A 461373-nucleotide genomic window follows, 5' to 3' on the forward strand; every position below is an offset into this window, starting at 1 on the left:
TCGGCTCGACACTGACGCCCCGTCGCGGGGAGCGCATCCCGCCCGGAGCCGTCCGCCTGACGGATTCACCTGCCTGCCGCAGGCCGCCCGTTCGGCCGGGCAGAGGGGTTCCGCGCGGCCTCGGCGGAGCCCCCAAGGGCGCGGAGGTAGCCTGAACGGCAGTCGGCCGCAGGGCCGCCGGGAGCCGGAGAAGGACGTCATGGGGAGTGAGCCGACGAGGCCGTCCGCCGTCACCAGCGCGGACGTGGCCCGGCTGGCCGGGGTGTCCCGGGCCACCGTCTCCTTCGTCCTGAACGACACCCAGCGCAGCCGGGTCAGCGCGGCGACACGGGCCCGGGTCCGGGAGGCGGCCGAGCAGCTGGGGTACGTGCCGCACGCGGCGGCCCGTTCACTGCGGGCGGGACGCAGCAACCTGGTGCTGATCCCGGCCTCGGTCTCCGCGCTCGGCAGCCTGCTCAGCTTCTGGGTGGACGACCTGCACAGCGAGCTGGAGCGGCACGGCTACACCAGCGTGCTGCACGCCGGCCGCTATCCGGACCCGGTGACGGCCGCGCGGGCGTGGGCCGAGCTGCGGCCGGTGGCGGTGCTCGCCCTCGGCGGGGACGGTGTCGGCCCCCGGGCCGCCGACGTGCTGCGCCGTGCCGGGGTGCGCGGCATCCTGTCCTTCGCCGCCCGGCCCTCGGACGGCGTGCACACCCTCGTGTTCGACCACGCGCACATCGGTGCGCTCGCCGTGGGGCATCTCGTCTCGCGCGGGCGGCACCGCATCGGCGTCGTCATGCCGCGCGAGCGCGGGCTGGCGACCTTCGCCCGGCCGCGGCTCGACGGGGCCCGCAGCGCGGTGGCGGGCGGTGCGGCGTCCGTGACCCCGCTGGAGATGGCGTACACCGGCGCCTCCGCCGCCGAACTGGCCCGGCACCTCCGGACGGCCGGTCTGGACGCCGTCTTCGCCTACAACGACGAGTACGCGACGCTGCTGATGCACGCCCTGCGGAACGAAGGCGTCGACGTCCCGGGGGCGGTGGCCGTCGTGGGGTGCGACGACCTCGTGCCGTCGGCACTGCAACAGCCCCCGCTCACCACCGTCCGCCTGGACGGGCCGACGCCCGGTCAGGTCGTCGAGGTCCTCTCCGCGCTGGTCGACGGCTCCGACGTGCCCGACGTGGGCGGCGTGCGGCCGGTGCTGGTGCCGCGCGGGTCCTCCTGAGGCTTCCGGGGCTCGTCCGAGCCGTCCCGATCCCGCCCCGAGCCGTCCCGATCCCGCCCCGAGCCATTCCAGGTCTTGTCCCGGAGCCGGGGGCACGCGACACTTGGTTACACGTGTAACTCGACAGGGATGAGCCCCCATGAAGCTGAACGTCCACGAACGCGGCACCGGCGACCGGACCGCCCTCCTCATCCACGGCGGCATGGCGGACCACCGCACCTGGCACGCGGTGGAGGACCACCTCGTCGGCCTGGGCTACCGGGTGATCGCCCCCGACCTGCGCGGCCACGGGCGCAGCCCACGCGGCGAGTACCGCCCGGACGCGCTCGCCGACGACCTGGTCGAGAACCTGCCGGCCGGCGCCGACCTGGCCGTCGGCCACTCCCTGGGCGGCCTGGCCCTCTCCCTCGCGGCGTCCCGGCTGCGCCCGGCCCGTGCGGTCTACTCCGACCCGGGGTTCCTGCTGGGCAACGTCCCCGCCGGGGCGCACGAGGCCATGCGCCGGATGGTCGCCACGGCGACCGCGGAGTCGGTGCGCGAGATGAACCCGCGCTGGTCCGACGCCGATGTGGCCGCGGAGCTGGCCGGGTTCGCGCTGTTCGACCCCGAGTTCTTCACCGGACTGGCGGGATTCGAGCCGGACTACCTGCCGGCGTCCCCCGTCGTGCCCTCGCTCGTACAGCTCGCCGACCCCAGCCTGTGCCTCACGGCGGACGACGCCGCCCGGCTGAAGGAGTACGGCTTCGAGGTCAGGACCGTGCCGGGGGCCGGGCACTGCATCCACCGGGACGACCTCCCGGGCTTCCTCGCCTCACTGGACGGCTGGATCTGACCCTGACTCGGCCCGCATGCGCGAGGCCCCGGCGCTCGGAGGGGAGCGCCGGGGCCCTGCTCGTCGGCCGGCCGCCGTCAGCGGGCGCCGCGGACGAACCGGGCGAGCCGCACCGCCTCCCGTCCGGTGTACGTCCGGTCCGGGCCCACGGGGGTCACCGTCACGTAGCCCCGTTGCAGCAGCGCGAAATCGGCGTTGCGCTTGGTCTCGGGACGGCAGCCGTCCACGCCGGGCTCGCACAGCGCGCCCCCGATCGCGAAGGTGTCGCCCCGGCCCGTGTACTGGGGCCGCAGGAGCTTCTGCGTCCCGACGGCCGTCCACGCGATGCCGCGCGGGTGGTGCCCCGGCTCGACGTGCGGGTGGTTCACGTTCACCACGAACTCGGTACCCAGCAGGTCGCGTCGGCGCAGGTCGCCGATGAACCGGGCGCCGAATTCGGCGGTCCGGCGGTAGGTGCGGTCGCTGACCGAGAAGGTCTGTGCGCCCGGATCGTACGAGCTGTTCAACGCGACCGCGGGCACGCCCTCGCCGATCGCCGCGAGGGCGGCCCCGACCGTGCCGGACTCGTTGACCACGGAGGCGGCGTTGGGGCCGTAGTTGCTGCCCGAGACCACCAGGTCGGGGCCGTCCCGCCAGCCCGCCTTCGCGGCCAGCGCCCCGCCGATGCCCAGGCGCACGGTGTCGGCGGGGGTGGCGCTCGGCGTGTCCGGACCGCACGGCCCGGTGCCCTTGCACACGCCGTAGACCGCGCCGCGAGCGGGGGCTCCGGCGCAGTCGCGGGCGTACGCGCCGGGCAGGGCGGTCCGCTCGGCCAGCGTGAGATGCCCGCCGCCGGTGGCACTGGTGCCGGCCCCGCTCTGGTTGCTCCAGGGCGCCATGACGACGACGTCCGCGCCGGCCGCGCACAGCGCCCGCCGCGCCTCGTACAGGCCCTTGCCGTCGGAGGCGTCGGGGCGGGACATCCGCATGGAGTCGTCGTTGGTGAGCAGGATCCGCAGGCCCGCGAGCGGGGCCGGGCCGGCGGTCGGCGAATCGGCGGGCCGGGCGTGAGCGGCGGTCACGGCCGTGGTGGCGGTCGCCGTCGTGGCGAGGAGCAGTGCGGTCGCGGCGGCGAGGACCATGGCGGGTCTGCGCCTGACGAGCTGCTGCACGGGAGTCTCCGTCCTGGGTGAGGGGCGAAAGGGGGGTGGGTCGGTACCGGAAGGGGCCGGGGGGACGGCGGCGGGAGTTCAGCGGACGCCGCGCACCCGCAGCACGCCGAACGCGCCCACCAGGGAGACCGCGGCGGCCACGGGGAAGAGCGCCTCGTACCCGCCGGCCGCGACGATCCAGCCGGCGAGGGTGGGGGCGAGGATCTGCGGCCCGGCGTTGGCGATGTTGATGACGCCCATGTCCTTGCCGGCGTCGGCCACGCGCGGCAGCACCTTGGTGATCAGGGCCATGTCGACGGCCATGTACACCCCGAAGGCCAGGCCGCCGACGACGTTGTACGCCAGCATGCCGCCCTCGGTGGGTGAGACGACCGGGATCGTCAGGGCCAGCGCCGCGACCACACCGGACGTCAGCACGAAGGGCTTCACCCTGCCGACCCGGTCGACCAGCGGCCCGACGAGGACGGAGGCGGCGACGGTGCACACCGCGTTGACGATCATCAGGAAGCCGACGGTGGGCAGCAGGTCCCGCGGCGGAATCCTGATGTGGTCGGCCAGCAGGAACATGTTGTAGGTCAGGACGATGAAGTAGCCGAGCAGTACACCGAGCCGCGAGACGAACGCCCAGGCGAAGTCCGGGTGCTGACGGAAGCTCACCCGGAAGTTGGCGAGGAACGCCCGGAATGCGAAGCCTTCCCGCGGCAGTGCGCGGGCGTCCCGGTCGGGGGTCACGAGGGTGAAGACCAGGGCCGCGACCAGGACGACGGCCGCGATCAGGTAGTAGCCGTGCTCGCCGGCGAACCGGCCGCCGAAGCCGCCGATCACCCCCTCGACACCGAACTTCTCACCGGGGACGCCGCCGATGACCAGGGCCGCGACGATCGTGCCGAGCGGCACGCCGAGACCGACGAGGGCGGAGAAGGTGCCGTACTTGGCGGGCGGTACCCGGTCGGGCATCGCGGCCGTGAGCGCCGCCTGGTAGCCGTTCATGATGAACTGCACGACGCCCCAGCTCAGTCCGAGTGTCGCGATGGTCGCGGCGTGCGCCTGCGCGACCAGGGCGAGCCCTCCGAGCGCCGCGCAGAGGAGTATCCACGGCGCCCGGCGCCCGAACCGGGAGCGGGTCCGGTCCGACAACTGGCCGAAGACCGGGTTGCCGACGGTGGCCAGCACGGCGCCGGTGGTACTGGCGGCGGACAGGGCCGTCGTGTCGTTGCTGCCGGTGATCTGCGCGACCTGGATCGGCAGCAGGAAGCCGCCGACTCCGAGCCACAGCAGGTACAGCGCGACGTTGGCCAGCGGAAGCGTGACGACGAGCCGGCCGAGGCCACGCCCCTCGACGGGACCGGGCGCCGCGGCGGCGGGCGGCGGAGCGGCGGTCACGGGAACTCTCGCGCCGTCTTCGGAAAGTGAATGACTCATGGTGGGCCCCCTCGCGGAGCGGTGCCGGTGGGTGAGCTGAAGAAAGCCAAGAAGGGGTGCGCTCGTCGGCCGCCCGTGGGACGCGGCTCCGGCGCTGACGTTCACGGGGAGCGTAGGTTACACGTGTCAGCACCGATAGAGACCGGACAGCCCGTGATGAATTCGTGATGTGAACACAGAGGGGCCACCATCAAGCCGGCTGCGCCACGAAGACGGCACCTTGAGGCGGGCATAGCCTGAAGAGGTCGGGACGCTCGACGTCGCTGGGAGATGAGCGTCATGTCATTCGTGCAAGTGATCGACTGCAGGACGAACAAGCTCGACGAGCTGAACAGGCTGATGGACTCCTGGGCGGAGGCCACCAAGGGCAAGCGGACGGCCACCCACGCCATCATGGGCACGGACCGCTCCGACCCCTCACACGTCGTGGAGATCGTGGAGTTCCCCTCCTACGAGGAGGCGATGAAGAACTCGGAACTGCCGGAGACGGAGCGGATCTTCCGGGAAATGGTGGCGCTGTGCGAGGCGGAGCCGTCGTTCACCGACCTGGACGTGATCCGCGACGAACTGCTCAACAAGCAGGTGGCCCGCCGCTACTTCGAGGTTCTCGTCAACGGCGGCGACGTGGACGTCATGGACGACATGTGCACGTCCGACTACCGGGAGCACGACCCGGCGCTGTCGTCGTACGACCTCGGCGTGGCGGAGGCCAAGCGCGAGAACGAAGAGATCATCACGGCGTTTCAGCCGCGCGTGGTCATCGAGAGCATGATCGCCGAGGGCGACACGGTAGCGGCCCGTTTCAGCTTCACCGGCCGGCACGTGAGCGAGTTCCAGGGCATCGAAGCCACCGGTAAGGAGGTCGCGGGCACGGGTCACGCGACGTTCCGCTGCAAGGGCGGCAGGATCGCGGAGAGCTGGTGGAACACCGACGACCTGGGGCTGATGCAGCAACTGGGCGTCGTGGAGGCCTAGCGGAGGCCGGACGAGGAACGGCCGCGACCGCCCCGTGGCGGTCGCGGCCGTCGGTCGGCGGGACGGGTCAGCGAGCCGTCTGTTCGTGGACGTACTGCACGAGGCGGGTCAGCGCGTCCGGGTCGGTGGTGGGCAGGACGCCGTGGCCGAGGTTGAAGACGTGGCCCTCCAGGTCCGCCGCCGCGTCCAGGACTTCCCGGGCCTTGGCCTGGACCGCCTCGGGGGTGGAGAACAGGACCGCGGGGTCCAGGTTGCCCTGGAGCGCCCTGCCCGGTCCGACCCGGCGGGCGGCCTCGTCCAGCGGGACCCGCCAGTCGACGCCCACGACGTCCGCGCCGGCCTCGCCCAGCAGGCCGAGCAGCTCACCGGTGCCGACGCCGAAGTGGATGCGGGGCACGCCGTACTCCGCGACCGTCCGGAAGACCTTCGCCGAGGCGGGCAGCACCGAGCGGCGGTAGTCGGCCGGGGAGAGGGCGCCGACCCAGGAGTCGAAGAGCTGGACGGCGCTCGCGCCCGCCTCGATCTGCACCTTCAGGAACGCGCTCGTGATGTCGGCGAGCCGGTCGAGCAGGTCGGCCCACAGCTGCGGGTCGCCATACATGAGCGCCTTGGTGTGCTCGTGGTTGCGGGACGGACCGCCCTCCACGAGGTAGCTCGCGAGGGTGAACGGCGCGCCCGCGAAGCCGATGAGCGGGGTGCCGCCGAGCTCGCGGGTCAGCAGGCCGATCGCCTCGGTGACGTACGAGACGTCCTCGGGAGTCAGGTCGCGCAGCTGCGCCAGGTCCGCGCGGGTGCGGATGGGGCGCTCGACGACCGGGCCGACGCCGGGCTTGATGTCGAGGTCGACCCCGATGGCCTTGAGCGGGACGACGATGTCGCTGAAGTAGATCGCCGCGTCCACGCCGTGCCGGCGCACGGGCTGGAGGGTGATCTCGGTGACCAGGTCCGGCCGCATGCAGGACTCGAGCATCGGGATGCCTTCGCGCACCTTGCGGTACTCCGGCAGCGAGCGCCCGGCCTGCCGCATGAACCACACGGGCGTGTGCGGCACCGGCTCACGCCGGCACGCCTTCAGGAAGGCGGAGTCGTACGTGGCGGTCGGCTGCTTGCCCGCGGGGCTCTGGTTGGCACTCACGACGGCAAGTCTCGCATGTCCGGCCGACCATCCCGGACCGCGGGTCGACGGCCGCCGGTGGGGGTGCGCGGGTGGCCGACCGGGGCGGTGCCGCCGGGGTCGGCGGGTGCCGGGGGCGGTCGGCGGGGGCGCCCGGGGGCGACCGGTGGGGGGCGCCGAGGCGTGGCGGCGGGAGCGGTGGGACGCGGCACGGCGAGGGGATGCGGCACAGCGCGAGGACGCGGCACAGCACGGGGACGCGGCACAGCACGGGGACGCGGCACAGCACGGGGACGCGGCGCGGCGAATACGACGGAGCGGGCGGAGCTGGGCGGAGACAGCCGGAGACAGGCCGGGTGGCAACGGTCGGAGCCAGGCCGGAAAACGACGGCCGGAGTCAGGCCCGCGCCGGCCCGGGCCAGGCGCGGCGGAAAGCAGTTCCGGCGGCGTCCGGGGACCACCCCGCGCGGCCGGAGGCAGCCTCTGCGGCAAGGGAGACGGCCCCGCGGCGGGCGGAGACGGGCCCGCGGCGGGCGATGGGCCTCCCGCGCCTCGGCACGCCACCGCGCCCCGGGTGTGCGCCGCCCTCTCGGGCCGCGCGCCGCGTGATCCGGACATCGTGCGCGCACGCGGGTGTCTCTCCCTGCACCGACGCCCCGTTCCCCTTAACCTTCCCCGCATGGCTGCGGCTCAGGGACGACTGTCGGACGGCGCTGGCGGAATGGACGAGGCGAAGGACACGGAGGAGGACGTCCGGCATGCGGGAAGCACGGCTCCACGGCCCTTCCGAGCGGCTGTCGAGGCGCTGAGAACCACGCGGCTGCGGCCGCAGATCGAGGTGGCCGCGACACGCGCGCCGCAGCGGCTGGCGCCCCACGCGTACGCGCTGGAGGCCACGGTCGTCGACGGCGACCAGGATCTGGCCGACGGGCGCCTGGTGCTGCTGCACGACCCAGCGGGGCACGACGCCTGGCAGGGCACGTTCCGGCTGGTGACGCTGGTGCGGGCGGAGCTGGAGCCGGAGATGGCCGCGGACCCCCTGCTACCCGACGTCTGCTGGACCTGGCTGACCGGCGCCCTGCAGGCGCGCGGCCTGACCTACGGCGAACCCAGCGGCACGGTCACGCGCGCGAGCTCCCACTACTTCGGTGGCCTCGCGGAGCGCCCCGCCGCCTCCCAGATCGAGATCCGCGCCTCCTGGACGCCTCGCGAGGGCCTCGGCGGCGTACCGGACACCGCCGCCCACCTGGCCGCGTGGTGCGATCTGCTGGCCCAGGTCGCCGGACTGCCGCCGGCCGGTCCGGGCGACGCCTCGGTGGTGACGCTGCCGCAGCGACGGGGGCCGCAGGCGCCGTAGCCCCCGTCATCGGCCTCCCACCACGCTCTCGCCTCCCCTTCCCTCCCCCCTCTCTTTCGTTCCCTCCCCCTTTCCTTCCTTTCTCTCCCCTCCCCACCGCCCCTCCCTCCAGCGGTTCGGCGGTGATCTCCGCGCCGCCCCATGCCCGAGACAGGTTCCGTCACTTTGTCGATACGGCCACTTTCAGACGGATATCGACAATGCAACGACGTGGAGTGAAACCGTTCGGTCTTCGAATGATCGATCGCGTGTCCGAATTGCTCGGATTGTTACTCACCAGATCGTGATCATTCTCTAAAGGCGGGCCCGTTCGGTGCCGAAGACGACTGTGACCTTGAAAGCACGGTTCGTCCCGGCTTCTTCCCCACAAGCCGGCCCCGTCCCCCCACCCCAGGAGGCCTGGTGTCCGTTCTCCTCGAGCAGCCCGCAAGCCTGGTCGCCTACCGCCCGAACAAGCCGACCGCCATGGTGGTCGTGGCCGATCCGCGCGTCCGCTCCACCGTCACCCGGCACCTCTGGGCGCTCGGCGTGCGCGACGTCATCGAAGCCTCGTCCATCGCGGAGGCTCGTCCCCGCATCGGCAACCCCCGCGACATCTGTGTCGCCGACGTCCACCTGCCCGACGGCTCCGGGCTCACGCTCCTGTCCGAGACCCGCGCCGCGGGCTGGCCCAACGGGCTCGCCCTGTCCGCCGCCGACGACATCGGCGCCGTGCGCAACGCCCTCGCGGGCGGCGTCAAGGGCTACGTCGTCACCGGCACCCGCACCAACCTCGGCCTCCCCACCCGGCCGGGGGCCGCGCCCATCGGCGCCGCCGCGTCCCGGCTGCACCGCCGTCCCCCGGGCGCCCCGAGCCACCCGGGCGGCTACCGCGAGCTGTCCGGCCGCGAGGTCGAGGTGCTGAGACTGGTCGCGGAGGGCCAGTCGAACAAGGCGATCGGCGTCTCGATGGGCCTGTCCGCCCTCACCGTCAAGAGCCACCTGGCCCGCATCGCCCGCAAGCTCGGCACCGGGGACCGCGCCGGGATGGTGGCGGTGGCGCTGCGGACCGGGATCATTCACTGATCCATCCCTGATCCACCGCTGATCCACCATCGGGTCCATCCCCTACCCCGTCCACCGCGCCCCGTCCGCCCACTCCTCCCTCCCCTTGCCCGCTCCCACCGTTCACCCGCGTGAACGGTACGGCCGCTGGTCCCGGGTGCCCGCCGGTCAGCCGCACCAGAGGCCGTGATCCACCGACCTGACTGGTTCACGACCCCGCAGCGCCCGTCGACGGAACGTTCCGTCGACGGGCGCTGTCCACACACAGATACTCTTGACAGGTGACCGACGCCCACGAAACCGCAGCAGACCGTTCACTGCGAACCACCGGAGGCGCCCCTCCGGACGAGGCCGGATCTTCTGCTACAGAGGCGCCGATCCCCTTGCTGGAGCCCCGCGAGGGCGTCCCCCCGGTGATCGCGGACGCCACCGCCCTGGCCGAGGTGACCGCCGCCTTCGCCGCCGGTTCCGGCCCCGTCGCCGTCGACGCCGAGCGTGCCTCCGGCTACCGCTACGGCCAGCGCGCGTACCTGGTGCAACTGCGCCGCGAAGGTGCCGGGACCGCGCTGATCGACCCCGTGGCCTGTCCCGACCTGTCCGCGCTGGGCGAGGCACTCTCCGGCACGGAGTGGGTGCTGCACGCGGCCACCCAGGACCTGCCCTGCCTGCGCGAGATAGGGATGGTGCCCAGCCGGCTGTTCGACACGGAGCTGGCCGGCCGGCTCGCCGGGTTCCCGCGGGTCGGCCTCGGCGCGATGGTCGAGGGCGTCCTCGGCTATGTCCTGGAGAAGGGGCACTCCGCCGTCGACTGGTCCACCCGCCCGCTGCCCGAACCGTGGCTGCGCTACGCCGCCCTGGACGTCGAGCTTCTCGTCGACCTGCGCGACGCGCTGGAGAAGGAACTGGAGCGGCAGGGCAAGCTGGAGTGGGCCCGGCAGGAGTTCGACGCCATCGCCTCGGCCCCGCCGCCGGAGCCGCGCAAGGATCCGTGGCGGCGTACGTCCGGGATGCACAAGGTGCGCCGGCGGCGGCAGCTCGCCGTCGTGCGCGAGCTGTGGCAGACCCGGGACCGCATCGCCCGGCGCCGGGACGTCTCGCCGGGCAAGGTGCTGCCGGACGCGGCGATCGTCGAGGCCGCGCTGTCGTTGCCGGCCAATGTGCACGCGCTGGCCGCGCTGAACGGGTTCGGGCGGGTCAACCGCCGTCAGCTGGAGCAGTGGCAGGCGTCGGTGGACCGGGCGAAGGCGCTGTCGGAGTCGCAGCTGCCGCAGCCCGGGCAGCCGGTGACCGGGCCGCCGCCGCCGCGGGCCTGGGCCGACAAGGACCCGGCCGCCGCGGCCCGGCTGAGCGCGGCCCGGGCAGCGGTGTCGGCGCTGGCCGAGGAGCTGACCATGCCGCAGGAGAACCTGATCACGCCGGACACGGTGCGGCGGGTGTGCTGGGAGCCGCCGGCGGTGGTGACCGACGAGTCCGTGGCGGCAGCCCTCGCCGGGTACGGGGCCCGGCCGTGGCAGGTGGAGCAGGTGACGCCGGTACTGGTCGCTGCGCTGGCTTCGGCGGGGGATGCGGAGTAGCTCCCGCCGGGCTGGTGTCGGGGGCTGCCGGGTTCGTGTTGTGGGTGACTGCGGGTTCGTCGTGGTCGGGCGCGCAGTTCCCCGCGCCCCTTGCGGGACGGCTGTGCGGGCGCCTGTTCCCCGGTTGGGCGCGCAGTCCCGCGCGCTCCTGGCGGGGCGGGCGCGGGTACGCCGGGAGTGTGACCTTCGCCGCTCCAGTGGTGGGGACTGGGCAGCTACGTTACCCACAAGTAGCATGGGGCTGAGCGCGCGCTCAGTACATGCGTGCCGCAGCAGTGCCACCCCGCACCCTGGAGGAGAGCCATCGTGCCTCGTACCGTCAGGGACGTCGTCTTCGTCGACGGCGTCCGCACCCCGTTCGGCAAGGCGGGCCCGAAGGGCATCTACCACGAGACCCGCGCCGACGACCTGGTCGTGAAGGCGATCCGGGAGCTGCTGCGCCGCAACCCCGGTCTCGACCCGAAGAAGATCGACGAGGTCGCCGTCGCCGCGACCACCCAGATCGGCGACCAGGGCCTGACCATCGGCCGTACCGCCGGCATCCTCGCGGGCCTGCCCACCTCGGTCCCGGGGTACTCGATCGACCGCATGTGCGCCGGTGCCATGACCGCCGTCACCTCGGTGGCCGGCTCCGTCGCCTTCGGCGCGTACGACATCGCCGTCGCCGGCGGTGTCGAGCACATGGGCCGTCACCCGATGGGCGAGGGCGTGGACCCGAACCCGCGGTTCGTCAGCGAGAAGCTGGTCGACGAGTCCGCCCTGTTCATGGGCATGACCGCGGAGAACCTGCACGACCGGTACCCGCAGATCACCAAGCTGCGCGCCGACGAGTACGCGGTCCGCTCGCAGGAGAAGGCCGCCAAGGCGTACGCCAACGGCAAGATCCAGGCCGACCTGGTGCCCATCTCGGTGCGCCGCACCGACCCGGAGGGCGGCGAGACCGGCTGGGGCCTGGTCACCGCCGACGAGCCGATGCGTCCGGGTACCACCCTGGAGAACCTGTCCGGGCTGAAGACGCCGTTCCGTGTGCACGGCCGGGTCACCGCGGGCAACGCGGCCGGTCTGAACGACGGCGCCACCGCCTCCCTGATCGCGAGCGAGGACTTCGCCCGCGAGCACGACCTGCCGGTCAAGATGCGCCTGGTCTCCTACGCCTTCGCGGGCGTCGAGCCCGAGGTCATGGGCTACGGCCCGATCCCGGCGACGGAGAAGGCGCTGGCCCAGGCCGGCCTGTCGATCTCCGACATCGGCCTGTTCGAGGTCAACGAGGCCTTCGCCGTCCAGGTCCTGGCCTTCCTGGACCACTACGGCATCGCCGACGACGACGAGCGCGTCAACCAGTACGGCGGCGCCATCGCCTTCGGCCACCCGCTGGCCTCCTCCGGCGTCCGGCTGATGACGCAGCTGGCCCGCCAGTTCGAGGAGCAGCCGCAGGTCCGCTACGGCCTCACCACCATGTGCGTCGGCTTCGGCATGGGCGCGACGGTCATCTGGGAGAACCCGCACTTCGAGGGGGACAAGTGAGCACCACCGCTGAGCTTTTGAAGGGTGCGGCCGAGCTGTTCCCGGACGAGGTCGTCACCACGGCCCACGTACGCCACTTCGGCCTGCCCCAGGGTGCCGGGCGCTTCGCGCTCATCACCCTGGACAACGGGCACGACCACACCAAGCCGACCACCTTCGGCCCCCAGTCGCTGGCGAACCTCAACACCGCCGTCGACCAGGTGGAGAAGGAGGCCGCGGACGGCGAGATCGTCGGCGTCGGCATCACCGGCAAGCCGTTCATCTTCGCGGTCGGCGCCGACCTCAAGGGCGTCGAGCTGCTGAAGGAGCACAAGGACGCGCTCGCCATCGGCAAGGGCGGCCACGACGTCTTCAAGCGGCTCGCGGGGCTCGCGGTGCCGACGTTCGCGTACTACAACGGCGCGGCCATGGGCGGCGGCGTCGAGGTCGGTCTGCACTGCACCTACCGCACGGTGTCCGCGGCCCTCCCGGCGTTCTCGCTGCCCGAGGTCTTCCTCGGCCTGGTCCCCGGCTGGGGCGGCTGCACGCTGCTGCCGAACCTGATCGGCGCCGACAAGGCCGTGACGGTGATCATCGAAAACAGCCTGAACCAGAACAAGCAGCTCAAGGGCAAGCAGGTCTACGAGCTCGGGATCGCCGACGCGATCTTCGAGGGCGCGGACTTCCTGGAGCAGTCGCTGCTCTGGACCGCCTCCGTCCTCAAGGGCGAGATCCAGGTCGAGCGCCCCGTGATCGACCGCGGCGAGGCCTGGGACCAGGCGGTCGCCAAGGGCCGCTTCATCGCCGACTCCAAGGTGCACGGCGCCGCCCCGGCCGCCTACCGCGCCCTGGACATCATCGCCGCCGCCAAGAACGGCGACCTCCAGCAGGGTTACGACGCCGAGGACAAGGCCCTCGCCGACCTGATCATGGGTGGCGAGCTGCGCTCCGGCATCTACGCCTTCAACCTGGTGCAGAAGCGCGGCAAGCGCCCGGCGGGCGCCCCGGACAAGAACCTGGCGCGTCCGGTCACCAAGGTGGGCGTCGTCGGCGCCGGCCTGATGGCCTCCCAGCTCGCGCTGCTCTTCCTGCGCCGCCTGGAGGTCCCGGTCGTCCTCACGGACATCGACCAGGAGCGCATCGACAAGGGCGTCGGCTACGTCCGCGCCGAGATCGACAAGCTGCTCGGCAAGGGCCGGATCAACCAGGACAAGGCCAACCGCCTCAAGGCGCTGGTCTCCGGTGTGCTGGACAAGGCCGAGGGCTTCGCGGACGCGGACTTCGTCATCGAGGCCGTGTTCGAGGAGATGGGCGTCAAGCAGCAGGTGTTCGCGGAGGTCGAGGCCGTCGCCCCGGCGCACGCGATCCTGGCGACGAACACCTCGTCCCTGTCCGTGTCGGAGATGGCGTCGAAGCTGAAGCACCCCGAGCGGGTCGTCGGCTTCCACTTCTTCAACCCGGTCGCGGTGCTGCCGCTGCTGGAGATCGTCCGCGGCGAGCAGACCGACGACGCCTCGCTCGCGACCGCGTTCGCGGTGGCCAAGAAGCTGAAGAAGACCGCGGTGCTGGTCAAGGACGCCCCGGCGTTCGTGGTGAACCGCATCCTGACCCGCTTCATGGGCGAGATCCAGAACGTCATCGACGAGGGCACGCCGGTGGCCGTGGCGGAGAAGGCGGTCGAGCCGCTGGGCCTGCCGATGTCGCCGCTGGTGCTGCTGGAGCTGGTCGGTCCGGCGATCGGCCTGCACGTCTCGGAGACGCTCAACAAGGCGTTCCCGGACCGCTTCACGGTCTCCCCGAACCTCAAGGCGGTCGTCGAGGCGGGCAAGCGCGGCTTCTACGTCTACGACAGCGGCAGGCCCGAGCTGGACCCGGAGGTCGCCGCGCTGCTCAAGCAGGGCGACACCGTCCTCACCGAGGAGCAGGTCCGCGCCCGTGTCCTGGACGCGGTGGCGCAGGAGATCGGCCTCATGCTCGACGAGGGCGTCGTCGCCGAGGCCCAGGACATCGACCTGTGCCTGATCACCGGCGCCGGCTGGCCCTTCCACCTGGGCGGCATCACGCCGTACCTGGACCGTGAGGGCGTGTCCGAGCGGGTGAACGGCGGGAAGTTCCTGGCTCCGGGCGTGGCGAGCGTCCCGGCGTAGTACCGGCAGGACATCGGCGAGGAGGGCCCCGCGTGCGGGGCCCTCCTCGGCGTTCTGGCCGTGCGGTCCATGCGGTCCGTGCAGTCGGTGCGGTCCGTCAGTAGCCGAACGGCTGTGCCCCGGCGGGCGCGTTCAGCACGGCGAAGGGGACCAGGGCCGCCGGGGACTCGGCGCCGGTGGTGTCCACCGCGAACACCTCCACCGTGTGCATGCCCTCCTGCCACGGCCACCCGGAGTCCCAGGACCACCGCCCGTCGGCCGCGACCGAGCAGCTCCCGAGCAGCGTCCCGCCCGCCCGGAAGCCCACCTGCGCGGCGCCACCCGCCAGGCCCGTGAACCGTACGACCGATCCCACGACCTGCTCGTAGGACTCGGGGGTCCGCACCTGCGGCGCCTGCGGCGGCCCGCCCGGCACGTGCTGGACCGGGTCGGCCCGGAGCCCGGGATGCACCGGCGCCGCGGACGCCGTACCCGCGGGGGCGCCGTCCTCCGTCACGAACCGCACCTCGGTCCCCCGGCTGTGTTCTCCGGCCTCGTTCCAGGCCACGGCCTTCACCGTGTGCCGGCCCTTGCTCCAGGGCTTGCTGAGCCGCCAGGACCAGGTGCCGTCCGGGGCCACGGAGGGCGAACCGAGGAACTTGCCGTGCTCCCACAGACTCACCCGCACGGCGCCCCGGGCGGTGCCCTCGAAGCGGACGCCGTCCCTGGGCAGCCGGGCGTCGGCGGCCGGCACGGTGACGACCGGCGAGGCGACCTGGCCGCTCGGCCTGCGGGAGTTGGCGGACAGGTAGGCGTCGATGGCCGCGGTGTCGCGGTCCGGCTGCTCGAAGCCGTTGCGCACGAACCCCAGCCGCGGGGCCAGCCCGTCGGCGAGGCAGTTCAGGATGCCCATCAGCATGGGCACGTTGCGCCGGGTCACCTGCGTGTGGTCGGTGATGTACGGCGACTCGCTGAAGACGAAGTTGAAGTTGTCGTACCCCTGGAAGAGCCCCAGGAACGGCTCGATCTGCTCCGGGTACTGCTCGTCCTGGGGTGAGGAGAGCAGGTAGATGTTGGCGCCGCGGTGGACGCCGGAGCGCACCAGATCGGGCAGGACCGCGTCGACCGCCCGTACGTTCTGCTCCGGCACCCCCTCGCCGAGCATGAACCGGGCGACCTTCGGGTGCTTGTTCCGGACGTAGGTGCCGATCAGGAACTGGGGCACGAGGGAGACGATGTTGCGGAAGCCGTACCGCAGGCCGAAGTAGAGCGCCGCGCTGCCGCCCTTGGAGCCGCCCCACACCGTGACGTCGTCCGGGGTCAGGTCCAGGGCCCGCATCACGTTCCCGATGACCCCGGCCACCGACTGCTCCAGGGAGAAGTCCATGTCCCGGCACAGGTAGTAGCTGTTCATGCCGTGGAACCGGTCGCGGATCCAGAGGACGTTGGCCCGCACCGGGTCGAAGACGCCGTTGGACCAGCCGTAGTCGTCGGTGACCCCGAAGTTCGCGAACACGACGACGAGGTGCCGGTTGCCGCCCTTGGCGTGGGCGAAGCGGTACTCGACCGGATGGGCCCCCGACGTGTCGATCCCGTGGATCAGTCGGCGTCCTTTCGACGGTGCTGTGGGCATGTGCGGCTTCCAGTCTCGAGAGGGTGAGCAGGGCGGGGTGGGGGCTCAGTGGCGGGGCGCGAAGTGGCCGGCCGGGGCGGGGGCGTCGACGACGGAGAACGGCACCGGGACCGGGCGGTGCTCCAGGCCGCCTGCGTCCACGGCGACGACCTCGACCAGGTGCGTCCCCTCCGGCCAGGTTCCCCCCGCGTCCCAGCCCCAGCTGCCGTCGGGCGCGACCGCGACCGCGCCCAGGAACACCCCGTTGTGCCGGAATCCGACCTGTGCCGCACCGGCCGCGACGCCCCGGAAGGCGACGGCCGTGCTCATCACCTGCTGGTGGCCCTCGGGCTCGAAGACGGTGACGGAGGCGGCGGGCGCGGCGACGGGCCCGGGGGCGGCGACGGTCTCGGCCGCCGTGAACGGCACCTCCCTGGTCCTGGAGTGGAAACCGGAGGGGCTCACCGCGAAGACCTTGACCCGGTGGTCCCCGGGCGCCCACGGCTTGTCCGGGGACCAGCCCCAGGAGCCGTCGGGCGCCACCTTGGGCGAGGCGAGGAACTTGCCGTTCTCCCACATGCTCACGCGCACCGCGCCCGGTGCCGAGCCGGTGAACCGGGAGCCCGTGCACGACACCGCCCCGCCCGCGGCCGGCTCGACGACCACGGGCGGCGGGAACGCCTCCGCCTGCTGCACCTTGGCCGTGGCGGAGAGGAAGGCGTCGAGGGCCGAGGTGTCCCGGTCGGGCTCCTCGTAGCCGTTGCGCACCGTGCCGATGCGCGGCGCGATGCCGTCGGCCAGCAGGTAGGCGATCCCCAGCAAGGGCGGCACGTTCCGTACGGTCACCTTGTTGTGCTCCGTGATGAACGGGGACTCGCTGAAGATGAAGTTGAAGTTCGGGTAGCGCTGGAGCATCCCCACGAAGGGCTCGACCTGGGTGGTGTACTGCTCGTCCTGCGGAGAGGACACCAGGTAGATGTTGGCCTCCGGGTTCGCCCCCGCCCGGAGCAGCTCGGGCAGGATCGCGTCGAGGACCCGCACGTTCTCCTCCGCGAGGCCCTCGCCCAGCAGGCTCCGGCCGACCTTGGGGTAGACGTCCCGCACGAAGGTACCGATGAGGAACTGCGGAACACAGGCCACGATGTTGCGGAAGCCGTAGCGCAGGCCGAAGTGGAGGGCCGCGCTGCCGCCCTTGGAACTGCCCCAGAGCGTGACGTCGTTCGGGGTCAGGTCCAGGGACCGCATCACCCTGGTGATCAGCTCGATCACGGACCGCTCGACGGCGAAGTCCATCTCCCGGCACAGGTAGTAGCTGACTCCGCCCCGGAAGCGGTCGCGGATCCACAGGATGTTCGACCGCAGGTCGTCCAGGACGCCGGTGGACCAGCCGTAGTCGTCCGGGGCGGCCAGGTTGGCGAAGACCACCGTCAGGTGGCGGTTGCCCTTCCTCGCCCGGGCGAAGCGGTACTCGACGGGATACGCACCGGACGTGTCGATCCCGGTGACGATGTCGCGCCCCTTCGACGCTGCTTTGGGCATGTGCGGCTTCCAGTCGTGAGTAGGTCGGCGGTGGGCGCCGTCGGCGGTCAGTACTGCGGCGTGAAGTAGCCGGTCGGCGCGGCGGCGCCCAGGACGGTGAAGGCGGCCGGGGCGGGCGGGGACTCCAGGCCGCTCGCGTCCACCGCGGCGACCTCCACCAGGTGCGGGCCCTCCGGCCACGGCCAGCCCGGGTCCCAGCCCCAGCTCCCGTCCGGTGCGACCGCCACCGCGCCGAGCAGCACGCCGTTCTCCCGGAACCGGACCTGCGCGGCCCCCATGGCGGTCCCCTGGAACCCGAACGCGGCGGGCACCTGCTGCTGCGGGCCCGGCACCATGACGAGCGGCGGCCGCAGCGCGGGGCCCGGCGCGGGCCCGGCACCGGCGGCCGGCCCGGCCGGGTCGCCGGGGGCGGCCTCCACCACCGTGAAGGGCACCTCGACGCGGTCGGAGTGGAAGCCGGCCGGGTCCACCGCGAAGATCTTGACCACGTGCTTGCCCCGGGCCCACGGCCCGTCCGGGGCCCAGCCCCAGGTGCCGTCGGGCGCCACCTGCGGCGACGCCACGAACTTGCCGTTCCGCCACATGCTCACCCGCACCGCTCCCGGGGCCCGGCCGGTGAACCGCAGGCCGTCGGCGGCGACGTCGGTGCCGGAGCGCGGGGCCGTCACCACCGGAGGCGGGAACGCCTGGGCGCCCTGGACCTTGGACGTCGCGGCGAGATAGGCGTCGACGGCCGACCGGTCGCGGTCGAACTCCTCCGGGGCGTGCCGTACGAAGCCCAGCCGCGGGGCGTAGCCGTCGGCCAGCAGGTTCAGCAGCCCGATGAGCGCCGGCACGTTCCGTCTCGTCACCGTCGCGTGACCGGTGATGGTCGGGGACTCGCTGTGCAGGTAGTTGAAGTTCTCGTATCCCTGGAACATGCCGAGGAACGGTTCGACCTGCACGGCGTAGTGCTCGTCCTGCGGGGAGGAGAGCAGGTAGATGTTGGCGCTGCGGTTCATCCCCGCCCGCACCAGGTCGGGCAGGAGCGCGTCCAGGATCCGGGCGTGGTGCGGCGGCGCCCCCTCGCCGAGCATGTACGCGGCGACCTTCGGGTGCCGCTTCTCCAGGGCGTCGCCGACGAGGAACTGTGGGACGATCGCCACGATGTTCCGGTAGCCGTGGTTCAGCCCGAAGTACAGGGCCGCGCTGCCTCCCTTGGAGCCGCCCCACAGGGTGACCTGGTCCGGCGTCAGCCCCAGCGCGTGCACGAACCTCGATATGAGCAGCTGCACCGAGTCCGCCAGGCCGAAGTCCATGTTGCGGCACAGGTAGTAGGCGTTCATCCCGTCGAATCGGTCGCGGATCCACAGGATGTTGGCGCGCACGTTGTCGAAGACGCCGTTGCACCAGCCGTAGTCCTCCGGTGCCGAGAAGTTGGCGAACACCACGACGAGGTGGCGGTTGCCGTTCTTGGCGTGGGAGAAGCGGTACTCGACCGGAAACGTCCCCGACGCCTCGATCCCGTTGAAGAGCTTCCGCCCGTTCGACGGTGTGGTGGACATGTACGGAACTCCAGTCTCAAGACGGTTGGCCGGAGCCGGCCGGGCGGGCGCATTGGCGCGAGATCAGCTGATCGGACATGATGTCGTGATGTTTCCGGCTTCTTGGCTGCCGGCGGGCCGCGGCCGACGCCGCGTCCTGCTCACCGCGGTCTCGGCCGTCGCCCTGTCGGCCCTCCTGGTCTCCCTGCCCCCGGTGCGGCACGCCCAGGGGACGGCACGGTCCTTCGCCGAGGCCCCCGCCCTGACGGTGGCGACCTGGAACATGTGCGGTGTGGAACGGTGGGGTTGCGCGGGCACCGGCGGTGAGGCGGCCAAGGGCCGGGCGGTGCGGCGGCTCGCCGGCGCGGGCGCCCATGTCCTGCTCCTTCAGGAGGCGTGCGCCGACTCGGTGGAGTCGGCGCGCAAGGCCCTCGGCAGTTCCTGGAGGCTGTCCTTCCGGCCCTACGCCTGGCGCGACGCGGACGGACGCTCCCGCACGGTGCGGTGCGACGGCCCCGGCCGGGGCGCGGCGGGCCTGGCGATCCTGTCGTCCCATCCGCTGTCCGCGGTGCGCGTGGTGCCCTCGCCCCAGCCCGTGGAGGGGCTGCGCCGGGGCATCCTGTGCGCGACGGTCGCGGCGCACGGCGTCCGGGTCTGCAACGCCCACCTCAGCATGCCGGACAGCGACCGGGCACGGCCCGGCCGGGAGTACCGCGACGACCAGCTCAGTGCCCTGCTGGCGGCGGTGCCGGAGCGGCGCACCGTGTTCGGCGGGGACTTCAACCTGCGGCCGCCCACGGCGGGCGGTACCGGCGGCCGGTTGTGGCCGGCTGCCCCTTACCGCATCCACCGGGAGTGCGACCAGGCGTCGCGCACCGACCGTTCGGGACGCCCCACGCACGAGTCCGGTCACAAGCTCGACTACCTGTTCACCGGGCTGCGCACGACGGACTGCGCGGTGCACGACACCGGCGTCTCGGACCACCGGGCCCTGCTGATCAGGGTGGACACCCGCACGGGCGCCGGCACCGGCTGAGGCCACGCCGGCGCAGCGCCCGGCCCTGCCACCGGCGGCAGGGAGACCGAACGCCCCGGGCGCGGCGGGCGGCGTCGTCATGGGGTGCCGGAACCGTCCGGCACGGCCGGGGGCCCCGGCGTCACACGATCACACCCTCGTACGTGCGCTGCTCGCTCGCCGGCGCCCCGGCCGGCCGCGACGACTGCGCGGGCACCGCGCCGGTGAGCGGGGCGAGCTGGCGCTGCGGGTCGAACCACGGGCTGGCGACCGGGATCGGGGTCATGGGCCGGCCCGTGTGCCGGGTGTCGACGGTGCCGACGGCCGGGGCCTGCGCCTGCCCGGGGGCGAGGTCGCCGCCCGCGACCAGCATCCGGTCGGCGAGGCGCGCGGCGGCGTAGCCGTCGTCCAGGTCGCAGAACTCGCGCTGGAACCAGCGGTACCGCTCGGCGTAGAGGTGCTGGATCCGGTCGATGTCGCGGATCGCCGACACCAGTTCCTCGGAGGTGGCGAGCAGGGGGCCGGGGGCGCTGCTCTGGAAGTCGAAGTAGAAGCCGCGGAGCGTGTCGCGGTAGTGGTCCAGGTCGTAGGTGAAGAAGAGGATGGGCCGCCCGGTGTTGACGTAGTCGAACATCAGGGAGGAGTAGTCCGTGATCATCACGTCGGTGATGAGCGAGAGGTCGGCCATGTCCGGGTAGTCGGAGACGTCGAAGACGAAGCCGTCGCCGGCGCCCGGCACCGGGTCCACCACGTTGGGGTGGCGGCGCACCATGAGCACGTGGTCGTGGCCCAGGCGGGCCCGGGCGTCCGCCAGGTCGACGCGGAAGTCGAGCTTGTACTTGCCCGGCGCGTAGAACTGGTCGTCGCGCCAGGTCGGGGCGTACAGGACGACCCGCTTGCCGTCCGGCAGGCCGATGCGCCGGCGGATCTCCTGCTCGCGGGGGCCGGTGCCGGTGTGGCGCAGGATGTCGTTGCGGGGGTAGCCGCTCTCCACCATCTCGCCGGGGTAGCCGAAGGCGCGCTTGAGGATCGGGGTGGAGAAGCTGTTGGGCGAGACCAGCATGTCCCAGTTCTGCACCTCCTTCTCGACGCGCTCCAGGTAGCGCTGGTCGGCGAAGTGGATGGCCTCGATGTCGTGGCCGATCTTCTTCAGCGGGGTGCCGTGCCAGGTCTGCACCACGACCTGGCCGTCCCGCTTCTGGAACCAGTCGGGAAGGTGGTTGTTGGCGACGACGTACCGGCTGGTGGCGAGGGCCTCGTACCACTCGGGGGACCACATGCGCACCGGTGTCGCGGTGGGGGGCACCTGGACCTGGTCGTCGCGCACCACCCACAGGTGCTCCAGGTCGGTGCGGCGCCGCACGAGCTCCTCGTGCAGGGCGCGGGGGCTGTCGGAGTACTGGGTGCCCTTGAAGGCGTCGAAGAGGACGGCGTCGCGCACGGGTCTGCGGCGGGCCGCGGGGTAGTCCTTGGTGCGCAGCAGCTTCTGCCGGTAGGGGCCGCGGGCGTGGTCGGGCATCGCCGAGTGGACGAGGAGGGACAGCCGGTCGTAGGCCTCGGCCTGGAGGTCGTAGCGGCGCTCGTTCTCCTCGTACTCCTGCGGGAACGCCTCGACGAGGTCCTGCTCGATCTTGAGCATCAGGTCCTCGAGACGGTCCTCGCGGGCCACCGCGGAGTGGTCCTGGCGGCGCAGGAAGAAGTCCCACCGGCCGGCGGCGAGCGGGATGTCCCCGGCCAGGGTGTGCATGGCGGCGGGGGTCAGGACGCAGCGGAACGCGTCGCCGTGCCAGGCCAGCGGGACGGTGCGCTCGGCTCCGTGCGCCCGTGAGCGCACCACCAGGTGGGCCTCGCGGTACTCCTGGTCGGAGAGCCGGTCGGCGGCCAGGTAGCGGCCCTGGATCTCCAGCGAGCCGTCCTCGTGCCAGGCGAAGCGGGTGGTGGTGGGCAGGGTGGCCCGTTCGAAGAGCACCAGGTAGCCGGAGCCGTTGCGGTGGACGACGACCTCCCGGTCGCCCTCCCGGGTCTGGAGGGAGCCGGGCATGCGGTAGTGCCCGTCCGGGGCCTCCTCGGCCATGACGGGGTAGATGGGCGCCTTGCGGCCCTCGACGTGGAAGGTGGTCTTCCAGCCGTTGCTGCCCATGCTCCAGGACTGCGGGATCTCGGCGTCCGCGGCGGCGTCGGCCCGGAACTTGGGGACGAGGGTGCGCAGCGGCAGCTTGGTGGAGAAGGTGCACCAGCCGTCCCCGCCGGGGGTGAAGTGGACCCAGGCGTCGTGCCGCCCGGCTCCGCTCATGCTGGTGACGCGGAACTTGCCCCATTCCGGGACCTTGGGGCCGAGGTGGACGCCGCGCAGCTCCAGCTGGTCGCCCACGACACGGTGCCCGGTGATCCGGCAGCGCACGACCTCCACCCGCAGCTTCAGCTTGCCCTGGAGGAAGACCGGCAGGACGCGGGTGTTCTTGTCGACGTACTTGTAGGGCGGGTTGGCGGCGCTGCCGGCGCCGCCCCGGTCGATGCCCCGGTAGCGGAACAGGCCGCGGCTGAGCACGCCGGCGGCGACGTCCCAGGTGCCCTCGACCCACTTGCCCTTGCGCTTGAGGCGGGTGGTGTCGATGCGGGCCTCGAAGCCGGCCCAGTCGTAACAGTAGCGATTCTGTTGGGAGTTCTCGGTGGCCTGCGGCGCGTAGACGGTCTTCGCGGTGGTGACCACCATGCGCCCCTGCTTCTTGTTCCGCAGGGCGATCGCCTTGACCGACATGTGCTTCTTGTGCACGTTGATGTAGCGGACGTAGGCGGTTCCGGTGAGCGTGAGCAGGTCGCCGTTGGTGCTCCAGCGCGCGCCGGACAGCGAACCGTGCAGGGAGAACTCCTTGTCGAGCCGGTACGCCTTCTTGTCCAGGCCCACTCCCCGGTCGCCCAGGTAGGGGTACTTCAGGTAGCGGTGGAACCGTCGCTGGACGGGCATCGGGCCGCCCCGGCGCTCGAACTCGATGACGTCGAGAAGCTCGGGCAGCCGGCCCTCGCGGACCAGCAGCCACTTGACGCGGGCGTCGGCGGGCAGTTCGTCGATGATGGTGAGGTCGGTCTCGTCGAGGAACTCGTTGGCCCACTGCATGAAGGCCTGGCGGTACTCCTCGTCGGCGTCCGGCAGCACCTTCAGGTGCAGCATGAGGTCGGACTTCAGGCAGGCGAGGTCGTACTTGCGCTTGCTCTCCTCGTACTGCCGGGAGCGCCGGTCGGCGAGGAAGCGGCTGACCGACTGCACGGCGGCCACCCGGTCGCGCAGGTTGGACAGCTCGCTGTGGCGCTGGGTGATGGAGGGGGCCGCCCCGCCCTCCCGGCGGCGCCAGTAGTAGACGACGTCCGTGATGACGTCGACCTTGGCGGCGCGGAAGTGGGCGTACATGTTGACCCACGAGTCCTCGTACATCACGCCTTCGGGGAAGCGGATGTGGTGGTGGTCCCAGAAGGAGCGCCGGAAGAGCTTGTTCCAGACCGTGCGGTCGTAGATCAGCCCTTCGAACTTGGTGATGTGGGTGCCGCGGCGGCTTTTCTGCATCGGGCCCCGGTGCAGCGGTGACTGCCACTTCTTGGTGGAGTTCATCATCTGCACATTGCCCGAGACGAAGTCCGCGTCGGACTCTTCGAGGGTGCGCACCAGCAGCTCGTACGCGTACTCGGGAAGGACGTCGTCGCCGTCGGCGAAGGCGAGGAACTCCGCGGCGGGGTGGGTGTTGCGCAGTCCGGCGTTGCGTGCGTGCCCGGGCCCGTGCGCCTGCTGGCGGACGAGGCGGAAGCGGGGATCGGCCGCGCAGAAGTCGGCCGCGATGCGGGTGGAGCCGTCGGTGGAACCGTCGTCGACGAGGACGACCTCGAAGTCACGGAACGACTGGCGCGCGATCGACTCCAGGCATTCGGCGAGATAGGTCTCGACATCCTGGAAGGGCACGACGACACTCAGGCGCGGATGAACCACCAATTCGTACTCCTACCAAGACATTTCGCCCGCCGGGACACCAAACTTCGCCCTGGGGCGCCCCTCCCCTTACTGGTGCACCGACGGCCCCCTTGCCGCCTTGGCCTCACCCGAACCCGTGACCCGCGGAAAGCCCCCCTTCGCACCAGTCACAGACCCGGCATATCTTATGTCACTCTTACGAATGGTCAAGGAACGTTGATGTGGCGTTCATCGCTGTAACGCGCTACCGTTGCCCGCCCATATTTCGGCGTCGGTCATTGCCTATAGTTCTCCCACTGACGTGATCGCATCAGTGGACCGGTCTCCCCCACCCGGGCCATTCCACTCCGCCGCGGCGGAGCCCGTGAGGAGAGGACCGAACACCCATGACGCACAGCGCCACCACGGAACCCCGGCGTGCCCGCCGGACCGAGTCCGGCGGACGCCGGCGGGCGCCGCGCGGCCGCCGGCGCTGGGGACGCATCCTGCTGCTGAGCTTCCTGGTCCTGCTGCTCGCGGCGGGCGGCACCGTCTACTGGCTCTACCGGGGCCTCGACGGCAACATCGACGGCGTGGACCTGAACGAGGCCCTCGGCGACGACCGTCCGCAGAAGCTGCCGACGTCGGGTCAGAACCTGCTGGTGCTGGGCTCCGACTCGCGCGCCGGCGCGAACGCCTCGCTGGGCACCGGCAAGGTGGCGGGCGCCCGGTCGGACACCGCGCTGGTGGTGCACATCCCCGAGGGCCGCGAGAAGGCCGTCGCCGTCAGCGTCCCGCGCGACACCCTCGTCTCCCGCCCGGAGTGCACCGCGGCGGACGGCAGGAACCACCCGGCGGCCGACCGCGTCATGTTCAACTCCGTCTACTCGCTGGCCGGCCCCGCCTGTGTGGTCAAGACCGTGGAGAAGATGTCCGGGGTCCGCATGGACCACTACGTGGAGATCGACTTCGCCGGGTTCAAGGGACTGGTCGACGCCATAGGCGGTGTGACCGTCACCGTCGACGAGCCCATCAAGGACAGCGACAGCGGTCTGGACCTGAGCGCCGGCACCCACAGGCTGAACGGCACCGAGTCCCTGGCGTTCGTCCGGACCCGGCACGGGGTGGGCGACGGCAGCGACCTGGGGCGCATCGGGCTCCAGCAGCAGTTCCTGATCGCCCTGCTGAGCGAGATCAAGCGGCAGGACCTGCTCGGCAGCCCCACCAAGACCTACAAGATCGCCGACACCCTGACCTCGGCGCTCACCACCGACTCCGAGCTGGCCTCGCTGACCAGCCTCGCGGACTTCGCGCGCAGCATGAACGGCGTCGACCCGGCGAGCATGGAGACCATCATGCTGCCGGTGGCGTACGACAAGACCGACCCGAACCGGGTGGTGCCGGCCGAACCGCAGGCGGCGCAGCTGTGGGAGGCGATCCGCTCGGACAGCGAGATCCCCGAGTCCGCGAAGAAGTCGCCCGCGACGGGCGGCTGACCCTCCGGGCCCTCCTGCGGCCGCCCCGCTGCGAGGTCCGGTGGACCGGGCGGCTCCGGTCCGCGGGCACCGACGGCGCCCGGCGTCAGTGCCCGAGCCGCTGCCAGCGGGTCAGCGCGAGCCCGGCCCCGTCCTCCTGGCGGGCGACCTTCGGCACGCCGTCGGTGCCGACCAGCGCCATCACCACCCGGCCGCGGCCGTCCCGGGCCAGCGCGGGAGCGCCCTGGCAGGACTCGGCGAGCGCGTACCACCAGAAGCCGGCGGCCTCGTTCTCGGTGCCGCACATGCCGAGCACGGCCGCGCCGTCCTGGTCGCGGTAGGCGAGGACGACGCAGTCGAAGCCGTCCACCGGAGCGCGCAGGGACGCGTACGGCCGCCCGGCCGGCGAGCCGCCCAGCGCTGCGGGCCAGGCGCCCGCCCGCCATGCCGCGCCGCCACCGCTGTCGGCGTCGGTCCAGAAGAACGTGGCACGCTCCGGTCCGGTCTCCAGCGCGGCCACCGTGCCCGGTGCCGGGCGCAGCGCGAAGCCGCGCGGGCCGGTGAAGTCGCCGCCCGGCGCCGTCTGGCGCCAGACGAGCACACCGGTCTCGGCCGCCGCGCAGACCTCCAGCCGGCCGCCGGCCAGGGCGATCGGCGCGGGCAGCGCGTCGATGCCGCCGCCGCCCAGCTCCTCCCAGGCCCGCCAGGCGCCGTTCGGGGCCTCACGGCGCAGCGCCAGGCCGCGGTGCGCGTTGCGCGCGAAGACGTGCACGGTGCCGTCCGGCGCCACCGCCCCGACCGGCGGGCCCACCTCCCGCCCCTGCTCCCGGTCCCGGTGCGGGTTGCCGAGGGAACGCCAGTCGGTGAAGGCCAGACCCGTCTGGTACTGGATGGCGTGCACGATGTCCACGGCGCGGCTGCCGTCGGCGCGCGTGCGTTCCCTGCGGCCGAGGAAGTGGACGTAGGTGTCGGCGCCCTGCGTCACCGTCAGATGGGTCAGTCCCGCCACGGCCACGAAGTGCGGTCCGCTCCACTCGGGGCCGCCGACGGTGGTCTCCGTCCAGCGCAGCAGGCCGCCCTCGGCGGGTACGTAGAGGCTGAGCCTGCCGTCCCTGCCCGCCGTGAGCCAGTCGCCGTGGGCCGACCCGGACGCGACCGGGGCGCGCGCCGCGGCGTCGGCATCGGCCGATCCGACGGCAGCGCGGACGGGGTCCGCCGACCTTCTCCGCATGGCCTGGTGCACCTTCCCTGAAGCCCGCCGTGCCACGGACAGGCGACCCTCGAACGCGGAACATCATATGCTTTTCGTTCACCCGTTCCCCGTGGCCGCGTCACCCGGCCGTCGGCCGTCACACGGCCTGCCACGCAGCCAGCGCCAGCCCCGGCTCCTCCTTGCGCCGGGTCAGCAGCAGTCGCCCGGTCGACGGGGACAGGCTCGCCGCGACCACCCGGCCGTCCTCGTCCAGGGTCAGGGACACCTCGGCGTCCGCCGGCAGCTCCGGACCGGATTCGGCCCACCAGGCGCCGGCCGACTCCTGTTCCGTCGGGTACGCGGCCAGGGCGACCCGGCCGCCGGCCGTGCGCTGGGCGAGCAGCGTGCAGTCGTGGCCGTCGATCTCGCAGCGGAGCACGGCGAGGGGACCGGGGCCGGCCGCGGCGAGCAGCGGCACGGGCTCGCCGCCGGGGCGCCAGGCGCACAGGTCGCCCGACGCGTCGTCGGTGAAGAACAGCGTGACACGCTCCGCGGAAGTGGCCAGGGCGCGCAGGCTCCCCGGGCGGACCCGCGCGCCGACGCCCTCCTGGAGGTGCGGCCGTGTGCCCTCCTTCTCCATCCGCCAGTGCAGGATCCCGTCGGGCCCCGTCGCGAACGCCTCGACCGCGCCCGACTCCCGCACCGCCGCCACCGGCTCCTCCCCCACCCCCTCGCCGCCGAGGTCGCGCCAGGGGCCCCAGCCGCCCTTCTGCTTCTGGGCCCGCATGCTCATCCCGCCGCCGGCGTTGCGGACGAAGACGTGGGCACGCCCGAGCGTGTCGACCGCCACGGCGGGCGCCCCGGTGCGGTCGCCCTGCTGGTCGGGGTGACCGATCGGCTGCCAGTCCAGGGGCGCGAGCCGCGGCCGGAAGTGGGTGGTGTGCACAAGGCCGGACTCGCCGGGGACGGTGTGCCGCCAGGCGGCCAGATGGGCGTAGCCGTCGCTGCCCCGGCCGACTGCGAGGCCGGGGCGCAGCTTCTGGTCGCCGCCGATCCTGCGCGGCGGCTCCCAGGGCCCGCCGGGCCCCAGCTCGGCACGGCACAGGGCGGCCTCGCCCGACGGCAGATAGACACAGAGGCGGCCGTCGCGGCCGCGAAGGAGCCAGTCGCCGTTCACCGGTTCACTCTATGCGGGACGGTCACCGCGCCGTCGGGCGGGTGCGGGTGGGCCGGGGCGGCCGTGGCACCCTGGCGGCATGGATGACAGCGCCCCCCTCCTCGTGGTCGTCGACGCCGCGAACGTCGTCGGATCGGTGCCCGACGGGTGGTGGCGGGACCGGCGGGGAGCGGCGGAGCGGCTGCGGGACCGGCTGGCCGCGGACGGGGTGCCGGGGCGTTCCGGTGCCGTGGAGATCGTGCTCGTGGTGGAGGGCGCGGCCCGCGGGGTCGAGTCCGTGCCAGGGGTCCGCGTGGAGTCCGCGCCGGGCAGCGGCGACGACCACATGGTCGATCTGGTCGCCCGGGCCGGCGACCGCGCCGTCCTGGTGGTGACGGCCGACCGCGAGCTGCGCCACCGGGTGACGGAGCTGGGGGCGGAGGTGGCGGGGCCCCGCACGGTGCGGCCGTAGACCGCGAGGTGCCGCTGCGGGGGGGGCCTCTATGTCTTTCGTCAAGCGAGCCGTGGGGTTCTCGGTTCGTAGAAGGTTCCGTCGCGGAGCATGGCGAAGAGGATGCTGATGCGGTGGCGGGCGAGGCGGAGGAGGGCCTGGGTGTGGGTTTTGCCGCGGGCTCGGCAGCGGTCGTAGTAGGTCCGGGAGGCGGGGTCGTGCAGGGCTGCGAACGCGGAGAGGAACATCGCCCGTTTCAGCTGCCGGTTCCCGCCCCTTGGGGCGTGTTCGCCGTGGATCGAGGTTCCCGACTGCCGGGTCGCCGGAGCGAGGCCCGCGTAGGAGGCCAGGTGGCCGGCGCTCGGGAACGAACTGCCGTCGCCGACGGTGGTCAGGAGGACTGCGCAGGTCCTGACGCCGATGCCGGGCATCGAGGTCAGGACCTGGGAAAGAGGGTGGGCCTCCAGCAGGGCCTCGATCCGCGCCTCCACCGCCCGGCGTTGTTCGTGGACGGCGGCCAGCGACTTGGCCAGCGACGGGACGATGACGTCGAGAGTCCCGGTGCCCGGGACGACGACGGTCTGCTCGTCGAGCGCGGTGAAGATGTCGTCGACCAGCCGCTCGGCCATGCGCGGTGCCCTGGGGCGGACGATCTCGACGAGCCTGCGGCGGCCTGCCTTGCGCAGGGCCTGCGGGGATCCGTATCGCTCGAGGAGCCAGGTGACGGCCTGGTGGTCCAGACGCGGGCCGAGGACGCGTTCGAGGCTGGGGTGGAACTGGGTGAGCAGGCCGCGGATGCGGTTGCTGGTGCGGTTGGCCTCGCCGGCGAGGTCCTGGTCGAAGCCGACCAGCATGGTCAGTTCCGCGGCGGTTTCGTCGGCGAGGTCGAGGGTGCGCAGGGTGTGGGGCATGGTGCGGGCGGCGTCCGCGATCACGGCCGCGTCCTTCGCGTCGGTCTTGGCCTCGCCGGGGTAGAGGTCGGCGATCCTGCGCATGGCGAGGCCGGGCAGGTAGGCGACCTGACAGCCGGCGTCCCGGGCGACGGTCAGGGGCAGGGCGCCGATGGAGGCGGGCTGGTCCACGACCACCAGGACGGTGCCGAACTTGGTCTTGAGCTTGTGAAAGACCGCCCGCAGTTTCGGTTCGGTGTTCGGCAGCGGCTTGTCGAACACCGTCTTCCCGGCCGGGGTCAGACCGTGTCCGTGATGCGTCTGCTTGCCGACGTCCAGGCCCAGGAAGACGCCCACCCCGTCGATGCTGATCACCGTTCCCCCCACCTGTGTTGATGCGTGCCAGCCCTGAGGTCGGGAGCCGTTCTCGCGCATCCACGTTATGCAGACCTGCCGCCCGCGAGCGGCCGGGCATTGCGCCCGGCCGGACGGTGGTCGGACCTCTGATCAGCGTCTCCGACGGCACCCCTCGGACCCGGTGACACCACCCCCCAGGTCATCCGTTCGACAGGGGGCAAAAGTCATGCCGGGCCCGGAGGCCAGCGGCCCTCTTGCAGGACCGCAAAGAAGATAACGGGGTGGGCGCGGGTCGAGGAACCCCGCCGGGATCGAGGAACCCGGCCGGGATCGAGGAATCCCGTACGTCCGTCATCACATCGACCTACTGCAGACATAGCCGAGGCAACGCACTGAGCCCGTCGAGGTCCACCGTCGCGTCCAGCTCGGCGGCGGGGCCGACGGCGGATACGGCGCCGGTGCTCTCGTCGACGAGCACGGCGCCGTCGGCGGTCACCCGGTCCGCGGGGCCTGCGATGACACGGTCGGTGGTGATCAGTAACGTGTTCACGGGGGTGGGGGCCTCCTCTCGTGCCTGCTGCTTCCCGGCGAAGCGTTCCGCGAGCCCTCCTACGGGAACTGCTTCTCCTCGCGGCCGATGTCGTCGATCGGGCCGAGGATCGTCCAGCCGGGCCCGAGGAGGCGGGTGGAGCGGAAGCCGTGGGCGTCCGCGTACTCCTCGGCCTCCTCCGCGGTGTCTTCGGGGGCGTGCATGATCGTGTAGCGCGGGGGGTCCTCGTGGTAGAAGCGGTAGAACGTGCGGCCCTCGTCCTTGCGCTGGTAGAGGATCACGCTGACGCCCCAGAGGGCGTCGTACACCTTCTGGTCGCGCGGGGGCGTCGTCGTGCACGTGTCGGAGGGGCGGCCGGGCTCGCGGACGCAGGTCCGGTACCGGCTCCAGTCGATGCGTTCGGCGCGGGGGTGTTCCGCGATCAGCTTCCGCATCCGGGCGTCGGCCCGGGCGAAGGTGTCCTCGCGGCGGTCGTACTCCTGCTGCAGCCGGTTGAAGCGCTGCTCGTCGAGGCCGCTGCCGAAGTGGGCGTCCAGGCCCGCGAGGACGGCGGCCCGCCAGGCCAGGTACCCGGCCGTCACGACGAGCAGCGTGATGACCAGGACCCGGCCCGGCGAGCGCCTGTGGGGCATCAGGTCGGCGAGGTCAGAACGTGCCGCTGACGGGGATCTCGATGTCCGCGTGCGCGATCGGCGGGGGGTACTTCCCGTCGAACCGGTCATAGTGCTGGAGCGTAAACCAGTCGATGAAGCCGTACTCCTTGATTTCGTCGTCCGGGTCGAGACCAAAGTGGTCGTAGGAGTGGAAGACGAGCTTGCCGGAGAAGGAGTTGCCCTCGACCTCCTCGTCGCGCTCGACGGCCCGCCGGGCCGGGATCTGGCAGGAGAAGCCGTGCCGGATGAGCAGTTTGCGCACCCCCGGCGGGGTGTAGCTCTTGTGGAAGCGCCGCCCGATCAGTGTCTTTGTCCGGGCCAGGGTCCAGCGCTGGCCCGGCCGGCCGTACGCCACCGGGCCCTTGGCCGACTCCCGCTCCGACACGGCGAACGGCTCCTCGCTCAGCCGCGGCGGCGACGGGCTGCCGGCCGAGCGCAGCGCCCGCGGCCCTCCCGCCTGCCAGGCCCGCCGCCAGCGCTGCACCGAGCGCACGCTCACCCGCAAATCCTTCGCGATCACCGAGCTCGGCTCACCCAGGGCGAACCGCTCGGCCGCCGGCATCCGGATGCCCTCACGAAACGCCTGCCGCTCCGCGGTCAGGCCCCGCCCTGCGCGTACCTCATGCCAACCGCATACCGCGAGAGTCAAGCTCTGTCAGCACCTACGACGTCACGAGTTCAGACTCAGTAACCGGCGGCCGCCGCCGCGTCGGCCACTCCGGGGGCGGCCGGCTTCGCGGCGGCGGGCGGCGTGCGGTAGGCGCGCAGAGGGCCGTTGGTCGCGGCCACGGCGGCGATCGTCAGGACGGCGGACAGTCCCCCGAAGACCAGGGAGAAGGAGGCGGAGGTGGCCGACGCCAGCAGGCCGCCGCGGAAGTTGCCGAGTTCGGGGCCCGCGACACCGATGACGTGTTCCACCGAGGACACCCGCCCCCGGTACGCGTCCGGGGTCTCCCATTGAACCAGGGCACTGCGGGTGACGACGGACACGGTGTCGGCGGCGCCCGCCACGGCCAGGCAGCCGAGCGCCAGCCACAAGGACCCCGCCAGACCGAAGCAGGCCAGCGCCAGGCCCCAGACACCGGCCGCGGACAGCTGCACCAGGCCGCCACGGCGCAGGCGCGTCACCGTGCCGGAGAGCAGACCGGCCGTGATCCCCCCGACCGCGACGGCCGAGAGGAACAGGCCGAGGGTCTGCGGGTCTCCCCCGAAGCGGATCTCGTTGACCAGCGGGAAGAGCGCGACGGGCATCGCGAGCAGCGTTGCGGACAGGTCGGTGGCCATCGAGCCCCACAGCGTCGGGCGGCGCACGACGATCCGCCAGCCGCCACGCTCCGGCCGGCGCCTGCCGCCTGCCGCGCCCGCGCCTTCGGGCCGCATGGCGGGCAGGCGGATCACCGCGAGCATCGAGACTGCCATGGCCACGGCCTGGGTGGCGTATGCGGCGGAGAAGTCCCAGCGGGCGATGATCAGCCCGGCCATCGCGGGCCCGGCCAGCATCGCCGCCTGGAAGGAGACGTTGGTCAGCGCGAGACCGGCCGCGACCTGGTCGCCCGGCAGCAGCCGGACCGGGAAGGTGCGCCGGGCCGGAGCGCCGAGAGCGCTGCAGCTCGTCCCCGTGGCGACCAGGGCGAACAGCAGCAGCACGTTTCGGTTGTCCGCCAGGGCCTGGGCGCACAGCCCCGCGGCGGCCAGCAGCTGGCCCGCGGTGGTGGCCCGCACCACCGCACGGCGGTCGACGGTGTCCGCCAGCGTGCCGCCGAGCAGCCCGAACAGCACCATCGGCAGGCCGGTGGCGAGCCCGATGGCGCCGGTGCCCACCGGGCTGCCGGTCAGGTCCCAGACCTGGGCCAGCACCGCCACGTTGGCTATCTGTCCGCCCAGTTGCGAGACCGAGGCGCCGATCCACAGGTCGCGGAACGACCGGCTGCCGCGCAGCGGGCGGGTGTCGAGGAACCGGACACGGACACGCCCCCTCATCGCGGCGGCTCGGCAAGGTGGTGGAGGATCCGCTGCCGCATCGACCGGCGTTCCAGCGCCCGCCGGACCTCCTCGACAACGGTGGTCATCGCGTACGGGATCTCGCTGTCCAGCTCGGCGACCGTCGCGTGAGTGGCGCGCCACTCCGCCTCCAGGAACGGCACCAGCGACCGGCCGCGCTCGGTGAGGTCGATCCGCCGGGTGCGGGCGTCGGGCCCCGGCTCGGAGGTGACCAGGCCCTCCTTGCGCATGGCGGCGACGGTCTGGCTGATCGCGGAGTGGGAGCGGTCCAGGGACTTGGCGAGCTCGCGGATGGTCAGCGGTCCGGTGTGGGAGAGCCGAATCAGCGGATAGGCGAACCGAGGCCGCACCCCCTCGATGCCTCGCTCGACGTAGACCTGCTCGATCTCGGCGTCCATGGCCGCCAGAAGCTCGTGCAGGGAGTGCCAGGGATCGGGCAGCGCCGTGGGGTCCGAAGATGACACAGCGCTAATATAACAGCACTGTCATAATCGCCGGCTGTCATGGGGCGCCGGCTCGTACGTACAGCACCGCCCCGTCCACCGTCCCCGCCGCCACGTATCCCCGCGCCAGCAGCCGGCGCAGGGTCGGCAGGCGGTCCGGGGCGTACGGCCTGCCGCCGGAGTCGTCGATGACGACGGCCGGCGGGTGGGCGGTCAGCTCCGCCCGGAAGACGGGCCACGCGCCGTCGACGCCGTACTCCTCGCCGACCCGGGCCCCGGCGCGGCCGCCGCTGTAGTTGGTCAGCAGGCCCGCGGTGAGGTAGCGGCTGGCGGGGGTGCGGTCGGCGAACCAGTACGTCTCCGGATGCATGCCCCAGATCAGGACGCGGTCGCCGGGCCCGGTGCGGCGCGCGGCGGCGTCCGCGAGCCGCCGGGCGTGGTCGAGGTCGGCGCGGGGCGCGAGCAGACCCCAGGTCACGAAGAGGGCGCAGCAGCAGGCGGAGACCAGCACCGCCTGCCTCCGCCCCGCCCGGGGCAGCTCCCGCAGCGCGGCCGTCGCCAGCAGGGCCAGCGGCGGCAGGAGCTGGAGGTAGTAGTGGCCGAAGAAGTGCAGGCCGACCGTGACCGCCCCGGCCGACGCCGCGAGCCACAGCCACAGGTCGGCGGTGCCGGCCGGGCCGCGGCGGGGACGCGGCGTCCGAAGCAGCGGCAGCAGCAGCCCCGCGCAGGCGACGGCGAGGATCGCGGTGTTGGCCAGGGCCCGGCCGAGTACGTGCGGGGCGGATCCGGAGAAGGAGGCGTACGTGCCGGAGCCCGTGACCGTCCAGAAGAGGAAGCCCGCCGGGTCGGTCAGCAGGGCCGCGCCCAGGACCGGGACGGCGGCGCCCGCCCCCAGCCGGAACAGGCCGTCCCGCCGGGCGCCGGACAGCCACAGCCACAGCACCGGGAGCAGGACCGCACCGCCGGTCTGCTTGGCCAGGAAGGCACCGCCGACGGCGAGGCCCGCCGCGCCCCAGCGGCGGCGGTCGGCACACCACATCGCGGCCGCCGTGCACGGCAGTATGAACACCTCGAAGGTGGCGGCCTGGGCGTCCTCGGGGTTGAGGCCGACCGAGACCAGCAGGTACAACACCCCGGCCGTGCGGCCGGCGGCGTCGCCCCAGCGGCGCCGGGCGAGGGAGGCGAGCGCCGCGGCGGTGGCGGCCTGGGCGAGGACCGCCAGCAGGCGCACCCACAGCAGCGACTCGGACCCGGTCAGCGCGAACGCGGCCTGGTACAGCCACGGCACCAGCGGCGGCTTGCGGTCGACGACCGTCTCGTACAGTTCCCCGCCGGCCGCCAGCATGCGGGCCTGTACGGCGAGGAAGCCCTCGTCGGGGTTCCACACCGGGCGGGTGAACGACGGCACCCGGGTGAGCAGGGCGAGCCCCGCCAGCAGGGGCAGCAGGCGCGCCCAGTACCCCGGACGGCCGTCCTCCCGCCCCTCGGGCACGGAACGTGACGACGGGAGGGGCGGGCCGTGCATGCGCAGCACGCTATCCGGCCCCGCACTCCGGACTCAGCAGGACATACGGGGCCGGATCGATCGGCGACCGCGGTGTCCGCGGCCACGACGGCTACGGAGTGTCTCCGCCGGAGCCCTCGGTGCCTCCGGACGGCCTGAACACCTCCCCCGCGCCGGTCTCCTCGTCCCGGCCCAGCCGGCTGTGACCGCGGCTGTAGACGAAGTAGACGACGAAGCCGAGGGCCATCCAGACGGCGAACCGGACCCAGGTCTCGGCGGGCAGGTTGAGCATCAGCCACAGCGAGGCGCCCACCGACACCACCGGCAGGACCGGCACCCACGGGGTGCGGAAGGCGCGGTGCAGGTCCGGGCGGGTCCTGCGCAGGATGATCACGCTGATCGCGACGACCACGAAGGCGAACAGGGTGCCGATGTTCACCAGCTCGGCGAGTTCGGTCAGGCTGGTGAAACCGGCCAGGACCGCGATGACCACCCCGAGCAGGATGGTCGGCCGGTGCGGGGTGCGGAAGCGCGGGTGGACACGGGAGAAGAAGCGCGGCAGCAGCCCGTCGCGGCTCATCGCGAAGAACACCCGGGTCTGGCCCAGCAGCAGGATCATGCAGACCGTGGTCAGGCCGACGGCGGCGCCGAAGCTGATGAACCCGGCGAACCAGGGGTGCCCGGTGGCCTTGAACGCGTCGGCGAGCGGGGCGTCCACCGACAGCTCGCTGTAGTGCTGCATGCCGGTGACGACGATCGACACCGCGACGTACAGGACGGTGCAGATGAACAGGGAGCCGAGGATGCCGCGGGGCATGTCCCGCTGCGGGTTCCTGGTCTCCTCGGCGGCCGTGGCGACGATGTCGAAGCCGATGAAGGCGAAGAAGACGACGGACGCGGCGGTGAAGATGCCCATCACGCCGAAGTTGGACGGCGCCCACCCGAAGATGAGCTGGATCAGCGGGGAGTGCAGGCCCCCGCCGGCCTCGACGGGCTGCGCGTCGGGCACGAAAGGCTCGTAGTTGGAGCCGGTGACGAAGAAGGCGCCGGCGATGATCACGACCAGGACGACCGTCACCTTGATGGCGACGACCAGCGAGGTGACCCGCGCCGACAGCTTCATGCCGAGGACGAGGACGCCGGTGAGGACGAGCACCAGCGCGGTGGCGAGGATGTCGAAGCTGAAGCCGTCGGCGGCGGTCGGCCCGGCGAGCCCCTCGGGCATGTGCCACCCGGCGTTCTCCATGAGCGAGCGGATGTAGCCGGACCAGCCGACGGCCACCACCGCCGTGCCCAGCGCGAACTCCAGGACCAGGTCCCAGCCGATGATCCAGGCCGGCAGCTCGCCGAGCGAGGCGTACGAGAAGGTGTAGGCGGAGCCGACCACCGGGACGGTGGAGGCGAACTCCGCGTAGCACAGCGCGGCGAGCGCGCAGACGACGCCGGCCGCGACGAAGGAGAGGGCGACGGCGGGGCCGGCGTTGTTCCTGGCGACGGTGCCGGTCAGGACGAAGATGCCGGTGCCGATGATGACACCGACCCCGAAGACGGTCAGGTCCAGCGCCGACAAGGACTTCTTGAGCGCGTGCTCGGGCTCCTCGGTGTCGAGGATGGACTGCTCGACCTTCTTCGTCCTGAAGAGGCTGCTGCTCACGGGTACCTCCCACGCTGTCGTCCTCGACATGGTCGAGAGGGGGCGTACGAGGTGATGCCCCGGCGTGGCCCACGTCACACGAACGGACCGGTCCCGCCACCGCAACGAGTGGCGGGACCGGTCCGTCGGCGGTACCTCAGTCGCGGGCGGCCTCCACCGGGTCCGCTTCCGCGCCCGTGCGCTCGAACCGTCCGTCGAGCTTGGCGACCAGGCCGGTGACCTGCCGGGCGATGTCGGGCGCGGTGAGCCCGATCTCGGCCAGGACCTCGGCGCGGGAGGCGTGGTCGAGGAAGCGCGGCGGGATGCCGAAGTCGCGCAGCGGGACGTCCACGCCCGCGTCCCGCAGGGCCTGGGCGATGGCGGAGCCGACGCCGCCGACGCGGGAGTTGTCCTCGACGGTGACGACGACGCGGTGCCGCTCGGCGAGCGGGGCCATGGCCTCGTCCACGGGCTTGACCCAGCGCGGGTCGACGACGGTGGTGGAGATGCCCTGCTTGTTCAGCAGGCCGGCGACCTCCAGGCACATCGGAGCCAGCGCGCCGACCGAGACCAGCAGCACGTCGGGGGTGTCGGTGCCCGGCTCGCGCAGTACGTCCATGCCGCCGACGCGGCCGACGGACGGGACCGCGGGGCCGACGGCGCCCTTGGAGAAGCGGACCACGGTGGGGGCGTCGTCGACGGCGACGGCCTCGCGGAGCTGGGCGCGGACCTGGTCGGCGTCACGCGGGGCGGCGAGCCGCAGGCCGGGGACGACCTGGAGGATCGACATGTCCCACATGCCGTTGTGCGAGGCGCCGTCGGTGCCGGTGACCCCGGCCCGGTCCAGGACGAAGGTCACCCCGCACTTGTGCAGGGCGACGTCCATCAGCACCTGGTCGAACGCCCGGTTGAGGAACGTGGCGTACACGGCGAAGACCGGGTGCAGTCCGCCGTGGGCGAGGCCGGCCGCGGAGACGGCGCCGTGCTGCTCGGCGATGCCGACGTCGTACACCCGCTCGGGGAAGCGCTTGGCGAACCGGTCCAGGCCGACCGGCTGGAGCATGGCGGCGGTGATGGCGACGATGTCCTCGCGCTCCTCGCCGAGCTTGACCATCTCCTCGCCGAAGACGCTCGTCCAGTCGGCCCCGGAGGAGGCGATGGGCAGGCCGGTGTCGGGGTGGATCTTGCCGACGGCGTGGAAGCGGTCGGCCTCGTCCGCCAGCGCGGGCTGGTAGCCGCGGCCCTTCTCGGTGAGGCAGTGCACGATGACCGGGCCGCCGAAGCGCTTGGCGCGGGTCAGGGCGGACTCCAGGGCCTCGATGTCGTGTCCGTCGATGGGGCCGACGTACTTCAGGCCGAGGTCCTCGAACATGCCCTGCGGGGCGATGAAGTCCTTCAGGCCCTTCTTGGCGCCGTGCAGGGTGTCGTACAGCGGCCGCCCGACGACCGGGGTGCGTTCCAGGACCTCCTTGGTGCGGGCCAGGAAGCGCTCGTAGCCGTCGGTGGTGCGCAGGGTGGCGAGGTGGTTGGCGAGGCCGCCGATGGTGGGCGCGTAGGAGCGCTCGTTGTCGTTGACGACGATGACCAGGGGGCGGTCCTTGGCGTCGGCGATGTTGTTCAGCGCCTCCCAGGCCATGCCGCCGGTCAGCGCGCCGTCGCCGATGACCGCGACGACGTGGTCGTCGCGGTCGAGCACCTGGTTGGCCTTGGCGATGCCGTCGGCCCAGCCGAGGACGGTGGAGGCGTGGCTGTTCTCGATGACGTCGTGCTCGGACTCGGCCTGCGACGGGTAGCCGGACAGGCCGCCCTTCATCTTCAGCCGGGAGAAGTCCTGGCGGCCGGTGAGCAGCTTGTGCACGTAGGACTGGTGACCGGTGTCCCAGAGCACCTTGTCCTTCGGCGAGTCGAAGACGCGGTGCAGGGCGAGGGTGAGCTCCACCACTCCGAGGTTGGGGCCGAGGTGGCCGCCGGTCTTGGAGACGGCGTCGACGAGGAAGGTCCGGATCTCCTGGGCCAGCTGCTCGAGCTCCTCCAGGCTGAGCCGGTCCAGATCGCGCGGTCCCCTGATGCGGGTCAGCAGCGGCACCCGTGCCTCCTTGCAGTAGAGCTGTTCGAGCTGTTGCCGGGCTTGAGCGAGTCTAATGTTCCGCCGCGGCCGAACGTGCCCGGGCGGTGCGTCGTACGTCACCCGATCTGCCGTACCCAACTACGGCCCGTTCTACGACACGGCTGTGCCCGGCACCGCCGTTGGTGCCGGGCACAGGTTTCCGGGGACGCTCGGCGCGCTAGGCGCGGCCGGCGGTCCGCTGGGTCTTGCGGGTGACCGAGTCGATGACGACGGTCGCCAGCAGGACGCCACCGGTGATCATGTACTGGACCGGCGCGCCGGTGCCCTGGAGGGCCAGGCCGTACTGGATCGAGGTGATCACCATGACACCGAGCAGGGCGTTCCAGATCCGGCCGCGGCCGCCGAAGAGGCTGGTGCCGCCGATGACGGCCGCCGCGATGACGTTCATCAGCAGGTCGCCGGCGCCGGCGCTCTGGTTGGCGGCCGCGATCTTGGAGGCCCAGAACAGGCCGCCGACCGCGGCGAACAGGCCCGCGAGGGCGAACACCGAGACCCGGACCGCGACCACGTTGATGCCCGCGCGGCGGGACGCCTCGACGCTGCCGCCGAGGGCGAACACCTTCCGGCCGTACGGGGTGCGGCGCACCAGGAAGTCCATGCCGACCAGGACGACGAGGAACAGCAGCAGGGCCAAGGGCAGGCCCTTGTACTGGTTGAACATCACGGCGGCGGCGTAGGCGACGACGGCCAGCAGCCCGGTCCGCAGGAGGATGTCGCTGAGCGGGCGGGACGGCACACCGGCGGCCTCGCGGCGACGGCTGTCGAGGAAGGCCGAGGCGAAGTATCCCGCGACGGCGATCGTGGCCAGGCCGTAGGCGGCGGCGACGTCGGTGAAGTAGTACGTGGTCAGCTTGCCGACCACGCCGTCGCTGTCGATGTTGATGGTGCCGTTCTGGCCCAGCATCTGGAGCATGAAGCCGTTCCAGAACAGCAGGCCGGCCAGGGTCACCGCGAAGGCCGGTGCCCCGATCCTCGCGAAGAAGAAGCCGTGGACGGCGCCCATCGCCGCACCGCCGACGATGGCGATCACCAGGGCGAGCCATTCGTTGACACCGTGGGTGACGGAGAGAACCGCGAACACGGCGCCGGAGACACCGCTGACCGAGCCGACCGACAGGTCGATCTCGCCGAGCAGCAGCACGAAGATGATGCCGACGGACATCATGCCGGTCGCGACCATGGCGACCGCGATGTTGTTGAGGTTCTCCGCCGACAGGAACGCCGAGTTCAGGCTCTGGAAGATCACGCAGATCACGAGCAGGCCGACGACGACCGGGAGCGAACCCAGGTCGCCGCCGCGGACCTTGCGCTTGAACTCGCTGATGTAGCCGGCGAAGCCCTGCTCCCGGACCAGCAGCCGCGGGTCCACGGCGGTGTCGGAACCGGCGGCGGCCTCGGGGTTCTCCACGACGTGCTCGTCGGCCGGGGCGGAGGTCTTGTCGATGCTCACTTCTGAGCCTCCCCGTTGGTGCGCGCCGCACGGCGGGTCACGGCGTTGTCCGTGGCACCGGTGATGGCGGAGATGATCTCTTCCTGGGAGGTCGACTTGACCTCGAAGACCCCGTTGTTGCGCCCCAGGCGCAGCACGGCGACCTTGTCCGCGACCGCCTTCACATCGGCCATGTTGTGGCTGATGAGCACCACGGCGTGGCCGCGCTCGCGCAGCCGCTCGACCAGGTCGAGGACCTGCGCCGTCTGCTCCACGCCGAGGGCCGCGGTCGGCTCGTCGAGGATGACCAGCTTCGGCTCGCCGAGCATGGAACGGGCGATGGCCACGGTCTGGCGCTGACCGCCGGAGAGCGAGGCGATCGGGATGCGGACGCTGGGAATGCGGATCGACAGCGTGTCGAGCAGCTCGCGCGAACGGCGCTCCATCTCGACCTCGTCGAGGACGCCGCGGCGGCGCAGTTCCCGGCCCAGGAACAGATTGCCGACGACGTCGATGTTGTCGCACAGCGCGAGGTCCTGGTAGACGGTCGCGATGCCCAGTTCCTGGGCGTCGTGCGGCTTGTTGATCGATACGGACCTGCCCTCCCATTCGATGACGCCCTCATCGATGGGGTGCACGCCGGCGATCGTCTTGACCAGCGTGGACTTTCCGGCGCCGTTGTCGCCCACCAGGGCGACCACTTCACCGGCGTGGACCTCAAGCTCTACGTCGGTGAGCGCCTGGACGGCACCGAATCGCTTGGAGACCCCGCGCAACGCCAGCACGGGCGTAGCGGACACGTGAACCATCTCCTTCGCCGCCTGACCCGGCGGAAGGTAGTGCAGAAGAGTTGGGGGGTGTTCCGTCCGGCGCCCCGCCTAGCTTGCGGGGCTGGTGTGCGCGGGGACGCCGGAGGAGCTGTGTGCGGTCGTTCCGCGGGCGCCGAGGCCTACGGAACAGCTTGGACCGCTTACTTGAGGCCGAGCTTGTCGCAGGCCGCCTTGTACTTGGCGGTGCAGATCTCCTGGACGGTGTAGACGCCGTCCTTGATGACGGTGTCCTTGATGTTGTCCTGGGTCAGCGAGACGACCGGGACGAGGACGGACGGGACGCCCTTGGTGGTGGGGCTGTCGACCTTGTCCTTGGCGACGGAGTCGAGCGACTCGCCGTGGGCCAGGGCGACGGCCATCTCCGCGGCGGCCTCGGCCTCGGGGGCGTACGGCTTGTAGACGCTCATGTACTGCTCACCCGCGACGATGCGCTGCACGCCGGCGAGTTCGGCGTCCTGGCCGGTGACGGGCGGCAGCTTGTCGAAGCCGCCGGCCTTGAGGGCGGTGATGATGCCGCCGGCCATGCCGTCATTGGCGGAGTAGACGCCGATGATCTTGTCCTTGCCGAGGGCGGAGATGGCGCCCTCCATGTTCTTGTTGGCGTTCTCCGGCTTCCACTCCTTGGTGTCGTACTCCTTGCCGATCTTCACCTTGCCGTCGAGGACGGAGTGGGCGCCCTTCTTGAACAGGGCGGCGTTCGGGTCGGTGATCGACCCGTTCATCATGACGATCTGCCCGTCCTTGGCCTTGTCGCCCAGGGCCTCGAGCAGCGCCTCGCCCTGGACCTTGCCCACCTGCTCGTTGTCGAACGAGGTGTAGGCGTCGATCGGGCCCTCGGCCAGCCGGTCGTAGGCGACCACCGGGATGCCGGCGTCCTTGGCCTTCTTCACCGAGTTGGCGATCGCCTTGGAGTCCACCGCGTCCACGATCAGCACGTCCACCTTGTTGCTGATCATGGTCTCGACCTGCTGGTTCTGGACGGTGGCGTCCTGCTTGGCGTTGGCGTAGACCACCTCGCCCTTGTTGTTCGTCAGCTCCTTGATCTTCTTCTCGATCAGCGGCCGGTCGAACTTCTCGTAGCGAGCGGTCTGGTTCTCCGGAAGCAGGAGACCGACCTTGATGTCGTCGCCCTTCTTGGCGGCGGCGTCGGAGGACGAGTCGCTGCCGCCGTCGGCCTCCTTGGCACTGCCACAGGCGGCGAGCGAGACGGCCATCGTGGTGGCGGCAAAGGCAACGGCGGCACGACGCATACGCGTGTTCACTTCTACAAACCTCCCTGACGAGGCCGCGTCGTTGCGGCCGAGGTGGCTGGAAGTCAACTCGGCCACACGTGCGACGTCAAGAAGTAAATCCTTAACGAGATGGCAACGGTGCCATCCGTTCTCTAAGTGAAGGCGGGGGCGGCGGCTGGCAGCGCCCCGGTCGCACTTCCGTCGAGCAGGGTCGAATCGCCCATCTCGCTCAGCGCCAGGGCGAGCGCTCCGAGCACCTCCGCACGGCCCCCAAGTGCACCGGGAAGTACGGAGAGTTGGCGTGCCGCGCTGGGGATCGCATAGCGGCCGACGGACTCCCGGATGGGCCCGAGGACCAGCTCTCCGGCCTCGGCGAGATCACCGCCGAGGACGACGCGGCTGGGGTTGAGGAGGTTGCAGAGATTGGCGACTCCACTGCCGATGTGACGGCCGACGTCGGCGATCACCCGACGGCAGCCCGGGTCGCCGTCCCGCGCCAGCCGTACGACGCCCTCCATGGTCAGGTCGCTGCCGTGACCGGGCTGGAGCAGCGGGAGGACATAGCGCGCCGCGGCGAAGGTCTCCAGGCAGCCGCGATTGCCGCAGCGGCAGACGGGACCGGCTTCATCCAGAGTGATATGTCCGATTTCGCCTGCGGTGCCGCCCGGCCCCCGGTAGATCCGGCCGTTGATCACCAGTCCGGCGCCCACACCACTGGCGACCTTGATGTACGCCAGGTCGCGCACCCCCCGGCCGCTGCCCCAGACCAGCTCGCCGAGGGCGCCGAGGTTGGCGTCGTTGTCCACGTGCACCGGCACGCCGAGCCGCTCCCGCAGCTCCTCGGCGGGCCTGGTGCCGCCCCAGCCGGGCAGGATGGCCGTCGAGCCCAGCGTCCCGGACTCCACGTCGATCGGGCCGGGCACGCCGAGCCCCACCCCGGCGACCTTGGAGCGGTCCACGCCGGTCGCCTCGATCAGCCGGTTGACCAGCTGCTCCGCCCGGTCGAAGCCCTGCGTGGAGGACGCGTCCACATCCAGCGGCTCGGACTCCTCGGCGAGCACCTGGTGGGCGAGGTTGCCGACCGCGACCCGCAGGTGGGTGTGTCCGAAGTCGACACCGATCACGATCCCGGCGTCGCCGCTCAGCGAGACGCTGCGGGCCCGCCGGCCGCCCGCCGAGGTGGGCGTGACCTCGACGGTTCCGCTTTCCTTCAGCTCCCGGACGATGTTGGAGACCGTCGCCGCGGACAATCCCGTGGTCCTCGCGATCTCCGCCTGCGTGAGGGACCCGGCCAGCCGTACCGCCCGTACGACCCGCTCAAGGTTGGCTCGGTGCAGCGACGACTGCGACCCCGGAGTCTCCACGACGACCTCCTGCGTACGGGGCCGCTTCGATGAGACCCCGCCTATGTCCAACTAGTGAACTCTAAGCTGAGCCGTTCGGGTCGCCTCCCGTCAAGAGGTTGAACCGCATCCGGGTGCCCGGCACACGCATGCGTATGCCGCCCCCGGCGGACCGGGAGCGGCATACGGGAAGCGCGGGACAGACCGTGGGAGCGCTACTTCAGGGCGCCCGCCGTGAGCCCGCCGACCACCTGCCGCTGGAAGACGATGTACGCCCCCAGCACCGGCAGCATGGCCATCACCAGCCCGGCGAAGAGCCCCGACCAGTCGCCCTTGTACCCCTGGCTGACCGCCAGCTGCACCAGGCCCTGGGTGAGGACGCGCTTGTCCGGGTCGGTGTTCAGCACCGTCGGCAGCATGTACTGGTTCCACTGCCCCAGGAAGTTGAAGATCCCGACGCTGATCAGGCCCGGCTTGGCCATCGGCAGCATGATCTGGAAGAAGGTCCGGGTGTGCGAGGCCCCGTCGACGAAGGCCGCCTCCGCCACCGACGAGGGCAGCGTCCGGAAGAACGCGGTGAGGAAGAACACCGTGAAGGGCAGCGAGTAGGCGATGTAGACCAGGATCAGCCCGGGGATGGTGTTCAGCAGCCCCATGTTGTTCACCACGTAGAACAGCGGGACCAGGGCGAGCATGATCGGGAAGCTCATGCCGCCGACGAACAGGTAGTAGATGAACCGGTTGCCCGGGAAGTCGAACCGGGCCAGCACATAGGCGGCCATGGAGCCCAGCACCAGGGTGCCGACGAGGGAGCCGCCCACCACCAGGACGGTGTTGAGGAAGTAGTCGCTCATGTGGGCCTGGGTCCAGGCCCGCGACCAGTTGTCGAAGTGCAGCTCGTCCGGCAGCGACCAGGGTGAGCGGAAGATCGAGGCGTCGTCCTTGAACGACGTCATCACCGCCCACACCAGCGGCATGGCGACCAGGAACGCCCAGATGACCAGGATCCCGTGCGAGAAGACGTTGAGGACGGTGCCTTCCTTCTTCGTCTTCGGGGACCCGCCGGCCGGGGCGTCGGTCTTGGTGACGGCGGCACCGGACGGGGCCGGCACGTCAGCGGAGGTCTCGGTCGTCTTCATCGGATCAGTACTCCAGCCGCTCGCGCCGGCCCAGCCGCATCACGACGGCCGCGAAGGCCAGCGTGACCACGAGCAGGGCGACGCCGATCGTGGTGGCGTAGGCGGCCTGACCGTCACGGAACGCCTTCTGGTACACGTACAGGACCATGACGGTGGTCGAGTAGTCGGGTCCGCCGGGCCCGGTCGTCATGATCTGCACGACCGCGAACGACTCCGCGCCGAGTGCGAGGATGCCCATGTAGACCCAGCCGGACTGCACGGTGTCCCACAGCAGCGGCAGGGTGACCCGGAAGAAGGTGGTGAAGCGGCTCGCCCCGTCCAGCAGGGCGGCCTCGTACAGCTCCGCCGGGATGGAGGCCATGCCGGCGGAGAAGAGGACCACGAAGAAACCGACCGTGGACCACACCAGCACCGCCATCACGCACCACAGCGCCAGATCCGGGTCGCCGAGCCACAGCGGCTGGAGGCCGTCGAGCCCGATCCCGCGGAGCAGGGAGTTGATCGCGCCGCTGTCCGGGTTGTACGCGAACTGGAACAGCAGGGCGACGATCGCGATGGAGAGCACCTGCGGGAAGAAGTACACGATCTTGTAGAAGCCGGAGCCGCGGACCCCGGAGATCACCGGTCCGCCCCGGCGGTGCCGGCCGCCCACGTTGATCATGAAGGCCAGGAACAGTGCCAGGCCGAGCGTGACGAAGGGCACCAGCAGCGCGAACAGCACGCTGTGCTGCAAGGACTTCCAGAAGATGTCGTCCTCGAGCATCCGCTCGTAGTTGTCGAAGCCGACCATCGAGAACTCGGGACTCAGACCGGTCCAGTCGGTGAACGAGTAGTAGATCGACTGGAGGAACGGCCAGATCACGAAGAGCGCGTACAGCCCCAGGGGAACGGCCAGGAACCCCACGATGAACCGGTACTTGCCGTGCTGCATTGCCTACGACCCCGATCTGTGCGCGGGTGGCGCCGCCAGGGCCCGCCCGGCGCGGCGGCGCCGGGCAGGCCCTGGGGGACGCGTCCTCACTGGTGCTTGTAGTGCTTGATCGACGAGTCCTTGGCCGTCTCGTCGGCGAAGCCCTGGATCTTCTTGATGGCCTCCGCCGGGGTGAGCCGCCCGGCCATCATCTCGCCGAGGCCGCCCACGCCGATCTTCTCCTTCTGGAGCTGCACGTACCAGTCCTGGATCCGCGGGTTCACCACGTTGTCGCCGGCCAGTTCCAGCGCCGCCACACCGGCCTTCAGGCCCGGGGTCAGCTCGATGCCGTCGGTGCCGCCGTCGTAGGCGGTCAGCGACTTCACCTTGCTGGTGAAGTTCTTCGAGGAGGCCTCGCTGAGCATGATGCGCAGCTGCTCCATGCCGCCCAGACCGTTCTGCGCCTTGGCCGGGACGATGAACGGCTCGCCGCCGGAGGCCCAGATGGCGCCGAACGGCAGCTTGTCGGAGTCGTCCAGGCCGGAGGGCGCGGAGACGGTCAGCTCGAAGTCGGCGGGGATGACCTTGGCCGACTCGTTCTCCACCCAGGAGCCGTTGGGGATGAACAGGGCGTCGCCCTTGGCCCAGGCGGTCTGCGACTGGATATGGTCCAGACCCGGGGTGCCCTTGAGGATGTAGCCCTTGCGGTACAGCTCGTAGTAGGCCTCGAAGCAGGCCTTGACCGCCGGGTGCTTCCAGGCGTTCGGCTCCAGGTTGTCGATGGCGTCCAGCACCTCCACGCCGCCGACCTTGCCGATCATCGGGTAGAGCGAGAAGGGGAGGTAGTACGGGTACTTGCCGGGGTAGGTCCAGCCGGCCATGCCCTTCTTCCTGGCCTTCTCGCAGACCGCGAGCATCTCGTCCCAGGTCTTGGGGTATTCGGCGTCGAGCGCGTCGAGGGCCTTCTGCGAGTACCAGACGCCGTACACCGTGTAGGCGTAGTACAGGATCCAGACCTTCTCGCCGTCGAACTGACCCATCTCCACGATGCCGGGGCGCAGCGTGTCGCGGACCTTCTTGTCCGGATCGTCGTAGGACGGGGCGTCCAGCAGCGGGGTGAGGTCGGTGAGCTGCTTCTTTCCGACGAGGACGCCCATGTCCATCTGCTCGGCGCCGGAGTTGTCGATGAGGTCCGGTGGGTTGCCCCCGTTGAAGCGCGGCTGGAGCGTCGACTGGATCTTCTGGGTGGCGGAGAACTTCACCGTCGCCTTGGGAAAGCTCTTCTCGTAGACCTTGACGGCGTCCTCGCCGTACTCCTTGCCGAAACCGCCGTCGAAGAGGACGAATTCCATCGTGGCGCTCTCGTTGACGCCGAGCGGGTTCTTGGCGGTCTTCTCGCCCGCCTTGGCCTTTTCGGTGTCGCCGCCTCCGCCGCTGGCGCAGGCGGACAGGAAGCTCATGGTGGGGACGGAGATCAGGCCAAGGGCCACGGACCTCTTGATCAGGCTGCGGCGGCCGACGCCCGCGGTGCCGTCGTGCTCGATGTTCTCGGCGGTCGCGGCGTTCTCGGCGGAAGTGGATCCCATGCTCAAGTCCTCGCCTTCTCCAGGACTCAGGCGGTGAACCGGATCCTCCCGGCACCGCGATCGGGTCAAGCTGCGTCGTGCAGGAAGTGCGGGTGGTGCTGTTCGGGTGCTTTGGCGGTTCCCCTTCGCGGTTCCCCCCGGTTCCCCCGGTGGCCGACAGGTATAGTCCACTTCCCGCCAGCGGAGCAAGATCGAATGCAAGGTTGGCCGTACGTCTTTTCCGAGTTGAGACCTGGCGGAAATATGCGTGGCCTGCGTGCCGCTTGCCGGAAAAATCCTTGACAAGGGCCCCGAATGCCACAGCCAACACCCTTGACACTGCTGGCCACTTGGCCCACTACTGGACCTTGCGCACAGGAGTTGACAACGTTGTCCAGCGCGGTCCCGCGCGCAGGGAGGGTCCTGGCAGATGCAGCGCAGAACTCGGCACAGATGGGGTCCGGCGGTCGTGGTGACGACCGCTTTCGCCTTGGCGGCGGCCTCGCAGGGCGCGGTGGTCGCCCTGCCGCAGGCTCCGGCCGCCCCCGACCGGGAGTTCGCGTCCTCGTTCGAGACGGACGATCCGGCCCCGGACTGGCTCAACACCGTCGACACCGGCCCGGACGGCCGGAAACGGGCCTCGGGCGTCGACGGCGGGTACACCACGGGCATCCCCGGCAATGTCACCGACCATGTCACCGACGTCCGGGCGAGCGGCGAGAACACCGGCGCCGGGGAGGTGAAGGAGAACCTCGTCGACGGCGAGCCGGGTACCAAGTGGCTGACCTTCGAGGCCACCGGCTGGGTCGAGTTCGGCCTGGACGAGCCGGTCCGGATCGCGAAGTACGCGCTCACCTCCGCGAACGACCACGACGAGCGCGACCCGGCGGACTGGACGCTGCAGGGATCGGCCGACGGCGAGGAGTGGACGGACCTCGACAGCCGGTCCGGCCAGTCCTTCACCGAGCGTTTCCAGACGAAGACGTACGACCTGGCCGAGCCCGCCGAGTACCGGTATTTCCGGCTGGAGATCACCAAGAACCGCGGCGGGGAGATCCTTCAGCTCGCCGACGTGCAGCTGTCCACCGGCGACAGCGGCGGGCCGGTCCCGCAGGACATGCTCTCCCTCGTCGACAGCGGCCCCAGCGGCTCGCCGACCGCCAAGGCCCGGGCGGGCTTCACCGGCAAGCGGGCGCTGCGCTACGCCGGCCGGCACACGGCCGACGGGCGGGCCTGGTCGTACAACAAGGTCTTCGACGTCGACGTGAAGGTCGACCGGCACACCGAGCTGTCGTACCGCGTCTTCCCGTCGATGGCCGACGGCGACCTCGACTACGACGCCACGAACGTCTCCGTCGACCTCGCCTTCACCGACGGCACCTACCTCAGCGACCTGGGCGCGAAGGACAGCCACGGGTTCGCGCTGACGCCCCGCGGGCAGGGCGCGGCCAAGGTGCTGTACGTCAACCAGTGGAACGACGTGAAGTCCCGGATCGGGTCGGTGGCGGCCGGCAGGACCGTCGACCGGATCCTGGTGGCGTACGACTCCCCCAAGGGCCCGGCGAAGTTCCGCGGCTGGCTGGACGACGTGGCACTGAAGACAGTCCGCCCTAAGCGGCCGAAGGCGCACGTCTCCGACTACGCGCTGACCACCCGCGGCACCAACTCCAGCGGCAGCTTCTCGCGCGGCAACAACTTCCCCGCGACGGCCGTGCCGCACGGCTTCAACTTCTGGACGCCGGTGACCAACGCGGGCTCGCTGAGCTGGCTGTACGAGTACGCGCGCGGCAACAACGCGGACAACCTGCCCACCATCCAGGCCTTCAGCGCCAGCCATGAGCCCAGTCCGTGGATGGGCGACCGGCAGACCTTCCAGGTGATGCCGTCGGCCGCGTCCGGCACCCCGGACACCGGCCGGGAGGCGCGGGAGCTGGCGTTCCGGCACGAGAACGAGACCGCGCGGCCGTACTACTACGGGGTGCGGTTCGAGAACGGCCTGAAGGCCGAGATGGCGCCGACCGACCACGCCGCCATGTTCCGCTTCACCTATCCCGGCGACGACGCGAGCGTGCTGTTCGACAACGTCACCGGCCAGGCGGGCCTGACCCTGGACGAGGAGAGCGGGACCTTCACCGGCTACTCGGACGTGAAGTCCGGCCTGTCGACGGGCGCGACCCGGCTCTTCGTCCACGGCGAGTTCGACGGCGCGAAGGTGACCGGCGGCTCCGCCGAGGGCGTCAAGGGCCATCTGCGCTTCGACGCGGGCCGGGACCGCACGGTCACGCTGCGGCTGGCGACCTCGCTGATCAGCGTCGACCAGGCGAAGGACAACCTGCGCCAGGAGATCCCGAAGCGCACCTCGTTCGACAAGGTCGAGCGGGACGCCCAGCGGCAGTGGGACCGCGTCCTCGGCAAGGTCGAGGTGGAGGGCGCGACCCCGGACCAGCTGACCACGCTGTACTCCAGCCTCTACCGGCTGTACCTGTACCCGAACTCGGGTTACGAGAAGGTCGACGGGACGTTCAAGTACGCCTCCCCGTTCTCGCGGATGGAGAAGCAGGACACCCCGACGCACACCGGCGCGAAGGTCGTCGACGGCAAGGTGTACGTCAACAACGGCTTCTGGGACACCTACCGGACGACCTGGCCCGCGTACTCGTTCCTCACCCCGTCCAAGGCCGGTGAGCTGGTCGACGGCTTCGTGCAGCACTACAAGGACGGCGGCTGGACCTCGCGCTGGTCCTCCCCCGGCTACGCGGACCTGATGACCGGCACCTCCTCGGACGTGGCGTTCGCGGACGCGTACGTCAAGGGCGTCGACTTCGACGCGGAGGCGGCGTACGAGGCGGCCCTGAAGAACGCCACCGTCGTGCCCCCCTCCTCGGGCGTGGGGCGCAAGGGCATGGCGACCTCGCCGTTCCTCGGCTACACCGGCACGGAGACGCACGAGGGCCTGTCGTGGGCGCTGGAGGGCTTCCTCAACGACTACGGCATCGCGAAGATGGGCGAGGCGCTGTACGAGAAGACCGGCGAGAAGCGCTACCGGGAGGAGTCGGCGTACTTCCTCGACCGCGCCCGGGACTACGTCAACCTCTTCGACCCGAAGGCCGGCTTCTTCCAGGGCAAGGACGCGGCCGGCAAGTGGCGCGTGGAGTCGGAGAAGTACGACCCGCGGGTGTGGGGCCACGACTACACCGAGACCAACGGCTGGGGCTACGCCTTCACCGCCCCGCAGGACAGCCGGGGCCTGGCCAACCTCTACGGCGGCCGGGGCGGCCTCGCGGACAAGCTCGACGAGTACCTGGCCACGCCCGAGACCGCCTCGCCCGAGTTCGTCGGCTCCTACGGCGGTGTCATCCACGAGATGACCGAGGCGCGGGACGTGCGGATGGGCATGTACGGGCACTCCAACCAGGTCGCCCACCACGCGCTGTACATGTACGACGCGGCGGGGCAGCCGTGGAAGACCCAGAAGAACGTCCGCGAGGTGCTCTCCCGCCTCTACGTGGGCAGTGACATCGGCCAGGGCTACCACGGGGACGAGGACAACGGCGAGCAGTCGGCCTGGTTCCTGTTCTCCGCGCTCGGCTTCTACCCGCTGGTGATGGGCAGCGGCGAGTACGCCATCGGCTCCCCGCTGTTCACCAAGGCGACCGTCCACCTGGAGAACGGGCGCAAGCTGGTGGTGAAGGCGCCGGAGAACAGCGCGGAGAACGTGTACGTGCAGGGACTGAAGGTCAACGGCAAGCGCTGGAACTCCACGGCGCTGCCCCACTCCCTGATCGCGCGCGGCGGCGTCCTGGAGTTCGCCATGGGCCCGCGGCCGTCCTCGTGGGGCACCGGCGAGAACGCCCAGCCCGTGTCCATCACACAGGACGACGAGGTGCCGACGCCGCGCGAGGACGCCGTCGAGGGGGACGGCGCCCTGTTCGACGACACGTCGGCGACGGACGCGGCGGTGACCTCCGTCGGCCTTCCGGTCGCGAGGGGTGTGAAGGCGGTCCAGTACACGCTGACGTCCTCGGCGGACCGGGCGAAGGCCCCGACGGGCTGGAAGCTCCAGGGCTCGGCGGACGGCGGCACATGGCGGACGCTGGACGAACGCTCCGGCGAGTCCTTCGCCTGGGACCGGCAGACCCGGGCGTTCTCGGTGAAGTCGCCGGGGACGTACGAGCGGTACCGCCTGGTCCTGGACGGCGAGCACACCCTGGCGGAGGTGGAGCTGCTGGCGTGAGGCGCTGAGCGCGACGGCGGGTCCGGGCCTGGCCTGAACCCGCCGTCGCCGTGTGGTGCCCCGTTTCCCGCGCATGCCGTGCGCCGCACAATGAGCGGACGCCCGGTGCGCACCGGGCAGCGGCACAGGAGGGGGAACACGTGCGGACCATCACCGGCAGAGGGCTGACGGGCGCGCTCACGGGGGCGCTGCTGACGGCGGGCGCGCTCTTCGCGACGGCCGCCCCGGCCCAGGCCTACGACCCGGACCCGAGCGTGGCCACGTACTACCGCGACACCGACACCTGCCCGTGCAGCGGCGGGAGCCTCACCGACCCGTTCGACGGCACCTACTTCGCCCATGACGCGGGCGGCACCGCCGTCAAGATGGAGCTGACCCACGGGGGCTGGTTCGTCGGCAAGGTGGAGTTCCACCCGTACGACGAGAAGCTCTGGGTGTACGACACCCGCAACGACGGCGACACGGTCTACGTGGCCGTCGGCTACTCCTCGGGCGGCTCCTACCACGACCTCGGCACCTTCTCCGCGCCGGGCACTTCGGAGACGGTGGACCTCACGGTCAGGGACTTCGACATCCCCGAGGGGGCGTACGTCGACATCACGGTGTACGACGGGGCCGGCCGGTCCGACTACATCGCCGGGGCCCGGGGGACGGGGGCGGCGGTCGCCTGACGGACGGACGTGCAGCGCGGAGGGCCGCGCCCCCGGTGGCACCGGGAGCGCGGCCCTCCTGCCTCGGTCCGCCGGGTGTTACTTGCGGATCAGGCTGCGCAGCACGTACTGCATGATGCCGCCGTTGCGGTAGTAGTCCGCCTCGCCGGGGGTGTCGATGCGGACGACCGCGTCGAACTCGACGCCGGTGTCGGTGGTGACCTTCACCGTGCGCGGGGTGGTGCCGTTGTTCAGCTCGGTGACGCCGGAGATGGAGAAGGTCTCCTCACCGGTCAGACCGAGGGACTCGGCGGTGGCGCCCTCCGGGAACTGCAGCGGCAGCACGCCCATGCCGATCAGGTTGGAGCGGTGGATGCGCTCGTAGGACTCGGCGATGACGGCCTTGACGCCGAGCAGCGCGGTGCCCTTGGCCGCCCAGTCGCGGGACGAGCCGGAACCGTACTCCTTGCCGGCCAGGACGACCAGCGGGACGCCGGCGGCCTGGTAGTTCTGCGAGGCGTCGTAGATGAAGGAGACCGGCCCGCCGTCCTGCGTGAAGTCACGCGTGTAGCCGCCCTCGGTGCCCGGCGCGATCTGGTTGCGCAGGCGGATGTTGGCGAACGTACCGCGGATCATGACCTCGTGGTTGCCGCGGCGGGAGCCGTAGCTGTTGAAGTCGCGGCGCTCGACGCCGTGCTCCGTGAGGTACTTGCCGGCCGGGGTGTCGGCCTTGATGGCGCCGGCCGGGGAGATGTGGTCGGTGGTGACCGAGTCTCCCAGCTTGGCCAGCACACGGGCGCCGGTGATGTCCTCCACCGGGGACGGCTCCGGCCGCATGCCCTCGAAGTACGGGGGCTTGCGGACGTAGGTGGACTCGGCGTCCCACTCGAAGGTGTCGCCGGTCGGGATGGGCAGCGCCTGCCACTGGGCGTCGCCGGCGAAGACGTCGCTGTAGGACTTGGCGAACATGTCCTCGCCGATGGCGCTGGCGACGACCTCGTTGACCTCGGCCTCGGTCGGCCAGATGTCCTTCAGGTAGACCGGGTTGCCGTCCTGGTCGGTGCCGAGGGCCTCCTTGGTGATGTCCACCTTCATGGAGCCGGCGAGGGCGTAGGCGACGACCAGTGGCGGGGACGCCAGGTAGTTCATCTTGACGTCGGGGTTGATCCGGCCCTCGAAGTTCCGGTTGCCGGACAGGACCGAGGTGACGGCGAGGTCGTGGTCGTTGACGGCCTTGGAGACCTCCTCCGGCAGCGGGCCGGAGTTGCCGATGCAGGTGGTGCAGCCGTAGCCGACGAGGTTGAAGCCGACCTTGTCGAGGTAGGGGGTCAGGCCCGCCTTCTCGAAGTAGTCGGTGACGACCTTGGAGCCCGGGGCGAGGGTGGTCTTGACCCACGGCTTGCGGGTCAGGCCCTTCTCGACCGCCTTCTTGGCCACCAGGGCGGCGGCGACCATGACGTACGGGTTGGAGGTGTTGGTGCAGGAGGTGATGGCCGCGACCGTCACCGCACCGTGGTCGATCTCGTAGGTGGTGCCGTCGGGGGCGGTGACCGGGACCGGGTTGCTCGGGGCGCCGTTGGGGGCGACGGCCGGGGCGTCGGAGGCCGGGAAGGACTCCTGGCCCGCCTCGTCCACGGAGTCCACGTAGTTGCGGACGTCCTGCTTGAACTGCTCGGCGGCGTTCGCCAGGACGATGCGGTCCTGCGGGCGCTTCGGGCCGGCGATGGACGGCACGACGGTGGAGAGGTCCAGCTCCAGCTTCTCGGAGAAGTCCGGCTCGGCGGCCGGGTCCAGCCAGAGGCCCTGCTCCTTGGCGTAGGTCTCGACCAGCTTGACCTGCTGCTCGGAGCGGCCGGTGAGGCGCATGTAGTTCAGCGTCTCGTCGTCGATCGGGAAGATCGCGGCGGTGGAGCCGAACTCCGGCGACATGTTGCCGATGGTGGCGCGGTTGGCCAGGGAGGTGGCGGCCACGCCCTCGCCGTAGAACTCGACGAACTTGCCGACGACGCCGTGCTTGCGCAGCATCTCGGTGATGGTGAGCACCAGGTCGGTGGCGGTCGTGCCCGGCTGCAGCTCGCCGGTGAGCTTGAAGCCGACGACGCGCGGGATCAGCATGGAGACCGGCTGGCCGAGCATCGCGGCCTCGGCCTCGATGCCGCCGACGCCCCAGCCGAGGACGCCGAGGCCGTTGACCATGGTGGTGTGCGAGTCGGTGCCGACGAGGGTGTCCGGGTAGGCCTTGCCGTCGCGGACCATCACGACGCGGGCCAGGTGCTCGATGTTCACCTGGTGGACGATGCCGGTGCCGGGCGGGACGACCTTGAACTCGTCGAAGGCGGTCTGGCCCCAGCGCAGGAACTGGTAGCGCTCCTTGTTGCGGCCGTACTCCAGGTCGACGTTCTGCTTGAAGGCGTCGTTGGTGCCGAACTTGTCGGCGATGACGGAGTGGTCGATGACCAGCTCGGCCGGGGCCAGCGGGTTGATCTTCGCCGGGTCGCCGCCCAGCTCCTTGACGGCCTCGCGCATGGTGGCGAGGTCCACGACACAGGGCACGCCGGTGAAGTCCTGCATGATCACGCGGGCCGGCGTGAACTGGATCTCCTGCGACGGCTGGGCCTGCGAGTCCCAGGTGCCGAGGGCACGGATGTGGTCGGCGGTGATGTTCGCGCCGTCCTCGGTGCGGAGCAGGTTCTCCAGCAGCACCTTCAGGCTGTAGGGAAGGCGCGCGCTGCCCTCGACCTTGTCCAGCCGGAAGATCTCGTACGACTCGTCGCCCACCTGCAACGTGCTGCGGGCGTCGAAGCTGTTCGCCGACACGACAGTCTCCTTCATTTATGTGCGCGTACCACCGCATCCTGCCGCCACGCCACCCCGGCCGATCCGCTGAGGTAAGGCTAAGTTAGGCTGCCCTTACCAGGGTGGCGACTGCGGTACGCCCCGGCAGATATCTCGATGTCGAGATAACTCTAGTACATGGGGGCCGGATGGTCATGCCCGGCCCCGGTGTGGCGTGCGCCCCACCGCATGACCGTCATGCCCATGGCTCCTCCCCCTCGGGGTATCCGGATTACGCCGGGCGCACCCGGCGAACCGAAGGGAGGCACGATGCCGCTCACGTTCCGCAAGAGCTTCCGGATCCTTCCCGGAGTACGGCTGAACATCAACAAACGTTCGTGGTCCATCACGACCGGCGGCAGGAACGGGCCGCGCCACACCCGGAGCAGCACTGGACGTCGTACGACATCGATGGATTTGCCCGGACCTTTCGGCTGGCGCCGCACTCGTTCGGCCAGGCGCCATTGACGACCCGTCACCCGAACAGACCCCCCGAAAGGCGCCATCTCATATCTGAGATAGCCTCAACCTCATGGCAGACGACTACCTCGTACGCATCGGCAAGCTCATCCGTGACGCCCGGCAGCACCGCGGCTGGACGCAGTCGCAGCTCGCGGAGGCGCTCGGCACCAGCCAGAGCGCCGTCAACCGCATCGAGCGCGGCAACCAGAACATCAGCCTTGAGATGATCGCCCGGATCGGTGAGGCGCTGGACAGCGAAATCGTCTCCCTGGGCTACGCGGGTCCGATGCACCTGCGAGTGGTCGGCGGCCGCCGGCTGTCCGGCGCCATCGACGTCAAGACGAGCAAGAACGCCTGCGTGGCCCTGCTGTGCGCCTCGCTGCTCAACAAGGGCCGCACGGTGCTGCGCCGGGTGGCGCGCATCGAGGAGGTCTACCGCCTCCTGGAGGTGCTCAACTCCATCGGCGTGCGCACCCGCTGGATCAACGACGGCGTGGACCTGGAGATCGTGCCGCCGGCCGAGTTCGACATGGCGGCCATCGACGCGGAGGCGGCGGTGCGCACCCGCTCGATCATCATGTTCCTCGGCCCGCTGCTGCACCACATGGAGCGCTTCAAGCTGCCGTACGCCGGCGGCTGCGACCTCGGCACCCGGACCATCGAGCCGCACATGATCGCGCTGCGCCGGTTCGGCCTGGACGTGGCCGCGACGGAGGGCCAGTACCACGCGGTGGTCGACCGCGCGGTCCGCCCCGACCGCCCGATCGTGCTGACCGAGCGGGGCGACACGGTCACCGAGAACGCGCTGCTGGCCGCCGCCCGGCACGACGGCGTCACGGTCATCCGCAACGCCTCCTCCAACTACATGGTCCAGGACCTGTGCTTCTTCCTGGAGGCGCTCGGCGTCCGGGTGGAGGGCATCGGCACCACGACCCTCACCGTGCACGGCGTCCCGGTCATCGACGCCGACGTGGACTACTCCCCCTCCGAGGACCCGGTCGAGGCGATGAGCCTGCTGGCCGCCGCCGTGGTGACGGAGTCGGAGCTGACGGTGCGCCGGGTGCCCATCGAGTTCCTGGAGATCGAGCTGGCGGTCCTGGAGGAGATGGGCCTGGACCACGACCGCTCACCCGAGTACCACGCCGACAACGGCCGCACCCGGCTGGTGGACCTCACCGTCCGGCCCTCCAAGCTGGAGGCGCCGATCGACAAGATCCACCCGATGCCGTTCCCGGGCCTGAACATCGACAACGTGCCGTTCTTCGCGGCCATCGCGGCGGTGGCGCAGGGCCAGACCCTGATCCACGACTGGGTCTACGACAACCGCGCGATCTACCTCACGGACCTGAACCGCCTCGGCGGCCGCCTCCAGCTCCTGGACCCCCACCGGGTCCTGGTCGAGGGCCCGACCCGCTGGCGCGCCGCCGAGATGATGTGCCCGCCGGCCCTGCGCCCCGCGGTCGTCGTCCTGCTGGCGATGATGGCGGCGGAGGGCACGTCGGTGCTGCGCAACGTGTACGTCATCAACCGCGGTTACGAGGACCTGGCGGAACGGCTGAACTCGATCGGGGCGCAGATCGAGATCTTCCGGGACATCTGAGCGCCGGCTGGCTTCCGGTTTCCCTCACCAGGTACGAGCCCGTCGGCCACGACCATGGCCTTCGTTCACCCGCACGGGTCGCACCGGTTCCGCCAGCGCCCAGCCTCGTTGGACCCGATGACACGAACCGGTATCGAGGTCTTGGTGAGGTACTTGAAGAGTTCTGCCTGTGTGCTGTCGCTCTTGGAATCCTGGGAGGGAGACGATTCCCTGGCTCATCGGTACGCGGTCGACGATGGTTTCGCCGAGTTGTCGCGCGCCGACCTGCTGACCGTCGTACGCGATCACGCCGAAGGCCTGGTGCGCCGCGGCGTACGGCCGGGGGACAGAGTGGCCGTCGTGGCGGCGCGGCCACAGCCGTTCATCGCGGCGTTCCTGGGGGCGATGTGGGCGGGTGCCGTGCCGGTTCCGATGGCGCCGCCCGCGTGGGGCGGCGATCCGGCGTGGTCGCAGACGGCGACGGCACTGCTGAGCGCAGTGGGCGCCCGGGCCGTCGTCGGACCGGAGGACACGCTGCCGGCCGGGGCACGCGTGACCCGGCTCGCCCACGAGGAGTTGCCGGTCCCGGCCACGGGGTCGGTGACCAGGGCTGAACTGAATGCGCAGCGTGCGGCGTACTTGCAGTCCAGCAGCGGCAGTACGGGAAAGCCCCGGGTGGTGGCGGCGACCTGGGGCGCCGTGACGGCGAACAGCGTGGGCATCATGCGGGACGCGCTCGCGGCGCGGGCCGGCCGGGACCACGGGGTGACCTGGTTGCCGCTGCACCACGACATGGGGCTGGTGGGGTTCGTCCTGGCGCCGATGGTGGCCGGAGTCTCCGTGACGTTCATGACGCCGACCTCGTTCTTGCGTGACCCGCAGTCGTGGATGCGCGTCATGGCGCAGGTGGGCGGCACCATCACCGCGGCTCCGAACTTCGCGTACGCCCTGGCGGCCCGGCGTTCCGACCCGGAGGAGGTGGCCCGGCTCGACCTGTCGCGGGCACGGGTCCTGTTGTGCGGCGGGGAACCGATCAACCGCGGTGTGCTGGAGTCCTTCGCCCGGCTGCACGCGGTCGCCGGGCTGGCCACGGCAGCGGTGCGCCCCTGTTACGGGCTGGCGGAGAACACCCTCGCCCTGACCGTGGCGCCCGGCGGTCCGCGCAGCGACACCGTGGACGCCGCCGATCTGCACGCGCGGCAACACGCCCGTCCCGCGGCACCGGACCGGGAGGCGGTGGAAGTCGTCTCCTGCGGGCCACCGCTGCCTGGTCATGAGATCCGTATCGTGGACGAAGCGGGAAGGGCGTGCGCCGAACGCACGGTGGGCGAGATCTGGGCGCGTGGACCGTCCGTGGCCGACGGCTATGTCGGGGACGACGGAGCCACCCGTGAGGCCTTCCGTCCCGACGGCTGGCTGCGCACCGGGGACCGCGGCTACCTGTCCGGCGGCCAGTTGTACGTCGTCGGGCGGTGCAAGGACGTGCTGGTCGTCAACGGCCGCAACATCGACCCCCAGCGGGTGGAGTGGCTGGCGGAGACGGTGGAGGGAGTGCGGCCGAACGGAGCGGTGGCCTTCACCCGCCCCGGCACGGACAGCGAGGAGATCGTCGTGGTGGTGGAGTACCTGCCCCGATGCGGTCCCGGCGTGGCCGACGCGGTGCGACAGGTGGTGGCCCGACGACTGTCCGTACAGGTCGCGGACGTGGTCCTGGAACGCCCGGGATTCGTGCTGAGGACCACCTCCGGCAAGCCGCGCCGCCAGGCGATGCGCACCAACTACCTCGCGCACCGCACCGCCACACCGACCGGTTGACAGGGAGGAACCGTCATGCCTTCCCGCCACTCACTGCTGCGGGTGCTGCACCGGGCCTGCCAGGCAGCGACCCGGCACCCCGTCCCCGTGCTGGAGGAGGACACCGAGCTGCGCCTCCTGGGACTCGGCTCGCTGCAGGCGATGGAAATGCTCGTCGTCATCGAACAGGAGCTGGGCGTCCGGCTGGACGACACGGCCGTGTACGGCGCCCGCACGGCGGGCGACCTGTGCGACGCCGTCGCCCGGGCGCTCGACGCCGTGCAGCCTCCCACCACGCACCCCCGCCCCGCCCCGGAGGCGGGCTCGGCCGTGCCCCGGCCGACGCCACCGGCGGCCGGACCCCGGCCGGACAACGACGTCCCGGTGCCCCGTCCCGACACCGGGACGCTGTCGGCCGGTACCGGCGGGGAGCCTGATGCCTTTGCCGCGCCGCACACGCGTGGACTGCACGCCATCGTCGAACTGGTGTCCCAGTCACCGCATCCGGTCCCCTACTTCGCCGTGCACGACGGCAGGCCGGGCGCGACCACCGTGGTCGACGGGGAGACAAGGACGCTGTTCTCCTCCTACGACTACCTGGGCCTGGGCGGCGATCCCCACGTGATGCGGGCGGCGAAGGAGGCCATCGACCGCTTCGGCACCACGGTGGCGGCCAGCCGTGCCGCGTCCGGTGAACGTCCGGTCCACCGTGAACTCGAAGCCTCGCTGGCCGGCTTCCTGCGTGCGGAGGCGGCCCTGGCCTTCGTCTCCGGACATGCCACGAACGTCTCGGTGCTGGGCCACTTGGCCGGGCCCGGCGATCTGGTCGTGTACGACAAGCTGGCCCACAACAGCCTGGTGCAGGGAGCCGAGTTGTCCGGGGCCCGGCGCCGCGTCTTTCCCCACAACGACATGGCGTTCCTGGACCGTCTTCTGACGGCGGAGCGGCATCACCACAGGCGGACGGTGGTCGTCGTGGAGGGCGTGTACAGCATGGACGGCGACCTGGCCGACCTGCCCGCGCTGGTCGAGCTGCGGGACCGGCATCGGGTGACGCTGTACGTGGACGAGGCCCACAGCATCGGCGTCCTCGGTCCGTCGGGAGCCGGTGTGGTCGACCACTGGCAGGTGCCACCGGAGGCCATCGACGTGCGCATGGGCACCTTGTCCAAGGCGCTGGCCAGCACCGGCGGTTTCGTCGCCGGCGCCGACTCCCTGATCACGCACCTGAAGCAGACGACACCGGGGTTCGTGTACAGCGTCGGCCTCGCGCCGAGCGTCGCCGCGGCCGCCCATGCCGCGCTCGCCCAGTTGCGCGCCCGTCCTCACCTGGCCGCCGCCGCTCGACGCCAGGCGGACCTCTTCCGGGACCTCGCCGGCAAGGCGGGGCTGGACACCGGCGGGAGCAGCACCGGGTCCTGCGTGGTACCGGTGATCGTCGGTGCGGACCGGACCGCTCTGGATCTCGCTGCCCGTCTGGCGGCGCGCCGCGTCAGCGTGTGCCCGTTCGTCTCTCCCGCGGTGGAGCAGGGGCAGGCGAGGCTGCGCTTCTTCGTCACCGCCCGGCACACCGACGCCCAGATCGAGGAAGCGGTGACCGCGACCGCCGAGCTGCTGGCCGACCTGACCTCGGTGCCGGCCTCCGGAGGCTGAGGTCAACGGCCTGCCCGGTGCCCCGGGGCGGAAGCTCCCGGGACACCGGGCAGGCCGCGGAGATCGTGCGCGCCGCACAGCGCGCCGAGGCCCTCCCGCAGCCCTGTCGCCGCGTGGAAACCCCAGTCGCGGCGCGCCTTCTCGTCGCTGCACGTCCACCACGGGTGCGTCAGCTCGCGTACCTTGTCCCTGGTCAGGGCGGGCGCGGCGCCGCCCGTGAACCGAGCTGCCAGTTCACCGGCTCTCGCCACCGCCGCAGCCACGGCCGCCGGGGCGCTCACCCGGTGAGGGGCTTTGCGCCCGATCGCCGAGGCAAGGACCACCGCGAAGCTCTCCCAGGTGTGCACGACGCCGTCCGAGACGAAGTAGACGCCGTCGTTCCCCGCGGGACGTGCACGGGGCGCACGGGCGGCCGCACTCAGCAGGGCGGTGCACAGGTCGTCGACATGGATGAGGCTGAAGCGGCGTTCACCACGCCCGCAGGACACCAGCAGCCGAGCGCGGATCATGGGCAGCACGGACGGCACCAGCATGGCGTCCCCCGGGCCGTAGACGGCGGGCGGGCGGATGACCGTGACCGGCATCCGGTCCGAGAACTCCCGTACCGCCCGCTCCCCGGCCAGCTTGCTGCGCCCGTACGCCGAGACCGGCGTGGGTGCGTCCTCCTCGGTGCGGGGACGGTCGACGGCAGGGGCGGGGCCGGCGGCGGCCAGCGAGGAGCAGTACACGAAAACGGGGGGTACGGGCAGGGCCGCTGCCGACCGGGCGAGGTGGCCGCTGCCGACGGCGTTGCCTGCCCAGTACGCCTGCTCGCGCAGGGCCGACGTGACGCCGCCCAGATGCAGGACGACGTCGGCGCCGCTCACCAGCTCCGGCAGGCCCTCGCCACTCGTCAGGTCGCCCACCACCCGGCGCAGGTTGCGCGTCGGCAGGTGGTGCACGGGGGAGTTCGGCCGGACCAACGCGGTGACGAGGCCGCCTTCCGCGGTGATGCGGTGGCACAGGCGCCTGCCGATGAAGCCGGTGGCTCCCACGACAGCGATCCGCCTGCCTTCCCACGATCGGCTGCCGGGGGCGGCCGAGGGCGGCACCGCCCGGCAGGTGCAGGTGCTCTCCCGCCCGGTCACCGGCCCACCGCCTGCCGGGCCGGGAGGGCCACCGCGCGGGATGCCACACGGGTACGCCGGTGGAAGGTCCAGAGACTGAACGCGGCAGCGGCCGCGAACCACACCAACGGCAGGAGCAGCCAGTGCAGCAGCACGGTGTCGGAGAAGCCGGCCGCCACCGCCGCCTGCATGGCACCGTAGGACGGCAGGAACTGGACGATTCCGGTCTCGGCTGACGCACTCTGCACCGGGTTCTGCAGCACGATGTCGGTGACGGACACCATCACGATGACGAACATGCCCTCCACCTCCTTGCGCAGCAGGGCACCCAGCGCCACGCCGATCGCGCCGTAGGTCAGCGCGGTACTGAACAGTGCGGCGGCCAGCAGCACGGGCTGGCGCGGTGACCAGTACAGGCACAGCACCGCGGTGGCGTAGACGACCAGGACGGCTGCCGCCAGCGCCAGGCAGATCACTTTGGCCGACAGCAGGTGGACGCGGGAAAATCCGGCCATCGCCAGGCGCTGGTCGAAGGAGCCGCTGCTGAAGGTGGCGGCGAACATCATGAACCCGAGGATTCCGGTGATCGCGTTCATGGCACCCGTGACCTGTGTCAGCTGGCTGCCGTCCGCGAGCAGCACCTCACCGGTGGCGCGCAACCGGAATCGGACCGGGTCGGTTCCCACCGTCAGGCGGGCCAGCGTCACCCACAGGGGGACGAAGACCAGCATCAGGGCGACAGCCAGCCGGTTGCGCGCGTGCTCGATCATCGCGAACCAGGTCGCACATCCCAGCAGCCGTACGTTCTTCACCGCTTGCCCCATCTCTCCCTCACCACCCCCCTCCGCTCTCTTCTCGGCAGTCGGCTGCCGGGCATCGGCCGTGCCCCCTCGCTGGCCAACGAGGGGGCGCGGCCGATGGACACGCGCAGGGCGGCATACGCGTGCTCACGGCCGCCGTCGCTCGTTGGACAGCACTGCCCCGTCCTCCGTGTCCCCTCTCCGCCCGGGACACCGCAGAGCCAGGAGAAGACGCCTGTGTCCGTGACGCCTTCCACGATCACTCACGTCGAGATCACCCCCGTACGCACCTCGTCGGACCGCGCGGCGTTCGTGGAACTCCCCTACCGGTTGCACCGGGACCTGCCGCTGTGGGTCCCGCCCCTGCGCAGTGAGCAGCACGCCCTGCTGGACGAGGGCGCCAATCCGTTCTTCGCCCGCGCCGAAGCCCAGTTGTTCCTCGCCCGCAGCCGGGGCTCGGTCGTCGGCAGGATCGCGGCCCATGTCGACCCGCGCTTCGAGGAACACCACGGATGTTCCGAGGGGTTCTTCGGCTTCTTCGACACCGTCGACGACGTGGCGGTCGCCCGGGCCCTCGTGGACGCGGCGGCCGGCTGGGTGGCCCGGCAGGGGCGGCCCACGATGATCGGACCGGTCTCGTTCACCACCAATGACGAGTGCGGGGTGCTGGTCGAGGGCTTCGACCGGCGGCCGGCGGTGATGATGCCCTATCACCCCGCGTACTACGCGCAGCTCTTGGAGCGGACCGGGTTCGCCAAGGCGATGGACCTGCTCGCCTGGGAGTTCGAGACAACCCTCCACGAGGATCCCCGTCTGGTCCGGGCCGCCGACCGCCTCGCCCGCGGTCGCTCGCTCAGCGTCCGGCCGGTCGACCTGCGCCGCTTCGCCGAGGAGACCGAACTGATCCGCACCCTCTACAACGCGGCTCTGGGCGGCAACTGGGGGTTCTGCCCCTTCGAGCGACGTGACTTCGACGTCCTGGCACGCCGGTTGAAGCCCTTCCTCAGGCCCGGTCTGGTCCTCATCGGCGAGGTCGACGGCCGACCCGCCGGGTTCGCCGTGGCCCTGCCCGACCTCGCCCCCGCCCTGGCCGCGGCCCGGGGCCGCCTGTTCACCTACGGCCTGCCCGTGGGCCTCGCACGCTTCCTGCTCGCCGGGCGGCGTCTGGACCGGGCCCGGCTGATCGCCCTGGGAGTCAGCGGGGAGCACCGCGGTCGCGGCCTGGAACTGCTGCTGTACCTCGCCCTGTCCCGGGCCGCCCGTGACCAGCGGCTGACGACGGCGGAGGCCTCCTGGGTGCTGGAGGACAACCACCAGGTCAACGCGGCCACCGCCCGTGTCGGCGGACGCGTCGTCAAACGCTACCGGCTCTACCGGCGGTCCTCGACGACTCACTGATCCCCGGCCGGCGTGGTGCCCTTCCGTCCGCCCTCAACCCAGGCTGTGAGAGATCCGGTCGTCGGTGACCAGACGGCCCGCCTCCATACGCCACAGGCGGTCGAACCGGTCCATGTCGTGTGCGATGTGGGAGACGACCAGCAAGGAGCAGCCCGCTGTGCGGAGTCGTCCGGCCAGGTCCCAGAAGCGAAGGTAGGTCTCCCAGTCGAACCCCTGGTACGGCTCGTCGAGCAACAGCACCGGAGGCTGGTGCATCAGCGCCAGGACCAGGTTGAGCTTCTGCCGTGTTCCGCCGCTGAGCCTGTCGATCCGAGCCGCCCGGTACTCGGAGAACCCCAGGACGTCCACCAGCTCGTAGGCCTTCGTGAGGTCCGCCAGGCCGTAGGCGGCGCGGAAGAACGCCAGGTGCTGGTCGACCGTGAAGGACGGGTTCACCACCGGTTCCTGCGGGCAGTACCCTACGCGTCCCGCGCAGTACACCTCGCCCCGGTCAGGCGTCATGAGCCCCGCGAGGATCCTCAGCAGCGTCGACTTGCCCGACCCGTTCTCACCCACGACGCCGGCCAGACAGCCGGCCGGCAGTTCGAGGTCGACGCCTCGCAGGACGTTTCGCCGTCCGAAGGACTTGTCCACGCCGCACACCCGCAGCGCGGGTGGCGCGTGGCCGGGTTCCGAGCCGCCCGCATCGCCGCGCTCTCCTCCCTGACCCTTCCCGCCTCCGCTCATGACTGCCGCGTTGTGAATCTTCATGCCCTCACAACGAAGCACACGGCTCGGCGCAACGTGTCATCCGCGGCGACTCCGCCGTGCCCGGACCCGGTTGACCGTGCCAAGGGGGTGGGTTTTCATGAGCGCCATGTCTGGTGGATCACGGGAAGCGACGGATCCGGTGCTCTCCTTCGCCACGCAGGAGGCGTGGGAGAAGTGGCTGGAGGACAACCACGCCCAGGTCCCGGGAGTCTGGCTGAAGATCCCGAAGAAAGACTCCGGACCGGACGGCGTCGACTACGCGCAGGCGCTGGAGTCGGCGCTCTGCCACGGCTGGATCGACGGACAGAAGAAGAAGCTGGACGACCGTCACTGGCTCCAGCGCTTCACCCCGCGGCGGCCGGGCAGCAGGTGGTCGAAGGTGAACCGGCAGAAGGCCACGGAGCTGATCGAGCAGGGCCGGATGCGGCCGGCCGGACTGCGGGAGGTGGAGAAGGCCAAGGCGGACGGCCGCTGGGAGGCGGCGTACTCCAGTCAGAGCAAGGCGACCGTGCCCGACGACCTCCAGGCGGCCCTGGACGCCCTCCCCGAGGCGCGTGACTTCTTCTCCACGCTCGACAGCCGCAACCGCTACGCGATCCTCTACCGGGTACAGGACGCCAAGAAGCCCGAGACCCGAGCGGCCCGCATCGAGAAGTACGTCGCCATGCTCGCCGGGAAGAAGAAGATCTACCCCTGACCGCCACCGCGGCAGCGCGCTCTCACCCGCGCACGTCGAAGCCGCCCCGGCCGTCGAACCGGACCTCTCGGACCGCGTCGAAACCGTCCGCACGCGACGGCTTGCGCAGCCGCTTCAGGGTGGCCAGGACGCCGGCGTCCGGAACGCGCTCACGCCCCTGACGGGCGGCGTTGCGGCGCAGCGAGCCGGTCACGTCCGGCGGGAACCAGTAGGCCGTCGCCGTCGCCCCGTGGACATGGGCCAGCTCCACCAGCGGGCCCCACTCCTCGGGCGACGGGTTGGTGTTGTCCACCGCCACCGGCCGCCCGGCCGCCAGGTGCTCCGCCACCAGCCGCATCTGCCGCCGCTGCTTGTTCTTGGCGCCCCGCGGAAACCGGTCCTTGCTGACCAGCGCGTAGCGGCCGGCCAGGCACCGCTCGTAGAAGGTGGACTTCCCGGCGGCCTGCAGCCCGACCAGCACGGCGACATCTGCTTCGACCGCCATGACCGCCACGATGCCACAGGGCGCCGCCGCCCGCGGTGACCGAGCGGTGCAGGTGGCCGTCGCCGCCGTCGGCCGGCGCCCGCCGGACGGCGGGTGCCGGCCGCGTGCCGGGTCCGTCAGGCCTGTACCAGCGTCACGTCCTGCCCCTGCTTCGCGTGGAAGCTCGGCAGCGGCAGGCCGCCGAACGGACGGAGTTCCATCAGGGTGGCCTCCACGTGCGCCGGGCCGGGCCGCAGTCCGGCGTTCGTGGAGGGCCGGCCGGTGTTGGCCCAGCGGTGCTCCAGGCCGTCGCAGACGGCGCGCGTGCCGCCGATGCCGTGGCGGACGGAGCCGGAGTCCTGGCTGACGGAGGAGCTGACGAAGACCGGGCCGGTGCCGGGCGCGCAGCGGTAGCTGCCGGAGAGGGTGACGGTGCCGTCGGCGGCGATGCGACCCGTCGGGTCGACCATCACCGTGCCGGTGTCGTACTGGGCCGCGGGTGCGGCGTGGGCGGCGGGCGCGGCGGGCAGGAGCACGGCCGCGGCGGCGGCGAGGGCGGGGCGCAGGGGCAGTCGCCAGGGCATGGGAAACCTCCTGATGGTGGGGTTTCCACTGGTACCCGGCGGACGGGCCGGCGGACGTCATCGTCACCCCTTCGGTGGCGAGTCCGCGTCGGCGGCCCCGTGGTCCTGCTACGGCAGTACGGCGACCCCGTCGAGTTCCACCAGCGCCCGCTCGTCCCACAGGCGTACGACCTCCACGACCGCCATCGCCGGGTAGTCGCGCCCCGCGCACTCGCGCCAGACGCGGCCCAGTTCGGCGGCATGGGTGCGGTACGCGGCGACGTCCGTGGCGTAGACGGTGACCCGGGCGAGGTCGGCGGGGGTGCCGCCGGCGGCGCGCAGGGCGGTCAGCAGGTTGGCGAGGGCCCGCGCGAACTGCTCGGGGAGGGTGTCGCCGGTGACCTTGCCGTCGGCGTCCAGCGCGGTCTGGCCGGCCAGGAAGACGACGCGGGTGCCGGTGGCGACGACGGCGTGGGAGAAGCCGGTGGGCGGGGACAGGTCGGGCGGGTTGATGCGCTCTGCGGTCACGCGGCGTCCTCCGGGTGCTCCGAAACGTCCAGTGCTGCGTACAACTCCTTGGCGATGATGCCGCGCTGGACCTCGCTGGCGCCCTCGTAGACGCGGGGGGCGCGCACCTCGCGGTAGAGGTGTTCCAGCAGGTGGCCCCGGCGCAGCGCCCGCGCGCCGTGCAGCTGGACGGCCGCGTCGACGACGTACTGGGCGGTCTCGGTGGCCAGCAGCTTCGCCATCGCGGCGCGCCGGGGGACGTCCGCGGCCCCCGTGTCGTACGCCGTGGCCGCCGCGTAGACCATCAGGCGGGCCGCCTCGGTGCGCAGGGCCATCTCGGCGACCTGGTGGGACACGGTCTGGAGGTCCCTGAGCCGGCCGCCGAACGCCTCCCGGGCGGAGGTGTGCGCGAGGGTCGCCTCCAGGGCGGCCTGCGCCATGCCGACGGCGAAGGCGCCGACGCTGGGGCGGAACAGGTTGAGGGTGCCCATGGCGACCCGGAAGCCCCGGTCCACCTCGCCGAGCACGTCGTCGGCGGTGACCGGTACGGCGTCGAAGGCGAGGGCGCCGATGGGGTGCGGGGAGAGCATCTCCAGGGCGGTGCCGGTGAGGCCGGGGCGGTCGGCGGGCACGAGGAACGCGGTGACGCCGCGGGCACCGGCGCCGGGTGTGGTGCGGGCGAACACGGTGTAGAAGTCGGCCTCGGGGGCGTTGGAGATCCAGCACTTCTCGCCGGTGAGCCGCCAGCCTGCGCGGCCGTCGGGGTGCGCGGTCAGCGGCGACCGGGAGGCGTCCGGCCGGGGAGCGTCCGACCGGGCGGTCATCGCGTCCGGCGAGGCGGTCTCCGTCGCGTCCGGCGAGGCGGTCGTCGTCGCGTCCGGCACGCCCGGCACCTCCGGCCGGGCACCCGGCGAGCCGGCGGGCGCCCCGGCCGGCTCCGCCCGCAGCGCCAGCGCCGCCGCGTCCGAACCCGCCGCCGGCTCGCTGAGCGCGAAGGCCGCGATCGCCGTGCCGTCGCCCACCCGCGGCAGCCAGCGGGCGCGCTGGGCCTCGGTGCCGTGCGCGTGGACCGGATGGGCACCCAGGCCCTGGAGGGCGAGGGCGGTCTCCGCCTCCGTGCAGGAGTGGGCCAGGGACTCGCGCATGAGGCACAGGTCGAGGGCGCCCGAGGCGAACAGGCGGCGCAGCAGACCGAGCGCACCGAGTTCGGCGACGAGAGGGCGGTTGACGCGGCCGGGTTCACCCTTCTCGGCGAGCGGGCGCAGCCGCCGCGCCGCCAGGGTGCGCAGCTCGGCACACCAGGCGGCCTGTGCCGGTTCGAGCGAGAATGCCGTCATCGCCGGACCTCTCTCCCCGCGGCCGTCCCCGGCCGCCGTCCCGAGCCTGCGCGGCCGTCCCCGGCCGCTCGTGCGACGCTCCGCGGCCGTTCCCCGGCCGCTCACCCGACCGTATCGCGTCCCATTGACTGCCGTCACCAAGACGATACGCTCCTTGTGCGAGCCCACCAGAGCCCACCACCGCAGGCAAGGGGGCGAACCGCCATGACCGGCCCGACCCGCTCCGCCCATGTCGACACGTTCGCGCGCGACCACCTCCCGCCGCCCGGACAGTGGCCCGAACTGATCTTCGACCTGCCGGAGCTGCAGTACCCCGAACGGCTGAACTGCGCCGCCGAACTCCTCGGCCACACCGCCGCCGACCGCCCGGTCTTCCGCACCCCCGACGGCGAGACGTGGACCTACGGCGAGCTGCGCGCCCGCGTGGACCGGCTCGCGCACCTCCTGGCCACCGATCTCGGCGTGGTCCCCGGCAACCGGGTGCTGCTGCGCGGTCCCACCACCCCATGGCTGGCCGCCTGCTGGCTGGCGGTGCTGAAGGCGGGCGCCGTCGCGGTCACCGTGCTGGCCCAGCAGCGCCCGGCCGAGCTGCGGGCGGTGTGCGACATCGCGCGCGTCGGGCACGCCCTGTGCGACATCCGGTCCGTCGACGACCTCGCCAAGGCGGACGTGCCGGGGCTGCGGATCGCCACCTACGGCGGTGACGCGCCCGACGACCTGCTCCGCCGCCCGGCGTCCGAGGCGCCGTACCCGGCAGTGGACACCGCCGCCGACGACGTGGCGCTGATCGCCTTCACCTCGGGGACCACCGGCCGGCCGAAAGGGTGCGTGCACTTCCACCGGGACGTGCTGGCGATCGCCGACACCTTCTCGGCGCGCGTGCTCCGGCCGCGCGCCGACGACGTGTTCACGGGCAGCCCCCCGCTCGGCTTCACCTTCGGCCTCGGCGGGCTGGTGATCTTCCCGATGCGGGCCGGGGCGAGCGCCCTGCTGCTCGAACAGGCCGGTCCGAAGCAATTGCTGCCCGCGATCGCCGAGCACCGGGTGTCGGTGCTGTTCACCGCGCCGACGGCGTACCGCGCGATGCTCGACGACCTGGACGGGCACGACATGACGTCCCTGCGGCGCTGCGTCTCGGCCGGCGAGAACCTGCCCGCGGCCACCTGGCGGCGCTGGCACGAGCGCACGGGGCTGCGGATCATCAACGGCATCGGCGCCACCGAGCTGCTGCACATCTTCATCTCCGCCGCCGACGAGCACATCCGGCCGGGGACGACCGGCGTCCCGGTGCCGGGGTGGCACGCGCGCGTGCAGGACGCCGACGGCGAGCCGGTGCCCGACGGGGAGCCCGGGCTGCTGGCGGTGCGCGGGCCGGTCGGCTGCCGCTACCTCGCCGATCCGCGGCAGCGGGATTACGTGCGGGGTGGCTGGAACATCACCGGGGACACCTATGTCCGCGACGGCGACGGGTACTTCCGGTACGTCGCCCGCGCCGACGACATGATCATCTCGGCCGGGTACAACGTCGCCGGCCCGGAGGTGGAGGACGCGCTGCTGCACCATCCCGACGTGGTGGAGGCGGCGGTGGTCGGGCAACCCGACGAGACGCGCGGTCAGGTGGTGGTCGCGTACGTGGTGGTGAAGGAGGGGGCCGGGCGGGACGCCGCGGCGCTGCGCTCGTTCGTCAAGTGCGAGCTGGCGCCCTACAAGTGCCCGCGGCGGGTCGTCTTCCTGGACGCGCTGCCGCGCACGGCGACCGGCAAGCTCCAGCGGTTCCGGCTGCGCACCGACGGCACCGGGGGCGTCCGGCAGTGACGCCGACCTCCTAAGATGATCAACGTGTCCGATCAGCACGCACAGCACGCCCCCAGGTCCCTGATCGTCACGCTCTACGGCGCGTACGGCCGCTTCACGCCGGGCCCGGTGCCCGTCGCCGAGCTGATCCGGCTGCTGGCCGCGGTCGGCGTGGACGCGCCGTCCGTGCGCTCGTCGGTGTCCCGCCTGAAACGGCGCGGCCTGCTGCTGCCGGCCCGCACCGCGCAGGGCGCGGCAGGCTACGAACTCTCCCCGGAGGCACGGCAGTTGCTCGACGACGGCGACCGGCGCATCTACGCGAGCGCCCCGCCGGAGGACGAGGGCTGGGTGCTCGCGGTGTTCTCCGTGCCGGAGTCGGAGCGGCAGCAGCGGCACGTGCTGCGCTCCCGGCTCGCCGGGCTCGGCTTCGGCACGGCCGCGCCGGGGGTGTGGATCGCGCCGGCCCGCCTGTACGAGGAGACCAGGCACACCCTGCGGCGGCTGCGGCTGGAGGGGTACGTGGACCTCTTCCGCGGTGACCACCTGGGCTTCACGCCGACCGCCGAGGCGGTGGCCCGCTGGTGGGACCTGGGCGCGATCGCCAAGGAGCACGAGAGGTTCCTGGACCGGCACGCGCGCGTGCTGCACGACTGGGAGCGCCGGGCGGACACTCCCGAGGAGGACGCCTACCGCGACTACCTGCTCGCGCTCGACTCCTGGCGCCACCTGCCGTACACCGACCCCGGACTGCCCGCGCGGCTGCTGCCCGAGGACTGGCCGGGCGCCCGCTCGGCGGCCGTGTTCCGGGCGTTGCACCAGCGGCTGCGCAACGCGGGGGCGCGCTACGCGGGCGCACCCGAACAGCACCCCCACCCGTGATGTGAGCCACAGTCTTTCCCGGAGGAACAACCTCCACCCTTCTCCCATCCTCTTCTCAGAAATTTCCCCTAGGGTCCGGACGCATGACTCTCATGCGTAGCTTGAACCGGGCGCTGACCGCCACCACCGGGCTTCAGGTACGGAGGGCCGGCAAGCCTGCGCCGCCGAGACCCGCGGCGCCCGCCGAGCCGGAGACGGCGAGGTACCGCCGTCCGTCGGCCGAGGACCTGCCGACCGACCGTCTGCTGCGGCAACCGGTCTTCATCATCTCCTCGGTGCGCTCCGGCTCCACCCTGCTGCGCATGATGCTGGGCGCCCACTCCCGGCTGCACGCGCTGCACGAGCTGCACCTCGGCAAGATCGGGGTGGACTGCGGCCCGTGGGTCTCGCGGCGGGCCATGAGCGCCCTCGGGCTGCACCGCGGCGACCTGGAGCATCTGCTGTGGGACCGGGTCATGCACCGGGAACTGGTGAGGTCCGGCAAGGACTTCATCGTCGAGAAGACCCCCGGCAACGCCTTCATGTTCCAGCGGGTGCGGGACTGCTGGCCCGACGCGCGGTTCGTCTTCCTGCTGCGCCACCCCGAGTCGATAGCGCGGTCGTGGCATGAGAGCGACCCGGTCAAGCGGCCGTACGACAAGGCCGTCGCCGAGGTGCTGGGCTACGTGGAGGCCGTCGAGGAGGCCCGCGGAAGCGACGCCGAGGGCTGCACCGTGCGCTACGAGGACATCACCGGCGACCCCGGGCGGGAGATGCGCCGGGTGTGCGCGTTCCTCGGCCTCGACTACGAGCCGGCCATGCTCGACTACGGCGAGAAGAAGAGCGGCGAACTCATCAGGGGCCTCGGCGACTGGCGGGAGAACATTCGCACCGGCACCGTGCAGCCGGGGCGGGAGCTGCCGGCGGACGACGAGATCGCCGAAGCGCTCCGCCCGATGTGCGAGGCCTGGGGCTACACCTCCTGAGCGCGCCCGTCACCGTCCCAGGGTGAGCCGCGGCCGGGGCGCGTCCGTGCGTCCGGTGCGCGGCGGCCGGCTGCCCGCCCGGTACGGCGCCGGCCAGACGGCGCCCGGACCGGCGTAGCCCTGCTCGGCCGCCGCGTGCAGCGTCCAGTGCGGGTCGTAGAGGTGGGGCCGGGCCAGGGCGCACAGGTCGGTGCGCCCGGCCAGGATCAGGGAGTTGACGTCGTCCCAGGAGGAGATCGCGCCGACCGCGATCACCGGGACGCCGGCCTCGTGGCGGATACGGTCGGCGTACGGCGTCTGGTACGACCGCCCGAACTCCGGTCGTTCGTCGGCGACGACCTGCCCGGTGGACACGTCGATCGCGTCGGCGCCGTGCGCGGCGAAGGCGCGGGCGATCTCCACGGCGTCCTCGGCGCTGGTGCCGCCCTCCGCCCAGTCGGTGGCGGAGATCCGGACGGTCATGGGCCGTTCCTCCGGCCACACGGCCCGTACGGCGTCGAAGACCTCCAGCGGGAAGCGGAGCCGCTTCTCCAGGGTGCCGCCGTAGGCGTCGGTGCGGTGGTTGGTGAGCGGGGAGAGGAAGCCGGAGAGCAGATAGCCGTGGGCGCAGTGCAGTTCGAGCAGGTCGAAGCCGGCCCGGGCGGCATTCCGGGCGGCGGCCGTGAACTGCTCCCTCAGGTCGGTCAGCTGGGCCCGGCCCAGCTCTCGCGGGACCTGGCTGTCCGGCCGGTACGGCAACGGCGAGGCGGCCACCAGCGGCCAGTTGCCGTCGGGCAGCGGTTCGTCGATGCCCTCCCACATCAGCCTGGTCGAGCCCTTGCGTCCGCTGTGGCCGAGCTGCACGCCGATCGCGGTGCCCGGCGCCCGGTCGTGGACGAAGTCGGTGATGCGCCGCCAGGCCTCGGTCTGGCGGCCGGTGTAGAGGCCGGCGCAGCCCGGGGTGATGCGGCCCTCGGGGCTGACGCACACCATCTCGGTCATCACCAGTCCGGCGCCGCCCAGGGCCCGGGCGCCCAGGTGGACCAGGTGGAAGTCGCCGGGGACGCCGTCGACGGCCGAGTACATGTCCATGGGCGAGACCACGACCCGGTTGCGCAGGGTCAGGCCGCGCAGCCGGAACGGGGTGAACATCGGGGGCGTGCCGGGCGGGCAGCCGAACTCCCGTTCCACGGCCTCGGTGAAGCGGGCGTCGCGCAGCCGCAGGTTGTCGTGGGTGACGCGGCGGCTGCGGGTGAGCAGGTTGAACGCGAACCGGCGGGGCGGCTGGCCGAGGTAGCGGGCCAGGTCCTCGAACCACTCCAGGCTGGCGCGGGCGGCGCGCTGGGTGGAGGCGACGACGGGGCGCCGCTCCTCCTCGTACGCGGCCAGCGCCTCCGGCAGGGAGGGCCGCTCCGCCAGGCAGGCGGCCAGGGCGAGGGCGTCCTCGACGGCGAGCTTGGTGCCGGAGCCGATGGAGAAGTGGGCGGTGTGCGCGGCGTCGCCGAGCAGGACGAGGTTGTCGTGGGACCAGCGCTCGGTGACGAGCGTGCGGAAGGTGGTCCAGGCCGAGTTGTTGGAGCGCAGCGGACGGCCGCCCAGGGCGTCCGCGAAGATCTTGGCGCACCGCTCGATCGACTCGTGCCTATCGAGTTCGTCGAAGCCCGCCGCGCGCCAGACCTCCTCGCGCATCTCGATGATCACCGTGGAGGCGTCGGGGGCGAAGGGGTAGCCGTGCAGCTGCATCACGCCGTGTTCGGTCTCGGCGATCTCGAAGCGGAACGCGTCGAAGGCGAGGTCGGCGGCCAGCCAGATGTAGCGGCAGCGGTGGGTGGTGAGGTGCGGGCGGAAGGCGTCGGCGTAGGTGTCGCGGGTGGTGCTGTGGACGCCGTCGGCGGCGACGACGAGGTCGTGCGTCCGGGCGAGGCGGTCGGGGTGCGGGGCCGCGGTGCGGAAGCGGAGGTCGACGCCGAGGGAGCGGCAGCGGTCGTGCAGGATCTCCAGCAGGCGCTTCCTGCCCAGGGCGGCGAATCCGTGGCCGCCCGAGGTGTGCCGCGTGCCGCGGTGCACGATGTGGATGTCGTCCCAGCGGACGAATTCCTTCTGGAGGGCCGCGTAGACCACCGGGTCGGCGTGTTCGATGCCGCCCAGGGTCTCGTCGGAGAGGACCACGCCGAAGCCGAAGGTGTCGTCCGGGGCGTTGCGTTCCCAGACGGTGACCTGCCGGCCGGGGTCCAGGCGCTTGAGCAGGGCGGCGGTGTAGAGGCCTCCGGGGCCGCCGCCGATGACCGCGATGCGCGCCCCGCCGGCCGGCGCGGTCACCGTCCCCTCCACTTCGGGGGGCGCCTGTCGGTGAACGCCGCGTGGAACTCGGCGTAGTCCTGGCCGTTCATCAGGAGGGCCTGGGTGGCGGCGTCCAGCTCGACCGAGGCCGCGAGTGGCATGTCCAGTTCGGCGGTCAGCAGGGCCTTGGTCTGGGCGTACGCCAGGGCCGGGCCGTCGGCCAGGCGGCGGGCCAGGGCCCGGGCGGCCTCGTCGGCGTCGCCGTCCTCGGTCAGTTCGCTGATCAGACCGATGCGTTCGGCCTCCGGTGCCCGGACCGGTTCGCCGAGCATCAGCAGACGGGTGGCGTGGCCGAGGCCGACCACCCGGGGCAGCAGGTACGCGGCGCCCATGTCGCCGCCGGACAGGCCGACGCGGGTGAACAGGAAGGCGAAGCGGGCGGTGGGGTCGGCGACGCGGAAGTCGGCGGCCAGGGCGAGGACCGCCCCGGCGCCCGCGGCGACACCGTGGACCGCGGCGATCACCGGGAAGGGGCACTCCCGGATCGCCCGCACGACCTGGCCGGTCATCCGGTTGAAGTCCAGCAGCCGGGCGGTGTCCATCGACAGGGTGGCGCCGATGATCTCGTCCACGTCCCCGCCGGAGCAGAAGCCGCGCCCCTCGCCGGCCAGCACCAGGGCGCGCACGGATCGCTCCCTCGACAGTTCGGCGAGCAGGTCGCGCAGGTCGGCGTAGGCGCCGAAGGTGAGCGCGTTGAGCTTCTCGGGGCGGGCGAGGGTGACGGTGGCGACGCCGTCGGCCAGGTCGAGGCGCAGATGCTCCCAGTCGGGAGTGCGGGCGGCGGAGCCGGTGAAGGGACTCATGACGGGCGGCCTCCTCGGGCGGGCACGGCCTCACTGAGCACTGCACCTCGAAGCTATCACCCATCCGTGACCGTCGTCACGAGGGCGCGATAGGAGTCGCCGGGTACGGTGCCGAAGGTCCCGGGCACTCCCCGTCGAAGGTCTCTGCCGGGCGGCCCCGTACCCTTCCTAGGGTTGACAGCAGGACAGGGACCGCCTGCTCCACGAACGGAACCGCCGTGCACGATCGCTTTCCAGCCCATCCGTCACCCGGCCACCTCCCCTGGGGGCACCTCGCGCCGCCCGGGCCGGCCTCCTGGCGCATCGCGCTGCCGCACAGCGTCGCGGCCGTGCCGGTGGCCCGTGCGCTGGTGCGGACCGCGCTGGCCGAGCTGGAGCACGGCGCCGACCGGGACACCGCCGAGCTGCTCACGGCGGAGCTGGTCGCCAACGCCGTGGAGCACACCTCCGGCGGGGCCCCGATCGAGCTGGTGGTGGAGCTGCTGCCGAGCGGCTGCCAGGTCGAGGTGCACGATCCGGACCCGGCGCCGCCCGGTGACCTCACCCGCCCGGCCGTCACCGCCGTGGACCCGTGGCAGGAGCACGGGCGCGGCCTGCTGCTGATCCGCGCCCTCAGCTCGTCCTGCGGGCACCGCCCCACCGCTTCCGGCAAGGCGGTGTGGTTCAGACTGCCTGCGCTTCCCGCTCAGCGGCGTCCGGCGTGACCTCGGCCGGGCGGCCGAGCCGGGAGTTGCGGCGCCCGTAGAGGGCGTAGACCAGCAGGCCCGCTCCCAGGAAGACGGCGAACTGCAGCCAGGTCGAGGCGCCCGTCTCGTAGATCAGGTACAGGCAGAAACCGACGCCGAGCAGCGGCGTCACCGGGTACAGCGGCACCCGGAAGGTGCGCGCGAGGCCGGGCTCGCGGCGGCGCAGCGCGATCACCGCGATGTTGACGGCGGCCATGACGGCCAGGGTGCCGATGGTGCACAGGTTGACCACCGCGTCCAGCGGGGCGAAGGCCGCCGGGATCGCGAAGACCACGCCGACGATCAGCGTGCCGGCCACCGGCGTGGCGGTACGCGGCGAGACCTTTTCGAAGACCCGTGGGATGAGTCCGTCGCGGGACATGGACATCAGGATGCGGGTCTGGCCGTACATGACGGCGAGCACCACCGAGGCGATGGCGACGACCGCGCCGAAGGCGACGATCCCGCCGCCGATCGTGGAGCCGGTGACCTCGTTGACGACGTGCGAGAGCGCGGCGGGCGTGCCGCCGACCGCGTCACCGCCGATGGCGCCGATCGCGGCGAGCGCGACCGCGCAGTACAGCAGGGTGACCAGGCCGATGCAGACCAGGATGGCGATGGGGATGTCCCGGCGCGGGTTCTTGGCCTCCTCGCCGGCCGTGGTGATCGCGTCGAAGCCGATGTACGAGAAGAAGGCGGCCGTGGTGCCGGCGCCGATGCCGGCCAGGCCGGTCGGGGAGAACGGGCTGAGGTTGCCGTCCTGGAAGGCGGTGAAGCCGATCGCGATGAAGGCGAGGAGCACGGCGAGCTTGAGGACGGCCATGGCGGCGGTGGCCCGGGCGCTCTCCCGCACGCCGCGCACCAGCAGGACGGCGGCCATGGCGATGACGATGACGGCGGGCAGGTTGACCGCTCCCCCGTCGGCGGGGCCGGCGGAGAGCGCCTGCGGGAGCTGGAGCCCGAGGACGCTGTCGAGCAGCTCGTTGACGTACTGGCTCCAGCCGACGGCGACCGCGGAGACGGACACGCCGTACTCCAGGAGCAGGCACCAGCCGACCAGGAAGGCGGTGGTCTCGCCGAGTCCGGCGTAGGCGAAGGAGTACGAGGAGCCGGAGACCGGGATCGCGCCGCCCAGCTCGGCGAAGGCGAACGCGGTGAAGATGCAGGTGATCGCGGCCAGCACGAAGGAGACGACGACGGCCGGGCCCGCCTCGGCGACCGAGTCGGACAGGCCGACGAAGATGCCGGTGCCGACGACGGCTCCGATGCCGAAGCAGACGAGATGGAACAGGCCCATCGTGCGCTTCAGACCGTGGCCTGCGCGGTCGGCGCCGGATTCGGCCACCAGCAGATGGGGCGACTTGATGCGGGGCATACGGGTGGTGCTCGTTTCTGGTGGTGCGGGGCACGACGGTGGTCGCGCTCGGCGGCGCCGGAAGGGGTGGCTCCGGGCCGCCGGTCAGCATAGGCGCTGTCCGCTCAGGCGAGTGTGGCCACCATCACGGCCTTGATGGTGTGCAGCCGGTTCTCCGCCTCGTCGAAGACCACCGAGTGCGCGGACTCGAAGACCTCGTCGGTGACTTCCAGGGAGTCCAGGCCGTGGGCCTCGAAGATCTCCCGGCCGACCTCGGTTCCGAGGTCGTGGAAGGCGGGCAGGCAGTGCAGGAACTTCACGTCCGGGTTGCCGGTGGCGCGCAGCACGTCCATGGTCACGGCGTACGGGGCGAGGGCGGCGATCCGGTCGGCCCAGACCTCCTTGGGCTCGCCCATGGAGACCCAGACGTCGGTGGCGACGAAGTCGGCGCCGCGGACGCCGTCGGCCACCGTCTCGGTGAGCGTGACCCGCGCACCGCTGGTCCCGGCCAGCTCCCGGGCCCGGTCGACGATCTCCTGGGCGGGCCAGTAGGACTTCGGGGCGACGATGCGCACGTCCATGCCGAGCAGGGCGCCGGTGATCAGGTAGGAGTTGCCCATGTTGAAGCGGGCGTCGCCGAGGTAGGCGAAGGCGGTCTCCGTGAGCGGCTTGGCGCCGTGCTCGGTCATGGTGAGCACGTCGGCGAGCATCTGGGTGGGGTGCCAGTCGTCGGTCAGGCCGTTGTAGACGGGCACACCGGCGTACGCGGCCAGTTCCTCGACCTTCGCCTGGCTGTCCCCGCGGTACTCGATCGCGTCGTACATCCGGCCCAGCACGCGCGCGGTGTCCTTCACGGACTCCTTGTGGCCGATCTGCGAGCCGGAGGGGTCCAGGTACGTCGTCGAGGCGCCCTGGTCGGCGGCGGCGACCTCGAACGCGCAGCGGGTGCGCGTCGAGGTCTTCTCGAAGATCAGCGCGATGTTCTTCCCCCGCAGGTACGGTGTCTCGGCCCCGGCCCGCTTGGCCGCCTTCAGCTCGGCGGCCAGCTCTACCAGCCCGCGGAACTCGTCCGCGGTGAAGTCCAGCTCCTTGAGGAGGTGGCGGCCGGCGAGGGTGGTCGGGACAGTCGCCATGGGGCGCTCCAGGGATACGGCAACAGAGAACTCTGGAATACTATACGACCCACGGCATTCTTATACGGAGCCCATCCCGACCGGCGCCCACTCCGGCGACTCGGTGCCCGCGCGTGATCGCTGACGACGGAAAAGCACTCAAGGGCTCGGCCCGCCTCACCTCGACGCGCCGGCGCCACCACTACTCATCAGTATGGTCACGATCGGCGGAGCCGTCCTGTCCCCGCCGCCTGTGGTGTGGGATGACTGGAACCAGGAACACGATCAAGCGAGCGCACAAGGCGTACAGGCCACCCAGCCGGTAATACGAGGCAGGCCGGCTGATACGAGCACGAGAAGAGTAAGGAAAAAAGGGGGAACGATGGCACAAGCGAAGGGGCAGAGCCTACGGAGGGTGGCCTCAGCGGTGGCCTCCGGTGCCAATCCCCGGGAGGCGGCCGAGGAGGAAGTCCGGCGGCGCACGGGGCGGTCGGCCGGCCGGCCGCAGAGCCGGGGACAGGCCGGCCAGGAGCGGGGCGACACCGATGAGGAGTCGTACGCGCCGGAGGAAGAGGGCATGGACCCCGCCGACTTTCCGGCCGCGAGGGAACAGGGCGGCTCCATCGCCACGGTCATGGCGCAGAAGACCGTCTCTCTCGACGAGGCCGGCGAGGCGCTCAACCGGAGCGAGCAGCAGCGTGAGGGCGGCGAGCAGGTCCATGCGATCTGCCCGATGGTGCTCCCGAAGGGCCGCTCGTTCCTGAGCATGCTCCCGGTGCTGTCGCTGCTCGTCCTGGGCGCGGTGGGCACCGCGGTCGTGTCGACGGTGGACGACTCCCCGCTGACCAACCCGCTCTTCGGCGTGCACTACTGGGTCATCTCCGTGGCCGCGGTCGCCTTCGTGTGGTGGCGGCAGGGCATGGTGATGGTCCCGGACGGCTGCCAGGCGCTGATCACGCGCTTCGGGAAGCTGGAGAAGGTCGTCGGCCCCGGCCGGGTGATCCTGATCAGCCCGTGGAAGCGGGTCTCGTACATCCTCAACACCACCCGCGAGTACCCGTTCAACGCGCCGGTGCGCGAGGCGCCGACCAAGGGCGGCGTGAAGGCCTCGATCGACCTGTTCATCCAGTTCCGGATCAGCGACGCGACCGAGTTCGTCTACACGCTGGGTGCGGTACGCGGCTTCGAGGAGAAGCTGAGCAACGCGGTGAGCGAGACGATCCGCAGCCTCATCTACGAGCAGGAGGCCGCCGGGATCTACGACATGGTCGGCGAGGACACCGGCCGGCTCCTTGAGCAGCTGAACCAGCAGTTCCGGCCCGCGGTCGAGCTGACCAACGCCAACATCACGCATGCGGAACCGTCCGACCGCAACTACCGGATGGACCTGGCCGCCCCGGAGATGGTGCGGATGGCGAAGGAGGCGTACACCCACGAGTACGCGCTGATGCTCCGCAAGGAGCAGGACGAGGGCGACCTGAGCAAGGAGCTGGCGGCCAGCCGCGAGACGCTCTCCGCGATCCACGCCGACATCGCCCAGTACCAGGCCCAGATGGACACCGCCGTGGAGCGCGAGACCAACCGCGCCCAGGCCCTTGCCCGCCAGCGCTACGTGCAGGCCGAGTCCGAGGCGAAGGCCAACGCGGCGCTGCTGGAGGCACAGGCCCTCGACATCCGCGCGGTCACCGCGGCCGAGGCTCCCGAGATCCTCGAGTACCGCTACCAGCAGCAGATCCTCGACACCCTTGAGCAGGTCGCCGACCATCTGCCGCGTCTCGTCCGCATCGGCGGCTCGGCGGACGGTGACGCCGCCGGGGTCGACTTCCTGCAGCTGGCCCGGGAGATGGTCGGCGAGCGCGGTGAGGAGCTGTTCAGCGAGGCGGACATGGCCGCCATGCGCGGGCAGCTCGCCGCGATCGGCGACCGTATCGCCGGACGCGAGGAGGAGGTCGTGGTGCTGCTCCAGGCCGAGCGGCCCACCGTGCCGTCGGCCGAGGAAGGAGCGCCGACGGGCTCTTCGACCGGGCAGGAGACCGCCGAGCAGGCGAAGGCGTCCGAGGTTCCCGAATCCTCCGAGGAGGCCGGTCAGTGAGTACCGCACGTATGAACCGCAGGTCGGTCATCTCCGAGGCGGTCGCGCCCTGGAGCGACATCGCCCAGCTGCTGCGCGGCGGCGAGGCCGGCACCCTGATCCCGGTCATCATCCCCCGCCACCGGCGCAGGCTGTGGTGGATGCTGCCCCTGTGGCTCGGCCTGTTCGCGCTGCTCATGGGCGTGATGCTGTCGCTGCGCGAGGCGGACTCGGACGGCGCGGCGGACCTCGCCTACGGCGCACTCGCCGGGCTCGCCTACGCGGCCGGCGGCCTGCTCCTGATCATCGGCGCGCTGTGGTGGTGGCGCTCCTCGATCGTCGAGATCGAGCAGGGCACCAACGGGGTCCTGACCCGCTACGGCGCGGTCACCCGCACCCTGGACGCCGGCCGCCACTACCTCTGGCACCCCTGGTCGAGGGTGGACTTCGTGGTCGACACGGCCACCGAGATCCCGTACTCGGCCCCGGTGATGGCCTGCCCGACGCAGGAGAACGTCCCGCTGCGGTCGATCGAGTTCTTCCTGAAGTTCCGCATCACGGACGCGGTCCGGTTCGTCCGCACGATCGGCGCGGGCAACTTCGACCTGGTCCTGTCCAGCGCCGTCCAGGACGCCATCCGCCAGCGCGCCCGCAAGATGCGCACCGAGCGGGCGTACGACCTGCGCGGCTCGGACGTGGCCGACATGCAGGAGCTGCTGAACCGGCAGCTGGAGCGCTACGGCGTGCGCATCACCGGCTCCAACATCCCGGACGTGCAGCTGCCGACGCAGTACCAGCAGCACCTGGCGACCAGGGAGCGGGTCGCCAAGGAGCGCACGGCGTACGAGCAGGAGTGGGGGCTGACCCGCAAGCGCCGTATCGACAGCCTCGGCATGGACATCGAGCGGGCCAAGAAGGTGCGCGACGCGCGCATCGTCGAGGTGAAGGCCGCGCTCAACAACGCCCGCGAACAGGTGGCCCAGCTGTTGGAGGAACAGGAGACCAACGCCCAGCGGGTCCGTTTCGAGATCGAGACCCGCGGTCGCAGCGGCCTGATCTCCGCCGAGAACGAGGCCCGCGCCCAGCGCGCCCTCGCCAAGGCCTACCGCGACAACCGCGCGGTGCTCCAGTACGAGCTGGCCCGCCGCCGCCTCGAAGTGGGCGCGGAGCTGGCGTCGAAGGCACCGCAGCCGGTGGTCGTACGCACCGACGGCGGCAGTGGTGACACCTCGGCGCTCTCGACGCTGCTCGCCGCGCAGCTGCTGCCGCGGATGACGGCGCGGCCCGCGGCTCCGGAGCGGTACTTCGAGGACGGGCAGCCGGACGGGGACGACGCCTGAGGCGAGCGTCACCCCGCCATGCTCAACCCGGCGGCTCCCGGCTCCAAGCTCTCCTCGGAGCCGGGAGCCGCCGTTGCGCACGGTCACATCCGGCACGACGGCCACTCCCGCACGCCGCCCGGTGAGCGCCTGCGCGGGCCGCCTACACGGGCGCCCTCTCGACCGGGCAGCTCATGCAGCGCGGCCCGCCCCGCCCCCGGCCCAGCTCGCTGCCCGGGATCTCGATCACCTCGATGCCCTGCTTGCGCAGATGCGTGTTGGTGGTGGAGTTCCGCTCGTAGGCGACGACGACGCCCGGTTCCACGGCCAGCACGTTGCAGCCGTCGTCCCACTGCTCCCGCTCGGCGGCGTGCACGTCCTGCGTCGCGGTCAGCACCCGGATCTCGCTCAGGCCGAGCGCCGCGGCGATCGCGCGGTGCATGTGCTCCGGCGGGTGGTCGGTGACCTTCAGCTCCATGCCGCCGGTGCCCGGCTCGATGGTGTACGACCGGAGCATGCCGAGACCCGCGTACTGGGTGAAGGTGTCGCCGTCGACCATCGTCATCACGGTGTCGAGGTGCATGAAGGCCCGCCGCTTCGGCATGTCCAGGGCGACGATGGTGCTCGCCGAGCCGGCGGCGAACAGCTTGTGGGCGAGCATCTCGACGGCCTGCGGGGTGGTGCGCTCGCTCATGCCGATGAGGACCGCGCCGTTGCCGATGACGAGCACGTCCCCGCCCTCGATGGTCGACGGGTAGTCGGCCTGCCCCTCGGACCAGACCCGGAAGCCCTCGCCGTGGAAGAGCGGGTGGTGGCGGTAGATCGCCTCGAAGTGGACCGTCTCGCGCTGCCGCGCCGGCCAGCGCATCGCGTTGATGGAGACGCCGTCGTAGATCCACGCGGAGGTGTCCCGGGTGAAGAGGTGGTTGGGCAGCGGCCGGAGCAGGAAGTCGTCCAGCTCCATGACGTGGAACCGCACGGAGACCGGCTCGGCGTGCGCGTCGAGGAACTCCCGCTTGGTCATGCCGCCGACCAGCGCCTCGGCCAGTTCTCCCGCGGGCAGCGTCTCGAAGGCGGCCCGGAGGTGGTCCGTGGCCAGGACGCCGTACTCCTTCTCGTCGAAGACCCGGTCCAGGACCAGCTCCCGGGCCGCCGGGATGTCGAGGGTCTCGGTGAGCAGGTCGCCGAAGAGGTGGACGGCGACACCGCGGTCGCGCAGCACGTCGGCGAACCCGTCGTGCTCGGCGCGCGCCCGGCGCACCCACAGCACGTCGTCGAAGAGCAGGGCGTCCTTGTTGCTGGGGGTGAGCCTCTTGAGCTCGAGATCCGGCCGGTGCAGGATGACGCGGCTGAGCCGCCCGGCCTCGGAGTCGACATGGAATCCCATGGCTCCATCCTGACCACTCGGGCGCCTGTTCACCCCCCGCTTGCGCGGACCCGTGACCGCGGTGCGCCCTCCGTGTGCGCCTGTGCGACGCCGGTGCGGTGGCGCCCGCTCCGTAAGACGGGTCGTGGGCCGGTCCGACGGCCGCGGGACAGGAGGAGACGTCGGCGGGCAGGACAGGGGAGACGTGAGCGGGCGGTACAGGGGGAGACGTGAGCGGTGACGCGCTGGTCCTGCACGTGGTGGGCGCCTCGGCGCTGGTCCTGGTGGCCGCGCACGCGGGCGGCCGGCTGGCCCGGCGGCTGCGGCAGCCGTACATCGTCGGCCAGCTGGCCACGGGCATCGCACTGGGCCCGTCCCTGCTGGGCAGCGCGGCCCCGGAGGCGTACGCGGTGCTGTTCCCGGCGGCCATCGGGCCGGTGCTGACCGGCTTCGCGCAGGTCGCCCTGGTGGTGTTCCTGTTCGCGGTCGGCTACGAGCTGGACCTGGAGGTCCTCGGCGACCGGGCGCGTACGTCGGTGACGGTGGCGCTGGCCGCCTTCGCGGTGCCGATGGCCGTGGGCAGCGGCTGTGCGCTGCTGTTCCGGGAGCCGCTGCACGACCTGGGCATGCCCCGCGGCCTCTCCCCCGCCGCCGTGGTCTTCGCCGGGGTCGCCCTGTCGGTGACGGCGGTGCCCGTGCTGACGGCCATCGTGCGGGAGAACGGGCTGTCCCGTTCGCTGCCGGGCGTGGTGGCGGTGTCGGCGGCCGGGCTGCTGGACGTGCTCGGCTGGACGGTACTGGCCGGGGCGATGATGGACGGCGACGGCGGTCCGGCCGGGCTCGGCGTGCCGTGGCGGGCGGGGCTCGCCGCCGGCTTCGTCGCCGTGATGGTGCTCGCGGCCCGGCCGGTGCTGCGCCGGCTGCTGTGGCGGACGCGGCTGGAGCCCTCGCTGCGGCTGGCGCTGCTGCTCGGCTTCGCCCTCGGCTCCGCCTGGGTGACGCATGCGCTGGGGTTGCACGTGATCTTCGGGGCGCTGCTCGCCGGGGTGGTGGTGCCGCGCGAGGAGGACGGCACCCTCGACCCGGACCTGCTGCGTCCGCTGCACGAGGTCGGCTCGCTGCTGCTGCCGTTCTTCTTCGTGGTCTCGGGGCAGTCGGTGACCCTGGGCGGACTGGACGGCACGGCCTGGGCGGCGCCGCTGGTCGTGACGGTGCTGGCGGTCACCACCAAGGTCGGCAGCGGTGCGGTCGCGGCCCGGCTGTGCGGCCTGGACCGGCGGGACGCGCGGACCGTCGGCGTCCTGCTCAGCGCCCGGGGCCTGACCGAGCTGATCGCCCTCGACGCGGGCCGCCAGGCGGGCCTGCTGAGCGGCCCCCTCTACACGGCCCTGGTCCTGATGGCCCTGGCCACGACCCTCCTCACCCAGCCGATGCTGCTCCTGGCCCGCCGGCCGGCCGGACGCGAGGGCCGGACCCCCGCGCCGCACGGCACGGCGTCGGCTCCGGTCACCGGAAAGAGGTGACCGCAGCCGACGCCGGCCCGGTGTCAGCGGGTCACAGCCGCGGGTCCACCGGCTCCGACTCCAGCGCCAGGACACCGAAGACCGCCTCGTGCACCCGCCACAGCGGCTCGCCGTCCGCCAGCCGGTCCAGGGCCTCCAGGCCGAGGGCGTACTCCCGCAGCGCCAGCGACCGCTTGTGGTTCAGGAACCGCTGCCGCAGCCGGGCGAGGTTGTCGGGGCGCGTGTACTCGGGACCGTAGACGATCCGCAGGTACTCGCGGCCCCGGCACTTGATGCCGGGCTGCACCAGACGCCCCTCCTCGGTGCGGACCAGCGCCCCGATCGGCTTGACGACCATGCCCTCACCGCCGCGGCCGGTCATCTCCAGCCACCAGTCGACGCCCGCCCGCACCGACTCGGGGTCGCCGGTGTCGACGTACAGCCGGCGGGTGGTGTGCAGCAGGCCGGTGCCGTCGTGCTCGACCAGCCGGTCGATGAGCCCGAGCTGCTCGTCGTGCGGCAGGGCGGCGAGGCTGCGGCCCTGGACGGCCAGGACCTGGAACGGCGCCAGACGGACACCGTCCAGGCCCTCCGTCGCCCAGCAGTAGCGCCGGTAGGCGTCGGTGAACGCCGCGGCGTCGGCGGCCCGTTCGCGCTGGCGGGCGAGCAGGCCGGTGACGTCGACGCCGCGGGCCGCCGCGCCCTCCAGGGCGGCCAGCGCGCCGGGGAACACCGCGCCGGAGGCGGCGCCCACGGCGGCGTACTGCGAGCGCAGCAGACCGGAGGCCTTCAGCGACCAGGGCATCAGCTCGGCGTCGAGCAGCATCCAGTCGGTGGCGAGTTCGTCCCACAGACCGGCCGCGCCGATCGCCGCGCGCAGCCGGCCGAGGATCTCCTCGGTGACGGACGCGTCGTCGAAGAACGGGCGGCCGGTACGGGTGTAGAGGGAGCCGGTGGGCCCTCCCCCGCTCCCGGCTTCGCTCGAGCGGCAGGCACCCCCGACGCCGAAGCGGGCGCGGGCCGTCCCGGCGTCCCGGCACACCAGGGCCACCGCCCGCGAGCCCATGTGCTTCTCCTCGCACACCACGCGCGCCACCCCGTCGGCGGCGTACTGGGCGAAGGCCTCCTCGGGGTGCTCCAGATAGCCGTCCACCCGGGAGGTGGCGGTCGGGGCCATGGTCGGCGGCAGGTACGGCAGCAGCCGCGGGTCGGTCGCGAAGCGGCTCATGACCTCCAGCGCCGCCGCCGCGTTGTCCTCGCGGACGGTGACCCGGCCCGCGTGCCGGGTCTCGACCGCGCGGCGGCCGTGCACGTCGGCCAGGTCCAGCGGCCGGTCGTCGTGCCCGCCGGGCGCCTCGGTGCGCAGCGGCTTGACCGGCTCGTACCAGACGCGCTCGGCGGGTGCGTCGACGATCTCCCGCTCCGGCCAGCGCAGCGCGGTGAGCCTGCCGCCGAACACGGCGCCGGTGTCCAGGCAGATGGTGTTGTTGAGCCAGCTGGCCTCCGGGACCGGGGTGTGGCCGTAGACGACGGCCGCGCGGCCCCGGTAGTCCTCCGCCCACGGGTAGCGCACCGGCAGCCCGAACTCGTCGGTCTCGCCGGTGGTGTCGCCGTACAGGGCGTGGCCGCGCACCCGGCCGGAGGTGCGGCCGTGGTACTTCTCCGGCAGGCCGGCGTGACAGACCACGAGCCGCCCGCCGTCGAGGACGTAGTGGCTGACGAGGCCGTCGATGAACTCCCGCACCTCGGCGCGGAACTCCTCGCTCTCGCCCGCCATCTGCTCGACGGTCTCGGCGAGTCCGTGGGTGAGCTGCACCTTGCGGCCCCGCAGGTGGCGGCCGTACTTGTTCTCGTGGTTGCCGGGCACGCACAGGGCGTTGCCCGACCTGACCATCGCCATCACGCGGCGCAGCACGCCGGGGCTGTCCGGGCCGCGGTCGACGAGGTCGCCGACGAAGACGGCGGTACGGCCCTCGGGGTGCACGCCGTCGGTGTAGCCCAGCTTGTCCAGCAGGGTCTCCAGCTCGGACGCACAGCCGTGGACGTCGCCGATGATGTCGAACGGCCCGGTGAGGTGGGTCAGGTCGTTGAACCGCTTCTCGGTGACGACGGTGGCCCGCTCCACCTCGTCCGCTCCGCGCAGGACGTGCACCTTGCGGAAGCCCTCGCGCTCCAGGTGCCGCAGCGAGCGCCGCAGTTCGCGGACGTGCCGCCGGATCACCCGGCGGGGCAGGTCGGCCCGGTCGGTGCGGGCCGCGTTGCGCTCGGCGCACACCTCCTCGGGCACGTCGAGCACGATGGCGACCGGCAGCACGTCGTGGGCGCGGGCCAGCTCGATCAGCTGCCGCCGGGCCTCGGACTGCACGCTGGTGGCGTCCACGACGGTGCGGCGGCCGGCCGCGAGCCGCTTGCCGGCGATGTAGTGCAGGACGTCGAAGGCGTCCCGCGTCGCGCTCTGGTCGTTCTCGTCGTCGGACACCAGCCCGCGGCAGAAGTCGGAGGAGATGACCTCGGTCGGCTTGAAGTGCCGGCGGGCGAAGGTGGACTTGCCGGAGCCGGAGGCGCCGATCAGGACGACCAGGGAGAGGTCGGTGACGGGCAGCGCCCGTCCCTCAGTGGTGGTGTCGCTCATGCCGCCTTCGCCTCCTTCGGGGCCTCGGTCTTCGGAGTCACGTTCTCCGGGGTGCCGTTCTCCGGGGTGCCGTTCTCGAACACGGCCATCTGGGTGGGCGGCCCGACCTCGGGGTCGTCGGGGCCGACGGGGCGGAACCCCACGCGGTAGCCGTGCCGTTCGGCCACCGCCTCCGCCCAGGTACGGAACTGGGCGCGCGTCCACTCGAAGCGGTGGTCGCGGTGGCGGACGTGCCCGGCCGGGAGGGTCTCCCAGCGCACGTTGTACTCGGCGTTGGGTGTGGTGACGACGACGGTGCGGGGGCGGGCGGCGCCGAACACCGCGTACTCCAGGGCGGGCAGCCGGGGCGGGTCGACGTGCTCGATCACCTCGCTGAGCACGGCGGCGTCGTAGCCCTTGAGACGCTGGTCGGTGTAGGCCAGGGACCCCTGGAGGAGGTTCACGCGCGCGGCCTGCCGCTCCCCCATGCGGTCCAGCTTCAGCCGCCGCGCGGCGATGGCGAGCGCGCGCACGGACACGTCCACGCCGAGGATCTCGGTGAACCGCGGCTCCTTGAGCAGCTCCCGGACCAGGTGTCCCTCCCCGCAGCCGAGGTCCAGGACCCGGGCGGCGGCACGCTCGCGCAGCGCAGCGAGGATCGCCTCGCGGCGCTGCACGGCGAGCGGCGCGGGCCTCTCCTCGGCCTCGGTCTCCGCCTCGACGGCGTTGTCGATCTCCTCGACCTCGCTGTCGTCGGCCTCGGCCAGGCGCACCAGCTCCAGCCGGTCCATCGCCTCGCGCGTCAGCGACCAGCGGCGGGACAGGTACCGGCTGGTGATCAGCCGGTGCTCCGGGTGGCCGGGCAGCCAGCCCTCGCCGGCCCGCAGCAGCTTGTCCACCTCGTCGGAGGAGACCCAGTAGTGCTTGGCGTCGTCGAGCACCGGCAGCAGGACGTACAGATGGCGCAGAGCCGCGGCGAGCGTCAGCGCCTCGGACTCCAGGACCAGCCGGACGTACCGCGAGTCGCCCCACTCGGGGAACTCGGTGTCCAGCGGGACCGGTTCGACGCCGACGGACCAGCCGAGCGGCTCGAAGAGCCGGCGTACGAGGTCGGGCCCGCCCCGCGCGGGCAGTGCGGGCACCTCGACGCGCAGCGGCCGGGGCCGGTCCGGGAGATCCGGCCGTAGCCTGCACACACCGCGCATCGCGCTGGAGAAGACGCGGCTCAGCGCCACGGCGAGCAGCGAGGAGGCGGCGTAGGGCCGGTCGTTGACGTACTGCGCGAGCGCCGCGTCGGGGGCGCCGCCCCGGCCCTTGCCCTGGCCGCGCCGGACCATGGCCACCGTGTCGACCTCCAAGAGCAGCGCCGCCGTGCAGCGCTGGGGCTCCGCCTCGGGGTAGAGGACGTGGGCGGTGCCGGAGGAGGTGGAGAACGCCTGCGCCTTGTCGGGATGCTTGTGCAGCAGGAAGCCGAGGTCGGTGGCGGGGCGTTCGGGCGTACCGGTGGTGGTGATGGTCAGGAACATGCTTCAGGGCCTCTCCGGCCGGTGGTCGTGATGGTCGCGCCGTACATGCGCGAGCCCCCAGGGGATGGTGATCCTGGGGACTCGGCAGGACGACGGTCACACCATCGCACGGGATCGCCGGCCGGCGCCTACGGTTATTCGCAGGCCGGGGCCGCTACGACAGCTGCGACTGGACCTCGGAGGAGATCAGCTCCAGGTGCTCCAGGTCGTTCAGGTCGAGCACCTGGAGGTAGATGCGCTGCGAGCCGGCCTCCGCGTAGCGGCCGATCTTGTCGACGACCTCGGCCGGGGAGCCGGCCAGGCCGTTGGCCTTCAGTTCCTCGACCTGGCGGCCGATGGTGCCGGCGCGGCGGGCGACCTCCCGGTCGTCCTTGCCGACGCAGACGACGAGGGCGTTGGAGTAGGTCAGGGCGTCGGGCGCGCGGCCGGCCTGCTGGGCGGCGGTCCGCACCCGGCCGAACTGGCGCCGGGTGTCCTCGATCGAGGCGAACGGGATGTTGAACTCGTCGGCGTACCGGGCGGCGAGGCGCGGGGTGCGGGTGGCGCCGTGGCCGCCGATGAGCACCGGGACCTTCGGCTGGGCGGGCTTGGGCAGCGCGGGCGAGTCGGTGAGGTCGTAGTAGGTGCCGTGGAAGTCGAAGGTCTGGCCGACCTCGGTCGCCCACAGCCCGGTGACGATCGCCAGCTGCTCTTCGAGACGGGCGAACTTCTCCTTCGGGAAGGGGATGCCGTACGCCTTGTGCTCCTCCTCGAACCAGCCCGCGCCCAGGCCCAGTTCGACCCGGCCGCCCGACATCTGGTCGACCTGCGCCACCTGGATGGCGAGGACGCCGGGCAGCCGGAAGGTGCCGGCGGTCATCAGGGTGCCGAGGCGGATCCGCTTGGTCTCGCGGGCGAGGCCGGCGAGGGTGATCCAGGCGTCGGTGGGGCCGGGGAGGCCGTCCACGGACCCCATGCGGAGATAGTGGTCCGAGCGGAAGAACGCGTCGAAGCCGAGGTCCTCGGTGGCCTTGGCGACCCTGAGCAACGTGTCGTAGGTGGCCCCCTGCTGGGGCTCGGTGAAGATGCGGAGATCCATGGCTCCATCCTGCACGCTTCGGCGCGGCGGCCGGTCGCCGGTCGCCGTTCCCGGCACGCGGGTCCGCCGGACCGTTCCACGGTCGGGTGAATACGCGTCAACCCGGCGCCGGGGCGGGGACCGTGCCAGTGACCGGGCGCCGACGATGATCGTTGGGTCGGCGGAGCCGGACCGCCCGGCACCCTCGCCGGCCCGCGACCGCCGGAGTGTCACCGTGTCGGCCTCCGCGGGGGCCAGGGCCGAGGAGGCCGTCATGTCCGAAGAGACCGTGCCGCAGCAGGGCGGGGCCACCGCCGACCGGCCGAAGGGACTGTTGCAGCAGATGGAGGAGCTGATGGCGGCCCTGAACGCGGATCTGTCGGCACTGGACGCGGAGTTGCAGTCGACCGGGGGGACGCGGGGGTCGCAGGGCGAGGAGGAGCGCACGGACTGAGCTGCCGGGCGTGGGTGGCGCCGCGCCGGCTGCCTGCCCCTGCGCTTGCGCTGCGCCGACCCGCCGGGACCCTGCGGTGGGTGGCGTCGCCCGGCGTGACGGGGTGCCGCGCCCTTCGGTGCGGGCGCCGCTCCCGGCACGAGTGCCCGCGGCAGCGCGGTCGAGCACGGACGAGCACGGTCGGGAGGGCCGCACGCCGCCCGGCGGAACGAGATGCCGCTCCCTGGCCGACGGGACGGACGCCGCCCGTCGGCACGACCACCCGCGGCCGTGTCGGCTTCGGGCGTCGGCGGCGGCGTCGCGCGGGCCTAGCCCGCCTCCCGCTCCGGTAACTGCTCCTCGCGGTCGGCCAGTTTGCGCAGCATCTCCCGGACGCGGTCACGGCACTCGTCCGCCGCGTCGATCGCCTCCATGCACTGCCAGTACGCGCCCTCGTCGTCCGCCGCGCTGGCGATGCCGACCAGGGCGATGCCTATCTCGCCGAGCAGCGCGCCGAGGCGTACCAGGGCCTGGCGGGCGTCGCCCATTTCGGTCAGCTGGGCGGCGCGCAGCTCACCGGGGGCCAGGTCCGGTGTGCGCAGCACGCCGCAGCCACGGCCCGCCAGTTCCGTCAATCCCAGTGCCTCGCCGCGCAGTTCCGGCGGGCCGGAGACCGCGAGGCGGCTGCCGATGGCCTGCGCCAGCGCCTGCGCCTGCCACACCTCCGCGAGGATCTCCCGTACGTCGCCGCCGGCGATCAGGGCACGTCTGCTCGTCACGATGAGCCGCACAGCGTCCATGCGCTGCCCCCGTCTGTCCGACGCGCGGTCACGCGCGTCCGCCCGAACTCCGCTGTCCACTACCCAGAGTGAAGGCATGTGGGGCAAAAGGCCAGAGGAAGACGGAAATCTCTGGACAACAAATCGGTTTCGCCCCAACTGTCAACTACTCAGTGTGACCAGAGGCGGTGTCCGGCACCGGGAACCGCCGCTCGTTGCGGTCGATCTTCGCCTCCAGCGCGGCCAGCGGGTCGACGCCGAGCACCTCGCACAGCTGGAGCAGATACGCCAGAACGTCGGCGACCTCGTCGCGGACGCGGTGGGCGCTGTCGGGGTCGTCCATGACGCGCGCCGACTCCTCCGGCGTCAGCCACTGGAAGATCTCGACGAGTTCGGAGGCCTCCACGCTGAGCGCGGTGACGAGGTTCTTGGGCGTGTGGTACGGCTGCCAGTGCCGCGCGGCGGCGAACTCGGCCAGCCGGCGCTGCAAGGCCGTGAGGTCCCGGGGATGATCGGTCACGGCTCCAGGTGTACCACCGTGACACCGTCCGTTCCGGCCGCCCAGGCGGCGTCGCTGACCGTCGCGACGAGACGCAGATGCCCCCGGTCGCACATCCTGGCCGCCAGCCGCAGCAGTCCGGCCCGCTGCCCGGGGTCCAGGCCCCGGTCGAACCCGTCGGCCAGGACGGTGAGCGTCTGGAGGGCGCCCGGCACCTCACCGGCCGGGTCGACCTCCAGCACCCCGGGGCCGGTGAGCAGCACCAGGGCCAGGGCGAGGTAGCGCAGCTCGCCGTAGCCGAGCCGGGCCAGGCCGGTGCGCTGTCCGTCGCCCCGGTCGAGCAGCCCGCGCAGCACTCCCCCGGTGACGGGCTCGGCCAGCACGTCGGCGACGGGCCCGGCGCATCCGGCGCGCACCGCCTCGACGAACTGCGCGTGCCGCCGCCCGCACTCGGCGCGGGTGCGCCACAGCACGTCGGCCAGGTTGTCGCAGCCGCGCACCAGCCGCCCCGAGCCGGTCGGCACCGGGTCGCGCATCCGGCCGGGCCGCGGATCGCAGGCGAAGACCGAGCGCAGGGCGACGACCATCTGCTCGGCGGCGGCGAGCACCCGCCGCTGCCCGTCCGTCTTGCCGGCCACGCGCAGCGGCAGCAGTGCGGTGCCGAGCCGGTCGTCCGGCAGCGGGGCGCGCGTCACGGGTGCGGGCCCGGCGGTGTGCCAGGCGGCCTGCACGGTGCGCCGCCCGGGGTCGCGCAGGGCGGTCTCCAGCAGGACCACCCCGCCCGCGGTCAGCCGTTCCCCGGCGATCCGCAGCTCGGGCTCGGCCTGCACGGCGACGTCGAGCCGGACCGGGCCCTCGGGGCCGTCGGCCGTGCAGCCGATGCGGAAGCCGCGGCGGTGCTGGGCGTCGGGCCGGGCCCGGTCCGGCACGCAGGAGAGCGGGTCGGGGAACGCGGCGCGCAGCGGCGCGCCGCCACCGAGCCGGGCCAGTGCCTCGTACGCCCGCAGCGCGCTGGTCTTGCCGCAGCCGCTGGGGCCGGCCAGCAGGCTGAGCGGGCCGAGCCGGAAGGCGGACCGCCGGTGGCCGGCGAAGGCGGCCAGCCGCAGCTCGGTGACGCGGGGGCGATCGGGGTGTGCCTTGTCGTCACCGGGTGGCGCCTGGGCGGGCGAGGCGGGGGTGGCCGACGCGGGGGACACGGTCATGGCTGGACGGTAGGGCCCGGCCCACGGGGCGAACCGTTCCGCCCTCGCGTTCTTCCTACGATCGGGGGATCGCCCCCGTCCACCGCGCACCGCCCGTCACCCCACCGGCGGCCCGGCACCGCGATCACGCAGCCCGCCGTCACCCCACCGGCGGCCCGGCACCCCGGCCACGCAGCCCGCCGTCACCCCAGCCGCACGCCGGGCCACCGCGCGCGACGACGCCCGGCGCCCGCCGCGAGGCGTCGAGCCGTCGGCCGGGCAGGGCCTCGCCCGTTCGCCGGCGGGGCCGTACGTGCCGCCGCCGCGGGCCGGGGCGCCCGTGTCACGCCCCCGGCACCCCGGCGTCCTCCATGAGGCCCGTCACCTCGGTCCCCGCCGGTGTGAGCAGGAACACGTTGCGATCGACCCGGTGCATGCCGCTGGCCAGGCCGAACACGACGCCCGTGCTGAAGTCGAGGACGCGCTTGGCGACCTCCGTCTCCGCACCGGTCAGGTCGAGCAGGACCGGGATGCCGGACATCAGGGTCTCGGCGACCTCGCGGGCGTCCGCGAAGACGTTGACGCGCAGGACCACGAAGCGGCGCCGCGCCTCCGTCTCCGCCTCCGGCATCGCACGGTGACCGACCGAGGACGGCCACGCGTCGCGCCCGCGCAACGGAACGACCTGGGCGAGCCCCTCCCACTGTTCATCGGTGACGTCGTGGCTGTTCACCGGCTCCCCCGCTCCGACTCGCCTTCATTGCCTTGCACCAGCCAATTCTTACGCCAAGTCACCCGTTCGGCCCAACAGCGACACGGTCCGCGACGGCCCCGGACGCACGTTGCCCCGGTCGCCACGTGGGGTACCCGGCCGACGCCGTGCCGACTGCGAAGGAGGACCCCATGGGCGAGCTGGACCTGCCCGACCCCGTGATCCGCGAGGGGGCCCCGCCCCCGGTCGACGTCGGTTCGCTTCAGGCGGCGCTGCGCGAGCGGGTCGACGGCGAGGTCCGATTCGACGCCGGGAGCCGGGCCGCGTACTCGACGGACGCCTCGAACTTCCGGCAGACGCCGCTGGGCGTGGTCGTGCCGCGCACCCCGGAGGCGGGCGTGGCGGCGGTGGCCGTGGCGCGGGAGCACGGGGCGCCGGTGCTGTCCCGGGGCGGCGGGACATCGCTGGCCGGGCAGTGCGCCAACGCCGGTGTGGTGCTCGACTGGTCGAAGTACTGCACGCGGCTGGAGTCCGTGGACGTCGAGGCCCGGACCTGCGTCGTGCAGCCCGGCATCGTGCTGGACGAGCTGAACGCACAGCTCGCCGAGCACGGTCTGCGCTACGGCCCGGAGCCCGCCACGCACGCCAACTGCACGATCGGCGGCATGATCGGCAACAACTCCTGCGGCGCCACCGCGCAGGCGTACGGCAAGGTCGTCGACAACATCGCCCGCATGGAAGTGCTGCTGTACGACGGCACCCGCTTCTGGTGCGGGGAGACCAGCGACGAGGAGTACGCGGAGATCGAGCGGCAGGGTGATCTGCGGGCGGCCGTCTACCGGCGGCTGCGCGCACTGCGCGACACCTACGCCGACGAGATCCGCCGCCGCTTCCCGGACATCCCGCGCCGGGTCTCCGGCTACAACCTGGACTCGCTGCTGCCGGAGCACGGCTTCGACGTCGCCGGGCTGCTGGTGGGCAGCGAGTCGACGCTGGTCACCGTGGTCCGGGCGGAGCTGGAGCTCGTCCCGGTGGAGCGGGAACGCACGCTGGTGGTGCTCGGTTTCGACCGCATCGACCGGGCCGCCGACGCGGTGCCGGGCGTGCTGCCGCACGATCCGCTGGCGCTGGAGGGCATCGACGCCCGGCTGGTCCGCGACCAGCGGATCAAGCACCTCAACCCCGAGGCCGTCGGCGAACTGCCGGATGGGAACGCGTTCCTGCTGGCGCAGTTCGGCGGGGACACCGCCGAGGAGGCGGTCGCCCGGGCGCGCCGGATGCTGGAGGCCCTGCACCGGTCCGAGCACGACGCGGACTGCGCGCTGATGGACGACCCGGCGCGCGAGGCGGAGATCTGGCAGGTCCGCGAGGCCGGGCTGGGCGCCACCGCGCACATCCCGGGGCGGCCCGACACCTTCGAGGGCTGGGAGGACTCGGCGGTGGCGCCCGAGAAGCTGGGCGACTACCTGCGGCGGCTGCGGGCGCTGTTCGAGGAGTTCGGCTACCTGAGCGACACCGGGCCGAGTCTGTACGGCCACTTCGGGCACGGCTGCGTGCACACCCGTATCCCCTTCGACCTGTACACCGCGGACGGCGTGGCGGCGTACCGGCGGTTCATGGAGCGGGCGGCCGACCTGGTCGTGGAGTTCGGCGGGTCGCTCTCCGGCGAGCACGGTGACGGGCAGAGCCGCGGGGAGCTGCTGCCGCGGATGTTCGGGGACGGGCTGACGGAGGCGTTCGGGCGGCTGAAGGCCGTCTTCGATCCGCTGGACCGGATGAACCCGGGGAAGGTCGTCGCCCCGTACCGGCTGGACGAGAACCTGCGGCTGGGCGGCGACTGGGCCCCGGAGGACCGGCGCGACCTGCACTTCCGGTTCCCGCACGACGGCGGGTCGTTCGCCGAGGCCGCCAACCGGTGCGTGGGCGTGGGCAAGTGCCGGCAGCACACCAGCGAGGGCACCGTGATGTGCCCGTCGTACCAGGTCACCATGGAGGAGGAGCACTCCACCCGGGGACGGGCCCGGCTGCTGTTCGAGATGCTGGACGGCCACGGGGACAGCGCGATCCGGGACGGCTGGCGGTCCGAGGCGGTCAAGGACGCCCTCGATCTGTGCCTGGCCTGCAAGGGCTGCAAGAGCGACTGTCCGGCGGATGTGGACATGGCCACCTACAAGGCCGAGTTCCTGTCCCACCACTACGAGGGCCGTCCGTGGCGTCGGCCACGCTCGGACTGGTCGATGGGGTGGCTGCCCGCGCTCGCCCAGGCCGTGGGCCGCACCCGTCTCGGGCCGGTCGTCAACGCCCTCACCCACACACCGCCGCTGTCGAAGGCCGCGGTCGCCGTGGCGGGGGTGGCGGACCGGGAGGTGCCGTTGTTCGCCGGGCAGACGTTCCAGCAGTGGTTCGCCGCCCACGAGCCGTACGGCGACGGGGAACGCGGCACGGTGCTGCTGTGGCCGGACACCTTCACCAACCACTTCCACCCGCACCTCGGGCAGGCGGCGGTGGCGGTGCTGGAGCACGCCGGCTGGCGGGTGGAGCTGCCCACCGAGCCGCTGTGCTGCGGGCTGACCTGGATCTCCACCGGGCAGCTCGGCACCGCCGAGAAGATCCTGACCCGGACCGTGCGGCGGCTGGCCGGGCACGTCCGGGAGGGCGGTCTCGTGGTGGTCCTGGAGCCGAGCTGCGCGGCCGTGTTCCGGGCGGACGCGGCCGAGCTGTTCCCCGGCGACCAGGACGTGCGCAGGCTGCGGGACCAGACGGTGACCCTGGCCGGGCTGCTCACCGAGCACTCCCCCGGCTACCGGCCGCCGCAGGTGCCCGACCGGTCCGCTCGTGCGCTGGCCCAGGTGCACTGCCACCAGCACGCGGTGCTGGGCTGGGACGCCGACCGGGAACTGCTGCGCCGCGCCGGGGTGGACGTGGAGCGGCTGGACTCCGGCTGCTGCGGACTGGCCGGCAACTTCGGGTTCGAGCGCGGCCATGAGGAGGTCAGCGAGGCGTGCGCGGAGCGGGTGCTGCTGCCGCGGCTGCGGGACGAGGACGCGGGGACCGTCGTGCTCGCCGACGGCTTCAGCTGCCGCACCCAGGTCCACGAGTTCGACAGCGGCGGCCACGAGGCCGTGCATCTGGCGGAGCTGCTGGCCTCGGCGCTCCCCGACGCCCCCGGCAGCGCCTACGGCACCGCGCCCGGCGCCCGCCCGGCGCCCCCGGGCCGGCCGGGCCGGGCCCTGGCCCTGGCGGGTGCCGGGCTGGCCGCGGCCGGTGCGGCGGCGGGGGTGGCGCGGCTGCTGCGGCGCTGAGCGCGGAGCCGCCGGGCGCGAGCGATCCGCCAGGACGAGGCCGAGGCGGTCGGACTCTCTCGGCCTCCTCCTGGCGGCGGGCCGGGGCCCGGATGACGAAGACGTCGATCGCCATCGTGATCACCGACCAGACGGGCGCGTACGGCAGGAACACGAACTGGGCGACGAGGCTGAGTGCGGCCAGGACGATGCCCGTCAAGCGCGGCGGTCGGAGCGTGACCGGCGCGATTGACGGCACAGGGGGCGTGTGACCTCGGTCCGAGCGCCCCGTACGCCCTTGTCACTGCCGGTGCGGGCGCACTACTGTCACCACGCCTTGGTGAACGGGAAATCCGGTGCAATGCCGGTGCGGCCCTCGCCACTGTGATCGGGAAGTCCGGCTCCGGCCCTCACGGGCAGCCACTGGGTCCTCCACGGACCCGGGAAGGCGGAGTTCGGGCGGTGGTACCCGTCAGCCAGGAGACCGGCCGAGGCGCGTCAACCATCCACGAGGTGTTGGAGAGGGTCTGCCGAGCCATGCACATAGCCGAGGGCTTTCTGCCTCCGGCGCACGCGGTCGCCTGGGGCGCCGCGTCAGCGCCGTTCGTCGTCCACGGAGTACGGTCACTCACCCGTGAGGTCAGGGAGCACCCGGAGAGCACCCTGCTCCTCGGCGCCTCCGGAGCCTTCACGTTCGTGCTGTCCGCCCTGAAACTGCCGTCGGTGACCGGGAGTTGCTCCCATCCGACCGGCACCGGGCTGGGCGCCATCCTGTTCCGGCCGCCGGTCATGGCGGTGCTGGGCACCATCACACTGCTGTTCCAGGCGCTGCTGCTGGCCCACGGCGGGCTGACCACGCTCGGCGCCAACGTCTTCTCCATGGCGATCGTCGGGCCGTGGGCCGGGTACGGCGCCTACCGGCTGCTGCGCCGCTGCGACGCGCCGCTGATGGCCGCCGTGTTCTGCGGCGCGTTCGTCGCCGACCTGTCCACCTACTGCGTCACGTCCGTCCAGCTGGCGCTCGCCTTCCCGGACCCGGGCAGCGGATTCCTGGGCGCGCTCGGCAAGTTCGGTTCGATCTTCGCGGTGACGCAGATCCCGCTCGCGGTGAGCGAGGGGCTCCTCACGGTCCTCGTGATGCGGCTGCTGGTGCGGTCCAGCAAGGGCGAACTGACCCGGCTGGGCGTGCTGGTGACCAGGACGAAGGCGAAGACGGCGGGGCAGGAGGCGGCGGCCCGGTGAAGCGCGACACGAGGATCGACGCCCTGCTGCTGCTCGCGGTGGCCGCGCTCGCGGTGCTGCCGCTGGTGTTCGGGCTCGGCGACCGCAAGGAGGAGCCGTTCTCCGGCGCCGACGCCGAGGCGGAGACGGCGATCACCGAGATCGACCCGGACTACGAGCCGTGGTTCTCGCCGCTGTACGAACCCCCGTCCGGGGAGATCGAGTCCGCGCTGTTCGCCGTGCAGGCGGCCCTCGGCGCCGGCGTGCTCGCGTACTACTTCGGTCTGCGCCGGGGACGGCGGCAGGGCGAGGAGCGGGCCCGGGCGGCGGCCCGGCCGGACGCTCCCGCAGGGGACTGAGTGCTGCCGATCGACGCCGCGGCGCACGCCAGTCGCTGGCGCCGCCGCCATCCCGTGGACAAGGCCGTGCTGGGGCTGGGCCTCACGGTGCTCGCGATCTCGCTGCCGCCCTGGCCGGGCGCGGCACTGGTACTGGTGACGGCGCTGGCGGTGCTGCTGGGCCCGGCGGGTGTGCCGGGGCGGCGGCTGTGGCGGGCGTACCGGGTGCCGCTCGGCTTCTGCGTGACCGGGGCGCTGCCGCTGCTCGTGCAGGTCGGCGGCGCGGACGCGTTCGTGTCCCTGGCCGACGGCGGACCGGCTCGGGCGGGCGGGCTGCTGCTGCGCACCTCGGCAGCCTCGCTCGGGGTGCTGCTGTTCGCGTTCACCACCCCGATGTCCGATCTGCTGCCCCGCCTGGTGCGGGCCGGGGTGCCCGCGCCGGTCGTCGACGTGGCGCTGGTGACGTACCGGATGAGCTTCCTGCTGCTCGACTCGGTGCGGCGGGTGCGGCAGGCCCAGGCGGCCCGGCTGGGGCACACCACGCGGGCCGCCGCCTGGCGGTCGCTGGCCGGGCTCGGCGCGACGGCGTTCGTGCGCTCCTTCGACCGGGCGGCGCGGCTCCAGGCCGGGCTCGCCGGACGCGGCTACGACGGCACGCTGCGGGTGCTGGTGCCCGAGGCCCGCGTCTCGGTGCCGTTCACGGCCGCGAGCCTCGCGCTGCTGGCGGCGCTGGCCGCCCTCACCTTCGTACTGGAAAGGCCACTGTCGTGAGCGAGTCCGCCCTCATCGCCCTGCGGGGCGCCTCCTTCGCGTACGAGGACGGGCCCACCGTGCTGCGCGCGGTCGACTTCGAGGTGCCCGAGGGGCGGGCGCTCGCCCTGCTGGGCCGCAACGGCAGCGGCAAGACCACGCTGATGCGGCTGCTCAGCGGCGGGCTGCGGCCGCACCCGGGCCGCCTGACGGTGGCGGGCGAGCCGGTGGCGTACGACCGCAGGGGGCTGACCCGGCTGCGGACCACCGTGCAGCTGGTGGTGCAGGACCCGGACGACCAGTTGTTCGCCGCGTCGGTGGCCCAGGACGTGTCGTTCGGGCCGCTCAACCTCGGTCTGCCGGACACCGAGGTGCGGGCCCGGGTTAAGGAGGCGCTGGCCGCGCTGGACATCGCCGCGCTGGCCGACCGGCCCACCCACCTGCTGTCGTACGGGCAGCGCAAGCGGGCGGCGATCGCGGGGGCCGTCGCGATGCGGCCCCGGGTGCTGATCCTGGACGAGCCGACCGCCGGGCTGGACCCGGACGGCCAGGAGCGGCTGCTGGCCACCCTGGACGGGCTCCGCGCGGACGGCACCACCGTGGTGATGGCCACCCACGACGTCGACCTCGCCCTGCGCTGGTCCGACGAGGCGGCGGTCCTCACGCCGTCCGGCGTGCACACCGGCCCGACGGCGGCCACGCTGGCCCGCCCGGACCTGCTGCGGGAGGCCGGGCTGCGGCTGCCGTGGGGGGTGGCGGTGGCGCGGCTGCTGCGGGCCCAGGGCACACTGACCGGGGCAGCGCCGGGCCCGCGGACCCCGGAGGAGCTGGCCGAACTGACGGCGGGACCGGTTCACGACTGAATGAACCGGAATTATGTGTCCGGTGAACGGACCTCGCGTTCCGGATAACGGTCCGGTTGCGATCGCTGGCATTTTCCGAAGTGACTGACCGTGATGTGACCTGCGCCACTAAAAAATGCGCGGAGCCCATGGTAGACATGCGCAACTCCGCAGGTGGCACCACGGCTCGCCACTCGGCGGAGTGTCGGCACACACGTCGACTGCACGACCAGGGTGATCACGCTCCGAGCCCACGGACCGACCCACCCAGGGTCGCCGATCGGACAACGGCGTTCGCTCTAAGACCGCACATCCCGCCGGTGCCACTCCCCTGCACCGGTCCTGCGCCATCGAGGTAGCCACTGTGTCACTCGACTCCATCACCAACTCCGTCGACGAAGCCGTCAGCGGATTCTTCGAGCCCATAGCCACCTGGCTCGGGGAAGTCGTCTTCTACGCCGTCCCCGTCGGGGGTACGGACCTTCCGCTCATCGTCGCCTGGCTCGTGGTCGCGGGTCTCGTGTTCACCGGCTGGTTCGGTTTCGTCCAGCTCCGGAAGTTCCGGCTCGCCGTCGACGTGGTACGCGGCAAGTTCGACGAGAAGGGGTCGGCCGGTGAGGTCAACCACTTCCAGGCGCTGACCGCAGCCGTCTCGGGCACCGTCGGTCTCGGCAACATCGCCGGTGTGGCCGTCGCCGTCTCCATCGGCGGCGCCGGCGCCACCTTCTGGATGATCCTGTGCGGCCTGCTGGGCATGGCCACCAAGTTCGTCGAGGTCACCCTCGGTGTGAAGTACCGCGAGGTGCACCCCGACGGCACGGTCTCCGGCGGCCCGATGCACTACCTCCCCAAGGGCCTGACCGAGCGCTTCGGCAAGAACGGCAAGACCCTCGGCAAGGTCCTCGCGGTGCTCGCCTCCGTGATGATCCTCTTCTTCGGTCTCTTCGGCGGCAACCTCTTCCAGGTCAACCAGTCCTACGCGCAGCTCGTCTCCGTCACCGGCGGCGAGGACGGCCTGATGGGCTCCTCCGCCGGCGCCCTGTTCTTCGGCATCCTGATCGCCTCCCTCGTCGCCATCGTGCTGCTGGGCGGCATCCGCTCCGTCGCCAGCGTCACCAGCCGGCTGATCCCGGCCATGGCGGCCATCTACATCGCCGCCTGCCTGGTCGTCATCCTGGTCAACGTCACCGCCGTGCCGGACGCCGTGGCCCACATCATCGACGGCGCCTTCGACCCCGAGGGTGTCGCGGGCGGTGTGCTCGGTGCGCTGATCATCGGCTTCAAGCGGGCCGCCTTCTCCAACGAGGCCGGTCTCGGCTCCGCCCCGATCGCCCACTCCGCGGTCAAGACCAAGCACCCGGCGAGCGAGGGCCTGGTCGCCCTGCTGGAGCCGTTCATCGACACGGTCGTCATCTGCACCATGACCGCGCTGACCATCGTCATCGCCAACCCGGACAGCCTGGGCAAGGACATCGGCGGCGTCACGATCACCTCCGACGCCTTCGCGACGGTCATGCCCTGGTTCCCGTACGTCCTCACCGTGGCGGTGCTGCTGTTCGCCTTCTCCACGGTGCTGACCTGGGGCTACTACGGCCTCAAGGCCTGGACGTACCTCTTCGGCCGCAGCCGGACCAGCGAGGTGACCTACAAGGCCCTCTACGCCGTCTTCGCCGTGGCGGGCTCGCTGCTCACCCTGCAGACGCTGATCGACCTGGCCGACGCCGTGCTCTTCCTGCTGGCCGTCATCAACATCATCGGCCTGTACCTGCTCGCCCCGGTCGTCAAGCGGGAGCTGAACTCCTTCCTGGAGTACGTCCGCACCCGCAAGGGCGGCGACGGCGGCCAGGACGAGGACCGGGAGTCGGCGAAGACCATCGTCTGACCGTCCCGGCGGCCCGGCTCCCGAGCGGCCCGTTCCCCACCGCGCGCCGTGGTGGGGGGCGGGCCGCTCGCCGTGTGCGCGGGCGTGGTCAGACCGCCCCGCCCAGCTCCAGCACGGCCACCACGTACAGGCAGATCGCCACGGTCTCCAGCAGGAAGACGACGACGGTGTGCGCGGCGAGCCGCCCGGGCGGTCCGGCCCCGAGGAAGGCCCGGGCCGCGCCGCTCACCCGGGGCGCCGCGCCGGCCGGGGGACGCCCGAGCGCGCCCCGCAGGACCCGCCGTCCGGCCGCGGAGGTGACGCCGAGCCGCACGCCGTCGGCGTCCCGGACGAGGAGCGTGTGGTCGGCCCCGCCGTAGGAGAAGGCCGTCACCAGGCGGACGTCCACCAGGCGGCGCGGATCGACCGAGCGGGTGCCGGTGAGGGTCCGCGCCGTCATGCGCGTCGCCGAGTGGCGGACCGGCCGGAGTTCCTCGCAGAGTCCGCAGGTGAACAGCACCAGGCCGAGGACCGGGCCCGCCACGACCCCGAGGACCACGCCCGCCGGGCGGGTGGCGGGCGGCACGCAGAGGACCGGCGGCAGCAGGAGCAGCGCCAGCAGCACGGTCGTGCCCGCGCGGGCGCGGCGGCGGGCCCGCCGGGCCCCGGAGGGATCCCCGGCCGCTCGCGGCAGCCGGTCGCGGCCCGCCTCAGTGCGGCCCATGGCCCTGGGTGCGGCCGGCGGCGTGCCGGCCGTCGGGCGCGGCCATGAGGTGGTGCCGCGGGTCGGTGACGCGGCGGATCGCCGTCTCGACGGCCGCCACCCGGTCGGCGAGCAGCCCGAGGGCGGCCACCGCCCGGGTCAGGGGATCGTCCCCGGGGCCGCCGAGGGCCCGGGTGCGGACGTACGCCGACTTCACCTCCGCCCAGCGGGCCGCCTGCCCGGCGGTGAGGGTGCCGCGCAGCTCGGCCAGCTTGAGCAGGGCCGCCTCGGCTCCGGTGGCGAGGGCCTGGGCCTCGGCGGTGTAGTGGTCGTCGATCACGGCGGCGAGTTCCGCGTCGTTCATCACCGGCTGGATCCGCTGGGCGATCTTGTTCATGTTGCGGTACGAGCCCTGGAGCCGGAACGGCGGTTCGGTGCGGGCGTCGTCTGACTGCGCCGCCGAGGCGATGTACGCGGCGTTCACCGCGAGGACCGTGTCGCGGGCGGTGAGCAGGTGCCGCAGCACCGCCGTGATCCGTTCCAGCTCGGCGGGCGGGTACGGGTGGACCAGCCGGTCGGCGCGGGCCGTGGTGTCGCCGGCGGCGAGCCGGATCAGCAGGTCGAGGTCGGCGCGCTCGCGGCCGGCCAGCGGGGCCAGGACCGGGTGGGCGGTGAGGGCGTTCTCCACGAAGCTGGCGGCGAAGGCGTCGTCCTTGCCGGTCAGCACGTCGCCGAGGTTCCACACGTCGGCCCGGTTGGCGAGCATGTCGGGGACCTGGAAGCGGCCGCCGGACTCGGTGTAGGGGTTCCCGGCCATGCACACCGCGAAGCGCTTGCCCCGCAGGTCGTAGGTGCGCGGCCGGCCGTCCCACACGCCCTCGACGCGGCGCGTGGCGTCGCACAGCGGGATGAACCGCTGGAGCAGTTCGGGCGAGGTGTGCTGGATGTCGTCGAGGTACAGCAGCACGTTGTTGCCCGCCGCCAGCGCGAAGTTGATCTTCTCGACCTCCCGGCGGGCCGTGGCGTCGGGCGCCTCCGCCGGGTCGAGGGAGGTGACCGCGTGGCCGAGGGCGGGGCCGTCGACCTTGACCAGCATCAGGCCGAGCCGGTCGGCGACGTACTCCATGAGCGTCGTCTTGCCGTACCCCGGCGGGGAGACGAGCAGCAGCAGGCCGCCGGTGCCGGGCCGGCCGGCCCGGCCGCCCTCCCCCGTCGTGCCGAGCTGCTTGGCGAGGCTGTCGCCGACGAGCGGCAGGTACACCTCGTCGACGAGCCTGCCGCGGACGAACGTGGACAGCACGCGCGGCCGGTAGGCGTCGAGACCCAGCCGGGACCGTTCGGCGGCCACCAGGGCGCTGCGGCGCCGCTGGTGGGCGCGGTGGCCGGGCACGTCGTGGGCGCGGAAACGCCGGGTGCGGGCGAGGAGTTCGTCGACGCGGACGGTGAGCGACCGGCCGCTGATCCGGGGGTGGCTGCCGAGCAGGCCCTCGACGGTCTCGGTGAGCGGCGCGTCCGACACGTAGCGGGGCAGGCCGGGGCAGAGTTCGGCGACGACCGCCTCGGCCAGGTCGCCGGGGGCGAGGCCGGTGCCGGTGGCGGTGGCATAGGCGGACAGCCACGCCGTGATGAGCCGGCCGCGGGCGTCCGGGTCGGGCAGGGCGGCCAGGTCCTCGTCGTAGGCCCGCGCGTCGACCGTACGGCGGAAGGAGTCGAGCAGGGAGCGGGTGCCGGCGGCGATGACGAAGCCGTCGGGGCCGTCGGTCAGTTCCTCCAGCAGGTAGCCGGCGGCGGCGTCCGCCGTGTCGCCGCCGATCTCCTCGGCCAGCTCGCCACGCAGGTCGGCGAGTGCGGAGGTGGGGCCGAAGGTGTCGCGGGCGCGGGCCAGCGACAGCGCGCGCAGGCGCCAGGTCGCGCGGGCCTCGGCCGTGCTGTCGTGGGCCCAGAACAGCTGGGCGGCGGCACGGGCGGCGGGCTCGTGGCGCAGCGGGCCGGCGCTGTCGTGCAGGCGCAGGAGCGCGGCGAGGATCAGGGTGGCGTCGTGGTCGTGGACGCCCCGCTCGTAGCCCTCGTCGTACGCCGCCTCGGCCGCCTGCCGGACCAGGTCGGGGAGGTCGTCGGCGTTCGCCAGGGCGGCCGGGCCGTGCTCGTCCAGCAGGCGGGCGGCGAGGTGTTCCGCGCGGTAGACCTCGGGCGACTCCGAGGGCAGCGGGCGGTCCCCGTGGGCGCGGTCGGCCAGGATGTCGGGGTCGGTGACCGGGGCGCGGTAGTCGGTGCCGGTGAGGGCGAGGGCGAGGCCGTCGCCGTGCGGGACGAGGGTCAGGTCGAGGGGCTGGGCGTTGACCGCGAAGCGGTGCGCGCCGAGGCGGAGGGTGCGGCCGTCGTCGGCGTACAGGTCGGTGCGGTCGCGCAGGGCGCGCAGGGCCTGCCGGCGGGCGGCCGTCAGCCGGCCGTGCAGCTCCTCCGCGCGGCCGGGGTCGCCGAGTTCGCGCAGCTCGTCGGCGAGCCGGCGGACCTTGGCGGGCATCGGGTCGGAGCCGAAGTAGGTGGCGACGGCATCCGCGTCGGGGAGGGCGGCGGCACGCCGGGTGAGGGTCGTCAGCACCCGGGCCGCCGAGTCGGCCAGACGCTCGGCCCGGCGGGCGCGGGCGTCCGCGAGGGTCTGCTTGCGGGTGGAGAAGGCCTCGTGGACCTCGTCGCGCTTGTCGGCGAGCGTGCGCAGGAAGTCGTCGGACTCGGCGAACCGGGACTCCAGGTTCTCCAGCTGCACCAGGACGGCGGCGAGTTGCTCGTCGCATGCCTCGGGGCTGCCGGCGGCGGCGAGCGCGCCGGTGACGGCCTGGCCGAGCAGGGCGAACTCGGCGGTGAACGCGGCCCGCCCCTCGCGCTCCAGGAGGTCGCGGCGGCGGGCGTCCAGCGTGGCCCGGGCGCGGTTGGCGCCGCCGAGCACCTCGGCGACGCGCTCCAGGATCGCGGTGCGGACGGTGGCGTCGCCGATGTCGAGCCCGGCGACGACCTCGGTCACCGTGCGCAGCCCGTCGGTGAGTTCGTCCAGGCGAGCGGCGACGGGCGCGGCCTCGGCGACGGTGGCGACCGCCTCGGCGTCGGCGACGAGCCGTTCGATGTCCGCGTGGTGGCCGGCGAAGGCGTCCTCGCGGGCGAGGTGGGCGACGGCCCGCCCGCCGAAGCCGGCCAGGTCGGTCTCGACGCCGGCGGCGAGCCGGTCGATGCGGCCGGTGTCCGCGTACCGCAGGTCCTTGAGGGTGAGCAGCTGCCCCTGGGCCCGGCGCAGTTCGGTCAGTCCGCCGACCCACTCGGCGGCGCTGCGGGGGACCTCGCCGCGCAGCCGCCGCACCACCGCGGCCACGCGTGCCTCGGCCGCGTCGAGCGCGTCGGCGGCCCGGCGGGTGAGCGCCCGGACGGTCTCGAACTCGGCCAGCACCTGGTCGGCCGTCTCCCGCACCGCCGTCAACGGGGCGTTGAGGTCGCCGAGTTCGGGGTCGGCCAGCCAGTGGTGGGCGTCGGCCGTGCGGACGCAGGCGGCGGCCAGTTCGGCGTACACCTCGCTCGTCGGCGTGGTCTCCGCGACGGCGCGCGCGACGGACAGGCAGTCGGAGATGCCGCGGACCAGGTCGGCGTTGCCGACGCGGGCGAGGGGGCCGGTGCCGGCCGGCCGGGCGGCGGCGTGGGTGTCGGAGACGTACGGGGAGCGCCAGAGCTGGACCGGGTGGACGCGCTGCGGCTCGTCGCCGTCGGCGCGCAGCAGTACGAGCGTGCCGTCGTCGAAGAGCGCCCAACCGCGGCAGGTCAGGGGCGTGGCGACGGTTCGGCGGATCATGTTGTACGGCAGCAGCAGGCCGCGGCCGGCCCCGGGGGCGTGGAACGCGTACAGCACGTCCTCGCCGTTCGGGGAGCGGATCTCCCGTTCGAACTCCATTCCGGTGGTGTCGAGGTCGAACGTCTTGTGGGTGCCGGTGGCCAGGCAGTAGCCGCCGGGGAAGACGATCCCCTGGTCGTCCGGGAGGCGGCGGCAGCCCTGGCCGATGCCGTCGAGGCGGACGACGGCCCTGGTGAGGGTGTTGAACACCAGGTGGCGGTCGGTGTCCTCCTTGTAGGGGCGGACCCGCAGCAGGATCAGCGGGCCGACCCGCGCGTAGGCGATGTCGGCGTCGGCGAGGGCCTGCAGCGGCTCGTCGACCGGTTCGGCGTGGATGCCGTCCGGGGACGCGGTGTCGTCGTCGGTCTTGACGGTGAGGCTGCCGCCCACGGTGGAGACGAACACCTCGCCGCCGACGGAGACGTGGGGGTGGCGGCCGAGGACGTGGTCGTCGCGGGTGGCCGCGGTCCACTCGACGGCGTGCGCGGGCGGCCGGACGTGGTCGCGTTCGCCGCGCGCGTCCAGGAAGGAGACCGGCCCGGCGTCCGGCACCGACCAGCGCAGGACGCGGATGTCCGTCGCCTTCTCGCCGGTGCGGAAGACGGCCAGCAGCTTGCCGGGCACCCGGCGCAGCCGCTCCAGCCGGGCCTGCCGGAAGTAGCGGTGCAGATCGGTGAACTCCCGGACCAGGGCGGGGTCGTCCAGCAGTCCCGGCACGGCGTCGTGTGCCGTCCGCTCCAGGTCACGGCCGTGCAGGGCGAGGACGTCGCCCACGCCGGTGCCGGTCCCGCGCCCCGGCACGGTGCCGTAGCCGAACAGCAGCGCGTCGCCCACGGCGACGATGTCCCGGGGGACGCACGCCTGCTCGGTGCGCAGCCGCTCGGTGCCGGCCAGCTCCAGCCGCAGCGCCCCGAACTCCTCGGTACGGCGGGCGTCGAGCGCCTCGGCCCGGCGGGCCAGCTCCCCGGCCTGCGCGGTGAGACGGTCACGCAGCACCTCGTAGGTGCCGGTGTCCAGGCCGGTGGCGGTGGCGGGGGCGGGGGTCTGGCCGGCGGTGGCGGGGGTCGAGCCGGCGGTGGCCGGGGCCTGGCCGGTGGCGGCCGGGGCCGGCCCCGTGGCGCGGGCGTCCGGGCCTGTGGTCGCCGTTTTCGCGCCCGGGGTGCCGGTGTCCCGGCCGGTGGCGGCGGGGGGCGGGCCCGCGGCGCCCGGGGCCTGGCCCGCAGTGCCCCGGGCCGGGCCGGTCGTGACCGAGGCCGAGCCCGCGGCGCGGGCGTCGGGGCCGGTGGTGGCCGGGGCCGGACCTGTGGTGCGGGCGTTCGGGCCGGTGGCGGTGCCCCGGCCCGTGATGCCGGTCGTCATGGCGTCCCTCTCAGGCGTGTCGGGCCGTGCCGTTGGCCATGGCGGCGGTGAGCGGACGGTCGGCGAGGCCCAGCTCGTCCGCCTTGTCCAGCAGCAGCTTCAGCTGCCCGGCGTCGGACCCGCCGGAGTTCATCAGCCGCATCAGCAGCGCCGAGACGGTGAGGTTCTGCACGTCGGCCGTGGAGACCGAGCCGAGGACCCGGGTCAGGTCGGCGGTGAAGTCCGCCGTGCCGTCGAGCCAGGGGCCCGCCAGCGCCCGGGCGGTCTCGGAGTGCTGCACGAAGCCGTCGACGCCCTTGCCGAGCGCGATCGAGGACAGCAGCCGGTCGAAGAAGACCGACTCCCCGCCGACGATGTCGATGTCGGCGTTCTCCAGCCCGGTGGCGAGCACCGTGGCCTGCGCCTCGGCGACCTGCCGCTGCACCTCCAGCCCGGCCAGCCGGACCTCCTTCTCGGTCTCCAGGCGCAGCCGGTACTCCTCGTGCCCGCGGGAGGCCTCGTCCAGCGCGGCCATCGCCGCCGCCTTCTCGGTCAGGCCCGCAGCCTCGGCCTTCAGCTTCTCGCCGACGGCCGCCGCCTCCGCCAGCGCCTTGGCCCTGGCGCCCTCCGCCTCGGCGCGCAGCCGGGCCTCGGTGGCCTCCGCCTCGGCGCGGCCGGCCTTCTCGATGACCTCGGCCTCCTTGTCGCGTACCTGCACGGCGGCCAGGCCCTGGGCCGCGGCCTCCGCCTGGATGCCCTCGGCGAGCCGCTGCTTGGCCCTGGCCTCCAGGTCGGCGGCCTTCACCCGCGCCTCGGCAAGCGTGAGCTGCTCGGCGGCCCGGTGGGTGGCGGCCTGTTCGGCGGCCTCGGCCGCCTTGATGTCCTTGACGAGCCGCTCCTGCGCCTCGGCCTCGGCGGCGATGACCACGGCCTGCCGCTCCCGCTCGGCCTCCTCCACGGCCCGCAGCCGCTTGATGGACTCCTCCTGCTCGGCGACCGTGCGGTCCACGGCGACCCGCTCGCGGACGACCTCGGCGATCTGCCGCTTCTCCGCCTCGACCTCCTTCTCGGCCGCGATCCGGGTCAGTTCCGTCTCCCGGTCGCGGGCGATGACTTCGAGGAGCCGGTCCTTCTCGATGCGCTCGTTCTCGATGGCGATGACCCGCTCGCGGTTCTTCGCGGCGACGGCGACCTCGCGGGCCTGGTTCTCGCGCTGCACGCCGAGCTGCTCCTCGGTGGCGAGGAACGCGGACTGCGCCCGCAGCCGCTCCTCCTCCACCACCCGGGCCGTCTCGGCCTCCTCGCGGGCGCGCGCCGTCTCGATCTCCCGCTTCTGCCGGATCTCCGCGTCGACCTGCCGGCGCTCCAGCTCCAGCACGGCCTCGCGGGCGTCGACGTTCTGCCGGGTGATCTCCTTCTCCTCGGTGCGCTGCGCCTCGTTGGTGCGCACGTGCTCCACGGCCGTCAGCTCGGTGATCTTGCGGATGCCCTGGGCGTCGAGCACGTTGGCCGGGTCGAGCTGGGTCAGCGGCGTCTGCTCCAGGTAGTCGATCGCCGCGTCCTCCAGGTGGTAGCCGCTCAGGTCGACGCCGATGACCTCGATGATCCGGTACCGCAGCTCCTCGCGCTTGGTGTACAGGTCGGTGAAGTCCATCTGCTTCCCGACGGTCTTCAGCGCCTCGGAGAACTTCGCGTGGAACAGCTCCTGGAGGGTGTTCCGGTCGCTGGCCCGCGCGGTGCCGACGGCCTGGGCGACCTTGATGACGTCCTCCACGGTCTTGTTGACCTTCACGAAGAACGAGATGCGGATGTCGGCGCGGATGTTGTCCCGGCAGATCAGGCCCTCGCGCCCGGCCCGGGTGATCTCGATGGTCTTCACCGAGATGTCCATCACCTCGGCCCGGTGCAGCACCGGCAGCACGACCTGCCCGGTGAAGGTCACGTCGACCTTGCGCAGCTTGGAGACGATCAGCGCCTTGCCCTGCTCCACCTTGCGGAACAGCCGGGAGACGACGAAGAGGGCGAGCAGGACGGCGGCGACGGCGAGCGCGCCGAGGCCCACGGTGATGACATTCATGGCATACGTCCTTGGGGCAGGCGAAAGGCAGGTGAAGAAGCGTGGGGATACGTGAGGTACGTGGCGTGCGTGGCACCCGTGGCACCCGTGGCATGCGTGGGATGCGCGCACGGGGGCCGGGGCGGCCGTACGGACGGGGATCGCGGCGCAGGGGGAAGGCGCGCGCGGCTCCGGCCGGATTCCGGTGCCGGTCGTCTGCCGGGGTCCGGCAGGCGACCGGCACCAGAACCATCCGTAGTGCTCCCCCACGTCATGGTGCCCGGCCGACGCCGCTCCCCGCATTGCCGGAATCCAGCAATGTTCACTAAGGTCTGCATGCCGGTGAGCCGCTGAGGAACCGTCAGCGGCGCGTCAAGACTGCGGGGGCGATGTGGCGGAGCGGGACATTCCGGAGGAGTATCTGGACGGCTATGCCCAGATCCTGGCCGAGGCCGCGGCCACCGGCCGGCGCCTCACCCGGGACGAGATCGCCTCCCGGCGCATCCTGGGCGAACAGGCCGCGGACGCCGGGTACGGACTGCGGGCCCTGGTCAGCGCCCACCTGTCCGCCGCCCGGACCGCCTGGCCCGGTACCCCCGGTTCGGCCGACCACGCGCTCGCCGCGGTCCAGCAGGCCGTCGACGCCTTCGCGGAGGGCTACGAACGTGCCCAGCGGCTGGCGGTACGTCAGGAGGAGGCGGCCAGGCGGGAGTTCATCGACGACCTCCTCTACGGCCGCAGCGACCTGGGCCGGCTCGCCGAACGCGCCGAGCGTTTCGGACTGCGTCTGTCGCAGGCCCACGCCGTCGCCGTCGCCCAGGGCGCGGACGCCTACGACGAGGGCCACAGGGTGCCGCGCCAGGTGGAACGGGCGCTCATATCCCGCTTCGGCGACCGCAGCATCCTGCTGACCACCAAGGACGGCCGGCTGCTGTGCATCGCGCCGGGCCACCAGGAGGAGATCCTCGCCCACTTCGCCAAGCAGGCGCACGCGGCCACCGACGGGGGGCGGGTCGCCATCGGCCGCCCGCAGCCCGGCCCCGGCGGAGTGGTCCACTCCTACGAGGAGGCCCTCAACGCCCTGGAGCTGGCCGAGCGGCTGGAGTTGGAGGACCCGGTGCTGCACGCCGCCGACCTGCTGGTCTACCCGGTGCTGACCCGGGACCGGCAGGCCATGTCCGACCTCGTCGTGAACACGCTGGGCCCGCTCACCGGCGCCCGCGGCGGCGCGGGACCCCTGCTGGACACGCTCACCGCGTACTTCGACTCCGGCTGCGTCGCCGCCGAGGCCGCCCGCCGGCTGTCGCTGAGCGTGCGCGCCCTGACCTACCGCCTGGAACGCATCCACCAGCTGACCGGGGCCAACCCGGCCGACCCGGCGCACCGTTACATGCTCCAGACCGCGGTGATCGGCGCCCGGCTGCTGGACTGGCCGGCGCAGACGCTGTGAGGAGCCCCGCCAGAGGCCCGGCGCCGCGCCGTCAGGCGCGGGCCAGCTCCGCGGCGCCGAAGGAGACGTCGAAGCGGTCGCACCAGATGCTCACGCTGCTGAACCGGGAGGGATCGACGTCCTCGGGCAGGTTGTAGTTCTGGCTGCCCTTGTTGCCCTTGAGCTTGCCGAGGCTGACGTACTCACCGTCGTCGAAGACGTGCCAGCCCGCCTTGCCCTCCTTGACCGGCGCGTCGGTCAGCCACACGTGCAGGTCCGGGCCGTTGCTGGTGTCGAGGTTCTCCAGCCTGACCACGTGGGAGCCGTCGGCCAGCCGGACCAGTTGCACCGTGCCGGAGGTGGTGTGCTCATGGCTGATCAGTTCGCCGGCGGCCAGGGTGCGGGGGCCGGGGGGCGGGGTGGGCGAGGCGGAGGGCCCGGCCGAGGGCGCGTCCGGGGCCGGGGCCGGTGTCACCACGGCGCCGGGCAGCGCCTCCTCGACGGTCTCGTTCTGCCACAGTTTCCACGGCTGGAACCAGTACAGCCCGAACCCGGCACCGGCCACGGCCACCACCAGCACCCCGATGAACCACGGCCTGCCCGCTGTCGCCCGCATACGCGCCATTCCCGCCTCGTTTCCTCGAACCGCTCTGTCGCCCCCATTCAACGCGCCGAACGGCCGCCGCGGTCCCGGCAGAGATGACGGAACGCTTACGTTCCGCGCCGTCGTGGCAGGACGCAGTCGCCGCAGTAGCCGCCGCCCGGGGCGCGGTAGTAGAGGCAGCAGCTGTGGCGGCGGTAGGCGAGCGGCTCGGCGACGAAGGTCCCGGCGCTCGCGAGCGGCTCACGGCGCAGCAGCGCGGTGACCGGTTCGAGCGGCGACAGCGGGGCGTCGGGGCGCTGGGCCCGCAGCACCCGCAGGGCACCGATCAGCGCCGACGCGACGTTGCCGGGCAGTGGCTTCGGCGACAGCCCGCAGTGCCGGCGCAGCGCGTCGCCCAGGGGGCGCAGGTTGCGCTCGACGACGGTCTCGAACAGCGCGTCGGCGACGTCCTCTCCGGGGGCGGCGGCCGGCTCGGGCAGCCACAGCTCGATGGGACCGGTGTCCGGCATGCGCCACCACAGCCGGTCGGGCGCCAGGTCGGGCGCCCGGCCGGTCAGGGCCGCGGTGGCCAGGGCGACGGACCACAGGCGTGCGGCGGTGCCGATGTGCAGGGTGGAGGCCGCCACCCGGCGCTGGCCGGTGCGCAGCCGCCGGCCCACCTCCGACACGTACGCCGACAGCACCGCCTCGTCCGTCAGGAGGTCGGTGAACGGCCGGAAACCCGCCGCGTCGGCCCCGGGGCCGACGCGGACGGCGAAGTAGGGGCCGACGGCCGACACCTCGGCAAGGGTGTCCGCGGTCACCGCTGTCATGCGGCACCCCCGGGCTCGCTGCCGGGCAGGCCCAGGAGCCGCAGGTACATGTCGCTGATCCGGGCGACCAGTTCGTCGCGGCGCCCGGGCTCGCGTACGAGGAGCGGGGCGAACACCGACACCATGCCGCCGGCGGCGGTGGCCACCGCCTCCGGATCCGCCGCGGGGTCGGCCCGGCCCTGCGCGACGAGACGCGCGATGTAGCGGGCCGTGCGGGCGCGGGGCCGGGCGTGGATCTCCTCACGGAGGTCGTACATGGCCGGGTCGGCGATGGCCTGGTGGTCGATCAGGGTGAGGAAGGCGAGGTGCGCCGCGTAGGCGTCGAGATAGGCCGCGTTGGTCGCGCGGGCGACGGCCCACGGGTTGTCCGCGTCGGTGCCGGTCAGCTCCTGGGCCGCCAGGAACCGGTCGCGCACCTGGTGCGCGAGCACCGCGAAGGCCTCCTCCTTGGAGGCGAAGTAGACGTAGAACGTCGCCCGTCCGACGCCGGCCTCGCGGGTGATGTCCGCGACGGTCGTCCGGGCGTAGCCCCTGGCCTCGAAGACGGTGCGGGCCGCGTCGAGCAGTGTCCGGCGGGTCTCGCTGTCGGCCCGGTCGAGCTTCTCCCGTACGGCCCAGGGTGCGGTCGGCATGCGTGCACGATGCGTTGACGTTGACGTCAATGTCAATCAGGGTGGGCGGCGGCAACCGCACCGTCGAGCGAGGGCGCCCCGCATGTCATCGATCCTCATCGCCAACCGCGGCGAGATCGCCGTCCGCGTCCTGCGCGCGGCGCGGTCGCTGGGACTGCGCACCGTCGCCGTCCACTCCCCCGACGACCGGGCCGGCGGCGTGGTGCGCCTGGCCGACGAGGCGGTCGCGCTGACCGGGGAGCGGCCCTACCTCGACGCCGGGCAACTGGTCGCGGTCGCCCGGCGCACCGACTGCGCCCTGCTCCACCCCGGATACGGCTTCCTGGCCGAGAGCCCGGAGCTGGCACGGCTGTGTGCCGAGGGCGGCGTCACCTTCGTCGGGCCCGGGCCGGAGACCCTGGCGGTGCTCGGCGACAAGGCGCGCGCCCGCGAACTGGCCCGGGGCCTGGGCGTGCCCGTGCTCGCGGCGACACCGGCGGGCGTGGAGGCGGCCGAGGCCCGGCGGTTCCTGGCGGAACTCGGACCGGGCGCCGGGGTGATGGTCAAGGCCGTCGCCGGCGGCGGGGGACGGGGGATGCGCCCGGTCACCGATCCCGCCCGGCTGCCGGCCGAGTTGGAGCGCTGCCGGTCCGAGGCCGAGCGCGCGTTCGGGGACGGTGCCGTCTTCCTGGAGCAGCTGATGCCGCGGGCCCGGCACATCGAGGTCCAGGTCATCGGCGACGGGACGGGGGCCGTCAGCCACCTGTGGGACCGCGATTGCAGCCTGCAGCGGCACCGGCAGAAGGTCGTGGAGGTCGCCCCGGCCGTGACGGTGCCCGAGGAGTGCCGCGCCGCGCTGCGCGACGCCGCCGTCCGGATGGCCGGTGCGCTGGCCTACCGCGGCCTGGGCACCGTGGAGTTCCTGGTCGACGCCGACGACCCCGAGCGGTTCGCCTTCCTGGAGGCCAACCCGCGCGTCCAGGTCGAGCACACCGTCACCGAGGAGGTCACCGGGCTGGATCTGGTCGCCCTCCAGCTGCGGATCGCGCAGGGGGCCGCGCTGGCCGGCCTCGGGGTCGCCCAGCCCGATGTGCCGCGGCCGCGGGGGATCGCCGTGCAGGCCCGGGTCAACCTGGAGGAGCTGCGCCCCGACGGCACCGCGCACGCCACGGCCGGCCGGATCGAGGCGCTGACGCTCCCCGGCGGCCCCGGCGTCCGGGTCGACACCGCCGCGCGGGCCGGGGACGAGGTCACGACGGTCTACGACTCGCTGCTGGCCAAGGTGGTCACGCACGTACCGGCGGACGACCTCGGCACCGCGGTCCGGGCCGCGGGCGATGCCCTGTCCGAGCTGCTCGTCACCGGCCCGGGCACCAACCTCGTCTTCCTGCGCCGGCTGCTGGAGCGCGACGAGGTCCGCCGCGGACTGGCCACCACCTCCTTCGTCGACGACCACCTCGCCGAGCTGGTGCCCGCCGCCGGGCAGGGGCCGGGCCCGTCGCGGGACGCGGTGCGGGCCGAGTTCGCCGGTGCGGTGGTGTCGGTGGCCGAGCCCGGCGCCCGGCTGCGCCCCGGCGATCCGGTCGTGGTGCTGGAGGCGATGAAGATGGAGCACGTGCTGCACGCGCCGTGCGCCGCCACCGTCGCCGCCGTGCACGTGGCCCGGGGCGAGGTGACGGCGCCGGGCCTCCTCCTGGCCGAGCTGGTACCGGACGACGAGCAGCCGGAGGCGGCGGCCGGGGCGGCCGAGCCGGACCCGGACGAGATCCGGCCCGACCTGGCCGAGGTCCTGGAGCGGCACCGGACGACCCTGGACGAGGCGCGCCCGGAGGCGGTCGCCCGGCGCCGCCGCACGGGCCGGCGGACCGCCCGCGAGAACGTGTCGGACCTCTGCGACCCCGGCGGTTTCACCGAGTACGGCGCCCTGGTCGTCGCCGCCCAGCGGCGGCGCAGGTCCCTGGCGGATCTGATCGAGAACACCCCGGCCGACGGCATCGTCACCGGAGTCGGGACCGTCAACGGCGCCCTCTTCGGGGCCGAGGCCGCCCGCTGCGTGGTGATGGCGTACGACTACACCGTCCTGGCCGGCACCCAGGGCCTGCTCAACCACCGCAAGACCGACCGGATGCTCGCCCTGGCCGAGCGGCGGCGGATGCCCGTCGTCCTCTTCGCCGAGGGCGGCGGCGGCCGGCCCGGTGACACCGACACCACCTCCGTCTCGGCACTGGACATCGGCACCTTCGCCGCCATGGGGCGGCTGAACGGGCTGGTGCCGACCGTGGGCATCGCCTCGGGCCGCTGCTTCGCGGGCAACGCCGCCCTGCTGGGCAGCTGCGACGTGGTGATCGCCACCCGTGACGCGACGATCGGCATGGCCGGACCGGCGATGATCGAAGGAGGCGGCCTGGGGAGCCATCGCCCCGAGGACATCGGTCCGGTCTCCGTGCAGGAGCCCAACGGCGTGATCGACCTGGTGGCCGACGACGAGGCCGACGCCGTCGCACTCGCCCGGCGGTACCTGTCGTACTTCCAGGGAGCCGTCCCCGACTGGGCGGCCCACGACGTCCGGCGGCTGCGGCACGTGGTGCCCGAGAACCGCGTCCGGGTCTACGACGTGCGCCGCGCCGTCGACCTGGTCGCCGACGTCGGCTCGGTGCTCGAACTGCGCCCGCGGTTCGGGGTCGGCGTCGTCACCGCGCTGGCACGGGTCGAGGGCCGTCCGGTCGGTCTGCTCGCCAACGACCCGGCCCACCTCGGCGGCGCGATCGACGCCGACGCGGCGGACAAGGCGGCGCGTTTCCTCCAGCTGTGCGACGCCCACGGCCTGCCGGTGGTGTCGCTGGTCGACACCCCCGGCTTCATGGTCGGCCCGGAGTCCGAACGGACCGCCGCGGTGCGCCGCTTCAGCCGGCTCTTCGTCGCCGGCGGCCATCTGACGGTGCCGTTGGCCGGCGTCGTCCTGCGCAAGGGCTACGGGCTGGGCGCGATGGCCATGGTGGGCGGCGGCTTCCACGTACCCGACGCCATGGTGGCGTGGCCGACGGGCGAGGTCGGCGGGATGGGCCTGGAGGGTGCCGTCCGCCTGGGCCACCGGCGCGAGCTGGCGGCGGTCGAGGACCCCGCGGAGCGCGAACGGGTCTTCTCCGGCCTCCTGGCCGAGGCCTACGAGCGCGGCAAGGCCCTGACCGCCGCCACCGTCTTCGAACTCGACGACGTCATCGACCCCGCCGACACCCGCTCCTGGCTCACCCGCGTCCTGCCACCCTCGGTCGCCCCCGGCCGGCCCGTGCGCCACCGCGTCGACACCTGGTGACCGGCGGCCCGGGACGGCTCAGCGGAGCCTGACGGCTCGTTGTGCGGTGACGTCGCGGGACGAACGCGCCGTCGCGAAGGTGTAGGTGCCGGGTACCAGGGTCCAGGTGCCCGAATTCCAGACGGTGAGGTCCTGTACCGGGACGGTGAGGCGCAGCCGCTTCGCCCCCGCCGGCGGGAGTGTGACCTTCTGGAAGCCGACCAGGCGGCGGGGTTCGGCCGCTGCCGCTCCCGGCAGGGTGGCGTAGACCTGGAGGACTTCGGTGCCCTGGCGCCGGCCCGTGTTGGTGACGGTGACGGCGAGGGTGACGTTGCGGGTCGCCGGGTCGTAGTCGGCTTCGAGGGAGCCGTGGGTGAAGGCGGTGTAGGACAGGCCGTGGCCGAAGGGGAAGCGGGGGCGCTGCCCCTTGAGGTCGTAGTAGCGGTATCCGACGGCGATGCCCTCGTCGTAGGAGACGGTGCCGTCGGTGCCGGGGTAGGTGGCGGGGGTGGTGCCGGGTCCCTGGGCGGCGTCGGCGGGGAAGGTGACCGGCAGCCGGCCCGCGGGGTCGCTGTCGCCGAAGAGGACGGCGGCCAGGGCGGTGCCCATGCCGCGGCCTCCGTACCAGGCCTGGACGACGGCCGCGACGTCGTCGGCCCAGGGTGTGGCGACCGGGCCGTCGGTGTTGAGGACGACGATCGTGCGCGGGTTGGCGGCGGCGACGGCGGTGATGAGCTGGTTCTGGTCCCCTGGCAGTTCGAGGCCGTCGTGGTCCATGGCCTCGCCGGCGACCCGGTTGACGAAGACGACGGCGGCGTCGGCGCCTCGGGCCGTCGCCACCGCCTCGGGGATGAGCGACTCGGGCTGCCAGCCGAGGGTGAGGCCGCAGGTGCCGGGCTCCGCGGTGGCGTTCGTGTAGGTCAGCTCCGCGGTGACGGCCCGGCCCGCGGTCAGTTCGGCGGTGCCCTGGAGCGGATAGTCGTGGGGGCCGAGGAAGAAGCGGCGCATCTGCCGGGTGCCGGAGACGACGGTCCGGCCGTCGATCCTCAGGGTCGCGGTCCCGGCGGGCAGCAGGGAGAAGCGGTGCAGGCCGGTGCCGGCCGGGACCAGGGTGCCGGTCCACTTCGCCGACCACACCTCGGGAAGGCCGTCCACCGGAGGGGCGGTGAAGTCGACGGTCGGGTCGGTGCGGGTGGTGACGGGCGTGCCGGCGGCCTCGGGGCCCGGGTAGTAGGTGGCGGTCAGGCCGGCCGCTCCGGCGGTGCTGCGCAGGGCACCGGACGGGATCGTGGTGAGGGGCAGGTCGCCCTTGGTGCCCTGGGCGTGGGTCACCTCGACCGAACTCCCGGCGCGGGCACGGATCGCCTGCAAGGGGGTGGTCCACGTGCCGGGGTCGACGTAGGTGGAGCCGGACACTCCGGTGAACGCGTCGGTGCAGGCGGGGCCGATGACGGCGAGGGACTTCAGCGTCGCGGGGAGCGGCAGCGCCGAGGAGCGGTTGGTGAGCAGCACGGTGGAGGCGACCGCGGTCTCGTGGGCGAGGTGGTGGTGTTCCTCGGTGCCGACGTGGTCGGCCGGGCCGGGGACGGGGTGGTCGAAGAGGCCGTTCGCGTACATCGTGACCAGGATGCGGCGGGCCGCGTCGTCGAGCCGGGAGGCCGGTACGGCGCCGCCGGTGAGGGCGCCCGCGGGGATCCTGACGGCGCCGGGGCCGAGTCCGGCGAGGTCCATTCCGGCCCGGGCCGCGGCGACCTGATCGGCGCCCGCCCAGAAGTCCGGCACGGTGTAGCCGGTCAGGCCGATGTCCTTCTTCAGGTCGTCGAACAGGGCGGGGTGTTCCGTGGCGAAGGTGCCGTTGATCTTCGGGTAGGCCATCATCACCGAGGTGGTCGGTGCGGCGGCGACGACGTGGCGGAAGGGCGCCTCGTAGATCTCGTGCAGGGCGCGGCCGGAGACTCGGGTGTCGGTGGAGAAGCGGTTGGTCTCCTGGGTGTAGGCGGCGAAGTGCTTGACGGTGGCCACCACGTGCCGGCTCTGCATGGCGCTGGTGAGCGCCGCGCCCAGCCGGCCGGCCAGCAGCGGGTCCTCCCCCATGGCCTCGGACTGGCGGCCGAAGTGCCAGGTGCGGGTCAGGTCGACGGTGGGGCCGAGGAGGTTGTTGTAGCCCTTGGCGCGGCCCTCCGTGGCGATGGCGCGTCCGACGCGGCCCGCGAGGTCCTCGTCGAAGGTCGCCGCCTGCGCCACGGGGACGGGGAAGGCGGTCACGCCCCGCTCGCCGCGCAGGCCCGCGGAGGCGTCGGCCATGGCCAGGGCCGGGATGCCCAGGTGGGCGACGGCCGGGAAGTCGCACCGGACCAGGGCTTCCTTCTCGGCGGCGGTCATCCGGGCGAGCAGCGCGTCCGCCCGGGCCTGCGCGGCGGAACCGGCGGCGGCCGCGGCCCGTCCGCTCAAGGCCGGGGCCGTGCTCACGGCCAGGGCGGTGAAGGCGGCGGAAGAGAGGAACGTTCGTCTGTTCACAGCGGCTCTCCGGAGGACGGGGGCGGCGGCCCGGTGGGTTGCCGCCGGGGTGGGGAGGTGGGGCCGGCCGCGGTGTCAGGTTCCCGGTCGGCCCCGGTCTGGTGGGTGTTCCGTTTCGTCGCGGCGGTCGCCGTCGCGTCCCGCGGCGAGCGGTCGCGGTATTCGGGTGGGATCCGGCCGTGCAGGACGTGGGTGCCCGGACCCAGCGTGACCGGGTCGCGGCCGGGCAGTTCGGCCGTGGCCCGGCAGCCGTCCGGCACTTCGGCGCGGGCGGTCAGGCCCGTAGGGGTCACCTCCCAGTCCAGGCCGACCGGTCCGTAGGGCGTGAGGTGCCGGGTGCGGGCCCAGTCGATGCCGCCCCCGGGGCGGGGGCGAAGGACGATCTCGCGGTAGCCGGGCGCCTTGGCGGTGATGCCGCCGACGACCCGGTGCAGCCAGTCGGCCACCGCGCCGAGGGCGTAGTGGTTGAAGGAGGTCATGCCGCCCGGATTGAGCGTGCCGTCGGGGCGCAGGCTGTCCCAGCGCTCCCAGATGGTGGTGGCCCCCATCGTCACCGGATAGAGCCAGGACGGGCACTCGGTCTGGAGCAACAGGCGGTAGGCGACGTCGAGATGCCCCGTGTCGGTCAGTGCGTCGCAGATCAGCGGCGTGCCGACGAAGCCGGTGGCGATACGGGCGTCGTCGTCGAGGACGAGCCGGGCCAGGCGGTCGCCGGCCGGCTGCCGCTGCCGCGGTGTGAGCAGGCCGAAGGCGAGGGCCAGGGCGTAGGCGGTCGGGCTGTCGCTGGTCATGCCGCCGGACGGGGTGACGTAGCGGCGGCGGAAGGCCTCGGCCACCTCGTCCGCCAGCGTGCCGTACCGCTCGGCATCCGCTTGCTCGCCCAACTCGGCGGCGGCCAGGGACAGGTGGCGGGCGGAGTGGGCGAAGTAGGCGGTGGCGACGAGATGGCGGTCGGTGCGGCCGGCGGCGGGGTCGTCCGGCGGGGCCGCCGGGTCGAGCCAGTCCCCGAGCTGGAAGCCGGTGTCCCACAGACGGTCCGGGCCGGCGAGCCGTTCCACGAGGTCGACCCACGCCCTGGCCATGGGGTAGTGGCGGCGCAGCAGGCCGAGGTCGCCGAAGCGCCGGTAGAGCGTCCAGGGCGTGAGGGTGGCGACGTCGCCCCAGGCGGCCCCGGGCCGGATCGGCGTCCACAGCGGCCCGCCCGGGACGACGGGGACGTACCAGGGGATCGTTCCGTCCGGAAGCTGCTCCAGTGCGACGTCGGTCAGCCAGGAGTCGAGCAGGCCGGCGCAGTCGTAGAGGAAGCTCGCGGTCGGGGCGAAGACCTGGATGTCGCCGGTCCAGCCGAGGCGTTCGTCGCGCTGGGGGCAGTCGGTGGGGATGTCGACGAAGTTGCCGCGCATGCTCCACACGGCGTTCTCGTGCAGCCGGTTGACCAGCGGATCGCTGCACTCGAACCAGCCGGTACGGCGCATGTCGGTGTGGTACACGCGGGCGGTCACCGCGTCCGGGGTCAACTCGCCCGGCCAGCCGGTGACTTCGGCGTGGCGGAAGCCGTGCAGGGTGAAGCGGGGCTCCCAGGTGAGCGGGCCGTCGCCGGAGAGGACCAGCCGGTCGGTGGCGTGCGCCTCGCGCAGCGGACGGGTGGCCGGTTCGCCGTCCTGGAGGACCTCGGCGTGCCGGAAGGTGAGGGTGCTGCCGGCGGGCCCGTCGACGGTGACCCGCAGCCGGCCGACGAGGTTCTGGCCGAAGTCGAGCAGATGACGGCCGTCGCGGGTGCGGGTGACGGTGACGGGAGCGATCTCCTCGGTGCAGCGCACGGGTGGCCCCTGCGGGGCGACCAGGGTGGCCGGGTCCCGGCTGCCGGTGCGTACGGGTGTCCAGGGGGCCGAGGCGGCGCCGGCCGGGGTGGACCAGGCCGGGTCGTGCTGCCGGGCGTCGAAGGTCTCGCCCTCGTACAGGCCGCTGGTGAGGATGGGGCCGGGTGCGGCGAGCCAGGTGCCGTCGGTGGCGACGACGAGGGTGGTGCCGTCGTCGTACGCCACCTCGAGCTGGGCGATGAGGGACTGGTCGGTGCCGTAGATGTTGCGCGTGCCGCCGTCGAAGCCGTACCTGCCCCGGTACCAGCCGTCGCCGAGCCAGGCGCCGACGGTGTTGGCGCCCTCGACGAGGTGGCCGGTGACGTCGTGGGTGCGGTAGCGCAGCCGGTGGGGGTAGACCGTCCAGCCCGGCGCGAGGGCCTCGTCGCCGACGCGGCGGCCGTTGATCTCCACCTCGTACAGGCCGTGGGCGGTGACGTAGAGGCGGGCGCGGAGGACGGACCGGTCGAGGCGGAAGTCCTTGCGGACGCGGGCCGGGCGGCGCTCGGCCGCGGGGTCCTCGTCCCAGCCCGCCCCGACGGGGACCGCCTGCCAGTCGGCGGGGCCCAGCAGTCCGGCCTCGACGGCGCTCGGCTCGCTCCAGGCCGACGGGCCGCTGCCCGGCGTCCAGACGCGGACGCGGACGGTGGCGCTCTCGCGGGAGGTCAGTGGGTCGCCGGGCCAGGCCACCAGGACCTGGGCGGGGCCGGCCACGCGGCCGGTGCGGTGGACCCGGCCGGAGCGGTCGATCTCGAGTTCGTACGCCTCCTGGGTGCCGCGGCCCGGCGGGAGCGTCCACGTCAGACGGGGCGTGGGGACGCCGATGCCGAGGCCGTCCGGGAGGTGCTCGAAGGTCACCGGGGAGGGCTGAGGGGGGAGCAAGGGGAACCTTTCGTCACAGGCGCGGGAGCGGGGTGGGGGGGCGGGCCGGGGTCAGCCCTTGAGCGCTCCCGAGGTGAGGCCCTTCATGACCTTCTGGTTGAGGAAGAGGTAGATCAGGAGGGTGCCGAAGACGTTGATGCAGACGGCGGCGAACAGCGGGCCGTACTGGGTGGCCCCGAAGTCGCCCGTGAAGTTCAGCAGGCCGACCTGGATGGTGCGCAGGTCCTGGCTGTTGGTGAAGGTCAGCGCGATGAGCAGGTCGTTCCAGATGAAGAAGAACTGCACCAGGCCGACGGTGAGCAGCGCGTTGCGGGCCAGGGGGAGGCTGATGGTCCAGAAGGCGCGCAGGATGCCGGCGCCGTCGATGGTGGCCGCCTCGAACAGCTCCCGCGGAACGGACCGGTAGTAGGTGGCCATCATGAAGACGGTCAGCGGCAGTCCCGTACCGGTGTAGGTCAGGATCAGCGGCCACAGCGTTCCCGACAGCCCGGCCTGGAAGTAGACGGTGAACAGCGGCAGCAGGATCATCTGCGGAGGCACCATCATGCCCGCGAGGAAGACCAGCAGGGTGAGGCTGCGGCCCTTCCACACCATGATCTGGAGGGCGAAGCCGGCGGCCGTGCCCAGCAGCAGCGTCAGCGCCAGGGCCGGGAGGACCGCCAGCAGGCTGTTCTGCACGTACAGGCCGATGTGGCCGGTGGTCCACGCCTCGGAGTAGTTGCCCCACTCCCACGTCGTGGGCAGGCTCCAGGTGGAGTTGTCGAGGTAGTCGTCGTTGGACTTCAGCGACGTCAGGAACATCCAGACCAGCGGGTAGATCTCGGCGACCAGCAGCAGGCCGACGACGATCCTCACCCACAGCCGGCCGCCCTTGCGGGGGCGCCGCGTGCGGGTCCTGCCGTCGGGCGCTGTCCGGCCCGGGCGGCGCACGGAGGTCTTCGCGGTGATGTCGGTGGCCATGGCTCTCAGCCCTCCGTGAGGTCGCGCCGCGAGACGCGGTGCACGACCAGGCTCACCAGCAGGCACACCACGGTCAGCAGCAGCGCGATGGTGCTGCCGTAGCCGTACTCGCTGTAGGTGAACGACGTCTGGAACATGTACAGGGTCAGCGGGGTGGTGCCGTTGCCCGGGCCACCGCCCGTGAGGGCCACGATCGAGTCGAAGACCTTCAGGGTGCCGTTGACGCTGAAGATCAACGAGGACATCAGCACGGGCAGGGACAGCGGCAGCACGATGTGGCGCACCAGCCTCGGCCCGGTCGCCCCGTCGAGCCGGGCCGATTCGAGGACCTCGTCGGGGATGTCGACCAGTCCGGCGAAGAGCAGGACGGCGTAGAAGCCCATGGAGCGCCAGATGTCCATGACGATCAGCACCCAGAAGGCGCTCCCCGCGCCGCCGAAGAAGTCGACCGAGTCCAGTCCGGCCGCGTTGAGCAGGGAGTTGACCGGGCCGGGCTGCGGGGCGACCTGGAAGAACTTCTGGAAGAGCAGGCCCACCGCCACCGTGGGGAGGACCACGGGGAAGAACACCAGGGTGCGGATGAGCGCCGAGGCGCGCTTGAGGAAGAAGACGTACAGCAGCGCCAGCAGGTAGCCGGCGACGACCTGACCGGTGGTGACGACGACGGCGTACTTGAGGGTGAACCACAGGGCGTCGTGGACGGCCGGATCATCGAGCAGGCGGGAGAAGTTGGCGACGCCGTTGCCGCTGAACCCGTCGATGGTGTTGCCCCGGGTGAAGGAGTACCCGAGCGACCACACCATCGGGACCAGCATGATCAGTGAGTAGACGAGGAGGGCGGGACCGAGCAGGAGGGCGACTGCCCTGCGGTCACCGAGCACGCGGTGCATGGGGGTCCACTTCGTGTTCGTAGAAGAGACTTGCCGGAACGGGGCCGGGGGGCGGCTCGCGCGGTGCGTCACGGGGCCGGCGGGCCGCCCCGGCCGGTCACCGGCCGGCCAGCGCGTCCTGGACCGTCTGCATGAACTGCTCGGGGCTGATGGTTCCGGTGACCAGGCTCGCCGCGTTCTGCTGGCTGACGGTGGTGGCCTTGGTGCTGAACAGGGCCTCGAACCACAGCACGTTCCGCGTCGAGGAGCTGATGGTGTCGCGGACCTGGGTGGTGACCTCGTTGGCGTCCTTCACCTCGGTGCTGACCTTGAAGCCCGAGATGGAGCCGTGGTCCTTCAGCGCGGTGCTGCCGTAGTTCTTCGCGATGCAGGAGACCCAGTCGCCGGTCTTGTCGTCGAAGGACTTCGCGCCGAGGGTGATGCCGAGGCCGACGTTGGAGGGGTACTGGCCGATCGAGCCCTCGCCGCCCGCGACGGCCGGGAACGGCATGAAGCCGACGTTCTCCGCTCCGACCTTGTTCTGCTGTTCGTCGGAGATGTTCGCCAGCGCCCAGCTGCCCATGTAGAACATGGCGGCCTTGCCGGTGAGGAACTGGTTCATCGCGGTGTCGTAGTCGATGGAGCCGACGCCCTTGCCGAAGTAGCCCTTCCTGCCCAGCTCGGCGACTTCCTCTGCCGCCTCGACGTACTCCGGGTCGGTCAGCTTCGCCTTGCCGTCGGCCACCTTCCGCAGGGCTTCGGGACCGAGGCTGCGGTAGAGGTAGCCGCTGATCAGGCGGGTCAGGGGCCAGCCCTGCTCCCCGGAGGCGGAGAACGGCTGGACGCCCTCGGCCTCCAGCTTCGCCGCCGCCTTCACCAGCTCCTCCCAGGTGCCCGGCACCTTCAGCCCGTTCTCCTCGAAGAGCTTCTTGTTGTAGAAGATCCCCTCGATGTTGTACTCGTAGGGCAGCACCCGCAGCTCGCCGCCGTACAGCGCGTAGACGGTGGAGACGGCGGCCGGCTCCAGCCGGTCGAAGACGCCGAGCTTCTTCAGCTCCTCCTCCAGGTCGGCGACCTTGCCGGACTCGGCCAGCTGCTGGGTCAGCGCCGGGGCGTTGCCCGCCGCGAACTGCACCGGGAGCGCGTCCTGGCCGGCCAGCAGCTGGAGCTTCTGGTCCAGGCTCGCCTGCGGCACGGTCTCCACCTTCAGCGGCAGGGCGTCGTCGGCCGTCCTGCACTCGCCCTTGGACAGGGTGGTCAGGGCGGTCTTGACGGTGGTGTTCTCGGTGACGCTCAGGTAGCTGAACTCCTTCGGCGCGGCCGAGGTGCCGTCGCCGCTGCCGCCGCAGGCGGTGGCGAGCAGCGCCAGCGAGGCGGTACCGGCTGTGAAGAGGCTCAGTCGTGCACGACGGGCACGGGGCATGCGAGAGGACACGGAAGACTCCCGGGGATCACGGGGTGGAGGCAGGGTGCGGGGAAACGGCGCCAAGGGCGGCGAGCCAGGCCCGGCAGCACGGGGAGAGCGTGTAAAACGTTCTCTACAGCGAGTGAGCAACACCCTGCACGCCTCCCCAACGTCCGTCAAGACACAGCCCGGTAACACCGCGATGACGCAAGAAGGTCTTGACGAACCCCAGGGCCTGCCATGTAGACCGTTACACCAATACCTACGAATCTCGGAGCGCAGACGATGGACGGGGCTGCCGCGCCCAAGCAGAACAAGCGCGTGACCATCACGGATGTCGCCCGGCACGCCGGCGTCTCCACCGCCGCGGTCTCCAAGGTGCTGCGCAACGCCTACGGCGTGAGCCCGGCCATGCGGGACAAGGTCCGGGCGGCCATCGCCGAACTCGGCTACCGCCCGCACGCGGCGGCGCGGGGCATGCGCGGCCGGACCTACACGATCGGCGTCCTGCTGGACAACGTCCGCAACGCGTTCTTCGCCGACATCCTCGACGGCATCCGGGACGAGCTGCGCCAGAGCGAGTACACGGTGCTGATCGGGGCGGCCGGATTCGAGCCGGAGGACCAGGCCAGGACCATCCGTTCCCTGGTCGACCGCCAGATGGACGGGCTGATCCTGATCGCGCCGGGAACCGCGCGCGACGAGATCCTCACCACGGCCGCCACGACGCCGACCGTGGTCATCGGCCATCACGACACCGCGGACGGCCACGACTCGGTCGTGGACGCCGACGACGTCGGCGCCGGCCTGGTCGTCGACCATCTCGTCTCGCTCGGCCACCGTGACATCGCCCTGGTCTCGGCACCCGGCACGAAGGCCAACCGGTGGAGACGCACGCCGGAGATCGTGCTGACCGACGGCTATCTGGAGGCCATGGAACGGCACGGCATCGCGGAGCACGCGCGCGTGCAGCACGCCGCCTACTCCGACGACGGCGGCTTCAAGGCGGGCATGACCCTGCTGACGGCCGAGCGGCCGCCGACCGCCGTCATGACCGGCGCCGACGTCGCCGCCCTGGGCATCTACCGCGCCGCCCACGAGCTCGGCCTGCGCATCCCGGACGACCTCTCGCTGGTCGGCTACAACAACACCGCGCTGGCCGCCCTCGCCCCCGTCCAGCTCACCAGCGTCGACCAGGCGGGACACACCATGGGCTGCGCCGCCGCCCGCCTGCTCATCGAGCGCGTGGAGGGCCGGCGCGACCGGGCGATGCGGACCACGATGACGCCCCGGCTGGTGGTGCGCGGCAGCACCGCCGCACCGGGAGGCCGTTAGACCGCCGAGCACGCCGGCGCCGGACACGCCTTCACCGAGCACGTCCCCGTCGTGCTGCCGCCGGAGCTGGTGGTGCGCCGGTCGGTCACGGGGGCACCGGCGCGGTGACCCCGGCGGGAGTGACCCGGGCCGGAGTGACCCGGGCCGGTCAGGGCTGTTCGGGGGCATGGTGGGCGAGGATCCGCGGCGCACGGCGGGTCAGCGGCAGCAGGACGGCCGCGACCAGCAGGGTGACCAGGCCGAGCGCGCCGACGGCCGAGGCCAGGTCGCCCAGGGCGCCCTTGCCGCCGAGCAGGACCAGCGGGCAGACGAACTCGCCGAGGAAGAAGGCCGCCGTCCACAGCCCGGTACCGCGTCCCCGGTCGGCGAAGTCGAGGCGGGACATCGCCAGCGTCAGCAGCGACGGCAGCAGCAGCCCCGTACCGACGCAGTTCAGCACGGCTCCCGCGATCAGCAGGGGCAGGCCGTCGGCGGTGCCCATGACGAGGAAACCGCCTCCGCACAGCAGGAAGAGGGCGGGCAGCCTGCGCCGCGGCCGGTCGGTGAGCCGGGTGAAGAGAGCCGAGCCGAGCACGGTGGCGGCGCTGGCGATCGCCGTGACCAGGCCGATCACACCGGTGGACGCCACGCCCAGATCGTCCAGGAGGTAGGACATCTCCACGGGCACGGTGTAGAAGACGATCGCGCCGAACACGGTCAGCAGGCAGATACCGGCCATCCTGCGCACGGGGAAGGGTCTCGCGCCGCCCCGGGTCCGTTCGCCGTCGCCGTGCTCGTGCCAGGCCGCGGGCGCCGGGGCGGGAGCGGGGGCGGGCAGCAGCCGCGCCATCGCCGGGGCGAGCAGCAGGCCGACCGCGTACAGCCAGAACGGCGCGCGCCAGCCCGCGGCCCCGAGGGCACCGCCGAGGACGAAGAAGACCGTGGCGGACGCCGCGGCGCACATCGTCTGCAGTGCGAGGTAGCGGTCGCGGACCCGGCCGGTGTAGTAGTCGCCGATCAGTGTGGTGCAGCAGGTCATGATCGCCGCCTCGGCGACGCCCACCAGCACGCGGCTCACCACGATGGCGTGCAGCGAGTCCAGCCACAGCGGCGCGGTGCCGAACAGCGCGTACAGGACCGTCGCCGCGATCAGCAGCCGCTTGCGGCCGAGCCGGTCGACGACCACACCCGCGAACGGGGCGAGCAGCGCCAGGGACAGCGCCGGGACGGTCAGCACCAGCGGGACCAGCGCCGCGTTGCCGGGCACGGCCCCGAAGTGCTCCTGCATCCGGGGCAGGACGGGAGCGAGCAGCACCGCGCCGAGGACGGGCAGGCAGCTGCCGGCCATCAGCAGCACGGCGGGCAGCCTGCCCTGCACGGCGGAGGCGCCCCCGTGGTCACGGGCGGGCGGGGCGGCGGGAACGGGCATGGCGGCACTCCGGGGCGCGGCGGCAGGATGGCGCCCCGGAGCGCACGGGTCCGGATGTCGGGGACCGCGACACGCGGGCGCGTGATGTGCCACGACTATGCGGCCCGGGTGCCGGCCTGCCCACCCTTGGCGCGATCCGAGTTCCGGATGCCGTCGATCCAGCGGATCGATACCCGCGGGCGACCGGGCACGGAGGGTCAGTCCGCCGGAACGCGGACCCGGCTCAGCACTCCGGAACGCGGACCCGGCTCAGTCCGCCGGAACGGGCGCCATGCGCCTGCCGACCCGGGCGGCCGTCTCCCGCAGCCAGATGTGCGCCGCGTCGTGGGTGTGCACCGGATGCCACCACAGGGCCTCCTGCAGCGGCACGGCCTCGTACGGCGGCTCCACCACGCGCACGGCCGCGAGCGGCTGGACCAGCCGGGCGAGGCGGGCCTGGACCAGGGCGATGCGCCGGGTGCCCGCCACCAGCAGCGGCAGCAGCTGGAAGCTGTCGACGGACACCTCCACGCGGGGTTCGATGCCGAGCATGCCCAGCTGGCGCACGGCCGGCGCGTCGTAGGTGCGCTGGTAGGTGACCCACGGCAGCCGGGCGAGGTCGTGGCGGGTGAGGCGGTCGTCGACGCTGGGGTGGCCGTCGGCGACGAGGAAGACCCAGCGGTCGTCGTACAGCTCGGTGGCGGGGAAGTCGCTGATGACGCCGTGCGGCATGAGCAGGCCGTCGGTGGCGCTGAGCAGGGTGGCGGTGTCCTCCACCACGGTGGTCGGGGTCTGGGCGAAGCGGAGCCGGATGCCGGGGGCCTCCTCGTGCACGACGCGGGCGAGCTCGGCGCCGAACACGGCGACGGCGTAGTCGGAGGCGATCAGCCGGAACTCACGGCTCTCCACGGCGGGGTCGAAGTCGGCCTGGCTGGCGAAGAGGCGCTCCAGGACGTCGTAGGCGGTCGCGGTGCGGTCCAGGAGGACCTGCCCGAGGGCGGTGAGTTCGTAGTGGCCGCCGACGCGGGCGAGCAGCTCGTCGTCGAAGTGCCGGCGCAGCCGGGCCAGGGCCGCGCTCATCGCCGGCTGGCTGAGCCCGACCCGCTGCCCCGCGCGGGTCACGTTGCGTTCCTCCAGCAGGGCGCGCAGGGCGACGACGAGGTTGAGGTCGAGGCGGGCCAGGTTCACGGGACTTCCCCTTGCTGCAAGGCGTCGGCCAGGAGTGAATAAAGCGCATGGATGCCGATCATCCACACAATCTATTTCCCTGATCGCGGGTGGCGGGTCCAGATTAGTCGCACCGCCATCAGGAGGACATGTCCGTGAAACCTGAACCCGCGTCCGCGCTCTTCGCCGGGCCCTTCGCCCTCGCCACCCTCTCGGCCCCGGACGGGCCGGCCTTCCCCGCCCTCGTCACGCCGGACGGGCGCGTGCTCGACCTCCGGGTCCCCTTCCAGGACGAGCGGTTGACCGTCCGGCGGATCCTGGACGTCTGGGACACGGCCGCGGCGCGGCTCGCGGCGCTGGCCGGCGGGAGCGGTCCGGACCGCCGGCCGCTCGCAAACTTCCGGGTGCACGCTCCGGTCGAGCCGCGCCAGGTCTTCCAGTCGGGCGCCAACTACCGGCAGCACGTGATCGACCTGCACGTGGCCCACCGCGCTCCGGGCGACGACCGGCCCGAGGAGGCGCGGCGCGCCGAGGCCGCCGAGATCATGGACCGCCGGGCGGCCGAGGATCTGCCGTACGTCTTCATCGGCCTGCCGAGCGCGATCACGGGCCCGTACGACGACGTGGTGCTGCCCGCGTGGGCCGGGAAGCCGGACTGGGAGCTGGAGCTGGCCGCCGTGATCGGCCGGCCCGCCCACCGGGTGTCCGTCGAGGAGGCCCCGGAGTACGTCGCCGGGTACACGATCGCCAACGACCTGACCGACCGGGCGACCGTGTTCCGCCGGGACATGCCGCAGATCGGCACCGACTGGCTGCGCAGCAAGAACGCCCCCGGCTTCACCCCGCTCGGCCCGTGGATCGTGCCCGCCTCGTCCCTCGCCGACACCGGCGGCCTGCGGGTGACGCTGAAGCTGAACGGCGAGACCATGCAGGACGAGTCCACCGAGGACATGATCTTCGGCGTGGCGCGGATGGTGTCCTACGCCTCGCAGACCGCCCGCCTCCTCCCCGGCGACCTGGTGCTCACCGGCTCCCCGGCCGGCAACGGCATGCACTGGGGCCGGCTGCTGCGCGACGGCGACGTGATGGACGGCTCCATCACCGGCCTCGGCGCCCAGCGCACCCGGTGTGTCGCGGAGGCCGCGTCATGAGCCTCGACCGCCACGACCCCGAGGGCTCGATCGCCCGAGCGGCCAAGGCCTGCTCCAACTGGGGCCGTTGGGGCGCGGACGACGTCCTGGGCACCCTCAACTTCCTCGACGAGGCCAAGCGCCGCGAGGGCGCGGCCCTCGTCCGGCGGGGCGTCAGCTTCTCGCTGTCGCAGCGGTTCGACATGAACGGCCCGCAGAAGGGCTGGCGGCGGCGCACCAACCCGGTGCACACCATGCTGGACACCGGCACCGACGCCGCCCTCGGCAACCAGGGCTTCCCGCACGGCATCGGCGGCGCCGACGACGTGATCACGATGCCGCTGCAGTGCTCCACCCAGTGGGACGGACTCGGGCACATCTTCGACCACGGCAAGGCGTGGAACGGGCGCCCGGCGGAGCGGGTCGTCACCTCCGAGGGCGACCTGGTCACCGGCATCGAGCACATGGCGCCGCACGTCGCCGGGCGCGGGGTGCTGCTGGACGTCGGCCGGGTGATCGGCGAGGACGGGGAGCTGCCCGACGGGTTCGCCGTCACCGAGGAGCACCTGGCGGCGACCGCCGAGGCCCACCGAGTGACCGTCGGCCGCGGCGACCTCGTCCTGGTCCGCACCGGTCAGCTCGCCCGGGTCCGCCGACGGCGGTCCCCCCACGCGGAAGGCGGCGGGGGAGGGTGGGGCGACTACGCGGGGGGCCCGGCGCCCGGCCTGTCCTTCACCACCGCCGGCTGGCTGCACGGCACCGAGATCGCCGCCATCGCCACCGACACCTGGGGCTTCGAGGTGCGGCCCAACGAGTTCGAGCACGCCTTCCAGCCGCTGCACCAGGTCGCCATCCCGCACATCGGCCTGCTGATCGGCGAGATGTGGGACCTGGAGGCGCTGGGCGAGGACTGCGCGGCCGACGGAGTGTACGAGTTCTGGCTCACCGCCGCTCCCCTGCCCATCACCGGCGCGGTCGGCTCCCCCGTCAACCCGATCGCCGTCAAGTAAGCGGCGGAACGAAGGAGTTCCCCATGAGCACAGCCCGTACGGTCCTGGTGATCGGCGGAGGCGCGGCCGGCAGCGCCGTCACGGTCCTGCTGCGCCGCGCCGGAATCACCGTGGACCTGATCGAGGCCAAGGACGACTGGAACGCCACCGCCGGCTCCGGCATCACCCTCCAGGGCAACGCGCTGCGCGTCCTGCGTGAACTGGGCGTGTGGGAGCAGGTCAGGGCGTCCGGCTTCGGCTTCGGTTCCGTCGGCATCACCGCCCCCGACGGCACCGTCCTGCACGTCCAGCGCGATCTGCGCACCGGCGGCGACGACCTGCCCGCCACGGTCGGCATGCAGCGCCCCCAGCTCCAGCGGATCCTGATCGACGCCGTCCGCGCCGGCGGCGCCACCGTACGGCTGGGCACCACCGCCGAGACCCTCGACCAGGACGGGGACGGCGTGTCCGTACGGTTCTCCGACGGCACCGAGGGCCGCTACGACCTGGTGATCGCCGCCGACGGCCTGGGCTCCACGACCCGCGCGGCCATCGGCATCACCGCCAAGCCGGAGCCGACCGGCATGGCCATCTGGCGCGTCGCGGCTCCGCGACCGGCCGGTGTGACCCGCACCGACCTCGCCTACGGCGGCCCGGCCCACATCGCCGGCTACTGCCCCACCAGCGACACCACCCTCTACGCCTACGTCGTCGAGCCCCACCGCGACCGCGCCTCGATCCCGCCGGAGAGGTACGCCGAGGAGATGGGCCGCCTGGCCTCCGCCTACGGCGGCTTCTGGCCGGAGATCACCGCCCACATCACCGACCCGGCGAAGGTCAACTACACCTGGTTCGACCGGATGCTCGTCGAGGGCTCCTGGCACCGCGGCCGGGTCGTGCTGGTCGGCGACGCCGCCCACTGCTGCCCGCCCACCCTGGCGCAGGGCGCCGCCCTGTCCCTGGAGGACGCGTGGGTCCTCGCGCGGCTGCTGGCCGAGGCCGGGAGCTGGGACGACGCGCTGTTCCAGGTGTACTACGAGCGGCGGATCGGCCGGGTCCGGCCCGTCGTGGACGCGTCCGTGCAGATCGGTCAGTGGCAGCTCGACGGTGTCCGCGACGCCGACGTGCCGGGTCTGATGGCCCGCACCATGACGATGCTCCGGGAACTGCCGTGACCGCCCGCCCGTCGCCCGGCCGCGACGCCTCGGCGAGCACCGGCGCGCGCCGCTCCCCCACCGTCGACGTGCACGCCCACGTCCTGCTGCCCGAGGTCGATGCCCTGGTCGCCGGCCTGCCCGGCCACGACGCGGCCCGGGAGCTGGACGCCCGGCGCAACGGCCCCGGGGCCCTCGCCGTCAGCGGTCCCATGGTCCGCGAGCGCATACCGAGGCTGACCGATCCCGCCGTGCGGCTGGCGGCGATGGACGCCCAGGGCGTGGACGTGCAACTGGTCAGCCCCTCTCCGTCGCACTACCACTACTGGGCGGACGCGGAGACGGCCGAGAAGCTGTACCGGCTCGCCGCCGAGGCGACGGCCGCGCACTGTTCGGCCGCCCCCGACCGGCTCCGCGGCCTCGGGCTGGTACCGCTCCAGCACCCGGGCCTCCTGGTCCGCGCCCTCGACCACGCCCTCGACCAGGGGCTGGCCGGTGTGGAGATCTCCAGCCACGCCCCGGGGCGGGAACTGTCCGATCCGGCGTACGAACCCTTCTGGTCGCGGGCCGAGGAGACCGGCGCGATCGTCTTCCTGCACCCCTTCGGCTGCACCCTCGACGAGCGCCTGGACCGGTGGTACCTGTCCAACACCGTCGGCCAGCCCGCGGAGAACGCCGTCGCCCTCTCCCATCTGATCTTCTCCGGGGTCCTGGACCGCCACCCGGGGCTGACGCTGGTCGCGGCGCACGGCGGCGGCTACCTGCCGACCCACATCGGCCGCTCCGACCACGCCTGGTCGGCCCGTTCGGACGCGGGCGCCGGCTGCGCCCACCGGCCCAGCAGCTACCTGCGGCGGCTCTACTTCGACTCCCTCGTCCACGACCCGCACGTCCTGCGCGAGCTGGTCCGCGTCGCCGGTGCCGACCGGGTCCTGCTCGGCTCGGACTTCCCGTTCGACATGGGCACCGAGGACCCGGTCGGAGCGCTGCGCGCCGCGCGTCTGCCCGAGGCCGACTTCGACGCCGTGCGCGGCGGCAACGCCTCCGCTCTCCTGAAGGAAGGACCGACACCATGAGCGCACGTCTGCTCACCCACCTGCGGCACGTCGACCTGGCCGTGCCCGACTACGACAAGCAGCTCGACTTCTACGCCGGCGTCTGGGGCCTGACCAAGGTCGCCGAGGACTCCGGCCTCTCCTTCCTGGCCGCCGAGGGCTCCCCGGAGCAGTACGTGGTCCGGCTCCGCAAGGCCGAGGAGAAGCGCCTCGACCTCGTCTCCTACGGCGCCGCGAACGCGGCCGACGTGGACACCCTCGCCGAGCGGCTGCTGGCCGGGGGCGTGCGGTTGATCACCCGGCCGGGGAAGGTCGGCACCCCCGGCGGCGGTTACGGCTTCCGCTTCTTCGACGTCGACGGCCGCACCGTCGAGGTCTCCGCCGACGTCGAGGTGCGGCGGCACCGCAGGATCGAGGAGAAGGAGTCGATCCCGGTCAAGCTGAGCCACGTGGTCCTCAACTCCCCCGACCTGAACCGCACGCGCGAGTGGTACGAGCGCCACCTCGGCTTCCGTCTCTCCGACACGCTCAGCTCGCCGCACATGGGCGAGGTCATGCACTTCATGCGGATCAGCAACCAGCACCACTCCATGGCCCTGGCGAAGGGACCGCACACGTCCCTGCACCACGTCTCCTTCGAGATGCGCGGCATCGACGAGTACATGCGCGGCTCCGGCCGGGTGATGCGGGCCGGGTTCCGGAAGATCTGGGGCCCGGGACGGCACATGGCCGGGGACAACACCTTCACGTACTTCCTCGACCCGCACGGCAACACGGTCGAGTACACGACCGAGCTGGAGTGCCTGGACGAGGACACCTGGCATCCCCACGTGTACGACTTCTCCCAGCCCGAGGTCACCGACCAGTGGGGCACCGCCAACCCGATGAACGAACTGGTCGCCAAGGAGTCCTTCAACGACCCCGACCGCGGCGTGTTCGTCGCCCCGCCGGTCTGATCCCCCCTCTCCCCTGCTCCGGGGGCGCGGCGCGCCCTGTCAACCGCCCTGACGCATGCGCCGCGCCCCCGGCCCCGGCCCCAGGAGTCGCACCATGCGTTTCGCCACGTACGAGCACCGCCACCGACCGCGGGTGGCCGTCGTCGAGGAGGACGGCACCCTCTACCCGCTGCCCGGCGTGACCTCCCTCAGCGGCCTGCTCACGGAGGCCGACGGCCTGCCGGGACTGCTCGACGCGGGCGCGGCGGCCCTCGACGTACCGCCCGGCCCGCACGTCTCCCGGGTTCGGCTGCTGCCTCCCCTCCGGCCGGCTTCGGTGCGGGACTTCGTCGCCTTCGAGGAGCACGTCGAGGGCGTACGGCGGTCCGTGGACGGCGTATCCGGCGTGCCCGAGCAGTGGTACGCGGCACCCACCTTCTACTTCACCAACCCGCACGCGATCCACGGCCCCGGCGACGGCATCCCGATGCCGCCCGGCTCCACCGTGCTCGACTTCGAACTGGAAGTCGCCGCCGTCGTCGGTCGCGAGGGCCGCGACCTCACCCCCGAGCAGGCCCGCGACCACATCGCCGGATACACCGTCTTCAACGACTGGTCCGCACGCGACCTCCAGTCCGCCGAGATGCAGGTCGGCCTCGGCCCGTGCAAGGGCAAGGACACGGCCACCACCCTCGGCCCGTACTTCGTCACCGCCGACGAACTGGAGCCGTACCGGGACGCCGACGGCTTCCTGCGACTGGCGCTGACGGCGGAGGTCAACGGCGTGACGGTCGGCAGGGACCTGCTGTCCAACATGAGCTGGACGTTCGAGGAGATGACGGCCTACGCCTCCCGGGGCACCCGCGTCGTCCCCGGTGACGTGCTCGGCTCCGGCACCTGCGGCAACGGCGGCTGCCTCGCCGAGCTGTGGGGCCGGCGCGGTGAGCGGACCCCGCCGCCGCTGAAGCCCGGCGACACGGTCTCGCTCACGGTCCAGGGCATCGGCACGCTCACCAACACCGTCGTCCCCGGCGCCGCGCCGGTGCCGCTGCCGGCCGGCCGCCGCCGCGGCCGGGAGCGGCCGTGAACGGCGGCCTGCATCCCAAGAGGCTCGCGTCGAATCCGTTGACACCAGGGAACACCCCGGCCACATGATCTGTACACAAATGATTGGTGTACGGATCAGTCGGATCGCATCACCCACCGGGACGCGACCGCTCCCCTCTCCTCGGTCACCACCCCCCTGCCCCTCCCGCCGACTCCCAGGAGGCCCCATGCCCGTGACCACCAGACCGCTCCGCCTCGCCGTCGTCGGCGGCGGAATCGGCGGACTGGCCGCGACGCTGGCCACCGCCCGCGCCGGCCACCGGGTGACCCTCGTGGAACGAGCCGCCCGGTTCGGTGAGATCGGCGCCGGCCTCCAGCTGGCCCCGAACGCCTCACTGGCCCTGGAGGAACTGGGCGTGCTCTCCGCCGTGCAGCGCACGGCGGTGGCACCGCCGCGGCTCGTCATGATGGACGCCCTGACGGGGGACCAGGTCACCGCCCTGGACCTGCGCGGCGCGGCCTACCGGGAGCGCTTCGGGCACCCGTACCTGGTCACGCATCGCACGGACCTGCACGCCGCGCTCCTGGCCGCCTGCCGGGAGCACCCCGCCATCACCCTGCGCACCGGTCACACCGTCACGGACGCCGAACAGGACACCACCGGCGTACGGCTGCGCTTCGCCGAGCCGGTCGAGGAGCTGACCGCCGACGCGGTCGTGGCCGCGGACGGCCTGCACTCACGGCTGCGCCGGGCCCTGGTCGGCGACGGGGATCCGGTCTGCTCGCGCTACGTGGCGTTCCGCGGGGCTCTGCCCGCCGAGCGGATGACCGGACGCATGTCGCACCACGCCGCCTCCGACGCGGTGATGGTGTGGGCGGGACCGCGCATGCACCTCGTGCAGTACCCGGTGCGGCGCGGGGAGCTGTACAACCAGGTCGCCGTGTTCGAGAGCGACCACTACACGCCGGACTCCGACGACTGGGGCACCGAGGCGGAGCTGGAGGAACGCTTCGCCGGCGCCTGCCCGGCCGTCCGCGACGCCCTGCCCCTGGTCTCGCGCGACCGGCGCTGGCCCCTGTACGACCGCCCGCCCACGGACGACTGGGTGCACGGCCGCATCGTGCTGCTCGGCGACGCCGCCCACCCGATGCTCCAGTACCTCGCCCAGGGCGCCTGCCAGGCGCTGGAGGACGCCGTGGCGCTCGGTCGGGCACTCGCCGGCGCCACCGACCCCGCGGACGCCTTCGCCGCGTACGCCGGCTGGCGGCGCGACCGGGCGGCGCGCGTCCAGACCAACGCCCGCCGGTTCGGCGAGATCTGTCACCTGGAGGGCATGGGCGCCACGCTGCGCAACATGCTGCTCTCGTCCCGCACGGCCGAGGACTTCGACGACATCTCCTGGGTGTGGACCCCCCACTTGGGACCCGGCCCCGGTGCCGGGCCCGGCCCCCGTGACCGCCCCGTGAACCAGCGACCGCAGGAGGACTCTGCATGACGACGACCGACGAACTCTCCTACAAGGCCCTGGAGGGGCTGGGAGCCGCCCCGCTGTGGCGGTTCCACGGCAACCTGTTCCCCGCCGAGCCGAAGAGCCGCGCCGTGCCCTACCGCTGGAGCTGGCGGGAACTCCGCCCGCATCTGCTGCACTTCTCCGGGACGCTCTCCCTGGAGGAGGCCGAACGCCGGGTCCTCATGCTCGTCAATCCGGGCCTGACCGATCCCCCGGCCACCGTCAACACCCTCTACGCCGGACTCCAGATCATCCTGCCCGGCGAGACCGCGCAGGCCCACCGGCACACCTCCAACGCCTTCCGCTTCATCCTGGAAGGCGACGGCGCGTGGACGACCGTCGACGGCGAACGCGTCTTCATGTCCCCCGGCGACCTGCTGCTCACCCCCGGCTGGCACTGGCACGACCACACGCACCAGGGCGACGCGCCGATGATCTGGCTCGACGCCCTCGACTACCCGCTGGTCAACGCACTCGAAGCCGGCTTCTACGAGCGGTACCCGCAGCGGCTCCAGCCCGTCACCCGCCCCGACGACGCGGGCAGCAGGCAGTTCCTGCACGGCCGCCTCACCCCCGTATGGCTCGCGCAGGACGGGCCCCACTCCCCCGTCACCCGGTACTCCTGGCAGGAGACCCGGCGGGCGCTGGACGCGATCGCCGACACCGCCGAGGGCAGCCACGTCGACGGCATCGTCCTGGAGTACACCAACCCCTGGACGGGCGGCCCCGTCATGCCCACCATCGGCTGCCGCGTCCAGCGCCTGCGCCCCGGTTTCCGGGGATCCGGCCGCCGCCACACGGCCTCCACCGTCTTCAGCGTCGTTGGCGGCGAAGGGGCCACGATCGTGGACGGCCGGCGGCTGGAGTGGTCCGAGAAGGACACCTTCGCCGTCCCCGGCTGGGCCTCCTACCGGCACGTCAACACGTCCGCCTCGAACGACGCGGTCCTGTTCTCCTACAGCGACGAGCCCGTGATGCGCTCCCTCGGCCTCTACCGCACGGAAGACGCCGACCCGGGCGTCTGATCCGCCACCCACCCGACACCACCCAAGGAGGCCACGATGCGCCTGGCCCTGTTCGACAAGGGGCGACTCGGACTCGTCGACGGCGACGACCTCGTCGACGTGACCGATCAGCTCGCCGGATCCGACGCCCCCGGTGCGGCAGGCGCGCTGCACCGGCACATCGAGACCGCCGCCCTCGGCGGTGCGGCGACCCGGGTCGACCTCACCGGCCGCGCACGCCTCCCGCTCGCCGAGGCGGTCCTCGAGGCCCCGCTGCCCCGACCGGGCAAGATCATCGGTGCGCCGGTCAACTACCTCGACCACAAGGCCGAGATGAAGTACACCACCTCCGTCGCCGACCTCGGCGTGTTCCTCAAGGCCAGCTCCTCCGTCATCGGCCCGGGCCAGGACATCGTCCTGCCCTACAGCGACAAGCGCACCGACCAGGAGGGCGAGCTGGGCGTCGTCATCGGCCGCACCGCCTCGCACGTCGGCCCGGACGACGCGCTGGACCACGTCTTCGGCTACACGTGCGTGCTGGACATCACCGTCCGTTCCGGCGAGGACCGCTCCACCCGCAAGTCCTTCGACACGTTCACCCCCATCGGGCCGTGGATCGTGACCGCCGACGAGATCCCGGACCCGGACTCCCTCGGCCTGCGCTGCGACGTGGGCGGCAGCACCCGGCAGCGCACCAGCACCGCCGACCTGATCTTCGGCGTCCGCGAGCTGATCGCCTACACCTCCTCCGTCATGACCCTGCACCCCGGCGACGTGATCGCCACCGGCACGCCGGCCGGAGTCGGGCCTCTCGCCCACGGGGACCGCGTCGTCCTGGAGATCGAGAAGGTCGGCCGTCTGGAGGTGGGCGTCGACGGCTCCCGGGCCACCCCCTACGCGCGGCGTCCCGGGCGCCGCGGCCGCTGACGCCGCAGCCGCCCGCGAGGTGGTGCCGGGGGCTCGTAGACTCCCAGGCGAGCCGGCGGCTCCCGGCCCGGCACCACCTCGGCGACGGACGGACGGACCACTGTGGCGCGCGCACTGGAACTGCACAACTACGTCGGGCACCTGATCCGGCGTGCGGAACAGGTGCACACCGCCCTCTGGTCCCGGCACGTGTCCCGGGAGATCACCTCCCAGCAGTTCGCCGTCCTCAACGCCCTCGGCCGGGACCCCGGCATCGACCAGCGCACGCTGGCCCGCCTCACCTCGCTGGACCGCTCGACCGTCAACCAGATGCTCCGCCGTCTCACCGATCAGAACTATGTGGCCCAGGTGCGGGACGAGGAGGACCGCAGGCGCACCCTGCTGAGTCTCACCGACGAAGGCGCCGAGCTGCTCGAGTCGTTGATCGCGCCGGCGGAGGAGATCAACGAGCGGCTCCTCGACTCACTCCCCGCGAGCGAACGGGAACTGGCCGTCACCGTCCTCCGCCGCATCGCCTCCCTGGACACGGAGGCGCACCCCGGCACCGGGTGAGGACCGGCCCCGGCACTCGACGGGCCGCGGAATCGCCACGCACTCCACGGGACGGTGTGAGGCGTGCCCGGCGGGGAACCCACCCCTGAGTGGGCTTGCGCAACCGTCGGCCGACGGTGCGGCCGGTGCCTTCCTTCACAGTCCCGCCAGACGCTCGCACCGGTGGAGGACTTGCACCGGTGGAGGATGCACCGATGGAGGAAGCACCTCCCGCACGCGGCCGGTTCCAGCGGCTCCCGGCCACCTGACCATCTATCTGAGAGCCTCGTCATCATGACCAGTTCCCCCGTCCACCCCGCGCGCTCGCAGGCCACCGGCAGTGACTTCGCACGGTTGTCGAGGAAGATCGCGGATGCCGGACTGCTGGCCCGCCGCCCCGGCTACTACACCCTCCGGATCACCGCGGTGGCGGTGCTCTACCTCGGCGGCTGGGCCGCCTTCGCACTCGTCGGCGCCAGTTGGTGGACACTGGCGGTCGCCGCCTTCCTGGCCATCGCCTTCGGACAGGTCGCCCTGGTCGCCCATGACGTGGCCCACCGCCAGGTGTTCCGCCGGCGCCGGGCGAGCGAGACGGCCGGACGGATCGCCGGAGCCGGCATCGGCATGGGGTACGGCTGGTGGCAGGACAAGCACACCCGTCACCACGCCAACCCCAACAACGAGGACCTCGACCCCGACGTCGATCCCGACCTGCTGATCTGGTCCCAGGACCAGGCCCGGGCGGCGACGGGACTCCCCCGCCTGATCGGCCGCCGGCAGGCCTTCCTGTTCTTCCCGCTCCTGACGCTGGAGGGTTTCAACCTGCACGTCTCCAGCGGGAGGGCGCTGGCCAACCGCTCGCTCAAGCACCGGACGCTCGACGGCGCCCTGCTGTTCGCGCACTGCGCGGTCTACCTGACCGCCCTGTTCTGGGTCCTGCCGCTCGGCATGGCGATCGCCTTCATCGCCGTCCACCAGGGTCTGTTCGGCCTCTATCTCGGAGCCCTCTTCGCCCCCAACCACAAGGGCATGCCGATGATCAAGGGCGACCGTCCGGACTTCCTCCGCCGCCAGGTGCTCACCTCACGCAACGTGACCGGCGGCTGGTTCACCGACATCGCGCTGGGCGGGCTGAACCACCAGATCGAACACCACCTGTTCCCCAGCATGCCCAGCCCCAACCTGCGCAAGGCCCGGGCCCTCGTCCGGCACCACTGTGCGGAACTGGGCGTGGACTACGTGGAGACCGGGCTGATCGCCTCCTACCGCCAGGCGCTCACCAGCCTCCACCGGGCAGGAGCACCCCTGCGGAACAGGCCCGCGCACGTCTGAGGGCCTGTTGCGAAGTGGCGTCGGTGGCGTCGTCGTGACCGCCGCCGTCAACGGTGCCGCTGGGTGCGGTTCTCGTGCGCGAGCCCGTGCGGACGGGCGGCGGTACGCGGTCCGAGGTCGAGGATCAGGGCCCGCAGCGGCACGGGGGCCGGCGGCCGGAGTGCCGACGGGTCCGGCGACCTCAGGACCCGCCCGACGTCCTGCCAGCCCCGGGACCGGAAGGCGTCGAGGGCCACCGGGTCGGCCTCGCTCACCAGCGTCGCCCCGAGCGAGGCGTGGTGATCGGCGAGCAGCCGCTCCTGGAGCCTGCGGGCCACGGCGTCCTGCTGCTCCGTGTACGGGTGCACCAGGGTTTCCGTGACCGCGAAGACATGTCCGGACGCGGTGAGTTGCCCGACGCCCTGCGGGAGGGTCCCTTCGAACCCCCGCCACCACGTCCCGTCCCGCCCTACGGGGAAGCCGTAGGCGCACCCGGCGAAGGCCGTGTCCTCCGCGATCAGCAGGGCGAACCCCGGCCGCCGGACGGCTGCGGTGAGCCTGCGGAGGAACTCCTCCCTGCCCCGGTACTCGGCACCGGGTCGCGCCCGGGAGGATTCCACGTACAGATCGGCCAGGTCCTCCCGGAGGGTCTCGGTCTGCCAGCGGTCCAGGCGGCGCAGGCGTACGGCGTGCGCCGGGGCGGGTCCGCGTCCCTCATCTCGCGGCCGCGGTCCGGACGGGCGGCTCACAGCGCACCGCCCGGGGCCGTGGGAGCCCGGCGCACCGGCGGGCCGGCGGGCCGGCGGGAATGAATCAGGAAGCCGGAGTCGGTGACCTCGACGACCCGGGCCAGCGACTGCGGCGGCCGGTGCAGGCGCAGGATCATCCCGGCCTCCTTGGAGAGTTCCGAGGCCGCGAGGAAGACGTTCAGCCCGCTGACGTCACAGAAGGTGACGGCCGTGAGGTCGACGTCGACGGTCCGGGTGCCGTCGTGGAAACACTGCGCCAGCGAGGTGCGCAGCAGCGGGACCGTGGCAAGATCGATCTCCCCCACGAGGGTGAAGAGAGCCCGCGGGCCACGGTCTTGGCGGTGGACGTTCAGCTGGGGAGGGGGCATGGCTCCTCCTCGGAGGGTCGGAGACTCCGCGCGGCAGGCATTGCCGGGCCCCCACCGCCGTGACGGCGGGGGTAGCGGTGCGGATCGGCCGCCCTGGGGCGCGCCGGGGCACCGGGAGCGGTGGCGTCTGTCGCCCGGAGGCGCGGCGGGACCGGCCGGGCTTACGCCGGGCCCTTGCGGGTGCGGCGTCGCGGACGCAGCCGTCCGCGTCCGCCGTCGCGGTGGTCCCGGCGTCCGCCGGTGCCGCCCGTTCCGGACGCCCCGTCACGGGCCTTCCGCCCGGCCGGCGGCGCCGGGCCTTGGGCGACGGAGCCCGTGCGGCCGTAGTGGAAGGCGGTGATGCGGTCGCCGCGCTGCGAGTTGAGCCGGTGGATGAGGAACGCGCCCAGAGCGATCAACGCCAGCAACGCGATCACCGTCACGAAGGTCTCCATGGTCCTCACGCCCTCTGCGACTGGTACGGCAGCGCGGCGGTGACCGCCCGGCTCCGTGCGGGCGCGGCCGAACCGGGATCGCCGTGCCCTCCCTCGGAGTCCCAGACCGCTTCCACGGTTCGCTCGGTCTCGGCGGCGTCCCGCAGACGCGCCGCCTGCTTCATCAACGCGCTCCCGGAATCGGTGCGTTGCGGGTCGCCGGCGGCGGCCATCAGCCACTCGGCCGAGGCGGGAGGTGTCTGCGGCGGCACCACCAGCAGGTTCCAGCGGCCCACGTGGTACGAGAGCAGCAGCACCTCGTGCGGGTCCTGCTCGGCCAGGAACCAGCCCACCTTCACCACGTGCCCGGCGACGGGCACCTTGCGTGGCACGACCGGCCACCGGGTGGGTTGCACCGTGACCCGGGTGATCCGTCCCCACAGCGGATCGAGCACGGCCACCAGGGCGGGCAGTTCGGCGCCGAGGTCGCGCGAGCGCGGCCACCAGGCGCCGTCCAGCAGGGCCGGTGCGGAACCGGTGGGGGCGAGCGAGAGGCGCACGGCGGGCGCGGAGGGCCCGCCTTCGGATGTCGTCGGGCGGGAGATGGTCGCAGTCATGACGCGAGCCCTGCCCCGAGCCGATCGCGACCGGCCCGGCGTATTGGATCGCCGAAAACGACACAGGCACGGTTACCGGTGTTCGAAGAATCCTCGGTATTTCCAGCGTACTCCTCGGACCGCCCGAACGGGCCGTGCGCCGGCCGGCGGATGCTGCCCCGCGTCACACGCGGCATCCGGTGCCTCCAGGGCTGGCCCCCGGCAGCGGACGAGGCAGTAGAGTGATCAGCGCTCTGGTCCAGTCGCACAGCGAGGTCGTATGGAATCGCAGGAATCGCTCCCGGCCGGGCATGCCGAGGTCCACGTCGTCGCCGCGTCACCCGAGGTCGCCCGGCGGGTCGCGGAGGTTCTCCGGCGTTGCTTCGCCGCCACCGAGCAGCGCAGCTTTCCCGCGGGCGACGAGGGCGGCACCCGGCTCGAGCTGACCGTGGACACCACCCGTGCGGCGGAACCGGCCCACTCGTGGCTGGAGTCCAGCCGCCGGACCGGCCCCGCCGACCGGGAGCCCGGCCGGGAATGAACCCCGGCTCGAGGAACGCGATCGGACGCGGGACGCCGTGACTCACGCCTGCGCGGCGGACAGCCGGACGACAGGACGGTGAGCCGGACGCCGGGCCGGGTCAGCGGACGGGTCGCCGGCGGGAGTGTCGCGTCCAGCGCACGGCGGTGAGGACGAGGGCGGCCACGAGGACCACGATGCCGATGATCAGCAAGTAGCCCAGCCCCTCCACGACGACGCCGATGATCCCGAGTATGACGGCCACCAGGGCCAGGAAGAAGAAGGCTGCCATCGGGAAACGTCTCCTTGGTCGAAGGCCGGCACGCGGTCAGCGGCGTGCGAGCTGGCGTTCGCCCGCTGCGCCGGGCTGGTACGGCATGCCGTAATACTGGAAGATCGCTTCTTCCTCCTCGGCCGGCAATACGTCGTCGGTGCCGACCGACGGGGCTTTCCGCACGAGCTTCCTGTCGTACGCGGTCCTGACGTAGCCGGGTCCGAGGATCACGTCGTCAAGGGGGACGAAGACCAGACGGTGCCGGGTGGGCAGCCCGGTCTGGACGGTGGCCATGGCCGGTTCGTCGGTCGCGGTGTCGACATAGACCGCTTCGAGCCGGCCGATCTTGTGTCCCTTCGGGTCGACGACGTCGTGATTGCGCCACTCGCGGATGTCGGCTGGACGGATCATGTCTGTGCCTCCTCCCCATCCGCCTGCCCCCGATCGCCCGGTGCAGGCCACTGACTCCCGCCGGAGGGAGACGCGCCGGAGCGGCTGCGCCGGGACCGGCGCACGTACGGCGGCGCAGTCGGTGCCCGACCGCATCGCCGCGTTCTTCACCCTGGTGACCGGGCGGCCGGTCTTCTGGTACGCGGCGGCGGTGCCGCGGATCGGATACGGCCTGGTCCACCTCGTCTTCCTGCTGCGCGAGTTCCCGCACCGCGACCGGATCCGGGGGCGCGGTTCACCGTGGGCCCCGGGCCTGGCCAGGCAGTTGTCCGCCCAGACCGGATGGGCAGCCGCCGAAGCGGACCGGCCGGTGCCGAGCGCGGCCGTGGGCGAGTCTGTTCCGGCCCTGGCCGGAACTGACCCAGTTGCTCGCCGGCCTCCACGTCGCCGTCTCCGCCGTCTGCCACCTGACGGTGCTGCTGCGGGTGGCCTTCCCCTGTTCTCCGCCACGGTGATCGTCGCGGACGCCGTCTTCCTGCCGGACCGCTGGTACCGCTCCCTGGGGCGGCTGTGCGGCCGCGCTCTGCGGCGCGGCCACGGCAGCGGGGAAGGTGGCACGGCCCTCACCACCGCTCTCCGACACCGGTGATCGTTCAAGAGCCCGGCCGAGCGGCTGAATCCGGTGCGTTGGGGCACGGGTGTTCCCCGACGCGCTACCGGCCGCAGCGCATACGTCCTTGGCATACCCCCGAGCCACATGCCGAAATGACCACTGCCTCGCGAGATGGATCCGAAGGCGCTGTGGAGCGCGTGCCGGCAGCCGGCCGCCTCCCGGTTTCCCCGTGGTGAAGGACGGACCGCCCATGCATGTGCAACCCGGCATCGACGAGCCCGGAGCGGCTCACGACGAACCCGTCGCGGTCGTCGGGGCCGCCTGTCGGCTCCCTGGGGAGGTCCGCTCCCTCACCTCGCTCTGGCGGCTGTTGATGGCACGCCGGGAGACGGTGCGGGAGGTGCCCGCCGAGCGGTGGGAGCAGGCGGAGCTGGCCGGTCTTCCCGCCCAGGTCGCGGCCCGGCTGCGCTACGGCTGCTTCCTGGACGACGACGTGTACGCCTACGAGCCGGAGTTCTTCGGGATCAACGCGCAGGAAGCGCCCTGGGTGGATCCCGAGCACCGGTTGCTGTCCGAAGTGGTCTGGGAGGCCATCGAGCACGCCGGCATTCCGGCCCAGCGGCTGTCGGGCACACCGACGGGCATGTTCTTCGGGATCTACCAGAAGGACTACATGCTGCGTGTGCAGCGGCCTCTCGAAGAGGTCGACGCCTACGCGATGTACACCGGTTTCGACAGCATCGGCCCCGGCCGCGTGGGCTTCATGCTCAACCTCAGGGGCCCTCAGGTGGTCGTGGAGAGCGCCTGCGCGTCCGGGCTGCTCGCGGTGCACTCCGCCTGCCAGAGCCTGCGCACGGGCGAGTCGGACGTGGCGCTGGCCGGGGCCAGCATGCTGACGCTGGGGCCGGAGGGGGTCATCGCCCCGGCGCTGTGGGGCGTGTTCTCCCCCACCGGCCGCTGCCACGCCTTCGACGCCGCCGCCGACGGCTACGTACGCGGAGAGGGCTGCGGCGTGGTCGTGCTCAAGCGCCTCTCGGACGCGGTACGGGCGGGGGACCGGGTGCTGGCGGTGCTGCGCGGCACGGCGGTCAACCAGAACGGGCGGGGCACCCGGCTGAGCGCTCCCTCGGAGCCCGCGCAGATCGATCTCTACCGTCTGGCGCTGGAGCGCGCGGGGGTCGAGGCCGGTGACGTCGGGATGGTGGAGGCGCACGGCCCGGGCACGGCGGTGGGCGACCCCATCGAGTTCGCCGCGGTGGCCGCGGTCTACGGCAAGGGCCGCGACCGGTGCGCGCTGGGGTCGGTGAAGACGAACATCGGCCACACCGAGCCGGTGTCGGGCGTGGCGGGTCTGCTGAAGGCCATCGCCTCCCTGCGCCACGGCATGGTGCCGGCCAGCCTGCACTTCCGGGAGTGGAACCCGCAGATCGACGCCAGTGGCACGCGGCTGTTCGTGCCCACCGACACGACCGAGTGGCCGGTCGGGGACGGCGCCCGGCTGGCCGCGGTGTCCTCCTTCGGCATCAGCGGCACCAACGTGCACGTCGTGCTGGAACAGGCTCCCACGGCCTCTCCCGCCCGGCGCGCGCCCCGTCTCCCGGTGTCCGACGGGTGCGGCCCGGCCCGGGGCGACGAAGCGCCGCGCGTGTTCCCGCTGTCCGCCGGCACACCCGTGGCCCTGCGGTCCGCGGCCGGCCGCCTGGCCCGGTGGCTGAGGGGTGAGGGGTCACAGGTCCCGCTGGGCGATGTGGCGCACACACTGGCCGTGCGGCGCTCGCCCGCCCGGGAACGGGCCGCCGTCGTCGCCGCCGGGCGGCGGGAGCTGGTGGCACGGCTGGAGGAACTGGCGGCCGGAACGGTGCCTTCGGCCGGGGTGGCGACCGGCAGGGCGGTGCCGGACGCCGGGCGGGGCGTGGTGTGGGTCTTCTCGGGGCACGGCTCGCAGTGGGCGGGCATGTGCCGGCGCCTGCTGGACCACGACCCGGAGTTCACCCGGGTCATCGACGAACTCGAACCGCTCGTGGCAGAGGAGTCCGGCTTCTCGCTGCGGGAAACCCTGTGCCGTCCGGAGGTGGTGACCGGCTTCGACCGGGTGCAGCCGGTGATCTTCGCCATCCAGTTGGGCCTGGCGGCGATGTGGCGGTCCCACGGCGTCGAACCGGCGGCCGTGATCGGCCACTCCATGGGCGAGGTCGCCGCCGCGGTCGCCGCGGGAGCGCTGAGCGTCCGGGACGGAGTACGGGTCATCTGCCGACGGTCGCGCCTGATCCTGCGGACCGCGGGGCAGGGCCTGATGGCCTCGGTCGCCCTCGGCCGTGCCGAGGTAGAACGGCTGCTGGCGGAACAGGACGTCCGGGGGGTGAGCGTCGCGGTCGTCGCGTCCCCGGAGAACACCGTCATCGGTGGCGACGCCGACCGCATCCGCCGCCTCGCCGAGGACTGGGACGCGCGCGGCGTGGGCGTCCGCGTCATCGAGGTGGACGTCGCCTCGCACACCGCCCACATGGACCCGATCCTGCCCGACCTCGCGGACGCGCTCGCCGACGTCACCGGCGGGCGGCCGACAGCGGTCTTCTACAGCACCGTCAGCGACGACCCGCGCGAACGCGCCGCCTACTGGTCGGACAACCTCCGCCGGGTGGTGCGCTTCGCCGACGCCGTGCGGGCCGCGGCCGAGGACGGGCACCGGCTGTTCGTGGAGATCAGCCCCCACCCCGTGATGGCCCACCCGGTACAGGCCACGCTCGCCGCGCACGGCCACGCCGACACCGCGGTCGTCTCCTCCCTGCTGCGCGACACCGACGACACGCTGGCGTTCCACACCCACGTGGCGGCGCTGCACTGCGCCGGCCACCCGCTGGACTGGGCCGTCCGCTACGGCGACGGCGCCCTGGCCGACGTACCGCCGACCACCTGGGAGCGCACCCGGTACGTCGTCGACCCCTCCCCGCTGCGGCAGTCGGCCGGGGCGCATGCGTCCCCCGCCGCGCACCCGCTCACCGGACCGCACACCGCGGATCCCGACGGCGAGGGCCGTCACCTGTGGCAGACCCGCGTCAGCCCCACGACGCTGCCCTGGCTGGACGCGCACCGCGTCGACGACGTCGCCGTGGTGCCCGGTGCGGCGCTGTGCGAGATGGCCGTCGCCGCCGCCGGCGACCTGTACGCCACCGGCCCGGAGCGCGTGCGCCTCACCGGCATCGAGCTGCAGCGGCTGCTGCTGCCCGCGTCCGACGGGACGCCCGTCACCGCCACCGCCGAGGCGGCCGGCCCGGACACCGCCCGCTGGCGGGTGGTCAGCACCGCCGCCGACGGCACCCGCGTCCAGCACGCCCGGGCGCACCTGCACCGCGCGTCCGAAGGCAACCCCGTCCCGCAGGGCCGTGATCCGCGGCAGCTACTGACGGAGTTCCCGCATGCCGTGGACCCGGCGGACGTCTACCGGCAGATGCGGGAGGAACGCGGCGTGCACCACGGCCCGCCGTTCCTCGGCCTGCGGTCCCTGTACGCGGACGGGGCACCGGCCGACCGCCCGGGGGCCCGCCTCCTGGCCCGGCTCCGGGTACCCGACGAGGGCCGGGCCGGAGCCCAGGCGCTGCACTGCCACCCCGTCGCGCTGGACACCTGCCTCCAGGCCGTCGCCGGTGCCGTATTGCGCACCGGCACCGTGCCCGCCGGAGGCATCCTGCCCCGGCGCATCGAGGCGCTGCGGCTGTACGGGGCGGTCCCGCTCAGCGGCTACTGCCTGGTCACCCTCGGGCGGACGGACGGCGACCGGTACACGGCGGACTTCCGGCTGTGGGCGGACGACGGGTCCGTGGTCGCCGACGCCACCGGCGTGGAGTTCCGCCACGTACCCGCCGAGAGCGCCGAGGAGCGCTTCGCCCACCGTCTCCTCCGGGCGTGCTGGGAGCCCTGCGAGCGCCCCGCGCCGCGACCGGCGACCGGACCCTGGACCCTGGTGGCGGAAGCCGGGCGCGAGTCGTTCGCGACCGCGCTGGGCGCCGCTCTGGAGGAGCGGGGCGCCGCGGTGGACATCCGGACGCCCGCCCCGGAGGGCGGCACCGCACCGGTGATCCCGTCGCAGGCCGGCGGTCAGGAGCCGCAGGCAGTGGTGTACCTGCCCGCGCCCGGCGGTGCCTCCGCGTCCCCGCACGACCGGGCCCGGGAGCGGGTCGCCCGCCTGGTGGAAACGGCCCGCGCGCTGTCGGGCACCGCGGGGGACTCGGCGGCGCCGCGACTGTGGACCGTCACCGGCACCGCGCAGCAGGTCACGCCCGAGGACCGGCCGGACCTGGGCCAGGCGGGCCTGCGCGGGCTCGTGCGGGTCCTGAGCTACGAGCACCCCGAACTGCGCCCCGCCGTCCTGGACATCGACCCGCACACCCCGGTCACGGACGTGGCCGCGGAACTGCTGTCCTGCCCCGACGAGCAGGACGAGATCGCCTACCGGCACGGGACACGTCACCTGGCGCACCTGCGCAACGCCCCGCTGGACGAGCGGGAGCGCCGCCGCGCCACGGTCGGCCGCGAGCGCGACCGGGTGGCCCTGCACCTCGCACGCCCCGGCGACCTGGACTCCTTCGAGTTCGTCGCCCAGTCCCGACGCCGGCCCGGACCGGGCGAGGTGGAGGTCCGCCTCGACGCCACCAGCGTCAACTTCATCAACGTGCTCCAGGCCATGGGCGTCTACCAGCGCTTCAGCACCGGCGAGGAGCGCCAGGACGTCTGCGCGTTCGACGGCGCGGGCGTGGTCACCGCCGTCGGGAACGGCGTCCGGGAGGTGCGGGAGGGCGACCGGGTGGCCGCCATGTTCGTGGACGGGGCCCAGTCGGCCGTCATGTCCTCCTTCGCGACCGTCCGCGCCGGCTGCCTCCTGCCGGTGCCGGCCGCGGTGAGCACGCAGGACGCCGCGGCACTGCCGTGCGCCTACCTGACCGCCTGGTACGCCCTGCGGCACCTGGCCCGGCTCCGCCCGGGGAGAAAGTGCTCATCCACTCGGCGAGCGGGGGCACCGGTCTGGCCGCGCTGCACCTCGCGCGGGCCTGCGGCGCGGAGGTCTGGGCCACCGCGGGCAGCGAGGCCAAGCGGGCGTACCTGCGCGACCTGGGCGTCGCGCACGTCATGGACTCCCGCACCCTGGACTTCGCCGACCAGGTGCGCGACCTCACCGGGGGCCGCGGCGTGGACGTCGTACTCAACTCCCTCACCGGTCCGGCGCAGTCGGCGAGTCTGGACCTGCTGGCCCACCGGGGCCGGTTCCTCGAACTCGGCAAGCGGGACATCTACGCCAACACCCGCCTCGGGCTGCTGCCCTTCCGGCGCAACGTCACCTTCGCCGGCATCGACGTGCTGATGATGATGCAGCAGGACCCGGAACTGCTCGCCGAGGGCTACCGGGACCTGGCCGGGATGCTCGCGGACGGCACCCTGCCGCTGCTGCCCGTCACCGAACACCCCGTCACCGAGGCGGCGTCGGCCTTCCACACCATGGCCTCCGCCCGGCACACCGGCAAACTCGTCCTCACCTGGCCCGCCGAGGGCACCGACACCCTGCCCGTGCGGCCCGAGGACGTCCCCGTCGTACGGTCCGACGGGAGCTACCTGGTCAGCGGCGGCCTCGGCGGACTGGGGCTCCTGGTCGCCCGGTGGCTGGCCGAACGGGGCGCCGCGGCCGTCGTGCTCACCTCCCGCGGCGCACCCACTCCGGCCGCCCGCGCAACCCTCGACGCCATCACCGACGGCTTCGGCACCCGCGTCGAGATCGTGAGAGGGGACCTCGCCGAGCCGGGCGTCGCCGACACCCTCGTGCGGGCCGCCCTGGACACCGGCCACCCGCTGCGCGGCATCGTCCACGCGGCGGCCGTCGTCGAGGACGCCACCGTCGCCAACCTCTCCCCCGGCCTCCTGGAGAAGGTCTGGCGGCCCAAGGCGACCGGGGCCTGGCTGCTCCACCACGCCACGGTCGGCCAGGAGCTGGACTGGTGGGTCACCTTCTCCTCCGCCGCCTCCCTGCTGGGCAACCCCGGACAGGGCGCCTACGCGGCCGCCAACGCCTGGCTGGACGAGTTCACCTCCTGGCGCCGGGCCCAGGGGCTGCCGGCCACCTGCGTCAACTGGGGGCCGTGGGCGGAGGTCGGCCGCGGCACCGGGATGGCGGAACGCGGCTACGCCATGATCGCGCCCGCGGAGGGCATCGCCGCCCTGGAGCGCATCCTCGCCCACGACCGCGACCGCACCGCCTACACACCCGTCGACATGGCACGGTGGCTGGAGTCCTAGCTGTTCTGTCCGGGGAGGTTGTGGACGGGTGAGCCAGGTCTCGGCTGAGGGATCTTGAACAGGTGAGGGCCTTCCGGTTCGGTGTGGATTGCGACGTCTACACCAACAGAAAGGCCCTCGTGCCCCACCGTAATGCACCCCTGACCGAGACTGGACGGCTGCGTCTGGCCCGCTGCGTGGTCGAGGACGGCTGGACTCTTCGCCGGGCCGCTGAACGCTTCCAGGTCTCGCCCACCACCGCTCAGCGGTGGGCCGACCGCTACCGGGCGTCCGGCGAGGCCGGGATGAGTGATGTGTCCTCCCGCCCGCACACGAGCCCGCGCCGCACCCCGACCCGCACCGAGCGGCGCATCATCAAGGTCCGCGTGCTGCGCCGGTGGGGCCCGGCTCGCATCGCGCACCTGCTGCACCTGGTGCCCTCGACCGTGCATCGGGTCCTGACCCGCTACGGCCTGGCCCGCCTCGCCCATCTGGACCGGGCAACGGGCCGTGTCATACGCCGCTACGAACGCGACAAGCCCGGCGAGCTGGTCCACGTCGACATCAAGAAGCTGGGCAACATCCCCGACGGCGGCGGCCACAAGGTCCTCGGCCGCCAGGCCGGTCGTGCCAAACGGTCCAGCGTCGGCTACAGCTACCTGCACACCGCCGTCGACGACCACTCCCGCCTGGCCTACAGCGAGATACACACCGACGAGAAGAAGGAGACCGCCACCGGCTTCTGGCAGCGGGCCCAGACCTTCTTCGCACAGGCGGGAATCAGCGTCGAGCGGGTCCTGACCGACAACGGCTCCTGCTACCGCTCCCGTGCCTGGCGCGACGCGCTGGCAGCGGCCGGGATCACCCACAAGCGAACCCGGCCTTACCGGCCCCAGACCAACGGCAAGGTCGAACGCTTCAACCGCACCCTGCTCGACGAGTGGGCCTACGCCCGCCCCTACCAGTCAGAGCAGGAAAGACGTGACGCCTTCCCCAGCTGGCTGCACACCTACAATCACCACCGCGGACACACCGCGCTCAAGGGCCAGCCACCCGCCAGCCGCGTCCCCAACCTCACAGGGCAATACACCTATCCCGCCACCGCCCGCACCGCCTTCTTCGCCGAGCTGGCCGCCTCGGCGGCGGGCGCGGACTCCGCCGGCCCCCGCAGCGCCCTGCTGGAAACCCTGCGGGAGACGGACTGCCCCCAGCAGCGTCAGCAGATCCTCCAGCCCCAGGTCGTCGAGCACATCGCCGCAGTGCTGCGGCTGGGCACCGACCGGTTCGACGCCAACACGTCACTGGTCACCCTGGGCCTGGACTCCCTCATGGCCATCGCCCTGCGCAACCGCCTGCAACGCGAACTGGCCCTGGACATCCCCACCACGGTGATGTGGACCCACCCGACGGCCACCGCGCTCACCCGCTACCTCCTGGCCCGCCTCGCCCCCGGACAGGGGCAGGACGACGCGCGCCCCGGCGCGGAACCGGCCGCCGCCTCGTCGGCCGCCTCCGACTGACGTACCCGCCACCCTTTTCGCCCGACCGCTAGGTGACCCTCGTATGCCCCCTCCCTCCACCCCCGCCCGTACGCCCGGCACCTGGGACGTGATCGTCGTCGGTGCGGCCCGGCCGGCGCCACCGCCGCCCGGGTCGCCGCCGAGCAGGGCTGTCGGACACTGCTGCTGGAGCGTGCCGCCATCCCCCGCTACAAGACCTGCGGCGGCGGCCTCATCGGAGCGTCCCTCGCCGCCCTGCCCCCCGGCCTGCCGCTGAAGGTGTACGACACCGCCCGGCAGTTCACCTTCACCCTCAACGGCCGCAGAGAACGCACGCTCACCTCCGGTTCCCCGACCATCGCCCTCGTCTACCGCAGCGAACTCGACGCGGCGCTGACCGAGGCCGCCGCGCTGGCGGGGGCGACGGTCCGGGACGGCACCGCACTGACCGCCCTGGAGCAACAGGGCGGCACCGTCACGGTGAAGACCAACCACGGCGACACCCTCCGCGCCCGGGCCGTCGTCGGCGCCGACGGCAGCGCCAGCAGGGTCGCCCGGTACGTAGGGGTGCGGTGCGCCCAGGTCGACCTCGCCCTGGAGGCCGAAGTGCCGGTCGGCGAACGGACGGCAGACCGGTGGCGGGGCCGTGTCCTGATGGAGTGGGGCCCGCTGCCGGGCTCCTTCGGCTGGGTCTTCCCCAAGGGGGACGTCTGCACCGCCGGAGTGGTGGCCGCCCGCGGCAACCCCGCCGCCCTCCGCGCCTACAAGGAGGACTTCCTCACCCGCCACGGACTTCGCGGCCCACGCCCCCTCCACGACACCGGCCACCTGACCCGGTGCCGCACCCCTGACTCCCCGCTGACCCGGGGGCGCGTGCTCGTCGCCGGTGACGCCGCAGCACTCGTCGACCACTGGTCCCGGGAAGGCATCTCCTACGCGCTGCGCTCGGGCGACCTCGCGGGGCACGCCGCCGCCCGTCTCGTCACCGCCGCCGGCGAGGCGGACGCGAACACCGCCGCCGCCCACTACGGACGGCAGGTCGACGACGTCCTCGGCGTCGAGATGCGCGCCAGTGGCACGCTGATGAACCTCTTCGCCCGCAACCCCGGCCTCGTCCACACCGCGCTGACCCGCCTGCCCCCGGCGTGGCGCCGTCTCGACGCCTACATCGCCGGCCGCACCAGCGTGGCCGGGATCATGTCCACGCCCATGGTGCGCGGCGCCACCGCGCTGGCCATCCGGCTCCCCCTGGGCCCCGCGCGAACACGTTCCGGCGAACCGCTGCCCCGCTGAGACAGCCGACGCGGCCGGCCTCCGGCGGGTATGCCCGCCGGAGGCCTACCGCTGTCCTTCTGCCCTCACCGCCGGCGCCGCGGGGCGCCCGGGAGTCCGTGGCGGACGCACTGCCGTGTCACCACCAGCCCGCTCCGGCCCGGCGACCCTGACCCACCGCGAGTAATAGGCACTGACGGCAGAAGGGTTGTGGGTCCAGCGGTGTTCATCGAGGAGGGTCGGACACGTCGTCGCGGCGTGGCGCGACATGGAAGTCGAACGCGAGCGTCCCGGGGTCCAGGGCCGTCGCCCCGCCGTCGACGGTGAGCACGGCGCCATTCACATACGACGCGGCCGGGGACAGCAACCAGCCGACGGCCTCCGCGATCTCCCCCGGCTCACCCGGCCGACCCAGGGGAAGAAGTCTGGTCACCTCTTCGTAGGCCTCCTCCACGCCATCTCCCCGCAGGTCCGCTTCCGCGGCGAAGCGCGCCATGCGGCGGTCGGCCATCTCGCTTCTCACCCAGCTCGGACACACGATGTTGGCCCGCACGCCCCGACGCCCGTAGTCGACGGCGACGGAACGGCACAGCTGGAGCAAGGCTGCCTTGGACGTGGCGTAGGGGACGTTGCTCGTGCCGTTGCGCAGCGCGGACACCGAAGCGACAGCGACCACCGCCCCGCTCGTCTCCAGCAAGTGCGGGATCGCCGCGCGCAGGAGAAGCAGCGGGCCGGTGACGTTGGTGCGCATCACCTCGTCCCAGTCCTCCAACGACAGGTCGCCGACGGTCCCACCACGCCCGATGCCCGCGTTGAGCACAAGTCCGTCGAGTCGCCCATACGCGGCCAGGGCTGCTCGGACGAGGCTGCCGGCGGCCTCGGGGTCCCTCACATCGGACGGATGCGCGAGCACTCCGGCCTCTTGTTCGAGGCGTCGCAGCGGCTCGCTCCGCCGGCCGGAGACGACCACGTGGTGACCTCCCTCGCGCAGCAGCCGGGCGGTGGCCTCCCCAATGCCCGTGCCTCCACCGGTCACGATGACGACTCGCTTGTCCGACACTGCTGTTCCGGCTCCTTCGGGATCGCAGGAGCAACCAAGCCTAGGACCCACTGATCCCTTGCTGACGACTTCGAGCCAAGAAGGCCGTCGCGCCCTGCGCGGCGGACGAAGACGTCACACGCACGCGCAGAACCGCAGTTCAGGAGTTCTCTGTGACCGGTTCGAGGATGGCGACACACTCCACGTGATGCGTCATCGGAAACAGATCGAACACCCGCAACGTCCGCACCCGGTACCCCCCGTCCGCGAAGTACGCCACATCCCGTGCCAACGCCGCCGGATCGCAGGCCACGTACGCGATCCGGCGGGCGCCCAGGGACGCCAGGTGCTCCACCGTCTTCCGGCCCGCCCCCGCCCGCGGCGGGTCCAGGACGATCAGGTCGACCTCCGTGATCCCCGTACGCGGCAGGACCGACTCCACCTTGCCCTGCTCGATACGGACCCGGTCGAAGTCGGCGAGGTTGTGCCGGGCGTCCTCGACCGCCCGCTTGCCGGACTCGATGCCGAGCACCGCGCCCTGGTCGCCGACCCGGTCGGCCAGCGCGCCCGCGAAGAGGCCCACGCCGCAGTACAGGTCGAGGCACATGTCGCCCTTGCGGGGCAGCAGGCCCTGCATGACCGCCGTGACGAGGGTGTCCGCGGCCTTCGGGTGCACCTGCCAGAAGCCGCCGCCGCCCACCCGGTGGGTACGGCCGTCCGCGCGCTCGCGGACGAAGGGGCGGCCGTGGACGCGGTGGACGCCGCCGTCCTTCTCCCCCACCCGCATGACGGACACCGGGCGGTCCAGTTCGACCAGCGGCAGCCTGGCGCCCGGACGCGGGGTCAGGATCACCTGACGGTCCTGCGAGCCGCTCGCCGCGATCGCCTCGACGGACTCCATGCCCGTCCAGTCGTGCTTCTCGATGCCCAGCTCGCTGACGCCCTCGGCGGCGATCAGGCAGTGGTCGATCGGCTCGACCTCGTGCGAGCGGTGCCGGCGCAGGCCCGCGTGGCCCTCGGCGTCCACCGCGTACTGCATCCGCGTGCGCCACTGCGGCACCTGGCCGGCGGGCAGCTTGTCGCCCTCGGCCGGCATCACCGTGCCGTCCCAGCCGGCCTCCTCGGGCGTGAGGCCCGCGAGCCGCTGGAGCTGTTCGGCGACGACCTCGCCCTTCAGCCGCCGCTGGGCGCCCGGCTTGGCGTGCTGCCAGTCGCAGCCGCCGCAGCGGCCGGGGCCGGAGAAGGGGCAGGGGGCCTCGATGCGGTCCTTGGACGGCTGAAGGATCTCGACCGCGTCGGCCCGGAGGAAGCGGGCGCCCTCCTCGCCCTCCGTGACCCGCGCCACCACCCGCTCGCCGGGCAGTGTGTGCCGGACGAACAGCACCTGGCCCTCGGGCGTGCGGGCGATGCAGTGGCCACCGTGGGCGACGGGGCCGATCTCGACCTCGTACTCCTCCCCCACGAGCGATCCCGCCGGCGACTCACCCACGAGCGCTTCCGCCGGCGTCTTGTTCTCTTCTGCCTGCATGGCGGGGTGACTCCAAAGGTGGGGGGACAGCGATCGGCAACAGCCCACCAGTCTACGTCGACTGCGAGGACTCCTTCGGCCGCTCCTGGGCCGGGCCGCGGCGCACCGCACCGGGCGCGTTCCACTCCTGCTGCTTGCGGGCCCGCCGCTTGGCCACCTCCGAGGACTGCAGCTGGTAGGGCACCGAGGTCACCATGATGCCCGGCGTGAACAGCAGCCTGCCCTTGAGCCTGAGCGCGCTCTGGTTGTGCAGCAGATGCTCGTACCAGTGGCCCACCACGTACTCGGGGATGATCACCGACACGGCGTCGCGCGGCGACTCCTTGCGCAGGCTCTTGACGTACTCGATGACCGGCCGCGTGATCTCGCGGTAGGGCGAGTCCAGCACCTTCAGCGGTACGTCGATGCCGCGCCGTTCCCACTCCTCGCGCAGCGCCTTGGTCTCCGCCGGGTCGACGTTGACGCTGAGCGCCTCCAGCGTGTCCGAACGCATCAGCTTGGCGTAGGCGAGGGCGCGCAGGGTCGGGCGGTGGATCTTGGAGATGAGGACGACCGAGTGGACCCTGGAGGGACGGACCATGTCGTCACTGGGGCCTTCGGGCGCCGCGATCTCCTCGGCCACCCGGTCGTAGTGGCGGCGGATCGCGGTCATCGTCGCGAAGAAGATGCACATGCCGAGCAGGGCGACCCAGGCGCCGTGCGTGAACTTCGTGACCAGGACGACGACCAGCACCAGGCCGGTGAAGAAGGCACCGAAGGCGTTGATGGCCCGGGAGCGGATCATGCGGCGGCGCCTGGCGCGGTCCTTCTCGGTGCGCAGATGGCGGTTCCAGTGGCGGACCATGCCGGTCTGGCTGAGCGTGAAGGACACGAACACGCCGACGATGTAGAGCTGGATCAGCCGGGTGGAGTCGGCGCCGTAGACCCACACCAGCAGTATGGCCGCGCCGGCCAGCAGCACGATGCCGTTGGAGAAGGCCAGGCGGTCACCGCGGGTGTGCAGCTGGCGGGGCAGGTAGCGGTCCTGGGCGAGGATCGAACCGAGCAGCGGGAAGCCGTTGTACGCGGTGTTCGCGGCGAGGAACAGCACCAGCGCGGTGGCCGCGGCCAGCAGGATGAACAGGAAGCTGCCATTGCCGAAGACCGCCTCGGCGACCTGGGAGATCACCGGGTGCTGCACGTAGTCGGCACCGACCGGGACACCGTCGCGGACCAGGTCGACGGCCGGGTTCTCCGCCATGCGGACGTCGGTGGCCATGGCCAGCCCGATGATGCCGCAGAACATGGTGACCGCGAGCAGGCCCATCAGCGCCAGCGTCGTCGCGGCGTTCCGGGACTTCGGCTTGCGGAAGGCGGGGACGCCGTTGGAGATCGCCTCGACGCCGGTGAGCGCGGCACAGCCGGAAGAGAAGGCGCGCAGCAGCAGGAAGAGCAGGGCGAAGCCGGCCAGGCCCTGGTGCTCGGGCTTGATCTCGAGCTCCGCGGTGGGGGCGTGCATCTCGTCGCCGAGCACGATCCCGCGGAACGCCCCCCACGCGATCATGGTGAAGACGCCGGCGACGAAGATGTACGTCGGGATCGCGAAGAGGGTGCCCGACTCCTTCACTCCGCGCAGGTTCATCAACGTGAGCAGCAGGATCACGGCGATCGCGCAGAAGACCTTGTGCTCGACGACGAAGGGGATCGCGGAGCCGAGGTTCTCGATGCCCGAGGAGATGGACACGGCGACGGTCAGGACGTAGTCGACCAGCAGTGCGCTCGCCACCGTCAGGCCCGCCTTGGAGCCGAGGTTGGTGTTGGCCACCTCGTAGTCGCCGCCGCCGCTCGGGTAGGCGTGCACGTTCTGCCGGTAGGAGGCCACCACGGTGAACATCAGCACGACGACCGCGGCCGCGATCCAGGGGCTGAAGTGGTACGCCGACAGGCCCGCGATGGACAGGACCAGCAGCACCTCGCCGGGCGCGTACGCCACGGAGGACAGCGGGTCGGAGGCGAAGACGGGAAGTGCGACGCGCTTCGGCAGGAGCGTTTCCCCCAGCCGGTCACTGCGCAGTGCGCGCCCGATGAGAATCCGTTTGGGCACGTCGGTCAGTTTGGACACAACAGAGGATCGTAAGCCTTCGAACGGGCGGTCGCCCACCTGCCACCCCCGACCCGCCCGGCCTCTGCCCTCCGGGTGAATTCGCCGGGCGGTGCGGCTGCGGATTGCGCTGGTGACGGGATTGGCATGCCTATATGACCGAACCCGTCCGTATCCCGCCGTCGTCGCTCCCGGAGGTCCCATGCCAGCGCCCGCAGAGCTGATCGGTGCCGCCGCCGCGCTCGTCGGCCTCGCAGTCCTGACCCTCGCCAGCGTCCGCAGCATCGGCCGCCGCCGGTCGTCCGCCGGGAACTGAGCCACGACGGGAACCGGTCCGGGCCCGGGTCCGTCTTCCGGGGGCCGGACCCGCTCCGCGATCAGGACCGTCGGCTCCGCCCGCGCCCAACCGATACGTTTGACCCGGGTCGTCGGCGACGGCACCCCGCCCCCGTCCGGGGTCACGACGAGTGATTACCCGCATGATGGTGCCTGGCGGTCCGTACCGGTCCGCACAGGGACCGCGGTTGCGGTCCGGCGAGCCGAGAGAGAGACATGAGCACGAGATTCACGAAGGTCAGCGGGTCTGTGGGAAGCGCGGTGTGACGCGATGCATATTGTCATCATGGGTTGCGGACGAGTGGGGTCCGCTCTCGCCCAGACCCTGGAACAGCAGGGTCACACGGTCGCCGTGATCGACCAGGACCCGACCGCCTTCCGCCGCCTGGGCTCCTCGTTCGGCGGTCGCCGGGTCACCGGCATCGGCTTCGACCAGGACACGCTGCGGGAGGCGGGCGTCGAGGAGGCCGGCGCCTTCGCCGCCGTCTCCAGCGGTGACAACTCCAACATCATCGCCGCGCGCGTGGCCCGCGAGATGTTCGGCGTGGAGAACGTGGCCGCCCGGATCTACGACCCCCGCCGCGCCGAGGTCTACCAGCGGCTCGGCATCCCCACCGTCGCGACCGTCCGCTGGACGGCCGACCAGATGCTGCGCCGCCTGCTGCCCTCGGGTGCCGAGCCGCTGTGGCGCGACCCCACCGGCGGCGTCCAGCTCGCCGAGGTCCACACGGCGGCCTCCTGGGTCGGTCACAAGATCAGCCGGCTCCAGGAGGAGACCGGCGTGCGGGTGGCGTTCCTGACCCGGCTCGGGGAGGCGATCCTGCCGACCTCGCAGACGGTGCTGCAGGAAGGCGACCTGGTGCACGTGATGATGCGGGTCGACGAGGTCGACAAGGTCGAGGCGGCGTTCGCCAAGGGTCCCGAAGAGGAGGGCGGTCACTGATGAGGGTCGCCATTGCCGGAGCCGGTGCGGTCGGCCGCTCGATCGCGGGCGAGCTGCTGGAGAACGGGCACGAGGTGCTGCTCATCGACAAGGCACCGACCGCCATCTCGGTCGAGCGCGTCCCGCAGGCGGAGTGGCTGCTCGCCGACGCCTGCGAGATCACGTCCCTGGACGAGGCGGCGCTCCAGCGCTGCAACGTGGTGATCGCCGCGACGGGCGACGACAAGGTCAACCTGGTGGTCTCCCTGCTGGCCAAGACCGAGTACGGCGTTCCGCGCGTCGTGGCCCGGGTGAACAACCCCAAGAACGAGTGGCTGTTCAACGAGGCCTGGGGCGTGGACGTCGCCGTCTCCACCCCGCGTCTGATGTCGGCCCTGGTCGAGGAGGCGGTGAGCGTCGGCGACCTGGTCCGGCTGCTGCGCTTCAGCCACGGCGACGCCAACCTCGTGGAGCTGACGCTGCCGGAGGAGTCGGCGCTGGCCGGCACCCAGGTCGGCGACGTCGACTGGCCGCGGGACACCTCGCTGGTCACCATCATCCGCGGCACCCGGGTCCTGGCGCCGACCCCGGAGGACTCCCTGGAGGCGGGCGACGAACTGCTCTTCGTCGCGGCCCAGGCCCGCGAGGAGCAGCTGGAGGACCTGCTGTCGGCCCGCCGGGACACCGCCGGGAGCTGATCGCCGCACGTCCCGTACGACGGTGGGGGCGCCCCGGGATCCCGGGGCGCCCCCACCGTCGTACGGGACGTCATGCGTATCGGATGTCATGCGCCGGGACTCATGGCCGTACGGCCGTCACCGCACCGCCGTCACGCGCACCGTCCTCACGCGCACCGTCCTCACGCCTTGCGGTGCCTGCCGCCGTGGGAGTCCGCCGCGTCGTCCTCGCCGTCCGTGAGGCGGCGGAGCGTGTCGTCCACGGCGGGTTCCATGACCTCGCCGAAGATCTCCGCGGTGCGCCGCCGCTCCGTCTCCTCCCGCTCCTTCTCCGCCTTCTCCGCCGCCTCCATCTCCGCGAACACGTCGATCGGGGCGGGCGCCTTGGCCAGGAACAGCCAGGTCAGCCAGACGGCGAGCAGGAACGGCGGGATCTTCAGGGTGACCAGGACCCAGCCGAGCTGCTCGGTGTCCGCCCACCAGTACAGGGGGAAGAGGATCGCGCACTTGGCGAGCAGGATCGCGCCCCAGGCGTAGCTGGCCTTGGCGTACGCCTTCTTGCGGCCCGGGTTGCGGGTGCGCCAGGAGAGGTTCTCCTTGAAGACCGGGCCGAGGATCAGGCCGATCAGCGGCACTCCGGCCAGCGTGGTGATGATGTACGCCAGTCCGAGGCCCAGCGTGTAGAGCATGCCGGGGAGATAGAAGTTCTTGGCGTTGTCGGTCATCATCGCGAAGACGACACCGAAGGCGACACCGAAGACGCCGCTGAATGCGTGCTTGACGGTGTCCTTCATCACCAGCCGGACCACCACCAGCACCAGCGAGACGGCCAGCGCCGCGATCGCCGACAGGTGGAGGTCGCTGTTGATCGTGTAGATCGTGACGAAGAGCAGGCCCGGCAGGACCGTCTCGATCATGCCCCGCACGCCGCCGAAGGCTTCGAAGAGGGCGGCCTCCGTCACCGCCCGCGAGTCGTCCGCTTTCGTCTCTTCGGTCGGCTTGTCGAGGGACGTCACCGGCTACTCCCGTCCGAGGGGTCGTAGTTCGTACTTGGGGTTGAACAGCACCCGGCGGCCCTGGCTCATCGAGATCCGGCCGGATGCGATGAGCCTGCGCCCCGGCTCTATGCCCACGATGGAGCGCCTGCCCAGCCACACCACGTCCAAGGCGGCGGAGCCGTCGAACAGCTCGGCCTCCAGGGCGGGCACGCCCGCGCGCGGACGCAGGGTGACGGTGCGCAAGGTACCAGTAACCGAGACGATCTGCCGGTCCTGACAGTCGCAGATGCGGGTGCAGCCGGCGGTGTCGGCGTCCTCCCGCAGTTCCTCGGACTCCAGATCCTCCTGGGAGGAGGAGAGCCGGTCGAACATGCGCCGGAACCGGCCCGCCGGCTTGCCGGAACGAGGGACACCACTCATATGTGAAGCGTACCGGGGTGCACCGATCGTCAGGCACCCCCTCGGGACCGGTATCGCAAGGGTCACTTCTCGAACCGGTAACCCATTCCGGGCTCCGTGAGGAAATGCCGGGGATGCGACGGGTCCGCCTCCAGTTTGCGGCGCAGCTGGGCCATGTAGACCCGCAGGTAGTTGGTCTCCGTGCCGTACGAGGGGCCCCACACCTCCTGGAGCAGCTGCTTCTGGCCGACCAGGCGGCCGGTGTTGCGCACCAGCACCTCCAGCAGATGCCACTCGGTGGGGGTCAGCCGGACGTCCTTCCCGCCCCGGTTGACCTTCTTCGCGGCCAGGTCGACGGTGAAGTCCGCGGTCTCCACGAGAGCGTCCTCCTCGCCGCCGGGCACCGGCTCGGCCCGGCGGACGGCCGCCCGCAGCCGGGCCAGCAGCTCGTCCATGCCGAAGGGCTTGGTGACGTAGTCGTCGGCGCCCGCGTCCAGCGCCTGGACCTTCTCGTCGGAGGAGTGCCGGGCGGACAGCACCAGGATCGGCACCCGGGTCCAGCCGCGCAGACCCTTGATCACCTCGATGCCGTCCATGTCGGGCAGGCCCAGGTCGAGCACCACCACGTCGGGGTGACGGGCCACGGCCAGCCGGAGGGCGGTGGCGCCGTCGTGCGCGGCGTCGACCTCGTAGTGGCGTGCCTTGAGGTTGATCACGAGGGCGCGCACGATCTGCGGCTCGTCGTCGATCACGAGCACCCGGGTCATCGGGCAGCCTGCCTTTCTGCTGTGGTGGAACGATGCGGCTCCGCTGTCGTGGAACGATGCGGCTCCGCTGTCGTGGAACGATGCGGCTCCGCTGTCGTGGAACGATGCGGCTCCGCTGTCGTGGAACGATGCGGCTCCGCTGTCGTGGAACGATGCGGCTCCGCTGTCGTGGAACGATGCGGCTCCGCTGTCGTGGAGCGGTGCGGCTCCGCTGTCGTGGCTTGGCGCGGCGGCGCGGGCGCTCCCGCGGCGCGGAGGGTGAGGACCATGGTGAGGCCCGCCACCGGGCGTGTCCTCGGCCTCCAGGGTGCCGCCCATGGCCTCGGCGAACCCGCGCGCGACGGCCAGGCCGAGGCCGACGCCGGAGCCGCGCGGGGCGTCGCCGTAGCGCTGGAAGGGTTCGAAGATGCGGTCCTTGACCCCGTCCGGCACGCCCGGCCCCCGGTCCACGACCCGCACCTCGACCCGGTCGGCGAGGGCGCTGGCGGCGACCAGGACGCGCTCGCCGGGGGGACTGTACTTGACGGCGTTCTCCACCAGGTTGGCCATCGACCGCTCCAGGAGCCCCGCGTCCACGGCGACCATGGGCAGCGACTCGGGGACGTCCAGCTCCACGCCCGCCTCGGGCACCCCGCCGAGCGCCATCGGCACCACCTCGTCGAGGTCGATCCCGCGGATCAGCGGCGTGACCGTGCCGGTCTGCAGCCGGGACATGTCGAGCAGGTTGCCGACCAGGTGGTCGAGCCGGTCCGCGCCCTCCTCGATGCCCTCCAGCAGCTCCGCCCGGTCCTGCTCGGACCAGTCCACGTCGTCGGAGCGGAGGCTGGTGACCGCGGCCTTGATCCCGGCCAGCGGGGTGCGCAGATCGTGGCTGACGGCGGCGAGCAGGGCCGTGCGGATGCGGTTGCCCTCGGCCAGCGCGCGGGCCCGGTCGGCCTCCTCGCGCAACCGCCGGCGGTCCAGCACGACGGCGGCCTGGGCGGCGAACGCGGCCAGCACCCGGCGGTCCTCGGCGGGCAGCACCCGGCCGGCCAGCGCGAGCGCCATGTGGTCCCCGACCGGCACGTCCACATCGGCGTCCTCCGGCCGCCGCACCGGCGGGCCGGTGCCCGAGCGTCCGGCGCAGCTCCAGGGCGCGACGTCGTCCGCCCGCTCCAGCAGGGCGGCCGACTCCATGCCGAACGTCTCGCGCACCCGTTCCAGCAGCGCCTCCAGGCTGGTCTCGCCGCGCAGCACGTCGCCGGCCAGGAAGGAGAGGATCTCCGACTCGGCGCGCAGCCGGGCCGCCTGGTGGGTGCGGCGGGCCGCGACGTCGACGACGGAGGCGACGGAGACCGCGACGCCCACGAAGATCGCCAGCGCCGGCATGTTCCTGGGGTCGGAGATCGTGATGCGGTCGAGCGGCGGGGTGAAGAACCAGTTCAGCAGCAGGGAGCCGACGGCGGCGGAGGCGAGTGCCGGGTAGAGCCCGCCGAGCAGGGCCGCGGCGACCGTGAGCGTCAGGTAGAGCAACACGTCGTTGGCGAGCCCGAGGTGGACGCTGTTCAGCACCAGGGTCAGCAGCAGCGGGCCGGCCAGGCCCGTGATCCAGCCGGCGGCGATCCGCGCCGGCCCCAGCCGGGTGCTCCGGGAGACGGGCAGTCCGCGTCCCTTGGCGGCCTCTTCATGGGTGACGATGTGCACGTCGAGGTCGGGACCCGACTCGCGGGCCACGGTGGCGCCGACGCCGGGGCCGAAGACGTACTGCCAGGTCTTGCGGCGGGAGGTGCCGAGGACGACCTGGGTGGCGTTGACGCCGCGCGCGAAGTCCAGCAGCGCGGCAGGTATGTCGTCGCCGAGGACGTGGTGGAAGGTGCCTCCGAGGTCCTCCACCAGGGTGCGCTGCACCGCGAGTTCCTTCGGGGAGGCGGACGTCAGTCCGTCGCTGCGGGCGATGTAGACGGCGAGCACCTCGCCGCCGGCGCCCTTCTCGGCGAGCCGGGCGGCCCGGCGTATCAGGGTGCGGCCCTCGGGGCCGCCGGTCAGTCCGACGACGATCCGCTCCCGCGAGCCCCAGATCCGTGACACCCGGTGCTCACTGCGGTACCGCTTCAGGTGTTCGTCGACCCGGTCCGCCACCCACAGCAGCGCCAGCTCACGCAGGGCCGTGAGGTTGCCGGGGCGGAAGTGGTTCGACAGCGCCGCGTCGATCTTGTCCGGCCGGTAGATGTTGCCGTGCGCCATACGCCGTCGCAGGGCCTGCGGGGACATGTCCACCAGTTCGATCTGGTCCGCGCGCCGGACCACCTCGTCCGGCACGGTCTCCCGCTGCCGTACGCCCGTGATCGACTCCACGACGTCACCGAGCGACTCCACGTGCTGGATGTCGACGGTCGAGATCACCTCGATCCCGGCGGCCAGCAGTTCCTCCACGTCCTGCCAGCGCTTGGCGTTGCGGGTGCCGGAGACGTTGGTGTGGGCGAGTTCGTCGACGAGCGCGACCCTGGGGCGGCGGGCCATCACCGCGTCCAGGTCCATCTCGGTGAGGACCGCCCCGCGGTACTCCCGCTCCCGGCGCGGCACCTGCTCCAGGCCGCGCAGCAGTGCCTCGGTACGCGGCCGGCCGTGGTGTTCCACGAACGCCACGACGCAGTCCGTACCGCGCTCGACGCGGCGGTGGGCCTCGGCGAGCATGGCGTAGGTCTTGCCCACGCCCGGCGCCGCGCCGAGGTAGATCCGAAGCTTGCCGCGTCCCATGGCCTCACTGTCTTCCGGTCAACCACCGCCTTCGCAGCGTCGACCTTACGGCCGGGAATCCCGGCACATGTGCGTCGGATCCGGCCCGGGTACGGTCCTTGACGCAACTCTGACGCCGCTCGCGGTCACTGCTCGACGATCTGCCCGTCGCGCAGTTCCAGCACCCGGTCGGCCAGGTCGAGCAGGGTCGCGTCGTGCGTGGCGACCAGGGCGGTGACCTGCTCGCCGCGGACGACGGCCCGCAGCAGCTCCATCACCGCGTGCCCGGTCTCCGCGTCCAGCTGGCCGGTCGGCTCGTCGGCGATGAGCAGCGCGGGGTTGTTGGCGAGGGCGCGGGCGAAGGCGACCCGCTGCTGCTGGCCGCCCGACAGCTCGCCGGGCCGCTGGGCGGCGTGGCCGGCGAGGCCGACCAGGGACAGCAGCAGGCCGACGCGCTCCTCGCGCTCGCGCGGCTCCGCCCGGCGCAACCGCAGCGGTACGCCCACGTTCTCGGCGGCGGTGAGGATCGGGATGAGCCCGAAGGACTGGAAGACGAAGCCGATCCGGTCGCGCCGCAGCGCCAGCAGCCCGTCCTCGTCCAGCCCGGCCAGCTCCACGCCGTCGATCACGACGCGCCCGGCGTCCGGGGTGTCCAGGCCGCCGACGACGTTCAGGAGCGTGGTCTTGCCCGACCCCGAGCGGCCCTTGAGGGCGACCAGTTCCCCGCGGGGCACCTCGAAGGAGACACCGCGCAGCGCGTGGACGGCGGCCTCGCCGCGGCCGTAGGACCTGTGCACGTCCTCGACGCGCAGCATGGTCTCCGTGATCACCTCTGGCATACGCCCTCCCCCGCCGGAACCGGGCGTCAGTATCCCCACCGGACGGCCGGTCGATCAACGGTCCGGCGGGACGTCCGGCAGGGCTTCGCCGGGTGGCGCGGTCGGTGCGGAGCGCAGAGCCACGCCATGCCCGGGGCGGGGCCCGGCCCGGTTCCGCGCATGACAAAAGGGCCGTGCCCCTGGTGCGGGGCCCGGCCCTTCTCTCGACCGTACGCGTACGGTCGTCGTCCGGTCGTACGGCTGCGGTGGTACAGCCGTTACCGGACCTCGGTGGTCTCCGGGCCGCGCTGGAGTCGGGTCATGCCGCCGGAGAAGCGGGAGCCCTCCTCCTGCTGGACGCTCTCGGGGACCATCTGCGCGTCGTTCGGCAGCTTCAGGACGATCGGGTCGCGGGGCGCCATCGGCCCCTCGCCGCGGACCACGACCGTGTCCCGGAAGATCTGCTCCAGCAGACCGGCCGCCTCCGGCTGCACCGCGCCCTGGCCGGAGATCACCCCGCGCAGGAACCAGCGGGGGCCGTCGACCCCGACGAAGCGCACGACCTGGAAGCCGCCCGTGCCGTCCGGCAGCTGCACCGGCACCTGGGCGCGCAGCTCCCAGCCCAGCGGCCCTTCGACCTCGTCGATGATGCCACCCTGCTGGGTGATGCCGGACGCGATCTCCTCGCGCACCTCGGACCAGATGCCCTCACGCTTGGGCGCGGCGAAGGCCTGGAGCTGGATGGCGCTGTCGCGCAGCACGACGGTCGCCGCGACGATCGCGTCGCCCGCGACCTCGACCCGCAGTTCCATCCCGTCGACACCCGGCACGAACATGCCGCCCAGGTCCACCCGGCCCTCGGCCGGGTCCCGGACCTCGGTGCTGTCCCAGGGCCCGTCGGGGCGCGGTTCGGGTTCGAGCCGAACCCGCCCGGACTCCTCGTCCGCCTCGGTGTCGACGCTGTCGACGACCTGCTCGGCCTCGCCGGCCGCGTCCTCGGCGGCACCCTTCCTCTTGCGACGTCCGAACACGTCACTGTCCTTCCCGGTCGGATACGACCGAAGCGTATCGATTCCCACCCGTCGGGCCGCCGTCGGCGACCTGACCGCTTGTGCCGCTTGCAGGGTCCGTCCCGGCGTGGCCGCCGGTGGACCCGAAGCCCCCCTCGGCCCGTGCCGAGTCGGGAAGCTCCGCGACCTCGCGGAAGCGGACCCTCTCGACCTGCTGGACGACCAGTTGGGCGATCCGGTCGAAGCGCTCGAACCGCACGGCCTCGCGCGGGTCGAGATTCACCACGATCACCTTGATCTCCCCACGGTACCCGGCATCAATCGTCCCTGGGGCATTCACGAGAGCGACACCGCAGCGGGCGGCGAGACCGGAGCGCGGGTGCACGAAGGCCGCGTACCCCTCCGGGAGCGCCACAGACACGCCCGTGGGCAGAACGGCCCGCTCGCCGGGGCCGAGTTCGCAGGCGACCGTGGTGCGCAGGTCCGCGCCCGCGTCGCCGGGGTGCGCGTACGTCGGAAGGGGTACGTCGGGGTCGATGCGCCGGAGCAGGAGGTCGAGGGGAGCGCGGCTCACGGGTTCACCTCGAAGGCGCGGGCACGGCGGATCTGGTCCGGGTCGTCCATGGCGGCGCGGATCTCCTCCTCGCGGCCGTGGCTGACGAAGTGCTCGACCTTGACCTCGATGAAGAGGGCGTCGGCGCGGACGGCTACGGGGCCGTCGGGGCCGCCGATCCGGCCGGTGGCGGTGGAGTAGATCTTGCGTCCGGCGACCGCGGTCACCTCGGCCGCCAGGTGCAGGGTGGTGCCCACGGGGACGGGCCGCAGGAAGTCGGTCTCCAGCCGTCCGGTGACGGCGATCGTCCGCAGTAGCCAGTTCAGCGAGCCGAGGGTCTCGTCCAGTGCGGTGGCCAGCACGCCGCCGTGCGCGAGGCCGGGGGCGCCCTGGTGGGCGGGCTGCACGGTGAACTCGGCGGTGATCGACACTCCTTCGCCGGCCCGCGCCTGGAGGTGCAGTCCGTGGAGCTGGTCGTCACCGCAGCCGAAGCACCGGCCGTAGTGGGCGCCGAGCAGCTCGCCGGGGGCGGGCGCGTCGGGGTGCCGCACGGGACGGACCGCGTCGGCTGGGGGCTGAAGGGCTGCGGAAGTACCACTCACAGGCGCAGACCTTACCCGCGCGTCGGCATCCTGCGGGCACCGTGCCAAGCTTGGCTCCATGCAGCTCTCCGCCACCCCGTACGAAGAACGCCTCACCGCTCCCCGCTCCTGGTGGTTCGGTTCCCTTCTGGTGGGACTCGCGGCGGCCCTGATCCTGCTGCCCTTCGGCACGCTGCCGATGCTCGGCGGCCTGGCCGGCGGGACGGCGGTGGCGGCGGTCGCCGCCAGTTCGTACGGCTCGGTCCGCATCCGCGTGGTGGGGGACGCGCTGATCGCGGGCGACGCGAGGATCCCGGTGGCGGCGCTGGGCGAGGCGGAGGTGCTGGACGCGGAGGAGGCCCGTGCGTGGCGTACGCACAAGGCCGACACCCGCGCCTTCCTGCTGCTGCGCGCCTACATCCCGACCGCCCTGCGGGTCGAGGTCGTCGACCCGCAGGACCCGACGCCGTACCTGTACCTGTCGACCCGGGAGCCGGAGCGCCTGGCGGAGGCGCTGCGGGCGGCGAGGACTGCCTAGGCGCGACGGAGGGGCCCTGCCGGGGGTCGCGTGCCGGGCAGGGGTCCCTGCCGGACGTTGTACGGGGCGCGGTGGTGCGCCCGGCCTGCCGTTACGGGGCGCGGGCGGCGACGTCCAGGGCGCCGGGAGGGGCACGCGGCAGGCAGCGAGAGGTACGCGGCAAGCCGTCTCTGGGGGCGCGGGAGTGGCTGACCCACGGGGCCGGTCCTGGTCGGCCGGTTCCGGACGGTTCCGGACGGTTCCGGACGGTTCCCGGTTGGCGCACGGGCCGGTCATGGCAGGTCACTGCCGGTCATCGCCCGTTCCCGGCCGGTCCTCGTGGCGGTCGGGCCGGGTACCCGGTGCCGCGCCGCCGGTCCGGGGAATCGTCGGCCGCCTCCGGAGAGCGGAGGCGGCGAGCATCCCGCCGAGGGCGGTCAGCGCTCGTCGCGTCCTCTGCGGTGCCCGAGCCGCTTCGTGGCCTCGCCCATGTCCAGGGCGTCGGCCGGGGTCTCCAGGGCGGGCAGATCCGGCAGCGCGTCCCACGGCACCTGCCGCTTGCGCAGGTCCTGCCGGATGCGAGTGGCGAGCTTCCTGGTGTCGCGGCGGTTCATGACGGCGCCCACGGCGGCTCCCACCATGAACGGCATCAGGTTCGGCAGGTTGCGCACCATCCGCTTCATGATCTGCTGCCGCAGCTGGCGCTTCATGTGGCCGTTCATCGCCGCGCCGAGGGACGACGGCTTGGCCACGTCGATGCCGCGCTCGTCCGACCAGGAGTTCAGGTACGCGGTACTGCGCTGGGCGAGCGTGCCCGGTGGCCGCAGGCCGTAGACCTCGTGCAGCTCGGCGATCAGCTTGAGCTCGATCGCCGCGACGCCGGTGACCTCCGCGGCCAGTTCCGCGGGCATGGCCGGCGGCACGGGCAGCATCGCCGCCGCTCCGATCCCCGCTCCGACCGTCGCCGTGCCCTTGGCGGCACCGGCCACCAGCCGGTCGGCCAGCTCCTCGGGGCCGAGGCCCGGGAACTGCCTGCGGAGCGTCGCCAGGTCCCGCACGGGGACCCGCGGGGTGATGTCGATGATCCGGTCGGCGAGATGCGCCAGGGCCGCCCTGGCACGGTCGCCGCCCTTGCGGATGCCGCCGCCGGCCCTCTCCCGGAACACCGCTGCCCGGCGCCGGGCAGCGGGGGCCGGGGCCGTCGCGGGGGCCGGGAGGTCACTCCGGCCGCCCGGGCCGGGAGCCGGTTCGAGCGAGGCCCCTCCCGGATCGGTCGGGCCCCGCTCGTCGTCACGCGCGCGGTGCGGGCCGTCGGACGGCCCTTGGTCCGCTCCCCGCTTGGAGAAGCGGCGCTTCCAAGGAGGGGTCGAGCCAGTCACGGCCGACCCCGCCTCAGTCGCAGTCGCGGCAGATCGGCTGGCCGTTCTTCTCCCGGGCCAGCTGACTGCGGTGGTGCACCAGGAAGCAGCTCATGCAGGTGAACTCGTCCTGCTGCTTCGGAAGTACACGGACGGCCAGTTCCTCGTTCGACAGGTCGGCGCCGGGAAGCTCGAGGCCCTCGGCGGCCTCGAATTCGTCGACGTCGACGGCCGAGGCCGACTTGTCGTTCCGCCGGGCCTTCAGTTCTTCGAGGCTGTCCGAGTCGACGTCGTCGTCGGTCTTGCGTGGAGTGTCGTAATCGGTTGCCATGTCGCTCTCCCCCTCTGGGTGTCTGCGGTGTCTCCAGCGCACGTAACGCGTGAGAGGCCGGACTTGTGCCCGACCCGAGGCGGAGATTTTGCCTCACATCAAGGTCTGTTACTCAATCGACACCCAACCGGACTCCTCATGAGTGATCGGCTTGGATGGCGAAGGGGACCGTACACGGTCCGATTGCCGCTCCTCAAAGGCGCCTCACCGTGTACTTCCCGTGATCAGGACACCTGAAAACCAGGATTATCCCGACTTTCCGACAGGGTGCATGATCACGGAGCGTATATGGCCGGAAAAGTGTCGCTGTGATCGATCACACACTGACGAGAAAGGCCGACGGCCAGGAAATTACGCTCAAAGCGAACATTCCCGAGGGCGGCGAAGTGATCGGCGCCATGATCTCAGATCGGCAGGGTCACCCGCATCATGAGCCCACCCCCTTCGCGCGGCTGGGCGTAGATGTGGCCGCCGTGCGCCCGGGCCACGGAACGGGCGATGGACAGGCCGAGGCCGACGCCCTTGTCGCTGCCGGTGCGCTCCGTGCGCAGCCTGCGGAACGGCTCGAAGAGGTTGTCGATCTCGTACGCCGGCACCACCGGGCCCGTGTTGGTCACGACCAGGACCGCCTGGCCGTGCTGGACCTCCGTGGTGACCTCGACCCAGCCCTCCTCGGCGACGTTGTACCGCACGGCGTTCTGCACCAGGTTCAGCGCGATGCGCTCCAGCAGCACGCCGTTGCCCTGCACGACGCTCGGCTTGCGCTCGCCGCGGATCGCCACGCCCTTGGCCTGCGCCTCGGCGTGCACCTGGTCGATGGCCTGGGTGGCGACCTCCGCCAGGTCCACCGGCTTGCGCTCGACGATCTGGTTGTCGCTGCGGGCGAGCAGCAGCAGCCCCTCGACGAGTTGCTCGCTGCGCTCGTTGGTGGCCAGCAGCGTCTTGCCGAGCTGCTGGAGCTCCACCGGGGCGTTCGGGTCCGACAGGTGGACCTCGAGGAGGGTGCGGTTGATCGCCAGCGGGGTACGCAGCTCGTGCGAGGCGTTGCCGACGAAGCGCTGCTGGGCGGTGAAGGCGCGCTGCAGCCGCTCCAGCATGTCGTCGAACGTGTCCGCCAGCTCCTTCAGCTCGTCGTCAGGGCCGTCCAGCTCGATCCGGCGGGACAGGTCGGAGCCGGCCACCGCGCGGGCGGTGCGGGTGATCCGGCCCAGCGGCGACAGGACCCGGCCGGCCATGGCGTAACCGAAGGCGAAGGCGATCACGGCGAGGCCCAGGAGGGCCAGCAGGGAGCGGCTGAGCAGGTTGTCGAGGGCGTGCTGGCGCTGCTCGTTGACGCACTCGTTGAGCGCCTGGTTGAGCTCGTTCGCAGGCAGCTGGGACGTGCGGAGGTCGCACACCTCGCTGGACACACCACCGGACACGATCTTGAACGGCAGCTCGCCGCCGACGTTGAGCGCGCTGGCGGCGAACAGGTAGATGATCGACAGCAGCAGGATGCCCGCGATCAGGAACATGCCGCCGTACAGCAGCGTGAGCCGTATCCGGATGGTGGGCCGCAGCCACGGGAACGGCGCCGCCTGACGCGGGTCCCACGTGGGCTTCGGGGGCGTCTGGGGAGGCGCCGGGGCCGGTGTCGCTGCCATGGGCGATCAGATCCGGTAACCGGAGCCGGGAACCGTGACGATCACGGGCGGCTCGCCCAGCTTGCGGCGCAGCGTCATGACGGTCACCCGGACCACGTTGGTGAACGGGTCGGTGTTCTCGTCCCACGCCTTCTCCAGCAGCTGCTCCGCCGAGACGACCGCGCCCTCGCTGCGCATCAGCACCTCCAGCACGGCGAACTCCTTGGGCGCCAGCTGCACCTCCTTGCCGTCGCGGAACACCTCGCGGCGATTGGGGTCCAGCTTGATCCCGGCGCGCTCCAGGACGGGCGGCAGCGGCACGCTGGTGCGCCGGCCCAGGGCGCGTACGCGCGCGATCAGCTCGCTGAACGCGAAGGGCTTGGGCAGATAGTCGTCGGCGCCGATCTCCAGACCCTCGACGCGGTCGCTGACGTCGCCGGACGCCGTGAGCATCAGCACGCGCGTGGGCATGCCGAGTTCGACGATCTTGCGGCAGACATCGTCGCCGTGCACGAGCGGGAGGTCGCGGTCGAGGACGACCACGTCGTAGTCGTTGACGCCGATGCGCTCCAGGGCGGCCGCACCGTCGTACACGACGTCGACGGCCATGGCCTCCCGGCGCAGTCCGGTGGCCACCGCATCGGCGAGCAGTTGCTCGTCCTCGACGACGAGTACGCGCACGTCGCATGTCCTTCCTGTGTCCACCCGCGCAGGCGCCGCTCCGGGCGCGCACGGGCAGGGGTCGGGTGGGTGTGTTGCCTCCATCCTGCCCTTTTCGGCCATAAGTCGGCTGTAAGGCGGGGGACCGGGGCGGAAGCCGGACCGTGGACCGGGAATGCGGGATTTTCTCGTGCGGTTGAGGTTTCCGCGGAAGGGAGCTGGGGGAGGACGGCTTTACACCCCGCGATCACGCTCTGCCGTACCGCACGACCAGCGGTGCGCAGCGGTCCGCTTCCCGCATGGCGGGCGGGGGTGTCCGGCACCGTCGCCGCCCGGCAGCGCGGTGCGCCGGGCACCCTCCGGGAGACGTGATCGCCCCTTGCGAACGGCACACCCCCGTGCCACCGACCCACGACCCAGGACGAGGGGGCGCAGCATGGACGCTTTCACCGCAGGACTTCTGCAGCGCATAAGGGCGACCGAGTCCGACCTGTCGCGGGCCCGTGACGAGGGCGACGACTTCCTCGTCGAGGTGGAACTCGGCGAACTGGACGACCTTCGCCGCCTCGCCGCCGAGCACGGTGTCGAGGTGGGCACGACCAGCGTCTGACCCACCCGCGAACGAACCATCCAGAGCTGCCCCGGCGAGATCCAGCGCCGGGGCAGCTTCTTTGTCGGTTCGTACGTCGGCTCGTACGTCGGCTCGTCCGCCTCCGGGGGCGCGTCGGGGCCGTGGGTGCTGGTGTCCCCTTGGCGGCACGGGGCCGCCGGGCACGCCGCCCGTCAGTCCCGCAGGGCGCCGGCGTCCTCCAGGAGGCGCTGGAGGGGTTCGAAGACGCCCGGTGAGGCCGCGATCGCCAGCTCGCCCGACGGGCGCTCTCCGGGGCGTCCACCGGTGCGCGCGCCCGCCTCGCGGGCGATCAGGTCGCCCGCGGCCATGTCCCACGGGTGCAGCCCGCGCTCGTAGTAGCCGTCCAGGCGGCCCGCGGCCACGTCGCACAGGTCGATCGCGGCCGAGCCGCCCCGCCGGATGTCGCGCACCAGCGGGATCAGCCGCCGGGCGACGTCGGCCTGGCGGGCGCGGACCTCGGCGACGTAGTTGAAGCCGGTGGAGATCAGGGCCTGGTCCAGGGGCGGCGAGGGGCGGCACGCGAGCCTTCGGTCGCCGTCCCAGGAACCCGTCGCCCAGGCGCCGGCGCCCCGGACCGCCCGGTACGTCTCACCGCGCATCGGCACCGCCACCACGCCGACGACGGTCTCGCCGTCGTGCTCGGCGGCGATGGAGACCGCCCAGGTGGGCAGGCCGTACAGGTAGTTCACCGTGCCGTCGAGAGGGTCGATCACCCAGCGGACGCCGCTCGTACCCTCGGTGGCGGCGCCCTCCTCGCCGAGGATGCCGTCGTCCGGGCGGCGGTCGCCGATCAGGCCGGTGATCAGCTTCTCCGCCGCGATGTCCATCTCGGTGACCACGTCGATCGGACTGGACTTGGTGGCGGCCACCTCGAGGTCGGCCGGGCGGCCGTCGCGCAGCAGGTCTCCGGCGCGGCGCGCGGCCTCCCGCGCGATCTCCAGCAGTTCCTCGTGCAGGGGGTCGGTCACGGCGGTCACGGGGCTCCTCACGCGTAGGGGCTGTCGGCGCCCGCGGCGGCGGGGCGGGGGGTGCGGGCCGGGCAGCAGCCGGCCGGGCAGAGGTTGTGGCTCGCGCCGAGCGCGCCCAGGGCGCACGGCGTGACCTCCTGCCCGCGTTCGTCGGCGGCGCGCTCCAGGACCAGGTCGCGGATGGCCGCGGCGAAGCGCGGGTCGGCGCCCACCGTGGCCGAGCGGCGCACCGGCAGGCCCAGTTCCGCCGCCTTGGCCTTGGCCTCGGTGTCGAGGTCGTACAGGACCTCCATGTGGTCGGAGACGAAGCCGATCGGCGCCATGACGACGGCCGGGGCTCCGGCGGCGTGCCGCTCCTCCAGGTGATCGCAGATGTCGGGCTCCAGCCAGGGGATGTGCGGGGCGCCGGAGCGGGACTGGTAGACGAGCTGCCAGGGGTGGTCGACGCCGGTGCGCTCGCGGACGGCGTCGGCGATCAGCCGGGCCACGTCCAGGTGCTGCCTGACGTACGCCCCGCCGTCGCCGTGCTCCTCGGCCGGGCCGGAGGTGTCGGCGGCGGAGGTGGGGATGGAGTGCGTGGTGAAGGCGATGTGCGCGCCCGCGCGGACCTCCTCGGGAAGGCCGGCGAGGGACTCCACGACGCCGTCGGTCATCGGCTCGACGAAGCCGGGGTGGTTGAAGTAGTGCCGCAGCTTGTCGATCCTCGGGAGGTCCAGGCCCTCGGCGTCCAGCGTCGCCAGGGCGTCGGCGAGGTTCTCGCGGTACTGACGGCAGCCCGAGTACGAGGCGTAGGCGCTGGTGGCGAGGACGAGGATGCGGCGCCGGCCGTCTTGCACCATCTCGCGCAGGGTGTCCGTCAGGTAGGGCGCCCAGTTGCGGTTGCCCCAGTAGACGGGCAGCTCCAGGCCGTGCTCGGAGAAGTCCTTGCGGAGGGCGTCCAGCAGGGCGCGGTTCTGGTCGTTGATCGGGCTGACCCCGCCGAAGAGGAAGTAGTGCTGCCCCACTTCCTTGAGGCGTTCTGTGGGGATGCCGCGCCCGCGTGTCACGTTCTCCAGGAAGGGGACCACGTCGTCCGGGCCCTCCGGGCCGCCGAACGAGAGCAGGAGCAGGGCGTCATAGGGGCTGGCATCGAGCACGTCTGGCATGTCTCGATCCTGCCACCCGGCACTGACAGCCGGGAAACGGCGGGGCGGCGTGGGCGGCGGAGCCGACCGGAAGCGGGGTGCGTTCGGCGCCGCCGGGCCGGTAATCTGTACCGGTTGTATGCACGCCTTACCGAGCGTGTACCGAGCCGCCCCGAGCATTCTTCGCCTTCTTCGCCGAGCCCTGCCGTGACTCGCTGAGCCGCCTCCGGAGACCCCGTTGCCCAGCCCCTACCGCGCCCTGTTCGCCGCCCCAGGCTCCAAGGGCTTCTCCGCCGCGGGCTTCCTCGGCCGGATGCCACTGTCGATGATGGGCATCGGCGTGGTGACCATGATCTCGCAGCTCACCGGCCGCTACGGGCTGGCCGGTGCGCTGGCCGCCACCATCGCGCTGGCCGCCGCGCTGGCCGGGCCCCAGGTGTCGCGCCTGGTCGACCAGCACGGGCAGCGGCGCGTGATGCGTCCGGCGACGCTGATCTCGCTCGTCGCCGCGGCCGTGCTGCTGTTCGCCGCGCACTACGGGTGGCCGGACTGGGTACTGTTCGTGTCCTGCGTCGGCATCGGCTGTGTGCCCAGTGTCGGCGCGATGGTCCGGGCCCGCTGGGCCGCGCTGTACCGGGGCACGCCGCAACTGCACACCGCGTACTCCTTCGAGTCCGTGGTGGACGAGATCTGCTTCATCTTCGGGCCGATCATCTCCATCGGCCTGTCCACGGCCTGGTTCCCGGAGGCGGGGCCCCTGCTGGCCGGCTGCTTCCTGGCGGTCGGCGTGTTCTGGCTGACCGCCCAGAGCGCCACCGAGCCCGAGCCGCACCCGCGCGAGCGGCACGGCGGCGGCACCGCGCTGCGTTCGCGGGGGCTGCAGGTCCTGGTGGCTACGTTCGTGGCGACCGGGGCCATCTTCGGGGCGGTCGACGTGGTCACCGTGGCGTTCGCCGAGGAGCAGGGGCACAAGGCCGCCGCCAGTGTCGTGCTCGCCCTGTACGCGACGGGCTCGTGCGTGGCCGGCATGGTCTTCGGGCTGCTGCGCTTCGCGGGAGCGCCCGAGCGTCGCTGGCTGCTGGGCGTGTGTGCGATGGCCGTGAGTATGATCCCCCTCCTACTGGTCGGAAACTTGCCGCTTCTGGCCGTGGCGCTCTTCCTTGCGGGTCTGTCCATCGCTCCGACGATGATCACGACGATGTCCCTCATCGAGGAGCACGTACCACGCGCACAGCTGACCGAGGGCATGACCTGGGTGAGCACCGGGCTCGCGGTCGGGGTCGCGCTCGGCTCCGCCGCGAGCGGCTGGGTGATCGACGCAGCCGGGGCGCGTGCCGGGTACGGGGTGCCGGCCGTGTCCGGTGCCGTCGCGGTCGCGGTCGGTTTCCTCGGGTACCGCCGGCTCAGGCAGCCGGCTCCGCGTCGGGGAGGGACCGTTGAGCAGCACACGCACGGCGAGCCGCAGGAACGGCACATGGCGTAACTGGGGCGGCACCGTCGCCGCCCGCCCCGCGCGGGAGGTCTCCCCCGCCTCGGTCGACGAACTGGCCGACGCCGTGCGCAGGGCGGCCGAGGACGGGCTGCCGGTGAAGGCCGTCGGCTCCGGGCACTCCTTCACCTCCATAGCGGCGACGGACGGTGTGTTGATACGTCCTCAACTGTTGACGGGCATACGGAGGATCGACCGGGCCGCCATGACCGTCACGGTCGAGGCCGGCACCCCGCTCAAGAGGCTCAACATGGCGCTCGCGCGGGAGGGCCTGTCGCTGACCAACATGGGCGACGTCATGGAGCAGACGGTCTCCGGAGCGATCGGCACCGGTACGCACGGCACCGGCCGTGACTCGGCCTCCGTCGCCGCCCAGATCCGGGGGCTCGAGCTGGTCACGGCGGACGGCTCGGTGCTGACCTGCTCCGAGACGGAGAACCCGGAGGTCTTCGCCGCCGCCCGCATCGGCCTCGGCGCCCTGGGGATCGTCACCGCGATCACCTTCGCCGTGGAGCCCCTCTTCCTGCTCACGGCCCGCGAGGAGCCGATGCGCTTGGACCGGGTCCTGGCCGACTTCGACGAACTGTGGGCCGAGAACGAGCACTTCGAGTTCTACTGGTTCCCCCACACCGGGAACACCAGCACCAAGCGCAACAACCGCAGCGCGGGCCCGGAGCAGCCGGTGGGGCGGCTCCAGGAGTGGTTCGAGGACGAGTTCCTCTCCAACGGCGTCTTCCAGGCGGCCAACTGGGTCGGCCGCGCGGCGCCCGCCACGGTCCCGGCGATCGCGCAGATCTCCAGCAGGGCGCTGTCCGCGCGCACCTACACCGACATCCCGTACAAGGTCTTCACATCGCCGCGCCGGGTCCGGTTCGTGGAGATGGAGTACGCCGTTCCGCGGGAGGCCGCCGTGCAGGTGCTGCGCGAGCTGAGGGCGATGGTGGACCGCTCCCGGCTCCGGATCAGCTTCCCCGTCGAGGTGCGCACCGCCCCCGCCGACGACATCACGCTGTCCACGGCCTCGGGCCGCGACACCGCCTACATCGCCGTGCACATGTTCCGGGGCACGCCCTACCAGGCGTACTTCACCGCCGCCGAGCGCATCTTCACCGCGCACGAGGGGCGGCCGCACTGGGGGAAGATCCACACCCGGGACACGGCGTACTTCTCCCGGGTGTATCCGCGTTTCGGCGAGTTCACGGCGCTGCGGGACCGTCTTGATCCGGACCGCCGGTTTCGGAACGACTACTTGCGGAGGGTTCTGGGGGCGTAGCCGACGGGTCGGGGGCCGGGTCCGGGGCGCCGCCGGGCTCCCGGCCGTCGGTGCCGGTCGGAGTGGGCGCCGGACCGGGCGTCGTGCCGCCGCTCTCCGGGGAGCCGCCACCGGGCGAGGTGGCGTCACCGGTCCCGCTCGGCGTCCCGGAGGGGGTGCCCGTCGGAGACCCGCCGCCGGAACCGCCGCGCTCGCCCGGGTCTTCGGAACCGTCCCGGTCGCCCTGGTCGTCCCGGCCGTCCCGGTCGCCCTGGTCGCCCTGGTCGCCCGAGCCCCCCGAGTCCGGTCCGGGCTCGGCGCCGCCGGTCAGGGCCGCGCCGACCGTCGTACCGCCGCCACCGCCGAGGCTGTGGCCCGAGGCGAGTTCGTACGCCGTGACGCCGGCCATCGTGACGCCGAAGACCAACGCCGCCGCGACCAGCGGGCGCTTCCGGCCGCGGACCCGTGCCCGGTGGACTGTGCCCTCGGTGAACTCGGTGAATTCGGTGAACTCGCCGGGGGCGGAGGGCGTCCGCCCGCGTGGCGGCCACTCCGGCCCGGCCGCCACGGCGGCCGTTCCGCGGGCGCGTTCACCGGAGCGCCGGGCCCTCAGCTGCTCACCGGTCCGTTGGAAGAAGTGCTGGAAGAGCGTGCCGCCGCAGGTCGCGACGACACTGATCAGGCCGGCGCCGAGGATGGTGCCGTAGACGCCGAAGGACGAGGCGAGCTTCGCGGCCACCACCGCCGCAAGGGCGCCGCCGGCCACTTGAGGCACGCTCAGATCGAGCCGCCCGGCCTTGGTCTCCCCCTCGCCCCTGGCCTGAACACCGCCGCCGTCACCGCCGACTTCGGGCCTTTCACGCATCACCGGATCTTGCCTGTCTTTCCCGTACGCGATTGATCAACTGTACGAGAAAGGGACGTACGGGCGAATCTGTCAGTTCCGTTTCTGGTGATTGCGTGAAGTACACCACTTCCAAGATCGCGCGGATCCGGCCAGGGGCGGCCAAGAGGCCCCTCTTGCCGGAAGTCGGACGGCGTGCCAATCCACGCACGTGGCCCGAATGGAGTACTGTTGCGAGCCCTGGGTCCGGCCTCCCGTCAGGGGGTTCGGGGCCGTCAAGGCCCGCCGGGAAGGGGCTAGTTGCACAGGGTGACGGAGTTGGTCACTTAGCGTTGCGAATAGGTAACCGTGCCATAACGGCGATCCAGGGCCCGCGCCCGACACGCCGGGCAACTCGGCAAGGTTGTGGCAGGCTGCACCCGGGCAGGCCACACTCGACAGAGCGGAAGCAGCGACGCACGTGACGTCGGCAGGCACCACCCGGGAGGTCCCCATGCCCGAACTGCGTGTCGTGGCCGTCTCGAATGACGGCACACGGCTGGTGCTGAAGGCTGCGGACGCAACGGAGTACACGCTTCCGATTGACGAACGCCTGCGCGCCGCCGTGCGTGGCGACCGTCCCCGCCTCGGCCAGATCGAGATCGAGGTGGAGAGCCATCTCCGCCCCCGCGACATCCAGGCGCGTATACGCGCGGGTGCCACCGCGGAAGAGGTCGCCCAGATGGCCGGCATCCCCGTCGACCGCGTACGCCGGTTCGAGGGCCCGGTGCTGGCCGAGCGCGCCTTCATGGCCGAGCGGGCCCGCAAGACCCCCGTCCGCCGCCCCGGCGAGAACTCCGGGCCGCCTCTCGGCGAGGCCGTCCAGGAGCGACTGCTGCTGCGCGGCGCGGACAAGGACACCGTCCAGTGGGACTCCTGGCGCCGCGACGACGGCACCTGGGAAGTGCTGCTGGTCTACCGGGTCGCGGGCGAGCCGCACTCGGCGAGCTGGACCTACGACCCGCCCCGGCGGCTGGTCCAGGCCGTCGACGACGAGGCGCGCGCGCTGATCGGCGAGACCGACGATCTCGCGGCACCCGAGCCCAGCTTCCCGTTCGTCCCGCGCATCGCCCGGCTGCCGCGCGACCGCCCGCTGGACCGCCCCGCCGACCGGGAGCGGCCCAGCCTGCCCGCGCCGGCCTCCGAGCCCGCCGAGGACGGCACCGGCAGCGGCGAGCGGGACTCGCTGACCAGCCTCCTGGAGGCGGTGCCGAGCTTCCGCGGCGACCTGGTCGTCCCCGAACGCCCGTCGGCCTCCGCCGAACCGCCCGAGGAACCCGACGAGGAACCGGCGGCCGAGGAGCCCCCGGCGCCCGCGGCATCGGCCGGTGCCGGCTCCGCGTACGCCGACGTGCTCATGCCGCGCTCGGTGGCCAGCCACCGCGACCGGCTCATCGGCTCCACCGACCGCCAGGCGGAGGCGGACGGCGTCCGTCCGGGCCGCCGCGCGGCGGTGCCGAGCTGGGACGAGATCGTCTTCGGAACGCGGCGGAAGAAGCAGGAGTAACGGGCCGTACGGGATCCAGGGGTGGGCCGGTCGGGCACACCCCTGCGTCCCGCGCGGGCGTGGCCCTACTGCGGGTCCGGGCCCACGGCCACCGGCCGCTGCGGGTCCGACGACCACTCGGACCAGGAACCCACGTACAGCTCGGCCGGAATGCCCGCGACCGCCAGGGCCAGCACCTCGTGGGCCGCGGACACGCCCGAGCCGCAGTACACGCCCACCCCGGTGCCCTCGGCGGCGCCCAGTCCCTTGAAGCGGGCGTGCAGTTCCTCTGCGGGCAGGAAGCGTCCGTCGGGCCCCACGTTCTCGCTCGTCGGCGCGGACACCGCGCCCGGGATGTGCCCGCCGACCCGGTCGATCGGCTCGGTCTCGCCCCGGTACCGCTCCCCCGCGCGCGCGTCGAGCAGCAGACCCGACCGGGCCAGCGCGGCGGCCCCGTCCGCGTCCAGCAGCCCCCGCGCGCCCGGCACCGGCCGGAAGTCACCCGGCTCCGGCGTGGGGACGTCCGTGGACAGCGCCCCCTGCCAGGCGGTCAGCCCGCCGTCGAGGACCCGCACGTCCGGGTGCCCCGTCCAGCGCAGCAGCCACCAGGCACGGGCCGCCGCCCAGCCCTGACCGCCGTCGTAGACGACGACCGGGCGGCCGGACGACACGCCCGCCCGGCGCATCGCCGCGCCGAACACCGACAGGTCGGGCAGCGGGTGCCGGCCGCCGGGTCCGGGCGCGGAGGCGAGTTCGGTGTCCAGGTCCACGAAGACCGCTCCGGGAAGGTGCCCGGCCGCGTATTCGGCCCGTCCGTCGAACGGCGGTTCACCGGCGGCCCGGGCCGTGCTGAGCTGCCAGCGGACGTCGAGCAGCACCGGCGGGTCGCCGCCCGCCAGGTCGTTCGCGAGATCCGTTGCGGAGATGATGGCGTTCATGGCCACCATCCTGGCGCACCGGGTGGCCGAGGCGTCGATGTCGGGCTACTCTGCCCGCCGGACACTCCCGGTCACGAGGCGTACGGGATCGGGCACATGCTGTACAGCCGATCGACACCGCCGGCCATCGTGCGAACGGACAGCGGACCGCACATCAGGCATTCTCCGGCCGGCCGGGGCATCGCGCGGGGCGCGCCCCCGGCGCACGGAACCGGGGGCGGTGCCAGCATCGGCACGGGGGTCCGTCAGAGCGGAAGCGACACGGCGCCGCGAGGGGCCGAGAGAAGAGTGACGATGACCGACGCACCGGGTCCGGCCGGCTCCACCGGTGAGGAGAACGCCCGGCACGCGCCCGGCACGCCCTGCTGGGTGAGTCTGATGGTGCACGGACCGGCCGCGACCCAGGAGTTCTACGGAGCGCTGTTCGGCTGGGAGTTCCGGCCCGGTCCGCAACAGCTCGGCCCCTACGCGCGGGCACTGCTGGACGGGCAGGAGGTGGCCGGTATCGGCCAGCTGCCCGCGGACCGGCAGCTGCCGATCGCCTGGACGCCGTACTTCGCCTCCGACGACGTGGACCGGACGGCCGACACGGTCCGCCTGTGCGGTGGCACGGTCGGCGTGGGCCCGCTGGACGCGGCCGAGGCCGGGCGCATGGCGATCGGTTCCGACCCGTCGGGCGCCGTCTTCGGCGTCTGGCAGGCGGCCGCGCACCTCGGCACGGCCGTCACGGGCGTGCCCGGCGCACCCGCCTGGAACGAGCTGCTGACCTACGAGTCGGCGAGTGTCGCCAAGTTCTACGAGACGGTGTTCGGCCATGCCCAGGAGCCGGTGGTGTCCGCCGACTTCGACTACGTGACCCTGCACGTCGACGGCCGTCCCGTCGCCGGCATCCGGGGCGTCGGCAGCGCCCTGCCCCGGGACCGGGGCCCGCACTGGCTGACGTACTTCGAGGCGGCCGACGTCGACGAGTCCGCCCGGCGCCTCGCAGGTCTGGGGGGCCACGTCCTGACGCCCGCCCGGGACACCGCGCACGGCCGGGTGGCCATGGTGGCGGACCCTGAGGGGGCGCGGTTCGCGCTGGTGCAGAGCGGGCGCTGAGGCGCCGGACGCGTGCGGCCGCCCGGGCGTCCTGCCGGTCAGGCGGGGGCGACCGGCAGGACGTCCGGGGAGAGGACGCCGGCCCGCGCCGAGGCGCTGGTCATGCGGCGGCGGTGGTGGCGGCGGCACAGCACCTCGTAGCCGACCTCGGCCGCGGGGCGGTTCACGTCGCCGACCACGACCTGCTCGCCCTCGACCACCATCTCGCCGCCGACCGTCCGGGCGTTGTGCGTGGCGCGGGCGCCGCACCAGCACATCGCCTCGACCTGGAGGGTCTCGATGCGGTCGGCCAGCTCGATCAGCCGCTGGGAGCCGGGGAACAGCTTGGTGCGGAAGTCGGTGGTGATGCCGAACGCGAAGACGTCCAGGCCGAGGTCGTCCACGACCCGGGCGAGCTGGTCGATCTGCTCCGGGGCGAGGAACTGCGCCTCGTCCACGATCACGTAGTCCACCTTGCCGCCGCGGGACATCTGGTCCACGACGTAGGCGAACAGGTCCATCCCGGAGGCCGCCTCGACCGCCTCGGTCACCAGACCGAGCCGCGAGGACAGCTTCCCCTTCCCCGCCCGGTCGTCACGGGTGAAGATCAGGCCCTGGAGGCCGCGTGCCGACCGGTTGTGCCCGATCTGGAGAGCCAGCGTCGACTTCCCGCAATCCATCGTTCCGGAGAAGAACACCAGCTCGGACATGGGGAGATGAGCACCTTTCGGCGGGGTGGGGGTGAGGGGCGGCGTCAGGAGCGTACTTCGAGCAGCGGGACCAGCTGCTCGGCGCGGGTCATCGAGCCGTGGTTGCCGGTCATCGCCGACTCCTTCGGCTCCCGCTCGGAGGCGATGAGCAGGACGTCGTCGCGGGCGGCGGCGACCACGTCACCGATGCGGTCGTACACCCGGGCGTCCACGTCCGGGCCGAACCAGCCGGCCGCGATCGCCTCGTCCCGCGAGGCCACCCAGAACTGCTCGCCGAGCACCTCGCGCCAGCAGGTCAGGACGTCGTTCTGGGCGCCGGGGATGGCGTAGACGTGGCGGGCGCGGCCCTCGCCGCCGAGCAGGGCGACGCCGGCGCGCAGCTCCCAGTCCTCGTCGAAGTCGATGCGGTGCTCCTCGTCGAAGGGCACGTCGACCATGCCGTGGTCGGCGGTGACGTAGAGCGCGCTGCGCGGCGGCAGTTGCTCGGCCAGGCGCTGGACCAGCCGGTCGACATGGCCGAGCTGGCCGCGCCAGGTGTCGGAGTCGACGCCGAAGCGGTGTCCGGCGCCGTCGACCTCGGCGTAGTACGTGTAGACCAGGGAGCGGTCGCCGGCGGCCAGCTGCTCGGCGGCGAGGTCCATGCGCTCCTCGCCGGAGAGCCTGCCGAGGAAGGTGCCGCCGCTGAGCGCGACCTTGGTCAGCGGGGTGTTCTCGAAGTGCGGGGAGGAGACCTGCACGGCGTGCACCCCGGCCTCGTGGGCCAGCTGGAAGACCGTCGGGCGGGGCTGCCAGGCGCGCGGCTCCGTCCAGGGCTGCCAGCGCAGCTGGTTCATCAGCTCGCCGGTGTCCGGATTGCGCACGGTGTAGCCGGGCAGGCCGTGGGCGCCCGGCGGCAGGCCGGTGCCGACGGAGGCGAGGGAGGTGGCGGTGGTCGCCGGGTAGCCCGCGGTGATCGGGCGGCCGGTGCCGCCGCGGGAGCTGCCCAGCAGCGACGTCATGAAGGGGGCGTCCTCCGGGTGCTCCCGCAGCTGCTCCCAGCCGAGTCCGTCGATGAGGAAGACGCAGGCGCGGTCGGTGGGGGCCAGCTCCTCGATGGCGGGGGTCATGCCGGGGACGCCGAGGCCCGCGGCCAGGGTGGGCAGCAGGTCGGCGAGCGAGCCGCTGCCGTACTCGGGTACGGGCGCGGAGGCGACGGGCAGCGGCTCGGGGTCCGGGCCCCAGGCGGCGGGGACGGGAGGGGTGGGCACGGAGCGCCCTCGGCCGTCGGCGGCGGGGGGAGACGGGCGGGACATCAGTGGCCGGTGTCCGCGGTCGCCTCGGAGAGGGCCTGCGCGAAGGCGAGGGCCTGGCGCACCGTCTCGGGACCGTCCCCGGCCTCGCTGACGCGCAGGCTGAGGTCGTCGGCCGTGGAGCTGCCGGTGTAGCCGTGGTCGGCCTCGCAGTTGGGGTCTCCGCAGGCGGCGGGCTCCAGGTCGATCCGGGAGACGGCACCCCAGCCGATGGTCAGCACGATCTCGCGGGGCAGGGTGCCCGGCTTGTACTGCTCCGGGTTGGCGACCACGCGGCTGACGACGATCGACGAGATCCGGCCGAGCTTGACCGACTCCGTGGACGTCGTCGCGTACGGCGTCGGGGAGGTGTCGTCGGCGGCCTGCTCGTCGGTGTGGCTGACGATGAAGCGGTTGTCCGTGAGGACCAGCACGGTCACGTGCCGGCGCACCTCGTTCTGGTCGAACGTGGTCTCCTGGTGGACCAGGTACGACCGGACGGGTTCGCCGCCCACGGCGGCCTCCACCGCCTCGGCCACGAGGGCCGGGTAGTAGCCGCTGCGCTCGATCGCCGCACGCAGCCCCTGGGTCGTCGTACTGGTCTTGGCCATGCGCTCCATCCTACGGGGGCCCACTGACTGCGAGGCACCGCTCGGCCCGTATTCGTACGGTTGTGCGGGAGTCAGTAGACCGGGAGCGTGCGCGGGCCGAGGTCGTCCCGGGCCGGGGGCGGGGCGAGGCGGACGGAGGCGCCGAGCACGCTGAGGCCCTGCGGGGCGACGACGACGGGTTCGAGGGTGACCGCGACCACCTCAGGGTGGTCGTCGACCAGGCGGGAGACCCGCAGCAGCAGTTCCTCCAGGGCGGGGGTGTCGACGGGGGCCGAGCCGCGCCAGCCGAAGAGGAGCGGGGCGGTGCGGACCGAGCGGACGAGGGAGGTGGCCTCCCGGTCGGTGACCGGGATCAGGCGGTGCGCCACGTCGCCGAGGAGCTGGGTCGCGGCCCCGGCGAGTCCGAAGGACAGCACGGCGCCGGCCGCCGGGTCGATGACGGCCCGCACGACCGTGTCCACCCCGCGCGGTGCCATGGCCTGGACGACCGGGCGCAGCTCCGCCGGGTCGCCGAACAGCCCGGTCAGTTCCTCGTACGCCCGCCGCAGCTGCTCCTCGTCCGCCAGGTCCAGGCGTACGCCGCCCAGGTCGGCGCGGTGGCGCAGGTGCGGGGCGGTGGCCTTGAGGGCGACCGGGTAGCCGATGCCCCGCGCGGCGGCGACCGCGTCGGCGGCGGTGGGCGCGGGCAGGGCGCGGTGGAGACGGATGCCGTACCGGCCGAAGAGCGCGCAGGTGTCCTCCGTGCCGAGGGTGAGGCCCTGCCCGCGCGCGAGGAGGCCGTCGATCAGCTCGGCGGCGCCCTTTTCGTCGATGTCCTCGTACTCGGGGACCTTGCCGGGGTCGGCGGCCTCGCGGCGCCACTGGGCGTAGTGGACGGCCTGGGAGAGGGCGCGGACGGCGCGTTCGGCGGCGGGGTAGGCGGGGATGAGGTGGGTGCCCTCGGGGGCCCGGACGGCGGGCGGTCGCTGCTCGGGCGGGGCCGGTGGGGTGCCGGGGGCCGCCTGCGGTGCGGTGCTGGCCGCCGCGGACAGGGCCTCGGCGAGACCGCCGAGCTCGACGTGCACCACGAGGACGGGCTTGCCGGGTGCCGACGCCGCCGCCGACCGCAGGGCCTCGGCGAGGGCGGCGTCGCCGGAGGTGCCCTCCCCCACCGTCGGGATGGCGGTCACCACCACGGCGTCGCAGGTGTCGTCGGCCAGGGCACGGGTCAGGGCCGCGTGGAAGTCGTCCGGCGTGGCGACCGTCGTCAGGTCCAGCGGGGAGTGCGGGCGCAGTCCCTCGGCGAGGCAGGCGTCGTAGGTGAGCAGGCCGAGCGACTCGGAGTTGCCGAGGATGGCCACGCGCGGCCCGGCGGGCAGCGGCTGCCGGGCCAGCAGCAGGCCCGCGTCGACCAGGTCGGTGATCGTGTCGACCCGGATCACGCCGGCCTGCCGCAGCAGTGCGGAGACGGTCTCGTGGGGCAGCCGGGTGGCGCGCACGGCGTGGCCCTGCGGGGCCGCGCTGCGGTGGCGGGCGCCCTGCACCACGACCAGCGGCTTGGCCGCCGCCGTGCGGCGTGCCAGGCGGGTGAACTTGCGCGGGTTGCCGATGGACTCCAGGTACATCAGGGCGACGTCGGTGTCCGGGTCGTCGTACCAGTACTGCAGGACGTCGTTGCCGGAGACGTCGGCGCGGTTGCCGGACGAGACGAAGGTCGAGACGCCCGTGACGCCCGTGACCCCGCTGCCGCGCCGGTGCAGCCGGGACAGCAGGGCGATGCCGATGGCGCCGGACTGGGCGAACAGCCCGATCCGGCCCGGGTGGGGCATCTCGGGGGCGAGGGAGGCGTTGAGCCGGACCTCGGGCGAGGTGTTGACGATGCCGAAGGCGTTGGGGCCGATGATCCGCATGCCGTACGTGCGCGCGTGCCGCACGAGGGCGCGCTGGCGCCGGCGCCCCTCGGGGCCGCTCTCGGCGTAGCCGGCGGAGATCACGACCAGGCCCTGCACCCCGTGCTCGCCGCACTCGGTGACGACCTCGGGGACGTGCTCGGCGGGGACGGCGACGACCGCGAGGTCGACGGGGCCGTCGATGTCCCGCACCGAGCGGTGGGCGGGCACGCCGTCGAGTTCCTGCTGCCCCTCGGTCAGGGCCCGGTTCACGGCGTGCAGCCGGCCGGTGAACCCGGCGTCGCGGATGTTGCCGAGGATGCTGCGGCCCACGCCGCCGGGTGCGCGGCCGGTGCCGATGACGGCGACGGAGCCGGGCGCCAGCAGCCGCTGCACGGAGCGGGCCTCGGCGCGCTGTTCGCGCGCGTACTGCACGGCGAGGGAGCGGTCGGTGGGTTCGAGGTCGAACTCCAGGCGGACGACACCGTCCTCGAAGCTGCGCTTCTGGGTGTACCCGGCGTCCGTGAACACCTTGATCATCTTGGTGTTGGCGGGCAGCACCTCGGCGGCGAAGCGGCGGATGCCGCGCTCCCGGGCGACGGCGGCGATGTGCTCCAGCAGGGCGGAGGCGACGCCCCGGCCCTGGTGGGCGTCCTGGACGAGGAAGGCGACCTCGGCCTCGTCGGAGACGGAGGGGGCGGGCACGGAGCGCCCTCCGGCGAGGGCGGTGGCGGGCGACGGGCGGGAGGAGGCGGGTGTTCCGTCGGGGCCGATCCGGTCGTAGCGTACGGTGGCGATGAACTCGCCGCCCACCGTGGCCGCGAGTCCCACCCTGTCCACGAAGTCGTGGTGCGTGAAGCGGTGGACGTCCTTGGCGGACAGGCGAGGGTACGGCGCGAAGAAGCGGTAGTACTTCGACTCGTCGGAGACCTGCTCGTAGAAGCTGACCAGGCGCTCGGCGTCATCAACGGTGATGGGGCGGACGCGCGCGGTGCCGCCGTCGCGCAGCACCACGTCGGCTTCCCAGTGGGCGGGGTACTCGTGCCGGTCCGGCGAGGTCTGCATGGGCCCCAGAGTACGGCTCGCGTGCGACAACGGCGCGAGGCAGTCTGTGGGGGACGCCCCGGGCTCCCCGGGCTTCCTGGGCAACCGGGCGACCGGGACAACAAGGACGAACACGAGCGATGACGAGGTCGGGCCGAGGCCGCGGTCCGACCACCGTCCCGCAGCGGTGTGCGCCGCTGCGGGCACGCTTCACGATATGGGAAACTGGTCTAGACAACCCTGAACACCTGAAGGGCAGCATCACATGGCTGAGCGCCGCGTCAACGTCGGCTGGGCCGAGGGCCTCCACGCCCGTCCCGCCTCCATCTTCGTCCGAGCCGCCACGGCCACAGGCGTCCCGGTGACGATCGCCAAGGCCGACGGCAACCCCGTCAACGCGGCCTCCATGCTGGCCGTCCTGGGCCTGGGCGCCCAGGGTGGCGAGGAGATCGTGCTCGCCTCCGACGCCGAGGGCGCGGACGCCGCCCTGGACCGGCTGGCGAAGCTGGTCTCCGAGGGGCTCGAGGAGCTTCCCGAGACCGTCTGAGGCAGCCGCCTCCCAGCGGTCCGCAACACCGAAGGGCTCGTCCGGATTACCGGGCGAGCCCTTCGCATTTCGCTTTTTACGGGCGGCAGGAATCAGTCGCGCCCCAGGGAAAAGAAAATCCCCTCGAATTATCGGCCCCTCTTGTGTACGACGCCCGCGTTAATTCCGCAGGCTCGGCGTGTTTACGGCACGTTGCGAGTTCCTCACACGGCCCGTCCGCTCACCCCCGGAGGCGAGGCGCAGCCGGTGCGCCGCCGCCGACCGTTCGGTGTGCAGCGCGGTGAGCGCCCGCGCGCGCTCGCCGTCGCCGCGGGCCACGGCGTCGACGATCGCCCCGAGCTCCGCCCACGACTCCGCCGGCCCGGCCGGCGCCTCCACCGCGTACATCCAGGCGATCTTGTGCCGCAGCTGGGCCAGCATCGCGATGAGGGCGGGACTGCCGGAAGCCTGGGCGAGCGTCTCGTGGAACCAGCCGTTCAGGGAGCGCAGGTCGTCGCTGGTGCCCTGGCGGGCGCGGGCCTGCCCCAGCCGGACCAGACCGCGCAGCACCTTGAGATGGGCATCCGTGCGGCGCTGGGCGGCCCGCGCGGCACCGAGGGGCTCCAGCAGCAGCCGCATCTCCAGCAGGTCGGCGGCCTCCTGCTCGGTGGGTTCCGCCACGCACGCGCCCGCGTGCCTCCGGGTCACCACGAAGCCCTCGGCCTCCAGGGTGCGCAGGGCTTCGCGCACGGGGACGCGGGAGACGCCGTAGCGGCGCGCGAGGAGTTCCTCGGTGAGCCGGCTGCCGCGCTCGTAGACACCGGCGACGATGTCGTTTCGGATCGCCGTGCAGACCGAGTGCGCCGGAATACGCATGACCGACCTCCGCATTGATCCCGTGCACCGCCGATGATTGACACGTGTTCCGTGACTCTATGGCAATGCGCGGGAATTTCCGACGGCGAGCCGGAATTCATGACTGTTTTTTGGTCAGCCGCAGCGTGCGGAAACACCGAAAGCCCCGGCACGGGGGCCGGGGCCTGCGAGCGCCGTCACGCCCGGGGGCGCGGGCGGCCGGCGGAGGTCGTCAGAGGCTGACGCCGTGGGAGCGGAGGTAGGCCACGGGGTCGATGTCCGAGCCGTACTCCGGGCTCGTCCGGGCCTCGAAGTGCAGGTGCGGTCCGGTGGAGTTGCCGGTGGAGCCGGCGAGGCCGATCTGCTGACCGGGAACGACCGCCTGGCCCACCGAGACGCCGATGGAGGACAGGTGCCCGTACTGGGTGTAGGTGCCGTCGTGCATCCTGATCACGACCTGGTTGCCGTACGCCCCGCCCCAGCCGGCCTCGACGACGGTACCGACGCCGACCGCGCGCACGGAGGTGCCGGACGCGGCGTGGAAGTCGATGCCGGTGTGGCTGCCGGAGGACCACAGGCCGCTGGTGGCCCGGTAGGCGGTGGACACGTAGGAGCCGCTGATCGGGGCGACATAGGTGGTGAGGCGCTTGCGCTCGGCCTCCCGGGCGGCGCGCTCCTTGGCCTCGCGGGCCTGCTCGGCGGCCACCTGCGCGGCCTCGGCCGCCCTCTTGCGCGCGGCCTCCCGGGCCTGCTTCTCGGCGGCGGCCTCCTCGGCCGCCTCCCGCTGGACGGCGGCCTGGGTGTCTATCTGCTGGGCCACGGAGTCGCCGATGGTGACGACCGGGGTGAGGCCGGTCTGCTCGGGGGCCGGCTCGGCGGCGAGCGCCGGTGCCGTGAGGGTGCCGACGACACCCGAAGTGGTGAGGGCCGCGACCCCCGCCGCGCGGGCGGTGGTGCGCTGCATCCGGCTGGGCCGGCGGTGCTTGCCGGTGGCGCGCGTGAACGCCATGAACAGGCTCGTCCTTTCCTTCCCTCTCGCCTACCGGGTTAGCTGACGGGTTCGGAGCAGGAAGGTCTCCTACGGACCCCCTCGCTGTGCGCGGGCGTCCGATTCACCCCAGGGACTGCGGTGGGTCCCCGGCTCCCCTGGCTCGCGCCGTACGGGGACTCGGCGATGGCTGTCCGGTGTCGCGGGTGCGACGCAATGCCTGACGAACAGCCCGGAAGACGCTAAGGCGGGGGACTTTCAATTCCCAAACGAAACAGCGGTTTTGTTGCGCACACCACAGGCCAGACAGGCATCTCTCCCTCAATTCAGACATAGCGGGGCCCTGGTGACACTTGCGTCACCAGGGCCCCACGCGCGCGTGCCGCCGGACGGCCCGCCGTCCGGCGGCTACTCGGCCGTCACGACGGTGACTTCACCGATCCCGAGAGCCTCGACCGGCTCCTTGATCTGCGCCGCGTCGCCGACGAGGACCGTCACCAGACGGTCCACCGGGAAGGCGTTCACGACCGCCGCGGTGGCCTCCACCGTGCCGGTGGCGGCGAGCTGCTGATAGAGCGTCGCCTGGAAGTCGTCGGGCAGGTGCTGCTCGACCTGGTCGGCCAGCGTGCTCGCCACGGCCGCCGCGGTCTCGTACTTCAGCGGCGCCACCCCGACCAGGTTCTGCACGGCGACGTCCCGCTCGGCGTCGGTCAGCCCCTCCGCGGCGAGCGTGCGCAGCACGGTCCACAGGTCGGCGAGGGCCGGACCGGTGTTCGGGGTGTCGACGGATCCGCTGATGGCGAGCATCGCCGCGCCCGTGCCGTCCGGTGCGGAGCGCAGGACCTGGCCGAACGCCCGCACGCCGTAGGTGTAGCCCTTCTCCTCGCGCAGGACGCGGTCCAGGCGGGAGGTGAGCGTGCCGCCCAGGCAGTACGTGCCGAGCACCTGGGCGGGCCACACGCGGTCGTGCCGGTCGGCCCCGGTACGGCCGATCAGCAGCTGGGTCTGGACGGCGCCGGGGCGGTCCACGATCACGACCCGGCCGGTGTCGTCGGCGGACACCGGGGGCACCGGGCGCGGTTCGGCGGCGGACCCGGTCCACGCGCCGAGCGTGTCACCGAGCAGCGCGTCGAGGTCGACGCCGGTGAGGTCGCCGACGACCACGACGGTGGCCGTGGCGGGGCGGACGTGCCGCTCGTAGAAGGCGCGTACGGCCGCGGAGTCGATGGCGGCGACCGTCTCCTCGGTGCCCTGGCGCGGGCGCGACATGCGCGAGTCGGCCGGGAACAGCTCCTTGGACAGCTCCTTGGCGGCCCGGCGGGAGGGGTTGGCCAGCTCATGCGGGATCTCGTCGAGCCGGTTGCGCACCAGCCGCTCAACCTCGCTGTCGGCGAAGGCGGGGGCCCGCAGGGCGTCGGCGACCAGACCGAGGCCCTTGGCCAGCCGGGAGGCCGGCACCTCGAGGCTGAGCCGTACGCCGGGGTGGTCGGCGTGCGAGTCGAGGGTGGCGCCGCAGCGCTCCAGCTCGGCGGCGAACTCCTCGGCGGAGAGCTTGTCGGTGCCCTCGGAGAAGGCGCGTGCCATGATCGTGGCGACGCCGTCGAGGCCGGCCGGCTCGGCTTCCAGCGGTGCGTTCAGGAGTACCTCGACGGCCACGACCTGCTGGCCGGGGCGGTGGCAGCGCAGCACGGTCAGGCCGTTGCCGAGCGTGCCGCGCTCGGGGGCCGGGAACGCCCAGGGCTTGGGCTCGCCCGCCTGCGGCCGGGGGTGGAAGTCCATGGTGGCGAGCTCGGTCACTTGGCCGCCTCCTCGTTCTCGTCGGTGGCGTCGTCGGCGGCGGCGGCTTCGTCTGCTTCGGGCGCGGTCGGCTCGTAGACGAGCACCGCGCGGTTGTCGGGGCGCAGGCGGGCCTTGGCGATCTCCTGGACCTCCTCCGCGGTGACCTCCAGGACGCGCTTGACGGCGGTCAGGGCGAGCTGCGGGTCGCCGAACAGGACGGCGTACCGGCACAGTTCGTCGGCGCGGCCGGCGACCGTGCCGAGCCGGTCCAGCCACTCGCGCTCCAACTGGGCCTGGGCGCGCTCCATCTCCTCCGGCGTCGGGCCCTGCTCGGCGAACCGGGCCAGCTCCTCGTCGATGGCGGCCTCGATGACGGGCACCTCGACGTCGCCGGAGGTCTTCACGTCCAGCCAGCCGAGCGACGGCGCCCCGGCGAGCCGCAGCAGGCCGAACCCGGCGGCCACGGCCGTGCGGTCACGGCGGACCAGCCGGTTGTAGAGGCGGGAGGACTCGCCGCCGCCCAGGACGGTGAGCGCCAGGTCGGCCGCGTCGCACTCGCGCGTGCCGTCGTGCGGCAGCCGGTAGGCGGCCATCAGGGCGCGCGCCGGGACCTCCTCCTCGACGACCTCGCGCAGCTGCTCGCCGATGATCTCGGGCAGCGAGCCGTCGCGCGGGGCGGGCTTGCCGTCGTGGGCGGGGATGGAGCCGAAGTACTTCTCGATCCAGGCGAGGGTCTGCTCGGGGTCGATGTCGCCGACCACCGACAGGACCGCGTTGTTCGGCGCGTAGTAGGTGCGGAAGAACGCGCGCGCGTCCTCCAGCGTCGCCGCGTCCAGGTCGGCCATCGAGCCGATCGGCGTGTGGTGGTAGGGGTGGCCCTCCGGGTAGGCGAGGGCGGTCAGCTTCTCGAACGCCGTGCCGTAGGGGACGTTGTCGTAGCGCTGGCGGCGCTCGTTCTTGACGACGTCCCGCTGGTTCTCCATGGACTCGTCGTCCAGGGCGGCGAGCAGGGAGCCCATCCGGTCGGCCTCCAGCCAGAGGGCGAGCTCCAGCTGGTGCGCCGGCATGGTCTCGAAGTAGTTGGTGCGCTCGAAACTCGTGGTGCCGTTGAGGGAGCCGCCGGCGCCCTGCACCAGCTCGAAGTGACCGTTGCCCTTGACCTGGGCGGACCCCTGGAACATCAAGTGCTCGAAAAGGTGAGCCAGGCCCGTACGCCCCTTGACTTCGTGGCGCGAGCCGACGTCGTACCAGAGGCACACCGCCGCGACCGGGGTCAGGTGGTCCTCGGAGAGCACCACGCGCAGGCCGTTGGACAGGCGGTGCTCGGTCGCTGTCAGGCCGCCGGAGCCTGCCTCGGCTGTGGCCGTGTGACCCATGGGCATGTACGTCCCTTCGATCGCGGAAATCCTGGGTGGAAGTCAGGCAGCCGCAGCGGGCGGAACTGCGGGATTCCTGCCGATCCTGCCACTGTATGCAAGCGTGCGGGCCGTCCGCGAAGTTCCCGGCCGCCGTACGCCGAGAGCGAGAAGCCGGTGGCGGGGCCGCGGGGGCGCCCGGACGTCGAGGGCGTACTCTGCGGGCAGCACCGGGCCGGGCAGCCCGCGACGGGTCCTGGTCGGTCGCTGTCAGTGCCGCGGTCCACAATGGTCCGCGTCAGATCACCGTTCACGCTTCAGCAAGGAGCCGGCAGCGATGGCCCGCCGTAGTACGAAGACCCCGCCGCCCGACGACTCGTACGAGGAGAAGATCCTCGACATCGACGTCGTGGACGAGATGCAGGGCTCGTTCCTCGAGTACGCGTACTCGGTCATCTACTCCCGTGCCCTGCCGGACGCGCGCGACGGCCTCAAGCCGGTGCACCGCCGCATCGTCTACCAGATGAACGAGATGGGCCTGCGGCCCGAGCGCGGCTACGTGAAGTGCGCCCGCGTCGTCGGCGAGGTCATGGGCAAGCTGCACCCGCACGGTGACGCGTCGATCTACGACGCGCTGGTGCGCATGGCCCAGCCCTTCTCGATGCGCGTCCCCCTGGTGGACGGCCACGGCAACTTCGGCTCGCTGGGCAACGACGACCCGCCGGCCGCCATGCGGTACACCGAGTGCCGGATGGCTGAGGCCACCAGCCTGATGACGGAGTCCATCGACGAGGACACCGTCGACTTCTCCCCCAACTACGACGGCCAGGAGCAGGAGCCGGTGGCGCTGCCCGCCGCCTTCCCCAACCTCCTGGTCAACGGCGCCTCGGGCATCGCCGTCGGCATGGCCACCAACATGCCGCCGCACAACCTGCGCGAGGTGATCGCCGCCGCCCGCCACCTGATCCGGCACCCGAACGCCGATCTCGACGCCCTGATGAAGCACGTCCCCGGCCCCGACCTGCCCACGGGAGGCCGGATCGTCGGCCTGCCCGGCATCCGGGACGCCTACGAGACGGGCCGCGGCACGTTCAAGATCCGGGCGACGGTGTCCGTGGAGGCGGTGACGGCCCGCCGCAAGGGCCTCGTCGTCACCGAGCTGCCCTTCACCGTCGGCCCGGAGAAGGTGATCGCCAAGATCAAGGACCTGGTCGGCTCGAAGAAGCTCCAGGGCATCGCCGACGTCAAGGACCTCACCGACCGCGAGCACGGACTGCGCCTGGTCATCGAGATCAAGAACGGCTTCGTACCCGAGGCGGTCCTGGAGCAGCTCTACAAGCTGACGCCGATGGAGGAGTCCTTCGGCATCAACAACGTCGCCCTGGTGGACGGCCAGCCGCTCACGCTGGGCCTGAAGGAGCTGCTGGAGGTCTACCTCGACCACCGCTTCAACGTCGTCCGGCGCCGCTCGGAGTTCCGCCGCGGCAAGAAGCGCGACCGGCTGCACCTGGTCGAGGGCCTGCTCACCGCGCTGGTCGACATCGACGAGGTCATCCGCCTCATCCGCTCCAGCGAGAACTCCGCGCAGGCCAAGCAGCGCCTGATCGAGCGCTTCTCGCTGAGCGACGTGCAGACGCAGTACATCCTGGACACGCCGCTGCGCCGGCTGACCAAGTACGACCGCATCGAGCTGGAGGCGGAGAAGGACCGGCTCAACACGGAGATCGAGGAGCTGACCCGCATCCTGGAGTCGGACGCCGAGCTGCGCAAGCTGGTCTCCTCCGAACTGGCCGCGGTGGCCAAGAAGTTCGGCACCGACCGCCGTACGGTGCTGCTGGAGTCGGCGACGGCTCCGGCCGCCGTGCCGCTCCAGGTGGCGGACGACCCGTGCCGGGTGCTGCTGTCCTCGACGGGCCTGCTGGCCCGCACGGTCAACGGCGCGCCGTTCGACACCGAGCCGAGCGCCAAGCGCGTCAAGCACGACCTGATCGTCTCGGCGGTGCCCGCCACGGCCCGTGGCGAGGTGGGCGTGGTGACCTCCGCCGGCCGCCTGCTGCGGCTGAACGTGATCGACCTGCCGCAGCTGCCGGGGTCGATGCCGACGCCGAGCCTCTCGGGCGGCGCGCCGCTGGCGGAGTTCGTGTCCCTGGAGGACGACGAGACGGTGGTCTGCCTGACCACGCTCGACGAGTCGTCGCCGGGTCTGGCGCTCGGCACGGAACAGGGTGTTGTCAAGCGGGTGGTGCCCGACTATCCGGGCAACAAGGACGAGCTGGAGGTCATCACCCTCAAGGAGGGCGACCGGATCGTCGGCGCGGCCGAGCTGCGCACCGGCGACGAGGACCTCGTCTTCATCACCGACGACGCGCAACTGCTGCGCTACCAGGCCTCGCAGGTGCGTCCGCAGGGCCGGCCGGCGGGCGGCGTGACGGGCATCAAGCTCGCCGAGGGCGCGAAGGTCATCTCGTTCACGGCGGTCGACCCGGCGGCGGACGCGGTGGTGTTCACCGTCGCGGGCTCGCGCGGCACGCTGGACGACTCCGTCCAGACCACGGCCAAGCTGACTCCGTTCGACCAGTTCCCGCGCAAGGGCCGTGCCACGGGCGGTGTGCGCTGCCAGCGGTTCCTCAAGGGCGAGGACTGCCTGGCCCTGGCCTGGGCGGGTGCCGCGCCGGCCCGCGCGGCGCAGAAGAACGGCTCGCCCGCCCAGCTCCCGGACATCGACCCGCGCCGCGACGGCTCGGGCGTGTCCCTGCCGAAGACGGTGTGGGCGGTGGCGGGACCGGTCTAGGCCGGGCCGGTCCAGGCGGGCCGGTCTAGGCGGAGGCGGGCGGGTCGGCGACGGCCGCTTCGTCCGGATCCTGTACGTAGCGCAGGACGCCCCACATGCCGTGCTCGTCGGCGTGCGGGGCGTCGCTTGCGCACGCCTGGAGTTCCTTGCGGAGGGCGGGGGCGTCGATGCCCGAGCCGATGAGGACCAGCTGGGTCAGCCGGTCGTCGCCCGGTGCCCAGGACTCCGGGTAGAACCGGAGGAACCGCCCGACGGCGTGCACGGCGTACCGGTTGCGCGGGTCGTGCGGGCCGAAGTCGACGTACCCCTTGATCCGGTAGAGCCCCTCGGGCCGGCTGTCGAGGAAGGCCATCAGCCGCCGCGGATCGAGGGGGACCTCGGAGACGAAGGACAGGCTGTCGTAGGCGGCGTGCAGGTGATCGGCGTGCGCGCCGGTCACTGGGTGATCGGGGTGGCCGGGGTGCTCCGGGTGCTCCGGGTGATCGGGGTGCTCCGGGTCTCCCGAGGGGCCGGAGTGGTCGTGCAGGTCGTCGAAGGAGAGCTGCCCGACGCGCTCCTCGCTCGGCCGGCAGTCGAAGAGGAACTCCGGATCGATACGGCCGTAGGTGGCCGGTACCACGGCGGCGCGGTCGGTGAGGGAGCCGACGAGGCCGAGCACGCGCTCGCCGTCCGCGGCCCGGTCGAGCTTGTTGACCACGACCAGGTCGGCGAGGGCCAGGTGCCGGTCGATCTCCGGGTGCCGGGCGCGGGTGTCGTCGAACTCGGCGGCGTCGACCACCTCCACCAGCCCGCCGTAGACGATCCCCGGATGCTCGCTGGCGAGCAGCATGCGGACGAGTTCCTGCGGCTCGGCCAGACCGCTGGCCTCGATCACGACGACGTCGATGCCGGTGTCCGGGCGGGCGAGCCGCTCCAGATAGACGTCCAGCTCACCGGGGTCGACGGCACAGCACAGGCAGCCGTTGCCGAGGGAGACGGTGGAGTCGCCGAGCGCGCCGGCCACCGCCATGGCGTCGATCTCGATGGCGCCGAAGTCGTTGACGATCGCTCCGATGCGACTGCCTCCGCTGTGGTGGAGGAGGTGATTGAGGAGCGTGGTCTTTCCGGAGCCGAGAAAGCCGGCGAGAACGACGACCGGGATCTGCTGGCTCGGGCTCTGCCCCACTGTGCGACCTCTCTCACGCCTACGCGTACACCGGCAGACTGCTCGGCATACGTGCCGGGAACGAATGCCGACCCAGGATACGAGCCACCGGAAACACCGAAGTGAACGATTGTTAGCAGCGCTTGCCGGGCAGACGTTGGAGAAGGCGCCGGACCGTGCGACCCTCGCTTCCCTCCGTGCGCCTCCTCTCCGCCTCCCCGCCGATCAGAGCCGCTCGGCACTCTGGAGGTGGCAAGCGCCGCCCATCGCTCGCCGGTCCCCGTCAGCCGACCCGCACTCGACGACCGGCGGGCGGTCGCCTGAATCGGGGGTTGACATGGTCACACGGAAGCGCGCTGCGGGACGGTACGGCCCCGCCGCGGCCTGTCTGCTGCTCGCCACCGCCGGTTTGACTCTGGCCGCACGTCAGCGGCAGCTGCACGAACGACAGCTGGAACTGGAAGAACGGGCGATCCGGCGCCGTTCGCTGCAGCACCAGCAGCGCATGCACTGGGAGTTGCTGATGAGGGCCGTCGACGACCCCTCCCTGGCCGAGGTCGTCGACACCTACGACAAGAGCATCCCCGCGCCGCGGCGCCGCCAGTTCCTCTACGCCAACGCGTGGTACGTCAACCTGTACCACGTCCACCGCGCGGGGCTGATGGACCAGGAGGAGCTGTACGGGCACCTGCGGGAGCTCTTCCAGAGCCCGGTCTTCCGCGAGTACTGGGAGGCTTCGCGGCACATGCGCGCCGCGCTCAACGACGCCTCCGAGGAAGCCCGGCTCGGCCGCATGGTCGACGCGCTCGTCCGAGAACTCGACGAAGCCGACACGGACGAATGGTGGGTCGTCGGCAAACCCCCGACCGACTGACGGCGGCCTGCTCGCCCGAACAGGTCAACACACCGGCACCGGGGCGCACGGCAGGGTGTTCTTCAGCGATTCGGCCACAGCGGTCTCGTCGGCACCAGTACCGTATGGCCCCCACCACTCCGTCGAGACTCATTGTTCCTAAGGACCGGTACCTTTGAAGATCGTGCGCCGCATCGGTGTGCCTCCCAGCGCCCGGGGCAGTGCCTCGGGATCCACCTGCCCTGACGTCTTCGAACTGAGCGACGGCAACTTCGCCGTCATCGGCACCGAGGCCACCGAGGCGCTGGAGGGTGAACTGCCCGCCGACGCCGCCCGCGCCGACTACGAACGCATCGTCGTCGTCAGCCGGGAAACGCTCGTTCGCGCCAAGGCAGACATCCCCGACGCCTGACCCTCCCACCCCGGCCGCACGCAACCGCCCCGCCGAGCCGGACCGTCCATCCGGCGAGCAACCGGTACCCCGTCCCTGCTCGACCTCCCCACCGAGGCCTGGCGCCAGAACGGCACCAGGCCGCGTGTTCTGTCAGGCCGCATGTCCTGTCAGGCCGCCGCGGGCACCCGCACCGGTGCCCCCGGCCCCACGTACCGCGCCGCCGGCCGGATGATCTTCCGGTCCTGTGCCTGCTCCAGGATGTTCGCGCTCCAGCCCACGACCCGCGCCGCCGCGAACGTCGGCGTGAACATCTCGCGCGGCAACCCGCACAGCTCCATGACCACGCCGGCGTAGAACTCCACGTTCGTGTGCAGCTCCCGGCCGGGTTTGAGCTCCGCCAGGATCGCCTCGACCCGCCGCTCCACCTCGACGGCGAACTCGACCCGCGGTCCCCCGAACCGCAGGGCCACCTCGCGCAGCATCCTTGAGCGCGGGTCCTCGGTCCGGTAGACCGCGTGGCCGAAGCCCATGATGCGCTCACCGGCCAGCACCCGGTCACGGATCCAGGGGTCGATCCGGTCGGGGGTGCCGATCGCGTCCAGCGTGTCCAGCGCCCGGCTGGGCGCACCTCCGTGCAGCGGCCCGGACAGTGCCGCCACCGCTCCGGTGAGGCACGCGGCCACGTCCGCTCCCGTCGAGGCGATGACCCGGGAGGTGAAGGTTGACGCGTTGAAGCCGTGGTCGATGGTGGAGATCAAGTACTGCTCGGTCGCACGCGCCCGCAGCTCGTCCGGTTCCTCGCCGGTGAGCATGTAGAGGTAGTTCGCCGCGTACGGCAGGTCGTCTCGCGGCTCCACCGGGTCGAGTCCCCTGCCGAGCCGGTACAGGGCGGTGAGCAGGGTGGGTACGGCCGCCACGGCCACGACGGTGTCCCGGCGGCGCCGGACGGCGTCGACGTCGTACACCGGCCGGAAGCCGTGCGCCGCGCCCAGCAGCGACAGGGCGGTGCGCAATCCGGCGAGCGGCCCGGAGCCGGCGGCGGCGCCCGCGACGGCGGGCAGCGCGGTCCGCACCTCGCCGGGCAGCCGCCGCAGTGCGGCGGTCTCGGTGGCGAACGCGGCACCGCGCCGGGCGTCCGGCAGATCGCCGTGGACCAGCAGATGCCACACGTCCTCGAAGCCGCGCGTCTGGGCGAGCTCGACGGCCGAGTACTGCCGGTAGTGGTAGAAGCCCTCGGCTCCCCGTACGTCACCGATCTCGGTGTCGGTGACCACGACGCCCGCGAGTCCCCGCGGCACGTCGACGAGCGTGGCGGCAGCCCTGTTGACGGACATGATTTCTTCTCCGTTCCCGCATCAGCCTTGATTTTACTGTCCATACTTGACCGCCCCTCTGTCAATATTGATTGAATCAATGTATGGATGGAGCAGGACGGAGGGTCGATACGGTGACCTCCATGCGCGATCAAGAACCCGGCCCGCACACGGCCACCGGGCCCCGGCTCAGCACCAAGGAGGCCGCGGAACGGCTCGGGGTGAAGCCGGAGACCGTGTACGCCTACGTCAGCCGCGGCCAGCTCAGCAGCAGGCGTGTGCCGGGCGGCCGGGGCAGCACGTTCGACGCCGAGGAGGTCGAGGCGCTCGCCCGGCGCAACAGACGCGACAGCGGGGCGGGCCCGGCCGCCGGCGGTGGTGAACTGTCCGTACGCACCCGCCTCACCCTCATCGACAGGGACCGGTACTACTTCCGGGGCGTCGACGCCGTGGAGCTGGCCACGCACCACACCTACGAGGAGGTCGCCGAGTGGCTGTGGACCGGCCGGCCGAGCCCGGGGGCCGTCTTCACCGCGCCCGAGGCCTCCGTCGCCGTCGCCCGGCGCGCCGTGCAGGCCCTGCCCGAGCACGCCGGGCCCACCGACCGGTTGCGGGTCGCCGCCATCGCCGCCGCGGCCGCGGACCCGCTGCGCTTCGACCTGTCCGAGGACGCCGTGCTGGGCACCGCGCGCGTGCTGATTCCCACCCTGGTCGCCGCCCTTCCGCCGGCCCGGCACGACGCCGGCCCCGACCGGGGGCCGCTCGCCCACCGGCTGTGGACGCGGCTCAGCGGACGGCCCGCCGACGAGGCGTCGTTGCGGGCCCTGGACACGGCCCTGTGCCTGCTCGCCGACCACGACCTGGCCGCGTCGACGCTCGCCGTGCGAGTCGCCGCGTCGGCCCGGGCGCACGCCTACGCGGCCGTCTCCGCCGGGCTCGGCGTGATCGAGGGCCCGCTGCACGGCGCGGCGAGCGGGCTCGCGTACCGGCTGCTGCTGGACGCGCTCGACCACGGCAGCGCGGCGCCCGTGGTCGCGGACGAGCTGCGGGCCGGCCGCCGCATCCCGGGGCTCGGGCACCGGCTCTACGCGGGCGAGGACCCACGCGCGCGTGCCCTGTTCGCCCTCCTGGAGGAGGTTCCCGGGACCGCTCCCGCCCTCGAAGCAGCCCGCGACATCGTGGCCACGGCCGCCCGGCACACACCGCTGCACGCCAACGTGGACCTGGCACTCGCCGTGCTCACCGCGTCCTGCGGCATGCCCGCCAGCGCAGGCGAGACGATCTTCGCCGTGGCCCGCACGGCAGGCTGGATCGCGCACGCCCTGGAGGAGTACGGCGAGCGACCGCTGCGCATGCGACCGAGCGGCGTCTACACGGGCCCGCGACCTCCCCGGCCACTCCCCTGACAGCGCGCCCGGCGGGGCGGAGGGCCGTCGCAGTCCCGGATATCACTCGCGTAACACACGTACCGCGCGGTGGGAGGTCGCCGAGGCCCAACTCAGGTTAGGCTCACCTCTGTGAGTACCTGCTCAACCGTCTCCAGGGACCTCGCCGAGCCCATCGCGGGCACCGCGGCCACGGCGACTACGTGGCTGCTGCTGGAGCAGCCCGGACCGTGGGGTGCCAAGGCACTCACGTCGAGCCACCTGGACCCCGCGCTGGGCCGTGCCCTGGAGAAGGCCGCCAAGGGCACGGGCGTGCGCATCGCGCTCATCCGCCGCCCCGGGCGGCACGCGGACTGCGGTACCCCCGCCGAGCGCCGGGTCTACGCCGCCCACACCGTGCCGGGCGGCGCATGGCTGCACGGCGCGACGATCGCGGACCCGGGCCTGCTGCTCGGCCTCGACTTCGCCGCCCTCGGCCAGGGCGACCCCCGCGGTTTCGACTCGGCGCTGCGGGGTGCTCCGCACCCGGGTGATCCGCTCGCCCTCGTCTGCACCAACGGCAAGCGGGACCGGTGCTGCGCGCTTCTGGGCCGCCCGCTCGCCGCCGAACTGGCCGCCTCCGGTGCCGAGGGCGTCTGGGAGGTCACTCATCTGGGTGGTCACCGGTTCTCACCCACGATGCTCGTCCTGCCGTACGGATACGCCTACGGCCGGGTCGAGACCCGCGCCGCGAAGGAGATCCTGCGCGGTGTGCGCGAGCGGCGGATCGTGCTGGAGGGCTGCCGCGGCGGCTCGGCCTGGGAGCGTCCCGGCCAGGCCGCAGAGCTGGCCGTGCGCGCGGCGGTGGGCGAGGAGACGGCGGAGGCGGTGCGCGTCGTGCGGACGGACGGCGCCGCGCCGCGCTGGGAGGTCACCGTCTCGCACGTCGACGGACGGCACTGGCGGGTCGTCGTCCGCCAGGACGCCTCGGCGCCGCCCCGGCCCGAGAGCTGCGCGACGTCGGTACTGGGCTCCCCCGCGCGGATGGAGGTCACGGAGGTGCGCGAACTCGCGGTGACCGCGGCGCTCGCGAGCTGACCCGGCGGGCCGCATCCGGCGAGGGGTGTCCGGCGGAGGCATCCGGCTTGGCAGACCCGGCTGGGCAGTCCCGGCACGGCGTGTCCGGCTGGGCAGACCCGGCGCGGCGTAAGCCGCTGGGGCAGATCCGGCCGGGCGCCCGGCGCGGCCGTCACCCGGCCTGCCCGGCCGGGCGGATTCCCAGGCGAGATCCACGTCACAATCCCCTACGGGACGCCGCACGGGGCCACGTACCGTCAGGGCATGAGCCCCACTCCCCCCGCACGCCGCCTGCGCCTCGGGCTGCCGCGGCGGATGTTCTCCCAGGTGCTGCTGATGCAACTGGCGATCGCCGCGGGTGTCGCGGTGCTGGCGACCGGGCTGTTCCTCGCGCCGCTCGGTGATCAGCTGGACGACCAGGCGATGCGCCGGGCGCTGGCCATCGCGCAGACGACCGCACAGCAGCGGCAGATCGTGCGGGACCTGCACACCACCCCCGCGTCGCCGGACGGGCCGGTCCAGCGGGAGGCGGAGCGGGTCCGCGAGGCCACCGGGGCGGAATACGTCGTGGTGCTGGACCGGCGCGGCGTGCGCTGGTCGCACCCCGATCCGGGGCGGGTCGGCGGGACGGTGTCGACCGATCCCGGGCAGGCCCTGGCCGGCCACGAGGTCATGGAGATCGACGAGGGCACCCTGGGCCGCTCGGCCCGCGGCAAGGTGCCGCTGCTCGACGGCGACGGGGACGTCGTCGGGGCGGTCTCGGTCGGCATCGCGTACGACAGTGTCCGGGACCGGCTGATCCACGCCATCCCCGGGCTGTTCGCCTACGCGGGCGGCGCCCTGGCGGTCGGCGCGCTGGCCGCCTGGCTCATCTCGCGCCGAGTGCAACGGCAGACCCGTGACCTGGCCTTCTCCGACATCTCGGCGCTGCTCGCGGAGCGGGAGGCCATGCTGCACGGCATCCGGGAGGGCGTCGTCGCGCTGGACCGGGGCGGCCGTATCCGCCTCCTCAACGACGAGGCGCAGCGACTGCTGGACATCGGTGGCGAGGCCGTCGGCCGCTCCCCCGACGAGGCGCTCGGCGCGGGGCGCACGGCCGACGTCCTGGCCGGCCGGGTGAGCGGCACCGACCTGCTCACGGTCCGGGGCCGGCGGGTGCTGGTCGCCAACCGCATGCCCACCGACGACGGCGGCGCCGTCGCCACCCTGCGGGACCGCACCGAGCTGGAGCAGCTGGGCCGGGAGCTGGACTCGACGCGCGGCCTGATCGACGCCCTGCGCGCCCAGGACCACGAACACGCCAACCGCATGCACACGCTCCTGGGACTGCTGGAGCTGGAGATGTACGACGACGCCGTGGAGTTCGTGGGCGAGGTGGTCGGCGACCACCGGGCCACCGCCGAGCAGGTCACCGAGCGCATCGGGGACCCGCTGCTGGCCGCGCTGCTGGTCGGCAAGGCGACCGTCGCGGCCGAGCGCGGGGTCGCCCTGTGGGTGTCCGAGCGGACGAACCTGCCCGACCGCCTGGTCGATCCGGGCGGGCTCGTGACCGTCGTCGGCAACCTGGTGGACAATGCGCTCGACGCCGCCGCGGGCACCGCGCACGCGTGCGTGGAGGTCGCCTTGCGTGCGGAAGGACGGACGGCGATCCTCACGGTGCGCGACACCGGTCCCGGCATCCCGCCCGAGCACCGCGAGGTCGTGTTCACCGAGGGCTGGTCCACCAAGGAGCCGCCGGCGCACCGAGAGCGCGGCATCGGCCTGTCCCTGGTGCGCCGGCTCGCCGAACGGCAGGGTGGCAGCGCCACGGTCGCCGAGGCGCCCGGTGGCGGCGCGGAGTTCACCGTCGTCCTGCCCGAGGCGCTGGCCGGAACCGGCCTGGAGCCGGCCCTCACCGCCCCCGCGGACGCCGCCGTCGAGGAGGAGACACGATGATCGAGGTCCTGATCGTGGACGACGACACGCGGGTCGCGCGGGTCAACGCCGCCTACGTCGAGAAGGTGCCGGGCTTCCACGTCGCCGGTCGCGCGCACAGCGCCGGGGAGGCGCTGTGCAGCCTGGAGACACTGCCCCGTCTGGATCTGGTGCTCATGGACCACTACCTGCCCGACCGCACGGGTCTGGAGGTCGTCCAGGAGATGCGCCGGCGCGGCAGGCAGACCGACGTCATCATGGTGACGGCCGCGCGGGACGTGTCGACGGTGCAGGCAGCGATGCGGCAGGGTGCGTTGCAGTACCTGGTCAAGCCGTTCAACTTCGCCGGTCTGCGCGCCAAGCTGGAGGCGTACGCCGACCTGCGCCGCACGCTCGACGGCGGCGGCGAGGCGGAGCAGGCCGAGGTGGACCGCATTTTCGGCGCCCTGTCGGCCCCGTCGGAGCCGGGGCTGCCCAAGGGGCACTCCCCCACCACCGCGGAACTGGTGCGCCAGTCACTGATGAAGGCCGACGGCCCGCTGTCGGCCCAGGAGATCGCCGAACGCACGGGCGTCAGCCGCCAGACCGCCCAGCGCTACCTCAAGCTGCTGGAGCGCACGGGACGGGCCCGGCTGACGCTCAAGTACGGCGAGGCCGGGCGCCCGGAACACCGGTACGAGTGGGCGACCCGCTCCTGACGGGCGCAAGACGGACGTAGTACGGCGCTGGGGGCGGTGAGGGCTGCCGCCGCCGGCAGGGCGCATCCCGGACGTCATGCCGCCGGGGCCCATCCCGGGCGTCAGTACGCCGGTGAAGGCGCCCCGTGGGCCTTTGGGCGCCCCGTCAGGCCGCCCCCGCCCCCGTCAGCGACCGCACCTCCGTCTCGGCGTGCTTGGCCTCGTCCGGGGTCTCCGGCGAGGTGCGGGTGCCGAGCCAGCCCGCGAGGAAGCCCAGCGGCACGGAGACGAGGCCGGGGTTCTGCAGCGGGAACCACTGGAAGTCGACGCCCGGGAACAGCGCGTCGGGGCTGCCCGACACCACCGGTGAGAGCAGGACCAGCACGACGGCCGGGACCAGCCCGCCGTAAACGGCCCAGACGGCGCCGCGGGTGGTGAAGCCGCGCCAGAACAGCGAGTAGAGCAGCACCGGCAGATTGGCGGAGGCGGCCACGGCGAAGGCGAGGCCGACCAGGAAGGCGACGTTGAGGTCCCGGGCCAGCAGGCCGAGTGCGATCGCGACCGCGCCGATGCCGACGGCGGCTAGGCGGGCGACGGCCACCTCGCTGCGTGGCTTGCCGCGCCGGCGCCGCAGGGAGGCGTACAGGTCGTGGGCCACGGATGCCGACGAGGCCAGTGTGATGCCGGCGACGACGGCGAGGATGGTGGCGAACGCGACGGCGGCGACGATCGCGAACAGAATCGTTCCACCCGTGGAGTCCGCGCCGCCGCCCAGATCGAGGGCCAAGAGCGGGACCGCCGTGTTCCCGGCCGCGTTCGACTCCCGCACGGCGCCCGTCCCCACGACGGCGGCGGCGCCGAAGCCGAGGACGATCGTCATCAGGTAGAAGCTGCCGATGAGGCCGATCGACCACACGACCGACCGCCGGGCCGCGCGGGCGGTGGGCACGGTGTAGAAGCGGGACAGGATGTGCGGCAGCCCGGCCGTGCCCAGCACCAGCGCGAGGCCCAGGCTGATGAAGTCGAACCGAGCGGTCCAGTCCGCGCCGTAGGCCAGTCCGGGAGCCAGGAACGCCTCTTCGTGGCCGCTGCGTTCGGCCGCGGTGAGCAGCAGGGCGTCGAAGTCGCCGTGGAAGCGGACCAGGACGAGCACGGTCAGCGCGATGGTGCCGCCGAGCAGCAGCACCGCCTTCACGATCTGAATCCAGGTGGTGGCCCGCATCCCTCCGAACGACACATAGACGACCATGAGCGCGCCGACGCCGATGACGGTCCAGGTCTGCGCCGCCTCGCTCGTCCCGCCGAGGAGCAGGGCGACCAGGCTGCCCGCGCCCACCATCTGCGCCACCAGATACAGAACGGACACGGTGACCGAGGAGGTTCCCGCGGCGATCCGCACCGGCCGCTCCCGCATCCGGGCCGCCACGACGTCGGCGAGGGTGAAACGTCCGCAGTTGCGGACCAGTTCGGCGACGAGGAGCAGCACCACCAGCCAGGCCACCAGGAAGCCCACCGAGTACAGCATGCCGTCGTAGCCGTAGAGGGCGATGAGACCGGAGATGCCGAGGAAGGACGCGGCGGACATGTAGTCGCCCGCGATGGCAAAACCATTCTCCATGGGGGAGAACAGCCGGCCGCCCGCGTAGAACTCCTCCGCCGAGCCGTGCCGGTTGCGGCTCGCCCAGGTCGTGATCCCCAGCGTGACCGCGATGAACGCGCTGAAGAGCACCAGTGCCAGCGTCTGGTGACCGACCGTCACGAGTCACCGCCCCGGACGCCTCGGGTCAGCTCCTGGGTGTCCCAGCGCAGATCGAGCGCGGCCCGGTCTCGGCGCAGCCGTGCGTGCCGGGCGTAGGCCCAGGTGAGCAGGAAGGTGGTGAGGAACTGTCCGAGCCCCGCGAGCATCGCCACGTTCACGGCTCCCGCCACCGGCCTCGCCATGAGGTCGGGCGCGGTCGTGGCGGCCACCACGTAGGCGAGGTACCACGCGAGGAAGCCGACCGCCGCCGGCACCACGAACCTGCGGTAGCGGCCGCGCACCTCCTGGAAGGCGGCGCTGCGCTGTACCTCCAGGTACACCTGTGCCGTGTCCGGGGCCGCGTCCGGTTCCCGGCGCGCGGGCGGCACCGCCGCCGGGGACGTCGCCTGAGCCGCCGACTCGCCCCAGCCCGAGGCCAGGGCGTCGTACCAGGGGTCGTCGTACATCGGATCGTCTCCGGTTCCGCGGAGTCGATCATTGCTTGACTGCATGCCCAAGGATGGACAGAACGGGAAGATCCCCGACTCTTCTTCTCCCTGCTCTTCACTCCATCAGGTGACCCGTCGCCGGTACCGGCCCGCCGCCGGGTACGGCGGGCCCAGGGGCCGGGAAGCCGCGAGCTAGGCGTCGATGCGCGACCGGTCGAGCGTCGCCGCCGAGTTGGAGATGAACTCCTTGCGGGGAGCGACGTCGTTGCCCATCAGCAGGTCGAACACCTGCTCGGCGGCTTCCAGGTCGGTGAGGTTGATCCGGCGCAGGGTGCGGCGGCGCGGGTCCATGGTCGTCTCGGCCAGCTGGTCGGCGTCCATCTCACCGAGGCCCTTGTACCGCTGGATGGAGTCCTTGTAGCGGATGCCCTTGGTCTGGAACTCCATCAGCTTGTCGCGCAGCTCGCGGTCCGAGTACGTGTAGACGTACTTGTCCTGGCCCTTCTTCGGCTGGATGATCTCGATCCGGTGCAGCGGCGGGACCGCGGCGAACACCCGGCCGGCCTCGACCATGGGCCGCATGTAGCGGTGGAACAGGGTCAGCAGCAGGGTGCGGATGTGGGAGCCGTCCACGTCGGCGTCCGTCATCATGATGATCTTGCCGTAGCGGGCCGCGTCGATGTCGAAGGTCCGGCCGGACCCGGCTCCTATGACCTGGATGATCGCGCCGCACTCGGCGTTCTTGAGCATGTCCGTCACGGACGACTTCTGGACGTTGAGGATCTTGCCGCGGATCGGCAGCAGCGCCTGGAACTCGGAGTTCCGGGCCAGCTTCGCGGTACCGAGTGCGGAGTCGCCCTCGACGATGAACAGCTCGCTGCGGTCGACGTCGTCGCTGCGGCAGTCGGCGAGCTTGGCGGGCAGCGAGGAGGACTCCAGGGCCGTCTTGCGGCGCTGGGCGTCCTTGTGCTGCCGGGCGGCGATACGGGTGCGGGCCGCGGCGACGGCCTTCTCCATGACGACCCGGGCCTGCTGGGCGGCGTCGCGCTTGGTGGAGGTCAGGAAGGCCTTGAGTTCCTTGGTGATGACGTTGTTCACGATCCGGCGGGCCGCCGAGGTGCCGAGGACCTCCTTGGTCTGGCCCTCGAACTGCGGCTCGGCGAGACGGACCGTGACGACGGCCGTGAGGCCCTCCAGGGCGTCGTCCTTGACGATGTCGTCCTCGGCGACGCGCAGCAGCTTCTTGGTGCGCAGTACCTCGTTCAGCGTCTTGGCGACGGCCTGTTCGAAGCCCGCGACATGGGTGCCGCCCTTGGGCGTGGCGATGATGTTGACGAACGACTTGATCGTCGTGTCGTAGCCGGTCCCCCAGCGCAGCGCGACGTCCACGCCCAGGTCGCGGGTGACCTCCGTGGGGGTCATGTGGCCGCGCTCGTCGAGGACCGGGACGGTCTCCTTGAAGGCGCCCTGCCCGGTGAAGCGGAGGGTGTCGCAGATGGGCTTGTCACTCGCCAGGAACTCGCAGAACTCGCTGATCCCGCCGTCGAAACGGAACGACTCCTCGCCCTTGCTGCCGCCCTCGCCGAGGCCGAACTCGTCCCGGACCACGATGGTCAGGCCGGGCACCAGGAACGCGGTCTGGCGGGCCCGCTGGTGCAGTGTGTCCAGGGAGAGCTTGGCGTCCTTGAGGAAGATCTGGCGGTCGGCCCAGTAGCGCACGCGCGTGCCGGTGCGCGTCTTGGGGATCTTCTTGATTTTGCGCAGCCCGCTCTTCGCCTCGAACTTGGCGTCCGGGCCGAGGGCGGCGAAGGCGCCGGGGACGCCGCGCCGGAAGCTGATGGCGTGCGTGTGCCCGGCGCGGTCCACCTCGATGTCCAGCCGGGCGGAGAGGGCGTTCACCACGGAGGCGCCCACGCCGTGCAGGCCGCCGGACGCGGCGTAGGAGCCGCCGCCGAACTTGCCGCCGGCGTGCAGCTTGGTCATGACGACCTCGACGCCGGAGAGGCCGGTCTTGGGCTCGACGTCGACCGGGATGCCGCGGCCGTTGTCGCGGACCTCCACCGACCCGTCGTCGTGGAGGATCACCTCGATGTGGTCGCAGTAGCCGCCGAGGGCCTCGTCGACGGAGTTGTCGATGATCTCCCACAGGCAGTGCATCAGACCGCGGCTGTCGGTCGAGCCGATGTACATACCGGGGCGCTTGCGCACGGCCTCGAGCCCCTCGAGGACGAGCAGGTGCCGCGCGGTGTAGTTGGAACCGTCCCGGTCTGCTCCTGCCAGCAGCGCTGTGGACGGCACGGACGTCTCGGCGGTCACGCGGTTCGCTCCTCGCTGAATTTCAGATGGGGCCCTGGTGGGTAAGGGCGCGGCGTCGTTCACCGCTCAGAGGGTACCGAGGCCTGGTAGAGCCGTTGTAACGCCACCCTCGTAGGGAACTCACACTAGACCAAGGTCGCATACTTGTTCGATCCCTCGATGGGGTGAAGGACACATCACGTTCCCTTCGAGGCATGAACCATTTAGGCTCCGGGCACGTCCTCATGAACAACCCGGCAACCCAGCCGGCAGGGACTGACACTGACCGACAGCGCGAACCCGTACGACACACAGACACGCAATACGGCACATTCGCCGCCAACCGGCAACAGCCAGCCTCCCCGGAAAGTTTTTTCGAGGAAAAGCCACGAGCGGGAACGTTTTGGGGCTGGTTGGATGTTGACCCTGGTACGACAGCTCGTCGAGCTAGAGAAGAGGCGACGTGACTACTGTTCTGACTTCCGCGAGCCCGCTGACGGCCGCTGACCGTTGCGACCGTTGCGGCGCCCAGGCATACCTGCGCGTCGTCCTGCTGAGTGGCGGAGAACTGCTCTTCTGCGCCCACCACGGTCGCAAGTTCGAGCCGGAACTCAAGAAGATCGCCGCTGAGATACAGGACGAGACCGAGCGACTGACCTCCGTTCCGGAGTCCTCCCCCGAGGATGAGCGCTGACATCTCGCGTCCCACGACGAGCGAGCCCGGCACAGGCCGGTGAACGGGCGGCCGCCTCCACACCCGGAGGCGGCCGCCCGCTTCGTACCCCCGCCAAGGCCTGACGCATTCGCCCGTCGGGGCCTCGCTTCGTACGCCCGTGGAGGCCACTCCTCTGACGTCCTCCGGGGCGTACCGCCGTACACCCACCGGGACCTGCTGGGCCTGCCCGGGCGCGTCGGGACTGTCGCCGGGCCGGGGCCTCGCGCGCTCCACGGCCCCTCTGAGGCCCCACCGGGCGCGGCGTGGTCCCCAGGACCGCCTTCCGATCCCTCAGGGCGTGTCAGGCGCTCGTGTGCCGCCCCGCTCGGCCGCTTCCCAGCCGAGAGCCCGCAGGACGGCGGACACACGCGTGTACACCCCAGGGCTGTCGGGCCGCCCGCAGCCGCTCCCGAACGACACGAGACCGATCAGCTTCCCCTGGGCCACCAGCGGCCCGCCGCTGTCCCCCTGACAGGCGTCCCGCCCGCCGCCGTCCTGGCCGGCACACAGCATGGTGTCGGAGCGGTACTGCCCTTCGTCACCGCCCGGGTACGCCCGTGCACAGCGCGGATCGGGCAGGACGCGCACGCGTGCCCCCCGCAGACTGTTGGCGTAGTCGCCGGCTCCCGAGGTGTCCCCCCACCCCAGCACGACGGCGCCGCCACCCGTCCGGTACGCGGGATCGCCGTCGGGCGCCATTCCTATGGCGGAGCCGGGGGGCAGCGCCTCGGAGAGCGTCACGACGGCGAAGTCCCCGGACTTGCTGACGCTGTCGTGAGCCGGATTCACCCAGACGTCACGCACGGGGATCTCGCGCCCCTCGTCGGAGAGCAGATCCGTACGCCCCGTGATGACCTTCAGGTCCCGCACCTGCTCCGGCGGTGTGCCCAGCACCTCTTCGCCCAGGCAGTGGGCGGCCGTGAGCACGGTGGTCCGGCCGACGGCCACTCCCCCGCAGAACTGACCCGACCGCGTACCTCCGAACCGGTCACGGCTGGAGAGCGCCACGGTCCACGGGCTGTCGGACGCCTCGACGGGGAAGCCCCCGACGACGATGCTGTCGGCCGAGGCCTCGGTCGCGGACACCAGCGGTATGGCGGTCGCAGCGGCCGCCAGGACAAGCGGCCGGGCCAGTGCCCGAACAGAAGGACGACGCATACGGGCTCCTCACTCCGGGTGGTCGTGGAATACCCAGAGTGATCCACACGGCTCCGACCCGCACCCGCGGAACCCCGGGGCCGGACCGCCCGGCGGCATGACGGCCACCGGTCGGCAGCACGAAGGCCCGGCCCCCGCCGTGGGGTCCGGACCTCGTCGTCCGTGCCGGCGCCGCGACCTAGTCGAGGTAGTCGCGCAGCACCTGGGAGCGCGACGGGTGACGCAGCTTCGACATGGTCTTGGACTCGATCTGGCGGATGCGCTCGCGCGTGACGCCGTACACCTTGCCGATCTCGTCGAGGGTCTTCGGCTGACCGTCGGTGAGACCGAAGCGCATGGAGACCACGCCCGCCTCGCGCTCGGAGAGGGTGTCCAGGACGGAGTGCAGCTGCTCCTGCAGGAGCGTGAAGCTGACCGCGTCGGCCGGGACGACCGCCTCGGAGTCCTCGATGAGGTCACCGAACTCGCTGTCGCCGTCCTCGCCGAGCGGGGTGTGCAGCGAGATGGGCTCGCGGCCGTACTTCTGAACCTCGATGACCTTCTCGGGGGTCATGTCGAGTTCCTTGGCCAGCTCCTCCGGGGTGGGCTCGCGGCCCAGGTCCTGGAGCATCTGGCGCTGGACCCGCGCGAGCTTGTTGATGACCTCGACCATGTGCACCGGGATACGGATGGTGCGGGCCTGGTCGGCCATGGCGCGGGTGATCGCCTGGCGGATCCACCAGGTGGCGTAGGTGGAGAACTTGTAGCCCTTGGTGTAGTCGAACTTCTCGACCGCGCGGATCAGACCGAGGTTGCCCTCCTGGATGAGGTCCAGGAAGAGCATGCCGCGGCCGGTGTAGCGCTTGGCCAGGGAGACCACGAGGCGGAGGTTGGCCTCCAGCAGGTGGTTCTTGGCGCGGCGGCCGTCCTCGGCGATGATCTCCAGCTCGCGCTTCAGCTTCGGCGCCAGCTTGTCGGAGTTGGCCAGCTTGTCCTCGGCGAACAGACCGGCCTCGATCCGCTTGGCCAGCTCGACCTCCTGCTCGGCGTTGAGCAGGGGGACCTTGCCGATCTGCTTGAGGTAGTCCTTGACCGGGTCGGCGGTGGCACCGGCAGCGGCGACCTGCTGGGCGGGCGCGTCGTCCTCGTCCTCGTCGGACAGCACGAAGCCCGCGTTCTCGGCGCCCTCGGGCTCCTCCGCGACCTTCGCCGGCTCCTCGAGCACCTCTTCCTCGAGAATCTCGGCGTCGTCCTTCTTGGCCGTGGTCTTCTTGGCCGCCGTCTTCTTGGCGGTCGTCTTCTTCGCGGCCGTCTTCTTGGCGGTCGTCTTCTTGGCCGCCGCCTTCTTCACGGCGGGGCTCTCTTCCTCGCCGGCGGGCTCAGGGTCGGGCGCCGCCGGGGTGGCGCTGGCGGTGGCCTTCCGGCCGGCCGTCGTCTTCGCCGCGACCGTCTTGGTGGCGGTGCGTTTGGCGGGGCTCTTCGCTGCGACGCTCTTGCGGGTGCGCTTGGGCTCTGCGGCACTGACCATCAGCGTCACACCCTCTTCCTCGAGGATCTGGTTGAGGCTGCGCAGTACGTTCTTCCACTGAGTGGCCGGAATCTGGTCAGCTTCGAAGGCCCGACGCACGTCATCGCCGGCGATCTGCCCCTCAGCCTTTCCCCGCTCAATGAGCGCCATGACAGAGACGGACTCGGCGATCTCCGGCGGGAGCGTACGGGATGTGCTGGCCGACACGAACAACCTCTCGGAACGTTGGAAAACGGCTTCCGGCCCCGTCCACGACGGACAGGAGCCGACCGCCGGCTTGGGGATGGGCCGACGGCGCGGGCGGGGGCCGGGGAGATGCACAGCGCCGTCAATGGCGTCCGTATTCCCTCCGCGGCTGTCACCTCTTAGGTCATCGCGTTGTTTCCACAAGCGTTACGCCCAATCCGCGTGGCCCGAGTCACACCCCGTAAGCGGTCGAACCCGGTCAGAAGCGAATGAATATGGTCACAGAAGGCGTCTACCCGAGCAGCGCCGGAAGCCGACATCGTCAGCCGACCCTCTCATCACACCGTCGGACCCCGCAGAGTCACCGGGGACTCTGCGGGGTCGACGGCGACGGCGTCCCGGCCGGGCACGACCATAGGAGGGGTCTGGCCCTGTCCGGCCCGCGCCGCTGCGGTGGAACCGCTCAGTGCTCGCGCGGGGCGGGCACCACGCGTTCCACCTCGGGGTGGACGGTGAGAAGTTGGCGCATGGCCGCCTCGGCCGCCGCGCCGTCGCCGGTGGCCAGGGCGTCGACGATCCGGCCGTGCTGCACCAGCGTGCTGTCGTTCGGCCGGTCACAGCCCGTGACCGGGCCGCCGGAGACCTGCAGGGCGGCGGAGACGATGCCGGAGAGGTGCTCCAGCATGCGGTTGCCCGCGACCTGGATGAGGAGCGAGTGGAACTCGGCGTCGGCCCGGGAGAAGGTGAGCGCGTCGCCCTGCCCCATGGCGTGCCCCATGATGCCGACCATGTCGGCCAGGCGCTGCTGGACGTCCTCGCGGCCGTGGCCGGCGGCGAGGCGTGCGGCGAGCGGTTCGATCGTCCAGCGCAGCTCACTGAGCTCGCGGCGCTGGTCGTCGCGCTGCGGCCCGAAGGCCCGCCACTCGATGATGTCCGGGTCGAGGAGGTTCCAGTCGCTGACGGGACGCACCCGCGTGCCCACGTTCGGGCGGGCGCTGACCAGGCCCTTGGCCTCCAGGACGCGCAACGATTCGCGGACGACGGTGCGGGACACCTCGAAACGCTGGCCGATCTCCTCGGGCACCAGCGGGCGGTCGGCACCCAGGTCGCCGGAGACGATCATCTGGCCCAGCTGCTGGACGAGTTGCCCGTGCAGTCCGCGCCCGCGGCTGCCCGCGGCACGCCGGCTCACGCGGCCCAGCTCGGTGTCCGGCCCGTCCCAGGCAGGGGATCCGACGCGGTCGACGGCGGGCGCCTCGGCGAAGGGGTAGCGGTCGAGTTCGCCCGGGTTCGCGAGGCCGGAGTCGGCGGAGCGGGCGGCGGTCATCATGGTGTGCGCAAGGGTACTCACGCATCCTTTGTCGGCGCCGTCCTCAACTCCCTTGAGGGCTTTGGTGAAAAGCACACGAAAGGGTGATCGCTCACCCCGTCGCAATTGACGCCTTATCGGAAAGAAATGGGCTTCCCCGGGGGAGTTGCGCACAGGGCCGGGCCGGGAGGTCACGGACAGTTGTCAGCGGAGCCTGCCGCGCAGGGTCGTGAGCAGATACGCGCAGAGCAGAGCCGTCAGGGACAACGTCAGCGCACTGCCGACGGGTTGGGCGAGGACGCGCAGAACGGCGACCACATACCGCTCCCCGCCGAACGGCCACTGGCTCAGAAACACCTCGCGCATCCGCAGCGGGAGTCCGGCGGCGGCCCGTACGGACGGGCCCTCCCAGACCCTTTGTACGAGGGGCACGACGAGGATGGGCACGGCGACCACGGCGGCGATTCCGGCCGTGGTGGACCGGAAGACCCCCGCCGCGAGGACGCCCGCCCAGGCACACCCGACCACGAGGCCGATCCAACCGGCACTCAGCACCGGCCAGTCCGCGGGAACCCGCGCGAGCTCTCGTCCGTAGAACAGGCGGAGCACTTGGGCGTCGCAGGCCACGGTGAGGACGGCCAGGAGCAGGGCGGTCGCCGCGGAGACGAGGAGTTTGGCGGTCAGCAGCCCCAGCCGGCGGGGCACGGTGCCGCGGTCCGCCGCCAGCGCGGGGTGACGGAACTCGTCGCCGAAGGCGAGCGCCCCGAGCAGTCCCGCGCCGAGCGCAGCGGGCGGCAGGGGCAGCTCCCTCGGCCACGCGGCCAGCAGCCGCGGCTGCGGGGTGTGCCCGATGCGGGCCAGCACCACGGCGGTGACGGCGGACGCGACGAGCACGGCGCCCCCGGTGACGAAGGCGGTGCTGATGCCGACGACACGGCGCAGTTCGTAGCGGAGGGGCCTCAGCGGGCTCGGGGCGGAGCGGACGGAGATGGGGGGCGGGAGGGGGGAAGGGGGGACCCGGGAAGCGGCGTCGCCGGGGTTGAGGGCGGTCGGCGGAGCGGTGGGGGCGGGAGGGGTGGGCCGGGTATCGGGTTCACGCGTGGGTGTGGGTGTGGCTTCGGGTGCCGGTGTGGACTTGGGTGCCGGTGCGGACTCGGGCGTTAGTGCGGACTCGGGTGCCGGTGCGGACTCGGGTGCTAGTGCGGACTCGGGTGCCGGTGTGGACTTGGGTGCCGGTGTGGACTTGGGTGCGGGTGTGGACTCGAGTGCGGGTGTGGACTCGAGTGCGGATGACGCGGGTGCCGGTGCCGGCGTGGATGCGCAGGCGGCTGCGGATGCCGGTGCCGGGTCACCGGGGCCTCGGCCGGTGTCGTCCGCCGCGGTCGGGGACGGTTCGTCGGCATCCGGCCGGGGATCGTCGGCGTTGGGCCGGGCAGCGTCGGCGTCCGGCCCGGCAGCGTCGGCGTCCGGCCGGGACGCATCGTCGGTGTTCGGCCGGGCGTGGACGGCGTGATCCGTGGTGGCGGCCTCTTGCGGTGGGTCGGCGGGCTGGTGCCCGCCGCCCGGGAGCTGCTCGGCGCCCGTGTCGGGTGCGGTGTCGGCGGTGGGGTCGTGGTCCGGTGAGGTGTGCGGTGTCGGTGTCTCGGGGCGCGACGGTGGGGTGGGACGTACGGGCGAGGCATGCGGCGGGTGCGGCGCCTCGGAAGTCCCGGCGGCCACTGCCGTCCCGGCTGTCGCGGCTGTCGCTGCTGTTGCCGGCATTGCTTCCGTCGCCGCAGTCGGTGCGGTTCTGCCGGCGCCCGGGCCCATGTCACCGACCTCGTCGGCCAGTTGGTGTACGAGGATGCCGTGCCGGAACGCGGTCTCGCCGACGTGTGCGCACGTACTGCCGTACACGGAGAGCCGGTTGCCTCCTTCCCGGACGACCTCGACGGAGCGCCGCGCGCTGCGGGCCTCCTTGGCGAGGAGCGCGGCAAGACGGGCGGCGTGCGGGGTCCGGACGGCGACCCGTGGACGCAGCCGGGTGCGGGAGAAGTCCGCGGCTTCCTGGTCGGCGACGAGTCTGCCCCCGTCCAGGGTGACCACATGGTCGGCGGTGCGCGCCGCCTCCTTGGGGTCGGCGGTGGTGAACAGGACCGTGCCGCCCTGGGCCGCGTACGCCCGCAGGGTGCCGTGCAGCCAGCGGCTCTCGCGGGCGGAGAGTTCACCGGCCGGGTCGTCGAGGACGAGGGTGTGCGGGTCGGCCAGCAGGGCGCAGGCCAGGCCGAGGCGTCGGTCCATGCCGCGGGAGAGGGTGCCGAGGCGTTCGTCGCGCAGGTTCACGAGGCCGACGGCCTCCAGGACTTCGTCGGCACGCCGGACCGGCACGCCGGCCGCCGCGCACAGCATCCTGAGGTGGCCGCGGACGGTGCGTGCCGGATGTCCCGGCACGTCGCCCAGCAACACGCCGACTTCGCGGGACGGGTGGGCGATGCGATGCAGCGGTCGTCCCCGGAAGTAGGTGATGCCGCGGCCGTGTTGGAGTTCGAGCATGAGTCTGAGCGCCGTCGTCTTTCCGGCGCCCGGTGCTCCGAGCAGCGCGGTGACGCGGCCCGCGCGCGCCTCGAAGGAGACGTCGTCGACGGCGGGCGGAAGCTCTTTGCGGGGCTTGCTGGTCAGTCCGAAGGCCTGGATCACCCGAAGCAAGATAGCGCGGTATGTCGGGTTTTCCGGGCAGCACATTGCTCACTGGACGCAAGGCGGGGCGGGCCTGCCCGCTTTCCCACGCGCCCTGCCGCCGGCGGCTTCGCGGACCGGTCCGGGGGGACGCCCTCGCGGCTCCGGGCTGGCGCCGACGGGTCAGACTTCGGGGCGCAGCATCGGGGGGTTGAGGAGGGTGGCGCCGCCGGCCCGGAACAACTGGGCCGGGCGTCCGCCCTGGCGGGTGGTGGTGCCGCCGGTGGGGACGAGGAAGCCCGGGGTACCGGTGACCTTGCGGTGGAAGTTGCGCGGGTCGAGTGCCACTCCCCACACCGCCTCGTAGACGCGGCGCAGCTCGCCGACGGTGAACTCGGGCGGGCAGAAGGCGGTGGCCAGCGACGAGTACTCGATCTTGGAGCGGGCTCGTTCCACTCCGTCGGCCAGGATCAGGGCGTGGTCGAAGGCGAGCGGCGCCAAGGGCTCGCCGTCGCGGCCGTAGCCGGCCTGCTCCAGCAGTTCTTCGACCGGCGCCCACCGGGCGTTGCTGGCGTCGCCGCCCGCTCGGGGCGCGGGCAGGTCGGGGGCGAGGGCGAGGTGCGCGACGCTGACCACGCGCATCCGGGGGTCGCGCTTGGGGTCGCCGTACGTGGCGAGCTGTTCGAGGTGGGCGCCGTTGTCCTGGGCGGGCGCGGCGGGGTCGTGGACGCGCAGCCCGGTCTCCTCGGCCAGCTCCCGCGCCGCCGCCTGTGCCAGGTCCTCGTCGGCCCGCACGAATCCGCCGGGCAGGGCCCAGCGGCCCTGGAACGGCGGTTCGCCCCTGCGCACCGCCAGCGCGCACAGGGAACTGCGGCGCACGGTCAGCACGACCAGGTCCACGGTCACGGCGAAGGGCGGAAAGGCTGACGGGTCGTAGGGCATGCGGCGATCATAGTCGTCTGCCTGACGATAAACACGCCCTTCGTCGGTCGCATCGGCGGCCGGTCCACGGTGTTCCGGCATGCGCCTCACCAGGCTTCCGTTCGCCGTGCGGCGTGGTGTCGTTCCAGGTCACACGCCCAGTTGCAGGCCTTCGGCGGCTTCCTCGACCATGGCCAGTCCGAGTCGGCTGACCCGTACGGAGAAGGGGGCGCCCGCGACCCGCAGGCCGGTCAGACCGATCTCGCCCAGGGGCGCGCTGCGCAGCGGGCGCAGGGTGACCGTCCCGGCCGGGGCGTCGGGTCTGATGCCGGCGAGCGTGGTGAGCAGCAGGGCCCCGGCTGCGGCCGCGGTGGCGGCGGGACGGCAGGCCGCGGGATGCGGCAGCGGGGCGCTTCCGTCCGTACGCTGCTCCCCTGCGTACATCTCGGGCAGCCGGTGACCGAAGGCCTCGGCGGCGGCCAGCACGCCGCGCAGCAGCGAACTCGCCTCCTTCTCGTGTCCGGCGGCGGACAGACCGGCCACGGCGACCGCCGTCTCGTGGACACGCACGGCACCCGAGCGATGGCCGAAGGGGTTGTGGCCCGGCTCCTTCGTGCCGAGTGAGCGCAGTCCCCAGCCCGAGTCCAGCGACGGGCTGCCGAGCAGCCGGGCGAGGTGGTCGGTCTGCGCCTTGTCGAGCAGCCCCGGTGCCGGCGTGCCTCCGCCGAGCAGCCCGTAGTCGAGCAGGTGGGCAGCGCCGGCGCCCAGGTGCGGCACGAGGCGTCCGTCGGGGGTGCGGGCCGCCGCGGGCCGGCCACCGGCCAGGTCGTCGATCCAGAAGTCCTGGCGAAACGCCGTCCGCAGTTGCTCCGCCCACTGTCGCAGCGCGGCGCCGCCCGGTCTCCCGCAGGCGTCGAGCAGGTCCGCGCCGAGCAGGGCGGCGCGGTGCGCGTGGGCCTGGATCTCGCAGCGGACGGGACCGCCGGGCTGCGGGTCGGGTACGTACCCGCCGTCCCCGACGGTCGTCCGCAACCAGGTCAGGCAGCGTTCGGCCGTAGGCAGCAGTTCCTCGGTGTCGGACCGGGGCAGGCCCCAGCGGCGGGCCTCCGCGAGGAGTGCGGGGAAGAGCAGGGTGGCCTCTGTGCCGGTGCAGCCCGGCGGCAGGTGCGGGCCGGCGTCGCGCAGCGGGCCGGGGATCAGGCCGTGCCCCGGACCGGGGCCGAGGCGTTGGGTGCGGGCCAGGGCCCGCAGCGTGCCCGCGGCGAGACGGGTGCCGAGCGGGAGGGTCATCCGGGCCGCGGCGAGTGCCTCGGCGGGCGCCAGACCGCAGCGCCAGGGCGCCCCGGCCGCAAGATACATGTCGGCAGGCCGGACGGGGTCGCGCAGCAGCAAGGCCCTGAGGTCCTCGATGCTCGTCCGCAGGAGGGCGGACACCCTGGGGTCGTCGCCGGCCGCCTGCGCAGGGGCCAGCGGACTCGTCGCCGCACGGCCCACGGACCGGACCGGTCCTCCCCCGTCCGGACGCACTCGCAGCTCGATGCCGGTGCTGCCGCCCGGGGGCAGGTCGAGTTCCCAGCGCAGCAACCCGGCCGAGGCCACCGCGTCGGCGGGCGGCGGCTCGGCCGTGACCGTGGAGGCGACCGTGGTCCGGGACCAGCGGAGGCCCGAGTCGTGGACCCCGGCGGGCAGGTCGGCTCCTGCGTGGCCCGCGGCGATCGCGCCCAGGTCGGCCAGGTCCGTGCCGAGAGCCACCTCGACCGGCAGGCGGAGCGGTCGGGCGGCCCAGTTGTGCAGCCTGATGCGCTCCGTGCCGTCCGCGTGCCGGGTTCGCTCGACCATGACCTCCGGGTCCGGGCCCGGGGCGACGGACACCCGGAGGGTCCCCACGAACCGGGCACGGTCCGCGGCGGTCATCCTGGCCTGCACCGCGAGCGGTTCACGGCCGGCCACCCGCAGCAGACACCGGGAGAGCAGACGTCGACCGGCGCGGTAGAAACCCTCCAGGCCGTGGCCGGTCAGCTGGCCGTGCTCCGTGGAGACCGCCAGCCCCGGCAGGGCAACGCAGATCATCGCGGTGTGGGTGGCCGGCAGGTCGGCCGGTCGCCCGGGAGGAGGGGGTGAGGCCCTCCGGGACGCGGGCGGCGCGCCTGACCGGGAGGTAGTCGGCGCGGCTCTGCTGCTGCCGGGACTGCCTCCGCCCGCGGCGTAGGGCGGAATCTGCTGGTGCATGGGCGGCTTCCTCTGCGCTTCGTACACCGGGGCTGGGTCGTGCTCCGAGTCCGGCCCACGGGCCAAGGCCACGGGCCTCCCGGCGGGCGGGGCCGACGGCGTCACGTCTCTTCCAGGCGTTCCACCACTCAGGTGAACGGGCCGGGTGTCCTCCGAGTCACGCCCGGTGGCCGAAGCCCGCGGTCGGCTCGGGGCTGCGCGGTGCGGGGCAGGCGCCGGGTGCCGGGTGCCGGGCGGCGGGTGGCAGGCCCCCGAGTGGGGAGCGTGCGGAGTGGAAGGCCTCGGAGCGGGTTGCCCGCGGAAAGAGGTGCTTGCGGAGCGGGGTGCTCGCGGAGCGGGGTGCTCGCGGAGCGAGGTGCTCGCGGAGCGAGGTGCTCGCGGAGCGAGGTGCTCGCGGAGCGAGGTGCTCGCGGAGCGAGGTGCTCGCGGAGCGAGGTGCTCGCGGAGCGAGGTGCTCGCGGAGCGGGGTGCTCGCGGAGCGGGGTGCTCGCGGAGCGGGGCTTCAAGCCCTGTTCGACGGGTTCCCGTCTCCCCCGGCCTCCGCCCGTCCCCCGGTCTTCCGCCGACCCCCGGTCTCCCGCCCGCCCCCGGCCTCCTTCCCGTCCAGGCCTCCCGAGAGTCCCCCGGCGCGCCGCCGAGCCGCCGGTCCCCCGCCTGTCCGACGGCTCCCCCGGCCCGGAACCGTTCACCCCCGGTCCCCGGTCTCCCCGGCCTCGCCGCGCCCCGCCCGCTCATCTCCCGCGCACGCGTCCCGTCCGGCGACACTTTGCTTCCGCGGGGTGCGCGACCCGGTCGTCCGGTCGGCCCGTGTGCCGCCAGGGCGCGCGTGTCCCGCCGGAGTACGCGGACGGCCGCCGTCCGCACGCGAGGCGGACCCCGATGCCCGTGCGCGACGCCGGGGAGCGTCTGCCGAGGCCGCGGAGCGCGCACGCCGCCGACGACCGGGGCGCGGAGCCTCCGTGCGGGCAGGAAGCGGCGGCTCCGTGGGAGCGGGATGCGCGGTTGCCGTGGGGACAGGATGCGGGCCCTCCGTGGGAGCGGGCCCGGCCACGGCCCGCTGGTGCTGACGGCCGCCGGCCTCGCCCTCCTGTCGCGCCGTGGACTCGCCGGCTTCCGCGTCACTGTCGCTGTCGGGCCGCTCGGCCGCTGTGCCCTGCCGGCCGCCGCGCTCCGCGCGCAGGCAGCGGCGGATCGACTCCGGGTCCAGGCCCTCGTTGCAGGCCTGGTGCAGAAGACGGGCGAAGAGATAGTCGGGGTCGGCTCCCAGGGCCATGGCCAGTGCTTCCCGGGCTTCCAGTTCGTCACCGATGGACCACGCGACCCAGCCGACGAGGGTGAGCGGCGCAGCCGCATGCTCGCCGTAGGGCCCGACGCAGCGACGGGCCAGGGCACGCCACAGCCGGAGTGCGGCACCGGCTTCGTCGCCCTCCATCCACTGGGCCGCGCGGTCACGCGTCGTGCGGTCCTGCAGCCCGAGGATCAGCGTCGCGGCCTCGTCGTCCTCCAACAGCGCGTCGTCGCGGAGGTCCGCCGCAGCCGTGCCGGCGACGGGCGGGGCCTGGGCCAGGCGGCGCATGACCCGCTCCGCCAGATCGAGTGTTTCCCTGGCGACCTGCGCGCGGTTCGCCTCGTCGAGGATCCTGGCCACCAGGGCCATGCTGGCGGTGTCGAGCGCAACCTCCTGCGCCACGGCGGCGGAAGTGTCCCGGGGGAGCAGCCTGGCGTGCAGTTCCCGCAAGGTGCCGCGCACCTGGATGCCGGCGTAGGTGGCCGCGGCGGCCAGCACGGAGGTGCCGGGCAGCCCCATGGGGGTGCCCTCGGCCGGGCAGCAGGTCTCGTCGTCACAGCAGTAGGACCAGAAGCGGCCGTCCGAGATGCACAGCGCCTCGACCACGGGTACGTCGAGCGCTCCGCACTCGACGCGCAGCTTCTGGGCCAGCGGACGCAGTCGGGTCATCACCTGTCGGCCGGACTCGCCGTTCGACGGTTCCTGGCAGAGGTAGGCGACCATCTGCTCGGGCCGGGCACCACGGCGCTCGCTGCCGGTCACCAGGCCGTGGACCAGCTGGCGGGCCGCGGATGCCCAGTCGTCCGCGCTGGCGGGGATGCCCAGGCGCGCCCGGCCGCCGAAGCGGCCGCGTCCGTCCCGGTCGCGCAGAGCGACCAGGACGATGCTGTCCTCGGGGCGGTATCCCAGCAGGTAGGGCAGGGCGTCGGCCAGTTCGGCCGGGGTACGCAGGGTGACCTGGGGCTCACCTACGGGGCCGTCGCACGCGGTCGAGGAGGCCCGGTCCGGCCCGGCACCTTCCGTGATGTCGCCGTTCCCGGAGGATCCAGTGGTTTCGCTGTGGTTCGTCATGGCCCGACGATCTCGCGGAATACCAGCTTCCGCTTGACCCTGTGGATAACTCCGATCAGGTACACGCCACCCGACCCGTCCGTCGCTCATCCCGCCGTTGCCGAGGGACGGCCGCACCGGCCGCCGCGCACGGTCCCGGACGGCCGAGGACACCTGTCAGGTGCCGGCCCACCGGCGTCCGCGGCACCCGGGCGCCGGGCGGGTTGTCGGTGCCGTCCTGTTGTATGGGAGGCATGGAGCACACGAACAACGCGGATCTCCGGGCGGCCGCCGACGCGGTCCTCGCCCGTCTCGTCGGGGACGCCTCCGGGGCCGCCCGGCTGCGCGAGGACCAGTGGCGGGCGATCGAGGCGCTGGTCGCCGAAGGGCGCCGGGCCCTCGTGGTCCAGCGCACGGGCTGGGGCAAGTCCGCGGTCTACTTCGTGGCCACGGCGCTGCTGCGCGCCCGCGGCGCCGGACCCACGGTGATCGTCTCCCCCTTGCTCGCGCTGATGCGGAACCAGGTCGAGGCCGCTGCCCGGGCCGGCATCCACGCGCGGACCATCAACTCCTCCAACACCGAGGAGTGGGAGCAGGTCCAGAGCGAGATCACCGCCGGCGAGGTCGACGTACTCCTGGTCAGTCCCGAGCGGCTGAACAACCCGGACTTCCGTGACCAGGTACTCCCCAAGCTGGCCGCCGCCACCGGCCTCCTCGTGGTGGACGAGGCACACTGCATCTCCGACTGGGGCCACGACTTCCGCCCGGACTACCGGCGGCTGCGCACCATGCTCAGCGACCTGCCGCCCGGCGTGCCCGTACTCGCGACCACCGCCACCGCCAACGCGCGCGTGACCGCCGACGTCGCCGAGCAGCTAGGCACGGGCGGCACCTCGGACGCCCTGGTCCTGCGCGGCCCGCTGGACCGGGAGAGCCTGAGTCTGTCGGTCCTCCGGCTGCCGGACGCCCCCAGCCGGATGGCCTGGCTCGCCGACCACCTGCACGAGCTGCCGGGCTCCGGGATCATCTACACGCTCACCGTGGCCGCCGCCGAAGAGGTCACGGCCCACCTGCGCCGCCGCGGTCACACCGTCGCCTCCTACACCGGCAGGACCGAGAACGCCGACCGCCAGCAGGCCGAGGAGGACCTGCTCGCCAACCGGGTCAAGGCCCTGGTCGCCACCTCGGCGCTCGGCATGGGCTTCGACAAACCCGACCTCGGCTTCGTCGTACACCTCGGCTCGCCCTCCTCCCCCATCGCCTACTACCAGCAGGTGGGGCGCGCGGGGCGCGGCGTCGCGCATGCCGAGGTGCTCCTGCTGCCGGGCCGGGAGGACGAGGCGATCTGGGAGTACTTCGCCTCGCTGGCCTTCCCGCCGGAGGACCTGGTGCGCCGCACCCTGGATGTCCTCGCGCGCGCGGGGAAACCGATGTCGCTGCCCGCCCTGGAGCCCTTGGTCGAACTCCGCCGCTCCCGTCTGGAGACCATGCTGAAGGTTCTCGACGTGGACGGAGCGGTGCGGCGGGTCAAGGGCGGCTGGACCGCGACCGGACAGCCGTGGACGTACGACACGGAGCGGTACGACTGGGTGGCCCGGCAACGGAAGGCCGAGCAGCAGGCGATGCGTGAGTACGCGTCGACGACGGGCTGCCGCATGGAGTTCCTGCAACGCCAGCTGGACGACGAGGGCGCCAAGCCCTGCGGTCGCTGCGACAACTGCGCGGGCCCCAGGTTCACCGCGGACACGTCCGCCGACGCACTCGACGCCGCACGGGCCGACCTGGGCCGGCCCGGCGTCGACGTGGAGCCGCGCCGCATGTGGCCGACCGGACTGCCGGCGATCGGCGTCGACCTCAAGGGGCGTATCCCGGCGAGCGAACAGGCCGCACCCGGCCGGGCCCTGGGGCGCCTGTCGGACATCGGCTGGGGCAATCGGCTGCGGCCGATGCTCGCTCCGCAGGCCCCGGACGGCCCGGTACCGGACGACGTCGCGAAGGCCGTCGTGGAGGTGCTGGCCGACTGGGCGAAGGGGCGCGGCGGCTGGGCACCCGGTGCAGCGGACGCCCGGCCTCGGCCTGTCGGCGTGGTCACCGTCGCCTCGGCCGGCCGGCCACAGCTCGTCCACTCCCTCGGGGCACGGATCGCCGAGATCGGCCGGCTGCCCCTGCTCGGCACCGTCGCGTACACGGGCGACGCCCCTTGGGCGTCTCGCAGCAACAGTGCCCAGCGTCTGAAGGCACTCGACGGTGCGCTGACCGTGCCCCCCGACCTGGCATCCGCTCTGGCCGAGCGGCGGGGCCCGGTCTTCCTGGTGGACGACTTCACCGAGACCGGCTGGACCCTCGCCGTCGCGGCCCGACTGCTCCGCCGCGCCGGTGCTCAGGAGGTGCTGCCGCTGGTCCTGGCCGTACAGGGCTGACCCCCGCCGCACACCGCCCCCGGCCCACCCGTCCGCCGACCCACCGTCCGCGAGCCCACCCGTCCTCCCACCCACCTGCCCTACGACCGTCGGCTCTCGGCTCTCGGCTCTCGGCTCTCAGCTGCCGGCTGCCGGCTGCCGGCTGTCGCAGACCTCTCCCCGCCCGAGCGTCTCTCTGGACAGCCGCCGCCCCGGTCGCATACCACGGTGTCGGCCCCGCACAGCCCCCACGCATCACACCGACAGGCTCTGGGTAGGGATATAGGACGCGCATCACCCGATAACGGTCTACGGTCCCAATTGCTCGTTGCCGCAACCAAGTTCGACAGGAAGAATTGAGGTCCGCTCCCCGCACGGCTCGTCCGTGTTCCGGCAGGGCTTCACTGCGGTGCGCGGTCCCCCGAATCCGACCCCGCCCGCAGTATGGGCGCGTAGCCGAAGGGAGGAACGTGACCTTCGGATTCGCTCCGTCCTCGGCGGCATCGTTGTCGCCGTCCGCTGCCACCGCCGGCCGTGTGCTGGAACCGGCGGAGTGGGCTGCCGCCGGGATCCCGCTGCTGCGCAACCCCAGGGAGGTCGTCAGCGGACTCCACTCCCGGCACCGCCCCCGGCCCGCCACCGCGGTCGTGGCCGTGCTCGACCCGGACGAACGGCTGCGCGCCAGCGCCTCGTTCACCAGCCGCCCGGCCCCGGCCGACGGCTGGATGTTCCGCAATGTGCTGCTCGACCAGCTGCGCCGGGTCATCCCGCACGATCTGCGCCGCCGCACGCCGGTCCGCACCGCCGTACTGCTCTACTGCCGTGACGGTGACGCCCGTTGGACCGAGGAGGACGGCGCGTGGATGTGGGGCCTGCGGGATGCCTGCACGCTGCACGGCTTGCGCTGCGGCGCGTACATCACGCTGACCCACGACGGCTGGCAGGTCCTCGGGGAGGGCCGTGGCGGCCGCCGCCCGAGCACGGACTCGACACCGGAACCGTTCGCCACCGCCGAGGCACCGCCTCCGCCGCCGCGCACCGGCGGAGTTCCGTCGGAGGTGCTGCGCCGCGCGGCAGCCCGCTGACCACCTCACCGCGGCACCGCCGGCCGATCCGCGCACGGCGAGCGTCGGCCCCACCGAAGCACGGCACCGCACCGGCCGCCGTCGGGCGTGCCGGGACACCACCGAACCCGTGTCCGCGCGGTCACCACGCAGCGGCGGACCCGCCCGCCCCCGGCGCCCGCCGGAGGCGACGGCCTCGGCTCAGACGCCCGCGCCGAGCACCGAGTTGATGCGCTGCGGGTCACCACAGACGATCAGCAGGGCGCCGGCCCGCGCATGGGCCAGTGACAGCGCGGTGGCGGCGGCGGCTTCGGAACCGCCGTTGACCGCGACGACGACCACGGGCCGGGCGGCGGCACGGTCGGCGACGGCGGCGTCCGCATAGAAGACGTCGTCGCCCGCGTCGTGCTGGGCCCAGTAGGCGGTCTCGCCGAAGGACAGTTCATGGGCGGCCCACGGATGCGGCTCGCCGGTGGTCAGCACCAGCACGTCCCCGGGGCCGCGGCCGGAGTCCAGCAGCAGGTCCACGGCTTCCTCGGCGGCGTCGAGCGCGCCGTCGACCGAGGCCGGGATCAGCTGGATCTGCGGGGTGGCCGAGGCGGCGGGAGCGGCCGGCGCGGACGAGCCGGGCTGCGGCGCGGATCCTGGCTGCGGCGCGGATCCTGGCTTCGGGGCGGCCGTGTCGCGCGGCGTGCGCTGCACCGGCGGCGCGGGCCGGTGAGGTCCGGGACGACCGGGGCGCGGCGGAGCCGAGGGACGGGGGCCGGGTACGGGGCGGGGGGTCGGCGCGGTGCGGCCACTGGCCGGAGTGGCGCGGGGACCCTGGGCACTCTCGTGAATCTGAGGCTCCTCGGGAATGAGAGGCATGAGCTGATTTTTATCAAACGTTGGTGCGGCTCGCGTGGGCGGGTGGCACATGCGTGCGCGCGGATCCGTCAGAAATCGAAGCCGAGCTGACCCTCGATTTCCGGAACGTTTCCCTCCACCCAACGGCGGGCCTTCTTGAGGTGCCGCCACTGGGGCAGCGCATCAAGATACGCCCACGACAACCGGTGAAACGGGGTGGGGCCCCGCTCCGCCAGTGCCGCCTTGTGTACGGGCGACGGATACCCGGCGTTGTCCGCAAAACCGAAGTCTGCATGGTCGACGCCCAGTTCGGCCATCATTTTGTCGCGCTGGACCTTGGCGATGACCGAGGCCGCCGCGACCGCCACGCACGACTGGTCGCCCTTGATCACCGTACGGACCTGCCAGGGCGCGCCGAGATAGTCGTGCTTGCCGTCGAGGATGACCGCGTCGGGACGGACCGGCAGGGCGTCCAGGGCACGGACCGCGGCGAGCCGCAGTGCGGCCGTCATCCCCACCTCGTCGATCTCCTCCGGGGAGGCGTGCCCCAGCCCGTAGGAGGTCACCCACGTACGCAGCTCGTCGGCGAGCTCGGTGCGCCGTTTCACGGTGAGCAGCTTGGAGTCGGTCAGTCCGGCCGGAGGCCGACGGAGTCCGGTGACCGCGGCGCAGACGGTGACGGGCCCGGCCCAAGCACCGCGCCCCACCTCGTCGACACCGGCAATGACCTTCGCTCCGGTCGTGGCGCGGAGTGAGCGCTCGACGGTGTGAGTAGGTGGTTCGTACGGCATGGCGCCCATAGCCTACGCCGCGCCGGGTGCCCTTCGACACCCCGGTTCCCCTTCACCGCCACGGTCGTTGCCGACAGCCGTCAGGAGGCCTCGGGGCGCAGCAGCGGGACCATCAACTGGTCGATCATCTCTTCCAGATCCCGATCCACCCATTCACTCGCGCAAACCTTCGAGCGATACATCATCATCGCCGGAATCGCGTCGAAGACGTATCCGTTCGCCGCGTCCGGACGCACCTCGCCACGCTCGATTCCCCGCGTGATGACTTCGCGCAGCATGTGAATCGTAGGCTCCACGACGCCCTCGAAGATCACCCCGTGGAATCGCTCCGCCTGCAGGTTGTCGCACTCGTGAATGACCGACCGGAACGCGAAGCCGGGGCGGGAGTACATGGCGTCGCGCGCCCGCCGGCACAGTTCCAGGAGGTCTTCGCGCACAGTCCCCCGATCGGGCACCGTGTCGAAGCTCGGCAGCCCCGCGCGCAGCGCGTCCGCGACGAGGTCCTCCTTGGACGGCCAGCGCCGGTAGACCGCGGCCTTGCCGGTCTGGGCGCCGGCCGCCACCCCCTCCATCGTCAGGCCTTTCCAGCCGACCGTGCCGAGCTGCTCCAACGCGGCGTCGAGGATCGCACGTTCGAGCACCGCACCGCGACGGCGAGAGGCCGACTGAGCGGAGGCGACCTCCTGGCGCGGAGTGATCATGGGACTTTCTCCAAGGGGCGAGGGAGCGGATGTTCCAGGGACTGGGGCGGGGTCGCGCGACCCCAACGGGGGACGAGGGCGCGCGACGACACAACAGCGAACGGTTGCGTTCACTGTCGCGGAGTCACTACCGTGGCCCCGACAGTGAACGCGAGCGTTCACTAAGGCACTCGTGGGGACCCATAGTGACTACCTCTCCATTGATCCAGGGCGACAAGCCGGGGGCGGCCCGCCGGGACGGGCGCCCCGGCATCGCGCTCACCGTCATCGCGGCCTGCCAACTCATGGTCGTACTCGACGCGACGATTGTGAACATCGCACTCCCGCACATTCAGGAAGCGCTCAGGTTCAGCACGACCGACCTCACCTGGGTGGTCAGCTCCTACACGCTCACCTTCGGCGGGCTGCTTCTCCTCGGCGGCCGGGCCGGTGACATCCTCGGCCGGCGCCGCGTCTTCATGGCCGGCATCCTGATCTTCACCTTCGCCTCCCTGATCGGCGGTTTCGCCCAGGAACCGTGGCAACTGCTCGCCGCACGCGCCCTGCAGGGCATGGGTGGCGCGATCGCCTCGCCCACCTCGCTGGCGCTCATCACCACCACGTTCCCCGAGGGCCCGGAACGGAACCGGGCCTTCGGCGTCTTCGCCGCGGTCTCCGCGGGCGGCGGCGCCATCGGCCTGCTCGCGGGCGGGATGCTCACCGAGTGGCTCGACTGGCGCTGGGTCCTCTTCGTGAACGTGCCGATCGGCATCCTGATCGCCGTGCTGGCCCCGATGTACATCCGTGAGTCCGAACGGCACTCCGGCCGCTTCGACATCGCCGGGACCGTGGCCTCGACGGCAGGCATGGCCTCGCTCGTGTACGGCTTCATCCGGGCCGCGGACGAGGGGTGGCGGGACGGTCTGACCATCGGGTCCTTCGGCGCCGCCGCGGTGCTGTTGCTGGCCTTCGTGCTCATCGAGTCCCGGGCCAAGGAGCCGATCACCCCGCTGAGGATGTTCGCCGACCGGAACCGCTCCGGCACCTATGTGATCACGCTCTGCCTGGCCGCGGCGATGTTCGGCATGTTCTTCTACATCGTCCTCTTCGTGCAGAACGTGCTGGGCTACACCCCGATCCAGGCCGGTCTGGCCTTCCTGCCGGTCACGGTGGTGATCGCGCTCGGCGCGGGTGTGTCGCAGCGGTTCCTGCCCGTGTTCGGCCCGAAGCCGTTCATGCTCGCGGGTTCGGCGCTCGCGGCGGTCGGTCTCGGCTGGCAGGCCCTCATCAGCTCCGACAGCTCCTACGTCGGGGGTGTGCTCGGCCCGATGCTGATCTTCGGCTTCGGTATGGGCCTGAACTTCGTGGCCCTGACGCTGACCGCGGTCTCCGGCGTCGCCCAGCACGAGGCGGGGGCGGCGTCCGGACTGCTGAACGCCACGCAGCAGGTGGGCGGCTCGATCGGCCTGGCCATCCTGACCACCGTGTTCGGCACGGCCAGCAGGAACGAGGGCGAGAAGCAGCTGCCGGACTTTCTCGCCAACGGCTCCCCGGCGGAGAAGGCGGAATTCGCCAGGACGCACCAGCTGCCGGCGCCCTGGGGCCACGACGTGCTGGCGCAGGGCATCTCCGCGGCCTTCATGCCGGCCGCCGCGATGGCCGTCCTCGCCCTGGCCACGGCCTGGCTGGTGATCCGGGTGCGCAAGAGCGACCTGGAGGCCCTGTCCGGCTCCGCCGGGCCGGGCATGGGCTGATCCGACGGCGGCGCGGGCCGGACTGGGCTCGCCGGCGGGCGTCACGGGGGCCTGCCAACGGCCACCGCTCCGGCCCGCGCCCGCGTGCCGTGGGCGCGCCGCCGCGACCGGCGCCCCGCGTCCGCCCACAGCCCACACCGCCCGGACGAGCGTGCTCCCCATGCCGGCCCCCTGACCACCGTGTCCATCCGTGTGCGGCGTCCCGCCCCACACAGCCGATGTCACGACAACGAACGGTCAATCACGGAGAGTTCCTGACCTACACGGAGAGTTGACACTGTAGAGGGTTCGCCGAGGGCCGCCGCGGGGCCACCGAGCCACCAGGTCCGGACAGGCGCCCGGAGTTTCAGGCAGAGACGGGCATCCAGCCCGGCAGCGCCTCGGTCCGGCCCGTCCACTCGGCGGGCGGCGCCCCCGCCTTGTCGGCGGCGATCACCCCGCCCACGATGGCGCACGTGGTGTCCACGTCCCCGCCGGCCTGGGCGGTCGTCCAGAAACCCCGCTCGTAGTCACCGAGGGCACGCGCGGCCGACCAGAGCGCGAAGGGGACGGTGTCGTGGGCCGTCGTACGCCGTCCGCAGCCCAGTACGGCGGCGACCGTGGCCGCGTCACCGTAGTCGAGCATGTCCCGGGCGCGCCGCAGCCCCGCGCCGACCGCGCTCTTCTTCGGCACCAGCGCGATCACCCCGTCGAGCAGTTGCTCGGCGCCCGGCGGACCGCCGGGCGCGGCGGCCAGCGCGGCGGCCGCGGCGACGGCCATCGCACCGACCACGGCCTCCCGGTGCTGGTGCGTGGGGTAGGCGGAGATCTCGGCCTGGTGGGTCGCCTGCTCCGGGTCGTCCGCGTACCAGGCGCCCAGCGGGGCGATGCGCATCGCGGCGCCGTTGCCCCAGGACCCCTGGCCGTTGAAGAGCGCGGCGGCGAGTCCCCGCCAGTCGCCGCCCTCCCGCACCAGCCGCAGGAGCCGGTTCACCGCGGGGCCGTACCCCCGGTCGAAGTCGTGGTGTGCGGCGAAGGACTGGGCCAGCGCGTCCTGGTCGATGCGGTGGTGGGCGGCCAGCACGGAGACCACGGAGCACGCCATCTCCGTGTCATCGGTCCACTGCCAGGGCGCCGGCGGCAGCTCGCGCCGCTTGAGCAGCGGATAGTTCACCGGCACGAAGAACTGCGAGCCCAGCGCGTCGCCCACCGACAGTCCGCGCAGGCTGGCCAGGGCGCGGTCCAGGCGCCCGTCAGATGAGGAGTGAGCGGTCATCGCCCTGCCACTCTATCCGGTGATCCCGTACGGTTCCGGATCTCGCCAGCGTTCGAACGGACGGTCAAGGGTGTACTTGCCGTCCGCACCGAGAACGAGCATCCGGAACTCACCGTTCCCGGGATTGGCCAGCGACTCGAACTCGGCCACCGTCCAGTGGAACCAGCGCATGCAGAACAGCCGCATGGCCAGGCCGTGCGTCACCAGCAGGACGTTCGGCGGGTGGTCCGTGGCCTCGAAGCTGCGGAAGAGGCTCTCCAGGAAGTTGCCGACCCGGTCGTAGACGTCGGCGCCGGACTCGCCCTGGGCGAAGCGGTAGAAGAAGTGCCCGTAGGCGTCCCGGTAGGCCTTCTGCAGGCGCACGTCCTCGCGGTCCTGCCAGTTCCCCCAGTCCTGCTCGCGCAGCCGGGGCTCCTCGCGCACCCGTATGAGCTCCGGATCGAGGTGGAAGGCGCGCAGCGTCTCGTGGGTCCGGCGGTACGGGGAGACGTACACGCTGACGCGCTCCCGGCCGAACAGGTCGCGCAGCACCTTCCCCGTCTCCTCGGCCTGCCGCCGGCCCCGCTCGGTCAGCGCCAGTGCGTGGTCGGGCTCGCGCTCGTACACGGAGTCATCGATATTGCCCGTCGACTCGCCGTGCCGGACGAGGACGATGCGCCGTGGTCGTGCCATGCCAGAACCCTAGATCGGGACGGCGGCGGCGGAGCACCCGCACGGGCTCCATACGGCGTAGGTCACACGGCCGGAACCAGGCCCCGGGGCCGTCCGCACGCGGGTCTCACACCGTCCACGAGGGCTCCAGCTCCACGATGTCCCCCGTCAGGGCGGCCACGTCGGCCTCGATCTGGGCGCGCAGGGCGAGCCGTTCCACCCGCTCGGTCCGGTACTTGCCGTGCTCGGCGGCCGACAGCCACATCGACAGCACCAGGTACTCGTGCCCCGGGGCCTCGCCGAAAAGTCCGCGGATCATGCCGGGCGAGCCGGCCATGGCGGGGTTCCAGACCTTCTCCTGCATCAGGACGAAGTGCTCTGCCCGCTCCTCGTGGACCCGGCAGAGGGCCACCCGCACCAGGTCGGCGTCGGCGAAGCGGGGTTCAAAGCCGGTCTTGACGTCGAACCGGTAGTCGAAGAGCCGGGCCTGGGCGTCCTTGAAGGTGCCGGACTGGGCGGCGGCGAGCCGGTCGTGGGAGCGTGCCATGAAGGAGTCGTAGAAGGCACGGCTCTCCCAGAAGGCGAAGAGGTGTGCCACGTCCGGCCGCCCCCGGCTCCAGCCACCCCCCTGCCCGCGAAACCCCGGCTCCCCCAGAAGCCCCGCCCACTTCCGCTGCCCCCGCTCGAACCCGCGGCGGTCCACCACGGTGCAGCGAATCCACTTGACCAGCACCGCGCCATGGTAAAGCCACGGAGCGTGGTCCCGGTCGCTCTCGGAGGGACCGCTCGCCCGCAGGTGCCGCCGCGCGCGTGGCAGGATGGACAACCGGCCGTCACTGCTCGGCAGTTGAGATGAACGGGCAGGACGGGGACCGGGAAGGGGAAGTTCGTGAACGGCCTCATCAAGGGGATCCGCAAGGTCGAGGTCGCACTGCGGTGGGACCCGAGTCCGGGCGGGCAGCCGCCCACCGATCTGGACCTGATCGCCGCGACCTACCTGGCGAGTGATCCCTACGGCGATCCCTCCTACATGGTGCACTTCGACAGCCGTTCCCCCGACGGCACCATCTATCTCAACCGGGACAGCCGGGACGGCAAGGGCTTCGGATTCGACGAGGTCATGGTGCTGGAGCTGGAACGGCTCGACCCGCGGTACGCGCGCGTGGTGGTCGGTGTGGCCATCCAGCAGCGTTCCGGGGAGCGGACCTTCGCCGGCGTCGGCAACCCGGGACTGCGCATCCGCGAGGGCTACACCGACCTGGCCACGGACGACTTCGGCGGGGTCCTGGGCGCGACGGCTGCCACGGTCGCGGAGTTCGTCCGGGACGAGACGGGAGCGTGGGAGTTCCACGCCGGGGTCCACGGTTTCGAGGGTGATCCGGCGGATTTCGCCCGCACCATGGGCACGGCTCGCCGTCACTGACCGTCCACGGCTCATGAGTAAGGGGCGTCGGCCATGGCCGGCGCCCCTTACTCACTGGGTCCTACGCGTCAGCTGCAACCGCTGGTCGAGCCGCAGCCCTCGCAGATGTAGCAGGAACCGGCGCGCTGCATCTTCGTGCCGCAGGAGAAGCACAGCGGGGCGTCGGCCTGGATGCCCAGCTGCATCTCCACCAGCTCGGCGCTGGTGTGGGCCTGCTGCGGGGCCGGCTTGGCGGCCTCGACCTCGGCCTTCGGCGTGGCCACCGCCTTCAGCTCCTGGGCGCGCGGCGCCGACTGGGCCAGTCCCTCGACGTCGACCTCGTCGTCGGACGGCTCGTACGAACCGGTCTCCAGGTGGCGCTGGCGCTCCTCGGCGGAGTGGATGCCGAGCGCGGAGCGCGTCTCGAAGGGCAGGAAGTCCAGCGCCAGGCGGCGGAAGATGTAGTCGACGATCGACTGCGCCATCCGCACGTCCGGGTCGTCCGTCATACCGGCCGGCTCGAAGCGCATGTTCGTGAACTTCGAGACGTACGTCTCCAGCGGCACGCCGTACTGAAGGCCCACGGAGACCGCGATGGAGAAGGCGTCCATCATGCCCGCGAGGGTCGAGCCCTGCTTGGACATCTTCAGGAAGACCTCGCCGAGGCCGTCGTCCGGGTAGGAGTTGGCGGTCATGTAACCCTCGGCGCCGCCGACCGTGAAGGACGTGGTGATTCCCGGGCGGCCCTTGGGGAGGCGCTTGCGGACCGGGCGGTACTCGACGACCTTCTCGACCGTGGGCTCGACGATCTCCTCGGCCTTCTTCTCCTCCTTCTTCTTGGCGGAGAGCGGCTGGCCGACCTTGCAGTTGTCCCGGTAGATGGCGAGCGCCTTGACGCCCAGCTTCCAGGCCTCGAAGTAGATCTCCTCGACCTCCTCGACGGTCGCCGACTCCGGCATGTTGACCGTCTTGGAGATGGCACCGGAGATCCACGGCTGGACCGCGGCCATCATGCGGACGTGGCCCATCGGGGAGATGGCGCGCTCGCCCATGGCGCAGTCGAACACCTCGTAGTGCTCGGGCTTGAGACCGGGGGCGTCGATCACATTGCCGTGCTCGGCGATGTGGGCGACGACCGCCTCGATCTGCTCCTCCTGGTAGCCCAGACGGCGCAGGGCCTGCGGCACCGTGCCGTTGACGATCTGCATGGAGCCGCCGCCGACCAGCTTCTTGAACTTGACCAGCGCCAGGTCGGGCTCGACCCCGGTGGTGTCGCAGGACATCGCCAGGCCGATGGTGCCGGTCGGGGCGAGGACGGAGGCCTGGGAGTTACGGAAACCGTTCTTCTCGCCCAGGCGCACCACGTCCTGCCAGGCCTCGGTGGCGGCGGCCCACACCGGGGTGTCCAGGTCGTCCATGCGGACGGCCGTGCCGTTGGCGTCGGCGTGCTGCTTCATCACGCGCTTGTGGGCGTCGGCATTGCGGGCGTAGCCGTCGTACGGGCCGACGACCGCGGCGAGTTCGGCGGAGCGGCGGTACGCCGTGCCGGTCATCAGGGAGGTGATGGCGCCGGCGAGAGCGCGGCCGCCGTCGGAGTCGTAGGCGTGGCCGGTGGCCATCAGCAGGGCGCCGAGGTTGGCGTAGCCGATGCCGAGCTGGCGGAACGCGCGGGTGTTCTCACCGATCTTCTGGGTCGGGAAGTCGGCGAAGCAGATCGAGATGTCCATCGCGGTGATGACCAGCTCGACGACCTTCTGGAAACGCTCGGTCTCGAAGGACTGGTTGCCCTTGCCGTCGTCCTTCAGGAACTTCATCAGGTTCAGCGAGGCCAGGTTGCAGGACGTGTTGTCCAGGTGCATGTACTCGCTGCACGGGTTCGACGCGGTGATCCGGCCGGACTCGGGGCAGGTGTGCCAGGTGTTGATGGTGTCGTCGTACTGGATGCCCGGGTCGGCACAGGCCCAGGCGGCCTCGGCGATCTTGCGGAAGAGCGACTTGGCGTCGACCTCCTCGATGACCTCGCCGGTCATCCGGGCGCGCAGCCCGAACTGACCGCCCTGCTCGACCGCCTTCATGAACTCGTCGTTCACACGGACCGAGTTGTTGGCGTTCTGGTACTGGACGGACGTGATGTCGTCGCCGCCCAGGTCCATGTCGAAGCCGGCGTCGCGCAGGACGCGGATCTTCTCCTCTTCCTTGACCTTGGTCTCGATGAAGTCCTCGATGTCCGGGTGGTCCACGTCGAGAACGACCATCTTGGCGGCCCGGCGGGTGGCGCCGCCGGACTTGATGGTGCCGGCGGAGGCGTCGGCGCCGCGCATGAAAGAGACCGGGCCGGAGGCGTTGCCGCCGGAGGAGAGCAGCTCCTTGGAGGAGCGGATACGGGAGAGGTTCAGGCCGGCGCCGGAGCCGCCCTTGAAGATCATCCCCTCTTCCTTGTACCAGTCGAGGATCGACTCCATGGAGTCGTCGACGGAGAGGATGAAGCAGGCAGAGACCTGCTGCGGCTGCTTGGTGCCGACGTTGAACCAGACGGGGCTGTTGAAGCTGAAGATCTGGTGCAGCAGGGCGTAGGCCAGCTCGTGCTCGAAGATCTCGGCGTCGGCGGGAGAGGCGAAGTACTTGTGGTCCTCGCCGGCCTTCCGGTACGTCTTCACGATGCGGTCGATCAGCTGCTTGAGGCTGGTCTCGCGCTGCGGGGTGCCGACGGCACCGCGGAAGTACTTGCTGGTGACGATGTTGACCGCGTTCACCGACCAGAAGTCGGGGAACTCGACGCCGCGCTGCTCGAAGTTGACCGAGCCGTCGCGCCAGTTGGTCATGACGACGTCACGGCGCTCCCAGGCCACCTCGTCATAGGGGTGCACCCCAGGAGTGGTGTGGACGCGCTCGATACGGAGTCCCTTGCCCGCCTTCGTGCCCTTGGCGCGGGAACTCCGTGCCGGACCGCTCGCCGTCTCTGTCATGCCGCCTCCCTGTACGGGCGAAAACGCCCTGAAGTGCCCCGTTTGTTCCCGTGGCACGGTGTTCTGTCTGGTGTTGCGGGCACTTCTCGCTCCGCCCGCAACAGGTCTTCTTCGTCTCCGCCGACCGGCCGGCCCCGGCCCCTGCGTCCGGGGGCCGGTCCGTCCGTCAGTCGGCGGCGCGTGCGGGCTCGGGGACCTCCGCGGTCCCGCCACGCCCGCCGTCGTCTTCCCGGCCCCCCGCGACAGCGTCCCCGCGGTCCGCGTCGACCGCGGCGGGGTGTCCCGTCTGCTCCCTCAGTTCCGTGATGGCGGCCTCGAAGTCCTCGAGCGAGTCGAACGCCCGGTAGACCGAGGCGAACCGCAGATAGGCGACGAGGTCGAGCTCCTGCAACGGGCCGAGTATGGCCAGCCCCACGTCGTGGGTGGTCAGCTCGGCGCTTCCGGTGGCCCGCACCGCCTCCTCGACCCGCTGGCCGAGCTGGGCGAGCGCGTCCTCGGTGACGGGCCGGCCCTGGCACGCCTTGCGCACGCCGTTGATGACCTTGGTGCGGCTGAACGGTTCGGTGACCCCGGACCGCTTGACCACCATGAGCGAGCAGGTCTCCACGGTCGTGAAACGACGGGAGCAGTCAGGGCACTGTCGGCGCCTGCGGATCGACGTGCCGTCGTCGGTCGTACGGCTGTCGACGACACGGCTGTCGGGGTGCCTGCAGAAGGGGCAGTGCATGGACTCCAACCCTCCTCACAGCAGACTCAATAGCCTCGGTAGGCCCTTTGGCCCCCTCCCGAAGCAGCCCCCAGCATAGGCGATCGCCGCGGGCCGGATGACCCGGGGGACCACAACTTGTGGGCTGCTCTCGCAATCCAACCACTAGATGTGGGGATTGGCTCATACATACACGCCGCGCACGCGTGTCGCGTCGACGCCCGCCCACGGGCCGCCGTACGCCCGTCGGGGCCGGGCCGCGGCAGCGGGCGGACCGGGGCCGGCTCGGCACATGCGGAGATACGGTGGGCGCCGCGAGGAGGGGGCGTGGGACTCCCGCGCAGGATGGGCACCGCTCCCCGCCGGGCGGGCCGCCGGGTGGCAGACTGGGCGTGCCCACGAGGTCGCCACCCCGGCGGTGAAGCGTACCGCAGCGGGGCCTCCGCACCGGCCGGACGGCGCGGCAGCCATACACCTGGACACGTGATCACGTCACGCGATTCGCGGTTTTTCACTCGAACGTGTGTTTGGCGCAACCTTTCGAAACCAACTACCGTTGACCGAGCAGGGAGACCATCGAGAGGGGCCGCCGACGTGACCACCACCGCAGACAGTGCCACCATCACTGCCCAGGACCGTTCCCCGGGCCGACTCGAGCCGGTGCAGGCGATGAACGAAGCCACGAATCCGGAGGGGCCCAAGCGCTCCCTGCCGGGCCGACCTCCGGGCATCCGGGCGGACAGCTCAGGACTCACCGACCGCCAGCGCCGGGTGATCGAGGTCATCAGGGACTCCGTGCAGCGCCGCGGCTATCCGCCGTCGATGCGTGAGATCGGCCAGGCGGTCGGTCTCTCCAGCACCTCCTCGGTGGCCCACCAGCTGATGGCACTGGAGCGCAAGGGCTTCCTGCGTCGCGACCCGCACCGTCCGCGCGCGTACGAGGTGCGGGGCTCCGACCAGGCGGCCTCGGTGCAGCCCACCGACACCGCGGGCAAGCCCGCCGCGTCGTACGTCCCACTGGTCGGCCGCATCGCCGCCGGTGGTCCGATCCTCGCGGAGGAATCCGTCGAGGACGTGTTCCCCCTGCCTCGGCAGCTGGTCGGCGACGGCGAGCTGTTCGTGCTGAAGGTCGTCGGCGACTCGATGATCGAGGCCGCCATCTGTGACGGCGACTGGGTCACGGTGCGCCGCCAGCCGGTCGCCGAGAACGGCGACATCGTGGCCGCGATGCTCGACGGCGAGGCCACGGTCAAGCGGTTCAAGCGCGAGGACGGCCACGTCTGGCTTCTCCCGCACAACGCGGCCTACGAGCCGATCCCCGGCGACGACGCGACCATCCTCGGCAAGGTCGTGGCCGTCCTGCGCCGCGTCTGAGCGGCCGCGGCGGGCGGGCCCTGCGGCCCCGGCCCGCTCCTCCGACCGGGCCCCGGGACCCCTGCGCCGGTTCCGGGGCCCTGTTCCGCACGGGACCTCGAACGTGCGTGCAGTCCTGGCCCCGGCCTCTGTCGGGCCCCCGGTGTCCAGCTCCCTTTGGATCGCGGGTTAGCCTGTCGCGGCGCCGCGACAGGCTAACCCGCGATCATGCGCGCCCAGGACGTTCACCCGGCCGTCGCTCACCCGGCTTCCGCCTGCCGCGCCGCGGCGTCGATCGCGGCCAGCGACTTGCGGACCTGGTTACGGTCCGTGGTGTACCAGAAGTCGGGCAGTGACGCCTTCAGATAGCTGCCGTACCGGGCCGTGGCCAGGCGCGGGTCCAGCACCGCCACCACACCGCGGTCGCCCGACGCCCGGACGAGCCGGCTGGCGCCCTGGGCCATGAGCAGTGCCGCGTGCGTGGCGGCGACCGCCATGAAGCCGTTGCCACCGGCCTCCTCCACGGCCTTCTGCCGGGCGCTCATCAGCGGATCGTCGGGGCGCGGGAACGGGATCTTGTCCATGACGACCAGCTGACAGCTGGGGCCGGGCACATCGACGCCCTGCCACAGGGACAGCGTGCCGAAGAGGCAGGTCCGCGGGTCGGCCGCGAAGTTCTTGATCAGTTCGCCGAGCGTCTCCTCGCCCTGGAGGAGGATGGGAAACTCGGGGATGCGGGCGCGCAGCTCCTCGGCGGCCAGCTGGGCCGCCCGCATCGAGGAGAACAGGCCGAGGGCGCGGCCGCCGGCCGCCTGGATCAGTTCCGTCAGCTCGTCGAGCATGTCGCCGCGGTCGCCGTCCCGCGCGGGGCGCGCCAGGTGCTTGGCGACGTACAGGATGCCCTGCTTGGGGTAGTCGAACGGCGAGCCGACGTCGACGCCCTTCCACTGCGGGACGTCGTCGCCCTCGGTGCCCTCCGGGGCCAGGCCCAGGGAGGCTCCCACGCCGTTGAAGTCACCGCCCAGCTTCAGGGTGGCCGAGGTCAGGACGACGGACCGGTCGGCGAAGAGCTTCTCCCGCAGCAGCCCGGAGACGGACATGGGGGCGACCCGCAAGGAGGCTCCGCCGCCGGGCCGGTACGCGGCTCCGCCGCGGGTGTCCTGCCGCTCGTACCAGACGACGTCCCACTCGGAGCCGTTCACGATCCGCTCGGCCACGTCGTGCACGTTCTCCACCGAGGCCAGTGCCTGCTTGCGGACCGCGTCCTCGTCCTGGACGGACTTGTCGCGGGTGGCGCCGATGGCGGAGATGACCGTGCGGCAGGCGTCGCGCAGGGCCGTGAGCGCGTAGCCGAGGTCCTCCGGGATCTCCTCCAGGCGGCCGGGCAGGGCCAGCTCCATCAGGCGCTCGAAGCCCTCCGAGGCGGTCTGGAGCTGGTCGGCCGCCTTCTCGTTCACCAGCTTGGCGGCGCGCCGCACCGCGCGGTTGACCTGGCCCGGGGTGAGCTCGCCGGTGGCGACACCGGTGACGCGGGAGACCAGCTCGTGCGCCTCGTCGACGATCAGCACCTCGTGCTGCGGGAGGACCGGGGCGCCCTCGATGGCGTCGATCGCCAGGAGCGCGTGGTTGGTGACGACGACTTCGGAGAGCTTGGCGCGCTCCCGGGCCATCTCGGCGAAGCACTCGGCGCCGTAGGCGCACTTCGAGGCACCCAGGCACTCCCGCGACGACACCGACACCTGGGACCAGGCCCGGTCCGAGACGCCGGGCGTCAGGTCGTCGCGGTCACCGGTCTCGGTCTCGTCGGCCCAGTCGCGCATGCGCAGCAGGTCCTGGCCCAGCCTGCTGGTGGGGGCCGCCGCCTCGAACTGGTCGAACAGGCCGTCCTCCGCGTCCTGCGGAACGCCCTCGTGGAGGCGGTGCAGGCACAGGTAGTTCGACCGGCCCTTGAGCATGGCGAACTCCGGGCGGCGGCGGAGCAGCGGGTGCAGCGCGTCGACCGTGCGCGGCAGGTCCCGCTCCACGAGCTGGCGCTGCAGGGCCAGCGTCGCGGTGGCCACGACGACGCGCTCCCCGTGCGCCAGGGCGGGCACCAGGTAGCCCAGCGACTTGCCGGTGCCGGTGCCGGCCTGGACCAGGAGGTGGGAGCCGTCGTCGATCGCCTCCGCGACGGCTTCGGCCATGGCCACCTGGCCGGGGCGCTCCGTGCCGCCGACGGCGGTGACGGCGGCGTGCAGGAGTTCGGGGAGAGAGGGCTTCGTCATAGCGCGACCACCCTACGACCCGGGACTGACAATCGGGCGATCACGCTGAGGATGACCGAGGTGCGGACGGCGAGAACGACCGGGGTGCGGATGAGGTCCGGGGACGCGGGTCGGGATCAAGACGGGGGACTCCTCGGCGGACGGGCGGGCCGGACGGGTGGGCGGACGGACCGGACGGACGGGCGGGCGGGCAGGCAGGCGTGGCAGGTGTGGCGGATGCGGCAGGTGCTGTGCCGCGGTGCTGCAGTGCTGCGGGTGTGGCAGGTGCTGTGCTGCGGGTGCTACGGGTATGGCAGGTACGGCGGGGGTCCTCAGCTACCGGACTGCCGCGCGCCGTGCGGGGACCGGTCGCGGACCATCAGGGCGGCTCGTTTGGCGGGCAGGTCGATCTCGGCGGCGCGGCGGAAGCCGGCGGCCAGGAAGGCGGCCACGGAGGGGATGTTGCGGACGTCCGGCTCCGCGAGGACGCGCCCGCAGCGGGGCCGTCTGGACAGCACGAGATCGGCGACGGCCCTGATCAGGATCGGGCCGAGGCCCCGCCCGCGGTCGGCGGCGTCACCGATGAGGAGGTGGATGCCGGTGTCGTGCGGCCGGACGGGACAGTGCCGGGCCAGCGGGTCGAGGTCGGCTCGGTAGATCTCCCAGTAGCTCATCGGCGTACCCTCCAGGACTCCGACGCACGGAACGCTGCGTCCGTCGCCGGACAGCTGGGCCCGCAGGTGGTCCTCGGTCACCTCCGGGGGGCCGGTGAGCTGCCAGAACGCGGCGACGGCGGGGTCGTTCATCCATCGGGCGACGAGGGGCAGGTCCCGTTCGAGTCGGACAGGGACCAGGTGGAGCACGCCGGCGGACGTGACGCTCGGCCCCCAGTCCGCGACGCGGTCGAGGAGGTCGTCGCCGAGCCACGGCCGGCTGCGGTCGGGACCGGGGCCGTCGGGTGCGACGAGGGTGGCGAAGTCCTCGGGGAGCCGGAGATCCAGGGTGTCCTCGCCATCCGTGCCCGCTCCGGCACTCGGGTCGGTCCCGGCTTCGGCGCTCGCGTCGGTGGGTGGCACGGCGGCGCTCCTCTCAGCAGACGGATCGGTCAGCAGTGCAAAGGGTTGGCGATCGTGACGTAGACGGACTGGGTGTCGACGGGGCCGACGAGTTCGTCGAGGCCGTGCAGCCGGGTCAGCAGGTTGGCCTTGCAGCGCAGTACGGGTGAGTCCAGGAGACGGGCGGGCAGCGAGCCGCACCGGCGGTCCGGTCCCGCGGCGGTGCCCAGGAAACGGCGGAAGGCGGCCAGCAGCACTCGCTCGTCGACGAGACGCTGGGAGCCGAGGGCGCCGATCAGCCCGAACACGTTGTTGATCGCGAGGTAGTAGGCGAAGCGCTCGTCGGTGACCGCGTCGTCGACGAAGGTGTCACTGCTCTCGCCGATGCCCGGCAGCCGGGCGTCGAGTTCCGCGCGCCGGGACTCCCGGAAGTAGTAGCCCTGGTTGTCGCGGTAGCGGCCGCCGGCCGGCCAGCCGTCGGCATCGAGGAGGACCAGCGTGTTCTGCTGGTGCGCCTCCAGGGCGATCCCGGCCGCCCCGTCCAGCCACAGCACGGGCCGGACGACCTTTTCCAGGTAACGCAGGAACCACTCGGCGGCCACGGCGCCGACGGGGCGGCCGGTACGCCCGGCCAGACGTGTGACGAGCTCCGCGAGACGGGAGCGAGGTACCCCCGGGACGGACAGCGCTGGGCGCTCGTACGGCGGGCCGGGGCAGGGCGCGACGAGGGCTGCGACACAGGAGACGTCGTCGGCGGGGCCGAAGGGGTTGTGCCGGATGACGACGTCGAGTCCGCGCACGGAGGTGCCGTCCGGCGCGTCGACGGCCAGCCAGGCGGGGTCACGCACGATGTCGAACCCCGGGTGCGCGGCCCGCCACTGTCGGGACAGCCCACCGCGCAGCAGACGGTGGACCTCGACACCGCGGTGGAGTTCCTTGCGGAGGTTCTCCCGGCGGGAGTTGGTGATGTGCAGGCCCAGCGACAGCTTGAGCATCGCAGGGGCGCCGGTCCGGTGGACGGTGCGTACGGAGGAGGTGGGGTGCCAGGGTGCGCCGTGCGCGCCGAGGTCGCGGAGGAGTCCGGCGTCGAACAGGCCGGCGACGGCGGGGCGGTGACGGAGTTCGCGGAGCTGCCAGGGGTGCACGGGCAGGGCGGCGTACCCAGCGGGCAGGGCAGGCCCGATTCCGGCGAGGCGTTCGGTGAGCCGGGGGGCGTGGACCGGCCGGCCGCGTTCGGTCCAGGCGGAGTCGGTGGCGAGTACGGAGGGGGCGACGGCCAGCCAGCGCAGCGGGAAGGAGCCGCGCAGTTCGGGCGAGTACCGCCGCGTCTCCGCCTCGGTGAGACCTTCGCGGCTCTTTGGCGTGGGGTGCAGGGGGTGGCCGAGGAGAAGCGCCTGTTCGGCGGTGAGGAAGAGGTCGGGGCAGGCGCTCTGATGCGTTTCTTGTTGCGGGTGGCGTTCCTGCTGCGGCAGCTGAGGCTTACGGTGCTGGAGATCCCGGCGGTCCCCGTGGCGCTGACCGCTCTGGTGACCCCGGGGGCCCCCGTGGCGCTGACCGCTCTGGTGACCCCGGGCGTCCCCGTCGCCCTGGCCGCCGCGGTCGTCCTGGCCGCCGCGGTCGCCCCGGCCGCCGCGGTCGCCCCGGCCGCCGCGGTCGCCCTGGCGTGCCTGGAGGAAGACGGCCGTGCGGCGTACGGAGTCGGCGACGCGCGCGACCAGGTCGACGCCGTCGGCGTCCGCGCCGCCCGCCGTCTCCCGGGCGAGCAGTGCGGCGACGGTGACCGCGTCGGCCGGTGGCGCGTCCTCGGGGGCGCCGGCCGGCCGCGGCGGCCCGAAGCGGTGCCACCCGGTCGGCGACCAGTAGGCGACGGGGACCAGCAGGGCCGTGCCGCTGGCGGGCAGGGGCACGCGCAGGACGCCGTTGCCGGGCTCGGGCAGGCCGGTCTCACGGACCCAGCAGCGCAGCAGGTTCTCCACGGCGACCGCCTGGGCGACCGCCTGGTGGACCGTCTGGGCGACCGCGTGCGGGCCGGCGGGCTCCGGAGTGCAGCCGGTGGACGGCACCGGCGACCGGCCGGGGCCCTGGCCGTGGGGCGTGGAGACGGTTCTCACGTTCGCTCTCCGTCGGGCAGCGCGCGGGCCACCGCCCGTACCGCGTCGGCCAGGCGGTCGAGCACGGCCGACGCCTGTTCCTCGCTGATGGTCAGCGGCGGCAGCAGCCGTACGACGTTGCCGTGGCGGCCGCCGACGTCCACGATGAGACCGCGTCGCAGGCACTCCGAGCGCACCGAGGCGGCCAGCTCGCGCGGGCGCCGGGCTCGGGCGGCGGCGGTGGACTCGCCCGTCGGGTCCGTCATCTCGATCCCGATCATCAGTCCCCGCCCCCGGACGTCACCGACGCAGCCGAGCCGCGCGGACACGTCCCGCAGCTGGGCCAGCATGCGGGAGCCCAGCCGCGCCGCGTGCTCGACGAGCCGGTTCTCGCGGATGTGGGCGAGGGTGGCCCTGCCGGCGGCCATGGCGAGTTGGTTGCCTCGGAATGCGCGGTCGAGGGTGTCGGGGTCCCAGGCGCCGAGGTCGTCGCGGTGGACCACGACGGCCAACGGCAGACCGCCGCCGATCGCCTCGGAGAAGACCATCGCGTCCGGTGTGATGCCGCTGTGTTCCACGCCCCAGAAGGCACCGGTGCGGCCCATCCCCGTCGCGGACTCATCGAGGACGAGGGGCAGGGACCGGGCCGCCGTGAAGTGCCGCAGACGCCGCAGCCAGGTGTCGGACAAGTGCGGCGCTCCGCCGTCGCCCCGGACCGGTTCCACGAGCACTCCGGCGGGCGGCTGCGCGCCCGGCCGGGGCCCGGCGAGGCCGGACCCGGCCCGACCGGCGTCGAGTTCGCCCTCGTCTGCGTACTCGTCTTCGTGCCGGTCCTCGTGCCCGTCGACGCCGACCTCGAAGGGGAGGGGGCGGCCCCCCGCATACGTCGGGCGTCCGGTGCGTCCGGTGCGTCCGGCGCCGGGTGCCCCTGGGTGGGTGCCGGTGACGGCCGGGACCCGGCTCCGCCCGGTCGCGGCGCCGGCGAGGCGGACCGCGGCGTCCAGCGCGTCCGTCCGGGACGGTCCGCAGAACCGCACGCGCGCGTGTCGAGCGAGGCCGGGCGGCAGGTTGCGGACCAACTCGGCGACGAACGCCTCCTCCACGGGGGTCGCCACGTCGGGAACATGCAGGGGCGCACCGGAGTCGAGGACCCTGCGGATCGCCTCCAGCACGACGGGGTGGTGGTGCCCGAGGGCAAGTGTCCCGGCGCCCGAGAGACAGTCCAGGTACCGGCGGCCGTCCGCGCCCTCGATGGTGAGCCCGCGGGCCCGGACCGGCACGATCGGCAGGGAGCGCGCGTAGGTGCGCGCGGATGGCTCGCGCGCCGACTGACGCCTCGGCACACCCTCGTGCGCCGTGAGCGCGCCGCCCGGCGCCTTCACCGCCGTACCCGCCATGCCGCAGCCCCGGTCCCCTTCCCCGGCCCCTCCGCCTCGCCCGCCGACCCTCCGTACGCGGATCCCGTCACGACTCCCTGACCTCCTGCTTTTCAGAGACGAATCGACTCGGTCGGCGTCGCCCTCCCCGGGGGAACGCACCCGGGCGCAGCCGGGCGGCAGGCCTCACCGCTACAACCCCGGACCACGCACCCGGTTACGGGTTGTGTCGAAGATCCTTGGAGTCACACCCCGCGCCCCTGGCGGACGCGTTCCGCGCGACGGCGTGCGGCATCATCTCGCCGTCGCGCTCCCCAAACCCCATGCGAGGTCGTTGTTCCGGGCACCACCGCGTCATCCGGACGCGGTTCCGGACCTGAAGGAGGGATGCAGGTGGACAGGACCGACGCCTCGATCTCGCAAGAGAGGTGGGACCTCCTCTGGCGGCAGGGCCGGCGATACCGCCCGATCGACGCGGCAGAGACCGAAGCGCTCCGTCGGCAGCTCGGGGCCGGACGCGGCCGACCCGCGCTCGACATCGGCTGTGGCACCGGCGAACTCACCGCTCACCTCACCCGACTCGGCCATCACGCGACGGGCATCGACCATGCTCCCACCGCCGTGGCCGCCGCGCGCAGCGCCCACCCGGGCATCGACTTCCGCCTCTTCGACTTCGACACCGACCCGCCCGCGCGCCTGGGTCATCCCGCCTACGCCGTCATCGCCTGCCGCCTCGTCTACCGCTGGGCCTCGGACAAACCCGCCTTCCTCGCGCGCGTACGCCGGCTCCTCGCGCCCGGCGGCATCTTCTGGGTCGCCACCTCCGTCCACGACCCCGCCCAGGGCACGCCGAAGCCCTGGGAGGCCGACGGCGCGGACATCGAACTCCTCACGGCCGGCTGGTCCACGGTCCGCGTACACTCCCTCACCCGGACATTCCGCTGCTATGCCCTGCGTCCCTGAAACCCCCGGCCGCCCCCTCTCAGCGGGCCCAAGAAGGCCCAACCCGGTAGACATCCGGAGGATTGCAGGTCAGACGGCTTGTAGCCGAACCGTTGCCGTTCCGTCTGAACTCCCCCGCAGCGAGCGCATAGTGTGTGGTGCCGTTCCAGGGCGTTGTGCGGCGCGGCGGCTCGGCGCAGTCGGCCGGGTCGCGCGGCGCCGGCGCCGAGTACGTTCACAGCAGGGGGAGTAACACCATGCGATCCATACGGCCGTCGTCCCGCGCCCGCCGACGAGGGGGCGGACGCCGTACCTCCCCCGTGCCCGCCGCCGTCGCCCTCGTCTCCGCGCTCGTCTTCACGGCGACCGCCTGCGAGTCGGGCGACGCCGAGGCCGGCGGGGACGCCTCGGCGACGGCCGCCGGCGACAGCAAGGGCGACGGCGAGATCCGGATCCCGGATCACCTCAGGGACAAGCTCAAGGAACACGGGATCGACGTCGACCAGTGGAAGAACGGCGCCTGGAAGAACTGGGACCGGGAGGACTGGCTGCGCGAGGCGCAGGACTTCGTCAACCCGATCATCGAGGGTCTGTGGGACCCGGACCGCATGCGGGACGCCGAGGAGCCCGACCAGGAGGTCGACGAGGGCGACATCTCCGGTGACCAGGGCGTGACCGACCCAGAGCCGAAGCCGGTGGACGCACAGGCCCTGCCGCCCAAGTACCACGACAGCGCGGCCACGGCCGGGAAGCTGCTCTTCGACTCCCCCAAGGGCTCGATGGTCTGCTCGGCCACCGTCGTGAAGGACCCGGCCAACCCGGGCAGGTCCAACCTCGTGTGGACGGCGGGTCACTGCGTGCACGCCGGCAAGGAGGGCGGCTGGTACCGCAACATCGCGTTCGTGCCGTCGTACAACGACGCGGGCATGTCCACCGAGGAGCTGCAGGACGCCACCAAGGAGCAGGTCGCCCCGTACGGCGTCTGGTGGGGTGACTGGGCGCAGACCTCGGACCAGTGGATCGAGCAGGGCGGCTCGACGGGCGGTGACGGTGCCGCCTACGACTTCGCCGTCATCCATGTGACGCCCGAGGAGGGCACCGGCGGCAAGTCGCTGGAGGAGACCGTCGGTTCGGCGGTGGAGGTGGACTTCGGCGCCCCGGCCGTGCCGCAGGTCGACAGCCTCACGGCGATCGGCTACCCGGCCGCACCGCCGTACGACGGGCAGAAGCTGTACCAGTGCGAGGACAAGCCGGGCCGGCTGTCGATCAGGGCCTCCGACCCGACGATGTACCGCATCGGCTGCACCATGACCGGCGGTTCGTCCGGCGGCGGCTGGGTCACGGCCGGCCCGGACGGCGAGCCGACACTGGTCTCCAACACCTCGATCGGCCCGGTGACGGCCGGTTGGCTGGCCGGTCCGCGGCTGGGCGAGGAGGCCAAGGGCGTGTTCGACGCGGTGAGCGGCAAGTTCGCCGGTCAGTGATCGGCCAGGGCTGAGCCTGAGCGGCGGGGAGGTCGAGGGCCTCGATGTTCACGGGAACCTTCACCGCCCCGCCGCGGTACGTCCTCAACTCCACGGGCATAGTGGGGTGTCGGTCGCGGCGGCCGTCTTGCGACAGCCGGGTCACACCCGACCGGATGTGACAAGTACATGACATCGGCCCGCTCGGCGGTACCGCCGACATCAGAGATCAGAGATCAGAGATCAACGGGGGTCATCGCACCATGCGTTCCACACGCACGCCCGCCGCGCCCGGGCGCGGACGGCGTACCGCACGCACCGCACTCACCGCCGCCGGCCTGGTCGCCGCGTTGACGCTCACGGCGACCGCCTGCGGCGGTTCCGCCGGGAACAAGGCCGTCGACGAGCCCGGCGCCACCACCTCCCAGGCCGCCGGCGACGGCGCGGGCGGCGGCGAGGTCGGCCTCCCGACGGACCTCGCCGACCGGCTCAAGGAGCACGGCATCGACGTCGACCAGTGGAAGAACGGCGGCTGGAAGGACTGGGACAAGGACAAGTGGCTCAGCGAGGCCAAGGACTTCGTCAACCCGGTGATCGAGGGCCTGTGGAAGCCGGACCGCATGAAGTCCGCCGAGGAGGCCGACAAGACCATCTCCACCCAGGACGCCGCGGCCGACCAGGGCGTCAGTGACCCCGAGCCGGCGCCCGTCCAGGCCACCGCCGAGAAGACGCCGTACCACAAGAACGCGGCCCCGGTCGGCAAGGTCTTCTTCGACTCCCCCGAGGGCTCGATGGTGTGCTCGGGCACGGTCATCAAGGACGTGAACCACCCGGGCAAATCCAACCTGGTGTGGACGGCCGGCCACTGCGTGCACGCCGGCGGCAGCGGCGGCTGGTACCGCAACATCGCCTTCGTGCCCTCGTACAACGACCTCGACAAGTCCCAGGCGGAGCTGGCCGACGCGACCACGACGGAGATGGCGCCCTACGGCACCTGGTGGGCGGACTGGGCCGCGACCGCGAACCAGTGGATCCAGGGCGGTTCGCAGAGCGGCGGCGACGGCGCCGCACACGACTACGCCGTGCTGCACGTGAAGCCGGAGCAGGGCACCAAGTCGCTGGAGGAGACGGTCGGCGCCGCGCTGGAGGTGGACTTCTCCACCCCGTCCGCGACCGAGGTCGGCAGCATGGGCGCCTGGGGCTACCCCGCGGCGTCCCCGTACAACGGCCTGAAGATGTTCAAGTGCATCGACCGGCCGGGCCGCTTCTCCCTCACGCCCTCGCTGCCGACGATGTACCGGATCGGCTGCACCATGACCGGTGGTTCGTCCGGCGGCGGCTGGTTCCGGGTGGTGGACGGCGAGACCAAGCTGGTGTCGAACACCTCGATCGGCCCGCTCGACAACACCTGGCTGGCGGGCCCGCAGCTGGGCCGGGACGCCGAGGCGATGTACCAGAACATGAGCAAGACGTACGGCGGTCAGTGACGCCTGCGTGCCGAGGGCCCGCCCCCTGCGGAAGGGGGCGGGCCCTCGGTCGTTCGCACCTCACGGGCTCGGGCGCGGGCTCCGGCTCTGGTTCCGGCCCCGGCTCGGGGTCACGCGAGCGGTGCCGGAGCGTACGGCGTCAGTTCCGCCGCCAGCTCCTCGTGCACCCGCACCTTGAGCAGGGTGCCCTCCGCGGTGTGCTCCTCGGAGATCACCTCGCCCTCGTCGTGCGCGCGGGCGACCAGCTTGCCGCGGGTGTACGGCACGAGCGCCTCGACCTCGACCGCCGGGTGCGGCAGCTCGGTGTCGATCAGGGCGAGCAGTTCCTCGATGCCCTTGCCGGTACGGGCGGAGACCGCGATGGAGTGCTTCTCGACCCGCAGCAGCCGCTGGAGCGTCAGCGGATCGGCCAGGTCGGCCTTGTTGATGACGACGATCTCGGGCACGTCGGTGGCGCCGACGTCCCTGATCACCTCTCGCACGGCGGCCAGCTGCTCCTCCGGGGTCGGATGCGAACCGTCCACCACGTGCAGGATCAGGTCGGAGTCGCCGACCTCCTCCATGGTGGAGCGGAACGCCTCGACCAGGTGGTGCGGCAGGTGCCGGACGAAGCCGACGGTGTCCGCGAGCGTGTACAGCCGCCCGCTCGGCGTCTCGGCCCGGCGCACGGTCGGGTCGAGGGTCGCGAACAGGGCGTTCTCGACCAGCACGCCCGCGCCGGTGAGACGGTTGAGCAGGGAGGACTTGCCGGCGTTGGTGTAGCCCGCGATGGCCACGGACGGCACCTTGTTGCGTCGGCGCTCCCGGCGCTTGATCTCGCGGCCGGTCTTCATGTCCGCGATCTCCCGGCGCATCTTCGCCATCTTCTCGCGGATCCGGCGCCGGTCCGTCTCGATCTTGGTCTCACCGGGACCACGGGTGGCCAGACCGCCGCGGCCACCGCCCATCTGCCTCGACAGCGACTGACCCCAGCCGCGCAGCCTCGGCAGCATGTACTGCATCTGCGCGAGCGCGACCTGCGCCTTGCCCTCTCGGGACTTGGCGTGCTGGGCGAAAATGTCCAGGATCAGGGCGGTCCGGTCGATGACCTTGACCTTGACGACGTCCTCCAGCTGGATCAGCTGGCCGGGGCTGAGCTCACCGTCGCAGATGACGGTGTCCGCGCCCGTTTCGTACACGACGTCGCGCAGTTCCTCGGCCTTGCCGGAGCCGATGTACGTGGCCGCGTCGGGCTTGTCACGGCGCTGGATCACGCCGTCCAGCACGAGCGCGCCGGCCGTTTCCGCGAGGGCGGCCAGCTCGGCGAGGGAGTTCTCCGCGTCCCGCGCCGTGCCCGAGGTCCAGACGCCGACGAGGACGACCCGCTCCAGGCGGAGCTGGCGGTACTCGACCTCGGTGACGTCCTCGAGCTCGGTGGAGAGCCCCACCACGCGGCGCAGAGCCGCGCGCTCGGAGCGGTCGAACTGGTCGCCGTCCCACTCTCCGTCGATCTCGTGGCTCCAGGCGACGTCCTCTTCCATCAGGGCATCGGCCCGAAGACCCTCGGGATAGGTGTGCGCGAGGCGCTTGGTGTCCTGGGAAGGGGAAGAAGAGGAGGTCATTGGATCCTTACGTAGCTCGAAAACGGATGTCGGCGACGGAACGGGACCGGGTGCCGGCCTCCGCGGTCCGGAATCGGTCCGGGTCCGTCCGGAGCCGGACCGGAGTCGGTCCGGTGCTGGTCCGTCACTGTTCACAACGCTCGGGTACCCCGGGAGATTCCCGTCGTCCCCGCGCATCCCGTGCCGCGCCGTCCCGAAGATGGTCGCACGGCACGGGGCGTCTCGTCACCGGCTTATTCACCTGCCGGTTTCCCGGCCCCAGCCGGTTCCGCGGCGCCTTCCGCATTCCCGGCCGCCGGAGGCGGGTACTCCGGCTTCCAGTCGGGGTGACCGGGCATCGGCGGGGTCTTCTCGCCGTACAGCCAGGCCTGGAAGAAGCCTCCCAGGTCGCGGCCCGCGGTCTCGGAGGCGAGGCCGACGAAGTCGGCGGTCGACGCCGTGCCGTCCCGGTGCCGGGTCACCCACGCGCGTTCGAGGCGCTCGAAGGCCGGGCGGCCGATCTCCTGGCGCAGCGCGTAGAGCACGAGGGCGGCGCCGTCGTAGACGTTGGAGCGGAAGATGCCGGTCTTGCTGCCGGACGTCGGCGCCTTCGGCGCGGCCGGCGGTCCGCCCGCCGCCCGCCAGCGGTCGGATGCGCCGTAGGCGGCCTTCATCCGCGCCGCCAGGGGCTTTTCGGCGGTCTCCTCGGCGTACAGGGCCTCGTACCAGGTGGCGTGGCCCTCGTTGAGCCACAGGTCGGACCAGGTCCGCGGGCTGACGCTGTTGCCGAACCACTGGTGCGCCAGCTCGTGCACCATGATCGACTCCACGTACCACCGGGGGTAGGCCGGCTCGGTGAACAGCTCCCTCTCGAAGAGGGACAGCGTCTGGGTCTCGAGTTCGAAGCCGGTGGAGGCGTCGGCCATGAGCACCCCGTAGGTCTCGAAGGGGTAGCGCCCGACCTTGCTCTCCATCCAGGTGATCTGGTCCGGCGTCTTCCTCAGCCACGGTTCCAGCGCCTCACGGTGCTGTGTCGGCACCACGTCCCGGATCGGCAGTCCGTGCGGGCCGGTGCGGCGCAGCACGGTGGAGCGGCCGATGGAGACCTGGGCGAGTTCGGTGGCCATGGGGTGCCGGGTGCGGTACGTCCAGGTGGTCGTGCCGTCGGCCCGGTCCACCCCGGCGGGCAGGCCGTTGGCGACCGCCGTGGTCCCGTCGGGGGCGGTGACCCGGATGGTGAACATCGCCTTGTCGGACGGGTGGTCGTTGCACGGGAAGACCAGATGGGCGGCGTCGGCCTGGTTGGCCATGGCGAGGCCGTCCCCGGTGCGCACCCAGCCGCCCTGGCGGCCCTCCGGGGACACCGGGTCGCTGGTGTGCCGGACGGTGATCCGCGTCCAGTCCCCCTGGTCGAGCGCCTCCTCGGGCGTGATCACCAGGTCCTCACCGGCACCGGCGAAGGCGGCGGGCTCGCCGTCGACCTCGACGGAGCCGACCTCGCCGTGGGCGAAGTCGAGGTTGATCCGGTCCAGGTCGGCCGTGGCCCGGGCGTCGATCGTGGTGACCGCCCGGAGCGGCGCGCTGTTGTTGCCGGAGTAGGTGAAGGACAGGTCGTACGCCGCCACGTCGTAGCCGGGGTTGCCGAGGTGCGGGAAGAGGCGGTCGCCGACGCCCAGGGGGGCCGGCGGGGCGCTCGCGGCGACCAGGCAGACGGAGACGGCGGAGGCGAGCAGTGCCGCCGCCCGGAGCCGGCGGCGGGCCCTCGCGCGGAGGCGCCGCACCGGTGCGGGAGCGGGGGCGGGAGCGGCTGGGGCGAGGCCAGCGGGGGCGGCCGGAGCGGGGCCAGCGGAGGCGGGAACTGCCGGAACGGGGGCGACGGGGTTGTGCGGGACGTCAGCCGACGCCTGCGGAGCATTCGGGGTGCCGGCCGGGGTGTGGGGGCTGTGCAGCATGCCCCACGGCTATCAGCGCGCGCCTGCGTGACGGCGACGACGCGCGTCGGGCGCACCCGAACGGGTCCGTCCGGTGGTCCGCGCCGGATCCGTGCGACCGGCTCACACTCCCGGCGGCTGTGACTGCGCGCGGTTCACGTCGTACACACCGGCCACGTTGCGCATGGCGCGCATGAGGGCGGGCAGGTGGGCGGCGTCCGGGAGCTGGACCGTGTAGGTGTGGCGCACGCGCTGCCGGTCCGGGGGTTCGACGGTCGCGGAGACGATCTCGGCGCCTTCCTGGGCCATGGCCTCGGTGAGGTCGGCGAGGAGGTGGGGGCGGACGAACGACTCGGCGAACAGGGTGACCCGGCACTCGGTGGTGTCCCCCCAGTGCACGCCGACCTCCGCGCGTCCCCCGCTCTTCATCCGCGCCACCACGGTGCACTCCACGCGGTGCACGGTCACCACTCCCCCGCGCACGGCGAAGCCGGTGATCCCGTCCGGCGGTACGGGGGTGCAGCAGCCGGCCAGCCGCACGGCGGCGCCGGGCCGGTCGACGCGCACGTCGGCGCGAGCGGAGCGGGCGGGGCGGACGGCCGGAGCCTCGGACGCGGGCCGCCCGGCCGGAACCTCGGCGGTGGGACGCCCGGGCTCCGCGGGCGCGGCGCGCTCCGTGGACCCGCTCTGTGCGGAGGCGCTCTGCGTGGAGGCGGCCTGCGAGGCCCCGCTCTGCGAGGGCGTGCTCGCCGCGGCCCCGCTTTCGGGCGGGCCGGCGTGCACCGGATGGGCGGCGAGCCAGCGCTGGATGGCGATCCGCGCGCCGGGCGTGTGCGCGTGCTCCAGCCACTCCCGGGACGGCTCGGAGGCGGGGTCCTGCCCCATGAGGAGCTGCACGGCGTCGCCGTCCCGCAGCACCGTGCTCAGCGTCGCCAGACGGCCGTTGACCCGCGCCCCGATGCAGGCGTGGGCGTCGTCGCCGTACTGCGCGTACGCCGCGTCCACGCAGGTGGCGCCCTCGGGCAGGCTCAGGGTGCCGCCGTCGGGCCGGAAGACGGTGATCTCGCGGTCCTGGGCGAGGTCCTCGCGCAGGGTGGACCAGAACGTGTCGGGGTCGGGTGCCGCCTGCTGCCAGTCGAGCAGGCGGGAGAGCCAGCCGGGTCGCGTCGGGTCGGCGCGCTCGCCGTCGTGCGCGGTCTGCTCGTCCGAGGGCGGCGCGTAGGGGTTGCCGAGGGCGACGACACCGGCCTCGGCGACCTTGTGCATCCGGTGGGTGCGGATGAGGACTTCGACGACCTGGCCGTCGTCCTCGCGGGCGACGGCCGTGTGCAGCGACTGGTAGAGGTTGAACTTGGGTACGGCGATGAAGTCCTTGAACTCCGAGACGACCGGCGTCATACAGGTGTGCAGCTCGCCCAGGACGGCGTAGCAGTCGGCGTCCTCGTTGACCAGCACCAGCAGCCGTCCGAAGTCGGCGCCGCGGAGCCGGCCGCGTTTGCGGGCCACGCGGTGCACCGAGACGAAGTGGCGGGGCCGGATCAGGACGTCGGCGGGGATGTCGGCCTCCCGCAGCACCCCGCGCACCGCGTCGGCGGTCTCGGCGAGCGGGTCGGGGGCGGCGACGGCGTTGCCGGCGATCAGTTCCCGGGTGCGTTCGTACTCCTCCGGGCGCAGCACCGCGAAGACGAGGTCTTCCAGTTCGGTCTTGAGCGCCTGGACGCCCAGCCGTTCGGCGAGCGGGATGAGCACGTCCCGGGTCACCTTGGCGATGCGCTCCTGTTTCTCCCGGCGCATGACGCCGAGGGTGCGCATGTTGTGCAGTCGGTCGGCGAGTTTGATCGACATCACCCGGACGTCGTTGCCGGCGGCGACGAGCATCTTGCGGAAGGTCTCGGGCTCGGCGGCGGCACCGTAGTCGACCTTCTCCAGCTTGGTGACGCCGTCGACGAGGTAGCGGACCTCCTCGCCGAACTGGTCGCGCACCTGCTCCAACGTCACCTCGGTGTCCTCGACGGTGTCGTGCAGGAGCGAGGCGGTCAGCGTCGTGGTCTCGGCGCCGAGTTCGGCGAGGATCAGGGTGACGGCCAGAGGGTGCGTGATGTACGGCTCGCCGCTCTTGCGCATCTGCCCGCGGTGCGAGGACTCGGCCAGCAGATAGGCGCGGCGCAGGGGTTCCAGGTCGGCGTCGGGGTGGTGGGCGCGGTGGGCCTCGACGACGTGGCCGATGGCGTCGGGCAGCCGGTCGCGGGCGGCGGGGCCGAGGAGTGCGGCGCGGCCCAGGCGGCGCAGGTCGAGCCTGGGGCGGGCCTTTCTGCGGGCCGCCGGGGGCGGGACGGCGCCGGCGGCAGCGCCGGGGGTCACCGGGACCGGGCTCGCAGGATTCGTCGCCTCCGTGTTCATGGGCACCTCCGGCTGCGTGGACCGGCGGACGGGGCGTCCCAGGGCGGACACGGCTCAGGGGACGGCGTCGGTCCCCCGTCCGGGCCGGTGCTTGATGCTATCGAGCCCAACACGTGCGGCTGACCGCCTCTCGCCGAGCGTGAAACGGATCACCCATTCGAGCGAAGGGGCGGAGGTTTACGTTTTGTATCGATATGTGGAGCCTTGGAGCCGACGAACATCGCGCGGTGGCGAGTCGTCGGGCAGGCCGCCTGCCGTCACGCCACACCCAGGGCCCCTTCCAGCCATTCCGGCTCGATCTCGCCCTCGGCGACGATCACCGCGGGGCCCGTCATCTCGATATCGCCGTCGGGCCGCTCGGTGATCACCAGGGTGCCGCCGGGCACGTCGACGGTGTACGTCACCGGGGCCCCGGTGACGGCCGGGTCGGCGCCGTCCCTGCGGGCGGCGGCGACGGCCACGGCGCAGGCGCCCGTGCCGCAGGAGCGGGTCTCTCCGGAGCCGCGCTCGTGCACCCGCATCGCGACGTGCCGAGGGCCGCGGTCGACCACGAACTCGACGTTCACCCCGTCCGGGTAGGCGGCGGCCGGCCGGAACGGCGGCGGGGAGAGCAGGTCACCGGCGTGCGCCAGGTCGGCGACGAAGGCGACCGCGTGCGGGTTGCCCATGTTCACGTTCCGCGCGGGCCAGCTGCGCTCGCCGACGCCGACCGTGACCTCGCCCTCGGGGAGCCGGGCCCGGCCCATGCCCACGGTGACGTCACCGTTCTTGGCGATGTGTACGGTCTTCACGCCCCCGCGCGTGGCGACGGCGAGGTCGCCCTCGGTCACGTGGCCCGCGTGCTGGAGGCAGCGGGCGAAGACCCGTACGCCGTTGCCGCACATCTCCGCGATCGAGCCGTCGGCGTTGCGGTAGTCCATGAACCACTCCGCGTCCGCCGCCATGTCCTTGGCCTCGGGGTGCGCGGCGGACCGCACGACGTGCAGGAGTCCATCGCCACCGATGCCCGCGCGGCGGTCGCACAGGGCGGCGACGGCGGCCTGGGGCAGGTCGATGGCGTTGTCCGGGTCGGGGACGATCACGAAGTCGTTCTCGGTACCGTGGCCCTTGAGGAAGGCGATCCGCGCGCGCGTGCTCATTCCTCGATCGTACGGGGTGGGTACGACAGCAGGGCCGCGGCAGTCGCAGCCGGCAGCCGGGCCACGACAGTCGCAGCCGGCCGCAGCAGTCCCAGCCGCGACCCGGCCACAGCACTCCCGGCCGCAACCCGGCCCTCAGCCGCGCAGTCGGGCCACTCTCCACACCGCGAGGACCATCACGGCCGCGACCACCACGACGTACGCGAGGACGACCCGCCAGTCGGGACGGCGGCTCGAGCCCCGCTGGGGCAGGCCCGGCAAGGTGTAGCCCACGCGGCGGGCGGCCGTCATGCCCCAGCCCGCGGCGCACGAGCAGATCAGCAGGCCCAGCATCGCGATCACGGCGCCGCTGTCGCCGAAGTCGAAGGCGAGCGGGAAGGCGAACATCAGGGAGCCGACCGCGGCCAGGCCCACGATGGGCGCGAGCTGCCAGATGCGCAGCCGGCGCTGCGGACGCAGCTCGACCTCGTCGACCTCGCCGCCGCCCGCGTACATCTCCTCCGGCTCGGGCCCGTCCGGGCCGTCCGGGCTCAGCCGGGCACCGTCCGGTTCCGGTTCACCGTGCTCGGTGGTGACGTGCTCGGTGCTCGGTGCGGTGTCACGAGGGCCGGCCTCCATCGCCACGCGCCCTCCCAACTTGGACTCCACTTGGTCGATCGAAGCTCGATGATGGCACGGCACCGGAGGCCGCGATGACGGCCGGAGCGTCCCGATGCCATGACGTGATCAGGCTGTAACCGGTCGTTCGACCAACGACAGAGCGCGCTGCGGAAGTTCCGTGCGATCCGCCGCGGCCCCACTCAACCAGTGCACCCGCGGATCGCGCCTGAACCACGAATCCTGACGGCGCGCGAAGCGTTTCGTGGCACGCACGGTTTCACCCCGCGCCTCCTGAAGCGTGCACTCGCCGGCGAGCGCCGCGAGTACCTGCTGGTAGCCGAGCGCACGCGACGCCGTACGCCCCTCGCGCAGGCCCCGCGCCTCCAGCGCGCGCACCTCCTCCACCAGACCCGCCTCCCACATCCGGTCGACCCGGCGCGCGATGCGGTCGTCCAGCTCGGGGCGGGAGACGTCGACACCGATCTGAACGGTGTCGTAGACGGAGTCGTGGCCGGGGAGGTTGGCGGTGAACGGCCGGCCGGTGATCTCGATCACCTCGAGGGCGCGAACGATCCGGCGGCCGTTGCTGGGCAGGATGGCCCGCGCGGCCTCGGGGTCGGCGGCGGCCAGGCGGGCGTGCAGCGCCCCGGAGCCGCGCAGCGTGAGCTCGCCCTCCAGCCGGGCCCGGACCTCCGGGTCGGTGCCGGGGAACTCCAGGTTGTCGACGGCCCCGCGAACGTAGAGGCCGGAGCCGCCCACCAGGACCGGCCAGCGTCCGGCGGCCAGCAGTGCGTCGATGCGCCCCCGGGCCAGCCGCTGGTATTCGGCGACGGAGGCCGTGACGGTCACGTCCCAGATGTCCAGCAGGTGGTGCGGGACCCCGCCGCGCTCCTCGGGCGTCAGCTTGGCGGTGCCAATGTCCATCCCCCGGTAGAGCTGCATGGAGTCGGCGTTGACGACCTCCCCGCCGAGCCGCTGGGCCAGGAAAACCCCCAGATCGGACTTTCCGGCCGCGGTGGGGCCGACAACTGCGATGACACGGGGGGTTGGGGGTGCGCTGCTCACCGCACCAGTCTCGCAAACCTCCCGCCGTGCCCTCGAACGAGTTACGTGACGGCGCGGGGGCGAGGTCGTTGCCCGTTGCGAGGTTCCCGCCTCCGCATCACCGGGGCGGTGGCCCGGGGCGCGCAATCGGACGCACCGGGCAACGCGGGATTTCGCCCGCACGAGTACCGTATGGAGTTGATATGGGCGTTTTTGCACGGCTTCTTCGGAGGTCGAAGGCCACGGAGGAGGCACCGGCCGCCGAGCAGCGGACCGGCGCACCGGCCCCCGAGTCCGCGTCGGAGGACGCCGCGGACACGACGGAGCCGAAGGGCTCGGACGGCACCGGCGACGCGGAGGCGTCGCAGCCGGCGGAGACCGAACGGCCCGCCGCGGCGGCCGGCTCCGACGGCGTCGAGATTCCCAAGCAGCAGTCCGCCGGGGCGGCCGTCGACAACGAGGCCGGCGAGGGCGCCCGCTCGTAACCGCCCGCGAGGGAAGGGTGAACCATGGGTCTGCTGAACAACTTGAAGGCCAGGCTGGGCCCGGCGAAGGGCAAGGTCTCCGACCTCGCGAGGGAGCACGGAGACAAGATCGACCGCGGTCTCGACAAGGTGGCCAAGACGGTCGACCAGAGGACCAAGGGCAAGTACAGCGACCGGATCCAGTCCGGTACGGGCAAGGCCAAGGACGCCATGGACCGCCTCGCTCACAAGGACGCCCCCTCCGGTGACAGGGGCGGTGACGGCACGCCGGGTTCGACACCTCCGGGTTCGACGCCCCCGGGCACCACACCGCCGGCCGGCCCGCCTCCGGCTTCCTGAGCCGGGCCTCGCAACCGACGGCGCCGCGCACGACGGAAAACGGTGGACGGCCGGGAGCCCACGCGCTCCACGGCCGTCCACCGCGTCCATGCCGAGGATCGGCGGTGCGCGCTCCCGCACTCCTGACGGGACAGCGGCGTGCCCGGCGCGCGCCTCGACCGGGCGCCGGCCGAGGCGCGCGCCCCTACGACCAGGCGGCCACCAAGTATCCCACCCCGTACGGCGCGTCGTCGTACAGCAGCGAACCCTCCAGGCGCGTTCCCTCGGCCGCGCCCGCGAGGACCTGCCAGGGCGCCCGGCCCGAAACCTTCAGCTCGCGGGACAGCCCCGCGTCCAGCTCCCGGAGGGCCCTCGCATCGGCCGACCCGAGCGCACGCGCGACCCCCGCGTCGAACGGCGCCGCCCGCTCGTCGAGGTAGCCGGGGGCCTTCAGCGTGCGGCAGGCACTGCCGTCGCCCAGCACCAGCAGCGCGAGCCGCTCTGCACGCGAGGCGGCCTCGCGCCCGATGCCGGCACACCGCTCGGCCGGCAGCGCCTCCCCCACGGCGAGCCCCTCGACCGGGGTGCCGGCCCAACCGGTGCGCCCCAGCAGCCAGGCGCCCACGGCCAGCCCGTACGGCAGGCTTCGCTCCATGCCGGTGTCCCGGGCCGCGCCCAGCCGGACATCCAGGTCCACGCCGAAGCCGCGGAAGGATCCCCGAGTTCCCTCGGGATACGTCTCCGGCCCGGCGCCGTCCGCGGGCCCGACGACCACGAGCCGGTCGGGCCGGGCGTCGGCGAGCACGGCGAGCGCGTCCGCGCACGCGGCACGCGCACCGTCCAGCTCGGGTGCGGCGCCCGCGGCCACCTCGGGCACCAGGAGGGGCGGGCAGGGACATACGGCTGCGGCGACAAGCATGATCGGCAGCGTAACCCGGGGCCCGGCCGCCCTCCATGAGGGGCGGTGCAACGTCTCGCCCTCGGTCCTCGCTCAGCAGGTCGGACCGACGACGGACACGTCAGCCCCGCGCCGGCACCCCGGCCCGACGACCGGCGCGGCACATCAGGCCGCGGTCCGCGCGTCGGCCGGGCAGGCCGGGCAGGCCGGGCAGGCTGCTCTGTTCCGTCCCGCGACGCAGCGCACCCTCAGTCGCAGCCGCAGCCGCTTCCCGTGGCGACCGGCAGCGGCTCCGGCGCCCCGATCTTCGGCAGGCCCAGCATGACGCCGGCCGGCTTGGCCTGCTCGGCCGCGTTGCGCTTGTCCCAGGCGTCGCCCGCGCGGGTGCGGCGCACGTCCAGGACCGGGCCTTCGGCGAGGAGGTGGTGCGGCGCGGCGTAGGTGACCTCGACCGTCACCACGTCGCCGGGCCGGACCTCCTGCTCGGGCTTGGTGAAGTGCACCAGGCGGTTGTCGGGAGCGCGGCCGGACAGGCGGTGGGTGGTGTCGTCCTTGCGGCCCTCGCCCTCGGCCACCATCAGCTCCAGGGTGCGGCCGACCTGCTTCTTGTTCTCCTCCCAGGAGATCTCCTCCTGGAGGGCGACCAGCCGCTCGTAGCGCGCCTGGACGACCTCCTTGGGGATCTGGCCGTCCATCTCGGCGGCCGGGGTGCCGGGCCGCTTGGAGTACTGGAAGGTGAACGCCTGGGCGAAGCGGGCCTCGCGGACCACGTGCAGGGTCTGCTCGAAGTCCTCCTCGGTCTCGCCGGGGAAGCCCACGATGATGTCGGTGGTGATCGCGGCGTGCGGGATGGCGGCGCGGACCTTCTCGATGATCCCCAGGTAGCGCTCCTGGCGGTAGGAGCGGCGCATGGCCTTCAGGACGGTGTCCGAGCCGGACTGGAGCGGCATGTGCAGCTGCGGCATCACGTTCGGGGTCTCGGCCATGGCGGCGATGACGTCGTCGGTGAAGTCGCGCGGGTGCGGCGAGGTGAAGCGGACCCGCTCCAGGCCGTCGATCTTCCCGCAGGCCCGCAGCAGCTTGCTGAACGCCTCGCGGTCGCCGATGTCGGAGCCGTAGGCGTTGACGTTCTGCCCGAGGAGGGTGATCTCGGAGACGCCCTCGGCGACCAGGGCCTCGACCTCGGCGAGGATGTCGCCGGGCCGGCGGTCCTTCTCCTTGCCGCGCAGCGCCGGGACGATGCAGAAGGTGCAGGTGTTGTTGCAGCCGACCGAGATGGAGACCCAGGCCGCGTAGGCGCTCTCGCGGCGCGTCGGCAGCGTGGACGGGAACGCCTCCAGCGACTCGGCGATCTCGACCTGCGCCTCTTCCTGCACGCGGGCGCGCTCCAGCAGCACCGGCAGCTTGCCGATGTTGTGCGTGCCGAAGACCACGTCCACCCAGGGCGCGCGCTTGACGATGGTGTCGCGGTCCTTCTGCGCCAGGCAGCCGCCGACCGCGATCTGCATTCCGGGCCGCTTCGCCTTCTTCGGGGCGAGGTGGCCGAGATTGCCGTACAGCTTGTTGTCGGCGTTCTCCCGCACGGCGCATGTGTTGAAGACGACGACGTCCGCCTCGCCGTCGGCGCCCTCGGCGGCGCGGACGTAGCCCGCGTCCTCCAGCAGACCGGCCAAACGCTCGGAGTCGTGGACGTTCATCTGGCACCCGTAGGTGCGGACCTCATATGTGCGCGTGCCGCCCACTGACTGGCTCCGGTCGATGCTGCTCATGGCAATAAGGGTAGGCGGTCCGCGACAGTGGCCCCGGCCGCCTGTGGACAACCCGGGTCACCGCTGGTCGCGGCCCGTTCACGGCCGGTTCACGGCTCGGGCCGAGTTCCTCCGGGGCGCCGGGGCGCCGGGACCCATGTCGCGACCGTACGGCGGATGTCAGCATGGCGGCGCCGCGAGCACGTGATGCGCGGGCCGCGCGCGCAGCATGATGTAGAGGGACGAACGAGGGGAAGCCACATGTCCGCTCCACGCCTGAGGGCGACGCCGCTGCCGGGAATCGGGGTGCAGTACGACCTGGTGACCCGGGAGCACCGCCACCTGTCGGTGGTGGCGCACCGCGACGGCGCCCGCACCGTGAACCTGTACCGGGCCGACGACCCCGACTCCTGCGCCCACTCCCTGAAGCTGACCGGCCCGGAGGCGGGCGCGTTGATAGACGCCCTCCAGCCGTCCCATCACAGCGCGAACCTGCTGCACACCTCGGACCTGGGGCTGGTGGCCGAGCGCATCGAGGTCTCCGCGACCTCGCGCTGGAACGGCCGGGCGCTGGGCGAGACCCGGATGCGCACGGAGACGGGCGCCTCCGTGGTGGCGGTGCTGCGCCATGCCGAGGCGGTCCCGTCGCCCGCGCCGGACTTCCGCCTGGTGGGCGGCGACACCCTGATCGTCATCGGCACCCGCGAGGGCGTCGACGCCGCCGCGACGATACTCGGGCGGGAGTGAGCCGGTGCACTCCGCGGTTCTGCTCATCGAGTTCGGGTCCATCATCCTCGGGCTCGGGCTCCTCGGCCGGTTCGCCGGCCGGTTCCGCCTCTCGCCCATCCCGCTGTACCTGCTGGCCGGTCTGGCCTTCGGCGAGGGCGGGCTGCTGCCGCTCGGTGCGAGCGAGGAGTTCATCGCGACCGGTGCCGAGATCGGCGTCATCCTGCTGTTGCTGATGCTCGGCCTGGAGTACACGGCCGGCGATCTGATCACCAACCTCAAATCGCACTATCCGGCGGGCCTGGTGGACTGCGCGCTCAACGCGGTGCCGGGCGCGGCGGTGGCGCTCCTGCTGGGCTGGGGCCCGGTGGCCGCCGTGGTGCTGGCCGGCGTCACCTGGATCTCGTCGTCCGGTGTGATCGCGAAGGTGCTCGGCGATCTCGGCCGGATCGGCAACCGGGAGACCCCGGTGATCCTCAGCGTGCTGGTCCTGGAGGACCTGGCGATGGCGGTGTACCTGCCGATCGTCACGGCGCTGGTGGCCGGGGTCGGCCTGCTGGCCGGCAGCATCACGCTGGCGATCGCGCTGGGCGCGGCGGGGCTGGTGCTGTTCGCGGCGGTGCGCTATGGACGGGTCATCTCGCGGTTCGTCTCCAGCGACGACCCGGAGAAGCTCCTGCTGGTGGTGCTGGGTCTGACCATTCTGGTCGCGGGTGTGGCGCAGCAGCTCCAGGTGTCGGCCGCGGTCGGGGCGTTCCTGGTGGGCATCGCCCTGTCGGGGGAGGTCGCGGAGGGGGCGCACACGCTGCTGAGCCCGTTGCGGGACCTGTTCGCCGCCGTCTTCTTCGTCTTCTTCGGTCTGCACACCAACCCGGCGAGCATCCCGCCGGTGCTGCTGCCGGCACTGGCGCTGGCCGTCCTCACCGCACTGACGAAGATCGCCACCGGGTACTGGGCGGCGCGGCGGGCCGGTATCTCCGTGAAGGGCCGCTGGCGCGCGGGTGGTGCGCTGGTGGCCCGCGGCGAGTTCTCCATCGTCATCGCCGGGCTCGCGGTGTCGGCCGGTATCGAGCCGTCGCTGGGCCCGCTGGCCACGGCGTACGTCCTGATCCTGGTGATCCTCGGCCCGCTGACCGCCCGCTACACCGAGTCGGTGGCCACGCGGCTGTCCCGTTGGCGCCGCGACGCCGGCCGCGGCCCGAAGGCTCCGGCCGGTTCGCCGCAGGCGACGGGGGCGGAGGCGTCGGTCGGCGACTGAGGCGAGCGCTCACGCGGACGTCGGCGTCCGGGCCCTCTCGGGGGCGCGGACGCCGTCGCCGTCCCTGAGCGGGGTCCGACGCCGTCCCGACCCCGGGCGGCCGGGGGGCGGAACGGAGCCGCCCGAGCCCGCTCTCGGGGCGAAGCGGCGTCGTCAGCGCTCCCCCGACGGCACCCACCCCTGCCGGCGCAGCACCGCCGCGACGTCCGGGACTTCGTAGTGCTCGCCCTTGAGGACCTTTCCGTCGGCTCTGCGGTCGATCCGGCCGTCGGGGCCCAGCTTCGACATGTTGGCCCGGTGGATCTCGGCGATCACCGCGTCGAGGTCGACGCCGTGCACCAGGGCCGTGCCGTACGCGACGTACACCACGTCGGCCAGTTCGTGGGCGAGGCGGTCCAGCGGGCCCTCGACGGACACCTCGGCGACCTCCGCCGCCTCCTCGGCGAGCAGGTCGCCGCGGTGCGCCGCCAGCTCCGGCGGAACCTCGGTGGGCGTGCTGCGGGCGTCCAGCCCGAAGGCGAGGTGGAAGGCGCGGACCAGTTCGGCGGGCGAAGTGCTCATGCGGCCGACTGTAACGACGGCCACTGACACTCCCCGGCCCGCCCTGTGAGCCCGGCCCTGGTCAGCGGGCATGCGGGCTGGCAGGATCGCGCGCATGTCCAAGCTGTTCCTCCGCATCGGCAGGCGCCGGGCCGTACGGGCCGCGACCGCCGCCGTCATCGCCCTCGGGCTGCTGCTGTGGTGGCTGCTGCCCCTGGGCGAGGAGCCGCCGAGGGGGACGATCACCTTCAGCACCGGCACGCACGCGGGTGTGTATCACAAGTACGGCGAGCTGCTGCGCGACCGGCTCGCCAAGGACATGCCCGGTCTGAAGGTCCGCCTCGTGCCCAGCGCCGGGTCCCAGGAGAACGTCGAGCGAGTGGTGTCCGGGGAGGCCGACTTCACCATCGCCGCGGCCGACGCGGTGGAGACGTACAAGATCCAGGAGCGCCCCGGCTCCGGCGCGCTGCGCGGAGTGGCCCGCCTCTACGACGACTACGTCCAGCTCGTCGTCCCCGGCGACTCCGACGTCCACTCCCTTTCCGACCTGCGGGGCAAGCGGGTGGCCATCGGGCTGCCCAACTCCGGCGTGCGGCTGATCGCCACCCGGCTGCTGCGGGCGGTGGGCATCGACCCGGAGAAGGACATCACGCCCCGGTCGGACGGCATCGACACGGGGCCGGGGCGGCTCGGGGAGGGCCTGGACGCGTTCTTCTGGTCCGGTGGCCTGCCGACCGACGGGCTGAGGCGGATAGCGGAGACCTCCGCCTTCCGGTTCGTGCCGATCGCGGAGGAGGTCGTGGCCCAACTGCACACCCAGGGCGGCGCGACCCGCTACTACCGCGCCACCAACATCCCGGAGTCCGCCTACCCGACCGTGCAGAACGGGTCCGTGGTGCCGACGATGGCGGTGTCCAACCTGCTCGTGACGCGCGACGACCTCGATCCCCGGCTCACCGAGTGGCTGACCCGGACGGTGATCGAGAGCCGGGACGGCATCGGCGCCCACGTGCACTCGGCCCAGCTGGTCGATCTGCGCACGGCGATCTACACGGGCCCGCTCCACCTGCACGAGGGCGCCCGGCGCTACTACCGGTCGGTCAAGCCCTGATCCGAGGCCGGCCCCTCCAGGCCCTGGGGCGGGTTCCGGGGCACGGTCACCGTCACCTTCAGCCCGCGCGGCTCGTGATGGTCGTAGGCGATGCCGCCGCCGCTCGCGGCGAGCAGGGCCCGGCAGATGGACAGGCCGAGCCCGGAGCCCTTGACGTTCTGGTGCCGGCCGCTGCGCCAGAAGCGGTCGCCGATGCGGGACAGCTCCTCGTCCGTCAGGCCGGGTCCGTGGTCGGTGACGACGACGGTGGAGTCGGCCCCCCGGGAGGCGACCTCGACCCGCACGGTCTCGTCCTGCGGCGTGAACTTGACCGCGTTGTCGATGACCGCGTCCAGTGCGCTGGACAGCGTCACCGGGTCGGTCCACGCCGTGGTCGGCGGGCAGTCCCCGACCAGCCGTACGCCCTTGGCCTCGGCGGTCGGCACCCAGGCCGCGACCCGTTCGGCGGCCAGCGCGCCGATGTCGGTGAGCCGGAGGTCGGGCTCGGCGTGCTCGGCGAGAGCCAGGTCGAGCAGGTCGTCCAGGACACGGGCCAGGCGCTTGCCCTCGGTCTTGACCGAGGCGATCTCCTCATGGCCCTCGGGCAGCTCCAGGGCGAGCAGCTCGATGCGCAGCAGCAGCGCGGAGAGCGGATTGCGCAGCTGGTGGGAGGCGTCGGCGACGAAGGCCCGCTGCTGCTCCAGCACGTCCTCGACGTGGTCGGCCATCTCGTTGAACGACTTGGCCAGGCGGCGCAGTTCCGGCGGTCCCCCGGCCGGTGCGACCCGGGACTTCAGGCGTCCGGTGGCGATGTCGTGGGTGGTGGCGTCGAGGACGCGTACGGGGCGCAGTACCCAGCCGGTCAGCCGCAGGGCGGCGCCGACGGCGAGCAGCATGGCGGCCAGCTCGCCGGCGCCGATGATGAGCCAGCTGTGCAGGGTGCGCGAGCGCATCGAGTCGGTCGGCGAGTCGGTGACCACGACGGCGACGACGTCCCCGTCCCGGATGACCGGCGAGGCGACCACCAGCCGGCCCTCCTCCCAGGGCCACACCTGCTTCGGGTCGTGGCTGCGACGGCTGAGCAGCGCCTCCTCGAAGGCGTCCCGCACCTCACCCGTCTGGGGGAGGAACCAGGTCGTCGGCGCATTGGCCACGGGGATGTGATTGCGGTAGAAGACGCCCGCACGAATGTCGTAGACCTCGTAGTAGCTCGTGAGCTCGTTCTGCAGGGTCTCCAGGCGTTCGCTGGGCACGGTGCGTGATCCGTACGACGAGTCCACGACGTCGGTGACGAACTGGGCGAGCGAGGCGAAGCGGGCGGTGTCGTCGATGCGGTCGACGACGACCTTCTGCTGTTCGGCCCGGGCGACGCTGACCGCGAGCGGGACACCGAACGCGAGCAGGACGGCCGCCATCAGGACGATGAGCAGCGGAAGCAGGCGTGTGCGCACCCGGGCCCGCTAGGAGGTGGGCGCGACGAGGCGGTAGCCGACGCCGCGTACGGTCTCGATGAGCGCGGGCATGCGCAGCTTGGAGCGCAGGGAGGCGACGTGCACCTCCAGGGTGCGCCCGGTCCCCTCCCAGCTGGTGCGCCAGACCTCGCTGATGATCTGCTCCCGGCGGAAGACCACGCCGGGACGCTGGGCGAGCAACGCGAGCAGGTCGAACTCCTTGCGGGTCAGCTGGACGACCGAACCGTTCACACTGACCTGTCGGGTCGGCAGCTCGATGCGGACCGGGCCGAGTCCGATCGCGGTCTCGATGCCCGAGGAGGTGTCCTCCTGGGCGGTGCGCCGGCTGACGGCGTGGATGCGGGCGAGCAGCTCACCGGTGTCGTACGGCTTCACCACGTAGTCGTCGGCGCCGAGGTTGAGGCCGTGGATGCGGGAGCGCACGTCCGAGCGGGCGGTGACCATGATCACCGGGGTGCCGGTGCGCTTGCGGATCTTGCTGCAGACCTCGTATCCGTCCTGGTCGGGCAGGCCGAGGTCGAGGAGGACGACGCCGAAGCCGTCGCACTCGGGGACCAGTGCCTGGAGGGCCTCCTCGCCGCTGCGCGCGTGGGTGACGTCGAAACCGTGCCGGGCCAGGATCGCGGACAGCGCGGCGGCGACGTGGTTGTCGTCCTCGACGAGCAGCAGCCTCATCCGGGCCCCCTTCTGTTCATCGGCCGTACGGTCACGACGTGTACAAGAACGCGTGCACGCGCGCGCGGGCACCCTGTGCAGTCACGCCGATGGACGGGGACCCCGTCAAGAGGGTTCCGCTTGCGGGCACCCGAAGTTATCCGGCCGATATCTGCCCTGCTCACAAGTGCTACGAGACGTGTCCGATTGCTACCGGATCGTGATGCTCAGATTCCCCTCAGATGTAATGACGCAGGTCGTAGAGCGTTACTACTGTCCTCCGAAACCGAGGAGGACGGAGCCTTAGAGCGATGACCGAAGTATCGGTGGCCAAGGAAGACGTGGCCGCGACCGACGAGCTGGTCGTCCTGAAGAGCGTCAACAAGCACTTCGGCGCGTTGCACGTACTCCAGGACATCGATCTGACGATCGCCCGCGGCGAGGTCGTCGTGGTCATCGGACCCTCCGGGTCCGGTAAGTCCACGCTGTGCCGCACCATCAACCGACTGGAGACGATCGACTCCGGCTCGATCGCGATCGACGGCAAGCCGCTGCCCCAGGAGGGCAAGGCGCTGGCCCGGTTGCGCGCCGACGTGGGCATGGTCTTCCAGTCCTTCAACCTCTTCGCGCACAAGACCGTGCTCGAGAACGTGACCCTGGGCCAGGTCAAGGTCCGCAAGGCCGACAGGAAGAAGGCCGAGGAGAAGGCCCGCCGGCTGCTCGACCGGGTCGGTGTGAGCGCGCAGGCGGACAAGTACCCCGCCCAGCTCTCCGGCGGTCAGCAGCAGCGCGTCGCCATCGCCCGGGCGCTGGCCATGGACCCGAAGGTCATGCTGTTCGACGAGCCGACGTCGGCTCTCGACCCGGAGATGATCAACGAGGTGCTGGAGGTCATGAAGCAGCTCGCCCGGGACGGCATGACCATGGTCGTGGTCACGCACGAGATGGGCTTCGCCCGGTCGGCCGCCAACCGCGTGGTCTTCATGGCGGACGGCCGGATCGTCGAAGAGGCCACGCCGGACCAGTTCTTCAGCAACCCGCGCAGCGACCGTGCCAAGGACTTCCTGTCGAAGATCCTGCACCACTGACGTCGCCGGTCCGTCCTCGACGGCCCGCGTCTCCCGCCTGACGGTCTCTGCCCGTTCTGACGGCTCGCCCGTCCGATCACAGCCAAAGGATGTTCACCATGAAGCTCCGCAAGGTCACCGCCGCCTCGGCCACCGTGTTCGCCCTCGCCCTGACCGCCACCGCGTGCGGCTCCGACGACGGCAAGGACAGCGGCTCCTCCGGCGGCGACGACAAGAAGATCAGCATCGGCATCAAGTTCGACCAGCCGGGCCTCGGCCAGAAGACCCCGCAGGGCTACGAGGGCTTCGACGTGGACGTCGCCACGTACGTCGCGAAGAAGCTCGGCTACAGCGAGGACCAGATCGAGTGGAAGGAGTCGAAGAGCGCCGACCGCGAGACCATGCTCCAGCGCGGTGACGTCGACTTCATCGCCGCGACCTACTCGATCACCCCGGAGCGCGAGGAGAAGGTCGACTTCGCCGGCCCGTACCTGCTCGCCCACCAGGACGTGCTGATCCGGTCCGACGACGACTCCATCAAGGACCCGAAGGACCTCAAGGGCAAGAAGCTCTGCTCGGTGACCGGCTCCACCTCGGCGCAGAACGTCAACGACAAGCTCGACCTCCAGGCGGACCTGCAGAACTACCCGACGTACTCGGCCTGCCTGTCCGGCCTGCAGAACGGCGCCATCGACGCGCTGACCACCGACGACTCGATTCTCGCCGGTTACGCCGCCCAGGAGCAGTTCAAGGGCAAGTTCAAGCTCGGCGGCTTCAAGATGACCAACGAGAACTACGGCATCGGCGTCAAGAACGGCAGCGACCTCAAGGCCAAGATCAACGACGCGCTGGAGGCCATGGTCGCCGACGGCTCCTGGCAGAAGGCCGTGGACGAGAACCTCGGCCCCGCCAACTACAAGAACGAGCCCGCGCCGAAGATCGGCGACGTCAAGAGCTGAGGCAACGCCTGACAGGGTGCGCCGTCCCGGATCCGGGGCGGCGCACCGGGGCGGGCATCCCTACACGCGGAAGCGCGGGAGATCGTGTTCGACTTTCTTGAAGATTACGACCTGCTGGGGGCCTTCTGGACGACGGTGCAGCTCGCTGTGCTCTCCGCCGTCGGCTCCCTGATCTGGGGCACCCTGCTGGCCGCCATGCGCGTCGGCCCGGTGCCGCTGATGCGCGGCTTCGGGACCGCGTACGTGAACATCGTGCGGAACATCCCGCTGACCGTCATCATTCTGTTCACGTCACTCGGCCTGAACCAGACGCTGGGCGTCTCCCTCGGCGCGGACGACTTCGAGACGATCAACTTCCGGCTCGCCGTCCTCGGCCTGATCCTCTACACCTCGGCCTTCGTGTGCGAGGCCCTGCGCTCCGGCATCAACACGGTGCCGGTCGGCCAGGCGGAGGCGGCCCGTGCGATCGGCCTGAGTTTCCGCCAGGTCCTGGGGCTCGTGGTGCTGCCGCAGGCGTTCCGCTCGTCCGTCGGCCCGCTCGCCAACGTCCTGATCGCGCTGATCAAGAACACCACGGTGGCCGCCGCCATCGGTGTCACGGAGGCGGCGCTGGTGATGAAGGAGATGATCGAGAACGAGGCACAGCTGCTGCTGATCTCCGCGATCATCGCGTTCGGTTTCGTGGTTCTGACGCTGCCGACCGGCCTGATCCTCGGCTGGGTGGGCAAGAAGGTGGCGGTGAAGCGATGAGCTCCGTTCTCTACGACGCCCAGGGCCCCCGCGCCAAGCGGCGCAACATCGTCCTCACGGTGGTCTTCTTCGTCGCCCTCGCGGCCCTGCTGTGGTGGGTGATCGGCACCCTGTACGACAAGGGCCAGCTCGAGTGGGCGAAGTGGGAGATGTTCTTCACCAGCAGCGAGCCCTGGTCGACGTACATCTGGCCCGGTCTGCAGGACACCCTGAAGGCCGCCGCGCTCGCGGTGATCATCGCAATGCCGCTCGGCGCCGTCTTCGGCATCGCGCGACTGTCGGACCACGCCTGGATCCGTGTCCCGGCCGGCGCCGTGGTCGAGTTCTTCCGGGCCATCCCGGTGCTGGTCCTGATGATCTTCGGTATGGCGCTGTTCTCCGAGTACCTCCCGGTCAGCTCCGACGTCCGTCCGATGTACGCGGTCGTCACCGGCCTGGTGCTGTACAACGCCTCCGTGCTCGCCGAGATCGTCAAGGCCGGCATCCTGGCCCTCCCCAAGGGCCAGTCCGAGGCGGCCATGGCGATCGGCCTGCGCAAGGGTCAGGCGATGCGGTCGATCATGCTGCCCCAGGCGGTCACCGCCATGCTGCCGGCCATCGTCAGCCAGCTCGTCGTCATCGTGAAGGACACCGCCCTCGGCGGTGCCGTCCTGACCTTCTCCGAGCTGTTGTCCGCGGGTAACACGATGAGCGCCTTCTACGGTGCCAACGTCATCGCCAGCTTCACCGTGGTGGCCGTGATCTTCATCGCGCTCAACTTCGCGCTCACCAGCTTCGCGAGCTGGCTGGAGCGCCGGCTCCGGCGGGCCAAGAAGTCGAGCGGCGCGGTACTGACGGCGGACGACAACCAGCCGAACGCCGGAGCCACCACCGGAGCCTGACCCGCAGTCAACTCGTACGACCATCACGAAGGCAGTGGCATGATCGCCACTGCCTTCGTCACTTGACGCAAGCACCGGCAATGGGTTGCATACGTTCTGTGATCGTGCACCCCGCTCCAACTTCCTGTTCACCTACGTCCCCCGGGACGCGACCGCAGGCAGGGGGCGCCGCGTCGTGGACCCGGTGATCGTCGTCGGAGCGGGGCCCGTCGGGCTCACGCTCGCCCTGGCGCTGGCACGTCAGGAGGTGCCCTGCGTCGTTCTGGACGAGGGACCGGGCAAGGACGAACCCCGTCCCGCACGTACCGTCGTCCTGCCCGAGGACACCGTCGCCCTGCTGGAACGTCTCTCCGGCCGGTCCCTGACGGCGGCGGGGTTCCGTTGGGCCGGATGGCGGTCGATGCGGCGCAGGCAGGTGATGCGCGAGATCGTCTTCGACGCCGAGCCCGGCCCCCTGCACATCACCCAGCATGTACTGACCGGCGCGCTGCGCGAGGCCCTCGCCCACGAACCACTCGTGGAAGTGGCCACGAACAGCCGTCTGGACACCATCGAGCAGGAACCCACGGGAGTGACCGCCCACACCCGCGGCCCGGAGGGCACCTGGTGGCGCGGCAGTTACCTGGTCGGCTGCGACGGCCCCCGCTCGACCGTGCGCAAGCTCCAGGACATCCGCTTCCCCGGCCGTACGGCGGTGGAACGGCACGCGGTCGCCGCGCTGCGCACCGAACTGCCCTGGACCGACGAGGCGCTGCTGCACCGTTCGCCGCCGTGGCGGACGTCGGGCCCGTCGGCCGGGGAGATCACCGGACGCCCGTTGCCCGACGGGGTGTGGCGACTGGACTGGCTGCTGCCGCCGGGCAAGGACCTGGTCACCCCGGAACTGCTGGTGACCCGGATCCGGGAGACCCTGGCCGGCTGGACCGGCGGGGAGACACCGTCGTACGAGCTGCTCGACACCGGCGTGCACACCGTCCACCACCGGCTGGCCCGCCGCTGGCGCGTGGGCCGCGTCTTCCTCGCCGGGGACGCGGCGCACCTGCTGGGCGCACTGGGCTCACAGGGGCTCGACGAGGGGCTGCGGGACGCCGACAACCTCGCCTGGAAGCTGGCGCTCGCCTGGCACCAGGGGCCGCGCGATGCGCTGCTCGACAGCTACCAGGCGGAACGGCGCGCGGCGGTCGCCGGCCGGCTGCGCGCCGCCGACCAGGTACTGCCGCTGCTGCGCGGCGGCGGGGGCCTGCGCTCGTACGTCCCCGGCTCCTCCCGCGGCCACGACGTGCTGCTGACGGACGGTCACCTGGGGCGCGGGGCATTGGGTGCGCCGGCGGGGTACACCGATTCACCGCTCGCGCCACCGCCCCTCGACGGTGAGGTACCCGTCGCCACGCCGCCCGGTGCCCCGGTCACCGATGTGCGGGTCACGGCGGAGGACGGCACGTTCGTCCGGCTGCGCGACCGGTTCGGGCGCGGGGCGCTGCTGGTGGTGCTGATCGCTCCGGGCACGGGTGTGTGGGAGCGCAAGCACTGGGTGAGCGCCGGCATCATGCCGCGGCTGGCGGCTGCGGTGACCGCGCTGCCGTACCGGGCCGAACTGCTGGTCGCCGAGAGCTATCCGGGCGCCGCCGCCCACACCGTGCTGCTGGTGCGGCCCGACGGCCACCTGGTCACGGCGCTCGGCGGGGTCCGCCCGGCCGACCTGTACGCGGCGGCCGAGGCGGCGCTGGGCGGTCCGGAGAAGGCGACGGCCGAGGCCGGGGCCAAGGCCTCCGCGGGCTCTCGCTGACCCGCCGGCGAGACGACGCACCGTCACCGTGCCGTCCGCATGGTGACGGTGAGTTGACCGGTGCGCACCCTCATGGTGTACTCCGGAGCGTGACCGACACCGACGTGCGCCTGTGGCGGAGGGTCCATATGGACCTCGTCCGCTACGCGGGCTGCAAGTGTCGTCCGTCCTGCTGAATTCGCATCACCTTCTTCTTCGCGCGCCGCGTCCGGCATTTCTGCGCCTTCTCGCATCCTTCGCGCGCTCTGGCGAACGCTTCTCCAGGACGGTACCCGTGTCTGTTTCCTCCTTCGCCCGTTCCTCGTCCCCTGCACCGGCCCCTGCCCCAGCCGGGTCCGCTCCGACGCAGGCCCAACTCCTCGACTTCGCGCGCCGCACGGCCGCCGACACCGCCCTCGTCGCCTCGCTCCCGCTCGACTCGCAGGGCCGGACCTGGGTACGGCTGGACGGGCCCGGGGGGAGCGAGGCCTGGCTGATCGGCTGGCCGCCCCGTACGGGCACGGGTTGGCACGACCACGCCGACTCCGTGGGCGCCTTCGTCACCGCCGCGGGCGAGCTGACGGAGTACTCACTCGCCGCCCGGCTGCCCACCGACGGCTGGCGGACGCTGGAGCTCACCGACGGTGTGGACCGGGAACGCCGGTTGCCGGCCGGGCGGGGGCGGGCCTTCGGCCGGCACCATGTGCACGAGGTGTTCAACGAGTCCGCCGACCGGCACGCCGTCTCCGTGCACGCCTACTATCCGCCTCTGCCGCGCATCCGCCGTTACAGCCGCAGCGGGCAGGTGCTGCGCCTGGAGCAGGTCGAGCGGCCGGAGGACTGGCAGTGAACGAGCCGACCGGCATCGACGCGTTGCTGGAGCGGGTGCGCCGGGGCTACGAACGGATCGACGTACGGGCCGCGTACGAGGCCGCGCGGGCGGGCGCGGCCCTCCTGGTGGACATCCGGTACGCCGCGCTGCGCGAGCGGGACGGTCTCATCCCGGGCGCACTGGTGATCGAGCGCAACGAGTTGGAGTGGCGGCTGGATCCGCAGGGCAGCCACCGGGTCCCCGAGGCCACCGGCCACGACCTGAGGATCGTCGTGATCTGCAACGAGGGCTACGCCTCCAGCCTGGCGGCGGAGTCCCTGCACCGGCTGGGCCTGTACCGGGCCACCGACCTGACCGGTGGCTTCCAGGCATGGCGGACGGCAGGGCTGCCGGTGGTGCAGGGCGTGCCGTAACGACACCGGGCACGGGTGGATGCCGGGCACGCGTGGATGCCAAGGCACGGGTGGATGCCAGGCGTGCATGAGTACCGGGCGCGTGTGGGTGCCGAGCATGCATGGCGCCAAGACGCATGGGTGCCGGGCGCGCGTCGGCGTCGAGCCGCGTGGACGCCGGACACGGATGGGCTCCGGGGACGCGTGGACGCCGGACGCGCGTAGGGGGCGTTGAGCACCCATGGGCACCGCGCGTGGCTGTCGCGCGCCGGGGCGGCGCTCCGCGAGTCCGCCTCAGATCCCGCCGTCGAGGTGGTCCGTGTCCTCACCCTCTTCCTCCAGCGCCTGCCGGACCACCCGCAGGGCCATGCCCTCGGAGTAGCCCTTGCGGGCCAGCATGCCCGCGAGGCGGCGCAGGCGCTTGTCGCGGTCGAGGCCACGGGTGGTGCGCAGCTTCCGGGCGACGAGCTCGCGCGCGGTCGCCTCCTCCTGCTCGGAGTCGAGCTGGGAGACCGCCGCGTCGATGAGGGCGGAGTCGACGCCCTTGGTCCGCAGCTCCTGGACGAGCGCCCGTCGTCCCAGCCCGCGGCCATGGTGCCGGGACTCCACCCACGCGTCCGCGAAGGCGCTGTCGTTGATCAGACCGACCTCCTCGAAGCGGGACAGCACCTCCTCTGCGGCATCGTCCGGGATCTGCCGCTTGCGCAGGGCGTCGGCGAGCTGTTTCCGCGTGCGTGGGGTCCCGGTGAGCAGGCGCAGGCAGATCGCCCGTGCCTGCTCGACCGGGTCCCGCGGAGGTTCCCCCTTCTCGGCCCTCGACGAGGAAGTGGTCCCTCCGTCCTCACCGGGCGGCCGGCCGCGGTCACGTCCGCGGCGCCCACGCGAGCCGCCCCTGCCACGGGGTCTGCCGCCGTCACGGCGTGCCCCGTCGTCACCGTCCGCACCGACGCCGTAGGCCACGTCCCCGTCCGGGGCGTACGGCGTCCCGCAGGTGCTGTCCGTGCCGCCGCCGTCCGGGGCCGCCGGGTCCTCGCCGTATCCGTCGCCACCCGCCCCGGCGAGGCTCGCGCCACCCGGCCCGTCCCGCCGCGGCTCGCGCGCGGCGGCGTCCAGGTAGGCGTACTCGGCCCAGTCGGTTCGTCGTGTCACGGGTCAGCTCTTGGCTGCGGCGGCCTTGGACTTGCCGGCCTTCACGGGCGCGGGGGCCGGCACCGTCGCGGCGGCGTCGACGGCGGAGACAGCGGCGTCCGTGCCCGGCTCGGCGGCCGGCTCCTCGGGACGCACGCCGACGCCCAGCTTCTCCTTGATCTTCTTCTCGATCTCGTTGGCGAGGTCGGGGTTGTCCTTCAGGAAGTTGCGGGCGTTCTCCTTGCCCTGGCCGAGCTGGTCGCCCTCGTACGTGTACCAGGCGCCGGCCTTGCGGACGAAGCCGTGCTCCACGCCCATGTCGATCAGACCGCCCTCACGGCTGATGCCCTGGCCGTAGAGGATGTCGAACTCGGCCTGCTTGAAGGGCGGCGCGACCTTGTTCTTGACGACCTTGCAGCGGGTGCGGTTGCCGACCGCCTCGGTGCCGTCCTTCAGGGTCTCGATGCGACGGATGTCGATGCGCACGGAGGCGTAGAACTTCAGCGCCCGGCCACCGGTCGTGGTCTCCGGGGAGCCGAACATCACGCCGATCTTCTCGCGGAGCTGGTTGATGAAGATCGCGGTGGTCTTGGACTGGTTGAGCGCGCTGGTGATCTTCCGCAGGGCCTGGCTCATCAGCCGGGCCTGCAGACCGACGTGGCTGTCGCCCATCTCGCCCTCGATCTCCGCGCGCGGGACGAGCGCGGCGACGGAGTCGATGACGATGAGGTCGAGGGCGCCGGAGCGGACCAACATGTCCACGATCTCCAGGGCCTGCTCGCCGTTGTCCGGCTGGGAAAGGATGAGGTTGTCGATGTCGACGCCGAGCTTCTTCGCGTACTCGGGGTCGAGGGCGTGCTCCGCGTCCACGAACGCGACCTGGCCGCCGGCCTTCTGCGCGTTCGCCACCGCGTGCAGGGTCAGGGTCGTCTTGCCCGAGGACTCGGGGCCGTAGATCTCCACGACACGGCCGCGCGGGAGGCCGCCGACGCCGAGCGCCACGTCGAGCGCGGTCGACCCGGTCGAGATGACCTCGATCGGCTCCTTCGACCGGTCGCCCATGCGCATGACCGCGCCCTTGCCGAATTGCCGTTCAATCTGTGCGAGAGCGGCATCCAGGGCCTTCTCGCGGTCGGTTCCTGCCATGGGTTCCACCCGATTTGCTTGAGTCGATCGCTTCACGTCAAAGACGCTAACGCCTGCCACTGACAATGCGCCCCGACGCGGGTCCGGCCTGTGGACAACTGGGGCTGATATCCGCCCAGAACCAGTCGAATCACCCCGTCGTGAGCCTCGCCGGAGCCTCCATAAGAATGGATGTTCGATTTTCGTGTCAAGCGCACCACGCGGCACTTCCGAGGGTACGTCCGGGCCCGGCGGGGCCCGGACCGGCGTCGTCGCCCCGCGCCAGGGCCGGGCTCAGGAGGAGCCCGCCGAAGACCCCCCGGGCGGCCCCGAATCACCGGGCCGCCGGACCTCCTGCGGCCGCCCTGCCTCCTCCGGCCGCCGTGTCCACGTACCGCGCACGCGCGCGAACGACGTGAACGAGCCGGGCCTCACCCCGCGGTCGCGGTGCCCGTGGACCCGCGGGTCGTCCGTCACGTCGTACCGCTTGACGTACGCCCCCAGGAACGCCTGCAGGGTGGCGACCGCGGGGATGGCGATGAGCGCGCCGACGGCGCCGAGCAGGGCGGTGCCCGCGACGACCGAGCCGAAGGCGACCGCCGGGTGGATGTCCACGGTCTTGGACGTCAGCTTGGGCTGCAGCACGTAGTTCTCGAACTGCTGGTAGACCACCACGAAACCCAGTACCCACAGCGCGTACCAGGGGTCGACGGTGAAGGCGATCAGCATCGGCAGGGCGCCCGCGAGATAGGTGCCGATGGTGGGGATGAACTGCGACACCAGACCCACCCACACGGCGAGCGCCGGTGCGTAGGGCACCTGAAGGATCTCCAGCAGGATGTAGTGCGCCATGCCGGAGATCAGCGCCATCAGGCCGCGCGAGTACAGGTACCCGCCGGTCTTGTTCACGGCGATCTCCCACGCGCGCAGCACCTCGGCCTGCCGGGCGGGCGGCAGGACCGAGCAGAGCGCGCGCCGCAGCCGGGGTCCGTCCGCGGCGAAGTAGAAGGAGAACAGCAGGATCGTCAGCATCTGGAAGAGCCCCCCGAGCACCTGGGCGGACACGTCCAGGACGCCGCTCGCGCTGTTCTGCACGTAGTTGCGGAGCCAGTCGGAGCGGAGCAGGCCCTCCTGGATGTCGACCCGTCTCAGCTCGGTGTGGAAGTGGGTGTTGATCCAGTTGATGACGGAGTCGAGGTACTGCGGGAAGTCCTCGACCATCTTGACGATCTGGCCGGCGAGCATGGACCCGAGCAGCGTGACGAAGCCCGCCGCGGCGGCCGTCACGGCGAGGAAGACCAGCGCGGTGGCCAGCCCCCTGCGCATACCGCGGGCCGCCATCCAGCTCACCGCGGGCTCGACGGCCAGGGCCAGGAAGAACGCGATGAGGATGTTGATCAGCAGGCCGGTGAGCTGGTGGAAGGCCCAGCTACCCAGCTGGAACACGGCGTAGAGCGAGAGGGCGAGCACCATGGCGCGCGGCAGCCAGCGCGGCATGCGCCCGTTCGGCCCGGTGGTGCCCGCGGCGGGGGGCCGGGCGGGCGGCGTCGGTCCGGACGGGGATGCCTGCGGGCCTGCCTGCCCGGTCTCCTCAGTGGGTGCCACGAACCCAGTCTCGCCCACGGCACCGGCAACCGGACGCCACCCCGGGGTCTCCGCGATCCGTCAGCGCCGTTCCTGCGGCACGTTCATGACGGCGCAGACCACACGCCATACGTCCTTGGCGTCCCATCCGGCGGCCAGGGCCTCGTGCACCGTACGCCCGCCCAGCTCCGACATCACGTGATCGCGCGCGAAGGAGTCGGCGTAGCCCGGACCGAAGTGGTCCGCCATCCGCTGCCAGAAGACCGTCAACCGCATGACACCAGTATCCCGCCCCTGAGGGTGGGCCTCGCCCGGTACCACCTGCCGGGACCGCTTTCCGCCCTACGGTCTGACGCATGGCCGAAACCGGAGCTTCCCCACTCCCCGCGACGCCCGCTGCGCACTCCCCGCTGGCACGCGCCGAGCAGTTCGTGTGGCTCACCGCGCGCGTGCTGGAGCAGCGTCTCTTCGCCCACCACTTCCGGGACGGGGGCGCCGACCCGGTGGAAACCGCGCTGGACGCCTACCGCAACCGGGACGGCGGGTACGGCCACGCCCTGGAGCCCGATCTGCGCGGCCCGGTCAGCCGGCCGCCGCACACCGCGCACGCCCTGCGCGTCCTGGACGCCGTGGGCCGCTGCGGCGGGCAGCGTGTGGAGCGCGTGTGCCGCTACCTGACGACCGTCTCCACGCCCGAAGGCGCCCTGCCGGCGGTCCGTCCCCGCCGGCGCGGCCACCCGGCCGACCCCTTCGTGCCGATCGTCGACGACCCGCCCGGCGCGCTCCTGGCCACCGGCCCGGTGGTCGGCCTGCTGCACCGCAACGAGGTGTGGGACGCCTGGCTGTTCCGGGCCACCGACTTCTGCTGGCAGGCGGTCGAATCGCTGCGGACCTCCCACCCGTACGAGGTCCGGGCCGCCGTGTCCTTCCTCGACTCGGCCCCCGACCGCTCACGCGCCCAGGCGGCGGCCGACCGCCTGGGCCGGCTGGTGCGCGAGCAGCGCCTGGTGGTGCTGGACCCCGACGACCTGGCCGCGTACCCGGTCCCGCCCGGCTACGCCCCGGGCGAGCACCACTTCCCGCACGACTACGCGAGCACCCCGGACTCCCTCGCGCGCGCGTGGTTCACGGACGACGAGATGGCACGCTCGCTGGACCACCTGGCGGCCGGGCAGCAGGAGGACGGCGGCTGGCCCGTCACCTGGCGTCAGTGGGCACCCGCTCCGGTCCTCGAAGCACGCCCCATGGTGACCCTGGAAGCCCTGCGCACCCTCAGGGCGTACGGCCGCCCCCTGAACTGAGCAGCCTCATCCGCCCATGGCCCGCACCCCCGCGGTCACCACCACGGCCGCCGCGACGACCAGCAGGAACGGGGCGCGCAGTGCCAGCGCCACGGCCGCCGCGGCGAGCCCGGCGGCCCGCGCGTCCAGCACGAGCGCCTGCCCGTCGGCGAACGTCTGCTGGGCCGTGAGCGCGGCCAGAAGGGCCACCGGCATCAGCGCGGCGAGCCGCTTGACCAGGGGCTTTTCCAGGACCTCCACGGGCACGAGCAGCCCCGCCAGCTTGACGGCGTAGCAGCCGACCGCGGTCACGCCGATCGCGATCCAGACGTTCACCGCGCCCCCTCCTTTCCCCGCCGTCCCTCGGCCCACAGCACGACGGGCGCGGCGAGCGCGGCCACCAGGACCGGCACACCGGCGGGCAGGACGGGCAGCAGACCAAGCCCCAGCAGCACGGCGAGGCCGGCGGCCAGCCGCTCGAGGGTGCTCCGCAGCATCGGCGCGAGCAGCGCCAGGAAGACGGCCGGCCCGGCCGCGTCGAGCCCCCAGGCGCCGGTGTCCCCGACGGCCTCGGCGCCGAGCGCGCCCAGCAGTGTGGTCAGGTTCCACAGCACGTACAGCGTCAGCCCCGTGACGGCGAACCCGATCCGCGCACCGCGCCGGGTGGGCTGCGCCAGCGCCACGGCCGTCGTCTCGTCGATCACCCACTGGGCGGCGAACGGCCGCACCGCGCGCGGGAGCGCGAGCAACTGCGACAACCGCAGCCCGTAGAAGGCGTTGCGCACACCCAGGAAGAAGGCGCCCGCGGCGGCCGTGAACGGGTTCCCGCCGGCCGCCAGCGCCCCCACGAGCGCGAACTGCGACGCCCCCGTGAACACCAGAAGGCTCAGCGCACAGGTCTGCAGCAGCGTGAGCCCGCTGCCCGCCGAGGTCACCCCGAAGGCGAACCCGGACAGCCCGACGGCGACGCCGACGCCGAGCGCGTCCCGCACGACGGCGGAATCCGGCTTCTCCTCTGTATCCCGAACTACTGTCTGTTCTGCCACGGCCCGGACGCTACGATCAGCGGCCGCCGCGCGTCTTGTACGTTCTTGCGCTCCCGCTGATAGGCCCCGGGAGGCACGCCCACGATCCGGGTGAAGTGCCGGTTCAGATGCGGCTGGTCCGTGAACCCCACCGCGAGGGCCGCCTCGGCCGGCGACACCCCGGCGTCCAGGAGGCGCCGCACCCGCCGCACCCGGGCGTCGGTCAGCCAGGTGTGGGGCGGCATCCCATAGGCATCCCGGAAGGCACGCACCAACGCGAACGGGCTGGTCCCGAGTTCACTCGCCAGCCGCTCCAGGCTCGGCGGCCCGGCCATCCGCTCCTCCAGCACGGCACGCGCGCGTGCCGCGATCCGTGCCCCCGCCGAACGCACTTCCCGCCGCGGCAGCGACCCGCCGTTCAACCGCAGCAACCGCGTCACGACGACCCTGAGCAAGGTGTCGGCGGCGAGCGCATTGCCCTGGTCGGTGGCCCACAGCACCCGGTGCACCAGCTCGACGGTGTACGGATCATCGAGCACGGGCCGGACGAACCCCGGCGTACCCCGCAGCGCCGTGGTCTCGGCGGCGATCCCCGCCACCACGTCGGGCGACGGATAGACGGCCCCGTACCGCCACCCCTCCGGCACCCCCGCCCGCCCGGTGTGCGCGGTGTCCGGATTGACCAGCGCGAGCGCCCCGGCCCCCGCGCACTGGTCTCCCCCACCGTGGCGGAAGACCTCCACCCCGTCGGCGATGGCGGCGATGACGAAGTTCTCGTGCGTGTGCCGCACGAACGACTTCCGTATGTACCGGGCACGCAGCAGATCGACGCCGGGCAGCCCGGCGTACCGCCAGTGCCGCGCCCGCTCCTCCCCGGATCCCATGCCCCCATTCTCCGCGACCGCGCGGCTGGGGCAGCCACCCGCAGCCGCCCACGGCACCCACCACACGTGCCCGGACCCACCCGCGGCGGTGCCGCAGGCACCCCCCACGGCGCCGCACCCGACGCACGGCCGCCGGCCCCCGATTGTCAGTGCCGGGGTGCACGATGGATCCATGGTCAGCTCCGCACACCGAGCCCTGGACGGCTTCTCCCCCGCGACCCGCGGCTGGTTCACGGGCGCCTTCTCCGCGCCCACCGCCGCCCAGGCGGGCGCGTGGCAGGCCATCGCCGAGGGCTCGGACGTCCTGGTCGTCGCCCCCACCGGCTCCGGCAAGACCCTGGCCGCCTTCCTCGCCGCCCTCGACCAGCTGACCTCCACGCCCCCGCCCGCCGACCCCAAGAAGCGCTGCCGCGTCCTCTACGTCTCCCCCCTCAAGGCCCTCGCCGTGGACGTCGAGCGCAACCTCCGCAGCCCCCTGACCGGCATCCGCCAGGAGTCGGTCCGCCTGGGCCTGCCCGAGCCGGAGGTCAAGGTCGGCATCCGCTCCGGCGACACCCCGGCCGCCGAGCGCCGGGCGCTGTCCACCCGCCCCCCGGACATCCTGATCACCACCCCGGAGTCCCTGTTCCTGATGCTGACGTCGGCCACGCGCGACGCGCTGACCGGCGTGGAAACGGTGATCCTCGACGAGGTGCACGCGGTCGCCGGCACCAAGCGCGGCGCCCACCTGGCGCTCTCCCTGGAGCGGCTCGACGAGCTGCTCCCCGGGCCCGCCCGCCGCATCGGCCTCTCCGCGACCGTCCGCCCGGTCGACGAGGTCGCCCGCTTCCTCTCCCCGCGCCGCAGGGTGGAGATCGTCCAGCCGGCCTCGGGCAAGGAGTTCGACCTCTCCGTCGTCGTCCCCGTGGAGGACCTGGGCGAACTGGGCGGCTCCCCGGTCGCGGACGGCAACGACGGCGCGGAGCGCCCCTCGATCTGGCCGCACGTCGAGGAGCGGATCACCGACCTCGTCCAGTCCCACCGCTCCACGATCGTCTTCGCGAACTCCCGCCGCCTCGCGGAACGCCTCTGCAACCGGCTCAACGAGATCGCCTACGAACGAGCCACCGGCGAGCCCCTCGACGAGCACCACTCCCCGGCCGAACTCATGGGCGGCTCCGGCGCGGCCCACGGCGCCCCCGCGGTCATCGCCCGCGCCCACCACGGCTCCGTCTCCAAGGAGCAGCGCGCCCTCGTGGAGGAGGACCTCAAGGCCGGGCGGCTCCCCGCCGTCGTCGCCACCTCCAGCCTGGAGCTGGGCATCGACATGGGCGCGGTCGACCTCGTCGTCCAGGTCGAGTCACCGCCCTCCGTGGCCTCCGGCCTCCAGCGGGTCGGCCGCGCCGGACACCAGGTCGGTGCGGTCTCCACGGGCGTGGTCTTCCCGAAGTACCGCGGTGACCTGGTCCAGGCGGCCGTGGTCACCGAGCGGATGCGCACCGGCGCCATCGAGTCCCTGAGGATCCCCGCCAACCCGCTGGACGTCCTGGCCCAGCAGCTCGTCGCGATGACCGCCCTGGACACCTGGCAGGTCGACGACCTGCTGGCCGTGGTGCGCCGCGCGGCGCCGTTCGCCTCCCTCCCGGAGTCGGCCTTCACGGCGGTCCTGGACATGCTGGCGGGCCGCTATCCCTCCGACGCCTTCGCCGAGCTGCGCCCGCGCGTGGTGTGGGACCGGGTGGCCGGCACGGTCACCGGCCGCCCCGGCGCGCAGCGCCTGGCGGTCACCTCGGGCGGCACGATCCCCGACCGCGGCCTGTTCGGGGTGTTCCTCGCCGGCGCCGACCCGAAGAAGGGCGGCGGCCGGGTCGGCGAGCTGGACGAGGAGATGGTCTACGAGTCCCGCGTCGGCGACGTGTTCACGCTGGGCACCAGCTCCTGGCGCATCGAGGACATCACGCGCGACCGCGTCCTGGTCTCGCCCGCCCCGGGGGTGCCGGGCAGGCTCCCGTTCTGGAAGGGCGACCAGCTGGGCCGCCCCCTGGAGCTGGGCCGCGCGCTCGGTGCGTTCCTGCGCGAGGTCGGTGCCCTGCCCAAGGACGACGCCCGGCTGCGCCTGCTCGCCGCCGGTCTGGACGCCTGGGCCGCGGACAACGTCCTGTCCTACCTCGACGAGCAGCGCGAGTCCTGCGGGCACATTCCCGACGACCGCACCATCGTCGTGGAGCGCTTCCGGGACGAGCTGGGCGACTGGCGGGTCGTTGTCCACTCCCCCTTCGGCGCCCAGGTGCACGCTCCCTGGGCGCTCGCCCTGGGGGCCCGCCTGTCCGAGCGGTACGCCATGGACGCACAGGTCATGCACGCCGACGACGGCATCGTACTGCGGCTGCCGGACGCCGACCTGATGGGCCTGGACCTGCTGGACCGGGAACCGGCGAAGGCCGGTACGGAGTACGACGCGGACCAGGCCCCCGTCGGCGCGGCCGACGTCGTCTTCGACAAGGGCGAGGTCGACCAGGTCGTCACCGACCAGGTGGGCGGCTCGGCCCTGTTCGCGGCCCGCTTCCGCGAGTGCGCCGCCCGCGCGCTGCTGCTGCCCCGGCGCAACCCGGGGAAGCGGACCCCGCTGTGGCAGCAGCGACAGCGCGCTTCCCAGCTGCTGGAGGTGGCGAGCGAGTTCGGCTCGTTCCCGATCGTCCTGGAGGCGGTCCGCGAATGCCTCCAGGACGTCTTCGACGTGCCCGGGCTCGTCGAGCTGATGGGCGACCTGGAGTCCCGCAAGGTGCGCATGGTCGAGGTCACCACGCCGGAGCCGTCCCCGTTCGCCCGTTCCCTCCTGTTCGGCTACGTCGCCCAGTTCCTGTACGAGGGGGACTCGCCGCTCGCCGAGCGCCGTGCCGCTGCCCTGTCCCTCGACTCCCGGCTGCTGGCCGAGCTGCTCGGCCAGGCGGAGCTGCGCGAGCTGCTCGACGCCGAGGTGCTGGTCGAGCTGGAGCGCGAGCTGCAGTGGCTCACCGAGGACCGCCGGATCAAGGACCCCGAGGGGGTGGCGGACGTACTGCGCCTGCTCGGCCCGCTCACGGACGCCGAGCTGGCCGAGCGCGGCGCGGAGCCGCAGTGGGCGCCGGAACTGGCCGCCGCCCGCCGTGCGATCAAGGTCCGCATCGCGGGCGCCGACCACTGGGCGGCGATCGAGGACGCCGGCCGCCTGCGCGACGCGCTGGGCACGGCGTTGCCGGTGGGCGTGCCGGAAGCCTTCACCGAGCCGGTCAAGGACCCGCTGGGCGACCTCCTCGCCCGCTACGCCCGCACCCACGGCCCCTTCACGTCGGCCACGGCCGCGGCCCGCTTCGGCCTGGGCGTGGCGGTAACGGACGGCGCCCTGCACCGCCTGTCGGCGGCCGGGCGGGTCGTCCAGGGCGAGTTCCATCCGGCCGGGATCGGACAGGAGTGGTGCGACGCCGCCGTACTGCGCCGGCTGCGCCGCCGTTCCCTGGCCGCGCTGCGGCACGAACTGGAACCGGTGCCACCGGCCGCACTCGCCCAGTTCCTCCCGCAGTGGCAGCACGTCGGCAAGGGACACGCACTGCGCGGCATCGACGGGCTGGTCCGCGCCGTCGAGCAGCTCCAGGGCGCGTCCGTCCCCGCCTCGGCCCTGGAGAAGCTGGTCCTGCCGTCCCGGGTGGCCGACTACTCGCCCACCATGCTCGACGAGCTGACCGCCGCGGGAGAGGTGGTGTGGGCTGGCGCCGGATCGCTGCCCGGCAAGGACGGCTGGGTCTCGCTCTACCTGGCGGACGCGGCCCCGCTGCTCCAGCCGCCGGAGCAGCCCTTGGAGCCGACGGCACTGCACCAGTCCGTCCTGGACGCCCTCTCCGGCGGGTACGGCCTGTTCTTCCGCCAGATCGCCGACCAGGTCCGCGCCACCACCCATCCGGACGTCACGGACCCGCAGCTGGCCGACGCCGTGTGGGACCTCGCCTGGTCCGGGCGGCTGACCAACGACACGCTCGCGCCCCTGCGCTCCTTCCTCGGGTCGGGCCGCACCGCGGGCTCCACGGCCCACCGGGCCAAGCGCACGGTGCCGCGCGGGCGCTACGGCTCGCTCACGGCCGCCGCCCGCCCCGCCTCCCGTTCCGGCCCCCCGACCGTCGCCGGCCGCTGGTCGCTGCTCCCGGCCCGCGAGAGCGACCCGACCGTGCGCGCCCACGCCCTGGCCCGCACGCTCCTCGACCGGCACGGAGTGGTGACCCGCGGTGCCGTGTCCGCGGAGGGCGTCGAGGGCGGCTTCTCGGCGACGTACCGCGTCCTGTCCGTCTTCGAGGAGAGCGGACAGGCCCGGCGCGGCTATGTGGTGGAGGGACTGGGTGCGGCGCAGTTCGCGATGGACGGTGCCGTGGACCGCCTCCGCGCGGTGGCGAACGCCCGAGAGCGCGGCGACACCCCGGCCGGCCCGGCCCCCGCCCCCGGCGGCCCGCACCCCAACGGCTCGCCCTACGGCTCAGGACCCCACACCGGCACCCCGGGCAGCCTCGACGACCAGGACTGGTCCTGGCCCACCGACGACCACGACCGCCCCGACCACCATCGCGGCCTTCCCGACCTCCCCGGCCACCGGGACAACCCCTACGACCCGCACGCCGCGGCCCCCTTCCCCGCCCTCGACACCGACTTCGCCGCACCGGGCGCCGGCGGCCCGCGCGGCGGCGGGGTCCCCGACGGCCCGTACGGTCACGGCGCCCGCGACCGGGACGCGTACGCACGCGGTGGGTACGCCCCGGGTCCGCACGGCGGCCGCCGCGCCCGCTCCGCCGGCCCCGCCTCCCGAGCCGTCGTCCTGGCCGCCGCCGACCCGGCGAACGCCTACGGTGCTGCCCTGCCCTGGCCCGAGCCCCCGACCGGCGCCGGTCACAAGCCGGGCCGCAAGGCGGGGTCCCTGGTGGTGCTCGTCGACGGGGAGCTGGCGCTCTACATGGAGCGCGGCGGCAAGACGCTGCTGGCCTGGCAGTCCGACCCGGAGGCGCCGGCCGTCGACGACGCCCGCCTGCACACGGCCACGGAGGCTCTGGCGGCGGCCGCCCGCGCCGGTTCCCTCGGCACGGTCACAGTGGAACGGGTCAACGGCTCGGCCGCACTGACCTCCCCGTTCGGCGCCCTCCTGGAAGGAGCCGGCTTCATCGCCACCCCGCGCGGCCTCCGCCTCCGAGCCTGACCCCACCTCGCCCTCCGCCGCACCGCCGACGTCCCCTGCCACATCCGGCCACCGCTCCTGCCCGCACCCGCCCCCGCCCGCTCCGGCGCACACCCCGCCCGCCGTGCCACCCTTGAGCCATGCCCGAAGGAGACACGGTCTGGCAGGCCGCCCAGCGGCTGCACGGCGCCCTCGCGGGCAAGGTGCTGACCCGCAGCGACTTCCGCGTCCCCCAGTACGCCACGGTGGACCTCACCGGCCGTACGGTCCACGACGTCACCCCGCGCGGCAAGCACCTCCTCACCCGCATCGAGGGCGGCGTGACACTGCACTCGCACCTGCGGATGGACGGCTCCTGGAAGGTCTTCGCACCGGGCCGACGCTGGAGCGGCGGCCCCGCCCACCAGATCCGCGTGATCCTCGGCACCGCCGACCGCACCGCCGTCGGCTACCGCCTGCCGGTCCTGGAGCTCCTGCGCACCGCCGACGAGGAGCGCGTCGTCGGACACCTCGGCCCCGACCTGCTGGGCCCGGACTGGGACCCGGAGCGCGCGCTGGCCGGCCTCCTGGCGGACCCCGCCCGTGCCCTCGGCGAGGCCCTGCTCGACCAGCGCAACCTCGCCGGCATCGGCAATGTGTACAAGAGCGAGCTCTGCTTCCTGCTCGGCGTCACCCCCTGGCTCCCCGTCGGCGACCTTCCGGCCGAGCGCGCCACGGCGCTGCCCGCCCTCGCCAAGCGGCTCCTCGAGGCCAACCGCGACCGCCCGGTCCGCAACACCACCGGCCGCCGCGCTCCCGACCTGTTCGTGTACGGCCGTGCTCCCCGCCCCTGCCTGCGCTGCACCACGTCGATCCGGGTCGCCGACCAGGGCGACGGTTCCCGCGACCGCCCGACGTACTGGTGCCCGAACTGCCAGCCCGGCCCGGCACCGGCACCGGCGGCCTCGTCCGCCGCCGCTCGCCCCCGACGAGCGCACCCCACCCATTGATGACCCGACAGTTGCGGCCGTGGCGTACCTCATGACTGTCACCGCCTACGACGCACCGACCGCGCCACGGCGATCCTGCCGGGGGGATGGGCGCCTCCGTGCAGTGTGCGGACCTCGGCACACCGAACCTCGACGAGCCGGCGGCCCGAAACGAGGACGGCGGCCGAACCGCGCACACCGGATCACTCATGGCCCGGACGTCACCGCTGGGTCCGCCGGTGAACCGGAGGACGTCGATCAGGCCGTCCCGCGCCCGCCCCCGGCCGCGTCGGCGTTCATGACGGGTCAGCTTCGCGGGCGGATTCCGCGTCCGAACCGACAACGGCGCCATGACTCCCGCCCCGATCACCCCCGCCCCACCCCCAGGCCTGCCGCCACCGCCCCGCGCCCAGGGCGCCCTTCGCCCGCCCCTTCGGCACACAGTGCACCGGCAGCAGACTCAATCCCCAGCCCCCGGCCGCGACCGCCCCCTCCAGCACCCCGGCGCCGGGCGCCAGCGCCAGCCGCAGCACGGCCCACCACCACAGCGCGGCCACCCCCAGGACGGCCCCCCAGCGCGCTATCCGCCCCGGGCGCACGAGGTTCAGCCGTTCTCGGCCTGAAACATCCAGTGGTGCTTCTCCAGGTCCGCCGTGACCTGGATGAAGATGTCCTGACTCACCGGGTCCGGCTCTCCGGTCGCCTCGATCCGCTCCCGCATGCGTGCGATCACCGCACCCAGCGCCTCCACGATCGTCCCGACCGCCGCCTCGTCGTCGACCCAGCCCTCGGGGGTCACACCGATCCCGCTGCCGACGGCCACCGTCGCGGCCCGCCCGTCCGGGGATACGCCCAGGGCGGCGGCACGCTCCGCCACGGTGTCGGAGTGCGCTCGCGCGGTGCCGACGACCTCGTCGAGCTGGAGGTGCACGGAACGGAAGCGCGGCCCGACCACGTTCCAGTGGATCTGCTTCGCCACCAGCGCGAGGTCCACCAGATCGACGAGCGCGCCCTGCAGCGCCTCGGACACGGTCTGCAGGTCCGCGTCGGACAACGGGCTCTTCACGACGTACATCCGCACCTCCGTCGGCTCATCCCCGTCATGTCCCTCCACGATGACCGCAGCCCCCGGGACCGGCAAACGCTGCCCCGGCGCCACGTCGGCCGGAAGGCCCGCCCCCGGAACCTCTTCGCATGGCCCCGCGCATGCGAAAACCCCGACCGCACTCCTCCGGATCCACCGGAGAAGCCCCGGCCGGGGCCTTGCACACCTAGCTCTTCGCACCTCACCGGCGCCCGCGCATCGCGCAGGCCCGCAGCACTAGGCGGCGACGACGTCCACCGCCTCGGCGGGCGCCTTGATCGTCACCCGTTCCGGTGGCACACCGGTCACCGAAACGGAGCCCAGCATCGGACGAACCGGCGTGGGCACGGACTCGCTGGGGGTGGCCGCAGCGGACTGGGCCAGCTCGGCGAGGGCGAGCTCGTCGCTCACTTCCCGCATGAGCTCGGACATCCGTACGTCAAGCGCGTCGCAAATCGCGGAGAGCAGCTCGGAGGAAGCCTCCTTCTGCCCCCGCTCCACCTCGGAGAGATAGCCGAGCGAGACTCGGGCGGACGAGGAGACTTCGCGCAGAGTACGGCCCTGGCGCTGGCGCTGCCGACGCAGCACGTCACCCAACAGGCGACGGAGCAGAATCATCGGTGGCTCCCTCCTCGGACCGCGTAGCCGCATCCTTCACGCCCCACCGTACCGCCTCGCGCCGCGGCCGTGCGGGGAGCGATGTCGTGTTCACTCAGGGCTGCAAACATCAAAACCCCCCGTGCTGTTCCGTATCCTGTGCCCGCTCATTCCCGGTCTGTTCGTCCGCAAGCTCCTTCAGGAGCAGTGCGAGTACGCTCCGTACACTCTCCATACGAATGTCCGCGCGGTCGCCGTTCAACCGCAATGCCTCCACTTTTCCGCCAGAGGCGGAACCGGAACCCGCTTCCGCGGGCCCGTCCACCGCCACGTAGACCGTCCCGACGGGCTGGCCGTCCTGCGGATCGGGGCCGGCGACACCCGTGGTCGCAAGGCCCCAGTCGGCGCCCAGCGCCTTCCGCACACCGACCGCCATCTGCGCGGCGACCTGCGGATTCACCGCACCTCGCGCCGCCAGCAGGGTGGCGTCGACGCCGAGCAGCCGGTGCTTGAGCTCCGTGGCGTAGGCGGTGACCGAACCCCGGAACACCTTGGAGGCGCCGGGAACGGACGTGATCTCCGCGGCGACCAGGCCACCGGTCAGCGACTCGGCGACCGCCAGGGTCCTGCCCTTCACCGTCAGTAGTCGCACCACATCGGCGGCCGGGGAACTCAAGCTTCCGTCTCCTTCAACGCCGCCCTGCGCTCGGCCATTCCCCGCCTGCGCAGCACAATGGCCTGTTTCACGTAGTCCAGACCGGTCACCACGGTCAGCACGACGGCCACCGCCATCACCCAGAAGCGCAGGGTGGCCAGCGGACCCGTGAGCGCCAGTACGTACATGCCGACGGCGACGCCCTGGGTGAGCGTCTTGAGCTTGCCGCCCCGGCTCGCGGGGATGACGCCGTACCGGATGACCACGAAACGCAGCAGGGTGATGCCGAGCTCCCGGCCGAGGATGACGGCCGTCACCCACCACGGCAGCTCGCCCAGCGCGGAGAGACAGATCAGCGCCGCCCCCATGATCGCCTTGTCGGCGATGGGATCGGCGATCTTGCCGAAGTCGGTGACCAGGTTGTACCTGCGCGCCAGATGCCCGTCGAAGAGGTCGGTGATCATGGCGATGGCGAAGGCCGCCCAGGCGAAGGAGCGCCACGCCGGGTCGTACCCGCCGTTGCCGAGCATCAGCAGGACGAACGCCGGCACCAGAATCAGCCGGAGCATCGTCAGCAGGTTCGCGACGTTCCAGACGCTGGCCTGGTTGACGGCGGCGGCAGCGATCTTCCCGCTCCGCGCGGGCCTGCCACCGGGCACGTCGGCCGCCGCGGACCCGGCAGCGCCCCCGGCACGCGGCCCGGCATCCCGGTCCCGGCCGCCGGCGGCCTCCGCCTCGGCGTCACCGCGCGCGGTCGCATCCCGCCCGCCGCCGCGTGCGGGAGTGTCCCCGGCCCCACGCCCGGCGCGGCCCGGCTCGGCGCCGCCTCCGGAGACCGCGCGTTCGGCGCCGCCCGAGGCCCTGCGCTCCGCCGCTCCGTGCGCGGTCGCCCCGGATGCCGCGCGTGGGACGGCCCTCCGCGCGCCGGAGGAGCCTCCCGCCGCGGACGCCGGTACTCCGGTCATCTGTCCGCCTCCTCAGTCCACGCGAGCGAGCCCCGCAGCGGCTCGGCCACCAGGTCGACACCTTCCGTACCGACCACCTTCGCGTCGACCATACGACCGACACTCAAACCCTCGCCGCTCGTGAGCAGCACCTGGCCGTCCGTCTCCGGGGCCTGGTGGGCTCCGCGGCCGTACACGCCCTCGCCCTCGTCGGCGGACTCGTCGGCGGACTCCACGAGCACGCGCACGGTGGAGCCCACCCGCTCCTCCGCCCGCTGCGAGACGAGTTCCTCGGCCAGCCGCGAGACACGTGCCAACCGCTCGGCGACGACGTCCTCGTCGAGCTTGTCGTCGTAACCGGCCGCTTCCGTGCCCTCCTCGTCGGAGTAGCCGAAGACACCGATGGCGTCCAGCCGCGCGTGGTTCAGGAACCGCTCCAGCTCGGCGAGGTCGGCCTCGGACTCACCGGGGAAGCCGACGATGAAGTTGGAGCGCACGCCGGCCTCGGGGGCCTTGGCACGGATGGTGTCGAGCAGTTCCAGGAACCGGTCGGTGTCGCCGAAGCGGCGCATGGCCCGCAGCACGTTCGGCGCGGAGTGCTGGAAGGAGAGGTCGAAGTAGGGGGCGACCTTCGGGGTGGAGGTCAGTACGTCGATCAGGCCCGGACGCATCTCGGCGGGCTGGAGGTAGCTGACGCGCACCCGTTCGATGCCGTCGACCCCGGCCAGCTCGGGCAGCAGGGACTCCAGCAGCCGGATGTCGCCGAGGTCCTTGCCGTAGGAGGTGTTGTTCTCGGAGACCAGCATGATCTCCTTGACGCCCTGCTCGGCCAGCCACCGCGTCTCGTTCAGCACGTCGCTCGGGCGACGCGAGATGAAGGAGCCGCGGAAGGAGGGGATGGCGCAGAAGGTGCAGCGCCGGTCGCAGCCGGAGGCGAGCTTGACCGAGGCGACCGGGGAACCGTCCAGCCGGCGGCGCAGCGGTGCTCGGGGCCCGGAGGCCGGAGCGAGGCCCTCCGGGAGGTCCTGGAGCTGCTGACCGCCGTCCTCCGGGGTGGCCGGGCCGTGCCCGGGCAGGGCGACGGACGCCCCGGCCTGCTGCCGCTCGGCGGGGCTGATCGGCAGCAGCTTGCGCCGGTCGCGCGGGGTGTGCGCGGCGTGGATACCGCCGCTGAGGATGGTCTGGAGCCGGTCGGAGATGTCGGTGTAGTCGTCGAAGCCGAGCACGCCGTCGGCCTCGGGGAGGGCCTCGGCGAGTTCCTTGCCGTACCGCTCGGCCATGCAGCCCACTGCCACCACGGCCCGTGTTCTGCCGTGGCCCTTGAGATCGTTGGCCTCCAGGAGGGCGTCGACGGAGTCCTTCTTGGCGGCCTCGACGAAGCCGCAGGTGTTCACGACGGCGACGTCCGCGTCCTCGGCGTCCTCCACGAGCTGCCAGCCGTCCGCCTCCAAACGGCCTGCGAGCTCCTCCGAGTCCACCTCGTTACGGGCGCAGCCAAGGGTGACGAGTGCGACGGTACGGCGTTCAGGCATGGGCTCAAGACTACTTCGTCCCACCGACAGCCCACGTCGACGGGGTTGGCCGATCTTGGCCAACCCCGCACTGACTCGCTCCTTCAGGCCGCCCTTATCCGACCTGCGGGTCGCCCTTGGTGTAGGTCAGGCGCTCCACTGCGCCCGGCTCGAAGTCGTCGATCTTCTTGCCGTTGACGTGCAGCTGGACGTCGCCCGCGTCGCCGAGGACGAGGCTGATCTTGGAGTCGTCCTGGAAGGTCTTGCTCTGGCCCTTCCTGAGCAGACCGTCGTAGAGCAGCCGGCCGTTGTGGTCCTTGGCGGAGACCCAGCTGCCGTCGCCGGTGGCGCTCACCTGGACGGTCACCTTGTCCCGCGGCGCGGCGGCGATGGCGCTGTCGGTCGGGTCGGGCTTGGGGTCGGCGGGCTTCTTCGGCTTGGCGCTCGGCGAGGACGACTCGCTCGCCGACGGCACGGAGCCCTCGGCGACGTTCGCCTCGGAACCGCCGTCGTCGCCCTTGACCATCGTGAAGCCGACGAAACCGATCACCGCGACGATCGCCGCGACCATCGCGGCGGTCCAGTTGGGCCCGCGCCGCTCGGGCCGGATGCGCTCCGCCTCGAACAGCGGAGCGGCCGGCGTCGGGGCCGGACGCCCGCCGTGCTCGGCGCCGTACTGCTCGATCAGCGGCTCGGGGTCGAGACCGACGGCCCTGGCCAGGGTGCGGATGTGTCCGCGGGCGTAGACGTCCCCGCCGCAGGGGCCGAAGTCGTCGGCCTCGATGGCGTGCACAATGGCGATACGGACCCGGGTGGCGCTGCTGATGTCGTCGACGGTCAGCCCGGCGGCGATCCGCGCCTGTCGGAGGGCACGACCGATGGAGGGGCGGGCTTCCTCGGAAACGTCTTCGGACACGTTGTCGAACGGACGCTCGTCTTCAGGGGAGTTGCCGATGGACACGGGGGCGCCTTTCGAGCGTATAGCCGCCTGTGCTGGAGGTTCAGTCTAGGGGGGGTACGAATGGGTGGGGCAACCGGGCGGTCGGACTTTGTACGCCATCGGAATGGCCCGACACGCCGATGGTGGACTACCTGTTTGTCTCTTCCCTCAACTTGACGTACGCCTCGGGGAAACGGTTGCTCAATGATCCCTAACGGGTGGGTCACGACAGCGACACGGCCACCGCGCGGCCGCCACCCGGCGAGACGATCACCGTGTCCTGTTCCCCTACCCCTCAGACTCCCCCCGGATCATCGCGAGCACGCCATCCAGCTCGTCAGGCTTCACAAGAACGTCACGAGCCTTTGAGCCTTCGCTGGGCCCGACGATGTTCCGTGACTCCATGAGGTCCATCAGCCGCCCTGCCTTGGCGAAGCCGACGCGCAGCTTGCGCTGGAGCATGGACGTCGATCCGAACTGCGTGGAGACGACCAGTTCGGCGGCCTGGCACAGCAGGTCGAGGTCGTCGCCGATGTCCTCGTCGATCTCCTTCTTCTGCTTGGTGCCGACGACGACGTCGTCCCGGAAGACGGGCGCCATCTGGTCCTTGCAGTGACGGACGACGGCCGCGACCTCCTCCTCGGTCACGAAGGCGCCCTGCATACGCGTCGGCTTGTTCGCGCCCATCGGCAGGAACAGCCCGTCGCCCTTGCCGATCAGCTTCTCGGCGCCGGGCTGGTCGAGGATGACGCGCGAGTCGGCCAGCGAGGAGGTGGCGAAGGCCAGCCGGGAGGGCACGTTCGCCTTGATCAGGCCGGTGACCACGTCGACGGACGGCCGCTGCGTGGCGAGGATCAGGTGGATGCCGGCCGCGCGCGCGAGCTGCGTGATCCGCACGATCGCGTCCTCGACGTCGCGCGGGGCGACCATCATCAGGTCGGCCAGCTCGTCGACGATCACCAGCAGGTACGGGTACGGCTGGAGCTCGCGCTCGCTGCCCTCGGGCGGCTTGACCTTGCCCTCGCGCACCGCCCGGTTGAAGTCGTCGATGTGCCGGTAGCCGTAGGCGGCCAGGTCGTCGTAGCGCAGGTCCATCTCGCGGACCACCCACTGGAGCGCCTCGGCTGCCCGCTTGGGGTTGGTGATGATCGGCGTGATCAGGTGCGGAATGCCCTCGTAGACGGTCAGCTCGACGCGCTTGGGGTCGACCAGGATCATGCGGACGTCCTCCGGGGTCGCCCGCATCATGATCGAGGTGATCAGGCAGTTGATGCAGGACGACTTGCCGGAGCCGGTGGCGCCGGCGACCAGCATGTGCGGCATCTTCGCCAGCGAGTGCATGACGTAGCCGCCCTCGACGTCCTTGCCGAAGGCGACCAGCATCGGGTCGTCGTCCTCGGCGGACTCCGCGAGCCGCAGCACGTCGCCGAGGTTGACCATCTCCCGGTCGGTGTTGGGGATCTCGATGCCGACCGCGGACTTGCCGGGGATCGGGCTGATGATCCGTACGTCCGGACTGGCGACGGCGTACGCGATGTTCTTGGTCAGCGCGGTGATCCGCTCCACCTTCACGGCGGGACCGAGCTCCACCTCGTACCGCGTGACCGTCGGGCCGCGGGTGAAGCCGGTGACCCGGGCGTCGACCTTGAACTCGGTGAAGACGGTGGTCAGCGACTCGACGATGGCGTCGTTGGCGGCGCTGCGCGCCTTGCCGGGGCCCCCGCGCGTGAGGAGGTCCAGGGACGGCAGGGCGTAGGTGATGTCGCCGGACAGCTGGAGCTGCTCGGCGCGCGAGGGCAGCTCGCGTTCCTGGGCGGGCGGGGTCTTGGTGAGGTCGGGGACCTCACCGGAGAACTTCTCCTGGTGCGGCTTCTCCTGCCGCGGCCTGCGCGGCTGCGGCCGGGCCGACGGCACGGGCGTCGGGGTCGGCGTCGCCGGCTCGCGGTCCCCCGTCTGCACGCCCTGGGTGAGATCGGCGACCAGCGGCGACGGCGGCATCCCGTGCAGGACGGCGCCGTCGAGCGCGGCGGCGGCGGCCGCGGCGACGTCCACGGCGTCCATCGGCCGGTCCATGTCGGGCTGCGGCACGGCGGAGCGCCGGGGCCGACCGCGACGCCGGGCGAGCGCCTCCTGTTCGACGGCGTCGGGGTCGTACGCCTCGGGGGCCGGGGCCCCGCGCTTGTGGGACCGGGCGGGCAGCGCCTCGCGCCACTGCTCCTCGTACCGCTCGTCGTCGTCGGTGACCTCCGCCGCCGGGTCGCCGATCAGGCCGAGCCGCACGCCGAGCTGCCGCAGCCGCTGCGGGACGGCGTTGACCGGCGTGGCGGTGACGACCAGCAGCCCGAACACGGTGAGCAGGACGAGCAGCGGCACGGCCAGGACGTCGGTCATCGTGTACGACAGCGGGGTCGCCGCCGCCCAGCCGATGAGGCCGCCGGCGTCCCTTATGGCCTGCATGCCGTCGCCGCGGGCGGGCGAGCCGCAGGCGATGTGGACCTGGCCGAGCACGCCGATGACGAGCGCGGACAGGCCGATCACGATCCGCCCGTTGGCCTCGGGCTTCTCCGGGTGCCGGATGAACCGCACGGCGATGACCGCGACCAGGATCGGCACCAGCAGGTCGATCCGGCCGAACGCGCCGGTGACCAGGATCTCGACCAGGTCGCCGACGGGTCCCTTGAGGTCGGCCCAGGTGCCCGCGGCGACGATCAGCGCGACGGCGAGCAGCAGCAGGGCGACGCCGTCCTTGCGGTGCGCCGGGTCGAGGTTCTTGGCGCCCTGCCCTATGCCGCGGAAGACGGCGCCGACGGCGTGCGCGAGGCCGAGCCAGAGGGCGCGTACGAGGCGGTAGACGCCCCCGGTGGGGCTGGGTGCCGGTTTGGTCGCGGGCTTTTTCGCCGCGGCCTTCTTGGCGGGCGCCTTCTTGGCGGGGGCCTTCTTCGCAACGGCCTTCTTCGCCGGAGCCTTCGCGGGAGCCGCCTTCTTGGCGGGCTGCTTCTTGGCTGCGGAGGGACGTGAGGCCATGGGTGTGAGGTTACCGGTGGAGACGACGGCGGACACGTGTGCCTACTGCTTCACCCGTTCGTGTCGTCTCCTCCTGGGAGCGGAACTGACGCGTCCGGTACAGCCGCTGACGGGACCTCATCGGCAGCCTCGGTCCGACCGCCCCGAGGGCCCACGGACCGAACGCCCGACGGCCACACGCCGACCGCACCGACGGCCATGCGCCGAACCGCACCGACGGCCTCAGTTGACCGCGGCCTGCCCTCCCGAGGAACCGGGCTCCAGCGCGTCCAGCGCCCGCCTCAGCCCCGTGAGCTTGCGCTCCAGATGGGCCGCCGTGGCCACCGCGGCGGCGTCCGTGGACTCGTCGCCCAGCTGCTTGGACAGCGCCTCGGCCTGCTCCTCGACGGCCGCGAGCCGTGCCGACAGCTCGGCGAGCAGCCCGGCCGACTCCTTGGCCTCGCCCGCCTCGGGCTTGTCGCCCCCGCCCTCCAACTGGAGCCGCAGCAGCGCCGCCTGCTCCCGCAGCTGGCAGTTCTTCATGTAGAGCTCGACGAAGACCGAGACCTTCGCGCGCAGCACCCACGGGTCGAACGGCTTGGAGATGTAGTCCACCGCGCCCGCCGCGTACCCGCGGAAGGTGTGGTGCGGGCCGTGGTTGATCGCGGTGAGGAAGATGATCGGGATGTCCCTGGTCCGCTCCCGCCGCTTGATGTGGGCGGCGGTCTCGAAACCGTCCATGCCCGGCATCTGGACATCCAGCAGGATGACCGCGAAGTCGTCCGTGAGCAGTGCTTTGAGCGCTTCCTCCCCGGACGATGCCCGCACCAGCGTCTGATCGAGCGCAGAGAGGATCGCCTCCAGCGCCAGCAGATTCTCCGGCCGGTCATCGACCAGGAGGATCTTGGCCTTCTGCACCATGGCCCGCCCTCCTCGCCCCGGCGTGGGGCCTCCCCTGTCCGCAGGACTTGGCGCGGCGCCGACGGGCGCCGCTCCTGGGGACGACTCCCTTGCGCCGCCCGTCCTTGTGCCGGTCATCGTAGCCGCACCCCGCTCGTCACCACACCCTGTCACCGCGATGTCACTGTGCACGTAGCAGAAACGCGGTGGGGGACCAGAAGGTTCCCCGAATCCCGTCTCTCTACACGGCTTCGGGCACACCGAGCCAGCAACTCCGCGTGCGCCGCGCGCCTTCCCGTCACGTTCGCACACACCACGTTCGCACGCCCCCGAACCGTACCGTTCACGCCCCCCGCGTCCACTGCTCCATGACCGTCAGCAGGTGGTCGGGGTCGACCGGCTTGGTCACGTAGTCGGAGGCACCCGACTCGATCGCCTTCTCCCGGTCGCCCTTCATCGCCTTGGCGGTCAGCGCGATGATCGGCAGCCCGGCGAACTGGGGCATCCGGCGGATCGCCGTGGTCGTCGCGTACCCGTCCATCTCGGGCATCATGATGTCCATCAGGACGACCGCCACGTCCTCGTGCTGCTCCAGCACCTCGATGCCCTCGCGCCCGTTCTCCGCGTACAGCACGGACAGACCGTGCTGCTCCAGCACGCTGGTGAGCGCGAACACGTTGCGGATGTCGTCGTCGACGATCAGCACCTTCTCGCCGCCGAACCGGATGCCGCGGCTCGGCCTCGGCGCCGCCTCCTGCTCCGCGGCGGACGGCCACTGCTCCGGCTGCGGCGCCAGACGCGGCTCGGCCTCCGGCAGCGCATGGCGGCGGCGCCGGAACAGCGCCGCGGCGCCGTTCCGGGTCTCCTGGTACGGCTTCACCTCGGCCGGCGTCTCGGCCTCCGCGTCCGGCGCCCCGGCCGCCTCGGCCGCACCGGCCGAGGAGACCACCAGGGGCCCGGGCTCCAGCGGGCTCACCGGCTGCACATACCCGTGCGGGGGCAGCTCGCTCGGGTGCAGCGGCAGGTACAGCGTGAACGTGGAGCCGCGGCCCGGCTCGCTCTGCGCGTGGATCTCGCCGCCGAGCAGTTGCGCGATCTCCCGGGAGATCGACAGCCCCAGACCCGTACCGCCGTACTTGCGGCTGGTGGTGCCGTCTGCCTGCTTGAACGCCTCGAAGATCACCCGCATCTTGCTGGCCGCGATCCCGATGCCGGTGTCGGTCACCGAGAACGCGATCAGCTCGGCGTTCGGGTCGGTCAGCGAACCGGCCTCGAGCAGCTGCTCCCGGATGCCCTGCGGGACGTCGTCCCGGGCCGGCCGGATGACCAGCTCGACCGATCCGGAGTCGGTGAACTTCACCGCGTTGGACAGCAGGTTCCGCAGCACCTGGAGCAGCCGCTGCTCGTCGGTGTGCAGCGTGGCCGGCAGCTCCGGCGAGACCCGCACCGACAGGTCCAGGCCCTTCTCCGCGGTCAGCGGCCGGAAGGTGGCCTCCACGTAGTCGACGAGCTGCACGAGCGCGATGCGCGTCGGGGAGACGTCCATCTTACCCGCCTCGACCTTCGACAGGTCGAGGATGTCGTTGATCAGCTGGAGCAGGTCGGAACCGGCGCCGTGGATGGTCTCGGCGAACTCGACCTGCTTCGGAGAAAGATTTCCCTCGGCGTTGTCGGCGAGCAACTTGGCCAGAATCAGCAGCGAGTTGAGCGGCGTACGCAGCTCGTGCGACATGTTGGCCAGGAACTCGCTCTTGTAGCGCATGGAGACCGCGAGCTGCTCGGCGCGCTCCTCCAGGACCTGCCGGGCCTCTTCGATCTCGGTGTTCTTCACCTCGATGTCGCGGTTCTGCTGGGCCAGCAGCTCGGCCTTCTCCTCCAGTTCGGCGTTGGACGCCTGGAGGGCCTTCTGCCGCTGCTCCAGTTCCTCCGACCGCTCCCGCAGCTGTTCGGTCAGCTCCTGCGACTGCTTCAGCAGCACCTCCGTCTTGGTGTTGACGGAGATGGTGTTGACGCTGGTCGCGATCATCTCGGCGATCTGGTTGAGGAAGTCCTTCTGGATCTGCGTGAACGGCGTGAACGACGCCAGCTCGATGACGCCGAGCACCTTCCCCTCGAACAGCACCGGCAGGACGATCACCTGGGCGGGCGGAGCCTCCCCGAGCCCGGAGGAGATCTTCAGGTACCCGCTGGGCGCGTTCTCCACCAGGATCGTGCGCTTCTCCTGCGCGGCCGTGCCGACCAGCGCCTCACCGGGCCGGAACGCCGTCGGCATGGATCCCATGGAGTAGCCGTAAGACCCGAGCATGCGCAGTTCGTACTGGTCCTCCTGGGCGGTCGCGAGTTCCTGGCCGTCGACCAGCGGCATGGCGAGGAAGAACGCGCCGTGCTGCGCGGAGACCACCGGGGTCAGCTCGCTCATGATCAGCGAGGCCACGTCCTGGAGGTCCCGCCGGCCCTGCATCAGCGCGGAGATCCGGGCGAGGTTGCCCTTGAGCCAGTCCTGCTCCTTGTTGGCGATCGTGGTGTCGCGCAGGTTGGCGATCATCTTGTTGATGTAGTCCTGAAGTTCCTGGATCTCCCCGGAGGCGTCCACGTCGATCTTCAGGTTCAGGTCACCGCGGGTCACCGCGGTCGCCACGCGTGCGATGGCACGCACCTGCCGGGTCAGGTTCCCGGCCATCTCGTTCACGGACTCCGTCAGGTCCCGCCAGGTGCCGTCGACGTCACGCACGCGTGCCTGCCCGCCGAGCTGTCCCTCGGTACCCACCTCACGGGCCACGCGGGTGACCTCCTCGGCGAAGGAGGACAGCTGGTCGACCATGGTGTTGATGGTCGTCTTCAGCTCCAGGATCTCGCCGCGCGCGTCGATGTCGATCTTCTTGGTCAGATCGCCCTTCGCGATGGCGGTGGTGACCATGGCGATGTTGCGCACCTGACCGGTCAGGTTGGACGCCATCTGGTTCACCGACTCGGTGAGGTCCTTCCAGGTGCCCGCCACGCCCGGCACGTGCGCCTGGCCGCCCAGGATGCCGTCCGTGCCCACCTCGCGGGCCACCTTGGTGACCTGGTCGGCGAACGAACTCAGCGTCTTGACCATGGTGTTGAACGTCTCGGCGAGCTGCACGACCTCACCGCGCGCCTCGATCGTCACCGTCCGCGTCAGGTCGCCGTTGGCGACCGCGGCGGCCACCTGGGAGATGTTCCGCACCTGGACGGTGAGGTTCTTGGCCATCAGGTTGACGTTGTCGCTGAGGTCCTTCCAGATGCCCACCACGCCGGGCACGTGCGCCTGGCCGCCCAGGATGCCCTCGGTGCCCACCTCGCGCGCCACGCGCGTGACCTGCTCGGCGAACGACGACAGCTGGTCGACCATCGTGTTCACGGTCGTCACCAGTTCGAGGATCTCGCCCTTGGCGTCGACGGTGATCTTCTTCGACAGGTCGCCCTTGGCGACCGCGGTGGTGACCTCGGCGATGTTGCGGACCTGCATGGTCAGGTTGTTCGCCATGCCGTTCACGGACTGCGTGAGGTCCTTCCAGGTGCCGGAGACCCCCTGCACCTCGGCCTGGCCGCCGAGGATGCCCTCCGTACCCACCTCACGGGCCACCCTCGTGACCTCCTGGGCGAACGACGACAGCTGGTCCACCATCGTGTTCAGGGTGTTCTTCAGCTCCAGGATCTCCCCGCGCGCGTCCACGGTGATCTTCTGGGACAGGTCACCGCGCGCCACCGCGGTCGCGACCTGCGCGATGTTGCGCACCTGGGCGGTCAGGTTGCCGGCCATGCCGTTCACCGAATCGGTCAGGTCGCGCCACACACCGGCGACACCGGGCACCTGCGCCTGACCGCCGAGGCGGCCCTCCGTACCCACCTCACGGGCCACCCGGGTGACCTGCTCGGCGAAGGAGGACAGCTGGTCCACCATCGTGTTGATGGTGTTCTTCAGCTCCAGGATCTCCCCGCGCGCGTCCACGTCGATCTTCTGGGACAGGTCACCGCGCGCCACGGCCGTCGTCACCTGCGCGATGTTGCGCACCTGACCGGTCAGGTTGGACGCCATGGAGTTGACGGAGTCCGTCAGCTCCTTCCACGTGCCCGACACGCCGTCCACGCGGGCCTGACCGCCGAGGCGGCCCTCCGTACCCACGTCCCGGGCCATCCGGGTGACCTGGTCGGCGAAGCTGGAGAGCTGGTCCACCATGGTGTTCACGGTGTTCTTCAGCTGGAGCATCTCGCCGGAGACGTCGACGGTGACCTTCTGCGACAGATCACCGTTGGCCACCGCCGTGGTCACCTGGGCGATGTTCCTCACCTGTCCGGTGAGGTTCCGGAACGCCGTGTTGACCGAGTCGGTGAGGTCCTTCCAGGTCCCCGCCGCTCCCGGCACCTGAGCCTGACCGCCCAGCTCACCCTCGACACCGACCTCGCGCGCCACGCGCGTGACCTCGGCACCGAAGGCGGAGAGCTGGTCCACCATCGTGTTGACGGTGTTCTTCAGCTCCAGCATCTCGCCGGCCACGTCCACGGTGACCTTCTGCGACAGATCACCGTTGGCCACCGCCGTCGTCACCGCGGCGATGTCCCGCACCTGCGTGGTCAGGTTCCGGAAGACGGTGTTGACCGAGTCGGTGAGGTCCTTCCAGGTCCCGGCGGCACCCGGCACGTTCGCCTGCCCGCCGAGCCGCCCCTCGGCTCCGACCTCGTTCGCCACGCGCGTGACCTCGTCCGCGAAGATCCGCAGCGTCTCGGTCATCTGGTTGATGGTGTCCGCGAGCTGCGCCACCTCGCCGCGCGCCGGCACGGTCACCTTCCGCGACAGATCACCGTTGGCGACCGCCGTGGTCACCTCGGCGATCCCGCGCACCTGGGCCGTGAGGTTCCCGGCCATCGTGTTGACGGAGTCGGTCAGCTCCTTCCACACGCCGGCCACCCCGGGCACCTGGGCCTGACCGCCGAGCGCACCCTCGGTGCCCACCTCGCGCGCGACCCGCGTCACCTCGGAGGAGAACGCCGAGAGCTGGTCCACCATCGTGTTGACGGTGTTCTTCAGCTCCAGCATCTCGCCGGCCACGTGCACCGTGACCTTGCGCGACAGATCGCCCTTGGCGACCGCCGTGGTCACCAGCGCGATGTCCCGCACCTGCGCCGTCAGCCGGTAGGCCATCGTGTTCACGGAGTCCGTGAGATCCTTCCACGAACCGGACATACCGCGCACCCGGGCCTGACCGCCCAGCTTGCCCTCGGTGCCCACCTCGCTGGCCACGCGGGTGACCTCGTCCGTGAACGACGACAACTGGTCGACCAGGTTGTTCACGGTCCGGCCGACCTTCAGGAACTCACCGCGCAGCGGATGCCCGGCCGCCCCCTCCGGCGCCGGCGTCCGCAGCTCCATACGGGGCGACAGGTCACCGTCGGCCACCGCCGACAGCACCCGGCTGACCTCCGCGACGGGGCGTACGAGGTCGTCCACGAGCGCGTTGGAATTGTCGATCGCCGTCGACCAGGAGCCCTCACAGGCGCCGGTCTCCAGCCGTTCCGTGAGTTTTCCCTCACGTCCGACCATGCGCCGCACCCGCGCCAGCTCACCCGTCAGATGCAGATTGCGGTCGGCCACCTCGTTGAACACGGCCGCGATCTCCGACATCACGCCGTCCCCGGACACCGTGAGCCGCTTGCGGAAGTTCCCGTCCCGCATGGACACCAGGGCCGCCAGCAGCCGGTTCAGGGCCGCGGTGTCCACGGCCGTGGTCCCACCGCGGGTTTTGCCCTGATTGCTCGGTTTGCCCTGAGTGCTTGGGGACTGTCCGCCCTTCGCGCGCGTCTTCGTGCCCCGCGTCGCTGCGCCAGACTCCACTTGTCCCTCCCGCAGGGATCGACCGTCACTGCAGTGCCCGGGTATCACCACTCGGCGTACCGGTTACTACCGCGTATTTTCTGTACTTCTGTGACATTCCCGCCCGACCTGCCGGGCCGCTCCAGGGCTGCTGCCCGTCGTACGCGGTCGGCACTCAGTCTGCCCGGAGCTTCACAGAAAGCCTGCCCAGTGTTTCACCCCGGCCGTACCAGGCCATAACAGTTCGGCAGCTTCGCACATCGTCCGCACACCCTCCGGGCGGAAACACTGCAGACCGGCATCCGCATGGACGGCGAAGGTAAGTAACCTTGCATGCGGCTGTCCAGCCGCGCCGGTTCGTCCGGCCTGGGCGGTGGCACGGATACGAGCGGGCATCGGAGGGGCGGCCGGACCACATGACCACCGGACTGATTCCGGGGGGACAGCCCCCGGAGCCCACGCCGACGGGCGGCCTGCCGCAGCAGCGGCGCGACCCGGTCGGCCTTGACACCGTGCCCGGAGAGAAAGGGACGAGGAGTTCTGTGATCACCGCGCGCGCGGCCGCCAGCTTCGAGCCCGTCGGGCGATCGGTGGCGAGCGCCCGCTCCTTCGTCCGCGACACCCTCCAGGGCTGGGGCTACGCCGACATCGTCGACGACGCCGTGGTGCTCACCAGCGAACTGGTGACCAACGCCGTGGTGCACGCCGGCACCGCCGCCGACGTCGTCTGCCTGCGCAGCGACGAGGGCGTACGGATCGAGGTGGCCGACCGCTACCCCGAGCGCGAGGTCCCGCTCCAGGGCTCGCCCGCCACCATGGGCAGCCCCGACCGCGAGGGCGGCCGGGGTCTGCAGCTGTGCGCGGCGCTGGCCGCCCGCTGGGGCGTCGAGTACGCCCCGACCCACAAGAACGTCTGGTTCCACCTCGACCTGCCCGAGCGCCCGGTCGGCACCCGCGCCGCCGGGCCCTCCCTCCCGGCCGACCTGCTCCCGCTCGCCGACGGCCGGGTCCGCGTCGCCGTCGTCCAGATCGACCGCACCGGCGCCATCACGGCGTGGAACGAGGACGCCGAGGAGCTGTTCGGCTACCCGGCCGAGCAGGTCACCGGCAAGCCGCTGACCGATCTCGCGGCCTGGCCGCACACCCCGGGCACCAGCACCGGCATCGCCGAGGCGCTGCGCCTGTCCCGCTGGGAGGGCAGCTACGGCATCCGCGGCGCCAACGGCCGCGTCACCCCGGTGTACGCGTCCCACCTCCGGGTCCGCGACACCGGTGGCGAGCCGTCCACCGTCTGCCTGCTGGTCCGGGACCACGAGCGGGCCGTGCTCCAGACACCGCTGCGGGTCCCGTCCTCCGACACGGGCGCGTCGTCCGAGGGACAGAACACCGACCCCTTCGAGGTGTTCATCGGTTCCCCCGCGCCGGACGACCTCGACGGTCTCCTTCAGCGCACGGTGGAACGCGCCCGCGACATGCTCGACGCCGACGCCGCCTTCCTCCTCCTGGCCACCGACGACGAAACGGAGTTGGAGGTCCGCGCCTCCACCGGACTGCCCTCCGCCCGCCAGCGGTTCGCCCGCGTCCCCGTCGAGGCGGGCCCCGGCCGCTACGGCTCCGCCCGCATGCCGGCCGTCCACGAGGACCTCACCATCGTCCCCGGCGCGGTACCACTGCTGAACGGCACGGGCATGCGCTCGGTCGTCACCGTCCCGCTCAAGGTCGAGGGCCGCCTCACCGGCTCCCTCGGCGTCGCCGCGGAGGCCCCCGGCCGCTACTCCAACGAAGAGGCCCTCCGCCTCCAGTTCGCCGCGGACCGCATCGCCCTGGCCGTCGAGTCGGCCCGCCTCGGCGAACTGGAACGCCTGCGCCGCGGCTCGCTCAGCTTCCTCGTCGAGGCCTCCGACCTGCTCGCGGGCACGCTCGACCGCGACCAGACGCTGGCCCTGATGGCCCAGATGACGGTCCCGACCCTGGCCACCTGGTGTGCCGTCTACACCATCGCCGACCAGGCCTCGGACCCGTACCTCTCCTACGTCCTGCACGAGGACGAGGAACTCATCGACGGCATCAAGTCCCTGCTGTCCAAGATGCCGCCGCCGGACCCGGTGCCCACCCCGGGCGCCCGCGTCTGGAACGCCCCCCGCGAGGTCGCCCACCAGGCGGCCCTGCGCAGCTCGATGCGCAGCCTCGGCCTGAGCGGCGGCCCCAGCAACCGGGTGACACCGGGCATCGGCCCGACGCTGACCACGGCCTCCGCCGTAGGCGGCGAGACGGTGGTCCTTCCCCTCGTGGCCCGCAACCGCGTCATCGGCATGCTCACCCTGGGCAAGCCCACCGACGAGCACTTCCGCCAGGAGATCCTGGAACTGGCCGAGGACCTGTCCCGCCGTGCCGCCCTGGCCCTGGACAACGCCCGCCTGTACTCGGAGCGCACCGCCATCAGCCAGGCCCTCCAGCGCAGTCTCCTGCCCCCCGAGCTCCTCCAGATCGAGGGCGTCGAGGTCGAGGTCATCTACCGCGCGGCCGGCGAGGGCAACGAGGTCGGCGGCGACTTCTACGACCTCTTCCCCATCAGCGACGGCGCCTACGGCTTCGCCATCGGCGACGTCTGCGGTACGGGCCCGAACGCGGCGGCGGTCACCGGCCTCGCCCGGCACGCCCTGCGCCTGCTGGCCCGGGAGGGCCTCAGCGGCCCGGCGGTCCTGGAGCGCCTGAACTCCGCGATCCTCGACGAGGGCGCCCGCAGCCGCTTCCTCACCCTCCTGTACGGCGAGATGCGTCCCCAGGAGGACGGCAGCGCGGAACTGAGGGTGGTCTGCGCCGGCCATCCCCTCCCGCTCCGCCTCCGCCAGGACGGCACCGTCGAACCGGCCGCGGAACCCCAGCCCCTCCTCGGCGTCATCGACGACCTGGAGCTGTACGAGGAGACGGTCACGCTCGAACCGGGCGACGTCCTCCTCTGTGTCACGGACGGCGTCACCGAACGCCGCGAGGGCTCCCGCATGTTGGGCGACGACGGCCTCGCCGACGTCCTCACCACCTGCACGGGCCTGACCGCCGGCGCGGTGGCGGCCCGCATCATGCGCGCGGTGGAGCGCTTCGCGTCGGACGCCCCGTCGGACGACATGGCGATCCTCGCGATGCGGGTACCGGAGCCGCACAAGGACTGAAGGGCACGGGGCCTGCCCCCGGTCCCCGGGCATGCGAAAGGCCCCGCCCATTGGGCGGGGCCTTTCAGCTGGAGCCCCCAAACGGAATCGAACCGTTGACCTTCTCCTTACCATGGAGACGCTCTGCCGACTGAGCTATAGGGGCCTGTCACCTTTTCGAGGTTTCCCCCGCGGCAACGGAATAGATCATACCCCGAACAGAGCCGTGCTCCCAACCACGGCGCCCGTCACAGCGCCGGCTCCAGAAGGCCCCCGAGCGCATTGCACGCCGAGGCGATGCGCTGCATGTCCCGCTTGGTCAACGAGGCGTCCACGGGCAGCGCGAGCGTCTCCCCGGCAGCGCGCTCCGTCTCCGGCAGCGCCACGCAGCGCCGGAACTCCGGCAGCCGGTGCACCGGCGTCTTCACCGGCACCCGGCAATCGACGCCCCGACCGCGAACGGCCCGCGCGAACGCGTCCCGGTCCGGCCGTCCGTTCCCGGGCACCCGCACCACGTACTGCTGATAGGTGTGCCCCACACCACCGTCCGGCGTGCGCACCCCGCGCAACTTCGCGTCGAGGTAGGCGGCCCGCTGCCGACGCTGCGCCATCTCCTCGTGCGGAGCTTCGGACTCCCGTTCCTGCAGCACCAGCAGCCCGTGCCGCTCGCCGATGTCGTGCAGCCGCACCATGTCCGCCGGCCGACCGAACCGGTGTACGGCGACCACCGCGGCCGTGCGAGGACCGACGGCCGCCTCCACGGCGGCCGGGTCCAGGCAATACGTCACCGGGTCTATGTCGGCGAACACCGGCAAAGCCCCCGCCAGCGCGACGGCCTGCGCGATCTCCGCCTTCCCGAAGGCCGACACGACGACCTCGTCCCCGACTCCGACGCCGGCGGCCCTGAGCATTGCTGCAGTACCCATGAGGTGGATGGTGGTTGCGGAACGTGAACTGCAAGTGACAGGCAACAAAAAAGGGTTGGGCCCGGAACGGAAGTTCCGGGCCCAACCCTGTCAAGTATTGTTCGGCGGCGTCCTACTCTCCCACAGGGTCCCCCCTGCAGTACCATCGGCGCTGTAAGGCTTAGCTTCCGGGTTCGGAATGTAACCGGGCGTTTCCCCTACGCTATGACCACCGAAACACTATGAAACAAACAACCAACCAGCCACCCAAACATGGGCGGGTTGTTCGTGGTTTCAGAACCAACACAGTGGACGCGAGCAACTGAGGACAAGCCCTCGGCCTATTAGTACCAGTCAACTCCACCGGTTACCCGACTTCCATATCTGGCCTATCAACCCAGTCGTCTACTGGGAGCCTTACCCCATCAAGTGGGTGGGAGTCCTCATCTCGAAGCAGGCTTCCCGCTTAGATGCTTTCAGCGGTTATCCCTCCCGAACGTAGCCAACCAGCCATGCCCTTGGCAGGACAACTGGCACACCAGAGGTTCGTCCGTCCCGGTCCTCTCGTACTAGGGACAGCCCTTCTCAAGACTCCTACGCGCACAGCGGATAGGGACCGAACTGTCTCACGACGTTCTAAACCCAGCTCGCGTACCGCTTTAATGGGCGAACAGCCCAACCCTTGGGACCGACTCCAGCCCCAGGATGCGACGAGCCGACATCGAGGTGCCAAACCATCCCGTCGATATGGACTCTTGGGGAAGATCAGCCTGTTATCCCCGGGGTACCTTTTATCCGTTGAGCGACGGCGCTTCCACAAGCCACCGCCGGATCACTAGTCCCGACTTTCGTCCCTGCTCGACCCGTCGGTCTCACAGTCAAGCTCCCTTGTGCACTTACACTCAACACCTGATTACCAACCAGGCTGAGGGAACCTTTGGGCGCCTCCGTTACCCTTTAGGAGGCAACCGCCCCAGTTAAACTACCCATCAGACACTGTCCCTGATCCGGATCACGGACCCAGGTTAGACATCCAGCACGACCAGACTGGTATTTCAACGACGACTCCACCCACACTGGCGTGCGAGCTTCACAGTCTCCCAGCTATCCTACACAAGCCGAACCGAACACCAATATCAAACTGTAGTAAAGGTCCCGGGGTCTTTCCGTCCTGCTGCGCGAAACGAGCATCTTTACTCGTAGTGCAATTTCACCGGGCCTATGGTTGAGACAGTCGAGAAGTCGTTACGCCATTCGTGCAGGTCGGAACTTACCCGACAAGGAATTTCGCTACCTTAGGATGGTTATAGTTACCACCGCCGTTTACTGGCGCTTAAGTTCTCAGCTTCGCCACCCCGAAGAGTGACTAACCGGTCCCCTTAACGTTCCAGCACCGGGCAGGCGTCAGTCCGTATACATCGCCTTACGGCTTCGCACGGACCTGTGTTTTTAGTAAACAGTCGCTTCTCGCTGGTCTCTGCGGCCACCCCCAGCTCAGAGTGCAAGACTCATCACCAGAAATGGCCCCCTTCTCCCGAAGTTACGGGGGCATTTTGCCGAGTTCCTTAACCATAGTTCACCCGAACGCCTCGGTATTCTCTACCTGACCACCTGAGTCGGTTTAGGGTACGGGCCGCCATGAAACTCGCTAGAGGCTTTTCTCGACAGCATAGGATCATCCACTTCACCACAATCGGCTCGGCATCAGGTCTCAGACTATTGCCAGGCGGATTTACCTACCTGACGTCCTACACCCTTACCCCGGGACAACCACCGCCCGGGATGGACTACCTTCCTGCGTCACCCCATCACTCACCTACTACCAGCTCGGGTCACCGGCTCCACCACTCCGACCTCGTCCGAAGACTCAGCCGACGGCTTCACGGGCTTAGCATCACTGGATTCGATGTTTGACGCTTCACAGCGGGTACCGGAATATCAACCGGTTATCCATCGACTACGCCTGTCGGCCTCGCCTTAGGTCCCGACTTACCCTGGGCAGATCAGCTTGACCCAGGAACCCTTAGTCAATCGGCGCAAACGTTTCCCACGTTTGTATCGCTACTCATGCCTGCATTCTCACTCGTCAACCGTCCACAACTCGCTTACGCGGCTGCTTCACCCGGCAGACGACGCTCCCCTACCCATCACGATCCCCGTTGGGGGTACATATCGCAATGACACGACTTCGGCGGTACGCTTGAGCCCCGCTACATTGTCGGCGCGGAATCACTTGACCAGTGAGCTATTACGCACTCTTTCAAGGGTGGCTGCTTCTAAGCCAACCTCCTGGTTGTCTCTGCGACTCCACATCCTTTCCCACTTAGCGTACGCTTAGGGGCCTTAGTCGATGCTCTGGGCTGTTTCCCTCTCGACCATGGAGCTTATCCCCCACAGTCTCACTGCCGCGCTCTCACTTACCGGCATTCGGAGTTTGGCTAAGGTCAGTAACCCGGTAGGGCCCATCGCCTATCCAGTGCTCTACCTCCGGCAAGAAACACACGACGCTGCACCTAAATGCATTTCGGGGAGAACCAGCTATCACGGAGTTTGATTGGCCTTTCACCCCTAACCACAGGTCATCCCCCAGGTTTTCAACCCTGGTGGGTTCGGTCCTCCACGAAGTCTTACCTCCGCTTCAACCTGCCCATGGCTAGATCACTCCGCTTCGGGTCTTGAGCGTGCTACTAAAAACGCCCTATTCGGACTCGCTTTCGCTACGGCTACCCCACCCGGGTTAACCTCGCAACACACCGCAAACTCGCAGGCTCATTCTTCAAAAGGCACGCAGTCACGACTGATGAGCAAGCCCATCAGCGACGCTCCCACGGCTTGTAGGCACACGGTTTCAGGTACTATTTCACTCCCCTCCCGGGGTACTTTTCACCATTCCCTCACGGTACTATCCGCTATCGGTCACCAGGGAATATTTAGGCTTAGCGGGTGGTCCCGCCAGATTCACACGGGATTTCTCGGGCCCCGTGCTACTTGGGTGTCTCTCAAACGAGCCGCTGACGTTTCGACTACGGGGGTCTTACCCTCTACGCCGGACCTTTCGCATGTCCTTCGCCTACATCAACGGTTTCTGACTCGTCCCACGGCCGGCAGACCGTGGAAGAGAGATCCCACAACCCCGTACACGCAACCCCTGCCGGGTCTCACACGTATACGGTTTAGCCTCATCCAGTTTCGCTCGCCACTACTCCCGGAATCACGGTTGTTTTCTCTTCCTGCGGGTACTGAGATGTTTCACTTCCCCGCGTTCCCTCCACACTGCCTATGTGTTCAGCAGCGGGTGGCAGCCCATGACGACTGCCGGGTTTCCCCATTCGGACACCCCCGGATCAAAGCCTGGTTGACGACTCCCCGGGGCCTATCGTGGCCTCCCACGTCCTTCATCGGTTCCTGGTGCCAAGGCATCCACCGTGCGCCCTTAAAAACTTGGCCACAGATGCTCGCGTCCACTGTGCAGTTCTCAAACAACGACCAACCACCCATCACCCCGGAAAAACTCCCGAGTGCACTGGGGCCGACACTGAAGGCAGCCACACGGGCCGTACCCTCAGATACCCAACAGCGTGCCCGACACCCCCGCCTCCCGTGGTCCGCGTTCCACGCTCCGAAGAGCAGTACTAGCGGCCCGAACAGACCGAGTGTGCCGAGTAGTCAACGTTCCACCCATGAGCAACCAGCATCAGACACTCGCTGATGTACTGGCCTCTGGACTGCCGAGGCAGCCTAGAAGTGCTCCTTAGAAAGGAGGTGATCCAGCCGCACCTTCCGGTACGGCTACCTTGTTACGACTTCGTCCCAATCGCCAGTCCCACCTTCGACAGCTCCCTCCCCACAAGGGGGTTGGGCCACCGGCTTCGGGTGTTACCGACTTTCGTGACGTGACGGGCGGTGTGTACAAGGCCCGGGAACGTATTCACCGCAGCAATGCTGATCTGCGATTACTAGCGACTCCGACTTCATGGGGTCGAGTTGCAGACCCCAATCCGAACTGAGACCGGCTTTTTGAGATTCGCTCCACCTCGCGGTATCGCAGCTCATTGTACCGGCCATTGTAGCACGTGTGCAGCCCAAGACATAAGGGGCATGATGACTTGACGTCGTCCCCACCTTCCTCCGAGTTGACCCCGGCGGTCTCCCGTGAGTCCCCAGCACCACAAGGGCCTGCTGGCAACACGGGACAAGGGTTGCGCTCGTTGCGGGACTTAACCCAACATCTCACGACACGAGCTGACGACAGCCATGCACCACCTGTACACCGACCACAAGGGGGCACCCATCTCTGGATGTTTCCGGTGTATGTCAAGCCTTGGTAAGGTTCTTCGCGTTGCGTCGAATTAAGCCACATGCTCCGCCGCTTGTGCGGGCCCCCGTCAATTCCTTTGAGTTTTAGCCTTGCGGCCGTACTCCCCAGGCGGGGCACTTAATGCGTTAGCTGCGGCACGGACAACGTGGAATGTTGCCCACACCTAGTGCCCACCGTTTACGGCGTGGACTACCAGGGTATCTAATCCTGTTCGCTCCCCACGCTTTCGCTCCTCAGCGTCAGTATCGGCCCAGAGATCCGCCTTCGCCACCGGTGTTCCTCCTGATATCTGCGCATTTCACCGCTACACCAGGAATTCCGATCTCCCCTACCGAACTCTAGCCTGCCCGTATCGACTGCAGACCCGGGGTTAAGCCCCGGGCTTTCACAACCGACGTGACAAGCCGCCTACGAGCTCTTTACGCCCAATAATTCCGGACAACGCTTGCGCCCTACGTATTACCGCGGCTGCTGGCACGTAGTTAGCTTACGCTTCTTCTGCAGGTACCGTCACTTTCGCTTCTTCCCTGCTGAAAGAGGTTTACAACCCGAAGGCCGTCATCCCTCACGCGGCGTCGCTGCATCAGGCTTTCGCCCATTGTGCAATATTCCCCACTGCTGCCTCCCGTAGGAGTCTGGGCCGTGTCTCAGTCCCAGTGTGGCCGGTCGCCCTCTCAGGCCGGCTACCCGTCGTCGCCTTGGTGAGCCATTACCTCACCAACTAGCTGATAGGCCGCGGGCTCATCCTGCACCGCCGGAGCTTTCCACCACCAGAGGATGCCCCCAGTGGTTGTATCCGGTATTAGACCCCGTTTCCAGGGCTTGTCCCAGAGTGCAGGGCAGATTGCCCACGTGTTACTCACCCGTTCGCCACTAATCCCCTCCCGAAGGAGGTTCATCGTTCGACTTGCATGTGTTAAGCACGCCGCCAGCGTTCGTCCTGAGCCAGGATCAAACTCTCCGTGAATGCTTTTCACGGGAGCGGAACAGCCAGGAGGAATATCCCCGGCCGTTCACAGCGTCCTCGCTGTATTTTTTCAAAGGAACCTCGCCACCAGACCAAAATGGTCCGGTAGACGGGGTATCAACATATCTGGCGTTGACTTTTGGCACGCTGTTGAGTTCTCAAGGAACGGACGCTTCCTTTGTACTCACCCGAGAGACTCTCTCGCGGCTTTCCTCCGGGCGCTTCCCTTCGGTGTTTCCGACTCTATCAGATCTTTTCCGATCCGATTTCCTCGGTGCTTTCCAGGTTCCCGCTCTCGCGGTTTCCTTTCCGGCGGCTCCGACTTTATCAGAGATTCTGAGTCGGAATTCCCGCCCCTTCCGGGTCGCCCTCGACCCCATGAAGTGGTCGGGTGCCCGTCCGAGCGGAGTTGTAAACGTACTGGAGCGGGGCGCCCGGATGCAAATCAAGGCGCCCCGCCCCTCGTTGGGGCGGCCGGCGAGCCGACGGGCCGTCAGACCTCCACGACCACAGGCAGGATCATCGGCCTGCGGCGGTAGGTGTCCGAGACCCACTTGCCCAGGGTCCGGCGTACCAGCTGCTGGAGCTGGTGGGGTTCGACGACGCCGTCCTGCGCCGAACGCTCCAGGGACTCGGTGATCCTGGGGATCACGTCGCCGAACGCAGAGTCGTCGATGCCCGAGCCCCGGGCCTGGATGTGCGGTCCCCCGGTGATCTTCCCGGTGGAGGAGTCGATGACCACGAAGACCGAGATGATGCCCTCGTCACCGAGGATCTTGCGGTCCTTGAGGGCCGGCTCGCCCACGTCACCGACCGAGAGGCCGTCGACGTACACGTATCCGGCCTGGACCTTGCCGGAGATCTTCGCCTTGCCCTCGACGAGGTCGACCGCCACTCCGTCCTCGGCGATGACGATGCGGTCGTGCGGGACGCCCGTCATTGCGCCGAGTTCGGCGTTGGCGCGCAGGTGGCGCCATTCGCCGTGGACCGGCATCAGGTTCTTCGGGCGGCAGATGTTGTAGAAGTACAGCAGCTCGCCCGCGGACGCGTGGCCAGAGACGTGGACCTTGGCGTTGCCCTTGTGGACCACGTTGGCGCCCCAGCGGGTCAGGCCGTTGATCACGCGGTAGACCGCGTTCTCGTTGCCGGGGATGAGGGACGAGGCCAGGATCACCGTGTCGCCCTCGACAATGCGGATCTGGTGGTCCCGGTTGGCCATGCGGGACAGGGCCGCCATCGGTTCGCCCTGGGAGCCCGTGCAGACCAGGACCACCTCGCTGTCCGGCAGGTCGTCCAGGGTCTTGACGTCCACGACCAGGCCCGGCGGAACCTTCAGGTACCCCAGGTCGCGGGCGATGCCCATGTTGCGGACCATGGAGCGGCCGACGAAGGCGACCCGGCGGCCGTACTCGTACGCCGCGTCGAGGATCTGCTGGATGCGGTGGACGTGGCTGGCGAAGCTGGCCACGATGATCCGCTTGCGGGCGCCGGCGAAGACCTGGCGCAGCACGTTGGAGATGTCGCGCTCGGGCGGGACGAAGCCCGGCACCTCGGCGTTCGTCGAGTCGGAGAGGAGGAGGTCGATGCCCTCCTCGCTCAGGCGGGCGAACGCGTGCAGGTCCGTGAGTCGGTTGTCCAGCGGGAGCTGGTCCATCTTGAAGTCGCCGGTGTGGACCGCCATGCCCGCGGGAGTGCGGATGGCGACGGCCAGGGCGTCCGGGATGGAGTGGTTGACGGCGATGAACTCGCAGTCGAAGGGGCCGATGCGCTCCCGGTGCCCCTCCGTCACCTGGAGGGTGTACGGGCGGATGCGGTGCTCCTGGAGCTTGGCCTCGATGAGGGCCAGGGTCAGCTTGGACCCGATCAGCGGGATGTCCGGCTTCTCGCGGAGGAGGTACGGGACCCCGCCGATGTGGTCCTCGTGGCCGTGGGTGAGGACGATCCCCTCGATGTCGTCGAGGCGGTCCCGGATGGACGAGAAGTCCGGCAGGATCAGGTCGATTCCGGGCTGCTCCTCCTCGGGGAAGAGCACTCCGCAGTCGACGATCAGCAGACGGCCGCCGTACTCGAAGACCGTCATGTTGCGGCCGATCTCGCCGAGGCCGCCGAGGGGCGTGACCCGCAGGCCGCCTTCGGGGAGCGGCGGGGGCGCGCTCAGTTCGGGGTGCGGATGACTCAAAAGACTCTCCTCACCACGCGCGCCACGTACCGGTGTGGCACGTGGCGCGCGTGACGTTCGTGCAGAAGCAGTTGTCGTGGGTGCAGGCACCGGCGGCCTGCCTATTCAGTTGTGAAGTGCGGTCGCGCGGTGGGGCGCGTTGTTGCGAAGTCTGTTGTCAGAGCTGTACCCCGCCCGCGGCAAGATCGATCTTCAGCTGTTCGGTCTCCTCCGGTGCGAGCTCTACCATCGGCGGGCGCAGCGGGCCGCCGGGCAGGCCCTGGAGGGTGAGGGCGGCCTTGGTGGTCATGACGCCCTGGGTACGGAACATGCCGGTGAAGACCGGGAGCAGCTTCTGGTGGATCTCCAGGGCCTTGTGCACGTCACCGGCGACGTACGCGTCGACCATGGCCCGCAGCTCGGGGGTCACCACGTGGCCGACGACGGAGACGAAGCCGACCGCGCCCACCGAGAGGAGGGGGAGGTTCAGCATGTCGTCGCCGGAGTACCAGGCGAGGTCCGAGTGCGCGATGGCCCAGCTGGCGCGGCCGAGGTCGCCCTTGGCGTCCTTGTTGGCGACGATCCGCGGGTGCTCCGCGAGGCGGACGATGGTCTCCGTGTTGATCGGGACGCCGCTGCGGCCGGGGATGTCGTAGAGCATGACCGGCAGCTCGGTGGTGTCGGCGATGGCCTTGAAGTGCCGGTACAGGCCCTCCTGCGGGGGCTTGTTGTAGTACGGGGTGACGACGAGCAGGCCGTGTGCGCCGACCCGCTCGGCGGCGCGGGCCAGCTCGATGCTGTGGTGGGTGTCGTTGGTGCCGACGCCCGCGACGACGTGGGCGCGGTCGCCCACGGCCTCCAGCACGGCTCGTACGAGCTCCGTTTTCTCCACGTCACTGGTGGTGGGCGACTCGCCGGTGGTGCCGTTGATGATCAGGCCGTCGTTGCCTGCGTCCACCAGGTGGGTGGCGAGCCGCTGCGCGCCGTCGAGGTCGAGTGCGCCGTCCGCCGTGAAGGGCGTGACCATGGCGGTGAGGACCCGCCCGAAGGGGGTCTGCGGAGTGGAGGTCGGAGCCATGGGTTACACGCTACTCGTTGCTCGGTCCGGGGTCTGCCCTCGGGGGAGGCGGCACGTGGTGGCGGAGACGGAGCCCGGCACTGCCTGCTCGGGGGTTCAAGCAGTGCCGGGCCCGTGCGATCAGGCTAGATGAATTTCGCAAAAGGCCGCAATACGGACACTTCGCGAGGCTGATGCGTACATGTGTGCGCTCTGGGGAGTGCCGGACGGTGCGTTACGGGGCCACGCGGCCGTTGGCGTTGAAGGCCGCGTGGGTGAGCGGCATCAGCCTGGCCCACTCGGCCTCCATCTTCTCGCCGACCATCTCGATCTCCCGCTGCGGGAAGGAGGGGACCTTCGCCAGCTCGTGCTGGGTGCGCAGGCCGAGGAAGTGCATCAGCGAGCGGGCGTTGCAGGTGGCGTACATCGAGGAGTACAGGCCGACGGGGAGCACCGCGCGGGCGACCTCGCGGGCGACGGCGGCGGCGAGCATCTCGCGGTAGGTCTCGTACGCCTGCCGGTAGGAGTCCTCCATCGCGCGGCCGGCCAGCTCCTGCTGGGCCTGGGTGCCCTCGACGAAGCGGTACTTGCCCGGGCGGCCCTCCTGGACCAGCTTGCGGGAGGCGTCGGGGACGTAGAAGACGGGCTGGAGCTCGCGGTAGCGGCCGCTCTCCTCGTTGTACGACCAGCCCACGCGGTGGCGCATGAACTCGCGGAAGACGAAGATCGGGGCACTGACGAAGAAGGTCATCGAGTTGTGCTCGAAGGGGCTGCCGTGCCGGTCCCGCATGAGGTAGTTGATCAGGCCCTTGGAGCGCTCCGGGTCCTTGTCCAGCTCGTCCAGGGACTGCTCACCGAGGGTGGAGACACGGGCGGCGAACAGCACGTCGGCGTCGGACGCGGTGTGCTTGACCAGCTCGACGGTGACGTCGCTGCGCAGTTCGATCTTGAAGTCTGCTTCGGGCGTATCGGACACGGTGTGGAGGGCCTTCCCATCTCGTCGCTTGCGGACGCCACTCTACGGCCCTCCGGAGGCGGCCCCGCCGTGGTCCGCCAAACGGGGCGATCGGTGCCGTGGGGCAATGAAGTCGGCGAAACAGGGCACCTTCACCGGTGTTCGTTCGTCTGTACTCATGACACTTCATCCGCTCAGTCCCCGGAAGGAGACGCACCTCGATGTACCGCCGGCGTGAACCCGTCCCGTTCGCCTTCGTCGCCGAGGCCGACAGGTTCCGCAGCAATGTCACTCCCCCACCGAGGGAACGGGCGTCCTTCGGCCAGATAGCCGGGCGCTGGCTCCTGGGCCTCACCATCGTCGCCGGCCTCGCGGGTTCCCTTCTCATCGGCATGCCCGCGCTGTCCATCGACCAGTCGACCCCGCAGACGCAGCAGTCACAGGCCTCCGACAAGCGCTGAGCCGGGACGGCTGCGGTCCACACCCCGGGCTGACTCCATCCGGACCCCCGAGGGTGGTGACCGGGGACACAGGCGGATAACCTCACCGGGCACAGCCCACCTTGGACGAGTGAGGATCCGCCGTGCCCCTGCCCTTCCTGACGGCCGACCGCGCCTTCGACGCGGCCGACGACGTCGCGCTGCCGTACGACGACCAGGACCGCTGGCGGCGGCCGTACCGTCCCGGACCATGGCGCGTGGGGACCGCGGCGGTGCTGCTGCTGCTCGCGTCGTACGTGCTGTTCGCGGCGGTCATCATCGCGGCGGCGGGCACACTGTCCGAGACCGGGATCATCTTCGGCATCGCCTCGGTCGCCATCGCCTGCGCGCTGCGGCTGCTGCGCATGGGCGTATGGGTGAGCACGCACGGGCTGCGTCAGGTGAGCTTCTTCAGCACGCGTACGCTGCCGTGGCGCCAGGTCGATCAGGTGCGGACGGTGCAGCAGCCGGTGCGCTGGCTCGGGCTGCCGCGCACGGTGCAGGGGCAGGCGCTGATCCTCATGCGGCGCGGCCAGGGTGCCGATGCGACGGTGCCGCCCCTGCTGACCACGCACAACGCGGACTTCCTGGCGCGCGGGGAGGCCTTCGACCGGGCCGCGGACGCCCTGGAGGCGTGGGCCGCGGAGCACCGTCGGGACTGAGTGCGCACGTTCTGAGAGCAGACGGACGCCGGTGGCCCGGTCCGCGGTTGCGGACCGGGCCACCGGCGTTTCACGTGCCGGAACGGCTCCGTGCCGGGCCGGCGCGGCGTGGCCCGGGCGGGGTCAGGCGGCCGCGGCTGGCCTGCCGTCGCCACCGGCGGCCTCGTACAGGGCGATCGCCCGTTGCATCGCCTTGCGGGCGCGCGGCGTGTCGCGGGCGTCGTGATAGGCGACGGCGAGGCGGAACCAGCTGCGCCAGTCGTCGGGCGCCGCCTCCGTCTCGGCCTTGCGCCGGGCGAAGACCTCGTCGGCGGAGTCGCGGTCGATGCGGCCGCCGGGCGTGCGCTTCAGCTCGTCGACGGGCAGGCCGCCCTCGGCGTCGAGTTCGGCGGCCAGCCGGTTGGCCTTGCGGACGAACTGCGTGTTCTTCCACAGGAACCACAGGCCGATCACCGGCAGGATCAGCACCGCGACGCCGAACGTGACGGTGAGCGGGGTGCCGGTCTCGATGAGCAGGACGCCGCGGCTGCCGACCAGGACGAAGTAGACGACCAGGACGGCGGCCGTGACGGCGTAGGAGATCTTCGCGCGCATGTGTGCCGGACCTCGTGTCAGCCCAGGTCCAGGAAGTGTTCCAGGCCGAAGGTCAGGCCCGGGGTGCTCACCACGCGGCGGGCGCCCAGCAGGATGCCCGGCATGAAGCTGCTGTGGTGCAGCGAGTCGTGCCGGACGGTGAGGGTCTCCCCCTCGCCGCCGAGCAGGACCTCCTGGTGGGCGAGCAGGCCGCGCAGCCGGACCGCGTGCACCGGGACGCCGTCGACGTCCGCGCCGCGGGCGCCCTCCAGGGCGGTGGCCGTGGCGTCCGGCGCGGGGGCGCTGCCGGCCCTGCGCCGGGCCTCGGCGATGAGCTGGGCGGTGCGCGTGGCGGTGCCGGAGGGCGCGTCGACCTTGTTCGGGTGGTGCAGCTCGACGACCTCGACGGACTCGAAGTACGGCGCGGCGATCTGCGCGAACTTCATGGTCAGCACGGCGCCGATGGAGAAGTTGGGCGCGATGAGCACGCCGGTCTCCGGAGAGCCGGCGAGCCAGTCCTTCAGCTGCGCGAGGCGCTCGTCGGTCCAGCCCGTCGTACCGACGACGGCGTGGATGCCGTGGCGTACGCAGTAGTCGAGGTTGTCCATGACCGAGTCGGGCGTGGTCAGCTCGACGGCGACCTGGGCGCCGGTGTCGGTCAGTGTCTCCAGTGCGTCGCCCCGGCCGAGGGCGGCGACCAGTTCCATGTCCTCGGCGGCCTCGACCGCCCGTACCGCCTCGGACCCGATCCGGCCCTTGGCGCCGAGGACCGCCACGCGCAGCTTGCTCATGTCTGTTGCTTCCTTACGGCTGAAGGGGGTTATGCCACGGCGTCGTGCAGCCGGGAGGCCTGCTTGTCCTTGAGCGGGCCGATGACCGACAGCGAGGGGCGCCGGCCCAGGACGTCGCGGGCGACCGCGCGGACCTCGTCCGGGGTGACCGAGGCTATCCGGGAGAGCATGTCGTCCACCGACATCTGCTCGCCCCAGCACAGCTCGCTCTTGCCGATACGGTTCATCAGCGCGCCGGTGTCCTCCAGGCCGAGGACCGTGGAGCCGCGGAGCTGGCCGATGGCGCGGCCGATCTCGTCGTCGGACAGGCCGTGCTCGGCGACGTGGTCGAGTTCGTCGCGGCAGATTTTCAGCACGTCGTGCACCTGGGAGGGCCGGCAGCCCGCGTACACGCCGAACAGGCCGCAGTCGGCGAAGCCGGAGGTGTAGGAGTACACGCTGTAGGCCAGGCCGCGCTTCTCGCGGACCTCCTGGAACAGGCGGGAGGACATGCCGCCGCCGAGGGCGGTGTTGAGCACGCCCAGGGCCCAGCGACGGTCGTCGGTGCGGGCGAGGCCCGGCATGCCGAGGACGACGTGTGCCTGCTCGGTCTTGCGGCCGATCAGCTCGACGCGGCCGGCGGTGCGGATGGAGCGCCGGCCTTCGCGGGGCGCGATGGGCCGGGCGGCCGGGTCGCGCAGGGCACCGGCCTTCTCGAAGGCGGCGCGGACCTGGCGTACGACCTTCGTGTGGTCGACGTTGCCGGCCGCCGCGACCACCAGGTGGGTCGGGTCGTAGTGCTTCCGGTAGAAGCGGCGGATGCGGTCGGCGGTGAGGGCGTTGACCGTGTCGACCGTGCCGAGGACGGGGCGGCCGAGGGGGTTGTCGCCGAACATCGTGTGCGCGAACAGGTCGTGCACGCAGTCGCCGGGGTCGTCCTCGGTCATGGCGATCTCCTCGAGGATGGCGCCGCGCTCGACGTCGACGTCCTCCTCCAGGATCAGGGAGCCAGTCAGCATGTCGCAGACGACGTCGATGGCGAGCGGCAGGTCGGCGTCGAGCACGCGCGCGTAGTAGCACGTGTACTCCTTCGCCGTGAACGCGTTCATCTCGCCGCCGACCGCGTCGATCGCGGCGGAGATGTCCAGGGCGCTGCGCCGGGAGGTGCCCTTGAAGAGCAGGTGCTCCAGGTAGTGCGTGGCGCCGTTCAGCGACGGGGTCTCGTCGCGGGAGCCGACGTGCGCCCAGATGCCGAAGGTCGCGGAGCGGACCGAGGGCAGGGTCTCGGTGACGATGCGCAGACCGCCGGGGAGGGTGGTCTTGCGGACCGTGCCGATGCCGTTCTCGCCCTTGATGAGGGTTTGGGTACGGGCGACGGCCCGCGCCTCCGAGGAGGTGCGGGCCGTCGCCTTGGAGCTACGGGACGTCACTGGTCGGCGTCGTCCTTCTTCGTCTCGTCGGTGGACTCTTCGCCCTCGACCACGGGGATGAGGGAAAGCTTGCCGCGGGAGTCGATCTCGGCGATCTCGACCTGGACCTTCTGGCCCACACCGAGGACGTCCTCGACGTTCTCCACGCGCTTGCCGCCGGCCAGCTTGCGGATCTGCGAGATGTGCAGCAGGCCGTCCTTGCCGGGGAGCAGGGAGACGAAGGCGCCGAACGTCGTCGTCTTCACGACCGTGCCCAGGTAGCGCTCGCCGACCTCGGGCATCGTCGGGTTGGCGATGCCGTTGATCGTGGTGCGGGCGGCCTCGGCGGCCGGACCGTCGGCGGCACCGATGTAGATGGTGCCGTCGTCCTCGATGGTGATCTCGGCGCCCGTGTCCTCCTGGATCTGGTTGATCATCTTGCCCTTGGGGCCGATGACCTCGCCGATCTTGTCGACCGGGATCTTCACGGTGATGATCCGCGGCGCGTTCGGGGACATCTCGTCCGGCGTGTCGATCGCTTCCATCATCACGTCGAGGATGTGGAGGCGGGCGTCACGAGCCTGCTTGAGGGCGGCGGCCAGCACGGAGGCCGGGATGCCGTCCAGCTTGGTGTCGAGCTGGAGGGCGGTGACGAACTCCTTGGTGCCGGCGACCTTGAAGTCCATGTCGCCGAAGGCGTCCTCGGCACCGAGGATGTCGGTCAGCGTCACGTAGTGCGTCTCGCCCTCGATCTCCTGGGAGATCAGGCCCATGGCGATACCGGCGACCGGGGCCTTCAGCGGCACACCGGCGTTCAGCAGCGACATGGTGGAGGCGCAGACCGAGCCCATGGAGGTCGAGCCGTTCGAGCTGAGCGCCTCGGACACCTGGCGGATCGCGTAGGGGAACTCCTCGCGCGTGGGGAGCACCGGCACCAGGGCGCGCTCGGCGAGGGCGCCGTGGCCGATCTCGCGGCGCTTGGGGGAGCCGACGCGGCCGGTCTCGCCGGTGGAGTACGGCGGGAAGTTGTAGTTGTGCATGTAGCGCTTGCGGGTCACCGGCGAGAGGGTGTCCAGCTGCTGCTCCATGCGGAGCATGTTCAGCGTGGTGACGCCCAGGATCTGGGTCTCGCCGCGCTCGAACACGGCGGAGCCGTGAACCCGCGGGATGGCCTCGACCTCGGCGGCCAGGGTGCGGATGTCGGTGACACCGCGGCCGTCGATGCGCTTCTTCTCCTTGATCACGCGCTCACGGACCAGGGTCTTGGTCAGCGAGCGGTACGCGGCGGAGATCTCCTTCTCGCGGCCCTCGAACTGCGGCAGGAGCTTCTCGGCGGCGAGCTGCTTGACGCGGTCCAGCTCGGCCTCGCGCTCCTGCTTGCCGGCGATGGTGAGCGCCTGGGCCAGCTCCGGCTTGACGGCGGCGGTGAGCGCCTCCAGCACGTCGTCCTGGTAGTCCAGGAAGATCGGGAACTCGCCGGTCGGCTTGGCGGCCTTGGCGGCGAGGTCCGACTGGGCCTTGCAGAGCACCTTGATGAAGGGCTTCGCGGCGTCCAGACCGGCCGCGACGACCTCCTCGGTGGGCGCCTCGGCGCCGCCCTCGACCAGCTTGATGGTCTTCTCGGTGGCCTCGGCCTCGACCATCATGATCGCGACGTCGCCGTCCTCCAGGACGCGGCCGGCGACGACCATGTCGAAGACGGCGTCCTCGAGCTCGGTGTGCGTCGGGAAGGCCACCCACTGGCCGCGGATCAGCGCGACGCGGACGCCGCCGATCGGGCCGGAGAAGGGCAGGCCGGCCAGCTGCGTGGACGCGGAGGCGGCGTTGATCGCCACGACGTCGTACAGGTGGTCGGGGTTGAGCGCCATGATCGTGGCGACGACCTGGATCTCGTTGCGCAGGCCCTTCTTGAAGGACGGGCGCAGCGGGCGGTCGATCAGGCGGCAGGTGAGGATCGCGTCCTCGGACGGCCGGCCCTCACGGCGGAAGAAGCTGCCGGGGATCTTGCCGGCGGCGTACATCCGCTCCTCGACGTCCACCGTCAGCGGGAAGAAGTCGAGCTGGTCCTTGGGGTTCTTGGAGGCGGTGGTGGCCGACAGCACCATGGTGTCGTCGTCCAGGTAGGCCACGGCGGAGCCGGCGGCCTGCTTGGCCAGGCGGCCCGTCTCGAAGCGGATGGTGCGGGTGCCGAAGGAGCCGTTGTCGATGACGGCCTCGGCGTAGTGGGTCTCGTTCTCCACCAGCGTTCTTCTCCGTTACTTGTCGTCTTTCGTCCCTCCACGCCCGTGCGGCGGGGGGACGGTGGCGGAGAAGCGCCCCGTCCGGTGCGGGCCGGTCTTCGATCGAAGCACCCGGGGCTCTTGCCCGGGGGCCACTACCGAGGACCGGCGGCGGCGAGGTGCGCTTCCCCTCGTTTCGTTCGGTTGTGTCGTACGCGCGGACGCTGCCGCGTAGGTCCGTACGACGTACGTGGTGCGTCGCGCCTTGTACGTTGTGCTACCACACTACAAAGCCGCGGTGACACCGCGCACGTACAGCAAAGGGAGCGGCCCCCGAACGATGGGAACCGCTCCCTCCACGGCGTCTTACTTGGCGCCCGCCGCACCGCGGCGGATGCCGAGGCGGTCGACCAGCGTACGGAAGCGCTGGATGTCCTTCTTGGCCAGGTACTGCAGCAGGCGGCGACGCTGACCGACCAGGATCAGCAGACCACGGCGGGAGTGGTGGTCGTGCTTGTGGGTCTTGAGGTGCTCGGTCAGGTCGGAGATCCGACGCGACAGCAGAGCGACCTGGACCTCGGGGGAGCCGGTGTCACCCTCCTTGGTACCGAACTCGGCCATGATCTGCTTCTTCGTAGCGGCGTCGAGCGACACGCGTACTCCTCAATAGTCTGTGAATGGCCACCGAGTGCCCCCGGTCTGCTTCTCGGGGGATCTTCCGTGACTCGGAAGGCGGGGATCCGCTGAGCGCGGCCTCCAGGGCGCCAGGGGCTGCTCCGGGGGTGCGTAACAAACGGCCGTTACACAGAGTACCAGGCGATGGCGGCCGCCCCGCTCGTGCCCCTCGGAACGGGGGGCCGGGGCAGGTCCGGCCACTAGGGTGAGGGGATCACAGGCAGTGCCGGGTGCGGCACGGACGGGAAGGGGTCGCTGCACGATGGCGGAGGAAGTGAACGAGGACGTCAGGGCCCGCAAGGAGCGGGAGCGCGACGAGCTGTACGCGCTGGACATCTCCGGCGTCGAGTGGCAGAGCGCACCGGGTACCGAGGAGCACGAGGAGCGGGTGGAGATCGCCTACCTGCCCGGCGGCGCCGTGGCCATGCGGTCGTCCCTCGACCCGGACACCGTGCTGCGGTACACGGAGGCGGAGTGGCGCGCGTTCGTGCTGGGGGCTCGGGACGGGGAGTTCGATCTGGAGCGGGCGCCGGGGGGCGAGGCGGCGGACGCCGGCAGGTGACGGATGACGGGGCGGAGGGCCGTCACGGCTTCTCCGCCGCGCCGCTGCCGATGCCCAGTACCAGGTACGTCCACTGCTTGGCGGTGCCGCCGGGTCCGATCGCGGCCCTGGCGCCGAAGAAGAGGCGTCCGTCCTGGACGAGGACGTCGTTGGCGTGCGGCGTCGACAGCAGCTCCGCCTCGGCGGGCAGGGCGAAGTAGAGCCACGGAGTCTGCCTGCCCGTGCCGGGGTCCAGGCCGACCAGCGCGTTCGGCGTGATGCCGTCGTCGCTCAGGCGCAGGGCGAGGAGCTGGTCGCCGCTCGTCCGCAGCGGGTAGAGGAGCGCGCCGGGGCCCGAGTCGAACTTCGTCGTGGTGTTGCCGGTGGCCAGGTCGAAGCCGATGACCCAGTTGGAGATCTGCTTCTCCGGCTGGTCCTTGCTGCGCAGGAAGGCCTGGCCGGCGCCGACGGCGATGGTCGGGCAGTAGTCGATGACGACGTAGTCGCCGTGGAAGCACTCGCCTACGTACGTTCCGTCGCCCAGCCGTAGCGTGGCGCGGTTCTTCCCCTCGTCGTCGAGGGAGATCAGCTCGGTGATCCCGGTCTCCCCGCCGGGCACGGCGATGACGGCCGGGTCGGTGGACGGCACGCTGAGGTCGCGGATGCCCTTGGGGGCCTCGTACGACCACAGGGTCCGGCCGGTGGCCGGGTCCACCTTGCGCAGGTGGTAGCTGATCCGTTGCCAGTACTCGGCGCCGGCGTCGTCGTCGGCGGTCCAGCACTGCTCGCGGACCAGGAGCGCGCGTCCGCCGGCGGCGCCCATGTCCTGGCAGCGGCCGGCGACCGTGGTGCGCCAGCGCTTCTCGCCGCCGTCCATTGCGTAGCCGACGGTGCCGCCGCCCCAGGTGACGGCGACCGTGCCGTGTGTCAGGGTCACGCTCGGCCGGTCCTGGACGCCGGCGTCCTCGGGTGTGCTCTGCGAGGGGCCCGCCCCGGAGACGAGGAACTCGTGCTGCCAGACCTCGCGGCCGTCGTCGAGGTCGACGAAGGCGACGTGGTTGCAGAGGGAGTCCTCCTCGTCGTTCTCCCGGAAGAGGACGGCGGTGCGGTTCTCGCCGGTGACGTGGCGGGTGTAGCCGCAGATCCAGCCGCCGAGCCGGGTCCGCCACGCCTCGTCGCCCACTTCGGCGTCGGTGCCGATGCGGTAGCCGACGAGGGTGCGCTTGATGCCCTTCGCCAGGATCCTGTCGGTGGCCCACATGCCCGGCATCTCGTTGTGCTCGCCGGGGGCCATGTCGTCCGCGGAGAAGCGGAAGGCCATCTCACCGGTGGTGCTCGCGGGGCGCTTCTCGACCGTTTCGCGGACGTCCAGCCGGCCCGGGCCGTCGGCCGGCCCGGGCTTGCCGGTGTCCTGCCCTCCCCCGCTCGGGCCTTGCCACAGCAGCCATCCGCCCGTGCCCAGCACCCCTGCGAGGACGAGTACCAGCAGTCCCAGCAGCGCCTGACGGGCACGGCCTCCGCGGGCACGGCCTCCGCGGGCGCGGCCCTCGCGGCCCCCCGGCCTGGACGGCGGGGCGCCCTGGGGCGGCTGCATGGTGGGGGGCGGACCGAAGCTCACGCGGGTCACTTTCTGCCGGAACGTCGTCGAGGGGCTCGCTGTGCCGGCGGGCGCTCGTCCGTCGCGCCGGGACTCGTCCGTCAGGTCGTCATCCCGTCATCGACCGCACCGACGCGTACACGTCGAAGACGGCGAGCGCCAGCGGCACCAGTGTCAGCAGGACGAAGCCCTCGGCGATCTCCAGGAAGCGGCCCCAGAAGGGAGTGAGGCCGCTGCGCGAGGCCATCAGGCCGATGGAGGTGATCAGCGCCGCCGCCACCGCGATGGCCGCGACCAGCCAGATCGTACGGATGTCGAGATCGCCGCGGTCCCCCGCCAGCGCGTCGCGGACCGCGGCGTTCGGCGGGTTGAGCGCCAGGCCGAGGCCCAGCGCGACCAGGGAGCCGAGCCCCGCGGCCAGGACGGTGGCGACCTGGGCGGTGTAACGGAACAGCTGGGCGCGCATCAGCAGGGCGATTCCGGTGGCCAGGGCCAGCAGCTGAGCCCAGAGGCCGTCGGAGAAGCTGAGGACGAGGGCGGAGCCGACCGCGAGCAGCGAGCAGCCGCCGACCAGACCGACGAGGAGTTCGTGGCCGCGGCGGGCCTGGGCCTCGATGCGTTCGGCGTCCACCGGTTCCTGCGGCTCGGGGTCGTTGCCGTAGGCGCTGCGCGGGGCGGTGTTCGGTGCCTCGAAGCCGATGGGCAGCCGGGCGAAGCGCATGGACATGCCCGGCAGGAAGGCGAGGGCGCCGATGGCCACGGGCGCGCACAGGGCGGCGACCTCGGCCGGGGTCCAGTGCAGCAGGAGCGCCAGGAAGGTGATGAGCAGGGCGAGCCCGGACGCCGTCGTGAAGGCGACGAACTGGCCGTCGCCGCGCGGGGAGCACAGGGTGAGGATCACCGAGGCCACCAGCACGGCCGCGCAGGCGAGCAGGAACTGGAGCTTGCCGATGCCCTGCCCCTCGGAGAGCGACAGCAGGCCGGAGCCCGCCACTCCCACGTTGGGGAGGGCGCCGAGGCCGAGCGCGATGGCCGCGCCCCGGTCGTCGTAGACGCGGGCGCGGACGCAGCCGAGGACGACGAGGACCACGCCGGCGATGCCCGCGAGGATGCCGGGCAGGCTGTGCATGTCGTGCCGCGGGTCGGCGTTCCAGGCGACGAACGCGAGCAGGGCGGGCAGCACCCCGCCGCCGATGAGGCCGGCGGCGCGGGTGAGGTCGCCGCGCCACAGGGAGCGGTCCCGGGTCACCGCGGAGGCGACCGCCTCGGAGACGTCGTCGAACACGGCCGGCGGCAGCGACTCCGAAAACGGACGAAGGGTGAGGAGTTCACCGTCGAGAATGCGCTGGGCCGCGAAGGACCGGGAACTGTCCAGGACGGTTCCGTCCCGGCGGACGAGGTGGTAGCCGACGGGAGCGCCCTCGGCGGCGGTCTGCCGGGAGAGCCGGAGGATCTCGGGGTAGAGGTCGGCGACCGGCACGTCGTCGGGGAGCGCCACGTCGATCCGGCTGTCGGGCGCGACGATGGTGACACGGCAGAACCCGAGCCCCGTCGCCGCCCCGGAAGGGGCTGCCTGGCCCGGTCCGCCCGTGCCGGTGGCCGCCGTGGAGGCCGTCATGCTCACCTGCTGCTCCCCCTCAGTGCTGCTTCTGCCTCAGTGCTGCTTCTGCGTCAGCACTGCTTCTGCGTCTGCGGTGTGAAAGTCCTGCGCCGCTTTCGCGGCGCCCGCCGCAGGACCGGGCGGTGCGGAGCGGACGAGGGGCCGTCCGGCCGGTCCCGGCGTTTCCCCGCCGCGCCACATCGCACGGAACGCCCCGTCCGTCCGCCCGGATTTCACGTGTGCTCACGCGAACATCCGGCACCCTACCGTCCGTCCGCCTGTGGTGGGATCAGTAGGATCGCGCGGCGGCCCTCGTCCGCCTGACACGGGGTGGCGGACGACAAAACCGGCGGGCCGGCAAGGGGATTGGTGAAGTGTGAGCCAGATCGTCGTGAAGCGTCCGCCTCGGGCGCTGCCGCCGGCGGTGCCCACGGGAGAGGTGGCTGTTCAGCCACCGCCCGAACTGCCGCGGAATCAGCACGAGAGCGTGCTGATGCAGCTGCTGCCGACGCTCGGCATGGGCGGCTCGGTCGTCTTCTTCTTCACCAGCGGGCAGCCCTTCATGCGCATCATGGGCATGGTGATGATCGCGTCGACGATCGCCATGTCGATCGCGATGGTGGTCCGCTTCCGCCGCGGCTCCCAGGGCCAGCTGGCCGACATGCGCCGCGACTACCTGAGCTATCTGTCGCAGACCCGCCGCACCACCGTGGAGACGGCGAAGGCGCAGCGTGACGCCCAGTACTACCTGCACCCCTCCCCGGAGCAGCTGTGGGCGCTGGTCGCCGAGGGCAGCCGGGTGTGGGAACGGCGGCCGGGCGACGAGGACTTCGCGCAGGTGCGCATCGGCCTCGGCCCGCAGCCCCTGGCCACCCCCCTGGTGGCCCCGGAGACGGCTCCGGTCGACCAGCTGGAGCCGCTCACGGCGGGCGCGATGCAGCGGTTCGTCGCGGTCCACAGCACCCTGGACGACCTGCCGATGGCGGTCTCCCTGCGCGCCTTCTACCACGTCACCCTCGGCGGTGAACCTCAGTCCGTACGGTCCTCCGCCCGCGCGCTGACCGGTTCGCTGGCCTCGCTGCACTCCCCCGAGGACCTGATCGTCGCGGTCGCGGCGGGCCGGGAGTCGCTGCCGCACTGGGAGTGGGCCAAGTGGCTGCCGCACGTGCAGCTGGCCGGTGTCGCGGACGGCGCCGGCTCGCGCCGGCTGATCAGCGGCGACCCCCGGGAGATCGAGGACCTGCTGGCCTCGCGGCTGTCGGGGCGCCCCCGCTTCCATCCGAACGCCGCACCCCTGCCGGAGACCCCGCACATCGTCGTCGTCCTCGACGGCGTGTCCCTGCCGCAGGAGTCCCTGCTGGCCGGCCCCGAGGGCCTGCAGGGCGTGACGGTCGTCGAGGTCGCCGAGGGCGAGCCCACCGGGGTCCGCGGTGACCTCTCCATCGTCGTACGGCCGCATGCGGTGCGCCTGGAGTCGGCGCACGGTGCCGTCTACGAGGGGACGCCCGACGCGCTGTCGTACGAGTCCGCGGAGGCGCTGGCCCGGCAGCTGGCGCCGCTGCGCATGGCCTCGGGCGGGGACGACGACGAACCGCTGCTGGCGAACCTGGAGTTCACCGACCTGCTGAACCTGGGGGACGCCGCCTCCATCGACACCCGGCGCACCTGGCGGCCGCGGTCGCAGGCGGAGCGGCTGCGGGTGCCGATCGGCGTCGGCGAGGACGGCCGTCCGGTGATGCTCGACATCAAGGAGGCGGCGCAGGAGGGCATGGGCCCGCACGGCCTGTGCGTGGGCGCCACGGGTTCCGGCAAGTCCGAGCTGCTGCGCACGCTGGTGCTGGGCCTCGCCGTCACCCACTCCTCCGAGACCCTGAACTTCGTGCTCGCGGACTTCAAGGGCGGCGCCACCTTCGCCGGCATGGCGCAGATGCCGCATGTCGCGGCGGTGATCACCAACCTGGCCGACGACCTCACCCTGGTCGACCGCATGGGCGACTCCATCCGCGGCGAGCTCAACCGCCGCCAGGAGATGCTGCGCGACGCGGGCAACTACGCCAACATCCACGACTACGAGAAGGCCCGCGCGGCGGGTGCGCCGCTCCAGCCCATCCCGTCCCTGCTGCTGGTCATCGACGAGTTCAGCGAGCTGCTGACGGCGAAGCCGGACTTCATCGACATGTTCGTGCAGATCGGCCGTATCGGCCGGTCGCTGGGCGTGCACCTGCTGCTGGCCTCGCAGCGGCTGGAGGAGGGCCGGCTGCGCGGCCTGGAGACCTACCTGTCGTACCGGATCGGTCTGCGCACCTTCTCCGCCGCCGAGTCGCGGGCGGCGCTGGGCGTGCCGGACGCGTACGAGCTGCCGAACGTGCCCGGGTCCGGCTTCCTGAAGTTCGGCACCGACGAGATGCTCCGCTTCAAGGCGGCGTACGTCTCCGGCGTCTACCGCTCCGGCTCGCAGCGGACCGCGTCCGCGGACGGCCCGCTGCCGGTGGACCGGCGGCCCGTGCTGTTCACCGCGGCGGAGGTGCCGGTGCGGTACGCGCCGGTGCCGCGGCAGGGCGCGAACGCGCCGGACGGTGCCGGCGAGGTGGACGACGCGCTGGCGGACACCGTGCTGGACGTCGTCGTGCGCCGGCTGGAGGCCCAGGGACCGGCGGCCCACCAGGTGTGGCTGCCGCCGCTGGACAGCCCGCCCTCGCTGGACGGGCTGCTGCCGGGCCTGACCGCCGTGGAGGGCCGGGGACTGACCCAGCCCGGCTACGAGGGCGCCGGGCGGCTCGTGGTCCCCGTCGGCATCGTCGACAAGCCGTTCGAGCAGCGCCGTGACCCGCTGTGGGTGGACTTCTCGGGCGCTGCGGGCCACATGCAGATCCTCGGCGGCCCGCAGTCCGGCAAGTCGACGCTGCTGCGTTCGCTGATCTGCTCCTTCGCGCTGACCCACACTCCCCACGAGGTGCAGTTCTACGGGCTGGACTTCGGCGGTGGCGGCATGTCCGCGGTGGCCGGGCTGCCGCACGTCGGTGGCATCGCCTCCCGCCTGGACCCGGAGAAGGTGCGGCGTACGGTGGCGGAGGTCTACGGCATCCTGGCCCGCCGTGAGGAGTACTTCCGGGCGTCGGGCATCTCCTCGATCGCGGAGTTCCGGTCCCGGCGGGCCCGCGGCGACATCTCGGTCACCGACCAGCCGTGGGGTGACGTCTTCCTGGTCATCGACGGCTGGGCCAACTTCCGCACCGAGTACGAGGCACTCGATCCGGTGATCCTCGACATCGCCGCCCGCGGCCTCGGCTACGGCATCCACCTGGTGCTGTCGGCCTCCCGGTCGATGGAGGTGCGGTCCGCGCTCAAGGACAGCCTGCTGAACCGGCTGGAGCTGCGGCTCGGCGACACCATGGACTCCGAGCTGGACCGCAAGGTGGCCGCGAACGTCCCCACCGGGGTGCCCGGCCGCGGCCAGTCGCCGCAGAAGCTGCACTTCATGGCGGCGGTACCGCGCATCGACGGCCTGACCTCGGACACCGACCTGGCGGACGCCACGGCGGCGCTGGCGGCCGAGGTGTCCCGGCACTGGCAGGCGCCGGGGGCGCCGGAGGTCCGGCTGCTGCCGCGCGAGTTCCCTGCGGAGCAGCTGCCCGCGGGCAACCGGTTCCCGCGGCGCGGCGTCGCCTTCGCGCTGGACGAGGACAACCTGGAGCCCGTCTTCGTCGACTTCGACCAGGACCCGTTCTTCCTCGTCTTCGGCGAGAGCGAGTCCGGCAAGTCGAACCTGCTCCGCCTGCTGATCAAGCAGCTGACGACGCGCTACTCGGGCGACGAGTGCAAGCTGTTCGTCGTGGACAACCGGCGCTCCCTGCTGGGCGTGACGCCGGACTCCCACCTCGCGGAGTACATCCCGATGTCCAACGCCATGGAGCACCACATGGTGGCCCTGGCCGACCTGATGCAGCGCCGTACCCCGACGGCCGACGTCACGCCGCAGCAGCTGCGGGACCGGAGCTGGTGGCAAGGCCCGACGGTGTACGTGGTCATCGACGACTTCGACCTGGTCGCCACGTCGAGCGGCAATCCGCTGAGCGGGCTGACGGAACTGCTGCCGTTCGCCCGGGACGTGGGCGTCCGCTTCATCATCGCGCGCTCCACCGCGGGCGCGAGCCGTGCCTCGTACGAGGCGTTCATGCAGCGCATCAAGGAACTGGGCGCCCAGGGCGTGGTCCTGGCCGGCGACCCGTCCGAGGGCGACGTCCTGGGCGGGGTCCGGCCGCGGCCGATGCCTGCGGGGCGGGGCGTGTTCGTGTCGCGGCGGCGGGGGAGGCCATTGGTGCAGACGGGGTTGGTGGCGGAGGAAGGGCTGTGACGGTGCGGGCCGGCACGGTTCCCGTGCCGGTCCGCACTCGGCTCAGAAAACGGGCAGGGCCGTGAGTGAGCCCCCGTCCACGACGAAGACACGGTTGCCGTCGGCTGTCATCCAGTACTTGTCGACGTTCTCGATGATGCGGAAGGTCCAGGAGGTGTTGCTCCGGGTCGAGCCGACCTCCGACCCCTGGTCGTCGGCCCGGTGCACGACGTTCACTGCGCCCTCCTCCTCGTTGACGGCGACCGACCAGAAGCCGTTGCCCTGGATCACCAGGGGGCTGAGCGGATCGCAGGTGAGGAGGGAGGCATAGGCCCAGTCACTCGGTTTCCCGTCTCCCGCGTCGAATCGGAGGGGGCTGCCCAGGACGGCCGCGTAGACGTGTGACCCGTGCACCACGGAGGGCCCCCAGAAGGTCTCCTGGCCGTCTCGGCCTGTGATATCCGGGCTCCACAGCCTCTTGCCGTCACGGAGGCGACGGGCCGTGAACGACCTGCCGCTGACGAAGAGGGAGCGGCCCGCCACCGAGACCTTCGGCCTGTTGCCGGCCTGGTCGCGGAGTTTCCAGAGGGTGCGGCCGCCACGCGTGTCGATGCCGAGGACATCGCCCGCGGCCGTGGTGACGACCAGGACGCCCCGGGCCACGAGGCCGCGTGCCTCACCCGTGCCGCCGAGGTCGGCGTCGGCCGACGCGGTCCAGCGGACCGTCGCGTCGGAGCGGCCCACGCTGCGCAGCCGGCCGTCGGCCGTGACGACGTAGACGGCCTCGGCGTCTGCCGCGAGGACCGAGGCGGCATCCGCGGGAGACGTCCACTTCGGTGCGCCGGTGGCCGCGACGAAGGTCAGCAGAGAACCGTCGTCGGCCACGGTGGCCACCAGCCGGTCGGACAGCGAGACATACCGGCGTACCGCCACCGCCTCGGGCGCGGACCACCGCACCTTGCCGTCCACGACACCGCGTGCGGTGACGCCGGCTTCCCGATCCCCGACGATCAGGACGTCACGCACGGGCAGCGGAGCGGGTGAGTCGTCACCGAGGACGGAGGTGTGCCTCCAGAGGGGGCCGGGGGTCTCGTCGAGGACGTAGTCGCCCTTCTCCGCGGACAACAGCCGGGCGGCGGGCGTATCGACGGCGGGGGGAATGCCGAAGGGGTCCGAGCCGCCTCGGCGGCTCTTCCAGAACCACCAGCCCGCTGTGCCGCCTCCGGCGGCCGTCACGGCTGCGCCGGCACCGAGAACCGCCAGCACACGGCGCCGCGGAAGGGAAGCGGAGGCAGCCGTCGTGCCGGGGAGCGTGGCCAGAGCGCGCACCTGGTGCTCGCGTCGCTTGATGTCCTCGGCGATCGGCCCCTTGCGCCACACCCGGTCGGCCCCGCGGGGCGGGGCGAAGGCCTGTGCCACGGCGCGCGGCGCCGGCCGGTGCGCGGGGTCCTTCGCCAGGCAGGGGCCTATCAGGGTCCGGAGCGTGGGCGGCACCCGGTCGGTACGAGCTTCCCCGTGGACCACCTCGTACTGGACTGCGGCCACGTGCGTGCCCTCGTAGGCGCGTTGCCCGCTCGCGGCGTACACCAGGAGGGCGCCGAGGGAGAAGACGTCGGCGGCAGGGCCGACGCGGTGCCCGAGGACCTGCTCGGGTGCGCCGTATCCCGGAGTGACGGGAACCTGGCCGGTGGTGGTGAGCGTGAGGCCGTGTTCGGGGCGGGCGATGCCGAAGTCGATGATGCGGGGCCCGGAGGAGGTCAGCACCACGTTGGCGGGTTTGAGGTCGCGGTGGATCAGGCCCGCGGCGTGGATGTCGGACAGTGCGTCGGCGAGGGCGGCCGCGAGGACTCGCACGGCGCTCTCCTCGAGGGGGCCGTACGCTCTGACGGCGACCTCCAGGGTGGGGCCGCTCAGGAACTCGGTCGCGATCCACGGCCGGCCGCCCTCTGTCCGGGTGTCCAGAACACGGGCGACGCCGGTGCCGGTGACGGCCCGGGCCGTCTGGGCCTCGCGGACGAACCGCTGGACGAGGGCCCGGTCGTGCGTGAGGTGCGGGTGCAGCACCTTGACGGCCGCGATCCGGCCCTCGGCGTCCTGCCCTGTGTACACCCTGCCCATTCCGCCCTCGCCCAGCACTCCGTGGAGTCGGTAGGGCCCGAGACGGACCGGGTCTCCGGTTTCCAGGGGCTTCATGTCGTACCGCTTTCGTGCGTCCGTTCAGAGGTCAGGGCGTGGGTGGCCCGCGCGTCAGAGGAGGGGGTAGCCCGCGACATAGCCGTCGCCGACGGCGATGAGCCGTCGCGCCGGCTCGTGGGCGAAGTACCAGGCTCCGGCAGCGGCCTTGAAGGGCCTAGCGGCGGTTCCGTCCCGGATGCCGGTGGCCACCAGGCCTGACGGTGCGGCGCTGTACACGTACTCGACGCCCACCGCGGGCGGGGCTTCGAGGTGCTCCGCCCGGACATCGCGACGCTCCTCGGCCCATCGGACCTCGCCGTCGGCGGCGCCGACCGCGACGACACCACGGCCCTCCTCCACCACGTACACCACACCGTCCTTCAGGGCGGGCGGACCCTGCCGCACTCCCGTGGCGGTCGTGTCCAGGCGCCAGGACACCTTCCCGTCGGCCACGTCGAGGGCGACGAGCCCGTCGGCGGTCGCCGACGTGTAGACGTGCCGGTCGTCCACGGCCACATGAGCGCGACTGAACGCCGACCGCTCGCCTCCGAGCCGCCGGCTCCACCGGCCCTGCCCGGTACGCGCGTCGCGCACCACCAACCGGGTCGCGCCGTCTTCGGACTGCTGCACGAGGACCAGGTGGCTCCCCTGGACTCTGGCGGACAGGAAATGGAGACGATCCGATGTGCCGGGCCTGCGCGGTAGCGGGACCTCCCAGGTCTTGTCGCCCGACCGGGGGTCGAGACCGAGCAGATACCAGGACTGATCCGGGCGGAAGCGGCTCTTATCGTCAGTCGCGGAGGGTTGGGGTCCCGTGCCTCCGACGGCGACGATCAGGTCGGCCGTGGCGCACAGCAGCTGGGTCCCGTAGAGGACGGCCTTGAGGTCCTCGACCCTGATCACGGGGTCACCGACTGCCCCGTCGGCCCGGTCGACCCGGTGGACCGTCAGGGGATCATCTTCCTCGAGGGTGTGGCCCGCGGTGTACAGGCGCGTTCCGTCCGTCGTCACTCGACGGGCGAAGTACACGTCGGGATCGGGCCACCGCACCTGCCCCGTCTTCGGGTCCAGGCCCTTCAGACCGCGGCCCCCCGCGACGACCAGATCCTCCAGCAGAAGCGGTGACGGGGGCAGCAGCGGGGTGCTGCCGGAGAGGACCACCTGCCAGAGCAGGTCCCACTTGCGGTCCTGGGCGGCGACGGGCCCGGCCGTCGCCCCGTTGCCTCCGCCCCCGCGACCGAACCAGGCCCACGCACCGGCACCGGCCCCGGCGACGCCCAGGGCCGATCCTCCGGCGATGCCCAGCAGTTTCCGCCGGGGCATGCCCGGCCGGGCGGCGGCAGCGGCCGTGACGGTCTCTGCCACGGCCTGGCCGGCGGGCGGCGGCAGACGGCGTGGCTCGACCTGCCAGACACGGGTGGCGCGCCGCGCGATGTCCGAGAGCAGCGGCTGAGGCAGCAGATCGACGAAGGCGGCGTCCACCGGGGCCAGTTCGGACCGCAATCGTGCGGTCGTGGGTCGTGCCTGTGGATCCTTGGCGAAGCATCGGTACAGGGCGGGGACGAGGCCCGTCGGCAGGCCGGTCAGGTCCGGTTCCGCGTAGCGCACCCGGTAGAGGAGGTCCGCGGCCTGTCCCGCGCCGAACGGCCCCCGACCGGTCGCCGCGTACAGAAGGACCCCCGCCAGCGCGAACACGTCCCCTGCCGAGGTGTGCTCCGCACCCGTCGCCTGCTCGGGAGACATGAACGGGGGCGTACCCGCGGCCACCCCCACCTTCGTCAGCCGGTCGTCGCCGATCGCTCGCGCGATACCGAAGTCGATCACCTTCGGCCCGTCGGCGGTGATCATGATGTTGGAAGGCTTGAGGTCCCGGTGGACGACACCCGATTCGTGAAGCTGGGCCAGAGCCGCGCAGAGCAGCGCTCCGAGGCCACGGATCACCGGCTCCGGAAGCGGGCCGCACAGGCCGACCGCGTCGTCGAGGGGTGGTCCGACGACGTACTCCGTGGCGAGCCACGGGGTTTCGGCGACCACGTCGGCGTCGAAGACCGACGCGCCGTGGTGACCGCCGAGGACCCGGGCGGCGTCCACCTCGAGGCGGAACCGGGTGCGGAAGACCGGGTCGGCGGCCACGCGGGCGTGCATCGTCTTGAGCGCGGCGGAGCGGCCGGTGACCGAGCGGCCCAGGTACACGGTGCCCATACCGCCGCTGCCGAGACGGGCGAGGAGACGGTAGTCACCGAGCCGGGCCGGATCGTCGTGCGTGAGGGGGGAGAACACCGGGCTCAGCTCACCGCCATGAACCGCCGGGGAATCTCCGCGGCGAGGATCCGCGCCGACTGGCGGGCGAGGGCTGCGACGACCCGGGCGGGGAGGGGGACCGGCGGTGGAGTGGCGGACGGCGCTCCCCCGCGCGTCGCGGCGTCGTCGAGGACCGTCGGGGCCGGGGCCGACGGGACCTGGGCCGACGGGACCGGGGCATCCGTCTCTGGCCGCGGCCACCCGGCCGTGGCCGGGAGCGGTGCCGACAGCTCGGACGCGAGATCGGCCATCGACGGCCGCGCGGCCGGACCACGGGACAGGCAGGCCGTGACCGGGCCGCGCAGCGACGCCGGCAGTTCGTCCCGCTCGGGGACCGTGTGCCCGGTACTCGCGTAGGAGAGCACCGCGCCCAGGGCGTACACATCGCCGAGCGGGTGCGGGTGACCGCCTCGTGCCTGCTCGGGGGCGAGGCATCCTGGCTCCAGCCCCGGCACGTCGAGGCGTGGCACGCCGTCGGGAGCGGCGGCACGCACCGCTCCGAGACAGGCCAGCCGTGGTCCGTCCGCCCCGAGCAGAACGGCGGCCGGGGACAGACCGGCGTGCGTCACGTCCAGCGCGTGGGCCGTGGCCAGCGCGTGGGCGAGTACGGCGCCCAGGGACCGCACGACGGCCTCCGGCAGCGGGCCACCGTGCGCGGCGAGGGCAGCGGCCAGTGAGAGTCGCGGAACGTACGGCGTCGCGAACCAGGGGTGCGAGGCGGTACCGCCGGCTGCTGTCACCGGCACCAGGAGGGGGAACGTCGCCTGCCGCGCGGTCTCGACCTCGGCGGCCCAGCGGACCGCGTCGGCGTCGGCGCGCGGGACGCACACCATGGCCGTGTGCCACTCGTCCACGCTGTGGGCGATGTAGCGGCGCTCAGGCGTCCGCCGCCATTCGCGTTCACCGTCGGCCCTGGCCAGTACGGCGTACGGCCCGATGCGCGGCGGGTCGTCCGCACGTGGGCTCTCCATCCGCAAAACCTCCCCCGTCATGTTGCCGAGGGGCGAGCCTACTTGGCGGCGGTGAGCGGAGAGAGCAGAGGGTTGCACGGCCGTCGAGCCGCGTCGGCATGGCTGACTGTGAAGAGGTGGTGCGCAAAGCGGACAGCCGACTTCCGCCACGTCGGCCCATGTAAGGATGTTCGGCGTTCTCTTGGTGCAGACACGGTTCTGTGCTCTGGACGTCCATCACGGGGAGGCACGCGTCCGCATGGCCTGGGAAGAGTGGGAGCAGATCAAGTCCGAAGCCGCGGCCAGGCACGCGACACGGATGCAGCTCAATCAGCTGCCCGCCGACGGAGGCGGCAGCTCCGGTTCTCCGGGCTCCCGACCGGACCTCGCGTCGAGCCAGGCCGAGAAGCAGGCCGCGGCCAGGGCCATCGAGCACCACATCGAGGACGACACCCGCAAGGCCGGCAACCGGGCGGAGACGGACACGAACGCAGCGGTCAAGGCGTTCGCGGCGAAGGACGGACACGGGTGGGTCACCTCGGGCGCCCTGAAGAAGGCCCACAAGACCTGGGAAGACCAGGTCCAGAACCTGATGAACCGGCTCTCGGCGGACAAGGAAGCCCTGCGGGGCGCCAACAAGGCGCTGCACTCCCCTGACCTGATTACGGGAAACGGTCTGCTGTCGATCCCGGTGACCGGCACTCAGTGACTCGGCCGCGGTTCGGACACGCCACCGCCCCGCCCGTCAGCCCGCCCATGCTCACGCTCTCAGTCAACGGGGACCCATGCCGACGTACCACGAGATCATGACGACCGACCTGGCCACGCTCACCACGGCAGCCGACAGCTGGGACGAGATGGCCAAGGAGTTCGAAAAGCAGGAGAAGGCCTACAAGCGGGATGTGCTCGGCATATCCATGGGCCCGACATGGCTGGGAGTGAGCGCGGACACCGCCAGCCGCCGCTTCGACGTCACGCTCAAGGAGTACCAAAGCGCCCAGACCGAGGCCAAAGCGGTCGCTGCGCTGCTCCGTGACGCACACACCCAGTTCGTCGATTTGCGCGGGAAACTCAAGACCGCCCGCCGGGAAGCCGTCGAAGCCGGCATGAAGGTGTCCGACCAAGGCATCGTCTCTTACGACACCGAACGACTCAGCGAGGGCAGCCGCACTGCCTACCACCACGACCCCGACTTCCAGGAAAGCGTCCGGAAGAGCGTCCGCTCCTGGCAGGACCGCATCGACCAGCTCGTCAAGGATGTGACGGACGCCGACAAGGGCGTCGAGATCGCTTTCGCGGCCGTTGTCGTCGACTCCGACGCCACCGATGGCACGCTGAACGGCTTCAACGGGCAGGCCAAGGGCGACATCGAGAAGTACGAGGCCGAGAACGCCGAGGACATCGCGACCCGCCTCGCGGGCGGCGAGAAGATCACTGCGGCGGAACGTGCCGAACTCAACCGCGCCTTCCGCGACAACTCCGACAACAAAGCGTTCAGTCAGACGTTCTTGAGCGGTCTCGGCGTCGACAGGACGATCCAGCTCACCAACCGGCTGAACGACCTGGCCTATTTCGACGCCAAGGACGGCAAGAAGGCGTACCTGGAGATTCAGAAGGGTCTCGCGGAGACGCTTGGGACGGCCACCAGGGTTCCGGCGTTCGGGACGGATGGACAGCCACTCCCCCCTGGCTCGAAGGACGCGCATCTCAAGCTCGGCACGAAGGAGTACACCGAAGCCCTCAAGAACTGGAAGAGCACTCCGGACGCAGGCTTCTACACCAAGTGGTTCGCCCAGATGGACGAGGCGGGGACCAAGGAGTACGACCTCAAGGCTGTGGATGTGCACAGCGTCGGTGCGGGAAACGACGGCGCACGAGGCTATCAGAGCATAGTTACCCTGATGCAGCAGGGCGGCAACTACAGTGGCGCCTTTCTTCACGAGATGGCCGACAGAATCCGCAATGCGGAAGATCCGAAGCTCGGCGGCAACCCGGACGTCTGGGACCTGGACCACAAGTTCGATTCGTCGGCTCCAAACAAGACTGACGGATGGTTCGCCAACGACCCACTGGACGGTCTGCTCGGCGTCATGAGCAAGAACCCCGATGCCGCAACAGCGTACTTCGACCCGGCCAATCAGACAGGAAAGGACCGACTTCACTACTTCCAGGAAGACCGCGACTGGGACCTCGTCAACGAACACCGAGCGAGCATGAAGGATGGTGTTTCGGTATATCGTCGCGACATCCAGGATGCCGACAGTTTTGCCGGATTCGGCTCAGCGCTGGAGGCCGCGATGACGGGTTACACTCCCGGAGTCGTCCCCCCTCCGGAGAGCTACTCGCAGCATACTCCTGCGGAGAAGCGGGTTTTCGAAGAAATCGTGAAGTCCTACGGGGACGCGGGCATAAAGGATCAAGGCAACGCCGTCCCGCACAACATGCGCCAGAACTTCGCCAACGCGGTTTCCTACTACCCCAGCGACGTGTACCAAATCCTCGGAAAGGACGCCGACTTCTCTGGGTCCGACTTCTCCACTGAACCCAATGATCTGGACCTTAAAGACACATCGCTGATCAGATTCATTCGCGAGGTGTCCGGGGACGGCGGCGCTTATCGGACCATTCACGATTCACAAGTTGCCTTCGCCGCCGCACAGATCGACCACCTGAGCCAGAACGACCTGTTGTCCCGGCCGGCCGAAAACGAACCCGACAAGGCCAACGGAGTCCTTCAGGAAGCCGGGTACGTCATGGGAAGCCTCGATCAGGTCCGGGCGGATGTTCTGACCGACCAGAGGGACAGCGAAATCGGGACGAACAACTGGAACAAGGTCTACAAGTACCACGTTTCCGGTGCCGCGGTCACCGGTTTTCCGGTGATCGGTGACAGCGTGCAGCGGCTCATCGACATCGGAACGGGAAAGGAAGCCGAGGCCCTCAACAACGAGGTCTCGAATCGAACCAGGGAAGAACTGATCAAGTATTACGAGGACCACGGATACCCCCGCCTGCGGAGCATGCTCCACGAGCATGCCAAGGAAGTCGGGGTCTCGGTTGCGGAGACAACAGCGACCGGAGGAAGGATGTCGGAGCTGACGGGGACAGCGAGAGGGGCCTACAACGACGGTCTGGGCGGAAGCAGGGGAGCCACGGGGGAACAGGGCTGATGAAGAACGCACCTGAAGGTAAGCGGAAGCTCCATCGTTCACCGCTGGCAATCGTGGCAACGGCCATCGTCGCTCTCGCCGTTGGCGGCAGCGCCTTTTTCCTGTCGCAAGACGAGGCTCCCGATCCTGGCGAAGACCTCTGCTGGTCACTCGTATCGCCGGAACAGTCCCCGGAGTCGGGGCCACTGGAGGAGTGCGGTGACAAGCTGGAGACCTCCATGACCGGACGCTCGGCGGGGCAGGCGGCTCCGCAGCAGGCCCATCGGCATTCCCCGGAGCAGGTCAGAATCACAGAGCGCGTCATCACCACCTATGCGGAATCTGAAGCGGCTGCCATACCGGAAGAAATTCGCCAGAACCTGGCGAACGCGCTGACCCACTATTCTTATGACGTGTTCGACATCCTTGGCATCGACGTAGACTTTTCGGACCCCGATTTTTCCACTACCCCAAACAACCTCGATGTGTCGGCCGAGATTTTGAGAGAGTTCTTGCTCAAACTGGCGTCAGACCCTGGCGCCTTCTCCGCCGTATACTCGTCTCAGCACGAACGTATCGTTCAGCGAATCGGCACACTTACCCGAGCCGACTTCACGAGCACCCCTACCGGTACCACGGATAAGGCCGTCGGAGTGATGCGTGAATCCGGAAGAGCCACAGGGATACTGTTCAGTATTGCCAGCGAGACCTCTCCAGGAGACACCGAATACGGATGGCCGAGGCTGAGAAACGCCATCGCAAACCAGGCAGAAGAGGTGGGAGTGCATGAGGGGCGGCGCCTTCAGAATTTGTTCCGCGAAGCTGAAAAATCGTTCAACGACTGGTCCTGAGCCATCGTTCGGATCCTCAGATGCGCTGGCCGGTGGCTGAACGCGGCTCGCCAGAGCCTCGGGAAACGCTGCGGCTGCAGCGCCGGCTGCACGGCTGCGCTCGCCGCGACGACCCTGACGGCCGGCCGCGGGAGCAACAGACGGGAGCAACAGAGGGCCAAGCCGGGGGAACAGCTGGCTCAGGCTTCGGGTGTCTTGGTGAGCTGCACCGTCCAGGTCGGCGAGGAGGAAGTGCAGGTGCACACCCTCGCCACCAAGGTCGCCGAGGTGAGACCGGCGACGTGATCGTTGCCGACAGCGGCAATGTCTGGACCGCGAACAGGTCACCGACCTCGCCGAGTCACTGGCAGACCAGGTGCAGTAGGCCCAGGCCTCAGCGGCGGTGACGGTCGTTCCCTCTGCTCTGTGCCGGCTTCTTCGGCGTCGTCAACATGAAGATGTGGACAGCTGTCCCACGCGAGGAGCAAACGTACGCAGGACCCGCACCGGGCGCCCGGCGCTTCCCGTCCGGAAGTGGCGCCCACGGGCAGTCGGCAAGGCCTTGTGCGTGGCTGCGATGGTGCGGTGGCTGCTCGTCGATGTCGACTACGTTCGGTTCGGCCGACCGGGTCGGATGCTGACGCCGAGACATGGGTGACGGCTCCCCCCTGGATGCCTGTGCGGCAACTGGTACGGCCACGTCGAACGGACGGCGACGGAGGAGCGGCCCCATGGCGTGGGACGAATGGGAACAGTTGAAGGCTCGGGCTGCAGGCCGGCAGCCGACGCAGATGCAGGTGAACCGTGCGCCCGCGCAAGGGCCGGGGCCTGGTGGCAAACCCGATCTCGTCGCGCGGCAGGACGACCTCGGGGCTGTGGGACACGACGCCTTCGTTCTGCACGGGGATCTGGTGAAGAAAGTGGACATCGCCGGGTCCGGGATGAACTCCGACCATGCCGGTTCCACGCACCAGGCGGCGACGGCACTCTCCCAGTCCAACTTCGCCATGGGCGACGAGCTGATGACGACCCTGACGGTCTGGGAGAGCCAGGTGAAGGCCGTCCGTCAGGCCTGTGCCCACATCTCCAATCATCTGGACTACAGCAAGAAGCTGCATGCCAACGATGACGCGCAGATCGCCGCCGAGATCAGGGCGCGGAGCGGCTCCGCCATCTCCGCCTCCGAACTCGGCCAGTACTTCGAGTAGCACGGGGGAAGCTCACGAATGTCCATCACCTACCACGACCTGATGGAGGTCGACCTCGGCAAGTTGGGCACGGCGGTCTCCGACTGGAAGAACGCGGTCGACAGCCTGAAGCGGCTTGAGGCCGATGCCCGTGGCGGCCTCAAGAAGAAGTCCGATCGAGCGCGTTGGGAAGGCGTGAACGCCGGTGTCACACGGGAGTTCGTGAACAAGACCGCCAAGGAGTTCGCTGATCTCCTTGTCGAGGCCAACGGTATCCACAAGGTGCTGGATGACGCGCACCGTGAACTCGAAGCGTTGCAGAAGGGTGTGCGGAGCCTCAGCCTGGAGGCCAAGGAAAAGGGCTGCACCGTCCGCGACAACGGCGACGGAACGGTGAGCGTCGACGTCCATGTCATGCCGGGCTCGGACCCCGAGGACGACAAGAACCTGGCCGAGCGGCAGAGCTACGCCGACTCGATCACCGCAAAGATCGCCCACGCCAACGACATCGACGTCTCCACCAAGCTGGCACTGTCGCGCACCCACGGAAACGACCCGTACAACGCCGGTCATGCCAAGTACGACTCGCTGAACGACGCACAGGTCGAGCGGGCACTGGAACTCGCCGAGAAACGCAAGGACATGTCCGACCGGGAACTCGCGGAACTGAACAGGCTGCTGCGCCACAACGGGCGCGAGAAGGACGGCGAGTTCGCGACCGAGTTCTTCCAGGGTCTGGGCGGGCCGAAGCAGACGCTGGAGTTCTACGGTGCCATGTCGATCGACGGGACCGGCGAGGACGCTTCGAAGACGCGGCTGGCCGGGGTTCAGGACTTGCAGAAGTACATGGGCCACGCTCTCGCCAACGCGACCGACCCCTATACCCCTCAGAGCCTCAAGGGCGATCGGCAGCATCTGCCCTCGTGGTGGGGCGCGGAGTTCCGCAAGCTGGGCACCCAGGAGGTCGAGTGGGAGCGCGGCATGATGAACAAGCCCTACGGATACCAGGTACTGGGTGGCCTGTTGCGCTACGGCAACTACGACCCTGCCTTTCTGACGCCCATCGCGGAGCACGTCACTCAGCTGCATCAGGAGGATCCGCACCGGTTCCTGGCCAACAAGCCCGCCGGCAGCGACGACGGTTACGGCTTTAATCCCTCCGGCAAGCTCGGCACCGGCAACGATCCGCTGAACAGTGTGCTCGAGGCCCTCGGTCACAGTCCCGAGGCGGCCGAGCAGTTCTTCACGCAGCCGCCCACGGCATACAACGAGGACGGCACGATCAAGTCCGGGGAGAAACCGGACTTCAAGTCCTACCTCGACCTCTTCACCAAGAAGGACTTCGAGTGGACGATCGACACGAACAGCAGCAGTGTCTTCGGGGATGAGGACGCGGCCAAGAAGGCCCTCAACTTCGGGCCGAACGCCCTCGGCCACGCGCTGGAGGCGGCCACGACGGGCCGCCCGTACGACAGTGACGTAGCCGACCCGTCGGTCAAGCACAGCGAGGCGCAGGCGAAGCTGGTCCACGACATCGTGGAGAAGTTCGCGGCGCATCCGGACCTGTTGACGCACAACATGAACGGGGATCTGGAGGAGGAGAGGACCGGGCCGCTTTATGCACTGCGGGACAGTTTGGGGCATATTTCGGCGGATTACATGGGGGAATTTCAGCGGGCTATGTACATGGAGTCGGCCGATAGCAAAGTATTCCTGGTCAACGGCGCCGCCGCGAACCTGGAATCCGGAAACGCTCAAAAGTTCCTTGGTCTGGTAGGTCAGGATCCGGGTGCATACAGCGCCATCACCGCAGCGCAACAGGCGTACACGACTGAAGTGGTGCACGAGTTTTTGCGGGCGGAGGGGAAGGAACTCACCGCAGAGGATGACTCACGCGTCGGGAATCTTGTAGCGCCTGGTGCTGCCATTGCCGGAATCATGAGCAACTCGCGGGCTGACGCGATCTATGACTACCACACTGCGTCGAACAAGGAATACAATGAGGCAGTGGCCGACAACGCAAAGTGGGTAAATCGGATCGTGGGCCTCGGAACAGGCGCCATCCCTGCCCCCTTCTCCGTCGTGGGAGAACCGGTCAACTGGCTGGCTGAAGATGTTTCCGAAAGCATCGTAAAGAGCGTGGAGAAAGACACCACGACCAAGGCGGAACACGACGCGGGTGGCGAATACTCAAGAGGAAGGACCGCTGTAGTAGAGGCGTCAGCCAGAGCCGTCAACAGCTACTTCGACCATCACAACGGCATCGACCAGAAGACGAGAGATGCCATCGACCGGGCCGTTCGCACCCATGCCGGCATCAGCCATTCCGACGGCGCTCAGTGGAACTCCTCGGGAGACGGCACATGAGAAACCTTCAACAATCGGCCCTCCATCGAACCAACACTCGGGGTCGTATGCCGACGAAAAGTCTCCTGACCGTCGTCTTCTTCGTGTTGACACTCTCCGCCTGCGGCTCGTCCGACGACGAGGGACTCTCATATCCCGTTCCTGACAACATCTGCGGTATACCCGCCGACAAGGAAATCCTCGAATCCCTGCTGCACGACGGTGACAAGCTGGAACAGGACACCGGCTATTTCACACTCGAGGAAGGCCAGTTTTGCCACATGTACGTGGACGGGAACGACTCCGTCGTCAGCGATGCTGAATGGCACGAGCGCGGATACGATCTACGGGACCACTTCGAGTGGAAGGACGTGAAGAACGTTCGCTATATGAAGAGCGGCGCATACGCCTCCTGGGACTGGGGCGTGGCGACGGTCATTCCTTGCCCCGGGGTCAGCGAGGAGGGTGAAGTGATCTCCATCGAATTGAACGACATCCGGTGGAACAAGAAGTCGCGAGCCCTGCTTGAGAAGCTCGCGCCTCCTTACTTCGAGGAATACAAGAAGAAACTCGGCTGTCCGCCCTGACAAGAGGGCCACGAAATGAAACAGGGTGGGCACCTCCCGTGCGTGCCCACCCTGTTGTCGTCTGCATGCCTCGCGGCTGCCCTACATGAAGTAGCTGGCGCCCTTCAGGTCACCGCCACGGTAGTCACCGCCGGCGAGTCCGACGCGCTGGCTGATGCTGACCAGTGCCTGGTGGATGCCGGAGGCGTGGCGGTCCCATTCCTTCGACTTCTTCGTGAACTCCTCGTACGCCTCGCCGCCCCAGCCCGCGGCCGCGTCGAGCACGGCCTTCTTGAGGGCCTCGAGGTCCTCCTCGAGCTTCTTGGCCTGGTCGCCGAGTTCGGTCGCGAGCGCGTCCATGGTGCCGTAGGTGACGGCGAGCTCATCGTAGTGGACTCCGGACATGTCTTCCTCGATTCCTTGAGGGCCAGCAGGTTGTGGTCGGTGGCTCGCGTCAGTAGCTGTTGAGCGCCGAGGTCTTTCCGCCGAGGTCGTCCACCGAGATCTTGGTGATGTCGGCCTCGATCTGGTCCTCGAGCTTCCGCTTGTCGGTCTTGTTCATCTGGATGCCCTCGAGGAAGTCGTCGAGCATCCGGCCGATGGCGGCCATGTGGCCGTTGATCTCCGTCTGCTTCTTGTCGAAGGCGACGGCGCCCTGACCGGTCCAGTGCTTCTCGATCATGTCGATGGTGCCCTGCAGCCTGGCAAGAGACTGCCTGATCGAGTCATATCGGTCGATGACGTTCGTCTGGAGCTTCTGTACCTGGGCCTCGTAAAGCTTGCGGCCGTCAGCCATGTCGGCGGTCCCTTCGTGAGAGCGGTGGTCTGTCGCTTTCTGTCACCGCGTAGTAGTAGGGGTCGGTCGGTTCCGATGGGTGTCTCTATGCGCCACGCCGTGAGCGGACCACCGCGAAGGCGCCGCCTCCGATCACGAGGACAGCTGCCACGGTGCCCAGGGCCACCCAGAGCGTCGTGCTGTCGGAGGCGTCTGCTCCAAGGCCCGTTGCGGAGGTCTGGTCGCCGGACGTGTCGTTCGACGGCTTGGGGTCCGGTGACGTGGAGGCGCTCACCGGCTCGCCGGATTCGTCCACGACGCCCGCGGCGTTCTCCCTGGCGAGAGGGTCGGTGTTCGGCGGGCCGGGCTTGAAGTCGCTGTTCTCCAGGACCTTGCGGGGGCGGATCAGGCCGTAGCCGAGGTAGGTACTCGGGTCGTCCTTCGCCCAGTCACGGCCGGCGGTGTCGATGAGGCTGCCGAGCACCTGGTTGGCGGTCCAGTCGGGGTGGGCGGACCAGATGAGGGCGGCGGAGGCGGAGGTAAGGGCGGTGGCGCCACTGGTTCCGCCGTCGCCGTCACAGTACGAGCGGAAGGTCTCGTCGCACCAGACGGGCATGTCAATTCCCGGAGCCGCAAGGTCGACGTAGTTGCCGTGCTCTGAGAACTTCGCGACCTTTCCGGACTCGTCCGTGGCAGCTACACCGACGACATAGGGGTAGGCAGCGGGGTAGCCGATGGGGCTGTCTTTTTCCGCGTCGTTGCCCACGGCAGCGAACATCAATTTGCCCTTGGAATGCGCGTACTTGACGGCCTCTAGCTCCTCCTGGTCCTCGGCATCGACACCGAAGGACATGTTGATGATCTTCACGTCAGTGTCGGCGATAGCTCGAATCACACTCGCGACGTCAGGGGCGTTTTTCACCTTTGTGCGGTGGTCTGGTCCCGTCAGCGCGATCCGGTACGGGACGATTTTCACTCCGGGAGCCAGCCCCTTCAGCCCGCTACCCGAGCCAGTTCCGGCGATTAGTTCGGCCATCGTCGTCCCGTGCCCCTGATAGTCCTCAGTCGCCTTGTAGGCCACTGCTTCGGAGGCTTCGTCGGCAATCACTTGCCCCCTGAGCGAAGGGGTGTCGGCGTTGACTCCAGTATCAACGACCGCAACCTTGACCCCCTTACCAGTGCTCACCTTCCACATCTCGTCGGCCTTCATCGCAGACAGGTACCACTGCTGTGACTGGGTGTCGGCAGCCGCCGCACCCGGCGCAAGGCCCACCGATGCCAATCCAATGGCAACGAGCGCCGAACAGACAGATGAAATCCGTCCACCGGTGCGTCTCAGGACAGGCGTGTCCCACCTACCGCGTCGAGCGATCCCTGACCACATTCCTCTGTTCACCCTCGCTCTTGTCCGGTCAGTCGCTTGCCGGTGTTCCGTCGCGTTGATCTCCGCGGCGCGAACGCTCCCCATCGGAGGCGTGATCGCTAGCAGGCCTCCGCACCACGCCGGAGGATGATCCGTTGCCTTTCCCCCCTGGTACTCCTCCTCGACGCGTACCGATCACGCTGCCGGAGGATGGCACAGAGGATCCACGAGGCGACTGTCCCGAGGTTGTGGGCGCTGAGGGCCCACCGATCACACCTCGCTGATCGACTCTCCTGCCCTTTCCGCTCTGCTCAGCGGGTGTGCCTTCGCCGCCAATGACCGTGCCACGTGGCACCTTTGAATCCCTGTTCCCAGCAGCAGATCCAGTTACCGGTCTGCCTCCGACCACACCGCTGGCGGCGCCTCCGGAGCTACCACGCGCGGGCGGCGTGGCCCCCATGGGGCCCATCGGACCACGCAGGGCAGCACTGGATCGGCCGGCTGCCGGTCCTGCGGGATTCGGCACCCCACCGACGATGCCTCGTCCCACGGGACCAGTCACACGGCCTCCTGCTTGCCCCGGAGTGGCGGCGCGGCCCACTGGCCCCAGAGATCCCGGTCCCGTTCCACGACTCCCAACCGGGCCTGGCGCGGTGGTGCGAGATCCCTGAGCGATAGGCCCAGCTCCACTACGGGCTGCGGGACCGTGGCCTGTCGCGCCCGTGGCTCGTCCCTGCGCCGATGGCGGAATTCTGTTGACGGGGACACCGTTGGGTCCTGCTGCGCGCCCGGTTAGCCCACGAGCGGTAGGCGGTACCGCGGGGGGAGCCGGCGGCACGGGTCCTATTGCCGCAGTGGGACCAGTCGTCGAGGGGGGCGCAACGCTGATCGGCTTAACAGCCTCCTGGTTCGGCAAGGTTCCGACGGTGTTGATCTCTGTGCCCACAGGCGGCCTCGAAGACGCTTCGGGCTCCGGCTTTGCCTTGAGGAGCGACTGTGGGTCCTCCGTGCGCGACCGCGCGGACTCAGTGACCACAGGCTCTTGGTAGGTGGCGCGGACGTCACCGAGAGCCGCGAGCGGCCCTGCGCCCGGCCCCGGCGGGGCATGGTTGTACGAGTTCCCCGACGGCTTTGGTACCCCCACATCCGGCATCTTTGGAAAGACCGGCTCCTCGGCCTTCTTCATCTGGCCCGCCGACACCGTGTAGAACGACGCCAGACGGTACATCTGGTTGATGGCCTCCTGGCGGTTCTTCTCCGCCTTCACCGCCGCCGTGTACTCGTCGTTACTTTCGGTCCGCTTGGCCTCGGGGATGTCCTCCACCGTCTTGCGCTCGCTGCGCGTGTCGCGCGGGGGCATGGACTTGCGGACCGAGGCGAGGCCCGAGCCGGCGGCCATGACCTGGGTGCCGATGATGTCGGCGTAGTCGCCGATGCCTTCCGCCGTCTTGACGAGGCTCTTGGCCCAGTTGTCGAAGGCGGTATGGGCCTCGCCCTCCCAGTCGACGCTGGGCAGGTTGTCCTTGAGTTCCTGGGCGGCCTTCCCGATGGCTTCGCGGGCGTCGATCATGGCCTTGCCCGCGGACTCCAGCAGTTCCGGGTTGGCCGACTCGACGATGTCGACCATGTCGTTGAGGTCGTAGCCCTCGAAGTTGGTGCGGGCGAAGTGGATGCCCCGCGCGGAGCCGAACGGGCTGACGATCCTGGTCATCTGCATGACCGCGTCGAGCGTGCCGTTCTGCGCTTGGGCATCCAGTCGCTCGTCCATATACAGATCCGGCTTGTTATTGTCGCCGCTCATCAGTACCCCGCGTCAGTCTGGTCGGCCCGGTTGTCCCGCTTGTTGTGCTGCTCCAGCATCTCTTCACGGGCCTGGTTGACCATCGTCCGGATCTGGTGGAACCGGTACCGCTGCTCTTCCTCGAGGTTGTCGAAGGTGACGTCCACGCCGTGGACGGCGATCCGCATGGCCTCGAGCTGGAGCCCCAGCGACTTGGAGAGCGCCGTGATCCGTTCGTGGACGCGCTCGTACTCCCGGTGCAGCATCGTGCCCTCCGGGAACGCGCCACTGCCGAAGGCGGTTTCCGGCAGGCTGTGGGTCCCGACCTTGGACGGGCCACCCGCCGACTCCTCGAAGGTGGTGAGCAGGTCGTCGATGCGCTTCTTGAACTTCGACAGCGCCATCACGCCGCGGCGCACGTCCGCGGCGCCTCCGCCCCCGTCTGCAGGAAGCATGCTGCTGTCCCTCCCCGTTTCCCCGTGCTGCGGCCGGTCTGCCTGCGCAAGTCGCCAGGCGGATCACGTCGCTCCTGCGATCATGACCACCACAGCACCACTTTAGTGACTGACACCGACAGCCCCAACTGCCCTGTGCAACAGCACTGCTGCCGATCGGCACGCATGGCCCGCATCTTCACGCCGTCGGCACGTATCCCAGGCGCTCCCGGCGTATCGAGCGATTGTTGTCACATTGCAGAGTGGCCACTGCGAACGTCCGCCGCACGGCCCCTCCTGCGCGCGTCCCGGACCGCCACCGCGGCGCCGCCGAGGCCCGCCACCAGGACCGCCGCGCCGACGGCCACGTAGGTGGCGAGGCGTGCGTTGCGTTCGTCCGCCGTTTCGCCGAGCGGGAGTTCGGCCGCGGCGGGTGCCTCGGCCCTGGCCAGGCCTTCCTGGGGCCGTGGCGACTCGATCGGCCGGCCGTCCTCCGTCAGAGCGCGGACCGGGTCCACCACGCCCCAGCCGACCAGGCGGTCGCGGCCGGCGATGGTGCGTTCCGCGGTCTGCTCGATCTGGGCGACGATCTGGCGCTGGGTCCAGTCGCGGTGCTTCGCCTTGATGAGCGCCGCGACGCCCGCGACGTACGGCGCGGAGAAGCTCGTACCGTTGTCGGAGCAGTGTCCTCCCCGGGGAACGGTCGAGATGATGTCGACGCCCGGTGCCGCCACGTCGACGAAGTCGCCGGACTGGGAGAAGGAGGCGCGCTCGTTGTTGCGGTCGGAGGCGGCGACGGCGAGGACGCCCTTGTAGGAGGCGGGGTACGTCTTCTTCACGTTGCCGCCGAGTCCGTCGTTGCCCGCCGATGCGACGACGACGATCTCCTGGGCGAGGGCCTCGTCGACGGCCGCTTTCAGGTCCGGGTCCGGTGTGGCGGCGTCCGCCGTGTCCTGGGAGATGTTGATGACGTCCGCGTCCGCCCGGACGGCGTAGCGGATCGCGGCGGCGAGGGTCCCGGTGTCGCCGTTGCCCTCCGCGTCGTTCTGCTGGATCGGGATGATGGTCGCCTCGGGTGCCAGGCCCACGAAGCCGGTCTTGTCGTCCGGCCGGGCGGCGATGATGCCGGCGACCTTGGTGCCGTGGCCCACGGTGTCGGTGGTGCCGTTCTCGCTGCCCCGCTCGATCGGGTCGCCGTTCTCGTCCTTCAGGCCCTTGGGCAGGAAGTTGCGGCCGCTCTTGACGTCCACCGCACCCTTCAGCTGCGGGTTCTTCACGTCGACGCCGGTGTCGATGACGGCGACCCGTACTCCCTTGCCCTTGGACTGGCTCCACAGCTCGTCGAGCTGGACCCGCTGGAGGGCCCAGGGGCGTCCCGGGTAGCGGTCGTTGGGGTATTCGCACTGGTCGGAGAAGGAGTCGTCCGCGGCGGCCGGGGGTGCGAGGGTCAGGGGAGCCGTGAGCAGGGCGACGGCGAGGGCCGCCGGGCGGATGAGGAGGTTCCTGCGTCGCATGGGGTGCCTCCCGCTACGAGCCCTGCGGCTGGCGTGCGGCAGCCGTGGACAGACGGGGCCCGGTGGGGAGGAACGCGGACCAGGCGGCGGGGATCGGCGCGGGGTCCACGTCGGCGTAGCCGAGGCGCGTCTGGGCCTGCTGGGCCTCCTGCTCCAGCTCCTTGCGCTCCTTCTGCGACATGCCGATCCCGGCGTCGTCGGTGGCGCTGTCCGCGTTGGACTGCAGGACGTAGCGCAGGCCGGTGTCGGTGACCAGGAAGACCGGGCCCGCCTTGGTCTGCGTGCCCTTGAACTGGCGGTAGAGCTGGCCGGAGCCGGGGGTGACGTACGCGCTGGAGGACCCGGCGGGGAGATCGGCCGGGAAGTCGGTGCCCGCCCAGGTGCTGAGGGTGGTGGTGCCCTTGCCGCCGACGCCGCGCAGGACGTTGCAGACCGTGTTGCGGCTGCCCTTGGCGGCCGAGGCCTCGTTGACCGCCCGGGGGGTGCCGGCCTGCCAGTCGTACTCGGTGCCGAAGGGCTTGCCCGGGACGATCGCGCCGGGGCTCGTCTCCAGCGCCTGGCCGGCCTGGCCGACCTGGGCCAGGTCCTTGCTGAACAGCAGCAGCTGGGCGACGAAGGCGGAGACCGGTGCGACCCGGTCGGGCAGTACGACGTAGTACTGCTCCTTGTTGTTGTCGAACGCCTTGAGCACGGTGCCGACCTTGTCGGCCGACTCGTCGAGCTGGCCGGGGGCGTTCGCGGGCGCGCCGGGCGTGCCCTCGATCTCCGGGAAGGTGACGGGGTCGCCCTGGTGGAGGGTCGCGAGCCACTCGCGGGACACCCGCTGGGGCTCGCGACCGGAGCCGACGACGGTGCGCAGCAGCAGTTCCAGGTCGGAGCCGGTGTCCAGTTCGTCGATCCGGTACGCCGTGCCGCCCGCGTCGACGACGTAGCGCTTACCGGCGGGGTCGGCGACGTAGAGCAGTTCGCCGCCGGTCAGCTTCTGTTTGCCGTCGGTCAGTTTCCGCTCGCGGTCGGCGAGGACCAGCGCGGCCTTCTGGACGGACCGGCCGCCGGCGCTCGGGCGTTCGCAGACGACCCACCGCTTGGCGGAGCCCGCCTCCTTCGCGGAGGGCAGGCGGTCGGGCGCGTAGGGGATGCCGATGGTGACGCCGTGCGGGATCTTGCCGCTGTCGAGGACCGACTCGCTGACGGTGACGACGTCCCCCTTGTTGGGGGCGAGGAGGAGCTTGGCCGACGCCATGTTGAGCACCGGATGGAGCTGGACCTCGTCGCCGGTCTTCAGGACGACGTACCGGGTGGTCGACTTGCTGGCGATGATCACCTTCTCGTTCGGGGTGTCCCAGCCCTTGGGCGCGGTGGGCTTGAACATGCCCCAGGCCCCGAAGACCGCCATGATGATCACGCCGATGACCAGGCCGGGCACGACGCCGCGCAGGGGGCGCGGGGCCCCTTCCTCCGAGCCCTGTGGGAACGACTGGACGAAGGCAGCGAGCAAGCGGCGCTTCGCGAAGGTGTAGGCGTTGAGCTGATCCCGCCGAGATGCCATTGGTGCGTGTCTCTCCCCGTGTCCCGCCGTGTCCCGCCGTGTCCGCCTGGGTCCGCCTGGGTCCGCCTGGGTTCGCCTGGGTTCGCCCGGGCGACGCCGAGGGTCGCCGTTCCCCGCCCGCCGATGTCAGACGCGGCCCCTACTATGCCTGGTGTGAGGAGCGGCTGGAGGAGCGGGTAGGGTGCCTGGGCCCTGTGCGGCCTGGTGTCTGTGCTGGAATTCCAGCGAGGTGTGAGCAAATTGGGGGGATGGAGTGATGGCTTCCGGAACGCGGACCTCGCGCCGTGACCGGACCCGGGCGCGCGGCTCCGCCGAGCCCGGTTCGCGTGCGACGCGACAGCCGTCCGCGCGGGGCGGCCTCCATCTCAAGGTGCGTGCGGGCCGGCCGGGGTCGTTCCGGCTGCAACGGATCGTCCTGCCGGAGCTCGCGGCCGCCGTCCTCCTCGTCGGCTGGGCGGTCGGCACCGTGGCGCTGGCGGTGGCCGGCGTCGTCGCCGTCGTGCTGGTCCTGCTGGCCTTCGTACGCCGCCGGGGCCGCTCCCTGCCCGAGTGGGTCGCCACGGCACGCGCCCTGCGCGCCCGGCAGAAGCACGCCGCGGAGCTGATGATCCCGCCCGGCACCGAACCGGGACTCGCCCCGGCCGTGGAGTGCGATCCGAGCCTGCGCACCTATGCGTACGGCGGCCGGGAGCGGCGGCCCGTCGGAATCGTCGGAGACGGGACCTTCGTCACCGCCGTGGTGCAGGTGGAGGCCGACGCCACCGCCCTGCGTGCCGAGCGGAGCCGGCGACCGCTGCCGCTGTCCCTGGTGCGGGACGCCCTCGAAGTGGACGGAATCCGCCTGGAGTCGGCGCAGGTCGTGCTGCACACGCAGCCCGCGCCCGCACTGCATCTGCCGCGTCAGTCGGTCGCCGTCAGCAATTACGCGCCGCTGCAGGAGCAGACCGGCGCTCCCGCGGTACGCATCACGTGGATCGCGCTGAAGCTCGTACCGGAGCTGTGCCCGGAGGCCGTGGCGGCCCGCGGCGGTGGCCTCGTCGGCGCGCAGAAGTGCGTCGTGCGCGTCGCCGACCACCTGGTCAGCCGGCTCACCGGCGCCGGGTTCCGGGCCACGGTGCTCGACGAGGAGGAGCTGACCTCGGCCATCGCCACATCGGCCTGCGCCAACCCGCTGGTGACGGCCGGGGCCGGACGGGCGGAGCGGCAGGAGCGGCGCACCGAGGAGTCCGGCCGGAGCTGGCGCTGCGACAACCGCAGGCACACGGCGTACTGGATCCGCAGATGGCCCCCACTGGGCGGCGACCGCGGAACCTCACTGCCCCAGTTCGTCGCGCTGATCACGGCGATACCCGCGCTCGCCACCACCGTCAGTCTCACCCTCGCGCGCGGGGACGGGCCGGAGCTGGCGCTGCGCGGTCATCTGCGGGTCACCGGGCGCAGCGCCGAGGAACTGACCGCGGCGCGGCGTGCGCTGGAGGGCGCCGCCCGTGCGGCGGGCGCGGCGCTGACCCGGCTCGACCGGGAGCAACTGCCCGGCGTGCTCGCCACTTTGCCCCTCGGAGGTGTTCGATGACGGCCATGACGACGCGGAACGCCGACGGGCCGGGCGCGGCAGCCGCGCCGGGGGCTTCGCCCGCGCCGGGGGGCGCACAGCCGGACGGCGCCGGGGAACCGCAGTCGGCCGGCCGGCGGGCCCACGGCCTGCTGCGCACCGGCTTCGGCCTGATCGGCCCGCGCCACGGACGGCACACGCTCTCCGCGGACGAGCTGGACACGCTGACGCTGCCCATCGGGGACGACGGCGTCGTCATCGGCGTGGACGCCGAGGGGCAGCCCGCCGTGCTGGGGCTCAACCGGCCCACGCCGTACGAGGTCGTGCTCATCGGCGGTCTGTGGACGGCCCAGGTGTTCGCGCTGCGGGCCGCGGCGACCGGCGCGCGGGTGGCCGTGGAGACCGGGCGGGCGCACGCCTGGTCGCAGATGGTGCACGCGATGGGCGGCGGACAGAACGGGCTCGCAGTCTACGACGTGGGACGGGTCCCGCCGTTGGGCGCCTCCGCCGGCACCCCGGTGCTGGTCGTGCGGGACTGCGGTATGCGGCCGCCGCGTGGCCGGGTGGTCTCCGGGCCGTGGCGGTCGGTGCTGACGCTGCTGCCGTATCTCAGTCCGGTGGCCCCTCGGTTGGTGCGGCAGGCGCGACTCGTGGGCGTACAGCGGATATCGCCGGACGAGGCCGCGGAGCTGGGCCGGACGATGGCGCTGCCCAGAGGTGACGTGGACTCGCTGCCGACCCTCGCCGACGGCGTCACCCTCTGGTGCGCCGACCGCGACCGGCAGTATGTGATGACGCAGCCGACCGATGCGGAGATCGGGCTGCTGGGTACGCCGCGACGGATGGACTGACACCGCGGCCGGCCGGCCTCGGTCGAGCAGGGAGCCCGGCGGATTGCGCCTTGTTCGGGGGACTTGGACTTTTGGACTTGGGGAGGGCCGCTGTTCTCTGTCCAGCCTGCGTCCGGTCTCTGTAGTCTTCGTCCGGTCCTCGTCCGGTCCTCGTCCGGTCCTCGTCCGGTCCGTTGTCCGGCCCTTTGTCCGGCCCTTTGTCCGGTCTTTGCCCGCCACCGAGCGTCGGGAGTGGCGTCGCTGTGCGGATTGTGACGCAGCGGACGTGCAGCGAGCGGTGGACGGGCCTGCCGGGGTGCCGGTGATGGTGATTAGGCTGGGAACGGGCGCGACGCCTGAACCCGTGGACCGGGCGCCGGCGTCCCAGGGGGAGTCGGTGGGCCGGTCGACCGTGAAGCGGACGGCCTCGCAGCGACCTCGAACGGCCTCGAACAACTTCGGATGACGAGAAACGGTCGCCCCGGCACGGCTTGAGGGTGCTCGACCACACCAGGAGGAACTGTGAGCAGCGATCGGGACGGGATCCGCGGGGGCTGGGCGACACCCGGTGATGACCAACCCGACGCGGAGTCGGCCGTCGAGGCGACCGGCGAGTTCACCATCGACTACGCGCCGCCCGCCTGGTACACGCAGAACGCGGGTGGCGGTACAGGGCAGGGTGGCGGGTCTCCCGAGGTGCCCGGGCTCCCTGCCGACAGTGGGTTCGAGCCGCAGTTCACGCCTCCGCCGGCCGCGCCGGCCACTCCGCCCGTCACGCCGCCTCCTCCCCCCGTCGCGCCGAGCCCGTCGGTGGACGGGTTCCCGCTGCAGAGGCCGGCTGCCGCTGCCGGCGAGGAGGCGCAGAGGCCCGCGGAGGGCGCGGTCCCGGACGACGCGGGCGCGACCGCGTCGTCCGTGGGCGGCACGGCCGCGCAGGAGGCCACCGAGGAGCGGGGAGCCGACAACGGCGACCTGGAGAGCGGTGCCACCATGCGCTTCTCCGCCGTTGCGCTGAAGCGGGAGATCGCAGAGCGCGCCGCGGCCGAAGCCCAGGCCGAAGCAGCGGCCGGTGGCGCCGGCGAGCAGGACACGGCGGCGGCGCCGGGTGCTGACGCCGACGGCGACCGCGACGCCGATACCGACACCGACGGCAGCCGGCTGGGTGGCAGCGCCCCTGGTGCGGACCCGGACGTGGACGCGTCCGACGGTGCGGGCGCGGGTGTCGCGCGTGAGGACGATGAGGACGGGTCGCCCGTCGCGGCGCCCCTCGCCGAGGCCGGACCCGGTGACGACGTGGCCGCTGCGGCCTCTGCCGACGGGGTCGCGGCGGACGAGGGGAACGCCGAGTCGGCGCAGGACGGTTCCACAGAGGACGCCTCTGGGGAGGCCGGTTCCGCGCAGGACGGTTCCGCGCAGGACGGTTCCGTGCAGGCCGGTTCCGCGCAGGACGGTTCCGCGCAGGACGGTTCCGCGCAGGACGGCGCGCCGCAGGACGGTTCCGCGGAGGCCGGGAACAGCCCCGCGGAGGCCGAGCCTGCCGTGTCTCCGTCGGGTGAGGGCGCCGACGGCGTCGCCGAGCGCCGGGCCACCGAGGCCGACGACGCGTCCGCCGGTGCCTCCCCCGTGGCCGATGCCCCGCAGGACGCCGCCCCGCAGAACGCCACCCCGCAGGACGCCGCCCCGCAGTCGCCCGCGCCCCAGGACGCCGCCACCGCCGGTGCCCCGGCGGATGCGCCGCCCGCCTGGGCTCCCTCGTCGGCGCCGCAGGCCGCGGTGCCGCCGCTGCCGCCGTCGTATCAGCCCGCCGCTCCCGCACCGGCGGACCAGTGGCCCGCGCAGCCGCAGCCGTCGGCCGCCCCGCAGCAGCCGCCGGTGCCTCCGCAGCAACCGCAGCAACCGCAGCCGCCCTTCCAGCCGCAGGCGCCGCAGCCCGCGCCCGCCGCGTGGCATCCGTCGGCTCCTCCGCCGCAGAACCCGGCGTCCGCGCCGCCCGCGCCGCAGCACGGCTACGGCTTCCCGCCGCCCAACGCCGCGCCCCCGGCGGCTCCACAGCCCCAGGCGCAGCAGCCCCAAGCGCAGCAGCCCCCGGCTGCCCAGCCCCCGGCACCTCAGCCTCCCGCGCAGCACCCTGGTGCCGATCCCGCCTCCGCACCCAACCCGGCCCACGGATACGGCTTCCCGCAGCCGGGCGTACCGACGCCGGGCACCCCCGACGCCCAGGGCGGTTACGGCTTCCCCCAGCCGCCCGCCCCCCAGCCCGGTGCGCAGACGCCGCCGCACGCACCCCAGGGCCCCGGCCAGCAACCCCTGCCTCCGCAGGCGCCGCAGGGCCAGCACGGCCCCCAGGCACCACAGGCACCACAGCCGCCGCAGGGCCAGCAGCCCCCGCAGGCGCCCTACCCTCAGCCGCACCAGGCGGTTCCGCCCGTCGACCCCCGTACCGGCGCCGCCTGGCCCCAGCCCATGCAGCACGACCAGCGGCAGCCGACCAACCCGGGGGCCGCGCCGCTCGGTTACACCGCGGCCGTCGAGCTGTCCTCCGACCGGCTGATCAACAGGAAGCAGAAGGCGAAGAGCAGCCGCCCGGCGGCCGGCGGCGGCCGGTTCAAGCTGGGCGGGAAGAAGGAAGAGGCCGAGCGGCAGCGGAAGTTGGAGCTGATCCGCACGCCGGTGCTGTCCTGCTACCGCATCGCCGTCATCAGCCTCAAGGGCGGCGTCGGCAAGACCACGACCACCACCGCCCTCGGTTCCACGCTCGCCACCGAGCGGCAGGACAAGATCCTCGCGATCGACGCCAACCCGGACGCCGGTACCCTCGGACGCCGCGTGCGGCGCGAGACCGGCGCCACCATCCGCGACCTCGTCCAGGCGATCCCGTACCTCAACTCGTACATGGACATCCGGCGCTTCACTTCACAGGCGCCGTCCGGGCTGGAGATCATCGCCAACGACGTCGACCCGGCCGTGTCCACGACGTTCAACGACGAGGACTACCGGCGGGCGATCGACGTACTGGGCCAGCAGTACCCGATCATCCTGACCGACTCGGGCACCGGTCTGCTCTACAGCGCCATGCGCGGCGTGCTCGACCTCGCCGACCAGCTCATCATCATCTCGACGCCGTCCGTGGACGGTGCGAGCAGTGCCAGTACGACGCTGGACTGGCTGTCCGCACACGGGTACGCCGATCTCGTCGCCCGGTCCCTCACCGTGATCTCCGGTGTCCGCGAGACCGGGAAAATGATCAAGGTCGAGGACATCGTCGCCCACTTCCAGACCCGGTGCCGGGGTGTCGTCGTCGTGCCGTTCGACGAGCACCTGGCCGCCGGTGCGGAGGTCGACCTCGACATGATGCGGCCGAAGGTGCGAGAGGCGTACTTCAACCTCGCGGCCCTGGTCGCCGAGGACTTCACGCGCCACCAGCAGATGCACGGCCTGTGGACGTCCGACGGCAACCCGCCGCCGGTCGCCGCCCCGCCGATGCCGGGCCAGCCGATCCCCGGCCAGCCCATGCCGGGACAGGGCATGCCGGGACAGGGCATGCCGCCTCAGCAGCCCGGCCAACCCGGGCAGCCGGGCCAGCCGGCGCCCTACGGCCAACCGCCCCAGCAGGCCCCGCACCCCGGCCGGCCCTACCCCCAGCCCGGTCAACCGCCGTACCCGCAGCAGGGACAGCACGGGCAGCCGCCACAGCCCGGCCACGGCTACGGCTACGGCTACCCGCAACAGCCGGGCCAGCCCGGGCAACCCGGTCAGCAGGGCCAGCCCGGCCAGCCCGGCAGCCAGACCCCGCCGCCCCCTCAGCCGTAAGCCACCCTCAGCGGTACACCGCCCTCAGACGTATACCGCTCCACCCGTCGTACACCGCTCCATCCGCAGCCCCGTCCGCCCCGTAACGAGGCCCGCGCCCCCGGCGCGGGCCTCGCCGCGTTCTGCGGCCGACGGCCACCGCCACGCCCTTGCCAGCACCGCGTCACCGGTCTCGACCAATGAGCACAGATCGCTCGCCAGTTCGGCATTTCCGCAGGCCACAAGGGGTGCACACACCGTTGACGGCCTCAGACGCCGCTGGTACACCTGTCCCACCCCACCCCACCCCACCCCACCCACTGATCAGCCCGTCCTACCTGCCCCACTCATCCCACTCGTTCTACTCCGTCCCACTCGTCCGAGCGATGACGCGAGGTCAGCGACCATGGACACACCCGATCAGTACGGCAGGCCCCCCTTCCCCGTCCGGTTCCTCGCCCTGGCTGCCGGCGCGGCGGCGCTCACGCTCACCGCCGCGCTCGCGTCCCCGCTCAACCCGGCGCCGCAGCAGGCCCGTGCGGCCGACGACGGCAAGAAGGTGCTCACGGTCGCGGTGGCCCAGAGCGTCGACTCGCTGTCGCCGTTCCTGGCGGTCCGCCTGGTCAGCACCAGCATGCACCGGCTGATGTACGAGTACCTGACCAACTACGACCCCGAGGACAACCACGTCATCCCGGGCCTGGCCACCGGGTGGAAGTCGTCGCCCGACAAGCTGACCTGGACGTACACCATCCGTACGGACTCGAAGTGGTCGGACGGCAGACAGGCCACGGCCGAGGACGCGGCGTGGACGTTCAACAAGATGATGACCGACGACGGCGCCGCCACCGCCAACGGCAGCTTCGTCGGCAACTTCCGCGAGGTCACCGCGCCGAGCCCCACCGAGCTGGTCATCGAGCTGAAGAAGCCGCAGGCCACGATGACCGCGCTGGACGTGCCGATCGTGCCCCGGCACGTCTGGGAGAAGGTCGACGACTTCGCGAAGTTCAACAACGACAAGCGGTTCCCGGTCGTGGGCAACGGGCCGTTCGTGCTGACCGACTACAAGCCCGACAGCCATGTGCGGCTGAAGGCGAACAAGGACTTCTGGCGCGGCGCACCGAAGTTCGACGAGCTGGTCTTCAAGTACTACAAGGACGGCGACGCGGCCGTCGCGGCGTTGCAGAAGGGCGAGGTGTCCTTCGTGTCGGGGCTGACGCCCGCCCAGGCGAAGGCGCTCGGGCGGCAGGAGGACGTCCGGGTCAACGACGCGCCCGGCCGCCGCTTCTACGCCCTCGCCACCAACCCCGGGGCGCGCGCGAAGGACGGGAAGAGGTTCGGCGACGGCCACCCCTCGCTGCTGGACCAGCGGGTCCGGCACGCCCTGTTCCGGGCGGTCGACCGGAAGACCATCGTCGACACGGTGTTCCAGGGCCACGCCGTCGAGGGCGAGGGCTACCTCCCGCCCCGCTTCTCGCAGTACTTCTGGCGGCCGTCGGCGGACCAGGAGCTGTCCTACGACCCGAAGGAGGCGGCCCGGCTGCTCGACGAGGCCGGCTACCGCACCGACGGGGACGGCAGACGGCTCGGCAAGGACGGCAAGCCCATCACCTACCGCGTCCTGTGCCACGCCACCGACCCGAACGACAAGGCGATCGGGCAGTACCTCAAGGAGTGGTGGGGCGACCTCGGCATCGGCGTGACCCTCAACTGCCTGGACAACGTGACCGACCCATGGCTCGCCGGGGAGTACGACCTCGCCTTCGACGGCTGGTCCGTCAACCCCGACCCCGACTTCGTCCTGTCCATCCACACGTGCGCGGCGCTCCCGGCCACCCCGGAGGAGACGGGCGCGACCGACAACTTCATCTGCGACAGGTCGTACGACGAGCTGTACGCGCAGCAGCTCGCCGAGTACGACCCGGACCGGCGGGCGGACCTCGTCAAGCGGCTCCAGTCGCGGCTGTACGACCTCGGATACATGAACGTCATGGCGTACCCGAACGCGGTCGAGGCCTACCGCACGGACCAGGTCGAGTCGCTCACGACCATGCCGGCGAAAGCGGGCAACATCTACGGCCAGGACGGCTACTGGAGCTGGTGGTCGGCGGTGCCGGCCGCCGACTCCGGTGAGCCGTCCGGGAGTTCGCCGCCCGTCGGCGTCGTGGCCGGGATCGTCGCGGGTGCCGTCGTCCTCGCGGGGCTCGGGGTGTTCGTGGCGCTGCGCCGCCGGGCCACCGCCGACGACCGCGAATAGGCGCGGGTCCGGATGACCACCGACGCCACGCCCGTACTCACCGACGAGCACCGGAACGGGGCGGGTGCCGCCCGGCGGTCCCGGGGCAGCCGCGGCGGATATCCCCGGTACCTGGCGGGCAAGGTGGCCGGTGCCGCCGTGTCGCTGCTCGCCGTCCTCGTCACCAGCTTCTTCCTCTTCCGGCTGATCCCCGGCGACCCGGTGAAGTACATGACCGGCGGCCGTCAGGTGTCGGCCGGGCAGCTCGCCGCGTACCGGCGGGAGTTCGGGCTGGACCTGCCGCTGTGGCAGCAGTTCACCGACTACTGCGGGAAGGCGCTCACCGGCGATCTGGGGACGTCGTACCAGTTCCGCGCCCCGGTCATCGACAAGATCGCCGAGGCGCTGCCCAACACGCTGCTGCTCACCGGCACCGCCTTCGTGCTGTACACCGCGCTCGGGATCTTCCTCGGCACGCGTGCGGCGTGGCGGCACGGGCGGCCGGGCGACCGGCTGCACACCGGCCTGGCGCTGACGCTGTACTCCGTCCCGTCGTTCTGGCTGGGGCTGCTGCTGATCATCACGCTGTCGGTGGGCGCCGGCCCGCTGCCCGGGCTGTTCCCCACCGGTGGCATGGAGTCGGGCGGCGAGGAGGGTTTCGGGTACGTCGTGGATGTCGCCCACCACCTGGTGCTGCCGGTGCTGACACTGGTGGCCGTGGAGTACGGGCAGACGATGCTGGTCACCCGGTCCGCGCTGCTGGACGAGATGGGCAGCGACTATCTGACGACCGCACGGGCCAAGGGGCTGCGCGACGACCTGGTGCGACGGCGGCACGCGGTGCCCAACGCGATGCTGCCGACGGTGACGCTGATCTTCGTCAACCTCGGCCGGACCGTGGCCGGCGTGATCCTGGTGGAGACCGTCTTCTCCTGGCCGGGCCTGGGCGGGCTGTTCTACCAGGCGCTGAGCGTGCCCGATCTGCCGCTGGTCCAGGGGCTGTTCTTCGTGTTCGCCGCCGCGGTGATCCTTATGAACACGCTCGCCGACCTGATCTATCCGCTGCTCGATCCCCGGGTGGGCCGATGACCACGACCGATACGGCGGTGAGCCCCCGGGCGCTGGCCCGGCGGCGGCGCCGCGCCTCAGCCGCCCGCTTCTGGCGGCAGTACCGCACCCACCGGACCGGCGTGTTCGGGCTGGCGGTGCTGACGCTGTTCGCGCTGGCGGCGCTGGGCGCCCCGCTGCTCGCCGGCTCCGACGCGAGCGGCGTCGCCGACGCACCGGGCCGCCCGCTGCAGGCCCCGAGCGCCGAATTCCCGCTCGGCACCGACCGGTTCGGGCGGAGCCTGCTCGGTCTGCTGGTGTGGGGAGCGCGCGTGTCCCTGCTGGTGGGGCTGCTCGCCGCCGTGCTGTCGGTGGCGATCGGCACGCTGATCGGGATCACGGCCGGGCACTTCCGGGGCTGGTACGCGACGGTGATGATGCGGATCACCGACTGGTTCCTGGTGATGCCGACGCTGGTCCTGGCGATCGCGCTGGCCACCGTGATGTCCCGGTCGCTCACCACGATCGTCGTGGCGATCGGCGTGGCCACCTGGCCGACGACGGCCCGGCTGGTGCGCGCGCAGACGCTGGCGGTGGAGACCCGGCCGTACATCGAACGCGCCAGGGCGCTGGGCGGCGGGCACTGGCACCTGATGAGCCGGCACGTCCTGCCGAACGTCATGCCGCTGGTGCTGGCCCAGACGACCCTGGTGATCTCGGCGGCCATCCTCGCCGAGTCGACGCTCGCCTTCCTCGGCCTCGGCGACCCGACGGTCGTGTCGTGGGGCGGGCTGCTCCAGGACGCCCGGGAGGCGGGCGCGGTCAGCGCCGGGCACTGGTGGTATCTGGTGCCGCCCGGCGTCGCGATCGCCGTGGTCGCGCTGGCGTTCACGCTGTGCGGGCGGGCCGTGGAGTCCGTCCTCGACCCCAGGCTGGGGGTGGCCCGTTGAGCCTGCTCGACGTCCGGAACCTGACGGTGACGTACCCCGGCGGGGCCGCCGCCGTGCGCGGCGTGGACCTGCGGCTGGACGCCGGCCGGAAGCTGGGCCTGGCCGGGGAGTCCGGGTGCGGCAAGTCCACGCTGGCGCTGGCCCTGCTGCGGCTGCTGCCGGCCGGCACCCGGATCGGCGGCGAGGTGCTGATCGACGGCGAGGACGTGCTGACGATGCGGTGGGGCCGGGTACGGGCGGTGCGCTGGGCCGGGGCCTCGATCGTCTTCCAGGGCGCGATGCACTCCCTCAACCCGGTGCACCGCGTCGGCGACCAGATCGCCGAGCCGGTCCTGCTGCACCGCGGGGCAACCCCGGCGGCGGCCCGGCGGCGCGCCGGTGAGCTGCTGGAACACGTCGGGCTGCCCGCCGAGCGGGCGGGCGCCCATCCGCACGAACTCTCCGGCGGGCAGCGGCAGCGGGTCATGATCGCCATGGCGCTGGCCTGCGACCCGCGGCTGGTCATCGCCGACGAGCCGACCACCGCGCTGGATGTGATGATCCAGGCCCAGATCCTGCGGCTGATCGGGCGGCTCGTCGCCGAGCAGGATCTCGGGCTCATCATGATCAGCCACGATCTGGCGGTGCTCGCCGACACCTGCGACCGGCTGGCGGTGATGTACGCGGGCCGGCTGGTCGAGGAGGGGCCTGCCGGGCAGGTGTACGAGGACGCCCGCCATCCCTACGCCCAGGCGCTGTCGGCGGCGTTCCCCCGCATCGGCGACCCGGCCTCCCGGTTCGCCCCGCGCGGCCTGGCCGGTGACCCGCCCGATCCGTCGGCGGTGCCGTCCGGGTGCCCGTTCCATCCGCGCTGCCCGGCGGCACTTGAGTCGTGCGCCATCGAAGACCAGCCGCTGCGGGAGTGGGAGCAGGGGCGGCGGGCGGCATGCGTGCACGTGGCGGCGGACGGCCCGGCCGGGTCCGGTACGGCCACGGCTCCCGAAGGCCAGGCACCTCCTCCGCACCCCGAGCCCCTGGAGAAAGCGAGGCGCAGCACCTCATGACCACGCCCCCCACCGTCCCGGACTCCGCCCTGCTGCGCGCCGAGGGCCTCCACGTCGCCTTCCCCGGCCGGTCCGGGGCGCCCCGGGCGCGCGCGGTGGACGGCGTCGACCTCGGCATCGGCCCCGGCGAGATCGTCGCGCTGGTCGGCGAGTCCGGCTGCGGCAAGACGACGCTGGCCCGCTGTCTGCTGGGACTGGTGAAGCCGACCGCGGGGCGCGTCACCTTCGGCGGCCGGCCGCTGGGCTACTCGGGCCGGGCCCTGAAGGCGTACCGGCGGCGCGTCCAGCTGGTGCTTCAGGACCCGAGCGGCTCGCTCAACCCGCGGCACACGGTGTACGACGCGGTGGCCGAGGGACTGCGCATCCACCGGTGCGGCGGCGACGAGCGGGCGGCGGTCGCCGGGGCGCTGTCCCGGGCGGGGCTACGGCCTGCGGAGCGCTTCTTCCTGCGGTACCCGCACGAGCTGTCCGGCGGGCAGCGGCAGCGCGTGGTGATCGCGGGAGCGCTGGTGCTGCGGCCCGAGCTGCTCGTCGCCGACGAGCCGGTGGCCTCCCTGGACGCCTCCGTGCGCGGCGAGATCCTGGCCCTGCTGCTGCGGCTGCGCGCCGAGTTGGGCCTGTCCGCGCTGGTGGTGACGCACGACCTGGGGCTGGCCTGGAACATCGCCGACCGGGTGGCGGTGATGTATCTGGGCAGGATCGTGGAGACGGGCGGGGTGGAGCAGGTCCTGACGGCGCCGCGGCACCCGTACACGCGGGCCCTGCTGTCGGTCCTGCCGGAGGCGCCGGGCGAGCCGGTGGTGCTCTCGGGCGAGCCGCCGGACCCTGCCCGCATCCCCACCGGCTGCCGTTTCCACGCCCGCTGCCAGGTGCTGGCGGCCGGGGAGGCGGAACGGGCCGGTGTGGCGGACGCGTGCCGGAACCGGGACCCGGGGATCCCGCGCGGCGACGGCACGGCGCAGGTGGCGTGCCACTGGGCGCGGCCCCAGGAGGACCCGGCCCTCGCGCCCGCACGCCCGCCGCGGACGCCGGCGACCGGCCCGGCGCCCGGGGGGAACCCGGGGCCTACGCCTCCGCCCCGGCCACCAGCTCCCGGCAGCGCTTGACGTCGTCGGCCATCTGCTCCATCAGCGCGTCCAGCGTCTCGAACCTGGCCTGGCCGCGGACGTAGGCCAGGAAGTCCACGGCGACGTGCAGCCCGTACAGGTCGAGGCCCACGCGGTCGATGGCGTACGCCTCCACCGTCCGCTCGGTGCCCTCGAACTGCGGGTTGGTGCCGACGGAGATCGCGGCCGGCATCGCCTCGCCCTGGGTGTGCAGCCAGCCGGCGTAGACGCCGTCGGCCGGGATCGCGGTGTGCGGCAGCGTCTCGACGTTGGCCGTCGGGAAGCCGAGCTCGCGGCCGCGCTGGGCGCCGCGCACGACGACGCCCTCGACGCGGTGCGGACGCCCGAGGATCTCGGCGGCGCCCGCGACGTCGCCCTCGCCGACCAGGCGCCGGGTCAGGGTCGAGGAGAAGGGCTGGCCGCCGCCCGCCTCGCCGGTGACGTACAGGTCGACGACGTCGACCTCGAAGTCGTAGATCTTGCCCTGGTCGGTGAGGAACCCCACGTTGCCCGCCGCCTTGTGGCCGAAGCGGAAGTTGGGGCCCTCGACGACCGCCTTGGCGTGCAGCTTGTCCACCAGGACCTTGACGACGAAGTCGGCCGGGGACAGCTTCGAGAACTCCGCGGTGAAGGGGAGGATGAGGACGGCGTCCACGCCCAGGTCCGCCATCAGTTCGGCGCGGCGGTGGTGCGGGGCGAGCAACGGCGGGTGGCTGCCGGGGCGGACGACCTCGCTGGGGTGCGGGTCGAAGGTGACGACGACGGCCGGTACGTCCAGCTCGCGGGCGCGGTCCACGGCGTGCTTGATGATCAGCTGGTGACCGCGGTGGACACCGTCGTAGGAACCGATGGTGACGACGCTGCGCCCCCAGTCCTCGGGGATGTCCTCCAAGCCACGCCAGCGCTGCACTGTGTCTGCTCCTTGTCGCAAGCTCGTCTGAGCCGAAGCCGAAGCCGAACCGAAGTCAGGGCGAAGTCGACGTCGAACCCGTGTCCGTGGTTTTCCCGGTTGCCTCTTACGCAGGTCTAAGGGTGCCATGCCGGGCGCCTGGCGCCCGCATCGGCATGGGGCCTGTGATCCGGCGCACGCCGCGCCGGTCGGGCGCGGTCACGCGGGCACCCGGACGCCCGCCAGGTTCTCGATCGTCCGGCGTGCGCTGGGGCCCACCAGCGCGGCCCACTCCTGCGGAGCGTCGGTGAGCCAGCCGGTCACCCGGACCGCGAAGCCGGGGGTGTGGCGGGAGAGGTCGACCAGGCCGCGGTCGAAGCGGACGGCGCCGGACGGCGTGCGGACCAGCAGGACGCCCAGGCGGTGGACGAGGCCGCGCAGGTCGTCACCGGTGCACCGGGGGGCCGCGTGCAGCAGGGCGTCGAGGACGGCGGGGTCCTGCTCGTGGGCGAGGAGGAACTCGCGCAGCTCGCGGCGGAGGGCGGCGCACGGGGCGGTGCCGGGGGCGGCGAGCACACCGGCGAGTGCGGCCCGGACCGGTTCGGGTCCGTCCGTCAGCAGGCCGGTGACCAGCGGAAGGAGCACGGAGCGGGCGGCCGGGCCGTGGGCGGTCAGGCGCCGGTCGGTGTACGCGGCCACGTGTCCGGCGGTCTCGGGCCGCTCGGCCACGGCGTCCGCGATGAGCGCGGCGACCCGGCGGGCGAGCCCGGGCGGGGTGGCGTCGGCGAGCCTGCGCAGCGCCTCCCCGGCGTCCGGGCCGCGCAGCCGGGCCCGGAAGGCGTCGAGGACGGGGCCGGGGTGGGCCGGCAGGGCGGTGGCCGCCGCGCTCGGCGGGAAGTACGGGTCGCCCGCCGCGAAGTGGCCGAGGGCCCGGCCGAGGTGCTGGTCACGGCTGACCGGGTCCCGGACGAGCAGGGCGAGGGCGGCGCCGTGCAGGGTGCTGTCGGCGGGGCGGGCGAGCAGGGCGTGGGCGGCGTGGCGCAGCAGTGAGCGGTCGGCGTCCGTGCGCACGTGCTCGGCGGCGCGCAGACCGTACGTCATCGCCGCCGCGTGCCGCGCCGGCCGCGGGTCGTGCGCCCACCGGTCGACGGCGCGGCAGACGGCGGCCGGTTCGTCCTCGGCCAGGGCGGTGAGCAGTTCGTCGGCCCGCCGGTGCGTGCTGTCGGCGAGCGCCTCGGTGAGGTCGTCCGGGGCGCGGTGGCGGTGGGTGTGCAGCAGGGCCTGCGCGGCCGTCGCCACGGTCGCGTGCGGGGCGGCGGGCAGTGGCCGTTCGTCGTCGAACCAGCTCACCAGCAGCGGCTGTACGGTCCTGGGGGCGGCGGCGAGCAGCGCGGCGACGGTGTCGAGGTGGCGGGGGCCGGGCTCGTCCGGCGGGCCGTCGGCGAGTACCAGGCGGCGCAGCAGTGCGAGCCGCGTGGCCTGCGGCAGGGCCAGGTCCGCCCAGAACCCGGCCCCGAACTCGCCGGGCACCGGGCACCCTTCCTCCCGGCGGGCCACGAGCGCGTCGGCGAGCAGCCGCAGTACGGACGCGTACGGCGTCGCGTCCGGTACCCGGGTCAGCACCTCGGCGACGAGGCGGGCCGCCCACCAGGAGTACGGCTCGTCGTCCAGGGTGAGCACCAGTTCCTCCAGGCGGAGGGCGAGTTGCTCGGTGCCGTGCTGGCGGGCGAGGAGCAGCAGGGCCTCGACGACGGGGCCGATGCGGTGGTGCGGTACGGGGAGGGGGTGGGCCGGGTGGGTGCGGCGGCGGTGGACGAGGGCGCGCAGGGCGGCGTCGAGGTCGAGGTGGGTGCCCTGGATCCAGTCGGCGAGTTCCTCGTGCGCGAAGCGGTAGCCGGGGCCGGCGGGTACGAGGAGGCCTTCGGCGAGGACGGCGGACGCCCAGCCGGTGCCGCCGCCGAGCCGGGCCGGGGCCTGGCCCCACGGGAACAGCGCCTCGAACGTCTCGCGGTCCAGCTCGCCCTGCCCGGGGCCGAGGCTGCGCCGGGCGGCCTCGTGGACCTGCCCGGACACCCTGGCGGCGAGCCGCCGTACGGCGGTGCCGCGCAGGCCGTTCTGCGTGGCCAGCCGGACCGCGACGCGCAGGCACATGAGGTCCAGGTAGGCCGCGAGGACGGCGTCCCGGTCGACCCGGGCCAGGGGCGCGGGCGCGGCGAAGGCGGCGCGCACCTCCGAGAGCAGCCGGAGGGTGAGCGGGTGCCGGGCGTCGGCGCCCGCAAGGAGTCCCTCCGGGATCCGGTACCGCTCCCGCGCCCGCCGGGCCTCGTCCTCGTCCAGGTCCCCGATCCGGACACAGGGCGGCAGCGAGCCGGCGCCCGGCCGGGACTCCGACGGGGCAGCCGGCCGGGCAACGGCCTGGCCGCACGACACCCGACCGTCGGCCGTCCCGGTCGACGGACCGCAGCCGCACACGCCGTCCGCGGACGGGCCGGGGCCGGGCGCACCGTGCGACGACGACCCGGCGCCGGGCGCGTCGTCCCGGTGCGAGCCGTCCCCGGGCACCCGGTCCCCGGACGAGCCGACGCCAGGCGCACCAGAACGCGAGCAGGCACCCCCGTGAACACCGTTCGGCGACGAGCCGCAGCCACCTCCGGGCGCACCACCCCCCGACGAGCCACCCCCGTGAACACCGTCCGGCAACGAGCCGCAGCCACCTCCGGGCGCGCCACCCCCCGACGAGCCAGCCCCGTGAACACCGTCCGGCAACGATCCGCGGCCGCCTCCGGGCGCCCCGTCCCCCGACGACCCGACGCCGCCCGACGCACCACCCCCCGGCCGGCCACCCCCGTGCACACCGTCCGGCGACGAGCCACCGCCGGCCCGCAAGGAGCCATCGCCGGACGCACCGCCCTCCGACGGGCCACCACCGGGCACGCCACCCCTCGAGGAGCCGCCCCCGGGGCCTCCCTGCGCCGCGGCCCTCTCCCCCACGCCCCCCGCGTGCAACAGTTCCCCGGGAAATCCGGTGCCCGCCCGCTCCCAGTACTCCGGGCGGCACGCGACGACCAGGCGGGTGCCCGTGTCCCGCAGCCAGGTCGCCGTGCCGCGGGTCCACTCGGCGAGGCGGTGGGCGAGCAGCGGCGGCATCTCCTCGGGGCCGTCCAGGAGGAGCAGCAGAGGCCGGCCGGTGTCGCGGGCGACACGGGCCAGGCGGTCCGGGGTGATGTCCCCCGGACCGGCGGGACCGGGCGGCCCGGAGGCGGCGGCCACGATGCGTGCGGCCCGGGCCAGCGCCCTGGCCGCGGCGTCCGCCACCGACGCGTCGTCGTCCCGCAGGTCGGCGCCGCGCAACCAGAGCGTGGGCGCCGGGCGGGTGCGCCGGGCCCGGCGGACGGCCAGGGCCGCCAGCTCCGTCGTACGGCCGCTGCCGGGCGGGCCGACGAGACCGAGGACGGATGCCGGGCCGGCGTCGAAGGCGGCGAACTCCCTGAGCAGCGCGATGCGTTCGACCGGTTCCGGGCCGAGGCCGAGGCCGAGGCCGCCCGCCGACGCGCCCGGCGGCCCGTCCTGACCGATCGACGTGGCGGTGAGCTCCAGGATGCCGGCCGGATTGAGGTCGGCGCCGTACGCCGGGACCGTCGCCGCGTTCTCGGCGAGCAGGTCGGCGAGCGGACCGCCGGCCGGGGCACGCAGCGGCACCGCGAAGCCGACGTCGCGGTCGCCGGTGGCGAGGGCGGTGCCGAGGACGCCGAGCACGGCGCCGGTGCCGGCGTCGAGCACCGGTCCTCCGGCCGCTCCACCGCCCAGCCGCAGGGCGTCGCGGCCGGCGGTGCCGACCGCCAGTTCCAGGGCGTCGGCGATGCGGTGCCGGCGGTCCGTGGCGGTGTAGGTCACGTCGGCGGTGCCGAGGACGCGGGCCTCGCGCCAGCAGCCGGCGGCGATGCGCACGTAGTCCCCGGCCTCGATCCGGTCCCGGGCGGCGACGGGCAGCGGGGCGACGCCGAGGCCCTCGGTGCGCACGAGGGCCAGACCGAGGGCGGGCAGCGGGACCACCGCGCCGGCGTCCACCGTGCGGCGCCGGTCGCCGGCGTGCAGCACCAGCCGGGGCAGGCCGTCGACCGCCTCGTGGCTGGTGATCACCGTGCCGTGGTGGTCGGCGGCGAAACCCGTGCCGCGCGGGCGGCCGGCCAGGTCGTGCACCTGGACCAGCGCGTTGTCGGGTGGCCGCCGGTCCGTCGGCGCCCCCGCTGCCGCCGCCGCTGATTCCGCGTCGCCGCGGGTCCTATGGGTCCGGTTCCGCGACGTCATCGTCGAACCTCCCCGCCGTGCAGCCGTGCCTTGTCTCCGACGGTAGGCGGGCGATGATCAGCGGGACAGATCGCCTGCGGAACGCGCCCCCCTGCACTCCCCCGGTTCACTCCGAGCGCCTGCCCGGACGGGTGAACAGAAGGGGGCCGTTGGATACACCCTAGAAGCGGGGGAACCGAGGGGGGACCGTGGAGCGGCGGCAGTGAAGTCCCCGTGACCGCCGCTCCACGGGCAGGACTCCGACGGCGCCGGCGTGGCGGGCAGGGCCGACGGCGCGGGTGCGGGCGCGGGCGTCCTCAGCCGAAGACGGCCAGGCTCTTGGCCTTGCCCCGGTGTTCCTCCACGAGGGCGAGGAAGCGGCCCTCGCGGTCGAAGACGGCCACGGTACCGACGCCCGCGTGCTCCTCGGGCATCTCCAGCCGCACTCCGTTGCCGAGCAGCCGGGCCCGCCTGCTGTCGACGTCCCAGCGGGGGAACGCCGCGGCGGCGGCCTCCGCGATGGGCATGACGGCCAGCTCCTTCTGGTGCTCCTCCAGCGTCCTGGCCGCGTCCAGCTTGTACGGCCCCACGCGGGTGCGGCGCAGCGCGGTGAGATGCCCGCCGACGCCGAGGTCGGCGCCGAGGTCGCGGGCCAGGGCGCGGATGTAGGTACCGGAGGAGCAGACCACCGACACCACCAGGTCCAGCACCGGCGTACCGTCCTCGGCGACGGCGTCCCGGATGTCGTGGACCGCGAAGGCCGAGACGGTGACCGGGCGGGCCGGGATGTCGAAGTCCTCGCCGTCGCGGGCCCGCTTGTAGGAGCGGACGCCCTTGATCTTGATGGCGCTGACCTTGGACGGCACCTGCATGATGTCGCCGGTCAGCTTGGCGACGGCGGCGTCGATGGCGTCGCGGCTGACCTGGGAGGCGTCCGTCGACGCCGTGATCTCGCCCTCGGCGTCGTCGGTCAGGGTCGTCTGCCCGAGCCGGACGGTGCCCAGGTATTCCTTCTCGGTGAGGGCCAGGTGGCCGAGGAGCTTGGTCGCCTTCTCCACACCGAGGACGAGGACGCCCGTCGCCATCGGGTCGAGGGTGCCCGCGTGCCCGACGCGCCGCGTGCGGGCGATACCGCGCATCTTGGCGACCACGTCGTGCGAAGTGAAGCCCGACGGCTTGTCGACGATGACAAGCCCGTCGGGCGTGGTGTGCTTGTCGGTCATTCGGTGCTGTCGTCCGTCTCGTCGTCCGTCTCGTCGGCAGGCTTCCGGTACGGGTCGGCCCCGCCGGCGTAGGAGGCGCCCGCGGACGCCTCGCGCACCTTCTCGTCGGACTGGCGTGCCTTGTCGAGGAGATCCTCGATGTTCCGGGCGGTGTCCGGCAGGGCGTCCATGACGAAGGCCAGGGTCGGCGTGAACTTCACGCCCGCGGCCTTGCCGACCTCGGAGCGCAGGATGCCCTTGGCGCTCTCCAGGCCCGCCGCGGCGGCCTGCCGCTCCTCGTCGTCCCCGTACACCGTGTAGAAGACGGTCGCCTCCCGCAGATCACCCGTGACCCGGGTGTCCGTGATGGTGACGTGGGAACCGAGCCGCGGGTCCTTGATCCCGCGCTGCAGCTTCTGGGCCACCACCTCTCGGATGAGGTCCGCCAGCCTCTTAGCCCGCGCGTTGTCGGCCACTGGTCCGTCTCCCGTTCTTTCCTGTCTGTGTTCACTGGCTGTGGTCGTCAGTCGTCTTCGCCGTGGAACCTGCGTCTGACCGAGAGCAGTTCCACCTCGGGGCGGCCGGCGACCAGCCGTTCGCACCGGTCGAGTACGTCGGTGAGGTGCCCCGCGTCTGCGGAGACCATGGCGAGGCCGATGCCGGCTCGCCGGTGCAGGTCCATGTGTTCCACCTCGGCCGCGCTGACGGCGTACTTCCGCTGCAGCTCGGCGACGATCGGGCGGACGACGGACCGCTTCTCCTTCAGCGACCGTACGTCGCCGAGGAGGAGGTCGAAGGACAGCGTCCCCACGTACATGTGTGTATCCGGATGACCCGCCGGTACGGGATCGATGGCCCTCATGAACGGTACCGCGATCCTGCCGGAGGCTCGACGGGGTTTCTCCCGCCCGGCCGGCGGGGGCCCGGGGGCGACGGCCCCCGGCACACGGCGCGGTGGCCGACGGACACACATGTCACGTCGGCCACCGCGAACCCGCGTCACATCAGACGCGCGGCTTCTCCCGCATCTCGTACGTCGCGATGACGTCGTCGACCTTGATGTCGTTGAAGTTTCCGAGGTTGATACCGCCCTCGAAGCCTTCGCGGATCTCGGTGACGTCGTCCTTGAAGCGACGCAGACCCTCGATGTTGAGGTTCTCCGCGACCACCTTGCCGTCGCGGATGAGGCGGGCCTTGGTGTTCCGCCTGACCTCGCCGGAGCGGATGAGCACACCCGCGATGTTGCCCAGCTTGGACGACTTGAAGACCTCGCGGATCTCCGCCGTACCGAGCTCGACCTCCTCGTACTCCGGCTTGAGCATGCCCTTGAGGGCCGCCTCGATCTCCTCGATCGCCTGGTAGATGACCGAGTAGTACCGGACGTCCACGCCCTCGCGCTCCGCCATCTGCTGCGCACGGCCGGCTGCCCGGACGTTGAAGCCGATGACGATCGCGTCCGAGCCCATCGCCAGGTCGATGTCGGACTCCGTGACCGCACCGACGCCGCGGTGCAGGACCCGGATGTCGACCTCTTCGCCGACGTCCAGCTGGAGCAGGGAGGACTCCAGTGCCTCGACGGAACCGGAAGCGTCGCCCTTGATGATCAGGTTCAGCTGCTGGACCTCGCCGGCCTTCAGCACCTTGTCCAGGTCCTCCAGGGACACGCGGCGCGTGCGCTTGGCGAACGCGGCGTTCCGCTCGCGGGCGGCGCGCTTCTCCGCGATCTGGCGGGCCGTACGGTCCTCCTCGACCACGATGAAGTTGTCACCGGCGCCCGGGACGTTGGTCAGGCCCAGGACCTGGACCGGCGTCGACGGACCCGCCTCGGCGACGTTGTTGCCGTTGTCGTCGAGCATGGCGCGGACGCGGCCGTAGGCGTCGCCCACCACCATCGTGTCGCCGACCCGCAGGGTGCCTCGCTGCACGAGGACCGTCGCCACGGCACCGCGGCCGCGGTCGAGCCGGGACTCGATCGAGATGCCCTGCGCGTCCTGCTTCGGGTTGGCCCGCAGGTCGAGCGAGGCGTCCGCGGTCAGGATGACCGCCTCGAGCAGGTCGTCGATGTGCAGACCCTGCTTGGCGGAGATGTCGACGAACATCGTCTCGCCGCCGTACTCCTCGGCCACCAGGCCGTACTCGGTCAGCTGACCGCGCACCTTGGTCGGGTCGGCGCCCTCGACGTCGATCTTGTTGACCGCGACGACGATCGGGACCTCGGCCGCCTTGGCGTGGTTGAGCGCCTCGACCGTCTGCGGCATGACGCCGTCGTTGGCCGCGACGACCAGGATCGCGATGTCGGTCGACTTCGCACCGCGGGCACGCATGGCGGTGAACGCCTCGTGACCCGGGGTGTCGATGAAGGTGATCTTGCGATCCTCTTCGTTGACCTCGGTCGTGACCTGGTAGGCACCGATGTGCTGGGTGATGCCGCCGGCCTCGCCCGCGATGACGTTCGTCTTGCGGATGGCGTCGAGCAGCCGGGTCTTACCGTGGTCGACGTGACCCATGACGGTCACCACCGGCGGACGGACGACCAGGTCCTCCTCGGAGCCCTCGTCCTCGCCGAACTCCAGGTCGAAGGACTCGAGCAGCTCGCGGTCCTCCTCCTCCGGGCTGACGACCTGAACGGTGTAGTTCATCTCGTCGGCGAGGAGCTGGAGCGTCTCGTCGGAGACGGACTGGGTCGCGGTGACCATCTCGCCGAGGTTCATCATGACCGCGACGAGGGACGCCGGGTTGGCGTTGATCTTCTCCGCGAAGTCGGTGAGCGACGCACCGCGCGACAGGCGAATGGTCTCGCCGTTGCCGCGAGGCAGCATCACGCCGCCGACCGACGGGGCCTGCATGGCCTCGTACTCCTGACGGCGCTGCCGCTTCGACTTGCGGCCACGACGGGCCGGACCGCCGGGACGGCCGAAGGCGCCCTGCGTGCCACCGCGACCGCCCGGACCACCGGGACGACCGCCGAAGCCGGGACGGCCACCGCCGCCGCCGAAGCCGCCGCCACCACCGGGACGACCGGCGAAACCGCCGCCGCCACCGGGACGACCGCCGCCGCCACCGCCGCCGGGACGGCCGGCGAAGCCGCCGCCGCCCGGACGACCGCCGCCACCGGGGCGTCCGGCACCGCCGGGACCGCGACCGCCGCCACCGGGGCCGGGACGCGGGCCGGCAGCGGGACGCTGCGGCATCATGCCGGGGTTGGGACGCGGGCCACCGGGGCCCGGACCGGGACGCGCGCCGCCCTGCGGGCGCGGCATCGAACCCGGGGTCGGGCGCTGCCCGCCCGGAGCCTGGGGACGCGGACCGCCGCCCTGGCCGGGGGCCTGGGGACGCGGGCCGCCGCCGGGGGCACCGGCGCCGCCGCCGGGACGCGGACCGCCCTGCGGACGGGGCGCCTGCGGGCGGGCCATGCCGGCGTTGCCACCGGAGGTGAAGGGGTTGTTGCCCGGACGGGGGCCGGACGGACGGGCACCCGGACGCGGCGACTGGGCGCCGGGACGGGCACCGCCCTGGCCACCGGGACGGCCCTGGCCGCCCTGCTGGCCCTGGCCGGGACCGGACGGACGGCCGCCCGGCTTCGGGGCACCGGGACGGGTACCGGGCTTCGGCGCGGCCGGGGACTGCGCCGGCGGCGCGGTGAACTCGGGCGCGGCCGGAGCCGGACGCGGCGCGGGCTTGGGACCCGGCGTCGGACGCGGGCCGGGGGCCGGCGCGGGGGCCGACGGGGCCGAGGGGGCCGCAGGCTGCTCGGCGGCCGGCGGCTTGGGCGCGGCCGGCTTCGGGGCGGCCGGACGGTCTCCCGTCGCCTTGGCGGCGCGGGAGGTGCCCTCCGCCTGCGCCGGGGAAGGCGCGGCGGGCTTGGGGGAAGCCTTGCGGGGGGCGGGCTTGGCGGCGGACTTGCCGTTGCTCCCGCCCTGCTGGAAGGCGTCGGTCAGCTTGCGTACTACAGGCGCTTCGATCGTCGAAGACGCCGAACGGACGAATTCACCGAGTTCCTGGAGCTTGGCCATGACGACCTTGCTCTCGACTCCGAACTCCTTGGCGAGTTCGTATACCCGGACCTTAGCCACTTCGCTCCTTTGAGGTCCGGGTTGCGTCCGGACCGTCGCTAGTTCATGGGCGTACTCATCGCGTACTCATCGAGTGCTCATCGCAATCTCGACCTGCTTTCGACTCGCGAGGTACCAGGCCGCACGGGGTTCCGTGCGGCACGTCTTCCTTACCATGTTGCCCTGGGCAACACCGTGTTGCTCTCAGCAACCTTGTGCCTGCTCGACGTGGTGACGCAACGCCTTTACGTCGAGCGGTCCCGGGACGCGCAGTGCCCGCGGGAACGCCCGGCGGCGTACCGCCTGGTCGAGACAGACCGTGGTGGGGTGCACATACGCACCCCGACCGGGCAGCGTACCGCGAAGATCGGGGACGCACTCACCCTCGATCGCCACGATCCGCAGCAGTTCGTCCTTGGCCGCTCGCTCCCGGCACCCCACACAGGTGCGTTCAGGGCATGCGCGGACACGCGTCCGGCCAGACACTGCTAAGTCTACCTCCCCGGACCGGCCTCACCCCTTTGGGGCAAGAATCGAACACTTGCCGCGCACAACCTGTCGCGATCTCAACGACCTGCGGCTTGGATCTATTCCTCCGGCCGGTCCGACGGCTGCTCGGTGTCGGGACGGATGTCGATCCGCCAGCCGGTGAGCCGGGCCGCGAGCCGGGCGTTCTGGCCCTCCTTGCCGATCGCCAGCGACAACTGGTAGTCGGGCACGGTCACCCGCGCGGACCGGGCGGCCATGTCCACGACCTCCACCTTGGAGACTCGCGCCGGAGAGAGGGCGTTCGCCACCATCTCGGCCGGGTCGTCCGACCAGTCGACGATGTCGATCTTCTCGCCGTTCAGCTCGCCCATCACGTTGCGCACCCGGCCGCCCATGGGGCCGATGCAGGCACCCTTGGCGTTCAGGCCCGACCGGGTGGAGCGGACGGCGATCTTGGTACGGTGACCCGCCTCACGGGCGATCGCGGCGATCTCCACGGAGCCGTCGGCGATCTCCGGCACCTCCAGGGCGAACAGCTTCTTCACCAGATTGGGGTGCGTACGCGAGAGGGTGACCGACGGCCCGCGGACGCCCTTGGCCACCCGGACGACGTAGGAGCGCAGCCGGGTGCCGTGCGGGTAGGTCTCGCCGGGCACCTGCTCCTGCACCGGCAGGATGGCCTCCAGCTTGCCGATGTCGACGAGCACGTTCTTCGGGTCGCGGCCCTGCTGGACCACGCCGGTGACGATGTCGCCCTCGCGGCCCGCGTACTCGCCGAGCGTCGCGTCGTCCTCGGCGTCGCGCAGCCGCTGCAGGATGACCTGCTTGGCGGTGGTGGCGGCGATACGGCCGAAACCCGACGGCGTGTCGTCGAACTCGCGCGCCTCCTGGCCCTCGTCGAGGTCCTCGGGGTCCTCCTTCGCCCACACGGTCACATGCCCCGTGTCCCGGTTGAGCTCCACGCGCGCGTGCCGGCGGCTTCCCTCGGTGCGGTGGTAGGCGATGAGGAGGGCCGACTCGATCGCCTCGACCAGCAGGTCGAAGGAGATCTCCTTCTCCCGAACCAAGCCCCGCAGGGCGCTCATGTCGATGTCCACGGCTACGCCTCCTCCTCTTCCGTCATGTCCTTGTGGTCCTTGCTGTCCTTGCGGTTGAACTCGACCTGGACCCGCGCCTTGGCGATGTCGGCGAAGGCGAGCCGGCGCTCGGTGGGCTTGCGGCCCTTGACCCCGGGCACCTCGACGTCGACGCCGTCGTCGTCGACCCGCTGGATTCTGGCCACCAGTTCGCCGCCCTCGGTCAGCTGGAATCTGACCAGGCGGCCGGTGGCGCGCACGTAGTGCCGGTGCTGGGTGAGGAGGCGCTCCGCGCCCGGGGTGCCGACCTCGAGGGTGTACTCCGCCTCGCCCATCGCGTCGGTCTCGTCGAGCTTCGCCGAGAGCGCACGGCTCACATCGGCGATCCGGTCCAGGTCCGCACCGGTGTCGGAGTCGACGACGACGCGCAGCACACGCTTGCGTCCGACCGAGTCCACCGCGATCTCTTCGAGATCCAGGCCCTGTGAGCTGACGAGGGGTTCCAGGAGTTCTCGCAGCCTCTCGCTCTGGGTGGTGCTCATCCGGGTGACTCCTCGGCCGCGTGTGCTGTTGTGGGATGGGTCGCGTGTCTGGTCAAAGGGTATCCGGTCCCGAAGGGTGTTGCCGTCCACCCGGCCGCGGCGGTGCCGCTGGGTGGTGCCGGGCGGACGCCCGGGTACCGTGATCACGGGCGGCCACGCGCGCCGGCCCTCCCCGTTTCGCCGCCGCTTCCGTACGAGCCTGCCGAGGACGTCTGCCGTGCCGTTCCCCTCATCGCCGCGTCTGCCCTCGGGGCCGCGCAGAAGGAGCCTGCTCGCCTCCGCCGCCGGGGCCGCCGTGCTCGTCGGCTGCTCCGAGGGTTCCGGGTCCGACGGCTCGGGCGGCAGTCCGCCGGCCGCCGAGCGGGCACGCGCGCGTGCGGCCCGGGACAGCGAGGGGCTGGCGGCGCGGTACGACGCGGTGATCGCGGCCCATCCGGGGCTGGCCGAGCGGCTGCGCCCGCTGCGGGAGGCGACCGTGCGGCACGCGGAGGCGTTCGGCGCGGTACGGGCGGCCGCCGCCGGCGGGCCGGGCAGCGCCCCCGCCGGTGTCCCCGGCGACGAACGGGAGGCCCGCGCCGGGCTCGCCGCCGCCGAACGGGAGCTGTCCGACCGGCGGGCGAAGGCGCTGCTGGAGGTGCCGGGCGAGCTGGCGCGGCTGCTGGCCTCGGTGGCGGCGGCCGGCGCGGCGCACGCGTATCTGCTGACGGAGGACGACGGGTGAGCGAGGCGAGGGACCGGGAGCTGGACGCCCTCCAGGCGGCGCTGGCTGCCGAGCACGCGGCCGTGTACGGCTACGGGGTGGTCGGCGGCCGGATCGGCGAGGCGCGCCGTACGGAGACGCGCGCGGCGTACGACGGGCACCGGGCGCGGCGGGACGCGCTGGCGCGCGCGGTGCGCGACCTGGACGGCGTGCCGGTCGCCGCGCAGGCGGTCTACGCGCTGCCCTTCCCGGTGCGGGACGCGGAGGCGGCCGTACGGCTCGCGGCCCGGCTGGAGGACCGGGTGGCCGGGGTCTACTCCGACCTGGTGCGGGCGGCCGGGGGCGCGCACCGGGCGATGGCGGCGGAGGCGCTGCGGGAGGCGGCGGTCCGGGCGGTGCGCTGGCGCGGCGGCAGCGTAGCCTTCCCTGGGCTCGCCGAGCGGGCGGGCACCGAGCCGCCATCGGCGACGCCGGCGGCGTAGCACGTACGACGCACCCGTACGGAAGGGAACGACTCGCGCATGGCTTTCGAACCGCCGCGGCGTCTGGTCAGGGCGCTCGGTGAGACGGCACCGGACGGTGACGACTGGCTGGAGAAGCTGCCGGAGACGGCGCGGCAGGCCGTGGCGCTACGCGAGTTGACGGTGGAGCGGGTGCAGGTGCCCGGCGGGCGCAGCAGCCTGGTGGTGCTGGTGCGCACGCCCGACGGGACGCCCGCGGTGCTGAAGCTGGCCCCGCCCCGGGCCCGTCCGGAGAGCGAACGGGCGGCGCTGGCCCACTGGAACGGCCTGGGCGCCGTGCAGCTCTTGGACAGCGGTCCCGGCGAGGGTGTGCTGCTGCTGGAGCGGCTGCACCCGGATGTGTCGGTGCGCTCGCTGCCGGAGTCCCGGGCGCTGCTGGAGGCGGCGGGCACGCTGCGCCGGCTGTGGGTGGAGCCGCCGGACGGCCATCCCTTCGAGACGGTGGCCGGGCGGACCGGGCGGCAGGCGGCGGCGATGCGCGCCGGGGCCGAGGCCGACCCGCAGGTGGCGCCGCTGGTGGACGCGGCGCTCGCGGCGCGCGAGGAGCTGCTGGCGAAGCCGCCGCAGGAGCTGCTGCTGCACGGCACCTTCCGGCAGAGCAAGGTGCTGGCCGCCGACCGGATGCCGTGGCTGGCGGTGGGGCCCGATCCGGTGGTCGGCGAGAGCTCCTTCGACCTGGCCCGGCTGGTGCGGGACCGGGTGGAGGACCTGATCGCGCAGCCGTCGGGGGCGTCGACGACCCGGCGGCGGGTGAAGCGGCTGGCGGAGTCCCTGGACGTCGACCAGGAACGGCTGCGCGGCTGGACGCTGTTCCGGGCGGTGGAGTCGGGTGTGCGGGCGCGGCGGGTCGGCCGCGAGCAGGACGCGGAGCTGCTGCTGGAGTTCGCGAGCTGGCTGTAGGCGCCGCCGGTGGCTGCCGGCCCCGGCACCTGGGAACGATGCCGCCCCCGCCGCCCCTGCCCATTCCCGCCCCCTGGGGGCTGCGCCCCCAGACCCCCTTTTCGGCCTGGACGGCCTCGTCCTCAAGCTCCCCCGGAGGGGCTGGTAAGCGTTGTCCCGTAACTCGGGGCAGAGGCTGATGGATCACCACAGCCGGACCGACTTGTTCGGTTCCGCCCCAAGTCGCGACCTTAACGGGATTCCGGCCAAGCAGGTCGAACCGGACACCGGCAAGCGGTCTCCAGAGTTACGGGACAGCCCTTAGGTCAGCCCCTCCGGCGTTTGAGGAGCGGGGGTCCGGGGGCGGAGCCCCCGGGACGGGACGGGTAAGGGCGGCGGGGGCGAGGAACTCACGCCGTCAGGCGGGCGATCGCCTCGTCGACGGTCAGCTCCTCGCGCTCGCCGGTCCGGCGGTCCTTGAGCTCGACCACGCCCTCACCGGAGCGCCGCCCGGCCACCAGGATCGTCGGTACGCCGATCAGCTCGGCGTCGGTGAACTTCACGCCCGGGGAGACGCCGGCCCGGTCGTCGACCAGGACCCGGACGCCGGCGTCGGCCAGCTTCCCGGAGATGTCGAGGGCCAGCTCGGTCTGGAGGGCCTTGCCGGCGGCGACCACGTGCACGTCGGCCGGGGCGACCTCCTTGGCCCACACCAGGCCCTTGTCGTCGGCGTGCTGCTCGGCGAGGGCGGCGACGGCGCGCGAGACGCCGATGCCGTAGGAGCCCATGGTGACGCGGACGGGCTTGCCGTTCTGGCCGAGGACGTCCAGCTTGAGGGCTTCGGTGTACTTGCGGCCGAGCTGGAAGATGTGGCCGATCTCGATGGCGCGGTCCAGCTTGAGGCCGGTGCCGCAGTCGGGGCAGGGGTCGCCGTCCTGCACGACGACCACGTCCACGTACGCGTCGACCTCGAAGTCGCGGCCGGCGACGACGTTCTTGGCGTGCGTGTGCTCCTTGTTGGCGCCGGTGATCCAGGCGGTGCCGGGGGCCACCCGCGGGTCGGCGAGGTACCTCACCTTGTCGCCCAGGCCCTGCGGGCCGACGTAGCCGCGGACCAGGTCGGGGCGGGCCGCGAAGTCCGCCTCGGTGACCAGCTCGACGGTGGCCGGGGCGAAGTGGGCCTCGACCTTGTCCATGTCGACCTCGCGGTCGCCGGGGACTCCGACGGCGACGATCTCGCCGTCGACCTTGACGAGGAGGTTCTTCAGGGTGGCGGAGGCCGGGACGCCGAGGGAGGCGGCGAGGGTCTCGATGGTGGGGGTGTCCGGGGTGGGGATGTCCTCGGCGGCGGGGACGCCGGAGGCGTCGACCGGCTTCAGCTCGTAGGTGATCGCCTCGGTGTTGGCGGCGAAGTCGCAGTTCGGGCAGTCGGCGAAGGTGTCCTCGCCGGCCTCGGCCGGGGCGAGGAACTCCTCCGACTTGGAGCCGCCCATGGCGCCGGCGGTGGCGGCGCAGATGCGGTAGTCCAGGCCGAGCCGCTCGAAGATCCGCTGGTAGGCCTGGCGGTGCAGGGCGTAGGACTCGGCGAGGCCCTCGTCGGCGGTGTCGAAGGAGTAGGAGTCCTTCATCAGGAACTCGCGGCCGCGCAGGATGCCGGCCCGGGGGCGGGCCTCGTCCCGGTACTTGGACTGGATCTGGTAGAGGATGACCGGCAGGTCCTTGTAGGAGGACGCCTGGTCCTTCACCAGGAGGGTGAAGATCTCCTCGTGGGTGGGGCCGAGGAGGTAGTCGCCGCCCTTGCGGTCCTTCAGGCGGAACAGCTCGGGGCCGTACTCGTCCCAGCGGCCGGTGGCGTCGTAGGGCTCGCGGGGCAGGATGGCGGGGAGCAGGACCTCCTGGGCGCCGATGGCGTCCATCTCCTCGCGGACGATCCGCTCGACGTTGGCCAGCACCTTCTTGCCGAGCGGCAGCCAGCTCCAGACACCGGCGGCGGTGCGGCGGACGTAGCCGGCGCGGACGAGCAGCTTGTGGCTGAGGACCTCGGCGTCCGCCGGGTCGTCGCGCAACGTCTTCGCCAACAACTGGGACATGCGCTGGACCGGTGCGTTCGCCATGGTTCTCGTATCTCCTGCTGCGTAAGGGTGATGGCAGACGAGGTTAGCCGGGCGGTCCGGCCCGGCGGAAATCGGTTCTGGCCACTCACGGCCTGCGCAGGGGCAGGGGGGCGCCCATCACGGCGTACGGCTTGGGAGCGCTGGGGAAGAGGACCTGGCGGGCGAGGTCCTGGTAGCCGAGGGAGCGGTAGAGGGCGCGGGCCGGGCTGTCGGTGTCGATGGCGGAGAGGATCGAGCGGGGTTCGGCGGCGCCGTCGGTGATGGTGGTGATCAGGGCGCGGCCCGCGCCGCGGTTCTGGTGGGCGGGGTGGACGTGCAGCTCGGTGATCACGAAGGAGTCGTCGAGCCAGTGGTCGTTGCCCTGTGCGCGGAGGTAGGGCTCGACGACGGTGGACCACCAGTGGGTGCGGTCGTTGGGCATGCCGTAGACGAACCCGACGAGGTCCCCCGCGGGGGTGGTGGCACCGAGGGCGCGGGCGCCGGGGTAGGTCATGTGGCGCAGGACGATCTGGCGGCGGACGGCGATCTCGTCGGGGCCGAGGCCGAACGCCGTCGCCTGGACTGCCAAGGCCTCGTCGACGTGGGCCGAGAGGTCGAGGGGGCCGATGACGAGGTCCATGCGGGGAGCCTACAGGGGGGTCACGCCGGTACGCCGGGTGCGGCTGCCCGGTGGTCGGTCGGGCCCACGCGGCGAAGCCGCACATCGACGCGGTCTCGCGTCCCTTGAGGTCCGTGCCCCACCTGCGATCCGGGCAACCCGCCGGTCAGGTCAGAACAGCACGCTCATGAAGGCGCCGACCTCCTGGAAGCCGACCCTGCTGTACGTCCTTCTCGCCGCCGTGTTGAAGTCGTTGACGTAGAGGCTGGCCACCGGGGCCACGTCGGCGAGGGCGTAGCGGAGTACGGCGGCCATGCCGGGGGCGGCCAGGCCCCTGCCCCGGTACTCGGGGTCGACCCAGACGCCCTGGATCTGGCAGGCGCGGTCCGTGGCGGCGCCGATCTCGGCCTTGAAGACGACGCGGCCGTCGGCGTCGAAGCGGGCGAAGGAGCGGCCGGAGCCGACGAGTTCGGCGACCCGGGCCTGGTAGAGCAGGCCGCCGTCGCCGGCCAGCGGGGAGACGCCGACCTCCTCGGTGAACATGGCCACGCAGGCCGGCATGATCGTCTCCATCTCGTCCTTGCGGACGCGCCGGACGTAGGGGTCCGGGGCGATGCCGGCGGGCATCCGGTCGGTGACCATCAGGGGCTGGTGGGCGCGGATCTCGCGGGCGGGGCCCCAGTGGGGTTCGAGGAGCCGCCACAGCTGTGCGGTGGGCTCGGCGGGGCCGACGACGGAGGAGCAGCGGCGACCGGCCCGGCGGGCGCGGTCGGCGAAGGCGCGGACGGCGCGCGGAGTGGCGCAGATCGGGACGAGGTTGGCACCCGCGTAGCACAGGGACGTCAGCATGCCGTCCTCGTACCAGCCCCACATCTCACCGCCGAGCCGCCACGGGTCGAGGCCGGCGATCTGCACCCGGGCGGCCACGAAGGCGTTCGCCACCGGCTCGCGGTCGAGGACGGCGAGCGCGGCGTCGAGGTCGCTCGGTTCGAGGACCCGGGAGGTGGTCTGCGTCAACACGTGCGGGGGCCTCACCCAAAGGTCTGCTGGTCTCCGCACTGTACCTGCCGAAAACAGGGCGCGCCGCCCCCGGGGGCGGCGCGACGGGACGGGGGTGGGTCAGCCGGCGACCGAGACCGAGGGCTCGCCGGAGGCCACGCCGTCCTGCTCCATCTGCTCGGCGAGCTTCATCGCCTCGTCGATCAGCGTTTCCACGATCTTGGACTCCGGGACCGTCTTGATGACCTCGCCCTTGACGAAGATCTGCCCCTTGCCGTTGCCGGAGGCGACACCGAGATCGGCCTCCCGGGCCTCACCCGGACCGTTGACGACACAGCCCATCACGGCCACCCGCAGCGGCACGTCCATACCGGTCAGACCGGCGGTGACCTCTTCGGCCAGCTTGTACACGTCCACCTGGGCCCGGCCGCAGGACGGACACGACACGATCTCCAGACCCCGCTGCCGCAGGTTCAGCGACTCCAAAATCTGGATGCCGACCTTGACCTCCTCCGCCGGCGGAGCCGACAGCGAGACACGGATGGTGTCGCCGATACCCTGCGAGAGCAGCGCACCGAACGCGACGGCCGACTTGATCGTGCCCTGGAACGCCGGACCGGCCTCGGTCACCCCGAGGTGCAGCGGGTACTCGCACCGCTCCGCCAGCTGCCGGTAGGCCTCGATCATCACCACCGGGTCGTTGTGCTTCACCGAGATCTTGATGTCCCGGAAGTCGTGCTCCTCGAACAGCGACGCCTCCCACAGCGCCGACTCCACCAGCGCCTCCGGCGTCGCCTTGCCGTACTTCTGCAGCAGCCGCCTGTCCAGCGACCCCGCGTTCACGCCGATCCGGATCGGCGTCCCGTGGTCGCGGGCCGCCTTCGCGATCTCCCTGACCTGGTCGTCGAACTTCTTGATGTTGCCCGGATTGACCCGGACCGCCGCACAGCCCGCCTCGATCGCCGCGAACACGTACTTCGGCTGGAAGTGGATGTCGGCGATCACCGGGATCTGCGACTTGCGCGCGATCGTCGCCAGCGCGTCCGCGTCGTCCTGCGTCGGACACGCCACCCGCACGATCTGGCACCCCGACGCCGTCAGCTCCGCGATCTGCTGGAGCGTCGCGCCCACGTCCGACGTACGCGTCGTCGTCATCGACTGCACGGACACCGGGGCGTCCCCACCGACCGCCACGGATCCGACCTGGATCTGCCGGCTCTTCCGGCGCTCGGCGAGCTTGGTCGGAACGGACGGCATGCCGAGAGAAATAGCAGTCATCTGCTGTGCAACCCCAAGTCGTGGTTCAAGGCCCGAATCCCGTCAGCGGCGGGCTCCGGGCTTCGAGATTACGGCACGGGCACCGACCGGAGCACATCACGCCCGGTAAACACACCCGAAGGACGGCGGCCCGGGAGGAGGAGCCTGCCGGGCCGCCGGGCATGCGCGGTGTCTACGAGATTCTCACCGGGTTGACGACGTCCGCGATCAGCACCAGGAGCGTGAAGCAGACGAAGATCCCGGCCACCACGTACGCCACCGGCATCAGCTTCGCCACGTCGAACGGGCCCGGGTCCGGGCGGCGCAGCACCTTCGCCACGTTGCGGCGCAGCGACTCCCACAGCGCGCCCGCGATGTGGCCGCCGTCGAGGGGCAGCAGCGGGAGCATATTGAAGAGGAAGAGCGAGAGGTTGAAGCCGGCCACCAGCATCACGGCCATGGCCAGCTGCTGGGTGGGCGGGATGTCGAGGGTGAAGATCTCGCCGCCGACGCGGGCGGCGCCGACGACGCCCATCGGGGAGTCGGGTTCGCGCGGGCCGTCGCCGAAGGCCGCGTCCCACAGGGCGGGGATCTTGGCGGGCAGGGCGGCGAGGGAGTCGACGGCGTCGCCGAGCCGGTCTCCCATCCAGGTCACGGAGTCGCCGAAGTCCTGCTTGACGATGCCGGTGGCGGCGCTGAAGCCGAGGAAGCCCGCGGTGACGTACTCGCCCTGGACGATCTGGCCGGCGCCGTCCTTCTTGGCGACCTGGTTGGTGGCGATGGTCGCGTGCAGGGTCACCTGCCGGCCGTCGCGCTCGACGACGACGGGCACCCGCTCGCCGGGGTGGGCGCGGATGAGGTCGGAGAGCTGGTTCCACTCCTCGGTCCGGACGCCGTCGAAGGAGACGATGGTGTCGCCCGCCCTGAGGCCGGCCGCGGCGGCCGGGGAGGGGGCGTCGCCCTTGCGGCAGTCGTCGCGGTTCTCGCTCTGCGCGATGACGCACTGCGAGACCGAGCTGACGGTGGTGGTCTGCTGGGAGATGCCGAAGCCCATCAGGACGATGAGGAACAGCGCCACGGCCAGGATCAGGTTCATGAACGGGCCCGCGAACATCACGACGACCCGCTTCCACGGCTTGCGCGTGTAGAACAGGCGCTTCTCGTCGCCGGGCTCCAGCTCCTCGAAGGCCGCCGAGCGGGCGTCCTCGATCATGCCGCGCCAGGGCGAGGTGGAGCGGGCCTCCATCCGGCCGTCGGGGCCGGGCGGGAACATTCCGATCATGCGGATGTAGCCGCCGAACGGAATGGCCTTGATGCCGTACTCGGTCTCGCCCTTCTTGCGCGAGAACAGGGTGGGGCCGAAGCCGACCATGTACTGCGGCACGCGGATGCCGAACATCTTGGCGGTGGACAGGTGGCCCAGCTCGTGCCAGGCGATGGAGAAGAGCAGGCCGACCGCGAAGACGACTATGCCGAGGATGAACATCAGGGTCGTCATGCACGGGCCTCCGCCGTCTGTGCCGCCAGTTCCCGGGCCCGGGTGCGCGCCCAGGCCTCCGCTTCGAGGACGTCCGCGACGGTGAGGGAGGTTCCCGTGGCCGGGGTGCCGTGTTCCTCGACCACCCGGGTGACGGTCTCCATGATCCCGAGATACGGCAGCGCGCCGGCGCGGAACGCCTCCACGCACTCCTCGTTGGCGGCATTGAACACCGCCGGGGCGGTCCCCGCGAGCTCGCCCACGTGCCGGGCGAGGTTCACCGAGGGGAACGCCTCGTTGTCGAGCGGGAAGAACTCCCAGGTCGACGCCTTGCTCCAGTCGAAGGCCGGGGCCGCGTCGGGGACCCGCTCGGGCCAGCCGAGGCCGACGGCGATCGGGCCCCGCATGTCGGGGGGCGTCGCCTGGGCCAGGGTCGATCCGTCCGTGAACTCCACCATCGAGTGAACATACGACTGGGGATGCACGACCACCTCGATGCGGTCGAAGGGAATGTCGTAGAGCAGGTGCGCCTCGATCACCTCCAGGCCCTTGTTGACCAGGGTCGCGGAGTTGATCGTGATCACCGGGCCCATGGCCCAGGTGGGGTGGGCGAGCGCGTCCTCGACGGTGACGAGTGCGAGCTCTTCCCTGGTCCGGCCGCGGAAGGGGCCGCCGGAGGCGGTGACGACCAGTCTGCGCACGTCGGCGCGGGTACCGGCGGCCAGCGCCTGGAAGAGGGCGGCGTGCTCGGAGTCGACCGGGATGATCTGCCCGGGCTTGGCGATGGCCTTGACCAGCGGGCCGCCGACGATGAGCGACTCCTTGTTGGCGAGCGCGAGGGTGCGGCCCGCCTCCAGGGCGGCCAGGGTCGGGGCCAGGCCGATGGAGCCGGTGATGCCGTTGAGCACGGTGTGGCAGTCGGTGGCGGCGAGCCGGGTGGCCGCGTCCGGGCCGGCCAGGATCTCGGGGAGCGGCTCGCCCGTGCCGTACTGCTCCCGCAGCGCCTCCCGCAGTGCCGGTACGACGTCCTCGCGGGCCACCGCGACGGTCCCCGCCCTCAGCCGGTACGCCTGCTCGGCGAGGAGGGCGACCCGGCCGCCGTTGGCGGACAGGCCGGTGACCCGGAAGCGGTCCGGGTGGCGCAGGACGAGGTCGATGGCCTGGGTGCCGATCGACCCGGTGGAACCGAGGATGACCACGTCCTTCGGGCCGTCTCCCGCCACGGGGTCGTAGACGAGGTGCGGGTCGGCGAGGGGGGCAGGGCTGTCGCTCATCCCCCCATTGTGGCCGTATCCCTCCCCCGGCAGGACAGCGCGTCCCTCGGGCGGGTGTCGTGCCGCCCGCCCGGGGGACGCCTCAGCCGTGTCTCACCTGATGGGACGGTGGACGTTCTGCTTCGTGCTGGGGCCGGGTGCGGCCTCCGCGATCCAGGGGCCGTCGCCCGAGGGGTCGACGACGCCCTGCTCCAGCCACTCGTAGGTGCCGGACAGCACGCCCTTGACGACCTTGCGGTCCAGGTCGTCGGTGTTGGTCCACAGGCGGCCGAAGAGTTCCTCGACGCGGATGCGGGACTGGCGGCAGAAGGCGTCGGCGAGCTGATAGGCCTCGCGGCCGTGCTCGCCGCGGCTGCGCAGCAGTTCGGCGCGGACGCAGGAGGCGCTCATCGCGAACAGCTCCGCGCCGATGTCGACGATCCGGCCGAGGAAGCCCTGTTTGCTCTCCATCCGGCCCTGCCAGCGCGACATGGCGTAGAAGGTGGAGCGGGCGAGCTTGCGGGCGGTGCGTTCGACGTAGCGCAGGTGACCGGAGAGGTCGACGTGGCCGGGCGGGTTGAACTCGGCGTAGGAACGGGGCAGTTGGCCCGCACCGGCGACGAGCTTGGGCAGCCACTTGGCGTAGAAGACGCCGGCGTTCGCGCCCGCCCTCGCCTTGTCCGACAGGGACTTGTCGGGGTCGATCAGGTCGCCGGCGACCGAGAGGTGGGCGTCGACGGCCTCGCGCGCGATCAGCAGGTGCATGATCTCGGTGGAGCCCTCGAAGATGCGGTTGATGCGCAGGTCGCGCAGCAGCTGCTCGGCGGGGACCGCGCGCTCGCCGCGGGCTTCGAGGGAGGCCGCGGTCTCGAAGCCCCGGCCGCCGCGGATCTGGACCAGCTCGTCGGCCATCAGGCAGGCCATCTCGGAGCCGTAGAGCTTGGCGAGGGCCGCCTCGATGCGGATGTCGTTGCGGTCCTCGTCGGCCATCTGGGAGGACAGGTCGAGCACGGCCTCCAGGGCGAAGGTGGTCGCCGCGATGAACGCGATCTTGGAGCCGACGGCCTCGTGCAGCGCGACCGGTTTGCCCCACTGCTCGCGCGCCGCCGACCACTCGCGGGCGATCTTCAGGCACCACTTGCCGGCGCCGGCGCACATCGCGGGCAGCGACAGCCGGCCGGTGTTGAGGGTGGTCAGGGCGATCTTCAGGCCGGCGCCCTCGGGGCCGATGCGGTTGGCGGCGGGGACCCGGACCCGGTGGAAGCGGGTGACGCCGTTCTCCAGGCCGCGCAGGCCCATGAAGGCGTTGCGGTTCTCGACCGTGATGCCTTCCGAGCCCGCCTCGACGACGAAGGCGGTGATGCCGCCCTTGTGCCCTTCGGACGCGGGCACCCGGGCCATGACCACGAGCAGGTCGGCGACGACGCCGTTGGTGGTCCACAGCTTGACCCCGTCGAGGACGTACTCGTCCCCGTCCGGTACGGCGGTGGTCGCAAGACGCGCCGGGTCGGAGCCGACGTCCGGCTCGGTCAGCAGGAACGCCGAGATGTCGGTGCGGGCGCAGCGCGGCAGGAAGGTGTCCTTCTGCTCCTGGGTGCCGAACATCTTCAGCGGCTGCGGCACGCCGATCGACTGGTGGGCGGAGAGCAGCGCGCCGATCGCCGGGCTCGCGGAACCGACCAGGGCGAGGGCCTTGTTGTAGTACAGCTGGGTGAGGCCGAGACCGCCGTACTTGGTGTCGATCTTCATGCCGAGGGCGCCGAGCTCCTTCAGCCCGGTGATCACCTCGTCGGGGATGCGCGCGTCGCGCTCGATCACCGCACCGTCGATCTTCGTCTCGCAGAAGTCGCGCAGCTTGGCGAGGAACTCCTCGCCGCGCTGGGCGTCCTCGTCGGCCGGGAGGGGGTGGGGGTGGATGAGGTCGAGGCGGAAGCGGCCGAGGAACAGCTCCTTGGCGAAGCTGGGCTTGCGCCAGTCCTGTTCCCGGGCCGCCTCCGCCACCTGGCGGGCCTCGCGTTCGGTGACGGAGGGCCGGGAGGAGGGGGTGGGTGGTGCGGACATGAGGCTCACCTCGCCGCGAATCGGGGTCGGAGGCACGCCCGGGAAGATCGGTTTGCACGAACTTGCGGGCGTACGTTACTAGTCGGCGCTACTCGATCGTATGTACCCGATTCCCGGCACCCCCACCACCCTTTGTGCGGCCGTTCGGTCGCACGGGGAACCCTCCCGAGACACGGTGTCGAAGCGCTTCGACAGTCCACTGGACACCCGCTCACAGGAGAGCTACTGTCGAACCGCCTCCCCCACCCACACAACCTAGGCGCGCTGTCGAAGCGCTTCACACAGCTTGGAGAGCCGGATGGTCACCCTCGCCGAGGTCGCCCAGCACGCCGGAGTCTCGGCGAGCACGGTGAGCTATGTCCTCAGCGGCAAGCGGTCCATCTCCACCACCACCCGGCAGCGGGTCGAGCAGAGTATCCGGGAGCTGGGCTACCACCCCAACGCCGGTGCCCGGGCCCTGGCCAGCAGCCGGTCGAACATCATCGCGCTGATGATTCCGCTGCGCACGGACATGTACGTGCCGGTGATGATGGAGATCGCCATCGCGGTCGCGACCACCGCGCGCACTCACGGGTACGACGTGCTGCTGCTCACCGGCGAGGAGGGTCCCGACGCGGTGCGCCGCGTCACCGGCAGCGGGCTGGCCGAGGCGATGATCGTGATGGACGTCGAGCTGGACGACCAGCGGCTGCCGCTGCTGCGCGGCTCCGGCCAGCCGTCCGTGCTCATCGGGCTCCCCGCCGACACCACCGGCCTGACCTGCGTCGACCTCGACTTCACGGCGACCGGCGCGCTGTGCGTGGAACACCTGGCCGGGCTCGGGCACCGCGAGGTGGCCGTCATCGGCGAGGCCCCCGCGGTCTACGAGCGGCACACCGGCTTCGCCGAGCGCACCCTCGACGGGCTGCGCGCACGGGCGCGCGAGCTGGGGCTGCGGCTGCTGCACCGCCCGTGCGAGGGCGGGTACGACGCGATGGCCGCGACGCTGGCCCGGATCTTCGACGAGCGTCCCGGCACGACGGGCTTCGTGGTGCAGAACGAGTCGGCGGTGGAGCCGCTGCTGGCCCTGCTGCGGCAGCAGGGCCGGGCGGTGCCGGAGGACGTGTCGGTGGTCGCGGTCTGCCCCGAGCAGGTCGCCGTCCAGGCCTCGGTGCGGCTCACCTCCGTCGCCGTCCCCGCCCAGGAGATGGGCCGGCACGCCGTCGAGCAGCTGGTCGCCAAGCTGGACGGGCGCGGGAGCGAGGAGGTCGTGCTCCTCACTCCCGAACTGACGGTCCGGGCCAGCTCCGGGCCGGCACCCGCCCGGCCCTAGGGGGCTGCCGGTTCAGCCGCCGCTGACGGTCAGGCGGTTGGTGCGGAAGTCCAGGCCGCCGGCCGACGAGGTGATCTCGTAGCCGAACTGGACGTCGCCGATGGTCTCGTTGCCCATCCAGCCCTTGGTGTCCTTGATCCACTTCAGGATCGGCAGGATGTTCACCGTCCCGGAGGTGGAGTCGGAGGTCCGCAGGAACGAGAAGACCTGGTTGTGGCCGTTGTCGCCCTTGTAGACGTTCCAGGTGTGACCGCCGAGGGTGACGGTGCCCTGCGAGGTGCCGAGGGGACCGACGGGTCCGTGCTGGTTGACCCAGAGCATGATCTCGTAGTCGTAGTCCGTGTCCCAGATGTCGTACGACGTGTTGTACGCGCCGGACGCCGGGACCGTGACGTCGTAGCTGCTGGTGAGCGAGGAGAGGGAGGCGATCGGCTTGTTGATCACCTTCTTGGCGTTGGGGTAGGACTTGATGCCGCCGGTGTTCGGGTGGTCGGCCCAGGCGCCCCAGTTGGTGCCCGAGTTGGCCCACACGCACTGGCCGCCGGCTCCGGAGCCCCAGATGTTGTTGTAGAGGGTGTAGCCGTCGAGCGTGGTGTTGCCCCACTGGTCGCAGGTGTTCCAGACGGCGGCCTGGGCGGGGGCGGCGGCGAGGCCCACAGTCGCGCCGAGCGCCAGGGCCACGGCCGGCAGGGCCTTGGTGATGCGGGTGCGTGATGCCATGGGGTTCCTTCCATGGGTGGGGGGATTGCGGGGAGCTACCGCGCCTTGACGCTGATGACGCGGTCCTCGCCGGCGACCAGGTGGAGCGGTTCCGCGCCGGCGGAAGTCCTCAGTTCGATGCCGTGGGTGCGGGTGGGGCGCAGTACGGCGGTGGCGCCGCCGGGGTCCCAGGTGAGGTCGAGTCCGGCGCCGAAGCGGGTGCGTACGCCGCGGAGTTCGCCGCTCGGGCAGGCCCGCTGCGGCGCGGGCAGCAGGACCAGCCGGTCGGGCGTCGACTGCACGAGCGTCTCGATCAGCACGGCGGGCAGGGTGTGCGCGGCGTCGGCGTTGTAGACGTCCCGGTGGGGGTAGTGCGCGCTCATCAGCGAGGCATGGAAGAAGTCGCCGTCGAGGACCTGGCCGAGGGCGTGGGCGACGCGCTCGCCGTCCCGGAGCCGGGCGGCGACCAGGGCGTGGTGGAGGTGGCCGTGCGCGGAGTCGTTCTCGGTGCCGCGCAGTTCCAGGGCGCGGTGGGCGGCGGCGGCCAGGCCGGGGGTGTCGTAGGGGGTGATCTCGTCGAGCGGCCAGACGCCGTAGAGGTGGCTGAGGTGGCGGTGGTCGTAGGAGTCGGCGAGGCCGGGCCAGGCCCACTCGGCCAGCGCGCCGTCGGTGTTGATCCGGTGGGGCGGCAGACGGTCGGCGAGGGCGCGCCAGCGGTCCGCTTCGGGTGTGCCGGGGTGGTACGCGGCCGCCGTCAGCAGGGCGTGGCGGGCGGCGGAGAGGTCCATCGCCGCGTTGACCGCGCCCCAGCTCGCGTTCGCGGGACGGTTCTCGGGTGAGTAGGACGGGACGACGACCAGGTGGCCGTCGGAGTCCGTCCTGGTCAGGAAGTCCGCGTAGAAGCGGGCGACCTCGGCCAGGGCCTCGGCGGTGCGCGGGTCGCGCTCGCCGTACGTCTCGTCGTGGTCGACGAGGGGTTTGAGCAGCCAGTCGGCGCCGGCGGTCCACAGGTGCAGCGGGTATGCGCGGCTGAAGTGGAAGGCGTGCCCCGACTCGCCGTCGGTGTGCGCGGGCGCGACCACGCCCCGGCAGCCGAAGACCGCGCGGGCGTTGTCCCGCCAGTCGGGCAGCTGCCGGTGGACGAGCGCGGCGTGGGCCCGGGTGACCTCGGGGAGGGCGGCGGCAGCGGCGGAGGCGATCTGGAGGCCCAGGTTGGCGTCGGTGGTGAAGGCACCGGACCAGGCGGTGTTCCAGTCGCCGGTCCACAGTCCGGTCAGCCGGGGCGGGTTGAGACCGCTCGCCGACAGCAGGTGGTAGCGGCCCGCCGCGAACAGCCGCTCCAGCAGGGCCGTGCTCCGGGGCCGCTTCAGCAGCTCGGAGGCGGGCAGCGCGCGTTCGGCGGGGTCCGCGCCGAGGTCGAGGGTGACGCGCTCGTAGGCGGTGCGGTGCAGGGACAGATGGCGGTCGAGCAGGTCGTCGTAGTCGGTGCCCACGTCGTGCAGGGCGCGGCCCTCGGCGACCGCGTCCAGCTCGCCGGGGTGCCGTCGCACCCGGGTGAGCAGCAGCACCGACCGGGCCGCCTCGATGCGCACGCCGGGGGGCGTGAGCGTGGTCGTGCCCCCGGTGACGGCGAGCAGCGTCACGCCGGTGCAGGCGAGGTCGCTGCCGGGGTAGCGGGCGCGCAGGGTCAGCAGGGCGCCGTCGGGGGTGAGGAGGGCGCCGTGGCCGACGGCCAGTCCGTCGGGGGCGCCGGGGAGCCGGTGGTCCAGCCGGACGTCGAGGGTGGGGCCCGGGGCGTCGATCCGCTGGACGATCACGTCGTCGGCGCGGGAGACGAAGAGGCGGCTGCGCCATCCGGCGCGCCGGGCGGTCACGACGCCGGTGGTGAAGTCGACGGAGCGCCGGTACGGGTGCGGGTCGCCGCCGCAGTGCCCGTCCAGCCGGATCTGGAAGGCGGGGTGGAAGGGCCGCACCCACTCCAGCGGGCGGCCGTCGGTGAAGTCCTCGGCCGCGGTGAGGTCACCGGCGAGCAGCCGGTCCTGGAGCGCGGGCAGTCCGGCGGCGAGCTGCGGGGGCCGGGCGGGTTCGCCGCCGCCCGGGCGTACGAGGGTGTGGTGGGTGACGATGACCCGGTCGGCGTTCGGGTCCCCGAACACCAGGGCGCCGTGGTGGCCGTTGCCGCTCAGGAAGGCGTCCTCCCAGCGGGCGGCGGGGGCGGGTTCCCAGGTGCCGTGGACGGGTGTGCGGTGCGTGGGGGCCCCGGTCATGGCCGCAGCACCGCCGCTCCGTGGCGGCCGAGGGTGACCCGGTCGGTGACGGTGGCGCCGGTGAGCAGGTCGCGGTGGGTGCCGGGCACCTCGACGGTCACCGGCTCGCGGCCGTGGTGGAGGAGGAACAGCACCTCTCCGCGGCGGACGGCCTCGACGCCGTCCGGAAGGCCGTCGAGCACCGGGCGGACCCCGGCACCGGCGGCGATCCGGGTGAGCAGGCCGCGCAGCGGGTCCGGTTCGGGGAGGGTCGAGAGGTACCAGGCGCGGCCCTTGCGCAGTACGGCCGGCAGCCCGTCCAGCTCGCCGTTCCGGTACGGGACCGTCTCGTCGGCGGTGCCGTCCGCCTCCAGTTCCTCCGACCACAGCGTGCCCCGGAATCCCTCGCAGGCGACGGTCTCGCCCGCCTCCAGCGGCCACCACTCGTGCAGTGTTCGGATGCCGAACAGCGCGCGCAGCCGGGCGTCCATGCCGCCGGGCCGGATCCGGTCGTCCTCGTCGGCGACGCCGGTCAGGAAGCCGGAGACCAGGGTGCCGCCGCGGCGGACGTGGGCGAGGAGGTTGTCGATCGCCGCGTCGGTGAGCAGGTAGAGCTGCGGGACGACGACCAGCCGGTACGCGGTCAGGTCGTGCTCGGGGTGGGCGAAGTCGGTGGTGAGGTGGGCCCGCCACAGGGCGCGGTGCCAGGCGTGCAGGACGTCCGGGTGATCCACCTCGGTGGACGGGCGGCCGTCCTGGGCGCCGGCCCACCAGGAGTGCCAGTCGTGCAGGAGGGCCACCTCCGCGGTGACACGGCGGCCGGTCACCTCGGGCGCGATCCGCCGGAGGTCGGCGCCGAGCTGCCGGACCTCCTGGTACGTCCGGCCCTCCGCCCCGGCGTGGCTCACCATGCCGGAGTGGAACTTCTCCGCGCCCTGCCGGGACTGGCGCCACTGGAAGAAGCAGACGGCGTCCGCGCCCCGGGCCACGGCCTGGAGGGACCACAGGCGGCTGAGGCCGCGCGGCTTGGGGTGGTTCACCCCGCGCCAGTTGACCGGGCCGGCCGCCTGCTCCATCAGCATCCAGGGGCCTCGGGCCTGCGAGCGGGTCAGGTCCTGGACGAGGGCGCCGGCCTGTGCGCCGAAGGGGTCGCGCGGGTCGGGGTAGAGGTCGACGGAGACGACGTCCTCCTCCTCGGCCCAGCGCCAGGCGTCCTGGCCGAAGAACAGCGGCATGAAGTTGGTGGTGACCGGCAGGTGCGGGGTGTGGCGGCGCACGATGTCGCGCTCGGCGAGGTAGCACTCCAGGAGCATGTCGGAGGTGAAGCGCCGGAAGTCCAGCACCTGCGCGGGGTTCTTGAGGTAGTGGGCGTGGCGGGGTGGCAGAACCTCCGCCCAGTCGCCGTAGCCCTGGCTCCAGAACGCGGTGCCCCAGGCGGTGTTGAGGGCGTCGAGGGTGCCGTACCGGTCCTGGAGCCAGGTACGGAAGCGGGCGGCGGCCTCGTCGCCCCAGTCGTGGGTGCAGTACTCGTTGTTGATGTGCCACATCGTCAGGGCGGGGTGGCCGGCGTACCGGGCGGCCAGGTCCTCGGTGATGGCGGCGGCGTACCGGCGGTAGGTGGCGCTGGAGTGCGAGAAGTGCTGCCGCCCGCCCCACCACTCGGTGCGGCCGTCCTCGTCCCGGGGCAGGGTGTCGGGGTGCAGCCGGCCCATCCAGGGCGGGGGCGAGGCGGTGGGGGTGGCGAGGACCACGCCGACGCCGTCCGCGTGCAGCAGGTCCATCAGCGTGTCCAGCCAGCCGAAGTCCCGCTCCCCCGGGCGGGGTTCGAGCCTCGACCAGGAGAAGACGCCGAGGGTGACGGAGTTGACCCCGGCCTCCCTCATCAGCCGGACGTCCTCGTGCCAGGTCTGCTCGGGCCACTGCTCGGGGTTGTAGTCGCCGCCGTAGAGGATGCGGCCTCGGGTGACGTCGTGCAGGCCCGGCATCAGCCCTTCACCGCCCCGGTCAGCATCCCCTTCTTGAAGTGCCGCTGGACGAAGGGGGAGAGCACGGCCACCGGCGCCAGCGCCAGCACCATCACGGCCATCTGGATCGCCAGCGGCGACAGCTGGCCCGTGTTGATCTGGGCGGACAGGCCAACCGGCCGTTCCTGCTTCTGCACCAGCTGGATCATGACGTTCTGCAGCGGCATCATGTCCTGGTCGGTCAGGTAGATCGACGCGTTGAACCAGGCGCTCCAGTAGCCGACGGCGTAGAACAGGGCGATCACCGCGATGACCGCGCGGGAGAGCGGCAGCACGATCTTCCACAGGATGCGCCAGTCGCCGGCGCCGTCGATGCGGGCGCTGTCGATCAGCTCCTGGGAGATGTTCATGAAGAACGCGCGCAGCACCAGAATGTTGAAGACACTGACCGCGCTGGGCAGGATCAGCGCCGCGTAGGTGTCGGTCAGGCCGAGCGCCTGCACCAGCAGGTAGGTCGGGATCAGCCCGGCGCCGAAGAACATCGTGGCGAGCAGGGTCATCAGGATCCAGCGGTGGCCGAGCGAGCCGCTGCGGGACAGGCCGTAGGCGCACAGCACCGACACGGTCATGCTGAACAGCGTGCCGACGACGGTGACGCCGACGCTGACCAGCGCGGCTCTCTGCACCTGACCGCCGCTGAGCAGTTCCTGGTAGGCGACGAAGGTGATGCTCTTGGGGATCACCACCAGGCCGCCGGCCTCGTCGATGGCCTGCTTCGACTGGAGGCTGGTGACGACGACGATCCACAGCGGGAAGAGGATCGCCAGGCAGGCCACGGTGAGGACCAGGCCCTTGCCGGCCTGTCCGACCCTGGAGGGCTCCTCCTCCCAGACCGGGCGGGGCGGGGCCGCCCACCGGCTCGGCTTCCCGCCCGTGGGCCGCTTGCCCTGCTGCGTGTCGAGGACGGCGGTCACTTCTTGTACACCCCCTGCTCGCCCATCAGGTGGGCCACCTTGTTGGCGGTCAGCACCAGCGCCAGGCCGACCACGCCCTTGATCAGGCCCGCGGCCGCGGCGTAGCTGAAGTCCTGGTTGCGGATGCCGTTCCACCACACGTACGTGTCGAGGACCTCGGAGGCGTCGACGCCCACCGCCTGCCGTTGCAGCAGCAGTTGCTCGAAGCCGACGGTGAGGGCGTCGCCCACGCGCAGCACCAGCAGCAGGGCGATCACCGGGCGCAGGGCGGGCAGCGTGATGTGCCACATGCGCCGCCAGCGGCCCGCGCCGTCCATCGCGGCGGCCTCGTACAGGTCGTTGGAGACGGCCGAGAGCGCGGCGAGGAAGACGATGATGCCCCAGCCCGCGTCCTTCCAGATCATCTCGGCGGTGACCAGGTACTTGAAGATCTCCGGGTTGGTCATCAGGTCGAAGCCGTCGTAGCCGTGCCGGCGCAGGGTCTGCGCGATGATGCCGGCGCCGCCGAAGATCTGCATGAAGACGGTGACGACGAGGACCCAGGAGAAGAAGTGCGGCAGGTACATGATCGCCTGGGCGATCGCCCGGACCCGGGGCCTGAGCACGCTGTTGATGAGCAGCGCGAGCAGGACGGGGATCGGGAAGTAGAGCACCAGCTGCAGGAAGAACAGCACGAGGGTGTTCTCCACCGCGTGCCAGAAGGCCGAGTCGGCGAAGATCCGCTCGAACTGCTCGAAGCCGATCCACTGGCTCTCGAAGATGGCGACGAAGCCGTTCTCGCTGAGATAGGGGTCGTAGTCCTGGAAGGCGACCACGTTGCCGAGGATCGGGACGTAGTTGAAGACCAGGACCAGCAGCACCGCCGGCAGGGTCATCAGGATCAGGGTGCGGTCGCGTCGGAGTCTGGTCCGCAGGCTCAGCTTCTCCGTCTTCCGCCTGCCGCCCCTGCCGCGCGGTCGGCGGCCGGGGGCGGCGGGCCCGGCCTCGGCCGGGGTCCGGGTGGGCGTGCGCGCCTCGGTCCCGCTCCGAGGCACCGTGCTGTGGGACACGGGTCTCTCCTCGTCTCGGTCCCCGGTCAGCCGGCCGAGCCGGTGTCGTCGAGCAGCTTCTTGTACCAGTCGCGCAGGTCGTCGCCGCCCTTCCGCTTCCAGTCGGAGACCGCCTGCTGCACGTCGCTGATCTTCTTCCGCCCGCGCACGACGTCGTCCTCCAGCTGCTCGAAGTCGTCGGCGAGGGTGGCCCAGCGGGTGGGCTCGGTGACGGTCAGCCCGAAGAAGGACGATTTCCTGGTGAAGGCGCCCATGCGCTGCTGCCACTCGACCATGCCCCGGGTGACCTCCGGGAGGTCGGGGTAGGCGATGTACGGGGCCGGGTTGCCGGTGTAGTCGAAGGCGCCGTTGACCTCGTTGATGCCCTGCTGGGTCTTGACCGGCAGGCCGTCCTTCATCTCGTAGTCGGTGCCCTCCACGCCGTAGGCGGTGAGCATGAACTCCTTGGTGCCGTAGGGCGCGGCGCAGAAGTTGCACAGGGCGAGGAAGTCCTTGATCTGCTGTTCGCTCGCGTCCTTGCTGACGAAGGTGAAGATGTTGGCCTGCTGGCCCGCCCACAGCTGCGGGTCGCCGCCGTCGGGGCCGAAGAGGTCGAACGCGGCCATGTCGAAGCCGGCGTTCTGCGTGCGCTGTTCGGCGGTCTTGCCCCACCAGTCGGAGATGTTCTGGTTGTAGACCAGCACCTCCCCGGCGGTGAAGCGGTTGCCCGCGTTGCCGCCCGCCTTGCCCTGGACGGCGTCCGGGTGGACCACCTCGGCCGCGTACAGCTTGCGGGTCCACTCCAGGGCCTCGAGGTACTCCTCGGTCTCGATGCGGTTGATCAGCTTGCCGCCGTCCAGGTTCCACCACAGCGCCTTGTCGGCGCCGGACAGGACGCCGAAGATGTTGAACGCCGTCCACTTCATGTCGTCGCAGGCCCACACGCCCGACCTGGCGTCGGTGGCCTCCTTGGCCCAGGACAGGAAGTCGTCGGGGCTGCCCGGGACGTCGTACCCCTTCTTCTCGAACAGGTCCCGGCGGTACAGCGGCGCGATGTCGGTGACGTACGAGCCGGGCATCGGGATCGCGCGGAGCCGGCCGCCGAAGATGCCGCGCTGCCAGGCCTCGGTGGGGACGGCGGCGAGGTTCGGGTAGGTCTTGACCTTGTCCCCGGACAGATACGGGCCGAGGTCCGCGAACTTGGCGTTGATGGCGCTGGGTATCCGGCCCATCAGGTTCCAGCCGGGGACGACCACCACGTCGGGGATGTCGCTGGAGGCGAGGACCGCGCCGAGCTTCTGGTCGTAGGTGACGCCGTCCTGGTTCTGCCAGCTGACGTCGACGCCGGTGGCCTCGTTCATGGCCGTGTAGTACGGGTTGTCGCCCTTGGGCGGGGTGCCCCAGAAGGGCGCCAGCACGGTGAGCCTTCCGCCGCTGCCCAGCTTCTTCGGCACCGAGGTCTTCAGGTCGGCGGTCGGGATGGCCCGGGTGAAGCCGGCCGCGGAGCCGTTCTTCGCCGGGATGTCCGGTGCCACGACGTTCGACGCCACGTAGGCCGGGAGGATCTTCCGCGCCTCCTTCCCGGAGGTGGTGCCCTCCTTCCGGCCGCCGTCCGAGCCGCCCCCGCAGGCGGTGAGCAGCGGCATCCCTCCCGCGACCGCGGCGGTGGCGACCGCGGTGGAGGCGAGGAAGCTCCGCCGGCTGGGGGCGCTTCTCCGGCGGGAGGCGGCGGAGGCGGCGTTCGGCGTCATTGCGTCAACCCTTCATGGCGCACCGGGACACCCGGCGGTGGCCGTCGGCTGCGGTGTCTTCGAGCGAATTGAGAGAAGCGAGAGAGCTGAGAGAGCAGAGAGAGCGGAGAGAGCGGAGAGCTGAGAGGAACGGGCGGACTGAGAATCGGGCGAGCTGAGAGAAGCGGGTCAAGCGAGCGAAGTCATGGGCGAGCGTCAGTCGAAGCGCTTCGATGTGCTGCGAGGTTAGGTGAAGCGCCGGGGGGACACAAGAGTCGCTTCCAAGGTTCCTCGGCCTTGCGGCCACAACCGGCACGACCTTGCTGCCGCTTGGCAGCAACGCGCGAACGAGGCTGTTTTGCTCTGAACGTCTTGACACGCCCCTGGACGGGAATGAGCATCGAAGCGCTTCAACAGCATTCCGCCGCTCCACCACAAAGGGAACCCCACGTGACCGCAGCCTCGCCGCCCGCCCCGCCTTTCCGTGACCCGCGGCTGCCGTTCGGCAAGCGCATCGACGACCTGCTGGCGCGGCTGACGCTCGATGAGAAGATCGGGTTCCTGCACCAGTTCGCGCCCGCCGTCGAGCGCCTCGGCGTCGCCGCCTTCCGCACCGGCCAGGAAGCCCTGCACGGCGTGGCCTGGATGGGGCCGGCGACGGTGTTCCCGCAGGCGGTCGGGCTCGGCGCCACCTGGAACGAGGACCTGGTGCGCCGGGTCGGCGAGGCGGTGTCGAAGGAGGCCCGGGCGATGCGGGCGCGGGACGACCGCGTCGGGCTCAACGTCTGGTCCCCGACCGTGAACCTGCTGCGCCACCCCCTGTGGGGCCGCAACGAGGAGGGCTACTCCGAAGACCCCCGGCTGACCTCCGCCATCGCCACCGCCTACACCCGCGGTCTGCGCGGCGACCACCCGGTGTACTGGCGCACCGCGCCCGTGCTCAAGCACTGGCTCGCCCACAACAACGAGACCGACCGGGCCACGTCGTCGGCGTCGGTGCGCCCGCGCGTGCTCCACGAGTACGACCTGCGGGCCTTCCGGGAGACGGTCGAGGCGGGCGCGGTGGCCGGGGTGATGCCGGCGTACAACCTGGTCAACGGCCGTCCCAACCATCTCTCGCCGTACCTGCGGGAGCACCTGCGCACCTGGACCGACGACGAGCTGCTGGTCTGCTCCGACGCGGGGGCGCCCTCCAACCTGGTCGACGCCGAGCACTACTTCGCCACCCACGAGGAGGCCACCGCCGCCGCCCTGCTGGCGGGCGTGGACAGCTTCACCGACCACGGCACGGACTCCTCGGTGATCACCGCACGCGTCCGCGGGGCCCTCGACCGCGGCCTGCTGACCGAGGCCGACCTCGACACGGCGGTGCGCCGCCAGCTCTCCGTCCGCTTCCGGCTCGGCGAGTTCGACGGGTACGAGGAGCCGGGCGCCTTCGACACACCGGAGCACCGGGCGCTCGCCCAGGAGGCCGCCGAGCAGGCGATCGTCCTGCTGAAGAACGACGGCCTGCTGCCGCCGGCCCCCGGCACCCGCCTCGCCGTCGTCGGCCTGCTCGCCGACGAGTGCAAGCTCGACTGGTACAGCGGCACGCTGATCCGCCGCTCCACCCCGCTGGAGGGCCTGTACCAGCGGTTCGGCACCCAGCGCGTGCGGTTCGCGGAGGGGGTGGACCGGGTCCGGCTGCGGACGGCGGCCGGGACGTTCCTGCACGTGCCGCCGGCTGGCGACTCCGGCGGCGGGGCGACCGGCGCCGGGGGCGCCCTGGACCCGGCGCTGCTGACCGGCCGCACGGACCTTCCGCCGCTCACCACCGACCCGGTCGGCACCGAACTCGCCCTGGTGGACTGGGGCGAGGGCGTCCTCACCCTGCGCGCCCCGGACGGCCGCCACCTCTCCGTCGCCGAGGACGGCTGTCTGCGCGCCTCGGCCGAGCAGCCCGGCGGCTGGGTGGTGCAGGAGACGTTCCGGCTGGAACCGCACGACGGCGGGCACCTCCTCCGGCACCTGGGAACAGGTCGCCATGTCACGGTCGCCGCCGACGGCGTGAAGGTTGCCGACACCGGCGCGGAGGTCTTCCGGCTCGTCGTCGTCGAGCGCGGCGAGGACGCGGTGACGCGCGCCGCCGCGGAGGCGGACGTGGTGCTGGTGATCGCGGGCAACGACCCGCACATCAACGGCCGCGAGACGGAGGACCGGACGACGCTGCGCCTGCCGGCCCACCAGGAACGGCTGCTGCGCGCGGCCCGCGCCGCCAACCCGAACACGGCCCTGGCGCTGGTCTCCGCCTACCCGTACGCCCTCGATCCGTCGGGGCTCCGGGCGCTGCTGTGGACGGCGCACGGCGGCCAGTCGGCCGGCGCCGCCCTGGCGCGGGTGCTGGCCGGTGACGTCTCCCCCGGCGGCCGGCTGCCGCAGACCTGGTACGCCGACGACGCCGACCTGCCCGGCCTGCTGGACTACGACGTGATCGGCGCGCGGCAGACCTACCTGTACTTCGAGGGCCTGCCGCTGTTCCCGTTCGGGCACGGCCTGTCCTACGCGTCGTTCGCGTACGCGGACCTCGCGGCCCGGGTGGCGGGCGAGACCGTGCGGGTCGGCTTCACGGTCACCAACACCGGGGACGTCACCGCCGACGAGGTGGCCCAGCTCTACGCCCGGGCCGAGGAGCCGTCGGTCCCGCGCCCGCGCCGCGAGCTGGTGGCGCACCGGCGGGTGCGGCTCGCGCCGGGTGAACGGGCGGAGCTGTCCTTCGACGTCCCCCTGTCCGCCTTCGCGTTCTGGGACGTGGCGCTCGGCCGGTGGCGGGTGGAGCCGGGCCGGTACGCGCTGCTGGCCGGGGCGTCCAGCGAGGACATCCGGCTGACGGCGGCCGTCACGCTCGACGGGGAGCCCGGCGCGCCCCGCCCGGTGCGCGCACGCGGCCTGGACGCGGCCGACTTCGACGAGCAGAGCGGCACCGAGATCGTGGACCGGACGAGGACGGCGGGCGACGCGGTGACGCCGGTCGCGGGCAGGGTCGGTGAACTGCTCTACCGGGCCTGCGACTTCGGGTCCGGCGTCACGGAGGTGACGGTGCGCGTGGCGGGCGAGGGGACGGTGGAGGTGACCGTGAACGGCGACGACGGCGACGGGCCGCGGGCCGTGCTGGCGACCGAGGCGCCCACGCCGGGGCCGTACGACCATGTGGAGCTGCGCGCCGCACTGCCCGCCGAGGGCGTGCGCGACGTGCGGATCGCACTGCGCGGCCCGGTGCGGCTCGCGCACGTCGGCTTCTCCGGCTGAGGGTCCGGAAGAACGCCGGCACGCGGACGGCCCGAGCCCCCGCACACCGGGCTCGGGCCGTCCGCTCTCCGTGCCGGGCGGCTCAGAGGGCGAGGCCGGTCAGGACCAGCACCCGCTCGTAGGTGTAGTCGTCCATCGCGAACTTCACGCCCTCGCGGCCCACACCGGACTGCTTGGCGCCGCCGTACGGCATCTGGTCGGCGCGGTAGGAGGGCACGTCGCCGATGACCACGCCGCCGACCTCCAGGGCGCGGTGGGCGCGGAAGGCGGTCTGCAGGTCGTGGGTGAAGACGCCCGCCTGGAGGCCGTACTTCGAGTCGTTGACGGCGGCGAAGGCCTCGGCCTCGCCGTTCACCTTCTGCACGGTGAGGACCGGGCCGAAGACCTCCTCGCAGGAGATCGTGACGCCGGCGGGTACGTCGGTCAGGACGGTCGGCGCGTAGGAGGCGCCGTCCCGGATGCCGCCGGTGGCCAGCGTGGCGCCGGCCTCGACGGCCTCCTTGACCCACGACTCGACGCGCTTGGCGGCGTCCTCGCTGATCAGCGGACCGACGTCGGTCTTGTCGTCGTTCGGGTCGCCGGTGACCTGGGCCTCGACGGCGGCGACGATGCGCGGCAGCAGGCGGTCGTACACGGAGGCGTCGGCGATCACGCGCTGCACGGAGATGCAGGACTGGCCGCCCTGGTAGTTGGAGAAGGTCGCGATGCGGGTGGCGGCCCGGTCCAGGTCCTCGTCGCTCGCCCAGTCGGCCAGCACGACGGCCGCGCCGTTGCCGCCCAGCTCCAGGGTGCAGTGCTTGCGCGGCACCGAGTCCATGATCGCGTAGCCGACCTGCTCGGAGCCGGTGAAGGAGATGACCGGCAGGCGCTCGTCCTGGACCAGGGCGGGCATGCGGTCGTTGGGCACCGGGAGGATGCTCCAGGAGCCGGCGGGCAGCTCGGTCTCGGCGAGCAGCTCGCCGAGGACCAGGCCGGAGAGCGGGGTGGCCGGGGCCGGCTTGAGGATGATCGGCGCGCCGGCCGCGATGGCCGGGGCGACCTTGTGGGCGCACAGGTTCAGCGGGAAGTTGAACGGCGCGATGCCGAGGACGACGCCCTTGGGGAAGCGACGGGTGATCGCCAGGCGGCCCTGGCCGCCGGCGTCGGTGTCGAGGCGCTGGCCGTCGCCGCCGTTGAAGCGGCGGGCCTCCTCGGCGGCGAAGCGGAAGACGGAGACGGCGCGGCCGACCTCGCCGCGGGCCCACTTCATGGGCTTGCCGTTCTCGGCGGAGATGAGCTTCGCGATCTCCTCGGTGCGGTCGGCCAGGCGGCGGCTGACGTGGTCGAGCGCGGCGGCGCGGACGTGGGCCGGGGTGGCGGCGAATTCGTCCCGTACGGCGTACGCGGCGGCCACGGCCTCCTCGACCTGGGCCTCGGACGGGACGCTCACCTTGCCGACGAGGCGGCCGTCCCAGGGGGAGGTGACGTCGAAGGTGTCCTCGCCGGTGACCTGGCGGCCGGCCAGCCAGAAGGCGTGGGTGGAAGTCATTGTCGAGTCCCGGCCTTTCCGCGTTGGGAGTGTACGTGGGTTGCTGAGTCCACGGTAGGGCGGGAGTCGGGGGGCGGGGTTTGTCCGAGTCGTAGTGGTGGGGGCGGGGGTTTCGACGGAATGGCGGGTGCCCCGGGGGCCGGGAGGGGTCGCCCCCGCCGCCCCTACCCGTCCCATCCCGGGGGCTCCGCCCCCGGGCCCCCGCTCCTCAAACGCCGGAGGGGCTGGAAACTCAGCCCGTCCGGCGTTCGAGGACGAGGCCGTTCAGGCCGAAGCGGGGGTCTGGGGGCGGCAGCCCCCAGGGGACGGGACGGGCAAGGGCGGCGGGAGCGGTTCCTCACCTCACTGCGGGGCCGCCGTCGCCTTCAGGGCCAGCCACAGTTCCATGCGGACGTCCGGGTCGTCCAAGGAGCGGCCCAGGATCTCCTCCACCCGCCGCATCCGGTAGCGGAGGGTGTGCCGGTGGACGCCCAGATCGGCCGCCGCCGCGTCCCACTGGCCGTGCCGGGACAGCCAGGCGCGCAGCGAGGCGACCAGGTCACCCCGGCCGGTGGCGTCGTGCTCGCGCAGCGCCCGCAGCAGGCCGTCGGCGAAGGCCCGGACCGCGTCGTCCGCGAGCAGGGGCAGTACCGAGCCGGCCGCCAGCTGCTCGTGCTCCACACAGACGCGCCCGCGCCGGCGTGCCACCGACAGCGCCTGTTCGGCCTGCTTGTAGGCGGCCGACGCGGCGATCGGACCGGCGGGTGCCGACAGGCCGAGGACGACGCCGTTCTCGTCGCCTCCCGCTCCCGGCTCCGTGCCGGGCGCCGGGCGGCCCGCCTCCAGCGCCGCCGCGTGGTCGGCGCAGGCGGCGACCGCCGCGCCCCCGTCCGCGGCCAGGACCACCAGCCGCTCCCCCTCGGGCACCGCCAGCACCGCCTCGCCCGCGCGGGCCGCCGCCGACTCCACCACCTCGGCGAGCGCCGCCGGCGGGTCACCGCCGCCCGACGCCGGCTCGGCGACGATCACCCGGAACGGCGCGTCCAGCAGCTCGCCGTACAGGTCACCGGCGACCGCGCGGGCGTGGTCCGGCTCCCCCGCGAGCAGCATGCGCAGCACGGCGGTGCCGATGCGCTGCTCGGCCGCGTGCAGGGACCGGGACCGTTCCGTGGTGAGGGTCAGCAGCGCGACGGCCGAGTGCACGGCGTACCGCTCGGCGGTGCCGAGGGCGGCGGCCGTGCCGACGGCGAGTGCGGCGCGGGGCCTGCGGGAGGTGCCGAGGGAGTGCAGCTCGACCCGGTCCGTGCTCTCCCCGGTCTCGCCCCCGCCCACCACGGCGGAGGCCGGCGCCGGGCGCTCCCGCAGCCGCCGCACGTCGGCCGTGAGCCGCGCGGCCCGCCGGCCGGCCCACTCCGGTGCCGCGGCGACGACCGCGCCGGAGGCGTCGTACAGCGCCGCCCAGCCGTCGACCTGCGCGGCGAGCGCGGCGAGCAGCCCCTCCGGTCCGTCGGCCAGCGCCTTCTTGGTCAGCTCCCGCTGTGCGGCGAACCCGGCGGTCACCGCCTGGTACTGGTCGGCGGCGATCGCCGCGGAGACGGCCTTGCTGATGGCGAGGAAGGGGGTGCGGCGCGGCACCTCCAGCAGCGGCAGCCCTTCGTGTTCGGCGGCGTCGACGAGGGCCTGGGGGATGTCGTCGTAGTGGACGCCGACGGCGAAGCCGAGACCGACGACCCCGGCGCCGACCAGCCGCTTGACGTAGCGGCGCATGGCCTCGGGGTTCTCCGCGTCCAGCTTCAGCGCGGTGATCAGCAGCAGTTCCCCGCCCTCCATGTACGGCACGGGGTCGGCCAGCTCGCTGGCGTGCGCCCAGCGCACCGGTGCGTCGAGGCGGTCCCCGCCCGCCCGCACGGTCAGCTTCAGCGCGGAGTGGTGGACGAGCGAGGCGAGGGTCGGGGGCATGAGGCCTTCAGGTCGGGTCGGGAACGGCTGTCCCTGTGATCTTTTGGCCGTGCTGTATGAACGGCCTGCTTCGATTCTGCCTCACCGTATGGTCGCCGGGTGCCCGGCCGGGGGTTCAGCCGCGCAGATCGACCAGCAGCGGGGGCGCGTGCTCCCCCTTGACCGTCGTCAGCGACAGCACCGCGTGCCCCGGCGGCACCGCGTGCGCCAGCTCGGACGCCGACCACCGCTCCCGCTCGACCTGCCGCACGGTCACCGCCCGCGCGGTCGCCGCCTTGCCGGTGATCACCCGGCGCAGCGCGTGTACGGCCTTGCCCGCCGGGGTCTCGGCGATGATCTGCCGGTCGGTGACGTCCCGGGCCTCGGTCCACTCCTTGCCCCACACCTCGGCGAAGTCCTGCCCGTCCCACGGTGTGAGCCCGGACAGCGCCATTCGGCAGCCGGTGGCCCCGAGCAGCGGCCCGCGCAGCGGACGCGGTACGTCGTCCAGGGTGCGCAGCGTCAGCACCACCCCGGCGCCGGCGGACCGCAGCCGCTGGATGCCCCGGACGGACTCGGGCGTGACGACGCCCGCCGCGTCGTCCAGCACCAGGCAGGCGAACAGCGACCGGTCCTCCCGTACCGCGACGCTCGCCGTGAACTGGGCCAGCACCAGCCGGGCCAGCATCCGGGAGGCGTCGGCGTGGCCGCGCTCGGGCAGATCGATGCGGACCCGTACGGGATGGTCGAGGGCCTTGAGGGAGAAGGGCCGGGACCGGCCGGAGGTGTCGAAGAAACCGGCGAAGGCCGGCCGGTCGAGCAGCGCGACCCGGTCGGCCAGCACCCCGGCGACGTCACCGGGGTGCCCCAGCTGCCGCTCCCGGGCGTCCAGCTCCCGCAGCAGCGACTCCTGACCGGTGGCCTGGAGCCCCTCGCGCAGCGCGGCCAGCGGCCCGGGCGCCCCGTCGAGCAGTTGGCGCAGCTCGGGCACGGAGGGGAAGCGGCCGTGGACCGCGTGGAACGGGCCGAGCAGCTGGGCCAGCACGGTGGTGGAACGGCGGCTGTCGCTGCCGGGGTGCGGGTCGGCCAGGTCGCCGACCAGTGCCTCGGCGAGCACGGCCGCCGCCTCGTCGGGGTCGGTGGTGCCGCCGTAGAGGTCCAGGTCGTAGACGGAGTCCGGGTTCCCGATGCGTACGACGACGTCGTAGGCGTCGGCCGGGCCCAGCCCCGCGCCCGCCGCGCCGACCACCACGACCGCGGCCCGCCCGGCGAGCGCGTGCAGGCACAGCGATTCGGCGAGCGGGCGGACCAGGCTGCCGGTCTTGCCGGAACCGGCCGGGCCCACGGCGAGCAGCGAGGTGCCGAGCAGCTCGGGGCCCAGGGCGAGTCCGGTGCCGCGGTAGGCGTACGGGTTGCGGGTGTCGTCGGCGGTGGTGCCGATCCGCACCTGTCCGGTGACCAGGTCGTGCGGGACCTGCCGGGCGGGCAGGTCGCGGGCGCCGGAGGGGTGCGGGCAGGCGCCGGCGCCGTCCTTGAGCACGGCGCCGGTGAAGGTGGCGAGGCTGCGCCGGCCGTTGGTCACGCCCTGCCAGGCACGGGTGATCCGGGCGTGGTCCACGTCCCGCATGAGCCCGGCGCGGGCGTCGGCGGCGAGCCGCTCGGCGGCGTCGACGGCCCCGGCGGCACGCAGGGCGGGCCAGGCGGCGGGGTCCTCCTCGGGAGCGGGCGGGGGTTCGTCACCGGGGGAGCCGCTGCGCCAGGCCGGGGGGCCGTAGCGGCGCCAGATCTCGCCCCAGCGGCCGAGCCGGCCGACGGCGACCATGATGATTCCCGCGACCAGGACGTAGTAGGCGTAGACCACCACGACGGCGGCGAAGCTGTGCGGCTCCGCCCAGGAGTCGGGGATCATCGCGTACAGGGGCAGCAGCCACCAGCTGCCGAGGTAGCCGTTCCACAGCAGCGACCAGATCAGCCAGCCGACGAGGAACGCGATCAGCGCCCCGCTCAGCAGCTGCCGCGCCGGGACCTGCTCGGGCTCCTCCTCCGGCCGCGGCCGGTGCCCGAACCGCCAGACCCCGGGCAGCGCCTCCGGCCGGGGCGTGCGCAGCCAGGACAGGAACGACGAGCCGTCCGGCGGCGGGGGCGTGGGCGGCGCCGCGGGCATCGCGGGCATCGCGGATGCCCCCGGCGCCCCGGACGGCTCAGGCGGCCCGGATGGTTCGAATGCCCCAGGGCCCCGCGTCGGCCGCGGCGGTACCGCCGGCATCTGCGGAGGTCCCGCCGGGCGCGGCACGGGATTGGCATGCGTGCCCCGCGCCTCGTGCGTCCCGTCGCCGTCCATCGCCCTTGCCCCCTGACCAGCCGCTCCATCCACCATCAGCGAGCCAATCTAATGCCCTCGCCGGGGCAGTCCACCGCTTACGCGGCCGGGCGTCCGATACCGGCCGCGGCGACTCTCCCGGCCCTCACTATGTCCACCACGGACAACCGCGCCCGCCGACAACGCCCACATGGAGCATGCCCGCCCCCCTTTCCCCGCCCTAGCCTGCGAGAAAAGAAGACAAGTGCCAGCAAGACCCCACAGGAGCCCCGCATGACCGCACTTCCGCAGGAGCGCCGCGTCGTCACCGCCATCCCCGGCCCGAAGTCGCAGGAGCTGCAGGCCCGCCGTACCGCCGCGGTCGCGCAGGGCGTGGGCTCCGTGCTGCCGGTGTTCACCGCGCGCGCGGGCGGCGGCATCATCGAGGACGTCGACGGCAACCGCCTGATCGACTTCGGCTCCGGCATCGCCGTGACCTCCGTCGGCGCCTCCGCCGAGGCCGTCGTCCGCAAGGCGTCCGCGCAGCTCGCCGACTTCACCCACACCTGCTTCATGGTCACGCCGTACGAGGGCTACGTCGAGGTCGCCGAGGCACTGGCGGAGCTGACCCCGGGCGACCACGCCAAGAAGTCGGCCCTGTTCAACAGCGGCGCCGAGGCCGTCGAGAACGCCGTCAAGATCGCCCGTGCGTACACCAAGCGGCAGGCGGTCGTCGTCTTCGACCACGGCTACCACGGCCGGACCAACCTGACGATGGCGCTGACCGCGAAGAACATGCCGTACAAGCACGGCTTCGGTCCCTTCGCGCCCGAGGTCTACCGCGTCCCGGTCGCCTACGGCTACCGCTGGCCGACCGGTCCGGAGAACGCCGGCCCGGAGGCCGCCGCCCAGGCCATCGACCAGATCACCAAGCAGGTCGGCGCCGAGAACGTGGCCGCCGTGATCATCGAGCCGGTGCTCGGCGAGGGCGGCTTCATCGAGCCGGCCAAGGGCTTCCTGCCGGCGATCAGCAAGTTCGCCCGGGACAACGGCATCGTGTTCGTCGCGGACGAGATCCAGTCCGGCTTCTGCCGCACCGGCCAGTGGTTCGCGTGCGAGGACGAGGGCATCGTCCCGGACCTGATCACCACCGCCAAGGGCATCGCGGGCGGTCTGCCGCTGGCCGCCGTCACCGGCCGTGCCGAGATCATGGATGCCGCCCACGCCGGCGGCCTCGGCGGCACCTACGGCGGCAACCCCGTCGCCTGCGCGGGCGCGCTCGGTGCCATCGAGACGATGCGGGAGCTGGACCTCAACGCCAAGGCGAAGAACATCGAGGCGGTCATGAAGTCCCGCCTCACCGCCATGGCCGAGAAGTTCGACATCATCGGCGACGTCCGGGGCCGCGGCGCGATGATCGCCGTCGAGCTGGTCAAGGACCGCACCACCAAGGAGCCGAACCCGGAGGCGACCGCCGCGCTCGCCAAGGCCTGCCACGCCGAGGGTCTGCTGGTCCTGACCTGTGGCACCTACGGCAACGTGCTGCGCTTCCTGCCGCCGCTGGTGATCGGCGAGGACCTGCTGAACGAGGGCCTCGACATCATCGAGCAGGGCTTCGCGCGCATCTGAGTCCCGGTCGGGCACGGGTGGGTTCAGAGCATGTGAAGAACGTGTGCGGGGTGGATGACAGGTCCCGGTTGCCCCTGTCGTCCACCCGGTCGCTGTCGTAGGTTCTGGGGCAGATGAGAGATACACCCCGCCCACAGGGGACTGTGGGCGGCTCTCGGGCCGAGGCCTCCCCAGCTTCGACCCGGTCGTGCCTCGCGCACACGGAGCCCCCCTGGCTCCGGATCTCCTCACCGATCGGACGGTCGCTCGCCCCAGACCCCCCGGGGCGCGCGACGTTCCGGTCCGGACGGCCGACTCGGCATCCGGGACGGCGGTTCACCGAAGGGCCGGCACACTCCCCCCCTTGTGCCGGCCCTTCGGCGTGCTCCCGGCCCGGCCGGAGCGCTCAGCCGCCCGTGATGCGGGTCAGCAGCGCGTGGGCCTGTGCGATGCGGGGGTGGGCCGGGTGCAGCCACCGCTCGCAGTCGCTCAGCGCCCGGCGAGCCGTCGCCTCCGCCTCGCCGGTCCGGCCCAGGCCCAGCAGCGCCTCGGCCGTGGCCAGGGCCGGGACGCCGCTGTGGTGCCGCCCGCCGGGCGCCACGGGCCGCGTGGCCTCGGTGAGCGCCTCCTCGTAGCGGCCCTGGCCGTTCAGGCTGTGCACCAGGACCTGGTGGAGGGAGGCCACGGTGGGCCCGTTCGCGTACGGCAGGTTGCCGCGGGCGATGGCTTCCGCCTCCTCGTGGCGGCCCTGTCCGCACAGGGCGCGGGCGAGGCAGGCCAGCACGGACAGTTCGAGGTCTCCCACTCGCAGGTGATGCGCGAGCCGGCCCACCGTGCGCAGGATGTCCAGGGCCTCCGCCTCGGCCTCCTCGTGCCGTCCCTGCTCGTCGAGGACCGCCGCGCGGTTCCTGCGGACCAGCATCAGCAGGGCGCGGCCCTCGGGTTCGTCGATGTGCTCCCACTCGGCGATCACCGCCTCCAGCTCGGGCAGCACCTCCGCTCCGCGTCCGTGGGCGACGGCCGCCGTGGCGGCCATGGCCCTGGCGACCCACACCGTGCCGGGACTGCGCCGCCACCGGCCCCGCGCGGCAGCGGCGGCCAGTGACCGTGCCTCGGCCTCCGCCTCCTCGTACCGGCCTTCCGTGAACAGTCGCAGCAGGCGGGTCACCGTCGAGCGGCGCAGACGGCCCCGTATCGTTCGTCCGAATGTCACCGCGCGAGGCTACGCGAAGGGGTTTGCCAAGGTGTGTCCCGTGTCGGCCTCGGGCCCGCGTCCGCCGCTGCTCCGACTGGGGCTGCTCGTCCTGCTGTTCGCGCTGATCACCTGGCAGGTCGTGGCCGGCGGACCGCTGGTGCGGGCGGACGAACGGGTCAGCCGGGCGCTGGTCCGCCCGGACCGGGAGGCCGAGCTGCTCGCGGACCTCGGCAACGTGGAGGTGGCGGTGCCCGTGCTCGCCCTCGTCCTGGCGTACGTCGTGTGGCGCCGCCGGGCCGCCGGCGCGGAGCGCTGGTGGTGGCCCGCGGCCGCGGGGGCGGTGCTGATGGTGCTCGTGCCCGCACTGGTCGTGCCGCTCAAGGAGCTGACCGACCGGCCGGGCACCCCGGCCGTGCCCCCGGCCACCGGCTACTACCCCTCCGGCCACACCGCCACCGCCGTCGTCGCGTACGGCGCGGCCACGCTGTTCCTCCTCCCCCTGCTGCGCTCCGCGGCCGGCCGCCGCCTGCTGGTGCTGGGCTGCGTGGCCCTCGTGCTCGGCGTCTCCTTCGGGCTGGTGCGCCAGGGCTACCACTGGCCGCTGGACGTGGTGGCCAGTTGGTGCCTGGGCGCGGTGCTGCTCATCGGTCTCCGTCCGGACGCCGGCTGGCGCAGCCGTCGGGGGCCCGCCGGAAGTGCCGGTCCCGGCGGCGTGCCGCCCGCCTAGGCGCCGGGGCTCGCCCGCCCTCCCGCGCGGGGCGGCGCGCCCGCCCGGGCCGGCCGGCACACGGCCGGTTCCCGGCGCCGCCCCCGAGGTGCGCGGCCGCCGCCCGGGACGCGAGCGGCGGCCGGAGCCGTCCGCGGTATCGCGCCCCGCCCGGCTCACCGCCCCTCCTCCTCGGCCCGGTCCGCCGCCGCCTCGTGCATCGCCAGTTCCAGCAGCGAGGGGTCGGTGAGTGTGCCGGAGCCGTCCGGCGGGATCAGCCAGCGGATGCCGCCGGAGGCCAGCCGTCCCGGGTACGGCACGACGATCCAGGTGCCGGGGCCGGCCGTGCGGATGCCGGTGCCCAGCCAGCGGGCAGCGGTTCCCGGCGGCACGAAGAACCCCGTGCGCGCGTCGCCGAAGTCGACGAGCACCGGGCCGGGCCGGTCCAGGACGCGGGTGAGGACGTCGAGGGTGGGGTAGCCGAGCCGGCTCGGCAGGATGAGCACGTCCCAGGCGGTGCCGGCGGGCAGCAGGGCGACCCCCAGGGGGTTCAGCTCCCACTCCCGCAGACAGGCCTCGGGGTCCGGTGCGGCGGATGCCAGCCACTCGACGGCCGTCTTCGCCCCAGGCATGGAAGACCTCCCTTTCGCTCGTGGACGCGGGGTTGCGTCACGAGGGAGAGGGAGGTCCCCCGGCGGCCATTACGCCGGTTTCCGCTCCTCGTCGGAGTGAACCGGCTCACACCGCGCGGGCGTGGCTCAGCTGTCGAAGCCCAGCCCCAGCCGGTCCATGGCCTTCAGCCACAGGTTGCGCCGGCCACCGTGCGCGTCGGCGCGGGCCAGCGACCATTTGGTGAGCGCTATGCCGGTCCAGGCGAACGGCTCGGGCGGGAACGGCAGCGGCTTCTTGCGGACCATCTCCAGCTCGGTGCGCTCGGTCCGCTCCCCCGCCAGCAGGTCGAGCATCACCTCCGCGCCGAACCGGGTCGCACCGACGCCGAGGCCGGTGTACCCGGCCGCGTAGGCGACCCGGCCCCGGTGGGCGGTGCCGAAGAACGCGGAGAAGCGCGAGCAGGTGTCGATGGCGCCGCCCCAGGCGTGCGTGAACCGGACGCCCTCCAGCTGCGGGAAGCAGGTGAAGAAGTGCCCGGCGAGCCTGGCGTACGTCTCCGGGCGGTCGTCGTACTCGGCGCGCACCCGGCCGCCGTAGGGGTAGACGGCGTCGTAGCCGCCCCACAGGACGCGGTTGTCGGCGGACAGCCGGAAGTAGTGGAACTGGTTCGCCGAGTCGCCCAGGCCCTGGCGGTTCTTCCAGCCGATCGACGCCAGCTGCCCCGCGCTGAGCGGCTCGGTCATCAGGGCGTAGTCGTAGACCGGCACGGTGTACGAGCGGACCCGCCGGACCAGGTTCGGGAAGACGTTGGTGCCGAGCGCGACCGTGCGGGCGCGTACCGAGCCGTAGGGCGTGCGTACGGCCATCCCGGCGCCGTACGGCTTCAGCGTCAGCGCGGGGGTGTGCTCGTAGACGCGGACGCCGAGGTCGAGGCAGGCCCGCTTCAGGCCCCAGGCGAGCTTGGCGGGGTTGAGCATGGCGACCCCGCGGCGGTCGTACAGGCCCGCCTGGAAGGTGGGTGAGTCGACCTGCGCACGCACGGCGCCGGCGTCGAGGAACTCGATGCCGTCGGCGAGGCCCTTGCGGTCGAGCTCCGCGTGCCATTCCTTCAGGTCCCGGGCCTGGTAGGCCTCGGTGGCGACGTCGATCTCGCCGGTGCGCTCGAAGTCGCAGTCGATGGAGTGCCGGGCGACCGCCGCCTCGATCTCGTCGAGGTTGCGGGCACCCAGCTCCTGAAGCTTGCGGATCTCGTCCGGCCAACGGGTGAGCCCGTTGGACAGGCCGTGGGTGAGGGAGGCGGCACAGAATCCGCCGTTGCGGCCGGAGGCGGCCCAGCCCGCCTCGCGGCCCTCCACCAGGACGACGTCCCGCCGCGGGTCGCGCTCCTTGGCGATCAGCGCGGTCCACAGCCCGCTGTAGCCGCCGCCGACGACCAGCAGGTCGCAGGTCTCGGGGCCGGTGAGGGCGGGCTCGGGACGGGGCTTGCCGGGGTCGTCCAGCCAGTACGGGACCGGCTGGGCCTCGGAGAGGGATTTCGTCCAGTCGTTGTGGCGGCTCATGGCGCTCGGGGCCATGATTTCAACTCCCTACGAATGCGGTGTGCGCACTTACGCCGTGCGGCGCTTTCGGCGGTTGCCGATGACCATGGAGGTCAGGACGAACAGTACGGCGACGAGGAACATGGCCGTACCGATGACATTGATCTGAACGGGCGTGCCGCGCTGGGCCGATCCCCAGACGAACATGGGGAAGGTGACGGTCGAGCCCGCGTTGAAATTGGTGATGATGAAATCGTCGAAGGAGAGCGCGAAGGCGAGCAGCGCGCCCGCCGCGATTCCGGGGGCCGCGATCGGCAGGGTGACCCGGACGAAGGTCTGGAACGGGCCGGCGTACAGGTCCTGTGCCGCCTGCTCCAGGCGCGGGTCCATCGACATCACGCGCGCCTTGACGGCCGTCACCACGAAGCTGAGGCAGAACATGATGTGGGCGATCAGGACCGTCCAGAAGCCCAGCTTGGCGCCCATGTTGAGGAACAGCGTGAGCAGCGAGGCGGCCATCACGACCTCGGGCATCGCCATCGGCAGGAAGATCAGCGAGTTGATCGCGCCGCGCGCCCGGAAGCGGTAGCGGACCAGCGCGAAGGCGATCATCGTGCCGAGGGCGGTGGCGCCCAGCGTCGCCCAGAACGCGATCTGCAGGCTGAGCGACAGCGAGCCGCACAGGTCGGCGACGCCGCACGGGTCCCGCCAGGCGTCCGTGGAGAACTCCTGCCATTGGTAATTGAAGCGCCCCTTCGGATTGTTGAAGGAGAACACCGTCACGATGATGTTCGGCAGCAGCAGATACGCGAGCGTCAGCAGTCCGGCGATGACGACCAGATTGCGCTTGAGCCAGTTGACGAAGGTCATTTAAACCAGATCCTCCGTGCCGGACTTACGGATGTAGATCGTGACCATGGCGAGAATGGCGGCCATGAGGATGAAGGACAGCGCCGCCGCCGTCGGATAGTCCAGCACCCGCAGGAACTGCGACTGGATGACGTTGCCGATCATGACGGTGTCGGTCGAGCCGAGCAGGGAGCTGTTGATGTAGTCACCGCTGGCCGGGATGAAGGTCAGCAGGGTGCCGGAGACCACGCCGGGCGTCGACAGCGGGAAGGTGACCCGGCGGAAGGTGGTGAAGGGCTTGGCGTACAGGTCGCCGGCCGCCTCGTGCAGCCGCGGGTCGATGCGCTCCAGCGAGCTGTACAGCGGCAGGATCATGAACGGCAGGAAGTTGTACGTCAGACCGCACACCACCGCCAGTGGCGTGGCCAGCACCCGGTCGCCGGACGTCCAGCCGAGCCAGCTGGTGACGTCCAGGATGTGCAGGGTGTTGAGGACGTCGACGACCGGTCCGCCGTCCGCGAGGATCGTCTTCCAGGCGAGGGTGCGGATCAGGAAGCTGGTGAAGAACGGCGCGATCACCAGGATCATGATCAGGTTGCGCCAGCGGCCCGCCCGGAACGCGATCAGGTAGGCGAGCGGATAGCCGAGCAGCAGGCACAGCACCGTGGCGGAGGCGGCGTAGGCGACCGAGCGCACGAACTGCGGCCAGTACTCGGACAGGGCGTCCCAGTAGGTGGCGAAGTGCCAGGTGACCCGGTACCCCTCCTCCAGGGAGCCCGTCTGCACGGACGTGGAGGCCTGGTAGATCATCGGCAGCGCGAAGAAGACGACCAGCCACAGCATGCCGGGCAGCAGCAGCCAGTACGGCGTGAGGCGGCCCCGCCTGCGCGGCGGTTTCTTCTCCGGTGCGGTCGGGCTGAGAGGCGGCGGCGCCTCGGTGAGCGTCGTCATCAGGCGGCCTCCTCCACGCCGGCCTCGACGTCCTGGCCGGCGTCCAGCCCGAAGGTGTGCGCCGGGCTCCAGTGCAGGACCACGTCGGCGCCGGGCACCAGGCGCGGGTCGCGGTCGACGTTCTGGACGTAGACGGCGAACTCCCGGCAGACGGGGCTGTCGACGACGAACTGCGTGGAGACGCCGATGAAACTGGCGTCGGCGACCTTGCCGGTGATGCGGTTGCGGCCCTCGGGTATCTCCCCGGCGTCGTCGGCGTGCGTCAGGGAGATCTTCTCCGGGCGGACGCCGACCAGCACCGTGCCGCCGGCCGTCGTGGGCGCGCCGCACCGCTCCGCGGGGAGCACCAGCTTGCCGCCGCCCGCCTTCAGCACGACCTCGTCGCCGCTGGTGCCGTCCACCTCGGCCTCGATGAAGTTCGAGGTGCCGAGGAAGTTGGCGACGAAGGTGGTGCGCGGGTTCTCGTAGAGGTCGGCGGGCGCACCGAGCTGTTCCACCCGGCCCGCGTTCATCACGGCGACGCGGTCGGCCATGGTCATGGCCTCCTCCTGGTCGTGCGTGACGTGGACGAAGGTGATGCCGACCTCGGTCTGGATGCGCTTGAGCTCCAGCTGCATCTGGCGGCGCAGCTTCAGGTCCAGGGCGCCGAGCGGCTCGTCGAGGAGCAGCACCTTGGGGTGGTTGATCAGCGCGCGGGCGACGGCGACGCGCTGCTGCTGGCCGCCGGAGAGCTGGTGCGGCTTCTTGCGGGCCTGCTCGCCGAGCTGGACCAGGTCGAGCATCTCCCCGACCTGCTTCTTCACGCTCTTGATGCCGCGCCGGCGCAGGCCGAAGGCGACGTTCTCGAAGATGTCGAGGTGCGGGAAGAGGGCGTAGGACTGGAAGACGGTGTTGACCGGCCGCTTGTACGGCGGAAGGTGCGTCACGTCCTGGTCGCCGAGGTGGACGGTGCCCGTGCTCGGCTCCTCCAGGCCGGCGATCATGCGCAGGGTGGTGGTCTTGCCGCAGCCGGAGGCGCCGAGCAGGGCGAAGAAGGAGCCCTGCGGCACGGTCAGGTCGAGCGGGTGCACGGCGGTGAAGGAGCCGTAGGTCTTGCTGATCCCGGAGAGGCGGACGTCGCCGCTGTTGTCGTTCGTCATGTGGTCACGCCCCTGTGAGCTTCGCGAACTTCTCTTCGTAGGCCGTCTCTTCCTCCGAGCTCAGTGAGCGGAAGGCATGGGACTTGGCCTGCATGGCCTGGTCGGGAATGATCAGCGGGTTGTCCGCCGCGTCCGGGTCGATCTTCGCAAGCTCTTCCTTCACGCCGTCCACGGGACAGAGGTAGTTGATGTAGGCGGCGAGCTCTGCGGCGGCCCTCGGCTCGTAGTAGTAGTCGATGAGCCGTTCGGCGTTCGTCTTGTGCCGGGCCTTGTTGGGGATCAGCAGGTTGTCGCTGGCCGTGATGTAGCCGCTGTCGGGGATGAGGAAGTCGATGTCCGGGTTGTCCGCCTGGAGCTGGACCACGTCACCGGCCCAGGCGAGGCAGGCCGCGAAGTCGCCCTTGGTCAGGTCGGCGGTGTAGTCGTTGCCGGTGAAGCGGCGGATCTGGCCGCGGTCGACGGCCTTCTGCACGCGGGCGATCGCGGCGTCGTAGTCGTCGTCGTCGAAGCGGGCCGGGTCCTTGCCCATGTCGAGCAGCACCATGCCCATGGTGTCGCGCAGCTCCGTCAGCAGGCCGACCCGCCCCTTGAGCCTGGGGTTGTCGAGCAGGTCGGAGAGCGTGTTGACCTCGATGCCGTCGAGCGCCTTCTTGTTGTAGGCGATGACCGTGGCGATGGCCTGCCAGGGGTACGAGTAGGCGCGGCCCGGGTCCCAGTCGGGGCTGCGGAACTGCGGCGAGAGGTTGGCGTAGGCGTGCGGCAGGTTGGCCGGGTCCAGCTTCTGGACCCAGCCGAGGCGGATCAGCCGGCCGGCCAGCCAGTCGGTGAGGACGATCAGGTCCCGGCCGGTGTCCTGGCCGGCGGCGAGCTGCGGCTTGATCTTGCCGAAGAACTCGTTGTTGTCGTTGATGTCCTCGGAGTACTTGACCCTGATGCCGGTCCGCCGGGTGAACGCCTCCAGCGTCGGATGGCGCCTGCCGCTGTCGTCGACGTCCATGTACTCGGTCCAGTTGGAGAAGGTGACCTCCTTCTCCTTCGCCGAGCGGTCCTCGGCGGACGTGCCTCCCTCGGCCCGGCCCGCGGCGGGGATGCCGCAGGCGCTCAGCGACCCGAGTCCGCCGACCGCCAGTCCGCCGAACGCGGAGGCGCGCAGCAGCGAACGGCGGGTCATGGCGGCCCTGCCGTTGCGGAAGCTGCGCCGCATCGCCGCCACCTGGGCCGGGGAGAGACGGTCGGGCTCGTAGTGCTCCATGCGCGTGGTGCCCTTTCGTATGGAGTCGGCCGTGGTCAGCGGCCTGTCGTGATGATGACTGGCTGACTATCGGTCCCCGAAGACGGTGCGGTGCCAGTCCTTGGCAGCCACCGCCGTGTTGTCGAACATGACGTGCTTGAGCTGGGTGTACTCCTCGAAGGAGTACGCGGACATGTCCTTGCCGAAGCCGGACGCCTTGTATCCGCCGTGCGGCATCTCGCTGATGATCGGGATGTGGTCGTTGACCCACACGCAGCCCGCCTTGATCTCGCGGGTGGCGCGGTTCGCCCGGTACACGTCCCGGCTCCAGGCGGAGGCGGCGAGCCCGTACGGGGTGTCGTTGGCCAGCCGGATGCCCTCGTCGTCGCTGTCGAAGGGCAGCACGACCAGGACCGGGCCGAAGATCTCGGACTGCACGGCCTCGCTGTCCTGGGCGGCGTCGGCGATGAGGGTGGGCCGGTAGTAGGCGCCGTCCTTCAGTTCGCCCTGCGGCGCCTCACCGCCGGTCACCACGCGCGCGTAGGAGCGCGCCCGTTCGACGAAGCCGGCGACGCGGTCCCGCTGGGCGTGGCTGACCAGCGGGCCGAGGTCGGTGCCGGGTGCGAACGGGTCGCCGAGCCGGACGGTCTCCATCAGGGCGGCCGTCCGCTGCACGAACGCCTCGTACAGGGGCCGCTGCACGTACGCGCGCGTGGCGGCCGTGCAGTCCTGGCCGGTGTTGATCAGGGCGCCCGCGACCGCGCCGTGCGCGGCGGCCTCCAGGTCGGCGTCGTCGAAGACGACGAAGGGTGCCTTGCCGCCCAGCTCCAGGTGGATGCGCTTGACGGTGGCGGTCGCGACCTCGGCGACGCGCTTGCCGACGGCGGTGGAACCGGTGAACGAGGTCATGGCCACGTCGGGGTGGCCGACGAGGTGCTCGCCGGCCACCCGGCCGGTGCCGGTGACGATGTTGATCACGCCGTCGGGGATGCCCGCCGCGGTGGCGGCCTGGGCGAACATCAGCGAGGTCAGCGGGGTCAGTTCGGCGGGCTTCAGCACGATGGTGTTGCCCGCGGCGACCGCCGGGAGGATCTTCCACGCGGCCATCTGCAGCGGGTAGTTCCACGGTGCGATGGACCCGACGACACCGATCGGCTCGCGGCGGACGTACGAGGTGTGGTCACCGGAGTACTCACCGGCCGACTGTCCCTGGAGGTGGCGGGCGGCGCCCGCGAAGAAGGCGGCGTTGTCGACCGAGCCCGGCACGTCGAACTCGCGGGTCAGCTTCAGCGGCTTGCCGCACTGCAGCGACTCGGCGCGGGCCAGGTCCTCGGCGCCGTCGGCGAGCACGGCGGCGAACCGGTGCAGGGCGTCGGAGCGCTCGCCGGGGGTGGCGCCGGACCAGCCCGGGAAGGCCGCGCGGGCGGCGGCGACGGCGGCGTCGACGTCGTCGGTGCCGGCCAGCTCGTAGGTGAGGACGTCCTCGCCGGTCGCGGGGTCGACGACGGCGTGCGTGCGGCCGGAGGTGCCCCTCGTGAGACGACCGGCGATGTACTGGGCCCCGTCCGCGAAGCGGTCCTGGGCCGGGAATCGGTCCGGGGTGGCGTTGCCCGGATTGTGCATGTCGGCTCTCCTCGGTGTCCCCATGACGGGGGCCGGCGTGGCTCGGACTCGATGTGAGTGCCGATCCTGACAGAGCAGCGCACCCCCAACAAGGGATTCCGTTGTTGCCTTTTGGTTACGCGACGGAATCTGTCGACCAGGTGTCGAGTCACCGTGGAAAAGGACGGACGGAGTGTCAGTGGTGCCTGCCACACTCGCGTGCATGGAAGAGATCACGGGGGCGATGGAAGAGATCACGGGGGCGGGCCGATCGGGCGCGGGGGCGATCGGCAGCCGGGAAGCCCTGCTCGGCAGGGTGCGTGCGGGGGCGCGGATCAAGTACCTGTGCTTCTGGGGGCACCGGCCGCGGCCGGACGGCCGGCTCGGGCCGAGCTGTCTGAGCCAGTGGTGGCCGTCGCCGTTCACGGTGGACGGGGCGGCCTACGCGACCGCCGAGCACTGGATGATGGCGGGCAAGGCCCGGCTGTTCGAGGACGCCGAGGCGGAGCGCCGGGTGCTGGCCGCGGCGCATCCCGCCGAGGCCAAGAAGGCGGGGCGGCTGGTGCGCGGCTTCGACGAGGAGACGTGGGCGCGCGAGCGGTTCGGGATCGTCGTCGAGGGCAGCGTCCACAAGTTCGGCTCGGACCCCGCGCTGCGGGAGTTCCTGGTGAACACCGGCGACCGGGTGCTGGTGGAGGCGAGTCCGCTGGACCGGGTGTGGGGTGTCGGCCTCGCCGCGGACGACGAGGCGGCGGCGGACCCGGAGCGGTGGCGGGGGGCCAACCTGCTGGGGTTCGCGCTGATGGCGGCGCGGGAGCGGTTGCGGGGGAGCTGAAAAGGGGGACCGGCCCGAAGGCCGGCCCCTTCCGTGGAGCCCGGTCGTCCGCGACGGCGGGGTCAGGCGGCTCCGGCGGCGCCCATGAGGCTCGCGAACAGCAGGATGCCGAGCAGCGGGAGGACGACGGTGGCGATGATCCCGCAGACCAGCCCGGCGGTCGCCGCCCCCTTGTTGGTGGCCTCGCCCCGGTTGGCCTTGCCCCGGCCGATCGCACCGAAGATGATGCCGAGGATGCCCAGGATGACGCCGAAGAACCACAGGAAGAACGTCAGGCTGCACACCACGCCGATGATGCCCAGGACCAGACCCGTGGTCCCCAGGCCGTTGCTCGGCTGCATCGGCACGGCATAGCCGGGCGCCTGGGGGTAGCCCACCGGCGGGGCGGCCGGGTAGGCCTGTCCGGGACCCGGGTATCCGTACCCCGGCGCCGGCTGCGGCTGCCCGTACCCGCCGGCCGGCGGCTGCGACGGCGGCCCGAACCCGCCGGGCCCGGGATTGGCGTGCGACATGACTGCTCCCCTCGTTGACAACCTGGGCATCGTAGTCGCCCCGGGCGCAAGGGAGTCAGCGGTCCGCCACCATGGCCACCGCGGCCGGGCGGCCGGCGCCGTAGTAGGGGTCGCCGTAGGGGTCGGAATCCGAGTCGAGGTCGCTGTTGATGGCGGCGGTGATCCCGATGGCTATCAGGACGGCCACGGCGATGCCGAGGACGATGCCGATGACACCCATGACCAGGCCGGCCTGCGCCTGCCCGTGGTTGGTGGCCTCGCCGCGCTCGGCCTTCCGGCGCCCCTTGACGCCGAAGACCACGGCGAGGATGCCGAGTACCACGGAGACCACGCCGTAGAAGCAGAACAGGCAGCAGGCGAGGATGCCCAGCACCATCGCCGCGATGCCCATGCCGTTCTGCGGCTGCGGGCCCATCGGGCCGCCGGGCCAGCCGTAGCCGCCCTGGGGGTAGCCGGGGTAGCCGTATCCGGCTCCGGTCCGGCCGCCGTGGGTGCCCGGGCCGCCGGGCGCGACCGGCGGGGGCGGCACCGCCGCACCGGGCGGACCGAACGGGTCGGTCCCGGGCTCGGACCCGCCGGGCGGGGTGGCGCCAGGAGCGCCCTGCGGCGGCGTGGCGCCGAATCCGGCGGCCGGCATCGAGGTGACCGTGGCCTGGTCGTGCACGGACGGCGGCTGCTGTCCGGGCGGCCCGCCCGCGGCGGCGTCCGGTCCCTTGTCCAGCGACGGCCTGCTCTCCGGCGGCGCCCAAGGATCGTAGCCGCCGGCGGAGTCCGGGTCCGGCTGCGTGGCGTCCGTCATGTCGCGTCCCCCTGGGTCGATCGTGCCCGCCATGCTACGGCCCCGGCGTTTTCGGCATGAGACCGGCCTACGATGATCCTCGACCCAGCGATCAGCCGATCACCGCGTCCCGCCGCCCACCACGGCCGGGGCGCCGCCTCCGGGGAGGAACCTTGACCGAGCATCTCGTCGAACCCGACGTCCCACGCGACCTGCACGCCTTCATCGCCGGACTGCCCAAGGCCGAACTGCACGTGCACCACGTCGGCTCCGCCTCCCCGCGGATCGTCTCCGAACTGGCCGCCCGCCACCCCGACTCCAAGGTCCCCACCGACCCCGAGGCCCTGGTCGACTACTTCACGTTCACGGACTTCGCCCACTTCATCGAGGTGTACCTGTCCGTCGTCGATCTGGTCCGCACCCCGGAGGACGTCCGGCTGCTGACGTACGAGGTGGCCCGGGACCTGGCCCGGCAGCAGGTGCGCTACGCCGAGCTGACCATCACCCCGTTCTCCTCCACCCGGCGCGGCATCGACGAGCGGGCCTTCATGGACGCGATCGAGGACGCCCGCAAGACGGCCGAGGCCGAATTCGGGACCGTGCTGCGCTGGTGCTTCGACATCCCCGGCGAAGCCGGACCGGAGGCCGCCGAGGAGACGACGCGGCTGGCCACCGACGACCGGCTGCGCCCCGAGGGCCTGGTCTCCTTCGGGCTCGGCGGGCCCGAGATCGGCGTGCCGCGGCCGCCGTTCAAGCCGTACTTCGACCGGGCGATCGCCGCGGGGCTGCACTCGGTGCCGCACGCCGGCGAGACCACCGGCCCCCAGACGGTGTGGGACGCGCTGACCCATCTGCGCGCCGAGCGCATCGGCCACGGCACCAGCTCCGCCCAGGACCCCGAGCTGCTGGCGCACCTGGCCGAGCGGCGGATCGCGCTGGAGGTGTGCCCGACCTCGAACATCGCCACCCGCGCGGTGACCACCCTGGACGAGCACCCGATCAAGGAGTTCACCCGGGCCGGTGTCCTGGTCACGATCAACTCCGACGACCCGCCGATGTTCGGCACCGACCTCGACAACGAGTACGCGGTCGCCGCCCGGCTGCTGGAGCTGGACGAGCGGGGGCTGGCCGAGCTGGCGAAGAACGCGGTCGAGGCGTCCTTCCTGGACCCGGCGGGCAAGGCCCGTATCGAGGACGAGATCGACACCTACACCTCGGCCTGGCTCACCGCGTCATGAGCACTCCGCCCCGGGTCACCGCCGTGGCCCACCGCGGCGACCCGTATCTCTTCCGCGAGAACACGATCGGCTCGCTGCGTTCCGCGCTGCACCGCGGCGCGGACGCGGTGGAGATCGACGTACGGCTCACCCGGGACGGCGTGCCCGTGCTGCTCCATGACGCGACGCTCAAGCGCCTGTGGGAGCAGGACCGCCGGCTGCTGTCGCTGTCCGCCGGGGAACTGCGCCGGCTGACGGCGGGCCGGGTGCCCACGCTCGCCGAGGCGCTCGCCGCGACCGAGGGAAGCCGGGTGATGCTCGACCTGCCCGGCACCCCCGATGTGCGGGCCGCCCGCCGGGTCGTGGACGTGGTCCGCGAGTGCGACGCGAGCGACCGCGTGTACTACTGCGCGGGCGCCGCCGCCATGCTCGCCGTGCGCGCGGCCGACCCGGCGGCCGAGACCGCCCTGACCTGGACGACGCTCGCACCGCCCCGGCCCGCGCTGCTGGCGGCGGTCCGCCCGCGCTGGCTCAACTACCGCTTCTCGCTGGTGGACCGGCCGCTCGCCGACCGTGTCCACCGCGACGGCTACCTGCTCTCCGTCTGGACCCCCGACACCCGCCGCTCGATGCGCCGCCTGCTGGCCGCGGGCGTCGACTCGATCACGACCAACCGGGTGGACGTCCTGTGCGCGGTGCGCGGGACGGCGCGGCCGCGGACCCCGTAGCGCCGCGCCCGCCCCCGTCCCTCCCCCGTCGCGTCACCGCACGGCGGCGGCCGTCTCCGGTACGGACGGGAACCGCTCGCGCGGGCCGGGCGCGTTGCGGCGCGGCCGGCCCGGCGCGGTCGCCACCCCCTCGGCGTCGCCCCCGCCCCCGCCGCCGGCCGCCCGAGGGTGGCCGCCGGGCCCGCCCGTTCCCCGTGCGTCGCATCCGTCACGGCGCCCGGTCCGCTACAGGCCGACGATGCCGTTCCACCGCTTCGCAAACTCCGTGCGCTGCCCCGACTCGATGTCCTTGGCGATCGACAGCCGCTTGCGCATCGCCGCGTCCGGGAAGATCAGGGGGTCCTCGGCCAGGGCGGCGGTCTCCTCGTCCTTGGCCGAGGCCAGCACGTCCTGCGCGGCCGGGACCGGGCAGACGTAGTTGACCCAGGCGGCCAGCTCGGCGGCGACCTCGGGCTCGTAGTAGTAGTCGACCAGTCGCTCGGCGTTGGCCTTGTGGCGGGCCAGGTTCGGGATCATCAGCGACTCCGCCCACAGCTCGGCCCCCTCCTCCGGCACGACGAACTCGATGTCGGGGTCGTCCGCCTGGAGCTGGATCACGTCGCCGGAGTAGGCCTGGCAGGCCAGCACGTCACCGCTGGAGAGGTCCTTGATGTAGTCGTTGCCGGTGAAGCGGCGGATCTGCCCCCGCGCCACCTGCTTCTCCACCTGGTCGCAGATCCGGTGGAAGTCGTCGGCCGTCCAGTCGGTGATGTCGACGCCGTTGCCCAGCATCAGCAGCGCGAACGCCTCGTCCATGCCGGACAGCAGGGTCACCCGGCCCTCGAGGTCGCTCGCCCACAGGTCGGAGACGTGGCGTATCTCCCGGCCGAGGCGGCGGCGGTTGTACGCGATGCCGGTGATGCCGGACTGCCACGGCACCGTGAACCTGCGGCCGGGGTCGAAGGCGGGCGAGCGCAGCAACGGGTCCAGGTACTCGGTGACGTTCGGCTGGCGGGCGCGGTCCATCTCCTGCACCCAGCCGAGCCGCACGAAACGCCCGCACATCCAGTCGCTGATGACGATCAGGTCCCGGCCGGTGGGCTGGTGGTTCATCAGGGCCGGGCTGATCTTGCCGAAGAACTCGTCGTTGTCGTTGATCTCCTCGACGTAGTCCACGGCGATGCCCGTGTCCTTCTCGAACGCCTCCAGCGTGGGCCGCCGGCCGGGGCGCTCGTCGTCGGTGTCGATGTACAGCGGCCAGTTCGCCCAGGCCAGCCGGTGCTCGGTGGCGGACAGGTCGGTGGCGGCGCGCTCATCGGCCGGCACGTACGCGGCGGGCACCCCGCAGCCGGCCAGGCCGCCGAGCGCCGCTCCCGCGCCGAGGGCGCGCAGCAGGGAGCGGCGGGCGAGCGGGGACCTGCGGTTGTTCGGCGTCAGCGGCATTTCCGCAGCATGCCGCTCCCGCCCGGACCCTCACAATCGACGACCCGTCAAGCCGTGGGGCAGGGCGGCGACATTCTGTCGAGGCGGGGAGTCCGACGCCCGAAAAGGACGGCGGGGAACTGCGCGACCAGCCACGGATCACCCGCGGCCGCGCGCAGTCCCCCGCCCTCGCGGCGGTCCGCCGTCACACGTCCAGCGACGTCATCACGTGCTTGATCCGCGTGTAGTCGTCGAAGCCGTACGCCGACAGGTCCTTGCCGTAGCCGGACTTCTTGAAGCCGCCGTGCGGCATCTCGGCGACCAGCGGGATGTGGGTGTTGATCCACACGCAGCCGAAGTCGAGCTTCTTGGACATCCGCATGGCGCGGCCGTGGTCCTTGGTCCACACCGAGGAGGCCAGCGCGTACTCCACGCCGTTGGCCCACTCCACCGCCTGGTCCTCGTCGCGGAAGGACTGGACGGTGATGACCGGGCCGAAGACCTCCTGCTGGATGATCTCGTCGTCCTGCTTCAGGCCCGAGACGACGGTCGGGGCGTAGAAGTATCCCTTGTCGCCGACCTGCTGGCCGCCGGCCTCCACCTTGGCGTGGGCGGGCAGCCGCTCGATGAAGCCGGCGACCTGCTTGAGCTGGTTGGGGTTGTTCAGCGGGCCGTAGAGCACGTCCTCGTCGTCCGGCTGGCCGGTCTTGGTCTCGGACGCGGCCTTGGCGAGCGCGGAGACGAACTCGTCGTGGATCGACTCGTGGACCAGCACGCGCGTGGCCGCCGTGCAGTCCTGGCCGGCGTTGAAGAAGCCCGCCACCGAGATGTCCTCGACGGCCTTGGGGATGTCGGTGTCCTCGAAGACCACGACGGGGGCCTTGCCGCCCAGCTCCAGGTGGACCCGCTTGAGGTCCTTCGACGCCGACTCGGCGACCGACATGCCGGCCCGCACGGAGCCGGTGATGGAGGCCATCGCCGGGATCGGGTGCTCGACCATCAGGCGGCCGGTGTCACGGTCGCCGCAGATGACGTTGAAGACGCCCTTGGGCAGGATGGAGCCGATGATGTCGGCCATCAGCACCGTGGAGGCGGGGGTGGTGTCCGACGGCTTCAGGACGACCGTGTTGCCCGCCGCCAGCGCCGGCGCGAACTTCCACACGGCCATCATCATCGGGTAGTTCCACGGCGCGACCTGCGCGCAGACGCCGATCGGCTCGCGGCGGATCATGGAGGTCAGGCCCTCCATGTACTCACCGGCGCTGCGCCCCTCCAGCATCCGGGCCGCGCCCGCGAAGAAGCGGATCTGGTCGACCATGGGCGGGATCTCTTCGGTGCGGGTGAGCCCGATGGGCTTGCCCGTGTTCTCCACCTCGGCCGCGATCAGTTCCTCGGCGCGCTCCTCGAACGCGTCCGCGATCTTCAGCAGAGCCTTCTGCCGCTCGGCCGGAGTCGTGTCACGCCAGGCCGGGAAGGCCGCGGCGGCGGCCTCCATGGCGGCGTCCACGTCCGCCTGCCCGGACAGGGGCGCGGTCGCGTACGCCTCGCCCGTAGCGGGATTGACCACCTCGGTGGTCCGTCCGTCGGCGGCGTCCCGGAACTCACCGTCGACGTAGTTGCGGAGCTTGCGCAGCCGTCCCAGCTCGGTGCTCACTGCCGGCCCTCCAAGTTCGGGTGTCCAATCACTGAGACACCCACCCTAATCGGAGAACCGACGTTTTCAACACCCCCGATCGCCCGCTGATTGCGAAATCCGCAGGCTTCGACGACTGAAACAACGAATTTCATCGATCCGGGCTTGCGAAACTGTCGAGACGTCGTGCACAGTGAAGCCGTGGCCAGTCGAAGCGCAGACCCCAGGGACTCCCGCGAGTCCAGGAACGGCAGCAGTCCCCAGCTGGACGCCGTTTCCCTCGCCATCATCGAGCAGCTCCAGGAGGACGGCCGCCGGCCGTACGCCGCCATCGGCAAGGCCGTCGGCCTCTCCGAGGCGGCCGTGCGCCAGCGCGTCCAGAAGCTGCTCGACCAGGGCGTGATGCAGATCGTCGCCGTCACGGACCCGCTGACCGTGGGCTTCCGCCGGCAGGCGATGGTCGGGATCAACGTCGAGGGCGACGTGGAGTCCGTCGCCGACGCGCTGACCGCCATGCCCGAATGCGAGTACGTGGTGATGACCGCAGGCTCCTTCGACCTGATGGTGGAGATCGTCTGCGAGGACGACGACCACCTCCTGGACGTCATCAACAAACGCATCCGGGCCGTTCCCGGAGTGCGCTCCACCGAGAGCTTCGTCTACCTCAAGCTCAAGAAGCAGACCTATATGTGGGGAACTCGATAACCGTGAGCACCGCCAGCCAGAAGGACCTCAGCAAGTCCGCGTACGACCACCTGTGGATGCACTTCACCCGCATGTCCTCGTACGAGAACTCCCCCGTCCCCACGATCGTCCGGGGCGAGGGCACCTACATCTACGACGACAAGGGCAAGCGCTACCTCGACGGTCTCGCCGGCCTGTTCGTGGTCCAGGCCGGCCACGGCCGGAGCGAGCTGGCCGAGACCGCCGCCAAGCAGGCGCAGGAGCTGGCGTTCTTCCCGGTGTGGTCCTACGCCCACCCCAAGGCCGTCGAGCTGGCCGAGCGTCTGGCCCACCACGCGCCCGGCGACCTGAACAAGGTCTTCTTCACCACCGGCGGCGGCGAGGCGGTCGAGACCGCCTGGAAGCTCGCCAAGCAGTACTTCAAGCTGGTCGGCAAGCCCACCAAGCACAAGGTGATCTCCCGCGCGGTGGCCTACCACGGCACCCCGCAGGGCGCCCTGTCCATCACCGGCCTGCCGGCCCTGAAGGCGCCCTTCGAGCCGCTCGTCCCCGGCGCGCACAAGGTGCCGAACACCAACATCTACCGCGCCCCGATCCACGGCGACGACCCCGAGGCCTTCGGCCGCTGGGCCGCCGACCAGATCGAGCAGCAGATCCTCTTCGAGGGCCCCGAGACCGTCGCGGCCGTCTTCCTGGAGCCGGTGCAGAACGCGGGCGGCTGTTTCCCGCCCCCGCCCGGCTACTTCCGGCGGGTGCGCGAGATCTGCGACCAGTACGACGTGCTGCTCGTCTCGGACGAGGTCATCTGCGCCTTCGGCCGCCTCGGCACGATCTTCGCCTGTGACAAGTTCGGTTACGTCCCGGACATGATCACCTGCGCCAAGGGCATGACCTCGGGCTACTCCCCGATCGGCGCCTGCATCGTCTCCGACCGCCTGGCCGAGCCGTTCTACAAGGGCGACAACACCTTCCTGCACGGCTACACCTTCGGCGGCCACCCGGTCTCCGCCGCCGTGGGCCTGGCCAACCTCGACCTGTTCGAGCGCGAGGGCCTCACCCAGCACGTGCTGGACAGCGAGGGCGCCTTCCGCGCCACCCTGGAGAAGCTCCTCGACCTGCCGATCGTCGGCGACGTCCGCGGCAACGGCTTCTTCTACGGCATCGAGCTGGTCAAGGACAAGACCACCAAGGAGTCCTTCACCGACGAGGAGACCGAGCGCGTCCTGTACGGCTTCCTCTCCAAGAAGCTCTACGACAACGGGCTGTACTGCCGGGCCGACGACCGCGGCGACCCGGTCATCCAGCTCGCCCCGCCGCTGATCTCCAACCAGGAGACCTTCGACGAGATCGAGCAGATCCTGCGCGCGACGCTGACGGAGGCGTGGACCAAGCTCTGATCAGCTCTCGTGATCTTCGTCAAGGAAGATCATCCACGGCCCCGGCGCCGTCCGTTCGAGTGAGAAACGGCGGCCCGGGGCCGCGTGCTGTCCGGCCTCCCGGCCGCTCCTGCCTAGCGTGCCCTGTGACCGATCGGCCCTGCCTTCGTTCCCCCGGACGGGGGACAGAACCCAGGGAACAACGGATCAGAACCGAGGTGTACGCCCATGGTGGCCCCGCCGGACAACGACGTGCTCTGGGCACGCGCCCTGCACTTCCAGCACAACGACGGCTCCCCTGCGCTCCAGGGCGTCTCGCTCGGCGTGCGCGAGCGCGAGATCCTCGCCGTGAGCGGGCCGCGCGGCAGCGGCAAGACGGCGCTGCTCGGCTGTCTGTCCGGACTGCTCAGGCCGCAGAGCGGCGAGATCTGGTTCAACAGCGTGCCGGTGCACACCATGGGCCCGATCGGCCGGGAGCGGCTGCGCCGGGACCGCTTCGGCTGGATCGACCCGGCCCCGGTCCTCGTCCCCGAGCTCAACGCCTGGGAGAACGCCGCCCTCCCTCTGATGCTGCGCGGCACCGCCCGGCGCCGCGCCAAGAAGGCCGCCCTGGAGTGGCTGGACCGCCTCGACATCGGCCAGGGGGCCCGGCGGCGCCCGCACGAACTCCAGCAGGCCGAACGCCAGCGGGTCTGCATCGCCCGTGCGCTCGCCGTCGCGCCCGCGGTGCTGTTCGCCGACGAGCCGACGGCGCCCCTGCACCGCGCCGACCGCGCCCATGTGCTGCGCACGCTCACCACGGCGGCCCGCTCGCACGGCATCACGGTGGTCCTCGCCACGCACGACGCGGAGACGGCTGCCCTGGCGGACCGCACGGTGGCGCTGCTGGACGGACGCCGGGTGAAGACCGTGCACCTTCCCCCGGTCCCGGAAACCACGACGGCCTCCGGGGCCGCCGGCACGGAAGGCCGGGCCGCGTGCTCGCTCTCCGCCTGACCCGCGGCGCCCGGCTCGCCGTCCAGCTGCGCCGCCTGCTGGTCGCGGCGGCCTCGGCGGGCACCGGCTTCCTGCTGCTGAGCGCCCTCGGTCACGCGATGAGCCACCCGGAGGCGCCGGGCGGCTCGGCCCTCCGGCTCGCCTGGTGCGCGGCCCCCCTCGCCGCGACCGTGTACTTCGCCGTCGCCGTGGCCCGCACCGACCCGGGCACCCGCCCCCGCCCCGGCCTGTCGGCCATCGGCCTCGGCCCCGGCCGGCTGATGGCCGTCGCGGCGACCACCACGGCGCTGTCCTGCACGCTGGGCTCGATGCTGGCGCTGCTGGTCTTCCTCCATCTGCGCGGCGACCTGACGGGCATGCCCTTCGACGGCGCCGCCACCGACGCGCTGGCCCCCGGGCAGCCGCTCCCCGTCCCGGCGGCGCTGACCCTGCTCGCCCTGGTCCCCCTGGCCGCGTCGGCGACGGTGGCCCTGCTGCTCCGCCCCCGCGAGACCCGTCCGGCACCGGCCGACACGGGCGCCCGGGGCCGCAGGTACGGCCGCTTCGGCGCGTACGGCCTGGCGACCCGCGAGACGTTCGGCGCCTACGGCCGCTACGGCCGCTTCGCCACCGCCAGGCCGGCAGCGGCGGGCGGCCAGGAGGCGCAGCCGGCGGGCGCCCTGGTCACCGGGGCGGCCCGGCCCGCGGGCGGTCGTCCCACTGGGGGCGCCCCCTCCGAGGCAGGCGCCCCGCCGGCTCCGGAGAGCGACCCGACCCCCGCGGCCCCGACGGACGGCACCCTCCACACGCCGGAGGACCTCCTCGGCCGCCCCGACCGCCCCGGCCCCACCGGTAACACCGCCACCCTCCCCTGGGGCATCACCGTCCTCGCCGCGGGCCTCGCCGTGGAGACGTACGCCGCCCGCACCGCCACCGGCACCGGCGCCCCCGCCGCCGGCGTCCTCGTCGGCTGGGCCCTGACCGCCCTCGGCCTCGCCCTGGCCGGCCCCGGCCTCACCCACCTGTGCGGCCGGCTCCTCCAGGCCGCCCGCCCCGGCGCCCTGCGCCTGCTGGCCGGCCGCGTGCTCATGGAGGAGGCGGACCGCGTCGGCCGCCCCCTCGGGGTCGTCTGCGCGGTCGCCTCGGCGGCGTACGCGGCGGCGAGGGTGTACCCCACGGACGACCGAGCGGCGTTCGGCCCGCTCAGCACCCTCGGAGCACTGGTCGTGGCGGGCTGCGCCGTGGCCACGCTGCTCACCGCCGCCGTGGAGGCCAAGCAGGCCCGCGCCGACACCACGGCCGCACTGCTCCGCCTCGGGGCGCCGGCCGGGATGCTGCGCGGCGCCGCCGCCGTGCGCGCCGGCGCGCTGCTGGCCCTGTTCGGACCGCTGACCCTGGTCGTCGCCGAGCTGGCGGCGCTGCCGCTGAGCGGCTCGTGAAAATTCCCTCGAAAAACTTCCGCCCCGCCGATGAGTTCCGATCGGACCCCCGGTCTACCCCTTCGAACGGCACGACACCGTAGGAACATCGGTGACACAGCGCCGATGGCGACACTGATAGGGAGAGGCCCGGATGTACCAGCAGATGATCTTCGTGAACCTGCCCGTGAACGACATCGACGCGTCCAAGAAGTTCTTCACTGAACTCGGCTACACGATCAACCCCCAGTTCAGCGACGACTCCACGGCCTCGGTCGTGATCAGCGACACCATCGTGGCGATGCTGCTGTCCAGGCAGAAGTACGCCGAGTTCACGAAGAAGGAGATCGTGGACGCGACCAAGTCCAGCGAGGTGCTGATCGCGCTGAGCGCCGAGAGCCGCGAGAAGGTCGACGAGCTGGTGGACAAGGCCATCGCGGCCGGCGGCTCGGCCACCGGCGAGACCCAGGACCACGGCTTCATGTACGGCCGCGCCTTCGACGACCTCGACGGCCACACCTGGGAGGTCGTGTGGATGGACCCGGCGGCCGTCCAGGGCTGACGGGCACTGCCTAGCATGGGCGGGTGGACACGTCACCCGCCCAGCCGTTTCACGCCGCCCACGACCGGGAGATCGAGACCCTCTCCGAGTTCGACGCGGTGGTCGCCGAGCGCGGCACCCTCGCCCACCACCGCGTACAGGCCGTCGATCTGACGTCCCGTACCGAAGCCCTGACCTCCGTCGACGTCACGGGCGCCGTCTTCCTCGGCTGCCCGATGGAGACCGCGGCGGCCACCGCCGTGCGCACCGCCGGGGCCCTGGTCTTCCCGCCGGTCCCGGGCCTGCCCTTCGACCCGTACCGCGCCCACGTCTACTCCCCCGGCGGCCTGTACACCGGGCTCGACGAGGGCTACGACGCGACACCGGACGCCCGTGCCTACGCCTGGTTCCAGCGGACGAAGGCGGACGGCGACGTATTCGCCTCCATGCTGCGTGCCGTCCACGACGACGCCGTCTCCGACGCGATCGACGAACTCCTCGCCGGCGCCCGGGTGGTGGGCGTCATGGGCGGCCATGCCATGGCCCGCGGCACCGAGCCCTACGCGGGCGCCGCGCGCCTGGGCCGGGAGCTGACCCGCGCCGGCTTCACGGTGGCCACCGGCGGCGGGCCGGGCGCGATGGAGGCGGCCAACCTCGGCGCCTACGCCGCCCCGTTCGACGACGGCATGCTGGACGATGCCCTGCTGCTCCTCGCCAAGGCGCCCTCCTACGTGCCGTCGGTCACCGACTGGGCGCGTGCCGCGTTCGAGGTGCGGGAGCGCTGGCCGGACGGCGGCGCCTCGGTCGGCATCCCGACCTGGTTCTACGGCCACGAGCCGCCGAACGCCTTCGCCGCGCACATCGCCAAGTACTTCTCCAACGCCACCCGCGAGGACGGCCTGCTGGCCCGCTGCACCGCGGGCGTGGTGTTCCTGCCGGGCGCCGCCGGCACCGTACAGGAGGTCTTCGACAGCGCGACGCCGAACTACTACGAGTCGCGCGGCGAGCCCACCCCCATGGTGCTGGTGAACGAGGCGCACTGGACGGAGCGGCTGCCGGCCTGGCCACTGCTGCGGGCGCTGGCCCACGGGCGGTCGATGGAGTCCCGGATCGCCCTGGTCGACCGGATCGAGGACGCCCCGGCTGCGTTGAAACGTGTCGTCGGTTAATAAGACGGCAAAGCCAACGCCCTTGACCGGCATATGCGTTGACACTGCTTATGCAACGCTTATAGACCAGTGGGACTCCTGGGTGCTGATGCCGTGTCAGCAGACGACAGCGGCTCTCGGCAGTCGTCGGCAGTCATGGGCAGCTGTCAGCGGTGTCGGCGCCCTGTCCACCCCCCGCATCTCTGCGCATCCTGTAAAGGACCAACGTGGCAGTCCTGTCCATATTCAGCCGCACGGCGTCCCGCCGTGGCGTCCGCGCCCTCGGCGTCGCCTCCGCCTCGCTCGCCCTGGCGGTCGGCGCCGCGGGCAACGCGCTCGCCTGCGACATCAGCGAGTTCTCCGCCGCCGCCGTGTGCGACGGCACCAAGGGCGTCCTCACCGTCACCGACAAGGACCCCGCCGGCATCCCGGCGACCGTCAGCGTCTACCTGCAGAACAACGGCGCCGACGCCAAGAAGGTCGGCGAGCAGGTGGTCAAGGGCTCGCGCGAGGGTGTCACCATCACCTTCGCCGAGGACTGGAAGCCGAACGCCGAGTACCGCATCCACGTCAAGGCCGCGGGCTACGTCGACGAGGACATCAAGCCGAACCTCGTCACCCCGGCGACCGCCTGCGCGAAGGAGGACAAGCCGACCCCGACGCCCACGCCGACGCCGACGCCGTCGGAGAGCTCCTCGTCCCCGGCCGAGGAGTCCGAGGCCCCGGTCCCGTCCCCGTCGAGCCCGTCGACCCCGTCGGCCCCGGCGGCGTCGGAGAGCGAGAGCACGGCTCCCGCGGGCACCGCGAGCAACGCCCCCTCGCCGGCCGGTGAGTCCCACCTCGCCGAGACCGGTGCGGATTCCAACACCGGCCTGATCGCCGGCATCGCGGCCGCCCTGGTCGCGGTCGGCGGCGGCGCGGTCTTCCTCGGCATGCGCCGCCGCGGGACCAACGGCAACCGCTGACCCCGCACGCACGGCACCCTGACGGCCCGTCCCCGGTGCGGGGCGGGCCATCGCCGTCCCACCCTCACTCGAAGGTCGCCCGCTCCAGCCAGAACTCCAGCAGCTTCCGGTCACCGAGCACCTCGAGGTCCGGACTGTCCAGCGGTATCCGCCGGTAGAAGGCGAGCAGCACCGAGGTGAGCGGCCCGCGCAGCGCGACGGTCGCCTTCTCGTGACCCCGGCGCCAGGTGACGCCGTCCTCGGCCAACTCGACGAGCCTCCCCCACCCTTCGGGCGGGGGGAACCCCATCTCGCTACGCTCGGCGTTCAGCTCGGGCGGGGTGTCGGTGGCGTGCAGATGGATCGACCGGCCGGGCAGGCGCAGCTCCCGCGCCGGCGAGTCGGGCAGCTCCCGCTGCAGGAGCCGCACGATCCACAGCCATTCGTCCACCGCGTCGGCTGCCACATCGGGCGGGACCGCCTCGAAGGGCCGGCCCGCGGCCAGGACCGCGTCCGCGTGGTGGACGACGAGTTCGTGCGTCATCCGACGGGCCCAGAAGCCGGAGGTGTCGACCCCGGACCACGTCCACACCCGCAGGTCCGGCCCGGCCTCCCGCAGCGCGGCCACGACCGCCTCGCCGGACTCCGTCAGCCAGGTCTCCAGCGCGGCGGCGTCACCGCGCGCCTCGGGCCCCTCGCTCCCCGGCACCCGCTCGATGGGGACCTCCTCCTGGGCCCGGGTGCGGACGATCCATTCCACCCAGCGCAGGGCCTGCCCCGTATGCCGGACCAGCTCCTCCAGGGTCCAGTCCGGGCAGGTCGGCACGGTGGCGGACAGGTCGGCACCGGAGGCCAGCACCGACCTGAACTTCCCCGTCTGCCGGGTGATTTCGTCGCAGTAGCGGTCGTGTGCGAGGACTGTCATGCCGCTCACCCTACGAGCGGAGTGCTCACCCGAGCACCACGATTTCCGCCACGTCGAACTCCACCCCGACCCGGTCCCCGACCTCGGGCGCGGCCCGCAGCGCGCATGCCGCCTCCAGCCGGGGCGCGTCCCGCGGCTGGAGGCGCACGGCGACATGGGTGCCCCGGAAGGTTCGGGCGGCGACCGTGCAGGGCAGGCCCGCGTCGGCGGCGACGAGCCGGACCCCGGCGGGACGCACGAGCACCGTCCGGGTGCCCTGCGGGGAGTCCTCCGGCACCGGCAGCTTGCCCCAGGGGGTGTCCGCGGCCTGCCCGGCGACGGCCGCCTCGACCACGTTGTCGAAGCCGAGGAACCGCGCCACGAAGGCGTCGGCCGGTCGCTGCCAGACCTCGAGGGGCGTGCCGGACTGGGCGATCCGCCCGTCCCGCATCACCACGACCCGGTCGGCCAGCGCGAAGGCCTCGCCCTGGTCGTGGGTCACGGCCAGCACGGTGGTGCCCAGCCGGCCGAACAGCTCCCGCAGTTCGACGACCAGCCGTTCGCGCAGCGAGCGGTCGAGCTGGCCGAGCGGCTCGTCCAGCATCAGCAGCCGGGGCCGGGGCGCGAGGGCACGGGCCAGCGCCACCCGCTGCTGCTCCCCGCCGGAGAGCCCGGCGACGGCCCGGCGGGCGGCGTCCGGCAGCCCCACCAGCTCCAGCAGCTCGCCCACCCGGCGCCGCTGTTCGGCACGGGAGGCACCGCGCATCCGGGGGCCGAAGGCGACGTTCCCGGTCACGTCGCGCTGCGGGAAGAGCTGGTGGTCCTGGAACATCAGCCCGACCTCGCGCCGGTGCGCGGGCACGCCCGTCTGGTCCCGGCCGTCGAGCAGCACCCGCCCGGCGTCCAGCGGCTGGAGCCCGGCCACCGCCCGCAGCAGCGTGGACTTGCCGCTGCCGCTGGGCCCCAGCACGCACACGACCTCGTGCTCGGCGACGCCGAGGTCGACGGCGTCCAGCACCGCCCGCCCGCCGAAGCGGACGGTGGCGCCCTCGAGGCCGAGCAGGCTCGGCCGCATGTCCGGCCGCTCGTCCGGCAGCGCGTCTGGCCGCATGTCTAGAACTCCCCGCTCCGGTCGGTCCGCAGCCGCTCCAGGACGAGCAGCGCCACGGCGCACACCAGCATCAGAATCGTCGAAAGGGCCATCGCCTGGCCGTAGTTCAGGTCTCCGGGACGGCCCAGCAGCCGCGCCACGGCGACCGGCAGCGTCGGGTTGTCGGGCCGCGCGATGAACACGGTCGCCCCGAATTCACCGAGCGAGACGGCGAACGCGAACCCGGCGGCGATCAGCAGCGCCCGCCGCACCAGCGGCAGGTCGACCTCCCGCCAGACCCGCCAGGGCGACGCCCCCAGCACGGCCGCCGCCTCCCGCAGCCGGACGTCCACCGCCCGCAGCACCGGCAGCATGGTCCGCACCACGAACGGGACACCGACCAGTGCCTGCGCGAGCGGCACCAGGATCCAGGAGGACCGCAGGTCCAGCGGCGGCTCGTCGAGGGCGATCAGGAACCCGAAGCCGACCGTCACCGCGGACACCCCGAGCGGCAGCATCAGCAGCGCGTCGAAGCCGCGCACCAGGCGGCCGGCGTCCCGGCGGGCCAGCGCGGCGGCGGCCAGCGAGCCGACCGCCACGGCGATGGCGGTGGCGGCGACGGCGTACTGGAGCGAGTTGCCGACCGCCTCGATCGGCGGCACCAGGAAGGCGCCGCCGTCCTCACGGGTCAGCGCCCGGTAGTAGCCGAGGCCGGGCGCGGCCAGGGACCGCTCGACCAGTACCGCGAGCGGCAGCAGGAGCAGCAGGGCGACGGTGACCAGGACCCCGGCCAGCAGCGCCCACTGCCCGCTCCCGCGCGGCCGGCGGGCGGCGACGGCCGCGTCCACCAGCTTCAGGGCGCTCTCCCGCCGCCGTACGGTCCAGGCGTGCACGGCGAGGATCGCGGCGACCGCGGCGAACTGGATCAGAGTCAGCACGGCGGCCGTGGACAGGTCGAAGATCTGCGAGGTCTGCCGGTAGATCTCCACTTCCAGGGTGGCGAAGGTGGGCCCGCCGAGGATCTGGACGATGCCGAAGGAGGTGAAGGTGAACAGGAACACCATCAGCGCGGCGGCCGCCACGGCGGGCGCCAGCGCGGGCAGCGTGACCCTCCGCCAGGCCCGCAGCGGAGACGCGCCCAGCATCCGGGCCGCATCCTCCTGCCGGGGGTCGAGCTGCGACCACAGGCCGCCGACGGTGCGGACGACGACGGCGTAGTTGAAGAAGACGTGCGCCAGCAGGATGGCCCACACGGTGGTGTCCAGCCGCAGGCCCCACAGGTCGTCGAGGAGTCCGCCGCGCCCGACCAGCGCCAGGAAGGCCGTACCGACGACGACCGTCGGCAGCACGAACGGCACGGTGACCATGGCCCGCAGCACCTGCTTGCCGGGGAAGTCCAGGCGGGCGAAGACGTAGGCGCCGGGCAGGGCGATCAGCAGGGTCAGCGCGGTGGAGGCCAGGGCCTGCCAGGTGGTGAACCACAGCACGTCCCGGATGCCGGGCCGGGTCAGCACCTCGCCGATCCGGCCGAGGTGCCAGAGGCCGTCGGCCCTGAGGCCGCGCGCGACGATCGCGGCGACCGGGTAGGCGAAGAAGACCGCGAAGAACGCGACGGGCCCGGCCATGAGGGCGAGCCGCGCCGCGTTCCCCCCGCGGCGGGTGACTACTTCAGTACGAGCGACGTCCACGACTTGACCCACTCGTCACGGTGGTCGGCGATCCTCGCCGGGTCCATGGTCCGGGGTTCGTCGACGGCCGGCGCGAACTTCTTGAACTCGGCGGGCAGCTTCGCGTCGTCCAGCACCGGGTGGACGAACATGTTCAGCGGCAGGTCCTCCTGGAACTTCCGGCTGATCAGGAAGTCGATGAGCGCCTTGCCGCCCCCGGGGTTCTTCGCGTTGCTCAGCAGCCCGGCGAACTCGGTCTGCCGGAAGCAGGTGCCGGTCGCGACACCCGTGGGGGCGGTGTCCGGCTTGGGGTCGGCGTAGATCACCTCGACAGGCGGGGAGGAGGCGTAGGAGACGACGAGCGGGCGGTCGCCGCCGGCCTGCTTGCCGCCGGCCGAGCCGGAGAACTCCTCGTTGTAGGCCTGCTCCCAGCCGTCGACGACCTTCACACCGTTGGCCTCGAGCTTCTTCCAGTAGCCCTGCCAACCGTCGTCCCCGTACTCGGCCACCGTCCCGAGCAGGAAGCCGAGCCCCGGAGAGGAGGTGGCGGCGTTCTCGGTGACGAGCAGGTTCTTGTACTGCGGCTCGGTCAGGTCGTCGAGGGAGTCGGGCGGGGTCAGCTTGTGCTTGCTGAAGTACGCCTTGTCGTAGTTGACGCAGATGTCGCCGTAGTCGACGGGCGTGACCCGGTGCTTGCCGTCGATCTTGAAGGACGCGTCGATCCGGTCGAGGCCCTTGGCCTCGTACGGCTGGAACAGGCCGTTGTCCAGGGCCCGCGAGAGCAGTGTGTTGTCGACGCCGAAGAAGACGTCGCCCTGGGGGTTGTCCTTGGTCAGGATCGCCTTGTTGACGGCCTGCCCGGCGTCGCCGTCCTCCAGGACCCGGACCTTGTAGCCGGAGGCCTTCTCGAAGTCGGCGATTACGTCCTTCGACGCGGCCCACGAGTCGTGGCTGACGAGGGTCACGGTCTTGGTGTCGCCGGATGCCTGCCCGCCGTCCTCGGACGAACCGCACGCGGCGAGGCCGCCGGCCATGCCGAATGCGGCGACCGCCGCGGCGACGCGCCTGGTGGTGTTGCTCACTGATTCCTCCTGGGTGACCAGGAGAAGACGCGGCCCTGCCCGGAAGCCCCTGGTGGAGTTCCGGGCAGGGCGCAACAGCTCGAGTGATGACCGATCTCCCTACCCAGAATGACCTGGGCCAGGTTCGGAGGGTCTGCGGCCGGTGCCGCACTCTCAGCGCTGTGGCGCTCCCCTGTCGGAATTGCGTGGGATATGACGATGTCAGCAGTATGAAGTTGTGAAGGTGTTCTTACGACGGTCAGATTACCGCTCGCTCGCGGCGAGCTGACCACACGCCCCGTCGATCTCCTGGCCACGGGTGTCCCGGATCGTCACCGGCACACCATGGGCGGCGATGGCCTCGACGAACGCCTTTTCGTCCTCGGGGCGCGAGGCGGTCCACTTGGAGCCGGGCGTGGGGTTGAGCGGGATCAGGTTGACGTGCACCGGCCTGCCCTTGAGCAGCCGCCCGAGCCGGTCACCCCGCCAGGCCTGGTCGTTGATGTCCCGGATCAGCGCGTACTCGATGGACAGCCGCCGGCCGGACCTGGCGCTGTACTCGAAACCGGCGTCCAGCACCTCCCGGACCTTCCACCGGGTGTTCACCGGGACGAGGGTGTCGCGCAGCTCGTCGTCGGGCGCGTGCAGCGAGATGGCCAGACGGCACTTGAAGCCCTCGTCGGCGAACCGGTGGATGGCCGGGACCAGGCCGACCGTCGACACCGTGATGCCGCGCTGGGACAGCCCGACGCCGTCGGGCTCGGGGTCGGTGAGCCGGCGGATGGCGCCGACGACGCGGTTGTAGTTGGCGAGCGGCTCGCCCATGCCCATGAACACGATGTTGCTCAGCCGCGCCGGACCGCCGGGGACCTCCCCGTCCCTGAGCGCCCGCATGCCGTCGACGATCTGGTGCACGATCTCGGCGGTGGACAGGTTGCGGTCCAGGCCCGCCTGCCCGGTGGCGCAGAACGGGCAGTTCATCCCGCAGCCGGCCTGCGAACTGATGCACATGGTCACCCGGTCCGGGTAGCGCATCAGCACGGACTCGACGAGCGTGCCGTCGAACAGCTTCCACAGCGTCTTGCGGGTGGTGCCCTGGTCGGTCGACAGATGCCGGACGACCGTCATCAGATCCGGAAGCAGCGCCTCCTGGAGCCGGGACCGGGAACCGGACGGGATGTCCGTCCACTGCTCCGGGTCGTGCGCGTACCGCGCGAAGTAGTGCTGCGAGAGCTGCTTGGCACGAAACGGCTTCTCACCGACAGCGGCGACCGCCTCCTTGCGCTCGGCGGGCGTGAGGTCGGCGAGATGCCGCGGCGGCTTCTTGGCTCCGCGCGGGGCGACGAAAGTGAGTTCTCCGGGCTTAGGCATGACTCAACCAGTGTCGCAGATCGATTCCGCGGCCCCGCCCGGTCGCCGGTGCCCGGAGGCGCGCATCACGGTGAGATGCTGTCCAGGAAGTCGAGGACGGTTCGCACGATCCGGTTCCTGCGCCGGTGCGCCGGGCCGCAGTACCGCAGCCTGCGCCAGCGTCGGCGTGGTTGCGGGACCGGCGTTCCGCGCCAGTCGCACGGCCACGTCCGGCTCCTCGGTCCCCCGGTCATGCACTCCCCCGCGCTTGGCCTGCTCCCGCGTACTCCGCCTGCTTCCCGGCGCTACGGCTGCGCCCTCACCACAGTCACGCCCCCTACCACGGCTACGGCGCAGGCCCGCGCCTCGTGGGCGGCGGCCTGCGCCGGAAGACGGCGGCCGGGCGTCAGCCCGAGCCGACGAAGATGACCAGCAGCAGCCACACCACCGGAGCCGTCGGCAGCAGCGAGTCCAGGCGGTCCATGATGCCGCCGTGCCCCGGCAGCAGCGTGCCCATGTCCTTGATGCCCAGGTCGCGCTTGATCATCGACTCGCCGAGGTCACCGAGTGTGGCGCTGGCCGCGACCGCGAGGCCGAGGAGCAGGCCCTGCCACCAGGCGCCGTCGTCGATCAGGAACTGCATGCACAGCGCGCCCACGGCCATCGCGAAGGCGACCGCGCCGAGCAGGCCCTCGCGGGTCTTGCCGGGGCTGATGCGCGGGGCGAGCTTGGTCCGGCCGAAGCGCCAGCCCACGGCGTACGCGCCCGTGTCGCTGACCACGGTCAGCAGCAGGAAGGTCAGCACCCGCCACGGTCCGTCGTCCGCGGTCAGCATCAGGGCGACGAACGTGGCGAGGAACGGCACGTAGAACGCCGCGAAGAGGCCCGCCGTGACATCTCTCAGGTAGTTCTCCGGCGGTTCGGTCATCCGCCAGACCAGCACCGCCAGCGCCGTGAGCGCCATGGCGACCCACGCCCCCTCGGCGCCCCGCACATACCCGGCGACCACCATCGCCGCGCCGCCGAGCGCGAGCGGGACCAGCGGTGCCTTGATGTCCTTGCGCTCCTGGAGCCGCTTGGTCAGCTCCCACAGGCCCACCACGACCGCGACCGCGATCACGCCGACGAACACGGCCTTGACGACGAACAGCGACGCGACGATCACCACGCCGAGTCCGACACCGACCCCTATCGCGGCGCCCAGATCGCGCCCCGCGCTCTTCTTCTGCGGCGCCGGCTGCGGCGCGGGCGCCGGCTGCGAGGCGTCGGGCATGGGCTCCGGTTTCTGCGGCGCCGCCGGGTACGGCTGCGCCGGCGAGGTGTCGTCGTGGAACGTCTCGTCTCGGAACAGAGGGCCGCTCAGCCGGGCGGCCCCCCGGTCGTCATCCTGGTCTCCGCCGTCTTCGGGTACGCCGGGCACGATGGGCATGGGGCGAGTGTGCTGCGCGATGTACGCATCGTACGCGGGACCCGCCGGGGCGACCCCCTGGACATACCCCTGGCCAGATGCCTGACCGTCGGTCCCCCAGTACCCGGCTGGTGGCGGCGCGCCCCAGGAAGAGTCGTTCATCAGACCTCGAGCAGCTCCGCTTCCTTGTGCTTCAGGAGCTCGTCCACCTGGGCGACGTACTTCGCGGTGGTGTCGTCGAGCTCCTTCTCCGCACGGCGGCCCTCGTCCTCGCCGACCTCGCCGTCCTTGATCAGCTTGTCGATGGCGTCCTTGGCCTTGCGGCGCACGGAGCGGATGGACACCTTGGCGTCCTCGCCCTTGCCCTTGGCGACCTTGATGTACTCCCGGCGCCGTTCCTCGGTCAGCTCGGGGAACACCACGCGGATGATGTTGCCGTCGTTGCTCGGGTTGACGCCCAGGTCGGAGTCGCGGATCGCCTGCTCGATGTTGCGCAGCGCGCTCTTGTCGAAGGGCGTGACCACGGCCATGCGCGGCTCGGGCACGGAGAACGAGGCCAGCTGGTTGATCGGCGTCAGCGCGCCGTAGTAGTCGGCCACGATCTTGTTGAACATCGCCGGGTGCGCACGGCCGGTGCGGATCGCGGCGAAGTCCTCCTTGGCGACCACGACGGCCTTCTCCATCTTCTCCTCGGCCTCGAGGAGGGTCTCTTCGATCACCACTTGCTCCTGCGTGTCTTGAGTAGGCCCGGCTGCGGTTCCTTGTCGGGGCGGCGGCCGGCTGCGTCGCGTCTTCTTCCTGCACGGTTCCCGACCGGCAGGACATTGTCCATCCCCCGGCCGGGCTCCGTGGTCATCCGGTCAGGCCCGGCTGCCCTGGTCACCCACAAGCGTGCCGATCTTCTCACCCTTGACGGCGCGGGCGATATTGCCCTCCTTCAGGAGTTCGAAGACCACGATGGGGAGCTTGTTGTCGCGGCAGAGGGTGACGGCGGTGGCGTCGGCGACCTTCAGGTCGCGGGTGATGACCTCGCCGTAGCCGAGCGCGTCGAACTTCACGGCGTCCGGGTTGGTCTTCGGGTCGGAGTCATAGACCCCGTCCACCCCGTTCTTGCCCATGAGCAGCGCCTCGGCGTCGATCTCCAGAGCGCGCTGGGCGGCGGTGGTGTCGGTGGAGAAGTACGGCATGCCCATACCGGCGCCGAAGATGACCACGCGGCCCTTCTCCAGGTGGCGCACGGCGCGCAGCGGGATGTAGGGCTCGGCGACCTGTCCCATGGTGATGGCGGTCTGCACACGGCAGTCCACGCCCTCCTTCTCCAGGAAGTCCTGGAGGGCGAGGCAGTTCATCACGGTGCCGAGCATGCCCATGTAGTCGGAGCGGGCGCGGTCCATGCCGCGCACCTGGAGTTCCGCGCCGCGGAAGAAGTTGCCGCCGCCGATGACGATGGCGATCTGCGCGCCGTCCCGGACGACGGCCGCGATCTCGCGCGCGATGGCGTGCACCACGTCGGGGTCGACGCCCAGGCCCCCGCCGCCGGAGAAGGCCTCTCCGGACAGCTTCAGCAGAAACCGGCCGCGTACTTTGCCGTCGTCGCTCTTCTCGGCCTTGGTGGTCATGGAGATCTCGCCTCTTTTACGTGGGTCACACACACGAAGAAGGCCATTGCCGGGGGTGGTTCGCAACCCTTGCGCGGCAATGGCCTCCTCGTCAGATCTGCTGTCGTCCGCCACGCGCGCGTGCGCGACGGCATACGCGCGCAACACGGACGACTGCTGTCGACCCTACCGGGGTCGTGCGTCCGTCGCGGTACGGACTCAGATGCCGACCTTGATGCGCGTGAAGCGCTTCAGGGTGACACCGGCCTCGTCCAGCACCTTCTGGACGGACTTCTTGTTGTCCAGCGCGTACGGCTGGCCGAGCAGCGTGGCGTCCTTGAAGAAGCCGTTGACGCGACCCTCGACGATCTTCGGCAGGGCGGCCTCGGGCTTGCCCTCCGCGCGGGTGGTCTCCTCGGCGATGCGACGCTCCTTCTCGACGACCTCGGCCGGGACGTCCTCCTTGGAGAGGTACTGCGGCGCGAAGGCGGCGATGTGCTGGGCGACGCCCTTGGCGACCTCGGCGTTCGGCTTGTCCAGCTCGACGAGGACACCGATCTGCGGCGGCAGGTCGGGCATCGTGCGGTGCATGTACGCGGTGACGTAGCCGTCGGCGAACTGCGCGAAGCGGTCCAGGACGATCTTCTCGCCGAGGTTGGCGTTGGCCTCGTCGACGTACGCCTGGACGGTCTTGCCGGGCTCGATCTCGGAGGCGAGCAGGGCCTCCAGGTCGGCCGGGGCGGCCTTGGCGACGTGCTCGGCGATGGTCTTGGCCACGGCCTGGAACTTGTCGCCCTTGGCGACGAAGTCCGTCTCGCACTTCAGCTCGACGAGGACGCCGGAGGAGTTGTCGTCGGCGATGATCGAGACGACCGCGCCGTTCTCCGCGGAGCGGCCCTCGCGCTTGGCGACGCCCTTCTGGCCCTTGATACGGAGCGCCTCGACGGCCTTGTCGACGTTGCCCTCGGCCTCGTCCAGCGCCTTCTTGCAGTCCATCATGCCGGCGCCCGTGAGCTCGCGGAGCTTCTTGACGTCGGCGGCGGTGTAGTTCGCCATGAGTCTGTGAATCTTTCTCGAAGTCTGGAGGTTCCAAGATCTGCGGGTGCTGCGATCCACATCCGACGGTGGATCTCCGACGCGCCGCTGACCTACGGGTGAACGGCGGGAGCGGGCTTCATGTCACCCGCTCCCGCCGTCATCGCTGACGCTGAGGTGACGGTCAGGCCTGCTCGCCCTCGGCGGCCGGGGCGGCCGGGGCCTCGTCGGCCGGAGCCTCGGTGGCCGGGGCCTCGTCGGCCGGGGCCTCGGCGGGCTTCTCGGCCGGCTTCTCCGCCTCGGCGGCGGCCGGAGCGGCGGCCTCGGACTCGGCCTTCTTCTCGCCCTCGAGCAGGTCGCGCTCCCACTCGGCGAGCGGCTCGCCGGCGGCTTTCTCACCCTTGCCCTCGGCAGCGCCGGAACGGGCGATGAGGCCCTCGGCGACGGCGTCGGCGATCACACGGGTGAGCAGAGTGACGGAGCGGATGGCGTCGTCGTTGCCCGGGATCTTGTAGTCGACCTCGTCGGGGTCGCAGTTGGTGTCGAGGATGGCGACGACCGGAATGTTGAGCTTCCGGGCCTCGCCGACCGCGATGTGCTCCTTCTTGGTGTCCACGATCCAGACGGCGCTGGGCACCTTCTGCATCTCGCGGATACCGCCGAGGGTCTTCTCCAGCTTGGCCTTCTCGCGGGAGAGGACCAGCAGCTCCTTCTTGGTGAGGCCGGAGGCGGCCACGTCCTCGAAGTCGATCTGCTCGAGCTCCTTGAGGCGCTGCAGACGCTTGTAGACGGTCGAGAAGTTGGTGAGCATGCCGCCCAGCCAGCGCTGGTTGACGTAGGGCATGCCGACGCGGGTGGCCTGCTCGGCGATGGCCTCCTGCGCCTGCTTCTTCGTGCCGACGAACATGACCGTGCCGCCGTGGGCGACGGTCTCCTTGACGAACTCGTAGGCGCGGTCGATGTACGACAGCGACTGGAGCAGGTCGATGATGTAGATGCCGTTGCGCTCGGTGAAGATGAAGCGCTTCATCTTCGGGTTCCAACGGCGGGTCTGGTGACCGAAGTGGACGCCGCTCTCCAGCAGCTCCCGCATCGTGACGACGGCCATGGCCGTATCTCCTTGAATTTCTCGGTTGTGCCGCGGAAGCCGGACGGCTCCCGCGCCTGACGCCCGCGGTGCGCCGTGCCACGAGGGACCGAGGGGCGCTGATACGGGCCGGAGTGCGGCGTCGTATCGGGGCGTGCGAAGTCGACCCGGTCGCCCGGGTCGCCATCAGAAGTGTACGGGACCCGCGGGGCACCGGGTGACGCCGCCGTCCACAACCGGTGGGTTCTCCACAGGTCACGGCGGCCCGGCGTCCGGGTGCGGGACGGTTCTCGCATGCGAGCGAGGCGATGCGCGAGGGCGTACGGGTGGCTGATCGTGGTGCTGGGGCTGGGGCTGGGCCTGTCCCCGGACCCGCCCCGGGCCCCGGGGACGGGCACGGCGACGGGGGCGGCGACAGTAACGGGCGCGACTGCGGCGAGGGCGGTGGCGCCGGCGACGGGGGTGGCGGCGACGGGGGCGATTACGGCGACGGGGATGGCGGCAGCAACGGGGACTGCGACCGTGGCCGTCGTCGGCGACGGGTCTCCCGGACCGGCGGTGCCGGCCGTCGGCCGTGCCTGGCCGGTGGGCACCCGGCCGGCGGTTCTGCGCGGCTGGGACCCTCCGGCCACCCGGTACGGCCGGGGCCACCGCGGCGTCGACCTGGCGGCCCCGCCCGGCACGCCGGTACGAGCGGTGGCGGCGGGTCGGGTGTCGTTCGCGGGCCGGGTGGCGGGGCGGGGCGTCGTCTCGGTGGAGTTGTCGGGCACGGGCGACCCGCCGCTGCGGACGACGTACGGCCCGGTGAGGGCGTCCGTGGCGAAGGGCGACGAGGTGGCGGCCGGGGAGGTGGTCGGCTCGGTGGAGGCGACGGGGACGCACTGTCCGACGGCGGGCTGCCTGCACTGGGGCCTGCTGAGCGGCGACGCGTACCTGAACCCCCTGTCCCTGCTCCCACCATGGCTGCTGAACGGGGGGCCGTCGAGACTGCTGCCGGTCCTGGAGGTCCCGCCGCCCGGTTGATCGGGGGCGGCACGGCCCCTGCCCGGTTGATCGGGAGCGACACGGCCCCTGCCCGGCTGATCGGTACGGGGCGGGCGCCCGCTGCTCGGCTCGTCGGTGCAGGGCTCCCCCCTGCTCGGCTCGTCGGTGCAGGGCTCCCCCCTGCTCGACTGATCCTTACGGGGCGCCCGCTTCCCGCCCTGACCGACGGCACGCGGCAGCTGCTCAGGGGCGGCTCAGGTGGGCAGTCGTGGGGCACTGGTGCGCGATGGTGGGCGCCGGCGCTCGTGCGCGCTGGCGGTCGCTGAAGACCGCCTCAGGAGAGGCTCTCGCCCCGGCGCACGCCAGAAGCGCCCCGCAGCGCAGGTCACCACGAACGTCCCGCACCGCACGTCATCACGGACGCCCAGGACCACGCCTCACACCCGCCGGCCCATCACCCCCCGCACGCCCCGCAACGCCATGGACACCGCCGCCTCCGCGACCGCGGTCGGCTCCTCCGCCGCGCCCAGCTCGATCCGCCGCACGGCCGCGTCGACGACGCCCTGGAGCAGCATCGCCGCCAGCCGCGGCTCCCGGTGCCCCATCTCCCCCAGCGCCTCGACGATCATGGCGATGAGGCCGCCGTGCGCGGCGCGGATCTTCTCCCGGGCGCCGGCGTCCAGCTCGCTCGCCGAGATGGCGACCACGGCCCGGTGCCGCCGGTCGCCGACCAGGTCGAGCTGGGTGCGCACATACGCCTCGACCTTGCCCTCCGGTGTGTCCTGCCGGTCCATCGCCGCCGAGACCTCCGCGGCCCAGACGGGGAAGTCCACCGCGCACAGCTCCTCGACGACCGCGGCACGCGACCGGAAGTACTCGTACACGGACGACCGCGCCAGGCCCGTCCGCTCGGCGAGGGCGGGGAAGGTCAGTGCCTCCGTCCCGCCTTCGGACAACAGGGAGCGCGCCGCATCCAGCAGGGCGGCACGCTGCATCGACCGGTGCTCGGCCACGGAGGCCGCTCGAATCCTTGGCACGTCAACCACTTTACGGACGCACCCGCGGCGACGGGAGTCACTCCGTCACGCCGCCGGTACCCCGGCCCGGTCAGCGGCCGAAACCCGCCAGTTTGGCCCGCAGCTGCAGTACGGACTTGGTGTGGATCTGGCTGACCCGGCTCTCGGTGACGCCCAGCACGTTCCCGATCTCGGCGAGCGTGAGCCCTTCGTAGTAGTACAGGGTCACCACGGTCTTCTCCCGGTCGGGCAGCGTGTTGATCGCCCTTGCCAGGAACCGTCGCAGCTCCCGGTCCTCGGCCACCTCCACCGGGTTGTCGGCCGCCGTGTCCTCCAGCGTGTCCAAGAGGCTCAGCCGGTCCCCGCCCTCACCGCCGACGTGCAGCAGCTCCTCCAGCGCGACCACGTTGGCCAGCGACAACTGGCTGAACACCGCGTGCAGTTCGTCCACCGCGATGCCCATCTCGGCCGCCACCTCGCTCTCCGAGGGCGTCCGCCGCAGCCGCGCCTCCAGCGTCGCGTACGCCCGCTCCACGTTGCGCGCCTTCTGCCGGACGGACCGCGGGATCCAGTCCAGCGCCCGCAGCTCGTCGATCATCGCGCCCCGGATCCGGGTGATCGCGTACGTCTCGAACTTGATCTCCCGGTCGATGTCGAACTTCTCGATCGCGTCGATCAGGCCGAACACCCCGGACGAGACGAAGTCGGCCTGCTCGACGTTGGGCGGCAGCCCCACGCTCACCCGGCCCGCCACGTACTTCACGAGGGGCGAGTAGTGCAGGATCAGCTGCTCCCGCAGCCGCTCGTCCCCCGTCGTCTTGTACGACCGCCACAGCTCGTCGAGCATCGAGGGGGCGGGCGGCCGCACGCTGCCACCGTCCCGGGCGGCTGGGGGGAGGGCCGCCCGGTCGGGCCCGGAGGTGTGCTGGGGCATTCGTCGCCTTGTGCCGTTCTGCCGTTCTGCCGTGATGTGGTGCTGACTGTGCGTTGTCGGTCCGATGTCTGGTTGGTGCCTGTATGCAGGGGCCCTCGTGAGCGTAGCGTGAGTGGACAGTCGCGTTGCGCGAAGAACCGGTCGAGCGAGTGCGCGGGGCGCGCCTCCCGGAAGGTTCCGCGAAGGCCACCCGATCGCAGTGAGTGATCATTCGAATTACCCCAACTGCGGTAATTCCCAAGGGCGTCGGGGTTCCCCCGGACGGCCGAACACGCTCGGTCAGCACGGGCTCCGGTCACCGCGGAGCGAGATCATCGCCTGGCGTGTCAACTTCCAGCCGTCGCCGTGTCGTTCGACGTAACCGAGTGCTCGAAGCTCGTACAGTCTCGCGACCGCGTCCTCCTGGGTGGTCTGGGCGCGGCGTGCGGTCTCGGCGACCTCGGCGGCCCCGCGCGCCGGAAGCGCGGCCAGCACGTGCCGGGCGCGGGGCGCCAGCAGGTCGGTGGGGAGCACCGGGCCGCGCCGGTCCGGGGCGAGGTCGCCGATCGCGCCGACCAGCTCGACGACGTCCGCGGCGTCCGTGACGAGCACGGCCTCGCCGCGCAGCAGCTCGTGCACGCCCGCCGACCGGCCGCTGGTGGCCGGTCCGGGTACGCCCATGGTGTGCCGGCCCAGGCGCTGCGCCGCCCGTGCCGTGACGAGTGAGCCGCTGCGGTGCGCGGCCTCGACGACCACGGTGCCGCGGGTCAGCGCGGCGATCACCCGGTTGCGCAGCACGAACCGGCTGGGTGTCGGATGGTCCCCGGGCGGCAGCTCCCCGATCACCAGACCCTGCTCGGCGATCCTGCCGAGCAGCTCGGTGTGGCCGCGCGGATAGGGCCGGTCGACGCCGCAGGCGAGGACGGCGACGGTGGCACCGCCGGCGCCGAGGGCGCCCCGGTGCGCGGCACCGTCGATGCCGTAGGCGCCGCCGGACACCACCACCCAGCCGCGCTCGGCGAGCCCGGCGGCGAGGGTGGCCGCCATGTGTGCCCCGTACTCGGTGCAGGCGCGGGCGCCGACCACGGCGACCGACCTCAGCGCCCACATCCGCAGGCTGGGCCGGCCTCGCACCCACAGCCCCAGGGGCCGGGCGTCCCCGAGGTCGTCGAGCTGCCCCGGCCACTCGGCGTCCCCCGGCGCCACGAACCGCACGCCCGCCGTCCGCGCGACGGAGAGGTCCCGGCGCGGCTCCGCGTGCCGGACGCGGGCGCGCAGCCCGGCCCACTTCCGCTCACTCGCCCCCGGCAGGGGCGGCCCGCCCTCCCGGAGCCGCCGCACCACCTCCCGGACGCCGAACTCCCGTACCCACCGCCCGCCGGTCTCGTCGCCGGGCTCGACGACCCGGGTGAGGAGGACCCGGTCGAGCAGCGCGTCGTCGCGGCCGCCGTCGGCGGCGGTCACGTCAGTGCCCCGATGGCCATGGGCACGCCTCGCGGCACCCCGGTGCGCAGTTGCAGCGCGAGGGCGACGTCGCCGGCGTCGGGCCGGTCGTGGCCGACGAGGTCGGCGACGGTCCAGGCGACGCGCAGCACGCGGTCGAGGCCGCGGGCGGTGAGCACGCCCCGCTCAAGACTGCGTTCCGCCTCGTCCAGCGCGCCGGGCGCCGCGTACCAGCGGCTGCGCAGCTCCCGTCCGGGGACCTCGCCGTTGGTGCGCCAGGGGGTGCCGTCGAAACGGGCCGCGGCCCGGTCGCGGGCCGCCCGCACCCGGTCGGCGACCGTCGCAGTGGACTCGCCGCGCGCCCCGCACGCCGTCAGCTCCGTGCGCGTGACGCGGTCCACCTCGACGCGGAGGTCGACCCGGTCGAGCAGCGGGCCGGACAGCCTGGCCTGGTAGCGGCGGATCGCCGAGGGCGGGCACTCGCACAGGCCGTCCTGCTGCGAGAAACGCCCGCACGGGCAGGGATTGGCCGCCAGCACCATCAGGAACCTGGCGGGGAACCGCACCACGCCCGCACTGCGCGCGATGACGACGTGCCCGGACTCCAGCGGCTGGCGCAGGGCGTCCAGCGCCTGTGTGCCGAACTCGGGCGTTTCGTCCAGAAAGAGAACGCCTCGGTGGGAGAGCGACACCGCGCCGGGCCGGGCGACGCCGTGGCCGCCGCCGACCAGGGCCTGCATCGTCGTGGAGTGGTGCGGCGCGCAGTAGGGGGCGGCGTCGATCAGCGGCTTCCCGGGCGGCAGCAGCCCGGCCACCGAGTGCACCGCCGTGACCTCCAGCGACTCCTGGCGGGTGAGCCGGGGCAGGACGGCGGGCAGCCGCTCGGCGAGCATCGTCTTGCCGGCGCCGGGCGGTCCTTCCAGGAACAGGTGATGTCCGCCGGCCGCGGCGACCTCCACCGCCGTGCGCGCCGAGAGCTGCCCCACCACGTCGGCGAGGTCGTGGCCGTGGTCCTGCTGCGCCGCCCCGGCGCTGTGCATCCCGGTGGCCGCGCCGGCGCCGGGCATGCGCAGGCCGGCCAGCAGCGGGTCGGGGCGTCCCTGCTGATCGGGTTCCTCCTCCGGCACGGGTTCGTCGGCGAGGACCGCGATCAGCTGGCGCAGGCTGCGCACGCCCAGCACGGAGACGCCGGGCACCAGGGACGCCTCGGCGGCGGCGCACTCGGGGACGACCACCTGTTCGTACCCGGCGTCCGCCGCGGCCAGCACCGCGGGCAGGATGCCCCGCACCGGCCGCACCCGGCCGTCCAGTCCCAGCTCGCCGATCAGCACGATGTCCGCGAGCACCCGCGGGTCGATGCGCTCACTGGCGCCGAGCACGGCGATGGCGACGGCGAGGTCGAATCCGCTGCCGCTCTTCGGCACGGAGGCCGGGCTCAGGCCGACCGTCAGCTTCTTCTGCGGCCACTCGGCGCCCGAGTTCGCCACCGCCGCCCGGACCCGGTCCCGGCTCTCGGTCAGGCTCTTGTCCGGCAGGCCGACCAGGGTGAACGCCGCGACGCCCGGTTCGAGGTCGGCCTGGACCTCCACGACCACGCCCTCGACGCCCACCAGCGCCACCGCACACGTGCGCGCGAACGCCATCACGCCACCCCCCGCGCGTGCTCCACGACGGGCGCGCCGCGCCGCGGCAGCAGGACGCCGACCAGATCGATGCGCACGCCGCCCGGCGGCGCTCCGCCGTGGATGTGGACCCACTGCCGGGCGAGCCGCCGCAGCCGCTCCGCCTTGTCCGGGGTCACCGCGGCCATCGGGTGTTCGAAGCGGCCGCCCCTGCGGGTCTTCACCTCGCAGACGACCAGGACGTCCCCGTCCCGGGCCACGATGTCGATCTCTCCGGTCCTGCCGGCGCGCCAGTTGCGCTCCAGGACCGTCATGCCGGCCTCGGTCAGCCGGCGCGCGGCGAGTGTCTCGCCGTACCTGCCCATCGCACCTCGTGCGTTCATGTCGGCACCACCTCCGGCGCCAACGGTCACGCATTCCGTGTCATGCGATGGATCTTGGTGAGTTACTCAGCGGTTGTGGAAAACTCCCTCACCCGTCGGTGTGCCCCGCACGGCCCCGTCACCCGCTGGGAAGCTCGAGATCGCTCTTGTTGAGCTCCTCGATGTTCACGTCCTTGAACGTCAGAACGCGCACCTGCTTGACGAACCGGGCCGGCCGGTACATGTCCCACACCCAGGCGTCTGCCATGGAGACCTCGAAGAAGACCTCACCCTGGACGGAGTGCACCTGCATCTCGTAGTCGTTGGTGAGGTAGAAGCGCCGCTCGGTCTCGATCACGTATTTGAACAGACCGACGACATCGCGGTACTCCCGGTAGAGCTTCAGCTCCATCTCGGTCTCGTACTTCTCGAGGTCCTCGGCGCTCATGGCATGTTCCCCTTCAGCCGTGCGATCCCCCCATTGTGCGCCAGTCCCGTGAGCCTCTAGACGATTTCGGTGTCCAGGGTCACCGGCCCGGTGGGGGGACCTTCGTCGAGCAGCGTGCGCAGCAGCTCGGCGAGTCTGGTCGGATACACCGTCTCATGTGCCCGGGCCAGTTCCCCACACGTCCACCAGCGCGCTCCGGCGACGCTGCGCCGCTCCAGCTCGGTCAGGCCCGCGGCGGCGGTCACCGTCTGCGTCGTGCGGGCCAGGTAGTACCACTCGTCCTGGTCCCAGCGGCGGCCCGCGAACGGGAAGGAGCACCGGCGCCGCCACAGCACCGGGCCGAACTCGACCTCGGTGATGCCGGTCTCCTCGGCGAGTTCCCGGAGCGCGGCCTCCTCACGGGTCTCGTCGCCCTCCACGCCGCCGCCGGGCGTGAACCACCAGTCGTCGGCCGGGTCGTCCGGCTCATGGCCGTGCAGGAGCAGGATGCGGTCCCGGGGGTCGAGCAGGACGACGCGGGCGACCTTGCGCAGCCCGCCCTCGTAGGTGTCCTGCCCCGCCCGCGTCGCCTCAGCGGGCACCCGGGGGCTCCGTCCGGGTGCGGGCGGTCCGGGAGGCGGCGGCCCGCTTGGCGAGCGGACCGTACGCGGCGCCCCCGAGGATCAGTGCGGCCCCGGCGATCACCAGCGCGACGACCGTGCGCAGCGGGCCCGGAGTGGACAGGCCGCCGAGCGTCTCGAACCCGGTGGGCCGCTCCAGCATGCCGTCCATCGGCCAGACGACGGCGTCGACGCGGGCCTCCACCGCACCGCGGGACACCGAACCGCCGGCCGCGTCGGTGAGATGGGCGGCGGAGTCCACCGAGCCGTGGCGCTCGTCGCCGAGCAGGAACAGGCGGCCCTCGGGGACGGTCACGGCCGGGAAGGCGCTGCTCTCGGCGGAGACGTCCGGGGCGAGGTAGGGCTCGTCGATCTCCTTGCCGTTGACCTTCAGCCTGCCGTTCTGGCAGCAGGAGACGGTGTCGCCGCCGACCGCGACGACCCGCTTGATCACCGGGGCGTTGGCCCAGGTGGCGTCCTTGAAGACGACCACGTCGCCGCGGCGGACGTCGGAGCCGTCGACGCGCTCTGCCAGCACGCGGTCGCCGGCGGCGATCGTCGGCATCATCGACGTGGTCGGCACGGTGTAAGGCCGGTAGACCACCGCTCCCCAGGCGAAGCCGCCGAGGAACAGCACCATGCCGAGCGCCACGGCCAGGTTGGACAGCCGCTGCCCGGTCCTGCTGCCCGCAGGGCCCGGGTTCGCGGCACCGCCGTGCGGGGCCGTCCGCGTCGTCCTCTCGCCACCCATGGGTCCGCACCCTACCCGGCGGTACCCGGCGCGGTCAGCCCTGCCTCAGGCCCGGAAAATCCCGGCGGGTCCGACGGCCTCGGGGGACAAGGGCGCCCGGGAAGCAAGGGCCCTGCGGAAGAAGTGCCTCGGAAGACAAGGACGCCGGAAAGCGGACCCCGGGAACCAAGATTCCCGGGGAAACGAGCTCCCCGGGAAACAAGCTCCCCGGGGAACAGGGGCCCCGCGGCACAGGGCCGCGGGAAGCCGGTCAGCGCGAGGGCGTCGCCGCGATCCGCCTGCGCCGCCACAGCAGCAGCGGCACGGCTCCGGCGAGCGCGGCGCCCTGGGGCGCGACCGACAGGACACGGGCCGCGGCCGCCTGGTCGTTCAGCCCGGTCTGGTCGAAGGTCTCCGGCACCGGCAGCGTGCCCCAGCGGTTGATCGGCCAGGCGATCACGATGGCGCGTCCGATGACCTCGTCGACCGGAACCATGCCGTTGTTCTTGTCCGAGGTGTTGTACCGGGAGTCGCGGGAGTTCTGCCGGTGGTCGCCCATGACCCAGATGTGGCCCTCGGGAACCGTCACCTTGAACTGGCCGCCCTGTTCGTCCACGCTGCACGGCGTGTTGTTGGGGTAGACGTACGGCTCGTTCAGCGCCTTGCCGTTGACCTTCAGCGGGCCGGAGCCCTGGCACTCGACGGTGTCACCGCCGACGCCGATGACCCGCTTGATCAGGTCCTTCTCCTCCGCGGACGGCATCAGTCCGATCCAGCCGAGGAAGGTCTGCAGCGGGTTCGGCTCCGGCGTGGGCTCGCCCGCCAGCCAGTTGTCGGGGTCGTGGAAGACCACGACCTCGCCGCGCTCGGGCTCCGAGCCGAACCACGGCGTCAGCTTGTCGACGAGCACCCGGTCGCCCTCGGTGAGCGTGTTCTGCATCGAGGCCGACGGGATCGAGAACGCCTGCACCAGGAACGTCTTGATCAGCAGCGCCAGCACCAGCGCGATGCCGATCAGCAGCGGCAGCTCCTTCCAGAAGGAGCGCTGCTTCTTCGGCGGCTTGGCGGGCGGGGGTGTGCCCTGCCCGTCGCGGCCGTCGCCGCCGTTCCCGTCCCGTTCGCCGCCGTACCGCTCGTCCGTCACCGCGCCGTCCTCGATCGCCGCGGAGTCATTCCCTGAGGTAGGGGCGCCGTCCGCGGCCCGGCCGGCCGCTTGCACGGGGCGTCCGCGGTCTTCCTCGCCGCCGTGTCCGGACCGTGCGCCAACCGCCACATCCCCCACGCCAACTCCTTACTCCGTACCGCCGCCCGCCCCGTCCACGGCGCAGGCCCACCACTCCCATAACGAGCGGGACTTCCGCAGGAGTCGGGAGCTGGATCATCTCGTTCGAATCGTAGCGGCCAACCCTATGCGACGAAGCGGGCGCAGCGGTCGACCCGCCGCCCGCGTCGGTCACCGACGCGTACGTCGTCGGCTCCTCCAGGGTGGTCCAGTGGTCGAACGGCCAGGCGATGAGCATGGCCCGGCCCACCACCTCGTCCTCGGAGACCGTCCCGAAGTCGGTCTCCTGGTGGGTGCGGGAGTCGGCGGAGTTGGAGCGGTGGTCGCCCATGACCCACAGCCGCCCCTCGGGGACGGTGACGTCGAAGGCGTCCTTGGACGGGACGTCGCCGGGATACAGGTAGTCCTCGTTCAGCGGGACTCCGTTGACGGTCACGCGCCCCTGCTCGTCGCAGCACCTGACGCGGTCGCCGCCGACGCCGACGACCCGCTTGATCAGGTCCTTCTCGTCGTCGGAGGGCAGCAGGCCGATGAAGGCCAGGCCCTCCTTGACCTGCTTGACGACGACCGGGTCGTCCTTGGCGGGGGCCTGCTCCTCCTGGAGCCAGCCACCGGGGTCACGGAAGACGACGACGTCCCCGCGCTGCGGTTCGGAGCCGAACCACGGGGTGAGCTTGTCGACCAGGACCCGGTCGCCGATCCGGATCGTCTGCTCCATGGAGCCCGACGGGATCACGAACGCCTGGACGAGGAAGGTCTTCAGTACGAGGGCTATCAGGACGGCGACGCCGACGAGGAGCGGTATCTCCTTGACCGCGCTGCGCCTGCGGCGCCTTTTGACCTTGCGCTGGAGCTTGCGCCGCTCCGCGCGGGTACGGCCACCGGCCGGGCCGCCCGCGCGCCGGGTGCCGGTGGGCAGCAGGTTCTCCGCGGGGCTGCTGGGCGCTCCGCGGGGCTTGCCGCGGTTACCCATCGGCCCCCTCCGCGTCGGGCACGCGCGCGTAGGCACCGGGGCGGTCGAAGTGCGTGGCGTGGCCGAAGGGCCAGACGATCCAGTCGGCGCGGCCGATCACCTCGTCCTCGGGGATCATCCCGCCGCCCGGGGAGCCCAGGTGGTCGCGCGAGTCGCTGGAGTCGCTGCGGTGGTCGCCGAGGACGAACAGCCTGCCCTCGGGCACGACGACGTCGAAGCGTACCGCGGAGGGGCGGTCACCGGGGTGGAGGAATGCCGACTCGTCGACCGACCGCCCGTTCACCCGGATCCTCCCCTCCTTGTCGCAGCAGACCACATGGTCCCCGCCCACACCGACAACGCGTTTGATGTAGTCGCCGCGCCCGAAGTACCCGGTGCCGTCGAACACGACGATGTCGCCCCGCCGCAGCCGGTCATCGAAACGGTACGCCAACTTGTTTACGAGAACGCGGTCGCCGATCCTCAATCCGGGCTCCATGGAACCGCTGGGGATCCGGAAGGGCTGGACCACGAACGTGGAGAGCAGCAGCAGGAACAGCAGGAGGACCAGCAGGCACAAGGTGATCCGCCCGCCCGGTACCCAGTCCGCGAGGGCGTCCGGCAACGCGAAACGCGACCGGCCCTGCCGGCCCTCTGGGCCCGAGGTCTCCTCGGATCCGGAAGGGCGGGGGGAGCGGTCGCGTTCCGTCTGCTGTGCTGCGGTGTCCATCGGGGCCAGATGCTATCCGGCCCCGGGGGATGCGCCGGAGAGCGCTCAGTTCTCGCGCTTCTCCTTGATCTTCGCGGCCTTGCCGCGCAGCTCGCGCAGGTAGTACAGCTTGGCGCGGCGGACGTCACCCTTGGTGACGAGCTCGATCTTCTCCACGATCGGGGTGTGCACCGGGAAGGTGCGCTCGACGCCGACGGAGAAGGAGACCTTGCGGACCGTGAAGGTCTCGCGCACGCCGGAGCCCTGGCGGCGGATCACGACGCCCTTGAACTGCTGCACACGGGAGCGGTTGCCCTCGATGACGCGGACGTGCACGTTGACCGTGTCGCCCGGGCGGAAGGCGGGGACGTCGCTGCGCAGCGACGCGGCGTCGACGGAGTCGAGCAGGTGAGACATGGTGTCTGCTTTCCTCGCTGATGCCACAGGTCATCAACGGAATCTCGGTGTTTCGGGATCAGGGTCGCGCGGGTCGGGGCGGGCGTCGTCTCCCCCTGTGGCAGGGGCGCACGCCGGACGGACGCACAACAGCGGCCTATTCTTCCACGCCGTCGGTCCTGCGCCAAAATCGGCCGTACGGCTCCCCCGCCGGGTCCGGCGCCCAGCCCAGGATGGAGAGCATCTCGCGGTCCTTCTTGTCGAAGGCCTCGGGGTCGCAGCGCTCGATCAGGTCGGGCCGGTGGGCCGTCGTCCGCTTCAGCGCCTCGTCCCGGCGCCAGCGGGCGATCTTCCCGTGGTGGCCGCTGAGCAGCACGTCCGGGATGCCGCGACCGCGCCACTGGGGCGGCTTGGTGTAGACGGGGCCCTCCAGGAGGCTGGCCATGGCGCCAGGGGCGAAGGAGTCGTCCCGGTGGGACTCGGCGTTGCCGAGGACGCCGGGCAGCAGCCGCGCCACGGCCTCGGTGACGACGAGTACGGCCGCCTCGCCGCCGGCCAGGACGTAGTCGCCGATGGACACCTCGTAGACGGGCATCCGGGCGGCGTACTCGTCGACGACCCGCCGGTCGATGCCCTCGTAGCGGGCGGGCGTGAAGATCAGCCAGGGGCGCTCGGAGAGGTGGACGGCGAGTTCCTGGGTGAACGGCCGGCCGCTGGGGGTGGGCACGATGAGGGCGGGCTCGCGGGAGCCGGTCTCGTAGCCGTCGGCCAGGACGGTGTCCAGCGCGTCACCCCACGGCTCGGTCTTCATGACCATGCCCGGGCCGCCGCCGTACGGGGTGTCGTCGACCGTGTTGTGCCGGTCGTAGGTCCAGGAGCGCAGGTCGTGGACGTGCACGTCGAGCTGTCCGCGCGCGCGTGCCTTGCCGACGAGCGAGACGTTCAGCGGTTCCAGGTACTCGGGGAAGATCGTGACGACGTCCAGCCGCATTACGCCTCTTCCTCACGGGCGGAGGCGATCTCGGCGCGGTCGTCGATCAGTCCCGGCGGCGGGTCGATGACCGCCCGCTGCTCCTCCAGGTCGATCTCGGTGACGATCTCCGCCACGAACGGCACGTAGACCTCGCTGCCGTCGGCCCGCTCGACGACGAACAGGTCCTGCGTGGGCAGGTGGGAGATCTCGGTGATCCGGCCCACCGGCGTGCCGTCCGTCATGACCACGTCGAGGTCGATCAGCTGGTGGTCGTAGTACTCGTCCTCCTCCTCGGGCAGTTCGTCCGGGTCGACCTCGGCGATCAGGAGGGTGTTGCGCAGCGCCTCGGCGGCGTTGCGGTCGCGCACGCCTTCGAAGCGCAGCAGGAGCCGGCCGCTGTGGACGCGGCCGGTCTCGATGGTCAGCGGACCCACCGGGGCCGGGTCGGTGGCCAGGACGGCGCCGGGGGCGAGCCGCAGCTCCGGCTCGTCGGTGCGCACCTCGACGGTGACCTCGCCCTTGATGCCGTGGGCTCGGCCGATCCGAGCGACTACCAGCTGCACTGTCTGTGATCTCCTGTCATACGACCGGCCGTACGACGTCGGGCCGGGGACGGCCCTCACGGCCCTCCCCGGCCCGAGCCGGTGTGTTGCGAAGCGTCAGCGGACGTCGTCCACGTCGACCAGGTCGACGCGGACACCGCGACCGCCGATGGCGCCCACGACGGTGCGCAGCGCACGTGCCGTGCGGCCGTTGCGGCCGATCACCTTGCCGAGGTCGTCCGGGTGGACCCGGACCTCGAGCACGCGTCCGCGGCGCAGGTTGCGCGAGGCGACCTGCACATCGTCAGGGTTGTCGACGATGCCCTTCACGAGGTGCTCGAGAGCCTCCTCGAGCATGCTCAGGCCTCGGCGCCGGACTCGGCCGCGGCCTCGTCCTTCTTCTCAGCCTTCTTCTTCTGGGTGATCGCCTCACCCTTGCCCTCGTCGTCGCCGCCGAGCGCCTCGAAGGACGGACGGGCCGGCTTCTCGGCCGGCTGCAGCAGCGGCGCCGGGGCGGGCTCGCCCTTGAACTTCTGCCAGTCGCCGGTCTTCTTCAGAATGGCGAGCACGGGCTCGGTCGGCTGGGCGCCGACGGAGAGCCAGTACGCCACACGCTCGGAGTCGACCTCCATCACCGACGGGTTGTACGTCGGGTGGTACTTGCCGATCTCCTCGATGGCCCGGCCGTCACGGCGGGTACGGGAGTCGGCGACGACGATGCGGTAGTGAGGCGAACGGATCTTGCCCAGACGCTTCAGCTTGATCTTGACTGCCACGGGAGTGGGTTCTCCTGGATTTGACGTGGTTGGGCACGGCGAGAGAGCCGCGTGGGGTTGCGGTACCCGAGTGCCCGATGGACGCGTCAGCCGGAGGAGAGAGGGGTCCTGTGCGGCTGTCGAGTACAGCTAGCCATTGTGCCATACCCTGCGGGTCGCTCCCGGCCGGGGGCGGCGGACGCCCGCCCGCCCCCGGCGCCCGACCGGCAGCCACGAGATGCCGGTCGCTCGTCAGCCCGCCGCCGCGCCGACCACCTCCGGGATCCGGAACGGCTTGCCGCAGCCGCCGCACACGATCGGTGCCTGGGCCAGGACGGACGGGACGACCCGTACGTTGCGACCGCAGTCGCAGACCGCCTTCACGCGCACCCCGCCGCCGGAGGAACCATGGCGGGCGGCCGGACCGCGGAAGGTGCGGGCGGAGTCCGTCTCCGTGGCGGCGGTGTGGGCCTTCAGGGCGCGCTGGAGGCGCTCGATCGTCGGGCGGTAGCGGCGCTTCGCCTCGGGGCTGAGCGTGACCAGGGAGAAACCACTGCTCGGGTGCGGCTCCTCGGGATGGTCCAGGCCCAGCTCCTCGGCGATCGCGAGGAACCGTCGGTTGTGGTAGCGGCCGGCGCGGGAGGTGTCGCGGACTCCGCGCGCTGCGGCGATGCCGTGGACTGCCTCATGGAGCAGTCGCTCGAAGGAGAGTGCGTGCCCGCAGGCGGACGACGACTCTCCGATCAGGGACTCGGGCGCGGCAAGATCGGGCAGCTCGGGGTGGTGCCGCTGAATATCGGCCCACGCCTGCGCCAGCTCTGCGGCGAGAACAGGTGGTGTCGTGCTCACGTAATGAGAACGAGCCGGGGTGCCGCTGTGTTCCTATTCCGGGGCATCCCAAATAAATTGCTCGTACCCGTCAGTTTTCGTTGATGCGTCCCGACGAGGGCGGGTGCGCTGATCTGCGGAGAAGCCTCGCAGCTCGTACCAAGGTGGTGCGTAGTCCACGGTACGCGCCCGCGCGTAGGCCGCCTACGCGCGCCGGGGTGGCTGTGGGCGGCCGGTGCGCAAGAGGCGTTTCGGCCGCGTCCGCCGCGCAGGGGCCGCGCTCTAGTAAGCGCGCGCGACGACGGCGACGTTACCGGGTGCGTCGTCGGCGTCCGGCACCGACCCGTCCTCGGCGACCAGACACCTCACGGTGACCGCGTGCTCGGCCAGCCTGGCCTCCCCTTCTTCGCCGAGCACCGCCCAGGGCAGGCGCGCCCAGCCGCCCGCGGCGGCGGCCTCGACGGCCTCCTCGACCGAGGACACGTCCGAGGTGAGGGCCTCCCGCCGTTCGCGGGACTGGCGCAGCAGCAGCGCCTGGTCCTCTTCGAGGATCGCGGGGAGCAGCTCGGTGAGCGTCTCCAGGGGCACCGGCTGCTTGCCTCCGGGGATGCGCCGCACCAGCGTCGCGGTGCCGCCCTCCAGGTCACGGGGGCCCAGTTCGATCCGTACGGGCACGCCCTTGAGCTCCCAGTCGACCGCGCGGCGCCCGAAGGGGGTGTCGGTGCGGTCGTCGACCCGCACGCGCAGGCCCGCCGCCGTCAGCCGGTCGCCGAGCTCGCGGACCTTGGCCAGAACCGCCTCCTCGCCCTTGACCGCGACGACGACCACCTGGACGGGGGCGAGCCTGGGCGGCACCCGCAACCCGCTGTCATCGCCGTGCGACATGATCAGGCCACCCACCATGCGGGTGGAGGAGCCCCAGGAGGTCTGCCAGACGTACTCCTCCCGGCCGTCCTTCGACAGGTACCGGGTCTCGAAGGCCTTGGCGAAGTTCTGGCCGAGTTCGTGGCTGGTGCCCATCTGGAGCGCCTTGCCGTCGCCCATCATCCCTTCCAGGGTGAGGGTGTTGACGGCGCCGGCGAACCGCTCGCTCGCGGTCTTGCGGCCGGGGACGACGTCGATGCCGAGGACGTTCACCATGAAGTCGGCGTACACCTCGCGGTGGATGTACGCGGCGTAGTCCCGGGCGTCCTCGTAGGTGGCGTGGGCGGTATGGCCCTCCTGCCAGAGGAACTCACTCGTACGGAGGAACACGCGCGGGCGCATCTCCCAGCGGACCACGTTCGCCCACTGGTTGATCAGCAGGGGCAGGTCGCGGTAGCTCTGCACCCACTTGGCGAAGTACTCGTTGATGATCGTCTCGGAGGTGGGCCGGACCACGACCGGTTCCTCCAGTTGCTTGCCGCCGCCGTGTGTGACGACGGCCAGCTCGGGTGCGAAGCCCTCGACGTGCTCGGCCTCCCTGGTCAGGTGGCCCTGCGGGATGAACAGCGGGAAGTAGGCGTTGTCGGCGCCCGCGGCCTTGATCCGGGCGTCCATCTCCTGCTGCATCCGCTCCCACAGGGCATACCCGTACGGCCGGATGACCATGGTGCCGCGCACCGGTCCGTTGTCGGCCAGTTCGGCCTTGCCGATGAGGTCCTGGTACCAGCGCGGGAAGTCGTCCGCCCTGGGCGTGAGCACGGGTGCCTTGGCCATGGCGCGATGGTACGGGCCCAGGTTGCCGGAATGTGAAATCTCGCCATGTGGCCGGGGATCGGGCAAACCGGCCGCCTCCAGCACTGGACGGCACGGCGCGCCCGGAGTTTCCTGGCATACGGGGGGAGTGCGAACGAGACGCACGCGGGCCACGGAACTCGGGCACAACGGCAACGACTTGCGAGACCTCTCGTCGATTGGGGCGCTTTCCTATGACACCTACGCTCGTGCGGCAGCACCTCACTCACGCCGGGGCGCCGCCCCACGTGGACCCGCGTGCACGCGCGCGTGACTGGTCGGAGATACAGGAGCGGATGCTCGTACCGCTCTACGAGGCCGTCTACGAGCGACTGGACGTGGGCTCCGGCACCCGGCTGCTGGGGCTGGGCTGCGGTTCCGGGCTGGCCCTGCTGATGGCCGCCTCGCGGGGTGCCTCGGTCACCGGTGTGGACGCCGGCAGCCCGGAACGGCTCGCCCTCGCGCGGGAGCGGCTGACACCACAGGCGTGGGACACCCGCGCGCGTGCCGGGGGCCGGGTCGTCGAGGGCTCGCCGCGCGACGCGGAGGACCCGCGGACGCCGGCGTTCACGGTGGTGACCGCCTTCGAGCCGATCGGGTGTCTGGCGGGCGACTCCGAAGGGCTGGGCGAACTGCTGGCGGAGGCGACTCCGCTCGCCGAGCGCGGGGCGCCGGTGGTGCTGGCCGGCTGGGGCCCGCCGGAGCGGTGCGCGACGACCTCCGTGCTGCGGGTGGCCACCAAGCTGGCGGACCCGCTGCGCAGCGCAGGCAGCTGGCGTCCCGCGCTCCGCGACGACCTGGAGGAGGTCGCCCAGCGGGCCGGTCTGAAGCCGGACGGCTCGGGCCGGGTGGCGTGCCCCTTCGGCTACGCCGACGTCCGCAGCGCCGTGCGCGGGCTGCTCTCGACGGGGCTGTTCGACGCGGCGATCGCGGCGACGGACGGGGAGCAGGTCGACAAGGAGCTGACGGAGGCGCTGCATCCGCATCAGCGGCGGGACGGGACGGTGTGGATGCCGACCGTGTTCCGCTACCTGATCGCGCGGACGCCCTGAGCGGCACGGAGTGCGGGCGGGGGCGCGCCCGGCGCATGTCCGGTGCGGGTGTGCGAGGCGGGACGGAGCGGGCGGCGAGGCGGCTGCGCGTCCGCCCGGTGGACAAGGGGCCTCGGCCTGATCCACCGTTCGGGGGAACGAACACGTCTGCCCGCAGGAGCTGTTGTGCCGCACCACCAGACCGCGTCGCGTCTCGCCGCGCCCGTCGCCGTCCTCACCCTCGTCCTGGCCGCGTGCGGGGGCGGGGGCGGCGGGGAGGACACCGCCGACGCGAAGGGAGCCGGGGCCACGGCCGCCGCGCAGGCCGGGGCCTCGCCGTCGCGGTCGGCCTCCGGGGGTGACCTGCCCGCCGGCGAGCCCGCGACGGGCACGGTCGCGGAGGAGCCCGGTGAGGTCACGTACGAGATCGTGGCGGAGAAGGTCGACGTCGGCACCGAGGCGGAGGCCGCGAAGGCGGTGGCCGACGCCGCGGACGCCAAGGGCAGGGTGCCGGCCGTCGCGCACGTGAAGTACACGCACAGGGGCGGCCCCGCCCTGACCGGGACGGCGGACGTGGCCGACGGCACCGCGGTCTTCGCCGACGGGCAGCGCGGCGCGGTCCTCGTCGGCGCCGCCGAGGACGCCCGGGGGTGCGAGGACCCGTACGGCGTCGGGAGCTGGAAGCGGGGCGAGAGCCACGTCTTCTGCGAGACGTACCTCGTTCCGGCGGACGCGGGGAGCGTGGAGGTCCACTGGTCGCAGGAGGACGGCGAGCCGTACGTCTGGAGGTTCGACCGGTCCTGACCGGACCGCGCCCGGGCCCGGAGGCGGCCGGCCCCGTGCCGGCGGCCGGCCCCGTGCCGGGAAGGGCACGCGGGCGGGTGCGGGTACGGCAACGGGGGCGCCGCGCGCTGCTCGGCGCGGGGCGCCCCCGGTGGCGTACGGACGCGGCCGTCAGCCCATGAACTTCTT

General features: G+C 72.1%; 357 protein-coding genes, 1 tRNA gene, 3 rRNA genes, 11 pseudogenes and 3 riboswitches (1 of these 375 running past the window's edge). Of the genes and pseudogenes, 135 read left to right on the forward strand and 237 right to left on the reverse strand.

Going from position 1 to position 461373, the window contains the following annotated elements; translation table 11 throughout:
• Positions 1 to 199 precede the first annotated feature (199 nt).
• Together ACLGIH_RS07430 and ACLGIH_RS07435 are read left to right on the forward strand one after the other, a co-directional pair.
• On the forward strand, positions 200 to 1207 hold the full coding sequence (locus tag ACLGIH_RS07430; protein ID WP_416524423.1) for a LacI family DNA-binding transcriptional regulator: 1008 nt from the start codon (positions 200 to 202) through the stop codon (positions 1205 to 1207).
• A gap of 139 nt (positions 1208 to 1346) precedes the next feature.
• Positions 1347 to 2039, forward strand: a complete 693-nt coding sequence (locus tag ACLGIH_RS07435) for an alpha/beta fold hydrolase (RefSeq protein WP_416524424.1) — start codon at positions 1347 to 1349, stop codon at positions 2037 to 2039.
• A 77-nt stretch (positions 2040 to 2116) separates the two neighbouring features.
• Here the strand turns inward: ACLGIH_RS07435 and ACLGIH_RS07440 are convergent, their stop codons facing one another.
• The gene (locus ACLGIH_RS07440; protein WP_416524425.1) at positions 2117 to 3190 is read right to left on the reverse strand and encodes a 5'/3'-nucleotidase SurE; all 1074 of its coding nucleotides are present in this window, start codon (positions 3188 to 3190) and stop codon (positions 2117 to 2119) included.
• 78 nt (positions 3191 to 3268) lie between these two features.
• Positions 3269 to 4612, reverse strand: a complete 1344-nt coding sequence (locus ACLGIH_RS07445; RefSeq protein ID WP_416524426.1) for an MFS transporter — start codon at positions 4610 to 4612, stop codon at positions 3269 to 3271.
• A 279-nt stretch (positions 4613 to 4891) separates the two neighbouring features.
• On the opposite strand from ACLGIH_RS07445, the gene ACLGIH_RS07450 reads away from it, so the two are divergent.
• A complete protein-coding gene (locus ACLGIH_RS07450) occupies positions 4892 to 5587 on the forward strand; it encodes an ester cyclase (RefSeq protein ID WP_416524427.1) in 696 nt (231 codons plus the stop codon).
• 67 nt (positions 5588 to 5654) lie between these two features.
• Here ACLGIH_RS07450 and hemE read toward each other — a convergent pair whose 3' ends face one another.
• Positions 5655 to 6722, reverse strand: a complete 1068-nt coding sequence (gene hemE, locus ACLGIH_RS07455) for a uroporphyrinogen decarboxylase (RefSeq protein WP_416524428.1) — start codon at positions 6720 to 6722, stop codon at positions 5655 to 5657.
• 658 nt (positions 6723 to 7380) lie between these two features.
• Between hemE and ACLGIH_RS07460 the strand changes: the two genes are divergently transcribed.
• From ACLGIH_RS07460 to ACLGIH_RS07480, 5 genes are all read left to right on the forward strand, one after another.
• Positions 7381 to 8058: a DUF3000 domain-containing protein gene (locus ACLGIH_RS07460; RefSeq protein ID WP_416524429.1), complete on the forward strand. Its 678-nt coding sequence runs from the start codon at positions 7381 to 7383 to the stop codon at positions 8056 to 8058.
• Positions 8059 to 8460: 402 nt separating this feature from the next.
• Positions 8461 to 9123: a LuxR C-terminal-related transcriptional regulator gene (locus ACLGIH_RS07465; protein WP_416524430.1), complete on the forward strand. Its 663-nt coding sequence runs from the start codon at positions 8461 to 8463 to the stop codon at positions 9121 to 9123.
• Positions 9124 to 9383: 260 nt separating this feature from the next.
• The gene (locus ACLGIH_RS07470) at positions 9384 to 10676 is read left to right on the forward strand and encodes an HRDC domain-containing protein (protein ID WP_416524431.1); all 1293 of its coding nucleotides are present in this window, start codon (positions 9384 to 9386) and stop codon (positions 10674 to 10676) included.
• Between the two features lie 306 nt (positions 10677 to 10982).
• Positions 10983 to 12200 carry a thiolase family protein gene (locus ACLGIH_RS07475; RefSeq protein ID WP_416524432.1) on the forward strand — a complete coding sequence of 406 codons (1218 nt, stop codon included), beginning with the start codon at positions 10983 to 10985 and terminating at the stop codon, positions 12198 to 12200.
• On the forward strand, positions 12197 to 14326 hold the full coding sequence (locus ACLGIH_RS07480) for a 3-hydroxyacyl-CoA dehydrogenase NAD-binding domain-containing protein (protein ID WP_416524433.1): 2130 nt from the start codon (positions 12197 to 12199) through the stop codon (positions 14324 to 14326). The genes ACLGIH_RS07475 and ACLGIH_RS07480 overlap by 4 nt, the downstream gene beginning before the upstream one ends.
• A 97-nt stretch (positions 14327 to 14423) precedes the next feature.
• On the opposite strand, the gene ACLGIH_RS07485 is transcribed toward ACLGIH_RS07480, so the two are convergent.
• The 3 genes from ACLGIH_RS07485 to ACLGIH_RS07495 are packed head-to-tail and all read right to left on the reverse strand — an operon-like array spanning position 14424 to position 19000.
• On the reverse strand, positions 14424 to 15938 hold the full coding sequence (locus ACLGIH_RS07485) for a hypothetical protein (protein WP_416524434.1): 1515 nt from the start codon (positions 15936 to 15938) through the stop codon (positions 14424 to 14426).
• 45 nt (positions 15939 to 15983) lie between these two features.
• Complete coding sequence (locus ACLGIH_RS07490) at positions 15984 to 17456, reverse strand: hypothetical protein (RefSeq protein ID WP_416524435.1); 1473 nt, start codon at positions 17454 to 17456, stop codon at positions 15984 to 15986.
• A gap of 47 nt (positions 17457 to 17503) precedes the next feature.
• A complete protein-coding gene (locus ACLGIH_RS07495; RefSeq protein ID WP_416524436.1) occupies positions 17504 to 19000 on the reverse strand; it encodes a hypothetical protein in 1497 nt (498 codons plus the stop codon).
• A gap of 88 nt (positions 19001 to 19088) precedes the next feature.
• Here ACLGIH_RS07495 and ACLGIH_RS07500 point away from each other — a divergent pair, with 88 nt between their 5' ends.
• Entirely contained in the window at positions 19089 to 20015 is a 927-nt protein-coding gene (locus ACLGIH_RS07500; protein WP_416524437.1) for an endonuclease/exonuclease/phosphatase family protein, read from the forward strand.
• A 121-nt stretch (positions 20016 to 20136) separates the two neighbouring features.
• Here the strand turns inward: ACLGIH_RS07500 and ACLGIH_RS07505 are convergent, their stop codons facing one another.
• Positions 20137 to 23970, reverse strand: coding sequence for a bifunctional glycosyltransferase/CDP-glycerol:glycerophosphate glycerophosphotransferase (locus ACLGIH_RS07505; protein ID WP_416524438.1), 3834 nt, complete (start codon positions 23968 to 23970; stop codon positions 20137 to 20139).
• A gap of 368 nt (positions 23971 to 24338) precedes the next feature.
• Between ACLGIH_RS07505 and ACLGIH_RS07510 the strand changes: the two genes are divergently transcribed.
• A complete protein-coding gene (locus ACLGIH_RS07510; RefSeq protein WP_416524439.1) occupies positions 24339 to 25427 on the forward strand; it encodes an LCP family protein in 1089 nt (362 codons plus the stop codon).
• Positions 25428 to 25512: 85 nt separating this feature from the next.
• On the opposite strand, the gene ACLGIH_RS07515 is transcribed toward ACLGIH_RS07510, so the two are convergent.
• Complete coding sequence (locus ACLGIH_RS07515) at positions 25513 to 26637, reverse strand: PLL family lectin (protein WP_416524440.1); 1125 nt, start codon at positions 26635 to 26637, stop codon at positions 25513 to 25515.
• Between the two features lie 118 nt (positions 26638 to 26755).
• Positions 26756 to 27775 (reverse strand): DUF8189 domain-containing protein, encoded by a 1020-nt coding sequence (locus ACLGIH_RS07520; protein ID WP_416524441.1) that lies wholly within the window; start codon positions 27773 to 27775, stop codon positions 26756 to 26758.
• A gap of 79 nt (positions 27776 to 27854) precedes the next feature.
• Here ACLGIH_RS07520 and ACLGIH_RS07525 point away from each other — a divergent pair, with 79 nt between their 5' ends.
• On the forward strand, positions 27855 to 28226 hold the full coding sequence (locus ACLGIH_RS07525) for a PIN domain-containing protein (RefSeq protein WP_416524442.1): 372 nt from the start codon (positions 27855 to 27857) through the stop codon (positions 28224 to 28226).
• Positions 28227 to 28267: 41 nt separating this feature from the next.
• Here the strand turns inward: ACLGIH_RS07525 and ACLGIH_RS07530 are convergent, their stop codons facing one another.
• From ACLGIH_RS07530 to ngcE, 17 genes and pseudogenes are all read right to left on the reverse strand, one after another.
• A complete protein-coding gene (locus ACLGIH_RS07530) occupies positions 28268 to 29470 on the reverse strand; it encodes an IS110 family RNA-guided transposase (protein WP_416524443.1) in 1203 nt (400 codons plus the stop codon).
• A 346-nt stretch (positions 29471 to 29816) separates the two neighbouring features.
• Complete coding sequence (locus ACLGIH_RS07535; RefSeq protein WP_416524444.1) at positions 29817 to 30002, reverse strand: hypothetical protein; 186 nt, start codon at positions 30000 to 30002, stop codon at positions 29817 to 29819.
• Between the two features lie 59 nt (positions 30003 to 30061).
• Positions 30062 to 30634, reverse strand: coding sequence for a hypothetical protein (locus tag ACLGIH_RS07540; protein ID WP_416524445.1), 573 nt, complete (start codon positions 30632 to 30634; stop codon positions 30062 to 30064).
• A gap of 13 nt (positions 30635 to 30647) precedes the next feature.
• A pseudogene (locus ACLGIH_RS35040) lies at positions 30648 to 30785 on the reverse strand (hypothetical protein); the annotation flags it as partial.
• A 57-nt stretch (positions 30786 to 30842) separates the two neighbouring features.
• A pseudogene (locus ACLGIH_RS35045) lies at positions 30843 to 31279 on the reverse strand (winged helix-turn-helix domain-containing protein); the annotation flags it as partial.
• 60 nt (positions 31280 to 31339) lie between these two features.
• Positions 31340 to 32635, reverse strand: a complete 1296-nt coding sequence (locus tag ACLGIH_RS07550; protein WP_416524447.1) for an MFS transporter — start codon at positions 32633 to 32635, stop codon at positions 31340 to 31342.
• A complete protein-coding gene (locus tag ACLGIH_RS07555) occupies positions 32632 to 33120 on the reverse strand; it encodes a MarR family winged helix-turn-helix transcriptional regulator (RefSeq protein ID WP_416524448.1) in 489 nt (162 codons plus the stop codon). The genes ACLGIH_RS07550 and ACLGIH_RS07555 overlap by 4 nt, the downstream gene beginning before the upstream one ends.
• 37 nt (positions 33121 to 33157) lie before the next feature.
• Positions 33158 to 34624 (reverse strand): glycosyltransferase family 39 protein, encoded by a 1467-nt coding sequence (locus ACLGIH_RS07560; protein WP_416524449.1) that lies wholly within the window; start codon positions 34622 to 34624, stop codon positions 33158 to 33160.
• A 91-nt stretch (positions 34625 to 34715) separates the two neighbouring features.
• Positions 34716 to 36257: an amino acid permease gene (locus ACLGIH_RS07565; protein ID WP_416524450.1), complete on the reverse strand. Its 1542-nt coding sequence runs from the start codon at positions 36255 to 36257 to the stop codon at positions 34716 to 34718.
• Between the two features lie 136 nt (positions 36258 to 36393).
• Complete coding sequence (gene dxs, locus ACLGIH_RS07570; protein WP_416524451.1) at positions 36394 to 38322, reverse strand: 1-deoxy-D-xylulose-5-phosphate synthase; 1929 nt, start codon at positions 38320 to 38322, stop codon at positions 36394 to 36396.
• Between the two features lie 199 nt (positions 38323 to 38521).
• Positions 38522 to 39814, reverse strand: coding sequence for a sugar ABC transporter permease (locus tag ACLGIH_RS07575; protein WP_416524452.1), 1293 nt, complete (start codon positions 39812 to 39814; stop codon positions 38522 to 38524).
• The gene (locus tag ACLGIH_RS07580) at positions 39811 to 40602 is read right to left on the reverse strand and encodes an ATP-binding cassette domain-containing protein (RefSeq protein ID WP_416524453.1); all 792 of its coding nucleotides are present in this window, start codon (positions 40600 to 40602) and stop codon (positions 39811 to 39813) included. Before ACLGIH_RS07580 ends, ACLGIH_RS07575 begins: the two co-directional genes overlap by 4 nt.
• Positions 40603 to 40763: 161 nt before the next feature.
• Entirely contained in the window at positions 40764 to 41873 is a 1110-nt protein-coding gene (locus tag ACLGIH_RS07585) for a substrate-binding domain-containing protein (protein WP_416529312.1), read from the reverse strand.
• Between the two features lie 134 nt (positions 41874 to 42007).
• Positions 42008 to 43219 (reverse strand): ROK family transcriptional regulator, encoded by a 1212-nt coding sequence (locus tag ACLGIH_RS07590; RefSeq protein ID WP_416524454.1) that lies wholly within the window; start codon positions 43217 to 43219, stop codon positions 42008 to 42010.
• 194 nt (positions 43220 to 43413) lie between these two features.
• Positions 43414 to 44337 carry a carbohydrate ABC transporter permease gene (locus ACLGIH_RS07595; protein WP_416524455.1) on the reverse strand — a complete coding sequence of 308 codons (924 nt, stop codon included), beginning with the start codon at positions 44335 to 44337 and terminating at the stop codon, positions 43414 to 43416.
• A 4-nt stretch (positions 44338 to 44341) separates the two neighbouring features.
• On the reverse strand, positions 44342 to 45268 hold the full coding sequence (locus ACLGIH_RS07600; RefSeq protein WP_416524456.1) for a carbohydrate ABC transporter permease: 927 nt from the start codon (positions 45266 to 45268) through the stop codon (positions 44342 to 44344).
• An 86-nt stretch (positions 45269 to 45354) separates the two neighbouring features.
• Positions 45355 to 46833, reverse strand: a complete 1479-nt coding sequence (gene ngcE, locus ACLGIH_RS07605; protein ID WP_416524457.1) for an N-acetylglucosamine/diacetylchitobiose ABC transporter substrate-binding protein — start codon at positions 46831 to 46833, stop codon at positions 45355 to 45357.
• A 409-nt stretch (positions 46834 to 47242) separates the two neighbouring features.
• On the opposite strand from ngcE, the gene ACLGIH_RS07610 reads away from it, so the two are divergent.
• Positions 47243 to 51046, forward strand: a complete 3804-nt coding sequence (locus ACLGIH_RS07610) for a GH92 family glycosyl hydrolase (protein WP_416524458.1) — start codon at positions 47243 to 47245, stop codon at positions 51044 to 51046.
• Between the two features lie 140 nt (positions 51047 to 51186).
• Complete coding sequence (locus ACLGIH_RS07615) at positions 51187 to 51717, forward strand: hypothetical protein (protein ID WP_416524459.1); 531 nt, start codon at positions 51187 to 51189, stop codon at positions 51715 to 51717.
• A gap of 78 nt (positions 51718 to 51795) precedes the next feature.
• On the opposite strand, the gene acnA is transcribed toward ACLGIH_RS07615, so the two are convergent.
• The gene (acnA, locus tag ACLGIH_RS07620; protein WP_416524460.1) at positions 51796 to 54513 is read right to left on the reverse strand and encodes an aconitate hydratase AcnA; all 2718 of its coding nucleotides are present in this window, start codon (positions 54511 to 54513) and stop codon (positions 51796 to 51798) included.
• Positions 54514 to 54801: 288 nt separating this feature from the next.
• On the opposite strand from acnA, the gene ACLGIH_RS07625 reads away from it, so the two are divergent.
• From ACLGIH_RS07625 to ACLGIH_RS07640, 4 genes are all read left to right on the forward strand, one after another.
• Positions 54802 to 54999, forward strand: coding sequence for a DUF4236 domain-containing protein (locus tag ACLGIH_RS07625; RefSeq protein WP_416524461.1), 198 nt, complete (start codon positions 54802 to 54804; stop codon positions 54997 to 54999).
• Positions 55000 to 55063: 64 nt separating this feature from the next.
• Positions 55064 to 56593, forward strand: a complete 1530-nt coding sequence (locus ACLGIH_RS07630) for a helix-turn-helix domain-containing protein (protein WP_416524462.1) — start codon at positions 55064 to 55066, stop codon at positions 56591 to 56593.
• A 183-nt stretch (positions 56594 to 56776) separates the two neighbouring features.
• The gene (locus tag ACLGIH_RS07635) at positions 56777 to 58387 is read left to right on the forward strand and encodes an AMP-binding protein (protein WP_416524463.1); all 1611 of its coding nucleotides are present in this window, start codon (positions 56777 to 56779) and stop codon (positions 58385 to 58387) included.
• Positions 58388 to 58402: 15 nt separating this feature from the next.
• Positions 58403 to 60019 (forward strand): aminotransferase class I/II-fold pyridoxal phosphate-dependent enzyme, encoded by a 1617-nt coding sequence (locus ACLGIH_RS07640; protein ID WP_416524464.1) that lies wholly within the window; start codon positions 58403 to 58405, stop codon positions 60017 to 60019.
• Between the two features lie 2 nt (positions 60020 to 60021).
• On the opposite strand, the gene ACLGIH_RS07645 is transcribed toward ACLGIH_RS07640, so the two are convergent.
• The gene (locus ACLGIH_RS07645; RefSeq protein WP_416524465.1) at positions 60022 to 61053 is read right to left on the reverse strand and encodes an NAD-dependent epimerase/dehydratase family protein; all 1032 of its coding nucleotides are present in this window, start codon (positions 61051 to 61053) and stop codon (positions 60022 to 60024) included.
• An 89-nt stretch (positions 61054 to 61142) separates the two neighbouring features.
• Positions 61143 to 61949: an ABC transporter permease gene (locus tag ACLGIH_RS07650; protein WP_416524466.1), complete on the reverse strand. Its 807-nt coding sequence runs from the start codon at positions 61947 to 61949 to the stop codon at positions 61143 to 61145.
• A 213-nt stretch (positions 61950 to 62162) separates the two neighbouring features.
• On the opposite strand from ACLGIH_RS07650, the gene ACLGIH_RS07655 reads away from it, so the two are divergent.
• On the forward strand, positions 62163 to 63323 hold the full coding sequence (locus ACLGIH_RS07655) for an N-acetyltransferase (protein ID WP_416524467.1): 1161 nt from the start codon (positions 62163 to 62165) through the stop codon (positions 63321 to 63323).
• A gap of 33 nt (positions 63324 to 63356) precedes the next feature.
• Here the strand turns inward: ACLGIH_RS07655 and ACLGIH_RS07660 are convergent, their stop codons facing one another.
• Positions 63357 to 63956: an ABC transporter ATP-binding protein gene (locus tag ACLGIH_RS07660; RefSeq protein WP_416524468.1), complete on the reverse strand. Its 600-nt coding sequence runs from the start codon at positions 63954 to 63956 to the stop codon at positions 63357 to 63359.
• 214 nt (positions 63957 to 64170) lie between these two features.
• On the opposite strand from ACLGIH_RS07660, the gene ACLGIH_RS07665 reads away from it, so the two are divergent.
• Positions 64171 to 64770, forward strand: coding sequence for a YdeI/OmpD-associated family protein (locus ACLGIH_RS07665; protein ID WP_416524469.1), 600 nt, complete (start codon positions 64171 to 64173; stop codon positions 64768 to 64770).
• Between the two features lie 22 nt (positions 64771 to 64792).
• Here ACLGIH_RS07665 and ACLGIH_RS07670 read toward each other — a convergent pair whose 3' ends face one another.
• The 4 genes from ACLGIH_RS07670 to ACLGIH_RS07685 form a co-directional block, all read right to left on the reverse strand.
• Positions 64793 to 65254, reverse strand: coding sequence for an AAA family ATPase (locus ACLGIH_RS07670; RefSeq protein WP_416524470.1), 462 nt, complete (start codon positions 65252 to 65254; stop codon positions 64793 to 64795).
• Positions 65255 to 65370: 116 nt separating this feature from the next.
• On the reverse strand, positions 65371 to 65817 hold the full coding sequence (locus ACLGIH_RS07675) for a DUF6299 family protein (RefSeq protein ID WP_416524471.1): 447 nt from the start codon (positions 65815 to 65817) through the stop codon (positions 65371 to 65373).
• Positions 65818 to 65925: 108 nt separating this feature from the next.
• Positions 65926 to 66324 (reverse strand): RidA family protein, encoded by a 399-nt coding sequence (locus tag ACLGIH_RS07680; RefSeq protein WP_416524472.1) that lies wholly within the window; start codon positions 66322 to 66324, stop codon positions 65926 to 65928.
• Positions 66321 to 67640: an acyl-CoA dehydrogenase family protein gene (locus tag ACLGIH_RS07685; protein ID WP_416524473.1), complete on the reverse strand. Its 1320-nt coding sequence runs from the start codon at positions 67638 to 67640 to the stop codon at positions 66321 to 66323. Before ACLGIH_RS07685 ends, ACLGIH_RS07680 begins: the two co-directional genes overlap by 4 nt.
• Before the next feature lie 204 nt (positions 67641 to 67844).
• Between ACLGIH_RS07685 and ACLGIH_RS07690 the strand changes: the two genes are divergently transcribed.
• From ACLGIH_RS07690 to ACLGIH_RS07700, 3 genes are all read left to right on the forward strand, one after another.
• Positions 67845 to 69455: an AMP-binding protein gene (locus ACLGIH_RS07690; protein WP_416524474.1), complete on the forward strand. Its 1611-nt coding sequence runs from the start codon at positions 67845 to 67847 to the stop codon at positions 69453 to 69455.
• 15 nt (positions 69456 to 69470) lie between these two features.
• Entirely contained in the window at positions 69471 to 70313 is an 843-nt protein-coding gene (locus tag ACLGIH_RS07695; RefSeq protein WP_416524475.1) for a PaaX family transcriptional regulator, read from the forward strand.
• 83 nt (positions 70314 to 70396) lie between these two features.
• Positions 70397 to 71278 carry a sulfotransferase family protein gene (locus ACLGIH_RS07700; RefSeq protein ID WP_416524476.1) on the forward strand — a complete coding sequence of 294 codons (882 nt, stop codon included), beginning with the start codon at positions 70397 to 70399 and terminating at the stop codon, positions 71276 to 71278.
• Positions 71279 to 71287: 9 nt separating this feature from the next.
• Here ACLGIH_RS07700 and ACLGIH_RS07705 read toward each other — a convergent pair whose 3' ends face one another.
• The gene (locus ACLGIH_RS07705) at positions 71288 to 73576 is read right to left on the reverse strand and encodes a bifunctional salicylyl-CoA 5-hydroxylase/oxidoreductase (RefSeq protein ID WP_416524477.1); all 2289 of its coding nucleotides are present in this window, start codon (positions 73574 to 73576) and stop codon (positions 71288 to 71290) included.
• Entirely contained in the window at positions 73573 to 74400 is an 828-nt protein-coding gene (locus ACLGIH_RS07710) for an enoyl-CoA hydratase family protein (protein WP_416524478.1), read from the reverse strand. Before ACLGIH_RS07710 ends, ACLGIH_RS07705 begins: the two co-directional genes overlap by 4 nt.
• A 218-nt stretch (positions 74401 to 74618) precedes the next feature.
• On the opposite strand from ACLGIH_RS07710, the gene ACLGIH_RS07715 reads away from it, so the two are divergent.
• A complete protein-coding gene (locus ACLGIH_RS07715; protein WP_416524479.1) occupies positions 74619 to 75104 on the forward strand; it encodes an ATP-binding protein in 486 nt (161 codons plus the stop codon).
• On the opposite strand, the gene ACLGIH_RS07720 is transcribed toward ACLGIH_RS07715, so the two are convergent.
• Together ACLGIH_RS07720 and argF are read right to left on the reverse strand one after the other, a co-directional pair.
• Positions 75064 to 76500, reverse strand: coding sequence for an amino acid permease (locus ACLGIH_RS07720; RefSeq protein ID WP_416524480.1), 1437 nt, complete (start codon positions 76498 to 76500; stop codon positions 75064 to 75066). The two genes, ACLGIH_RS07715 and ACLGIH_RS07720, sit on opposite strands and share 41 nt — an antisense overlap.
• Before the next feature lie 104 nt (positions 76501 to 76604).
• Positions 76605 to 77612 (reverse strand): ornithine carbamoyltransferase, encoded by a 1008-nt coding sequence (gene argF / locus ACLGIH_RS07725; RefSeq protein ID WP_416524481.1) that lies wholly within the window; start codon positions 77610 to 77612, stop codon positions 76605 to 76607.
• A 361-nt stretch (positions 77613 to 77973) separates the two neighbouring features.
• On the opposite strand from argF, the gene ACLGIH_RS07730 reads away from it, so the two are divergent.
• Entirely contained in the window at positions 77974 to 79683 is a 1710-nt protein-coding gene (locus ACLGIH_RS07730) for an SPFH domain-containing protein (protein WP_416524482.1), read from the forward strand.
• A complete protein-coding gene (locus ACLGIH_RS07735) occupies positions 79680 to 81002 on the forward strand; it encodes an SPFH domain-containing protein (RefSeq protein ID WP_416524483.1) in 1323 nt (440 codons plus the stop codon). The genes ACLGIH_RS07730 and ACLGIH_RS07735 overlap by 4 nt, the downstream gene beginning before the upstream one ends.
• 142 nt (positions 81003 to 81144) lie before the next feature.
• Here the strand turns inward: ACLGIH_RS07735 and ACLGIH_RS07740 are convergent, their stop codons facing one another.
• Positions 81145 to 82368 (reverse strand): arginine deiminase, encoded by a 1224-nt coding sequence (locus ACLGIH_RS07740; protein ID WP_416524484.1) that lies wholly within the window; start codon positions 82366 to 82368, stop codon positions 81145 to 81147.
• A 209-nt stretch (positions 82369 to 82577) separates the two neighbouring features.
• Here ACLGIH_RS07740 and ACLGIH_RS07745 point away from each other — a divergent pair, with 209 nt between their 5' ends.
• A complete protein-coding gene (locus ACLGIH_RS07745; protein ID WP_416524485.1) occupies positions 82578 to 83870 on the forward strand; it encodes a cation:proton antiporter in 1293 nt (430 codons plus the stop codon).
• Positions 83871 to 83901: 31 nt separating this feature from the next.
• Here the strand turns inward: ACLGIH_RS07745 and ACLGIH_RS07750 are convergent, their stop codons facing one another.
• From ACLGIH_RS07750 to ACLGIH_RS07760, 3 genes are all read right to left on the reverse strand, one after another.
• A complete protein-coding gene (locus ACLGIH_RS07750; RefSeq protein WP_416524486.1) occupies positions 83902 to 86481 on the reverse strand; it encodes a polynucleotide kinase-phosphatase in 2580 nt (859 codons plus the stop codon).
• A complete protein-coding gene (locus ACLGIH_RS07755) occupies positions 86478 to 87986 on the reverse strand; it encodes a 3' terminal RNA ribose 2'-O-methyltransferase Hen1 (protein ID WP_416524487.1) in 1509 nt (502 codons plus the stop codon). Before ACLGIH_RS07755 ends, ACLGIH_RS07750 begins: the two co-directional genes overlap by 4 nt.
• Before the next feature lie 154 nt (positions 87987 to 88140).
• On the reverse strand, positions 88141 to 89064 hold the full coding sequence (locus tag ACLGIH_RS07760; RefSeq protein WP_416524488.1) for an LLM class F420-dependent oxidoreductase: 924 nt from the start codon (positions 89062 to 89064) through the stop codon (positions 88141 to 88143).
• A gap of 253 nt (positions 89065 to 89317) precedes the next feature.
• Here ACLGIH_RS07760 and ACLGIH_RS07765 point away from each other — a divergent pair, with 253 nt between their 5' ends.
• Entirely contained in the window at positions 89318 to 89497 is a 180-nt protein-coding gene (locus ACLGIH_RS07765) for a hypothetical protein (protein WP_416524489.1), read from the forward strand.
• Positions 89498 to 89805: 308 nt separating this feature from the next.
• On the opposite strand, the gene ACLGIH_RS07770 is transcribed toward ACLGIH_RS07765, so the two are convergent.
• The 4 genes from ACLGIH_RS07770 to ACLGIH_RS07785 form a co-directional block, all read right to left on the reverse strand.
• Entirely contained in the window at positions 89806 to 90276 is a 471-nt protein-coding gene (locus ACLGIH_RS07770) for a DUF6099 family protein (protein ID WP_416524490.1), read from the reverse strand.
• Between the two features lie 145 nt (positions 90277 to 90421).
• On the reverse strand, positions 90422 to 90775 hold the full coding sequence (locus ACLGIH_RS07775) for a nucleotide pyrophosphohydrolase (protein ID WP_416524491.1): 354 nt from the start codon (positions 90773 to 90775) through the stop codon (positions 90422 to 90424).
• The gene (locus tag ACLGIH_RS07780) at positions 90772 to 91956 is read right to left on the reverse strand and encodes an AAA family ATPase (protein WP_416524492.1); all 1185 of its coding nucleotides are present in this window, start codon (positions 91954 to 91956) and stop codon (positions 90772 to 90774) included. Before ACLGIH_RS07780 ends, ACLGIH_RS07775 begins: the two co-directional genes overlap by 4 nt.
• Positions 91957 to 92278: 322 nt before the next feature.
• A complete protein-coding gene (locus tag ACLGIH_RS07785) occupies positions 92279 to 92668 on the reverse strand; it encodes a cell division protein SepF (protein ID WP_416524493.1) in 390 nt (129 codons plus the stop codon).
• Positions 92669 to 92838: 170 nt separating this feature from the next.
• Between ACLGIH_RS07785 and ACLGIH_RS07790 the strand changes: the two genes are divergently transcribed.
• Complete coding sequence (locus ACLGIH_RS07790) at positions 92839 to 95949, forward strand: FAD-binding and (Fe-S)-binding domain-containing protein (protein ID WP_416524494.1); 3111 nt, start codon at positions 92839 to 92841, stop codon at positions 95947 to 95949.
• Positions 95950 to 96010: 61 nt separating this feature from the next.
• Here the strand turns inward: ACLGIH_RS07790 and ACLGIH_RS35050 are convergent.
• Positions 96011 to 96151, reverse strand: a pseudogene (locus tag ACLGIH_RS35050) (DUF7144 family membrane protein); the annotation flags it as partial.
• A 98-nt stretch (positions 96152 to 96249) separates the two neighbouring features.
• Positions 96250 to 96435, forward strand: a riboswitch (cobalamin riboswitch).
• Between the two features lie 30 nt (positions 96436 to 96465).
• Between ACLGIH_RS35050 and ACLGIH_RS07800 the strand changes: the two are divergent.
• The 5 genes from ACLGIH_RS07800 to ACLGIH_RS07820 all read left to right on the forward strand — a co-directional run bounded on the left by ACLGIH_RS07800 (position 96466) and on the right by ACLGIH_RS07820 (position 100961).
• Complete coding sequence (locus ACLGIH_RS07800) at positions 96466 to 97170, forward strand: energy-coupling factor ABC transporter permease (RefSeq protein WP_416524495.1); 705 nt, start codon at positions 96466 to 96468, stop codon at positions 97168 to 97170.
• Positions 97167 to 97508: an energy-coupling factor ABC transporter substrate-binding protein gene (locus tag ACLGIH_RS07805; protein ID WP_416524496.1), complete on the forward strand. Its 342-nt coding sequence runs from the start codon at positions 97167 to 97169 to the stop codon at positions 97506 to 97508. The genes ACLGIH_RS07800 and ACLGIH_RS07805 overlap by 4 nt, the downstream gene beginning before the upstream one ends.
• Complete coding sequence (gene cbiQ / locus ACLGIH_RS07810; RefSeq protein ID WP_416524497.1) at positions 97509 to 98258, forward strand: cobalt ECF transporter T component CbiQ; 750 nt, start codon at positions 97509 to 97511, stop codon at positions 98256 to 98258. It abuts the gene before it with no gap.
• The gene (locus ACLGIH_RS07815) at positions 98255 to 99100 is read left to right on the forward strand and encodes an ATP-binding cassette domain-containing protein (protein ID WP_416524498.1); all 846 of its coding nucleotides are present in this window, start codon (positions 98255 to 98257) and stop codon (positions 99098 to 99100) included. The genes cbiQ and ACLGIH_RS07815 overlap by 4 nt, the downstream gene beginning before the upstream one ends.
• A gap of 343 nt (positions 99101 to 99443) precedes the next feature.
• Positions 99444 to 100961 carry an alanine/glycine:cation symporter family protein gene (locus tag ACLGIH_RS07820; RefSeq protein ID WP_416524499.1) on the forward strand — a complete coding sequence of 506 codons (1518 nt, stop codon included), beginning with the start codon at positions 99444 to 99446 and terminating at the stop codon, positions 100959 to 100961.
• Between the two features lie 88 nt (positions 100962 to 101049).
• Here the strand turns inward: ACLGIH_RS07820 and ACLGIH_RS07825 are convergent, their stop codons facing one another.
• The 3 genes from ACLGIH_RS07825 to ACLGIH_RS07835 are packed head-to-tail and all read right to left on the reverse strand — an operon-like array spanning position 101050 to position 108932.
• Positions 101050 to 101664, reverse strand: coding sequence for a hypothetical protein (locus ACLGIH_RS07825; protein ID WP_416524500.1), 615 nt, complete (start codon positions 101662 to 101664; stop codon positions 101050 to 101052).
• Positions 101651 to 106876, reverse strand: a complete 5226-nt coding sequence (locus ACLGIH_RS07830) for a DNA repair ATPase (RefSeq protein ID WP_416524501.1) — start codon at positions 106874 to 106876, stop codon at positions 101651 to 101653. The genes ACLGIH_RS07825 and ACLGIH_RS07830 overlap by 14 nt, the downstream gene beginning before the upstream one ends.
• Positions 106877 to 106886: 10 nt before the next feature.
• Positions 106887 to 108932 carry a flotillin family protein gene (locus tag ACLGIH_RS07835; RefSeq protein ID WP_416524502.1) on the reverse strand — a complete coding sequence of 682 codons (2046 nt, stop codon included), beginning with the start codon at positions 108930 to 108932 and terminating at the stop codon, positions 106887 to 106889.
• A 370-nt stretch (positions 108933 to 109302) separates the two neighbouring features.
• Between ACLGIH_RS07835 and ACLGIH_RS07840 the strand changes: the two genes are divergently transcribed.
• Positions 109303 to 110361: a PucR family transcriptional regulator gene (locus ACLGIH_RS07840; protein WP_416524503.1), complete on the forward strand. Its 1059-nt coding sequence runs from the start codon at positions 109303 to 109305 to the stop codon at positions 110359 to 110361.
• Positions 110362 to 110392: 31 nt separating this feature from the next.
• Here the strand turns inward: ACLGIH_RS07840 and ACLGIH_RS07845 are convergent, their stop codons facing one another.
• The 3 genes from ACLGIH_RS07845 to ACLGIH_RS07855 form a co-directional block, all read right to left on the reverse strand.
• The gene (locus ACLGIH_RS07845) at positions 110393 to 110965 is read right to left on the reverse strand and encodes a DM13 domain-containing protein (protein WP_416524504.1); all 573 of its coding nucleotides are present in this window, start codon (positions 110963 to 110965) and stop codon (positions 110393 to 110395) included.
• An 86-nt stretch (positions 110966 to 111051) separates the two neighbouring features.
• Positions 111052 to 111756: a (2Fe-2S)-binding protein gene (locus ACLGIH_RS07850; protein ID WP_416524505.1), complete on the reverse strand. Its 705-nt coding sequence runs from the start codon at positions 111754 to 111756 to the stop codon at positions 111052 to 111054.
• Entirely contained in the window at positions 111753 to 112388 is a 636-nt protein-coding gene (locus ACLGIH_RS07855) for a TetR/AcrR family transcriptional regulator (protein WP_416524506.1), read from the reverse strand. Before ACLGIH_RS07855 ends, ACLGIH_RS07850 begins: the two co-directional genes overlap by 4 nt.
• Positions 112389 to 112470: 82 nt before the next feature.
• Between ACLGIH_RS07855 and ACLGIH_RS07860 the strand changes: the two genes are divergently transcribed.
• Complete coding sequence (locus ACLGIH_RS07860; RefSeq protein ID WP_416524507.1) at positions 112471 to 115680, forward strand: carboxyl transferase domain-containing protein; 3210 nt, start codon at positions 112471 to 112473, stop codon at positions 115678 to 115680.
• Positions 115681 to 115698: 18 nt separating this feature from the next.
• Here the strand turns inward: ACLGIH_RS07860 and ACLGIH_RS07865 are convergent, their stop codons facing one another.
• The 5 genes from ACLGIH_RS07865 to ACLGIH_RS07885 form a co-directional block, all read right to left on the reverse strand.
• Positions 115699 to 118176 (reverse strand): glycoside hydrolase family 3 protein, encoded by a 2478-nt coding sequence (locus ACLGIH_RS07865; protein ID WP_416524508.1) that lies wholly within the window; start codon positions 118174 to 118176, stop codon positions 115699 to 115701.
• Complete coding sequence (locus ACLGIH_RS07870; RefSeq protein ID WP_416524509.1) at positions 118173 to 120893, reverse strand: family 78 glycoside hydrolase catalytic domain; 2721 nt, start codon at positions 120891 to 120893, stop codon at positions 118173 to 118175. The genes ACLGIH_RS07865 and ACLGIH_RS07870 overlap by 4 nt, the downstream gene beginning before the upstream one ends.
• A 75-nt stretch (positions 120894 to 120968) precedes the next feature.
• Positions 120969 to 121877, reverse strand: coding sequence for a carbohydrate ABC transporter permease (locus ACLGIH_RS07875; protein WP_416524510.1), 909 nt, complete (start codon positions 121875 to 121877; stop codon positions 120969 to 120971).
• A gap of 5 nt (positions 121878 to 121882) precedes the next feature.
• Entirely contained in the window at positions 121883 to 122767 is an 885-nt protein-coding gene (locus ACLGIH_RS07880; protein ID WP_416524511.1) for a carbohydrate ABC transporter permease, read from the reverse strand.
• 97 nt (positions 122768 to 122864) lie between these two features.
• Positions 122865 to 124169: an ABC transporter substrate-binding protein gene (locus ACLGIH_RS07885; RefSeq protein ID WP_416524512.1), complete on the reverse strand. Its 1305-nt coding sequence runs from the start codon at positions 124167 to 124169 to the stop codon at positions 122865 to 122867.
• Between the two features lie 267 nt (positions 124170 to 124436).
• Between ACLGIH_RS07885 and ACLGIH_RS07890 the strand changes: the two genes are divergently transcribed.
• The gene (locus ACLGIH_RS07890) at positions 124437 to 125486 is read left to right on the forward strand and encodes a LacI family DNA-binding transcriptional regulator (protein ID WP_416524513.1); all 1050 of its coding nucleotides are present in this window, start codon (positions 124437 to 124439) and stop codon (positions 125484 to 125486) included.
• A gap of 148 nt (positions 125487 to 125634) precedes the next feature.
• Here ACLGIH_RS07890 and ACLGIH_RS07895 read toward each other — a convergent pair whose 3' ends face one another.
• On the reverse strand, positions 125635 to 126894 hold the full coding sequence (locus ACLGIH_RS07895) for an MFS transporter (protein ID WP_416524514.1): 1260 nt from the start codon (positions 126892 to 126894) through the stop codon (positions 125635 to 125637).
• A gap of 249 nt (positions 126895 to 127143) precedes the next feature.
• The gene (locus ACLGIH_RS07900; RefSeq protein WP_416524515.1) at positions 127144 to 128061 is read right to left on the reverse strand and encodes a LysR family transcriptional regulator; all 918 of its coding nucleotides are present in this window, start codon (positions 128059 to 128061) and stop codon (positions 127144 to 127146) included.
• 128 nt (positions 128062 to 128189) lie between these two features.
• Here ACLGIH_RS07900 and ACLGIH_RS07905 point away from each other — a divergent pair, with 128 nt between their 5' ends.
• The 11 genes from ACLGIH_RS07905 (at position 128190) to ACLGIH_RS07955 (ending at position 139655) form a co-directional block, all read left to right on the forward strand.
• The gene (locus ACLGIH_RS07905; RefSeq protein WP_416524516.1) at positions 128190 to 129191 is read left to right on the forward strand and encodes a fumarylacetoacetate hydrolase family protein; all 1002 of its coding nucleotides are present in this window, start codon (positions 128190 to 128192) and stop codon (positions 129189 to 129191) included.
• Positions 129188 to 130180, forward strand: a complete 993-nt coding sequence (locus tag ACLGIH_RS07910; RefSeq protein WP_416524517.1) for a cyclase family protein — start codon at positions 129188 to 129190, stop codon at positions 130178 to 130180. The genes ACLGIH_RS07905 and ACLGIH_RS07910 overlap by 4 nt, the downstream gene beginning before the upstream one ends.
• A gap of 23 nt (positions 130181 to 130203) precedes the next feature.
• Complete coding sequence (locus tag ACLGIH_RS07915) at positions 130204 to 131334, forward strand: FAD-dependent oxidoreductase (RefSeq protein WP_416524518.1); 1131 nt, start codon at positions 130204 to 130206, stop codon at positions 131332 to 131334.
• On the forward strand, positions 131331 to 132389 hold the full coding sequence (locus tag ACLGIH_RS07920; RefSeq protein ID WP_416524519.1) for an amidohydrolase family protein: 1059 nt from the start codon (positions 131331 to 131333) through the stop codon (positions 132387 to 132389). Before ACLGIH_RS07915 ends, ACLGIH_RS07920 begins: the two co-directional genes overlap by 4 nt.
• The gene (locus tag ACLGIH_RS07925) at positions 132386 to 133324 is read left to right on the forward strand and encodes a VOC family protein (protein ID WP_416524520.1); all 939 of its coding nucleotides are present in this window, start codon (positions 132386 to 132388) and stop codon (positions 133322 to 133324) included. The genes ACLGIH_RS07920 and ACLGIH_RS07925 overlap by 4 nt, the downstream gene beginning before the upstream one ends.
• Before the next feature lie 94 nt (positions 133325 to 133418).
• Positions 133419 to 134390 carry a fumarylacetoacetate hydrolase family protein gene (locus ACLGIH_RS07930; protein WP_416524521.1) on the forward strand — a complete coding sequence of 324 codons (972 nt, stop codon included), beginning with the start codon at positions 133419 to 133421 and terminating at the stop codon, positions 134388 to 134390.
• A 187-nt stretch (positions 134391 to 134577) separates the two neighbouring features.
• A complete protein-coding gene (locus tag ACLGIH_RS07935; RefSeq protein WP_416524522.1) occupies positions 134578 to 135846 on the forward strand; it encodes an FAD-dependent monooxygenase in 1269 nt (422 codons plus the stop codon).
• Positions 135843 to 136886: a cupin domain-containing protein gene (locus tag ACLGIH_RS07940; protein WP_416524523.1), complete on the forward strand. Its 1044-nt coding sequence runs from the start codon at positions 135843 to 135845 to the stop codon at positions 136884 to 136886. The genes ACLGIH_RS07935 and ACLGIH_RS07940 overlap by 4 nt, the downstream gene beginning before the upstream one ends.
• Positions 136887 to 136922: 36 nt before the next feature.
• Positions 136923 to 137792, forward strand: coding sequence for a fumarylacetoacetate hydrolase family protein (locus ACLGIH_RS07945; protein WP_416524524.1), 870 nt, complete (start codon positions 136923 to 136925; stop codon positions 137790 to 137792).
• Between the two features lie 102 nt (positions 137793 to 137894).
• Positions 137895 to 138344 carry a MarR family winged helix-turn-helix transcriptional regulator gene (locus tag ACLGIH_RS07950; RefSeq protein WP_416524525.1) on the forward strand — a complete coding sequence of 150 codons (450 nt, stop codon included), beginning with the start codon at positions 137895 to 137897 and terminating at the stop codon, positions 138342 to 138344.
• A gap of 273 nt (positions 138345 to 138617) precedes the next feature.
• A complete protein-coding gene (locus ACLGIH_RS07955; protein ID WP_416524526.1) occupies positions 138618 to 139655 on the forward strand; it encodes a fatty acid desaturase family protein in 1038 nt (345 codons plus the stop codon).
• A 47-nt stretch (positions 139656 to 139702) separates the two neighbouring features.
• Here ACLGIH_RS07955 and ACLGIH_RS07960 read toward each other — a convergent pair whose 3' ends face one another.
• From ACLGIH_RS07960 to ACLGIH_RS07975, 4 genes are all read right to left on the reverse strand, one after another.
• Positions 139703 to 140383 carry a hypothetical protein gene (locus tag ACLGIH_RS07960; protein ID WP_416524527.1) on the reverse strand — a complete coding sequence of 227 codons (681 nt, stop codon included), beginning with the start codon at positions 140381 to 140383 and terminating at the stop codon, positions 139703 to 139705.
• Positions 140380 to 140751 (reverse strand): STAS domain-containing protein, encoded by a 372-nt coding sequence (locus tag ACLGIH_RS07965; RefSeq protein WP_416524528.1) that lies wholly within the window; start codon positions 140749 to 140751, stop codon positions 140380 to 140382. Before ACLGIH_RS07965 ends, ACLGIH_RS07960 begins: the two co-directional genes overlap by 4 nt.
• A gap of 161 nt (positions 140752 to 140912) precedes the next feature.
• The gene (locus tag ACLGIH_RS07970) at positions 140913 to 141185 is read right to left on the reverse strand and encodes a hypothetical protein (protein ID WP_416524529.1); all 273 of its coding nucleotides are present in this window, start codon (positions 141183 to 141185) and stop codon (positions 140913 to 140915) included.
• 5 nt (positions 141186 to 141190) lie between these two features.
• The gene (locus ACLGIH_RS07975) at positions 141191 to 141781 is read right to left on the reverse strand and encodes a DUF5994 family protein (protein ID WP_416524530.1); all 591 of its coding nucleotides are present in this window, start codon (positions 141779 to 141781) and stop codon (positions 141191 to 141193) included.
• A gap of 259 nt (positions 141782 to 142040) precedes the next feature.
• Here ACLGIH_RS07975 and ACLGIH_RS07980 point away from each other — a divergent pair, with 259 nt between their 5' ends.
• Positions 142041 to 142301: a hypothetical protein gene (locus tag ACLGIH_RS07980; protein ID WP_416524531.1), complete on the forward strand. Its 261-nt coding sequence runs from the start codon at positions 142041 to 142043 to the stop codon at positions 142299 to 142301.
• Between the two features lie 100 nt (positions 142302 to 142401).
• Here ACLGIH_RS07980 and ACLGIH_RS07985 read toward each other — a convergent pair whose 3' ends face one another.
• Positions 142402 to 142572, reverse strand: a complete 171-nt coding sequence (locus ACLGIH_RS07985) for a hypothetical protein (protein WP_416524532.1) — start codon at positions 142570 to 142572, stop codon at positions 142402 to 142404.
• A gap of 36 nt (positions 142573 to 142608) precedes the next feature.
• A complete protein-coding gene (locus ACLGIH_RS07990) occupies positions 142609 to 142965 on the reverse strand; it encodes a PRC-barrel domain-containing protein (protein ID WP_416524533.1) in 357 nt (118 codons plus the stop codon).
• 121 nt (positions 142966 to 143086) lie between these two features.
• Between ACLGIH_RS07990 and ACLGIH_RS07995 the strand changes: the two are divergent.
• From ACLGIH_RS07995 to ACLGIH_RS08020, 6 genes and pseudogenes are all read left to right on the forward strand, one after another.
• Positions 143087 to 143290, forward strand: a pseudogene (locus ACLGIH_RS07995) (HTTM domain-containing protein); the annotation flags it as partial.
• Between the two features lie 517 nt (positions 143291 to 143807).
• Positions 143808 to 148364: pseudogene (locus ACLGIH_RS08000) on the forward strand (acyltransferase domain-containing protein); the annotation flags it as partial.
• Between the two features lie 179 nt (positions 148365 to 148543).
• Positions 148544 to 149839, forward strand: a complete 1296-nt coding sequence (locus ACLGIH_RS08005; RefSeq protein WP_416524534.1) for an MDR/SDR family oxidoreductase — start codon at positions 148544 to 148546, stop codon at positions 149837 to 149839.
• A 119-nt stretch (positions 149840 to 149958) separates the two neighbouring features.
• Positions 149959 to 150909: pseudogene (locus ACLGIH_RS08010) on the forward strand (IS481 family transposase); the annotation flags it as partial.
• A 156-nt stretch (positions 150910 to 151065) separates the two neighbouring features.
• A pseudogene (locus ACLGIH_RS08015) lies at positions 151066 to 151338 on the forward strand (acyl carrier protein); the annotation flags it as partial.
• A gap of 165 nt (positions 151339 to 151503) precedes the next feature.
• Positions 151504 to 152610: a geranylgeranyl reductase family protein gene (locus tag ACLGIH_RS08020; RefSeq protein WP_416529313.1), complete on the forward strand. Its 1107-nt coding sequence runs from the start codon at positions 151504 to 151506 to the stop codon at positions 152608 to 152610.
• Positions 152611 to 152815: 205 nt separating this feature from the next.
• Here ACLGIH_RS08020 and ACLGIH_RS08025 read toward each other — a convergent pair whose 3' ends face one another.
• The 3 genes from ACLGIH_RS08025 to ACLGIH_RS08035 form a co-directional block, all read right to left on the reverse strand.
• Complete coding sequence (locus ACLGIH_RS08025) at positions 152816 to 153649, reverse strand: SDR family NAD(P)-dependent oxidoreductase (RefSeq protein ID WP_416524535.1); 834 nt, start codon at positions 153647 to 153649, stop codon at positions 152816 to 152818.
• A 139-nt stretch (positions 153650 to 153788) separates the two neighbouring features.
• Positions 153789 to 155156, reverse strand: a complete 1368-nt coding sequence (locus ACLGIH_RS08030) for a class I SAM-dependent RNA methyltransferase (RefSeq protein ID WP_416524536.1) — start codon at positions 155154 to 155156, stop codon at positions 153789 to 153791.
• Positions 155157 to 155208: 52 nt separating this feature from the next.
• Positions 155209 to 157257: an APC family permease gene (locus ACLGIH_RS08035; RefSeq protein ID WP_416524537.1), complete on the reverse strand. Its 2049-nt coding sequence runs from the start codon at positions 157255 to 157257 to the stop codon at positions 155209 to 155211.
• Positions 157258 to 157843: 586 nt separating this feature from the next.
• Between ACLGIH_RS08035 and ACLGIH_RS08040 the strand changes: the two genes are divergently transcribed.
• Together ACLGIH_RS08040 and ACLGIH_RS08045 are read left to right on the forward strand one after the other, a co-directional pair.
• The gene (locus tag ACLGIH_RS08040) at positions 157844 to 158515 is read left to right on the forward strand and encodes a potassium channel family protein (protein WP_416524538.1); all 672 of its coding nucleotides are present in this window, start codon (positions 157844 to 157846) and stop codon (positions 158513 to 158515) included.
• Complete coding sequence (locus tag ACLGIH_RS08045; RefSeq protein WP_416524539.1) at positions 158515 to 159192, forward strand: potassium channel family protein; 678 nt, start codon at positions 158515 to 158517, stop codon at positions 159190 to 159192. Before ACLGIH_RS08040 ends, ACLGIH_RS08045 begins: the two co-directional genes overlap by 1 nt.
• 161 nt (positions 159193 to 159353) lie before the next feature.
• Here the strand turns inward: ACLGIH_RS08045 and ACLGIH_RS08050 are convergent, their stop codons facing one another.
• From ACLGIH_RS08050 to ACLGIH_RS08085, 8 genes and pseudogenes are all read right to left on the reverse strand, one after another.
• A complete protein-coding gene (locus tag ACLGIH_RS08050) occupies positions 159354 to 160187 on the reverse strand; it encodes a DUF3159 domain-containing protein (protein ID WP_416524540.1) in 834 nt (277 codons plus the stop codon).
• 3 nt (positions 160188 to 160190) lie between these two features.
• On the reverse strand, positions 160191 to 160589 hold the full coding sequence (locus ACLGIH_RS08055) for an OB-fold nucleic acid binding domain-containing protein (protein ID WP_416524541.1): 399 nt from the start codon (positions 160587 to 160589) through the stop codon (positions 160191 to 160193).
• Positions 160590 to 160651: 62 nt separating this feature from the next.
• Complete coding sequence (locus tag ACLGIH_RS08060; RefSeq protein ID WP_416524542.1) at positions 160652 to 161335, reverse strand: response regulator; 684 nt, start codon at positions 161333 to 161335, stop codon at positions 160652 to 160654.
• 188 nt (positions 161336 to 161523) lie between these two features.
• Positions 161524 to 164071: pseudogene (locus ACLGIH_RS08065) on the reverse strand (ATP-binding protein); the annotation flags it as partial.
• A gap of 125 nt (positions 164072 to 164196) precedes the next feature.
• On the reverse strand, positions 164197 to 164889 hold the full coding sequence (locus ACLGIH_RS08070) for an ABC transporter ATP-binding protein (RefSeq protein ID WP_416524543.1): 693 nt from the start codon (positions 164887 to 164889) through the stop codon (positions 164197 to 164199).
• Between the two features lie 257 nt (positions 164890 to 165146).
• The gene (locus tag ACLGIH_RS08075) at positions 165147 to 165899 is read right to left on the reverse strand and encodes a DUF3710 domain-containing protein (protein WP_416524544.1); all 753 of its coding nucleotides are present in this window, start codon (positions 165897 to 165899) and stop codon (positions 165147 to 165149) included.
• Between the two features lies 1 nt (position 165900).
• The gene (gene dut / locus ACLGIH_RS08080; protein ID WP_416524545.1) at positions 165901 to 166452 is read right to left on the reverse strand and encodes a dUTP diphosphatase; all 552 of its coding nucleotides are present in this window, start codon (positions 166450 to 166452) and stop codon (positions 165901 to 165903) included.
• The gene (locus ACLGIH_RS08085; RefSeq protein ID WP_416524546.1) at positions 166449 to 167033 is read right to left on the reverse strand and encodes a PaaI family thioesterase; all 585 of its coding nucleotides are present in this window, start codon (positions 167031 to 167033) and stop codon (positions 166449 to 166451) included. Before ACLGIH_RS08085 ends, dut begins: the two co-directional genes overlap by 4 nt.
• Positions 167034 to 167091: 58 nt before the next feature.
• Here ACLGIH_RS08085 and ACLGIH_RS08090 point away from each other — a divergent pair, with 58 nt between their 5' ends.
• Positions 167092 to 167550, forward strand: a complete 459-nt coding sequence (locus ACLGIH_RS08090) for a DUF3093 domain-containing protein (protein WP_416524547.1) — start codon at positions 167092 to 167094, stop codon at positions 167548 to 167550.
• Positions 167551 to 167966: 416 nt separating this feature from the next.
• Here the strand turns inward: ACLGIH_RS08090 and ACLGIH_RS08095 are convergent, their stop codons facing one another.
• The 4 genes from ACLGIH_RS08095 to ACLGIH_RS08110 all read right to left on the reverse strand — a co-directional run bounded on the left by ACLGIH_RS08095 (position 167967) and on the right by ACLGIH_RS08110 (position 171521).
• Positions 167967 to 168908 carry a hypothetical protein gene (locus ACLGIH_RS08095; protein ID WP_416524548.1) on the reverse strand — a complete coding sequence of 314 codons (942 nt, stop codon included), beginning with the start codon at positions 168906 to 168908 and terminating at the stop codon, positions 167967 to 167969.
• Positions 168909 to 168921: 13 nt separating this feature from the next.
• Positions 168922 to 169218 carry a DUF4193 domain-containing protein gene (locus ACLGIH_RS08100; RefSeq protein WP_003993510.1) on the reverse strand — a complete coding sequence of 99 codons (297 nt, stop codon included), beginning with the start codon at positions 169216 to 169218 and terminating at the stop codon, positions 168922 to 168924.
• 404 nt (positions 169219 to 169622) lie between these two features.
• Complete coding sequence (locus tag ACLGIH_RS08105; RefSeq protein WP_416524549.1) at positions 169623 to 170861, reverse strand: sensor histidine kinase; 1239 nt, start codon at positions 170859 to 170861, stop codon at positions 169623 to 169625.
• A gap of 6 nt (positions 170862 to 170867) precedes the next feature.
• Positions 170868 to 171521 (reverse strand): response regulator transcription factor, encoded by a 654-nt coding sequence (locus tag ACLGIH_RS08110; protein WP_003993508.1) that lies wholly within the window; start codon positions 171519 to 171521, stop codon positions 170868 to 170870.
• Between the two features lie 415 nt (positions 171522 to 171936).
• Between ACLGIH_RS08110 and ACLGIH_RS08115 the strand changes: the two genes are divergently transcribed.
• Positions 171937 to 172110 carry a hypothetical protein gene (locus ACLGIH_RS08115; RefSeq protein ID WP_416524550.1) on the forward strand — a complete coding sequence of 58 codons (174 nt, stop codon included), beginning with the start codon at positions 171937 to 171939 and terminating at the stop codon, positions 172108 to 172110.
• Between the two features lie 173 nt (positions 172111 to 172283).
• Here the strand turns inward: ACLGIH_RS08115 and ACLGIH_RS08120 are convergent, their stop codons facing one another.
• On the reverse strand, positions 172284 to 173099 hold the full coding sequence (locus tag ACLGIH_RS08120) for an inositol monophosphatase family protein (RefSeq protein WP_416529314.1): 816 nt from the start codon (positions 173097 to 173099) through the stop codon (positions 172284 to 172286).
• Between the two features lie 17 nt (positions 173100 to 173116).
• Positions 173117 to 174244: a ferrochelatase gene (locus ACLGIH_RS08125; protein WP_416524551.1), complete on the reverse strand. Its 1128-nt coding sequence runs from the start codon at positions 174242 to 174244 to the stop codon at positions 173117 to 173119.
• A 217-nt stretch (positions 174245 to 174461) separates the two neighbouring features.
• On the opposite strand from ACLGIH_RS08125, the gene ACLGIH_RS08130 reads away from it, so the two are divergent.
• Positions 174462 to 175706 (forward strand): MFS transporter, encoded by a 1245-nt coding sequence (locus ACLGIH_RS08130; RefSeq protein WP_416524552.1) that lies wholly within the window; start codon positions 174462 to 174464, stop codon positions 175704 to 175706.
• Complete coding sequence (locus ACLGIH_RS08135) at positions 175660 to 176985, forward strand: D-arabinono-1,4-lactone oxidase (protein WP_416524553.1); 1326 nt, start codon at positions 175660 to 175662, stop codon at positions 176983 to 176985. The genes ACLGIH_RS08130 and ACLGIH_RS08135 overlap by 47 nt, the downstream gene beginning before the upstream one ends.
• On the opposite strand, the gene ACLGIH_RS08140 is transcribed toward ACLGIH_RS08135, so the two are convergent.
• Complete coding sequence (locus ACLGIH_RS08140) at positions 176909 to 177829, reverse strand: hypothetical protein (RefSeq protein ID WP_416524554.1); 921 nt, start codon at positions 177827 to 177829, stop codon at positions 176909 to 176911. The two genes, ACLGIH_RS08135 and ACLGIH_RS08140, sit on opposite strands and share 77 nt — an antisense overlap.
• Before the next feature lie 472 nt (positions 177830 to 178301).
• On the opposite strand from ACLGIH_RS08140, the gene sepH reads away from it, so the two are divergent.
• Positions 178302 to 179354 carry a septation protein SepH gene (gene sepH / locus ACLGIH_RS08145; RefSeq protein WP_416524555.1) on the forward strand — a complete coding sequence of 351 codons (1053 nt, stop codon included), beginning with the start codon at positions 178302 to 178304 and terminating at the stop codon, positions 179352 to 179354.
• Between the two features lie 65 nt (positions 179355 to 179419).
• Here sepH and ACLGIH_RS08150 read toward each other — a convergent pair whose 3' ends face one another.
• Positions 179420 to 180271, reverse strand: coding sequence for a sulfurtransferase (locus ACLGIH_RS08150; RefSeq protein ID WP_416524556.1), 852 nt, complete (start codon positions 180269 to 180271; stop codon positions 179420 to 179422).
• Between the two features lie 294 nt (positions 180272 to 180565).
• Here ACLGIH_RS08150 and ACLGIH_RS08155 point away from each other — a divergent pair, with 294 nt between their 5' ends.
• A complete protein-coding gene (locus tag ACLGIH_RS08155) occupies positions 180566 to 181369 on the forward strand; it encodes a VOC family protein (protein ID WP_416524557.1) in 804 nt (267 codons plus the stop codon).
• Between the two features lie 38 nt (positions 181370 to 181407).
• On the opposite strand, the gene ACLGIH_RS08160 is transcribed toward ACLGIH_RS08155, so the two are convergent.
• The 4 genes from ACLGIH_RS08160 to ACLGIH_RS08175 all read right to left on the reverse strand — a co-directional run bounded on the left by ACLGIH_RS08160 (position 181408) and on the right by ACLGIH_RS08175 (position 186870).
• Positions 181408 to 182058, reverse strand: coding sequence for a thymidine kinase (locus tag ACLGIH_RS08160; RefSeq protein WP_416524558.1), 651 nt, complete (start codon positions 182056 to 182058; stop codon positions 181408 to 181410).
• Between the two features lie 44 nt (positions 182059 to 182102).
• The gene (locus tag ACLGIH_RS08165) at positions 182103 to 183350 is read right to left on the reverse strand and encodes an alkaline phosphatase family protein (RefSeq protein WP_416524559.1); all 1248 of its coding nucleotides are present in this window, start codon (positions 183348 to 183350) and stop codon (positions 182103 to 182105) included.
• Positions 183350 to 183937, reverse strand: coding sequence for a DUF5998 family protein (locus ACLGIH_RS08170; protein ID WP_416524560.1), 588 nt, complete (start codon positions 183935 to 183937; stop codon positions 183350 to 183352). The genes ACLGIH_RS08165 and ACLGIH_RS08170 overlap by 1 nt, the downstream gene beginning before the upstream one ends.
• Before the next feature lie 71 nt (positions 183938 to 184008).
• On the reverse strand, positions 184009 to 186870 hold the full coding sequence (locus tag ACLGIH_RS08175) for a bifunctional acetate--CoA ligase family protein/GNAT family N-acetyltransferase (RefSeq protein WP_416524561.1): 2862 nt from the start codon (positions 186868 to 186870) through the stop codon (positions 184009 to 184011).
• Positions 186871 to 187114: 244 nt separating this feature from the next.
• On the opposite strand from ACLGIH_RS08175, the gene ACLGIH_RS08180 reads away from it, so the two are divergent.
• On the forward strand, positions 187115 to 187396 hold the full coding sequence (locus ACLGIH_RS08180; RefSeq protein ID WP_019755624.1) for an HPr family phosphocarrier protein: 282 nt from the start codon (positions 187115 to 187117) through the stop codon (positions 187394 to 187396).
• A gap of 159 nt (positions 187397 to 187555) precedes the next feature.
• On the opposite strand, the gene ACLGIH_RS08185 is transcribed toward ACLGIH_RS08180, so the two are convergent.
• From ACLGIH_RS08185 to ACLGIH_RS08200, 4 genes are all read right to left on the reverse strand, one after another.
• The gene (locus ACLGIH_RS08185) at positions 187556 to 188251 is read right to left on the reverse strand and encodes a GntR family transcriptional regulator (RefSeq protein WP_416524562.1); all 696 of its coding nucleotides are present in this window, start codon (positions 188249 to 188251) and stop codon (positions 187556 to 187558) included.
• 211 nt (positions 188252 to 188462) lie between these two features.
• Positions 188463 to 189239: a M23 family metallopeptidase gene (locus ACLGIH_RS08190; RefSeq protein WP_416524563.1), complete on the reverse strand. Its 777-nt coding sequence runs from the start codon at positions 189237 to 189239 to the stop codon at positions 188463 to 188465.
• A gap of 12 nt (positions 189240 to 189251) precedes the next feature.
• A riboswitch (cyclic di-AMP (ydaO/yuaA leader) is annotated at positions 189252 to 189414 on the reverse strand.
• Positions 189415 to 189626: 212 nt separating this feature from the next.
• The gene (locus ACLGIH_RS08195; RefSeq protein WP_416524564.1) at positions 189627 to 191015 is read right to left on the reverse strand and encodes a M16 family metallopeptidase; all 1389 of its coding nucleotides are present in this window, start codon (positions 191013 to 191015) and stop codon (positions 189627 to 189629) included.
• Positions 191012 to 192373, reverse strand: a complete 1362-nt coding sequence (locus ACLGIH_RS08200) for a M16 family metallopeptidase (protein ID WP_416524565.1) — start codon at positions 192371 to 192373, stop codon at positions 191012 to 191014. Before ACLGIH_RS08200 ends, ACLGIH_RS08195 begins: the two co-directional genes overlap by 4 nt.
• A 316-nt stretch (positions 192374 to 192689) precedes the next feature.
• Here ACLGIH_RS08200 and ACLGIH_RS08205 point away from each other — a divergent pair, with 316 nt between their 5' ends.
• Positions 192690 to 195143, forward strand: coding sequence for a DNA gyrase/topoisomerase IV subunit A (locus ACLGIH_RS08205; RefSeq protein WP_416524566.1), 2454 nt, complete (start codon positions 192690 to 192692; stop codon positions 195141 to 195143).
• A gap of 25 nt (positions 195144 to 195168) precedes the next feature.
• On the opposite strand, the gene ACLGIH_RS08210 is transcribed toward ACLGIH_RS08205, so the two are convergent.
• Positions 195169 to 196308 carry a CobW family GTP-binding protein gene (locus ACLGIH_RS08210; protein ID WP_416524567.1) on the reverse strand — a complete coding sequence of 380 codons (1140 nt, stop codon included), beginning with the start codon at positions 196306 to 196308 and terminating at the stop codon, positions 195169 to 195171.
• Between the two features lie 316 nt (positions 196309 to 196624).
• Here ACLGIH_RS08210 and ACLGIH_RS08215 point away from each other — a divergent pair, with 316 nt between their 5' ends.
• Complete coding sequence (locus ACLGIH_RS08215) at positions 196625 to 197161, forward strand: DUF6082 family protein (RefSeq protein ID WP_416524568.1); 537 nt, start codon at positions 196625 to 196627, stop codon at positions 197159 to 197161.
• 154 nt (positions 197162 to 197315) lie between these two features.
• Positions 197316 to 197552, forward strand: a complete 237-nt coding sequence (locus ACLGIH_RS08220; protein WP_416524569.1) for a hypothetical protein — start codon at positions 197316 to 197318, stop codon at positions 197550 to 197552.
• A 149-nt stretch (positions 197553 to 197701) separates the two neighbouring features.
• On the opposite strand, the gene ACLGIH_RS08225 is transcribed toward ACLGIH_RS08220, so the two are convergent.
• Entirely contained in the window at positions 197702 to 198868 is a 1167-nt protein-coding gene (locus ACLGIH_RS08225) for a citrate synthase/methylcitrate synthase (RefSeq protein WP_416524570.1), read from the reverse strand.
• A gap of 122 nt (positions 198869 to 198990) precedes the next feature.
• Here ACLGIH_RS08225 and ACLGIH_RS08230 point away from each other — a divergent pair, with 122 nt between their 5' ends.
• From ACLGIH_RS08230 to ACLGIH_RS08245, 4 genes are all read left to right on the forward strand, one after another.
• Entirely contained in the window at positions 198991 to 200253 is a 1263-nt protein-coding gene (locus ACLGIH_RS08230) for a citrate synthase (RefSeq protein ID WP_416524571.1), read from the forward strand.
• A gap of 111 nt (positions 200254 to 200364) precedes the next feature.
• Complete coding sequence (locus tag ACLGIH_RS08235; protein ID WP_416524572.1) at positions 200365 to 201309, forward strand: sucrase ferredoxin; 945 nt, start codon at positions 200365 to 200367, stop codon at positions 201307 to 201309.
• Positions 201310 to 201552: 243 nt separating this feature from the next.
• Positions 201553 to 203223: a sensor histidine kinase gene (locus ACLGIH_RS08240; protein ID WP_416524573.1), complete on the forward strand. Its 1671-nt coding sequence runs from the start codon at positions 201553 to 201555 to the stop codon at positions 203221 to 203223.
• The gene (locus ACLGIH_RS08245; protein WP_416524574.1) at positions 203220 to 203900 is read left to right on the forward strand and encodes a response regulator; all 681 of its coding nucleotides are present in this window, start codon (positions 203220 to 203222) and stop codon (positions 203898 to 203900) included. The genes ACLGIH_RS08240 and ACLGIH_RS08245 overlap by 4 nt, the downstream gene beginning before the upstream one ends.
• A gap of 145 nt (positions 203901 to 204045) precedes the next feature.
• On the opposite strand, the gene ACLGIH_RS08250 is transcribed toward ACLGIH_RS08245, so the two are convergent.
• From ACLGIH_RS08250 to ACLGIH_RS08260, 3 genes are all read right to left on the reverse strand, one after another.
• Positions 204046 to 205638 (reverse strand): solute symporter family protein, encoded by a 1593-nt coding sequence (locus ACLGIH_RS08250; protein WP_416524575.1) that lies wholly within the window; start codon positions 205636 to 205638, stop codon positions 204046 to 204048.
• On the reverse strand, positions 205635 to 206129 hold the full coding sequence (locus ACLGIH_RS08255) for a DUF485 domain-containing protein (RefSeq protein WP_416524576.1): 495 nt from the start codon (positions 206127 to 206129) through the stop codon (positions 205635 to 205637). Before ACLGIH_RS08255 ends, ACLGIH_RS08250 begins: the two co-directional genes overlap by 4 nt.
• 129 nt (positions 206130 to 206258) lie before the next feature.
• Positions 206259 to 208382 (reverse strand): DNA gyrase/topoisomerase IV subunit B, encoded by a 2124-nt coding sequence (locus ACLGIH_RS08260; RefSeq protein WP_416524577.1) that lies wholly within the window; start codon positions 208380 to 208382, stop codon positions 206259 to 206261.
• 442 nt (positions 208383 to 208824) lie between these two features.
• On the opposite strand from ACLGIH_RS08260, the gene ACLGIH_RS08265 reads away from it, so the two are divergent.
• Entirely contained in the window at positions 208825 to 209055 is a 231-nt protein-coding gene (locus tag ACLGIH_RS08265; RefSeq protein ID WP_416524578.1) for a DUF7455 domain-containing protein, read from the forward strand.
• A 312-nt stretch (positions 209056 to 209367) separates the two neighbouring features.
• Here the strand turns inward: ACLGIH_RS08265 and ACLGIH_RS08270 are convergent, their stop codons facing one another.
• The 7 genes from ACLGIH_RS08270 to ACLGIH_RS08300 all read right to left on the reverse strand — a co-directional run bounded on the left by ACLGIH_RS08270 (position 209368) and on the right by ACLGIH_RS08300 (position 221400).
• Positions 209368 to 210234, reverse strand: a complete 867-nt coding sequence (locus ACLGIH_RS08270; protein ID WP_416524579.1) for a S1 family peptidase — start codon at positions 210232 to 210234, stop codon at positions 209368 to 209370.
• A gap of 178 nt (positions 210235 to 210412) precedes the next feature.
• Positions 210413 to 211948 carry an RNA polymerase sigma factor gene (locus ACLGIH_RS08275; RefSeq protein ID WP_416524580.1) on the reverse strand — a complete coding sequence of 512 codons (1536 nt, stop codon included), beginning with the start codon at positions 211946 to 211948 and terminating at the stop codon, positions 210413 to 210415.
• Positions 211949 to 212390: 442 nt separating this feature from the next.
• Positions 212391 to 213278, reverse strand: a complete 888-nt coding sequence (locus ACLGIH_RS08280) for a FadR/GntR family transcriptional regulator (protein ID WP_416524581.1) — start codon at positions 213276 to 213278, stop codon at positions 212391 to 212393.
• A 162-nt stretch (positions 213279 to 213440) separates the two neighbouring features.
• The gene (locus tag ACLGIH_RS08285; protein ID WP_416524582.1) at positions 213441 to 215912 is read right to left on the reverse strand and encodes an ABC transporter ATP-binding protein; all 2472 of its coding nucleotides are present in this window, start codon (positions 215910 to 215912) and stop codon (positions 213441 to 213443) included.
• Positions 215913 to 216074: 162 nt separating this feature from the next.
• Positions 216075 to 216833 carry an NUDIX hydrolase gene (locus tag ACLGIH_RS08290; RefSeq protein WP_416524583.1) on the reverse strand — a complete coding sequence of 253 codons (759 nt, stop codon included), beginning with the start codon at positions 216831 to 216833 and terminating at the stop codon, positions 216075 to 216077.
• 129 nt (positions 216834 to 216962) lie between these two features.
• The gene (locus ACLGIH_RS08295) at positions 216963 to 218882 is read right to left on the reverse strand and encodes a glycogen debranching N-terminal domain-containing protein (RefSeq protein ID WP_416524584.1); all 1920 of its coding nucleotides are present in this window, start codon (positions 218880 to 218882) and stop codon (positions 216963 to 216965) included.
• Between the two features lie 844 nt (positions 218883 to 219726).
• Positions 219727 to 221400: a DUF4192 domain-containing protein gene (locus ACLGIH_RS08300; RefSeq protein WP_416524585.1), complete on the reverse strand. Its 1674-nt coding sequence runs from the start codon at positions 221398 to 221400 to the stop codon at positions 219727 to 219729.
• A 233-nt stretch (positions 221401 to 221633) separates the two neighbouring features.
• Between ACLGIH_RS08300 and ACLGIH_RS08305 the strand changes: the two genes are divergently transcribed.
• Both ACLGIH_RS08305 and ACLGIH_RS08310 read left to right on the forward strand, forming a co-directional pair.
• Complete coding sequence (locus ACLGIH_RS08305; RefSeq protein WP_416524586.1) at positions 221634 to 223799, forward strand: RecQ family ATP-dependent DNA helicase; 2166 nt, start codon at positions 221634 to 221636, stop codon at positions 223797 to 223799.
• Positions 223800 to 224248: 449 nt separating this feature from the next.
• Positions 224249 to 224863 carry a hypothetical protein gene (locus tag ACLGIH_RS08310; RefSeq protein ID WP_416524587.1) on the forward strand — a complete coding sequence of 205 codons (615 nt, stop codon included), beginning with the start codon at positions 224249 to 224251 and terminating at the stop codon, positions 224861 to 224863.
• A 180-nt stretch (positions 224864 to 225043) separates the two neighbouring features.
• On the opposite strand, the gene ACLGIH_RS08315 is transcribed toward ACLGIH_RS08310, so the two are convergent.
• The 3 genes from ACLGIH_RS08315 to ACLGIH_RS08325 all read right to left on the reverse strand — a co-directional run bounded on the left by ACLGIH_RS08315 (position 225044) and on the right by ACLGIH_RS08325 (position 227180).
• A complete protein-coding gene (locus ACLGIH_RS08315; protein WP_416524588.1) occupies positions 225044 to 225709 on the reverse strand; it encodes a hypothetical protein in 666 nt (221 codons plus the stop codon).
• Between the two features lie 68 nt (positions 225710 to 225777).
• Positions 225778 to 226479, reverse strand: coding sequence for a ribonuclease HII (locus ACLGIH_RS08320; RefSeq protein ID WP_416524589.1), 702 nt, complete (start codon positions 226477 to 226479; stop codon positions 225778 to 225780).
• Between the two features lie 80 nt (positions 226480 to 226559).
• On the reverse strand, positions 226560 to 227180 hold the full coding sequence (locus ACLGIH_RS08325; protein WP_416524590.1) for a TetR/AcrR family transcriptional regulator: 621 nt from the start codon (positions 227178 to 227180) through the stop codon (positions 226560 to 226562).
• 185 nt (positions 227181 to 227365) lie between these two features.
• Between ACLGIH_RS08325 and ACLGIH_RS08330 the strand changes: the two genes are divergently transcribed.
• Positions 227366 to 228913, forward strand: coding sequence for an MFS transporter (locus ACLGIH_RS08330; protein WP_416524591.1), 1548 nt, complete (start codon positions 227366 to 227368; stop codon positions 228911 to 228913).
• Between the two features lie 346 nt (positions 228914 to 229259).
• On the opposite strand, the gene ACLGIH_RS08335 is transcribed toward ACLGIH_RS08330, so the two are convergent.
• From ACLGIH_RS08335 to ACLGIH_RS08345, 3 genes are all read right to left on the reverse strand, one after another.
• On the reverse strand, positions 229260 to 230168 hold the full coding sequence (locus ACLGIH_RS08335) for an ADP-ribosylglycohydrolase family protein (protein ID WP_416524592.1): 909 nt from the start codon (positions 230166 to 230168) through the stop codon (positions 229260 to 229262).
• A 12-nt stretch (positions 230169 to 230180) separates the two neighbouring features.
• A complete protein-coding gene (locus tag ACLGIH_RS08340) occupies positions 230181 to 230840 on the reverse strand; it encodes a histidine phosphatase family protein (protein WP_416524593.1) in 660 nt (219 codons plus the stop codon).
• A gap of 106 nt (positions 230841 to 230946) precedes the next feature.
• Complete coding sequence (locus ACLGIH_RS08345) at positions 230947 to 231552, reverse strand: YdbC family protein (protein ID WP_416524594.1); 606 nt, start codon at positions 231550 to 231552, stop codon at positions 230947 to 230949.
• Positions 231553 to 231708: 156 nt separating this feature from the next.
• On the opposite strand from ACLGIH_RS08345, the gene ACLGIH_RS08350 reads away from it, so the two are divergent.
• Positions 231709 to 232242 carry a TerD family protein gene (locus tag ACLGIH_RS08350; RefSeq protein WP_416524595.1) on the forward strand — a complete coding sequence of 178 codons (534 nt, stop codon included), beginning with the start codon at positions 231709 to 231711 and terminating at the stop codon, positions 232240 to 232242.
• A 68-nt stretch (positions 232243 to 232310) separates the two neighbouring features.
• Here the strand turns inward: ACLGIH_RS08350 and ACLGIH_RS08355 are convergent, their stop codons facing one another.
• Both ACLGIH_RS08355 and nrdR read right to left on the reverse strand, forming a co-directional pair.
• Complete coding sequence (locus ACLGIH_RS08355; protein WP_416524596.1) at positions 232311 to 235187, reverse strand: vitamin B12-dependent ribonucleotide reductase; 2877 nt, start codon at positions 235185 to 235187, stop codon at positions 232311 to 232313.
• 166 nt (positions 235188 to 235353) lie between these two features.
• Positions 235354 to 235914, reverse strand: coding sequence for a transcriptional regulator NrdR (gene nrdR / locus ACLGIH_RS08360; RefSeq protein ID WP_416524597.1), 561 nt, complete (start codon positions 235912 to 235914; stop codon positions 235354 to 235356).
• A gap of 573 nt (positions 235915 to 236487) precedes the next feature.
• Here nrdR and lexA point away from each other — a divergent pair.
• Entirely contained in the window at positions 236488 to 237267 is a 780-nt protein-coding gene (gene lexA / locus ACLGIH_RS08365) for a transcriptional repressor LexA (protein WP_416524598.1), read from the forward strand.
• Between the two features lie 239 nt (positions 237268 to 237506).
• Here lexA and ACLGIH_RS08370 read toward each other — a convergent pair whose 3' ends face one another.
• From ACLGIH_RS08370 to ACLGIH_RS08385, 4 genes are all read right to left on the reverse strand, one after another.
• Positions 237507 to 239510, reverse strand: coding sequence for an ATP-dependent DNA helicase (locus tag ACLGIH_RS08370; RefSeq protein ID WP_416524599.1), 2004 nt, complete (start codon positions 239508 to 239510; stop codon positions 237507 to 237509).
• Positions 239511 to 239821: 311 nt separating this feature from the next.
• Positions 239822 to 240565: a GNAT family N-acetyltransferase gene (locus ACLGIH_RS08375; RefSeq protein WP_416524600.1), complete on the reverse strand. Its 744-nt coding sequence runs from the start codon at positions 240563 to 240565 to the stop codon at positions 239822 to 239824.
• A gap of 29 nt (positions 240566 to 240594) precedes the next feature.
• Entirely contained in the window at positions 240595 to 242481 is a 1887-nt protein-coding gene (locus ACLGIH_RS08380) for an IucA/IucC family protein (protein ID WP_416529315.1), read from the reverse strand.
• A gap of 170 nt (positions 242482 to 242651) precedes the next feature.
• A complete protein-coding gene (locus ACLGIH_RS08385) occupies positions 242652 to 244031 on the reverse strand; it encodes an aminotransferase class III-fold pyridoxal phosphate-dependent enzyme (RefSeq protein ID WP_416524601.1) in 1380 nt (459 codons plus the stop codon).
• A 366-nt stretch (positions 244032 to 244397) separates the two neighbouring features.
• Between ACLGIH_RS08385 and ACLGIH_RS08390 the strand changes: the two genes are divergently transcribed.
• From ACLGIH_RS08390 to ACLGIH_RS08400, 3 genes are all read left to right on the forward strand, one after another.
• Positions 244398 to 244973 carry a class I SAM-dependent methyltransferase gene (locus tag ACLGIH_RS08390; RefSeq protein WP_416524602.1) on the forward strand — a complete coding sequence of 192 codons (576 nt, stop codon included), beginning with the start codon at positions 244398 to 244400 and terminating at the stop codon, positions 244971 to 244973.
• A gap of 236 nt (positions 244974 to 245209) precedes the next feature.
• Positions 245210 to 246436, forward strand: coding sequence for a trypsin-like serine peptidase (locus tag ACLGIH_RS08395; RefSeq protein ID WP_416524603.1), 1227 nt, complete (start codon positions 245210 to 245212; stop codon positions 246434 to 246436).
• A 242-nt stretch (positions 246437 to 246678) separates the two neighbouring features.
• A complete protein-coding gene (locus ACLGIH_RS08400; RefSeq protein ID WP_416524604.1) occupies positions 246679 to 247902 on the forward strand; it encodes a trypsin-like serine peptidase in 1224 nt (407 codons plus the stop codon).
• A gap of 110 nt (positions 247903 to 248012) precedes the next feature.
• Here ACLGIH_RS08400 and hflX read toward each other — a convergent pair whose 3' ends face one another.
• The 6 genes from hflX to miaA form a co-directional block, all read right to left on the reverse strand.
• Positions 248013 to 249503: a GTPase HflX gene (gene hflX / locus ACLGIH_RS08405; protein ID WP_416524605.1), complete on the reverse strand. Its 1491-nt coding sequence runs from the start codon at positions 249501 to 249503 to the stop codon at positions 248013 to 248015.
• Between the two features lie 233 nt (positions 249504 to 249736).
• Positions 249737 to 251263 carry a M1 family metallopeptidase gene (locus tag ACLGIH_RS08410; RefSeq protein ID WP_416524606.1) on the reverse strand — a complete coding sequence of 509 codons (1527 nt, stop codon included), beginning with the start codon at positions 251261 to 251263 and terminating at the stop codon, positions 249737 to 249739.
• Positions 251264 to 251536: 273 nt separating this feature from the next.
• A complete protein-coding gene (locus ACLGIH_RS08415; protein WP_416524607.1) occupies positions 251537 to 253813 on the reverse strand; it encodes a RelA/SpoT family protein in 2277 nt (758 codons plus the stop codon).
• Positions 253814 to 254070: 257 nt separating this feature from the next.
• Positions 254071 to 254952, reverse strand: a complete 882-nt coding sequence (gene dapF / locus ACLGIH_RS08420; RefSeq protein ID WP_416524608.1) for a diaminopimelate epimerase — start codon at positions 254950 to 254952, stop codon at positions 254071 to 254073.
• Positions 254953 to 255087: 135 nt separating this feature from the next.
• Positions 255088 to 255570 carry a hypothetical protein gene (locus ACLGIH_RS08425; protein WP_416529316.1) on the reverse strand — a complete coding sequence of 161 codons (483 nt, stop codon included), beginning with the start codon at positions 255568 to 255570 and terminating at the stop codon, positions 255088 to 255090.
• Between the two features lie 108 nt (positions 255571 to 255678).
• Positions 255679 to 256617, reverse strand: a complete 939-nt coding sequence (gene miaA / locus ACLGIH_RS08430; protein WP_416524609.1) for a tRNA (adenosine(37)-N6)-dimethylallyltransferase MiaA — start codon at positions 256615 to 256617, stop codon at positions 255679 to 255681.
• A 182-nt stretch (positions 256618 to 256799) separates the two neighbouring features.
• Between miaA and ACLGIH_RS08435 the strand changes: the two genes are divergently transcribed.
• On the forward strand, positions 256800 to 257081 hold the full coding sequence (locus tag ACLGIH_RS08435; protein ID WP_416524610.1) for a hypothetical protein: 282 nt from the start codon (positions 256800 to 256802) through the stop codon (positions 257079 to 257081).
• 24 nt (positions 257082 to 257105) lie between these two features.
• The gene (locus ACLGIH_RS08440) at positions 257106 to 257420 is read left to right on the forward strand and encodes an antitoxin (protein ID WP_416524611.1); all 315 of its coding nucleotides are present in this window, start codon (positions 257106 to 257108) and stop codon (positions 257418 to 257420) included.
• Positions 257421 to 257604: 184 nt separating this feature from the next.
• On the opposite strand, the gene ACLGIH_RS08445 is transcribed toward ACLGIH_RS08440, so the two are convergent.
• Both ACLGIH_RS08445 and miaB read right to left on the reverse strand, forming a co-directional pair.
• Positions 257605 to 258318, reverse strand: coding sequence for a class III extradiol dioxygenase subunit B-like domain-containing protein (locus tag ACLGIH_RS08445; RefSeq protein ID WP_416524612.1), 714 nt, complete (start codon positions 258316 to 258318; stop codon positions 257605 to 257607).
• Positions 258319 to 258545: 227 nt separating this feature from the next.
• A complete protein-coding gene (gene miaB, locus ACLGIH_RS08450; protein WP_416524613.1) occupies positions 258546 to 260066 on the reverse strand; it encodes a tRNA (N6-isopentenyl adenosine(37)-C2)-methylthiotransferase MiaB in 1521 nt (506 codons plus the stop codon).
• Between the two features lie 240 nt (positions 260067 to 260306).
• Here miaB and ACLGIH_RS08455 point away from each other — a divergent pair, with 240 nt between their 5' ends.
• A complete protein-coding gene (locus ACLGIH_RS08455) occupies positions 260307 to 260792 on the forward strand; it encodes a cation:proton antiporter regulatory subunit (protein ID WP_416524614.1) in 486 nt (161 codons plus the stop codon).
• 4 nt (positions 260793 to 260796) lie between these two features.
• The gene (locus ACLGIH_RS08460) at positions 260797 to 262029 is read left to right on the forward strand and encodes a cation:proton antiporter (RefSeq protein ID WP_416524615.1); all 1233 of its coding nucleotides are present in this window, start codon (positions 260797 to 260799) and stop codon (positions 262027 to 262029) included.
• 153 nt (positions 262030 to 262182) lie between these two features.
• On the opposite strand, the gene ACLGIH_RS08465 is transcribed toward ACLGIH_RS08460, so the two are convergent.
• The gene (locus ACLGIH_RS08465; RefSeq protein ID WP_416524616.1) at positions 262183 to 262590 is read right to left on the reverse strand and encodes a pyrophosphohydrolase domain-containing protein; all 408 of its coding nucleotides are present in this window, start codon (positions 262588 to 262590) and stop codon (positions 262183 to 262185) included.
• A gap of 94 nt (positions 262591 to 262684) precedes the next feature.
• On the opposite strand from ACLGIH_RS08465, the gene ACLGIH_RS08470 reads away from it, so the two are divergent.
• Positions 262685 to 263680 carry a TAXI family TRAP transporter solute-binding subunit gene (locus ACLGIH_RS08470; RefSeq protein WP_416524617.1) on the forward strand — a complete coding sequence of 332 codons (996 nt, stop codon included), beginning with the start codon at positions 262685 to 262687 and terminating at the stop codon, positions 263678 to 263680.
• Here the strand turns inward: ACLGIH_RS08470 and ACLGIH_RS08475 are convergent.
• Positions 263659 to 265110 carry a HAMP domain-containing sensor histidine kinase gene (locus tag ACLGIH_RS08475; RefSeq protein WP_416524618.1) on the reverse strand — a complete coding sequence of 484 codons (1452 nt, stop codon included), beginning with the start codon at positions 265108 to 265110 and terminating at the stop codon, positions 263659 to 263661. The two genes, ACLGIH_RS08470 and ACLGIH_RS08475, sit on opposite strands and share 22 nt — an antisense overlap.
• Before the next feature lie 9 nt (positions 265111 to 265119).
• Entirely contained in the window at positions 265120 to 265806 is a 687-nt protein-coding gene (locus ACLGIH_RS08480; protein ID WP_416524619.1) for a response regulator transcription factor, read from the reverse strand.
• Between the two features lie 290 nt (positions 265807 to 266096).
• Between ACLGIH_RS08480 and ACLGIH_RS08485 the strand changes: the two genes are divergently transcribed.
• The 8 genes from ACLGIH_RS08485 to ACLGIH_RS08520 all read left to right on the forward strand — a co-directional run bounded on the left by ACLGIH_RS08485 (position 266097) and on the right by ACLGIH_RS08520 (position 272452).
• A complete protein-coding gene (locus ACLGIH_RS08485) occupies positions 266097 to 266873 on the forward strand; it encodes an amino acid ABC transporter ATP-binding protein (protein WP_416524620.1) in 777 nt (258 codons plus the stop codon).
• 98 nt (positions 266874 to 266971) lie between these two features.
• Positions 266972 to 267811: a glutamate ABC transporter substrate-binding protein gene (locus tag ACLGIH_RS08490; RefSeq protein WP_416524621.1), complete on the forward strand. Its 840-nt coding sequence runs from the start codon at positions 266972 to 266974 to the stop codon at positions 267809 to 267811.
• Between the two features lie 84 nt (positions 267812 to 267895).
• Positions 267896 to 268561, forward strand: coding sequence for an amino acid ABC transporter permease (locus tag ACLGIH_RS08495; protein ID WP_416524622.1), 666 nt, complete (start codon positions 267896 to 267898; stop codon positions 268559 to 268561).
• Entirely contained in the window at positions 268558 to 269442 is an 885-nt protein-coding gene (locus ACLGIH_RS08500; protein ID WP_416524623.1) for an amino acid ABC transporter permease, read from the forward strand. The genes ACLGIH_RS08495 and ACLGIH_RS08500 overlap by 4 nt, the downstream gene beginning before the upstream one ends.
• A 175-nt stretch (positions 269443 to 269617) precedes the next feature.
• Positions 269618 to 271228 (forward strand): FAD-dependent monooxygenase, encoded by a 1611-nt coding sequence (locus tag ACLGIH_RS08505; RefSeq protein ID WP_416529317.1) that lies wholly within the window; start codon positions 269618 to 269620, stop codon positions 271226 to 271228.
• 104 nt (positions 271229 to 271332) lie between these two features.
• On the forward strand, positions 271333 to 271404 hold the full coding sequence (locus ACLGIH_RS08510; RefSeq protein WP_416529318.1) for a putative leader peptide: 72 nt from the start codon (positions 271333 to 271335) through the stop codon (positions 271402 to 271404).
• A gap of 98 nt (positions 271405 to 271502) precedes the next feature.
• Positions 271503 to 272057 (forward strand): cupin domain-containing protein, encoded by a 555-nt coding sequence (locus tag ACLGIH_RS08515; protein WP_416524624.1) that lies wholly within the window; start codon positions 271503 to 271505, stop codon positions 272055 to 272057.
• A complete protein-coding gene (locus ACLGIH_RS08520; protein WP_416529319.1) occupies positions 272048 to 272452 on the forward strand; it encodes a rhodanese-like domain-containing protein in 405 nt (134 codons plus the stop codon). Before ACLGIH_RS08515 ends, ACLGIH_RS08520 begins: the two co-directional genes overlap by 10 nt.
• A 273-nt stretch (positions 272453 to 272725) precedes the next feature.
• Here ACLGIH_RS08520 and recX read toward each other — a convergent pair whose 3' ends face one another.
• From recX to ACLGIH_RS08540, 4 genes are all read right to left on the reverse strand, one after another.
• Complete coding sequence (gene recX, locus ACLGIH_RS08525; protein ID WP_416524625.1) at positions 272726 to 273580, reverse strand: recombination regulator RecX; 855 nt, start codon at positions 273578 to 273580, stop codon at positions 272726 to 272728.
• 3 nt (positions 273581 to 273583) lie between these two features.
• The gene (gene recA, locus ACLGIH_RS08530) at positions 273584 to 274705 is read right to left on the reverse strand and encodes a recombinase RecA (protein ID WP_416524626.1); all 1122 of its coding nucleotides are present in this window, start codon (positions 274703 to 274705) and stop codon (positions 273584 to 273586) included.
• A gap of 273 nt (positions 274706 to 274978) precedes the next feature.
• Positions 274979 to 276289 (reverse strand): AI-2E family transporter, encoded by a 1311-nt coding sequence (locus tag ACLGIH_RS08535; RefSeq protein WP_416524627.1) that lies wholly within the window; start codon positions 276287 to 276289, stop codon positions 274979 to 274981.
• A 60-nt stretch (positions 276290 to 276349) separates the two neighbouring features.
• Positions 276350 to 276544 carry a DUF3046 domain-containing protein gene (locus ACLGIH_RS08540; RefSeq protein ID WP_416524628.1) on the reverse strand — a complete coding sequence of 65 codons (195 nt, stop codon included), beginning with the start codon at positions 276542 to 276544 and terminating at the stop codon, positions 276350 to 276352.
• Between the two features lie 80 nt (positions 276545 to 276624).
• On the opposite strand from ACLGIH_RS08540, the gene ACLGIH_RS08545 reads away from it, so the two are divergent.
• Positions 276625 to 277569, forward strand: coding sequence for a hypothetical protein (locus tag ACLGIH_RS08545; protein WP_416524629.1), 945 nt, complete (start codon positions 276625 to 276627; stop codon positions 277567 to 277569).
• Between the two features lie 6 nt (positions 277570 to 277575).
• Here the strand turns inward: ACLGIH_RS08545 and ACLGIH_RS08550 are convergent, their stop codons facing one another.
• From ACLGIH_RS08550 to ACLGIH_RS08560, 3 genes are read right to left on the reverse strand one after another with little or no spacing between them, the layout of a single operon-like run.
• Positions 277576 to 277884 carry an AzlD domain-containing protein gene (locus ACLGIH_RS08550; protein WP_416524630.1) on the reverse strand — a complete coding sequence of 103 codons (309 nt, stop codon included), beginning with the start codon at positions 277882 to 277884 and terminating at the stop codon, positions 277576 to 277578.
• Positions 277881 to 278594 carry an AzlC family ABC transporter permease gene (locus ACLGIH_RS08555; RefSeq protein ID WP_416524631.1) on the reverse strand — a complete coding sequence of 238 codons (714 nt, stop codon included), beginning with the start codon at positions 278592 to 278594 and terminating at the stop codon, positions 277881 to 277883. Before ACLGIH_RS08555 ends, ACLGIH_RS08550 begins: the two co-directional genes overlap by 4 nt.
• A complete protein-coding gene (locus ACLGIH_RS08560; protein ID WP_416524632.1) occupies positions 278576 to 279457 on the reverse strand; it encodes an AraC family transcriptional regulator in 882 nt (293 codons plus the stop codon). The genes ACLGIH_RS08555 and ACLGIH_RS08560 overlap by 19 nt, the downstream gene beginning before the upstream one ends.
• Before the next feature lie 172 nt (positions 279458 to 279629).
• On the opposite strand from ACLGIH_RS08560, the gene ACLGIH_RS08565 reads away from it, so the two are divergent.
• Both ACLGIH_RS08565 and ACLGIH_RS08570 read left to right on the forward strand, forming a co-directional pair.
• The gene (locus ACLGIH_RS08565) at positions 279630 to 284648 is read left to right on the forward strand and encodes an ATP-dependent helicase (protein WP_416524633.1); all 5019 of its coding nucleotides are present in this window, start codon (positions 279630 to 279632) and stop codon (positions 284646 to 284648) included.
• Between the two features lie 119 nt (positions 284649 to 284767).
• On the forward strand, positions 284768 to 285616 hold the full coding sequence (locus ACLGIH_RS08570; protein WP_416524634.1) for an Fpg/Nei family DNA glycosylase: 849 nt from the start codon (positions 284768 to 284770) through the stop codon (positions 285614 to 285616).
• A gap of 275 nt (positions 285617 to 285891) precedes the next feature.
• Here the strand turns inward: ACLGIH_RS08570 and ACLGIH_RS08575 are convergent, their stop codons facing one another.
• From ACLGIH_RS08575 to ACLGIH_RS08620, 10 genes are all read right to left on the reverse strand, one after another.
• On the reverse strand, positions 285892 to 286194 hold the full coding sequence (locus ACLGIH_RS08575; protein ID WP_416524635.1) for a hypothetical protein: 303 nt from the start codon (positions 286192 to 286194) through the stop codon (positions 285892 to 285894).
• A 5-nt stretch (positions 286195 to 286199) separates the two neighbouring features.
• Positions 286200 to 286670, reverse strand: a complete 471-nt coding sequence (locus ACLGIH_RS08580; protein ID WP_416524636.1) for a Dps family protein — start codon at positions 286668 to 286670, stop codon at positions 286200 to 286202.
• Between the two features lie 246 nt (positions 286671 to 286916).
• Complete coding sequence (locus ACLGIH_RS08585) at positions 286917 to 287297, reverse strand: helix-turn-helix domain-containing protein (RefSeq protein ID WP_030825954.1); 381 nt, start codon at positions 287295 to 287297, stop codon at positions 286917 to 286919.
• Between the two features lie 109 nt (positions 287298 to 287406).
• Positions 287407 to 287952, reverse strand: a complete 546-nt coding sequence (locus ACLGIH_RS08590; protein ID WP_416524637.1) for a CinA family protein — start codon at positions 287950 to 287952, stop codon at positions 287407 to 287409.
• Positions 287949 to 288896 carry a CDP-diacylglycerol--glycerol-3-phosphate 3-phosphatidyltransferase gene (pgsA, locus tag ACLGIH_RS08595; RefSeq protein WP_416524638.1) on the reverse strand — a complete coding sequence of 316 codons (948 nt, stop codon included), beginning with the start codon at positions 288894 to 288896 and terminating at the stop codon, positions 287949 to 287951. The genes ACLGIH_RS08590 and pgsA overlap by 4 nt, the downstream gene beginning before the upstream one ends.
• The gene (rimO, locus tag ACLGIH_RS08600) at positions 288893 to 290407 is read right to left on the reverse strand and encodes a 30S ribosomal protein S12 methylthiotransferase RimO (RefSeq protein ID WP_416524639.1); all 1515 of its coding nucleotides are present in this window, start codon (positions 290405 to 290407) and stop codon (positions 288893 to 288895) included. Before rimO ends, pgsA begins: the two co-directional genes overlap by 4 nt.
• 94 nt (positions 290408 to 290501) lie before the next feature.
• Positions 290502 to 291347, reverse strand: a complete 846-nt coding sequence (locus tag ACLGIH_RS08605; protein ID WP_416524640.1) for a helix-turn-helix domain-containing protein — start codon at positions 291345 to 291347, stop codon at positions 290502 to 290504.
• A gap of 267 nt (positions 291348 to 291614) precedes the next feature.
• On the reverse strand, positions 291615 to 294350 hold the full coding sequence (locus ACLGIH_RS08610) for a DNA translocase FtsK (protein WP_416524641.1): 2736 nt from the start codon (positions 294348 to 294350) through the stop codon (positions 291615 to 291617).
• Between the two features lie 222 nt (positions 294351 to 294572).
• The gene (locus ACLGIH_RS08615) at positions 294573 to 295250 is read right to left on the reverse strand and encodes a response regulator (RefSeq protein WP_416524642.1); all 678 of its coding nucleotides are present in this window, start codon (positions 295248 to 295250) and stop codon (positions 294573 to 294575) included.
• 322 nt (positions 295251 to 295572) lie between these two features.
• A complete protein-coding gene (locus ACLGIH_RS08620; RefSeq protein WP_416524643.1) occupies positions 295573 to 301083 on the reverse strand; it encodes a HAMP domain-containing protein in 5511 nt (1836 codons plus the stop codon).
• Between the two features lie 395 nt (positions 301084 to 301478).
• Between ACLGIH_RS08620 and ACLGIH_RS08625 the strand changes: the two genes are divergently transcribed.
• Positions 301479 to 304232, forward strand: coding sequence for a SpoIIE family protein phosphatase (locus ACLGIH_RS08625; protein WP_416524644.1), 2754 nt, complete (start codon positions 301479 to 301481; stop codon positions 304230 to 304232).
• A gap of 69 nt (positions 304233 to 304301) precedes the next feature.
• Here ACLGIH_RS08625 and ACLGIH_RS08630 read toward each other — a convergent pair.
• The 8 genes from ACLGIH_RS08630 to thyX all read right to left on the reverse strand — a co-directional run bounded on the left by ACLGIH_RS08630 (position 304302) and on the right by thyX (position 314592).
• Positions 304302 to 304377 (reverse strand) — tRNA-Thr (locus ACLGIH_RS08630).
• A gap of 82 nt (positions 304378 to 304459) precedes the next feature.
• Positions 304460 to 305122 carry a DegT/DnrJ/EryC1/StrS family aminotransferase gene (locus tag ACLGIH_RS08635; protein ID WP_416529320.1) on the reverse strand — a complete coding sequence of 221 codons (663 nt, stop codon included), beginning with the start codon at positions 305120 to 305122 and terminating at the stop codon, positions 304460 to 304462.
• A 114-nt stretch (positions 305123 to 305236) separates the two neighbouring features.
• A 5S ribosomal RNA gene (gene rrf, locus ACLGIH_RS08640) occupies positions 305237 to 305353 on the reverse strand.
• Between the two features lie 87 nt (positions 305354 to 305440).
• A 23S ribosomal RNA gene (locus tag ACLGIH_RS08645) occupies positions 305441 to 308563 on the reverse strand.
• 308 nt (positions 308564 to 308871) lie between these two features.
• Positions 308872 to 310401 (reverse strand): 16S ribosomal RNA (locus ACLGIH_RS08650).
• The 16S, 23S and 5S rRNA genes sit together here, the layout of an rRNA operon.
• Positions 310402 to 310894: 493 nt before the next feature.
• Positions 310895 to 312580 (reverse strand): ribonuclease J, encoded by a 1686-nt coding sequence (locus tag ACLGIH_RS08655; RefSeq protein WP_416524645.1) that lies wholly within the window; start codon positions 312578 to 312580, stop codon positions 310895 to 310897.
• A gap of 157 nt (positions 312581 to 312737) precedes the next feature.
• On the reverse strand, positions 312738 to 313637 hold the full coding sequence (gene dapA / locus ACLGIH_RS08660) for a 4-hydroxy-tetrahydrodipicolinate synthase (protein WP_416524646.1): 900 nt from the start codon (positions 313635 to 313637) through the stop codon (positions 312738 to 312740).
• 214 nt (positions 313638 to 313851) lie between these two features.
• On the reverse strand, positions 313852 to 314592 hold the full coding sequence (gene thyX / locus ACLGIH_RS08665; RefSeq protein ID WP_416524647.1) for an FAD-dependent thymidylate synthase: 741 nt from the start codon (positions 314590 to 314592) through the stop codon (positions 313852 to 313854).
• Positions 314593 to 314792: 200 nt separating this feature from the next.
• Here thyX and ACLGIH_RS08670 point away from each other — a divergent pair, with 200 nt between their 5' ends.
• Positions 314793 to 315032, forward strand: coding sequence for a hypothetical protein (locus tag ACLGIH_RS08670; RefSeq protein ID WP_416524648.1), 240 nt, complete (start codon positions 314793 to 314795; stop codon positions 315030 to 315032).
• Positions 315033 to 315154: 122 nt separating this feature from the next.
• Entirely contained in the window at positions 315155 to 315712 is a 558-nt protein-coding gene (locus tag ACLGIH_RS08675) for a hypothetical protein (protein WP_416524649.1), read from the forward strand.
• A gap of 123 nt (positions 315713 to 315835) precedes the next feature.
• On the opposite strand, the gene ACLGIH_RS08680 is transcribed toward ACLGIH_RS08675, so the two are convergent.
• From ACLGIH_RS08680 to rpsO, 5 genes are all read right to left on the reverse strand, one after another.
• The gene (locus tag ACLGIH_RS08680; RefSeq protein ID WP_416524650.1) at positions 315836 to 316306 is read right to left on the reverse strand and encodes a tetratricopeptide repeat protein; all 471 of its coding nucleotides are present in this window, start codon (positions 316304 to 316306) and stop codon (positions 315836 to 315838) included.
• 17 nt (positions 316307 to 316323) lie between these two features.
• A complete protein-coding gene (gene dapB, locus ACLGIH_RS08685) occupies positions 316324 to 317076 on the reverse strand; it encodes a 4-hydroxy-tetrahydrodipicolinate reductase (protein WP_416524651.1) in 753 nt (250 codons plus the stop codon).
• A 29-nt stretch (positions 317077 to 317105) separates the two neighbouring features.
• Complete coding sequence (locus ACLGIH_RS08690; protein WP_416524652.1) at positions 317106 to 318485, reverse strand: M16 family metallopeptidase; 1380 nt, start codon at positions 318483 to 318485, stop codon at positions 317106 to 317108.
• Positions 318482 to 320704 carry a polyribonucleotide nucleotidyltransferase gene (locus ACLGIH_RS08695; RefSeq protein ID WP_416524653.1) on the reverse strand — a complete coding sequence of 741 codons (2223 nt, stop codon included), beginning with the start codon at positions 320702 to 320704 and terminating at the stop codon, positions 318482 to 318484. Before ACLGIH_RS08695 ends, ACLGIH_RS08690 begins: the two co-directional genes overlap by 4 nt.
• 345 nt (positions 320705 to 321049) lie before the next feature.
• A complete protein-coding gene (gene rpsO, locus ACLGIH_RS08700; RefSeq protein WP_031118350.1) occupies positions 321050 to 321337 on the reverse strand; it encodes a 30S ribosomal protein S15 in 288 nt (95 codons plus the stop codon).
• Positions 321338 to 321620: 283 nt separating this feature from the next.
• On the opposite strand from rpsO, the gene ACLGIH_RS08705 reads away from it, so the two are divergent.
• Complete coding sequence (locus ACLGIH_RS08705; RefSeq protein ID WP_416524654.1) at positions 321621 to 321920, forward strand: DUF397 domain-containing protein; 300 nt, start codon at positions 321621 to 321623, stop codon at positions 321918 to 321920.
• Positions 321921 to 321942: 22 nt separating this feature from the next.
• Here ACLGIH_RS08705 and ACLGIH_RS08710 read toward each other — a convergent pair whose 3' ends face one another.
• Both ACLGIH_RS08710 and eccD read right to left on the reverse strand, forming a co-directional pair.
• Positions 321943 to 323517: an outer membrane protein assembly factor BamB family protein gene (locus ACLGIH_RS08710; RefSeq protein ID WP_416524655.1), complete on the reverse strand. Its 1575-nt coding sequence runs from the start codon at positions 323515 to 323517 to the stop codon at positions 321943 to 321945.
• 88 nt (positions 323518 to 323605) lie between these two features.
• Positions 323606 to 325120 carry a type VII secretion integral membrane protein EccD gene (gene eccD / locus ACLGIH_RS08715; RefSeq protein ID WP_416524656.1) on the reverse strand — a complete coding sequence of 505 codons (1515 nt, stop codon included), beginning with the start codon at positions 325118 to 325120 and terminating at the stop codon, positions 323606 to 323608.
• Positions 325121 to 325472: 352 nt separating this feature from the next.
• On the opposite strand from eccD, the gene eccCa reads away from it, so the two are divergent.
• Positions 325473 to 329450 (forward strand): type VII secretion protein EccCa, encoded by a 3978-nt coding sequence (gene eccCa / locus ACLGIH_RS08720; RefSeq protein ID WP_416524657.1) that lies wholly within the window; start codon positions 325473 to 325475, stop codon positions 329448 to 329450.
• A 42-nt stretch (positions 329451 to 329492) separates the two neighbouring features.
• On the opposite strand, the gene ACLGIH_RS08725 is transcribed toward eccCa, so the two are convergent.
• The 3 genes from ACLGIH_RS08725 to ACLGIH_RS08735 are packed head-to-tail and all read right to left on the reverse strand — an operon-like array spanning position 329493 to position 334876.
• Positions 329493 to 331622, reverse strand: coding sequence for a serine/threonine-protein kinase (locus ACLGIH_RS08725; RefSeq protein WP_416524658.1), 2130 nt, complete (start codon positions 331620 to 331622; stop codon positions 329493 to 329495).
• Between the two features lie 54 nt (positions 331623 to 331676).
• Positions 331677 to 333884 carry a protein kinase domain-containing protein gene (locus ACLGIH_RS08730; RefSeq protein ID WP_416524659.1) on the reverse strand — a complete coding sequence of 736 codons (2208 nt, stop codon included), beginning with the start codon at positions 333882 to 333884 and terminating at the stop codon, positions 331677 to 331679.
• Positions 333885 to 333889: 5 nt separating this feature from the next.
• Complete coding sequence (locus ACLGIH_RS08735) at positions 333890 to 334876, reverse strand: protein kinase family protein (protein WP_416524660.1); 987 nt, start codon at positions 334874 to 334876, stop codon at positions 333890 to 333892.
• 238 nt (positions 334877 to 335114) lie between these two features.
• Here ACLGIH_RS08735 and ACLGIH_RS08740 point away from each other — a divergent pair, with 238 nt between their 5' ends.
• The 6 genes from ACLGIH_RS08740 to ACLGIH_RS08765 all read left to right on the forward strand — a co-directional run bounded on the left by ACLGIH_RS08740 (position 335115) and on the right by ACLGIH_RS08765 (position 342954).
• On the forward strand, positions 335115 to 335564 hold the full coding sequence (locus ACLGIH_RS08740; RefSeq protein WP_416524661.1) for a hypothetical protein: 450 nt from the start codon (positions 335115 to 335117) through the stop codon (positions 335562 to 335564).
• Positions 335565 to 335661: 97 nt separating this feature from the next.
• Entirely contained in the window at positions 335662 to 338025 is a 2364-nt protein-coding gene (locus ACLGIH_RS08745; protein WP_416524662.1) for a DUF6571 family protein, read from the forward strand.
• Positions 338025 to 338855 (forward strand): hypothetical protein, encoded by an 831-nt coding sequence (locus ACLGIH_RS08750; protein WP_416524663.1) that lies wholly within the window; start codon positions 338025 to 338027, stop codon positions 338853 to 338855. The genes ACLGIH_RS08745 and ACLGIH_RS08750 overlap by 1 nt, the downstream gene beginning before the upstream one ends.
• Positions 338856 to 339565: 710 nt before the next feature.
• Positions 339566 to 340042 (forward strand): hypothetical protein, encoded by a 477-nt coding sequence (locus tag ACLGIH_RS08755; protein ID WP_416524664.1) that lies wholly within the window; start codon positions 339566 to 339568, stop codon positions 340040 to 340042.
• An 18-nt stretch (positions 340043 to 340060) separates the two neighbouring features.
• On the forward strand, positions 340061 to 342388 hold the full coding sequence (locus ACLGIH_RS08760) for a hypothetical protein (RefSeq protein ID WP_416524665.1): 2328 nt from the start codon (positions 340061 to 340063) through the stop codon (positions 342386 to 342388).
• Positions 342389 to 342435: 47 nt separating this feature from the next.
• Entirely contained in the window at positions 342436 to 342954 is a 519-nt protein-coding gene (locus ACLGIH_RS08765; RefSeq protein ID WP_416524666.1) for a hypothetical protein, read from the forward strand.
• Between the two features lie 81 nt (positions 342955 to 343035).
• Here the strand turns inward: ACLGIH_RS08765 and ACLGIH_RS08770 are convergent, their stop codons facing one another.
• From ACLGIH_RS08770 to eccB, 7 genes are all read right to left on the reverse strand, one after another.
• Positions 343036 to 343338, reverse strand: coding sequence for a WXG100 family type VII secretion target (locus tag ACLGIH_RS08770; protein ID WP_416524667.1), 303 nt, complete (start codon positions 343336 to 343338; stop codon positions 343036 to 343038).
• Between the two features lie 49 nt (positions 343339 to 343387).
• Positions 343388 to 343729 (reverse strand): WXG100 family type VII secretion target, encoded by a 342-nt coding sequence (locus ACLGIH_RS08775; protein WP_416524668.1) that lies wholly within the window; start codon positions 343727 to 343729, stop codon positions 343388 to 343390.
• Positions 343730 to 343814: 85 nt separating this feature from the next.
• Complete coding sequence (locus tag ACLGIH_RS08780) at positions 343815 to 345092, reverse strand: S8 family serine peptidase (RefSeq protein WP_416529321.1); 1278 nt, start codon at positions 345090 to 345092, stop codon at positions 343815 to 343817.
• A gap of 28 nt (positions 345093 to 345120) precedes the next feature.
• The gene (locus ACLGIH_RS08785; protein WP_416524669.1) at positions 345121 to 346839 is read right to left on the reverse strand and encodes a WXG100 family type VII secretion target; all 1719 of its coding nucleotides are present in this window, start codon (positions 346837 to 346839) and stop codon (positions 345121 to 345123) included.
• 32 nt (positions 346840 to 346871) lie between these two features.
• A complete protein-coding gene (locus ACLGIH_RS08790) occupies positions 346872 to 347306 on the reverse strand; it encodes a hypothetical protein (RefSeq protein ID WP_416524670.1) in 435 nt (144 codons plus the stop codon).
• A gap of 230 nt (positions 347307 to 347536) precedes the next feature.
• Positions 347537 to 348799, reverse strand: a complete 1263-nt coding sequence (mycP, locus tag ACLGIH_RS08795; protein ID WP_416524671.1) for a type VII secretion-associated serine protease mycosin — start codon at positions 348797 to 348799, stop codon at positions 347537 to 347539.
• 13 nt (positions 348800 to 348812) lie between these two features.
• Positions 348813 to 350348: a type VII secretion protein EccB gene (gene eccB, locus ACLGIH_RS08800; protein ID WP_416524672.1), complete on the reverse strand. Its 1536-nt coding sequence runs from the start codon at positions 350346 to 350348 to the stop codon at positions 348813 to 348815.
• A gap of 256 nt (positions 350349 to 350604) precedes the next feature.
• Between eccB and eccE the strand changes: the two genes are divergently transcribed.
• The 3 genes and pseudogenes from eccE to ACLGIH_RS08815 form a co-directional block, all read left to right on the forward strand.
• A complete protein-coding gene (gene eccE, locus ACLGIH_RS08805) occupies positions 350605 to 351921 on the forward strand; it encodes a type VII secretion protein EccE (protein ID WP_416524673.1) in 1317 nt (438 codons plus the stop codon).
• Complete coding sequence (locus tag ACLGIH_RS08810; RefSeq protein ID WP_416524674.1) at positions 351918 to 352751, forward strand: hypothetical protein; 834 nt, start codon at positions 351918 to 351920, stop codon at positions 352749 to 352751. The genes eccE and ACLGIH_RS08810 overlap by 4 nt, the downstream gene beginning before the upstream one ends.
• A gap of 501 nt (positions 352752 to 353252) precedes the next feature.
• A pseudogene (locus tag ACLGIH_RS08815) lies at positions 353253 to 353381 on the forward strand (SCO5717 family growth-regulating ATPase); the annotation flags it as partial.
• 795 nt (positions 353382 to 354176) lie between these two features.
• Here the strand turns inward: ACLGIH_RS08815 and ACLGIH_RS08820 are convergent.
• Positions 354177 to 354680 (reverse strand): annotated as a pseudogene (locus ACLGIH_RS08820) (hypothetical protein); the annotation flags it as partial.
• A gap of 798 nt (positions 354681 to 355478) precedes the next feature.
• Here ACLGIH_RS08820 and ACLGIH_RS08825 point away from each other — a divergent pair.
• From ACLGIH_RS08825 to ACLGIH_RS08850, 6 genes and pseudogenes are all read left to right on the forward strand, one after another.
• Positions 355479 to 356540 (forward strand): annotated as a pseudogene (locus ACLGIH_RS08825) (MinD/ParA family ATP-binding protein); the annotation flags it as partial.
• A gap of 385 nt (positions 356541 to 356925) precedes the next feature.
• A complete protein-coding gene (locus ACLGIH_RS08830; protein WP_416524675.1) occupies positions 356926 to 358776 on the forward strand; it encodes an ABC transporter substrate-binding protein in 1851 nt (616 codons plus the stop codon).
• A 12-nt stretch (positions 358777 to 358788) separates the two neighbouring features.
• Positions 358789 to 359844, forward strand: coding sequence for an ABC transporter permease (locus ACLGIH_RS08835; protein ID WP_416524676.1), 1056 nt, complete (start codon positions 358789 to 358791; stop codon positions 359842 to 359844).
• A complete protein-coding gene (locus ACLGIH_RS08840) occupies positions 359841 to 360752 on the forward strand; it encodes an ABC transporter permease (protein WP_416524677.1) in 912 nt (303 codons plus the stop codon). Before ACLGIH_RS08835 ends, ACLGIH_RS08840 begins: the two co-directional genes overlap by 4 nt.
• Positions 360749 to 361795, forward strand: coding sequence for an ABC transporter ATP-binding protein (locus ACLGIH_RS08845; protein WP_416524678.1), 1047 nt, complete (start codon positions 360749 to 360751; stop codon positions 361793 to 361795). Before ACLGIH_RS08840 ends, ACLGIH_RS08845 begins: the two co-directional genes overlap by 4 nt.
• Positions 361792 to 362901: an ABC transporter ATP-binding protein gene (locus ACLGIH_RS08850; RefSeq protein ID WP_416524679.1), complete on the forward strand. Its 1110-nt coding sequence runs from the start codon at positions 361792 to 361794 to the stop codon at positions 362899 to 362901. Before ACLGIH_RS08845 ends, ACLGIH_RS08850 begins: the two co-directional genes overlap by 4 nt.
• Here ACLGIH_RS08850 and ACLGIH_RS08855 read toward each other — a convergent pair.
• From ACLGIH_RS08855 to rimP, 9 genes are all read right to left on the reverse strand, one after another.
• Complete coding sequence (locus ACLGIH_RS08855) at positions 362861 to 363811, reverse strand: bifunctional riboflavin kinase/FAD synthetase (RefSeq protein ID WP_416524680.1); 951 nt, start codon at positions 363809 to 363811, stop codon at positions 362861 to 362863. The two genes, ACLGIH_RS08850 and ACLGIH_RS08855, sit on opposite strands and share 41 nt — an antisense overlap.
• A 198-nt stretch (positions 363812 to 364009) precedes the next feature.
• Complete coding sequence (locus tag ACLGIH_RS08860) at positions 364010 to 368098, reverse strand: hypothetical protein (protein WP_416524681.1); 4089 nt, start codon at positions 368096 to 368098, stop codon at positions 364010 to 364012.
• 296 nt (positions 368099 to 368394) lie between these two features.
• Complete coding sequence (gene truB, locus ACLGIH_RS08865) at positions 368395 to 369300, reverse strand: tRNA pseudouridine(55) synthase TruB (protein ID WP_416524682.1); 906 nt, start codon at positions 369298 to 369300, stop codon at positions 368395 to 368397.
• The gene (gene rbfA, locus ACLGIH_RS08870; RefSeq protein WP_416524683.1) at positions 369297 to 369755 is read right to left on the reverse strand and encodes a 30S ribosome-binding factor RbfA; all 459 of its coding nucleotides are present in this window, start codon (positions 369753 to 369755) and stop codon (positions 369297 to 369299) included. The genes truB and rbfA overlap by 4 nt, the downstream gene beginning before the upstream one ends.
• 47 nt (positions 369756 to 369802) lie before the next feature.
• Positions 369803 to 370096 carry a DUF503 domain-containing protein gene (locus ACLGIH_RS08875; protein WP_416524684.1) on the reverse strand — a complete coding sequence of 98 codons (294 nt, stop codon included), beginning with the start codon at positions 370094 to 370096 and terminating at the stop codon, positions 369803 to 369805.
• Between the two features lie 187 nt (positions 370097 to 370283).
• The gene (gene infB, locus ACLGIH_RS08880; RefSeq protein WP_416524685.1) at positions 370284 to 373352 is read right to left on the reverse strand and encodes a translation initiation factor IF-2; all 3069 of its coding nucleotides are present in this window, start codon (positions 373350 to 373352) and stop codon (positions 370284 to 370286) included.
• A 183-nt stretch (positions 373353 to 373535) separates the two neighbouring features.
• The gene (locus ACLGIH_RS08885; protein ID WP_416524686.1) at positions 373536 to 373817 is read right to left on the reverse strand and encodes a YlxR family protein; all 282 of its coding nucleotides are present in this window, start codon (positions 373815 to 373817) and stop codon (positions 373536 to 373538) included.
• A gap of 101 nt (positions 373818 to 373918) precedes the next feature.
• Positions 373919 to 374917 (reverse strand): transcription termination factor NusA, encoded by a 999-nt coding sequence (gene nusA / locus ACLGIH_RS08890; RefSeq protein WP_416524687.1) that lies wholly within the window; start codon positions 374915 to 374917, stop codon positions 373919 to 373921.
• A gap of 2 nt (positions 374918 to 374919) precedes the next feature.
• Positions 374920 to 375438 (reverse strand): ribosome maturation factor RimP, encoded by a 519-nt coding sequence (gene rimP, locus ACLGIH_RS08895; protein WP_416524688.1) that lies wholly within the window; start codon positions 375436 to 375438, stop codon positions 374920 to 374922.
• A gap of 217 nt (positions 375439 to 375655) precedes the next feature.
• On the opposite strand from rimP, the gene ACLGIH_RS08900 reads away from it, so the two are divergent.
• The 3 genes from ACLGIH_RS08900 to ACLGIH_RS08910 are packed head-to-tail and all read left to right on the forward strand — an operon-like array spanning position 375656 to position 377559.
• Complete coding sequence (locus ACLGIH_RS08900; protein ID WP_416524689.1) at positions 375656 to 376159, forward strand: hypothetical protein; 504 nt, start codon at positions 375656 to 375658, stop codon at positions 376157 to 376159.
• Positions 376156 to 376620, forward strand: a complete 465-nt coding sequence (locus tag ACLGIH_RS08905) for a ferritin-like domain-containing protein (RefSeq protein WP_416524690.1) — start codon at positions 376156 to 376158, stop codon at positions 376618 to 376620. Before ACLGIH_RS08900 ends, ACLGIH_RS08905 begins: the two co-directional genes overlap by 4 nt.
• 39 nt (positions 376621 to 376659) lie before the next feature.
• On the forward strand, positions 376660 to 377559 hold the full coding sequence (locus ACLGIH_RS08910) for an aminoglycoside phosphotransferase family protein (protein WP_416524691.1): 900 nt from the start codon (positions 376660 to 376662) through the stop codon (positions 377557 to 377559).
• Positions 377560 to 377948: 389 nt separating this feature from the next.
• Here ACLGIH_RS08910 and ACLGIH_RS08915 read toward each other — a convergent pair whose 3' ends face one another.
• The 7 genes from ACLGIH_RS08915 to ACLGIH_RS08945 form a co-directional block, all read right to left on the reverse strand.
• Positions 377949 to 379652: a proline--tRNA ligase gene (locus ACLGIH_RS08915; RefSeq protein WP_416524692.1), complete on the reverse strand. Its 1704-nt coding sequence runs from the start codon at positions 379650 to 379652 to the stop codon at positions 377949 to 377951.
• An 85-nt stretch (positions 379653 to 379737) separates the two neighbouring features.
• Positions 379738 to 380271 carry a GNAT family N-acetyltransferase gene (locus tag ACLGIH_RS08920; protein WP_416524693.1) on the reverse strand — a complete coding sequence of 178 codons (534 nt, stop codon included), beginning with the start codon at positions 380269 to 380271 and terminating at the stop codon, positions 379738 to 379740.
• A 150-nt stretch (positions 380272 to 380421) separates the two neighbouring features.
• Positions 380422 to 381270 carry a GNAT family N-acetyltransferase gene (locus tag ACLGIH_RS08925; RefSeq protein ID WP_416524694.1) on the reverse strand — a complete coding sequence of 283 codons (849 nt, stop codon included), beginning with the start codon at positions 381268 to 381270 and terminating at the stop codon, positions 380422 to 380424.
• A gap of 99 nt (positions 381271 to 381369) precedes the next feature.
• Positions 381370 to 382527, reverse strand: a complete 1158-nt coding sequence (gene ispG / locus ACLGIH_RS08930) for a flavodoxin-dependent (E)-4-hydroxy-3-methylbut-2-enyl-diphosphate synthase (RefSeq protein WP_416524695.1) — start codon at positions 382525 to 382527, stop codon at positions 381370 to 381372.
• Between the two features lie 172 nt (positions 382528 to 382699).
• Entirely contained in the window at positions 382700 to 383992 is a 1293-nt protein-coding gene (locus ACLGIH_RS08935; RefSeq protein WP_416529322.1) for a M50 family metallopeptidase, read from the reverse strand.
• A gap of 8 nt (positions 383993 to 384000) precedes the next feature.
• Positions 384001 to 385257: a 1-deoxy-D-xylulose-5-phosphate reductoisomerase gene (gene dxr / locus ACLGIH_RS08940; protein WP_416524696.1), complete on the reverse strand. Its 1257-nt coding sequence runs from the start codon at positions 385255 to 385257 to the stop codon at positions 384001 to 384003.
• A gap of 93 nt (positions 385258 to 385350) precedes the next feature.
• Entirely contained in the window at positions 385351 to 387297 is a 1947-nt protein-coding gene (locus ACLGIH_RS08945; protein ID WP_416524697.1) for an acyl-CoA dehydrogenase family protein, read from the reverse strand.
• 298 nt (positions 387298 to 387595) lie between these two features.
• On the opposite strand from ACLGIH_RS08945, the gene ACLGIH_RS08950 reads away from it, so the two are divergent.
• Positions 387596 to 388609: a LacI family DNA-binding transcriptional regulator gene (locus ACLGIH_RS08950; RefSeq protein WP_416524698.1), complete on the forward strand. Its 1014-nt coding sequence runs from the start codon at positions 387596 to 387598 to the stop codon at positions 388607 to 388609.
• Positions 388610 to 388621: 12 nt separating this feature from the next.
• Here the strand turns inward: ACLGIH_RS08950 and ACLGIH_RS08955 are convergent, their stop codons facing one another.
• Genes ACLGIH_RS08955 through ACLGIH_RS08980 form a run of 6 tightly spaced genes read right to left on the reverse strand, consistent with a single transcriptional unit; the run spans position 388622 to position 397271 of the window.
• Positions 388622 to 389329 (reverse strand): glycoside hydrolase family 12 protein, encoded by a 708-nt coding sequence (locus tag ACLGIH_RS08955; RefSeq protein WP_416524699.1) that lies wholly within the window; start codon positions 389327 to 389329, stop codon positions 388622 to 388624.
• Positions 389330 to 389364: 35 nt separating this feature from the next.
• The gene (locus ACLGIH_RS08960; RefSeq protein WP_416524700.1) at positions 389365 to 391575 is read right to left on the reverse strand and encodes a glycosyl hydrolase family 95 catalytic domain-containing protein; all 2211 of its coding nucleotides are present in this window, start codon (positions 391573 to 391575) and stop codon (positions 389365 to 389367) included.
• On the reverse strand, positions 391572 to 393539 hold the full coding sequence (locus ACLGIH_RS08965; RefSeq protein WP_416524701.1) for a beta-galactosidase: 1968 nt from the start codon (positions 393537 to 393539) through the stop codon (positions 391572 to 391574). The genes ACLGIH_RS08960 and ACLGIH_RS08965 overlap by 4 nt, the downstream gene beginning before the upstream one ends.
• Entirely contained in the window at positions 393539 to 394492 is a 954-nt protein-coding gene (locus tag ACLGIH_RS08970) for a carbohydrate ABC transporter permease (RefSeq protein WP_416524702.1), read from the reverse strand. Before ACLGIH_RS08970 ends, ACLGIH_RS08965 begins: the two co-directional genes overlap by 1 nt.
• Positions 394489 to 395541 (reverse strand): ABC transporter permease, encoded by a 1053-nt coding sequence (locus ACLGIH_RS08975; RefSeq protein WP_416524703.1) that lies wholly within the window; start codon positions 395539 to 395541, stop codon positions 394489 to 394491. The genes ACLGIH_RS08970 and ACLGIH_RS08975 overlap by 4 nt, the downstream gene beginning before the upstream one ends.
• Positions 395542 to 395567: 26 nt before the next feature.
• Positions 395568 to 397271 (reverse strand): extracellular solute-binding protein, encoded by a 1704-nt coding sequence (locus ACLGIH_RS08980; RefSeq protein ID WP_416524704.1) that lies wholly within the window; start codon positions 397269 to 397271, stop codon positions 395568 to 395570.
• A 429-nt stretch (positions 397272 to 397700) separates the two neighbouring features.
• Here ACLGIH_RS08980 and ACLGIH_RS08985 point away from each other — a divergent pair, with 429 nt between their 5' ends.
• The gene (locus ACLGIH_RS08985; protein WP_416524705.1) at positions 397701 to 400535 is read left to right on the forward strand and encodes a glycoside hydrolase family 3 C-terminal domain-containing protein; all 2835 of its coding nucleotides are present in this window, start codon (positions 397701 to 397703) and stop codon (positions 400533 to 400535) included.
• Between the two features lie 82 nt (positions 400536 to 400617).
• Here the strand turns inward: ACLGIH_RS08985 and ACLGIH_RS08990 are convergent, their stop codons facing one another.
• The 3 genes from ACLGIH_RS08990 to ACLGIH_RS09000 all read right to left on the reverse strand — a co-directional run bounded on the left by ACLGIH_RS08990 (position 400618) and on the right by ACLGIH_RS09000 (position 406321).
• Positions 400618 to 402063: an aldehyde dehydrogenase family protein gene (locus ACLGIH_RS08990; RefSeq protein ID WP_416524706.1), complete on the reverse strand. Its 1446-nt coding sequence runs from the start codon at positions 402061 to 402063 to the stop codon at positions 400618 to 400620.
• Between the two features lie 342 nt (positions 402064 to 402405).
• Positions 402406 to 404001 carry a PucR family transcriptional regulator gene (locus ACLGIH_RS08995; protein ID WP_416524707.1) on the reverse strand — a complete coding sequence of 532 codons (1596 nt, stop codon included), beginning with the start codon at positions 403999 to 404001 and terminating at the stop codon, positions 402406 to 402408.
• Positions 404002 to 404116: 115 nt separating this feature from the next.
• A complete protein-coding gene (locus ACLGIH_RS09000) occupies positions 404117 to 406321 on the reverse strand; it encodes an ATP-binding protein (protein WP_416524708.1) in 2205 nt (734 codons plus the stop codon).
• 252 nt (positions 406322 to 406573) lie between these two features.
• Between ACLGIH_RS09000 and gabT the strand changes: the two genes are divergently transcribed.
• The gene (gabT, locus tag ACLGIH_RS09005) at positions 406574 to 407908 is read left to right on the forward strand and encodes a 4-aminobutyrate--2-oxoglutarate transaminase (RefSeq protein WP_416524709.1); all 1335 of its coding nucleotides are present in this window, start codon (positions 406574 to 406576) and stop codon (positions 407906 to 407908) included.
• Between the two features lie 385 nt (positions 407909 to 408293).
• On the opposite strand, the gene ACLGIH_RS09010 is transcribed toward gabT, so the two are convergent.
• Positions 408294 to 409100, reverse strand: coding sequence for a tetratricopeptide repeat protein (locus ACLGIH_RS09010; protein ID WP_416524710.1), 807 nt, complete (start codon positions 409098 to 409100; stop codon positions 408294 to 408296).
• 40 nt (positions 409101 to 409140) lie between these two features.
• Between ACLGIH_RS09010 and ACLGIH_RS09015 the strand changes: the two genes are divergently transcribed.
• Positions 409141 to 409809: a phosphatase PAP2 family protein gene (locus tag ACLGIH_RS09015; RefSeq protein ID WP_416524711.1), complete on the forward strand. Its 669-nt coding sequence runs from the start codon at positions 409141 to 409143 to the stop codon at positions 409807 to 409809.
• Positions 409810 to 409964: 155 nt separating this feature from the next.
• On the opposite strand, the gene ACLGIH_RS09020 is transcribed toward ACLGIH_RS09015, so the two are convergent.
• From ACLGIH_RS09020 to ACLGIH_RS09050, 7 genes are all read right to left on the reverse strand, one after another.
• Positions 409965 to 410420, reverse strand: a complete 456-nt coding sequence (locus ACLGIH_RS09020; protein WP_416524712.1) for a hypothetical protein — start codon at positions 410418 to 410420, stop codon at positions 409965 to 409967.
• Between the two features lie 126 nt (positions 410421 to 410546).
• On the reverse strand, positions 410547 to 411974 hold the full coding sequence (locus ACLGIH_RS09025; protein ID WP_416524713.1) for an NAD(P)/FAD-dependent oxidoreductase: 1428 nt from the start codon (positions 411972 to 411974) through the stop codon (positions 410547 to 410549).
• Positions 411975 to 412007: 33 nt separating this feature from the next.
• Complete coding sequence (locus ACLGIH_RS09030; RefSeq protein ID WP_416524714.1) at positions 412008 to 412808, reverse strand: ABC transporter permease; 801 nt, start codon at positions 412806 to 412808, stop codon at positions 412008 to 412010.
• Positions 412809 to 413738: an ABC transporter permease gene (locus ACLGIH_RS09035; protein WP_416524715.1), complete on the reverse strand. Its 930-nt coding sequence runs from the start codon at positions 413736 to 413738 to the stop codon at positions 412809 to 412811.
• Complete coding sequence (locus tag ACLGIH_RS09040; RefSeq protein ID WP_416524716.1) at positions 413738 to 414877, reverse strand: ABC transporter ATP-binding protein; 1140 nt, start codon at positions 414875 to 414877, stop codon at positions 413738 to 413740. The genes ACLGIH_RS09035 and ACLGIH_RS09040 overlap by 1 nt, the downstream gene beginning before the upstream one ends.
• 4 nt (positions 414878 to 414881) lie before the next feature.
• Positions 414882 to 416129 (reverse strand): polyamine ABC transporter substrate-binding protein, encoded by a 1248-nt coding sequence (locus tag ACLGIH_RS09045; RefSeq protein ID WP_416524717.1) that lies wholly within the window; start codon positions 416127 to 416129, stop codon positions 414882 to 414884.
• Positions 416130 to 416195: 66 nt separating this feature from the next.
• Positions 416196 to 417731 carry a gamma-aminobutyraldehyde dehydrogenase gene (locus ACLGIH_RS09050; protein WP_416524718.1) on the reverse strand — a complete coding sequence of 512 codons (1536 nt, stop codon included), beginning with the start codon at positions 417729 to 417731 and terminating at the stop codon, positions 416196 to 416198.
• Between the two features lie 202 nt (positions 417732 to 417933).
• On the opposite strand from ACLGIH_RS09050, the gene ACLGIH_RS09055 reads away from it, so the two are divergent.
• Positions 417934 to 418545, forward strand: a complete 612-nt coding sequence (locus ACLGIH_RS09055) for an NADAR family protein (protein WP_416524719.1) — start codon at positions 417934 to 417936, stop codon at positions 418543 to 418545.
• A gap of 62 nt (positions 418546 to 418607) precedes the next feature.
• Here ACLGIH_RS09055 and ACLGIH_RS09060 read toward each other — a convergent pair whose 3' ends face one another.
• Together ACLGIH_RS09060 and ACLGIH_RS09065 are read right to left on the reverse strand one after the other, a co-directional pair.
• A complete protein-coding gene (locus tag ACLGIH_RS09060) occupies positions 418608 to 419057 on the reverse strand; it encodes a DUF4190 domain-containing protein (RefSeq protein WP_416524720.1) in 450 nt (149 codons plus the stop codon).
• 55 nt (positions 419058 to 419112) lie between these two features.
• A complete protein-coding gene (locus ACLGIH_RS09065) occupies positions 419113 to 419856 on the reverse strand; it encodes a DUF4190 domain-containing protein (protein ID WP_416524721.1) in 744 nt (247 codons plus the stop codon).
• A gap of 56 nt (positions 419857 to 419912) precedes the next feature.
• Here ACLGIH_RS09065 and ACLGIH_RS09070 point away from each other — a divergent pair, with 56 nt between their 5' ends.
• On the forward strand, positions 419913 to 421073 hold the full coding sequence (locus ACLGIH_RS09070; RefSeq protein WP_416524722.1) for an adenosine deaminase: 1161 nt from the start codon (positions 419913 to 419915) through the stop codon (positions 421071 to 421073).
• A complete protein-coding gene (locus tag ACLGIH_RS09075; RefSeq protein WP_416524723.1) occupies positions 421070 to 421780 on the forward strand; it encodes a glycerophosphodiester phosphodiesterase in 711 nt (236 codons plus the stop codon). Before ACLGIH_RS09070 ends, ACLGIH_RS09075 begins: the two co-directional genes overlap by 4 nt.
• A gap of 225 nt (positions 421781 to 422005) precedes the next feature.
• Here ACLGIH_RS09075 and ACLGIH_RS09080 read toward each other — a convergent pair whose 3' ends face one another.
• Both ACLGIH_RS09080 and ACLGIH_RS09085 read right to left on the reverse strand, forming a co-directional pair.
• Positions 422006 to 423202, reverse strand: a complete 1197-nt coding sequence (locus ACLGIH_RS09080) for a polyamine ABC transporter substrate-binding protein (RefSeq protein WP_416524724.1) — start codon at positions 423200 to 423202, stop codon at positions 422006 to 422008.
• A 184-nt stretch (positions 423203 to 423386) separates the two neighbouring features.
• Positions 423387 to 424835 carry a gamma-aminobutyraldehyde dehydrogenase gene (locus ACLGIH_RS09085; RefSeq protein WP_416524725.1) on the reverse strand — a complete coding sequence of 483 codons (1449 nt, stop codon included), beginning with the start codon at positions 424833 to 424835 and terminating at the stop codon, positions 423387 to 423389.
• Between the two features lie 165 nt (positions 424836 to 425000).
• Between ACLGIH_RS09085 and ACLGIH_RS09090 the strand changes: the two genes are divergently transcribed.
• The 7 genes from ACLGIH_RS09090 (at position 425001) to ACLGIH_RS09120 (ending at position 431921) form a co-directional block, all read left to right on the forward strand.
• Positions 425001 to 425519, forward strand: coding sequence for an Lrp/AsnC family transcriptional regulator (locus tag ACLGIH_RS09090; RefSeq protein WP_416524726.1), 519 nt, complete (start codon positions 425001 to 425003; stop codon positions 425517 to 425519).
• Positions 425520 to 425521: 2 nt separating this feature from the next.
• The gene (locus ACLGIH_RS09095; RefSeq protein WP_416524727.1) at positions 425522 to 426895 is read left to right on the forward strand and encodes an aspartate aminotransferase family protein; all 1374 of its coding nucleotides are present in this window, start codon (positions 425522 to 425524) and stop codon (positions 426893 to 426895) included.
• Between the two features lie 207 nt (positions 426896 to 427102).
• Positions 427103 to 427870 carry an ABC transporter ATP-binding protein gene (locus ACLGIH_RS09100; protein ID WP_416524728.1) on the forward strand — a complete coding sequence of 256 codons (768 nt, stop codon included), beginning with the start codon at positions 427103 to 427105 and terminating at the stop codon, positions 427868 to 427870.
• Entirely contained in the window at positions 427852 to 429288 is a 1437-nt protein-coding gene (locus ACLGIH_RS09105; protein WP_416524729.1) for a hypothetical protein, read from the forward strand. The genes ACLGIH_RS09100 and ACLGIH_RS09105 overlap by 19 nt, the downstream gene beginning before the upstream one ends.
• A 133-nt stretch (positions 429289 to 429421) precedes the next feature.
• Positions 429422 to 429829: a VOC family protein gene (locus ACLGIH_RS09110; protein WP_416524730.1), complete on the forward strand. Its 408-nt coding sequence runs from the start codon at positions 429422 to 429424 to the stop codon at positions 429827 to 429829.
• A 23-nt stretch (positions 429830 to 429852) separates the two neighbouring features.
• Complete coding sequence (locus tag ACLGIH_RS09115) at positions 429853 to 430977, forward strand: LOG family protein (protein ID WP_416524731.1); 1125 nt, start codon at positions 429853 to 429855, stop codon at positions 430975 to 430977.
• A 206-nt stretch (positions 430978 to 431183) separates the two neighbouring features.
• The gene (locus ACLGIH_RS09120; protein ID WP_416524732.1) at positions 431184 to 431921 is read left to right on the forward strand and encodes an LAETG motif-containing sortase-dependent surface protein; all 738 of its coding nucleotides are present in this window, start codon (positions 431184 to 431186) and stop codon (positions 431919 to 431921) included.
• A 64-nt stretch (positions 431922 to 431985) separates the two neighbouring features.
• Here ACLGIH_RS09120 and ACLGIH_RS09125 read toward each other — a convergent pair whose 3' ends face one another.
• From ACLGIH_RS09125 to rpsB, 10 genes are all read right to left on the reverse strand, one after another.
• Positions 431986 to 432825 carry a maleylpyruvate isomerase family mycothiol-dependent enzyme gene (locus ACLGIH_RS09125; RefSeq protein WP_416524733.1) on the reverse strand — a complete coding sequence of 280 codons (840 nt, stop codon included), beginning with the start codon at positions 432823 to 432825 and terminating at the stop codon, positions 431986 to 431988.
• 25 nt (positions 432826 to 432850) lie between these two features.
• Positions 432851 to 433879, reverse strand: coding sequence for an ABC transporter ATP-binding protein (locus ACLGIH_RS09130; protein WP_416529323.1), 1029 nt, complete (start codon positions 433877 to 433879; stop codon positions 432851 to 432853).
• Positions 433880 to 433917: 38 nt separating this feature from the next.
• Positions 433918 to 435519, reverse strand: a complete 1602-nt coding sequence (locus ACLGIH_RS09135; protein ID WP_416524734.1) for an ABC transporter permease — start codon at positions 435517 to 435519, stop codon at positions 433918 to 433920.
• A 38-nt stretch (positions 435520 to 435557) separates the two neighbouring features.
• Positions 435558 to 436595 carry a thiamine ABC transporter substrate-binding protein gene (locus tag ACLGIH_RS09140; RefSeq protein ID WP_416529324.1) on the reverse strand — a complete coding sequence of 346 codons (1038 nt, stop codon included), beginning with the start codon at positions 436593 to 436595 and terminating at the stop codon, positions 435558 to 435560.
• Positions 436596 to 436721: 126 nt separating this feature from the next.
• Positions 436722 to 436827, reverse strand: a riboswitch (TPP riboswitch).
• A 59-nt stretch (positions 436828 to 436886) separates the two neighbouring features.
• On the reverse strand, positions 436887 to 437993 hold the full coding sequence (rlmN, locus tag ACLGIH_RS09145) for a dual-specificity RNA methyltransferase RlmN (protein ID WP_416524735.1): 1107 nt from the start codon (positions 437991 to 437993) through the stop codon (positions 436887 to 436889).
• A 385-nt stretch (positions 437994 to 438378) separates the two neighbouring features.
• Positions 438379 to 439542, reverse strand: coding sequence for a phosphatidate cytidylyltransferase (locus tag ACLGIH_RS09150; protein WP_416524736.1), 1164 nt, complete (start codon positions 439540 to 439542; stop codon positions 438379 to 438381).
• Positions 439542 to 440099, reverse strand: coding sequence for a ribosome recycling factor (gene frr / locus ACLGIH_RS09155; protein WP_189981158.1), 558 nt, complete (start codon positions 440097 to 440099; stop codon positions 439542 to 439544). The genes ACLGIH_RS09150 and frr overlap by 1 nt, the downstream gene beginning before the upstream one ends.
• A 141-nt stretch (positions 440100 to 440240) precedes the next feature.
• Positions 440241 to 440999: a UMP kinase gene (gene pyrH, locus ACLGIH_RS09160; protein ID WP_416524737.1), complete on the reverse strand. Its 759-nt coding sequence runs from the start codon at positions 440997 to 440999 to the stop codon at positions 440241 to 440243.
• A 198-nt stretch (positions 441000 to 441197) separates the two neighbouring features.
• Positions 441198 to 442034: a translation elongation factor Ts gene (gene tsf, locus ACLGIH_RS09165; RefSeq protein ID WP_416524738.1), complete on the reverse strand. Its 837-nt coding sequence runs from the start codon at positions 442032 to 442034 to the stop codon at positions 441198 to 441200.
• 163 nt (positions 442035 to 442197) lie between these two features.
• The gene (gene rpsB / locus ACLGIH_RS09170; RefSeq protein WP_416524739.1) at positions 442198 to 443121 is read right to left on the reverse strand and encodes a 30S ribosomal protein S2; all 924 of its coding nucleotides are present in this window, start codon (positions 443119 to 443121) and stop codon (positions 442198 to 442200) included.
• A 474-nt stretch (positions 443122 to 443595) separates the two neighbouring features.
• On the opposite strand from rpsB, the gene ACLGIH_RS09175 reads away from it, so the two are divergent.
• Positions 443596 to 444123, forward strand: coding sequence for a murein hydrolase activator EnvC family protein (locus ACLGIH_RS09175; protein WP_416524740.1), 528 nt, complete (start codon positions 443596 to 443598; stop codon positions 444121 to 444123).
• Positions 444124 to 444521: 398 nt separating this feature from the next.
• Here the strand turns inward: ACLGIH_RS09175 and ACLGIH_RS09180 are convergent, their stop codons facing one another.
• The 18 genes from ACLGIH_RS09180 to proS all read right to left on the reverse strand — a co-directional run bounded on the left by ACLGIH_RS09180 (position 444522) and on the right by proS (position 459352).
• Positions 444522 to 445097, reverse strand: coding sequence for a TetR/AcrR family transcriptional regulator (locus ACLGIH_RS09180; protein WP_416529325.1), 576 nt, complete (start codon positions 445095 to 445097; stop codon positions 444522 to 444524).
• 94 nt (positions 445098 to 445191) lie between these two features.
• Positions 445192 to 446034, reverse strand: a complete 843-nt coding sequence (whiG, locus tag ACLGIH_RS09185) for an RNA polymerase sigma factor WhiG (protein WP_416524741.1) — start codon at positions 446032 to 446034, stop codon at positions 445192 to 445194.
• Positions 446035 to 446313: 279 nt separating this feature from the next.
• Complete coding sequence (gene dprA / locus ACLGIH_RS09190) at positions 446314 to 447477, reverse strand: DNA-processing protein DprA (RefSeq protein ID WP_416524742.1); 1164 nt, start codon at positions 447475 to 447477, stop codon at positions 446314 to 446316.
• Positions 447474 to 449099, reverse strand: coding sequence for a YifB family Mg chelatase-like AAA ATPase (locus tag ACLGIH_RS09195; protein WP_416524743.1), 1626 nt, complete (start codon positions 449097 to 449099; stop codon positions 447474 to 447476). Before ACLGIH_RS09195 ends, dprA begins: the two co-directional genes overlap by 4 nt.
• Positions 449099 to 449461, reverse strand: coding sequence for a YraN family protein (locus ACLGIH_RS09200; RefSeq protein ID WP_416524744.1), 363 nt, complete (start codon positions 449459 to 449461; stop codon positions 449099 to 449101). The genes ACLGIH_RS09195 and ACLGIH_RS09200 overlap by 1 nt, the downstream gene beginning before the upstream one ends.
• A 118-nt stretch (positions 449462 to 449579) precedes the next feature.
• Positions 449580 to 449888 (reverse strand): DUF2469 domain-containing protein, encoded by a 309-nt coding sequence (locus ACLGIH_RS09205; RefSeq protein WP_003993268.1) that lies wholly within the window; start codon positions 449886 to 449888, stop codon positions 449580 to 449582.
• Positions 449889 to 449944: 56 nt separating this feature from the next.
• Positions 449945 to 450469 carry an NUDIX hydrolase gene (locus tag ACLGIH_RS09210; RefSeq protein WP_416524745.1) on the reverse strand — a complete coding sequence of 175 codons (525 nt, stop codon included), beginning with the start codon at positions 450467 to 450469 and terminating at the stop codon, positions 449945 to 449947.
• On the reverse strand, positions 450459 to 451238 hold the full coding sequence (gene lepB, locus ACLGIH_RS09215; protein ID WP_416524746.1) for a signal peptidase I: 780 nt from the start codon (positions 451236 to 451238) through the stop codon (positions 450459 to 450461). Before lepB (ACLGIH_RS09215) ends, ACLGIH_RS09210 begins: the two co-directional genes overlap by 11 nt.
• Before the next feature lie 250 nt (positions 451239 to 451488).
• Entirely contained in the window at positions 451489 to 452499 is a 1011-nt protein-coding gene (lepB, locus tag ACLGIH_RS09220; protein ID WP_416524747.1) for a signal peptidase I, read from the reverse strand.
• Positions 452387 to 453472, reverse strand: coding sequence for a signal peptidase I (gene lepB / locus ACLGIH_RS09225; protein ID WP_416524748.1), 1086 nt, complete (start codon positions 453470 to 453472; stop codon positions 452387 to 452389). Before lepB (ACLGIH_RS09225) ends, lepB (ACLGIH_RS09220) begins: the two co-directional genes overlap by 113 nt.
• Positions 453465 to 454181, reverse strand: coding sequence for a signal peptidase I (gene lepB, locus ACLGIH_RS09230; RefSeq protein WP_416524749.1), 717 nt, complete (start codon positions 454179 to 454181; stop codon positions 453465 to 453467). Before lepB (ACLGIH_RS09230) ends, lepB (ACLGIH_RS09225) begins: the two co-directional genes overlap by 8 nt.
• A gap of 45 nt (positions 454182 to 454226) precedes the next feature.
• On the reverse strand, positions 454227 to 454577 hold the full coding sequence (gene rplS, locus ACLGIH_RS09235; protein WP_071367741.1) for a 50S ribosomal protein L19: 351 nt from the start codon (positions 454575 to 454577) through the stop codon (positions 454227 to 454229).
• A gap of 136 nt (positions 454578 to 454713) precedes the next feature.
• On the reverse strand, positions 454714 to 455547 hold the full coding sequence (gene trmD, locus ACLGIH_RS09240) for a tRNA (guanosine(37)-N1)-methyltransferase TrmD (RefSeq protein ID WP_416524750.1): 834 nt from the start codon (positions 455545 to 455547) through the stop codon (positions 454714 to 454716).
• Positions 455547 to 456092: a ribosome maturation factor RimM gene (gene rimM, locus ACLGIH_RS09245; RefSeq protein ID WP_416524751.1), complete on the reverse strand. Its 546-nt coding sequence runs from the start codon at positions 456090 to 456092 to the stop codon at positions 455547 to 455549. Before rimM ends, trmD begins: the two co-directional genes overlap by 1 nt.
• Before the next feature lie 96 nt (positions 456093 to 456188).
• Entirely contained in the window at positions 456189 to 456428 is a 240-nt protein-coding gene (locus ACLGIH_RS09250) for an RNA-binding protein (protein WP_030612780.1), read from the reverse strand.
• Between the two features lie 2 nt (positions 456429 to 456430).
• Positions 456431 to 456847 carry a 30S ribosomal protein S16 gene (rpsP, locus tag ACLGIH_RS09255; protein WP_416524752.1) on the reverse strand — a complete coding sequence of 139 codons (417 nt, stop codon included), beginning with the start codon at positions 456845 to 456847 and terminating at the stop codon, positions 456431 to 456433.
• A gap of 231 nt (positions 456848 to 457078) precedes the next feature.
• Positions 457079 to 457675, reverse strand: a complete 597-nt coding sequence (locus ACLGIH_RS09260) for a hypothetical protein (protein ID WP_416524753.1) — start codon at positions 457673 to 457675, stop codon at positions 457079 to 457081.
• Between the two features lie 261 nt (positions 457676 to 457936).
• On the reverse strand, positions 457937 to 459352 hold the full coding sequence (gene proS / locus ACLGIH_RS09265) for a proline--tRNA ligase (protein WP_416524754.1): 1416 nt from the start codon (positions 459350 to 459352) through the stop codon (positions 457937 to 457939).
• A 212-nt stretch (positions 459353 to 459564) separates the two neighbouring features.
• On the opposite strand from proS, the gene ACLGIH_RS09270 reads away from it, so the two are divergent.
• Complete coding sequence (locus ACLGIH_RS09270) at positions 459565 to 460422, forward strand: class I SAM-dependent methyltransferase (protein WP_416524755.1); 858 nt, start codon at positions 459565 to 459567, stop codon at positions 460420 to 460422.
• A 165-nt stretch (positions 460423 to 460587) separates the two neighbouring features.
• Positions 460588 to 461205, forward strand: a complete 618-nt coding sequence (locus ACLGIH_RS09275) for a hypothetical protein (protein WP_416524756.1) — start codon at positions 460588 to 460590, stop codon at positions 461203 to 461205.
• 150 nt (positions 461206 to 461355) lie between these two features.
• Here the strand turns inward: ACLGIH_RS09275 and ffh are convergent, their stop codons facing one another.
• Positions 461356 to 461373: the 3' portion of a signal recognition particle protein gene (gene ffh / locus ACLGIH_RS09280; protein WP_416524757.1), read on the reverse strand. 1533 nt of this gene lie beyond the right edge of the window; only the last 18 of its 1551 coding nucleotides appear in the window; its start codon lies off the right edge, out of view — the gene reads right to left on this strand; the stop codon is at positions 461356 to 461358.

The sequence above is a fragment of the Streptomyces hamibioticus genome (assembly GCF_047946815.1).
Classification (GTDB): Bacteria; Actinomycetota; Actinomycetes; order Streptomycetales; family Streptomycetaceae; genus Streptomyces.

Excerpts from the sequence above, each read along its gene's own strand:
- ACLGIH_RS07430 (WP_416524423.1), top strand. The coding sequence starts at position 200 with ATGGGGAGTGAGCCGACGAGGCCGTCCGCCGTCACCAGCGCGGACGTG.
- ACLGIH_RS07435 (WP_416524424.1), top strand. The coding sequence starts at position 1,347 with ATGAAGCTGAACGTCCACGAACGCGGCACCGGCGACCGGACCGCCCTC.
- ACLGIH_RS07445 (WP_416524426.1), bottom strand. The coding sequence starts at position 4,612 with ATGAGTCATTCACTTTCCGAAGACGGCGCGAGAGTTCCCGTGACCGCC.
- ACLGIH_RS07450 (WP_416524427.1), top strand. The coding sequence starts at position 4,892 with ATGTCATTCGTGCAAGTGATCGACTGCAGGACGAACAAGCTCGACGAG.
- ACLGIH_RS07460 (WP_416524429.1), top strand. The coding sequence starts at position 7,381 with ATGGCTGCGGCTCAGGGACGACTGTCGGACGGCGCTGGCGGAATGGAC.
- ACLGIH_RS07485 (WP_416524434.1), bottom strand. The coding sequence starts at position 15,938 with ATGCCCACAGCACCGTCGAAAGGACGCCGACTGATCCACGGGATCGAC.
- ACLGIH_RS07490 (WP_416524435.1), bottom strand. The coding sequence starts at position 17,456 with ATGCCCAAAGCAGCGTCGAAGGGGCGCGACATCGTCACCGGGATCGAC.
- ACLGIH_RS07495 (WP_416524436.1), bottom strand. The coding sequence starts at position 19,000 with ATGTCCACCACACCGTCGAACGGGCGGAAGCTCTTCAACGGGATCGAG.
- ACLGIH_RS07500 (WP_416524437.1), top strand. The coding sequence starts at position 19,089 with ATGTTTCCGGCTTCTTGGCTGCCGGCGGGCCGCGGCCGACGCCGCGTC.
- ACLGIH_RS07510 (WP_416524439.1), top strand. The coding sequence starts at position 24,339 with ATGACGCACAGCGCCACCACGGAACCCCGGCGTGCCCGCCGGACCGAG.
- ACLGIH_RS07515 (WP_416524440.1), bottom strand. The coding sequence starts at position 26,637 with ATGCGGAGAAGGTCGGCGGACCCCGTCCGCGCTGCCGTCGGATCGGCC.
- ACLGIH_RS07525 (WP_416524442.1), top strand. The coding sequence starts at position 27,855 with ATGGATGACAGCGCCCCCCTCCTCGTGGTCGTCGACGCCGCGAACGTC.
- ACLGIH_RS07540 (WP_416524445.1), bottom strand. The coding sequence starts at position 30,634 with ATGCCCCACAGGCGCTCGCCGGGCCGGGTCCTGGTCATCACGCTGCTC.
- ACLGIH_RS07550 (WP_416524447.1), bottom strand. The coding sequence starts at position 32,635 with ATGAGGGGGCGTGTCCGTGTCCGGTTCCTCGACACCCGCCCGCTGCGC.
- ACLGIH_RS07560 (WP_416524449.1), bottom strand. The coding sequence starts at position 34,624 with ATGCACGGCCCGCCCCTCCCGTCGTCACGTTCCGTGCCCGAGGGGCGG.
- ACLGIH_RS07580 (WP_416524453.1), bottom strand. The coding sequence starts at position 40,602 with ATGGTTCACGTGTCCGCTACGCCCGTGCTGGCGTTGCGCGGGGTCTCC.
- ACLGIH_RS07585 (WP_416529312.1), bottom strand. The coding sequence starts at position 41,873 with ATGCGTCGTGCCGCCGTTGCCTTTGCCGCCACCACGATGGCCGTCTCG.
- ACLGIH_RS07595 (WP_416524455.1), bottom strand. The coding sequence starts at position 44,337 with ATGAAGACGACCGAGACCTCCGCTGACGTGCCGGCCCCGTCCGGTGCC.
- ACLGIH_RS07600 (WP_416524456.1), bottom strand. The coding sequence starts at position 45,268 with ATGCAGCACGGCAAGTACCGGTTCATCGTGGGGTTCCTGGCCGTTCCC.
- ngcE (WP_416524457.1), bottom strand. The coding sequence starts at position 46,833 with ATGGGATCCACTTCCGCCGAGAACGCCGCGACCGCCGAGAACATCGAG.
- ACLGIH_RS07610 (WP_416524458.1), top strand. The coding sequence starts at position 47,243 with ATGCAGCGCAGAACTCGGCACAGATGGGGTCCGGCGGTCGTGGTGACG.
- ACLGIH_RS07625 (WP_416524461.1), top strand. The coding sequence starts at position 54,802 with ATGCCGCTCACGTTCCGCAAGAGCTTCCGGATCCTTCCCGGAGTACGG.
- ACLGIH_RS07630 (WP_416524462.1), top strand. The coding sequence starts at position 55,064 with ATGGCAGACGACTACCTCGTACGCATCGGCAAGCTCATCCGTGACGCC.
- ACLGIH_RS07640 (WP_416524464.1), top strand. The coding sequence starts at position 58,403 with ATGCCTTCCCGCCACTCACTGCTGCGGGTGCTGCACCGGGCCTGCCAG.
- ACLGIH_RS07650 (WP_416524466.1), bottom strand. The coding sequence starts at position 61,949 with ATGGGGCAAGCGGTGAAGAACGTACGGCTGCTGGGATGTGCGACCTGG.
- ACLGIH_RS07665 (WP_416524469.1), top strand. The coding sequence starts at position 64,171 with ATGAGCGCCATGTCTGGTGGATCACGGGAAGCGACGGATCCGGTGCTC.
- ACLGIH_RS07670 (WP_416524470.1), bottom strand. The coding sequence starts at position 65,254 with ATGGCGGTCGAAGCAGATGTCGCCGTGCTGGTCGGGCTGCAGGCCGCC.
- ACLGIH_RS07675 (WP_416524471.1), bottom strand. The coding sequence starts at position 65,817 with ATGCCCTGGCGACTGCCCCTGCGCCCCGCCCTCGCCGCCGCCGCGGCC.
- ACLGIH_RS07685 (WP_416524473.1), bottom strand. The coding sequence starts at position 67,640 with ATGACGGCATTCTCGCTCGAACCGGCACAGGCCGCCTGGTGTGCCGAG.
- ACLGIH_RS07690 (WP_416524474.1), top strand. The coding sequence starts at position 67,845 with ATGACCGGCCCGACCCGCTCCGCCCATGTCGACACGTTCGCGCGCGAC.
- ACLGIH_RS07695 (WP_416524475.1), top strand. The coding sequence starts at position 69,471 with ATGATCAACGTGTCCGATCAGCACGCACAGCACGCCCCCAGGTCCCTG.
- ACLGIH_RS07700 (WP_416524476.1), top strand. The coding sequence starts at position 70,397 with ATGACTCTCATGCGTAGCTTGAACCGGGCGCTGACCGCCACCACCGGG.
- ACLGIH_RS07710 (WP_416524478.1), bottom strand. The coding sequence starts at position 74,400 with ATGAGTCCCTTCACCGGCTCCGCCGCCCGCACTCCCGACTGGGAGCAT.
- ACLGIH_RS07720 (WP_416524480.1), bottom strand. The coding sequence starts at position 76,500 with ATGCCCCGCATCAAGTCGCCCCATCTGCTGGTGGCCGAATCCGGCGCC.
- argF (WP_416524481.1), bottom strand. The coding sequence starts at position 77,612 with ATGGCGACTGTCCCGACCACCCTCGCCGGCCGCCACCTCCTCAAGGAG.
- ACLGIH_RS07730 (WP_416524482.1), top strand. The coding sequence starts at position 77,974 with ATGGCACAAGCGAAGGGGCAGAGCCTACGGAGGGTGGCCTCAGCGGTG.
- ACLGIH_RS07740 (WP_416524484.1), bottom strand. The coding sequence starts at position 82,368 with ATGGGATTCCATGTCGACTCCGAGGCCGGGCGGCTCAGCCGCGTCATC.
- ACLGIH_RS07750 (WP_416524486.1), bottom strand. The coding sequence starts at position 86,481 with ATGAGCGACACCACCACTGAGGGACGGGCGCTGCCCGTCACCGACCTC.
- ACLGIH_RS07755 (WP_416524487.1), bottom strand. The coding sequence starts at position 87,986 with ATGTTCCTGACCATCACCACCACCGGTACGCCCGAACGCCCCGCCACC.
- ACLGIH_RS07760 (WP_416524488.1), bottom strand. The coding sequence starts at position 89,064 with ATGGATCTCCGCATCTTCACCGAGCCCCAGCAGGGGGCCACCTACGAC.
- ACLGIH_RS07765 (WP_416524489.1), top strand. The coding sequence starts at position 89,318 with ATGTCCGAAGAGACCGTGCCGCAGCAGGGCGGGGCCACCGCCGACCGG.
- ACLGIH_RS07770 (WP_416524490.1), bottom strand. The coding sequence starts at position 90,276 with ATGGACGCTGTGCGGCTCATCGTGACGAGCAGACGTGCCCTGATCGCC.
- ACLGIH_RS07780 (WP_416524492.1), bottom strand. The coding sequence starts at position 91,956 with ATGACCGTGTCCCCCGCGTCGGCCACCCCCGCCTCGCCCGCCCAGGCG.
- ACLGIH_RS07790 (WP_416524494.1), top strand. The coding sequence starts at position 92,839 with ATGGGCGAGCTGGACCTGCCCGACCCCGTGATCCGCGAGGGGGCCCCG.
- ACLGIH_RS07800 (WP_416524495.1), top strand. The coding sequence starts at position 96,466 with ATGCACATAGCCGAGGGCTTTCTGCCTCCGGCGCACGCGGTCGCCTGG.
- ACLGIH_RS07825 (WP_416524500.1), bottom strand. The coding sequence starts at position 101,664 with ATGGGCCGCACTGAGGCGGGCCGCGACCGGCTGCCGCGAGCGGCCGGG.
- ACLGIH_RS07830 (WP_416524501.1), bottom strand. The coding sequence starts at position 106,876 with ATGACGACCGGCATCACGGGCCGGGGCACCGCCACCGGCCCGAACGCC.
- ACLGIH_RS07835 (WP_416524502.1), bottom strand. The coding sequence starts at position 108,932 with ATGAATGTCATCACCGTGGGCCTCGGCGCGCTCGCCGTCGCCGCCGTC.
- ACLGIH_RS07845 (WP_416524504.1), bottom strand. The coding sequence starts at position 110,965 with ATGGCGCGTATGCGGGCGACAGCGGGCAGGCCGTGGTTCATCGGGGTG.
- ACLGIH_RS07850 (WP_416524505.1), bottom strand. The coding sequence starts at position 111,756 with ATGACAGCGGTGACCGCGGACACCCTTGCCGAGGTGTCGGCCGTCGGC.
- ACLGIH_RS07855 (WP_416524506.1), bottom strand. The coding sequence starts at position 112,388 with ATGCCGACCGCACCCTGGGCCGTACGGGAGAAGCTCGACCGGGCCGAC.
- ACLGIH_RS07860 (WP_416524507.1), top strand. The coding sequence starts at position 112,471 with ATGTCATCGATCCTCATCGCCAACCGCGGCGAGATCGCCGTCCGCGTC.
- ACLGIH_RS07875 (WP_416524510.1), bottom strand. The coding sequence starts at position 121,877 with ATGGCCACCGACATCACCGCGAAGACCTCCGTGCGCCGCCCGGGCCGG.
- ACLGIH_RS07880 (WP_416524511.1), bottom strand. The coding sequence starts at position 122,767 with ATGCACCGCGTGCTCGGTGACCGCAGGGCAGTCGCCCTCCTGCTCGGT.
- ACLGIH_RS07885 (WP_416524512.1), bottom strand. The coding sequence starts at position 124,169 with ATGCCCCGTGCCCGTCGTGCACGACTGAGCCTCTTCACAGCCGGTACC.
- ACLGIH_RS07890 (WP_416524513.1), top strand. The coding sequence starts at position 124,437 with ATGGACGGGGCTGCCGCGCCCAAGCAGAACAAGCGCGTGACCATCACG.
- ACLGIH_RS07895 (WP_416524514.1), bottom strand. The coding sequence starts at position 126,894 with ATGCCCGTTCCCGCCGCCCCGCCCGCCCGTGACCACGGGGGCGCCTCC.
- ACLGIH_RS07905 (WP_416524516.1), top strand. The coding sequence starts at position 128,190 with ATGTCCGTGAAACCTGAACCCGCGTCCGCGCTCTTCGCCGGGCCCTTC.
- ACLGIH_RS07910 (WP_416524517.1), top strand. The coding sequence starts at position 129,188 with ATGAGCCTCGACCGCCACGACCCCGAGGGCTCGATCGCCCGAGCGGCC.
- ACLGIH_RS07915 (WP_416524518.1), top strand. The coding sequence starts at position 130,204 with ATGAGCACAGCCCGTACGGTCCTGGTGATCGGCGGAGGCGCGGCCGGC.
- ACLGIH_RS07925 (WP_416524520.1), top strand. The coding sequence starts at position 132,386 with ATGAGCGCACGTCTGCTCACCCACCTGCGGCACGTCGACCTGGCCGTG.
- ACLGIH_RS07930 (WP_416524521.1), top strand. The coding sequence starts at position 133,419 with ATGCGTTTCGCCACGTACGAGCACCGCCACCGACCGCGGGTGGCCGTC.
- ACLGIH_RS07935 (WP_416524522.1), top strand. The coding sequence starts at position 134,578 with ATGCCCGTGACCACCAGACCGCTCCGCCTCGCCGTCGTCGGCGGCGGA.
- ACLGIH_RS07940 (WP_416524523.1), top strand. The coding sequence starts at position 135,843 with ATGACGACGACCGACGAACTCTCCTACAAGGCCCTGGAGGGGCTGGGA.
- ACLGIH_RS07945 (WP_416524524.1), top strand. The coding sequence starts at position 136,923 with ATGCGCCTGGCCCTGTTCGACAAGGGGCGACTCGGACTCGTCGACGGC.
- ACLGIH_RS07955 (WP_416524526.1), top strand. The coding sequence starts at position 138,618 with ATGACCAGTTCCCCCGTCCACCCCGCGCGCTCGCAGGCCACCGGCAGT.
- ACLGIH_RS07965 (WP_416524528.1), bottom strand. The coding sequence starts at position 140,751 with ATGCCCCCTCCCCAGCTGAACGTCCACCGCCAAGACCGTGGCCCGCGG.
- ACLGIH_RS07970 (WP_416524529.1), bottom strand. The coding sequence starts at position 141,185 with ATGGAGACCTTCGTGACGGTGATCGCGTTGCTGGCGTTGATCGCTCTG.
- ACLGIH_RS07975 (WP_416524530.1), bottom strand. The coding sequence starts at position 141,781 with ATGACTGCGACCATCTCCCGCCCGACGACATCCGAAGGCGGGCCCTCC.
- ACLGIH_RS07980 (WP_416524531.1), top strand. The coding sequence starts at position 142,041 with ATGGAATCGCAGGAATCGCTCCCGGCCGGGCATGCCGAGGTCCACGTC.
- ACLGIH_RS07985 (WP_416524532.1), bottom strand. The coding sequence starts at position 142,572 with ATGGCAGCCTTCTTCTTCCTGGCCCTGGTGGCCGTCATACTCGGGATC.
- ACLGIH_RS07990 (WP_416524533.1), bottom strand. The coding sequence starts at position 142,965 with ATGATCCGTCCAGCCGACATCCGCGAGTGGCGCAATCACGACGTCGTC.
- ACLGIH_RS08030 (WP_416524536.1), bottom strand. The coding sequence starts at position 155,156 with ATGCAGGCAGAAGAGAACAAGACGCCGGCGGAAGCGCTCGTGGGTGAG.
- ACLGIH_RS08040 (WP_416524538.1), top strand. The coding sequence starts at position 157,844 with ATGCATATTGTCATCATGGGTTGCGGACGAGTGGGGTCCGCTCTCGCC.
- ACLGIH_RS08045 (WP_416524539.1), top strand. The coding sequence starts at position 158,515 with ATGAGGGTCGCCATTGCCGGAGCCGGTGCGGTCGGCCGCTCGATCGCG.
- ACLGIH_RS08055 (WP_416524541.1), bottom strand. The coding sequence starts at position 160,589 with ATGAGTGGTGTCCCTCGTTCCGGCAAGCCGGCGGGCCGGTTCCGGCGC.
- ACLGIH_RS08060 (WP_416524542.1), bottom strand. The coding sequence starts at position 161,335 with ATGACCCGGGTGCTCGTGATCGACGACGAGCCGCAGATCGTGCGCGCC.
- ACLGIH_RS08070 (WP_416524543.1), bottom strand. The coding sequence starts at position 164,889 with ATGCCAGAGGTGATCACGGAGACCATGCTGCGCGTCGAGGACGTGCAC.
- ACLGIH_RS08090 (WP_416524547.1), top strand. The coding sequence starts at position 167,092 with ATGCAGCTCTCCGCCACCCCGTACGAAGAACGCCTCACCGCTCCCCGC.
- ACLGIH_RS08100 (WP_003993510.1), bottom strand. The coding sequence starts at position 169,218 with ATGGCAACCGATTACGACACTCCACGCAAGACCGACGACGACGTCGAC.
- ACLGIH_RS08105 (WP_416524549.1), bottom strand. The coding sequence starts at position 170,861 with ATGGCAGCGACACCGGCCCCGGCGCCTCCCCAGACGCCCCCGAAGCCC.
- ACLGIH_RS08115 (WP_416524550.1), top strand. The coding sequence starts at position 171,937 with ATGGACGCTTTCACCGCAGGACTTCTGCAGCGCATAAGGGCGACCGAG.
- ACLGIH_RS08125 (WP_416524551.1), bottom strand. The coding sequence starts at position 174,244 with ATGCCAGACGTGCTCGATGCCAGCCCCTATGACGCCCTGCTCCTGCTC.
- ACLGIH_RS08140 (WP_416524554.1), bottom strand. The coding sequence starts at position 177,829 with ATGCGTGAAAGGCCCGAAGTCGGCGGTGACGGCGGCGGTGTTCAGGCC.
- sepH (WP_416524555.1), top strand. The coding sequence starts at position 178,302 with ATGCCCGAACTGCGTGTCGTGGCCGTCTCGAATGACGGCACACGGCTG.
- ACLGIH_RS08150 (WP_416524556.1), bottom strand. The coding sequence starts at position 180,271 with ATGAACGCCATCATCTCCGCAACGGATCTCGCGAACGACCTGGCGGGC.
- ACLGIH_RS08155 (WP_416524557.1), top strand. The coding sequence starts at position 180,566 with ATGACCGACGCACCGGGTCCGGCCGGCTCCACCGGTGAGGAGAACGCC.
- ACLGIH_RS08160 (WP_416524558.1), bottom strand. The coding sequence starts at position 182,058 with ATGTCCGAGCTGGTGTTCTTCTCCGGAACGATGGATTGCGGGAAGTCG.
- ACLGIH_RS08165 (WP_416524559.1), bottom strand. The coding sequence starts at position 183,350 with ATGTCCCGCCCGTCTCCCCCCGCCGCCGACGGCCGAGGGCGCTCCGTG.
- ACLGIH_RS08170 (WP_416524560.1), bottom strand. The coding sequence starts at position 183,937 with ATGGCCAAGACCAGTACGACGACCCAGGGGCTGCGTGCGGCGATCGAG.
- ACLGIH_RS08175 (WP_416524561.1), bottom strand. The coding sequence starts at position 186,870 with ATGCAGACCTCGCCGGACCGGCACGAGTACCCCGCCCACTGGGAAGCC.
- ACLGIH_RS08180 (WP_019755624.1), top strand. The coding sequence starts at position 187,115 with ATGGCTGAGCGCCGCGTCAACGTCGGCTGGGCCGAGGGCCTCCACGCC.
- ACLGIH_RS08185 (WP_416524562.1), bottom strand. The coding sequence starts at position 188,251 with ATGCGTATTCCGGCGCACTCGGTCTGCACGGCGATCCGAAACGACATC.
- ACLGIH_RS08190 (WP_416524563.1), bottom strand. The coding sequence starts at position 189,239 with ATGGCGTTCACGCGCGCCACCGGCAAGCACCGCCGGCCCAGCCGGATG.
- ACLGIH_RS08200 (WP_416524565.1), bottom strand. The coding sequence starts at position 192,373 with ATGGGTCACACGGCCACAGCCGAGGCAGGCTCCGGCGGCCTGACAGCG.
- ACLGIH_RS08205 (WP_416524566.1), top strand. The coding sequence starts at position 192,690 with ATGGCCCGCCGTAGTACGAAGACCCCGCCGCCCGACGACTCGTACGAG.
- ACLGIH_RS08215 (WP_416524568.1), top strand. The coding sequence starts at position 196,625 with ATGGTCACACGGAAGCGCGCTGCGGGACGGTACGGCCCCGCCGCGGCC.
- ACLGIH_RS08225 (WP_416524570.1), bottom strand. The coding sequence starts at position 198,868 with ATGTCCGTCAACAGGGCTGCCGCCACGCTCGTCGACGTGCCGCGGGGA.
- ACLGIH_RS08230 (WP_416524571.1), top strand. The coding sequence starts at position 198,991 with ATGCGCGATCAAGAACCCGGCCCGCACACGGCCACCGGGCCCCGGCTC.
- ACLGIH_RS08240 (WP_416524573.1), top strand. The coding sequence starts at position 201,553 with ATGAGCCCCACTCCCCCCGCACGCCGCCTGCGCCTCGGGCTGCCGCGG.
- ACLGIH_RS08245 (WP_416524574.1), top strand. The coding sequence starts at position 203,220 with ATGATCGAGGTCCTGATCGTGGACGACGACACGCGGGTCGCGCGGGTC.
- ACLGIH_RS08255 (WP_416524576.1), bottom strand. The coding sequence starts at position 206,129 with ATGCAGTCAAGCAATGATCGACTCCGCGGAACCGGAGACGATCCGATG.
- ACLGIH_RS08270 (WP_416524579.1), bottom strand. The coding sequence starts at position 210,234 with ATGCGTCGTCCTTCTGTTCGGGCACTGGCCCGGCCGCTTGTCCTGGCG.
- ACLGIH_RS08290 (WP_416524583.1), bottom strand. The coding sequence starts at position 216,833 with ATGCCCTACGACCCGTCAGCCTTTCCGCCCTTCGCCGTGACCGTGGAC.
- ACLGIH_RS08295 (WP_416524584.1), bottom strand. The coding sequence starts at position 218,882 with ATGATCTGCGTTGCCCTGCCGGGGCTGGCGGTCTCCACGGAGCACGGC.
- ACLGIH_RS08300 (WP_416524585.1), bottom strand. The coding sequence starts at position 221,400 with ATGACGAACCACAGCGAAACCACTGGATCCTCCGGGAACGGCGACATC.
- ACLGIH_RS08305 (WP_416524586.1), top strand. The coding sequence starts at position 221,634 with ATGGAGCACACGAACAACGCGGATCTCCGGGCGGCCGCCGACGCGGTC.
- ACLGIH_RS08315 (WP_416524588.1), bottom strand. The coding sequence starts at position 225,709 with ATGCCTCTCATTCCCGAGGAGCCTCAGATTCACGAGAGTGCCCAGGGT.
- ACLGIH_RS08320 (WP_416524589.1), bottom strand. The coding sequence starts at position 226,479 with ATGCCGTACGAACCACCTACTCACACCGTCGAGCGCTCACTCCGCGCC.
- ACLGIH_RS08325 (WP_416524590.1), bottom strand. The coding sequence starts at position 227,180 with ATGATCACTCCGCGCCAGGAGGTCGCCTCCGCTCAGTCGGCCTCTCGC.
- ACLGIH_RS08335 (WP_416524592.1), bottom strand. The coding sequence starts at position 230,168 with ATGACCGCTCACTCCTCATCTGACGGGCGCCTGGACCGCGCCCTGGCC.
- ACLGIH_RS08340 (WP_416524593.1), bottom strand. The coding sequence starts at position 230,840 with ATGGCACGACCACGGCGCATCGTCCTCGTCCGGCACGGCGAGTCGACG.
- ACLGIH_RS08355 (WP_416524596.1), bottom strand. The coding sequence starts at position 235,187 with ATGACAGAGACGGCGAGCGGTCCGGCACGGAGTTCCCGCGCCAAGGGC.
- nrdR (WP_416524597.1), bottom strand. The coding sequence starts at position 235,914 with ATGCACTGCCCCTTCTGCAGGCACCCCGACAGCCGTGTCGTCGACAGC.
- ACLGIH_RS08370 (WP_416524599.1), bottom strand. The coding sequence starts at position 239,510 with ATGACGAAGCCCTCTCTCCCCGAACTCCTGCACGCCGCCGTCACCGCC.
- ACLGIH_RS08385 (WP_416524601.1), bottom strand. The coding sequence starts at position 244,031 with ATGGCGGGTACGGCGGTGAAGGCGCCGGGCGGCGCGCTCACGGCGCAC.
- ACLGIH_RS08390 (WP_416524602.1), top strand. The coding sequence starts at position 244,398 with ATGCAGGTGGACAGGACCGACGCCTCGATCTCGCAAGAGAGGTGGGAC.
- ACLGIH_RS08395 (WP_416524603.1), top strand. The coding sequence starts at position 245,210 with ATGCGATCCATACGGCCGTCGTCCCGCGCCCGCCGACGAGGGGGCGGA.
- ACLGIH_RS08400 (WP_416524604.1), top strand. The coding sequence starts at position 246,679 with ATGCGTTCCACACGCACGCCCGCCGCGCCCGGGCGCGGACGGCGTACC.
- hflX (WP_416524605.1), bottom strand. The coding sequence starts at position 249,503 with ATGACCTCCTCTTCTTCCCCTTCCCAGGACACCAAGCGCCTCGCGCAC.
- ACLGIH_RS08415 (WP_416524607.1), bottom strand. The coding sequence starts at position 253,813 with ATGAACACGGAGGCGACGAATCCTGCGAGCCCGGTCCCGGTGACCCCC.
- dapF (WP_416524608.1), bottom strand. The coding sequence starts at position 254,952 with ATGAGCACGCGCGCGCGGATCGCCTTCCTCAAGGGCCACGGTACCGAG.
- ACLGIH_RS08425 (WP_416529316.1), bottom strand. The coding sequence starts at position 255,570 with ATGGAGGCCGGCCCTCGTGACACCGCACCGAGCACCGAGCACGTCACC.
- ACLGIH_RS08435 (WP_416524610.1), top strand. The coding sequence starts at position 256,800 with ATGGGCGTTTTTGCACGGCTTCTTCGGAGGTCGAAGGCCACGGAGGAG.
- ACLGIH_RS08440 (WP_416524611.1), top strand. The coding sequence starts at position 257,106 with ATGGGTCTGCTGAACAACTTGAAGGCCAGGCTGGGCCCGGCGAAGGGC.
- ACLGIH_RS08445 (WP_416524612.1), bottom strand. The coding sequence starts at position 258,318 with ATGCTTGTCGCCGCAGCCGTATGTCCCTGCCCGCCCCTCCTGGTGCCC.
- miaB (WP_416524613.1), bottom strand. The coding sequence starts at position 260,066 with ATGAGCAGCATCGACCGGAGCCAGTCAGTGGGCGGCACGCGCACATAT.
- ACLGIH_RS08455 (WP_416524614.1), top strand. The coding sequence starts at position 260,307 with ATGTCCGCTCCACGCCTGAGGGCGACGCCGCTGCCGGGAATCGGGGTG.
- ACLGIH_RS08465 (WP_416524616.1), bottom strand. The coding sequence starts at position 262,590 with ATGAGCACTTCGCCCGCCGAACTGGTCCGCGCCTTCCACCTCGCCTTC.
- ACLGIH_RS08470 (WP_416524617.1), top strand. The coding sequence starts at position 262,685 with ATGTCCAAGCTGTTCCTCCGCATCGGCAGGCGCCGGGCCGTACGGGCC.
- ACLGIH_RS08480 (WP_416524619.1), bottom strand. The coding sequence starts at position 265,806 with ATGAGGCTGCTGCTCGTCGAGGACGACAACCACGTCGCCGCCGCGCTG.
- ACLGIH_RS08485 (WP_416524620.1), top strand. The coding sequence starts at position 266,097 with ATGACCGAAGTATCGGTGGCCAAGGAAGACGTGGCCGCGACCGACGAG.
- ACLGIH_RS08490 (WP_416524621.1), top strand. The coding sequence starts at position 266,972 with ATGAAGCTCCGCAAGGTCACCGCCGCCTCGGCCACCGTGTTCGCCCTC.
- ACLGIH_RS08500 (WP_416524623.1), top strand. The coding sequence starts at position 268,558 with ATGAGCTCCGTTCTCTACGACGCCCAGGGCCCCCGCGCCAAGCGGCGC.
- recA (WP_416524626.1), bottom strand. The coding sequence starts at position 274,705 with ATGGCAGGAACCGACCGCGAGAAGGCCCTGGATGCCGCTCTCGCACAG.
- ACLGIH_RS08540 (WP_416524628.1), bottom strand. The coding sequence starts at position 276,544 with ATGCGGTTGACGGTCTTCTGGCAGCGGATGGCGGACCACTTCGGTCCG.
- ACLGIH_RS08545 (WP_416524629.1), top strand. The coding sequence starts at position 276,625 with ATGGCCGAAACCGGAGCTTCCCCACTCCCCGCGACGCCCGCTGCGCAC.
- ACLGIH_RS08560 (WP_416524632.1), bottom strand. The coding sequence starts at position 279,457 with ATGGGATCCGGGGAGGAGCGGGCGCGGCACTGGCGGTACGCCGGGCTG.
- ACLGIH_RS08565 (WP_416524633.1), top strand. The coding sequence starts at position 279,630 with ATGGTCAGCTCCGCACACCGAGCCCTGGACGGCTTCTCCCCCGCGACC.
- ACLGIH_RS08570 (WP_416524634.1), top strand. The coding sequence starts at position 284,768 with ATGCCCGAAGGAGACACGGTCTGGCAGGCCGCCCAGCGGCTGCACGGC.
- ACLGIH_RS08580 (WP_416524636.1), bottom strand. The coding sequence starts at position 286,670 with ATGTACGTCGTGAAGAGCCCGTTGTCCGACGCGGACCTGCAGACCGTG.
- ACLGIH_RS08585 (WP_030825954.1), bottom strand. The coding sequence starts at position 287,297 with ATGATTCTGCTCCGTCGCCTGTTGGGTGACGTGCTGCGTCGGCAGCGC.
- pgsA (WP_416524638.1), bottom strand. The coding sequence starts at position 288,896 with ATGACCGGAGTACCGGCGTCCGCGGCGGGAGGCTCCTCCGGCGCGCGG.
- rimO (WP_416524639.1), bottom strand. The coding sequence starts at position 290,407 with ATGCCTGAACGCCGTACCGTCGCACTCGTCACCCTTGGCTGCGCCCGT.
- ACLGIH_RS08610 (WP_416524641.1), bottom strand. The coding sequence starts at position 294,350 with ATGGCCTCACGTCCCTCCGCAGCCAAGAAGCAGCCCGCCAAGAAGGCG.
- ACLGIH_RS08615 (WP_416524642.1), bottom strand. The coding sequence starts at position 295,250 with ATGGTGCAGAAGGCCAAGATCCTCCTGGTCGATGACCGGCCGGAGAAT.
- ACLGIH_RS08625 (WP_416524644.1), top strand. The coding sequence starts at position 301,479 with ATGACCACCGGACTGATTCCGGGGGGACAGCCCCCGGAGCCCACGCCG.
- ACLGIH_RS08635 (WP_416529320.1), bottom strand. The coding sequence starts at position 305,122 with ATGCTCAGGGCCGCCGGCGTCGGAGTCGGGGACGAGGTCGTCGTGTCG.
- dapA (WP_416524646.1), bottom strand. The coding sequence starts at position 313,637 with ATGGCTCCGACCTCCACTCCGCAGACCCCCTTCGGGCGGGTCCTCACC.
- ACLGIH_RS08670 (WP_416524648.1), top strand. The coding sequence starts at position 314,793 with ATGTACCGCCGGCGTGAACCCGTCCCGTTCGCCTTCGTCGCCGAGGCC.
- ACLGIH_RS08680 (WP_416524650.1), bottom strand. The coding sequence starts at position 316,306 with ATGCGCGCGAAGATCTCCTACGCCGTCACGGCCGCCGTCCTGGTCGTC.
- dapB (WP_416524651.1), bottom strand. The coding sequence starts at position 317,076 with ATGAGCAAGCTGCGCGTGGCGGTCCTCGGCGCCAAGGGCCGGATCGGG.
- ACLGIH_RS08705 (WP_416524654.1), top strand. The coding sequence starts at position 321,621 with ATGGCGGAGGAAGTGAACGAGGACGTCAGGGCCCGCAAGGAGCGGGAG.
- ACLGIH_RS08725 (WP_416524658.1), bottom strand. The coding sequence starts at position 331,622 with ATGAAGCCCCTGGAAACCGGAGACCCGGTCCGTCTCGGGCCCTACCGA.
- ACLGIH_RS08735 (WP_416524660.1), bottom strand. The coding sequence starts at position 334,876 with ATGGAGAGCCCACGTGCGGACGACCCGCCGCGCATCGGGCCGTACGCC.
- ACLGIH_RS08740 (WP_416524661.1), top strand. The coding sequence starts at position 335,115 with ATGGCCTGGGAAGAGTGGGAGCAGATCAAGTCCGAAGCCGCGGCCAGG.
- ACLGIH_RS08745 (WP_416524662.1), top strand. The coding sequence starts at position 335,662 with ATGACGACCGACCTGGCCACGCTCACCACGGCAGCCGACAGCTGGGAC.
- ACLGIH_RS08750 (WP_416524663.1), top strand. The coding sequence starts at position 338,025 with ATGAAGAACGCACCTGAAGGTAAGCGGAAGCTCCATCGTTCACCGCTG.
- ACLGIH_RS08755 (WP_416524664.1), top strand. The coding sequence starts at position 339,566 with ATGGCGTGGGACGAATGGGAACAGTTGAAGGCTCGGGCTGCAGGCCGG.
- ACLGIH_RS08760 (WP_416524665.1), top strand. The coding sequence starts at position 340,061 with ATGTCCATCACCTACCACGACCTGATGGAGGTCGACCTCGGCAAGTTG.
- ACLGIH_RS08765 (WP_416524666.1), top strand. The coding sequence starts at position 342,436 with ATGCCGACGAAAAGTCTCCTGACCGTCGTCTTCTTCGTGTTGACACTC.
- ACLGIH_RS08770 (WP_416524667.1), bottom strand. The coding sequence starts at position 343,338 with ATGTCCGGAGTCCACTACGATGAGCTCGCCGTCACCTACGGCACCATG.
- ACLGIH_RS08775 (WP_416524668.1), bottom strand. The coding sequence starts at position 343,729 with ATGGCTGACGGCCGCAAGCTTTACGAGGCCCAGGTACAGAAGCTCCAG.
- ACLGIH_RS08780 (WP_416529321.1), bottom strand. The coding sequence starts at position 345,092 with ATGTGGTCAGGGATCGCTCGACGCGGTAGGTGGGACACGCCTGTCCTG.
- ACLGIH_RS08785 (WP_416524669.1), bottom strand. The coding sequence starts at position 346,839 with ATGGACGAGCGACTGGATGCCCAAGCGCAGAACGGCACGCTCGACGCG.
- ACLGIH_RS08790 (WP_416524670.1), bottom strand. The coding sequence starts at position 347,306 with ATGCTTCCTGCAGACGGGGGCGGAGGCGCCGCGGACGTGCGCCGCGGC.
- mycP (WP_416524671.1), bottom strand. The coding sequence starts at position 348,799 with ATGCGACGCAGGAACCTCCTCATCCGCCCGGCGGCCCTCGCCGTCGCC.
- eccB (WP_416524672.1), bottom strand. The coding sequence starts at position 350,348 with ATGGCATCTCGGCGGGATCAGCTCAACGCCTACACCTTCGCGAAGCGC.
- eccE (WP_416524673.1), top strand. The coding sequence starts at position 350,605 with ATGGCTTCCGGAACGCGGACCTCGCGCCGTGACCGGACCCGGGCGCGC.
- ACLGIH_RS08810 (WP_416524674.1), top strand. The coding sequence starts at position 351,918 with ATGACGGCCATGACGACGCGGAACGCCGACGGGCCGGGCGCGGCAGCC.
- ACLGIH_RS08830 (WP_416524675.1), top strand. The coding sequence starts at position 356,926 with ATGGACACACCCGATCAGTACGGCAGGCCCCCCTTCCCCGTCCGGTTC.
- ACLGIH_RS08835 (WP_416524676.1), top strand. The coding sequence starts at position 358,789 with ATGACCACCGACGCCACGCCCGTACTCACCGACGAGCACCGGAACGGG.
- ACLGIH_RS08840 (WP_416524677.1), top strand. The coding sequence starts at position 359,841 with ATGACCACGACCGATACGGCGGTGAGCCCCCGGGCGCTGGCCCGGCGG.
- ACLGIH_RS08850 (WP_416524679.1), top strand. The coding sequence starts at position 361,792 with ATGACCACGCCCCCCACCGTCCCGGACTCCGCCCTGCTGCGCGCCGAG.
- ACLGIH_RS08860 (WP_416524681.1), bottom strand. The coding sequence starts at position 368,098 with ATGACGTCGCGGAACCGGACCCATAGGACCCGCGGCGACGCGGAATCA.
- truB (WP_416524682.1), bottom strand. The coding sequence starts at position 369,300 with ATGACCGACAAGCACACCACGCCCGACGGGCTTGTCATCGTCGACAAG.
- ACLGIH_RS08875 (WP_416524684.1), bottom strand. The coding sequence starts at position 370,096 with ATGTACGTGGGGACGCTGTCCTTCGACCTCCTCCTCGGCGACGTACGG.
- rimP (WP_416524688.1), bottom strand. The coding sequence starts at position 375,438 with ATGAGCACCACCCAGAGCGAGAGGCTGCGAGAACTCCTGGAACCCCTC.
- ACLGIH_RS08910 (WP_416524691.1), top strand. The coding sequence starts at position 376,660 with ATGGCTTTCGAACCGCCGCGGCGTCTGGTCAGGGCGCTCGGTGAGACG.
- ACLGIH_RS08915 (WP_416524692.1), bottom strand. The coding sequence starts at position 379,652 with ATGGCGAACGCACCGGTCCAGCGCATGTCCCAGTTGTTGGCGAAGACG.
- ACLGIH_RS08920 (WP_416524693.1), bottom strand. The coding sequence starts at position 380,271 with ATGGACCTCGTCATCGGCCCCCTCGACCTCTCGGCCCACGTCGACGAG.
- ispG (WP_416524695.1), bottom strand. The coding sequence starts at position 382,527 with ATGACTGCTATTTCTCTCGGCATGCCGTCCGTTCCGACCAAGCTCGCC.
- ACLGIH_RS08935 (WP_416529322.1), bottom strand. The coding sequence starts at position 383,992 with ATGTTCATCCTCGGCATAGTCGTCTTCGCGGTCGGCCTGCTCTTCTCC.
- dxr (WP_416524696.1), bottom strand. The coding sequence starts at position 385,257 with ATGAGCGACAGCCCTGCCCCCCTCGCCGACCCGCACCTCGTCTACGAC.
- ACLGIH_RS08945 (WP_416524697.1), bottom strand. The coding sequence starts at position 387,297 with ATGTCCGCACCACCCACCCCCTCCTCCCGGCCCTCCGTCACCGAACGC.
- ACLGIH_RS08950 (WP_416524698.1), top strand. The coding sequence starts at position 387,596 with ATGGTCACCCTCGCCGAGGTCGCCCAGCACGCCGGAGTCTCGGCGAGC.
- ACLGIH_RS08955 (WP_416524699.1), bottom strand. The coding sequence starts at position 389,329 with ATGGCATCACGCACCCGCATCACCAAGGCCCTGCCGGCCGTGGCCCTG.
- ACLGIH_RS08960 (WP_416524700.1), bottom strand. The coding sequence starts at position 391,575 with ATGACCGGGGCCCCCACGCACCGCACACCCGTCCACGGCACCTGGGAA.
- ACLGIH_RS08965 (WP_416524701.1), bottom strand. The coding sequence starts at position 393,539 with ATGCCGGGCCTGCACGACGTCACCCGAGGCCGCATCCTCTACGGCGGC.
- ACLGIH_RS08980 (WP_416524704.1), bottom strand. The coding sequence starts at position 397,271 with ATGACGCCGAACGCCGCCTCCGCCGCCTCCCGCCGGAGAAGCGCCCCC.
- ACLGIH_RS08990 (WP_416524706.1), bottom strand. The coding sequence starts at position 402,063 with ATGACTTCCACCCACGCCTTCTGGCTGGCCGGCCGCCAGGTCACCGGC.
- ACLGIH_RS08995 (WP_416524707.1), bottom strand. The coding sequence starts at position 404,001 with ATGCCCCCGACCCTCGCCTCGCTCGTCCACCACTCCGCGCTGAAGCTG.
- ACLGIH_RS09000 (WP_416524708.1), bottom strand. The coding sequence starts at position 406,321 with ATGGACGGCGACGGGACGCACGAGGCGCGGGGCACGCATGCCAATCCC.
- gabT (WP_416524709.1), top strand. The coding sequence starts at position 406,574 with ATGACCGCACTTCCGCAGGAGCGCCGCGTCGTCACCGCCATCCCCGGC.
- ACLGIH_RS09020 (WP_416524712.1), bottom strand. The coding sequence starts at position 410,420 with ATGCCTGGGGCGAAGACGGCCGTCGAGTGGCTGGCATCCGCCGCACCG.
- ACLGIH_RS09025 (WP_416524713.1), bottom strand. The coding sequence starts at position 411,974 with ATGGCCCCGAGCGCCATGAGCCGCCACAACGACTGGACGAAATCCCTC.
- ACLGIH_RS09030 (WP_416524714.1), bottom strand. The coding sequence starts at position 412,808 with ATGACCTTCGTCAACTGGCTCAAGCGCAATCTGGTCGTCATCGCCGGA.
- ACLGIH_RS09035 (WP_416524715.1), bottom strand. The coding sequence starts at position 413,738 with ATGACGACGCTCACCGAGGCGCCGCCGCCTCTCAGCCCGACCGCACCG.
- ACLGIH_RS09040 (WP_416524716.1), bottom strand. The coding sequence starts at position 414,877 with ATGACGAACGACAACAGCGGCGACGTCCGCCTCTCCGGGATCAGCAAG.
- ACLGIH_RS09045 (WP_416524717.1), bottom strand. The coding sequence starts at position 416,129 with ATGGAGCACTACGAGCCCGACCGTCTCTCCCCGGCCCAGGTGGCGGCG.
- ACLGIH_RS09050 (WP_416524718.1), bottom strand. The coding sequence starts at position 417,731 with ATGCACAATCCGGGCAACGCCACCCCGGACCGATTCCCGGCCCAGGAC.
- ACLGIH_RS09055 (WP_416524719.1), top strand. The coding sequence starts at position 417,934 with ATGGAAGAGATCACGGGGGCGATGGAAGAGATCACGGGGGCGGGCCGA.
- ACLGIH_RS09060 (WP_416524720.1), bottom strand. The coding sequence starts at position 419,057 with ATGTCGCACGCCAATCCCGGGCCCGGCGGGTTCGGGCCGCCGTCGCAG.
- ACLGIH_RS09065 (WP_416524721.1), bottom strand. The coding sequence starts at position 419,856 with ATGACGGACGCCACGCAGCCGGACCCGGACTCCGCCGGCGGCTACGAT.
- ACLGIH_RS09070 (WP_416524722.1), top strand. The coding sequence starts at position 419,913 with ATGAGACCGGCCTACGATGATCCTCGACCCAGCGATCAGCCGATCACC.
- ACLGIH_RS09075 (WP_416524723.1), top strand. The coding sequence starts at position 421,070 with ATGAGCACTCCGCCCCGGGTCACCGCCGTGGCCCACCGCGGCGACCCG.
- ACLGIH_RS09080 (WP_416524724.1), bottom strand. The coding sequence starts at position 423,202 with ATGCCGCTGACGCCGAACAACCGCAGGTCCCCGCTCGCCCGCCGCTCC.
- ACLGIH_RS09100 (WP_416524728.1), top strand. The coding sequence starts at position 427,103 with ATGGTGGCCCCGCCGGACAACGACGTGCTCTGGGCACGCGCCCTGCAC.
- ACLGIH_RS09110 (WP_416524730.1), top strand. The coding sequence starts at position 429,422 with ATGTACCAGCAGATGATCTTCGTGAACCTGCCCGTGAACGACATCGAC.
- ACLGIH_RS09125 (WP_416524733.1), bottom strand. The coding sequence starts at position 432,825 with ATGACAGTCCTCGCACACGACCGCTACTGCGACGAAATCACCCGGCAG.
- ACLGIH_RS09130 (WP_416529323.1), bottom strand. The coding sequence starts at position 433,879 with ATGCGGCCGAGCCTGCTCGGCCTCGAGGGCGCCACCGTCCGCTTCGGC.
- ACLGIH_RS09135 (WP_416524734.1), bottom strand. The coding sequence starts at position 435,519 with ATGGCCGGGCCCGTCGCGTTCTTCGCGGTCTTCTTCGCCTACCCGGTC.
- ACLGIH_RS09140 (WP_416529324.1), bottom strand. The coding sequence starts at position 436,595 with ATGGCCGGCGGCCTCGCCGCGTGCGGTTCGTCCGAGGACGGCGGGCAG.
- rlmN (WP_416524735.1), bottom strand. The coding sequence starts at position 437,993 with ATGCCTAAGCCCGGAGAACTCACTTTCGTCGCCCCGCGCGGAGCCAAG.
- ACLGIH_RS09150 (WP_416524736.1), bottom strand. The coding sequence starts at position 439,542 with ATGAACGACTCTTCCTGGGGCGCGCCGCCACCAGCCGGGTACTGGGGG.
- pyrH (WP_416524737.1), bottom strand. The coding sequence starts at position 440,999 with ATGACCACCAAGGCCGAGAAGAGCGACGACGGCAAAGTACGCGGCCGG.
- tsf (WP_416524738.1), bottom strand. The coding sequence starts at position 442,034 with ATGGCGAACTACACCGCCGCCGACGTCAAGAAGCTCCGCGAGCTCACG.
- rpsB (WP_416524739.1), bottom strand. The coding sequence starts at position 443,121 with ATGGCCGTCGTCACGATGCGGGAGCTGCTGGAGAGCGGCGTCCACTTC.
- ACLGIH_RS09175 (WP_416524740.1), top strand. The coding sequence starts at position 443,596 with ATGGCGGCAGCAACGGGGACTGCGACCGTGGCCGTCGTCGGCGACGGG.
- whiG (WP_416524741.1), bottom strand. The coding sequence starts at position 446,034 with ATGCCCCAGCACACCTCCGGGCCCGACCGGGCGGCCCTCCCCCCAGCC.
- ACLGIH_RS09195 (WP_416524743.1), bottom strand. The coding sequence starts at position 449,099 with ATGGCGTTCGCGCGCACGTGTGCGGTGGCGCTGGTGGGCGTCGAGGGC.
- ACLGIH_RS09200 (WP_416524744.1), bottom strand. The coding sequence starts at position 449,461 with ATGAACGCACGAGGTGCGATGGGCAGGTACGGCGAGACACTCGCCGCG.
- ACLGIH_RS09205 (WP_003993268.1), bottom strand. The coding sequence starts at position 449,888 with ATGAGCGCCGAGGACCTCGAGAAGTACGAGACCGAGATGGAGCTGAAG.
- lepB (WP_416524746.1), bottom strand. The coding sequence starts at position 451,238 with ATGGGTGGCGAGAGGACGACGCGGACGGCCCCGCACGGCGGTGCCGCG.
- lepB (WP_416524748.1), bottom strand. The coding sequence starts at position 453,472 with ATGGGTAACCGCGGCAAGCCCCGCGGAGCGCCCAGCAGCCCCGCGGAG.
- lepB (WP_416524749.1), bottom strand. The coding sequence starts at position 454,181 with ATGGACACCGCAGCACAGCAGACGGAACGCGACCGCTCCCCCCGCCCT.
- rplS (WP_071367741.1), bottom strand. The coding sequence starts at position 454,577 with ATGTCTCACCTGCTCGACTCCGTCGACGCCGCGTCGCTGCGCAGCGAC.
- trmD (WP_416524750.1), bottom strand. The coding sequence starts at position 455,547 with ATGCGGCTGGACGTCGTCACGATCTTCCCCGAGTACCTGGAACCGCTG.
- ACLGIH_RS09250 (WP_030612780.1), bottom strand. The coding sequence starts at position 456,428 with ATGCTCGAGGAGGCTCTCGAGCACCTCGTGAAGGGCATCGTCGACAAC.
- proS (WP_416524754.1), bottom strand. The coding sequence starts at position 459,352 with ATGGCCAAGGCACCCGTGCTCACGCCCAGGGCGGACGACTTCCCGCGC.
- ACLGIH_RS09270 (WP_416524755.1), top strand. The coding sequence starts at position 459,565 with ATGACACCTACGCTCGTGCGGCAGCACCTCACTCACGCCGGGGCGCCG.